The sequence below is a fragment of the Paenibacillus marchantiae genome (genome assembly GCF_028771845.1).
Classification (GTDB): domain Bacteria; phylum Bacillota; class Bacilli; order Paenibacillales; family Paenibacillaceae; genus Paenibacillus; species Paenibacillus marchantiae.
Genome location: NZ_CP118270.1, coordinates 2,595,217 through 3,056,589, shown reverse-complemented (window position 1 = coordinate 3,056,589; position 461,373 = coordinate 2,595,217). Strand labels below are relative to the sequence as shown.

Annotated in this window: 469 protein-coding genes, 6 tRNA genes, 13 pseudogenes and 2 riboswitches (1 of these 490 only partly in view); of the genes and pseudogenes, 105 read left to right on the top strand and 383 right to left on the bottom strand. The window is 44.8% G+C overall.

The annotated features are described in order from the left end of the window. The 4 genes from PTQ21_RS14140 to leuB all read right to left on the bottom strand — a co-directional run. Positions 1–854 carry the 5' portion of an ATP-binding protein gene (locus PTQ21_RS14140; RefSeq protein ID WP_063564200.1) on the bottom strand. Its footprint begins 250 nt before the window's first position, so only the first 854 of its 1,104 coding nucleotides appear in the window; it begins with the start codon at positions 852–854; its stop codon lies off the left edge, out of view. Positions 855–1,297: 443 nt separating this feature from the next. Beyond that, a complete protein-coding gene (locus PTQ21_RS14135; protein ID WP_024628323.1) occupies positions 1,298–1,714 on the bottom strand; it encodes a hypothetical protein in 417 nt (138 codons plus the stop codon). Between the two features lie 357 nt (positions 1,715–2,071). Further along, entirely contained in the window at positions 2,072–2,611 is a 540-nt protein-coding gene (locus tag PTQ21_RS14130) for a peroxiredoxin (protein WP_024628322.1), read from the bottom strand. A 273-nt stretch (positions 2,612–2,884) separates the two neighbouring features. Then, positions 2,885–3,970, bottom strand: a complete 1,086-nt coding sequence (gene leuB / locus PTQ21_RS14125; RefSeq protein ID WP_024628321.1) for a 3-isopropylmalate dehydrogenase — start codon at positions 3,968–3,970, stop codon at positions 2,885–2,887. Positions 3,971–4,201: 231 nt separating this feature from the next. Here leuB and PTQ21_RS14120 point away from each other — a divergent pair, with 231 nt between their 5' ends. Continuing rightward, the gene (locus PTQ21_RS14120; RefSeq protein ID WP_063564199.1) at positions 4,202–5,182 is read left to right on the top strand and encodes an aldo/keto reductase; all 981 of its coding nucleotides are present in this window, start codon (positions 4,202–4,204) and stop codon (positions 5,180–5,182) included. A 226-nt stretch (positions 5,183–5,408) separates the two neighbouring features. Here PTQ21_RS14120 and PTQ21_RS14115 read toward each other — a convergent pair whose 3' ends face one another. The 4 genes from PTQ21_RS14115 to ilvB all read right to left on the bottom strand — a co-directional run bounded on the left by PTQ21_RS14115 (position 5,409) and on the right by ilvB (position 10,599). Next, positions 5,409–6,950 (bottom strand): 2-isopropylmalate synthase, encoded by a 1,542-nt coding sequence (locus PTQ21_RS14115; protein WP_274570296.1) that lies wholly within the window; start codon positions 6,948–6,950, stop codon positions 5,409–5,411. Positions 6,951–7,073: 123 nt separating this feature from the next. Then, entirely contained in the window at positions 7,074–8,066 is a 993-nt protein-coding gene (gene ilvC / locus PTQ21_RS14110) for a ketol-acid reductoisomerase (protein ID WP_053780427.1), read from the bottom strand. Positions 8,067–8,368: 302 nt separating this feature from the next. Continuing rightward, positions 8,369–8,851, bottom strand: a complete 483-nt coding sequence (gene ilvN / locus PTQ21_RS14105; RefSeq protein WP_024628317.1) for an acetolactate synthase small subunit — start codon at positions 8,849–8,851, stop codon at positions 8,369–8,371. Next, positions 8,848–10,599, bottom strand: a complete 1,752-nt coding sequence (gene ilvB / locus PTQ21_RS14100) for a biosynthetic-type acetolactate synthase large subunit (RefSeq protein ID WP_063564197.1) — start codon at positions 10,597–10,599, stop codon at positions 8,848–8,850. Before ilvB ends, ilvN begins: the two co-directional genes overlap by 4 nt. A 600-nt stretch (positions 10,600–11,199) precedes the next feature. Here ilvB and PTQ21_RS14095 point away from each other — a divergent pair. After that, positions 11,200–11,643 carry a GNAT family N-acetyltransferase gene (locus PTQ21_RS14095; RefSeq protein ID WP_063564332.1) on the top strand — a complete coding sequence of 148 codons (444 nt, stop codon included), beginning with the start codon at positions 11,200–11,202 and terminating at the stop codon, positions 11,641–11,643. A gap of 6 nt (positions 11,644–11,649) precedes the next feature. On the opposite strand, the gene PTQ21_RS14090 is transcribed toward PTQ21_RS14095, so the two are convergent. The 9 genes from PTQ21_RS14090 to PTQ21_RS14050 form a co-directional block, all read right to left on the bottom strand. Further along, the gene (locus PTQ21_RS14090; RefSeq protein ID WP_063564196.1) at positions 11,650–12,030 is read right to left on the bottom strand and encodes a hypothetical protein; all 381 of its coding nucleotides are present in this window, start codon (positions 12,028–12,030) and stop codon (positions 11,650–11,652) included. Between the two features lie 209 nt (positions 12,031–12,239). Continuing rightward, complete coding sequence (locus PTQ21_RS14085) at positions 12,240–13,202, bottom strand: ABC transporter permease (RefSeq protein ID WP_063564195.1); 963 nt, start codon at positions 13,200–13,202, stop codon at positions 12,240–12,242. Next, on the bottom strand, positions 13,203–14,282 hold the full coding sequence (locus PTQ21_RS14080; RefSeq protein WP_063564194.1) for an ABC transporter permease: 1,080 nt from the start codon (positions 14,280–14,282) through the stop codon (positions 13,203–13,205). Beyond that, positions 14,275–15,813: an ABC transporter ATP-binding protein gene (locus PTQ21_RS14075; RefSeq protein WP_072734050.1), complete on the bottom strand. Its 1,539-nt coding sequence runs from the start codon at positions 15,811–15,813 to the stop codon at positions 14,275–14,277. The genes PTQ21_RS14080 and PTQ21_RS14075 overlap by 8 nt, the downstream gene beginning before the upstream one ends. Before the next feature lie 340 nt (positions 15,814–16,153). Next, positions 16,154–17,194 carry a BMP family lipoprotein gene (locus PTQ21_RS14070; protein ID WP_063564192.1) on the bottom strand — a complete coding sequence of 347 codons (1,041 nt, stop codon included), beginning with the start codon at positions 17,192–17,194 and terminating at the stop codon, positions 16,154–16,156. 578 nt (positions 17,195–17,772) lie between these two features. Then, complete coding sequence (gene rplT / locus PTQ21_RS14065; RefSeq protein WP_017689664.1) at positions 17,773–18,132, bottom strand: 50S ribosomal protein L20; 360 nt, start codon at positions 18,130–18,132, stop codon at positions 17,773–17,775. Positions 18,133–18,210: 78 nt separating this feature from the next. Further along, the gene (rpmI, locus tag PTQ21_RS14060; RefSeq protein ID WP_062320217.1) at positions 18,211–18,411 is read right to left on the bottom strand and encodes a 50S ribosomal protein L35; all 201 of its coding nucleotides are present in this window, start codon (positions 18,409–18,411) and stop codon (positions 18,211–18,213) included. Positions 18,412–18,435: 24 nt separating this feature from the next. Further along, positions 18,436–18,930, bottom strand: coding sequence for a translation initiation factor IF-3 (infC, locus tag PTQ21_RS14055; protein ID WP_024628309.1), 495 nt, complete (start codon positions 18,928–18,930; stop codon positions 18,436–18,438). A gap of 314 nt (positions 18,931–19,244) precedes the next feature. Continuing rightward, positions 19,245–20,483: a glycosyltransferase family 2 protein gene (locus PTQ21_RS14050; protein ID WP_274570275.1), complete on the bottom strand. Its 1,239-nt coding sequence runs from the start codon at positions 20,481–20,483 to the stop codon at positions 19,245–19,247. Positions 20,484–21,194: 711 nt separating this feature from the next. Here PTQ21_RS14050 and PTQ21_RS14045 point away from each other — a divergent pair. Both PTQ21_RS14045 and PTQ21_RS14040 read left to right on the top strand, forming a co-directional pair. Further along, positions 21,195–21,722, top strand: coding sequence for a phosphatase PAP2 family protein (locus PTQ21_RS14045; protein WP_063564190.1), 528 nt, complete (start codon positions 21,195–21,197; stop codon positions 21,720–21,722). Between the two features lie 50 nt (positions 21,723–21,772). Further along, a complete protein-coding gene (locus PTQ21_RS14040) occupies positions 21,773–22,921 on the top strand; it encodes an MGDG synthase family glycosyltransferase (RefSeq protein ID WP_063564189.1) in 1,149 nt (382 codons plus the stop codon). Between the two features lie 83 nt (positions 22,922–23,004). On the opposite strand, the gene PTQ21_RS14035 is transcribed toward PTQ21_RS14040, so the two are convergent. The 3 genes from PTQ21_RS14035 to PTQ21_RS14025 form a co-directional block, all read right to left on the bottom strand. Beyond that, positions 23,005–24,558 (bottom strand): ABC transporter substrate-binding protein, encoded by a 1,554-nt coding sequence (locus PTQ21_RS14035; RefSeq protein ID WP_072734053.1) that lies wholly within the window; start codon positions 24,556–24,558, stop codon positions 23,005–23,007. 107 nt (positions 24,559–24,665) lie between these two features. After that, positions 24,666–25,505, bottom strand: coding sequence for a carbohydrate ABC transporter permease (locus PTQ21_RS14030; RefSeq protein ID WP_371121667.1), 840 nt, complete (start codon positions 25,503–25,505; stop codon positions 24,666–24,668). Positions 25,506–25,594: 89 nt separating this feature from the next. Then, positions 25,595–26,500 carry an ABC transporter permease gene (locus PTQ21_RS14025; RefSeq protein ID WP_274570273.1) on the bottom strand — a complete coding sequence of 302 codons (906 nt, stop codon included), beginning with the start codon at positions 26,498–26,500 and terminating at the stop codon, positions 25,595–25,597. A gap of 401 nt (positions 26,501–26,901) precedes the next feature. On the opposite strand from PTQ21_RS14025, the gene PTQ21_RS14020 reads away from it, so the two are divergent. Next, positions 26,902–29,148: an AraC family transcriptional regulator gene (locus PTQ21_RS14020; RefSeq protein WP_274570272.1), complete on the top strand. Its 2,247-nt coding sequence runs from the start codon at positions 26,902–26,904 to the stop codon at positions 29,146–29,148. A 118-nt stretch (positions 29,149–29,266) separates the two neighbouring features. Here PTQ21_RS14020 and trmB read toward each other — a convergent pair whose 3' ends face one another. Then, entirely contained in the window at positions 29,267–30,016 is a 750-nt protein-coding gene (trmB, locus tag PTQ21_RS14015) for a tRNA (guanosine(46)-N7)-methyltransferase TrmB (protein WP_064639506.1), read from the bottom strand. A 152-nt stretch (positions 30,017–30,168) separates the two neighbouring features. Next, on the bottom strand, positions 30,169–30,369 hold the full coding sequence (locus PTQ21_RS14010; protein ID WP_062320234.1) for a hypothetical protein: 201 nt from the start codon (positions 30,367–30,369) through the stop codon (positions 30,169–30,171). 272 nt (positions 30,370–30,641) lie between these two features. On the opposite strand from PTQ21_RS14010, the gene PTQ21_RS14005 reads away from it, so the two are divergent. From PTQ21_RS14005 to PTQ21_RS31395, 5 genes are all read left to right on the top strand, one after another. Then, on the top strand, positions 30,642–31,595 hold the full coding sequence (locus tag PTQ21_RS14005) for a tRNA modification radical SAM protein MnmL/YtqA (RefSeq protein ID WP_064639508.1): 954 nt from the start codon (positions 30,642–30,644) through the stop codon (positions 31,593–31,595). Position 31,596: 1 nt separating this feature from the next. Next, the gene (locus PTQ21_RS14000) at positions 31,597–32,181 is read left to right on the top strand and encodes a tRNA 5-(aminomethyl)-2-thiouridylate-methyltransferase MnmM (RefSeq protein ID WP_072734055.1); all 585 of its coding nucleotides are present in this window, start codon (positions 31,597–31,599) and stop codon (positions 32,179–32,181) included. A 187-nt stretch (positions 32,182–32,368) separates the two neighbouring features. Next, positions 32,369–33,346 (top strand): type I phosphomannose isomerase catalytic subunit, encoded by a 978-nt coding sequence (locus tag PTQ21_RS13995; protein ID WP_090954427.1) that lies wholly within the window; start codon positions 32,369–32,371, stop codon positions 33,344–33,346. An 84-nt stretch (positions 33,347–33,430) separates the two neighbouring features. After that, positions 33,431–34,297, top strand: a complete 867-nt coding sequence (locus tag PTQ21_RS13990) for an alpha/beta fold hydrolase (protein ID WP_338020319.1) — start codon at positions 33,431–33,433, stop codon at positions 34,295–34,297. Then, positions 34,287–34,409: a hypothetical protein gene (locus tag PTQ21_RS31395; RefSeq protein WP_338020318.1), complete on the top strand. Its 123-nt coding sequence runs from the start codon at positions 34,287–34,289 to the stop codon at positions 34,407–34,409. The genes PTQ21_RS13990 and PTQ21_RS31395 overlap by 11 nt, the downstream gene beginning before the upstream one ends. 127 nt (positions 34,410–34,536) lie before the next feature. On the opposite strand, the gene odhB is transcribed toward PTQ21_RS31395, so the two are convergent. The 11 genes from odhB to PTQ21_RS13935 all read right to left on the bottom strand — a co-directional run bounded on the left by odhB (position 34,537) and on the right by PTQ21_RS13935 (position 48,871). Next, the gene (gene odhB / locus PTQ21_RS13985) at positions 34,537–35,811 is read right to left on the bottom strand and encodes a 2-oxoglutarate dehydrogenase complex dihydrolipoyllysine-residue succinyltransferase (RefSeq protein WP_090808613.1); all 1,275 of its coding nucleotides are present in this window, start codon (positions 35,809–35,811) and stop codon (positions 34,537–34,539) included. A gap of 5 nt (positions 35,812–35,816) precedes the next feature. Then, positions 35,817–38,690, bottom strand: a complete 2,874-nt coding sequence (locus PTQ21_RS13980; protein WP_274570271.1) for a 2-oxoglutarate dehydrogenase E1 component — start codon at positions 38,688–38,690, stop codon at positions 35,817–35,819. 677 nt (positions 38,691–39,367) lie between these two features. After that, complete coding sequence (locus PTQ21_RS13975) at positions 39,368–42,898, bottom strand: DUF5704 domain-containing protein (RefSeq protein WP_274570270.1); 3,531 nt, start codon at positions 42,896–42,898, stop codon at positions 39,368–39,370. Positions 42,899–43,065: 167 nt separating this feature from the next. Then, positions 43,066–44,349 carry an S-layer homology domain-containing protein gene (locus PTQ21_RS13970; RefSeq protein WP_274570269.1) on the bottom strand — a complete coding sequence of 428 codons (1,284 nt, stop codon included), beginning with the start codon at positions 44,347–44,349 and terminating at the stop codon, positions 43,066–43,068. 342 nt (positions 44,350–44,691) lie between these two features. Then, a complete protein-coding gene (locus PTQ21_RS13965) occupies positions 44,692–45,105 on the bottom strand; it encodes an NUDIX domain-containing protein (RefSeq protein ID WP_240321356.1) in 414 nt (137 codons plus the stop codon). A gap of 163 nt (positions 45,106–45,268) precedes the next feature. Then, positions 45,269–45,631 carry a cupin domain-containing protein gene (locus PTQ21_RS13960; RefSeq protein WP_269055039.1) on the bottom strand — a complete coding sequence of 121 codons (363 nt, stop codon included), beginning with the start codon at positions 45,629–45,631 and terminating at the stop codon, positions 45,269–45,271. Continuing rightward, complete coding sequence (locus tag PTQ21_RS13955) at positions 45,628–46,146, bottom strand: GNAT family N-acetyltransferase (protein ID WP_072734060.1); 519 nt, start codon at positions 46,144–46,146, stop codon at positions 45,628–45,630. The genes PTQ21_RS13960 and PTQ21_RS13955 overlap by 4 nt, the downstream gene beginning before the upstream one ends. A gap of 166 nt (positions 46,147–46,312) precedes the next feature. Then, positions 46,313–46,735 (bottom strand): GNAT family N-acetyltransferase, encoded by a 423-nt coding sequence (locus PTQ21_RS13950; RefSeq protein WP_338020317.1) that lies wholly within the window; start codon positions 46,733–46,735, stop codon positions 46,313–46,315. A 165-nt stretch (positions 46,736–46,900) separates the two neighbouring features. Next, positions 46,901–47,269 (bottom strand): YybH family protein, encoded by a 369-nt coding sequence (locus PTQ21_RS13945; protein WP_269055038.1) that lies wholly within the window; start codon positions 47,267–47,269, stop codon positions 46,901–46,903. A gap of 44 nt (positions 47,270–47,313) precedes the next feature. Next, the gene (locus tag PTQ21_RS13940) at positions 47,314–47,808 is read right to left on the bottom strand and encodes an 8-oxo-dGTP diphosphatase (RefSeq protein WP_269055037.1); all 495 of its coding nucleotides are present in this window, start codon (positions 47,806–47,808) and stop codon (positions 47,314–47,316) included. Between the two features lie 277 nt (positions 47,809–48,085). Then, positions 48,086–48,871 (bottom strand): DUF3891 family protein, encoded by a 786-nt coding sequence (locus tag PTQ21_RS13935; protein ID WP_072734062.1) that lies wholly within the window; start codon positions 48,869–48,871, stop codon positions 48,086–48,088. 193 nt (positions 48,872–49,064) lie between these two features. On the opposite strand from PTQ21_RS13935, the gene coaA reads away from it, so the two are divergent. Further along, positions 49,065–49,994 carry a type I pantothenate kinase gene (coaA, locus tag PTQ21_RS13930; RefSeq protein WP_063564168.1) on the top strand — a complete coding sequence of 310 codons (930 nt, stop codon included), beginning with the start codon at positions 49,065–49,067 and terminating at the stop codon, positions 49,992–49,994. Positions 49,995–50,052: 58 nt separating this feature from the next. After that, positions 50,053–50,415, top strand: coding sequence for a DUF423 domain-containing protein (locus PTQ21_RS13925; protein WP_072734064.1), 363 nt, complete (start codon positions 50,053–50,055; stop codon positions 50,413–50,415). A 70-nt stretch (positions 50,416–50,485) separates the two neighbouring features. Here the strand turns inward: PTQ21_RS13925 and PTQ21_RS13920 are convergent, their stop codons facing one another. The 20 genes from PTQ21_RS13920 to PTQ21_RS13825 form a co-directional block, all read right to left on the bottom strand. Continuing rightward, positions 50,486–51,037, bottom strand: coding sequence for a histidine phosphatase family protein (locus tag PTQ21_RS13920; protein WP_090954414.1), 552 nt, complete (start codon positions 51,035–51,037; stop codon positions 50,486–50,488). A 32-nt stretch (positions 51,038–51,069) separates the two neighbouring features. Beyond that, entirely contained in the window at positions 51,070–51,894 is an 825-nt protein-coding gene (gene murI, locus PTQ21_RS13915) for a glutamate racemase (RefSeq protein ID WP_090808593.1), read from the bottom strand. Between the two features lie 245 nt (positions 51,895–52,139). Next, positions 52,140–52,526: a hypothetical protein gene (locus tag PTQ21_RS13910; protein WP_274570267.1), complete on the bottom strand. Its 387-nt coding sequence runs from the start codon at positions 52,524–52,526 to the stop codon at positions 52,140–52,142. A gap of 227 nt (positions 52,527–52,753) precedes the next feature. Next, positions 52,754–53,422 carry a GNAT family N-acetyltransferase gene (locus tag PTQ21_RS13905; protein WP_274570266.1) on the bottom strand — a complete coding sequence of 223 codons (669 nt, stop codon included), beginning with the start codon at positions 53,420–53,422 and terminating at the stop codon, positions 52,754–52,756. Positions 53,423–53,682: 260 nt separating this feature from the next. Continuing rightward, positions 53,683–54,567 carry a serine/threonine-protein kinase gene (locus tag PTQ21_RS13900; protein ID WP_072734069.1) on the bottom strand — a complete coding sequence of 295 codons (885 nt, stop codon included), beginning with the start codon at positions 54,565–54,567 and terminating at the stop codon, positions 53,683–53,685. After that, positions 54,564–55,145, bottom strand: a complete 582-nt coding sequence (locus PTQ21_RS13895; protein ID WP_274570264.1) for a GNAT family N-acetyltransferase — start codon at positions 55,143–55,145, stop codon at positions 54,564–54,566. Before PTQ21_RS13895 ends, PTQ21_RS13900 begins: the two co-directional genes overlap by 4 nt. Further along, positions 55,142–55,723 (bottom strand): DJ-1/PfpI family protein, encoded by a 582-nt coding sequence (locus PTQ21_RS13890; RefSeq protein WP_072734070.1) that lies wholly within the window; start codon positions 55,721–55,723, stop codon positions 55,142–55,144. Before PTQ21_RS13890 ends, PTQ21_RS13895 begins: the two co-directional genes overlap by 4 nt. A 51-nt stretch (positions 55,724–55,774) precedes the next feature. Continuing rightward, on the bottom strand, positions 55,775–56,695 hold the full coding sequence (locus PTQ21_RS13885) for an SDR family oxidoreductase (protein ID WP_274570263.1): 921 nt from the start codon (positions 56,693–56,695) through the stop codon (positions 55,775–55,777). A 51-nt stretch (positions 56,696–56,746) separates the two neighbouring features. Further along, the gene (locus PTQ21_RS13880; protein ID WP_274570261.1) at positions 56,747–58,081 is read right to left on the bottom strand and encodes a F390 synthetase-related protein; all 1,335 of its coding nucleotides are present in this window, start codon (positions 58,079–58,081) and stop codon (positions 56,747–56,749) included. After that, complete coding sequence (locus PTQ21_RS13875) at positions 58,078–58,938, bottom strand: MBL fold metallo-hydrolase (RefSeq protein WP_274570260.1); 861 nt, start codon at positions 58,936–58,938, stop codon at positions 58,078–58,080. Before PTQ21_RS13875 ends, PTQ21_RS13880 begins: the two co-directional genes overlap by 4 nt. After that, positions 58,932–59,927 carry an NAD-dependent epimerase/dehydratase family protein gene (locus tag PTQ21_RS13870; RefSeq protein WP_063564158.1) on the bottom strand — a complete coding sequence of 332 codons (996 nt, stop codon included), beginning with the start codon at positions 59,925–59,927 and terminating at the stop codon, positions 58,932–58,934. Before PTQ21_RS13870 ends, PTQ21_RS13875 begins: the two co-directional genes overlap by 7 nt. Then, on the bottom strand, positions 59,924–61,219 hold the full coding sequence (locus tag PTQ21_RS13865) for an ATP-grasp domain-containing protein (RefSeq protein WP_274570259.1): 1,296 nt from the start codon (positions 61,217–61,219) through the stop codon (positions 59,924–59,926). The genes PTQ21_RS13870 and PTQ21_RS13865 overlap by 4 nt, the downstream gene beginning before the upstream one ends. Then, a complete protein-coding gene (locus tag PTQ21_RS13860; protein ID WP_064639553.1) occupies positions 61,209–62,210 on the bottom strand; it encodes a beta-ketoacyl-ACP synthase III in 1,002 nt (333 codons plus the stop codon). Before PTQ21_RS13860 ends, PTQ21_RS13865 begins: the two co-directional genes overlap by 11 nt. 256 nt (positions 62,211–62,466) lie before the next feature. Continuing rightward, positions 62,467–63,348 (bottom strand): TIGR01777 family oxidoreductase, encoded by an 882-nt coding sequence (locus PTQ21_RS13855; RefSeq protein ID WP_063564156.1) that lies wholly within the window; start codon positions 63,346–63,348, stop codon positions 62,467–62,469. Between the two features lie 82 nt (positions 63,349–63,430). Beyond that, positions 63,431–63,889 (bottom strand): hypothetical protein, encoded by a 459-nt coding sequence (locus PTQ21_RS13850; RefSeq protein WP_170867853.1) that lies wholly within the window; start codon positions 63,887–63,889, stop codon positions 63,431–63,433. 218 nt (positions 63,890–64,107) lie between these two features. After that, the gene (locus PTQ21_RS13845; RefSeq protein WP_274570258.1) at positions 64,108–64,839 is read right to left on the bottom strand and encodes a YdcF family protein; all 732 of its coding nucleotides are present in this window, start codon (positions 64,837–64,839) and stop codon (positions 64,108–64,110) included. A 52-nt stretch (positions 64,840–64,891) separates the two neighbouring features. Then, the gene (locus tag PTQ21_RS13840; protein ID WP_338020316.1) at positions 64,892–65,443 is read right to left on the bottom strand and encodes a nucleotidyltransferase family protein; all 552 of its coding nucleotides are present in this window, start codon (positions 65,441–65,443) and stop codon (positions 64,892–64,894) included. Between the two features lie 262 nt (positions 65,444–65,705). Further along, positions 65,706–66,587: a glycoside hydrolase family 43 protein gene (locus tag PTQ21_RS13835; protein ID WP_274570504.1), complete on the bottom strand. Its 882-nt coding sequence runs from the start codon at positions 66,585–66,587 to the stop codon at positions 65,706–65,708. A gap of 78 nt (positions 66,588–66,665) precedes the next feature. After that, positions 66,666–67,523 (bottom strand): DMT family transporter, encoded by an 858-nt coding sequence (locus PTQ21_RS13830; protein ID WP_274570257.1) that lies wholly within the window; start codon positions 67,521–67,523, stop codon positions 66,666–66,668. A gap of 42 nt (positions 67,524–67,565) precedes the next feature. Then, positions 67,566–68,531 carry a metallophosphoesterase family protein gene (locus PTQ21_RS13825; protein ID WP_274570256.1) on the bottom strand — a complete coding sequence of 322 codons (966 nt, stop codon included), beginning with the start codon at positions 68,529–68,531 and terminating at the stop codon, positions 67,566–67,568. Positions 68,532–68,804: 273 nt separating this feature from the next. Between PTQ21_RS13825 and PTQ21_RS13820 the strand changes: the two genes are divergently transcribed. The 3 genes from PTQ21_RS13820 (at position 68,805) to PTQ21_RS13810 (ending at position 71,374) form a co-directional block, all read left to right on the top strand. Further along, positions 68,805–69,575: a DeoR/GlpR family DNA-binding transcription regulator gene (locus PTQ21_RS13820; RefSeq protein WP_274570255.1), complete on the top strand. Its 771-nt coding sequence runs from the start codon at positions 68,805–68,807 to the stop codon at positions 69,573–69,575. A gap of 76 nt (positions 69,576–69,651) precedes the next feature. Beyond that, positions 69,652–70,182, top strand: coding sequence for a TetR/AcrR family transcriptional regulator (locus PTQ21_RS13815; protein WP_090808566.1), 531 nt, complete (start codon positions 69,652–69,654; stop codon positions 70,180–70,182). 88 nt (positions 70,183–70,270) lie between these two features. Next, complete coding sequence (locus tag PTQ21_RS13810; protein ID WP_274570254.1) at positions 70,271–71,374, top strand: MFS transporter; 1,104 nt, start codon at positions 70,271–70,273, stop codon at positions 71,372–71,374. A gap of 36 nt (positions 71,375–71,410) precedes the next feature. Here PTQ21_RS13810 and PTQ21_RS13805 read toward each other — a convergent pair. The 8 genes and pseudogenes from PTQ21_RS13805 to PTQ21_RS13770 all read right to left on the bottom strand — a co-directional run. Then, positions 71,411–72,238 (bottom strand): annotated as a pseudogene (locus tag PTQ21_RS13805) (formylglycine-generating enzyme family protein); the annotation flags it as partial. A gap of 234 nt (positions 72,239–72,472) precedes the next feature. After that, on the bottom strand, positions 72,473–74,371 hold the full coding sequence (locus tag PTQ21_RS13800) for a rhamnogalacturonan lyase family protein (RefSeq protein WP_274570252.1): 1,899 nt from the start codon (positions 74,369–74,371) through the stop codon (positions 72,473–72,475). 236 nt (positions 74,372–74,607) lie between these two features. Then, entirely contained in the window at positions 74,608–76,125 is a 1,518-nt protein-coding gene (locus tag PTQ21_RS13795; RefSeq protein WP_274570251.1) for a sulfatase family protein, read from the bottom strand. Positions 76,126–76,155: 30 nt separating this feature from the next. Beyond that, complete coding sequence (locus tag PTQ21_RS13790) at positions 76,156–78,570, bottom strand: helix-turn-helix domain-containing protein (RefSeq protein ID WP_274570249.1); 2,415 nt, start codon at positions 78,568–78,570, stop codon at positions 76,156–76,158. A gap of 72 nt (positions 78,571–78,642) precedes the next feature. Beyond that, positions 78,643–79,515, bottom strand: a complete 873-nt coding sequence (locus PTQ21_RS13785) for a carbohydrate ABC transporter permease (RefSeq protein ID WP_090808560.1) — start codon at positions 79,513–79,515, stop codon at positions 78,643–78,645. Positions 79,516–79,567: 52 nt separating this feature from the next. Further along, positions 79,568–80,515: an ABC transporter permease gene (locus tag PTQ21_RS13780; protein ID WP_274570503.1), complete on the bottom strand. Its 948-nt coding sequence runs from the start codon at positions 80,513–80,515 to the stop codon at positions 79,568–79,570. Positions 80,516–80,560: 45 nt separating this feature from the next. After that, positions 80,561–82,138, bottom strand: a complete 1,578-nt coding sequence (locus PTQ21_RS13775; protein WP_274570248.1) for an extracellular solute-binding protein — start codon at positions 82,136–82,138, stop codon at positions 80,561–80,563. Between the two features lie 272 nt (positions 82,139–82,410). Next, complete coding sequence (locus PTQ21_RS13770; RefSeq protein ID WP_274570247.1) at positions 82,411–82,755, bottom strand: hypothetical protein; 345 nt, start codon at positions 82,753–82,755, stop codon at positions 82,411–82,413. 246 nt (positions 82,756–83,001) lie between these two features. Between PTQ21_RS13770 and PTQ21_RS13765 the strand changes: the two genes are divergently transcribed. Further along, the gene (locus PTQ21_RS13765) at positions 83,002–83,319 is read left to right on the top strand and encodes a SunI/YnzG family protein (protein ID WP_274570246.1); all 318 of its coding nucleotides are present in this window, start codon (positions 83,002–83,004) and stop codon (positions 83,317–83,319) included. 116 nt (positions 83,320–83,435) lie between these two features. Here PTQ21_RS13765 and PTQ21_RS13760 read toward each other — a convergent pair whose 3' ends face one another. From PTQ21_RS13760 to PTQ21_RS13715, 10 genes and pseudogenes are all read right to left on the bottom strand, one after another. Beyond that, positions 83,436–84,398, bottom strand: a complete 963-nt coding sequence (locus PTQ21_RS13760; RefSeq protein WP_274570245.1) for a glycosyl hydrolase — start codon at positions 84,396–84,398, stop codon at positions 83,436–83,438. Positions 84,399–84,489: 91 nt separating this feature from the next. Beyond that, positions 84,490–85,500 carry a carbohydrate ABC transporter permease gene (locus PTQ21_RS13755; protein WP_079696486.1) on the bottom strand — a complete coding sequence of 337 codons (1,011 nt, stop codon included), beginning with the start codon at positions 85,498–85,500 and terminating at the stop codon, positions 84,490–84,492. Positions 85,501–85,532: 32 nt separating this feature from the next. Further along, complete coding sequence (locus tag PTQ21_RS13750) at positions 85,533–86,432, bottom strand: carbohydrate ABC transporter permease (protein ID WP_274570244.1); 900 nt, start codon at positions 86,430–86,432, stop codon at positions 85,533–85,535. Next, positions 86,429–88,302 (bottom strand): annotated as a pseudogene (locus PTQ21_RS13745) (DUF5696 domain-containing protein). Before PTQ21_RS13745 ends, PTQ21_RS13750 begins: the two are co-directional and overlap by 4 nt. A gap of 701 nt (positions 88,303–89,003) precedes the next feature. Further along, positions 89,004–89,624, bottom strand: coding sequence for a YIP1 family protein (locus PTQ21_RS13740; RefSeq protein WP_274570243.1), 621 nt, complete (start codon positions 89,622–89,624; stop codon positions 89,004–89,006). Beyond that, the gene (locus tag PTQ21_RS13735; RefSeq protein ID WP_063564145.1) at positions 89,605–91,071 is read right to left on the bottom strand and encodes an NHL repeat-containing protein; all 1,467 of its coding nucleotides are present in this window, start codon (positions 91,069–91,071) and stop codon (positions 89,605–89,607) included. Before PTQ21_RS13735 ends, PTQ21_RS13740 begins: the two co-directional genes overlap by 20 nt. An 11-nt stretch (positions 91,072–91,082) precedes the next feature. Next, entirely contained in the window at positions 91,083–91,946 is an 864-nt protein-coding gene (locus PTQ21_RS13730; protein ID WP_064639582.1) for a carbohydrate ABC transporter permease, read from the bottom strand. A 2-nt stretch (positions 91,947–91,948) separates the two neighbouring features. After that, positions 91,949–92,860, bottom strand: coding sequence for a carbohydrate ABC transporter permease (locus PTQ21_RS13725; RefSeq protein ID WP_064641001.1), 912 nt, complete (start codon positions 92,858–92,860; stop codon positions 91,949–91,951). Positions 92,861–92,935: 75 nt separating this feature from the next. After that, the gene (locus tag PTQ21_RS13720; protein ID WP_274570242.1) at positions 92,936–95,863 is read right to left on the bottom strand and encodes an extracellular solute-binding protein; all 2,928 of its coding nucleotides are present in this window, start codon (positions 95,861–95,863) and stop codon (positions 92,936–92,938) included. A 116-nt stretch (positions 95,864–95,979) separates the two neighbouring features. Then, entirely contained in the window at positions 95,980–97,356 is a 1,377-nt protein-coding gene (locus PTQ21_RS13715; protein ID WP_240321348.1) for an ABC transporter substrate-binding protein, read from the bottom strand. Positions 97,357–97,878: 522 nt separating this feature from the next. Between PTQ21_RS13715 and PTQ21_RS13710 the strand changes: the two genes are divergently transcribed. Next, positions 97,879–98,919 (top strand): LacI family DNA-binding transcriptional regulator, encoded by a 1,041-nt coding sequence (locus PTQ21_RS13710; protein WP_231952619.1) that lies wholly within the window; start codon positions 97,879–97,881, stop codon positions 98,917–98,919. 112 nt (positions 98,920–99,031) lie between these two features. Here the strand turns inward: PTQ21_RS13710 and PTQ21_RS13705 are convergent, their stop codons facing one another. The 20 genes from PTQ21_RS13705 to PTQ21_RS13610 form a co-directional block, all read right to left on the bottom strand. Continuing rightward, positions 99,032–100,210 carry a DUF4272 domain-containing protein gene (locus PTQ21_RS13705; RefSeq protein WP_274570240.1) on the bottom strand — a complete coding sequence of 393 codons (1,179 nt, stop codon included), beginning with the start codon at positions 100,208–100,210 and terminating at the stop codon, positions 99,032–99,034. 23 nt (positions 100,211–100,233) lie between these two features. Beyond that, entirely contained in the window at positions 100,234–101,454 is a 1,221-nt protein-coding gene (locus PTQ21_RS13700) for an RtcB family protein (RefSeq protein WP_274570238.1), read from the bottom strand. A 199-nt stretch (positions 101,455–101,653) separates the two neighbouring features. Further along, positions 101,654–102,076 (bottom strand): hypothetical protein, encoded by a 423-nt coding sequence (locus tag PTQ21_RS13695; protein WP_072734096.1) that lies wholly within the window; start codon positions 102,074–102,076, stop codon positions 101,654–101,656. Positions 102,077–102,182: 106 nt separating this feature from the next. Further along, positions 102,183–102,620, bottom strand: coding sequence for a GNAT family N-acetyltransferase (locus PTQ21_RS13690; RefSeq protein ID WP_076289992.1), 438 nt, complete (start codon positions 102,618–102,620; stop codon positions 102,183–102,185). 40 nt (positions 102,621–102,660) lie between these two features. Further along, positions 102,661–103,086 carry a GNAT family N-acetyltransferase gene (locus PTQ21_RS13685; protein ID WP_090954371.1) on the bottom strand — a complete coding sequence of 142 codons (426 nt, stop codon included), beginning with the start codon at positions 103,084–103,086 and terminating at the stop codon, positions 102,661–102,663. Between the two features lie 22 nt (positions 103,087–103,108). Then, positions 103,109–103,591 (bottom strand): GNAT family N-acetyltransferase, encoded by a 483-nt coding sequence (locus tag PTQ21_RS13680; RefSeq protein WP_072734098.1) that lies wholly within the window; start codon positions 103,589–103,591, stop codon positions 103,109–103,111. Positions 103,592–103,632: 41 nt separating this feature from the next. Beyond that, a complete protein-coding gene (gene pgsA / locus PTQ21_RS13675) occupies positions 103,633–104,211 on the bottom strand; it encodes a CDP-diacylglycerol--glycerol-3-phosphate 3-phosphatidyltransferase (RefSeq protein WP_090954369.1) in 579 nt (192 codons plus the stop codon). Positions 104,212–104,368: 157 nt separating this feature from the next. Continuing rightward, positions 104,369–106,294, bottom strand: coding sequence for an ABC transporter permease (locus PTQ21_RS13670; protein WP_274570231.1), 1,926 nt, complete (start codon positions 106,292–106,294; stop codon positions 104,369–104,371). Further along, positions 106,291–107,046 (bottom strand): ABC transporter ATP-binding protein, encoded by a 756-nt coding sequence (locus PTQ21_RS13665; protein ID WP_090894957.1) that lies wholly within the window; start codon positions 107,044–107,046, stop codon positions 106,291–106,293. The genes PTQ21_RS13670 and PTQ21_RS13665 overlap by 4 nt, the downstream gene beginning before the upstream one ends. Positions 107,047–107,146: 100 nt before the next feature. Beyond that, the gene (locus tag PTQ21_RS13660; protein WP_274570229.1) at positions 107,147–108,151 is read right to left on the bottom strand and encodes a sensor histidine kinase; all 1,005 of its coding nucleotides are present in this window, start codon (positions 108,149–108,151) and stop codon (positions 107,147–107,149) included. After that, entirely contained in the window at positions 108,148–108,837 is a 690-nt protein-coding gene (locus PTQ21_RS13655) for a response regulator transcription factor (RefSeq protein ID WP_274570228.1), read from the bottom strand. Before PTQ21_RS13655 ends, PTQ21_RS13660 begins: the two co-directional genes overlap by 4 nt. A gap of 302 nt (positions 108,838–109,139) precedes the next feature. After that, positions 109,140–109,880, bottom strand: a complete 741-nt coding sequence (locus PTQ21_RS13650) for an SDR family NAD(P)-dependent oxidoreductase (protein ID WP_274570226.1) — start codon at positions 109,878–109,880, stop codon at positions 109,140–109,142. A 72-nt stretch (positions 109,881–109,952) separates the two neighbouring features. Beyond that, positions 109,953–110,672 carry a class I SAM-dependent methyltransferase gene (locus PTQ21_RS13645; RefSeq protein WP_274570225.1) on the bottom strand — a complete coding sequence of 240 codons (720 nt, stop codon included), beginning with the start codon at positions 110,670–110,672 and terminating at the stop codon, positions 109,953–109,955. Between the two features lie 267 nt (positions 110,673–110,939). Beyond that, positions 110,940–111,446, bottom strand: a complete 507-nt coding sequence (locus PTQ21_RS13640; protein WP_274570223.1) for a GNAT family N-acetyltransferase — start codon at positions 111,444–111,446, stop codon at positions 110,940–110,942. Positions 111,447–111,476: 30 nt separating this feature from the next. Further along, on the bottom strand, positions 111,477–111,950 hold the full coding sequence (locus PTQ21_RS13635; protein WP_274570222.1) for an NUDIX domain-containing protein: 474 nt from the start codon (positions 111,948–111,950) through the stop codon (positions 111,477–111,479). 28 nt (positions 111,951–111,978) lie between these two features. After that, positions 111,979–112,503: a YfiT family bacillithiol transferase gene (locus tag PTQ21_RS13630; RefSeq protein WP_274570221.1), complete on the bottom strand. Its 525-nt coding sequence runs from the start codon at positions 112,501–112,503 to the stop codon at positions 111,979–111,981. Between the two features lie 47 nt (positions 112,504–112,550). After that, a complete protein-coding gene (locus tag PTQ21_RS13625; protein ID WP_274570502.1) occupies positions 112,551–113,090 on the bottom strand; it encodes a GNAT family N-acetyltransferase in 540 nt (179 codons plus the stop codon). Beyond that, complete coding sequence (locus PTQ21_RS13620; protein WP_274570220.1) at positions 113,090–113,632, bottom strand: hypothetical protein; 543 nt, start codon at positions 113,630–113,632, stop codon at positions 113,090–113,092. Before PTQ21_RS13620 ends, PTQ21_RS13625 begins: the two co-directional genes overlap by 1 nt. Positions 113,633–113,652: 20 nt before the next feature. Beyond that, complete coding sequence (locus PTQ21_RS13615) at positions 113,653–114,093, bottom strand: cupin domain-containing protein (protein WP_090808521.1); 441 nt, start codon at positions 114,091–114,093, stop codon at positions 113,653–113,655. 57 nt (positions 114,094–114,150) lie between these two features. Further along, complete coding sequence (locus PTQ21_RS13610) at positions 114,151–114,822, bottom strand: class I SAM-dependent methyltransferase (protein WP_274570501.1); 672 nt, start codon at positions 114,820–114,822, stop codon at positions 114,151–114,153. A gap of 225 nt (positions 114,823–115,047) precedes the next feature. Here PTQ21_RS13610 and PTQ21_RS13605 point away from each other — a divergent pair, with 225 nt between their 5' ends. Then, positions 115,048–115,821 carry a sporulation protein gene (locus PTQ21_RS13605; protein ID WP_274570219.1) on the top strand — a complete coding sequence of 258 codons (774 nt, stop codon included), beginning with the start codon at positions 115,048–115,050 and terminating at the stop codon, positions 115,819–115,821. Between the two features lie 97 nt (positions 115,822–115,918). Here the strand turns inward: PTQ21_RS13605 and PTQ21_RS13600 are convergent, their stop codons facing one another. From PTQ21_RS13600 to PTQ21_RS13590, 3 genes are read right to left on the bottom strand one after another with little or no spacing between them, the layout of a single operon-like run. Next, on the bottom strand, positions 115,919–116,212 hold the full coding sequence (locus PTQ21_RS13600; protein WP_274570218.1) for a hypothetical protein: 294 nt from the start codon (positions 116,210–116,212) through the stop codon (positions 115,919–115,921). Positions 116,213–116,221: 9 nt separating this feature from the next. Further along, entirely contained in the window at positions 116,222–116,758 is a 537-nt protein-coding gene (locus PTQ21_RS13595; RefSeq protein ID WP_274570217.1) for a DEAD/DEAH box helicase family protein, read from the bottom strand. Between the two features lie 19 nt (positions 116,759–116,777). Further along, the gene (locus tag PTQ21_RS13590; RefSeq protein ID WP_090808513.1) at positions 116,778–117,353 is read right to left on the bottom strand and encodes a DMP19 family protein; all 576 of its coding nucleotides are present in this window, start codon (positions 117,351–117,353) and stop codon (positions 116,778–116,780) included. Between the two features lie 241 nt (positions 117,354–117,594). On the opposite strand from PTQ21_RS13590, the gene PTQ21_RS13585 reads away from it, so the two are divergent. Further along, the gene (locus tag PTQ21_RS13585; RefSeq protein ID WP_274570215.1) at positions 117,595–118,755 is read left to right on the top strand and encodes a glycosyltransferase family 4 protein; all 1,161 of its coding nucleotides are present in this window, start codon (positions 117,595–117,597) and stop codon (positions 118,753–118,755) included. Between the two features lie 241 nt (positions 118,756–118,996). Here PTQ21_RS13585 and PTQ21_RS13580 read toward each other — a convergent pair whose 3' ends face one another. The 45 genes and pseudogenes from PTQ21_RS13580 to PTQ21_RS13360 form a co-directional block, all read right to left on the bottom strand. After that, positions 118,997–119,515: an NUDIX domain-containing protein gene (locus PTQ21_RS13580; protein WP_231952621.1), complete on the bottom strand. Its 519-nt coding sequence runs from the start codon at positions 119,513–119,515 to the stop codon at positions 118,997–118,999. A 61-nt stretch (positions 119,516–119,576) separates the two neighbouring features. Next, positions 119,577–120,239, bottom strand: a complete 663-nt coding sequence (locus tag PTQ21_RS13575) for an HAD family hydrolase (protein ID WP_063564116.1) — start codon at positions 120,237–120,239, stop codon at positions 119,577–119,579. Positions 120,240–120,262: 23 nt separating this feature from the next. After that, positions 120,263–120,403, bottom strand: coding sequence for a hypothetical protein (locus tag PTQ21_RS13570; protein WP_205411996.1), 141 nt, complete (start codon positions 120,401–120,403; stop codon positions 120,263–120,265). A gap of 123 nt (positions 120,404–120,526) precedes the next feature. Beyond that, complete coding sequence (locus tag PTQ21_RS13565; protein ID WP_274570214.1) at positions 120,527–120,697, bottom strand: YHYH domain-containing protein; 171 nt, start codon at positions 120,695–120,697, stop codon at positions 120,527–120,529. Positions 120,698–120,800: 103 nt separating this feature from the next. Continuing rightward, positions 120,801–121,580, bottom strand: a complete 780-nt coding sequence (locus PTQ21_RS13560; RefSeq protein WP_274570213.1) for a Cof-type HAD-IIB family hydrolase — start codon at positions 121,578–121,580, stop codon at positions 120,801–120,803. A 281-nt stretch (positions 121,581–121,861) separates the two neighbouring features. Next, a complete protein-coding gene (locus PTQ21_RS13555) occupies positions 121,862–123,397 on the bottom strand; it encodes a PH domain-containing protein (protein WP_274570212.1) in 1,536 nt (511 codons plus the stop codon). After that, complete coding sequence (locus PTQ21_RS13550) at positions 123,394–123,891, bottom strand: PH domain-containing protein (RefSeq protein ID WP_274570211.1); 498 nt, start codon at positions 123,889–123,891, stop codon at positions 123,394–123,396. The genes PTQ21_RS13555 and PTQ21_RS13550 overlap by 4 nt, the downstream gene beginning before the upstream one ends. 113 nt (positions 123,892–124,004) lie before the next feature. Further along, entirely contained in the window at positions 124,005–124,565 is a 561-nt protein-coding gene (locus PTQ21_RS13545; RefSeq protein ID WP_274570210.1) for a GNAT family N-acetyltransferase, read from the bottom strand. A gap of 48 nt (positions 124,566–124,613) precedes the next feature. Further along, entirely contained in the window at positions 124,614–125,036 is a 423-nt protein-coding gene (locus tag PTQ21_RS13540) for a YhfM domain-containing protein (RefSeq protein WP_274570209.1), read from the bottom strand. Between the two features lie 202 nt (positions 125,037–125,238). Then, positions 125,239–126,015, bottom strand: coding sequence for a hypothetical protein (locus tag PTQ21_RS13535; RefSeq protein ID WP_274570208.1), 777 nt, complete (start codon positions 126,013–126,015; stop codon positions 125,239–125,241). Positions 126,016–126,124: 109 nt separating this feature from the next. Next, the gene (locus PTQ21_RS13530) at positions 126,125–126,280 is read right to left on the bottom strand and encodes a hypothetical protein (RefSeq protein ID WP_162842428.1); all 156 of its coding nucleotides are present in this window, start codon (positions 126,278–126,280) and stop codon (positions 126,125–126,127) included. 224 nt (positions 126,281–126,504) lie between these two features. Further along, positions 126,505–126,837, bottom strand: coding sequence for an HIT domain-containing protein (locus tag PTQ21_RS13525; RefSeq protein WP_072734123.1), 333 nt, complete (start codon positions 126,835–126,837; stop codon positions 126,505–126,507). A 20-nt stretch (positions 126,838–126,857) separates the two neighbouring features. Continuing rightward, positions 126,858–127,307, bottom strand: a complete 450-nt coding sequence (locus tag PTQ21_RS13520; protein ID WP_076290022.1) for an NUDIX hydrolase — start codon at positions 127,305–127,307, stop codon at positions 126,858–126,860. A 46-nt stretch (positions 127,308–127,353) separates the two neighbouring features. Then, positions 127,354–127,869 carry an HD domain-containing protein gene (locus PTQ21_RS13515; protein WP_338020325.1) on the bottom strand — a complete coding sequence of 172 codons (516 nt, stop codon included), beginning with the start codon at positions 127,867–127,869 and terminating at the stop codon, positions 127,354–127,356. Positions 127,870–127,913: 44 nt separating this feature from the next. After that, complete coding sequence (locus tag PTQ21_RS13510; RefSeq protein ID WP_274570207.1) at positions 127,914–128,684, bottom strand: GNAT family N-acetyltransferase; 771 nt, start codon at positions 128,682–128,684, stop codon at positions 127,914–127,916. Continuing rightward, positions 128,681–129,481 carry an inositol monophosphatase family protein gene (locus tag PTQ21_RS13505; RefSeq protein WP_274570499.1) on the bottom strand — a complete coding sequence of 267 codons (801 nt, stop codon included), beginning with the start codon at positions 129,479–129,481 and terminating at the stop codon, positions 128,681–128,683. The genes PTQ21_RS13510 and PTQ21_RS13505 overlap by 4 nt, the downstream gene beginning before the upstream one ends. Positions 129,482–129,546: 65 nt before the next feature. After that, the gene (locus PTQ21_RS13500; RefSeq protein WP_274570206.1) at positions 129,547–130,002 is read right to left on the bottom strand and encodes a GNAT family N-acetyltransferase; all 456 of its coding nucleotides are present in this window, start codon (positions 130,000–130,002) and stop codon (positions 129,547–129,549) included. An 18-nt stretch (positions 130,003–130,020) separates the two neighbouring features. Continuing rightward, positions 130,021–130,455: a cytidine deaminase gene (locus PTQ21_RS13495; protein ID WP_090808490.1), complete on the bottom strand. Its 435-nt coding sequence runs from the start codon at positions 130,453–130,455 to the stop codon at positions 130,021–130,023. An 86-nt stretch (positions 130,456–130,541) separates the two neighbouring features. After that, complete coding sequence (locus PTQ21_RS13490; RefSeq protein ID WP_274570205.1) at positions 130,542–131,333, bottom strand: aminoglycoside adenylyltransferase domain-containing protein; 792 nt, start codon at positions 131,331–131,333, stop codon at positions 130,542–130,544. A gap of 26 nt (positions 131,334–131,359) precedes the next feature. Continuing rightward, positions 131,360–132,253, bottom strand: a complete 894-nt coding sequence (locus PTQ21_RS13485; protein WP_274570203.1) for a PhzF family phenazine biosynthesis protein — start codon at positions 132,251–132,253, stop codon at positions 131,360–131,362. Positions 132,254–132,271: 18 nt separating this feature from the next. Then, a complete protein-coding gene (locus PTQ21_RS13480) occupies positions 132,272–132,910 on the bottom strand; it encodes a Type 1 glutamine amidotransferase-like domain-containing protein (RefSeq protein ID WP_274570201.1) in 639 nt (212 codons plus the stop codon). A gap of 33 nt (positions 132,911–132,943) precedes the next feature. Further along, complete coding sequence (locus PTQ21_RS13475) at positions 132,944–133,321, bottom strand: MerR family transcriptional regulator (protein ID WP_063564100.1); 378 nt, start codon at positions 133,319–133,321, stop codon at positions 132,944–132,946. Beyond that, positions 133,318–133,830, bottom strand: a complete 513-nt coding sequence (locus PTQ21_RS13470; RefSeq protein ID WP_072734133.1) for a nucleoside deaminase — start codon at positions 133,828–133,830, stop codon at positions 133,318–133,320. Before PTQ21_RS13470 ends, PTQ21_RS13475 begins: the two co-directional genes overlap by 4 nt. 37 nt (positions 133,831–133,867) lie before the next feature. Continuing rightward, on the bottom strand, positions 133,868–134,434 hold the full coding sequence (locus tag PTQ21_RS13465) for a histidine phosphatase family protein (protein ID WP_274570199.1): 567 nt from the start codon (positions 134,432–134,434) through the stop codon (positions 133,868–133,870). 102 nt (positions 134,435–134,536) lie between these two features. After that, positions 134,537–135,385 carry an adenylyl-sulfate kinase gene (locus tag PTQ21_RS13460; protein ID WP_090808480.1) on the bottom strand — a complete coding sequence of 283 codons (849 nt, stop codon included), beginning with the start codon at positions 135,383–135,385 and terminating at the stop codon, positions 134,537–134,539. 38 nt (positions 135,386–135,423) lie between these two features. Then, positions 135,424–135,951, bottom strand: coding sequence for a hypothetical protein (locus PTQ21_RS13455; protein WP_072734136.1), 528 nt, complete (start codon positions 135,949–135,951; stop codon positions 135,424–135,426). Continuing rightward, complete coding sequence (locus tag PTQ21_RS13450) at positions 135,948–136,208, bottom strand: HAD family hydrolase (RefSeq protein WP_274570198.1); 261 nt, start codon at positions 136,206–136,208, stop codon at positions 135,948–135,950. The genes PTQ21_RS13455 and PTQ21_RS13450 overlap by 4 nt, the downstream gene beginning before the upstream one ends. Beyond that, positions 136,205–136,624, bottom strand: coding sequence for an HAD family hydrolase (locus PTQ21_RS13445; protein ID WP_274570197.1), 420 nt, complete (start codon positions 136,622–136,624; stop codon positions 136,205–136,207). Before PTQ21_RS13445 ends, PTQ21_RS13450 begins: the two co-directional genes overlap by 4 nt. 235 nt (positions 136,625–136,859) lie before the next feature. Further along, positions 136,860–137,195, bottom strand: coding sequence for a hypothetical protein (locus PTQ21_RS13440; protein ID WP_274570196.1), 336 nt, complete (start codon positions 137,193–137,195; stop codon positions 136,860–136,862). Beyond that, a complete protein-coding gene (locus PTQ21_RS13435) occupies positions 137,185–137,595 on the bottom strand; it encodes a hypothetical protein (protein ID WP_090808474.1) in 411 nt (136 codons plus the stop codon). Before PTQ21_RS13435 ends, PTQ21_RS13440 begins: the two co-directional genes overlap by 11 nt. A gap of 47 nt (positions 137,596–137,642) precedes the next feature. Then, positions 137,643–137,999: an immunity protein Imm33 domain-containing protein gene (locus PTQ21_RS13430; protein ID WP_274570195.1), complete on the bottom strand. Its 357-nt coding sequence runs from the start codon at positions 137,997–137,999 to the stop codon at positions 137,643–137,645. A gap of 32 nt (positions 138,000–138,031) precedes the next feature. Continuing rightward, the gene (locus tag PTQ21_RS13425) at positions 138,032–138,433 is read right to left on the bottom strand and encodes a hypothetical protein (RefSeq protein ID WP_274570194.1); all 402 of its coding nucleotides are present in this window, start codon (positions 138,431–138,433) and stop codon (positions 138,032–138,034) included. 227 nt (positions 138,434–138,660) lie between these two features. Continuing rightward, positions 138,661–138,936 (bottom strand): hypothetical protein, encoded by a 276-nt coding sequence (locus PTQ21_RS13420; RefSeq protein WP_274570193.1) that lies wholly within the window; start codon positions 138,934–138,936, stop codon positions 138,661–138,663. Between the two features lie 123 nt (positions 138,937–139,059). Then, positions 139,060–139,578 carry a hypothetical protein gene (locus PTQ21_RS13415; RefSeq protein ID WP_274570192.1) on the bottom strand — a complete coding sequence of 173 codons (519 nt, stop codon included), beginning with the start codon at positions 139,576–139,578 and terminating at the stop codon, positions 139,060–139,062. 50 nt (positions 139,579–139,628) lie between these two features. Beyond that, positions 139,629–140,132 (bottom strand): DUF4188 domain-containing protein, encoded by a 504-nt coding sequence (locus PTQ21_RS13410; RefSeq protein WP_274570191.1) that lies wholly within the window; start codon positions 140,130–140,132, stop codon positions 139,629–139,631. 39 nt (positions 140,133–140,171) lie between these two features. Further along, positions 140,172–140,654, bottom strand: coding sequence for a GNAT family N-acetyltransferase (locus PTQ21_RS13405; protein ID WP_274570189.1), 483 nt, complete (start codon positions 140,652–140,654; stop codon positions 140,172–140,174). Then, positions 140,655–141,257: a zinc dependent phospholipase C family protein gene (locus tag PTQ21_RS13400; protein ID WP_274570188.1), complete on the bottom strand. Its 603-nt coding sequence runs from the start codon at positions 141,255–141,257 to the stop codon at positions 140,655–140,657. A gap of 109 nt (positions 141,258–141,366) precedes the next feature. Further along, entirely contained in the window at positions 141,367–141,828 is a 462-nt protein-coding gene (locus PTQ21_RS13395; protein WP_274570187.1) for an NUDIX domain-containing protein, read from the bottom strand. Positions 141,829–141,913: 85 nt separating this feature from the next. Further along, positions 141,914–142,429, bottom strand: coding sequence for a GNAT family N-acetyltransferase (locus PTQ21_RS13390; protein ID WP_274570186.1), 516 nt, complete (start codon positions 142,427–142,429; stop codon positions 141,914–141,916). A 205-nt stretch (positions 142,430–142,634) separates the two neighbouring features. Continuing rightward, positions 142,635–143,123: a cysteine hydrolase family protein gene (locus PTQ21_RS13385; RefSeq protein ID WP_274570185.1), complete on the bottom strand. Its 489-nt coding sequence runs from the start codon at positions 143,121–143,123 to the stop codon at positions 142,635–142,637. Beyond that, the gene (locus PTQ21_RS13380) at positions 143,120–143,605 is read right to left on the bottom strand and encodes a DinB family protein (RefSeq protein ID WP_274570184.1); all 486 of its coding nucleotides are present in this window, start codon (positions 143,603–143,605) and stop codon (positions 143,120–143,122) included. Before PTQ21_RS13380 ends, PTQ21_RS13385 begins: the two co-directional genes overlap by 4 nt. Before the next feature lie 34 nt (positions 143,606–143,639). Continuing rightward, positions 143,640–144,349 (bottom strand): annotated as a pseudogene (locus PTQ21_RS13375) (AAA family ATPase). Positions 144,350–144,388: 39 nt separating this feature from the next. Beyond that, a complete protein-coding gene (locus PTQ21_RS13370) occupies positions 144,389–144,715 on the bottom strand; it encodes a DUF962 domain-containing protein (protein WP_063564077.1) in 327 nt (108 codons plus the stop codon). A 20-nt stretch (positions 144,716–144,735) separates the two neighbouring features. Beyond that, positions 144,736–145,164, bottom strand: a complete 429-nt coding sequence (locus tag PTQ21_RS13365; protein ID WP_274570182.1) for a VOC family protein — start codon at positions 145,162–145,164, stop codon at positions 144,736–144,738. A gap of 116 nt (positions 145,165–145,280) precedes the next feature. Further along, a pseudogene (locus tag PTQ21_RS13360) lies at positions 145,281–145,433 on the bottom strand (IS1380 family transposase); the annotation flags it as partial. Between the two features lie 279 nt (positions 145,434–145,712). Here PTQ21_RS13360 and PTQ21_RS13355 point away from each other — a divergent pair. From PTQ21_RS13355 to PTQ21_RS13345, 3 genes are read left to right on the top strand one after another with little or no spacing between them, the layout of a single operon-like run. Next, a complete protein-coding gene (locus PTQ21_RS13355) occupies positions 145,713–146,597 on the top strand; it encodes a PRD domain-containing protein (protein ID WP_274570180.1) in 885 nt (294 codons plus the stop codon). After that, positions 146,594–147,100, top strand: coding sequence for a PTS sugar transporter subunit IIA (locus PTQ21_RS13350; RefSeq protein ID WP_274570178.1), 507 nt, complete (start codon positions 146,594–146,596; stop codon positions 147,098–147,100). Before PTQ21_RS13355 ends, PTQ21_RS13350 begins: the two co-directional genes overlap by 4 nt. A gap of 30 nt (positions 147,101–147,130) precedes the next feature. Further along, positions 147,131–148,588, top strand: a complete 1,458-nt coding sequence (locus tag PTQ21_RS13345; protein WP_274570177.1) for a PTS transporter subunit EIIC — start codon at positions 147,131–147,133, stop codon at positions 148,586–148,588. Between the two features lie 142 nt (positions 148,589–148,730). Here the strand turns inward: PTQ21_RS13345 and PTQ21_RS13340 are convergent, their stop codons facing one another. From PTQ21_RS13340 to PTQ21_RS13315, 6 genes are all read right to left on the bottom strand, one after another. Continuing rightward, positions 148,731–149,744: a bifunctional glycosyltransferase family 2/GtrA family protein gene (locus tag PTQ21_RS13340; protein ID WP_274570175.1), complete on the bottom strand. Its 1,014-nt coding sequence runs from the start codon at positions 149,742–149,744 to the stop codon at positions 148,731–148,733. A gap of 2 nt (positions 149,745–149,746) precedes the next feature. After that, positions 149,747–150,733, bottom strand: coding sequence for a phosphodiester glycosidase family protein (locus PTQ21_RS13335; protein ID WP_274570174.1), 987 nt, complete (start codon positions 150,731–150,733; stop codon positions 149,747–149,749). 204 nt (positions 150,734–150,937) lie between these two features. Further along, a complete protein-coding gene (locus tag PTQ21_RS13330) occupies positions 150,938–151,906 on the bottom strand; it encodes a radical SAM protein (protein WP_274570172.1) in 969 nt (322 codons plus the stop codon). Between the two features lie 104 nt (positions 151,907–152,010). After that, positions 152,011–152,580 carry a GNAT family N-acetyltransferase gene (locus tag PTQ21_RS13325; RefSeq protein WP_274570170.1) on the bottom strand — a complete coding sequence of 190 codons (570 nt, stop codon included), beginning with the start codon at positions 152,578–152,580 and terminating at the stop codon, positions 152,011–152,013. A 68-nt stretch (positions 152,581–152,648) separates the two neighbouring features. After that, the gene (locus tag PTQ21_RS13320; protein WP_274570168.1) at positions 152,649–152,957 is read right to left on the bottom strand and encodes a hypothetical protein; all 309 of its coding nucleotides are present in this window, start codon (positions 152,955–152,957) and stop codon (positions 152,649–152,651) included. Between the two features lie 22 nt (positions 152,958–152,979). After that, complete coding sequence (locus PTQ21_RS13315) at positions 152,980–153,636, bottom strand: pyridoxine/pyridoxamine 5'-phosphate oxidase (RefSeq protein WP_274570167.1); 657 nt, start codon at positions 153,634–153,636, stop codon at positions 152,980–152,982. Between the two features lie 79 nt (positions 153,637–153,715). Between PTQ21_RS13315 and PTQ21_RS13310 the strand changes: the two genes are divergently transcribed. Further along, on the top strand, positions 153,716–154,147 hold the full coding sequence (locus PTQ21_RS13310) for a GNAT family N-acetyltransferase (RefSeq protein WP_274570166.1): 432 nt from the start codon (positions 153,716–153,718) through the stop codon (positions 154,145–154,147). 55 nt (positions 154,148–154,202) lie between these two features. Here the strand turns inward: PTQ21_RS13310 and PTQ21_RS13305 are convergent, their stop codons facing one another. From PTQ21_RS13305 to PTQ21_RS13245, 13 genes are all read right to left on the bottom strand, one after another. After that, positions 154,203–154,817, bottom strand: coding sequence for a histidine phosphatase family protein (locus PTQ21_RS13305; RefSeq protein WP_274570165.1), 615 nt, complete (start codon positions 154,815–154,817; stop codon positions 154,203–154,205). 78 nt (positions 154,818–154,895) lie between these two features. After that, on the bottom strand, positions 154,896–155,402 hold the full coding sequence (locus PTQ21_RS13300) for a DUF2569 domain-containing protein (RefSeq protein ID WP_076290060.1): 507 nt from the start codon (positions 155,400–155,402) through the stop codon (positions 154,896–154,898). Between the two features lie 146 nt (positions 155,403–155,548). Beyond that, positions 155,549–155,842, bottom strand: coding sequence for an RNA polymerase alpha subunit C-terminal domain-containing protein (locus tag PTQ21_RS13295; RefSeq protein WP_274570164.1), 294 nt, complete (start codon positions 155,840–155,842; stop codon positions 155,549–155,551). Between the two features lie 58 nt (positions 155,843–155,900). Continuing rightward, positions 155,901–156,908 carry an aminoglycoside phosphotransferase family protein gene (locus PTQ21_RS13290; RefSeq protein WP_274570163.1) on the bottom strand — a complete coding sequence of 336 codons (1,008 nt, stop codon included), beginning with the start codon at positions 156,906–156,908 and terminating at the stop codon, positions 155,901–155,903. Between the two features lie 3 nt (positions 156,909–156,911). Continuing rightward, positions 156,912–157,868: a GNAT family N-acetyltransferase gene (locus PTQ21_RS13285; RefSeq protein ID WP_274570162.1), complete on the bottom strand. Its 957-nt coding sequence runs from the start codon at positions 157,866–157,868 to the stop codon at positions 156,912–156,914. A gap of 76 nt (positions 157,869–157,944) precedes the next feature. Beyond that, on the bottom strand, positions 157,945–158,448 hold the full coding sequence (locus tag PTQ21_RS13280) for a GNAT family N-acetyltransferase (protein WP_274570160.1): 504 nt from the start codon (positions 158,446–158,448) through the stop codon (positions 157,945–157,947). Between the two features lie 17 nt (positions 158,449–158,465). Next, positions 158,466–159,509, bottom strand: coding sequence for an alpha/beta fold hydrolase (locus PTQ21_RS13275; protein ID WP_274570158.1), 1,044 nt, complete (start codon positions 159,507–159,509; stop codon positions 158,466–158,468). Between the two features lie 81 nt (positions 159,510–159,590). Beyond that, entirely contained in the window at positions 159,591–160,097 is a 507-nt protein-coding gene (locus PTQ21_RS13270) for a DUF4275 family protein (RefSeq protein WP_274570157.1), read from the bottom strand. Positions 160,098–160,169: 72 nt separating this feature from the next. Further along, complete coding sequence (locus tag PTQ21_RS13265) at positions 160,170–160,712, bottom strand: NUDIX hydrolase (RefSeq protein ID WP_274570156.1); 543 nt, start codon at positions 160,710–160,712, stop codon at positions 160,170–160,172. Positions 160,713–160,880: 168 nt separating this feature from the next. After that, positions 160,881–161,558, bottom strand: a complete 678-nt coding sequence (locus PTQ21_RS13260) for an ABC transporter ATP-binding protein (protein ID WP_090954250.1) — start codon at positions 161,556–161,558, stop codon at positions 160,881–160,883. Then, positions 161,555–162,679: an ABC transporter permease gene (locus PTQ21_RS13255; RefSeq protein ID WP_274570155.1), complete on the bottom strand. Its 1,125-nt coding sequence runs from the start codon at positions 162,677–162,679 to the stop codon at positions 161,555–161,557. The genes PTQ21_RS13260 and PTQ21_RS13255 overlap by 4 nt, the downstream gene beginning before the upstream one ends. 66 nt (positions 162,680–162,745) lie before the next feature. Continuing rightward, the gene (locus PTQ21_RS13250) at positions 162,746–164,122 is read right to left on the bottom strand and encodes a sensor histidine kinase (RefSeq protein ID WP_458574904.1); all 1,377 of its coding nucleotides are present in this window, start codon (positions 164,120–164,122) and stop codon (positions 162,746–162,748) included. Continuing rightward, on the bottom strand, positions 164,119–164,796 hold the full coding sequence (locus tag PTQ21_RS13245; RefSeq protein WP_274570154.1) for a response regulator transcription factor: 678 nt from the start codon (positions 164,794–164,796) through the stop codon (positions 164,119–164,121). The genes PTQ21_RS13250 and PTQ21_RS13245 overlap by 4 nt, the downstream gene beginning before the upstream one ends. A gap of 304 nt (positions 164,797–165,100) precedes the next feature. Here PTQ21_RS13245 and PTQ21_RS13240 point away from each other — a divergent pair, with 304 nt between their 5' ends. Then, positions 165,101–166,069: a cation diffusion facilitator family transporter gene (locus tag PTQ21_RS13240; protein ID WP_274570153.1), complete on the top strand. Its 969-nt coding sequence runs from the start codon at positions 165,101–165,103 to the stop codon at positions 166,067–166,069. 303 nt (positions 166,070–166,372) lie between these two features. Here the strand turns inward: PTQ21_RS13240 and PTQ21_RS13235 are convergent, their stop codons facing one another. Both PTQ21_RS13235 and PTQ21_RS13230 read right to left on the bottom strand, forming a co-directional pair. Then, a complete protein-coding gene (locus PTQ21_RS13235) occupies positions 166,373–166,765 on the bottom strand; it encodes a hypothetical protein (RefSeq protein ID WP_274570152.1) in 393 nt (130 codons plus the stop codon). A 90-nt stretch (positions 166,766–166,855) separates the two neighbouring features. Next, entirely contained in the window at positions 166,856–167,068 is a 213-nt protein-coding gene (locus tag PTQ21_RS13230) for a hypothetical protein (protein ID WP_063564054.1), read from the bottom strand. 143 nt (positions 167,069–167,211) lie between these two features. Here PTQ21_RS13230 and PTQ21_RS13225 point away from each other — a divergent pair, with 143 nt between their 5' ends. Further along, a complete protein-coding gene (locus PTQ21_RS13225; protein WP_274570151.1) occupies positions 167,212–167,640 on the top strand; it encodes a hypothetical protein in 429 nt (142 codons plus the stop codon). 108 nt (positions 167,641–167,748) lie between these two features. Here the strand turns inward: PTQ21_RS13225 and PTQ21_RS13220 are convergent, their stop codons facing one another. The 5 genes from PTQ21_RS13220 to PTQ21_RS13200 all read right to left on the bottom strand — a co-directional run bounded on the left by PTQ21_RS13220 (position 167,749) and on the right by PTQ21_RS13200 (position 171,923). Beyond that, positions 167,749–168,036, bottom strand: coding sequence for an SHOCT domain-containing protein (locus tag PTQ21_RS13220; RefSeq protein WP_024628155.1), 288 nt, complete (start codon positions 168,034–168,036; stop codon positions 167,749–167,751). Positions 168,037–168,448: 412 nt separating this feature from the next. Beyond that, positions 168,449–168,922 (bottom strand): NUDIX domain-containing protein, encoded by a 474-nt coding sequence (locus PTQ21_RS13215; protein ID WP_274570150.1) that lies wholly within the window; start codon positions 168,920–168,922, stop codon positions 168,449–168,451. A gap of 163 nt (positions 168,923–169,085) precedes the next feature. Further along, positions 169,086–169,595, bottom strand: a complete 510-nt coding sequence (locus tag PTQ21_RS13210; RefSeq protein WP_274570149.1) for a hypothetical protein — start codon at positions 169,593–169,595, stop codon at positions 169,086–169,088. Between the two features lie 720 nt (positions 169,596–170,315). After that, positions 170,316–171,437, bottom strand: coding sequence for a hypothetical protein (locus tag PTQ21_RS13205; protein ID WP_274570148.1), 1,122 nt, complete (start codon positions 171,435–171,437; stop codon positions 170,316–170,318). A gap of 168 nt (positions 171,438–171,605) precedes the next feature. Further along, on the bottom strand, positions 171,606–171,923 hold the full coding sequence (locus PTQ21_RS13200) for a winged helix-turn-helix transcriptional regulator (protein ID WP_274570497.1): 318 nt from the start codon (positions 171,921–171,923) through the stop codon (positions 171,606–171,608). A 316-nt stretch (positions 171,924–172,239) separates the two neighbouring features. Between PTQ21_RS13200 and PTQ21_RS13195 the strand changes: the two genes are divergently transcribed. Then, positions 172,240–172,827, top strand: coding sequence for an NAD(P)H oxidoreductase (locus PTQ21_RS13195; RefSeq protein WP_274570147.1), 588 nt, complete (start codon positions 172,240–172,242; stop codon positions 172,825–172,827). A gap of 294 nt (positions 172,828–173,121) precedes the next feature. On the opposite strand, the gene PTQ21_RS13190 is transcribed toward PTQ21_RS13195, so the two are convergent. The 3 genes from PTQ21_RS13190 to PTQ21_RS13180 all read right to left on the bottom strand — a co-directional run bounded on the left by PTQ21_RS13190 (position 173,122) and on the right by PTQ21_RS13180 (position 175,826). Next, positions 173,122–173,703 (bottom strand): hypothetical protein, encoded by a 582-nt coding sequence (locus PTQ21_RS13190; protein WP_079696395.1) that lies wholly within the window; start codon positions 173,701–173,703, stop codon positions 173,122–173,124. Positions 173,704–173,987: 284 nt separating this feature from the next. Beyond that, a complete protein-coding gene (locus PTQ21_RS13185; protein WP_079696394.1) occupies positions 173,988–174,860 on the bottom strand; it encodes a carbohydrate ABC transporter permease in 873 nt (290 codons plus the stop codon). A gap of 15 nt (positions 174,861–174,875) precedes the next feature. After that, positions 174,876–175,826, bottom strand: a complete 951-nt coding sequence (locus PTQ21_RS13180) for an ABC transporter permease (RefSeq protein ID WP_274570146.1) — start codon at positions 175,824–175,826, stop codon at positions 174,876–174,878. A 182-nt stretch (positions 175,827–176,008) separates the two neighbouring features. On the opposite strand from PTQ21_RS13180, the gene PTQ21_RS13175 reads away from it, so the two are divergent. The 3 genes from PTQ21_RS13175 (at position 176,009) to PTQ21_RS13165 (ending at position 181,826) form a co-directional block, all read left to right on the top strand. Beyond that, positions 176,009–177,817 (top strand): sensor histidine kinase, encoded by a 1,809-nt coding sequence (locus tag PTQ21_RS13175; protein WP_274570145.1) that lies wholly within the window; start codon positions 176,009–176,011, stop codon positions 177,815–177,817. Between the two features lie 425 nt (positions 177,818–178,242). Further along, a complete protein-coding gene (locus PTQ21_RS13170) occupies positions 178,243–179,850 on the top strand; it encodes a response regulator transcription factor (RefSeq protein WP_079696391.1) in 1,608 nt (535 codons plus the stop codon). Positions 179,851–180,143: 293 nt separating this feature from the next. Further along, positions 180,144–181,826, top strand: coding sequence for a type 2 periplasmic-binding domain-containing protein (locus tag PTQ21_RS13165; protein WP_274570144.1), 1,683 nt, complete (start codon positions 180,144–180,146; stop codon positions 181,824–181,826). A 101-nt stretch (positions 181,827–181,927) separates the two neighbouring features. Here the strand turns inward: PTQ21_RS13165 and PTQ21_RS13160 are convergent, their stop codons facing one another. From PTQ21_RS13160 to PTQ21_RS13150, 3 genes are all read right to left on the bottom strand, one after another. Then, a complete protein-coding gene (locus PTQ21_RS13160; protein WP_274570143.1) occupies positions 181,928–182,527 on the bottom strand; it encodes a hypothetical protein in 600 nt (199 codons plus the stop codon). A 214-nt stretch (positions 182,528–182,741) separates the two neighbouring features. Then, positions 182,742–183,044: a hypothetical protein gene (locus tag PTQ21_RS13155; protein ID WP_274570142.1), complete on the bottom strand. Its 303-nt coding sequence runs from the start codon at positions 183,042–183,044 to the stop codon at positions 182,742–182,744. Positions 183,045–183,080: 36 nt separating this feature from the next. Continuing rightward, complete coding sequence (locus PTQ21_RS13150) at positions 183,081–183,266, bottom strand: aspartyl-phosphate phosphatase Spo0E family protein (RefSeq protein WP_274570141.1); 186 nt, start codon at positions 183,264–183,266, stop codon at positions 183,081–183,083. Between the two features lie 164 nt (positions 183,267–183,430). On the opposite strand from PTQ21_RS13150, the gene PTQ21_RS13145 reads away from it, so the two are divergent. Continuing rightward, a complete protein-coding gene (locus PTQ21_RS13145) occupies positions 183,431–183,601 on the top strand; it encodes a hypothetical protein (RefSeq protein WP_274570140.1) in 171 nt (56 codons plus the stop codon). A 575-nt stretch (positions 183,602–184,176) separates the two neighbouring features. Here PTQ21_RS13145 and PTQ21_RS13140 read toward each other — a convergent pair. After that, positions 184,177–184,392: a hypothetical protein gene (locus tag PTQ21_RS13140; RefSeq protein WP_274570139.1), complete on the bottom strand. Its 216-nt coding sequence runs from the start codon at positions 184,390–184,392 to the stop codon at positions 184,177–184,179. Beyond that, positions 184,344–184,472, bottom strand: a complete 129-nt coding sequence (locus tag PTQ21_RS13135; RefSeq protein WP_256221938.1) for a helix-turn-helix domain-containing protein — start codon at positions 184,470–184,472, stop codon at positions 184,344–184,346. Before PTQ21_RS13135 ends, PTQ21_RS13140 begins: the two co-directional genes overlap by 49 nt. Before the next feature lie 495 nt (positions 184,473–184,967). Here PTQ21_RS13135 and PTQ21_RS13130 point away from each other — a divergent pair, with 495 nt between their 5' ends. Continuing rightward, the gene (locus tag PTQ21_RS13130; protein ID WP_274570138.1) at positions 184,968–186,668 is read left to right on the top strand and encodes a DUF4127 family protein; all 1,701 of its coding nucleotides are present in this window, start codon (positions 184,968–184,970) and stop codon (positions 186,666–186,668) included. 58 nt (positions 186,669–186,726) lie between these two features. Here the strand turns inward: PTQ21_RS13130 and PTQ21_RS13125 are convergent, their stop codons facing one another. The 3 genes from PTQ21_RS13125 to PTQ21_RS13115 all read right to left on the bottom strand — a co-directional run bounded on the left by PTQ21_RS13125 (position 186,727) and on the right by PTQ21_RS13115 (position 189,437). Then, on the bottom strand, positions 186,727–187,539 hold the full coding sequence (locus PTQ21_RS13125) for a stalk domain-containing protein (RefSeq protein WP_274570136.1): 813 nt from the start codon (positions 187,537–187,539) through the stop codon (positions 186,727–186,729). 374 nt (positions 187,540–187,913) lie between these two features. Then, positions 187,914–188,984 (bottom strand): hypothetical protein, encoded by a 1,071-nt coding sequence (locus PTQ21_RS13120; RefSeq protein ID WP_274570135.1) that lies wholly within the window; start codon positions 188,982–188,984, stop codon positions 187,914–187,916. 108 nt (positions 188,985–189,092) lie between these two features. Next, positions 189,093–189,437 carry a tyrosine-type recombinase/integrase gene (locus tag PTQ21_RS13115; RefSeq protein ID WP_274570496.1) on the bottom strand — a complete coding sequence of 115 codons (345 nt, stop codon included), beginning with the start codon at positions 189,435–189,437 and terminating at the stop codon, positions 189,093–189,095. A 409-nt stretch (positions 189,438–189,846) separates the two neighbouring features. Here PTQ21_RS13115 and PTQ21_RS13110 point away from each other — a divergent pair, with 409 nt between their 5' ends. Both PTQ21_RS13110 and PTQ21_RS13105 read left to right on the top strand, forming a co-directional pair. After that, positions 189,847–190,431 (top strand): matrixin family metalloprotease, encoded by a 585-nt coding sequence (locus PTQ21_RS13110; protein WP_274570134.1) that lies wholly within the window; start codon positions 189,847–189,849, stop codon positions 190,429–190,431. A gap of 23 nt (positions 190,432–190,454) precedes the next feature. Beyond that, positions 190,455–191,060, top strand: coding sequence for a hypothetical protein (locus tag PTQ21_RS13105; RefSeq protein ID WP_274570133.1), 606 nt, complete (start codon positions 190,455–190,457; stop codon positions 191,058–191,060). 442 nt (positions 191,061–191,502) lie between these two features. Here PTQ21_RS13105 and PTQ21_RS13100 read toward each other — a convergent pair whose 3' ends face one another. The 16 genes from PTQ21_RS13100 to PTQ21_RS13025 form a co-directional block, all read right to left on the bottom strand. Continuing rightward, the gene (locus PTQ21_RS13100; protein WP_274570132.1) at positions 191,503–191,814 is read right to left on the bottom strand and encodes a hypothetical protein; all 312 of its coding nucleotides are present in this window, start codon (positions 191,812–191,814) and stop codon (positions 191,503–191,505) included. 120 nt (positions 191,815–191,934) lie between these two features. After that, complete coding sequence (locus PTQ21_RS13095; protein WP_274570131.1) at positions 191,935–193,731, bottom strand: serine hydrolase domain-containing protein; 1,797 nt, start codon at positions 193,729–193,731, stop codon at positions 191,935–191,937. 110 nt (positions 193,732–193,841) lie between these two features. Further along, positions 193,842–194,216, bottom strand: coding sequence for a hypothetical protein (locus PTQ21_RS13090; RefSeq protein WP_274570130.1), 375 nt, complete (start codon positions 194,214–194,216; stop codon positions 193,842–193,844). 111 nt (positions 194,217–194,327) lie between these two features. Continuing rightward, on the bottom strand, positions 194,328–194,783 hold the full coding sequence (locus tag PTQ21_RS13085) for a hypothetical protein (RefSeq protein ID WP_090808350.1): 456 nt from the start codon (positions 194,781–194,783) through the stop codon (positions 194,328–194,330). Positions 194,784–194,830: 47 nt separating this feature from the next. Then, positions 194,831–195,295, bottom strand: a complete 465-nt coding sequence (locus tag PTQ21_RS13080) for a hypothetical protein (RefSeq protein ID WP_274570129.1) — start codon at positions 195,293–195,295, stop codon at positions 194,831–194,833. A 19-nt stretch (positions 195,296–195,314) separates the two neighbouring features. Further along, positions 195,315–196,073: a hypothetical protein gene (locus tag PTQ21_RS13075; protein WP_274570128.1), complete on the bottom strand. Its 759-nt coding sequence runs from the start codon at positions 196,071–196,073 to the stop codon at positions 195,315–195,317. 263 nt (positions 196,074–196,336) lie between these two features. Further along, positions 196,337–196,675 (bottom strand): DUF4279 domain-containing protein, encoded by a 339-nt coding sequence (locus tag PTQ21_RS13070; protein WP_274570127.1) that lies wholly within the window; start codon positions 196,673–196,675, stop codon positions 196,337–196,339. An 866-nt stretch (positions 196,676–197,541) separates the two neighbouring features. Next, positions 197,542–197,679 (bottom strand): SRPBCC family protein, encoded by a 138-nt coding sequence (locus tag PTQ21_RS13065; protein WP_274570126.1) that lies wholly within the window; start codon positions 197,677–197,679, stop codon positions 197,542–197,544. A gap of 23 nt (positions 197,680–197,702) precedes the next feature. Next, positions 197,703–198,011 carry a hypothetical protein gene (locus PTQ21_RS13060; RefSeq protein WP_274570125.1) on the bottom strand — a complete coding sequence of 103 codons (309 nt, stop codon included), beginning with the start codon at positions 198,009–198,011 and terminating at the stop codon, positions 197,703–197,705. Positions 198,012–198,077: 66 nt separating this feature from the next. Continuing rightward, positions 198,078–198,482, bottom strand: a complete 405-nt coding sequence (locus PTQ21_RS13055; RefSeq protein WP_274570124.1) for a hypothetical protein — start codon at positions 198,480–198,482, stop codon at positions 198,078–198,080. Between the two features lie 217 nt (positions 198,483–198,699). Beyond that, a complete protein-coding gene (locus PTQ21_RS13050) occupies positions 198,700–199,305 on the bottom strand; it encodes an oxidoreductase (RefSeq protein WP_274570123.1) in 606 nt (201 codons plus the stop codon). Between the two features lie 371 nt (positions 199,306–199,676). Next, entirely contained in the window at positions 199,677–200,276 is a 600-nt protein-coding gene (locus PTQ21_RS13045; RefSeq protein WP_274570122.1) for a hypothetical protein, read from the bottom strand. Between the two features lie 584 nt (positions 200,277–200,860). Beyond that, positions 200,861–201,598: a UMP kinase gene (gene pyrH, locus PTQ21_RS13040; protein WP_063564016.1), complete on the bottom strand. Its 738-nt coding sequence runs from the start codon at positions 201,596–201,598 to the stop codon at positions 200,861–200,863. 293 nt (positions 201,599–201,891) lie between these two features. Next, entirely contained in the window at positions 201,892–203,616 is a 1,725-nt protein-coding gene (locus PTQ21_RS13035; protein WP_274570121.1) for a helix-turn-helix domain-containing protein, read from the bottom strand. Between the two features lie 46 nt (positions 203,617–203,662). Further along, positions 203,663–204,439, bottom strand: a complete 777-nt coding sequence (locus PTQ21_RS13030) for a (2Fe-2S)-binding protein (protein WP_274570120.1) — start codon at positions 204,437–204,439, stop codon at positions 203,663–203,665. Position 204,440: 1 nt separating this feature from the next. Then, positions 204,441–205,481: an ABC transporter substrate-binding protein gene (locus PTQ21_RS13025; protein ID WP_274570119.1), complete on the bottom strand. Its 1,041-nt coding sequence runs from the start codon at positions 205,479–205,481 to the stop codon at positions 204,441–204,443. A 592-nt stretch (positions 205,482–206,073) separates the two neighbouring features. Between PTQ21_RS13025 and PTQ21_RS13020 the strand changes: the two genes are divergently transcribed. After that, positions 206,074–206,445, top strand: coding sequence for a hypothetical protein (locus tag PTQ21_RS13020; protein WP_274570118.1), 372 nt, complete (start codon positions 206,074–206,076; stop codon positions 206,443–206,445). Between the two features lie 37 nt (positions 206,446–206,482). Here the strand turns inward: PTQ21_RS13020 and PTQ21_RS13015 are convergent, their stop codons facing one another. Continuing rightward, positions 206,483–207,067, bottom strand: a complete 585-nt coding sequence (locus PTQ21_RS13015; RefSeq protein WP_099855152.1) for a chloramphenicol phosphotransferase CPT family protein — start codon at positions 207,065–207,067, stop codon at positions 206,483–206,485. Between the two features lie 448 nt (positions 207,068–207,515). Here PTQ21_RS13015 and PTQ21_RS13010 point away from each other — a divergent pair, with 448 nt between their 5' ends. Beyond that, on the top strand, positions 207,516–208,142 hold the full coding sequence (locus PTQ21_RS13010; RefSeq protein WP_274570116.1) for a hypothetical protein: 627 nt from the start codon (positions 207,516–207,518) through the stop codon (positions 208,140–208,142). Positions 208,143–208,417: 275 nt separating this feature from the next. On the opposite strand, the gene PTQ21_RS13005 is transcribed toward PTQ21_RS13010, so the two are convergent. From PTQ21_RS13005 to PTQ21_RS12985, 5 genes are all read right to left on the bottom strand, one after another. Next, entirely contained in the window at positions 208,418–209,254 is an 837-nt protein-coding gene (locus PTQ21_RS13005) for a carbohydrate ABC transporter permease (protein ID WP_072734216.1), read from the bottom strand. A 17-nt stretch (positions 209,255–209,271) separates the two neighbouring features. Beyond that, positions 209,272–210,207 (bottom strand): carbohydrate ABC transporter permease, encoded by a 936-nt coding sequence (locus PTQ21_RS13000; RefSeq protein ID WP_072734217.1) that lies wholly within the window; start codon positions 210,205–210,207, stop codon positions 209,272–209,274. Positions 210,208–210,279: 72 nt separating this feature from the next. Then, entirely contained in the window at positions 210,280–210,465 is a 186-nt protein-coding gene (locus PTQ21_RS12995) for a hypothetical protein (RefSeq protein WP_274570115.1), read from the bottom strand. Positions 210,466–210,526: 61 nt separating this feature from the next. Beyond that, complete coding sequence (locus PTQ21_RS12990; protein ID WP_274570114.1) at positions 210,527–211,582, bottom strand: ABC transporter substrate-binding protein; 1,056 nt, start codon at positions 211,580–211,582, stop codon at positions 210,527–210,529. A gap of 405 nt (positions 211,583–211,987) precedes the next feature. Next, positions 211,988–213,112, bottom strand: a complete 1,125-nt coding sequence (locus PTQ21_RS12985) for a GntR family transcriptional regulator (protein ID WP_274570113.1) — start codon at positions 213,110–213,112, stop codon at positions 211,988–211,990. A 57-nt stretch (positions 213,113–213,169) separates the two neighbouring features. Here PTQ21_RS12985 and PTQ21_RS12980 point away from each other — a divergent pair. Further along, positions 213,170–213,347 (top strand): annotated as a pseudogene (locus PTQ21_RS12980) (transposase); the annotation flags it as partial. A gap of 85 nt (positions 213,348–213,432) precedes the next feature. Here PTQ21_RS12980 and PTQ21_RS12975 read toward each other — a convergent pair. From PTQ21_RS12975 to PTQ21_RS12865, 23 genes and pseudogenes are all read right to left on the bottom strand, one after another. After that, entirely contained in the window at positions 213,433–214,704 is a 1,272-nt protein-coding gene (locus PTQ21_RS12975; RefSeq protein WP_274570112.1) for a Gfo/Idh/MocA family protein, read from the bottom strand. A gap of 43 nt (positions 214,705–214,747) precedes the next feature. After that, positions 214,748–216,373: a type 2 periplasmic-binding domain-containing protein gene (locus PTQ21_RS12970; protein ID WP_274570111.1), complete on the bottom strand. Its 1,626-nt coding sequence runs from the start codon at positions 216,371–216,373 to the stop codon at positions 214,748–214,750. 41 nt (positions 216,374–216,414) lie between these two features. Further along, the gene (locus PTQ21_RS12965; protein ID WP_064639811.1) at positions 216,415–217,299 is read right to left on the bottom strand and encodes a carbohydrate ABC transporter permease; all 885 of its coding nucleotides are present in this window, start codon (positions 217,297–217,299) and stop codon (positions 216,415–216,417) included. A gap of 15 nt (positions 217,300–217,314) precedes the next feature. Next, positions 217,315–218,277: an ABC transporter permease gene (locus tag PTQ21_RS12960; protein ID WP_079695359.1), complete on the bottom strand. Its 963-nt coding sequence runs from the start codon at positions 218,275–218,277 to the stop codon at positions 217,315–217,317. Positions 218,278–218,920: 643 nt separating this feature from the next. After that, positions 218,921–219,973 carry a LacI family DNA-binding transcriptional regulator gene (locus PTQ21_RS12955; RefSeq protein ID WP_274570109.1) on the bottom strand — a complete coding sequence of 351 codons (1,053 nt, stop codon included), beginning with the start codon at positions 219,971–219,973 and terminating at the stop codon, positions 218,921–218,923. Positions 219,974–220,557: 584 nt separating this feature from the next. Then, positions 220,558–220,764, bottom strand: coding sequence for an aspartyl protease family protein (locus PTQ21_RS12950; RefSeq protein WP_274570495.1), 207 nt, complete (start codon positions 220,762–220,764; stop codon positions 220,558–220,560). Between the two features lie 29 nt (positions 220,765–220,793). Beyond that, the gene (locus PTQ21_RS12945) at positions 220,794–221,024 is read right to left on the bottom strand and encodes a hypothetical protein (protein WP_063563999.1); all 231 of its coding nucleotides are present in this window, start codon (positions 221,022–221,024) and stop codon (positions 220,794–220,796) included. Between the two features lie 146 nt (positions 221,025–221,170). After that, entirely contained in the window at positions 221,171–221,827 is a 657-nt protein-coding gene (locus PTQ21_RS12940; RefSeq protein WP_274570107.1) for a DUF3885 domain-containing protein, read from the bottom strand. A 57-nt stretch (positions 221,828–221,884) separates the two neighbouring features. Further along, positions 221,885–222,292: a hypothetical protein gene (locus tag PTQ21_RS12935; RefSeq protein WP_143021560.1), complete on the bottom strand. Its 408-nt coding sequence runs from the start codon at positions 222,290–222,292 to the stop codon at positions 221,885–221,887. 208 nt (positions 222,293–222,500) lie between these two features. After that, positions 222,501–223,268, bottom strand: a complete 768-nt coding sequence (locus tag PTQ21_RS12930; RefSeq protein WP_274570106.1) for a nucleotidyltransferase domain-containing protein — start codon at positions 223,266–223,268, stop codon at positions 222,501–222,503. 131 nt (positions 223,269–223,399) lie between these two features. After that, complete coding sequence (locus PTQ21_RS12925; protein WP_274570105.1) at positions 223,400–223,783, bottom strand: nuclear transport factor 2 family protein; 384 nt, start codon at positions 223,781–223,783, stop codon at positions 223,400–223,402. 420 nt (positions 223,784–224,203) lie between these two features. Further along, entirely contained in the window at positions 224,204–224,536 is a 333-nt protein-coding gene (locus PTQ21_RS12920) for an NIPSNAP family protein (protein ID WP_274570104.1), read from the bottom strand. A 216-nt stretch (positions 224,537–224,752) separates the two neighbouring features. Continuing rightward, a complete protein-coding gene (locus PTQ21_RS12915; protein ID WP_274570103.1) occupies positions 224,753–225,379 on the bottom strand; it encodes a hypothetical protein in 627 nt (208 codons plus the stop codon). Between the two features lie 283 nt (positions 225,380–225,662). Then, complete coding sequence (locus tag PTQ21_RS12910) at positions 225,663–226,532, bottom strand: FRG domain-containing protein (protein WP_274570102.1); 870 nt, start codon at positions 226,530–226,532, stop codon at positions 225,663–225,665. Between the two features lie 264 nt (positions 226,533–226,796). Beyond that, complete coding sequence (locus PTQ21_RS12905; protein ID WP_274570101.1) at positions 226,797–227,210, bottom strand: DUF4145 domain-containing protein; 414 nt, start codon at positions 227,208–227,210, stop codon at positions 226,797–226,799. Positions 227,211–227,708: 498 nt separating this feature from the next. Beyond that, the gene (locus PTQ21_RS12900) at positions 227,709–229,466 is read right to left on the bottom strand and encodes a hypothetical protein (protein WP_274570100.1); all 1,758 of its coding nucleotides are present in this window, start codon (positions 229,464–229,466) and stop codon (positions 227,709–227,711) included. A gap of 157 nt (positions 229,467–229,623) precedes the next feature. Beyond that, entirely contained in the window at positions 229,624–230,382 is a 759-nt protein-coding gene (locus tag PTQ21_RS12895) for a hypothetical protein (protein ID WP_274570099.1), read from the bottom strand. 173 nt (positions 230,383–230,555) lie between these two features. After that, positions 230,556–231,671: a site-specific tyrosine recombinase/integron integrase gene (gene xerA, locus PTQ21_RS12890; RefSeq protein WP_274570098.1), complete on the bottom strand. Its 1,116-nt coding sequence runs from the start codon at positions 231,669–231,671 to the stop codon at positions 230,556–230,558. A gap of 80 nt (positions 231,672–231,751) precedes the next feature. Then, positions 231,752–232,063, bottom strand: coding sequence for a hypothetical protein (locus PTQ21_RS12885; RefSeq protein ID WP_274570097.1), 312 nt, complete (start codon positions 232,061–232,063; stop codon positions 231,752–231,754). Then, a complete protein-coding gene (locus PTQ21_RS12880; RefSeq protein WP_274570096.1) occupies positions 232,002–233,966 on the bottom strand; it encodes a B12-binding domain-containing radical SAM protein in 1,965 nt (654 codons plus the stop codon). Before PTQ21_RS12880 ends, PTQ21_RS12885 begins: the two co-directional genes overlap by 62 nt. A gap of 72 nt (positions 233,967–234,038) precedes the next feature. Beyond that, on the bottom strand, positions 234,039–235,919 hold the full coding sequence (gene recQ / locus PTQ21_RS12875; protein ID WP_072734229.1) for a DNA helicase RecQ: 1,881 nt from the start codon (positions 235,917–235,919) through the stop codon (positions 234,039–234,041). A gap of 344 nt (positions 235,920–236,263) precedes the next feature. After that, a pseudogene (locus tag PTQ21_RS12870) lies at positions 236,264–236,548 on the bottom strand (Rpn family recombination-promoting nuclease/putative transposase); the annotation flags it as partial. A 39-nt stretch (positions 236,549–236,587) separates the two neighbouring features. Next, positions 236,588–237,454, bottom strand: a complete 867-nt coding sequence (locus PTQ21_RS12865) for an Rpn family recombination-promoting nuclease/putative transposase (RefSeq protein WP_274570095.1) — start codon at positions 237,452–237,454, stop codon at positions 236,588–236,590. 331 nt (positions 237,455–237,785) lie between these two features. Between PTQ21_RS12865 and PTQ21_RS12860 the strand changes: the two genes are divergently transcribed. Further along, on the top strand, positions 237,786–238,127 hold the full coding sequence (locus tag PTQ21_RS12860; protein WP_274570094.1) for a hypothetical protein: 342 nt from the start codon (positions 237,786–237,788) through the stop codon (positions 238,125–238,127). Positions 238,128–238,390: 263 nt separating this feature from the next. On the opposite strand, the gene PTQ21_RS12855 is transcribed toward PTQ21_RS12860, so the two are convergent. The 5 genes from PTQ21_RS12855 to PTQ21_RS12835 form a co-directional block, all read right to left on the bottom strand. Further along, positions 238,391–239,506: a glycosyltransferase family 2 protein gene (locus tag PTQ21_RS12855; protein ID WP_274570093.1), complete on the bottom strand. Its 1,116-nt coding sequence runs from the start codon at positions 239,504–239,506 to the stop codon at positions 238,391–238,393. Between the two features lie 80 nt (positions 239,507–239,586). After that, positions 239,587–240,333 (bottom strand): class I SAM-dependent methyltransferase, encoded by a 747-nt coding sequence (locus tag PTQ21_RS12850; RefSeq protein ID WP_063568330.1) that lies wholly within the window; start codon positions 240,331–240,333, stop codon positions 239,587–239,589. Continuing rightward, positions 240,320–241,747, bottom strand: coding sequence for a nucleotide sugar dehydrogenase (locus tag PTQ21_RS12845; protein WP_274570494.1), 1,428 nt, complete (start codon positions 241,745–241,747; stop codon positions 240,320–240,322). Before PTQ21_RS12845 ends, PTQ21_RS12850 begins: the two co-directional genes overlap by 14 nt. 25 nt (positions 241,748–241,772) lie before the next feature. Continuing rightward, positions 241,773–242,762 carry a polysaccharide biosynthesis protein gene (locus PTQ21_RS12840; RefSeq protein WP_274570092.1) on the bottom strand — a complete coding sequence of 330 codons (990 nt, stop codon included), beginning with the start codon at positions 242,760–242,762 and terminating at the stop codon, positions 241,773–241,775. Between the two features lie 18 nt (positions 242,763–242,780). Beyond that, the gene (locus tag PTQ21_RS12835) at positions 242,781–243,470 is read right to left on the bottom strand and encodes a glycosyltransferase (RefSeq protein WP_274570091.1); all 690 of its coding nucleotides are present in this window, start codon (positions 243,468–243,470) and stop codon (positions 242,781–242,783) included. A gap of 355 nt (positions 243,471–243,825) precedes the next feature. On the opposite strand from PTQ21_RS12835, the gene PTQ21_RS12830 reads away from it, so the two are divergent. Further along, complete coding sequence (locus PTQ21_RS12830) at positions 243,826–244,536, top strand: GT-D fold domain-containing glycosyltransferase (protein WP_064639872.1); 711 nt, start codon at positions 243,826–243,828, stop codon at positions 244,534–244,536. A gap of 118 nt (positions 244,537–244,654) precedes the next feature. Here the strand turns inward: PTQ21_RS12830 and PTQ21_RS12825 are convergent, their stop codons facing one another. Further along, complete coding sequence (locus tag PTQ21_RS12825; protein ID WP_063564344.1) at positions 244,655–245,071, bottom strand: hypothetical protein; 417 nt, start codon at positions 245,069–245,071, stop codon at positions 244,655–244,657. Between the two features lie 189 nt (positions 245,072–245,260). On the opposite strand from PTQ21_RS12825, the gene PTQ21_RS12820 reads away from it, so the two are divergent. The 12 genes and pseudogenes from PTQ21_RS12820 to PTQ21_RS12765 all read left to right on the top strand — a co-directional run bounded on the left by PTQ21_RS12820 (position 245,261) and on the right by PTQ21_RS12765 (position 255,056). Next, positions 245,261–246,394, top strand: a complete 1,134-nt coding sequence (locus tag PTQ21_RS12820) for an RluA family pseudouridine synthase (protein ID WP_274570090.1) — start codon at positions 245,261–245,263, stop codon at positions 246,392–246,394. Positions 246,395–246,508: 114 nt separating this feature from the next. Next, entirely contained in the window at positions 246,509–247,087 is a 579-nt protein-coding gene (locus PTQ21_RS12815; protein ID WP_274570493.1) for an SLOG family protein, read from the top strand. 121 nt (positions 247,088–247,208) lie between these two features. Next, on the top strand, positions 247,209–248,027 hold the full coding sequence (speD, locus tag PTQ21_RS12810; protein ID WP_063564347.1) for an adenosylmethionine decarboxylase: 819 nt from the start codon (positions 247,209–247,211) through the stop codon (positions 248,025–248,027). Between the two features lie 178 nt (positions 248,028–248,205). Then, positions 248,206–248,616 carry a flagellar basal body rod protein FlgB gene (flgB, locus tag PTQ21_RS12805; RefSeq protein WP_072734238.1) on the top strand — a complete coding sequence of 137 codons (411 nt, stop codon included), beginning with the start codon at positions 248,206–248,208 and terminating at the stop codon, positions 248,614–248,616. A gap of 228 nt (positions 248,617–248,844) precedes the next feature. Continuing rightward, a pseudogene (locus tag PTQ21_RS12800) lies at positions 248,845–249,288 on the top strand (GNAT family N-acetyltransferase); the annotation flags it as partial. Positions 249,289–249,486: 198 nt separating this feature from the next. After that, a complete protein-coding gene (locus tag PTQ21_RS12795) occupies positions 249,487–249,939 on the top strand; it encodes an NUDIX domain-containing protein (protein WP_064641027.1) in 453 nt (150 codons plus the stop codon). Positions 249,940–250,168: 229 nt separating this feature from the next. Then, positions 250,169–250,684 (top strand): RNA polymerase sigma factor, encoded by a 516-nt coding sequence (locus PTQ21_RS12790; RefSeq protein WP_274570089.1) that lies wholly within the window; start codon positions 250,169–250,171, stop codon positions 250,682–250,684. After that, the gene (locus tag PTQ21_RS12785) at positions 250,681–252,018 is read left to right on the top strand and encodes a DUF4179 domain-containing protein (protein WP_274570088.1); all 1,338 of its coding nucleotides are present in this window, start codon (positions 250,681–250,683) and stop codon (positions 252,016–252,018) included. Before PTQ21_RS12790 ends, PTQ21_RS12785 begins: the two co-directional genes overlap by 4 nt. Positions 252,019–252,112: 94 nt before the next feature. Then, complete coding sequence (locus PTQ21_RS12780; protein ID WP_274570087.1) at positions 252,113–253,156, top strand: S66 family peptidase; 1,044 nt, start codon at positions 252,113–252,115, stop codon at positions 253,154–253,156. A gap of 64 nt (positions 253,157–253,220) precedes the next feature. Beyond that, positions 253,221–253,526 carry a hypothetical protein gene (locus PTQ21_RS12775; protein ID WP_063564352.1) on the top strand — a complete coding sequence of 102 codons (306 nt, stop codon included), beginning with the start codon at positions 253,221–253,223 and terminating at the stop codon, positions 253,524–253,526. Positions 253,527–253,891: 365 nt separating this feature from the next. Next, a complete protein-coding gene (locus PTQ21_RS12770) occupies positions 253,892–254,587 on the top strand; it encodes a threonine/serine exporter family protein (protein WP_231952780.1) in 696 nt (231 codons plus the stop codon). Positions 254,588–254,606: 19 nt separating this feature from the next. Next, the gene (locus tag PTQ21_RS12765) at positions 254,607–255,056 is read left to right on the top strand and encodes a threonine/serine exporter family protein (protein WP_063564353.1); all 450 of its coding nucleotides are present in this window, start codon (positions 254,607–254,609) and stop codon (positions 255,054–255,056) included. A gap of 243 nt (positions 255,057–255,299) precedes the next feature. Here PTQ21_RS12765 and PTQ21_RS12760 read toward each other — a convergent pair whose 3' ends face one another. The 8 genes from PTQ21_RS12760 to PTQ21_RS12725 form a co-directional block, all read right to left on the bottom strand. Continuing rightward, entirely contained in the window at positions 255,300–257,162 is a 1,863-nt protein-coding gene (locus tag PTQ21_RS12760) for a transglycosylase domain-containing protein (protein WP_274570086.1), read from the bottom strand. Next, on the bottom strand, positions 257,156–257,944 hold the full coding sequence (locus PTQ21_RS12755) for a hypothetical protein (protein ID WP_274570085.1): 789 nt from the start codon (positions 257,942–257,944) through the stop codon (positions 257,156–257,158). Before PTQ21_RS12755 ends, PTQ21_RS12760 begins: the two co-directional genes overlap by 7 nt. 168 nt (positions 257,945–258,112) lie before the next feature. Continuing rightward, the gene (locus PTQ21_RS12750; protein ID WP_072734244.1) at positions 258,113–259,249 is read right to left on the bottom strand and encodes a sensor histidine kinase; all 1,137 of its coding nucleotides are present in this window, start codon (positions 259,247–259,249) and stop codon (positions 258,113–258,115) included. A 54-nt stretch (positions 259,250–259,303) separates the two neighbouring features. After that, on the bottom strand, positions 259,304–260,026 hold the full coding sequence (locus tag PTQ21_RS12745; RefSeq protein WP_063564620.1) for a response regulator transcription factor: 723 nt from the start codon (positions 260,024–260,026) through the stop codon (positions 259,304–259,306). A 334-nt stretch (positions 260,027–260,360) separates the two neighbouring features. After that, entirely contained in the window at positions 260,361–260,828 is a 468-nt protein-coding gene (locus PTQ21_RS12740) for a DinB family protein (RefSeq protein WP_256336556.1), read from the bottom strand. A 175-nt stretch (positions 260,829–261,003) separates the two neighbouring features. Beyond that, positions 261,004–261,948 carry a DUF1963 domain-containing protein gene (locus PTQ21_RS12735; RefSeq protein ID WP_064639896.1) on the bottom strand — a complete coding sequence of 315 codons (945 nt, stop codon included), beginning with the start codon at positions 261,946–261,948 and terminating at the stop codon, positions 261,004–261,006. A gap of 155 nt (positions 261,949–262,103) precedes the next feature. Beyond that, positions 262,104–263,393, bottom strand: a complete 1,290-nt coding sequence (locus PTQ21_RS12730) for an ammonium transporter (RefSeq protein WP_274570082.1) — start codon at positions 263,391–263,393, stop codon at positions 262,104–262,106. Positions 263,394–263,395: 2 nt separating this feature from the next. Then, positions 263,396–263,809: a hypothetical protein gene (locus tag PTQ21_RS12725; RefSeq protein WP_063564360.1), complete on the bottom strand. Its 414-nt coding sequence runs from the start codon at positions 263,807–263,809 to the stop codon at positions 263,396–263,398. Positions 263,810–264,091: 282 nt separating this feature from the next. Here PTQ21_RS12725 and PTQ21_RS12720 point away from each other — a divergent pair, with 282 nt between their 5' ends. Continuing rightward, positions 264,092–264,592: a DinB family protein gene (locus PTQ21_RS12720; protein ID WP_175383772.1), complete on the top strand. Its 501-nt coding sequence runs from the start codon at positions 264,092–264,094 to the stop codon at positions 264,590–264,592. An 86-nt stretch (positions 264,593–264,678) separates the two neighbouring features. On the opposite strand, the gene PTQ21_RS12715 is transcribed toward PTQ21_RS12720, so the two are convergent. Both PTQ21_RS12715 and PTQ21_RS12710 read right to left on the bottom strand, forming a co-directional pair. Further along, complete coding sequence (locus PTQ21_RS12715) at positions 264,679–265,182, bottom strand: GNAT family N-acetyltransferase (protein ID WP_063564362.1); 504 nt, start codon at positions 265,180–265,182, stop codon at positions 264,679–264,681. 100 nt (positions 265,183–265,282) lie between these two features. Beyond that, a complete protein-coding gene (locus PTQ21_RS12710) occupies positions 265,283–266,431 on the bottom strand; it encodes a M23 family metallopeptidase (protein ID WP_274570080.1) in 1,149 nt (382 codons plus the stop codon). Between the two features lie 217 nt (positions 266,432–266,648). Here PTQ21_RS12710 and PTQ21_RS12705 point away from each other — a divergent pair, with 217 nt between their 5' ends. The 3 genes from PTQ21_RS12705 to thrS all read left to right on the top strand — a co-directional run bounded on the left by PTQ21_RS12705 (position 266,649) and on the right by thrS (position 271,629). After that, the gene (locus PTQ21_RS12705; RefSeq protein WP_274570079.1) at positions 266,649–267,416 is read left to right on the top strand and encodes a response regulator transcription factor; all 768 of its coding nucleotides are present in this window, start codon (positions 266,649–266,651) and stop codon (positions 267,414–267,416) included. Then, positions 267,413–269,173, top strand: a complete 1,761-nt coding sequence (locus PTQ21_RS12700) for a sensor histidine kinase (RefSeq protein ID WP_274570078.1) — start codon at positions 267,413–267,415, stop codon at positions 269,171–269,173. Before PTQ21_RS12705 ends, PTQ21_RS12700 begins: the two co-directional genes overlap by 4 nt. Positions 269,174–269,649: 476 nt before the next feature. Beyond that, complete coding sequence (gene thrS / locus PTQ21_RS12695; RefSeq protein WP_274570077.1) at positions 269,650–271,629, top strand: threonine--tRNA ligase; 1,980 nt, start codon at positions 269,650–269,652, stop codon at positions 271,627–271,629. A 116-nt stretch (positions 271,630–271,745) separates the two neighbouring features. Here the strand turns inward: thrS and PTQ21_RS12690 are convergent, their stop codons facing one another. Next, entirely contained in the window at positions 271,746–272,609 is an 864-nt protein-coding gene (locus PTQ21_RS12690) for an SDR family oxidoreductase (protein ID WP_063564365.1), read from the bottom strand. Positions 272,610–272,737: 128 nt separating this feature from the next. Here PTQ21_RS12690 and PTQ21_RS12685 point away from each other — a divergent pair, with 128 nt between their 5' ends. Together PTQ21_RS12685 and PTQ21_RS12680 are read left to right on the top strand one after the other, a co-directional pair. After that, positions 272,738–273,283: a hypothetical protein gene (locus PTQ21_RS12685; RefSeq protein WP_063564366.1), complete on the top strand. Its 546-nt coding sequence runs from the start codon at positions 272,738–272,740 to the stop codon at positions 273,281–273,283. A 67-nt stretch (positions 273,284–273,350) separates the two neighbouring features. Beyond that, positions 273,351–274,082 (top strand): MBL fold metallo-hydrolase, encoded by a 732-nt coding sequence (locus tag PTQ21_RS12680; RefSeq protein WP_274570076.1) that lies wholly within the window; start codon positions 273,351–273,353, stop codon positions 274,080–274,082. A 102-nt stretch (positions 274,083–274,184) separates the two neighbouring features. On the opposite strand, the gene PTQ21_RS12675 is transcribed toward PTQ21_RS12680, so the two are convergent. After that, on the bottom strand, positions 274,185–275,393 hold the full coding sequence (locus tag PTQ21_RS12675; protein ID WP_274570075.1) for a PQQ-dependent sugar dehydrogenase: 1,209 nt from the start codon (positions 275,391–275,393) through the stop codon (positions 274,185–274,187). A 262-nt stretch (positions 275,394–275,655) separates the two neighbouring features. Between PTQ21_RS12675 and PTQ21_RS12670 the strand changes: the two genes are divergently transcribed. Continuing rightward, positions 275,656–276,747 carry a M24 family metallopeptidase gene (locus PTQ21_RS12670; RefSeq protein WP_064639917.1) on the top strand — a complete coding sequence of 364 codons (1,092 nt, stop codon included), beginning with the start codon at positions 275,656–275,658 and terminating at the stop codon, positions 276,745–276,747. Positions 276,748–276,851: 104 nt separating this feature from the next. Here the strand turns inward: PTQ21_RS12670 and PTQ21_RS12665 are convergent, their stop codons facing one another. Both PTQ21_RS12665 and PTQ21_RS12660 read right to left on the bottom strand, forming a co-directional pair. Then, positions 276,852–277,535 carry a queuosine precursor transporter gene (locus PTQ21_RS12665; protein WP_063564370.1) on the bottom strand — a complete coding sequence of 228 codons (684 nt, stop codon included), beginning with the start codon at positions 277,533–277,535 and terminating at the stop codon, positions 276,852–276,854. 259 nt (positions 277,536–277,794) lie between these two features. Then, positions 277,795–279,192 carry an L-cystine transporter gene (locus tag PTQ21_RS12660; RefSeq protein WP_063564371.1) on the bottom strand — a complete coding sequence of 466 codons (1,398 nt, stop codon included), beginning with the start codon at positions 279,190–279,192 and terminating at the stop codon, positions 277,795–277,797. A 334-nt stretch (positions 279,193–279,526) separates the two neighbouring features. Between PTQ21_RS12660 and PTQ21_RS12655 the strand changes: the two genes are divergently transcribed. After that, on the top strand, positions 279,527–281,227 hold the full coding sequence (locus tag PTQ21_RS12655; protein WP_269053693.1) for a methyl-accepting chemotaxis protein: 1,701 nt from the start codon (positions 279,527–279,529) through the stop codon (positions 281,225–281,227). Positions 281,228–281,572: 345 nt separating this feature from the next. On the opposite strand, the gene PTQ21_RS12650 is transcribed toward PTQ21_RS12655, so the two are convergent. From PTQ21_RS12650 to cobD, 11 genes are all read right to left on the bottom strand, one after another. Next, positions 281,573–283,114 carry a cobyric acid synthase gene (locus PTQ21_RS12650; protein ID WP_274570492.1) on the bottom strand — a complete coding sequence of 514 codons (1,542 nt, stop codon included), beginning with the start codon at positions 283,112–283,114 and terminating at the stop codon, positions 281,573–281,575. Positions 283,115–283,186: 72 nt separating this feature from the next. Then, complete coding sequence (gene cobS / locus PTQ21_RS12645; RefSeq protein ID WP_063564373.1) at positions 283,187–284,077, bottom strand: adenosylcobinamide-GDP ribazoletransferase; 891 nt, start codon at positions 284,075–284,077, stop codon at positions 283,187–283,189. Then, a complete protein-coding gene (gene cobU, locus PTQ21_RS12640) occupies positions 284,074–284,634 on the bottom strand; it encodes a bifunctional adenosylcobinamide kinase/adenosylcobinamide-phosphate guanylyltransferase (RefSeq protein WP_063564374.1) in 561 nt (186 codons plus the stop codon). The genes cobS and cobU overlap by 4 nt, the downstream gene beginning before the upstream one ends. Beyond that, the gene (gene cobT / locus PTQ21_RS12635; protein WP_274570074.1) at positions 284,631–285,761 is read right to left on the bottom strand and encodes a nicotinate-nucleotide--dimethylbenzimidazole phosphoribosyltransferase; all 1,131 of its coding nucleotides are present in this window, start codon (positions 285,759–285,761) and stop codon (positions 284,631–284,633) included. Before cobT ends, cobU begins: the two co-directional genes overlap by 4 nt. A gap of 47 nt (positions 285,762–285,808) precedes the next feature. Further along, entirely contained in the window at positions 285,809–286,630 is an 822-nt protein-coding gene (locus tag PTQ21_RS12630) for an ABC transporter ATP-binding protein (protein ID WP_372828772.1), read from the bottom strand. Further along, positions 286,627–287,673 carry a FecCD family ABC transporter permease gene (locus PTQ21_RS12625; RefSeq protein WP_090808224.1) on the bottom strand — a complete coding sequence of 349 codons (1,047 nt, stop codon included), beginning with the start codon at positions 287,671–287,673 and terminating at the stop codon, positions 286,627–286,629. The genes PTQ21_RS12630 and PTQ21_RS12625 overlap by 4 nt, the downstream gene beginning before the upstream one ends. Next, positions 287,670–288,668: an ABC transporter substrate-binding protein gene (locus PTQ21_RS12620; protein ID WP_420800363.1), complete on the bottom strand. Its 999-nt coding sequence runs from the start codon at positions 288,666–288,668 to the stop codon at positions 287,670–287,672. The genes PTQ21_RS12625 and PTQ21_RS12620 overlap by 4 nt, the downstream gene beginning before the upstream one ends. A gap of 201 nt (positions 288,669–288,869) precedes the next feature. After that, a riboswitch (cobalamin riboswitch) is annotated at positions 288,870–289,006 on the bottom strand. Positions 289,007–289,172: 166 nt separating this feature from the next. Continuing rightward, positions 289,173–289,820, bottom strand: coding sequence for a histidine phosphatase family protein (locus tag PTQ21_RS12615; protein ID WP_269053690.1), 648 nt, complete (start codon positions 289,818–289,820; stop codon positions 289,173–289,175). Next, on the bottom strand, positions 289,811–290,791 hold the full coding sequence (gene cbiB / locus PTQ21_RS12610) for an adenosylcobinamide-phosphate synthase CbiB (RefSeq protein WP_274570491.1): 981 nt from the start codon (positions 290,789–290,791) through the stop codon (positions 289,811–289,813). The genes PTQ21_RS12615 and cbiB overlap by 10 nt, the downstream gene beginning before the upstream one ends. 44 nt (positions 290,792–290,835) lie before the next feature. Then, complete coding sequence (locus PTQ21_RS12605) at positions 290,836–291,654, bottom strand: adenosylcobinamide amidohydrolase (RefSeq protein WP_274570072.1); 819 nt, start codon at positions 291,652–291,654, stop codon at positions 290,836–290,838. Continuing rightward, positions 291,635–292,783 carry a threonine-phosphate decarboxylase CobD gene (gene cobD, locus PTQ21_RS12600; protein WP_274570071.1) on the bottom strand — a complete coding sequence of 383 codons (1,149 nt, stop codon included), beginning with the start codon at positions 292,781–292,783 and terminating at the stop codon, positions 291,635–291,637. The genes PTQ21_RS12605 and cobD overlap by 20 nt, the downstream gene beginning before the upstream one ends. Before the next feature lie 211 nt (positions 292,784–292,994). On the opposite strand from cobD, the gene PTQ21_RS12595 reads away from it, so the two are divergent. Both PTQ21_RS12595 and PTQ21_RS12590 read left to right on the top strand, forming a co-directional pair. Next, positions 292,995–293,996, top strand: coding sequence for a lipoate--protein ligase (locus PTQ21_RS12595; RefSeq protein ID WP_064639935.1), 1,002 nt, complete (start codon positions 292,995–292,997; stop codon positions 293,994–293,996). 233 nt (positions 293,997–294,229) lie between these two features. Continuing rightward, positions 294,230–295,033 (top strand): Cof-type HAD-IIB family hydrolase, encoded by an 804-nt coding sequence (locus PTQ21_RS12590; protein WP_076291747.1) that lies wholly within the window; start codon positions 294,230–294,232, stop codon positions 295,031–295,033. 111 nt (positions 295,034–295,144) lie between these two features. Here the strand turns inward: PTQ21_RS12590 and PTQ21_RS12585 are convergent, their stop codons facing one another. Both PTQ21_RS12585 and PTQ21_RS12580 read right to left on the bottom strand, forming a co-directional pair. Further along, entirely contained in the window at positions 295,145–295,450 is a 306-nt protein-coding gene (locus PTQ21_RS12585; protein WP_269053686.1) for a hypothetical protein, read from the bottom strand. 40 nt (positions 295,451–295,490) lie between these two features. Further along, positions 295,491–296,429, bottom strand: coding sequence for a DMT family transporter (locus PTQ21_RS12580; RefSeq protein ID WP_274570070.1), 939 nt, complete (start codon positions 296,427–296,429; stop codon positions 295,491–295,493). 120 nt (positions 296,430–296,549) lie between these two features. Here PTQ21_RS12580 and PTQ21_RS12575 point away from each other — a divergent pair, with 120 nt between their 5' ends. Continuing rightward, entirely contained in the window at positions 296,550–297,971 is a 1,422-nt protein-coding gene (locus PTQ21_RS12575; RefSeq protein ID WP_274570069.1) for an aminotransferase-like domain-containing protein, read from the top strand. 186 nt (positions 297,972–298,157) lie between these two features. Here the strand turns inward: PTQ21_RS12575 and PTQ21_RS12570 are convergent, their stop codons facing one another. The 16 genes and pseudogenes from PTQ21_RS12570 to cysT all read right to left on the bottom strand — a co-directional run bounded on the left by PTQ21_RS12570 (position 298,158) and on the right by cysT (position 313,189). Then, positions 298,158–298,784 carry an ABC-2 transporter permease gene (locus tag PTQ21_RS12570; RefSeq protein WP_072734264.1) on the bottom strand — a complete coding sequence of 209 codons (627 nt, stop codon included), beginning with the start codon at positions 298,782–298,784 and terminating at the stop codon, positions 298,158–298,160. Further along, entirely contained in the window at positions 298,777–299,643 is an 867-nt protein-coding gene (locus PTQ21_RS12565; RefSeq protein WP_063564627.1) for an ABC transporter ATP-binding protein, read from the bottom strand. The genes PTQ21_RS12570 and PTQ21_RS12565 overlap by 8 nt, the downstream gene beginning before the upstream one ends. Beyond that, positions 299,643–300,023, bottom strand: a complete 381-nt coding sequence (locus PTQ21_RS12560) for a GntR family transcriptional regulator (protein WP_274570068.1) — start codon at positions 300,021–300,023, stop codon at positions 299,643–299,645. The genes PTQ21_RS12565 and PTQ21_RS12560 overlap by 1 nt, the downstream gene beginning before the upstream one ends. 217 nt (positions 300,024–300,240) lie before the next feature. Further along, the gene (clpP, locus tag PTQ21_RS12555) at positions 300,241–300,822 is read right to left on the bottom strand and encodes an ATP-dependent Clp endopeptidase proteolytic subunit ClpP (protein ID WP_062326868.1); all 582 of its coding nucleotides are present in this window, start codon (positions 300,820–300,822) and stop codon (positions 300,241–300,243) included. An 18-nt stretch (positions 300,823–300,840) separates the two neighbouring features. After that, a complete protein-coding gene (locus PTQ21_RS12550) occupies positions 300,841–301,707 on the bottom strand; it encodes an RNA polymerase sigma factor (protein WP_274570066.1) in 867 nt (288 codons plus the stop codon). A 133-nt stretch (positions 301,708–301,840) separates the two neighbouring features. Continuing rightward, on the bottom strand, positions 301,841–302,620 hold the full coding sequence (locus tag PTQ21_RS12545; protein WP_090808203.1) for an MBL fold metallo-hydrolase: 780 nt from the start codon (positions 302,618–302,620) through the stop codon (positions 301,841–301,843). 157 nt (positions 302,621–302,777) lie between these two features. Next, entirely contained in the window at positions 302,778–303,224 is a 447-nt protein-coding gene (locus PTQ21_RS12540; RefSeq protein ID WP_090808201.1) for a hypothetical protein, read from the bottom strand. 55 nt (positions 303,225–303,279) lie between these two features. Further along, on the bottom strand, positions 303,280–304,215 hold the full coding sequence (locus PTQ21_RS12535; protein WP_063564391.1) for an ABC transporter ATP-binding protein: 936 nt from the start codon (positions 304,213–304,215) through the stop codon (positions 303,280–303,282). Further along, the gene (locus tag PTQ21_RS12530; protein WP_274570065.1) at positions 304,212–305,237 is read right to left on the bottom strand and encodes an ABC transporter ATP-binding protein; all 1,026 of its coding nucleotides are present in this window, start codon (positions 305,235–305,237) and stop codon (positions 304,212–304,214) included. The genes PTQ21_RS12535 and PTQ21_RS12530 overlap by 4 nt, the downstream gene beginning before the upstream one ends. A 260-nt stretch (positions 305,238–305,497) precedes the next feature. Further along, positions 305,498–306,342, bottom strand: a pseudogene (locus PTQ21_RS12525) (ABC transporter permease). A gap of 7 nt (positions 306,343–306,349) precedes the next feature. Next, the gene (locus PTQ21_RS12520) at positions 306,350–307,300 is read right to left on the bottom strand and encodes an ABC transporter permease (RefSeq protein WP_064639956.1); all 951 of its coding nucleotides are present in this window, start codon (positions 307,298–307,300) and stop codon (positions 306,350–306,352) included. Positions 307,301–307,562: 262 nt separating this feature from the next. Beyond that, a complete protein-coding gene (locus tag PTQ21_RS12515) occupies positions 307,563–309,170 on the bottom strand; it encodes an ABC transporter substrate-binding protein (protein WP_274570064.1) in 1,608 nt (535 codons plus the stop codon). Positions 309,171–309,393: 223 nt separating this feature from the next. Next, complete coding sequence (locus tag PTQ21_RS12510; protein ID WP_274570063.1) at positions 309,394–310,458, bottom strand: sulfate ABC transporter substrate-binding protein; 1,065 nt, start codon at positions 310,456–310,458, stop codon at positions 309,394–309,396. Between the two features lie 55 nt (positions 310,459–310,513). Next, the gene (locus tag PTQ21_RS12505) at positions 310,514–311,578 is read right to left on the bottom strand and encodes a sulfate/molybdate ABC transporter ATP-binding protein (RefSeq protein WP_079695303.1); all 1,065 of its coding nucleotides are present in this window, start codon (positions 311,576–311,578) and stop codon (positions 310,514–310,516) included. 1 nt (position 311,579) lies between these two features. Beyond that, positions 311,580–312,377: a sulfate ABC transporter permease subunit gene (locus PTQ21_RS12500; protein WP_064639962.1), complete on the bottom strand. Its 798-nt coding sequence runs from the start codon at positions 312,375–312,377 to the stop codon at positions 311,580–311,582. After that, on the bottom strand, positions 312,374–313,189 hold the full coding sequence (cysT, locus tag PTQ21_RS12495) for a sulfate ABC transporter permease subunit CysT (RefSeq protein ID WP_063564398.1): 816 nt from the start codon (positions 313,187–313,189) through the stop codon (positions 312,374–312,376). The genes PTQ21_RS12500 and cysT overlap by 4 nt, the downstream gene beginning before the upstream one ends. 364 nt (positions 313,190–313,553) lie before the next feature. Here cysT and PTQ21_RS12490 point away from each other — a divergent pair, with 364 nt between their 5' ends. Beyond that, the gene (locus tag PTQ21_RS12490) at positions 313,554–313,955 is read left to right on the top strand and encodes a secondary thiamine-phosphate synthase enzyme YjbQ (protein ID WP_274570490.1); all 402 of its coding nucleotides are present in this window, start codon (positions 313,554–313,556) and stop codon (positions 313,953–313,955) included. A gap of 194 nt (positions 313,956–314,149) precedes the next feature. On the opposite strand, the gene PTQ21_RS12485 is transcribed toward PTQ21_RS12490, so the two are convergent. The 5 genes from PTQ21_RS12485 to tkt form a co-directional block, all read right to left on the bottom strand. Further along, entirely contained in the window at positions 314,150–314,752 is a 603-nt protein-coding gene (locus PTQ21_RS12485) for a TetR/AcrR family transcriptional regulator (RefSeq protein WP_063564400.1), read from the bottom strand. A 5-nt stretch (positions 314,753–314,757) separates the two neighbouring features. Continuing rightward, positions 314,758–315,390, bottom strand: a complete 633-nt coding sequence (locus tag PTQ21_RS12480; protein WP_072734274.1) for a YigZ family protein — start codon at positions 315,388–315,390, stop codon at positions 314,758–314,760. A 164-nt stretch (positions 315,391–315,554) separates the two neighbouring features. After that, entirely contained in the window at positions 315,555–316,910 is a 1,356-nt protein-coding gene (locus PTQ21_RS12475) for a glucose-6-phosphate isomerase (RefSeq protein WP_274570061.1), read from the bottom strand. Positions 316,911–317,096: 186 nt separating this feature from the next. After that, the gene (gene ppnP, locus PTQ21_RS12470) at positions 317,097–317,414 is read right to left on the bottom strand and encodes a pyrimidine/purine nucleoside phosphorylase (protein ID WP_053781719.1); all 318 of its coding nucleotides are present in this window, start codon (positions 317,412–317,414) and stop codon (positions 317,097–317,099) included. A 140-nt stretch (positions 317,415–317,554) separates the two neighbouring features. Beyond that, on the bottom strand, positions 317,555–319,597 hold the full coding sequence (gene tkt, locus PTQ21_RS12465) for a transketolase (RefSeq protein ID WP_064639968.1): 2,043 nt from the start codon (positions 319,595–319,597) through the stop codon (positions 317,555–317,557). Between the two features lie 433 nt (positions 319,598–320,030). On the opposite strand from tkt, the gene PTQ21_RS12460 reads away from it, so the two are divergent. Beyond that, entirely contained in the window at positions 320,031–320,531 is a 501-nt protein-coding gene (locus PTQ21_RS12460; RefSeq protein WP_274570060.1) for a hypothetical protein, read from the top strand. Between the two features lie 80 nt (positions 320,532–320,611). Here the strand turns inward: PTQ21_RS12460 and purU are convergent, their stop codons facing one another. Then, entirely contained in the window at positions 320,612–321,505 is an 894-nt protein-coding gene (gene purU / locus PTQ21_RS12455; RefSeq protein ID WP_072734276.1) for a formyltetrahydrofolate deformylase, read from the bottom strand. Positions 321,506–321,527: 22 nt separating this feature from the next. Further along, positions 321,528–322,655, bottom strand: a complete 1,128-nt coding sequence (locus PTQ21_RS12450) for a deoxyribonuclease IV (RefSeq protein WP_274570489.1) — start codon at positions 322,653–322,655, stop codon at positions 321,528–321,530. A 170-nt stretch (positions 322,656–322,825) separates the two neighbouring features. On the opposite strand from PTQ21_RS12450, the gene PTQ21_RS12445 reads away from it, so the two are divergent. Both PTQ21_RS12445 and PTQ21_RS12440 read left to right on the top strand, forming a co-directional pair. Beyond that, positions 322,826–323,296, top strand: coding sequence for a DUF2621 domain-containing protein (locus PTQ21_RS12445; protein ID WP_274570058.1), 471 nt, complete (start codon positions 322,826–322,828; stop codon positions 323,294–323,296). 166 nt (positions 323,297–323,462) lie between these two features. Continuing rightward, on the top strand, positions 323,463–324,374 hold the full coding sequence (locus tag PTQ21_RS12440; RefSeq protein WP_269053677.1) for a TIGR01777 family oxidoreductase: 912 nt from the start codon (positions 323,463–323,465) through the stop codon (positions 324,372–324,374). Here the strand turns inward: PTQ21_RS12440 and PTQ21_RS12435 are convergent. The 18 genes and pseudogenes from PTQ21_RS12435 to PTQ21_RS12350 form a co-directional block, all read right to left on the bottom strand. Further along, positions 324,363–326,279, bottom strand: coding sequence for a DUF6382 domain-containing protein (locus tag PTQ21_RS12435; RefSeq protein ID WP_274570057.1), 1,917 nt, complete (start codon positions 326,277–326,279; stop codon positions 324,363–324,365). The two genes, PTQ21_RS12440 and PTQ21_RS12435, sit on opposite strands and share 12 nt — an antisense overlap. Positions 326,280–326,305: 26 nt before the next feature. Next, entirely contained in the window at positions 326,306–326,818 is a 513-nt protein-coding gene (locus tag PTQ21_RS12430; protein ID WP_090808186.1) for an A24 family peptidase, read from the bottom strand. Between the two features lie 8 nt (positions 326,819–326,826). Next, positions 326,827–327,894, bottom strand: coding sequence for a pilus assembly protein (locus tag PTQ21_RS12425; protein WP_274570056.1), 1,068 nt, complete (start codon positions 327,892–327,894; stop codon positions 326,827–326,829). A 29-nt stretch (positions 327,895–327,923) separates the two neighbouring features. Next, the gene (locus PTQ21_RS12420) at positions 327,924–330,074 is read right to left on the bottom strand and encodes a hypothetical protein (RefSeq protein ID WP_274570055.1); all 2,151 of its coding nucleotides are present in this window, start codon (positions 330,072–330,074) and stop codon (positions 327,924–327,926) included. A gap of 57 nt (positions 330,075–330,131) precedes the next feature. Beyond that, the gene (locus PTQ21_RS12415; RefSeq protein ID WP_063564413.1) at positions 330,132–330,809 is read right to left on the bottom strand and encodes a TadE/TadG family type IV pilus assembly protein; all 678 of its coding nucleotides are present in this window, start codon (positions 330,807–330,809) and stop codon (positions 330,132–330,134) included. Next, positions 330,787–330,981: a Flp1 family type IVb pilin gene (locus PTQ21_RS12410; RefSeq protein WP_063564414.1), complete on the bottom strand. Its 195-nt coding sequence runs from the start codon at positions 330,979–330,981 to the stop codon at positions 330,787–330,789. The genes PTQ21_RS12415 and PTQ21_RS12410 overlap by 23 nt, the downstream gene beginning before the upstream one ends. A gap of 11 nt (positions 330,982–330,992) precedes the next feature. Next, on the bottom strand, positions 330,993–331,862 hold the full coding sequence (locus tag PTQ21_RS12405) for a type II secretion system F family protein (protein WP_274570054.1): 870 nt from the start codon (positions 331,860–331,862) through the stop codon (positions 330,993–330,995). A gap of 12 nt (positions 331,863–331,874) precedes the next feature. Continuing rightward, positions 331,875–332,642, bottom strand: a complete 768-nt coding sequence (locus tag PTQ21_RS12400; protein WP_274570053.1) for a type II secretion system F family protein — start codon at positions 332,640–332,642, stop codon at positions 331,875–331,877. Between the two features lie 19 nt (positions 332,643–332,661). After that, positions 332,662–333,093, bottom strand: a pseudogene (locus PTQ21_RS12395) (ATPase, T2SS/T4P/T4SS family); the annotation flags it as partial. A 45-nt stretch (positions 333,094–333,138) separates the two neighbouring features. Then, positions 333,139–334,863, bottom strand: a complete 1,725-nt coding sequence (locus tag PTQ21_RS12390) for a recombinase family protein (RefSeq protein WP_274570052.1) — start codon at positions 334,861–334,863, stop codon at positions 333,139–333,141. 12 nt (positions 334,864–334,875) lie between these two features. Beyond that, positions 334,876–335,202: a hypothetical protein gene (locus PTQ21_RS12385; RefSeq protein WP_274570051.1), complete on the bottom strand. Its 327-nt coding sequence runs from the start codon at positions 335,200–335,202 to the stop codon at positions 334,876–334,878. Between the two features lie 175 nt (positions 335,203–335,377). Continuing rightward, positions 335,378–336,193, bottom strand: coding sequence for a hypothetical protein (locus PTQ21_RS12380; protein ID WP_274570050.1), 816 nt, complete (start codon positions 336,191–336,193; stop codon positions 335,378–335,380). A gap of 166 nt (positions 336,194–336,359) precedes the next feature. Continuing rightward, positions 336,360–336,746, bottom strand: a complete 387-nt coding sequence (locus PTQ21_RS12375) for a type II toxin-antitoxin system PemK/MazF family toxin (RefSeq protein WP_274570049.1) — start codon at positions 336,744–336,746, stop codon at positions 336,360–336,362. A gap of 390 nt (positions 336,747–337,136) precedes the next feature. Then, positions 337,137–337,529 carry a hypothetical protein gene (locus PTQ21_RS12370; protein WP_274570048.1) on the bottom strand — a complete coding sequence of 131 codons (393 nt, stop codon included), beginning with the start codon at positions 337,527–337,529 and terminating at the stop codon, positions 337,137–337,139. 251 nt (positions 337,530–337,780) lie between these two features. Beyond that, positions 337,781–338,554, bottom strand: coding sequence for a stalk domain-containing protein (locus PTQ21_RS12365; protein WP_274570047.1), 774 nt, complete (start codon positions 338,552–338,554; stop codon positions 337,781–337,783). A 77-nt stretch (positions 338,555–338,631) separates the two neighbouring features. Next, positions 338,632–338,964: a hypothetical protein gene (locus PTQ21_RS12360; RefSeq protein WP_274570046.1), complete on the bottom strand. Its 333-nt coding sequence runs from the start codon at positions 338,962–338,964 to the stop codon at positions 338,632–338,634. Positions 338,965–338,994: 30 nt separating this feature from the next. Continuing rightward, complete coding sequence (locus PTQ21_RS12355; RefSeq protein ID WP_274570045.1) at positions 338,995–340,020, bottom strand: hypothetical protein; 1,026 nt, start codon at positions 340,018–340,020, stop codon at positions 338,995–338,997. Then, positions 340,021–340,260: a hypothetical protein gene (locus PTQ21_RS12350; RefSeq protein ID WP_274570044.1), complete on the bottom strand. Its 240-nt coding sequence runs from the start codon at positions 340,258–340,260 to the stop codon at positions 340,021–340,023. It lies immediately after the preceding gene. Between the two features lie 820 nt (positions 340,261–341,080). On the opposite strand from PTQ21_RS12350, the gene PTQ21_RS12345 reads away from it, so the two are divergent. Together PTQ21_RS12345 and PTQ21_RS12340 are read left to right on the top strand one after the other, a co-directional pair. Further along, a complete protein-coding gene (locus PTQ21_RS12345) occupies positions 341,081–343,015 on the top strand; it encodes a hypothetical protein (protein WP_274570043.1) in 1,935 nt (644 codons plus the stop codon). Between the two features lie 415 nt (positions 343,016–343,430). Continuing rightward, complete coding sequence (locus tag PTQ21_RS12340) at positions 343,431–343,883, top strand: hypothetical protein (RefSeq protein WP_274570042.1); 453 nt, start codon at positions 343,431–343,433, stop codon at positions 343,881–343,883. 161 nt (positions 343,884–344,044) lie between these two features. Here PTQ21_RS12340 and PTQ21_RS12335 read toward each other — a convergent pair whose 3' ends face one another. After that, positions 344,045–345,094: a helix-turn-helix domain-containing protein gene (locus tag PTQ21_RS12335; protein ID WP_274570041.1), complete on the bottom strand. Its 1,050-nt coding sequence runs from the start codon at positions 345,092–345,094 to the stop codon at positions 344,045–344,047. Between the two features lie 291 nt (positions 345,095–345,385). On the opposite strand from PTQ21_RS12335, the gene PTQ21_RS12330 reads away from it, so the two are divergent. The 3 genes from PTQ21_RS12330 to PTQ21_RS12320 all read left to right on the top strand — a co-directional run bounded on the left by PTQ21_RS12330 (position 345,386) and on the right by PTQ21_RS12320 (position 348,789). Then, positions 345,386–345,556, top strand: a complete 171-nt coding sequence (locus PTQ21_RS12330) for a hypothetical protein (protein ID WP_274570040.1) — start codon at positions 345,386–345,388, stop codon at positions 345,554–345,556. 7 nt (positions 345,557–345,563) lie between these two features. After that, positions 345,564–347,540, top strand: a complete 1,977-nt coding sequence (locus PTQ21_RS12325) for a recombinase family protein (RefSeq protein ID WP_274570488.1) — start codon at positions 345,564–345,566, stop codon at positions 347,538–347,540. Between the two features lie 445 nt (positions 347,541–347,985). Continuing rightward, positions 347,986–348,789, top strand: a complete 804-nt coding sequence (locus PTQ21_RS12320) for a hypothetical protein (protein WP_274570039.1) — start codon at positions 347,986–347,988, stop codon at positions 348,787–348,789. Between the two features lie 66 nt (positions 348,790–348,855). Here PTQ21_RS12320 and PTQ21_RS12315 read toward each other — a convergent pair whose 3' ends face one another. Together PTQ21_RS12315 and PTQ21_RS12310 are read right to left on the bottom strand one after the other, a co-directional pair. Beyond that, the gene (locus tag PTQ21_RS12315; protein ID WP_274570038.1) at positions 348,856–349,485 is read right to left on the bottom strand and encodes a recombinase family protein; all 630 of its coding nucleotides are present in this window, start codon (positions 349,483–349,485) and stop codon (positions 348,856–348,858) included. A 652-nt stretch (positions 349,486–350,137) separates the two neighbouring features. Next, positions 350,138–350,926, bottom strand: coding sequence for an HNH endonuclease (locus tag PTQ21_RS12310; protein WP_274570487.1), 789 nt, complete (start codon positions 350,924–350,926; stop codon positions 350,138–350,140). Positions 350,927–351,070: 144 nt separating this feature from the next. On the opposite strand from PTQ21_RS12310, the gene PTQ21_RS12305 reads away from it, so the two are divergent. After that, positions 351,071–351,514 carry a hypothetical protein gene (locus tag PTQ21_RS12305; protein ID WP_274570037.1) on the top strand — a complete coding sequence of 148 codons (444 nt, stop codon included), beginning with the start codon at positions 351,071–351,073 and terminating at the stop codon, positions 351,512–351,514. 78 nt (positions 351,515–351,592) lie between these two features. Here the strand turns inward: PTQ21_RS12305 and PTQ21_RS12300 are convergent, their stop codons facing one another. Together PTQ21_RS12300 and PTQ21_RS12295 are read right to left on the bottom strand one after the other, a co-directional pair. Then, a complete protein-coding gene (locus tag PTQ21_RS12300; RefSeq protein WP_274570036.1) occupies positions 351,593–351,736 on the bottom strand; it encodes a hypothetical protein in 144 nt (47 codons plus the stop codon). Between the two features lie 247 nt (positions 351,737–351,983). Continuing rightward, positions 351,984–352,121, bottom strand: a complete 138-nt coding sequence (locus PTQ21_RS12295; protein WP_274570035.1) for a hypothetical protein — start codon at positions 352,119–352,121, stop codon at positions 351,984–351,986. 552 nt (positions 352,122–352,673) lie between these two features. Here PTQ21_RS12295 and PTQ21_RS12290 point away from each other — a divergent pair. Further along, positions 352,674–353,021: a hypothetical protein gene (locus tag PTQ21_RS12290; RefSeq protein WP_274570034.1), complete on the top strand. Its 348-nt coding sequence runs from the start codon at positions 352,674–352,676 to the stop codon at positions 353,019–353,021. Between the two features lie 281 nt (positions 353,022–353,302). Here PTQ21_RS12290 and PTQ21_RS12285 read toward each other — a convergent pair whose 3' ends face one another. The 8 genes and pseudogenes from PTQ21_RS12285 to PTQ21_RS12250 form a co-directional block, all read right to left on the bottom strand. Beyond that, positions 353,303–353,491 carry a hypothetical protein gene (locus PTQ21_RS12285; RefSeq protein WP_274570033.1) on the bottom strand — a complete coding sequence of 63 codons (189 nt, stop codon included), beginning with the start codon at positions 353,489–353,491 and terminating at the stop codon, positions 353,303–353,305. Between the two features lie 116 nt (positions 353,492–353,607). Then, complete coding sequence (locus PTQ21_RS12280; protein WP_274570032.1) at positions 353,608–353,892, bottom strand: hypothetical protein; 285 nt, start codon at positions 353,890–353,892, stop codon at positions 353,608–353,610. A 35-nt stretch (positions 353,893–353,927) separates the two neighbouring features. Beyond that, complete coding sequence (locus PTQ21_RS12275) at positions 353,928–354,800, bottom strand: hypothetical protein (RefSeq protein ID WP_274570031.1); 873 nt, start codon at positions 354,798–354,800, stop codon at positions 353,928–353,930. A 28-nt stretch (positions 354,801–354,828) separates the two neighbouring features. After that, positions 354,829–355,191, bottom strand: a pseudogene (locus tag PTQ21_RS12270) (cyclic-phosphate processing receiver domain-containing protein). A gap of 36 nt (positions 355,192–355,227) precedes the next feature. Next, the gene (locus PTQ21_RS12265; RefSeq protein ID WP_274570030.1) at positions 355,228–355,905 is read right to left on the bottom strand and encodes a peptide arginase family protein; all 678 of its coding nucleotides are present in this window, start codon (positions 355,903–355,905) and stop codon (positions 355,228–355,230) included. A 50-nt stretch (positions 355,906–355,955) separates the two neighbouring features. Then, positions 355,956–356,282: a hypothetical protein gene (locus PTQ21_RS12260; protein WP_274570029.1), complete on the bottom strand. Its 327-nt coding sequence runs from the start codon at positions 356,280–356,282 to the stop codon at positions 355,956–355,958. A gap of 44 nt (positions 356,283–356,326) precedes the next feature. Continuing rightward, a complete protein-coding gene (locus PTQ21_RS12255) occupies positions 356,327–356,593 on the bottom strand; it encodes a hypothetical protein (RefSeq protein ID WP_274570028.1) in 267 nt (88 codons plus the stop codon). Between the two features lie 36 nt (positions 356,594–356,629). After that, entirely contained in the window at positions 356,630–356,935 is a 306-nt protein-coding gene (locus PTQ21_RS12250; protein ID WP_274570027.1) for a hypothetical protein, read from the bottom strand. A 170-nt stretch (positions 356,936–357,105) separates the two neighbouring features. On the opposite strand from PTQ21_RS12250, the gene PTQ21_RS12245 reads away from it, so the two are divergent. Continuing rightward, positions 357,106–357,723, top strand: coding sequence for a hypothetical protein (locus PTQ21_RS12245; RefSeq protein ID WP_274570026.1), 618 nt, complete (start codon positions 357,106–357,108; stop codon positions 357,721–357,723). A gap of 93 nt (positions 357,724–357,816) precedes the next feature. On the opposite strand, the gene PTQ21_RS12240 is transcribed toward PTQ21_RS12245, so the two are convergent. From PTQ21_RS12240 to PTQ21_RS12185, 12 genes are all read right to left on the bottom strand, one after another. Next, complete coding sequence (locus tag PTQ21_RS12240; RefSeq protein ID WP_274570025.1) at positions 357,817–358,107, bottom strand: hypothetical protein; 291 nt, start codon at positions 358,105–358,107, stop codon at positions 357,817–357,819. A 1-nt stretch (position 358,108) separates the two neighbouring features. Beyond that, complete coding sequence (locus PTQ21_RS12235) at positions 358,109–358,267, bottom strand: hypothetical protein (RefSeq protein WP_176854809.1); 159 nt, start codon at positions 358,265–358,267, stop codon at positions 358,109–358,111. 32 nt (positions 358,268–358,299) lie between these two features. Next, positions 358,300–358,587 carry a hypothetical protein gene (locus PTQ21_RS12230; protein ID WP_274570024.1) on the bottom strand — a complete coding sequence of 96 codons (288 nt, stop codon included), beginning with the start codon at positions 358,585–358,587 and terminating at the stop codon, positions 358,300–358,302. A 24-nt stretch (positions 358,588–358,611) separates the two neighbouring features. Next, the gene (locus PTQ21_RS12225; RefSeq protein WP_274570023.1) at positions 358,612–358,944 is read right to left on the bottom strand and encodes a hypothetical protein; all 333 of its coding nucleotides are present in this window, start codon (positions 358,942–358,944) and stop codon (positions 358,612–358,614) included. A gap of 347 nt (positions 358,945–359,291) precedes the next feature. Continuing rightward, a complete protein-coding gene (locus PTQ21_RS12220) occupies positions 359,292–359,588 on the bottom strand; it encodes a hypothetical protein (protein ID WP_274570022.1) in 297 nt (98 codons plus the stop codon). A 47-nt stretch (positions 359,589–359,635) separates the two neighbouring features. Beyond that, complete coding sequence (locus PTQ21_RS12215) at positions 359,636–360,355, bottom strand: hypothetical protein (RefSeq protein ID WP_274570021.1); 720 nt, start codon at positions 360,353–360,355, stop codon at positions 359,636–359,638. A 113-nt stretch (positions 360,356–360,468) separates the two neighbouring features. Continuing rightward, positions 360,469–361,305: a hypothetical protein gene (locus PTQ21_RS12210; RefSeq protein ID WP_274570020.1), complete on the bottom strand. Its 837-nt coding sequence runs from the start codon at positions 361,303–361,305 to the stop codon at positions 360,469–360,471. Between the two features lie 261 nt (positions 361,306–361,566). Beyond that, positions 361,567–361,875: a hypothetical protein gene (locus PTQ21_RS12205; RefSeq protein ID WP_274570019.1), complete on the bottom strand. Its 309-nt coding sequence runs from the start codon at positions 361,873–361,875 to the stop codon at positions 361,567–361,569. Positions 361,876–361,893: 18 nt separating this feature from the next. Beyond that, entirely contained in the window at positions 361,894–362,163 is a 270-nt protein-coding gene (locus PTQ21_RS12200) for a hypothetical protein (RefSeq protein ID WP_274570018.1), read from the bottom strand. A 225-nt stretch (positions 362,164–362,388) separates the two neighbouring features. Continuing rightward, complete coding sequence (locus tag PTQ21_RS12195) at positions 362,389–362,751, bottom strand: hypothetical protein (RefSeq protein WP_274570017.1); 363 nt, start codon at positions 362,749–362,751, stop codon at positions 362,389–362,391. A 937-nt stretch (positions 362,752–363,688) separates the two neighbouring features. Then, positions 363,689–363,997: a hypothetical protein gene (locus PTQ21_RS12190; protein WP_274570016.1), complete on the bottom strand. Its 309-nt coding sequence runs from the start codon at positions 363,995–363,997 to the stop codon at positions 363,689–363,691. A gap of 167 nt (positions 363,998–364,164) precedes the next feature. After that, positions 364,165–364,629 (bottom strand): hypothetical protein, encoded by a 465-nt coding sequence (locus PTQ21_RS12185; protein WP_274570015.1) that lies wholly within the window; start codon positions 364,627–364,629, stop codon positions 364,165–364,167. Between the two features lie 427 nt (positions 364,630–365,056). Here PTQ21_RS12185 and PTQ21_RS12180 point away from each other — a divergent pair, with 427 nt between their 5' ends. The 3 genes and pseudogenes from PTQ21_RS12180 (at position 365,057) to PTQ21_RS12170 (ending at position 365,934) form a co-directional block, all read left to right on the top strand. Beyond that, positions 365,057–365,302 carry a helix-turn-helix domain-containing protein gene (locus PTQ21_RS12180; RefSeq protein ID WP_274570014.1) on the top strand — a complete coding sequence of 82 codons (246 nt, stop codon included), beginning with the start codon at positions 365,057–365,059 and terminating at the stop codon, positions 365,300–365,302. A gap of 214 nt (positions 365,303–365,516) precedes the next feature. Next, positions 365,517–365,636: pseudogene (locus tag PTQ21_RS12175) on the top strand (excalibur calcium-binding domain-containing protein); the annotation flags it as partial. Next, complete coding sequence (locus PTQ21_RS12170; protein ID WP_274570013.1) at positions 365,623–365,934, top strand: hypothetical protein; 312 nt, start codon at positions 365,623–365,625, stop codon at positions 365,932–365,934. The pseudogene PTQ21_RS12175 and the gene PTQ21_RS12170, both read left to right, overlap by 14 nt. Positions 365,935–366,295: 361 nt before the next feature. Here the strand turns inward: PTQ21_RS12170 and PTQ21_RS12165 are convergent, their stop codons facing one another. From PTQ21_RS12165 to PTQ21_RS12115, 11 genes and pseudogenes are all read right to left on the bottom strand, one after another. Beyond that, the gene (locus PTQ21_RS12165) at positions 366,296–367,318 is read right to left on the bottom strand and encodes a phage lytic cycle repressor MrpR family protein (RefSeq protein ID WP_274570012.1); all 1,023 of its coding nucleotides are present in this window, start codon (positions 367,316–367,318) and stop codon (positions 366,296–366,298) included. Further along, a complete protein-coding gene (locus PTQ21_RS12160; protein WP_274570011.1) occupies positions 367,311–368,633 on the bottom strand; it encodes a DNA sulfur modification protein DndB in 1,323 nt (440 codons plus the stop codon). Before PTQ21_RS12160 ends, PTQ21_RS12165 begins: the two co-directional genes overlap by 8 nt. 606 nt (positions 368,634–369,239) lie before the next feature. Next, positions 369,240–369,419: a hypothetical protein gene (locus PTQ21_RS12155; RefSeq protein ID WP_274570010.1), complete on the bottom strand. Its 180-nt coding sequence runs from the start codon at positions 369,417–369,419 to the stop codon at positions 369,240–369,242. 48 nt (positions 369,420–369,467) lie between these two features. Next, positions 369,468–370,328 (bottom strand): annotated as a pseudogene (locus PTQ21_RS12150) (CpaF family protein); the annotation flags it as partial. 14 nt (positions 370,329–370,342) lie between these two features. Beyond that, positions 370,343–371,566: a nucleotide-binding protein gene (locus PTQ21_RS12145; protein ID WP_063564417.1), complete on the bottom strand. Its 1,224-nt coding sequence runs from the start codon at positions 371,564–371,566 to the stop codon at positions 370,343–370,345. A gap of 159 nt (positions 371,567–371,725) precedes the next feature. Further along, entirely contained in the window at positions 371,726–372,109 is a 384-nt protein-coding gene (locus tag PTQ21_RS12140; protein ID WP_274570008.1) for a VOC family protein, read from the bottom strand. Between the two features lie 265 nt (positions 372,110–372,374). Further along, positions 372,375–373,238, bottom strand: a complete 864-nt coding sequence (locus PTQ21_RS12135; protein ID WP_274570007.1) for a DUF6612 family protein — start codon at positions 373,236–373,238, stop codon at positions 372,375–372,377. 99 nt (positions 373,239–373,337) lie between these two features. Further along, complete coding sequence (locus PTQ21_RS12130; protein ID WP_063564420.1) at positions 373,338–373,760, bottom strand: thiol-disulfide oxidoreductase DCC family protein; 423 nt, start codon at positions 373,758–373,760, stop codon at positions 373,338–373,340. A gap of 143 nt (positions 373,761–373,903) precedes the next feature. After that, positions 373,904–374,182 carry a hypothetical protein gene (locus tag PTQ21_RS12125; RefSeq protein WP_024629327.1) on the bottom strand — a complete coding sequence of 93 codons (279 nt, stop codon included), beginning with the start codon at positions 374,180–374,182 and terminating at the stop codon, positions 373,904–373,906. Positions 374,183–374,280: 98 nt separating this feature from the next. Further along, positions 374,281–374,526, bottom strand: coding sequence for a zinc ribbon domain-containing protein (locus tag PTQ21_RS12120; protein WP_024629326.1), 246 nt, complete (start codon positions 374,524–374,526; stop codon positions 374,281–374,283). 205 nt (positions 374,527–374,731) lie between these two features. Continuing rightward, the gene (locus tag PTQ21_RS12115) at positions 374,732–375,151 is read right to left on the bottom strand and encodes an organic hydroperoxide resistance protein (RefSeq protein WP_063564421.1); all 420 of its coding nucleotides are present in this window, start codon (positions 375,149–375,151) and stop codon (positions 374,732–374,734) included. 446 nt (positions 375,152–375,597) lie between these two features. On the opposite strand from PTQ21_RS12115, the gene PTQ21_RS12110 reads away from it, so the two are divergent. After that, positions 375,598–376,893: an Nramp family divalent metal transporter gene (locus tag PTQ21_RS12110; RefSeq protein WP_063564630.1), complete on the top strand. Its 1,296-nt coding sequence runs from the start codon at positions 375,598–375,600 to the stop codon at positions 376,891–376,893. Between the two features lie 140 nt (positions 376,894–377,033). On the opposite strand, the gene PTQ21_RS12105 is transcribed toward PTQ21_RS12110, so the two are convergent. Beyond that, positions 377,034–377,726, bottom strand: coding sequence for an HAD family hydrolase (locus PTQ21_RS12105; protein WP_274570006.1), 693 nt, complete (start codon positions 377,724–377,726; stop codon positions 377,034–377,036). 165 nt (positions 377,727–377,891) lie between these two features. Next, positions 377,892–378,290, bottom strand: coding sequence for an HAD family hydrolase (locus tag PTQ21_RS12100; protein WP_228469185.1), 399 nt, complete (start codon positions 378,288–378,290; stop codon positions 377,892–377,894). A gap of 117 nt (positions 378,291–378,407) precedes the next feature. Then, a riboswitch (cyclic di-AMP (ydaO/yuaA leader) is annotated at positions 378,408–378,583 on the bottom strand. Positions 378,584–378,935: 352 nt separating this feature from the next. Here PTQ21_RS12100 and PTQ21_RS31490 point away from each other — a divergent pair. Next, positions 378,936–379,214 (top strand): annotated as a pseudogene (locus PTQ21_RS31490) (glutathione peroxidase); the annotation flags it as partial. A gap of 128 nt (positions 379,215–379,342) precedes the next feature. Here PTQ21_RS31490 and PTQ21_RS31485 read toward each other — a convergent pair. Further along, positions 379,343–379,441 carry a hypothetical protein gene (locus tag PTQ21_RS31485; protein ID WP_420800378.1) on the bottom strand — a complete coding sequence of 33 codons (99 nt, stop codon included), beginning with the start codon at positions 379,439–379,441 and terminating at the stop codon, positions 379,343–379,345. Between the two features lie 138 nt (positions 379,442–379,579). Continuing rightward, positions 379,580–379,662: transfer RNA gene (locus PTQ21_RS12090), tRNA-Leu, on the bottom strand. Between the two features lie 421 nt (positions 379,663–380,083). On the opposite strand from PTQ21_RS12090, the gene PTQ21_RS12085 reads away from it, so the two are divergent. The 3 genes from PTQ21_RS12085 (at position 380,084) to PTQ21_RS12075 (ending at position 381,947) form a co-directional block, all read left to right on the top strand. Next, positions 380,084–380,785 carry an urease accessory protein UreF gene (locus tag PTQ21_RS12085; RefSeq protein ID WP_274570005.1) on the top strand — a complete coding sequence of 234 codons (702 nt, stop codon included), beginning with the start codon at positions 380,084–380,086 and terminating at the stop codon, positions 380,783–380,785. Positions 380,786–381,062: 277 nt separating this feature from the next. Continuing rightward, positions 381,063–381,266: a hypothetical protein gene (locus PTQ21_RS12080; RefSeq protein WP_063564423.1), complete on the top strand. Its 204-nt coding sequence runs from the start codon at positions 381,063–381,065 to the stop codon at positions 381,264–381,266. Between the two features lie 27 nt (positions 381,267–381,293). After that, on the top strand, positions 381,294–381,947 hold the full coding sequence (locus PTQ21_RS12075; protein WP_063564424.1) for a nitrogen regulation protein NR(II): 654 nt from the start codon (positions 381,294–381,296) through the stop codon (positions 381,945–381,947). Positions 381,948–381,972: 25 nt separating this feature from the next. Here PTQ21_RS12075 and urtE read toward each other — a convergent pair whose 3' ends face one another. The 5 genes from urtE to urtA all read right to left on the bottom strand — a co-directional run bounded on the left by urtE (position 381,973) and on the right by urtA (position 386,836). Then, positions 381,973–382,668, bottom strand: a complete 696-nt coding sequence (urtE, locus tag PTQ21_RS12070) for an urea ABC transporter ATP-binding subunit UrtE (RefSeq protein ID WP_063564425.1) — start codon at positions 382,666–382,668, stop codon at positions 381,973–381,975. After that, complete coding sequence (gene urtD, locus PTQ21_RS12065) at positions 382,646–383,455, bottom strand: urea ABC transporter ATP-binding protein UrtD (RefSeq protein WP_072734291.1); 810 nt, start codon at positions 383,453–383,455, stop codon at positions 382,646–382,648. The genes urtE and urtD overlap by 23 nt, the downstream gene beginning before the upstream one ends. Then, entirely contained in the window at positions 383,418–384,512 is a 1,095-nt protein-coding gene (gene urtC, locus PTQ21_RS12060; RefSeq protein WP_072734292.1) for an urea ABC transporter permease subunit UrtC, read from the bottom strand. The genes urtD and urtC overlap by 38 nt, the downstream gene beginning before the upstream one ends. A gap of 18 nt (positions 384,513–384,530) precedes the next feature. Then, positions 384,531–385,436 (bottom strand): urea ABC transporter permease subunit UrtB, encoded by a 906-nt coding sequence (gene urtB / locus PTQ21_RS12055; protein ID WP_072734293.1) that lies wholly within the window; start codon positions 385,434–385,436, stop codon positions 384,531–384,533. Positions 385,437–385,585: 149 nt separating this feature from the next. After that, positions 385,586–386,836: an urea ABC transporter substrate-binding protein gene (gene urtA / locus PTQ21_RS12050; RefSeq protein WP_274570004.1), complete on the bottom strand. Its 1,251-nt coding sequence runs from the start codon at positions 386,834–386,836 to the stop codon at positions 385,586–385,588. Between the two features lie 260 nt (positions 386,837–387,096). Here urtA and PTQ21_RS12045 point away from each other — a divergent pair, with 260 nt between their 5' ends. From PTQ21_RS12045 to PTQ21_RS12020, 6 genes are read left to right on the top strand one after another with little or no spacing between them, the layout of a single operon-like run. Then, positions 387,097–387,399, top strand: coding sequence for an urease subunit gamma (locus tag PTQ21_RS12045; RefSeq protein WP_063564430.1), 303 nt, complete (start codon positions 387,097–387,099; stop codon positions 387,397–387,399). An 18-nt stretch (positions 387,400–387,417) separates the two neighbouring features. Continuing rightward, positions 387,418–387,807: an urease subunit beta gene (locus PTQ21_RS12040; protein ID WP_063564431.1), complete on the top strand. Its 390-nt coding sequence runs from the start codon at positions 387,418–387,420 to the stop codon at positions 387,805–387,807. Then, complete coding sequence (ureC, locus tag PTQ21_RS12035; RefSeq protein ID WP_274570003.1) at positions 387,804–389,522, top strand: urease subunit alpha; 1,719 nt, start codon at positions 387,804–387,806, stop codon at positions 389,520–389,522. Before PTQ21_RS12040 ends, ureC begins: the two co-directional genes overlap by 4 nt. A gap of 15 nt (positions 389,523–389,537) precedes the next feature. Next, positions 389,538–390,236 (top strand): urease accessory protein UreF, encoded by a 699-nt coding sequence (locus tag PTQ21_RS12030; protein ID WP_274570002.1) that lies wholly within the window; start codon positions 389,538–389,540, stop codon positions 390,234–390,236. Between the two features lie 33 nt (positions 390,237–390,269). Next, positions 390,270–390,992, top strand: a complete 723-nt coding sequence (gene ureG / locus PTQ21_RS12025; RefSeq protein ID WP_053781689.1) for an urease accessory protein UreG — start codon at positions 390,270–390,272, stop codon at positions 390,990–390,992. Continuing rightward, positions 390,907–391,869 carry an urease accessory protein UreD gene (locus PTQ21_RS12020; RefSeq protein ID WP_274570000.1) on the top strand — a complete coding sequence of 321 codons (963 nt, stop codon included), beginning with the start codon at positions 390,907–390,909 and terminating at the stop codon, positions 391,867–391,869. The genes ureG and PTQ21_RS12020 overlap by 86 nt, the downstream gene beginning before the upstream one ends. Before the next feature lie 168 nt (positions 391,870–392,037). On the opposite strand, the gene PTQ21_RS12015 is transcribed toward PTQ21_RS12020, so the two are convergent. The 4 genes from PTQ21_RS12015 to PTQ21_RS12000 form a co-directional block, all read right to left on the bottom strand. Further along, positions 392,038–392,454, bottom strand: a complete 417-nt coding sequence (locus PTQ21_RS12015; RefSeq protein WP_063564435.1) for a helix-turn-helix domain-containing protein — start codon at positions 392,452–392,454, stop codon at positions 392,038–392,040. A gap of 172 nt (positions 392,455–392,626) precedes the next feature. Continuing rightward, positions 392,627–392,709: transfer RNA gene (locus PTQ21_RS12010), tRNA-Leu, on the bottom strand. A gap of 17 nt (positions 392,710–392,726) precedes the next feature. Beyond that, positions 392,727–392,802 (bottom strand) — tRNA-Lys (locus PTQ21_RS12005). A 113-nt stretch (positions 392,803–392,915) separates the two neighbouring features. Further along, a tRNA-Glu gene (locus PTQ21_RS12000) sits at positions 392,916–392,987 on the bottom strand. A 307-nt stretch (positions 392,988–393,294) separates the two neighbouring features. Between PTQ21_RS12000 and PTQ21_RS11995 the strand changes: the two genes are divergently transcribed. Further along, positions 393,295–394,071: a DeoR/GlpR family DNA-binding transcription regulator gene (locus PTQ21_RS11995; RefSeq protein ID WP_063564436.1), complete on the top strand. Its 777-nt coding sequence runs from the start codon at positions 393,295–393,297 to the stop codon at positions 394,069–394,071. Between the two features lie 3 nt (positions 394,072–394,074). Further along, positions 394,075–394,971 (top strand): Cof-type HAD-IIB family hydrolase, encoded by an 897-nt coding sequence (locus PTQ21_RS11990; RefSeq protein ID WP_063564437.1) that lies wholly within the window; start codon positions 394,075–394,077, stop codon positions 394,969–394,971. A gap of 57 nt (positions 394,972–395,028) precedes the next feature. On the opposite strand, the gene PTQ21_RS11985 is transcribed toward PTQ21_RS11990, so the two are convergent. Continuing rightward, positions 395,029–395,700 carry an MgtC/SapB family protein gene (locus tag PTQ21_RS11985; RefSeq protein ID WP_079695276.1) on the bottom strand — a complete coding sequence of 224 codons (672 nt, stop codon included), beginning with the start codon at positions 395,698–395,700 and terminating at the stop codon, positions 395,029–395,031. A gap of 208 nt (positions 395,701–395,908) precedes the next feature. After that, the gene (locus tag PTQ21_RS11980; protein ID WP_274569998.1) at positions 395,909–396,592 is read right to left on the bottom strand and encodes a flavin reductase family protein; all 684 of its coding nucleotides are present in this window, start codon (positions 396,590–396,592) and stop codon (positions 395,909–395,911) included. 85 nt (positions 396,593–396,677) lie between these two features. Between PTQ21_RS11980 and PTQ21_RS11975 the strand changes: the two genes are divergently transcribed. Further along, positions 396,678–397,376, top strand: a complete 699-nt coding sequence (locus PTQ21_RS11975; protein ID WP_072734299.1) for an ArsR/SmtB family transcription factor — start codon at positions 396,678–396,680, stop codon at positions 397,374–397,376. Between the two features lie 114 nt (positions 397,377–397,490). On the opposite strand, the gene PTQ21_RS11970 is transcribed toward PTQ21_RS11975, so the two are convergent. The 3 genes from PTQ21_RS11970 to PTQ21_RS11960 all read right to left on the bottom strand — a co-directional run bounded on the left by PTQ21_RS11970 (position 397,491) and on the right by PTQ21_RS11960 (position 398,293). After that, a tRNA-Ser gene (locus PTQ21_RS11970) sits at positions 397,491–397,579 on the bottom strand. 5 nt (positions 397,580–397,584) lie between these two features. After that, positions 397,585–397,660: transfer RNA gene (locus tag PTQ21_RS11965), tRNA-Asn, on the bottom strand. A 171-nt stretch (positions 397,661–397,831) separates the two neighbouring features. Next, the gene (locus PTQ21_RS11960) at positions 397,832–398,293 is read right to left on the bottom strand and encodes a SprT family protein (RefSeq protein WP_274569997.1); all 462 of its coding nucleotides are present in this window, start codon (positions 398,291–398,293) and stop codon (positions 397,832–397,834) included. Between the two features lie 120 nt (positions 398,294–398,413). Between PTQ21_RS11960 and PTQ21_RS11955 the strand changes: the two genes are divergently transcribed. Beyond that, positions 398,414–398,770: a hydrolase/acyltransferase gene (locus tag PTQ21_RS11955; RefSeq protein WP_274569996.1), complete on the top strand. Its 357-nt coding sequence runs from the start codon at positions 398,414–398,416 to the stop codon at positions 398,768–398,770. A 231-nt stretch (positions 398,771–399,001) separates the two neighbouring features. Then, positions 399,002–399,145: a cortex morphogenetic protein CmpA gene (gene cmpA / locus PTQ21_RS11950; protein ID WP_090808144.1), complete on the top strand. Its 144-nt coding sequence runs from the start codon at positions 399,002–399,004 to the stop codon at positions 399,143–399,145. Between the two features lie 152 nt (positions 399,146–399,297). On the opposite strand, the gene PTQ21_RS11945 is transcribed toward cmpA, so the two are convergent. The 6 genes from PTQ21_RS11945 to PTQ21_RS11920 form a co-directional block, all read right to left on the bottom strand. Beyond that, positions 399,298–401,520, bottom strand: coding sequence for a Tex family protein (locus PTQ21_RS11945; RefSeq protein ID WP_063564442.1), 2,223 nt, complete (start codon positions 401,518–401,520; stop codon positions 399,298–399,300). 274 nt (positions 401,521–401,794) lie between these two features. Then, on the bottom strand, positions 401,795–403,984 hold the full coding sequence (locus tag PTQ21_RS11940; protein ID WP_274569994.1) for an alpha-galactosidase: 2,190 nt from the start codon (positions 403,982–403,984) through the stop codon (positions 401,795–401,797). 234 nt (positions 403,985–404,218) lie between these two features. After that, positions 404,219–404,569: a type II toxin-antitoxin system PemK/MazF family toxin gene (locus PTQ21_RS11935; protein ID WP_024630714.1), complete on the bottom strand. Its 351-nt coding sequence runs from the start codon at positions 404,567–404,569 to the stop codon at positions 404,219–404,221. Positions 404,570–404,572: 3 nt separating this feature from the next. Beyond that, positions 404,573–404,854 (bottom strand): CopG family ribbon-helix-helix protein, encoded by a 282-nt coding sequence (locus PTQ21_RS11930; RefSeq protein WP_274569993.1) that lies wholly within the window; start codon positions 404,852–404,854, stop codon positions 404,573–404,575. A gap of 261 nt (positions 404,855–405,115) precedes the next feature. Continuing rightward, positions 405,116–406,303: an alanine racemase gene (alr, locus tag PTQ21_RS11925; RefSeq protein WP_064640023.1), complete on the bottom strand. Its 1,188-nt coding sequence runs from the start codon at positions 406,301–406,303 to the stop codon at positions 405,116–405,118. 459 nt (positions 406,304–406,762) lie between these two features. Next, the gene (locus tag PTQ21_RS11920; protein WP_274569992.1) at positions 406,763–407,965 is read right to left on the bottom strand and encodes an outer membrane lipoprotein-sorting protein; all 1,203 of its coding nucleotides are present in this window, start codon (positions 407,963–407,965) and stop codon (positions 406,763–406,765) included. Positions 407,966–408,260: 295 nt separating this feature from the next. On the opposite strand from PTQ21_RS11920, the gene PTQ21_RS11915 reads away from it, so the two are divergent. Next, entirely contained in the window at positions 408,261–409,754 is a 1,494-nt protein-coding gene (locus tag PTQ21_RS11915) for a serine hydrolase (RefSeq protein ID WP_274569991.1), read from the top strand. 43 nt (positions 409,755–409,797) lie between these two features. Here the strand turns inward: PTQ21_RS11915 and PTQ21_RS11910 are convergent, their stop codons facing one another. Next, positions 409,798–411,627 (bottom strand): ABC transporter substrate-binding protein, encoded by a 1,830-nt coding sequence (locus tag PTQ21_RS11910; protein WP_274569990.1) that lies wholly within the window; start codon positions 411,625–411,627, stop codon positions 409,798–409,800. 140 nt (positions 411,628–411,767) lie between these two features. On the opposite strand from PTQ21_RS11910, the gene PTQ21_RS11905 reads away from it, so the two are divergent. After that, positions 411,768–413,018, top strand: coding sequence for an MDR family MFS transporter (locus PTQ21_RS11905; protein ID WP_274569989.1), 1,251 nt, complete (start codon positions 411,768–411,770; stop codon positions 413,016–413,018). 154 nt (positions 413,019–413,172) lie between these two features. Continuing rightward, positions 413,173–415,353, top strand: a complete 2,181-nt coding sequence (locus tag PTQ21_RS11900; protein ID WP_090808127.1) for a serine hydrolase domain-containing protein — start codon at positions 413,173–413,175, stop codon at positions 415,351–415,353. A gap of 160 nt (positions 415,354–415,513) precedes the next feature. Here PTQ21_RS11900 and PTQ21_RS11895 read toward each other — a convergent pair whose 3' ends face one another. Then, positions 415,514–416,569 carry a hypothetical protein gene (locus PTQ21_RS11895; RefSeq protein WP_079695266.1) on the bottom strand — a complete coding sequence of 352 codons (1,056 nt, stop codon included), beginning with the start codon at positions 416,567–416,569 and terminating at the stop codon, positions 415,514–415,516. Beyond that, positions 416,569–418,404 carry an HSP90 family protein gene (locus tag PTQ21_RS11890; RefSeq protein ID WP_072734310.1) on the bottom strand — a complete coding sequence of 612 codons (1,836 nt, stop codon included), beginning with the start codon at positions 418,402–418,404 and terminating at the stop codon, positions 416,569–416,571. The genes PTQ21_RS11895 and PTQ21_RS11890 overlap by 1 nt, the downstream gene beginning before the upstream one ends. 448 nt (positions 418,405–418,852) lie before the next feature. On the opposite strand from PTQ21_RS11890, the gene PTQ21_RS11885 reads away from it, so the two are divergent. From PTQ21_RS11885 to PTQ21_RS11870, 4 genes are all read left to right on the top strand, one after another. Further along, complete coding sequence (locus PTQ21_RS11885; protein WP_274569988.1) at positions 418,853–419,758, top strand: ABC transporter ATP-binding protein; 906 nt, start codon at positions 418,853–418,855, stop codon at positions 419,756–419,758. Next, positions 419,751–420,584, top strand: coding sequence for an ABC transporter permease subunit (locus PTQ21_RS11880; RefSeq protein WP_274569987.1), 834 nt, complete (start codon positions 419,751–419,753; stop codon positions 420,582–420,584). Before PTQ21_RS11885 ends, PTQ21_RS11880 begins: the two co-directional genes overlap by 8 nt. Before the next feature lie 152 nt (positions 420,585–420,736). Beyond that, the gene (locus tag PTQ21_RS11875; protein ID WP_274569985.1) at positions 420,737–422,023 is read left to right on the top strand and encodes a DUF5050 domain-containing protein; all 1,287 of its coding nucleotides are present in this window, start codon (positions 420,737–420,739) and stop codon (positions 422,021–422,023) included. Positions 422,024–422,221: 198 nt separating this feature from the next. Further along, on the top strand, positions 422,222–423,850 hold the full coding sequence (locus PTQ21_RS11870) for a helix-turn-helix domain-containing protein (RefSeq protein WP_274569984.1): 1,629 nt from the start codon (positions 422,222–422,224) through the stop codon (positions 423,848–423,850). Positions 423,851–423,948: 98 nt separating this feature from the next. On the opposite strand, the gene PTQ21_RS11865 is transcribed toward PTQ21_RS11870, so the two are convergent. Next, on the bottom strand, positions 423,949–424,521 hold the full coding sequence (locus PTQ21_RS11865) for a GbsR/MarR family transcriptional regulator (RefSeq protein WP_063564456.1): 573 nt from the start codon (positions 424,519–424,521) through the stop codon (positions 423,949–423,951). A gap of 497 nt (positions 424,522–425,018) precedes the next feature. Between PTQ21_RS11865 and PTQ21_RS11860 the strand changes: the two genes are divergently transcribed. Then, positions 425,019–426,248, top strand: a complete 1,230-nt coding sequence (locus tag PTQ21_RS11860) for a quaternary amine ABC transporter ATP-binding protein (RefSeq protein WP_063564457.1) — start codon at positions 425,019–425,021, stop codon at positions 426,246–426,248. After that, positions 426,214–428,805: a glycine betaine ABC transporter substrate-binding protein gene (locus tag PTQ21_RS11855; RefSeq protein ID WP_274569983.1), complete on the top strand. Its 2,592-nt coding sequence runs from the start codon at positions 426,214–426,216 to the stop codon at positions 428,803–428,805. The genes PTQ21_RS11860 and PTQ21_RS11855 overlap by 35 nt, the downstream gene beginning before the upstream one ends. A gap of 181 nt (positions 428,806–428,986) precedes the next feature. Here PTQ21_RS11855 and PTQ21_RS11850 read toward each other — a convergent pair whose 3' ends face one another. From PTQ21_RS11850 to PTQ21_RS11790, 13 genes are all read right to left on the bottom strand, one after another. After that, entirely contained in the window at positions 428,987–429,199 is a 213-nt protein-coding gene (locus tag PTQ21_RS11850; RefSeq protein ID WP_064640044.1) for an immunity 17 family protein, read from the bottom strand. Between the two features lie 155 nt (positions 429,200–429,354). Then, positions 429,355–434,910, bottom strand: a complete 5,556-nt coding sequence (locus PTQ21_RS11845) for an S-layer homology domain-containing protein (protein ID WP_274569981.1) — start codon at positions 434,908–434,910, stop codon at positions 429,355–429,357. Positions 434,911–435,397: 487 nt separating this feature from the next. Further along, on the bottom strand, positions 435,398–436,771 hold the full coding sequence (locus tag PTQ21_RS11840; protein ID WP_063564461.1) for an ABC transporter substrate-binding protein: 1,374 nt from the start codon (positions 436,769–436,771) through the stop codon (positions 435,398–435,400). A 293-nt stretch (positions 436,772–437,064) separates the two neighbouring features. Next, positions 437,065–437,886, bottom strand: a complete 822-nt coding sequence (locus tag PTQ21_RS11835; RefSeq protein ID WP_064640050.1) for a carbohydrate ABC transporter permease — start codon at positions 437,884–437,886, stop codon at positions 437,065–437,067. After that, on the bottom strand, positions 437,883–438,749 hold the full coding sequence (locus PTQ21_RS11830) for a carbohydrate ABC transporter permease (RefSeq protein ID WP_371129256.1): 867 nt from the start codon (positions 438,747–438,749) through the stop codon (positions 437,883–437,885). The genes PTQ21_RS11835 and PTQ21_RS11830 overlap by 4 nt, the downstream gene beginning before the upstream one ends. Before the next feature lie 498 nt (positions 438,750–439,247). Further along, positions 439,248–441,065: an APC family permease gene (locus PTQ21_RS11825; protein ID WP_063564464.1), complete on the bottom strand. Its 1,818-nt coding sequence runs from the start codon at positions 441,063–441,065 to the stop codon at positions 439,248–439,250. A 285-nt stretch (positions 441,066–441,350) separates the two neighbouring features. Then, positions 441,351–442,202 (bottom strand): rhamnulose-1-phosphate aldolase, encoded by an 852-nt coding sequence (rhaD, locus tag PTQ21_RS11820; RefSeq protein ID WP_274570486.1) that lies wholly within the window; start codon positions 442,200–442,202, stop codon positions 441,351–441,353. A gap of 387 nt (positions 442,203–442,589) precedes the next feature. Continuing rightward, positions 442,590–443,087: a GNAT family N-acetyltransferase gene (locus PTQ21_RS11815; protein ID WP_274569980.1), complete on the bottom strand. Its 498-nt coding sequence runs from the start codon at positions 443,085–443,087 to the stop codon at positions 442,590–442,592. Positions 443,088–443,322: 235 nt separating this feature from the next. After that, entirely contained in the window at positions 443,323–443,610 is a 288-nt protein-coding gene (locus PTQ21_RS11810) for a hypothetical protein (protein WP_274569978.1), read from the bottom strand. 180 nt (positions 443,611–443,790) lie between these two features. Next, positions 443,791–444,279, bottom strand: a complete 489-nt coding sequence (locus tag PTQ21_RS11805) for a DinB family protein (RefSeq protein ID WP_269053642.1) — start codon at positions 444,277–444,279, stop codon at positions 443,791–443,793. Between the two features lie 26 nt (positions 444,280–444,305). Beyond that, positions 444,306–445,217, bottom strand: a complete 912-nt coding sequence (locus PTQ21_RS11800) for a helix-turn-helix domain-containing protein (RefSeq protein ID WP_274570485.1) — start codon at positions 445,215–445,217, stop codon at positions 444,306–444,308. Positions 445,218–445,438: 221 nt separating this feature from the next. Further along, complete coding sequence (locus PTQ21_RS11795) at positions 445,439–446,407, bottom strand: alpha/beta hydrolase (protein ID WP_274569976.1); 969 nt, start codon at positions 446,405–446,407, stop codon at positions 445,439–445,441. 28 nt (positions 446,408–446,435) lie between these two features. Beyond that, complete coding sequence (locus PTQ21_RS11790) at positions 446,436–447,500, bottom strand: LLM class flavin-dependent oxidoreductase (protein WP_274569975.1); 1,065 nt, start codon at positions 447,498–447,500, stop codon at positions 446,436–446,438. Positions 447,501–447,807: 307 nt separating this feature from the next. Between PTQ21_RS11790 and PTQ21_RS11785 the strand changes: the two genes are divergently transcribed. The 3 genes from PTQ21_RS11785 (at position 447,808) to PTQ21_RS11775 (ending at position 449,809) form a co-directional block, all read left to right on the top strand. Further along, positions 447,808–448,392 (top strand): TetR/AcrR family transcriptional regulator, encoded by a 585-nt coding sequence (locus PTQ21_RS11785; RefSeq protein ID WP_274569974.1) that lies wholly within the window; start codon positions 447,808–447,810, stop codon positions 448,390–448,392. A 209-nt stretch (positions 448,393–448,601) separates the two neighbouring features. Beyond that, the gene (locus tag PTQ21_RS11780; protein WP_420800362.1) at positions 448,602–448,865 is read left to right on the top strand and encodes a DUF2642 domain-containing protein; all 264 of its coding nucleotides are present in this window, start codon (positions 448,602–448,604) and stop codon (positions 448,863–448,865) included. Between the two features lie 371 nt (positions 448,866–449,236). Further along, positions 449,237–449,809, top strand: coding sequence for a hypothetical protein (locus tag PTQ21_RS11775; RefSeq protein WP_063564474.1), 573 nt, complete (start codon positions 449,237–449,239; stop codon positions 449,807–449,809). A gap of 119 nt (positions 449,810–449,928) precedes the next feature. Here the strand turns inward: PTQ21_RS11775 and PTQ21_RS11770 are convergent, their stop codons facing one another. The 10 genes from PTQ21_RS11770 to PTQ21_RS11725 form a co-directional block, all read right to left on the bottom strand. Continuing rightward, the gene (locus tag PTQ21_RS11770) at positions 449,929–450,981 is read right to left on the bottom strand and encodes a flavin-containing monooxygenase (protein ID WP_274570483.1); all 1,053 of its coding nucleotides are present in this window, start codon (positions 450,979–450,981) and stop codon (positions 449,929–449,931) included. 199 nt (positions 450,982–451,180) lie between these two features. Beyond that, positions 451,181–451,417: a hypothetical protein gene (locus PTQ21_RS11765; RefSeq protein WP_063564476.1), complete on the bottom strand. Its 237-nt coding sequence runs from the start codon at positions 451,415–451,417 to the stop codon at positions 451,181–451,183. A 91-nt stretch (positions 451,418–451,508) separates the two neighbouring features. Continuing rightward, entirely contained in the window at positions 451,509–453,140 is a 1,632-nt protein-coding gene (gene groL / locus PTQ21_RS11760) for a chaperonin GroEL (RefSeq protein WP_063564477.1), read from the bottom strand. A 74-nt stretch (positions 453,141–453,214) separates the two neighbouring features. Then, positions 453,215–453,496, bottom strand: a complete 282-nt coding sequence (gene groES / locus PTQ21_RS11755) for a co-chaperone GroES (RefSeq protein ID WP_024630746.1) — start codon at positions 453,494–453,496, stop codon at positions 453,215–453,217. Positions 453,497–453,724: 228 nt separating this feature from the next. Further along, positions 453,725–453,922, bottom strand: coding sequence for a hypothetical protein (locus PTQ21_RS11750; RefSeq protein WP_161490575.1), 198 nt, complete (start codon positions 453,920–453,922; stop codon positions 453,725–453,727). A 23-nt stretch (positions 453,923–453,945) separates the two neighbouring features. Next, complete coding sequence (tatC, locus tag PTQ21_RS11745; RefSeq protein WP_063564478.1) at positions 453,946–454,728, bottom strand: twin-arginine translocase subunit TatC; 783 nt, start codon at positions 454,726–454,728, stop codon at positions 453,946–453,948. Between the two features lie 78 nt (positions 454,729–454,806). Beyond that, entirely contained in the window at positions 454,807–455,055 is a 249-nt protein-coding gene (gene tatA, locus PTQ21_RS11740) for a twin-arginine translocase TatA/TatE family subunit (protein ID WP_063564479.1), read from the bottom strand. Positions 455,056–455,257: 202 nt separating this feature from the next. Next, the gene (locus tag PTQ21_RS11735; protein WP_024630749.1) at positions 455,258–455,743 is read right to left on the bottom strand and encodes a MogA/MoaB family molybdenum cofactor biosynthesis protein; all 486 of its coding nucleotides are present in this window, start codon (positions 455,741–455,743) and stop codon (positions 455,258–455,260) included. A gap of 37 nt (positions 455,744–455,780) precedes the next feature. Beyond that, positions 455,781–456,209 carry a cyclic pyranopterin monophosphate synthase MoaC gene (gene moaC / locus PTQ21_RS11730; RefSeq protein WP_063564634.1) on the bottom strand — a complete coding sequence of 143 codons (429 nt, stop codon included), beginning with the start codon at positions 456,207–456,209 and terminating at the stop codon, positions 455,781–455,783. Positions 456,210–456,299: 90 nt separating this feature from the next. Further along, positions 456,300–456,938, bottom strand: a complete 639-nt coding sequence (locus PTQ21_RS11725; RefSeq protein ID WP_063564480.1) for a 5-formyltetrahydrofolate cyclo-ligase — start codon at positions 456,936–456,938, stop codon at positions 456,300–456,302. Between the two features lie 278 nt (positions 456,939–457,216). On the opposite strand from PTQ21_RS11725, the gene PTQ21_RS11720 reads away from it, so the two are divergent. After that, entirely contained in the window at positions 457,217–459,175 is a 1,959-nt protein-coding gene (locus PTQ21_RS11720) for an ABC-F family ATP-binding cassette domain-containing protein (RefSeq protein ID WP_063564481.1), read from the top strand. Between the two features lie 524 nt (positions 459,176–459,699). Here PTQ21_RS11720 and PTQ21_RS11715 read toward each other — a convergent pair. Further along, complete coding sequence (locus PTQ21_RS11715; RefSeq protein WP_274569973.1) at positions 459,700–461,256, bottom strand: 2-isopropylmalate synthase; 1,557 nt, start codon at positions 461,254–461,256, stop codon at positions 459,700–459,702. Positions 461,257–461,373: the final 117 nt, after the last annotated feature.

Below are 461,373 nucleotides of genomic sequence, written 5' to 3'. Positions count from 1 at the left end.
GTATGCTCTTCGCCCACATCCTCGATGGCATCCATTGCGTTTTTAACCATATTCAAAATTACCTGCTTAATCTGTTTGACATCAATGGACACATTTAACGGGACTTCTGCTTCATCCAGGGTGATCTCGCACCCCTTCATCAATCCTTCGCTTTCTGTCAGCAAGACCACCTCTTTGAGCAAAGAGTTAACAGAAATAATGGTCTTCTGAGGAGCTGACGGTTTCGAGGAATTCAGAAATTCGTAGATAATGTCGTTCGCCCTGTCAATCTCCGTTAGAATGATTCGAGCGTACTCGTCTTTCCCCAATTGCAACAAATGAGGACGAAGCAACTGGATAAATCCGCGGATAGCCGTCAAAGGATTGCGAATCTCATGGGCAATCGACGCCGAAATCCGCCCCAACATTGCAAGTTTGTCATTCTGATAAGCGGTCTGCTCAATCTGTTTATAATCGGAAACATCCTTCACACTGAAGAGGAAGTCCCCATCCATCTGATCCCCGTACGTTACTGTAACCAGCCAATGCCTGCCATACTCGTCAATCAATTCATGATAGCGCTTACGATGAAAGATAGTTTCCCGATAGATGCGTAAAATTTTCTTTTTCTTGAATCGGCTCATCTGTGGATGATGCAGCATTTGCATCAGGGTGCAGCCGCTCAATAGACTCCTAGGAAGCTCCAACAATTTTGCCATTTGAACGTTAATAAACGTCAATACACCGTTACTGTCAAACAACATTATACCGCTATCCAGATGTTCCAGGACATTCTCATACTTGTTGTTATCCAGATGTACAGGCGGGAATCCATTCGTTGGTCGAGGCACTGTATCCTGAAATTCACTAATCATGTCAGGTTCCTCCTTTTCACGTAAATGATAAACTTGCCATTCGGACATCATATCATCACAGAAACAGGAAGGGCCGATTTTATTTTTCATTACCGGTGCCCTTTCATTAGGGGGCTGAGCCGAAAATATGGATGGCATGTCCGGAACCCAAGCTGGTCTATTCCGGGTAACCAAGAGTCGATCCGGAAAACATTATACGTCTGTTCCATTCTAACCTTCTCCTATTCCCAAACACGAACATTTTTTGCTCCGCCTCTTTTGCAAGTCTGTTTTTATCATAGACAAGTTTATAGAAGGGAGTCAATCGGAGAAAGTGTCGAATGGAAATTATTTTAAGAAAAACCGTGAATTAGTTTCTATATACAACAAAAACGAAGCTTATTCGCTCGATTAGCGAATAAGCTCCGTTTGTATAGTTTAAATTTTAAATAATTAAATTCAATCTATAGTCCACTCTTGTTATGCTGAATTTTGAGTCTGCGCTGACTCATGACGGCTAAGCGACGCTTAAGTTCACTTTCCCACTTCTCATCCTTCATTTCCTTGGCAAGACGAAGTAGATCCAGAGACATGTCGATCTGACGCTGCACAATGACCATAGCATCCTCGCTTTCACGATTCACGCAATTTTCAAAAATCGCATCTTCGTCTTCCGTCACGTAATCTTGAAAATCAATCTCCGACGCACCATCTCCATGCGCATATTCAGCCAAAATTTCATATTCATTTTCCACTTTATAATGCACTTCTACCCGGTGACACACCGGACAAAACAGCAGGGGAACATTATGAACCTGGGTGCGGTAATGCTTCAGCGTGCCCTTTGTTCCCACCATACTTGCCCCACAACAGTAACTCATTTTTGTTCACCCTCCTTATAACGTGCCGAGACTTTTTAATGGATAGCAGTCCCGTACACTTCAAGCACTTCCGAAAAAGGAATAGTTCCATCAGTGTATCACATTCATGTACAAATTATAAATGCAGAGCACCGGAATATTTACCGGGTTTCCATACCCTATTCGCCTTAAGGCCCTTCGATTCCTCTTTCCAGAGATAAAATGAAGGCTTTCTTCTATTACATCATTACCACGTTTACGTCCCTGTTTAAACACTTTTCTTCCTTTAGGCTTTATATTCTCGCAAAAGGGTGCAAAAAGCCCTCAATCCCATGAGGGATGAGGGCTTGAACAATAAACGTTCAAGTTCAATCAGGCTTACAGGTTGTTGTCGCCTGGTTTCCAGTTCATTGCACACAATCCACCGGATTGCAGAGCTTGCAGTACACGAAGTGTTTCTTCAACACTACGGCCTACATCATTGTGGTTAACGACTTGGTATTTCAATTCGCCTTCTGGATCGATGATGAACAAGCCGCGCAGTGCAACGCCTTCTTCTTCGATCAGAATGCCATAATCTTTAGCAACTTGTTTCGTGATGTCGGAAGCAAGTGGGAAGTTCAATTGACCAAGACCATTGCTGTCTTTAGGTGTGTTGATCCAAGCTTTGTGGCTGTGTACGGAGTCAACGCTCACGCCAAGAACTTCAGTATCCAAAGCTTTGAATTGCTCAGCAGCATCACTCAAAGCTGTAATTTCAGTTGGGCACACAAAAGTGAAATCCAAAGGATAAAAGAAAAATACGAGCCATTTGCCACGATAATCGGACAGTTTTACGGAACCAAAGTCTTGTCCATCTCCCGATACTGTTTCCATTGCAAAATCCGGTGCGGGTCTACCAACCAAACGTTCTGCCATAACTAACAATTCCTCCTTTGGGATTATGTAAGCACTCATATTGAATGCTCATCATCAAGAAAAACGAGAACGCTTTTCCTGTAATTAAAATGGGTTTGTTACTTGATAACAAGTACAAGTAAAATGTTATCATCCGGACTTCTCAAAGTCAAGATTATAATCGTTGTTTTATTATAATAATTATAAATAAGGATTTTTCGTGGCAAAAACCATAAAGATACAGCCCTCTGCAATTCCGGATCGGAGCAAAGGGCTGTACTGTTCGTACTATTATTAAGCCTGTTTCTGAATTGCCGCGACGATCAGATCGCCCATTTCCGTCGTGCTGATCGCTTTGCTCTTGTCTACAGCGATATCGCTTGTACGATGTCCCGCATTCAGCACATCAGACACAGCTGCTTCAATTGCATCAGCACCTTCTGCATAACCAAAGGTTGTACGGAACATCAATGCCAGCGAAAGGATCGTTGCGATCGGGTTCGCCAGTCCTTGACCTGCGATATCCGGTGCTGAACCGTGTACTGGCTCATACAGACCAAAGCTGCCTTCACCCAGCGATGCAGATGCCAGCATGCCGATCGAACCTGTCAGCATCGCTGCTTCATCACTAAGGATATCTCCGAACATATTTTCAGTCACGATAACGTCAAAGCTGGATGGACGACGCAGCAACTGCATTGCACAGTTGTCTACAAGCACATGTTCCACTTCAACATCCGGATATTCCGGTGCTACACGGTTAACGACTTCTCTCCAAAGACGGGAAGTTTCCAGCACGTTAGCTTTATCTACCGAAGCCAATCTTTTGCTACGTCCTTGGGCAATTACAAAAGCCTGACGAACGATGCGCTCCACTTCAGTTACATTATATACGCATGTATCCACTGCTTCTTCGCCTTGTGCACCTTCACGTCTGAACTTTTCACCAAAGTAGATTCCCCCGGTCAACTCACGCACGACCATCAGATCCGTACCTTCCAGCACTTCCGGTTTCAAGGTGGAAGCATCCTTCAAGCAATCAAATACCACTGCCGGACGCAGATTTGAGAACAATCCGAGCGCTTTGCGAATGCCGAGCAAGCCTGTTTCCGGACGCAATTCCTTGCTGTTGTTGTCCCATTTTGGACCACCAACGGCTCCGAGCAGCACAGCATCTGCACTCTTACATACTGTCAGTGTTTCTTCAGGAAGCGGCGTACCTTTCTCATCAATAGCGATTCCACCAAACAGCGCATGCTCTGTCTCAAAACGGTATCCGAACACTTCCTCCGTACGTTTGAGAACTTTCTCTGCCTCTGCTACAACTTCAGGACCAATTCCGTCACCTGCGATAACTGCAATTTTTTTCACGTCTGCCATGGGTTGTCCACTCCTTATATCCATTCATTCGGTTATTCACTTCAATAATTAACGTGTCATTTTTAACTCTCTCCTTTGTATCATATTCAGAGGTCATTTGACCAAGATATACAATCTATGACTTTAATAGTTTTTACCTATAAGTGGTTTAAGATTGGTTGTTCTGTACCTCTGACTGAGTTAAAATAAAGCCTGAAGACAAATTCAGGTAACTCAGGAGGGATTGCAATCATGCAATACACGTACTTGGGAAAATCAGGTCTTAAAGTCAGCCGGATCTGTCTCGGCACGATGAACTTTGGTCCTGCTACAGACGAAAAAGAGGCATTCCGTATCATGGATGCGGCACTCGATGCTGGTGTGAACTTTTTTGATACCGCTAACATTTACGGCTGGGGCGAAAATTCAGGTCTCACCGAGGAGATCATTGGACGCTGGTTTAAACAGGGCGGCGGCAGACGTGAAAAAGTTGTACTTGCGACCAAAGTCTATGGCTCTATGCACGACGATACAGACGGTCCAAACAACGATGCAGGTCTCTCCGCTTACAAAATCAGACGGCATCTGGAAGGTTCCCTCCGCCGCCTGCAAACCGATCATGTTGAATTGTACCAGATGCACCATGTTGATCCCGCCATCTCGTGGGACGAGCTTTGGGGCGCATTTGAGAACGCTGTTCATCAAGGCAAAATTGGTTATGTAGGTTCAAGTAACTTTGCTGGTTGGCAGATTGCCGTTGCCCAAAGCGAGGCCAAAAATCGCCATTTCCTCGGTCTTGTATCCGAGCAGCATAAATACAGTCTTAACTGCCGTTTGCCTGAGCTCGAAGTGCTGCCCGCAGCGAAAGAACTGGGCCTTGGCGTTATTCCATGGAGTCCGCTTGATGGTGGTTTACTTGGACGCAATGCCCTCCAGAAGCTGGAAGGTACACGCAGTGGAGGCATTGCTGAACGGATTGAATCCCATCAAACTCAGTTGGAACAATTCGCAGCACTTTGCCGCGAACTCGGCGAACCACAGGATACCATAGCTTTGGCTTGGGTTGCCGCCAATCCAGCAGTTACCGCACCCATTATTGGGCCTCGTACGCTGGAGCAGTTTGAAACTGCGCTTAAATGTTTGGATGTACCTTTGGAAGAAGCGGTCCTCAAACGTTTGGATGAAATCTTCCCAGGTCCGGGAGGACAAGCTCCAAACGCTTATGCTTGGTAAAAGCTTATCAGCTTTACTGAGTACGTCATTTCAATGAAAATGCTCTAAATAATAATGCAATTATCCTATACGTAACAACAAAAAAGTCTGACCTTCAAATGTTGAGGGTCAGACTTTTTATGTACCTCACTGAACTACAATACTTAGGGCTGGGGACTCCATCTCAGCTTCTCCAGCCAGACGAATTCCAGTCCAATGAAGAGCTTTGCTTGCTGCAAATGATGTGTTACAGGTTCACATTAACGCGATTCGTGTAAGTCTTGCGTTTTTCGATCAACTTGTTCAATCCATCGACATAAGCACGTGCACTGGCACCCAGAATATCGGTGCTTACGCCACGTCCTTGTACAGATATTTGGTTTTGAGTAAGTACGACGTGTACCTCACCCAATGCGTCCTTACCATGTGTAACCGATTTGATCGAGTAGTCGGATAGCGTTACCTCTTCCCCGCTCACTTGGTCAATTGCATTATAGATGGCATCTACCGAACCATTTCCTTCTGCTTGTTGTTCCACCGTATCACCATCAAGTGTAGCAATACGAACTTTAGCCGTTGGAGTAGATTCATCACCATACGTCACAAAGATGGATTCCAGTTTAAACACCTCAGGTGCATCCTGCAATTTCTCTTCGATGACCGCCAGCAAATCCTCATCTGTCACTTCTTTTTTCTTATCAGCCAGATCTTTGAATTGGGCAAAAGCACGGTTCAATGCTTCATCTTCCAGTTCATAACCGAGCTCAATCAAGCGCTCACGGAAGGCATGACGTCCCGAGTGTTTACCCAGTACGAGCTTACTTTCCTTCAGACCGATGGTCTCTGGCGTCATAATTTCGTATGTTGTTTTCTCTTTCAGCATGCCATCTTGGTGAATTCCGGATTCGTGTGCAAACGCATTCGCACCAACAATCGCTTTATTTCCAGGCACAACCATACCCGTCAAACGACTCACGAGGCGGCTGGTCCGAGCAATTTCAGAAAGTTGCAGCGAAGTTCTCGCCTGGAAAAATTCCTGACGTGTCTCCAGTGCCATGGCAATCTCTTCAATCGCGGTATTACCTGCACGTTCACCAATGCCGTTAATGGTGCCCTCAATTTGATCGGCTCCATTCAGAATGGCTGCAAGTGTGTTGGCAGTTGCCATCCCCAGGTCGTTATGACAGTGTGCACTCAGCTGCACCTTATCAATGTTGTGTACGTTTTCCTTAAGATGTTTGAAAATATTACCGTACTCATATGGGCTCAGATAGCCCACCGTATCCGGGATATTTACAACAGCTGCCCCTTCTTCCACTGCCATATTTACCATCTTAACGAGGAAATCATACTCGGTACGACCTGCGTCCTCCAACGAGAATTCAAGCTTCGAAAAAGTTTTCTTCGCATAACGAATTGCGGAACGAGCTGTATCGAGAACCTGAGCTCTGTCCATGCGCAATTTATGCTGACGGTGAATAGGTGAAGTTGCCAAAAAGATATGGATACACGGGTCTTGAGCGCCCTTCAATGCCTCTTTCACCGCATCGATATCCTGCTCTCTGGAGCGGGACAAGCCAATGACGGTAACGTTTTTGACCGCTTTGGCTACTGCATTAACTGCCGCCAAATCGCCTGGAGAGGCCGCGGGGAAACCGGCTTCCATCCGGTCAATACCAAGCCGCTCGAGCTGGTGCGCAATTTCCACCTTTTCACGAGTATTCAGATTGACCCCCGGGGATTGTTCTCCATCACGCAGCGTTGTGTCAAATACATAGATTTTACGCACGCCTCGCACCTCCTAGACTTGTATTTTATGTTCCTCTAAACCAGTAATAGCGGCACACGCATATGCACGGCCGCTATTCCCGGTTGAAGCTGTAAGTTTACTAGATTACCTTAAAACGAATGCTTACTTCTTGATCCAGTGCATCATCTCACGCAATTGTCCGCCAACCACTTCGATTGGGTGTTCAGCTTCATTGCGACGAGTTGCTGTCAGGAATGCACGACCGGATTGGTTTTCCAGGATGAAGTCACGTGCAAATTTACCTTGTTGGATATCTGTCAGAACTTCTTTCATTGCTTTCTTCGTATCTTCAGTTACTACGCGAGGTCCAGTTACATAGTCACCGTACTCAGCTGTGTTACTGATGGAATCACGCATGCTTGCAAGTCCACCTTCATACATCAGGTCAACGATCAATTTCAATTCGTGCAGACACTCGAAGTATGCCATTTCAGGAGCGTAACCCGCTTCTGTCAATGTTTCAAATCCAGCTTTTACCAGGGCGCTTACACCACCACACAGAACAGCTTGCTCACCGAACAGGTCTGTTTCTGTTTCTTCACGGAAGGAAGTTTCGATAACCCCTGCACGCGTGCAACCGATACCTTTAGCATAAGCCAAACCGATATCTTTTGCTTTACCTGTTGCATCTTGCTCAATTGCGATCAGGCCCGGTACACCGAATCCTTCCACGTAGGTACGACGTACCATGTGACCAGGGGACTTAGGAGCTACCAGCAATACATCGCTGTCTTTTGGAGCAACGATTTGACCGAAATGAACATTGAAACCGTGGGAGAAGAGCAATGCAGCGCCTTTTTTCAGGTTTGGTTCGATTTCGTTTTTGTATACAGAAGCTTGTGTTTCGTCAGGCAGCAAAATTTGAACTACGTCTGCACGGCTAGTAGCTTCAGCCGGGGACAGAACTTCAAATCCGTCATTTTTTGCAGTGTCAAAAGATTTACCTTCACGAAGTCCGATGACTACGTTCAATCCACTGTCACGCAGGTTTTGAGCTTGGGCATGGCCCTGGCTACCGTAACCGATGACCGCAATCGTTTTTCCTTTCAATACGTTAAGCTCTGCATCCTGTTCATAATAAGTAGTTACTGGCATGTTTATAAGTCCTCCTTTGTATTGTAAAGAACCCTTCATTAATGAGCGGGTGTCTCAAGGGACCGGCACGCTTTGTCTGCTTTAGCGTCTCTGGTCTGATCCGATCCGTTCAGACACCCGCCCATTAATGCGGGTGTGTGGCTATATAGTCAAGCGTTACATCACTAAAATGTTAAATTGCAACTTGTACTGGACTGGCACCTCATCTAAGATGAACGGTATTTCTCAGCTTAATGCTGCTAACACACTATTGTCGTTCCGTTGATAAGCATCAGACCATGCTTTTTTCTCAATATAATTGCTTAAACGTTGCCTCGTACCAATGCAGTTATGCCTGTACGTGAGAGTTCGCGAATGCCGTATGGCTTAAGCAGTTCAATCATCGCATCAATTTTATCTGTATCCCCGACCACCTGTACAATCAGGCTGCCTGGACCAACATCTACAACAGATGCGCGGAATGTCTCCACCACACCCAGAATTTCTGGTCGTTCAGATGGCTCTGCCTTTACCTTGATCAATGCAAGTTCACGGGCAACCATCGGTTTCAGACTGAAATCAACCACTTTGATGACATCGATGATTTTGTAGAGTTGCTTTTCAATCTGTTCCAACGTTTTGTCATCACCGATCGTCACAATGACCATCCGGGACAAACCCGGTTCCTCGGATTGACCTACCGTGATGCTCTCAATGTTGAATCCCCGTCGACCGAACAACCCTGATACCCGCTGCAGGACGCCAGGCTGATCGTTGACCAAAATCGAAATCGTATGTCTTATCATTCCTCAGCATCCCCCATCAGCATTTGATCGATTGTCGCTCCTTGCGGAACCATTGGATATACGTTTTCTTCCTTGCGTACTACGAATTCAACAACGACCGGTCCTGGTGTATCCAGGGCTTCTTGCCAAGCACGCTCGGCTTCTTCCTTGTTGGTTGCACGCAATCCTTTTACGCCATAAGCTTCAGCAAGTTTTACAAAATCAGGGCTGCCTGCCAGATCGATATGACTGTAACGGTTCTCATAGATGATCTCTTGCCACTGACGTACCATTCCAAGGACCTGATTGTTGATAATAACAATTTTCACCGGGATGTTGTTGATGGCACAAATTGCGAGTTCTTGAGAACACATCTGCATGCCGCCGTCACCATTGATGGAAATCACGAGCCTGTCTGGATTGGCCATTTGAGCGCCAATTGCAGAAGGGAATCCAAAACCCATCGTTCCTAGTCCACCAGAGGTTACCCATGAACGCGGTTGGTTGAATTTGTAATATTGGGCTGCCCACATTTGATGCTGTCCAACGTCCGTAGTCACGATTGCTTCGCCTTTGGTTGTATCATTGAGCATTTCCACAACCCATTGCGGTTTTAATACTTCATCTGAATCTGTGTAGCTATAAGGTTTCTCTTGTTTCCATTGTTTGATCTGATCTCTCCAAGCATCCGCACGTTCAGCACGTTGAACCTCTTTGTTCGCTATTTCGAGAACCGTTTTCACATCACCAACGATTGGAATGTCGGTTGCGATGTTTTTGCCGATTTCAGCCGGATCAATATCAATGTGCACAATTTTGGCATGTGGAGCGAATCCATCCAGCTTGCCTGTTACCCTGTCATCGAAGCGTGCGCCGATGTTGATGAGCAAATCCGATTTTTGAATCGCCTGATTGGAAGTGTATGTTCCGTGCATACCCGGCATCCCGGTCCACAATTCGTGACCACTCGGGAATGCTCCAAGTCCGAGAAGTGTTGTCGTGATTGGAATGCCTGTCTTCTCCACAAATTCGAACAGTGCTTCGTGTCCACCGGAGTAAACTACACCGCCGCCTGCCAGAATCATCGGACGTTCCGCTTCCTGAATCGCCTGAGCCAGACGATCAACCTGAAGTTTGTTCGGTACTGTCCGTGGGTTGTACCCTCTCAATGTAACAGGTTCAGTCACCGGTTCAAACAACGTTTTGTTTGCCGATACATCCTTCGGAATGTCGATCAATACGGGACCTTTACGACCTGTATTCGCAATATGGAATGCCTCATGAATGACACGTGGCAGATCTTCTACGTCTTTTACCAGGTAACTGTGTTTGGTAATTGGCATTGTGATTCCGGTGATGTCCGCTTCCTGGAAAGCATCTGAGCCGATCAGGCTGGAAATTACATTTCCCGTAATGACTACGAGTGGTACGGAATCCATATACGCTGTTGCAATACCCGTAACTAGATTCGTTGCTCCAGGTCCGGAGGTAGCGATACAGACACCCACTTTTCCGCTCGCCCGTGCATATCCGTCAGCTGCATGAATGGCGCCTTGTTCGTGACGGGTTAACACGTGCTTGAAATCCTCGAAACCATACATCGCATCGTAAATGTACAACACTGCGCCGCCCGGGTAACCAAAAACACACTCTACACCTTCCAGCAACAAGCTTCTCAGCAGAATTTCGGAACCGCTAATGACCTCCGGCTTCATCCATTTTTCACGTAATTCATCTGTCGATCGTACTTCTGGAATTTGAGCTCCCATCAGTCATCCTCCTCTCGGAATTTACATCATTCTGACATTTAAAGTTACAAAAAAAACCTTCCATCCCTGCAAACAAGTTTATGCTTGCGAGGGACGAAAGGTTGTTGCTTCCGTGGTACCACCCAACTTTGTCCGAAATTTCGCAATAACGGACCTTACCAGGTACAAAAAACGATAGATCAAACGGATATACCCGTTCTCCATACCTGTTGTCTGTAACGCAGACATACGATTTTCCCTAATACCCAATGGAGTGACATCCAATGCTTTTCAGGAAAACAGCTCCGAGGTGAGCTCGTATATAAGGGGTAATGGTGGTGGTTTCAGCAATTCCAGCCACTCTCTGAGCAAAAGAGCCCTTAAAACTTCGTCCTCTTCATAGCCGATGAAATATTCTCGTTAAATGTTAGGAACATTATATGATTCCTCTAACCGATAAGTCAATACCCCTTTTGTATAAAAATTCAGAACGTCCCTAATCCTTCATTCTCCATCTTTAACGTTACCCCAATCCCAATGCTTCATTCAGTCACCTTTCAACTTGCCTCAGGCATAGGATATACGAGCAGCACGACTGGTCCTGAAAGGAGGCTTCCGATGGTGATTCGGCAACGTAAATCCAAGCTGGATGATGCCGCCATAATGAGGCTGATTGACTCTCAACTTGTTCCTCTATCTCATATGAGTGAAATTGAAATCAATAAAATACGCAAAGAAATACCCCTGCGAATGAACAGGGGCATGACCTTTGTTGTCTCATCGAATCCTGACAACGAAGCTGTCGCATTCATCCATTTTCTCATGCACGGCGAACTGCTGTATGTGGATATGATGGCTGTTGCTACAAAAGAACAGCGAAAGAAATACGGTCAGACCTTGCTGCTCAAAGCCGAGAATTTTGCAGCATCTCGTGGTTGCAAAAGATCCAAAGTGATGGTTGACGAAGGCAACACAAAAGGTCTTCGATTTTACCAGAAAAATGGATATATCACCATTCGATACATTATGTTAAGCCGCTGTTACGAGTTGGAAAAAACATTATAAATCGGTCTAGAAAAAGCCTGGTGGCCGTGGTCCATAGGGTCCATATCCCGGTCCTGGCCCTGGTCCATATCCACCACCAAAACCAGGTCCATACCCTGGGCCTGGTTTTGGTCCCGGGCCAAATCCTGGTCCACCACCTGGACCATAACCGAATCCAGGGCCAGAGCCGTAAGCATAAGGCAGCGTTGCGACAGCGAGTAAATCAAATAATACCAATGGCAAAATAGCTTTGGTGTGTACTTTTTTGCCAACTGCACGTTTCAGCACTAATTTATTGCCCGATACTTTCAACAGTCTTCCGGTCACCCGAGTACCATCTTTTTTGATCGCGACAATATTTTTGCCTATTAATTTCATCGCTTCATCACGCGTAACATGTTGTTTCATACTTTCCCCTCCTCCTCGGATCGTTCAAAACAGTGTATTCGTCCAGGGCCGGCTTCGCCTGTTTCTTTGTCCCTAAATGAAAATATGGGTGTCTTTCTCTATAACAGTTAAGAAAGCTGATGACCTGTTCTTTGTGAAACAAAAAAAAGGTTCGCACGAGGCGAACCTTTTCTAGTAAAGAATTATGTGGGAAAACAGAATTTCTGTCGTTACCTTTTCCCGGGATCATACGGTTCCCCAAGTGCGGACGGAGCAGAAGAGCGTCCAACAGCCGCAACGAGCACGATGATGGTGAGCAGGTAAGGAAGCATATAAATAATTTCCTGGGGAATACTTTGAGACCATTCGAACAACTGTACATAGTTCCGGATAGCTTGCGAGAAACCAAAGAACACAGCCGCCCCAAAGGCACCAATCGGATTCCACTTACCAAAGATCATCGCTGCAATCGCAATGTAACCTTGGCCGGAAACGGTATTATGAGAGAATGTACCTGTCGTAGTCAGCGTGATTGCAGCTCCACCAATAGCAGCCAGCGCACCACTGATCATCACGGCAACATAACGATAACGACGCACTTTAACACCCACGGTATCCGCAGCACTTGGATGTTCACCAACCGAGCGAAGACGAAGACCGAATGGAGTTTTGTACATAATGTAATACGTCAGGAAGACGAACAGAATAGCCAGATATGTTGTCGGGTACACATTCTTGAAGAAAGCTTCCCCAAGCAAAGGAATATCCTTTAACAGTGGCACATCAAACTTGCTGAATCCTTGTACCAATGGTGAATCGCCTGATCCTTCAAACAGCAACTTTACTAGATAAAGTGTGCTTCCTGCTGCCAGAAAGTTAATGACGATACCGCTGATAATTTGGTCTGCCTTAAACGTAATGGAGGCAACCGCGTGAATCAGCGAAACCACTACGCCCAGTACAACCGCAAACAAAATCCCCATCCAGGCAGACGTCGTTCCACCCATGCCAGCTTCTTGTGCATAATGCGCAGCAATCCCTGCAGCAAACGCACCAAATACCATGAAACCTTCAAGTCCAAGGTTGGTCACACCGGATTTTTCCGAGAAAATCCCGCCCAGGGATGCAAAAATCAATGCCGTGGCAAAGACAAGCGTCGTATTGATAATTTGCCCAATTGTCAACAAGTCCATCTACAACACCTTCTCTTTCTTGCGCTTGGAATAGAACGGTTTAAGTACCCAGCGCACGATGCCTTGTGCCGCAATGAAGAAGATAATCGAACCGATAACAATCCGAATAATCTCGGGCGGTACATCCGCAGCAAAGCTCATTCCCGCAGATCCATAAGTGAGCGTACCGAATAACAAAGCACCCAGCAACACACCAAACGGATGATTCAAACCAATCAGTGCAACCGCGATTCCGTCAAAACCTGTACCTGGCGAGCCCGACATAACGGTCTGATATTGGAACACCCCGAGTACCTGGAATGCACCGCCAAGACCTGCAAGCATACCACTGATAAACATAGCTTTAACGATATTGCGATTGACATGCATACCCGCATACTCTGCCGCATTCGGGTTATATCCTACGGCACGAATCTCGTACCCTTGTTTGGTTTTCCACATGTAAATATAAAAGAGTACAGCCATGACAAGAGCAATCAATGTTCCCATGTGAACACGGGAGTTGCCCATCAGCTCAGAAAGCCATGTCAGACTAATCGATGCGCTATCACTGATATCCACCGAACGATTTTCACCTTTTAACAGCAGGAATTGGCGCACGATCAGGTTGGCCAGATACAAACCAATCCAGTTCAGCATGATACTACTGATAACTTCGTTAACCCCACGCGCTGCTTTCAGATAACCGGCAATAGCTGCCCACAGACCACCAAATACTGCACCAGCAATCAAAGCCAGTGGAGCATGAATGTAGATTGGCAGACCTGCAAACTTCACGCCTACAAAAGTCGCCGCAGTCATACCGACGAGAAATTGTCCTTCGCCCCCGATATTAAACAGTCCTGCACGTGCCGCAAATGCAAATGCAAGTCCTGTCATAATCAGTGGTGTCATTTCCCGGACTGCTTCACCAAAGTTGTACATGTCTCCGAAAACCTTCGTAAACAATGCACTGTACGCTTCAATCGGGTTGTATCCGCCGATCAGCATGACAATACCACCCAGGATCAGACCCATAATGATGGCTACAATAGGTAATATAAATGAATCACGGGTAAACCATTTTAATACGTTATTCATGCACAGTACCTCTCTTTTGGGTGCTGCCCGCCATCATCAAGCCGAGCTCCCTGTCATTGGTTTCTTCCGGCAGCACCTCGCCCACGATCTGTCCTTCATAGATGACAGCAATTCGGTCGGATACGTTGATAATTTCATCCAGCTCGAATGAGATCAGCAATACCGCTTTGCCCTGATCACGTTGTGCAATCAATTGTTTTTGAACAAACTCAATAGCACCTACGTCCAGACCACGAGTTGGCTGGGCAGCAATAAGCAGTTCAGGATTTTTATCAACCTCACGTGCGATAATGGCTTTCTGTTGGTTCCCTCCCGATAAGGAGCGGGCCTTTGTTTCAATGCTTGGTGTACGCACATCAAATGCCTCGACAAGACGCTTCGCTTGCTTCTTGATCGCATCGAAGTTAAGGAATCCTTTACGCGTATAAGGAGACTTATAATACGATTCCAGAACAATATTTTCACTCACAGAAAAATCAAGGACAAGTCCATGCTTGTGCCGGTCTTCCGGAATATGGGCCACACCCGACTCCGAAATATGGCGCGGAGAATGATTAGACAGTTCTTTACCCTCAAGGCGAATCGAACCGCTATCTACTTTACGCAGTCCGGTAAGAGCCTCAATCAGTTCGCTCTGTCCATTACCATCGACACCTGCGATTCCTACAATCTCACCTGCACGTACATTCAGGTTGAGTTCGTTCAGAACCGAAATGCCTTCTTTGTTTTTGGCGGTCAATTTGCTAACTTCAAGCACATTGTTTCCTGGTGTAGCCGGCTTTTTGTCCACTTTAAATGTGACATTGCGACCAACCATTTTTTCTGCCAACTCATTTGGATTCGTTTCTGATGTTATAACTGAATCAATCACTTTACCACGGCGAATAATTGTCACCGTATCGGAGATTTCCATGATTTCTTTCAGTTTGTGTGTAATCAGAATAATGGACTTGCCTTCGGCCACTAATTTTTTCATGATTACCATCAGTTCTTTGATTTCCTGAGGTGTTAATACAGCAGTAGGCTCGTCAAAAATAAGAATGTCTGCACCACGATACAACGTTTTTACAATTTCAACACGTTGCTGCATTCCGACAGAAATATCATGAATTTTGGCATGCGGATTCACTTTGAGTCCATACTGTTCAGACAGACGCTGCACTTCAGCAGCAGCTTTTTTATAATTAATGTTGAGACCTTTCCTTGGTTCAGATCCCAAAATAATGTTCTCTGTTACCGTGAACGGCTGTACAAGCTTAAAGTGCTGATGCACCATGCCGATGCCAAGATCGATTGCTTTGTTAGGGCTATCGATGATGACAGGCTTGCCATTCACTTCAATGGAACCTTCATCCGGCTGATAGAGACCAAAGACAATATTCATCAACGTTGATTTACCAGCGCCGTTTTCGCCCAGTAGAGCATGGATCTCGCCTTTACGAAGCTGAAGGCTGATGGCGTCGTTGGCAACAATGCCTGGGAAACGCTTCGTGATTTGTTTCAACTCAACGACGGGGGTTGCTGCACCCATGTAATCACCCTTATACCTGATATAGTGTGGTTCCGCAAACGTAAGAAAAACGTCTAACGACGTTTATTCAAGGAAGATGACCGCATTTCAGCGGTACTTTTTCTTGGGATTATCGAATCCTTCAGTTTCAGCGAAACTTCTGCATTCCATAATCTTAAGAAAAGCTCCTACCGGAGCGTTGATACGAAGGCTTCTTTCTTTTGCCGTGGCTAATGCCCAAGCACATACTACATAGCTTGTACAATTGTTATGATGACCTGAGCAAATTTTCCTACTCTGACAATCATAAGGCCGGTCAAGACCGGCCTCGATGATTATTCATTTTCACAGCAGAATCAGATTACTCTGTAGGAACTTTGATTTCGCCGTTGATGATTTTTTCTTTGTACTCGTCCACTTTTGCAAGTGTATCAGCAGAAACATTTTTCGTAGAAGTGTCAGCGATACCTACACCGTTTTCTTTCAAAGTCAGGTTCTCAGCTCCGCCTTTGAATGTTCCATCGATGATTTCTTGGTTTACGCGCTTAACAGCTTCGTCAACTTTTTTGATCATGGAAGTCAGTGTTACTTCATCACCAAACTCCAGGGATTGATCTTTATCTACACCGATAACCCAAACGTCTTGACCTTGTTTCTTACGAGCGATTGCTTCGTTGAACACACCATTACCTGTAGCACCGGAAGCGTGGAAAATGATATCTACGCCTTTGTTGTAAAGTGTAGCTGCTGCTGCTTTACCAAGGTCAGGCTTATCAAATGCACCTGTGTAGTTGGAAATGAATTCAGCATTAGGATTAACCGCTTTAACGCCTTCTCTGAAACCTACTTCAAACTTTTTGATCAGTGGGCTTTCCATACCGCCAACAAAACCAATTTTGTTCGATTTAGTTGTCAGACCAGCTACAACACCTACCAAGTAAGAACCTTCTTCTTCAGCAAATGTTACCGATTTAACGTTAGGAGCATCAACAACACTGTCGATGATCGCGAGTTTGGAATCAGGATTTTGTTCAGCTACAGTCTTGATCGCATCAGCCAATTGGAAACCGATACCCCAAGTCAGATCATATCCACCTTTAACGAACTCGTTCAGGTTTGGAATGTACTCTTCATCGGACTTACTTTGCAGGTATTTAACAGCTACACCTGTTTCAGTTTCAGTTGCTTGCAGAGCTTCCCAAGCGGATTGGTTAAACGATTTGTCGTTAACTCCACCTACGTCAGTAACCATACCGATTTTCAAATCGGATTTAGCTTCAGTGTTTTCGCCACCTGTAGTTCCTCCGGCATTTGTTTCCTCTTTCGGTTTGCTACCGCAACCTGCGAGCATAACCGATACTGCCAGCAACATGACCAAAGACAAGCTGAGCATCTTTTTCATTTCTCTGTTCCCCCTTAATGATATATACCTAATTCCTGTCCAGGCCAAAATGGAACGGATCAACAGATCGATAATATGGCTTTTATGCAGAATGTATGGTTTCTTCGACATTAAAAGCGCATTCTTACCACTAAACAATTGTGTCACCTGTCGAAAAACCGAACATTATGACTTGAAGAGAAAATTTTAGGACTAGCCTACTAGAGGTGATTATACATTCAACCCGTGGTAAAATCCAGATGTTTCATCACCAAATCTCACTTATTTTTGCTCTTTTTTTATTGAAAGCGCTTAATAATTTAACGATTTAACACACTAACGTTACAACGATGTGATGTTATATAACAAAAACGTATCATACTCCCTAGAAGGATGTGGAATTCACCTGTTTTTGTTTGCATTATTTCACCGTTCGTATTTTATGTATTATCACAGCCTGTTATTCACCCGTTATATGCTTTCATTGTGCCCTTACAGATTGCAGCATATTCGTCGCGCACAACCAGACTCTTTGGAGTAGATCAATCTTTAAGCCGTAAAAAAAGCCGCCATAGGTACGGCGGCTTGCATAAACAATTTTAAGCGTTGATTTTGCCTTTAGCCACAGTAGCCAAAGAGTTGAACGCATTGATGTCGTTAACGGCCAGATCAGCCAACATTTTGCGGTTCATGTCTACACCAGCAAGTTTCAATCCATGGATCAGTTTGTTGTAAGACAAACCATTCATACGTGCTGCAGCATTGATACGAACGATCCACAGTCTGCGGAAGTTACGTTTTGTGTTGCGACGATCACGGTATGCGTATACCAGGGATTTCATTACTTGCTCGTTAGCTGTTTTAAAAATACGGTGTTTGGAACCGAAATAACCTCTTGCCAGTTTCAAAACCTTTTTATGACGACGACGTACTACAAAACCGCCTTTTACTCTTGCCATATTAAAAGAACCTCCCAATAAATATTAAATGTATCCGTGGTATGTGTACGGCCTAAGCCGATCCCCCATACGGATTTACTATTTCAAGTTAGCCAGACCTTGTTTCAAACGTCTTACGTCCCCGGCAGCCATTACTGGGTTGCCGTTCAGAACGCGCTTAGCACGTTTTGATTTGTGGGAAAGCAAGTGGTTTTTGTGAGCTTTGTAACGCAGGACTTTACCGGAACCGGTAATTTTGAAGCGTCCTTTCAAACTGCTGTGTGTTTTCATTTTAGGCATTTTGTGTTTCCTCCTCCAATGTTATCAGGCTTTAGGAGCCAGAATCATGATCATACTGCGGCCTTCCAATTTTGGTTGACGTTCGATGGTGCAAAGTTCTGCAACCTCCACCTTAACGCGTTCCAAAATCCGTTGACCAATGGCGGCATGCGCAATTTCACGTCCGCGGTAACGAACGGAACATTTTACCTTGTCGCCTTCTTTCAAGAACTTAACTACATTACGAAGCTTCGTTTGATAATCATGCTCCTCAATATTGGAACGGAACCATACTTCTTTAATGTCAACAATTTTCTGGTTCTTACGGGCTTCTTTGTCTTTCTTTTGTTGCTCATAGCGGAATTTGCCATAGTCCATGATGCGGCATACCGGCGGTTTAGCCTGTGGTGCCACATTGACCAGGTCCAAGTTCAGGTCAATCGCCATTTGCAGTGCTTCCCGAATCGGCGTGATCCCAATTTGTTCTCCTTCAGCTCCGACAAGGCGTACTTCCTTCGCCCGAATCTCATCATTAATCATGTGATCTTTACTAATAACCGTCCACCTCCAGGTCATTTTGAATATCCTGTTACACAAAAATAAAAGGGATGCCGGTTAAGCTACCGACATCCCTGTAATCAACACAATTCTTCATGAGTAAACACTTCATAAATTATTGGGATCGTTGACCAGCCAACATGTTTGTTGATCAGGTGAGAAGTCGGACTTCTACTTGTGATTCCATAGCTATTCATTTAACGCACTTGAATACTATAACATCCTGCAAAACTATTGTCAACGTCTCTACAATATTTTTTTTTTGCAGACATGCTTTCATCCAAGTCAATCATTTATTATCCCTGCTTACTCTGCACCTCATCCAAACGTACAACACGTGTATGTTGAGTATGGCTCCATTGTTTGTTGTTCTGCGTGAAGAACGCGTAGAACGTAATTGGATACCATGAAAGAAGGTAAATCGGGAACAAGATCAGGTACAGATACACTTTGGCAAAAGTAACCTTTTCCAGCGCCATGGACAACAAGAATGTCAGGACATTCAGACCAATCGCTACGAACCCTACCCAAAGCGGGAAGTATCCGTATATGTTTGCGATATGTGGACCACTGAATATCGCTGTATCCACCCACAGGACAGCAGTCATCAGGAACGTAAGCAAAACAACGTACACGTTTGCTCCATACACAGCAAGGTCAAACTTCACCAAGCTTCTTTCCTTGATACTCTGCCACAGCAGCGGGAAGAAATATCTACGCGCAACCGTAAAGTGACCTTGCATCCAGCGAAGACGTTGTCTTGCTGAAGCTTTAAAGGTTAACGGCTTCTCATCAAATACTTTGGCATCATAGTTAAAGACAGGATATACATTACGCTGAACACTGCGCATCGTAAACTCCAAATCCTCAACCAGACTTGTAGCGCCCCAGCCAATTTCCTTGAGCAGGTTGGTCTCGAAGCACATTCCAGTACCTCCGAGGAAATTCGCCATATTCAAATTATGACGGGACAACTGCCACAGACGGTTGATGTACCAGTAAGATACACCATATGCTGCAGTGATCCAGGAATCCTCCGGATTCTTGGTATCAATGTATCCTTGAATTACACGCGAACCATTGCACAAGTCGTCATTCATCTCAAGCAAGAAGTTACGGTCAACCAGGTTATCCGCGTCAAACATGACAACTGCGTCATACTGACGTGGCAATTTCCACAAGTATTTAAGCATCCATTCAATGGCATACCCTTTACCTCTGAGATCAGCATTCGTACGTACACAAGCATTTAATCCATGCTGTCTTACAATTTGAGCCGTTCCATCCGTACAGTTGTCACAAATGACAAACACATCGTACAGATATTCCGGGTAATCCAGTTGTTTCAAGTTCTCCATCAAAGCACCAATAACTTGTTCCTCATTGTGTGCTGCGACGAGTACAGCGAATGATTTTGTCGCCGGATAATGTTTCTTTTTCTTTTTCTTAATCAGACCGAACAGCGAAAACGTGAATTGGTACACGGCTAGCAGTGCCAGAAGGACCTGCATCGTGACGAATATAGCGTCCAACATCGTTCTCTGTTACCCCCTTTTTTTCAAAACCAGATTACTTTAAATGTTTCTCTTCCTGGATTCTGCACTTTTATTTTTTTGTGATGCGCAGAATATGACCCTGTTCTTTTGTTTACTACGTAAATATTTCAGACAATGTTTCAAGCATGGTTGATGCCAGTTGGCTGCTTTATCGATTTTGTATTCTTTTCAGCCATTTGTCAAAACCGCAATTCCACTTCCTGAAGCAGAAATGTGAACTTTAAACGCTGAATAGGCACCTCGTGATACTCCAACCTCGCATTCATGCCTGTTATATCTTATTTTCAGCCGTTTACTTGATTTTTATTTCTAAAGTCCCTGCTTTTTTCATCAGGCTGATACATATCGACAGAGGCTCTATATCAAATAACGTAAACAGACCTCAAAAAGTTCAGTCTTAAACTTACATTTTTTTAACCGCATTTCAGCCATGTTGAATCATTGTATCTTTTTTAGATAGTCCGAGTCAAAAAGTTAAGTTGGGTGTATATCCACTCTTTAACATGAATTTTACCTTCTTCACATGTGTTCTTCTTGAAAAGGACAACATTTAAAAATATGATAAACATATACCTGAAATAACCTCAAGTTCACGAAAAAACGGTTATATACTATTCAGGACGAAACCGGACACAGCAATTTACCGGAAATACTGCCGCCAACATGGGGCCTGACTGGCAGGAGGCCAATATGAGCCGTTTATTCGTAAAGTTTCAAGAGTATGATCGAAATGTATTTATGTGGATTAATGGTCGACTTCATAATCGATTTATGAACTTTTGGCTGTATTATTTCACCCATCTGGGCGGAGCAACATCTTCTATTGCAGTATCCTTACTAATCTGGCTGCTGGCTCCCGCTCCTTGGAGTACAACAGGACTTCAGGCATGCATCGCTCTAGCGGTTAGCCACATTCCCGTAGCAATCGCCAAAAAACTGTATCCGCGCATTCGGCCTTACCTGGCCTTACCGGATACGATTACGTTCCGCAATCCCCTGACGGACCATTCGTTCCCTTCAGGGCATACTACTGCCGTATTCTCGGTTACAGTCCCTTTTATGACGATGGAGCCGTTCCTGTTGCTGTTGTTACTCCCTGTTGCATTAATTGTCGGATTTTCACGAATTTACCTGGGATTACACTATCCCTCAGATGTTCTCGCAGGTGCTACGATCGGTACTTTAGTCGCACTTGCAACTGTTGCTTTATGGACATAATGTGAATATGTTAGACTAAGGAAAACCTAGCAGGAACAGGTGAAGCAAGCGTGGAGAAAAAAAGAGTATTACTATTATCTGAAGGCTTTGGCGCTGGTCATACTCAAGCCGCTTATGCGCTGTCCAGCAGTTTGCGAAAACTTTCGCCGAATGTGCAAACCAAAGTGCTTGAGTTGGGGAGTTTTCTGAACCCCAGAGTTGCGCCACTCATCATTACAGCGTACAAAAAAACGGTCATTAACCAGCCCAAGCTCATCGGGTATGTATACAGGCACCAATATAAAAAATCCTTGAACCGGCTGACTACACTCGCGTTGCATAAACTGTTTTATACCCATACACGCAGTATTGTCCGTCAGCTTCGTCCGAATGTTATTGTATGCACCCACCCTATTCCCAGTGCTGTCATATCCAGACTGAAACGTCTGGGTGTGCAGGTTCCACTTTGTACAGTCATTACCGATTATGACGCGCACGGGACGTGGATTAGCCCTGAAGTGGATCTGTATCTTGTTTCTACAGATGAGGTAAAGTCCAAATTAATGCTGCGGGGTGTATCTTTAGACAAAATTCGCGTTACCGGCATTCCGATCCACCCCAACTTCTGGGAACATCCCGGGCGGGACGAGATCCGAGGAAAATTCAATTTGAAGAACATGCCTACTGTGCTTGTGATGGGCGGTGGTTGGGGAATGCTTAGTGATGAAGTAGTTAACCAATTATTGACACGCTGGCATGAGGATGTTCAGATTATTTTCTGCCTTGGCCGCAATGACAAAAGCCGAATCAGCATGGAACAAAATCCGTTGTATAAAAAAGATAATATCCATATCATCGGGTACACCAATGAAGTGGACAAATTAATGGAAGTATCTGATCTCCTGATCACCAAGCCGGGTGGAATGACATGCAGTGAAGGGTTGGCAAAGGGAATCCCCATGCTGTTCCATAATCCCATACCGGGTCAGGAAGAAGAAAATGTTCAGTATTTCACCGCACGAGGTTTGGGGGAGCCCATTACTTCCCTTGATGTTGTTGTGAAATGGATGAATAAACTGCTTCATAACTACCCTGACATTGTTCGCAAACGCAAACGCCACATGGCGCAGATTGCCAAGTATCACCCAATGCAAAGCGCACAAAGTATTATCGACCTTCTGGATCTGCGTCCCTACTCGGCAGACCAAGCCAGACTGTAACAGCTTCAAACAAGCCTGCATGTACACAGCAAAGGTGCCTTCGAATCGAAGGCACCTTTTTTTAATATGAAGAATAGTACAAACTATTGAATACCAGCCGACTTCAAGTAATCCTGCCACTGCTTGGTATACTCGGTCTGAATCTTCTCAAGGCCTGCCTGTTTGGCTTTTTCCATAAATGTATTCAGACCCGCTTCTACATCCTCCACCAATCCCACATTTAACGGATAGAGATACTGCTTCTCTACCTGCTCCAGTGCAGCTTTCTCAGCTTGGTATGGCGTCCAATCCTCAGCAAATCCAGTAAAGATATCCGGCTTTTTCATTTTGTCCAGCTCTTTGAAAATAGCCAGTACGTCATCAAAGCTCTTATCATAGAGCATGAATTCCGGATTACGCCAAGCCCAACCATTCATGCCTTCGCGCGGAAATCCATTGGTCTGGGCATCGCCCACCATTTTATAATAACCGTCTTGAACTTCAAAGTTCTTGCCTTCCACACCATATTCGGTAAGCCAGTTGTAACGTTTGTCGGTAACCAGTTTTTCATAGAATGCAAGTGCTTTCTCCGGGTTTTTGCTGCTGCGTGGAATTGCAAAACCATTGTGAATCGGGTGAACTGGTTGTGCAAATCCTTTGGCATTCGGGTAAGGGAAATAACCGAGCTTCCAATCCGGGTGAGTGGACTGGACCTTGATCACATCCGCATTAAATTTGTTCGGGTTCTCACCCGACAGTACAACAGCCGATTTGCCATTTTGCAGTAATGAGTTGGACGTATCCTTTACATTCAGCACGTTTTTCGGAAAAAAGCCTTTGTCCATCCAGCGTTTGTACGTTTTCAGGTCCTCCAGATGCTGTGCAGACCCCCAATAGGAAGTGATATTGGATGGTGTGTCATACATGATGTCCAGACCATAAGGGAGCTGACCTGCCGTATTCACCAGCTTGGATGTCAATTGTCGAATACCATGGGTATGGTTCGCATTGCTATCCGCGATTGGAATCATATTCGGTTCATTGGCTTTGATACCCTCCAGATAGGCTTCGAGTGTCTCCAGAGATTCCGGTTTGGACAGATTGTACTTCTCACGCAAATCCTCACGGTACGCAATACCCTCAGTAACATATTCAGTCCATGTCGATGGTACAGTATAGATCTTTTCATTGACTTTTACCGCGTTCCACATGTCATCAGGTACATAAGCTTTGAGCGTTGGTGCTGCCTTAGGCAGTAATTCATCCAGAGGCAGGAACGCTCCTTTTTTCGCATAGGACTGATAGAACGTCCAATCCGCGGTAAAAATCAGATCAATCGGTTGACCGGAAGACAGCAGCAATTTGTATTTTTGGTCCCAGTCTGTCCAGGAGGTATAGTTAAATTTCACATTGACGTTCAGATCAGCCTCAGCCAGCTTGTTGATTTCCGACTCAATCACAGGCAGATCCTTGGGGGCATCACCAAGCATGTAGAATTGCAGTGTTACCTTCTCCCCTTTGTTCTCAGAAGAACCTCCCTGCTCACTTCCTTGCGCAGATCCCCCCGAACCGTTATTACATGCGGCAAGCACCCCGGCAAACAACATCAGGGCAAGTACCATAGACAGGTGCCGAATTGTTTTGTTACGCATACGCATCCTCCCTTTTTGTGGTCAACCTTATATGTTAGCGCAGACTCGCCATGATTCAGACGCAGACGGATAGACAGCTATCCCGCCATCTGCACCCATAGCGCGTGCACGTTCTAACCTTTCACCGCACCAATGGTAAGACCCTTGACAAAGTACCGCTGCACAAATGGATACAGGAACAAAATGGGTCCAGTAACCACAATAGCCATCGCCATTTTGGTCGATTCGGTAGGTACATCCTGGCTAAGAGTTATGCCGGTACCAATCGCCATCTGGTCAATGAAGGTAATCGTGTTCATGGTGTTATACAAATAGAATTGCAGCTGGTACATATCCGGGTTGTTAATGAACAAGGATGATGTGAACCAGTCATTCCAGTATCCCAGTGCCAGAAATAACCCTACAGTGGCAATGCCGGGCATCGCCAGTTTCAGTACTACGCTAAAGTAAATGCGGAAATCATTCGCACCATCGATTTTGGCTGACTCAATCAGCTCATCCGGAACGGCTGAACGAATGAAGTTTTTCATCAGGATAATGAGAAAAGGCGTCATCAATCCCGGAAAAATCAACACCGTATACGTGTCCGTAAGATTGAAATAATTTGCCAGCATGATGTACCAAGGAACCAATCCCCCACCAAAGAGGGTTGTAAAGTAGATGAAAAATGAGAAGGCGTTCCGGTACTTGAAATCTTTGCGTTGCAGTACAAATCCCGCCATCGTAATGAGAAATAGTCCAAGGGCCGTACCCACAACGGTTGTAAATACCGTCACGCCATAAGCTTTAAGCACCTGGGTCGGAAATTTGAACACCATCTTGTAACCTTCCAAGGAAAAATCGGTGGGAAAGAGGTGATACCCATCTCTTACAATCGATTCGTTGCTGCTGAATGAGCCGGATAAAATCAAAAGAAATGGAATGATACAGATTAAGGAAAGAATCAGGATCATGCTGTAAGCGATGATTTGAAACAACAAGGTGAATTCCGTATCTCGGGTACGCGTGTGCATAGTAGGTCTCCCTTCTGCCTATAGGCGTTTTAGAACAAGGCGTAGTCCTCATTCACTTTACGGATGATATAGTTGACGGTCATGATCAGGATAAAACCGAACAGCGATTGATACAGACCAGCCGCAGTAGCCATTCCGATATCAAACGTCACTTTCAGGGAACGATACACATACGTATCGATGATATCTGTAGCGTTATATAAGACACCGTTATTTCCAATGAGTTGGTAAAAGAGATCAAACTGTCCCTTCATAATGCTCCCGAGCGAGAATAACAACAGGATGACAAAGGTCGGTTTTAGCATCGGTACGGTGATGTACCAAATGCGCTGAAAGATATTGGCCCCGTCAATCCGGGCGGCCTCGTAATACTCATCGCTGATCCCTGTAATAGCTGCAAGGTAGATGACCATGCTGTACCCGAGATTTTTCCACAGATAAAAAATGATGATCAGGAACACCCAGATCCAGGGTGTATTGTAAATATCAACTGGCCCCGCCTCAAAACGTTTGAGTACCGTGTTAACAAAACCGGATTCATAGTTGAACATGTTGTAAGCGATTACACTTAATAGTACAAACGAAATGAAATACGGTAAAAACATGACCGACTGCGTAATTTTCTTAAACACTTTTCCCCGAATTTCATTGAGCAAAATCGCACAGAAGATCGCTAGCCCGTTTCCTAATATAATGAAGGCCAGATTGTACCCCACCGTGTTGGTTGTCAGCTTCAGCAGCATTCCGGATTGCCACAGAAACTTGAAGTTCTCCAGGCCCACAAATGGGCTGCCGAACAATCCACCTTCAAAATCATAGCGGGTAAACGCATAATAGATGCCGACCATCGGAAAATACGAGTTAATCAGAAAAAAGATCAGTGTAGGCAGCAGCATGAGAAACATGATTTTGTTTTTGTTCAATTCTTTGAGCATGGCTCGATCCCTCCCGAATTTCTTACGGCGCGGCGCGCAATGGAGCTCTGTTTTATTGTAGTTGCCCTAAGTGCTACCGGATACTGAATCATTCGGCCGGATCATGAACGATTCTGCGAAACAGAATATGAACAATATGAACGAACACTGAAATGAATGCCTGAGCGTTCACAAAAGTTGATATCGTGCATAGGTTGAACCTAGTGAACAATAAAGCGAAAGTTGAACTTTAGCTACGGAAATCGGCCATAGCATGCTGTCCACCGTTGATGTAAACGCATACATACTATATAATTCGAAATACATCCGTGATTCACCACACCCATATTATGAATTCTCATCCTTCGCTATGAAGTCTAACTTTGTTCATCCAAAACAGGAGGTCCACGGGAGGGAAGGTCATGCGCAAACGTTCAGAGGACAGCCAGAAAGTGTTTGCACGGATTCTCATCGGCATTATTGTTAGCACTGTTGCCACCTTGCTTGTGGCTTCTACCATTTTGTACGTCAACTATAATCGTATTGCCCTTCGTCAGGTCTACCGAACCGATATGAACGGTCTTACCCAGACCAGTCGGGAAGTCTCCAAGATGACCGAGACCGCCAAATCACTGTCTTATCAGATTTATCAGGATTACACCATCTCTGCCCTGCTGCTCTATTCAAATCCGAGTATCTATGAAATTACGTCAGCGATGGAACAACTCGACAACTATCGCATGTCCCTCCCTTTTATCGAATCCATCTATGTATATAACTCCAAAAATGATGAGTTCTTTATCAGCTCCAATGAGGTTCGAAATGGACAACAGTCCATCTCGGAAATTGACGATCAAGGAATTACAAGTATCCTCGACCGTTTCCATGATTACAAACCTTTTGTCCCCATTCCGCGTACATACCAAGTTGGCTCCACCGAGGAAACTCAAGTCAGCAGTTATACGTACCTCTGTTACGACACGATCAATGACAATGCTACACTGAATTATGCTGTTGTCGTAAATATTAAGGACGACTGGCTCAGTCCCAATATGAACTCAGCTGATCAGCCAGGGAAAACGTTTATTATCAATGAACAGGGACAGTTATTGTCCGATTTCAGCAATCGTGCGCTAATGAAAGATTTGTCCAATGAAACGTTTATGCAGCCAATCCTAGAAAACACGGAGCAGTCCGCCTATTTTACGGCAGAGGTTGATGGAATAAAGTCACTCATTACCTACACTGCTCCTGATAACCTGGGGTGGCGCTATGTAAGAATAACGCCTTATGACCTAATCACCTCAGATATTCGTAATATGCGAACTCACACCGTTCTGTTTTGTATTGGGCTATTAATTGCGGGAGTGCTCTTATCCTACCTCGTGTCCCGGAAGCTATATCATCCCATTGATAAAGTGCTTGTCCGTATGCGTGTGATGGAAGCGGAGCGTCGTGGCAGTCTGCACCTATTACGACAGGATTTTCTGCGTGGGGCTTTGCAAGGACGTGAAACGGTATCGGGAGGCATGCTGGAGGACAGAATGAAGTTCTACGGCTCTTCTGTGGATGTTCATCGTCTAACAAGACTGGTACTGCTTCGTATTGATCATTTTACCGATTTCAGCGATACCTACAGGGATGAAGTCCAACTTATAAAATACGCGATGATAAACATTTGCACGGAAACGGCTGACCTTTACTACCACACCGAAGCTGTGGATATGGGCAGCGATCTGATCACACTTATCTTTAATGATAAAGTTCAGGATGAAGCTGATGATGAGTATTGCCCCATTGAGGACCTGCTGCGCATGATGCAGGCTGCCGTGATGACACATCTAAGATGTTCCATTTCATTTACCATCGGGCCAGTGGAAGATTCACTGGAAAACAGTATTGCTTCTTATACTCGATCAGCAGAAGCTTCTCTTCATCGTTTGTTCATGGGTCCTGGATGCCTGATTTACACCTCGGACATCATGGCGTACCATGCCAAAGAATATGCTTTCCCTGTTGGAAAAGAGAGACAGTTGATTGATTACCTGATGACAGGCAAGACAGGCGAAGCCAAACAGGTCTATGCAGACATCGTGAGCGAAACGGCAACATATCCATTTACCGTATTTCAACTGGCTCTGTCCCATCTGACCATGACTCTGAATCATGTGAGAAACACACTCAAAAAGAACAACCAGCTTACACTTGAATCCATCTCCGACCGTTCGATGCTGCCGATTCATGATGCCGAGGATCTCAGTGAAGTTCACGCCCACTTCTATCGCATGTTTGATGAGCTTGGATCCAAAGTTGAGGAGAAAAGAACGCTTAAACATGAAGAACTCATTCGCAAAATTAACTGCATTATTGAACGAGATTACGCAGACACCAATCTTTGTCTGACCTCGATTGCAGATGAACTAGCCATGTCACCCATCTATGTCAGCAGACTCTATAAACAACTAACGTTAAAAGGTCTAACCGATGTTATTAACGAGACCCGCATAGCCAAAGCGCAATTCCTGCTCATTGAGACGGAAAACTCTGTAGCTGATATTGCTGAGCAAACCGGGTTCACCAACAGTTCTTATTTCTATCGGATGTTTAAGAAATTCAACGGGGTTACTCCCAACGATTATCGACGTAAGGAGCTTCATTCGGAGCTTTAGCAGAAGTAAAACGAACTTCCACAAGTGACGTCATGAGATTAAGTTCCATCAGAACAGCAAAAAAAGCGTGATATGAGGATCTGGTAGCCAGATGCATATCACGCTTTTTTTTATAATATTACTCTTGATCTTCGCCAGACTCGTCCGCAGCTTCCCGAACTTTATACTTGTCCAAGCGGATTTGTTGATACTCGCGCAAGGCCTCTTCACCAACGATGACTTCAACCCGGTGAATGTTCATGCCTTTGCCCATGAATTTCTGCTCATACTCTGTCATGACATGCTCTTCATTCAATCCATCACGGTGCAGGTTCAGAGACAAATTGGTCATTTGCAGACCAAAGTCGGCAATTGCATTGAGAGAGAAATCAAACAATGTCTCCGAATCTGTTTTGAAATGAATCTGTCCTTTGGTGTTAAGCAGTTCCGTATATTTCTTCAGGAAACGTGGATGTGTCAAACGACGACGTGCATGCTTGGCTTTCGGCCAAGGATCGCTGAAGTTCAGATAAATCCGTTCCAGTTCTTCCTGTTCAAATACTTCCTCAATCTGTTCGATATTAGCCAGCGCCAGCTTCAGGTTGGGTGGTGTCTCCACTTCTGCCTGACTCCATGCTTTCCGAGCCTTCTCGCTGGCACGACGCACCAATTCATCATACATATCAATACCGATAAAATTGAATTCCGGATATTTATAACTCATTTGGCTGATAAATTGACCTTTACCCATGCCAAATTCCACAAAGATTGGATGGTCATTGCCAAACAGTTCAGACCATTTTCCTTTGTACTGTTTGGGATCAAGAACAACGAGGTCAACTTGTTGCTCCAAATTTTCACGAATCCCTTTTCTGCCACGTAAACGCATCTTATTCCTCCGTTTATCCATACTTGTCTCAGAATCATTTTGCCGAAGAACTGGCTAATTGTAAAGAGCAATGAAAAAGGAATCTTCGGATCTGCCACTTTGGGGCAAATCTCAAAGATTCCCTCTTCGATTTATTTGGAATTGGGGTCCAACTACTTTAATAGTTCATAGTCTACCTTATCTTGGTGTGAAAAATCAAATGTCTTTTCGAAAGCATCGCGAACTTTTTGTCTTGCAGCCGCTTTCACTTTCGGATTGCCATTGAAACGAACACCTGTCAAAGCCAGAGCTTCTTCTGCCGTCAGTTCTACAGAAACATGATGAAGATCATTATTTTTAACTTGGGAATTCATTCATATCACCTCACGGTATAGTATGGTCCATGACGTCAACATTGATTCAAATGCTATGATGAATAGTACCCATTAGATGGTGTCTGACGCTGGTTTAAATATAACATAATGTGTAAACTATAGCAAGGATAAAACCTCGTTTCTACGGCCTATTTTTGCGACTAGATTCCCCTTTTTTTGAGTTTTTTGATACAATGGTAAAAGTTCAAAAAGAGTCGAATTCAGTAATAGAATAAGCAAGCCATTAGGTAAACCAAAGGAGTACCCTGAAGATGAATGCACCTTCAATACAACCTCCTCTTCTGTGGGGAGATAAACGATTCCATACCTGGAATTACGAAATGAGAGACGAATTTAACAATAAGGTTTTCAAAGTGATGCTGGATGCAGGTTTCACCTGCCCGAACCGAGATGGATCTATCGCCAAAGGAGGCTGTACATTTTGCAGCGCTCGTGGATCGGGTGATTTCGCCGGTAGCAGACGCGATGATCTGGTCACCCAATTTAATACCATTCGGGATAAACAGCATCTGAAATGGCCGACAGCTCACTACATTGGCTATTTCCAAGCCTATACCAACACATACGCACCCGTTGAAGAACTGCGTGAATACTTTGAAGAAATCTTGAAGCAGCCCGGTGTCGTGGGACTGTCCATCGCCACTCGCCCTGACTGTTTACCGGATGACGTCGTTGATTACTTGGCTGAATTGAATGAACGCACCTACCTATGGGTTGAGATGGGTCTGCAAACCATTCACGAGTCCACGTCAACCCTAATTAACCGTGCGCATGATACGCAGTGTTATGAGGAAGCCGTTGCGAAGTTACGCAAACGGAATATTCGGGTGTGTACACATATTATTTACGGACTGCCTCAGGAAACCCATGAAATGATGCTGGATACCGGACGGGCTGTTGCCAACATGGATGTGCAGGGAATCAAAATTCATCTACTTCATCTGATGCGCAAAACGCCAATGGTGAAGCAGTATGAAGCCGGGCTCCTTCGTTTCCTGGAACAAGACGAGTACATTAAACTCATCGTCGATACGCTGGAGATGCTTCCACCGGAAATGATTGTACACCGTCTTACAGGTGATGCACCGCGTGATTTGCTGATTGGGCCAATGTGGTCCATGAACAAATGGGAAGTTTTGAATTCGATTGATCGTGAGCTGCGTGAGCGGGATTCCTGGCAAGGTAAATACTGGAGGGGTGCTTAAGATGGGCTTTCTTTCGGTTTTAAGTTGTGCCCATCAATGGATTTCTTCCCGGCTACAGCCTGGAGATTTAGCTATTGATGCAACGGTTGGAACGGGGGCGGATACTCTGTTTCTGGCGCAAAAAGTTGGTAAACGTGGTCAAGTCATTGGTTTCGATATTCAGAGCGAGGCACTAACCTTGGCACAAGCCCGTATTCGCAAACAAGAGGATAGCGCAAAATTAGGCTCCATCTCCATGCTTCAATTAAGCCATGATCGAATGGCTGAGGCCGTTCCTGAAACATGGCAGGGTAATGTCGGTGCTGTAATGTTCAACCTGGGTTACCTGCCTTCGGAAGATGCGGACTCCACCATAATTACGGAAACAGACAGTACTATTGCTGCTCTCCAGGCTGCACTAGCATTGCTCAAGCCGCGCGGCATTATTACCGTTGTGCTGTATCCAGGTCATGATGGAGGATCACAGGAAGCGGATGCGGTATTGGAGTGGTCCTCTGCTCTACCTGTAGAGCAGGCACAAGTGGTGATTTATCGCCAATTGCAGCGTGACGCCTCTCCTTTTCTGATTGGCATCGAGAAAAAATAATTTCCTTTGTTCGACAAATGCAATAAACTAGACACAATCGCAACAAAGCACTCTTTGGGTTCAATTTATGCGATTTGTGTTCTACATAAAGACGTGCAACCGTATTCACTGTTACACTCATGCCAACTACGCGGTCATGATTGATTAAAGCGATCCACCATTTCATATACTAGAGGAGAGATTAGGAATGCCTACGCCATACCCAATGCAATTTCAACCAGAGTTCAAAGAACGTGTATGGGGAGGCCGCGCGCTGGAGCAATTCGGCCTGACGCCGCCTGAAGGACATATAGGAGAAGGCTGGATGATTGCGGATCATCCCAATGGTACAACCAAGGTATTAAATGGAGCACTTGCCGGAAAAGGCCTCGATGAAGTCCGTGAACAACTGGGCACAGCTTGGCTTGGAACCAAAGGAGTTTCGGAAAAGGGCGGACGATTCCCGCTTCTGATCAAACTGCTTGACTGTAACGATGATCTGTCTGTACAAGTTCATCCAACAGATGATTACGAAGCGCTCCCTCCTGGCGAGCTTGGCAAAACGGAAATGTGGTATGTGCTTGATGCCAAACCAGGAGCTCATATCATCTACGGCCTGAATGAAGGCGTTGACCGTGAAGTACTGAAGGAAGCGCTGGAGAATGGTACGGTCATGGATACCCTTCGTCAAGTACCTGTAGAGGCTGGAGATACGTTCTTTATCCCTGCGGGAACGGTACACGCTCTATGTGCAGGTGTAGTTGTGGCTGAGATTCAGCAAAACTCGGATACAACATACCGGATTTACGATTATAATCGTCCAGGTTTGGATGGCAAACCACGTGAGCTGCATGTTGAGGATTCATTGAATGTAACGGCTTATGAGGGTGCTGGCGCCACGACGATGAAAACCAACAACGCAACTCCAGGTGAGTGGCTGAAGCTTGCGGAATGTCCATACTTTGTAGTGGAAAAAGGGATTGTTACAGGACGTTGGGAGCTCTCTACAAGTGCTGAAAGCTTCACTATTCTTGTGGTCTGTGAAGGTAGCGGAACGCTGGAGTGGGATAACGCGGAATCGGATAAAATCGAATTGAAAGCTGGACAATGTTACTTACTGCCTGCCAACCTGGGCTCCTATACGCTGGATGGCAACACTACTGTTCTTCGCTCTTATTTGCCTTAATTGAATAATCAACTATCTATTCAAGGGTGAATTCCCTGATTTGAACTGGCTTTAATGTGACCTGTGAAGGAGGATTTACACGAGATGCAGGAATCTACCTTTAGCCTGGTTGGCAATGAAGGTACCCGTATTCATGTGTACCGCTGGCTTCCCGATCCGGAGTGCAACATCAAAGGTGTGGTCCAGATTGCACATGGCATGAGCGAGACTGCTGCCCGATACGCTGAATTTGCCCAACATCTCACCACGCACGGCTACGCGGTCTATGCGAATGACCATCGTGGTCATGGTAAAACGGTCGAAAACTCGGATTTGTTGGGCAATGCCGGCGTAGATGCTTTCCGCTGGATGGCGAGTGACATGATGAATCTGGGCGAAGTTGCCGCCAAAGAAAACCCTGATGTGCCCCTCTTTTTGATGGGGCATAGCATGGGGTCGTTTTTGGTACAGCATCTAATGTATGCTGGCCACGAGCGTTACCATGCATTTATTTTGTCCGGCACCAATGGCAAGCGCGGTCTGCTTCGGATTGGAGAGAAACTGGCTTTCTTGCAGTGTGGCATTCAGGGGAAGGGTCATCCAAGTATGCTGCTCAATGCGCTCGTATTTGGCGGATTCAACCGTTCTTTCCGTCCGGCAACAACGCCGTTTGATTGGCTGTCCCGGGACTCCGAAGAGGTCAAGCGGTTTATGGATGACCCTTTGTGTGGAGCCGTCTGCTCTGCAGGTTTTTTCCGTGACTTTTTCAAACTGCTGTTGGACATTCACTTGCCGCGCAACATGAAACGTATTCCTAAGGATAAATCTGTATATCTGTTCTCGGGTGAACAAGATCCGGTGGGACTTCATGGCAAAGGAGTGCTTAACCTGGTCTCCCAATATCGAGAGCTTGAGCTTGAGGATATTGAATACCGCCTCTATCCGGGGGCGGGCCCACGAAATGCTGCATGAAACGAATCGGACTGAGGTTGCCGGGCATGTCGTGGAGTGGCTGGAGAGGCATACGTCCGACTACAGTGCCTATCATTCCACAGCACATGCAGAAACCGCCGATTCCATATAATGCGACACAAATTACCTATACAATGACGAAAGCCCCTGAACGGGTGCACAGCATACACTGTGCTCCGCGTTCAGGGGCTTTACTTTTTTTATTTATAAGATGGCAATTTAATGTTAATCGTTATGGATTACCCTTCGATCAGCAAAGACTCTGGATCTTCAAGCAATTCTTTTACCGTCACGAGGAAACGTACGGCTTCGCTACCATCAATGATACGGTGATCGTACGACAGGGCGATATACATCATCGGACGGTTCTCCATCCGCTCTGCATCAATCGCTACCGGACGAAGCTGGATTTTGTGCATACCCAGAATACCTACTTGAGGTGTATTCAAAATTGGTGTGGACAACAAGGAGCCAAACGTTCCGCCATTGGTAATGGTGAAGGTTCCTCCTTGCAGATCAGACAAAGCCAGCGTGTTGGAACGGGCTTTGGATGCCAGGTCAGCAATGCTTTTCTCGATCTCAGCAAAGCCAAGACGATCTGCATCACGTACAACCGGTACGACAAGACCTTCTTTGGCAGATACCGCAATACCGATATCATAGTACTTTTTGAGAACTACATCTTCGCCATCAATCTCCGCGTTAATGGTTGGGAACTTTTTCAGTGCGCCTACAACTGCTTTGGTGAAGAAGGACATGAAGCCGAGATTGATTTCATGTTTCTCTTTGAACTTGTCCTTACGACGTTTACGAACATCCATGATTGCCGTCATATCCACTTCGTTAAACGTAGTCAACATCGCTGCAGTCTGCTGTGCTTCTACCAGGCGTTTCGCAATGGTAGCACGACGGCGGGACATACGTTGACGCTCCACTGGTTTGGTATACGTGGAACCACCTGCTGCCGGAGCACTAGGTGCTGCAGCGGGAGCTTTAGCAGGAGGCGCTGTAGGAGCGGCAGCCTGCGTGTTGTGAGTTTTCACATCATCCTGATAAACACGGCCAATCGGATCCTTGCTCTGTACCTGATCGAGCTCAATACCACGCTCACGTGCAAGTTTACGAGCAGATGGTGAAGCTGTCTTCGAGCTGCTATCCGAAGATTCCGGTGCTGCAGCAACGGGTGCTGGTGGCGGAGTTGGAGCTTCCGGTGCAGGAGCTGATTGTTTCTGCTCTGTTGCTGCTGGTTGGGAAGCGGACGCGCCGCTTCCTCCTCCAGTTCCAGCTGAAAGTGTTCCAATCGTTTCACCAATTTCTACAGTCTCGCCTTCCTGGCGAACAATTTTCTCAAGAACACCGCTCTCTTCAGCACTGATCTCAATATTTACTTTATCCGTTTCCAGTTCCAGAAGAACATCACCCTGATTAACGGTTTCGCCTTCTTTGACCAGCCATCTGGATACGGTTCCTTCCGTTATCGACTCACCCATTGCAGGTACTTTAATTTCACTCACAGCTGTTACCTCCCCAGTGGAATATTATTCTTCGTCGTTTGCTTCAATGCGGATGTAATGATCTGTTGCTGTTCCATGCCATGCACAAGTTGATAACCGCTGGAAGGACTCGCATGTTCCGGGCGACCTTCGTATTTAACGGTTGTTCCTTCTGGCGCGATTTCACGAAGACGAGGCTCCATGTATGTCCAGGCACCCATGTTTTTGTTTTCTTCCTGTACCCACACCAGCTCTTTCAGCTTGCTGAAACGTGCAAGTACACGCTTGATTTCTTCCGCCGGGAACGGATACAGCTGTTCGACACGAATAATGTGAAGCCAAGACCAATCTGCATTATCTTTCTCAAAAGCATCTTCCAGATCGATGGCGATTTTACCACTGCACAAAACAATGCGCTCTACGCGATCCGGTTTCGTGCCCAATCCTGCTTGCTCAAGCACAGGCTCAAACTTGCCTTCGCTGAACTCTGCTGCAGGTGAAGCGACACGAGGATTACGAATGAGACTTTTCGGCGACATCATAACGAGCGGACGAGCATCTTCCGTTTCAGTCAACGAAGCCTGACGACGCAACAGATGGAAATATTGCGATGCACTTGTCAAATTCGCAACGGTCATATTGTCTTCTGCACAAAGCTGCAGGAAACGTTCCAGACGAGCACTTGTATGCTCAGGTCCCTGACCTTCGTTCGCATGCGGGAGCAGCATGACCAGACTGGATTTTTGTGACCATTTGGCACGGCCGGCAGATACGAATTGGTCAAAAATAACCTGTGCACAGTTGGCAAAGTCTCCGAATTGTGCTTCCCAGATTACAAGCGTATCTGGTGAATAGACGTTATATCCGTATTCGAAACCAACAACGGACTCCTCAGACAACGGACTGTTGTAGATGGCAAAAGATGCTCTTGCCTGTGGCAGATGATGCAGTGGGCAGAATTTCGCACCATTCTCGGAGTCATGCAACACCAAGTTCCGATGGGCAAACGTTGCACGCTCTGCATCCTGTCCACTGATCCGGATTGGTTTGCCATCCGCAAGAATGGTAGCAAACGCAAGCGTCTCTGCAAGACTCCAGTCTACTTTCTCGCCTTCGTTCAGAGATGTGCTTCTGCGCTGCAAAATACGCTGCAACTTCGGATACACATTAAAATTCTCTGGCCATTTCAGCAAATCGGCGTTAATTGTCCGCAGATTTTCCAATGGTACCGCAGTTGGAATAATCGAAACGGCTTCTGGCTCGCTAATTTGACGTTGATAATATTCATGTACTTCATTGTTCTTCATCTGCTCGTATGCTTCTTTTAAGCGGTTCGTCACAGCTTCACGAATGCTGTTGATGGAGGCATCGTCGATAACCGATTCCTCTTTCAGATGATCCTGATACAAGTGACTAACCGTTGGATGAGCTTTTACTTTGTCATACACCGTCGGCTGTGTTGTTTCTGGATCATCCGTTTCGTTATGACCATAACGACGGTAACCGATCAGGTCAATCAGGAAGTCCTTTTTGAACAGGTTACGGTATTCTGCTGCCATACGAATAGCTGCGATACACGCATCCGGATTGTCTGCATTGACATGCACAATCGGAATCTCATATCCTTTGGCAAGGTCACTCGCATAATACGTTGAGCGTGAATCGCTACTGTCTGTTGTGAATCCAAGACGGTTGTTCACGATAATATGAATTGTTCCGCCATTTTGGTAACCAGGCAATGCTTTGAAATTGAGCGTTTCTGCTACAATACCTTCCCCAGGGAAAGCCGCATCACCATGCATCAGAATAGTTGCCGCTTTGGTTACATCCTGCTTCGGATATCCCGGATCACGGCGATCATCCTGTGCTGCACGTGCAAAGCCCTGTACAACCGGATTTACATATTCCAGGTGACTCGGGTTATTGGCTAGCGTAAGACGCGCTTGTACTGTTTCACCGTCTTTTACATAACGGTTTGCGCCCAGATGATATTTGACATCCCCCGTCCAACCGTAATTGATTCCTGTTGACCCTTCGGAAGGAACCAAATCCTTGTTCGGAGAATGATGGAATTCAGAGAAAATTTTGCTATACGGCTTGCCCAGTACATGAGCAAGTACGTTCAATCGACCACGGTGAGCCATCCCCATCAGAATATGGCTGGAACCAGCGTGTGCCATAATTCGGACTGCTTCATCCAGCATAGGGACTAACACGTCGTTACCTTCAATGGAAAAACGTTTTTGCCCAACAAATGTTTTGTGGAGGAAATCTTCAAATTGCTCCACTTCAACCAAACGTTCCAGTAAAGCTTTACGCTCCTCTGGATTAAGCGGTGCCGGCGAAGTACGAGATTCTGCACGGCGGTTCAGCCATTCCCGCTCATGAACCTCATGCACATGGCTGAATTCATAAGCGATAGGACCAGTATATATTTGCCGCAGGCGCTGGATGGCATCCAATCCTGTTACCGTCTGTCCATCTGCACCTTCCCAGATCAGGGAAGCTGGCAGAGCCTTCAAATCTTCTTCATTCAATTCAAAATGCTTCGGTTCAAGCAAAGAAGTATCTGAATCTTCACTGATTCCAAGGGGATCAATATCGGCCGCAAGGTGACCATAGGTACGAATATTCATTACCAGTTTCCCTGCTGTAACCGCTTTCTGTAATAGTTGAATATCCACGCTTCCGGAAGCCTTTTGGGCGTTGCCAGAATACGAGACTGAATGTGCATCCCTGCCAGACATCGGCGGTGCACCCCATTGTTCAAATAATTCCCGATAAGCCGGTGTAACTGCACCCGGGTCTTGGGAGTATAATTCATATTGTTCCTGTACGTATCCCATATTCGGGCCATAGTAACTTTCCCAGGGTTTCTTGTTGCCTTCCTCGATCGTCATCGACGTTCCCTCCGTCTTGATTTAGTCATAAGTTTTTGACGGAAATCATTGACTAAGCCGTAATTTGCGTTCGTTCAACATTTTAAGCTAAATTTTTCATGAAGTCCAATAATCGTGCTGTTGGTGGTAGTAACGTTGTTCCGACGCTCCCGTCAAGGTTTGTCTGCGTTTTCAAAATCATAGTAAACTGATGATTGTATATACCGTCGCACAGATGTCGAATACTGTCCTGATCCGTTCGAGGGTTACACCTTCCTCAACTTTTTCAAGTGAAGTCCGTGTTCTAATATCTATTCTATAAACTTTTACGCTCAGGAGCATTTCCTATTTTTAGTTCAATTGATGCATAAATTAGATGAATCGAATAATTGGAACATTTCCGACCCACAAATGTGCTCTGATTGTATGGCGTTTTGTTGTTAATCGCTTATCCTACAATGGTTTCTACACATTTTCAGGTTTCACCCGATTTGCAGCCTCCTTATTTAGAATTGTGGTCCATAATGTCCAAAAACAAACCGTCAAGATAAATATTAACCATTTGGCTTGGTATTCAACAAGAAAATGGGTATTTCTTGAAATTCAATGTATAAACCAAAAGCCGCCTGTAATGCGTAAAAGCATCCGGGCGGCTCTTTTGGACTTAGTTTATTTAAACTGACAGACATTTTATTTTTTTATTGTGGCACCTGAGACTGAAAATCGCTCCGGCTGGACTGATCTGCATGGTAAAAGACCACATCGCCATCCTTGAGGTGCCAAGTTCGGCCTTGACTGTCTACTGGTCTGTTATTGAAACCTTCCATCTTCCACTGATTCATCAGCGGAGCATAAATGTATTGCAGGTGTGGAGCCTCTGTATTCCCATCTCGAAGTGTCTCGATATTAAAGTTGACCACGATATATCCGTCCTTCAGAAATACAGAAGCCTTTTCATCCAGTTGATTTTGTCTGGCAAGCGATTCGAGATTGGTTCCCTTTGGCACGACGTATACATCTGCAGGCAGGCTGTATTCTCCGTACCAACGCTGGATCGCCGCATTCGCTCGGTCCACACTAACACCCGAAGGAATGTCTGTCTTGGGTCCAATCAGTGTACGAATGGAAGCGGGTAGGATCATCCAGTCATAGCGGCCTACCCATGTTTTCTGGTGAGAGATTTGATCTACAAGCTTAACCATATAATCAGCGAGCGAACTCTGATTGCGTTCATCGGCAGTCAGTTCATACGTATACTGATAACGCGCCGTGTCCCCCAATTCCGTACCGGGTACGTTACGCAACCTCGAGTTCAGGACAACAAACCTTTTCTCCAAATCCTGCGCCGATCCTATCCGAATAAGTCGCTCTTGACCGCGGTGGTAGTATAGATCAACTTCTTGTCTGGAAGAGCCATCTTTGCTCACAAAGTAGAATGTTGGAGTAATTCGAACACCATCCTGTTTCCCAAACATATTGCCTTTTGTTTTCAGGTCGAACTTGATATGGTAACCCGTTTTCACCGCAATATTACTAAAACCCTGCACAGGGTGACTACCTGGGCGAACAGGTAACACGAATGGTGCCAGATTCCCTCGCGGATCACCATCAATACTGTTAAGTCCTGTCCAGTAGCTCACTCCTGTCGGCTCCGAACTCCCGAGTTGCTTGCGGAACACGTTCTCCCAATTATAATCGGCGATATCCGTAACATGAAAATCATACAATCGCCCAACAACCTCCACCGGGACCGTATCTGCCGCGACATGATGGGTCAGATTTGTGTTGGCATCCTGCTGTTCGGTGAATGTCGAAGGAGCATTTTCCGCAATATTGCGAAATTCAACTCGATAATGCCCTTCATCCACCCATACTGGAAGATAGAAAATGGTATCCAGTTGGTTAACCGGAATGTCCACCCAGGTCTTGGCTGGAATGAACTGACTCCTATCGGCGTTATAGACGTCAAATGGGAAACGAATCTGCTTGATGCGAAAATACTTAGCATAGTCCCTATTGCCATAACCCGGGTAACTGGTTGCGTCCAGATGCTGCCCTGAGGTCGGGATGCGCACGATAAACGGTCGTTCCAGAATAAGCGCCGAACTGGTCGGATCAGGCACTGTTTTCTGGTTATGGGGCTGATCATCAGACACCCAGGCGTAGTTAACGACAGGCGTGTGCACCGTGACAGAATTGATTCCTTGAATAGAAAACTTCTGATCCTGACCGCCTTTAATGTTGCCAGGAATCAAGCCATATGCGATCTCGCCCGTTGTCGGTTGGTCCGCCTTGTTGACCAGTGTATTCTGAATAGTTAAACGATTCTGGTACAGCACGTTGTCGGCGATCATACCAGGCTGAGGGATTGTCCCAGGTCGCGGAGCGGTCTTATCCATCGAAGCAGGATCCATCACAGTGGTACCATTAAACACTACCTTGTCATTATTTACAGTGTTCTCTTTAACCTCAGTCTCCGCTTTGGATTGGAACAATGACGTTTCATCAGGTGTAGGCGGCTCGCTGTCACCGCCTGACTTTGTTTCAGTGGCAAGGTCGATTTCCTTGCAAGGTGCAGGTTTCACATGTGCGGTAACGGCATCATCATTAGCCGATTGTAAGGTCGGCGGTGTATATCCGTTTGGAGTCAGCGTTACTGTACCACCGTAGCCACCAAGTGCATAATTGGATATCGTAGCTTGATTTAACTGATAGACTTCCAAATTATCAATCTGCCAATAACTATATTGTCGTGTAACCTGCATTGGTTTTTCCACAGGAACGTCTAGTTCCTTAGGTTGTGGAGGTGTTCCTGGATCATTAGGCCCTGTCGAGGCTCTGCCCGGAATCGTCCATGTTTTGTGATACTTCTTTTTTACGTTGACCGTATAAGTCACTGTTCCCGTCATGTTCACCCAACGGTGCTGGAACAAGTATCCTCTAGCCATGACATTTGCATAGAGATCTTCAGAAGTCGGGATGCCACGGGTGACATCAAACTTCTCAGACCCCCGATCATCAGCTTTCAGCACGCCCGAAACGGAGGGGTCCATGACAGCCGATTCGATCAACGCTCCTTTATTAGGAGGACTGATGGTCACGGGGCAACCCACAACACCGCCGTTACCTGGATCAGTTCCCCCGTCTCCTCCGTTGCCTGTGCAGTCCTTTACCTCTAACACCTGTGTTCCTCGCTCATCCAACTGCTGGGCAGTGTCCACAAATCGGGCAGTGATGGTGGTGCTTCCGACGATACCTTTGATCGTCATTTTCCCATCTGCACCTATGGTCGCTACTGCTGGATTGGAGCTTTGCCAGGTCAATTTGGGATGAGCGGTAAGCTCATGAACAGAAAGATCTGACTTGGTCAGGATAGCTTTAGCTTGCAGCGGTGTGGCTGTGTCTGCTTTACAAGCGTTTGGCAGGTTCACAATGAGTCCTGGTTCGGACGTTACCGTAATGTCAGCCGTATCCGAGATGAGGTATGTACCGTTGTTCCAGATTGCACGCACAAAAGCAGTACCCGGCTTTTCAGCCTTCACCATTCCGGTTTTGGGTTCAATACTCACAATACTAGGATCGGATGACCACCAGGTGGTTTCAGCTTCGCGCCGACTTACGTCGATGCCTTCTACATTCCAATCTATGGCACCGTAATTCTTAGTCTTAACTTTGGCTTCCATTTGTTTGGTTTGTCCAACAGTTAAAGTAGAATCTGGGGTTACATCGATTTGCTTTTCTTCATGGATCTTACCTTCCCAGAAAATACTAACTGGAGTATGATATACCATCTTGAATTTTGGTTTATTACCAGGTCTGGTTCCATAACGTTCTCTTTCAAAGAAATCAAAACCTTTTCCCGTGTATGTTCTTAAGTCAGCATTTTTTTCACTTGTAACTCTCGGAGTCCCTATTCCTTCATAACTGTTAACCTGCTTATATTTTACACCTTCAGGGTTATCTTTTAGTTTAATATCAGTAACAACTGAATTATTAACTGTTATTCCTTTGTATGGTTTCCAGCTTAGTGGCGGCCACCTACTCATATCAACATTATCCGGTATTTCCGTTTTTACTGGATATGCATCATCATCGGAACCTCCATTATCTACAATTTTGTACGTTCCCTGAAAGTCGGCTCTAAATTCTCCTGAATCAAGTTGGTACCAGTAAACTCCAGGGATTCCTTCCGTTGCATTTGCATCTACAGTCACTGAAGGTCCTTTCATAGATTTAGGCCCATAAGGCTGTTCTACAGCACTAACTGTAGAAAGGGTATGAGGGGTAAAGTTATAGATTATTGTGATCATAAACAGAACCATAACCGCTCTGAATGAAGTTCGGAAGTAACCTCGTCCAAAAAATTTAATATTGAAATCAAACACCACCAAAAATTCTATTGATAGATCTGAACCTCTTTTCCAGCATCATTCTTCAACATATAACCCCCTTTTACAGGGTCTAAAGTATGTGACGTCCAAAACTTTGCTGGCCTTTCCTTTTTAAGCATTCCATTTGAATCATCTGGTAAAGTAATAAACCCTTTAGCCTTCAAATAATCTATGTTAAATAGTCGTTGAATTGGAATAGCAATGTTATCATTCGCTCTAGCAAAAGTTAAGAGATTTGACTTTTCAACCTTTGATGTGAACGTAATCTCGGCATAGGTAGAAAATTGTCCCTTTTGTGCACGGGTTAAGTTCTTTTCATCTACAAACAGCGAAGCGTAAAGACCTTTAGGCTTACTTCCTCTTGTATCCACTACAATAAATCTATGGTATTTTACAATACCAACATTATTTTTCAATGTGTAATCGGTGTTAACGATATCTGCAAAACTACCTTTGATATATTTATAGTTTGAAACAGTCGTTAAATTCGTTCCTGTTGTACCTACCTCACGCATTTCATTCAGATCACTGTACTTCCCTGCATCCGTACCCTCGACATCCATATAACGCAGCAAAATGGCAGACACTTCAGCTCGCGTTGTTGGATCAGCAGGCTTCAAGGAACCATCCTCAAATCCACCCACAATGCCAGTGCCGCGAACAAGTGCAAGATAAGGAATTTGCTCTGCACGAATCGTTCCGCGATTTACTTCAGGGGTAGGTAGCAGTGTATTTTTGCTATCGTCAAAAGCATCCTGGAAACTGGTTCCCGACTTGATCAGTCCGTTTGCAATCCATTTCATCATCTCGTAGCGTGTGAGCTCGGCATTGGGGTTGAATCCTTTCGGATAATCATTAGCGTTAATAAAGCCTTGGCCCACCAACTGTGTCACAGCTGATTCAGACCAGTGTCCCTTGAGATCAGCAAAAGGATTCTCGTCTTGTACCTTTTCCAAGCTGGTTGCACGGCTGAGAAGTGTGGCATACTCACCACGGGTGATTTTGGCATTGGGGCGGAACGTACCATCCTGATAGCCGGAGATCAGATTTTTATCATAGGCTTTGACAATTGTGGCTTGCGCCCAGTGCCCTTTGATATCTTTGAACTTCGTGAGCGCAGAAGCCGTTGTGCCCGCTCCATTCGTGCTTGTAGCAGCATCCACAGTAGACACCAGACCCACGGTTCCAGTAGTCAGCAGCGTTCCTGCCAGCAAAGCCGTCGTCAACAATCCGACTATTAACACATTCCTTTTTGATTTACTACCGTTTAATCTCATCTGCTTCTTCAAATCTACTCACTCTCCTATGTACCTTAGTATGGGGCAAACTTCTGCTTCTTCAGCAATCGTACTACTCTTCAAGCTAAAACCTAAATTTGTAATAATCATCAATATTCTACCATGCAAATCTAGGCTATTGGTATTATTTTTCAGCAATCCCCATCACTACAAGGCCTGCAACCTCCCCTTCCAAAGACCCAATCCACCCCTAAAAACACAAAAAAAGGCCACGAATCCGCAGATTCATAGCCTTATGCTTTAAGGTGTCAGTCCTATTCATTTGAAAAAATTGTAATCTATCTATCACAGAATAAACGATTCTGTTCCATTTGACCAGTCCTAAAATTCAAATCAAGTAGTTTTGTTAATCATATACTTTGCAAATGGCGTCAACGACAACGCTCCGACCTCTTCCAGAGTAAACCATTGTGCGCCCAGCGAATCTTCGCCATCCGGTTCCCTTTTGATCTCATAAGGCCGACTTTCGCTTGTCAAATATACATCGTATAGAATTCCAATATGGTGCAGCTCTTCCGGCTCGCCTTCGTGAACCCACTCCAATACGTTCGATTCCGCAGAACGAATCACCAATTGTAGATTGGAAAGACCCGTCTCTTCCTCGATCTCACGGTGTAGGGCGGTCTCCGGTTGCTCACCAAACTCCAACCTTCCTCCAGGCAAATCCCATTTCCCCATGTAGGCCCCTCTCGCCTTATGTATTAACAGGACTTTTTGCTCCCAAGTGACTAAACCGTATACCCCCATGTGTGTGTACCGATCCACTTAAAGGTTCTTCCTCTCGTCTGAAAGATGCCTAACTTGCTCTTCCAATCTACGAATACGCTTATTCAACTGATAGAACGATGGAGTAAATATCACTCCAATAATAATAACAATGACCCAAACACTCAAATCATCAGCCCCTATCTTAAGAATCTCCCGACTCTAGCGATAACCGAACAATCAGTTCTTCACCCTCAATCAACAATGCGGTTAACCCTTTGTTCGAGCCAGATTGGTGATTCTCCCCGTTGGTCCAATACGCGGCTTCTCCCGATCGTACAGCTACCCGTTCGCCTGTCTCACCTTCCACCCACCCTTCCCCTTCAAGCACCAGAAACACCTGGTCGCCCACAGCTGGATGCAAACCTACACTTCCTCCTGCAGACAGTTTCAGTTGTGCTACGTGGCAGGCTGTTGCGCTTCGGAGTATCGGCGTAATCTTTGCTCCCTCACTGCCATAAGCGGTGATGGTACGTCGGTCCTCTGGTTTGAGACGATATATCTTCACTTCTTATTCTCCTCTGCCACGGTATCGAGATCCAGAGACAAACGAATCATATCGACGCAGCGAATACCATCTTCTATAATCTCTTCTTCATAATGCTTCACAAAGAAATCCCGATCGACCCCTACAATGCGAAAACCACAGCGTTGATATAGCTTCAACTGATGAAAACTTGAGTTGCCTGTCCCAATTTCTACCGTTCGACCACCGAGCCTGCGTGCTGCCTCTATCGCTTCCTTGATCATGTGTTTGCCAACGCCCTGTCCCTGTAACTCTTCCTGTACGGCAATATTAACAATCTCTACCGTCTCTGGACGCGTCTTAAGCAAAACAAACTCTCCTACCATTTCTCCTTCATATTCAGCGATAAAACAAACACCGCGACTCAGATATTCGTCAACTATGGCTTTGGACGGATCAGCCATCAATAAAAGTTGATAAGGTTTTTCTTCTTCCCAGTCCAAAATCCGGAACGACAATTTCACACCAATCTCCACCTTTTCCTCGTACATATTCATTTACGTCCCGTTTGCAGAAGCCTATGTATGGCTAGTCACCAAATATATAACAACCTTCCGTATATAAATGTTTTAGTCTGAATTCATATTTTTCTCTTTTTATAACTTCGGGTTACTCCGGAACGATTTTTATACTTTATTTCAACCATCTAGTTCACCAAATCTATTAGCTATTTACCGCTCCAGCCTGATTTTGATAATGACGAATCACCATGCCAGATGTTTTTTGCATGCCCTGTTTCTCATAGAACTCCTGGAGTTCGTTATCGCACAGAAGATCAATCATATAGAGATCACCTAGACGATTAAACATACGCTTGATGAGATCTGTTCCGATCCCTTTACCCTGATACTCCGGAAGCACTTCCAGTAAGGGAATATATGCGCTAAGAACTCCATCTGAAATCGCTTGAATAAAGCCCACCACATTTCCGGTTTCTTCATCAATAGCCAGTTCGACAGCATAGGATTGTTCCAGCAACTTCAGAAATGTAGGCGTAGATGGAGGGTTTGGCCAACCTTCGAAAAAAGCCCCGCTAAGTTGGGCGATTCCTATTCCCTCCAGCGATTCACGAAATGTAATATCCATAATAGCAAGTCCTCTCCTTTTAAAAAGTAAACTTCATTATATCATAATATCTGGATATAAATATATAGAATTGGCGATAAAATAAGAGACATGCTTCAAATAGAAGCCTTAATTATTAGCTTTATTCATGTAGACTGTTATAACAACAACGTTCTATTCCTCACGTTATACACCCGTACTTAAATGTTCGTGGATTAATTTCCATTCTCCGTTGATGCCTGCAACAAAAACATTGGTAGCCCGACCTTTTCCAGCAGCCGGCTCCCCTTGATACATTCCTTTCCAGTGATACGTATAAATACAGACCGCCTGTTCTTGCCCAGTCGTAATCCACGTGACATCTTCTGCACGATATACCTCATCCTTGACTGTCTCCCAAGCGTTTTCAAAATAAGCCCGAATTTCGTTAAGGGTAGTACAAGACGTTCCCGTAAACCAATATACGGCAGCCGGTGATAACCATTTGCTTACCTCATCAAACTCATGTGTATTGGTTGCTGCAATGTATCCTTCCAGTGCATGCTGGTATCCCATAAATGCTTCCTCCTCCTGAGCGTTTTGAATTATTTAACTTCACTCTATTCAAGAACCGAATCACTATACACCATAAACGTCTCTTTCAGTGTACGTCCGGTTGATTTCTCCCAGATCACACTCCGCTCAAACGTACCTGCTTGAAAAAATCGCGGGAAACGTTCTGCAAACCAATCCTGCATGGGCAGCTCAAGCGCCTGTCCTAGAGACACCCACAACAGTTCGCCTTCCGGCGGCTCGTTCAATAGCTCTCCCTCATAAGAAGTAGCCACGTAGTTGAAGACCATATAACGCAATCCTTGCTCCGGATCACAAAATTCATCAAGACCTTTGTATGTAATCTCTTTCACAATAAGTCCTGTTTCCTCTTTAACTTCTCGCACGGCACCATCCACAATACTTTCTGGAAAATCAACTTTCCCTCCAGGAGCAATGTATCCCGGAAATCCTTTTTGGTTCGGACGATTCATTAATAGCACCTGATCATTCCGTTTGTCCCATACCATACACATCGTTAAAATCTCAGTTCTAGTGTCCATGTTTATCCTCCCAGTTGCCTTATACAAAACCTAATCCCTTGCAATTCATACATAGAATTAAGCTTATATACTTCGTTGTACTCTAACACTTCTGGTACATAGATAGATTCTCCTGCTTCAATCTCTATTCAGGATCCCTCTTCACTTTCCTGATTATCTGCAAATTCAATTTCGATATAAACGCATACGAAAGACGGACACCGGAAATTTCGGAGGCCCGCCTCTTTATGATGTATGCAATGTTTCGTTTTTGAACCGAATATCGAATAGGCGATACTCAGCTCATGCCTGTAATTAACACCCGGCGCTCTTTCCACTCGGCACGGCGATAAGCCTGCAGCAGACCAAATTTGCGGATACTTGCTTTCGGTACCGATTTGTAAGGCATAACGACTGTAAAGTCCTCATCAAACGGCACAAAAGACAATCCGACTTTCTCATTGGAAAGCCACTCGGCCTGAATGGGCTGCCTTGAACAGGCATCGAAGGTAGAGCCCAGTCCATCAGCGAAAAAATCATAACGTGCAGCAGGTGTTCCGGGTTCCTCCATACAGAGAAAAAGGCTGAGCTGATCACAAAATAGCATAATTTCTAAATCATGTTTCAGCCTAAGCTTCAACGCTTCACCAGCACCAAGCTGCTGTTCCCAACGTAACTGATGCTCCCGTTCATCGTTTAGATACTCCCTGATATCTTCATCATCATTGGCGTTAGCACCCAGGTTTTTTTGAAACAAATCTGTATACATCATGCTGCACAACAACCCGGCGTACAGGTTTTTCTCCCGAACCTCTTCAATACCTTTACGGTAAAATACAAATCGTGGACGTAGCGGAAAATCACGAAACGAATACGGTATCTGACTATAATCATTCCAGAATGGAGCAGAATCCAGTTCAATCCATCCCCGATCATGCTCTTTTGCGGCAAAAATCAGATCTTCTCGATGCGCTTCATCAGTTAATAATTCCGTTTTCCAATGGGAAGCCATTTCTCCGGCTACTAATCCATGCTCATGCTGTGCGGTCAAAACAAAATCATGCTCTCTCTCATATACGATCATTTGCTGTCACCCTCCCGCATGGTATACGTTGACTTTAACATAATTTGGTTTACAATTTCCTATAAGTTGCTTTTCATTCAACTTTCAGGGAATATACTAAGGGACCATCAATGTAAAGGTGTTGTCAGTTCCCTGAAATTTGGTACACTAATGATTGTGCCAACATAACATTACATACAGAAAGCGGGATCTCATGAATTTATACTCTCCTTACACCGAGTTTAACCGCAAGGAATGGGCTGACTTGAAGAAATATCAGACCACTCTTCCACTAACGACAGCGGAATTGGAACAGCTAAAGGGATTAAATGAAGAGGTATCCATTCAAGAAGTTGAGGATATTTATCTACCTCTTACCCACTTTATTGACTTATATGCAGGAGCTTCACGAGAGCTGAATCGCTTAACGGCATCTTTTTTAAAAAAAGAAGCACATCACGCTCCCTACATTATCGGTATTGGGGGCAGTGTTGCCGTGGGCAAAAGTACAACTGCCCGCCTGCTTCAGGCTATGCTGGCCAGAGGCAAAGGAAATCCAAAGGTGGATCTGGTCACTACGGATGGTTTCCTGTATCCCAATGCCGTGTTGCAAGAAAAAGGCATCATGAACCGAAAGGGATTCCCGGAAAGTTATGATATCAAGTCACTGATTCAGTTCATGGGTGATGTCAAATCGGGCAAACCCGAAGTGATGGCTCCCGTATACTCCCATCTTGCCTACGACGTCATTGCAGGTGAAGAGAATGCCATATGTCAGCCGGATATCCTCATTATTGAAGGAATTAACGTGCTCCAGGTCAAAAAGGAAACCCCACTGTTGGTCAGTGATTTTTTTGACTTCTCCATCTATATCGATGCAGAAGAGGAGCATATCCGCCACTGGTACATTGAGCGTTTCAAGCTGCTACGCAATACAGCTTTTCAGAATGAGAATTCCTTCTTCCACAGCCGTTTTGCCAATCTGGAAGAAGATGAGGCTGTTCTTACGGCAAGTCAGATCTGGAAAGATATCAATGCCAAAAATCTGCACGAAAACATCCTGCCAACCAAAGGACGAGCCAGACTGATTCTGAAAAAGGAAGCGGACCATTCGATTCAGCGCATCCAATTGCGTAAGCTGTAAGCATCATAATGAGCAGAAACATTCTGCTTAATACTCATTAAAAAGGAGACAAGACTACATGCAGACCTTGATTGTACTTGGAAGTATCATGATGTTTCTTGCTGTTGCCCTTGGAGCATTCGGTGCACATGCGCTCAAACGCAGATTGTCTGCTGACATGATCAAAATATACGAGACTGGCGTTCAGTATCACCTTGTTCACGGACTCGGAATCATCCTTCTCGGACTGTTCGCTGATCGACTGGAGCAGCCTTCTCTTGTGTTGCTGGCTGGATGGCTGCTATTCGCCGGCATCCTCTTGTTCTCGGGCAGTCTGTATGTCCTAAGCGTAACTGGCGTTCGAAAACTGGGGGCGATCACACCCCTTGGCGGAGTAGCATTTTTGGTCGGTTGGGTAATGTTATTAGTCGCCGCTTTGTAAAACCAACATCGTAAACTGAAAAGAGTGTTCTAGCCGATCTCAAAAAATCGCTGGAGCACTCTCTTTATGTTTAACTTCGCCATATACGGCGAATGCTGTGTGTGACTTTATCTCCCTGCTGTTTTTCCAGGACATATACATCAGGATTAGATAGATTTTTCCACTCCTCGAATCCAAAGGATTCATCATGGCTGCGAATGAGCAGAGATAACAGATTACCGTGTGTAATCACAGCCCCGCTATGCTCAGGCCGGCTCCACAGCTCGTCCAGCACCTCAAGGCCCCTGGCTGTCGCGAAACGAGAAGATTCACCACCTTCTTCCGTCCAGTCTTCGTCCGTGTATGTACGTTCAAGCACATCCATCCAGTTATCCAGATGAAGGGTACTAAGCACCCTTTCTTGAAGACGTTCATCCGTATGTATATGTTGCAGGACGGTTTTGCCCAGTGGGGCAGCGGTTTGAAGTGCTCTTTTCCACGGACTCGACACAATGTATTGGATTGGGTGCTCCGCCAACATCTCAGCAAGTTCTTCTGCCTGACGAAGTCCTTCATCCGTAAGCTCGGCATCCAGTTCTTGCCCTGTAGCTTTGGCATGACGAATGAGATAAATAGACTGCATCGCCCTTCAACTCCTGTTGATTCAAATTACATTCAATGCTTCTCCAGATATTTGAGTGCAATTCGCATGTTCTCCCGGTCTTCCGAACGGCCAGATGAACTAAGAAAAGTAACCTTTTCCTCTGTCCACACACCCTTTTGATCTGCCAACCCAAGAAGCTGCTTCAAGCGGTTAACTGTTCCCGTACTGCCATCAATAATCTGAATATGATCTGGTAGAACCGTACGAAGAATCGATGTGTAAAACGGGTAATGCGTGCAGCCAAGCACAACTGTACCGTATAAGTTCAGATCAAGATCAGCCAGTTTAAGGCGGAAATACGCCGCAATCTTCTGTGGATCAAAGTCCAACTGCTCACACCACTCCACAAGTTCAGGTAATGGAATGGAATCGACACTGTGGTGATCATCCACACGGGATACCAATTCATGATATTTCGTTTGACTCAAAGTCAGGGCTGTAGCAAATACAAGCACTCTTTTGCCGCTTCTTCGATTCATTTCCACAGCTGGTTTCACAGCAGGCTCCATCCCGATAACGGGGATATCATACTTGGCACGTAAATCCTTCACGGTCAGACTGGTCGCTGTATTGCAGGCAATCACAATCGCTTGCACATTTTCCTGAACAATAGCCTCCACACAATTGAAGATATGTCCTCTAACCTCATCGGCGGACTTGGTCCCATAAGGAACATGCAATGTATCGGCATAATACAGAAACGCTTCTTCAGGGAATTGATGCAAAGCTTTATGCAAGACGGTTAAACCACCGATTCCCGAGTCAAAAAATGCAATTTTCTTCTTCAAGGGTTTCACCTCTATAACGTATTCTTTCAGGTTCCTGGAACCTCTCATTCCTGCTCATGATGACTGGGAGGTGAGTTATGTTATTCCGGATCATCACAGACGTTAACGTTTGACGACCTGCGGTGATCGTTTCGGTTACGGATCGTTCTTTCGATCGCTGTTGTCTCCAAATTTTCTTGAAATATTTTATAAATGTCCAAATTTGGAGACAAAGGCGAACGCTACCGCTTCTTCAGAATCGATTCCGTTCCCTCCACTACCTTCGCTGTAAGTCATGCACTAATGAAGAGCCATTATTCTAACTTCATTTTATACTGTCTGAGCCAGTCTTTGCCACTTTGCCAGCGTTCCACGGGGTTACGCTCTCCGAGCAGTTCAGTACTAGCCTGAGCCATAAGCCATTCCTTAAGGCCATCATTCGAACTGGACTCCAGCTGCTGAATCAGGACGTTCAGTCCCTCTTCACCCGTATCCAGAATCTGAGCATACGCCTCTGTATTAGCAGCAATATAATCACCTGGATTACTGCTGGTCAGAATCTCAGGTTCGTTCACGATTTGCTGAAGATTGCTATCAATTTTCCAGCTCACGTCATGACTTTCCACCTGATTCGAGCATGCTACCAACATCCATGCTGCACACAGCATCACCGTGCCGCTTGCAATACGTTTGCGAATCATGGAATCACTCCTGTCCCTGCTCAAACTTATGAACGGCACTCTCAATAAACTCGACAAAGCTATGATCATAATTATACTCATCCCGATAGATACGGATATGCGCTACAATGACTTATTGCAGGTTCTTTTGTACAAAATTCCTAATCATTGCTGCAACAACAACTTTTGATCCAGAGTTTCAACCCAGCGGATTGATACCCTTCATTTAACACAAATGATTGCATCTTTTATGACGAGGTCGTGATGCTGAAATCCACACCAAACTGGATTAGTCCCAACTTCCGGGCAACAGTCTGCGAAGCTATATTATCCCATGATGTACTATAGATTGGAATGCGCCCGCTCTCTTTAACATGATACTTCCAGCACTTTACAGCTTCTGCTGCATAACCCTGTCCTCTGAAATTAGGCGCCGTATACAGACTAGCCTCAGCACCCTGTTGGGATACACGGGCTGAACAACATACAGCAACAGCCGAATTCTGCATAACATAAGCGGCAATGGGCATTTTCTCTTGCAGTTGTTCTATTAAATCAGGAAAATGCTCTTCCAGCAAAAAAGCACCATGACTCTCTATAAGCTGAACATTTGGATGCCATTCATCGAACTTCTCGGGAAATGTATAAGCCGGGCCCATCCATGCACTCTTCACTGGCTTAAACGTCTCCACTCTCCGAATCAGCTTCGCAATATCGAGCGGAAGCTTAGCATCACAGCCTAGCTCCTCAATCAGAGTGAACGGCAACTGCTCATGATAGTAGGAACATTGCCCGACAGAAGTTATTCCAATAAATAAGGCTGGAGCCTGCCCACCATCCGGCTCGTTAATACTTAACAGACGCTTCTGATTGTCCATCGTATACAATGTATTTGCCTGAATTTTCATCATATCCATGGGTGAAAGATTTAATATGGGATTCATAATTACGGAATGAACCTCCGCAATAATGGTTGGCCTACACTTCTTATTCCAGCGTCATGCTGCTTCAGAAAATCAGTTATTAATCCTGATATCGTATATTTGCACATTGGCTATACCCCCTCATTAATTTCCATTATACGGTATATCCCGTGCAGATACGAATCCAATGTGCACAATTGCGTATGAGAAATATATTAGATAATTTTAAGATCTAAACAAGGATTCAATATCGCTTATTGATCCTGCAGCACGGCTTTTTTCCATGCTTCACCTAATTCAGCAACCGACGCATAGCGACTCGCTCGCTCAGGGTCTATCGCACGAATAACCACCTGGTACAACGCTTCTCCCGCATCCCATCTGGCATATGAACGATCCAACTCTCCACCCAGCAGGGAGAAAGCCATCGCTCCCATGTTGAACACATTCGTGACTCCATCCATTGGTGCACCCAACTCAAATTCCTCAGGAGACATAAACCGGGATGATCCCCACATCCGTCCCATCGTATTCGTGAAAGAGCCCTTTCGATACAAATCAATATCACATATTTTCATCGATTGTTTGTCAAAATCATAGATCAGACTGCCATCGTAAAAATCAACAGCCACATACCCTCTCCGTTGCACTTCGATGTGAAAATCCAAAATCTGCTTCATCGCCTGAATACGCGTCTTTACCGGAAGCTGTCTGAATCGATAATAGGGGGAACGAGGGTCCTCATACTTGGCTGGTGGTGGAAAATCCCAATGGGAATGCAGACATTCTCCTTCCACCCAATCGAATACACAGACGTAGCCATGTTCCGTTGCAAAATGGTCTTTTAAATGAATCAATGTGTCATGTGCCAAATCTTCGTATATGGAAACGGATGATTTCAAATAATGAATCGCTTCGGCAGGTGTACTTAAACTGTTCGCATGTATCGTGCATGCTCCAGCATATTTCACGAATATCCGCTTTCCGTCCAGACCCAGAATACCAAAGGACAAATTGCCAGAATCCTGCTGATCAAACACACGGAATACAGTACCCAGGCGCGCGATCCACTCGAATGAATGAGGTTCTTTTAACTCAAAAGAAATGCCGTCAAGTTCAAGCTGAACCGTGTCCGTCATAAGTCACCACCTTCTTCAACATGCTCATCGCTCACATTCAAACGCTCAGCATAAAAGTACGTCATATGCGCTTCATCGTAACCCTTTCCCTGAACGACCAGTGCATTGCGCTCAATGCCATAGGTTTCAAATCCATGCTGCTCATACAATCGCCTTGCTGACCCGTTTGTGGTAACCACACTGAGATTGATTTGCTCTATGCCTTCCAATTCCCTGCCCCGATCCAACACTTCGCGGAGCAATCGGGAAGCAAGTCCACATCCACGATAAGACGGTGAGACATAAACTCCCCAGATGTATCCTTTGTGCCTCAGCTTTAGTCCCTGTTCTCTTTTGAACCCCATTGTCCCTGTGAGGATGCCTTCTTCTGTATATGCACCCAGAATGTAATTATCGGGTTCGGTATGTATACGTTCCTGCACTTCACTCATGGGAAGCTGAATGGACATTTCAAATGAAACCCCGAAGGCTTCCGGATGATTTTTCAGTGCTTCCAGCCGCAAAGGCCAATATTTCTCTGCCTCATCTCTGCGTATATTGCGAAGGATGAACACGTTCTCCTTCTGACCTTCATTCATTCTTCAACCACTCCCTGCATGTCATAAGGATAATCGATTTGTAGCTTTACATTCGCTGCGGCTTCCTGGCCTGCAAGCAAACCTACAACATAGACCCCAAGATCAATGGACGTCGCTACCCCTCCGGCCGTAATCACATTTCCGTCTTTCACAATCCGAGTTTGAATCACCTCAGCAACATATGGCTCAAGCAATTCATAGACATTGGGATGCGTTGTTGCTTTTTTACCCGTTAAAAACCCCGCCGCCCCCATCAGCAGAGAGCCTGTGCACACGGATACCTTCAGTGGAACATTCTCAGCTTGTCTCAGCCAGCCGACAAAAGCCTCATCGAATCGAAGCTTACGGGTTCCCATGCCACCAGGAACAAAAATGAGATCATATTCCGCCAAATTGGGCTTCACCCGGTCCACCTTCAACGTTAAACCCGATTCGTCCGTAACCTGATCTGTCATCGCACATGTTTCCCACGTCGTGCCTTTGGTTTGTTCAAAGAAATTCAACCGATTGATCACATCATAAAATCCTGCAAAATCAAGGAAAGTCAAACCATCAAACAAAACAAAAGCGATTTTCATATGAAAGCCCTCCAGTGTTTTTTATTTCGTGATTGAGTTTCGTAGCTGATTCTATTTCAATCCACGCGCAATAATCCACTCCAGCCATTTCCAGGGAAGCAGCAGCTTGCCGATGATAAGCAAACGCGAGCCTTTGCCCAGCGCATAACGAAGTCTTGGTGCACGCATCCGTGCAATGCGAGCAATCAGATCGGCCACTTCCTGCGGATCAGGTGCAGTCTCTCCAGCATTCTGGGAATAACGAAGAACCGCGTCCAGCTTATCTTTATAGGGAGAATGGTCGCTCCTGTGAATTTCGCCCAAGCCTTTACTCCATATGGGTGTACGATAAGCACCCGGCTCTACCAGCACAACCCGGATGCCGAACGAGGACATCTCATGACGCAAACTTTCCGTGAAACCTTCCACTGCGAATTTGGATGCAGCATACGGCGCATAACCTGGAAAACCGGACAATCCACTGACGCTGGACAAGTTGATGATCAATCCCTGCTTTTGCTCACGCATGACAGGCAGGACCGCACGTGTAACGGCAATCAAGCCAAACAGATTCGTTTCCATTTGCCGACGCCAATCATCCATGGATACTTCTTCAATAAATCCGCCAAGCGCAAATCCTGCATTGTTCACCAGCATATCGATCCGCCCATTGTTTTGAAGTACCGTCTGAACAGCCTCCTGTACCGAATCACCATCCGTTACATCCAGGCGAATAACCTGTAACCGATCCGAAATGCCCGCCTGCTCCGCCAACCTTGCCAATTCCACATTCCGACTCAAATCTCGCATCGTTGCCACAACACGATATCCTTGTTTAGCCAGCGTAACCGCCGTAAGCATGCCGAACCCACTCGATGTACCCGTGATTAACGCCACAGGGGCGTTTCGGTTGAACTCTTTCGATTTCCCCACGGTTAAACCTGTTTCGCCCTGTATATGATCATCCTCTGTCTGTATCTTCTGTTCTGTCATCTGCTTCACCTCTTCCCTCGATGGATTTAGTCGATTTATCACGTTACCTTATCATCCAAACGCTTCACTACAAGTGTGCTGTCTCTCCACTCGGCGCAGCTTCGTTATTCCCGGTTCAAACGTATAAGGAACGAATATGATCTCGGGTATGGTGCATTCCAGCCGCTCTCCCAGCTTCGTCAGCTCCCGCTTCACACAAAATTCCACCTGCTGCATCCCTTCTCCTCCTCCGAGCCGAAGCGATACTTCCAACATCCCGCTACCTCGCTGTACGACGCGATAATGCTCAATAACTGGAGAGGCTGCAATCACCGCACGCGTAACAAAATCCGGGAATACAGGTACGGCTTCGCCCGTTTGTCGATGTGGAAAATAAAGCGTGTCATCACAGCGGCCTTCGATCCGCTCAATGGCAGTGAATGGAGACCCACAGGCACAAGGAACCGCTGCCTCGGTCAAAATGTCGTTCAGTCGATACCGGATAATCGGCTGTGAGGTTCTGGAGAAATCCGTGATTACAGGCACGAACCTCCGGGTCGTGGGGTCAATGAACTCTTTTTCAATATGAACGATATCTTCATTCAAATGCAACGTACCGAAGCCACAGGTTGCGCCCAGAAATCCTTCAGTACACTGGTAAACCTGATGAATGGTTTGCTCAAAAACACTCTCCAGCACCTTGCGATCCAGGGGGTCCAGCACTTCAGCAACCGAAATGATTTTGTCCGGTACAGTGGTCAATGTGCCTGACGTATAAGCCTCAGCCAACATTCTCAGCATGGAGGGCGGCGCTACCCATACGGTGGGTCGGTATGTTTCCATACGTTCAACCAAGGTATCGACACGCTCCAGCAGATCAAAATATTGAAATTGCAGCTTACCCCGCTGCACCGATTCATACAGATTACTGTTGGCCCGGAGGAAAAAGGCGATCTTGGCAGGCTTCCACAGTCCGCCAGGCAGGAGCTTGGCCAACACAGTCCCTGTCCACGCATCCTGCTCACGATCACTCACCAGAAACAACCCCCGGTTGCCCGATGTGCCTGAGGACAAGCCTACCGTCACGCCCTGAACGGATGGCTTGAAATCACGCGTTTCCTCACTTTCCCCGGCGAGAGCCATCGCTTCGCCCTTGGAAATGCCCACCGTGTTGAGCCGATCGAAATGCTGCATCATGATTGTTTTGTCGATCAGAGGAAAGCTTCTCCAGTTGGATGCATCCACATTACCCCACCACTCCCGGTAAAAAGGCGACTTTTCACGAACCCGTTCAACATGCCGAATGATCTGGCGTTCCTGCCAGCGTTCAAGCTGCGCTCGTGTTTTCCATTTTCTCAATCCCCGTGCAAGTGCATAATGGTAGACAATACGCAGTGTACTGCTCATATGTGCTCACCCTCTGTACCCCAAGCATTCAGCGCTTCACGGCAATGACTGGGCACAATCCGAAGCGCTGGAAACTGCTGATGCAACTGAACGAGTCTGTCAAAATTCCTTCGATACGCCTGACGATCCGACATAATGATTCCAGCGAGGGCGTGAGGTCTGCGTTGCTCCTGAAAAGCACGACTCGACCACACTGCGTCTGCACACAGAAAATAGTCATGTGACTCCGTAGTGAGCAAAATCCCCATCATGCCTTCCGCATGACCCGATACGTCAACACCCAGCAGACTGCCATCACCGAAAATATCGTATACCTCGGGAAAAGGAAAATCCTCACCCGCTCTCACCCATCTCTCCGGCTGCTTCGTAACAAGTATTGATCGGGCATTAAAGTCCTCTGGCAGCAGGCCGGACAGAAAGCCTGCCTTTACAGCCGCAATGGGTCCAAGTGAACGCACCGCGTCATAGGCTCTTGGCAGATAGATCAATTGCGCCTGTGGAAAATCTCGCACACCTGCGATATGATCCCCATGAAAGTGTGAGAGGATGATGTACCGAATATCCGAAGCTTCCAGTCCTAAACGAGCCAGAAAATGTACCGCACTGTCTTCTTCACGATAGACCACAGGTGTAATATGACGATACAGCGCGTTTGGCAAGCAGGCGGTTTCCTTGAAAAAACGGGAGCTATATCCCGTGTCCAGCAGAATCGGACCATGTACAGGATGAATGATGCACGCAAAGCCTGCCGGGAAGGCCACCGGACGCAAACTTCCACCACGCAGCGTCAGAAACTCCGGATGTGTGCAATAACCCGCTGCTCCAAGATGAAGCTTTACAGAAGTTGTTGTCAGCATGATTCAGCCCTCCACCAGTCTGCAAATTGTTGTAACCCCTCATCAATGGTCAACCGAGGCACATACCCCAGCTTCTCACGGGCATCCGAAATATCCAGCGTCTGTGGAATCGATAACGAACCAACCGTATACCGCGTCAATTGAGGTTCACCTAACGCAGGAATCAAGCGGTGTACACGTTCCAGCACTGCGGCTGCTCCGTATGCTGCTCGGTAGGGAATATTTCGACGGTGTAAAGACATTTCCAGCTTTCCAAACAACGTGCTCACCAAATCCTGAAACGGTCTCGGATCTCCATTGGAAATATTGTAGGCACGACCCAGCACTTCTGTCTTAGCATCCCTGCATAACAAAAGCGCATCCACCACGTTATCCACACAAGTCAGGTCAATGAGTGCCTGTCCGCCTCCGATCATAGGTACACCCGATTTGGCATTTGCTGCAACGATTCTGGGAAAAAGGGTCTGGTCATATGGACCAAAAATAGCTCTCGGACGAATCATGATCGATGGAAGTCCATTAGCATGAGCCTGCAAAACCACTTGCTCAGCGAGCCGCTTGGTGGCTGCGTAATGATTAGCTGGTTTGGATGGCAAAGGGTCATTCTCATGTATGGCATATCGCGGACTGTAGTTAAAATATAAGCTCGGCGTTGATACATGAATGAAGCGCTGTACGCCACCTTTCATACAACGGTCCACCAAATGCTGTGTCCCCTCCACATTACTGCTGTAAAAATCCCGATATTTGCCCCACGGCGACGATAACGCCGCACAGTGAAACACAACATCCTGACCCGAACAGACCTCATTCACCGCCGCCTGATCCCGTATATCTCCGTTATAAAATCGAATGCCTGCTGCCTCAAGCTGTGCACCGTGCTTTGGCTGGCGTCCCATACCCGTAACTTCCCAGCCTTGCTCTGCAAGCCGTATCGCCAGATGCCTGCCCAGACATCCGGTTGCTCCTGTAACCAATGCTCTATTCATCGTTGTTCACCGTTCCATTCTATGTCGTGAGTCAAAGCTTCAGTCAGCGAGAACTTATGTTTCCTTGCAAGCCGCCAGGCGGAGAGTACAATTGCAAATTGCTCAAACAAAGGTTTCATATCGTATCTCAGATACACCACATCCCTCGTTCCCCGCCAGGCTGTCATCCATGTCCGCAGGCTGCCTTTCCCCCAGAGTTGCTGCAATCCACTTCCCAACATCGGAAGCATCAACATCGCTTTGCTTCCTTGCTTGGGGATGATCACCTTTGCTGCTTTCACCAGCTCTTCAGGTGCAATTAAAGCACGTACCAAGCCATCACCAGGGTGAAACAAATGGATGCCACTGGTCGCCCTCGGATTACACTCAATGGCATACACTTGTCCGTCCTCTGTTTCGATAAAATCAAACCCAATCTGCCCGCTAAACCCTGTCGCCTGTACAAATTGCCTTACCCACTCGTAAATTCCTTCATGCTCCACATGTTCAAAAAAAACACTCGCCCCTACGCTGCCCGTTCGATAGCGACTGTCGTAGGTTGTATATGCAACGATTTTCCCTTCATAAGCTACGCTGTATGTACATAACATTTGCCCGGCAACATAAGCCTGTGCAACCCAAGGGGAAGCCGAAGATATTTCCGTGTCACCAGGAGGATCATTCTGTAAACGGTGCTGCTTCATTTTACCTTCGTATATCTTCTGATCAGGTGCGCCTCTATCAAAGTCTGCTGTGGAGGATATCGGCATACGAACTCTGGCAGCAAAGCGGGAGTATACGGGCTTCGATACCCATTCCCCTTCTATATCCAGATCAGCCTGCGCTTCCATCCATTCCTGCCGACTGTTGATCAGACGGGTATCCGGCACCGAAAGGCCAAACGACTCTGCAAGCTGAATAAAGCGATATTTATGATGCAATTCATGCAGCTGCTCTATAGGCGAAACAAGTACACGGCAGTGATTACGCAGTCGATCTGTCCCTTGGGCAATATAAAAAACTTCTTCACACATCGGAATCAACAAGTCGATCTGCCAGGTTTGAACCAGACTCTCCATCTCTAACAAGTAATCCTCTGTTTCATGACGTGGAGATGGAACCATGAAACACTGCTCCACCGCACTGGTCAATCTGCACAAATGACGCACCACGCTCTCCGCGACGTAAACCCGGTGACCCGCACGATGAAGCATACGCGCCAGATCGAGCGTTACCGGAGCCCGCCCGCCTGTGAGCAGCACATTTAAGGATTCTGATGTTTGATGTCCATTCTTCGTGAATCTAGTAGTCAAAAATAAGTCCTCCCAGTGATAATCCGGCGGCTGTTCCGATCATTAGCACCCGATCTCCCCTCTGAATGCGCTGCTGCTTGATCGCTTCATGCAACCCCATCGGAATGGAAGCGGCAATGGTATTGCCGTGATTTCGTGTAATGTCCATAAAACGGTCCTCTTCGATTCCTAGCTTCTTGCGGATCAGCCTCATCGCCATGGCACTTCCCTGATGCGGAATTACCAATTGGAAATCCTTCATCTGATTACCGGTTGCTTGCAACATATCGTCAATAAATGCTGGCAGCAACCTGGAAGCCATACGGAAGATGGCCTGTCCATCCATATGAAAAAGATAGGGGTCCGGCTGCTCTGCCACATAATTCGAGGCATGCAGACGAGTACCCCCACCGGCAATTTCCGAAAACCGCGCGCCGCGGCTGTACGTTTTCAGCGAGGCATGCACAATCTGCGAAGACTCTCCTTCAGCAGAGCGTTCAATAATGACAGCAGCAGCTCCATCACCGAACAGGGCAGCACTCTCCTTGTTCGACCAATTTAACCCCTTTGAGGCGATCTCCGTAGCTACAAGCAGCACCCTTTTATAACGCCCGGCATCCACCATATAGGAGATAACATCCAACCCGTTTAGGAAACTTAAACAGGTCGCATCCATGTCAAAAGCCGGTACACCTGAATCCTGCTGTCCCATCGCCTGCTGAATGAATACCGCCGTACTGGGTAAAGGTTGTTCCTTCGTACCGCTCGTACACACCAGACAGTCTATATCTGCGAACGTCAATCCCGCATCAACAAGTGCGGCTTCGGCAGCCCTCGCTCCCATGAAGGAAGAGGTCTCTGCACCAGAAGCGTAATGACGCACACCTACACCTGTTGCTTTGCTGACCCAGCCCGCAGGCACCTGCAAACGGCGATCCAACTCCTCGTCGGTTACTTCCTGTTCAGGCAAATACTTGCCTGTTCCAACAATTCTCACTCTTCTAAGCTGCATATGACCTACCTCTTTCTCTTCTTCTGACTGAATATAAGTTCAACTAATAAATATGTACACTAACACTCCAATGACAGAACAACCTTGTTATCGCAGTTATCGTGTAAATGTTTAGTCGAACATATCTAAATGAAAATTACACTTCACCCCGCCTGGCTAAACGCCATGACGAAGTGCAGAAAATACAGCAGAAGGGCAGATATCTCTGCCCCTCCCGTTGTGTTATTTTTTTATTCAGTCATGTTGATTCATTTCCTTACTTCAAAATCTCGGCCAGTGCAAGATCGAGCGTATCATACTTGAATGTAAATCCTTCTCTTTCCAGCCTCTCGGGAATAACCCAGCGACTTTTGAGAACCAGCTCTGTTTCGGTCCGGATGAATCGTGCCCCCAGTTCCAGCATCCAGCGAGGTGAAGGAAGTCCAATACGAACTCCCATCTGCCGCCGCAGACTCTCCATAAGCTGGCGGTTCGTGACAGGATGGGGAGAGGATGCATTAAATACACCCTCCAATTGCGGATGCTGCTGAACATAGATCACCATGCGGAACAAATCTTCTATATGAATCCAGCTAAACTGCTGGGTTCCAGGTCCTTGTGATCCACCCAGCCCAAAGCGGACCAGATTGGTGAGTGGCTCCATGACGCCGCCTTCTCCCAGCACAATGGCAATCCGTAATGCAATCTGACGTGTAGACGGCAGACTGAATTCAAAAAAAGCCTTTTCCCACGCCTTGGCGACATCCACCGAGAATCCGGAGCCAATCTCGCCCTCTTTCTCCGTCATGGGACGATCTTCTGCATGTCTGTATATGGTGGCCGTGCTCGAATTAATCCATAATTCAGGAGGGTTGCTACAAGCCAGAACAGACTCGCCCAAAATGCGGGTTGTGCGTGTTCTGGATTCCAAAATGACTTTGCGGTTCTCGTCCGTGTAACGGCAGTTTACGGATTTTCCGGCCAGGTTAATCAGCAATTCTGCACCTTCAAGTGCCTCTATGATTCCAGCCTGGTTCTCCCAGGCAATATGACCGGGCTGACGTGAGATGATGAGCACCTCATAACCAAGCTCCTTGAATCTTTGGGCAAAATCCTGACCAACAAACCCTGTTCCACCCGCCAACACAACCTTTTTCACGGTATCCCCTCATTTCCCCATACTGGGTAAAGCAACTACGCTATATATGGACTAACACTGTCTGCGACGGTTTTGTTTGATTTTAATTTATGCCCAAGGCTGCGTATAAACGATTGCGTTCTTCAATCGCCCATGCGTTCGCTGAGTTTTGCTCCAACTGATACATAAGCTCATCATGGAAATCATGAATCATGAACCCTTCAGGCAAATTCCCCAGCATGGCTGTAAAATTGTATTCAGGCAGTTTTCTTTGTCCTTTACCGATCTGCTTCAACCATTCCATCCATTCGACAAGCGTCAGCACTTCTACCTGCCATAGTTCGGCCTGTAATCCAAGTGCATCCTGAAACTGCTCATAAGCAGATAGCTCGGAGAAGGGACGACAAGCTTGCACAGCCAATTCATACAACTCGATTACTGCGCGCCGCACCTCATGCTCAAGCTCGATTTCCAACCCTTCCATGAAGTCCTGAACTTGAATTGACAGCCCGTCATCATATAGTAATGGTGCGTGTGCCAACAAACGCACAATCTCTTCCATGTCATGCGCTGAAACTTTCTTTTGCTCATAGAGAGCAGGTAACATATATGCTGTAATGATCCTTCACTCCTACATCGTTCTTCTATTAATGACGTATATTATATCATGATTTGGCGGGTTATCCTTGAATCACTTTAACGTTAACAAAAAAGGCAACCTTACTCTTTCAGGAGAGCATAGGTTGCCTTTCGTGTTGCTATTAGAAAAGTAAACAGCATCTAGATAAACGCTTTAACCGCTGCAAAATACTCCCGGATCATATTGATCGGTTTCAGATAACCCGGTGAAGGAGCTGAAATGCCGTATTCGGCAGCGTAACCGTTCTTGGCGGCCAAATACTTGGATCTGAACATATGGTAATCACTTGTAACAATCATGATCTTGGGATGATCCAGCCCGGATGCATCAATGATTTTTTTGGAAAAAGCCATATTCTCCTGGGTGCTCGTCGATCGATCTTCCATAATGACTTGTGTGGGGCTGATCCCCTGATCAACAAGGTAGTTTTTCATGGCGAGTGCTTCCGGAATCGATTCTCCCGGCCCCTGCCCGCCGGATACAATCACTGGCGTCTGAGGATGACTGCGGATATAGTCCAAACTGGCATCCAGCCTTTGTTTCAAGGTCAATGACAATTCAGTTCCCTTGATGCCCGAGCCGAGAATAATGACATAGTCCGCTTCTTCAGGATCATTCGCGTTAAGCTGAGTAAACACAAGTGCTTCGATAATTACAAATGAAACCGCAGCGATCCCGAAGCCAGTAAGCAGAATGCGTTTCAGCAGGATATGCTTTTGATAATCAATCCGCCTCAACACGATAAAAGCTATAGTGATCATGCCAAAAAACTTCACTGCGAAGTTCCAGCCCCAGAAAACAAGGAAGAACACAAAACATGCAATGAAAATAAGATCAAGGATTAGGCCTTTTTCTCGTATAAACTTTTTCATAAATCCAGTAACACTCCTTCTCGGGCCTTCACTTCCGTCATATGCCCTTGATTCAGGATTTTATGATCGTGAGCTTGGGCCACTGTTGTTGCCAGCATTTCTTCTCTACACGATGATTATAGTAGTCTGCATCCGAGAAAAACGGACTTTGGCGTACGATTAACGCATACAGATCCTCCAGCCCATGCGGGGCACAGATACGCACCTGACCTTGTTCATCTAACCGCACACCTATGGCTGTGACGATTTCTGGCCAATACCGAAGGGCATCTTCTGTGGATTGATAGGGCTTGTTTCCATTACGCAGATGCATCCTCGCCTGATTTTTCACCGACCATATGGAATTGCCTGTCTGCTCGCGAAGCCCTTGTTCCAGCAGCAGGTCCCGCTCCTCACGCATATCTTCCGTATCGTAGTAAACAACATCAATATCGCTGTGAAGTTCGCGAAGAGGATAGCCATGAAGCACATCCCAGATATAATTGCGAATATACCCCGCACCTATGTAACACTGAGGCAGATCCAGACTGCGAATCCGCCGCAGGTCGTGCATTAATTGTTCATGCTCCGTAATCGCCTGGATCAACTTTTCCTTATGCAACATATAACGTCTCTCCCCGTCACTCTGTCCATTTCATTATAGAGCTATCATTGCTCGCTTTTACATTACCGACACGCTGCTCCTTCCAATATATCATGTTTGAGTACCTGCGATAAAATAAACAAATCCCCTCAGCCAGTCATCCTAGGCTCATCTGAACAGATGTTCCTTAAGATCATTTACCCTGAGGGGATCAATTGAAGAAGATTGAAGAAGCGATTAGGCCAGTGGCTTTTCCGAATACGTGATCTGCATTTTCTACATTTTACGTTGGATTATCCATAAGCGTCAGTTGTCCTTGCTTCTCCTGCATGCGGAAAATAACGGGTCGTTCCTTCGGATGATTGTTCGGAGCATGAATGGTGAGACACAGTTGTCCTTCGAACGTTCGAAACAGCATCCCATGTCCTCCATTATTGGCGAACAACGGCTTGTCATCCTGCTTCCATGGTCCTTGCGGTTTACCGGACACCGAGCGGGCCAGCCCCAGTGTATAACCGTCTTGACCGGATGTGGACCACATCATGACGAGTTCATCATTTTGCATACGATACAGAAACGGACCATCCGTGACATAACGGTTTCGCTGTTCTCCACCTCCGACAGACCATGGCGCTTCGGAAGCTTTGAATAACAGATCAGGCTTGCCTATCGTTCCTTTCAGATCCGGTTTCAGACGTACCGCGTACATCTCCCCATCCTCCACCTGCACCCATTCCTTGCAAAAGATCATCCACGGATCACCCTGATCGTCCACATACAATGTACCGTCCAGGCATTCCCAATCTGGTGGCGTCAGGGAGCGACACCACAATTCAAAAGGCCCTTCCGGCTGATCAGCCACCAACACACCTGTTACCCGCGGAACACCTTCCGCCTTGAAGCTGGCAAACATATAAAAGCGACCTTCCCATTCATAGACTTCCGGGGCCCAATAGTGGTGATCGGACCAGAAGTCCGCTGGTGCACGGAAGCATGGGGAAGGACCACTCCAATGGATCAGGTCTTCACTCTCATAGACATCAAAACCGATGGCTGGGCCGTTCCACACATTTTGCCCGATAGAGCCATATAAATAATATTTCTTGCGCGATGGTATAGCCAGTATGTAGGGGTCACGAAAATGAATATCTTCCAAACGGTGCACGTTCAATGGTTCATCCTCCTCATGAGAGCGGTTCATTAACCATGAGTATACACCATATCTCCAAATACTGGAATTCCATTAACCCCACATGCCTATCAGCAATATGCCGCCAAAAATAACGACGGAACAGAGAATACGCTTCTTCCCCTGCTGTTCTTTCAATAACAAAATACCGAGGAAGGCCGCAAATACTGTTCCTACTTCCCGAAGCGGGCCCAGTCTGGCCATTGGCGCCTGCTGCAATGCAAACAAAAACAACAAGTACGAGCCCGGATTCAGCAGCGCTCCCAGCATAATGGTTGATCGGTTCTTCTTCCATTCCTGACGCAGTTGGCGGGAAGCGAGCAGCGCCGGAGTCAAGCCGGCAACAAAGCCAATGTTCGTCACTTCAAGTAACGACAGGGGTGAGATATGCTCTAGATTTAATTTATCCACGAACACATAACTGGTTGTACATAACCCGACACATAAGGCCATCAGCACCGGCTTTGATCCTGTTACACTTGAGCCAGATTTGCCAACTCTGCTTCCCACACCACTCAGCACCGTAAATCCTATAATCATGCAGGCAATACCGACCCAGCCGAACATGGACAACGTTTCCCCCAGAAAAGCAACACCGATCAATGGCACCAACAAGGTGCTCGTTCCCCGCATAATCGGATAAATCTGCGACAAATCGCCCAATTCATACGTCTGCGATAGCAGCCAGGAATACAAGGCTTGCAGCGCCATTGATAACACGAGTAGTGCATAGGCTGGCATGGATAAAGGTTCCCGTACCAATTCCACAATAAGCACAGGCAGCAGTATTACGGTTGGAATCATCATGATAGACCATAAAAACACACTTTTGTTTAAACTGCGTTTGGTGAACATACTCCAGACAGCGTGAGCCATCCCGGAAGCGAGCACCAGAACTATAGGTAAAATCATAATCAAAACGTTCCTCTCTAATGCCTTGCTCTTCTATATTCTCTAATGTGCCAAAGTGCTCTCAGGTTGATGTTCTGGCTGTTCCTTCACGACCGATCCGTCTTCCAGACGAATCCAGGTATCAAAGCTGCGTTGTCCCGCCTGCAATTGAATGACCCGTCCTCCGCGCAGCATGCCTTCCCTTCCATATGTACTGTGTCCACTCGAACGCCCGTAGCAGAGACGAATGCCGTGGTAAGTCCCCTGAAAATCATTCACATGATCATGTCCGCAAAAGGTCCCCATCACATCGCCCATCTCCAGCAGTGCAGAGAACAGACCCGAGTTCACTTGGGCAGAGCAGACAGGTTCATATTTGCTGCCGTAACAGATCTGTGTGTCCCACATGGACTGATATTCAGGAATCGGGATATGGAAAAACGCCAAGGCTGGGAGCTTCTCCCCGCGGCTGCGGCCGGGATTAACGCGTGTGGATTCAGACATCAGCCACTGGATCTGATTAGGCTGAATCCAGCCATAACCGGGAATGGACTCGAACTGGGGATAGTTCCCCGAATCGAGTAAATACAACACTGCTGCCGGACAGCCATCCGCTCCGGCAATCTCCAATGTGTAATTGCCTAGTCCCGCAATCTCACGCGGTCCAGGTTCTGTCACGGTATGCGCATGCTCCTGAATCACATCCATTAATGCATCGGGGGTAATCCGATTCTCTGTATCATGGTTGCCATACACAAAAGCCCACGGAATACCACGCTCTTCCACTACAGACACAGCATCACGGAATGCCTGCTCCGGGTGTTCACATTCCTTATTGCCAGGATCGACTGGTCCCGTGTAAATGACATCGCCTGTAAAGACAACCAGATCGGGCTGTTCCGCTTCAATGACCGTTTTCATTAATTGCCTGGTCCGAAGATCTTCAGGTCGCCCATCTTTCCAGTGTAGATCTGTAAACTGCACGATTTTGAATGCTCCATTTGCTTGAAAAGCAAGCTGACGTTTCACCCTTTTTCCTCCCTGATGATCCATGTACTATGGATTAAAGTTTTCAATGTTGTTTGTTGTGGTTTTACGTTGTTTTATATGATCTTATCGTCACATCATATTGCTGTCAATACATATTAAGAACAGAATTTACTTCTCATTATACTCCTCATTACATTTCAAAATTGACAAGGTCTTCTCTCCAACTTAAACTATTAAAACAACAACAATCCACACTATCTCACAACTCTAAAATAAATAGAACTTAGAATCGAAACTTCAGGAGGCACAGCCATGTCTTTAACGTATGAAGAACGCAGACACACCATTCTTATCCAGCTTGCTACACAGGGCAAGGTTCAGGTACAGATTTTGGCGGATCTGTTTCAGGTGTCTACGGAGACGATTCGGCGGGATCTGGACCGACTTGAAAAGGAAGGCGAATTGCGCAAAGTATACGGAGGCGCTGTACGTGTACGCTCAGGCATGATCGAAGCCCCTTTTCAAAAGCGTGCGCAGCTTCAACTGAACGAAAAGCAGGCCATTGGCGTGGCAGCCGCCTCTCTGATTGAGGATGGAGAGACCATAATGCTGGACAATGGTACAACAACGCTGGAGATTATGCGGCAGCTGCGACATCGGTCTCAGGTGACCGTCATAACCAACTCCGTCCCCATTCTTACCTGTGCGCTAGAGGAGTTTGCAGGCAAAATCATTTTCGCTGGAGGAGAAGTCACCCCGGTCGTACAAGCCTCTACTGGACCCATTGCTCATGAATTGCTCAGTCAATTCAAAGTCAATAAGGCATTCATCTCAGCAGGTGGCGTGTCATTAACGGATGGGATCACAGATTATGTGCTGGAAGAGGCACTCATCTCCCGCAAAATGATGGAGCGTGCGGAGGAAGCCATTTTGGTAGCAGATCATACCAAGTTTGGACGTTCAACCTTCGCCCAGATTGCACCTATAAATCAAATATCCATGGTGATCACAGATTCTGGATGTCCCACAGAATGGATAGATGCTCTTCACCAAATGGAAATCGAAATGGTTCACAGCATTTGACAATGTGAGCCATTTTCTATATTTTAGAAGTATAATGATCGTTCTATCTTATTCTGAAAGGAGCGTATCACTTCTTATGAGCAGCAAAAAGGAAATGCTGTTGAACGTGGCTGAGGAATTATTCTACCTGCACGGCTTTCATTCTATCGGCTTGAAGCGAATCATTACAGATGCCGGGATTGCCATCATGACGTTATATAATCACTTCAACTCCAAGGATGATCTCATTGTTGAAGTACTTCGGCGGCGCGAACAGCGCTATCTGGAACAGTTGCGGCAGTATGCCGACAACAAAGCGCAACCCGTATTCCTCAATCTGGCGGAAGGACATGCACGCTGGTTGATGGAGCATGAGTCGAGAGGATGCTTGTTTTTGCGTGCCAAGGAGGAATTTGGCGGAGATCCAGACAACGTCATTGTACAAACTGTCAACGCACATAAGAAACATGTGATGACCTTGATTAAAAATCTTGATCCTGCCGCAAGTGACCGTGCAGTGTTGCAATTTAACCTGTTGCTGGAGGGTTCTACTGCACTCGCTGAGACAGAAAATGTAAATAGCGTCTGCCGGGAACTCATTGACATGACGCAGAATAGTTTCAAGTAGTCCCACACCGGGTGAGTTAGTAGTTCAACTCACTTTTTTATTTCAAAGAAAATATAATGATCGTTCTATCTAAAAGGCGGTGGATTTGATGAAAAAAATTATTTTCCCAGGGATTGCCCTTATCGCTGTATGTTATGCATTCGGGAGATTCAGCTATGGGCTGTTTATGCCGGAAATCTCGGAAGCACTCCAACTGGACGATGCCCAATCCGGAGCAATCAATTCCGCAACCTACATTGCGTACTGTCTGTCTCTACTTAGTGCCCCACTGTTAATTAATCGCATTGGGCATCATGTCATTCAAATAGCGGGCGTTAGTGCTGTGCTCGGTTTATTGGGCATAGCCTTGTCTCCAAACGCGTTTGTTCTCACACTAGGTGTATTTCTTGCCGGATTAAGTACAGGCTTGGCCTCTCCTGCATTGGGTAACACCGTCTACGCTGAGCTTGCACCTGAGCAGCAAGCCAGGGGGAATAGCTGGATTAACACAGGTACCAGCTTTGGCATTATCGTATCCGGTCCGATCTACTGGCTGTTCACCGAGTATTGGCGTTTTACCTACATCTTCTTTGCTGTTCTGGGTGTTGTAGTAGTGTTATGGAATAGACGTGTTCTTTCCCCACGCAAAACAAAGCCTTGTACCAAATCCCTCTGGGCATGCATGAAGCCGACCAGACCCGGTGTGGCTCTGCTCATGGCTTCCCTTCTGACAGGTATCAGTTCTGCGATCTATTGGACCTTTGCCCGAAACTTCCTCACCGACGAAAAAGGGGCCTCCGATTCGGAAGCCGTACTGTTCTGGATTGTGATGGGGATTATGGGGATTCTCGGCGGGTGTGCTGGTCGGATTATTGAACGCATCGGAATTGGATGGTCCTATCGGATAGGCCTTCTGCTCTTGTCTGTTTCACTTGGCGTTATCCTTCTTCCATCGATGGCCGCCAGCCTGGTCTCAGCTGTTATGTTTGGCAGTACCTATATATTTCTGACCAGTGTATTCATCGTGTGGGCGACCAGGTTATTTCGCCCAAATACGTCCATCGGAATCAGCCTTGCTTTTCTCGCGCTCGGTGCGGGGCAGTTCATAGGTTCATCGATAGCGGGGTACACCATTGAGATGTTCTCCAACACGACAGCATTTCTGGCCTTTGCTGTACTGGGTCTGTTCGGATTACTTATTCGGGTGAAATAGCCAGACCCTTATCCTACAAACAAGCAAACCAACAGACTATACATCCGCTGCGCATCTGAAACCAATATGCCCAGTAGATGTATCAGGCGTGTTGGGGATTCTGGCCGCCACTCTATAGCGATTGCAGTAGGAACGGTGGCATAGGTAGGAACCGCCTTTTAACACCTTGCGGTCTTCATGAGGAGATAATTCCGTGGCAGCATCCGCAGCCTTCTCGTGATCCGTAACGTAGTTGTCTGCGCACCACTCCCATACATTGCCTGACATATTATAAAGTCCGTATGCATTGGGAGGAAACGATTGAGATGGAGCGGTGCCTGCATAACCGTCGGCTGCATTATTTTTCGCCGGAAATACACCCTGCCAGATGTTGCAATAGTGCTGTCCATCCGGCCTTAACGTATCGCCCCAAGGATATTTTTTCTGAATTAGGCCACCCCGGGCTGCATATTCCCATTCGGTTTCTGTAGGCAGACGTTTACCCGCCCAGCGGCAATAGGCATTGGCATCATTCCATGAGATATGAAGAACGGGATGATCAGAGCGATCTTTTATATTAGAATCGAGTCCTTCGGGATGAGCCCAGTCTGCACCTTCAACAACCCACCACCAGGGTGTCTGTTGTACCACGGTTCGAACTTGAGTCGCCGTTTGCGGAGAAACGAACAGATGAAAAACAAAAGACCAGCCAAACCGCTCCGCCTCAGTCCTATACCCCGTCTCACGAACAAACTGTGCAAATTCCGCATTGGTTACCGTACAGGCATCCAGATAAAAGGAGTTCACCTGAACTTCTCTGACGGGGCCTTCTCCATCCGCTGCAAAAGCTTCAGGGTCATTCGTGCCCATCAGGAAACGTCCACCTTCAATACGAATGCTTTCTTTCTTCTCTGCTCTATTGGTTAGAGCTATTGTGAAGTCAGCTGAATAACTGGTATGACTTGATGGCTTGTCCTCAACAGCCTCTACCGATGCAGCCGTTTCCTCTGGCAAACTCTTTTCCTCGAGCTTGCCGCTCCGACTTGCAGCGCAGCAGCAGGAAGAAGGTTTCTTTGGCAGCCGATCATGCATCTCAAGCATCCCCTTCTATGGTTAGGTTTAAGACTCGTTCTCCCTATTGTACACGGCAGGGCGAATATTCGGATACGGTGGTGTTGTCATTCCTTCACCCAGATAATAATCGGTTAGCAAAGACTGCATATATCCTTTGACAGCCAGTCCGTTAAGGTATGCCGGATTATGCGGCAGTGTGTAGATGCGTACATCCGACGGTATTGTCGTTGTGTACAGACGCAATTCTTGGAAATCACTCGTCTCATACAGAATTTCCTCCCGCCAGTCCCCGAGCAGATCCCCATAGAGTACAGGGGCGTTTCTGGAATTCACACGCACATCATCAGCTGTAAACAGACGTGTCGTCGTGTCCTGCTGCCAGTCCCACTTTTCCACAAAGTTCTTATCCAGCAGCTCGCCGAGCACATCTCCATCCCACCAGATTTTGAAGTTCGTTGATGGTTGAACCGAACTGATCACTTCACCATCCACATTATAAATATTGCCTGAACTGGACCACATCTCAAGCCCGCTGTGTCGTGGATCAATATCCGCCAGCGTTCCCCTTGCCACGTCCTGGGGCAGTTCTCCCGTGCGAATGATCTCACCCGTCGCTGCATCCGCGTAAAACCAAGGAAATTGATTAACGTTGCCGTTCTCTGCCTGCTGAATTCCAAACTGCTCCAACCCCGGCCGATCCGGATCAATATCCGTAATGTGGAATCGATCACCATGGACTACACCAGGCAGACTGTATAATGTCTCTCCATTATCATCCAGTGCCCAGCCGCCAAAAGAAACCTCGTCCTTTCCATCCCCATCGAGATCCAATATACGAATCTGGTGGAAAAACTCACCGTCCGCCCCTACATGTCTCCATCGCTCGGTTAGGGCTCCACCTGCATAATCATAAGCTGACGTCACATACTGGAAATTCCGGCTGAGCGCACGATTCTTGAGCACCGTAATCAGACTCGGATGTTCACCATCCAGATAAGCAATACCGAAATGCCCGCTGAGCGGTCCATCGGCTGCATAATTATTCGTAATTGTAGTACGTGCAGCTTCTGTACCCGTCAATCCATCCACAACAGATACATATTGTGCGCGCTGCACCGTAGCAGGGACGACCTGACCATCGGCAAACGTCACACCTTCAAAGGTACGCAGCAGTACCTCAGCCTTTCCGTCACTATCCAGATCAAACACTGTAATATTGTCATTGTCACGCCAGCCGCCCAGTCCAGCCACACCGAATTCGCTTACCGAAGCAGGTGGTGCATTATATGTATCGATCGTGGTCACGCTGTAAGGCCCCAGATCAATTCGCCATAGGAAACCTTCGGTCAAGCTGTACGCCTCCACATATTTGTTGCCTCCATTCACCGGAATCCGGGTGACCACAACTTCATATTCTCCATCGCCGTCCAGATCCCCTGGCCAGCCATGCTGGACAAAATAATCGGACGGATTGGACGTTATATTTTGCAGCGGAATACTGAAATAATTGCGAATCTCGGGGGTTGCGGCCAGCACTACTTCTGCACTTGCACCCTGCAAAGTACCATCCACATAAGACTTCACGATATACGTATGACTCTGGTTTACATCCACGTCTGTATCCGTATAGTTGGTTCCCTGCGTCAAAGGCTGGGCATTCAGCTTCACCTCTTCTGTGCCCGTCCGTCGATAGACATTGAAGGTAGCTTGCTGCGGTTCGGTCCCAAGTAAACGCCAGCTCAGATAGACTTGGTTCTCCCCCAGGTACACCGCAGTAAGGCCTCGTCCCAGGTCTTCTACCAGCCGTGGTGCAGACACTTCTGCGGCCTCTGCCTTGGGTGCTAAACCTCCGGGTGAAGCCAAGCCTGTCAATCCAATGACTCCACTCAATAGCCATGTGAACAGTACTTTCTTTCCTTTTGCCACAGTCATTTCGGTTTTCATCAATGATTCCCCTCCATCGATTAATTTGCCAAACTCATAAACCGTCTGTATCTCACATCAAGTTCCCCTGCCTTATCCGGTCATAAAAAAAGCAAAGCAGATGATCCGCGCCCCTTTAGCCGACATCGTTTAATCGTCTAATCGTGGGAGCAATCTTCGCTTTGCCTCCGGTTGCCCGGTCAACGGATACACTTGGTCCTTCACACACTTACATAAACAACTCAATGTTGCTCTCTTTACTTCTCCAGCGGCTTAGTGCCACCACGATCATAGAAGAAGGGTCCCTTGGCCCAGCTGACGGCCAGATGCATTAACAGTTCAGTCTTTAACTGTTCCCGGATTGCAGCATGCTGCTCTTCATCATATAGATTCGTCCATTCATGGGGGTCAACGGTCAGGTGATATAATTCACCTTTTGTTTCATGCACCCTGGAGGCCGATTCCGCAACAGAGCCTTCGAGGTACAGAATGAGCTTCCACTCCGTTGTACGCCACATATAAGCCGGGGCCGAATGGGGCGCTGTTACACCTTTACCATGAAATTCACAGAACGTTCCGCGATGCCGGAGTTCACCCAATAAGTTCACACCCGGTAGCATCGGGTTGGCCTCTAATCCTGCTGCTTGCGTTAATGTGGGGACAAGATCGACCAATTCGGCGGGTTTCTGATCCCTCGTTCCTCGCTTCTGTTCCGGGATGTATGTACCGGACAAAATCAGCGGCACTCTAACGCTGCTGTCATACAGATTGTATTTGGTGAAGCGGTATTGCCTTTCCCCCAACATCTCTCCATGATCCGATACAAATACAATCAGCGCATTCTCCAGCCTTCCGAGCTGCCCCAGCTTATTCAATGCCAACCCAAAATAGTGATCCAGCCAGGAGCAATTCGCCCAGTACCTCAATGTGGTTCTTCTTCTCTCCTCCGAACTGCGCTGCTCCCATACGGCCTTCTTGTCCAGATACGACTGACGACTGTTCACATTCAGATCATCCGAGGCTGCCAGATGGGTATTCAATTCGTCTTCCCAAGGTGGCTGCGGAATGTCCGGGATATCCTCCAGTCGGTAGAGGTCTTCAAATTCTTGGGGTACGTTGAACCCGGCATGCGGCTTGAGAAAGGACAAATAAAAAAACAGTGGCCTCTCCGTGTCTACTCCGTCTTCCAAAAATTGCAGTGCCTGTTCGGCTACCCATCCATCCCGATGCTGGTTCATCGGAATTCGGCTAGTGAACCCGGTATAACCGTTGACATTTTCCTCCCCGCCGCCAAAATCCTTCGTCTCCTGATGATACGCCTCCAGCGCTTCGGGATGGGTGTCCCCCATCATCGTTGCCCCCTGCTCATAATGGCCGCTCTGGCGGGAGAGACCGATCGATCTCACTTCAAACCCACGTGTGGATGGCTTGTCTACACCCTCGCTATGGTTCCAATGCGTTTTCCCAAAGCCAGCCGTCTGATACCCTGCGCGATGCATCAACTCCGGCAGCGGCTCAGAAGGCAGCTTGTCTTCCTCAAACAAACCACCATAATTCGTTCGAACCCCCAGCTGTGAGGGATAGTATCCCATCATCATGGAGCTTCGGCTGGGTGCACACATCGGGGATTGGCAGACCGCATCCTGGAAAGCGATTCCCTCGGCTGCAAGCTTATCCAGATTCGGCGTATGAATATGTTCATTAAACGTTCCAATGCAGTCCCATCGCTGCTGATCCGTCATAAGAAAAATAATATTGGGCTTATGATGTGACACGTTAGATCCCACACTCCTTTCGGCAGAAAATTATACGGAACGGTTACCACGCGAATGCCCGGTTTGCTTGCGAATGTCTTCCCGGTACCGACTCGGCGTCGTGCCCTCGCTTTTCTTGAACAAACGATTAAAATAACTCGCCTGATAACCGACCTGCTCCGCAATTTCGTTGATCTTGACGTCTGTTGATTCGAGCAGCTCTTTAGCCCGATTCAATCTGATTTCGGTTAAATAATCCACAAAATTCTGTCCAAATGTCTGCTTGAAGGCCCGGCTTAACGTGTAGGCATGAATCCCGTGAAGGTCTGCCAGTTCATCCAGCGATAACGCTTCAGCATATTGCCACTCGGCGTGCTCCTTCATCTGATGAACGGCCATCTGTATCTGCTTCTCTTCCCTGCCTGTGAATTCCTCTACACATACATGCACGATTCGTTCCCTGAACCACTGAAACAATTCATCCAGATCATGCAAATGCACCACTTCCTCATACATTGCCAAGCCGAACAGTTCAACCGGATTTTCACCTAATTGCAGCAGGGCATGCTGTATCCGCGCCAGCAATTGGAATAACGCCTGACGAATGTGCTCCTCTGGCGATTCAGACCCTTCGTATGTGTCTATAAATCGCCCAAAATGCTCCAGAGCTAATTCCTCATCCCCACTGCGCAATGCTGAAATGATGTCCTGCTCCAATTCGAGTGGATAAGCTCCTCTTTGCTTCACATCCTGCTCCGCCTCCTCATTCATATCCATGATTGATAGGTTGGAAGAGAACTGCCTTTTCCTCAATACGGATCGTGATTCTCTAATCAGCTGTGGAATGTGCGAGGCGTCCGATGTGAGTTTGCTAAGGACCACCGTCAACCTGATATTCAATTCCGAATGTACACTGTCCATCCACTGTTGGCCCATACGCATCAGTTCATTTCTGAACTCAGCCGTATCCGGCTGGATCTTCGGAGGAACTGCAAGCAGCAAGGCAATGGACATATCATGATAATTGAGTGTCTCAGCCCGATAAGGAAGCTCCTGCAATTGTCTGCCCAATATGTCTGTTACGGCAAAACTGATCCACTCTTGGGATTCACGCCCATGATGTTCACTCCCATGAAGAAGAATAACTTCAGGACGAATATGGGCAAGCATAATAACGAACTGTTCATCCCTTAGGTCCCATCCGAGCTGGGACAGTCGTTCCCGCCATTCACGGTCTGATGGCAACAAGAGATGACCAAGGGTTAGCTGGATTAACAGGCTTTCCCGGGCAAGCGGCAGATGTTCCTCCAAGCGCTGTTGTAACGATTCCCGTTCCCGATTTATCCCGATCCAGCGCTGTTCGATATGCTTGATTTCATCCAGATGTACAGGTCCATTCGAGCGGATTGATGCTGATGAGAAACCTTTGGATAACGAAGACATTTCCGGTTTTTTAGCTTCTATCGGTGCCTCGGTCACGGTAAAGATCCGCAACAATTTGGTAAAAGGTTTATAGAGTTGGAGTGAACCGACCCAGGACAGGATTAGTGCCAGCAACAATCCCGCTCCATTCACAAGCAGCACGATACGGGGTACTGACACGATTGGAGCGACAATTTCATTGAGGGGAGCCGCGGAGATATAAGTCCAATTCGTACCCAGTCTGCGGAAGGTTCCTGATTGAACGGAATAGGTTATGTCGCCATACTCCATCAGGAAGGAAGACGGATTGGTTTCAAAATTTAACACACGTTCCCGAACGGCTTGCTGTAATCCACCCAGCTCTTTGTCCTGTGGCAGCATGGGCTTCCCCTGTTCATCCAGCAAAAAGGTTGTTCCGCCGTTATACGGGGACAAGGTCTGCAGCATGCTTCCCAGCTGTTGGTTATCTAGGGTGACGGTCAACGCACCAAGCGCATCATCATTTCCACCCGGAAGTCGATTCACCATCATCATGGAACTGCCCTCCAAGGAGCGGGACCAATACGTCGCCTGCGGCTGTTCGGTCAACCGTTCCATCTTTGTGATCTCACTGGGGTCACTTATAAAATCATATCGTTCCGAATCCATCTTCACGACTCGGGGTTCATCCAGATACAGCTGAACTTTGCCGATAAGTGTATTGGAATTCTGAATCATGAGCAGCAAACGATACAGTTCATGTACCTGCTTATATTTGTATACAAAATCAAGCTCTTTCAGGCGGTTATCAAAGACCGGATCGAACGCCCACTGGGAAAAGGTCAATTCAAGCGCATCCAATTGTTCGCTAACCCATGCAGTCCGCTGCTCGAATTGTCGCAGATGGGATTGCTGCAAAATGTTCTCCATTTTGACGGTGACCCAGCCGTACAACAACACACCTGTGATCACACCCGGAATGCAGGCGATAAACAGAATCATCATCAGACTGCGTCTGAAATAGCGCCCTTTGGGCAAGTTGTCTGCTGTGCGCTTGAATAACATCTGTCTGTGCCTCCTTCCCGGGAATATAAGCCGAATATCAGCCGAATTACAGCCTGAATCCTGAACACAGATTTATCCTTTAACCGAGCCGATCAAGGCTCCTTTGGCAAAGTGTTTTTGGATAAAAGGGTACACAATCAGCACAGGCAAAATGGCTACAATGATCGCGGCCATCTTCAACATCTCTGTCGGCGGTGTCTCCATCTGCTGTCCAGGTGCAACCAGATCTATATTGGAAGCATTCAGCAGCATGTTTTGCAGCAATACTTGAATAGGCCATTTGGCTGAATCGTTCAGGTACAACAACGCCGCAAAGAATTGATTCCAGTAGCCTACGGCGAAAAACAAACCGAAAGCAGCCAATGCCGGCATGGACAGTGGCAGTACAATCGTGTACCAGGTTCGGATGGCACTACAGCCGTCAATGGACGCCGCTTCGCTGATCTCTGCCGGCAGGCTGTCGAAGAAATTTTTCATTAGTAACACCGTCCAGCCATTGGCGAGCGCAGGCAGGATTAATGCCCAAATATTATTGATCAGCCCCAGCTCCCGTACCAGCAAGTAATTCGGAATGATGCCCGGACTGAACAAGATGGTCAGTACAATCAGAAACATCAGAATCTTTCTGAATTGAAACCGCTTCTGGGATAGCGCATAAGCCAGAGAAGACGATACAGCCAGGCTGCACACCGTGCCCACGGTTGCCAGAAATGCACTGTTTCCCAGCGAGCGTGCAAAGGCAGGCGTGGATAACAAATACGTATACGCTTCGACAGACCAGTGTTCCGGGAAGAGTACGATTTTCTTTTGCAAATACTCTCCTGGATCGGTGAACGAAACGACAAAAACATAATACAGCGGGAAGAACATGACCACGGCCAACAATCCAAGAACAACAGCGTTCAGGGATTGCCCAACTCTCTCACTCCATTTCAAACGATGCATGCGAAACCTCCTTCCCCTGAAACAATGTCTGATCCGAATACGGGTATCGAAACTAGTAAACACCTTCCTGGCCCATGCGTTTTACCACGCGGTTTGCAACCACAACCAGTACCAGTCCAATCACCGATTTGAACAGTCCAACCGCCGTACTATAGCTGAAATCTCCCTGCTCGATCCCTGTACGGTATACATAGGTGTCGAATACTTCAGCCACTTCGGATACAGCACCGTTGTACATAAGGAAAATTTGCTCAAATCCAACCTCCATGATGTCTCCCAGTCTTAAAATCAGGAGCACGATGATGACACTACGGATGGCAGGCAGTGTAATGTGCCAGATCTGACGCAGCCGCCCTGCCCCATCCATTCGTGCCGCCTCATATAGTTGGGTGTCCACACTCGCCATGGCGGCCAGAAACACAATCGTTCCCCACCCTGCTTCCTTCCACATCGCTTGCAAAGTCACCATCACCCAGAAGCTGTCCGGGTTCGTCAATATATCCACTCGCGGCCAGCCCCATAAGGTGAACAGTTCGTTAATCAGTCCCGTTCCTTTGGCGAATAGCAGCAGCGTTAACCCGGCAATAATTACCCAGGACAGAAAGTGTGGCATGTAGATAATCGTTTGAATTAGTCTCTTGTACGCCACACTTCGCAGTTCGTTAAGTCCCAAAGAAATCAGAATCGGAAAAGGAAAGAACAGAATCAGATTCAACAGACTAATCGCCAGTGTGTTTCGGAACAGCAAAGCAAAATCCGGATTGGCAAAGAGTTCAGTAAAGTGCTGCAGCCCGACCCACTCACTGCCCTGAATGCCACGAAAAGGGGAATAATCCTGAAAAGCAATGATGATGCCCCACATCGGGATATATTTGAAAACAAGAAAGAACAGGATACCTGGCAAGGCCAGCAAGTATAACGACTGGTCACGCCGGAGCGCGGACAGCAAGTTTAACCATTTGCTTCTGGCTGAAGTCTGCTTCCCCTTGACCGTGTTCATTCGTTGCTCATGGATGCTCATGGTTTGCAGCTCCTTCCCTCAGACTCACTGTCCGTTTCTTTTCTTATACGCCTCTGTCATCTCATCACTCATCGCTTGAACATTCGGGTCATTACGCAGCGATTCCACAAAGGTATCCCAAGCTTCAATCGGCTCTCGGCCCAATATAATCTTCGCTTTCAGGTCCTGAATCTTCTTGTTGAGTTCAGACAGAACCTTCTGCCCGGTCTCCGATTGAAGGCCTGCAGATAGATCGGCTACACTGGTTTTGTCCCGTTCGGCCTCCACTTTCTTGAACAGTTCATTCGCCTGTGTTTCTTCATCCGTTTCGCCTGTCGTATCCCAAGGCAGGTCAATAACGTTGACGATATGATTGAAATCCGAGGCGTTATCCGCCGTCAATTTCTCGGTATTCGTTACCTTTTTGCCATCCACCACTTCATAATGTGTGCCTTCAATCCCGAACTGCTGAATTTCAAATACTTCGGGGTTCATCCAGGTGTCCAGCAACTTCAGAATACGTTTCATCTTCTCTTCCGGCACACTCGCAGGGATCGCCAGAATACCGTTGTATCCAGCCCCTTTTGGGTTGTATCCATTCAGATTGGTCAGAGGGTAAAAGTCCGTATATTTGAAAGAAGGATCAACCTTCTTCAAATCATCAGCATAGATTTTGCGCATCGTTCCTGTCTTGTCCACAATAATGCCCGCCTGATTACGCTTGAACAATTCCCTTGCCTGTGTCAGCTTGAGCGAAAGCAGATCTTCCGGCATCATGCCGCTGCTGTAGGCTTTGGTCAGATATTGAAGGGATTCTCTAACCTCAGGCAGCAACTCCCTGTAGATCAGCTTCCCTTGCGATTCATCCCATTTCCAACTGCTGTTGGTTCCAATAAATGAACTTTCAATGGCACCCAGTACAGGACCAAGATTGCCTCCCCAGCCAAGATCATCCGGACTGATATAAGCGGCAAGTGCCGTCGTATCTTTGGCTCCATTCCCATCCGGGTCCTGCTCCACAAAAGCCTTCATCACTTCGAACAGCTCATCCGTGGTCTCCGGCACCTGCAAATTCAATTTGTCGAGCCAATCCTTGCGGATGATGAAAAAGGAGTCTCCGGTTACCGGGCGGGGGCGGGGAATACCATAATTGTTGCCATCCGCTGCCTTGGTTGTTTCCCAGGCAATGTCGGGAATACCGTTGCTCAGATTGGGATAATCCTTGATATAAGGCGTGACATCCCAGAAAGCCCCTTGTTTGACCATCTTGGTAAACGTGCTTCCGAACGGGTCATTGATCATGATCAAATCCGGGATATCCCCTGAAGCGAGTGTCAGATTCAGCTTGTCACCATAAATATTGTTGGAAACCCACTGGATGTTCATTTTGGAATTCGTCGCCTTTTCGATCGCACGCTTGATGACATTATCATCCGCTGCAGGAACCGCACTTGGCGTAATCGTCATGATACTGACTTCCAATGGATAATCCGCATTACCATTGCTTCCGTTCGCCTGGCCTTCTTCTTTATTTCCGCATGCACTGAGTACAACAGATAAAACCAACACAATCGATATGATCCAGGTTAAACTACGGGTGTTTCGTTTCCCCACTTTTTGCATGAGCTTTCCCATCCTCCTTAGTATCTTAAACCTATCGCATTAATCGGATTAATACCTAAAAAAAGGGACTTCTACAGGCCAATGAAGAATGATCTTCGGCACTGGTCAAAGCTTTCACTCACTATATCGAACACCCGTATTTCCTGCAATTGCACTTTTTTGCACCTGTTAAAATCGGCATAAATAGCCCCTAAACCCTTTTGTCTCAGCGATATGGCCTGATAATTCTCTCGTTCCACACCTGTACTTCGATATAACGCTCCGGTCCGAGATCACCCTGTTGATTCCATTCCTGAGGCAGGCAGATCCTCCCATAAGATCGTGACCCAATCCGGTTCGGTATACCATGATTCCAACCACGCGTATGCACCCAGGGTCATATAGTGAGGATAACGGTTGGTCGGTTTCCCACCTTTGGAGATAAACTGCTCGTACGCTTTCCGCTCAAGTTCTCTTCGAATCATCATGTAATCTGCTGATCGCTGACTGGCAAAATTCCGGCCTTCCTGCCGGATATGCTGCGCAACGGCTTCTGCATCCTGCTCGGACAGACTGGAGAGATTGCGGAATGGTCCAACCCTTTTTTCAAAATAATGATACGCGTTCAGGTCTGTCATATGGCACCACCTTCATGTACATCTCTTCGTCCCCTGTTTCGTTAGTCATAGTGTACATCATGCCAACATGTATGGAAATAACTGTAGTAAGCCATTTCCTCTGGTGCACTATGCCATTTCAATTACAGTACCATCTTCGGATCGCTGCTTCGCTACTCCAGAATGATTCAGCACCTCTCCATTCAATAAGTGATAAACTAATAAAAAGGCATTTATCTTCAACAGGCTTAAAAGGAGGTTGTGTGTATGTTAGGCATTAAAGTACAGCAAGTACAGAATAAACTCATCATCCGTTGGCAGCTTTCCAAAATAGAAATTCTCATCTCAGATATTAAAGCAGTTACCCTTGATGATACATATGGTGGAAGTGAGCCTTCAGCCATTCGAATCGGCGCAGCGTATGGCGCTTCCGAAACAATCCTGATCCGTACAACCAATCAATCCTACATCTTGTTTACTTCCAATGAGGCATTGTATCCAAAAATCAGTGCCATGCTATCCAATAATTCAGGTGAGCGGAATGCGTCAAACTTGCAACGTGCTAACGAATCTAGCGCACCTTAAAGGTCCGATTCTCAAGGCAGGCCAAATTAACGCGAACAAGAGGCGTCCACCGTCATGTTCATGACTTATGGAACACCCCCCTTTTTTTCACGTCGGTAGAAGTTCAGATAATACCCCTATCTCCAACTCCACTTCGGTAATTGATCCAGCGTAATGACTTCTTCACTATTATATACTTCCTTCAAATACGCCACGGTATTATGATTGCCACCCTTTAGGAATTCCCCTGTCCAGGTACAGAACCAGCTCCAATGTACACCTTGCTCTTTCATCTGCTTTGGATCAGGAATGGAGCCATTCTCGGCTAAAGCAATGATTTTGCTGTCATTCACTAATTCACGCAGATTTTCATAACGCTTAGCTAATGGGCTGTGATCGCCTGCTTCTGGATACACATCCACACTCACAATGTCCACCACATCGTCACCCGGATACCAATCCGGCTTTTCCGAGTTCCACACCCAGATCAGATTACCCAGCTCATACGTGTTGACCAATTGATCATACATTAGGCGGTATAACTGTTTGGCAGGTTCAGGTCCTTTGGCTCCCCACCAGAACCAGCCTCCTTCCGCTTCATGAAGCGGCCGGAATAACACAGGCACCCCAGCCTCCTTGAGTTCTTGCAGATGTACTGCAATGGCATCGATATCCCGGATCAATAAGGTATACTCTTGCGATTCAGGATGAGCCAATGCTGAATCGAGATCGTAGGTGGTGGCATCCGTATAGAAACCGCGCCACCATTCTTTGCCTGGTTCATCTATCAGATGAGTAGGTGCATTCCAGTGCCAACACAATGTCACAATTCCGCCTTGCAGATGCCATGCAATCGCATCCCGAATCTCCTGAGAGATCGCGCCGCGTTCTGTCCTTGATGGAGAATAATCCATGAGATCGAATCCAATTACCGCCGGCTTGCGGCCTGTATTCTCATTAATCCAGTTCAGATTGCCGTAATCCTGCTGGCCGGACAGTACCCCTTTTCCATAACGCTCCGCCAAGTACTTCATCAGTTCTCTAGCCTCGGAAGTCGCATCTTTATTCACCAAATAACCGCTTATCTTTTGTTCCGTCATTGATAATCCCCCATTCCAAGGTAGGATACATAGAGACCCAAATATCAAACACACCCGAATTACGCATCCTACACGACTACGCCAAGCCCGGTTAACCAACTACACCTGAACGTTCAATACTCTCGACGAAATAGCGCTGTACAAACAAATACAAAATAATGAGCGGTGCAATCGCCAGCAGAATTCCTGTATCCACGATCATGGCAACATAATTGGGATCTGCCTTCATGCCTGAGTTTGAGCCAAATCCCATCAATTGGGGAATTAGCTGGTTCGCCTGGGCAGGCAATGAAGCCACCTTCAGCGAAATAAGCGGGCTTTCACTCATAAATAGCGCGGAATAGAACGTATCGTTGTACTGCCAGACAAACGAGAACAGTATGACTGTGATCAGCGGTGAAATGGCGTTCGGCAGCATAATTCGGGCAAATGTCCGGAATCCGCCTGCTCCATCAATCAGTGCAGCTTCTTCAATTTCCTTGGGCATGCCCTTGAAGAACTGGCGGAAAATATAAATGAACAGCCCCGCCTTCAGCCCACCAGCCGTAGCCGCAGTAATCATCGACGGCCAGTATGTATTCAGCAGGTTGATCCCTTCTCGCCCCGTGAACAGCCGAATCATGCCGAGAAAATCAAAGTTGCGGAAATGCAGATACATCGGCACCATCAGGGTGCTTGTCGGTACTAAAATAGTGAGGATGACTAATACAAACAGCACATTGCTGCCGGGAAAAGAAAAGCGGGCGAAGCCGTACCCGGCTAACGCACAGGATATCGCTGTGAGCAGCGTTGTAATCGTGACGAACAACAACGTATTCGCCAGCAAAGGTAAATAATCCATCACCTGCGCCGCAAGCTTGATATTATCCAGCGTAAAATGCTGGGGAATCATATAGATGGTCGGATTATAGATATCCTGTTTATCTTTGAACGCAACCGAGATTTTAAGAAACAATGGATACAAAATAATAAATGAAATACCAATAATCAATGCATATCTGAAGATGGAATACAGGAGGTCCGATGTCTTGTTTCGTACCCTCTGCATGCGGTAGTTCTCTTTCGGAACCACCACCATGCGATCCGTTCCCGACACAGCCATAGTCTCATGCCTCCTTCAACGTTCGTTAGCTTTCAGTTGTAATGAACCCGTCGTGACAGTACCCATCCCACAACAACCAATACCAGACCGATGACCAGCGTATACAGCCAGGACATGGCTGAGCTCAGGCCGAAGTTCTGGGTTTTAAATGCCGTCTGGTAGATGGCCTCCGTCACCGGGCTGCCTGCAAAGGAATCAATAATCGTATAGATGACATTCGTCAGGATCAATGGACTCACCATCGGAAACGTAATTTTCCAGAAGGATTCATAGGCCGTTGCACCTTCAATTTTGGCCACTTCATACATCGAGCCGGGTACCGATTGCAGCGCAGCGAGGAAGATCAGAATCTGTACGCCAGAGCTGCTGACAATATCGTAAATGCGCATGATGGCTTCAACGATGTAATCGACATATGCCATTGGCAGCCCCACATCATTCAGCATTCGCACGATTGAAACGACGTTGAACGAAGCTCCCCCCTCCGCCGACGTATCCACTGCACTGATGTCTCCCATCAGATTGATCAGACCTGCGGACTCGGCCGCCGCCACAGCACTGGAGGCCAGAATGACCGGCAGGAAGAAGATCGCACGTGCCATCGTTCTGCCCTTGAATTTCTGGTTAAGCAGTGTCGCCGTAAATAAACTGAAGAATAGAATCATCGGCACATTCAGCAGCATCGCTCCGACCGAATCCACCAAGATCCGGTTAAATGTTGCATCGACCAGGATGGCATCTTTGAAATTTTTCAAACCGATAAAATCCAGTACATATCCTCCTGGGGCAACCGACAGATTGCTCAAACTGAACCGGATCGATTGCAGCAGCGGCGTAGCGAACAAGAAGATGAAACCAATCAGCCAGGGCGAAATAAACGCAAGGCCAAGCAGCGCTCTCCGTGATTTCAAGGATAAACGAAGGGTTCTCATCGGTTCACTCCTTCCACTGCATAGTCCGCCCCGCCAACGGTAATTCCATCAATCGTTACCGGATCAGCCGTGTAATTCACCAAAATCGTTGCATCGCCACTGTATGTGATACGCACCACGCCATCCTGAACTCGTTCATGCTCGGTTATTGGCTGGTTCCGCAAATGACCTAATACCTCATTCGCTTCCTTGTATAAGGCTGCTGCGTCATCTACCCAATAAGCAAAGTCAGTGGCATAAGCCGAATCATAACTGGTCAGCTTCAGCTTGGACGATGGTTCATACGTCCATTGAAACTGCGGAGCAGCTGTTTGCGCAGATCCTGATCCCCTGACGTATTCATTGCGGAAGCAGCGTAGTCCATATATCCATGAATGACCATCTCATAAAAAGGAACTTCCTCATCGGTAATGTTGAACCGGCTGGAGCCTGAGGGAGCATTAACAATATGCTGCGTATATCCCCACGCATACGCATTAGCGGATGATAACATCATGTTTGGATATTCCTGCTGCAGCTTGCCCAGCTGCTCCTTCACGATGTTCTTCGCGGTCTCCCGGTGGATGACACGACTATCCCGATAATCCGAGCTCAATACCTGCCCGAGATCACGCAGCGATAATGCGCTGAGTTCCAATTTGTTGATTTTCCCGGCAAACTCGCTCACCACATACGGCAGCTTGGCGGCCGACAACAGATAATAACTGTCTTTGCTCTGATCCATCCGGTTGAGGGCAGGACTGTATGGATACAGTTCAGCCGTCTCCTTGGTGACAAATCGCGCTGCATCGGAGGATGGGGCAAAGTTCCAATCGTCGTGGTAAATACGCTGGAACGCCACATCAGGGAATAACGCTCCACCGGACTGCTTCAGTTGTTCAGACAGATCATGCAACTCGGAACGACTGCCCACTTCACTGTCCAGCTTGACCTGTGTCGGTGTATGGTGGCTGAAACCTCCGCCAAACCATCCCTGATACCGCATCTGCACGCGGTTCACACCTTCCTGCTGCAGCTTCGCAGCCATTTCAGCCGCTTGTTCATATGTCGTCATAGCCAATGTGGTCCGATAAGGTACACCCAGGAATGAAGCTTTTTTGTCCACTGCACCTAACACATCCACGTAAAAAGGCAAGGCTGAATCGTCCTCCAGCGGTTTCAGTACGTTCTGCCCAACCAATTGCTGCTGATACAAACGGGCCATCCCGGAATAGCTGGCATCCTTACCATTAAGGAAATGGTATCGCACCTGAATATCCCCGCGGAATGGTTCCTCGCTTAGCAGCTGAATCTCCTGCATCTTTTGCGAGGTATACATCTCCAACTCATCCTCACCCCGCAGGGAGAACGTGCCGTAGACGTGGTTATAGCTATTTTGCCTGCCTCCAATGTCCGCAGAGATACTGGCCATGCCATCCCCTTTTTCAATCACGGCAAACCAGGCATGTTCACCGTTCTTCAAACCAAAGACAGGCATATGGACAGATTCACTAACCTGCGGGCGACTGAGTGAATTGTCATTCGGATCTGCACCATACACACGTTGTACGTACTGCTCCTCTTTGACCTTTCCGTTATTCAGATGGATCAGACTACCTGATCCGTCAGGTACAAACATATAACCTTCACCTTTCGTATCGGCGGCACCAAAATAAGCGAGCAGATCGATATTACGAATACGGTATTGACCGCTCTCTTTCACCTGACTTAGCGGCACGGTTACAACCAGCGAACCTTGATCCAGCCGATATTCCACCGGAATGACGAAGCTTGGTTTATCCGATGTGCCCCCGCCTTCGACTCCATTCTCCTCATTGTCAAAAGCAAGATCTTCAGCGGTGTAACCCGCCGTCTCAAAGGCATCCAGCATCTTGTTCAGTACAAGCTGCTTTGATATCTGTCCATCCAACCGTTCTAGCACATCCGGATTGTTCTTGGTTGGATAGTAGCGGGCAGATGTATATCTTGCGACTGTGGCATCCAGTTTCGAAAGTACCTTCTCCTCCAGACGCTGTTTGCTTATCAGTTTGGGCAGAGCATCAATGCCTAGCGAGGTATCCCCAAGCGTGTATGTAACACGAATGCCCTGATCCACATTGGCAGCTGCAAACTGTTTGTTGCTGATGCTGGAGCTAAAGTTCGGAAAGTTCTCCAGTGTACCGATCGCATTCCGAAATGACACGTTCAGCTGGGAGGACAACACTTCCTTTTCATAAGCGGAAGCCAGGCCATCCTGATTACGTTCGTTCGGATTGCTGTACCAGATCTGTCCACTCGCTCCATCACGAACGGCAATTTCCGTCGTCTCCTCGTTGTAATAAAGCGCCAGGCCCTGATCCTCGGCGACCAGTTGCATACCCAGCACCCCCTGCGAGGAATCGGTAAGGAATTGCAATGATTCCGTCTCGGTTGGCATAGCCTCTGTTGTTGCTTCAAGATAAGTCGTTGCCTCCACGGCTGGAACTCCCCTGTTATTGATATACAGCAGTCCGGCTGTAAGCAGGATCACAGCAGCACCACTGGCCAGCACCGTATATATTCGTTGCCTTTTGTTCACGGATGCCGCCTCCTTTAGGTCCGAAAAATCAACTCGCGGTAGATGTTGTAACCGAATTCATATAACTGCTGCAACATGCTGAACACCAATGCTCCGAGGAACACGATTATGCCCATGACAATTAACGTCAGCAGCATCGTCAGGATCGTTTTGATCACGGTGTACTGGTGTACCGTCATCGTGCCAATGAAGAGCAGCAGCACGAACCAGAAGAACGCGATGCTATTAAATAAATAATAAAAAGCCGTCTCTTCCTGTACCATAAACCGGCTAATGATAATCATCGGGACATAGATCAAAATAATCGGAATAAGCGAGTATCCTGTTGCCAGAAAAATCTCCCTGAACTTTCCTTCACCTTCCATTAGGGTGGTTACCGCCCAGTTGGCTATGCACCAAAGAAAGAACGGTACTGCAACCGTTGCGATCTCCCCTATGCTGTTGATTGTGCGAGGATCGATGTAATTCACAAGAAACCCCGCGTATTGTTTTTGCAAAATCATCATGATAATGGTAAGCGCCAGTGCTCCAAAAGCAACGGTCAACCTGCCCCGCTGATCCGACTTGATATCCCAGAATGCATCAATGGGGTGAAAAATGAGATGCAGCGGAAACTTAATGTAATCCTGCTTCACGGTCAATCTGCCTCCTCCGTCTCCATTTAACCGCCACTCGGACCAGGATCAGAATGAAAATCAGTGCGATGGCAAGCGTCAGAAAGGTGCCGAAATGTTCCTTCATCATCTCTCGCCGATATCTTTTGAACGCGACAGAATAACTTTTGCGATCCATACCCAGTTCGAAATAACCCAGAGCTTCCTCGTTTTTCTTCTCCATCAGCAAGGATTTTCCGATACCGATATAGGCGATATCATAGTTGGCGTTCAACTTCAGCACTTCTTTCCAAATATGAACAGCCTCCGTATCCTCACCCTGATAATGAAGGGCAACCGCCTCATTCACGCTGGCTCCAAACCGTGTTGGCTCATAGATAACCAGATTGCTTTTCCCCCGATCCAGTACCAATTGATGATCCCCGGATTGTTCCATGGCGACTGGTGTTTTGAGCGTTCCCACCTGATTTCCTTTGCCTCCATATACGTAGAGCAGATGACCTTCATCATCGTAAGTAAACACCCGGTTCTGCGTCGCATCCAGCACACTGTACATACCGTTGCCCAGTACCTTCACATCAATCAGTTTGGACGGACCCGGGTTATTGCGGAATCTGATATCTCCTTTGACTTCAAAATAACCAAATCTCTTCAGCACATCCTCGCCGGATGGATTGAGACGTTTAATCGGTTCGCTGGAACCCGGGTCGATATTGGTCGCATATACGAACCCTTTGGAGTCGATATCGACATTGGAAAACTCGGTCGGTACAAACAAAACCATCTGCGCCCGCTGGGCTTTGGTTGAGAGCATCCGCCAAATGTATTCGCCGTAGTCGCGTTCCACCTTGTTCGTACCAACGTATCCAATGAACTGGCCGCGCTCGTCAAACTGCATAATTCCTTCGTAAACACCCTGAGCCACCACATACACGCGGCCTACCCGGTCCACAGTCAATTTCAGCGGTTGGAACTGAAAATTGGTCGCGAGGATATCGGACTCCGGCTTCGTAATCGTATGGACCAGCTGACCTTCCGCATCCAGGACAACTACACGGCTGTTCCCCGTATCAGCGATGTATACTCGATCCTCTTCATCCACGAATAATCCACCTGGCGTATTAAAACTCTCCTTGCTGCCGTCCATCATAAATCCTTCGATCACCCGCAGCAGCTTATAATCCGCGTCCAGGACAACAATTCGGCTGTTGCCACTGTCCAAAATATAAATCTGCCCGGAGGGAGAAACGTTTACATCACCGGGGTCTTTGAATTCGCCAATGCCCAGGTCACTGCCCGAGATGGTTTGCTTGGGCAGATAGGCATCCGGTGAAGGAACGGCCTCTTTCCAGTAGTTGTAGTTATAACTCTCATACGGCGCCGGGGAGGCCGCCGCAGGCACGGCATTCACCAGCAGCAGCGATACTGCCGCCAGGAGAACAAGCCATCTTTTCACTGTGCGTGCCATATCGTTCCCCCTTATTCCTTCATGCCCGAACTCGCCATCGTCTCAATGATGCGGCTCTGCGAGAAAATGAACAGCGTAATGGGCACACTCATCAAAATAAGTGCTACCGCAGCACCTGCCCCGGCCCGGGATATCCCGCCCTGAATGATCTGACCCGCCGCATAGTGCAAGGTCTTGAGCTGTTCACTGTAGATGTATCCATTGCCATCACTGCCCCACAGCATCTGGAACAGCAGAATGATCAAGGTGAGCCAAGCTGGCTTTACATTGGGCATGACAATGGACCAGAAAATCCGGTATTCACTGGCACCGTCAATTTTGGCTGCTTCCAGCAACGCATCCGGGATCTGCTCCATGAACTGCTTCATCAGATACAGACCCAATGAATAGGCAAATGCCGGAATAATGACGGCCCAATACGTATCAATCCAACCCAGCCATGACATGATCATATAGTTGGGAATGGCCGTCACGGCAGGTGTGAACATCAGGGAAAGCACAACAACCTGGAACATGAACACTTTGCCCGGAAATTTGTGCTTGGCGAGTGGGTACGCCGCTGCCGAAGCGAGCAGTACATGGCCCACGATGCCAATGCCCGTAATAAATACCGTGTTGAATATATATCGTGAGAACGGAACCCACGAGTCACTCAGCAGATTCAGCAGATCCGTAAAGTTGCTGAACGTTGGATTTTTGACAAATAGTGTGGGTGGAAAAGTAAAAATCTCATCCAGCGGTTTGAACGCATTATTGATCGCATAGATCAGCGGCAGCACCATGAAAGCACCAAATACGAGCAGAAGGGCAAACAGGGAGATGCTTCCTGATAAAGAGCGGTTGACCCGCTTTTTGCCTGTCGCAATTGCAGCCATAGCTATTCTCCCACCCTTCGAAGCAGTTTCTGTACCAGCAGGTTGGTGCCCACCATAATCATGAACAGCACGGTTGCAATCGCCGAGGCGTATCCCATCTCAAACCGCGTTGTACCAAAGTCGATCAAATGGGTCACCACCGTCTCCGCCGCATAGTTCACACTTGGGAACCCCGCCAGCGCAATGGACACATCCGCCACCGCGAATGAGGTCGTAAGTTGAATGACCGCACCGAACATCAATTGCGGGCGCATCGAAGGCAGGGTAATATACCAGAGCTCCTGCCAGCGATTTTTGATTCCATCTACCGCACCTGCTTCATATAACGTCCGGTCTACGGTCTGCAAACCGGCGATAAACGCCAGAAAGCCTGTGCCAAGACTGAGCCACAATTGCACCAGAATGAGGATTGGCATAATATAGGCTTCCGTTTTCAACCACTGGATTGGCTCCAGCAGAAATCCCCATTTGATCAGCAGTCCATTGGCTATACCGTAGCGATCCCCCGAGAAAATCATCAGCCAGATAAAATAGACGTTCCCCGATATGGATGGCGCATAGAAAATCAGCGTCATGAACGCTCTCCATTTGGGTGTTAATTCATTAATGATCCACGCAAATACGAAACAGGCAATATAGCTGATGGGTCCGGTAATAATGGCAAACAGCAACGTATTTTTGATAGCAATCAGAAATACGTCATCCTCCAGAAACAGCCGGGTATAGTTCTGCCAGCCAATAAAACGCGGAAACTCCAACATGTTGAAATAAGTGAAGCTGAGTATGATGGAGATGACCACCGGAATCACAGTGAACATGATGAATAGGATCATATAAGGAGCTAGCAGTACATAGGAATGTTTGCTGGCCTTCATTTCCTTGAGCTTCCAGGACCACCATGATTTCATGCCCATGCCTGGTGTTTTCTCAGGAGGACTGTTTTGTCCGTCTCGGAGTGATATTTGTGACACTGTTAACCCTCCCTCTGCTTACGGAAGACCAAATTCATTACGCTTGACTCGAATCTCGTCCTGAATATACTGGGTGTAATCCATGATGGATTCCCTGGCTTCCACTTGGCCAACAACCGTCTTGTAAAATGCATTGAACAGATGGCGTCCGGTAAAATAACCGCCAGGCACCTCGGGAATGCCCTTTACCGTCTCGAATTGTGCTTTCAGATTCGCATAATCCTCAGCAGGCCATGGAAGTGAATCGAGTGCCTTGATGTTGGCTGTCGGATAACGCGCAGCCGCACCCATCAGCCCTTCCATCTCGCGGCCAAACTCAGCCTGAACCGGTGTACTGGTCCACCATTTCATGAACTCCCACGCGGCCTCTTGGTCCTTGGCGCTTTCCAGCATCATGACCGCGCTGCCGCCACCCGGAACGTCCCGATTCAATGTTCCATCCGGCTGCACAGTCCCCGGAACCGGAACAAATCCCCATAATCCACGGATCTCCGGTGCAAATACAGACAACTGGTTATACATCGTGTAATCCGTCAGACCAATCGGCATCTGTCCAGTCCGGAAACGGTTGGCAAAGTCATACTCCCGCTCCAGCTTGTAATCGGTATAAAACTCTGTCCACTTCTTAAAGGTCTCAATACCGATGCGCGAGTCCAGATCCGATTCCTTGCCGTCATTCCGATAGAAGGAGCCTCCGTTCTGCAGCAGCATTGTGGCATACTGCGAGTTAGGCGGGATATTGACCCCCTGAATGTTGGCTTGGGCCACCACCGGCATGCCAAATTCCATATGATTTTTACTCAGAATCGCCAGCAGGCTCTCGACATCATCCCACGTTTGAGGAACTTCAAGCCCCAGCTCTGCAAGCACATCTTTTCGATAAAACAACATATTAAAGGTCTGTGTCTCCGGCAGGGCGTACACGCCTGAATCATAGGCGTACGGTACGATGGCACTGTCTCTAAACTCCTGTTCTACCGTGGTATAGTCACTGAACTGGGTGAGATCCACCGCCGAGTTCCGCATCGCAAAGTTCACCGGCAGATCATTGCCGATCTGCATCGCTACATCAGGTCCTTCACCCGACAAGGTGGCTGGCAACAGCGTACCCATGTTGACCAGCTTCAAATTGACGTTGATGCCGCTCTCCGGTGTGAATGTCTCATCAATCATCGCTTTCATCGTGTTCGCCTGATCACGGCCACTGCCGATCCAGACCGTCACCGTGCGCTGATCCTCTGATGTGGCTACGTTCCCGATCTGGTTATAATCAATGAAGAACGAGTGATAGAATGTCTTCGCTTCATGACCAAGCTTCGCCAGTGGACCCGTACCCGTTCCGGGAATGCTGCTGTCTAATGAAGCTACATAGAGAGCATCAATCTCAAGCGGTTGCTCGCGAGCCTGCTGCACCCATGTCCCCAGTCCGCCTGTGTTCGTTTTGTAAGCGGCAAGTCTTCTTGGAATGCTATCCGGCTTATCGATCATCTCATCCAGCTGTTGGGCCATCGTTTTGATCAACGCTTCCTGATCGCTGGACTGGCCTGACAGAAGACGAAGTTGCCTTGCAACTTCCTTCAGACGTTTGCTTTCTCCGCTAAACACCTCCAGCAGATTTGGGATCTGCTTCTCCACCCGATAATCCCGGAATTCATCCGGCTTGGTGCCTGTAATCATTAGGATTCTCCGGTACATGGAGTTCAGGTTGTACAGGCTGTCCTCCACATTGCGAATAAGTGGTGCGAAGTCGCCCAGGCTGTTCTCCAGCCGAATGACATGTTTGCCTTTATCCAACTGGAACTTGTAAGCATCCTCACCGCCCAGCACATCAATGCGATAGTCGCTTTGGTAACGGAATGGCGCCTTTGTCATCTCCGCAAATGGAATCTCGCCATCGATGGTCAGCTTGCGTGTGGAATAGATGCCTTTGACAAAATTTTGCTGAGCGGTAAAACCGATATGATAAAGTCCACTCTCCGGCACGTCCACTTCCCATTCGATCCACTGTCCTGGCAGACGCCAGTTAAAGCCACCAATCGTATTAATACGCACCTGGGAAGCGCTGTACGGAGATACGGCTGAACTTGATCTTTCACTGGTTGGATATAACGTAGGAGAAGATTTGGCAACAGCCGCTTCCCCTTCAATTCGGATGAACACATCCTTAGGCTGACCGGAAGAATCCATCTGCTTGGCCCCCGCGGTTTCCGCATAAGCAACGGCTGGCTTCTCGTTGAATAGTCGTATGGATCGAATTACCACGGGTTCGCGAGAGGATTTCAGCGTTAACGTGTGCTTCCCCTTTTCCAGATAGAATTTGAATGGAGCCTGTTCATACCCGTCCGAGTCCTGAAATGTTTCCTCCATCCAGCGGGGCTTCTCCACTTGTTTTGGACGAAGATCATTGCCCTGATTATCCTGTTCAACAGCTTGTTTCTCATTGCCCCATACCCGGTCAAACTGCAAATAGGCGGCTTCCGCAAACGGAAGTTCACCGTCAATGTACAATGCACGCTCAATAGCCGAACTCTTGCCTTCTACGGGAAAATAGACAGCAGAGAGGTTGTACAGCCCGGTTTCCGGTACTTCAACTACCCAGTCAATCTCGCCTGTCTCCCCAGTATGAAGCGATACACCCGGCCTGCCCTCATAATTATTCAGCTTGCGTACCTCTTCACCCTCTGCCCGTATGTAGTCTCCTGCTTCTATGGTCATATCCACATTCGGTCGTGAGGCCTCGCCTGCTTGGGATAGATATTGTTCATATCCGTTCTTCTGCCTCGTCTGCTGCAAGATGGCATCCACCTCAATGGCAGGCAAACTGCCAGAAGGCACAACTGCACTCTTTACACCTGCACCGGAAGTAAGCAAAAGTATGACGCAGGCTGCCGCTGCTGCAATGACTATAGGCAGGATCCATTTCTTTCGTTGTAGAATTCCAGCCATCCTACGAGCCCTCCTCATCAAGGCTGATGCCAGCAATGCCTAATTGGTAATACAGGAAAAGAGGTACCCGTGCGTGAGCCCGGACACGAGGTACCCCTGTCTGAATCATGCTGGTATTACTGTTTGCCAAGTTTATCAACTGCCGCTTGTGCCTGCGCTTTATACTTCTCGGCTGTTGCTGTAACGGAAGCATTGTTTTTGATAATGTCGTTTACATAGTCACCGATTGGATAACCCGCGTAAGCGTCATCCAGCAGGATGCGGCCCGTTCCCGCGATATGCTCGCGAATCATGGCGATGTCCTTCTCGTCGGTATAACGGCTTTCCAGGTAATCCTGACCTGGGTACTCTTCAATCTGCGGAATGTCGAAGGTTTCTTCATAGATTTGGTATACCATTTTAGGATCTTCCACACCTTTGGGAATGAATTTTGCTGAGGCAGCGTTGTTGGCGTATGTTACATCCTTGTTGCCCTGAGGACCGTTCGGAATTGGTACGACTCCAGCAGCAAAGGTGATATCGCCCAACTGCCATTCCGCAGCAGTGAACAAAGCCACATCTCCATCCTTGAATGTGTTGCTTTCCTCCCAGTTCGTTTTGTCGCCTGTTTTGACTTTCACAACATTCTCGACGTTATACAGGCGTTTGACGAATTCGGCAGCTTCAATCGTTTTCGGATCGGATAATCCTTCTTTTGAATGTTCGTCGTCTACGATCGTGCCGCCATTGGCTGCAGTAAAGTGACGAAGTACGTCGATGGCCCAGCCAGAGAACCCGTATACGTCAATTTTTCCGTCGTTATCCGTATCTTTGGTCGCCTGTTTCGCTAGTTCCATGAATTTATCCCAATTCCATTCGCCTTTGTTGTATAGCTCCTGAGGATCAGGCAGCGACAACTTCTTGAATAAGTCACGGTTATAGTGAAGTCCCAGACCGATGCTGGTTGGAGATTCAAATGCGTAGTAGTTGCCTGCGATGGCAGGGAATTTCGTGATCAGGTTTGCCTCTTGGTTGATGTTATTCTCAGCTGTGGTGAATTCGGAGATCGGAAGCAGTTGCCCTTTGAGGATGGCGGGTAATGCGGATTTGTACTCCATCTGAACGATGTCTGCGAACGGTTCGCCAGCCAGCGCTGTCGTGGTAAATTTGTTCATGTATTCTTCGAATGGCACGTTTACAAACTCAATTTTCACGTTGTATTTCTTCTCGACTTCAGCGATTTTATCCAGTCTAGCCTTATCCGATGCGGTCTCCCCCGCTGGCTTTAGATCCCACCAGGCCGCAACCTTGATGACACGTCCACCCAAATCAGGTACATCTACGGCCACTTCTTCTGTTCCGCCTTCTTTGTCTGTCTCGACGGTTCCAGTGCTATTGCCCGAATTCGCTGGTGCATCATCAGCCGGCTGAGCCGTCCCCCCACCACTGCAAGCGGATACAAAAAGCATTACGACCAATAACATGAGCGGCAAAACGTTCCATTTTCTAGTCACGATTTTAACAACCTCCCCGAATGTGTATACAAATCATGGTCCGGCATAACTCCCTGACTTTCATTTACCCTAATGAAATTCGACGACCACCACCATTTGTTATTTTATCGTTTGGTTTTGACAAACAAAATTTAACATAGCATAATGTAAGCGTCAACATTTTTATTGTTAACATTTTCTAATTATTCTGATAAAATGCTGTTATATCGCTTTAATACCTTATGATATAGCATATTATCCGAATACCATTCTGAGTACTTCCATATCCAAAACGAAAATCATTTTTGATTATTTTGTTATTTTATAAAATAACAAAAAGATAATAACCCATTCAAAAATTCGCCTTTTTCTCCTGCAACACGTCCATTCGCCAAGGTCTATTTTCGTCGGTACATGTATGGAACACTAACATTTTCACTTCTACAGCCGTTATTAGATTAAGAGAAATACATCATGATATACTAGAAACAGCTTTATTGCACGATGTAAGGAATACGGCAGAACTACGAGTGTAAGGATGGTATGATGAAGACGAAGGTAACAATTCAGGAAATTGCACATTTTACAGGTCTGTCGAAATTTGCGGTCTCACGAGCACTGTCCGGAAAATCAGGTGTTAGTGAGCAGACACGGGACGTTATTCTTAAGGCCGCTGGCAAACTTGGATATTTCAAAGATAACAGCATGTTGTCTGGTGATATGTATAGCAGCAATGAACTTCAGGACCCGCAGAACACGCGGTGGAGTGGCACCATTTTGATTTTGTTTCCTAATGTTCGTTATCAGAATCAGGAATCCGTATATTGGGGGCCTGTCTTTAACGGGATATCCTCCAGACTGAACCAGAAAGGCATCAATATTCTTACTCTGACAGAGCCTTCTGCGGATCAACTGTTCACGTTGCTGAATCCGGATGCCATTCGGGGCATTATTACGGTTGGTTCTATCTCCACACCCATTCTGCTTGAAATTAAGCGTCTGGGCATTCCCGTCGTCATGGTGGATCATCTGGACCCCGTCTTTCACAGTGACAGTATTTTCACAGACAACTTTGCTTCCATGCGTGACATTATGCTCTATTTGCTGCGCAAGGGATTCAAACGGTTTCAGTTTGTTGGAAATACCAGTGATGCGCACAGCTTCTATGAACGATGGGTCGCCTATACTTCGGTATTAATGGGGCATGGATTGGAAATGAATCAGATCCCCGAACTAAGCAGCCCGGATGTGGATGATTTTCGCAAGACGTTCACTTCGGTCATTCATGAGGGGAATTTGCCTGAGGTTTTTGTCTGTGCCAATGACTTCTATGCGCTATACACCATCGAGGCTCTGGAAAGTATTGGGATTAGTGTACCCGACCAGTGCGTAGTCACCGGTTTCGATAATGTGTATGATAATATCCCTGTACTCGCCACAGTTAATGTGAACAAGGAATTGCTTGGTGCGCGTGCGGTTGACCAGATGTTATGGCGAATTGTCAACCCGGAGAGCAGTGTGGAGAAAAAGCTGATTCTTGCTGATGTGATGATTCGGGAACAGTACGGAAGACATAGCGGATAAAACGGCAAGGTAACCATAGACAGCAAAACACCCCCATATCCAGTGTTCGGCTGGCTTGGGGGTATTTGAATTTGAATGTCAAATAAAAAATAGTTGATGTTAAAAGTCCATTCTACGTATCTGTCCGGACATCATCCCAATCTTGATCCAGATAACAGATCAGCCAATTGAGCGCACGGTGACGTTCGTAGGCCACTCCGCCATTCAGACCCCCGGGAGGTGTTTGCTCCTTCACACGACTGTCTACACACACCCAGTTGTACCGGTAGATTAGATCCGCTGCATCCAAAATCTCACTTTTAGAGCGAAGCTGTGCCCCGGCTACAAAGGCTTCAACATCGTCACATTGCTGCAAATACCCTACATCTTGTCCTACGTTACAAAGATTTACCGGAGCTCCAAGTTCCTTGACGTAGCCAAGCGCCCATAACATCACATGATAAGCCTCATATCCCCATGAAAAGGAGATAACCTCCTGATGCTCTGCCCCATGCTGCTCCACAAATCTTCTCTCCACAGGTGAAAAGAATGAAGCTGCATCATACTTGTCGATCACTTCCTGGACCAGCGCTGCTGTATCTTCTGCGCTCTCCCCCGCCCCCAGGCATTCACCCTTGAGAGCTGCAATACAGAGGGCTACCGCGCGATCTGCGACTTGTTCTACACTGCGGATCGTTGTATGCTCATCCCCCGCTCTTGCAGGTAAATGAACATTGAATGGGATTCCTTGCTCCGTTAGAAGCTGCTCGGAGCGCTCTTTACGCTGCGTTGCAGATTCCGACGGGGGTCTGGCATCATCCAGAAAACTGGTGTGCGCTGTCACTTTGTAATCCTCTACTTCGGATTCTCCGTTGACATCCAACAGCAGCTGACCTTGCGCATTCAGCAAGGAGCCACCTCCCCAGAAGATGACTGCATCCAGGGCATCGGCCAGATGCAATAATTCATTAAAGAATTCTTCGGAAATGTCTTCTTCTGTCTCGATCCCAACAACCATATTCAGTGTAGAGCATTTAATAAGTACCTTTTCCTGTAGCGTAGCATTCTTTCCCTCAATCTGACTTAGAAATCCCAGCATCCCCTGAATCATTGCAGTAAATTCTTCAGGGTGGGTCTGGCTCGTCATGATATTGAAGCCCTTTGTCTTCTTACTAAATAACTTCTTACGTGTAACTTGAATATGGGTTTTGTCTTCCTTACGCTCAATTGTATCCTGAGGGTATATGGATTGAATCATTTCAAACAGCTGATCCAGGTCAAACTGCGAGCTGTATATCGCACAATTTCTCATGAGGTTCACCTTCTACTTTTCAATTAGTCCTTATACGGGTCGAATTCATTGCCCCCGGCCATCGCGACACCTACGGGACGCATGATATGGTTGATTTTCAAGGTATGCGCATGCGCATTCAGCACGTCCTGCAGCTTCTTGTACACAAATGGACTTTCATCCGTTCCTGCACCCCGAAGCTCCACACCATAGGCACGAATCGCCGCTTGCATCTGTTCCTCGCTGATCTCCCCACCCATGCGTGTACGCAGCTTATAATTCATTTTGCCAGCCGCCTGGGTTCGGCTCATAGTGCGCCCTGCACCATGCACGGTGCTGCGGAAAGACTCGGTATTCTCTTCGCTGTGGATTCCTTCCACGATCACCGAGATATCTCCCATGCTTCCGCCCACAAAACCGAGCTGGCCCGGTGCCAGCGGCGTTGCTCCTTTGCGGACCACCACCACGTCTTCGCCCATATGCTGTTCTTTCCAGGCAAAGTTATGATGGTTATGAACCGAATATTCTGCGCTCGCTCCGAGGATGCCCAGAACCTGCTCAATCACATAATCGCGCCCTGCATAAGCATAACGGCCTGCCAATGTCATCCCGTCCCAATACATATCACCCATTTCACTCTTGAGGTCAAACAGTGTTGGTGGTTGGTCCATCGATTCTCCCGGCGCTTTGCCACTAAACGCACGTCCGGCAGCCAGATTCAGAAAACCACTGGCGACCTTATGCCCAAAGCCACGACTGCCAAAATGGTTTGCAATCCATACTTTACCCGTCGCCTCTTCCACAAAAATATCAACAAAATGATTACCACTGCCCACAGTCCCGAGCTGGTTGCGCGCGAGTGTCTTCAACTTGTGTTGTAGTCCAGGCTCAATGGAATCAAACAGCTTCCAGCTGGCATCGTCGAACAGCTCATGCTCCACAGGGTTGGGATTGTTGCGTCCTACACCAAAGGATATGGTCGCATTAATATCATCCATAATCACAGCAATCTGATCCCGTATATCATCCCACATCAGGTTGGTGCGCACTGCCTTGTTACCGCAGGCAATATCATATCCAACCCCTGACGGACTGATCATGTTCCGGTAGGCAACTACGCCCCCGATGGGCTGTGAATATCCTTTGTGATGGTCTGCCATTAGAGCCACGCCCAGTACATCTCCATACTGCGAGCAAGTCACCGCCTGACTTACCGCATTCTCCAGCGGCTCCCCCCAGACTTTAATGTTATCTACGATACGCATGATCTGGTTAACCTCCTTTTGTCTTCATTAAAACTTACAATTAAATATGTACATTGAAACATATAAGTCCCTGCCCACAACTTTCTTTATTTTACCAAAGAGGGACCCTTCCCGAAACTATACATTCCTTCAGCTCAAAGATATCCGTATAAAGTAAAAAAAGAGAGCTAGGCTCTCTTTTACATGATCAGTCCCTATTTTATTTCTTACTGATCTTAAACTTGAACTCCCACGTCGCTGTGTTACCCGAATAACGCCCTCTGTTCTCCGTCACAACTACGGATAGGGTCTTGTTAATTGATTTGGTAATGGAGGAAACCTTAACGTTCATACTTTTGCTCCCCAGATCAGGGATTTTGTCCTGCTCTTCGGCATTCGCTTGTAATTTCAGCGTATCTGTAGGTTTCAGATTCAACGTGACCGACGAACCCTCCTCCAGGCTCTTGCCGTTCACACTTGCCCCTATGGCCCATTCATTACCAACGGAATTGTTCTCCACCAGTTCTGCACTGACAAGCGTCACGGTCACTTTAACCGTCTTGGCAGCGGCATAGGATGTTGGGGAACATACAGCGAATACCAAACTCAGAATCATCAAAACATTAGCCCATTTTTTGAACACGAGAGTGCCTCCCTCATATCAGTTCATTTATTTCGAGACTATGCCTTATTCGCCCTGCTCCTTAAGTAGTCCTTCTACCTATTAGACATTTTCCGTGATATATTGATTAATTAAAATGCTTCCGATAACCCTGAACTTTCTCATCTTTAAAGCCCAGCTTTTCATAAAAAATATGAGCCTCTTTACGCTGATCACCAGACACCAGAATCATGTATTCACATCCAAGATCTCTCGCAATGTGCTCAATCTGAAGCATAAGCTTCTGACCAATTCCCTGTCTGCGTACCTGATCGGATACAATCACATTCTCCACAACCATGAAGGGATTGCACTGCCCTGCCAGATCCATACATTCAATACCCATAACTGATCCGGCCAGTTCGCCGTTGTAAAATGCACCGAGTACATGGTAGTGTCCATTTTGCTGGATATAGTGAAACATCTTCTGCATCTGTTGTTCATTAGTCGGTGTACCCATCAATTCGTTGTATAACTGACTTAGCGCCGGTAGATCCTCAAGTTCGATTGCTTTAATGGTAACCATAATAATCCTCCTGATTTTGCCCTATTTCACATACGCTGTCTTACGTTAGGTCCTTCTTAAAATAACAATGACTGTGTCCGGTCGGTGCATTCTCGATCGTTGTGATCAATTGGTAGCCATGCTTCTTGTAAAATTCAGGTGCTTGATATGAGAATGTGTTCAATTGGATGAAGTCACAGGATTTCTCGCGCGCAATACGTTCAACCTCACGTAGCAACTGGGAACCATAACCTTGTTGCCGCTGATTTGCATCCACCCAAAGAATATCAACCTCCAGCCAGTTCCAACAAAGTGTACTAAGCACACCTGCAACTATCTCGCCGGTCTCATTTTTGATATTGAAATTCAGTTCTTCGTAACGATGCCTTAATTCCTCGCTCACATGCGCAGCATTAAATGCGATAAGTTGCTGGCGAACATACTCTGAATCCTCTGAAGTACTTGGATTGATGTTTATTTGGGACATCCTCTTCTCCTCCTTCTCGTCATTACTTCGTGGTAAACATCTGAATAGGACCTTCCCAGTCAGGCTCTCTAACCTCTTGGTATTTATTATCGGTATAGCGTGCGATGACCTTACGCCAGAAAATCTGAGCAGGCTCATTCGTCTCCATCTCCGCTACTTTCCATGTCCCAGGGAAAAGGTTGAACACATGGATGGCAGCTTGCGCACCCATTCCCAGCTTTCTGTATTTTTTCATTACAAAAAACTCTGCCATAGCGTATATACTCGTTCCCTGTTCACTCTCGATTTCACGAATCAGTGCGAATCCCGCCAATTGTCCTTCTACCCGAAACAAAAAAGGATATCTGCCCGCTTCTGTCCAATAATGGTCCAGGTACACATACTCATATAACCCGTTTTCGTTAACATCTTCCGGGTCATACTCACTAAAATCGTATTTGTACAACTCCATCAGATTACGCAAAGTTGATTTATGTTGGTAATCCGCCTTATGAATCGATAACATGAGATTATTTCCTTCTTTCCGTTAGGTTTCGCAGGGGTTCTTTATTTCAGTAGTCTATAATTTACTAAGATATAGTTCAATCCTGAGAACAGCGTAACTCCTGCCGCCAGCCATAATAAAATCATATCAACCCGCACATCCGTCAGCAAACTGAACGGAAAATTATTCAATAATACAGCGATGATGGCTGCCACCTGCAGCACCATTTTGATTTTGCCATATCGATCAGCAGCCAAGGCAATTCCCTGTTCACTCGCAATCATACGCAGTGCTGTAATGACAATTTCACGTCCAATGATGATCACAGCAATCCATGAACCGATCAGATTCTCCTGAACCATCATAATCAGTGCAACCGAAATCAAGAGTTTGTCTGCCAGTGGATCAAGCAATTTCCCCAGATTGGTGATCTGATTATATTTTCGGGCCACATACCCATCCAGCTTATCCGTACCCGCAGCCAGTGTAAAAATAATAACGCCAATCACCAGACCATGCTGATCCAAAAAACGAATAAGTTCACTCGACTCCAGTATCCATGATGGCAACGGGATGAAGCACAACATAAATAAAGGAATCAATGTCATTCTTGCCAGGGTAATCTTGTTAGCCAGGTTCATGGAAAACCTCCCTCTACTTCACTCCAATATGTTGTGATTTCTCCACCCTTGCGCCATCCTCCTTTTTTTCACAAAAAAAGAAAGGGCAGACTGTATATCATACAGTTGCCCTTCTTCGGAATTTTTTAATGTATTCCTCTGTTCCTCCTCCTCTGGTCTACAATGATTCCTTAATCACTCGTTTGTAATACCATATGGACAACAGGCCGAAGATGGAATACAACAACGTATACACTATCATGACGATTACAGTCGGTGTGGCAAGTTCTGTACCGAAGAAAAACCAGCCTGATTTCACGGCAAAATAACTATGGCTCAGTCCCACAACAAGGGGAATGCCGAAATTAAACAACTGCTTGAACTGAATTCCGCGTAACAGATTGCTTTGCGTAAACCCGAGTTTGCGCAGAATCGTATAGTTTGATTTCTCTTCTTCGCTCTCATTCATTTGTTTGAAATAGAGGATACACCCGGATGTAATCAAGAAGGTGAGTCCCAGGAAACCAACAATGAACATAATCAGGCCCATACTGGTACGTTGATTATTTCTGAACTCGATCTGGGAGAAGCTTGGGGCCTTCAATTGCAGATCTGCAAAAATAGCATATGCATTCTCGTCTTGCCTCGAATCTGTAATTTGCACACCGTAATAATCGGTCGCTTGCCCTTTTTGAAGTTTTGGATCAAGATCCTGCGCAAGCTCTGCATAAATCGATTCATCCACAACCGTCACGGGCGTGCCTTGGTTATAGTATACGGGAAGCACGCCCTGTTTCGTGGTTCCGATTAGCTGCTGGTCAATCGTTTTCTTCAACCCGTGAAGAACAATGGGACCTTCATCCTTAATAGAAAAGAATTGCTGAATCACATTGCCATATCCCATGAAAATAACTTCGCCTGGTTTCAGGTCGATGTTATCCACCATGCTGTCACTTAACACACTGCTGAACAATCGATCTTCCGACAGGGAGTCATTCATGACCTTCGATGCATCAATCTCAATATATAAAGGTTGTCTGTGCTTTTCTTCATACGGAATTTGTTTGTTATCCAGCTCAGCAACAAAACGATCCTTTACCTCAGCCTGAGCAAATGAAAAATCTTCCGGCAGGCTTTCCTTGGCTTGTGCCTCTGCCGAATAATAGGAAATGTAACTGAGCGACAACAAACCTATGGCGAGTGCAGATACGGTAGTAATAATGGTCAGCAGCAAGGCATTCGACCTCATGCGAAACATGATGGAGGATAACGACAATACCTCATTAATGGAGAGATAGCCTTTTTTACTTTTGCGAATCAGATTAAAGAGAAAACTGACGGAACCTTTATAGAACAGATATGTCCCCAGAATAACCGAGAACAAAATCAAAATCATGGTGTACATTAACTGCTGCATATCCAATTTCTCGACGCTGAACAGCCGTGCAGACAGGATGTAACCGAACACGATCAGATCAATACCCAAGATGCCCATCAGAATCTGCCCCACAGATAACTTCTTTACCTGCTGCTCTGTTGTAGAAGACACCCGAAAGAGTGATAGAATACTCTGGGCTCGGATAAACGTGTAATTCATCAACATGATAAGCAGATACATGACAGCAAAGACAATCAGCGTTTGCACTAGCGCCATCGGTGAGAAGTATAGCTTCGTGATCACATCAACGCCAATAATTTTGAACAAAATCATCAATATCAGCTTGGAACCCAGAAACCCAATTAGAATACCGATTACCATAGAACCAAAGTAGAGAATGCAATTTTCCGCACTCAAGATGCCAAATATTCTCCCCTTCGTCAGTCCGATTAGCTGAAACAAACCGATCTCCTTACTGCGTCGCTTGATAAAGATCGTATTGGCATAGAGCAGAAAAATGCCCACAATAACAATCAGTAACACGGAGGATGCGCCGATCGCAGCCGCTCCTTTCGTTGATTCAGCAACCTCATCCATGGAGGGATCATACTGTAAGGTCACAAAGGAAAAATACAGGGCCACACTAAAAATCAGGGCAAAGACATAAAGATAATAATTTTTCAGGTTTTTCCTCAGATTGCGAAAGATGATGTAGTTCAGGCTCATGGCTGCACACCACCCAACACGCCCTGAGTTTTGATAATATCGTTGAAGAAAGTTTGTCGGGACTCGTCTCCTTTATTTAATTGGGTGTAGATCTGACCGTCCCGGATGAAAATCACCCTGCTGCAATAACTTGCGGCAAACGGATCATGTGTAACCATAATAATCGTAGCCTGATGCTTCCTGTTCATATCACTCATTTTGCCAAGCAGGTCCGAAGCCGATTTGGAATCGAGTGCACCCGTCGGCTCGTCAGCGAAAATAATGCTCGGATCATGCACAAACGCACGGGCGGCTGAAGTTCGCTGTTTCTGTCCACCCGAGATTTCGGATGGATATTTGTCTTTCAGCTCATATATGCCCAGCTCACGGGCGATTTGTTCGAACTTCAGGTGTGCCTCATGCTTCGGAATACTCGTAATCGAGAGCGGCAGCAATACATTTTCCTTCACCGTGAGGGTATCCAGCAAATTATATTCCTGAAAAATAAAACCGAGATAGTCTTTGCGGAACTCAGCCAGCCTTTTCTCCTTCATGCCGGTAAACTCCTGGCCTTCGATTTCAATTGTGCCCTGACTTACCCGATCGATCGAAGAAAGAACATTCAGCAGCGTCGTTTTCCCCGAACCCGAGGGCCCCATAATCCCAACAAATTCGCCTTTACTTACCCCGAGATCAATCCCCTTGAGGACTTCCTGTTTATTTAATTTGTTGCCATAGACTTTATGAATTTTTTTGGCTTCCAGTATCCACATATCCCACTCACTCCTCTTTGGTATATCTTTATCATAGGCGGGATGCTCCAATTAATCGTGCGATTCACCGAACAAAACCAAAAAGCATGTGACAATGTTGTCACACGCCTGCTAGGTGGATCATGTCATTTTTTCTCGGGAAGGTTAGCTTGACACTAGTGCCCTCTCCGGGAGCAGACTGTACTTTAACGTCTATACGAAGTGCTTGTGCCACCTGTCGGGTCAAATACAAGCCCATTCCCGTTGCCGTTCCTTCCAGTCTACCCTGAGTTGAAGTGAAGCCTTTATCAAAGATACGTGGTAAATCCTGCGCCTCGATCCCTCGTCCATAATCTTGAACAGTCAGTATGATGTGCCCATCCTGTTCCTTGCTTTCAATGACAATGTCAGAGGAATGACTATATTTCACCGCATTGCTAAGCAGCTGCCGTATGATAAAACCTAACCATTTGCTGTCGGTCAGCACCTTTGTCACATCTAATGACACGTCGAAGCCAATCCGTTTGGATATACACCATGACTTCAAAGCTCTAATCTCGCCGTTCAAAATCGGTTCAAGCTCTGTCTCTTCCACAAACAAATCATTATGCATAAATGGAATACGCTTCTGGTGAAGCTGCTGATCGAGCAGTTGGTGAATTCGCAGCCATTCATACGTCATCTGACCCTGCAGCTTGTCATCCGGCATTCGCTCAATCATTAATTGTAGCGCGGTTAAGGGCGTCTTCACCTCATGAATCCAGGACAGCATCTCATCCTTTTCTTGCTCCAGCAAAATAAAATGAGATGAGGACTCCTTCCGATAACGTTCGGTCTGGGAAGTCACGGCATCGTGCACAATCCGTTCATAAGGGCTTTCAGCGATATCCAAATCCCCTGGATCATAGGTATGATCCCAGGCAGTTAATCTTTTGTAGAAACGAGTCTCTCTTGGATATCTCGCCCAGATAAAAACGATGCATACCACCACATTCAGCACGACGATATAGGATACGGATCGGAATGGAATGGACGTGTCGATATAGGCTACAAATAAAAAGATGAGCTGCATGCTTATAAGCAACACTAACCAGCTTAGCTTTTCCCGTATGTACTTACCAATCATGTTTCATCCTCTTCCGTTGCCATGTAGCCCTGACCAACTTTCGTTTCGATATAGCCATCGAGTTCTAGCGGCTCTAGTTTCTTGCGAAGGCGATTGACGTTGACTGTCAGCGTGTTATCACTCACAAAATGTTCATGATCCCATAAGCTGCGAATCAGGTCTTCCCGGGTCACAATCTGATTTTTGTGCTCCACTAGCACTTTGAGAATGAACATTTCATTTTTGGTCAAAAGGACAGATTCATTGTTATGGGTAAGTGTATTTTTCACATATTCAATGGTAGCCCCACGCCATGTGCGCAGCTCAATCCGCTCTGTATTGTAGTTATACACCCTACGCAGGGTCGCCTGGATCTTGGCAATCAGCACATCGAAATGGAAGGGCTTCTGGATAAAATCATCTGCGCCCAGATGCATCGACATGACCATATCCGTAGGATGATCACGTGAGGACAGAAAGATAATCGGTACATTGGAATGGGCTCGAATCATGCGACACCAATGAAATCCGTCATACTGGGGAAGCTGAATATCAATAATCACTAGCTGTGGCTGAATGGCACTGTATTCCTGAATCACTTTGCCAAAATCTCGCACGCCATACACGTCATATGACCACTGGGATAACCGTTCTTTGATTTCACTGAATAACGATTCATCGTCTTCAATGAGCATAATTTTAAACATACCTTCACCACGTTTCTGTTCTTCTTGAGTATTGCCCGAAGCATATTGTTTGACAATCTACGGGGGACCGTTCCAGATACGGATCGTTCTTCCGATCGCTGTTGTCCCCAAATTTCCTTTATTAAATTTATTAAATGTAGAAATTAAGTGACAAAGGCGAACGCTACCGCTTCTTCAGAATCGATTCCGTCTCTTCCACTCCTGCCGCTATTACATAGAACAATACAAATTGTCGAGGCAAAGTAAAATCCATAGTCTCTTACCAATTTAGATGAATCTAAACGTTTATAACTTTTAATCTGTTATCCCTCCATAGTATGGAGGACCTTGCTTGGATCACTGATTTCTTCCATCCGTTCGATCAATTGCTTTGCGACATCTTGTGGCGATCTTAATTGGCCTGCTTCATAGACCTGACCGAATACCTCAGACAGTGCAAATTCCTCTGCATTTTTGCCTCTTGCCACAACCTGTAGCTCAGTATCTACCATCCCTGGATCGAATGCAATCACTTCAACGGGATTGGGTTGCCCGGATTGTTCCATCGCTACGCACTGGGTGAACATGTTTATTCCAGCTTTGGAGGTACAGTAAGATGCCATTGAAGGTGCGGGATAACTTCCTGACCCGGACGATACATTGACTATTTTTCTGCGTGTGGTCAGGTGGTTGGTATGTTGTATAAAAGATGAAGTCAGAATCATAGGCGCTGCCAAACTGATGTTCAGATTAAGACTGATCTCCTCTGCACTACACCGATCTATCGATTTCAACGGTTCCAGCATCGCTGCATTGTTAATGAGCCCGATGAATTCAACTTCTTGCGGTGGAATCTGTTCCAATATGCCTGAGACAAGATTGTCGATGCTATGAATATCTGCCAGATCAAACCGAACATGCTGGTAACACTCGTAGGCTTCCTCCAAGTCAGACGTTCCGCGTGCAATACCGTAGACGTGATCTCCCTTTTCCAATAACAGCTCTGCGAGCTGTTTGCCGATTCCTTTGGATGTACCTGTAATGATAAAATACCTTAGTCCCATATTCTCCCCGCCTTTCTCTCGCTCTGTGCAATATTGGTTAAACACGTCAAATCTATGACCCTTCCTCTATGACTACACGTTTGGTTTTCTCCACAATGTCACCCATAGGATGGGCAAGCCAAAACAATCTTCATCCTGATCCATCGCCTTCATCGGTCGCAGCTCCACGCATTCAAAAGGATCTTCCAGCAAATAGCGAAGCTTTTCTTCCGTAAAAGCCAGACCACCTTTCATCGACTTCTCACGGTATACCTCCCAATCGTCCATAACGCTCTCCGGTCCACCCTGACCGCCAAATCCTGGAGCAAAGCAGGTCATTCCAAAATACCCTCCAGGTCTAAGTCCGTTCTGAATCTTCTGTATGTAGGGAATTCGCTGATGTGGCAGCAGATGGTGAAGACAGCCCGAATCATAGACCAGATCGTACTCTTCCTGTGGCGTGAGTTCAAATGCTGATTTGCATTCAAAATTCACTTCAAGCTGTTCCTCCACAGCTCTTTCCTTGGCCCAGGCAATGGCTGTCTCTGAAAGATCATAAGCATCTACCTTATAACCCTGACGTGTTAGATATATTGCATTTCTTCCCGGGCCACAACCGAGCTCCAATGCTTTGCCCCCAGGTAATATTCCTGAGTTCACATGTGCTACCAGATTTTCATCCGGTTTGTTTGGAAAAAAGGGAATCGGCCGGTCTCGATCCTCGTAAAAAGGTTCCCAAAATTGCTTCGCTGATCTGAATTCTGAGTCAAGCATGTCATATAGATCCTGGACATTTTTAATCGTCTTCTCCATAACCACATTCCTCCTCAAATCCATATAAATTATCCTTCATATTCCCTCTTATGTTTCGATCTCTGTGCTCACCATTTGCCCGCTTCATCACGGTTTATACCCTAAATCAACTACCCTCTATTATAACATTTTCACCCAATCCAACTCTATTTTTCTTGTAAGATTCGAGCCGAAAACAGTCTGATTATATGTAAAAAAACGCTGTTTAGAAGAAAGTAATTCCCTGTCCTCTCAACAGCGTTATAATCCTTTTTATTCAGGATTCGATCAGCTTAACTTCTTCGTTAAATAGAGCACTACATCGTCGTCGATGATCGTTTCATCGCCCCATTTTAGATAACGATCATGCTTGTGAATGCCCTGTCCATCTGGTATATATCCACGACGGGCATACAGAATTTGAGCTTTGCCATAATCGGAGAACACCCCGACACCAATCCCGGCAGTTTCGGTTCGCTCATGAATGACTTCTTCTGCCCGGTCCATCAAACGTGATCCAATTCCCTGACGCTGATACTTGATCAGCACATTGAAATCATTAATTTCCGGAATACCCTGTTCCCTGAACGAAGGGTAATACGAATTCCACAATACATTCGCGTAACCGGCAAAAGCTCCATCCAATTCCGCTATCAAAGTCACCCGCTCACCATTCTGCTGCTCTGCAAGATATTGAATGTACTGCTCCGCCGATTTCGCCCAACCCTGTTCCTGAAACGCCTGCGAAATTACGACCGGGTCGCTCTCATCCATAAGTCTGATATGTATATTCATCGATGTAATCTCCTTAATATTACTAGATATTTAAATGTTAATTTCACAAGAAGTTAGATCCACAAAGTGTTCGTGTGTCCCTTTAGCAGAATATACCTTCCACTGATGCAAAAAAGAATAAAACATATCACCAAAATTCATGCCCTCTGGTAGTGTATCTACCATTTTCATTGCACCTATTTCGGAGTTAGGTTCCAGCGATAGAGCACGGAATTTTGTAATATTCGCATAATAAACCATACCAAACGTTCCATTCATTTGGTAAATTCCGAAAGGTTCTAACATGAACCTCAATGCTCCTGTCTCTTCGAACAGTTCTCTTTCTGCAGCCCTAAGAACTGACTCATCAGGTTCACGATTACCTCCTGGGAATTCCCAGCCTTGGCGTTTAAGGTTATGGATAATGACGTATTTCTCCTGAAACTGAGTAACCATGATGACATACTGAATCTCTTGTTCCAATTCATCATATTCACTGAGATCTAGCCACTGTTTCTCTATCATCAGAAATTACACCTCACATATTTCACCACTAGATTCCCAATCTGCTTCTAAGCGAGGTAATATGGGCAATGTGGTGTCTACCATGCCATGCATATACGCCCAAATTATAATCCAGTCTGGTCGTTTCTTTGGATGCAGGGTGATAAAAGGTTTTGGCATAGTCTGCATCCGTTAATGTGTTTAATAGCACTACCCAACGACGATGCAGCGCATCCAGGATTTGCAGGGAAAATTCGACGTCCAGCTCCCGTGAATCACTCAGTTCAGCCCATCGTTCCTCGTAATATGGTCTTATCGTAGGGTTATCCTCTGTCAGTGCCAGCTTGAAACGAACCATGCTATTCATATGGCTATCTGCCATATGGTGTATGACCTGTTTGAGCATCCAGCCATTTTCCCGGTAGGGTAACCTCAATTGTTCTTCACTCAATCCTTTGACCGCTTCGCGGGCGCGCTCCGGCAACTCCGCAATATCCTGAATCCACTGCTTCCGCTGCTCTGATGTAACCTCGCCTGTATGTTCAAATGTTCCAATCGGGTACCTCAAATCCATCAATCATTCCTCCTTGGTTAAATGGTTTAAATATACACATTGCACTCCTATGGGGCATACTCCATCAGCCAGCAGTCTCTCATTTTCCCTTCGTGCAGCTCATGTTCTGGTAACAGTCTGACCTTCCTGAAGCCACACTTCTCGTAACAGGATATGGCTCGTTCGTTCCATGATTGCGGGTCCATGACCACTTTCGAAGCTTGCTTATCATTGACCAGATAGGTCATCATGGATTGTACAAGTTGTGTGCCAATACCGCGGTTCCAATAATCAGCTTCTCCAATAAACTGATCTGTTCCATAGATGATTTCATCGGTGTCTCCATAACCATACTCATTCCGTTCTTCCTCCTCCAGTTCATAGAACTGGATATAGCCGATCGGTTTACCTTCATGTTCAACCATACAACGATTTGCCGTATCCTCTTGTCTATAAAAGTGATCTCTGACCAAATTCAGATCATGCGGCTGATCACGGCCTTCGTAATATTGAAGTACTACTGGGTCAGACAACCATTGAACAAGGAGCTGTTCATCCTTTTCATCCAGTAAACGTACCGTAATCTCATTCGATTGATAGATTAGCATCACTCTGCATACTCCTTAATGATCTCCAGAGGCTCTCCTGAGACCCAGCTCAGGTCTTTGCCCAGTAATTTTTCCTGATGAACATAATAGATCATCGGTTGCCGAATCAGTTCTGCCTCATCACCCAAAGGATGAATGGTAAAACGCACCTTGTACGTGCCCACCGCATCAGGTATGGAGAACCCTGCAAATTCAGTAATCGCTGTTGATGATTGCCTCTGTAACACTTGACGAAGAATCTCTTCCATTGCACCTGTGCTGCCGACGGAAGTAGGTCGAATAAATCGGTTGTCCTGTTTGTCATCAAAAGATATTGAACCCCAGCCAGCTACAAGGGGATATATAGTGTGCTGACCTTTATCTTCTTTTGTGCGTGTAATGGCTAATTGCACCTCGTATTCATCCGTAGCTGTCTGCCGAATCGTCCCCTTCATGTTAACATCCTGCGCTGTAATGCTTGGAGCCAGATTATTATATACAATGAAAGCTGCTACAATAATAATCGCAATGCCTGTTAGCCAAAATATCGTACTTTTTCGCATGTATTCAACCCCCAAGCTGATTAACCGTAAGTCTGAAGTAATTCTCTCTCCATTAGCCTCTGTGTAACGCTGTCCAGTTCCGGAGAAGCAGACCAATCACTATCTGTATTCAAACCATATTTAATCGTATGGATAACGCTATTAGCTGACATATATAAATTATGGTGTACTCCTGGTTGCACAATGACGTGATTTCCTTCGCCCATAACTCTCATTTCAAGCGTCTGATCATTCGTAAAATTTGCATAAGCGATCCAACCAGACTGCACAACATAGAACTCGATTATATGGTTATGAAAATGGCTATTTTGCCACGCTCCCTGAGATGAAGCTATCGTTCTGCAATAATAACTGCCATCCTCTGAAACCATTTTGTATTTCCGTTCCCCGTTAGCCATCTGCTCGAAGCTGGTATTCACATTATCTGGTCCTAAATTTTGTTCTAAAGTTTCTCTATCCAAAACACAACCTCCAGATCTGAAATACGAAGTCAGGCATTCATATTTTATAATCTTTCTTTAACGCCTTACGGCCTTCCAGATATATTTGTGCTCACGCACAGCAAGTCTCCCCTCAATCTGAATTCCCTTCAGCTTAACTTGAAGCTGCTCATGGTACTCAGGCTGTGTGTAATCCGGGTTGCCAGGGATATCGGAAAGAAAAATAGCGAACTCTTTTTCATCAGGGAAGACCATTAGGGCCTCATTGAATTCCTCAATTTCAATGTTTTCATACTGATTTGTATGCAGCCTTTCTCGTACCTTGATTACATCGGTATGAATGCCAAAGATAACGCCACCCTTTCGCAACAATCTCCTATGTTCAATTATCGACGTAGGTCCTCTGCGGTCATAGATCAGGTCGAACTGTTCGTCTTGGAAGGGCAACTCTGTTTTGGTTGTAGCGTAGACAAATTCAACATTGCCAACGTCACCGGCCACAAGCCCAGCCTGAGCGATACGCAGTAGCTCCTTCGAGTTGTCAAAACCCGTAATATGATCGGTATATGCCGACATTTTTAATGTGAATTCACCATGACCACAACCTACATCAAGCACAGATTTATGCTGAGGTAGCAACTGTATCAAGCGCGCTTCAAATACATCTTCTGCTGAATTGCCCTCCCAGGTAAATACCGATCTGCCTTTGTATCCTCCGTTACGTTGTCCGATCATGTCATACCATTCCATGCCCAATAGATATCCCCCCCAGAAGAAAATCCCATATTAAACAACATTCGACACAGACAAGTCGATTTTCCTGTCCATAGGTTAACTTTTTTCTCACTTAAGAGTTTTATCTATCCTCATCTTGTGCTTGTTAAAATTTGAAACGCTTCTCTCGTAGGCGCCGTATTATGCTCGAAGTCGTATTTTGCCACTTGGATAAACCAATAGGATGTGGAGGTTGAATGAATGTCTTTTTTTAAGAAAATGTTAGCCAGTGTAGGTGTTGGAGCAGCCAAAGTAAATACAGAATTACATACACCTGAGGTTACGCCTGGAGGAATCATCTCTGGGATCGTGTACATCGAGGGTGGAGACGTGGAACAGAATGTAGACCGAATCTACCTTACGATCAAAACCCATTACATACGGGAGCACAATGATCGAAAAGTAAATGAAACTGCCGTTGTAGCCAAATACTTGCTTACCGAGGATTTTATATTACAGCCTGGCGCCAAACTGGAGAAATCCTTCTCCTTTGATCTACCTGAAAATCTCCCAATTACACTGCATCGTGCAGAGGTATGGGTTGAAACGGGCCTCGATATCTCAAGCGCCATGGACCCCTCAGACCGGGACAGACTCCATGTAGTTCCTACAAAAGATATGAATACTGTGCTTGATGCGATTGATCTCCTTGGTTTCAAGCTGCGTGAAGTGACCAACGACTATGCTCCAAAGCTTGGTGGCAATCTTCCATTTGTACAGGAATTTGAATTCGTGCCAACGAGCAAGTTCCGTGGTTATTTGGATGAGCTGGAAGTACTGTTCTACCCGATGGGAGATTCACTTGAACTGTTGCTTCAGATCGACCGCCGCGCACGTGGACTCGGTGGCATTTTCTCGGAGGCGATGGGGACGGATGAGAGCTTTGTCCGACTGCATCTCTACGAGAGACACCTTGCACGGGGTGCGGATTCGGTTGCCCAAGGTCTGGAAGAGGTCATCTCCAAGCATCTATAATCTATTAAGAATAGACCAAAAACAAAAAAACAGTTCTCCTACCAACTTTCATTGGTGTAGAACTGTTTTTTGAATATGTTCTTCTTTTAATAAACAATCAGAAACGCTGTGTCCAGCGCTGTATCCCCGATCGAAGTCCGTAGTATGCAGCAGCAAGCAAGAGAAATCCAACAGCAGCGACCAGAATGGAAGTCATATCCCAACGGGCAATGGAGCCAAAAGCAACCTTGGACTGCAACGTGCTGGTAGATGAATCGGTGTTCATCATTTCAGGTGTATGATTCAGCGTCATTAACATGCCTTGAATGACATTCCAAGCCATAAAACCCAGTGTGAATAGCAAAGTTACCAACAGGGACTCCATACCTAATCGTTTGTTGATAGTCATCATTTTGCCTCCTCATTTACGGTTTGACAACACTTTGGAAGTTATAAAATTCACTACAACATCTGTTGTTTGCCCATCCGTCTGAATGTACTCTTCAAAGCGTGATCCATGGAATGCTTCGACACACTTAATCGCTTGTTGAAAAGTCCATCCATCAGGCTTATCCCCGCGCTTCAACAATCTCTCATGTAATGTTTCCATAGATGTCATCAGGGTAAAATGAAAAAGGTCAGTATCTAGCTCTTTCAGACCCCGATGGATGTAACTGAACTGCTCTGACTTGTAGATGGTCATTGGAACAATCAGATGTTTGTTATACTTCTGCCTGATTTCACGGGCGACTTTCACGGTAAGGACTTTCCACAGCTCCATATCCTGAAAATCGTCCGTTTTCTCCACATCCATTCGGACGTCATCCACAATCACGTTTCTTAACATGTATCCAATCTCTTCTGGATCGTAGATCATGCTGTTCGGAATTAACGGCTGCAGCTTGGTTGCAGCAGAGGTTTTACCCGAGCCAAATGCCCCATTAATCATCACAATCATAGTGAAGTCCTCCTGCGTGTCAGATTGAATTAGACAAGAGGTGCTCCAACTCCTGTTTCAGGCGATCTTTGTTCGTATCCACATATTGATAAAGGAGTTCAAATACCTCTTCATTATCCGATTGCATGCTTAAATTACCCGCTTCCAGCTCAACCCGTTGCAAAACCTCATGGATCTGCTGTCCATGCGTATTCAGGGTCGTCGTTACATCCTGTTCGGAGAGTGCATTCACATTTTCTCTTAACTGCTCAGGTGTTACACCACTTTCGGATAACATATGCTGGATGTTCTTCAAAATCTCTGCATCAGCATCATTGCCTATGCGCTGCATCGCTTCCGTCGTTTCACCCAGAAAACGCCCACTCAAATTTTCAAGAAAACCAGTAATGCCGCTCATGGATAGCTCTGTATCCAGATCTATGATCAGGATGGTATCTCGCAATACCTGTGGAAGTTCAGGTCCACACTCCCGAATGGTCGCAAATTCCGCGCGATACAGATCCATGGCAACACTCCCCACCACTTCCTCACCCGACATGCTGTCAAACTGATCCAAAGGTAATAATTGCTGCAATTCTTCCTGTAATTTGTTCATCTCTCTGCCTCCTGTATCTATCTCTATATATAAGTTGGACCAATGATTTCACACAGGTCCACTATAACTAAACGCCTATACATCATAGCAGAATATGTTATATAAGTTTATCCGCTGTAAGTTTGCACCAGATCACTTCCCCGCACACTTTACACGGAATATGGATAAAGTTAACCTTCACTTGACCTTTGGAAAATGATCCGCTGTTATGATCTTCTCATCAAGAGTCTTGGGAGGGGTTATGATGCGCCTGGCCTTGTTCACCGACACCTATGTTCCGGAAACCAATGGTGTTGCCGGTACGCTGCACCGCTTGAGTAATCACTTGAACCGCAAAGGCATTGAGCATCTGTTATTCACACCACAGTCTGTTATTGAAGGCAACGATGCCGCTCCGGTCCGTTCCGTTACCAACATCCCCTTTTTCCTCTACCCGGAATGTCGTATTGCCTTACCTAATCGAGCAGCCATTCATCGGGAGTTAAAGACTTTTCAGCCAGATCTGCTGCATATCGCCACTCCGTTCAATATGGGTCTTTTCGGTCTCAGATATGCGCTCAAGTATCAGCTTCCACATGTCATCTCCTACCATACTCACTTCGATCGGCACCTCGAATACTACAAGTTGAAAAGCGTCATTCCTCTTTACTGGAAGTATATCCAATGGTTCCACCGAGCCTGTGATGCAACATTGACACCGTCTCAAGAGACCTTAAACGCATTGCAATCAAAAGGTATTCAACGTCTGAAGTTATGGTCCCGCGGGATCGATTGCAGCCTGTATTCACCTGATAAACGAAGTTCCGATTTTCGTACTCGCTACAATATAACGGCTCCTCTAATTCTACTCTACGTTGGACGAATTGCCCCGGAAAAAGATATCGCTACCCTCACCCTTGCCATGCAGCAGTTGCCAGAACATATGCAAGCCCGTGTACACTGGATCATTGTAGGCGATGGGCCATTGCTCCCCAAAATGCGTATGCAATCCCCACCCAATGTCACCTTTACAGGGTATCTGCATGGTGAAGAGCTTGCTGCTATGTATGCTTCGGCAGATATCTTTGTGTTTCCTTCCTCAACAGAAACATTTGGCAATGTGGTGCTGGAAGCGATGGCTTCGGGATTGCCGGTGCTCGCTGCGAATGATGGCGGTGTAAAAGACTTGGTCACACATCATCGAAGCGGTGTTCTGTTCAAGCCAGGCCATGCGGATGCATTGATTCGGGAGATATGCCTCTGGGGAGATCATATGGATCAACTGAGGAATATGGGTCTTGAAGGCCGAAAACTTGCTGAACAGCGTTCGTGGGATCACATTTTTGACAGGTTGGTCAGAGATTATGAGGAAGCCATTGAGAATCGGAGAAGACGCACGAAAGATCGAATCATCACAGATTGATTTTCATTAAATAAACCGAATTGAATAATGGATGATCACTGCTGCTCCAAGACCCACCTGTTGAAGTTTGGATATTCATATCCATCATCATTCCAAAAAGAGAATTTATATTCAATACGAGGTATTAAAAAAGAGCGGGGATGGTTAATATCCTCGCTCTTTATAACAGTCGTCTACAGACGTTAAACGTATAGCTTTTTCGATCAGAGATATGTCCCTTTCCCGGTCAAGACGTCTAACATTACACAACGGGTTCAAAGGATATCGTATCTTGCATAATACTCCATTCTACCCTTGGTTTAGCCGTTGCCCCTTCTCCATTCAGGACATTCCCGATCCATATCTCGTCGGTCTCCTGATTCTGCAAAAAGTGCCGGATCGCAGCTTTAATCAGAATGGATGTATGTAAATCCAGCAGTTCATCCAAAGGAATCCAAAATAAATCCCCTTCATCTGATGGAATAAAGGCTCGATGTGTCGTCTCACCAAAATATACAAACTGCTGCCGAACTTCACCGTCGCTATACTGCATCAAAACATATCGAAGACGGAAATTTTCAATTTCCGCTTGCTTGAACCCCGTCTCTTCTTCAATCTCCCGGTAACTAGCGGTCATTGGTGAATTAAGCTCGCCGTGCTCCAGATGCCCGCCAATACCACCCCAGAACTCAAAATCGAACAGCCTGCTGCCTGCCTTCTTCATCATTAACATGTCGTTGCCATTACTCAAAAATGCGGTAGCCATTTGTCTGATCTCCATGTGCACCTACCTCACTGTTCTGTTATGTAGTGTTGTTTGAAACTAACCTGAAAGTCTCCCCTTAGAGCAGGCCTTTTAATTCACCAAGATGCTCAATAGCATGTAATGGTTTGGTTGTAATGCTGTCCTGCCAAGGCTGATTGACCTTCATCCAGATCGTGCTCAAACCTACTTTTGCCGCTCCTTCAACATCATTGACGGGATGATCTCCAATGTAGATACACTGCTCGGCAGAGAGGTTGAAATGATCCAATGCCAATTTGAAAATACGAGGATCGGGCTTTTTGACCCCAGCCTCTTCCGAAACGATAATATGATCAAAATCATCCCGGATGCCAAGTTGATCGATTTTGCCGTACTGAATCTCGGTTTTACCATTGGTGATTAAACCTGTTTTATATTTTCCTCTTAGATGCTGAACCACTTCTCGCGCCTGCTCCATCAGAACAGCACTTTTCACATACTCTCTGCCATAGAACTCCATAAGCTCCGCGTGAGGTGGATTCTCAGCCCAAGGTAATTCATGGAGCAGCTCGTTGAACAATACATCCTTGTCCTTGTAACCGTCCTCATCCAGCTCAATAATTCGTTTAAGAATATCATCTGTAGTTTGAATATGAGCAAAATAAGTGTTGATCAAGCTCTGGCTGAAGCCTTCAAAGGTACTTGTTCTGTTGAGAATCGTATTGTCTAGATCAAAAATAATCGCTTTAATATGATCCATCGTCATACTCCTCCTGTCTGGTCTTAAAAACGTTCTTTCCTTAATAGTTGCTCCAGTTTCCGATTGGTTTCGGCCTGCTCTTGAATTAACCGTTTCGTATTACTTTCTATGCTGATGAGTGTGACCGTCATAATAATTACACAAATGATCCCAATAAACCCCATAATACTACTCACCTCTAACGTAATGTTTATTGTATTCTGTTAGCTGCGACTTCCATGAATTATAAACATGCAAACCCAACCATAGATTAGACCAGGGCTGGGTTTAGCTTGTAAAACTCAATTTCATTTCTTCTTTTTGTGATAATGGTAGCCTGTGCAAAGGCCCTTTTGTTTGGATTTCGCGGAACAATTATGTCCACCATTTTTCTCCAGTCTACCTGGATGGGCATAAGCTGAAGAAGATACACCAATAAGTACGACAAAAGACAAGATTACAATGACAACCTTTTTCATAAGTCACCCTTCGATCACACCCTATGCTTTAGGGCTTAATTCATCCTCCATCATTCTACATTAAAACCCATAATTAGGATATCCTTATTACTCCAAAATTTGCTTATTCTATGATTTTAAACTTCCTCAACGCATGTGTGATGCCATCCTCACTTGCTCGCAGTGTGACATAGTCGGCACTTTGTTTGACGCGTTCTCCTGCGTTTCCCATCGCAATGCCAAGTCCCACATACTCTAGCAAATCAATATCATTTTCACCATCGCCAAAAGCCATTGCTTCCTCTTTCGATATTTTCAGGTGGGCGAGCACTTTTCCTGCCGCTATCGATTTGGATACTTTGTTCTCTTCCAGTACGTTAGACACGTAAGGATGAAACCTCACGAATTTTAATGCAGGGAATCTGGATTGGAATTTCTCCACTTCGTCTTGATCGGCATATAAACAAATGCAATACACTTCCTGTTCCAAAGAACTGGTGCTCAAGGGGTACTCCATCAGACCGAGCGTATCTCTCAATGCATCGGTGACACGTACATCCGTTGGGCATAAACCATTCATCTCGAATGACTCTGTAAAATAAGAAATACTGCTGCCGTTCAGCTCGGCAAATTCACTGATTTCTCTAACCATTCGTGTAGAAAGCACCGATTTATGTATCACTTCTTCACCACTCTTGATCAATGCCCCGTTAGCCGAAATCATGGTATCAATCCCGAGTTTTCTGAAATCTCGGCATAAATTGTACGGTCTGCCAGTGACCAGCACGACCTGTATGCCCCTACGAACCAATTTTCGAATGGAATCCTCTGTACTTGGAGAGAGACTTCGATCCTTCTCACTGAGTAACGTACCGTCCACGTCCATAAATACGATTTTAATCAAAGGAACACCTCCTAAGTTATATCAATTGAACTAAAGCATATTTACACCTGCCACTCCAATGACAGAACAACCTTCCGATCGCTGTTATCCCCAGATTTTTTTGATTACTATTTTAAAGGGGAAAATCCGGGAATAAAGGCGAACACTTCGCTTCTTCAGGTTATTTCTGTCCTCTCCGTTCTCTTGTAACTGTTTAGTTCAATTGATATAGAAATTAAAAATTTCAATTCAAAAGGCAAGTGCTCAGTTAACTTAGTAGTCTTCCTGCACTTGCCTTTACATTAACGGGTCTGGACGTTCTGGCTCCGCTCCATATACCACAGCTGAAACGACTCTATGGCTTCAAGCGGTATATCGTTTAGCGTATGATGCAGAACAGGTTTGGCACGATTCACGGTTTGAATCGAAGCAACTCCAAACCAGCGTTGCAGCAGATTCCGGGTGATCTGTACCTCAATGACTTTCTCTCGCTTGGAGATGTATAGTGTTGAGGTTAATGCACCCGTTCGCAATTGGATAAAGTTCTGATTCAGGACGTATCGTGTATGGAGAAAATCAATTATTCTGCATATGACAATCCACAGTAACAGAATAGCGGAAATCATCCACCATGCCTGATTCTGTCCCAGAATCGGCGGTTTGAAATAAAACAGTAACCCTGTTGCAATGATCCACACCCAGCTTGGTGTCAGCATGCGCAGCCATAATGATTTTCGTGGAAGCTTTTGCATCTCCTGCGTAACCTGATAGGATGGCAAAATCTCCGAGATCATATCGTAAGCTTGCTTCACAGGCAGAAAAGGATAGAGCGAGTTAACTTCCTGTTCGGATTCTCCCACACCACCTGCTGTCGTTAGTTCCACTTCTGCCAAGCCTAGCAGTCTTTTCATCGGAGACTGTGTGATTTTCACCGCCTGTACTCGTTCTTTCAGGATTGAAAATGCGGTCTGTTCCAACATCCCCTTCGTAATGTAGATACGTTTGCGATCAGAGGAGATTTGGAAATCGCCATACTTCACAAATGTTCTGACAATACCTAGCATAATAGAAACAGCAATAAGTCCTGTGATGATCAATGCGGTAATCCACCAGGTATCCAGCCATGTCAACAGGATGCTCTCCGTCACTTTTTCATCGGGAAAGAAATCTTTCACCGACGAATAGAGCGATCCCAGAATCGGAATAAGTACCAGAAAGCTAAGTGACGTAAACGAAGCTTTGAATATATCTTTTCGAGTGGACTTGTAATGGACAATCCGTTCAAGCTCTTCTTTTACAGGTAGTTGAATATCTTCTTCCAGTGTTACGTATTCAAGTGGTGTCACGTGTTCTTCATTTGGCTCTACAGCATCACTGACGACATTCGCTTCCGATATATGCCCTGCTACAACCTTTTCAAGCCTATCCGATTCCGTAAGTGAAACGACTTGCAACTGAAAAGTAGAATCTTCTCCCTTGATACCCGTCTCAAAACGAATGGATGTGACTCGGAACAAACGATGAAACAACGACGTATGCCGGTTCACGTTCTGAATTTTGGTATAGGGTATCGTTCTTCTTGTGCGATTAAACACCCCACTGTAGATCTGAAAAGCCTTATCATCTGCGGTATAACGTAGCGTAAACCAACTCCAGATGATGCTTATCACACTAAACGCGATAGCCACATAAAAGACGATTCTGCCATACATGATCCACGTGGACGCCGAGCCATGACGGAGAATAAATAAAAAAACGATAAATGCAAAAGAATTTTTCACCAGTTTCCACAAACTCCAGAGCATGGCTAACGGGTGTTGTCTTTTCATCTCGTTCATTCATCCACCTCATTAATCCTTGCATAGGACGCAATCTGATTACGCAATTCAAGCGCCACTTCCTCTGGCAGCGCCGGGATCGTATGAGATGAACCCATCGTGCCAACCGATACAGAATATAGGCCATATTTTCTCAAAAGAGGACCCTGGTTCGTCGTGACGGATTGTACTTTGGCCATGGGAACGATCTGATGTACCTTTTTCAAAGCGCCGTGTTTCAATTGCAAGAACTCCTCATTCGCATCGTAATACCAATGCTTGTATAACAATGAAGGCCGGATAAAAACCTCCCACACCGCATACAGCACTGATATGGCAGTCACTCCCCACAGAAACCAACCAATCCACGCCCTCCATCCAAAGACGGAATCCAGAATCAGCAGTGCTGCAAGCACAATCAACCCTATTCCGTTCGATATAATCGCACTGATTCTCCATATGGTTATGGCATCCGGCGATAAACGTTGCTCGGGTGTACTCTGTATGTACTGCATATCTTCACTCCTTTTTCTTACTGTACGAAGAATAGTTCTCTATCGATGCAGAAAGATTGACTTAGTAAAAGAGATGACCCCTGTTCAGTACAGGTCGTCATCTCTTCGTCATTTTATTTTACAGCAAAATCCTTCACATCGCATAACCACACCATATGGTCCGTGCCTTCACCCCAATAGTTCTTTGCCACGGCATAGGGTTCTCCAAACTTCCGCTGCCATTTCTTCTGCGCTGTCCGGTACCCACTATCCAGGCAAAATTGCGTAATCTCACGCCTCTGAAGTTCAGCAGCCAGAGCCTGAATAAGAGCAGAGCCAATTCCCTGGCCCTGAACCTCTGGCAAAACGTAGAGACTACCCAATTCCCCTACGTGGTTCAGTTGGTGGTCTGTGCATTCTTGAATCTCCTGGCCGCAAGGTCCATACGAAATGGTGCCCACGACAGTATCTTCCCTCTTGGCTAACAGAAAAAAGATACTGGATTCCTGGTTGTTGCCAGGATGCAAAGCGGAGTGAAGCATCGCTTTTTTGTATTCAATTTCATCCCGAATATCTTCGTGCAGGCTGCCTAGTCCCTCCTGTGTAAACGCATTTGTAATCGATGTCTCGAATACCTGGCAGGCACCCTCCATATCCGATGCTGTTAAAGGTTGAATGGTAATCAGGTGACTCATATGACCGTCTCTCCGTTTCAATAGCTATATAAATAAAACCATTCTATGTTAGTCCGTATGACTCTGGATCAGTTTCCTTACTTTGTTTGCATCCTCTATGGGTATACTGTATCCTACGTGGGTATCCTCATGGTTAACCAGAAGGGCTGACTGCTTGGGATCTTTGCCTATGGAAAAATCATACTTCGTTAAGGACCCATCTGCATCTGTTAAGATCATCTTGTACTCCGCGCTATAATCAAGACTTCCTGATATACGCTCCGCTTTATTTATAGCCTCGATTACGATTTCAATCTCAACAGGATCATCAATTTTGACATCCTGGCACGCTTCAGTTATGAAGTTTGGGTTGCATGTTAATGTAATGAGCGAAGGTAGAGCTTCTTTCGGATTAGAATTAGTTCCAATTGGATGGTTGCACCCTGCAAGGAGCACCGCGAAGAGAACTAAGAGAATCCCTGCTTTTTTCATTAGCATATATACCTCCCGGCTCAACTAAACACATAGTACTCACTCTCTAAGCAATCATCTGTATCTAGCTCTAGATACTTATGCTCGCATGCTGCAACTCAGTGTCCCATCCTTGGAGCAGCACTTTTAAACGCTGGGCGGTATCGGCCACGAAAGCACTTATCTTTACGTCCGTAATGAATTTGGGAACTATACCCGGTATTCAAGCCTGCACTCGCTCTGTTTGTATCCTCTCAAATAACTGCTCCAAATCCGTATGAAGATCCGGCTGTTCGTTAACGAGCAGGCTTATGTATTCCGACCCGCATTCATAGAAAACAAGACGATTAAACGGAGCTGAATCCCCCATATGATTCATTTCCAGTCCAAATTTCTCCCGAATTCGATTCTCCAGATAGCGCGCGTAACCTTCGTTCCACTCCAACCAGTTGAAGTACTCTCCTTGTTCTTCACTCAAAGAGCTGAAGAGAGCTAATCTCGCCTCTTTCACTTGTATGAGATCCTTACTCTTCAAGGCTGACAGCAACGAAGTGATCCGCTGGACAACCATCTCATTGTCATAAGGAAACTCATAATCCAGTTCCCATGTTACACGTTTGATTTGCTCCATCTTATGTTTGATCTCAAGTCGGTCACCCATGTCGGTGTAATGCTCATTTACGTAACAATGGACAAATTCATGAAAGAGATAGACTTTCTGCTCAAAATTTTGGAACGCCGCATCCGTCACCACTGCGCACATCCGCTCATCCATGTGATGCACTCGAAACGCCGCAAGGCATCCTTCGGGAATATTCAGGTCATCCGGGACGGTTTTCACCCATTCATATTGCTGTGTCTTGGACGAATAATCATAGATATATAATAAAGTTTCAAATGCCACAACCACGGGATAATAGTCTGCGAATAAAGGATGTATACTGACCAAATCTTTTTGAAGCTCCTGCAATTCGTTGATTTGCTCTAAAAAAGTATCCATGTCATTTACCCTCTCTTTAGTTGAATGATGAATTAATCATATCAATAGAACAACAATAAAACACTGAGAGAAAAATGATAATTCTATTGTTGAGTGAGATTTCTACAGCTTAGAACCGTTCTCCTCGTTTCTCATATAGATAAATGTCCAACGCCTGAATCCCGAGTTTAGCAAGTTTGATAAATAAAATGAGGGCATATACACCCAAACCGAATAACACCAAGTTAAATAAAACTGCGAATGTTGAAATGAATGAAAAGCTCATCACAATTCCTCCTTTTTTATCAACGTACTGAATTCATAATTCATATGATCATCATGATTGATAAATAGTTCAATTTATTAATTCACCAAACTATTTTAGCATATTTTACCTCCATTTACTTTCTCCAATCAAATTCCTCATTCTTGATAGAGTGAATTCTAATCATTAAATTCAAAAAGTCTTCCCCCGAACATCCGGCAGGAAGACTCTACTTAAGACTTATTTTATTGGATACGTTCACCGCTTACCACATGCCAGTGTTGATGCTTCGAATCCTGGTAAGTGCCCAGGTTGGTTACGATTTTGGAAGAACCCGTCTGGACAACCATGTCCGCAGCAACCTTTTTGATAACCCGCATGATCTCCAGTAATAGTTCATCATTATTAGCTTCTTCCTGTGAAATGAACGATTGGATATGGATCTTTGGAATAACAACAATATGATGCTTGTAGTATGGTCGGGTATGATGATAAGCCAGCACCTTGTCTGTTTCCATGACGATATTTACTTTGGTATTACCACTAAGCACTTCATCACAATAAAAATCCTGTGTCATATACGATCCCCTTTCACTACTTAGTTAATATATCCCGCTTTTTTCAGCACATATTCCGTGAACGGGTTAATCTCTGGGATGGGTATACTCAGATCAAAATAACGTAGTTCCAGTCCTTCATCATCCATGACCGTTGGTTCGCCCTGAATTTCAGTAGCCTCATAGACAGCCATGACATTATATACTTCATCTCCATGCGGATACTTGTAATACATGTCCTGACCAGAGAAAACGGTAATGAGTTTATAGGCACCCGCTCTCAGTCCAGCTTCCTCATATAATTCACGGGCAGCAGCTTCCTCCAAAGATTCTCCCGGTTCCAATGATCCGCCAAGGGTTCCCCAATCCAGACTATCTGTACGTCTTTGCAATAACAGATGGCCCTGCTCATTGAAGACCAACACACATGAACCAGCCATGATTAGAGGGCGCGAACCCACCAGCTTTCTCAACTCCATGATATATCCCATAAAGATTTTCCCCCGTCTGTAATCAGATAAGTTCAACAACGTGTCTCTAAGACTTGGATTTAGTCAAGATTCCCTTGTCTACGGAATTTTGGATAATCTGCTGTGCGTACGTCCACAATGTTTTGGAACCGTTCTCAATCTCACGATTTCTATTTAACACCTGTTCACTTGTTATATTGTATTTCTGCCACGTATCTCCCTCATTCTGATGATTGTGGATCAACGGCTGCAACCGATCCATCGACGAGGCAAACTGCGCTTCGTTGGTCTCCTTTGCCTCAAACTCCAGCCATAGGTTCAACAGTTCTTCGGCTTGTTCCTCAGGTAAAATCCCAAATAGTCGATGCGCAGCCTTGATCTCTCGGTCATATTTATCCGCATGCCCTACCGTATCGTAGGCAAATGTATCTCCGGCATCGATCTCAACGAGGTCATGAACAAGAAGCATCTTAATGACTTTGAGAATATCCACCTCCTTGTTGGAGTGACTCTGCAAAATCAAGGCCATCATCGCCAGATGCCAGGAATGCTCCGCATCATTTTCAAGTCTGTCGCCATGGATGATTCTCGTTTTTCGTTCAATCGTTTTCAGTTTATCAACCTCAATTAGAAATTGAATCTGCTCCAGTAAGGATGAATACCTTTAATCCTGCATTCTTCTACAAATGCTCGCGCTACCCGTGCACCGTAATTCCTTCTCTTGTAGGCTTCGATAGTTTCAATATCAATTGCTTGCCACTGATCTGATATAAACGCCGAAAAGCAAACACTCGCGATATCCTCTCCGTGTATTGCAATGTATCCGAAGCCATGTTCCAAGAACTCATCCATGTTATCCCAAAAGCGTGAGACTTTGTCCTTCAGAAAAGATAGATTGTTGAACTTCCCAGCTTTCAGTAATGCCTCGTCTAATTCAAGAAGCCTGACCACCTCATTCTGAGAAGCATACCCTTCATGACTACCCGGATGACGTAGATGTTCAGTCATTCCTTGGTCTGAATCCAATGTGAATACATGCTGAATATCGCTATAGAGCTCTTTATTCACGGCCATATGATGAAGCACATCTTCCCAGCTTTCATCCGCCACACCTACCTCGACTGTGTGGATATTTAATCTTAATAACTCAGGTTCTATGTGTTCTTTCATGAAATCTTCCAATTCATTCAGGAAGGGTTCACTTCGAGCGTCTCCGACCAACTGAAAACCGTTTTGTCCCTTCACCCAAATTAATGCTGCTGTGATATTTGCTGCATCATCAACGTAGATTCGGCCAGGATTCAACCCAGATACCACGGCCTTCACCTCAATATTTCTGTATAAGTCCGTGAAGTGCCTCAACTTACAGAATTCATGCTTATTAAGCTCGCTAATCATGAGTTCATTCCCTCCCGAACGACACTCAGGAAATACTCACGTTGATCCGGATGGCAGGCAATCAGATATGGCTCTGAATTCATGCCTTCAAAGGGAATCCCTTCAAAATCCATAACAATGGCACCTGCTTCTTTCGCCATTAATATGCCTGAATACAAATCGTCTCCTTCCGAATTGTAGAGCACAATGCCGTCAATATCCCCCTTAGCTAACATGCACCACTGTAAGGTTGGAGCCCATAATCGCATCATTCGTTTGAAGCAAACATCCAGATGTTGACGTAGCTGTACAGCCTTCTCCTCATTTTGCACCTGATGTCCCTGAATCCATCCAATGGTCCCTTTATGAATATGCTCTTTCTTTTGGACTTTCATGGGGTTCTGATTACAACTCGCCCCATTCCCACGTGATGCCACAAACAAACGATCCACCAGAGGTTCGTAAATAACTCCGAGGACGGGTTCTAAACGATACAATAATGTAATGGAAACGGAAAATATCGGTAGGCCAATGGCAAAGTTGTTTGTTCCGTCTAACGGATCAATCATCCACAGCCAGTCACTCTTCTGTCCGTTATGGCCCCGCTCTTCACTATGGATCTCATGATCGGGAAAACTTATGCTAAGTTCATCACATATCATCCGCTCTGTTTCATGATCTACTTCAGTAACTATGTCGCCAAAGATGCCCTTCTCCTCTGCACAGGTGATCTGATCAAAATGATCTTTGGCAACTTTTCCGGCTCTTCGAATGACTCTCTCGGCAATCGCTTGGGCTAAACGAATGGTTTGTTCGATGACTATCACTCCGTTCGGTTACTTGATCTGTATTTCCCTTTTTCTTTTGTTATTAAAGCTTTCCTTTATATGCATATTTCATAGATCCGAGTCTCTTCATCATCGAGCAAATATCCTTTACCGATATACGCCCAGTTATTTTTTTCATAATAGTCCGTCAAATCCGTACATAAATACAGCTTATCGTAGCCCTTCGTCTTCACCTCATTAATCGCATGATTCTGTAGTTGCCCACCAAGGTTCTTGCCTCGGTATTCTGGATCAACATGAAGGCACGCAAACCACGGGAACAGATCCTGGCGGCTATTCAAATCACTCCTTAACAGAGCATATCCTCCAACAATCCTGTCCCCATCCAACAGTACATAAAATCGGGGTACATCACTCTCGGTTTCCAAGGAACGCTCAATGCAATCCCGGTAAAAATGATAACTTGATTCCGAGCCCCACTGCTTCCAAAAGTATTGTACAGCTGTCTGCAGCATGTCCGGCTTTTGCCGAATATCAACTATCTCAAACATCACAGTCTACCTTCCTTATTATGTTCTTGTATATTTTTGTGGTAATAGCTGCCCAATCGTTGTTTTAGAATAACCCTCTTCTCCCTGCAAGATGACCTGTGTGTCCTTCCCATAATCACTAATCAGTTCTCTGCAAATACCGCAAGGAGATACCACATCTAACTGGATTTCCGCTCCGTTCGGTGCATCATTAGGATCAACTTCGGGATGTCTTACGGCCACGATCGTTTCGAATTCATGTTCCCCTTCCGAAATGGCTTTACCTATAGCAATCGCTTCCGCGCATACTGAGACACGACCGATATAGGCTTCCAGATGTACCGCCGTAAATATTTTTCCAGATCGAGTTCGTACTGCTGCCCCAACGTGATGCTTGCCCTCCTGATACAAACGCAAAATTACGTTCTTTGCTGCTTCAATCAGTTCCAGATCCTCTGTCGTTATAATCATCATGATGTCTCCTTTTATTAATAGATCCTTTATTGTGCGGTATCGCACCTACCTTTTAAGCTTTGCTTTGCTCTGCTCAAACTTGTCCTTCATCGCTTTCCACGTCCATGCTCCAAACCAGACTCCGCCAAACCTTTTATTTCATCCAACATGTACTTCGCATAATCCAGAAGTAAATCATCACTTAGATTCACGCTCTCCAGCTCTCCGTTATATTTTGCTAGACATTGTGAGATGACTTCTTTGTACTTCGGTAAAATATGAATGAGTGCCCACTCGCCTGCTTCTCGCTTGGAGTATATAACCGACTCTTTCACATACAATAGAACACGTGATAGGTTCAAAACATAGTAGACAGGATTCTCCGTTATTTCTTCCATAGCTGAACCAACGTCAGATGTAATAGAGGCCAACATATATTCACGTTTTACGGGCTGGAATAACTCCTTAATCGGTTTGCCGACAAGCACAATTCCACGGTCAACAATAACGGCCAGGTGTGCTACCAGATCCGGATCTTCGTATCCACCGCAAAGATATTGATCATCAGTTCTATACTTTTCCCGGTGATACCCCGAGTAATGAAACTCAAATGGAGTCGGAAACGTCAGTTTAGCAACCGTAGACTCCAAAACAATACTAAGTTCAAATCCTGTGACAATATGCATTTCATCTTCGGTCTGCATCAATCTCTTCGCAATCCTTCGATAGGTATCAGCAGACAGCTGCTCCCGGCATACCACCATAATATCGATATCGCTTTGATTAGGAAGGAAGCACCCCATAGCCATGGACCCGTGCAAATAAATTCCTACCAAAGAGTCCGAACATTCTTCTTGTAACAAATGAGAAACTGTATGTAATACCGCCTGTTCATCCACCTAAACCCTCTCCTTCATTTACGTTGTTACGTATTCAACTCCACTTTCATTTCTTCCACAAAAACAGCCGTGCCTCGTATTCTGACATCCATGTCCTGTCCATTTCTGACCACACTGACATGAACTTTCCCATCTCTGCCAATCTCATGCCCTTGCTCCACAACAAAATGAGTCTGATCCATTCCAGAATTCATATACTCCAAATAATAGGCACCCATCACACCGGATGCTGTTCCCGTAACCGGATCCTCCGTAGTTCCCGAAAAGGGCGAGGAAAAATGTCTGGCATGCATTAGCGCATCTGAATCGCGGGTTTCCTGAGTAAAGGGATGCAAAGAAGCTTTCGAATTTTCAACTAATATCTCAGGGAATAGAGAAGAATCCGGTTTCATTTGTTGGAAAGAAGTCAGTTTACGAATCGGTATCAACAAAGTCCAGGTGCCTGTACTTCCATAAACTATAGGTGTGGATAGATCAATATCATCCGTGGTTAGATTAATGGATTTTGCCAGCTTCTCTATGTCACCTTGGAATGGCATGAAACGGGGTTGATCCTGCTTCATCTCAATGTTGATCGTATCGCCATCCTGCTGGAACTGAATCGGCAATATGCCTACATTAGTCTCAATAGTGATCGACTGTTTATCCTCCAGTAGCCCTCTAGTCTTTAACCCATACATGGATGCCATTGTTGCATGGCCACACAGATTAATCTCATGACCCGGTGTGAAATATCGTAATCTAACGTCTGCAACTACTGAACTCATCACGAAGACCGTTTCATTAAAGCCGACTTTATGCGCAATCTGCTGCATCGCTTCTTCACTGAGCGAATCGGCATGAAAGACGACTCCAGCCGGATTTCCTTTACCAGGAACCGTCGAAAAAGCATCATAATGATATACAGTGATTTCACTCATTGTAGACCCACCTTATTTTCAGTTTATACGATATGCATCGCCATATGACTCTACCACTTCACCATTGATAATAATCCCGCTACCTTCTTTGCAAGCATAGATTGTTGTAGAGTTGGCACGCGCGTAATCTCGTAATGATTCCAGAGCTTCTTCCGTTCCATCCCAATGTGGTGAAAATTCAAAATCAACGAGCGCCAGAGCCTGCTTGTCCATTAATCCAACATGGTTCTCGTCTGCATCTTTACCATATCCGGCCATTTCAATCGTTGGTGTAGTTAGAATACTACCCGCGCTAACTCCAATCAGAATGCCACCTTTAAGCACATAGGAACGCAACAATCCCATTGCATTTCTCTTCTGCAATAAACTTAGAAAATAAAATGTATTCCCTCCAGATAAATGAATCGCGTCGGTTTCAAAAATCGTATTGAATCTGTTTTCCTCATATTCTAGGTCTAGATCATAATAATCAATTGATTTGATTCCCAGTTGATTATAGTAACGTCTCGTATGCTCGAAATAGTTCCGTCCCGGGTCGGAACACGAAGGCACATAACCGATGGAAGGCTGGTCAGAGTTGAACAAACTCAATATCCTCTGATTTAGTTCGTGGTTAGATTCGAAATATAAGTCACTTAACAAAACCAGCTTGGTCATTTGAATTTCTCCCTTTCTTAATCTCCAGATTACTTAATACATCTGCCCATTAATATACCTTCTATGACTTGAAGATGCGTCCTGAGCCCACAATTCCAACTCGATTCTACTAACCAAAAATTGATCTTGAACCTTGATGAAAGGAAACATTTTTCCTTCAAAGAAACCCGATGCCGAGAAACTTCCTTGTTCGGCCTTAATAATGTCCATCACCTGTTCTTTAGTCATACTCAGATACTCCGCCGTTTCTTGGATCGTCATTAATGTTTTATTATTGTTCGGCACATCCTGTTCCACTGCCTGAGTCGATTCACTAGCTCTCCCCTGATTTGATAGCAACAGGCAGCCAACTATGAACGATATTCCCAAAATGACACTGGCTAGTAAAATGGAGATCGGAATGGATTTCATTGTTTGGGAGTCTCCCACTCTGTATTAAGCAAACCTCTACCAATATTCCATTGGGCAAGCAATGCTCGCTGTCTATTTTCCAAATCAAGATATGGTGCTGCAACACAAGAAAGTGTGTCGAACAGATGGATAAAATGAGGGCCCTCCTTAAAACGTCTAAGCCCGCCATACCCTTCATCATCCGCTGCCCATACAATCTTCTTAATTCCCGACATTAATATAGTGCCTGAACACATGGGACAAGGTTCACAGGTGGAGTAGAGGGTCAGGTCATTCTTCGTGTATCGCTTCTTACTTACATCCAGCAAATGTTGCCCTGCCTGACGGATAGCATCGACTTCAGCGTGTGCGGTGGGATCACATTCAGAGAAGACTCGGTTTCTTCCTTTACTCACGACATCCCCATCCGCATCCACAATTATCGCTCCAATCGGATAGGTTCCTTCTATTAGCGCCTGATCTGCCTCTTCCAGAGCCAAAACTAAATATTCATAGTCCGATAACCTCACGAAAAATCCCCCTTAGTTTAAATACTGACCTTCTATATTACAGATCTCTAATCGTGTAATGCCCCGCTTCGCCTAGAAAGTCACTTCGGGTTAACCCCTGCTCTCCAAGAAAAGCTCTATAACTTGTTATCATACCATCATGTGAAATGATAAAAGTACTCCCGCCCTGCTTTCTGCACCATTGAATTAGCTGTCCAGCATAAACCTCAAATAGATGTTCTTCCATTCGATTAATCCCATCCAACCAGCAGTCAAGTTCAAAATCAAGAATTTGCAACCCTGTATAATGAGCATTTAATTCGTCTTTCGAATAGATTTGATCACAGCGCAGAACAGAGAACTCCGGATTTTGAGGGAACATTCTCGGGCCAACGAGTAGACAGACTGTCAGTTTATCGCTTGAGGTTAAGAGGAATGCCGTTTCTATCGTTCGTTTCGTAGGACTCACCAAAACGATGTCTTCCGGTAAGATTTTAATCTGCTTTCGTAATTCAGTGGCCTGCCTCTTTCCTTGTTCAGTAAGTCCCGGATGCAACTGGTTTAGCTGATGAGGATAATGAAGCAAATGTTCAGCGTGACCATGACGAATAAATGTGAGATCCATAAGCTCCTCCTATTTCGTTGCCTCAAGAAATAACATAAAAATAAACCTCCGTTATGTATTGTATTGCCGTGCTAAGAAATCTTGTACTTGTACTTTAGTATCTCAAAGTGAAACTTTCAGGATCTTCACCAGTTCCTCCTGACAAGCAGCCCGGTTATATTCCGAATTGTCCAGCCAGTGTTTGTCCATCTTCAGTAACTGATAAATCTCGGTCTCCAACTCTTTTCTTGCCTGAAGAACCTTCACCGTGCCCTCAACACCGTGATATCCTTTCGCGAGTCCCCATCCTTGATTTGTGTAGTATTGTATGAATCCATCTGACCATTCCTTGGGTCTTTCCTGGATTGCCTTGTCAAAGGTGTGCGCAAGATCCTGCTGATGTACATAAATTAATAGCGGATTTAATAGTTGAACGATGCGCTCCAATTCCAAAACATATTGCACGTTTTCTTCTCTGGATTGATTGTATTTCACCATACCTATGGTCAGTGGATTTTGAATGAAACAACATTCGAATATGGTGATGGAATCATCATCCGCACTTATCACGCTTTCGGTAAAACTCCGCCATTTTTCGGTGATCAGCTTCACATTTTGTTCAAAAGGTAGTTCGTAAATATCTTTGCTAAATATCTCCTGCACCACATGATCGGGGAAATCCACTCCGAATTCCTCTTTCATTTTGCGATAAGGAATCAGAAAACCCTCTTGATAGGCTGTTGCTCTGCTCTCCAATATATGTTTACACGTCTCCTGAGCATCCACCAAAGATCTGAACTCTTCCGCAGAATAAAAGGCCACACCATCATAATCAGCAGGGTGATCCAGATTCCCTTCCTGGATGAGTTGCACCTTTTTGCCATGCTCAGTCAGAATCTCGGAAACCATCTTGGCAATCGTCGACTTTCCTGAACCCGGTAATCCCTCAATAAGTATCAATTGTTTTGTCATGATTTCATCACCCTTAACTTCTTTTCATTCAGTCGTTGTTAATCGATGTCTGCAAAGATCCACTTCGCAGCATCGCCATCCGCTTTCTTTTTCCTAAACACCATGCTAGAGCTGGCCTCCTCCTCGTTCTCTCTTAATTCAGTAACCATCACAAGTGCTTCATAAAGCTTCTTTTGCTCTCGAATGTTGATATCACTCATAGAGATGATCTTGCGAACTTTAAAACCTGAAAATCCTGAGACTGGCATGCCCGAGACTGGCGATTGTGGATCAAAAAGGCTCATATAGCCCTTCTCATCCTCTTCCCACATATAACGCATGCGATCGTTCATCAGTTTGACGATTTCCAGTTCATCACCTGTGTACTTCGTTTCATCAAGGTAAACAGGAGGGATGCCTTTGTCTTTTTTGGGTGCTTCTGCTTCATCGTCCTTCTGCTCGATTGCTTCATCAGTAACGCTTTCCGTCACAGGAATCGTTGGTTTCTGTACAGCTTCATGGGTTGTTTTATCCTGACAGGCGATTAAGAACAGAAATAATAACGACAACACGGTTAACTTTTTCATATCCAAGCCTCCAACATATGCACAACTTCGCCAAGATCTTTGCACTCATAATCCGGTGTAATCTGTTGCGGTTTGAGTTTTCCTTTTCGATTCAACCAGATAGCCTTAATTCCCGCATTTTGCGCTCCTTGTACATCACTTACCAGAGAATCGCCTATATGGATCACCTCATCTCGCTGCAAACCATACCTGTTGATCGCTTCATCAAACATCTCTGACCTTGGTTTATAAGAACGAACATCCTCACTGGTAATCACTCCGCCTCTTCAATGATATGTGCCTTCATTGCAGCTTTCACGTCATCAGTATCGATATTGGACAGGATATATACTGGAATTTTAAGAGAATGAAGGAAGGGAATTGAATCAGCAAATATGCCAGGGTTACGCCAATGTGCCAACTGTTCCTGATTAAGTGACTCAGCTTGTAGATCCGATTTGAAATGGAGAAGCGTTTCTGCCAGAGATTGCACATTCAGCATTCTTTGCGTGGTAAACTGGCTGCCGTGGCTTGCATAAAACAATGTTGAAAAAGCCTTCCACCAGTAAGCACCGATCTCATCCGTTGTACATTCCACCTGCGCTGTCGCTTGAACTTGTTTATAAATCACAGGAAGAATGTCATCATCTTCATGAACAACTGTCCCATAGAAATCAAGGAAAATGGCTTTCATTCTATTCCTCCCACTGGAATAATCTCAATCCCCAAAAAACTTCCTATGTATGTTAAATTTTCTCTGTAGGTACATCATAACCCATAATGTGGAATTTGCGAATGAACCAAATAACGAAATCCGCCCCCTCCTTACTAATTCTGCTCAACACAAAAACCACGATGCTCTGCATGTTTTCATCATACAAAGAAGCGTGGTATGTATAACCCCTTTCCAACATCTGAACAGCAACCAACTATCTTTTAAAAAACATGTTCATTACACCAGTGGCTTTAATGTTGATCTCATTACCCTCAACATCCATAAAAGTCTCATTATACGTAGTAAAGATTCCCACATGCTGTATATGCCCGCTTCTGAAATTAAGACTTTTTTCCTGGCCGTTCGTGATCTGTGTATACGTCGTTTCATTGATGTCGTAGGAGACATGTATACCATGCTCGCTTTCCAGCCATTTATAGAAATCTGTTCTGGATGGATTGGTAATAATCATAATGACAACTAAAATGACAAGACTCATAACTAGTATTTTACGGATCAAGTTCGGTTCATAACCAAATCTATTCTTCATCTTTTTCATTCCGTATCTTTGTTATCATTTCAAGCTTTTTAGCCAATACCCATCCACTTAATCCATATGATGATGTAATGACAAAGTACAGATATTCCCCCTCGAGCAACTTGGTTTCCAGTTCTTCATCAGTTTCATACATGATAGGCCAGCCCTGACCTTTCCCTTTCTCCAACAAATCGCGATTGTAACTAATAAAATAATCCAAACCAACGTCGTCAATATCGAAGATAATGCTGCCTTGCAACGGAGTATCAAATGAATGTGCCAATACATCCGAGAAAAGGATATCCGTATCACCATGCAATTCAGGATGATGCGAACGTGTACGCATCCTAATCTTCTCATTCTCCAAATCGACTTCGTAACTTAATATGATGTTATCATGCACACTTGCCATTTTATGACCCCTTTCAAAGTTCCATTTTAACTCATTGGTTGCTCTGCTTATAATCTGTTAAGCAACTGCCCATCAAACCATACATCCTCATAATCTTCTGCAATCACAAACCGCCATCCCGGCGCAAGTCCGAGGTACTTCTTAATTTTTGGGTCCCAGTCATCGATGTGTGTTACATGTAAAGGTACAAAAAAATCATCTGTATCCGAGTAATTTTCTGCCCAAATATACCATCCGGTTGTATCTCCATCGGGCTGAATACGCATTCCATGGATCGGTTCCAACTTCTCTTTGACGTTCCAGGCGATTCCGATCTTATGGTGCAGTTCACTGGGTACATAGTCTGCGCTATATTTCTGGCACATCTGAATCTGTTCCTGGATGGATGCAGCATTTGTCATCATTGATCATCTCATTTCTCACATGTTGGATATAGCTAAGGTATTTCATAATATTTTTTATAGGTAGAGACCCACTCCTCTTTGGAAAAATCAACAAAATCATATGGCTCACACTGTCTAAGATAATTCAACTGCTCTCCCGCTGAGTCCTCGAGATTCTGCTCCAGATAAGTCACTGTCTTCTCATAACCGGCACCACACAGAAGCTGCACATTAATATAACTGCCCGTATCCTGATTCTTGCGTTTTGCCTGCCAGATCAGCCCAGTGTCCTCTACATTTCCGATGCAGAATAACATAATACATAAGGTTTTGAGATACTCATGATCCACTGCCTCTTGATTCTCAATCTCTTGCTGCAACAACTCTCTGATTTGCTCCCTATGTCTGGTATCTGGATCTAAACCGTACAACTCCAAGATCTCTTCTTCGTTCATTTCAGTACCCCTTGCCTACTTCAGAATATTGTTTAATTCTTCCGCTTTTTTCCTGCTATCCATTCTAGCATAGAAATAGAATTGAATTGTGTGAAGTACTTGTTATGTTAGAAGAATTTCGAATTAACACAGACTAGTTTCGCCTTCAAAATCACGAAAAAAAGAACTACTCTATGAAGAGTAGTTCTTCTATTGACCTATCCCCACACCTACTACTAAAGATCAAATCATCGATCCGTTATCAGCCATGTCTTTGCCTCTTCAGGATCAGCATAAAATGATACAGGTTGCCCCATCCCCAGGCTCTTCAATCTTCTTTTCAATTTCCAACGATTCATCCCTGATAGTCCTACAAATGAGAGCTTATCCACATGATCTTTGAGATTATTTATGTTGCAGATTAACTGATCCAAGACTCCTTTGGTAATCTTCGTCTCATACATATCCACCCAAACCTTGAGCTTTTTATTGATCCCTAAGATGAAAGCCTCTTCTTGTCTCATCACATCGAAAAGCTTATCTTGGTCCTTATGCTTGAATGGATTTCTCCACCTTTATAATAATAAGGAAAAATAGATCCACCTGGAGATTTCATGAAAGATCACTCCTTATATTTTGAGATTAATTTAGGCGTTGATCTCCGTAATCTCCAGATACATCTCCTGATTTTGCCGAATTATTTCATTCATGTGTAAAATAGCTTCCTGAGCAGCGGCTCGATATTTAGCGTATAGTTCTTCCGTTCTTTGCAGCAGGATTGGGTCTTTCTCCAAATCCGCAGGCAGGACCTCACGCCACGTGTCTCCATCTTTATTTTTATCTGTAATCAAACGCTCGATGTCGTCCAACAGAGTTACCATTTCATCTTGGTTAAAATAGTGCATCCCGTTTTTAATTCCATTCCAGCTCTTCATGTCGATAATGTTGTACGCCGAAAACCAATAAAACTCCGCCAAGCTCTTGGTATGGTTATGATAGGAATAGAACAAAAATATCGCTTGTTGTCCTTCATGTAATCGCCGATATACCTCTACTTTTGCTGCAACATCTTTACCCCGAACGGAGATCAACATCGGTTGGACGCACAGCCAGCTAAGCTGCTCAGAGCCTAAATCTTCTGGTTTGACATTAACTTTCAATAACATGCCCCTCTCTACTTGCGATGATTGTACATTCGAACTTCACTAGTCATATGTTAAGGATTCTTTGGTGTTTCTACTGCGGGATCACTCTCTCCACCCATTCTACGTCTGGACGTTTCTTTCCTGCCTGTCGCTGGAACATAGTTAGACACTTTAGCCAACCCGAATTTGGGCATATTCGCATAGATGGTCTCATATGAACCGGATTGAGCTTTGTACGTTTCATGATAAATCCCCACGCTTCCATCCGCTCCAATGGATTGGTTAAATCGTTTCCAAGCCTCCAAGTGTAGGCCACCGCGTGCGTATTTCTCCAATTCATCATAAGATCTCCAATATTGCAGCAGAGTCACTCCACGCCAGCTCATAAAAAATTCCGTCCCCAGAAACCCGGTATCTGGGTTCATATACAGTTCTTTGATCATCGGGCCCATGGATTTAAAAACAGGTAACCACTTATGTATGGCCCACAGGCGATTAACTCTCATTCCAATAATAAAAACAACAAACTCGCCATCGATCTCAGCCGAATATCTTCCCTTGTGTATGTTTGCCACATTACTCCTCCTTTTCATCTTGTTTGCCGTACTTCATCCCTACACCATTCTATATTGCAAAATCAGTTGAAGACCTTTGATGCCCATTTTCCGCTCGCCCATATCCAAAAAACCTGCTTTTAGATACAGCTTTTGTGCTGCAATATTCCCCTCGTTCACAGCTAAAATAATTTCATCGACCTTCGGATCAAGCTGCTTAACCAGTGTAGGAAGTTCCCTCATCGCAGCCAATGCATACCCGTTCCCCTGATGTTCCAACGTAATGGATAAAGCACGTACCAGTATTGTACGGGAAGTATCTCTTTCCTCTACGTATTCAGAATTTTTATGTAATATGAAGAAACCAACTGTAGTCTCATCATTTAAAATCACTACCGGATATTTGTTCGGATTATGGAAGGCTTCCTCAATTACATTCACAGGCATTGCAGTAAACTGAACCTGTTCATCACTTAACGAAAAATTAGCCAACTCTTGATTGTACTTCTCATTATATGGGGCGAGGCTAATCCGTTTTTCCATTTAGAATACCTCCCACTTTGTAAACAATTGTCTAAGTCTTTGGGCCGTTGTTTGTATAAACTCTTCTATAGCTTCCATAGATAAAATGTTCAAATCATCTAAGGGCTCATTTTCAAAGTTATTCAAAAAGTCTACTTTTTCTTTTCTATACTGATACACCTCTTGCTCCAGCAATCCACCTAAGTCAAACGCTTGACCTGCTTCCAGCTTATTCAATAAATCCTGGCCATCAGACCCTCTTCTCAAAATCATAAATTCCAGCTTCGTAACATCCTGCGTATAAATACTTCTTCCATTGGCATGTTCCTCAAATGCGGGATAAATCTCGAAGGTCCAAACCCGATCCGTATATACATGAGAAATGTAACCGCACAAATATTGCATGAACTTAGGCTCACTCTGCGCACGTTTCTTGTTTGAATTGAAAAATGCCCTGAGCTCTTCGTCTGTTGCGAAACGTCCTGCCTCTGGCATAAGATGAGTTTTTGCCTTTTCGGCTCTTTCATTCGTTCTCACATGAATGGAGTCAGGGGCAAGACTGCCCACTATAAATTCAGGGGTTGGATCAGATAATAATTCCGATGCGATTGCAAAATGAACCATGGGCCAAGGCATAATAATGCTCCTATCTCTATTAAAATAGCGATTTATATTTACTCTTGAAATATATTGTCCTATTCCCTCTGCAGATCTTCTTTATATCCTCTAGGGCTTAACGCAGAATTGTGAGTTCCCCTTGCATCAAATCTACCAATACAGGCTTCTGTACCTTGTTGATTGTGGAAATATCAATTTCATCTAGACTTTTAAAAACAAGCTCTAGCGATTCATTCTGTTCATCTTTAAATAAAAGGGTTGTTTGATCATCATCAAGTTTCCCATCCAACTCCGCGGTGACGTTGAACAAGAACATTACAAATACAACCTCGTTACCATCCGGATATGTATATTTCATTTTCTCACCTGTGTAGATGGATGCCAGTTCATATGAACTCACGTCAAGACCCGTTTCTTCTTTTACTTCTCTAATCATAGTTTCTTCAATACTCTCACCGGGCTCCATACCACCACCAGGTAATCCCCAATCGCCATAATCTGATCTTTTTTGCAGCAGTATTCTACCCATATGATCACGAATAATAGCTCCACCAGTAACGACAATTCGGCTTGTCATTAGTCATGCTCCTCTCTAATGGCTTACGCCCCGACTAGTAACCCTTTGGATTCATCATAACCCATGTATTGGTAAATGCGAATATCTAGTTCGTTCTTGCACGTAGAAAGGTTTGAGACAGAATCCGATGGCTGCCAGCGATGTTTTCAATTTCAATGCTATACTCCGACTCTACATATTCAATGTGATGATGTTCATAGTATTTTTTCCAGAATGAAACAGCCGATTGGTTATTAGCCAATTGCTCCACTTTGAATCTACCCTGAAATTGTGCAAACACCAGATCAACCGCTTGAGCTGCCAATCCTTGTCCACGATACTTTTTGACCAGAAATAGCTCTTGAACTGTATAGTCGACATCATCATCTACATATGGAGGAGAGCAAACCAGCACAAATCCGATTACCTTTCCTTCATCTAGAATAAAAAACGGATGTAATTCCGCCCGTTCCAGATAGAGATAGGTATTCGTTGGATCGAATTTACCCTCTTTTAGCAAATCCTCACCCGAGAATTCAGAAAGATCATACAGATAAAGGTTGTACAAGTTTAAAAATAATTCTTTCTGACTTTTATCGATTCTGGTGATCTGTACATTCATGTCATTACACCTCACTTTATTAATAAACCACAATTCCCCATCTTTAGTTGCATATCACGCCCCTGCTTACCACTTAAATGTATCGCTTCAACTCCAGTAAATATAGGTAAAATTTAATTTAAACGATGAAGAATCCTTTCCATCATAAAAGGTTATGTGTAACCAAAAACGGACACGACATCGTCGCGTCCATGAGTAATCTCACTTATTTGATTAGATAATTAACTACAGGATAAGAAATCACGTTCCGGTCTCTATAGGTTGAGATCACTGTTTCGGAATGCGTACTTAGAATCCCATTTTGCAACATGACAGGTCTAAATCCTCGCTCCATCGCGCCATTATAAGTAAACAGAACACATTCCTCGGCGGCAAATCCCGATATGATCAACAGCTCTACACCGTTACTCTTCAGAATCTGCTCCAAGTCTGTCTGCCAGAATGCATTGGAGCTCTCCTTCGTAACCTTAAGATCCTTCTCATTCACATCAACCTCAGAAATAATACGATACGCCTCAGAATTTGAATCCTCCATACCCTCCACGTCTTGTACATGTGCTACCACATGGCCGCTCGAACGAAGCACGTCTGCAACATGATTGATATATTCACAAGCGCGGTCAATTGCTTTTTGATCTAACTTATCTCGTACAATACTCTCTTGCATATCCACGATCAGAAAACCTATTTTCATATCATCTCTCCTCTTACTTTCTTTCTCAGCATCATGATCTGCCCAATATGATACGCATTATGAATACACAGATTGGATATGACATTCCACCATGGGGCATTGAAGTACGATGGAATGGTCATCCCTAATTTTGCATCATCACTTTCCTCTACAGCCTGTATCCAACGACTAAATGTTGCACCAATCTGTGCAATGCTTTTCTGCCAATCTTCTTCACTTACCTGGGATGGGTTAATAATGAACGTCTCATCATTATTTATGCTATTGTCCATAACCACTTCACCCTTCATGAACCGATCCAACCAAGTTTCATTCCAGAAAGTCAGATGATTCACCAACCTCCAGATGGATTGCCCCTCATCATTCAGCGATAAGGCCTGCGTAGCGGTTACATCACGTAACATCTCATCCAGCGGCACAAACCAGCTCTTGTCATGATGACAGGCAGCGAGTTGGTCCAACAGCACCAATTTGATACTCATGTTCGGCTCCTGTCTCCTTTCAAAATAAAAACAATTAGTCCTTGAACAACTCATTCAGCATCCGGTCGCGGTTTTCCAGGAAACTGCGGGTGATCTGATAATGTTCTGTATCCTCATATTCCACTTCCTGAATCCCATCGTCGAAGCTCAGGATGCATGCTCCCGGATATCCCAGTAGAATCGGCGAATGCGTCGCGATAATGAATTGGGAAGTGCCTGATAGATCATGAAGAATGCGCAATAAGGAGAGTTGACGGGCTGGCGATAAGGCGGCTTCGGGCTCATCGAGCAGATAAATGCCTTTGGAATTGAATCGGTTCACGAACAGATTGAGAAAAGACTCCCCGTGGGATTGTTCATGCAACGAACGCCCACCATAATACTTGAGCGACTCCGGCCCCAATTCTCTACATGCGATGCAAATTGATAAAAAGACTCCGAGCGCATGAAGAAACCATTCGTGATTTTGGGCAACCAGGATAGACGCAAATAGTCACCTAATGATGATTCAGCAGCATCAATCTCAAATGCATTATTTTTCCCGCCCCCTGCTGTGTTAAATCCACATTGATGAGCGATGCCTTCGAGCAGCGTGGACTTGCCCGATCCATTTTCGCCAACAAAGAAAGTAATGTTATTGTTGAATTCCAATCGCTCTAATGACTGTATGGACGGTATATGAAACGGATATTGATCCGGATTTTCGACTTTAGCAGACAGTAACTCCACACTTCGAAGATACATAGACACACTCCTATTTTATAAAGTTCGACTCCTGTGGTTTCAGTCCTGTTTATTGATCCACGGATGGATGATTTCTTTGCGGGTGATGATCTCAATGGTCCTGATAAAAAACCAGGTGAACCCGGCATAAAAACCGATATGCGGATATCGGAATGCCGCCGGTTTGTTGCCTTCGAAATAGAAGTGCCCAATCCAGGAAAGGGCGTAATGGATAAGTGCCAGAACCAGCATGACTTTAAAATTTATAAACAAGAAAATCCAAGCCGCAAACGCCGATAAAAATGCGAAATAATGCAAGATGAGGTTGTTCCGATCCTGATGTTCCTGAAGATAATAACGCAAATCTTTGCGAACACGATTCAACATCCGGTCACACTCATTTCACCCTAAAATGTGATCATGGCTCCTTTTTCATCAAATACGGCGGTTGGATTCCAAGTGACTTCCCAGCAGTTATTCTCCGGGTCCAGGAAATAAGCGATTCTCCCGCCCCAGGCAGCGTCATATGGCTCTCTGATTACATTGCCTCCGGCAGCGCGGATATTCGCAATGGTATCATCAACGTCTTCCGCTTGATCCACATTGATGGCCAGCAGCGTTCCTTTCAACCCATCAGATACACTGAATATCATCCCCGTATCTTTCTCCAGCTCCTGAATGGGATATAACGATAGCAATACACCTGTTGTTTCAAAAACACTGTATTGATCTGAACTGATTGCGGTCTCACTCCACCCAAGCTTCTGATAGAACGAACGCAGCTCAGGCAGATGCATTGCACCAATGGTGACCAGACTCACTCGTTGTGGAACCATAAATTATTCCTCCCATATCTTTTTAACATGAATTCGGAGTGTGGATGAGTTCTCCCGTTCCTACCACACCTTGTACCAAGGACGACCTTGATAGCGGGGATTGAGGCCGTTCGTCACGTGCTTTCGTCCGAGAATCGCTTGATTTCTTTGACCATCTGATAGCCTGGATCGGATAGCAAAGCGTTCATATGCAGAAAGCGGGTGTGCCCGAGAAGCGCGCAGTCCGTATAATCCATGAGCATCGAAGCCGAATAGACGCAGTTGCTTCCCCGCATCAGTCTTTCATGGCGAAAGGTAGCTTTTCAATTACACATTCCCTATATTAAACGACGAACAGACGGATGACAAAATTATGGTTGACGGCGGCAGATCAGCTTCTATATTATGTAGGAAGAACGTTCTGCATAAAAACATAAAATGAATTGGCGTGTTACCACCCCAGAGGGCATGAGCCAAGAAGCGAACATGAGACTATACTCGCTTCTTGGCTCTTTTTGCGTTCCGGAGACCTGGAAGCGTTAACTTTAGAAACGAGGAGGCGGTGAACCGTGAGTAAAGGAATGATGCTGCAGGTGGAGCGGGTCGTCGGCAGCAATATTGTTCTGGCCCGGTCGCACCAGAATACCAAGGAGTACGTACTGATCGGCAAAGGGTTGGGATTTGCGTTCAAGGTGGAAAGCACCATTCAGTCCGATGATCCGCGGATTGAGAAAAGGTTCCGGCTGGAGGACCGGGAGGAGTGGGGGCAGGCGCAGGAGCTGATGAAGGACTTGGACCCCAATGTCATCGACATCTCTGACCGAATTATCCGTCTCATCGCTGATCAGTTTCCCGGCAAGCTGAATGACAAGATCTACCTTGCTCTTCCAAGTCATATTCAGTTCACCTTATATCGTATCCGCAACGGGATGGAGATTCTGAATCCTTTCCTCACGGAGACAAAGCTCAGTTTTCCGAAAGAATTCGAAATCGCCTCGGAAGCGGCGGCCATGATCGGAGAGGCATTTGGCGTAGAGGTACCGGAGGATGAGGCCGGGTTCCTGACATACCATGTGTACTCCTCCGTGAATCACGTCCCTGTCGGACAGTTGGTTAAGGTATCCAATGTGATCAGCAAGCTTCAGTCCATTATTGAAGAGCAGGGTGGCGTTCGCTTTGAGCAGGGCAGCCTTAGCCAGGCAAGACTCCTGATACACCTGCGCTTCTCCATGGAACGCCTGTATCAGCAGCCGATGACGGCCCCCACTTTCGCACAATATGTGAAAAATGAATATCCGTCCGAATACCAGCTGGCCAGAAAGCTAAGTGCTGTAATGGCCGAGGATTTGGGTACAGAGGTACCCGAGGAAGAAACGGCTTTTCTCGCCATGCATTTATACCGGCTTTTTCAAACCCAAGCCAAAACCAACAACAGAGAGGATAACACACAATGATCTGGAAATGGAAAAACAATAAATCTGCCAAAACATCTGAGACAATATCCGTCGTCTCCCCACTCACCGGAACCTGCGTCAGTTTGGAAGAAGTGCCTGACGAAGCGTTCGCGCAAGGACTAATGGGTCCAGGAGTTGCAGTGATTCCCCAGGAGGGCAGGCTGGTCGCACCTATCGACGGCACTGTGGTGCACCTGATTAAATCGCATCATGCCGTAATGATTGAGCATGCTTCTGGGCTACAGCTGCTGCTGCATATCGGTATGAATACTGTCAGTCTGAAAGGACAGGGCTTCAAACCCCAAGTGCAGACCGGGGATCAGGTCGCTGTCGGTCAGACCCTGATCGAATTTGACCTGAATGCTATCGTTTCGGCTGGTTATCCGGTCATCACCCCTGTCATCGTTGCGAATGCGGCAGAACAGCCGTGGGAGTCACACCCGACGTATGGCAACGTAGAAGCGGGCTTGGGAACTATCATGAAAGTCAGCTTGCCCAAATAACATGAATCTAAAAAAGAAAGGAAGAACAATATGCTGAAAGCATTGCAAAAGCTAGGGAAATCCCTGATGCTTCCTGTAGCAACCCTGCCTGCAGCAGGTATTCTTCAAGGCTTGGGTCTTCTTAATTATGAAAAGGACATTCCGCTTGGACCCGTGATAGGGGGATTTCTCAATCAGTATGTAGTTCCATTCATGAATGAGGGAGCGGGGGCGATCTTTGGCAACCTTGCGCTCATCTTCGCCATCGGGGTGGCAATCGGACTTGCGGGGGATGCGGTCGCCGCTCTTTCCGCCCTGATCGCTTATATGGTGCTGATACGGATTCTGGGAGCCGTTCCAGGTGTATTCGGTTATATTCCTGACGATGTCAAGCTGGATACGGGCGTTTTGGGCGGGATATTTGCCGGACTGCTTGCAGCCTATATGTATAATAAATACCACAATATCAAGCTTCCTGACTGGCTCGGCTTCTTCTCCGGCAAACGCTTTGTGCCGATGGTCACCGCCGGCTCCATGCTGGTGTTGGCCATCCTGATCGGCATGATCTGGAGCCCGATTCAGGATGCCATCGGCGCTTTCGGCGCCTGGATTGTAGGCTTTGGCGGCTTTGGCTCCATGGTGTTCATGATCGCCAACCGCCTGCTCATCCCGCTCGGTCTGCATCATGTTCTGAACTCCATCGCCTGGTTCCAGATCGGGGATTATACCAATGCAGCCGGGGAAGTCGTGCACGGGGACCTAACCCGCTTCTTCAACGGAGACCCTACGGCAGGCATGTTCATGTCTGGATTCTTCCCGATTATGATGTTCGCTCTTCCGGCGGCGGCGCTTGCCTTGATTCATACAGCCCGGCCTGAAAAGCGCAAAATGGTCGCTTCGATCTTTATCGGCGCAGCGGTGGCTTCGTTCTTAACGGGTATTACCGAACCGCTCGAGTTCTCCTTCATGTTCGCTGCGCCTCTGCTGTATGTGGTGCACGCTATTCTTACCGGTGTAGCGGCACTGATCATGTACCTGCTGGATGTTAAGCTGGGCTTCGCCTTCTCCGCAGGTCTGATTGATTACCTCGTGAACATGAAGCTATCGACGAATCCGCTGCTCATGATTCCAGTCGGACTCGCATTTGCGGTCGTCTATTATTTCCTGTTCCGGTTCATGATTCTCAAGTTCAACCTGAAAACGCCGGGACGCGAGGATGACGCTTATGATGCCGATGGCCACACTCATGCTTCCGCCGTGGCAGCGGCGTCTGGCGACACCAAGGCTGGCAAAGTGCTCGCCGAAATCGGTGGAACAGATAATATCGAGAGCATCGATGCTTGCATCACTCGCCTCCGTCTTGTTGTTAAAGACGACAAAGCCGTCAACGACCAGGCCCTCAAACAGCTTGGCGCTTCCGGCATCATGAGGCTTGGTGGCGGAGCTGTACAGGTCATCTTCGGCACCCAGTCCGAAATTCTGAAGGATGAGATTAAGAAACTGATGTAACGCTCGTCCTCCTTTGAGTTCAAAAGGTCGAGAACAGGGGTATGCTTTACCCTGTTCTCGACCTTTTTTATTACCAAGAAGCGCATGATATTCTTTTGAGTGGCCGTGTCTTCTTTTGGTCTATGAGTTTTAATATACAAAGTTAATATACAAATCTGCGCTGCGCCCAATAGCTGAACACAAAGATCGATACCTCTGTTAACAGCTTGGCTGCAATCAGCGGGATAATCAATTTTTCATTGTAGAAGTACAACAATCCGTAATTTAATAACAGCACCAGAATGACCAGTGAGAAGTACTTCGGTAAAGACTGACGGACTCTGGACGTTTTCCCAGCTGAAAATACATATTTCCGATTGATCGTATAGTTGAAGATGGAGCTGCACAGTCTCGCTGCAACGACCGATAGGAACAGATTATGCGTGAAGTACTGGATCACGAACAGTAAGCCAAAATCGATCAAGGCCGATAACACCGAAGACGTACTGAACATCAGAATCGGCATATAAATGCGGAATGAATCTACCAATGGGCGAAAATGAGAAGATTTGTTATGATCCAGATAGACCGTATCAATAAACTCCTCTGTAATCTCATACCCTTCTTTATGTGCTGTTAGCAGCATGTTCATTTCATATTCAAATCTTTCCCCCGGTATCTGGCACAGCCAGTCCAGCATCGAGTACGGAAAACCTCGCAGGCCTGTCTGTGTATCGTATACTTTCGTACCTGTCGTGAGAGAAAAGACACCTCGTGTGACCGTGTTGCCAAAACGACTGCGCGCTGGAATGGTTCCACTGAACCGACGGCTACCCAGTACAATCCCCGGATTCGTTTGCTCCAATATTACATCAAAGATACGTTTGATATCATGCGGTAGATGCTGTCCGTCACTGTCTGCGCACACAATACCGCCCTGTGGGCCATGTTCCTTAATATATTGAAATCCTGTCTTGAGTGCACGTCCCTTGCCCAGATTAACTGTATGTGTCAGGACTGTACACCCATAGGCTTCTGCCGTCTCGAAAATCCCCCTGTAACCTGGTCCGCTACCATCATCTACAATGACAATGGGTCCTAACTGAAACGTCTGCAACTGCAACACGAGATTCAATAAACGAACATCCGGTTCGTATGATGGAATTAATATGGTCATGATCATTGTCCCTCTTTCAGATAAAGGATGTCACTTACGCCGCGTTCCTGGTTTCTCCCCAGCGGATTATTAACAACCCGACCCATGAAATACATTGTGGATGAACCGCCGCCGTCCAGATTGTAGGCTTCCGTTGCTCCAAGACCTTTCATGACATCGGCAAGCTCTGCCAGCGTCATGCCACGGCTGTCATCCTGCCGTCCGTCAACCACAACAAATACATAATGATTCGGGGCGATCATGCCGATTGCAGTTCTCGGATTGGCATCCTGGATCGACCGGTTACCAAAGTTGTTATCGATTTTCACACTGCTGAAGTCACTTACAATCTCACCGTCCTGAATCAGAATCGGTCCAAAAGATAGCGTATTGGTCGCACCTTCCGCCAGCAATTCCGATGAGGATTCTTCTGTCTCGTTATATGTCTTCATCGTGCCATCACTGAACAATGCCATCGCATCACGCACCGGATCATCCCGATATACCGTACCATTGCGGATAATTACGCCATCATCACGGAAGCCGTAATAGTCACCATTGATGGCAAAGATGGCATTGTTGGCCAATGCTATCTCTGAGGTGTTTTCGGTAATATTCGTGCCAAAGCTGTTATCTGCCAGAGCCGAGCGCAGGCTACTCGCATCTGTCAGCTGTACATCTGCGACGTAATACGTAATCTGATCTGAGCCAGAGCCCGTCTGCACCTTGTCGATCTTGACCTGCATATCATCGCTGGAATAGTTCCAGTCATCTGACGTTGCATTTACTTCAGTCGTCGGGGTTGAAGTATCATTAGAGGTGCTGGTTACTGATGTATTGTCATCCGCTACAACAACCTGTACATGCCGGATTAAGTAGCGATCTGCCAGGCTGTATATCACGGTACCAAGGCCCAGAACAATAACAAGGATAATCATCAGCCATTTGCGCCTTGGTTTTGCATTTTTATATGGGTCGTTCTCGTTGGTTTTTGGATAGATCTTCATCATGTGAAGTTCACCTCTTCATCTAAGTTCTTAAGGCTCATCATAGGCGGGCTAGCTTAAATGAATCTGAAACAGGCTGAATGCAAAAAAAGAAGGTCATCCTTTCCCCCGAGAGGAAATCAGACAACCTTCCATATAAGTGATAATGATGGATCTCAATCTATATATGTACCCCAAATAGGGACTAGTACGATGCTAAACAACTTTCTATAAACGTGACTGTTCACCGGCAAAAAAAGCATCGTATGCAGGGCAGGGCTGCTTTTCTAGATAATCCATTAACGCTTGTGGTTGCTTGGTATAAATATCCTTCAAAGACGTACCCTCGTAGATATTGCCGATCACGACTGGGTGGCATAACTCACAGATGAGAATATCCCCATTACCGTGTAAATGCAGCTGCTTCGTCCCATCCACACAATTGGAGAAATACACACCCGGTTGTTCTCGTAACCCCAATTGCTCCGCGAAACGATCCATACAGGTAAAATATAATGTCGTATCTTCTTTCTTGTGCTTGATCAGATCATTTACGGACTGGATGAGGGACTCCTTGGAGGCAATCTTGCTCCATTTACTGTGTGGCATCACGATGCTGTTCTGAATCTCATGGATGCGCACACCCAGTTCATAGACTTTATCGCTAATAGCTTGCATGTTCGCTTGGGTGCCTTCAAATAGCAGCGTTTCTAGCACAGTTTCCAGCCCCGCTTCAGTACAAAGACGAATGTTGTGCTCCAATCGCTCATACATGCGCGGATGTACACGATAATATGCTGCATATGCATCCCGATCTGTATAGTTAAAAGATATATGAATATTGGACAAGCCTGCATCCCGCAAAGCATGAATTCGTTCTTCCGTTAGCAGGCTGGCATTGGTATTTAATTGCGTGTCGATGCCATGTTCCCCACAATACGTCACAATCTCCAGGCAATCCTGATATTTCAGGGTCACCTCTCCCCCGGACAAACGCACCCGCTTGAGCCTTGGAAGCTCACGGATGATTCGAATCACTTCCTGACCGCTGATGCATTGCCCATCGTCCCGATTGTAGGCGCAGCAATAGTCGCATTTGTAATTGCAATTGGAGGTCACGCCGACCTCCAGTCCTTCCAGTTCATATACGCCGGGTGTTTCAAGTTCAAGTGATTTATATTTGTTTTTCGCTGTCAATTCGATGTACCTCCCGATTCCTTATCCATGTTTTTTCAACTTGGAGATTATAGCGGATCTCGGTAGATGCACGATATGACATTATGTACGTTGGGAATCATTCATCATTTGAAATCATAATCGGATCGAATAATCGCATACATTTTCAAATCCTGCATTTCGTTTTTAATTTTCATAAACTTGCGTAAAATCCCTTCGAATTTCATCCCTGTCTTTTCCATGACCTTTGCGGAGCCGATGTTACCCACCAGACATTTAGCCTGAATTCGTTCCAACCCGATGTCTTCAAATCCAAATTGAACGATTCGGCTAACCGCTTCCGTCATGATTCCTTGGCCCCAGTACTCATTGGATAACACATAACCTAATTCCACCCTCATACTGTTGCTGTCGCATCCTAAATAATTGCAGCTGCCAATCAACTTCTTCGTTTGTTTATCCTCAATCCCCCATGGTCCCAGCTTATCCACCTCATATCGACTCATGACAAAATCAATAAAGCCTTTCGTATCCTCCTTGCTCTGATGTGCGTCCCAAGTTGTGTACTCCGATACAGCAGGAACCGCGCAATAACGGTACATCTCATCCAGATCAGCATAGGTAATGGGCCTAAGGAGCAATCGTTCTGTTTCCAATACCGGAAATGGGTCAAAATAACTTTCAATGAACTTCATATGTATGCCTCCCCAGCTTATACAAATTAATTTAGCAACTGTTGCTGATAAGAACTCACACTATCCAGTTAATCTGTTTTGTTCTGGCTTCCCGCTTCTTGATCTACAGATTCATAACTCACAAAACGCTTGAGACTTTCTTTGGTTTTGGAGCTGGTTGCTTCATATTCCGCCCATACTAAATAGAACAAACCCAGGATTAAAGCAGCTATACTCCAACTTTGCGGAGCGGTTCCCACATAATTCAGCATCTCCTGAAACAATTCCGAATTCCACGAAGCCACACCAGAACCAAAAATGGCAGCACTCAAATATCGAACACTGTACAGAAATGCCGCTATGACCAGCAGCAGTGTCCCTGTAGTTCTACGACTCACACATATTCCCCCCTTTATAAAATCACGGCCATAACCTCTGGTGCTTCCATTGCCCTTGATGCAGAATATATTGAATTCGCACATGCTTTCGTTCCGAGTCTCCCTGCCAGAACTCAACTTCCTTTGCGTTCACGGCGTACAGTCTCCAATTCGGTGTCACAACATCAGGATCTCGACTGATCCGCTCCTTCTGAGCGGCAATGGCGCGTTCCAATTCTTCCTCACTCTCCAGCTCCTGACTCTGTCGTCCTGTCATCGCAACTGCGCGCGCACCTGCCGATCTTTTCCGAAAATCCGCTGCACCTGCTTCCTCGCCCATATCCACGGCTTCTCCTCTTATGCGGATCTGTCTGCCCAATGTAGGCCAGTAAAAGGTCAGTGCCACATGCGGATTGTTCTCCAGCTGCTGTCCTTTTCGACTCTCCGAGCCAGATGCAAAATAAAAAGCTTCGTCAACTACGTCTTTCATTATCAATACTCGTGCATCAGGAAAACCATTCGAATCCACTGTCGAAATCGTCATCGCATGAGGTTCTTTCACCCCGTAATCTATAGCCAGTCTCAGCCATTCCAGAAAAAGATCCCCTGGTCGATCCGGTAACTGTTCGGTGTCCCAAGTCGGAAAAGGTCCAGACAAGGACTTCAACCCACGCAACAAATCACTTGGTTTATTAATCATATCTGCAACCTCCTTATACTTCCATTTCATTCCATTGTAGCGTAGTAGGCCATTTTCTCAACTATTTGTTTTGAAATGATTGATATGTTCTAATGAAAATTGGTATGAATGTACCCAGCTTAAAGTTAAGCCAGAACAGCTTAATATCTTTGCTGCACCTGTCGTTTATTGGATTGCTGAATCTAAATATGTTGATGATTTTGAATTACGTGCTATTTACTCGGAAGAGGTTTTAGTCGGTTTTCTCGTATTCTGTGCGAACCCAGACAAGGATGATAACTACTGGATTCCTGCCATAATGATTGACGAGAAGCATCAAGGAAAAGGTTATGGCAAGGCAGCAATGAAAACTTTGATTCAGCTTATGCGTATTTCAAATTGCACAAGAATCATGATTGGACACCGACCAGACAATCTAATTGCAGGAAAGTTGTATGAATCTTTAGGGTTTATAAAAACTAGTGAAGAAGTAATAGATGGTGAAATAGTACGTCTGCTTCAGATAAACTAAATAATATATATAAAGACTGACGGCACCTGTCGGCAGTCTTTATATACTCCCTTTTCTAACCTAGATGACTCATCATATTCATGCTGCTAAACTCCCAACCATTCACTCCTTTTTCAAGCGTATGAACACTGGTATTCCCAATAGAATGAAACACCGATGTATTGGTCCAATTTTGGTTTCCTAAGAGATAATAAAGGATGTTGATTACTCCGCCGTGCGTGACCAGTAGAACATTCGATTTGATCTGTTGCTCCTCTATACTTCGGCATAAATCCCGAAAGGATGTACAGATTCTGTTATAAAAATTCCGAGGACTTTCTCCTCCTGGAAACGGGTTATCCATTCCAAGAGTGTTAAAATAAACTCCTGCATATTTCACTTCTGCTTCCTCATTTGGCATTCCAGCCAAATCTCCGTTGTTCATTTCTCTCCAGTCTTTCAGATAAAGCCCCTTTATGTTCAGTCTTTTTTCAAGCTCTTTGGCAGTCTGTACTGCACGCGGAAGATCACTGCTAATCACCGTGTTTATCTTATATTGCTCTGAATGATGGTACAGGTAATCTCCGAGCCTCGCCGATTGATTAATACCTTCCTCAATGAGCCCTCGCTGACTCCAGCCACCTCTGTAACCCTCCTCATCCATCCCGTGCCTTACTAAGAAAATTTTCAAGATATCTCCTCCTCTATTTGAAACCCTTATAACAAACCCCGGCCCTAGATCTTCCATCTTAGGTCGGGGCTTATGTTTTTATCTGACAAACGTATTGTGAACTCGAACTGATTTGATAAAATAAGGAATCCATATGGCACAGGTGAGTACCGACCTGCCTATCCCTTTTAACGAACTTCCATCCTCAAGTTCTACCGCCATAGGAATCTGAAGTAACAACAGATAATCAATAATGCCCACGGCTAGACTGACACTGTAAAACATAATCATAAGACGAGGGAATATCGATTTCTTTCTATAAAACGTAATCAGCGTATATACGCTAAATACTAAAAATAGCACATTATATACCGTTTCAAAAATGAGAACCGGGCCCCACCATGCGTGATAATAGTCAGATTGTTTGGAAGTTAAGAGCTCCCAAGTCTCTCTAGTCATTGAAGGTACAAGGTATTGAAATAATTGCACAACAAGCATAATGATGGTGAGATAAAGTCCAATATGGACGAGAATCAACCATCCCCCAAGTCCTGATATACCCAAAGGTCTATAATCAACCTTCTTTTCTTCAATTTGTGGTTCCACTAAATAACATCTCCTATTCTGTTTTGTTATTCTGAGATGATTCCTCTTTCTCGTGTAAACTTTTACACAACTGTATTATTATACAATGCGAGGAAGAGGTATGATGCCAATTTCTCCAATTAAAGCCATTGACCAACAAAAGAGGGTTACTCTTCAAAAGATAATCCCTCTTCTTCAAGTGCTTGTCGAAGTTTTGGCATTGCAGAAGGCCCGATCCCGTGCAGCTTCAAAATCTCTTTTTCGGAGTATTGCGAGAGTAGCTGCAATGACGTAATTCCCTGATTCTCCAGCGCACGTCTGGCGGGTGCAGACAGCAAGGAAAGAAATCCCTCTTTCGGTTTCCGTTCCTTCTCACAGACTGGACAGGTCGGACAATCGCTACTTTTGTAATAGGAATGCCCTTGTTCGCATGTTCTTAGTGTTCCTTTTGCGTTTACCATGCAGTTCACACCTTTCCGTTTTATGTTTATGGGATAACAATTATCTCGTATCTCGGATTTAGCTACTCAACCAGTGCTCAACATCGGAGATCTTATCCTCGTATTGTTTTAAAGCCTCTATAGTCCATGTAACTTGTGATGTTCCCAACTGTTGCTCTTCACCGTCTGTGCATTCAATCCACAAAGAGCGTTTCAGACTGTATTCGAGCCAATCCAATTTCCCGGAAAAACCAATTTCGAGAACCCTTCTCCAATTGGCGTTTAAATTCCCCACTCGAGACCGATATCCATTTATAAAAGCCAAGAACCTTTCTTTGCCCACGTTTCCGGTCTGATCCATAGACCAATACATCGCTGTTTCCAACAGATCATGCATCGGATTGATATAACCCGCTGATTTCCAATCAATAATGATGGGGTTGTCCTGCTGCCACATCACGTTCTTAGGTTCAAGATCTCTATGGCTAATAACTGCATCTGAAGCCAGTATTCCTGATGCATTTTTTGCCTGAGCACTCCACTCATAGAGCTTTTGAATGTTATCAGCTAATAAGATTGTCCAATCCGAATTTTCTGTCTGCCCTTTGTTTAAATAATCATTCCAATCGGTTTCTTTGGAATCATCCAACTGAAGGTCAGGAATATGAAGCTGTGAAAAATCAGTTATATGAATCTCCGCAAGAATCATGCCCATATGCTCACAATGGGTTTCGATTACTTCATGAAGCTCCAGACTTTTACCATCGATCCAGTCAAATATAAGATAACATTGATGATCTAAGATCTGCATTGAAGAACCGTTTATCACTTTGGCAGGTTGAGCATGGATAAAATTTGCTGCCACGTTTGCTATTTTTTCGGATTGGATATAATTCTGCATAGCTGTAGGTCTACTCATAATTTGAGGATTCAGTGCTTTCACAGCATATTTGGCATGTGTAGTTTCAATGGCATACATGCGATGTAAAAGCCCACCCGAGATTGCCTTGGGCTTACTGTTCAACTCACCAAGTTCTAATTCAGCGACGAGTTTTTCGAATTTTAGATTATATTGAACATTACTCATACGTTACAACACCTTTTGGAAACTACCAATATCCAATCTGCGATCAAATTTATATCCCACGCCTTTAAACATCGCACATTGCTCATACCCATGCTTTTCGAACAGGGACTTGCTGCGTGTGTTTTCCATGCATACCGTAGCAATTAAGGTGTAGAACCCTTGCTCGCGCGCAACATTCTCTATAAATCGCAGTGCCGTTCCACCAATGCCCTTCCCTACAATATCCGGTTTCAAATAAATGGTTACTTCTCCCGAGAAGTCATAGGCTTGTTTGCTCTTGTATTGCGTAATTAGCACATACCCTTTAATTTCGTTCTCTTCTTTAATGACAAACGATTTAAAGCGCGGATCTCTGTTTATGACAGATGCCTTGATTTCTTCCAGGGTCAATTCTTCAGTATGAAACGAGATAGTCGTGTTGGAAACGTAGTAATTATATATTTCTCTGACTTCAGTCAAATCCTGCTCCGTTATTTCTTCAAAAGAGTAGATGGACATTTCCATTTTCATACTGATAAATAACATGTCCTCGCCATTCACTTTGCTATGAAACTCCTTATCTCTTTTAAAGCCTGTCCGCTCATACACTTTAATTGCTCGTTCGTTGAATGTGGCAACCACCAGTCGAAAATGAGAACTATTAAATTGGTTTTGTAAGAATGCTAAACTTTGTTTAAGGAATACCGATCCTTTCTTTTGCCCTGTCAGATCTGGATCTAATCCAAGGCCTATATCCAGATATCCTTCTTCTTGATACAGTCCGATTAAGGTTCCTCCCGGTACACGTGCTGATTCCCCACAACAAATAAATCCCACTACCCTCTCCAGTTCATCCAGGACTGAAAAGTACTCCCCATTCATTAATTCTTGAATATCTTCATTGGATTTAGAGAAACTGTACATCGCATATTCATTTTCATACTTCCAGGTAACGATTTTTTCTGCATCAACTATTTTCATTGGATGATAGGATAAAAGCATGAATAGCCCCCCTTTTTATACACTTACGGGTTTAATGAAGTCGATAGAGACACCATCATTCTTTTTCATACAGACTGGCACTCCAGTTCCCCTGTTTCATTCTGCGAATGTATTGGAATCCATAGTCTTTATAGTATTGATTAAGTCTCAGGTTATCTGCCATGCAATCTAGCCTGATCAAGGTTTTACCTTTTTGCCTAATGTTCTCTTCTGCTGATTTTAGAAGGAGCAGGCCTATATTTTGCCCTTTAAAATCTCTATTCACTGCAAATCGGTGTATGTATCCGGAATTGGTGTTGTCGAGCTCTTCCCAAATCAGGGGATCTGACCACGTTAAGGTATACGTCCCTACGATTTCATGATTTATTTCAGCAAGATATACGTCAGATCCATCCGTCATGAATTCATTTACTTGTTCCAAATTGAAATACTCAGGACGCCATTGAAATATCTCTTTGGAGTTCAGCCATCGGGCAGACTCCTGCCATAGGTTCAACACAATGGAAGCTTCTTCCGGTAATGCAAGTCTAGTTATGAGTTTAGTATTAATTTGCTCCATCAAGATCCCTCGCTTATTCAAAAGTTTAATACCTTTAATACCCCTATCAACCACGCTGCAAATCGTTCTTTCTCCTCGAACTGTGGGTAATGAGCCGATTCTTCAAATACAACAAAATCTTTTTCGGGTGCTCCAAGCTCATCGAAATAATCCCTTGCCGCATCCACAGACGTCATATAATCATACTTTCCCATAACAAAAAAAGTCGGTATCTCCAGCTGATCTACAATGTCTGGCAAATGGTTGGTGGACCCCTCCTTCAGGAGAATTTCTTGTGTAGCCTGCACTCCCATCGAATACCGAATCACATCCAGTGCATTATATTCGGTTCCCAAAAGAAAGCCGAGCATATAGTCCCTGTTGTCATCAATAAGCCTAGCCGCACCGCCGTATTTGCGAACCAACTTTCTTGGTGTGTACTGCTCGCCTCGCTCAATCGGAACTCGAAGCCGTTCCAGACTTTCCACATCCGCTGTGCTGTTGGCTTGTCTCGCTTGTGCGATCGTATATTCCAAACTATCCAACTCGCTCTGCACAGTATCAGCTACTTGTCCAATACCTATATAAGCAACGAATTTTTCAGGTGCTTTGGCCGCCGATTTTGTCCCTATGTATGTACCAAATGAATGACCGACCAGCGTAACTTTTCTTTGCCCCAGTTCGGCAGTGACGTAATCCGTTAATGCCAGCAAATCATCTACAAGCACATCTGAAGTCACATCCGAATAATCCTCCATGAAATGATATGACTTTCCACTTCCACGTTGATCATAATGCACAATAGTAAAATGTTGCTCAAGCTCCTGCTGATACTTCCTTACATAAGGAATCTCGGAGCAACCAGGGCCACCATGTACATAAAGAAGGATAGGATTGTTCCGATCTACCCCGCGAATCATAACCTCATGACCAACACCATTGATCTCGACCTGTCCTAACGTGCTGATACTATTCTCTCCCTTGATCCCAGGGGTCCAAGTGGGAAAGATCAGAGCAATTATTACGAGTAAAAGAATACTAAGCATGGCGCGTCTGAATATTTTAATCGACCTCTTACGCATCAGATGGCTCCTCCGGCAGGTATTCGTGTGTTTATTAAGTGGACTCCAAACTTCTCACTTGTTACTCCTTACTGCTCCTTGTTACTTCACTTTATAAAAATACGGTCCGCACATGGATTCATGGGTATGTACATACGTCCACGTGAACGCTTGGTCAAAAATATAAATATCCTGTTCCGAATCAAAATCTTCTGCGATGACCTTATTCGCATTCTGAAATACCTGTATGAATGGTGTATGTTGATACATGACATACAATTCGTTTTTATTTTCGGCATTAAAAGCATCTCGTGCTGCATCGTCTGTTAGGCAATCCTGTTTCTCATAACTGAACATATGCCACTTGTACTGGCTATAATAGATAGCCTCTTTTACCTCTTCACTGATGCTCTTGGCAAATGTGTTATCCCATTTCTGTATAATTCCTTCGGATTCCTCGCACAATTCAGTCACAAGGACCCCCTTGTCCTCCAAATTTTTGTTATACATATATTTGCGGTGCACTAGCTCGATTCGCGAGTAAATCACGTTCAGTTCATGTTCCGGTAGAGCATCCAGCAGCTCATTAATTTCATCTCTAATCATCATAACCTCCGAAGTTTGTAGGATTTAAGATTTAAGATTTAAGATTTAAGGATTTAGAATAAACTAGCATTCCAGTTACTCACCGTTTGCTTCTTCTCGCAGCAAATAGGCCAATCGGTACATTTCCGCGATATCATATCTATTCTGTTCTTCAAATCTCCTTATCGCTTCACCAATTTCCACAACCTCTACGGCAATTACCTGTTCCCCATCCATCGGATTCAGCGGTTGGCCAACGAGTTCAACTTCTCCATAGCCAATAATTCTCACAAAATGAGGATGTGGAATATGCGGTCTATACGGCTCAGGTGCACTCGACATGCAATGAAATTGTCCAAACACCCGATACGTGACCAACTTGGCTCCGAGCTCCTCCATCACTTCACGTTGCAGACCATCCATATACTTCTCTCCTACCTCCAACGTTCCTCCGGGCAGCTCCCATTTTCCGTTATCGATCTGAAAAACAACCACTCGTTCCCCCACAAACGGGATAATGCTCACATTGCTTACCAGCGTTTCATCCACGATGTCATTCAATCTAAACTCCGCTTTAACAATTCCCCAATGAATCGATGTGCTGAGCGCCGGGAACTGTTCCCGATCCAAAGTCTTCATTTTTCTATCCGATCCTCTCTATGTAAAACAAATCTTCCATTATAAGTTCTATCTCTCATTATAGATCAAAAAAGAAAAAAGAAGGCCACTTTTCCCATCGGGAATCCATGGACCTTCTAATGTTATTTCAGTTGAACTAAAGAAAGTTTACACTTTCCACTCTGACCACTAATGGTGTACCAGTTTCCCGTTTTCCAAAAAGAGAACCCGATCACATAGCGGCAAAATCCGCTCATCATGCGTAACCATGACTGCACTCTTGCCCTGCTCCTTCACGAGCCGTGCAATCATGCTCACAATATCCAGTCCACGTTCCGCATCCAGACTGGCTGTCGGTTCATCCGCCAGCAGGACGGCCGGATCATTCATCAAGGCTCTGGCAATGGCAACCCGCTGGCGTTCTCCGCCAGAAAGCTTCTCGGAATATGCCTTACGTCGATGCGATAAGCCTACCGTATCCAGCAACTCATCGACCCGCTTCTCTGCCTTGTTTTTGTCCGTTCCAGCGAGCTTGGCGACCACCATCAGTTGTTCTTCCACTTTCAGATACGGAATGAGGTTGGCACTTTGAAAAATAAACCCGAGCTGCTGGAGCCGTACATCGGATATGTCCTGTTTGTTTTTGCCCATAATCGATGCGCCATCCAGCATAACCTGTCCCTCCGTCGGTTCAAGTAGTGCACCTGCGATGGACAGAAATGTACTTTTGCCTGAGCCAGAAGGCCCCATGACCGCGACGAGCTCTCCTTCGGCCACCTTAAGATCCAACTTATCCAATATCGTCCGTTTGACTCCACCATCTTCAAAAGTCTGTGTAATTCCCTGCAATACCAGTCGGTTTCTCATGCTGCTGTCCTCCCAATCGCATCAAGCGCATCAATTTTGGTAACCTTCCACACCGAGAATAGCGAACCCGCCATAGACATCACCACGAATAACACACACGTTAGTGCCAGGGTGGACAAGCCTAATTGAAACGGCATCGAAGCTGGCAAGATCGATTCAAACAGCTGAACCAACAGCACACTGATCACCAGACTGCCGATGGACAGAAGCAATACTTGCAACGAAACACTGCCCGCCAAATATGAATTTCGCGTCCCAATGGCTTTCAAAATACCAAATTGACTCGTTTTCTGAATCGTGATGACGTAGAAGAATACCGCAAGCACAAACGCCGAGATAACAAATAAAAAGGCAATCATCATGAGTAGTGAGCCCTGCTCTTCCTTGTACCCAGGAATGGCCGATACCGCATCGGACTTCGTAATTACTTCCGTATTCGGCAAAGCGGAACTGAGGCTGTCTACCTTCTCACCTGCATCTTTAACGGCAATCGCACTGTATTCCGGAGCATTGGAGTCTGCTGTCCCTTGCGAAGTACGAGAACCTTCTTGAATAGCGAGCCATTCCTGCTCGTTCAGAAACACAACCGGTGAGTGACTGAAGGACTCATTTTCCACAAATCCACCCACGGTCCACTTCGTTCCCGAGGCTTGATCGACCAGTTCCGTTCCAATCCTCACGCCAGATTCAGACAGCTTTTGATCCACTACAACCTGCCCGTCTTTCAGATCCGTGATTGGAGAGCCTTCCGTTACGGTTGGAGCCAGCCAGCCTTCCGGGTTCACCATGAATAGCGTTACATCAATCTTCTTCGTGTCACCAGCTGGACTGACCGTTGTCATTTTCACACCCAGCGGTTCAGCGTTCTCTTGCCCCACAACGGAGCGTGTCTGCTCCAGCTGGTCCTGATTCACCTGGGAGCGGGTAAACCGATGATTCGAATCCTGCTCCAGAACAAAATGGGTTGCTGCCATATTTTTGATGGATGCCGCGTTATCATACGCAAGCCCCTGTGCCAGACCTGTGACAAACAAAACCAAAAATGATACAAGCACCATAATTGTAGCAATTAATGCATATCGCCCTTTGGCAAACCTCATCTCTCTAATAGCCAAGTACATATTCTCTGACCTCCTCTTGATAACCCAAGTATAGGAGGCGAAAATGAACGGCAAATGAATAACAGATTACATCTGCGGGAGCGTCACGGTAAAGACCGTTCCTTCTGACGAACTGGAGACCTCAATCGTGCCGTCATGGATGCGAATAATTTTCTGCACAATGGCAAGCCCAAGCCCGGTTCGGCCGGAAGATCGCTCTCTCGCACGGTCTACTCGGTAGAAACGATCAAACAGGAAAGGCAAATGCTCTGCCGCAATCCCATCTCCTGTATCCCGAATATAGATTACGCACTGGGCATTGGTCTCTTCTGCACGAATCTCGATGCTTCTCCCCTGTGGAAGATGATTCACGGCATTACCCAGCAGATTCATCCATACTTGCATGAGCAGCACTTCATTGCCATATAACTGGATGGATTCGGGTACCGAGATCCTTAGCAACAGTTCTTTTTCTTCCAACTGCCATTGCAGCACCTGAACCGATTGGCGGAATTGATCTCGTAGAGAGAATCTCACTTTGGTCAAATCCTCATGACCTTGTTCCAGAGAGGACAACAGCAGCAATTGTTTACTGAGCAATGAGAGATGGCGGCTCTCCTCTTCAATAATGGAAGCATAGTGCTCCCGTTCTTGTTCAGGCAGATCTCGATCCGCTACCAGTTGGGCAAAACCCTGAATCGAGGTCAGCGGTGATTGAATCTCATGAGATACGTTCGATACAAACTGCTGACGGGCCTGATCCACTCGCTCCAATTCACGACTCATGGTCATGAAATGCTGGGCCAACTGCCCAATCTCATCACGCCTAGTCGTGGACAATTTCAGATTATAGTTCCCTTGCGCAATGCGTTTGGTCGCCTCGGACAGACGTTCAATCGGATTCACCAGATAGCGGGTACTGATTATAAAGAGCAGGATGCTAATGCCCACCGTAAACGCTCCAATCAACGCAAAAAAGATACGCAGCTCACCGAATTGCAAAATGACATCCGGGCGCATAAACAACGCATAACTTGCATTGCCCATCTCTAGATGAACACCAACGGTATTGCTCAATTGATTATCGAAGAAACCGGTAATGAAAGGTTTGCTGGGAAACTCGGCGACGCCGTGGTATATCTCACCACTGAGCACCTGATCTACAGCCTGCTTGTCCAGATCCTTCTGGCGGAATTCACGGCCATAGAATTGGTCATTCCCTTTTCCATCCGTCACATAAATTTCGTAACCGAGCGCTGCGGCATTGTTCAGATAATGCTCTACCGTAGCTGGTTCCTGCTCTACAAACTGCTTCATTTGCGTCGCAATGCCAACTAACTTCTCATCATTGAAAGACTTCAGCTTCGCATGATAATAAATATTGGATAAAAGAAAACCCAGCATGGCGCTGACCAGAATCACCGCGATTGTAATCATAAACACCCGAAAGTACAGTGATCTCAATGCGCTTTCACCTCAATCTTATAACCAATCCCCCGTACCGTCTGAATGACAAAATCATCCCCATAATCGGCAAAACGATCACGCAGTCGCTTGATATGTACATCCACGGTGCGGTCATCGCCTTCATAATCCGCTCCCCAGACCAACCGAATCAGTTCATCACGCGAGAATAAGCGCCCCGGAAACTGAGCAAGTTGAGAGAGTAGCTCAAACTCCTTCATTGGTAAAAAGAGAATCGATTGTCCATCGGAGACCTCCACATTATTCCGGTCAATCACGATGCGATTCATGCGAATGATATCACTGGACGTGCGATGGTAACGGCGAAATAATGCCTTGACCCGGTAGACCAGTTCCTCGGGTTCAAATGGCTTCGTCACATATTCATCTGTACCTCTCAAGTACCCATCACGCTTGTCGGATAGCTGATCCCGTGCTGTCAGCAGCATGATTGGAATGTCGTACTGTTGCCGAATGAAATCACATAACTCCAGTCCGTCCATACCTGGCATCATCACATCCAGAATCGCCAGATCGATTGGTGTTGCTTGCATAACCTTGACTGCTTCCACTCCATCCTGTGCTTCATGTACCCGATACCCTTCCTTGGTCATGACATGCCGGAGGAGTGCTCTAATATTGGCGTCGTCGTCCGCCAGAAGCAGATTCTTCATATTGTTGTCCGCCCCTTTTCTGTAAGTTGAAATAATATAGGTTCCGCGACATTGATCCTGCACAGATGGTAGCACAAAAGCAACGTAAATCGCCAGCGAACAAGTAAGAGAGCCCTGCGGGCATGTTTATATTTTCTCAAATCTGGTTGACACTATTATTAGGCGCACCTATAATAAAACCATAACATATGAATGATTGCTCATATATTCATTTATATGCACTTTATCATTTCCGAAGATCACTTGTAGTCACAAAAGAAATCAATTACATAACGGAGCACGGCTCCAAAGGAGAGGATCTCATATGTCCGGACATCATCACAACCACGACCATGGACACAATCATGGTAGTACCAATAACAAGAAAGTACTGTTGTTTTCCTTCATTATTATTACCGTTTATATGATTGTTGAAGCCGTTGGTGGATTCATCACCAACAGCTTGGCCCTCATCTCCGATGCAGGTCATATGTTGTCTGATTCCATAGCTTTGGGGATTGCCTTGCTGGCGTTCACCTTTGGCGAAAAAGCGGTGAATACAGGCAAAACGTACGGGTACAGACGCTTTGAGATTTTGGCAGCCACGTTAAATGGGGTCACCTTAATCGCCATCTCACTTTACATCTTTTACGAAGCAATTGGTCGCTTCATCAACCCACCAGAAGTCGCAACAGTCGGTATGTTGATCATCAGTATCATCGGCTTGCTCATTAATATCCTGGTGGCATGGATCATGATGCGCGGTAGCGATACGGAGAAAAACTTGAATATGCGCGGAGCATACCTGCATGTCATTAGTGATATGCTCGGATCGGTTGGCGCCATTGCTGCTGCTTTGCTTATGATGTTCTTCGGTTGGGGCTGGGCCGATCCACTCGCAAGTGTCATTGTAGCTGTACTGGTTCTACGCAGTGGATTCTTTGTCACCAAATCATCCTTGCATATCTTGATGGAGGGAACGCCAGCGAATGTGGATGTAAATGACCTTGTTCAGACCATCAAACAAGTCGATGGCGTCAAAGGCGTGCACGACGTGCATGTCTGGTCCATCACCAGCAACCTGAATGCACTGACCGCTCATATCGTGGTGGATGGAACGATGGATGTGTATGCATCCGAGGTGCTTGTTCAGAAGATTGAGCATCTGTTGGAGCATAAAGAAATCAAGCATGTGACCTTGCAAGTCGAATCTGAAAAACATCTTCACGACACCTCGGTTTTATGCACTGTCAAAGGTGACGCACCGGATGCTCATGGGCATCATCATCATTGAGATTAATAGTTTTAAATAGAAACAGGACTTATTCCCGTTAGAGGAATAGTCCTGTTTTTCATTTTGCACGTAACTTTAATTCCATTCAGGCGTTCTGTAATACAAATGGCATTATCAAATTAATTTGTTGTACACCGTAATTTACTTAATATAATGAGGAGGTTATATCTACCATGGGGAAATTCCAAAAGTTCATGTCAGTGATTCTTGTACTGATAACGCTGCTCCTATTTCTTAACTACCTGGAGCTAAGAGAAAACAATAGACTACAAAACATCATCATAGATGGTATATATAATTAGCTTATCCATTTAAGTGGATAGCCTGGATATGTTCTCGATCAAAATCAATAATCATAATGTGACCTTGTAACACATTGTCTCCGCAGGCTATCGTTGCTCCGTAGTCCTCTTTACTATTAAATGTGATATCTACTTGATAAACTTCAATTTCATTAAACCAATCCTTATGTACTTGTTCACGAAGTTCATTCTCATAATAATTTCGAAATACGGCCTCACACTCCGTAAACCAATGCAGATATGACTCTACTACATCAGCAATTGCATCTAACTGAATAGTCGTCGATATATAGAGTCGGACATCCTTTAAATCCTCATCCTTTATGGATTGCTTAAATATTTGGACTGTATTTTTCAAAACATAACATTTGTACCTCTCATCACTCTCTTCCACGAGCTCAATAAAATCACTTCGCACCTTAACCCTCCTTCCATAAAACGACCTGCATGATGCAAGGTATTGCTTCTTGAATAGGCACCTATACTATACTTTCTCGTCAATAATATATTTATTATCGCCTTGTTTATTGTTATTTTGTTTTTTAATTTCAGTTCTCAAATAGTGTACTTCTTTTATTAGATCCTCAAGTCTTTTCGATGTTTTTGAAGAATCTATCGCATAACGTATAACTGCAGCAACGATAAGAAACACAATAAAACATAGAATCAACGCTATAAAAGCTCCAAAGAGTTCCATCCTGATTCACAACTCCTTACTTATATTAAACTGTAATTGATTAACTGTTATGTTTACATGCATATAACGTATTGTCAAACCAAGTGCGAGGGAATTACTCTGGAGGATTTGTGAATACCACTATATAGAAAGAGGTAATCATCATGACAAATATAGCATTTTTCCCGATTCTTCTGCTCTTCCTTCTTCTCACAGCCTGCGCTTCAGAAGTTCCTACTGAAAATCATGACACTGAGGTTATCCCAAGAAATGAGGCTATGCCCATGATTGCAAATGTTGAGACTAACTTTCCCGAAAAAGAAGGTTGGATTATAATTCCTACAGATAGCACAGAGTTAAATGTCACAGTAGAGGCGACCAACGCGGAAACACTTCTTTTCTGGACCGTTCCAACAGGAACTGAGACTTGGGGAGAACGAGAATTGATCGGATATGATACCAATGGGAACGATGGTTGGAAGATAACGTGGAATATTGCGGGTAAGTCTTTGCATCACCATGTGATTGTTCAGGCATTGGGGAGTGATGGTAAGACCATTACCGATGAAACGTTAAATATTACGAACGAGTAAGGTCGATTTAGATCATTTAATTTACGAAGATATTATTAATAATGGAGGCCTCCCCCGATAACTATTATCTTAGGTGGGCCTCCATTATGGTATGTAGTTGTCTCTGAACTACTTAATTTTAGAGAACAGCTTCTCTTTCTTTTGTTCAAACTCAAACTCAGTAATGATATTTTTTTCTCTCAACTCACCTAATTGCAGAAGCTGTTCGTGAACATTTACACGTGGCTTTTTTAATTTATTTGCTCTAACCAAAACTACAATTGAAAAAGGTATGGCGTACAGCATACTGAAAAGTCCGAAGATTGCTGCGCCATCAGGATCTTCTGGCCCTAATCCGAATATCATAAAAAACGTTAATGTAAATAACACAATACCAATGATCGACAATGCTTTCAATTATAATTCCTCCTAAACATCGACCTCGTCCCAATTCATAATGACATATGCAAGTTGAATTAAAAGCATAACCAGATAACTTATATTTACAACAAACAGAATTTTAGATTTTTGGCTTTATGCACTCTTCTTTACTAATATTCCCAGTATCCAATCCGGATTTAAGTTTCTTATTCGAATTCAATATTAAATACAACTCAATAAGCCCAAACAATCCCCATACTAAAGTGAAAAACAATGACGCGGCATTGGCAACCGACAAAAGCATAAGGGAACCTTCATCCAATCCCCTTCCATAATGAAAAATAAGATTTATGGCCAAAGTCATAATAATTAATCCTAAACCAATGAAACTTAAATACGGTGTAAACCTGGAGCTTCTCACGCCCACTCCTCCTTTTAATAATTGAGACTATTTAATAAAATGCGCCCTTTCCTCTTGGTTAGAACTAAAAATATAATCTGGATACTTGTTTGCAATAGGTGGAAGCTCATTCTCGGGGAAAAATTGCAGATCCTTTATCTCTTCATTATCGGATGCCAGTTGTCCAGACTTGATACTGCATTCAAATACGATCGTTAAATATTCAACTTGGTGACCATTACTGTATGTAAACCGCTGCTCTTCACCACCATAAATCCCTATCACTTTCTCCGGTTCTATGATAAGTCCTGTCTCTTCCCATGCTTCTCTTATCATCGCTTGAGCAGGTGTCTCACCGAGCTCGATTGCCCCAGCAATTAAGCCCCAGTTGGTTTCATTATGTTTACGACCGAACAAGATCTCTCCTTGTTCATTTCGGATAACCCCAGCCACACCTGGCATAAAAATCAGCTCGTTTCCGATCTTTTCCCTAAGGTTTTTATAATAATCAGACATGCCCATGTAGAGTATACCTCCTTCTTTCAGTTAATGAATTCCCGCTGTACCATAGGTAGCATCTAGTTCCTTGTCATTCAATAAGAAATCTCTCCAAATCACAACACCATCTTCTCTATCAATCTTCAAAGAGTCTTTTTTCCATACTCTAACGCTCCATATCCAAAGTCTAAAAAAAGGACGGAATTGCTTTCTTTGATAATTCTATGAGTGCGATGGTGAGGATGAGCACATTTAAAATCAAGGCGAACCAAATCTCTTTCAAATCACTCCCCTTATTTCCTGTGATGATGAGAATATGGATCTGATACCCTAAAGATATTCCTTCTCCGATAAGGTTAATGGGCATGAAGATCAATGATGCAAAGGCTAATACCCAAAAGATCTCCCACACAACTCCCAAGAGCACCAAAATAAAAAGAATTACAAGATGAACCATGGACCATCCCTTGAGCATTATTCCTAGACCTGAGTCAGGTTTAATACGAAAGCCTAACACTGCACCTAGTATTATTAGAAAAACCAGAAATGCAGTTGAATAAACAACAGGAACCGCAGTATGACTGAATGTGTTTGCCCCGTATTGCCGAAATACGTTCATCCCCATACCTATCGCAAGAATCAAAATTATAATGAATGCCATCCACCAAACCATTTTAGAACGTATCATTGTTTGCATGAAAGAACCAACCGCCTCTAATTCATATCTTAGTTAAGCCACTTAACCTTGCTAGAACCATTTTACTTATCCATCCCTTTATACAGCCTCAGAAAAAGAGCTTCGTCCAATTCGTAAGCCCCCCTATGTATCCTCATCCCAAAATGAAGTCCAGTACGCTGACACGTCTCATACCATTCTTTTGTTCGGAATTTCATGAGTGTCTCCTATCTCGACGAATCCTTCTAGATGCTCTAACCAACGTAGAAGACTACATTAATGTTTGAAAGAACTTCTGTTTTACTTGTTTTTTATTATGTTCTGCCCATTCATTTAAGTGCTTTAAACCCTCTATCTCTTGGCTACTATCAAAGTAAAAACATAAATCCATAGGAACTAATCGCCGACCATGAAGTTTGAAACCAATCCGCTTGTAATTCATATAGATGCAGTCAATTTGAGATGCTTCATATTTCTGGTTTTTCGTAGATATCACATAATCGCTTCCCAGAGTAATGCTTGGTTTGGTGAAAAATAAACGTTTGATAAGGATGATGATATAGATGAAAGTATAGATCATCAAAAATATTATTATGAACCTGGAAATACCGCCTTGACTAACGGAATAATTCCTGAAAAAAAAACATTCAAGAATCAGCATAACGATTAAATTCCACTTGGCCCGTGGATATGTAGTCTTATATTTGATAAGCTATCCCTCCCAAATCACTTATTGATATCTTAAATTCGTGGCGCTATGCCTTCTGATTGTAAAACTTCTAACTTGGCTGAAGGGATGCTTTCTTGCAAATCTCCATTCATCACATCCATTGCCTTCCATTCGACGAACACAACAAAGTTTTCCGTAAGTCCTGAGTAAGCAGACCAATTCGTCGTTTCATTGAGGTCATACGCGACTTCCTTCCACAAGCTCATGCCTTCCTCCCACCAATCACCGATGCTACGCCAATACATAATAAGAGTTCTAAGCTTCTGAATTAAATCATGATCCATAAGTTCTTGTTGATCGTTCACAGGATGCTCACCTGAACTCCAGATCCTGTAATAATAATCTTCGTCCTCATCTTTTTCTTCTATTTGCTCTTCCCTTACCTCTTGCCAGCCTGGGTGAAAAATAGGTGAATAAACCGTATGAACTTCATCATGTAAGTAAATTGAGAGAAAACAATATGTTTTGTTTGATTGTTTCTCACAAAGAGCACCAACAATTTCTTTCAAGGCCAGAATGAGTCCTTTTTTCACAGATTCCCGGAGCACGAAGACTTCTTCGGATGACATCAGCACGTAGATCACACCTTGGGTCCCATCTAACACACGCAGGAGAACACCTTGCTCATCATATTCGAAATACGTTCGAAGAAGGTGAACAAAATAATCATTATTTTCGTATTGAGGTTGGTATACTTCCACAAGTCTGTTGCCTTCATAGATATAGTCTTCATACTCTAATTTATTGAATCGAGTAAAATACTCCACTGACCGACAGACTAACCCGTCTTGTGTCAGATATTCCTTGACTGAGTCTAATTCGCCATCGACATACGTTCTTGTCGTTATTACACCATCTGCATATGTAACGTAGGTGTAGCCATCAATTAAATCGTCGCAGGCCAAAATTCGTATTCTGCCTTCTTCATCAAACTCATAATATGTATCCGTCTCTTCATCTGAGATATCTCCAGGAATTTCACCTTGGCGCGCATACCAATACGGCGAAATGTCATAACGTTTACTGGTCGTATATTCTCTTCTATCTACCAGTGCTTCTGCTTGTTGTTTGTAGAACTGATAATGTTCTTGTGCATCTTGATTAAGCTTTACATAATATTCATTGTTAATCATACTACTCACACCTCTCCATTAAAGAATCTACGAATTTCTAATTTTTTATATTACTTTTAATACATTCAACTTCTCACCCCCTTTTTTCTCCGGCTCATTTCAATCACAAATCACCAACATTTGCGATTACGCGATGATCCTTTATTTAACTGGACCAGGTTCGCCTCTTCAATACTCTGGAGAGTCAAACTCCTCCAACACCTTGAACTTATCCCCGTGAACCTTTTCAAGGTGCTCTTCTCCCCAATAACATAAATGGTCCAGGGCGGGCTTGAGTCCCCAGCCGTAGTCCGTCAACTCATATTCCACTTTGGGAGGTACCTCCGAATATACCTTGCGCTGTACAATCTCGTCCTTTTCCAGACCTCTGAGCTGTGTTGTCAGCATCTTCTGCGTAATGTCCGGTATCAATCTTCGAAGCTCCGACGTGCGTTTCCGTCCGGTCATCAAATGATAAATAATCAAAGGCTTCCACTTCCCGCCCATCACTTCCAAGGCCGCCTCCACGCCGACTTTATATTTCTTTGGAGTGCTCGTTTTTCCATGTTCCGTCAACTTTTATCCCTCCTTCATCAAGCTGTTGCCGAGGTAAAATCATAACCCTCTTACTTCTCTTCGTTTCGTTATTTGAACTCCATTTCGAGGCAGTGATTCAGGGTACTTTGATGTTCCTATGGCACATCATTCTTCCTATAGAACATCAAAGTGCGTACTTCCAGATGTTTTCATACCTGTTTATAATAGCATCAGCCAGCGATTCATGGCTACAAGACAGCAATGCAGAAAGGTAGTGAAAGATAAGATGAATGTATTAGTCGTTGTGTCGCATTCGAGAAAAGATTCCCTGACCTTCCAGGTTACCGAGCATTTCGTGCAGGGCCTTGCCGAGGCTGGTCACGATTTTGAGATATTGGATTTGCATGGCATTGGCTTCAACCCTGTTCTCCAAGGCATAGATGAACCTGACTTTACCAAGGAACATCAGGTTTTCTCCCCTGAGATAGAAGCGGAGATCGAGCGATTGAAGAAGCACGATGCTGTCGCTTTTGTGTTTCCTCTCTGGTGGTGGCATCTGCCAGCCATGCTGAAAGGGTATGTGGATCGTGTCATGAACAACGGGTTTGCCTACGGCTCGAACAAGCTTCATCATCAGCAGATGTTATGGATTGCTCTTGCGGGCGTGACGGAAGAACAGATGCAGAAGCGAAACTATGATGAATCAATCACGAATCTGCTCAATGTGGGTATTGCCAATTACTGCGGCGTGCCCCAGTCGAGCGTTGAATTTTTATATGAAACGTTGGATGCGCAGCCTGAGCATTATGAGGCACTTCTGAAACAGGCGTATCAGTTGGGACTAAATTATGATAACGCTATCCCGACTCCATAACGGTATTACTCCCCTATATGAGGTCTGAAGTTTTGTTGTAAGTTCGGTGGCTTGAAGCCTTTTTTGTGAAAATAAATCACGTTAACCATCACGCTAATCTCTCGAGTTTAAGAACAACTACCCTTTAAAACACAAATGTAGGGTCGCTCCGAAGAGCGACCCTACATTTGTGTCATTCATTATTTTACTGTCGAAAGAAGAAACTTCACCAGCATGCTAAGATCGATGATGCCATGGTTACTCAGATAGGTTGTATGTGCGTAATCCATCAACTCCAGAGTTATGTTTACGTTCTTAATATCGTTCTTTAAATCTACTGATCCACCAATCCCTCTTCATTAAATATTCAATTTTGATTGGCATAATAATGTATTCTTCCGTTACTTCAATCGGCTCATTGGGACCGTTATAGATTAAATCCATATTCAAGTGAAACGGTTTAATTTTTCTACCCACTTCATCTTCAAATTCTTGAACATAACGTATAAGGTTAGGTGTTCCTTCCCAGTAATTCATTGCAGCTTGCCCGCCCGCTGGCATGTACCACCACTGCCTAAAGGATGGCCATAAATGAACCAATACCTCCCTTAATTCATGTTGTTCAACTAACTCAAAGTCGGGCAGTCCTAGCACAAATGATACATGATGATTATTTTTATGCGCCTTTTGGTTAATGCTGCGATCCCAGAACCATTTCCATTGTATTTCAAGTTTTTGATGAAGTTCATCTGATTCTACCATTTGCCGGGATGGCCATAGAATATTCTCATTGATGTCCTCTTTAAGAAGGCCATACGTACTCGCTACATAGATCATAAAGTTCAATTCAAAATCACTGGATATACAAACAGACCATGAGTTATGGTTTTGAATCATTGATATTTCTCCTTTCACGCAAAAGCATGAGATCTACGTTGGGATAATCTATTATTTGGAAAATTTTTAAGGGTAACCATCATAACTTCTGCACTTCGTACACAACTCTATATAAATGAAAAAGGATATCTATTTCATTGTTTCTATCATACCATTTTATTCAAATAAAGGTAATTCACTACATATGTGCAATTCTTTATCCACGCAAAAAAAGAAGCCACCTCCCTGGCCTTCCACCAGTTCAGCAGCTCCTTTTCCACACCTATTCGTACCACTACTCGACTCTACTCCTTCACAGCACCAACTACGATCCCCGTTACAAAATAACGTTGCAGGAACGGATACACAAGCAGGATCGGCAGTGCGCTGATAAAGATCTGCGAAGCCCGTATGGTCCGTTGGGATAGGTTTGCAACCACTTCCGGGTCGAGCTTCGACATATCAGCCTGGACGATGATCGTCTGCATAAATGTTGCCAATGGCAGCTTTTCTGCATCACGGATGTAGATAATCCCGTCAAAGTACGAGTTCCAATGTCCGACCATCATGAAGAGGGAAACCGTTGCAATGACAGGTACGGAGACGGGCAGATAGATTTTGATAAATGTCTGCAAGTGCCCTGCCCCATCAATAAATGCAGCTTCCTCCAGATCCTTCGGTACAGTACGGAAGAAATTCAGCAGCAGAATAATGTTGAACACCGCAACCAATCCCGGCAGGATCAAGGCGAGTAATGTATTCATCAATCCCAGCTTCAGAATCAGGATATACCCCGGAATGAGGCCACCACTGAACAGCATCGTGATGACAAAATACCACAGATAGATGTTGCGTGCACGGAACACCCGCGTCTCCTTGGAGAGCGCATAGGCTGCAATCGTATTCACGATTAACGCAAGCCCCGTTCCAAGTACCGTCCGCTGTATGGACACCCACAAGGAGGAGAGGAAATTGGTATTGACAAACGTCTTGGCATACGCCTCCAGTGTAAAACCAATCGGCCAGAACGTCACCAGTCCAGCATTGGCAGGAGCAGATGCGCTCAGTGATACCATGAGCAAGTGATACAACGGCAGCAAGCAGAGCAGCGAAAGGATGGTCAGTAACACATTGTTGAATATGCTGAATATGCGGTAAGGCATCGTTTTATGATACATGGCTCTTCATCCTTTCTAGAAAATTCGGTATCCGGCGAATCGGTAAGCCAGTCGGTAGGAGATCACAATCAGGATCAAACTAATGACCGACTTGAACAGATTCACGGCGGTAGCGAAACTGAACTGCCCACTTAACAGACCTTCTCTATACACAAACGTATCTATAATATCACCTTGCTGATAAATCAATGGACTATATAAGTTAAAGATCTGGTCAAAGTTGGCGTTGAGCACATTACCCAGTGCCAGGGTTGCAATGACGATCCCAATCGGAATAAGTGCCGGGATGGTAATATACATCGTTTGCTTCCACCGTCCCGCCCCATCCACTTCAGCTGCTTCATACAGTGCAGGGTTAATGCCAGACAGTGCCGCGAGGAAGATGATCGTATTGAATCCAAACTCTTTCCAGACATCACTCGCAATAATCGTAAACCGGAACCAGCTGCCATCCCCCAGAAAGAATATTGGCTTAATACCGAATACGGAGACTAAGAACTGATTGATAATACCCGTCTGCGCTAGAATGTCGATCAGAATGCCTGACAGTGTAACCCAAGACAAAAAGTGCGGCAAATATACGAGCGTTTGAATCGTTCTTTTCAGTGCAATCTTCCGTACCTCATTAAGCAACAAGGCGAAGACAAACGGAATAATTAGGTTCATGATGATCTTGGAACAGGCAAAAAACAGCGTATTCCACGTAATTTGCAGGAAATAATCATTTTCCCACATGTATCTGAAATGCTTCAGTCCGACCCATTCGGAATCGAAAAAACCAAGTGCAGGTTTATAGTCTTGAAATGCCATAAGAATCCCGGACATCGGAATATACGAAAAAATAAAGACCATAATGGCCGCCGGCAACACCATCAAGTGCAGAATCCATGGTTGTTTATAGCGTTTTTTTGTTTTTCTGTTCGGCTTGCTCCCAATGTCCGCCTGAGGTACACGGTTAGCTTCCATATTAGCCTCCATAGCGCGCTCCTGTTCCCAAAAAAAAGTTTTTGTGTGTAATGGGGATCTCTGCTATAAATAGTATCAGGCATTTCTCAGGTCTGACTATATAACATTGTTAGGCTTGATAGTGTTTTGTTAGGAACATCATTTGAAGAGGTTGTTTACACACGAATTTGAAGGAGACATTTATGAATATATGGAAGCGCTTTATATCATTTGGAAGAACGTCTAGATCCCGGTTTAGTTTGTTTGCCAAAATAAACTGTTTAATTGTGGTCATGTTCATCCCCATTATTATCATGAATACTTACTCCAACAACGTCACTTATGATGTTGTAAGCAAAGAGCTACAGGTCTCCAATACGAAGCAGCTTACGTTTTTATCCAGTCAGATCGATTCCCGTATTAATCAGATGATGGATTTCAGTCTTATTCTTTCGAGAGATCCCAATGTCAGAGCATTTAATGGCTTGAACATATGGAATGATCGATATGACAAGATGCAGACCCGATATGTCATTCAGGAAAAGCTGATGCTTCAATCCGGTGTTACCGATATATGGCCTACTCGATACGCTGTGCATTCACAACAGAATCAAGATGTCATTGCCAACTATAATAGAACAACCGGGTATGATGAGGATTACCTGAAAAGAAATATGAGCGGACAATGGACATACGGTGATGGTGCTGAGTCCAAAGAGGATCTGAAATCCTTTTACTGGTTCTTTACGGATTCCTTGGCCCAGCCGGGCATGTTGACGGGAAGCAATCTGGTGATTGAAGCCAGCTTCAGTTATGAGAATATTCAGAACATGCTGGATACGTATAAGGAAGGTGGACAAGGTGATCCCTTCTTTTATCACAAAGGAAATTCGCCCATTCTGAACCGTAGTGCAGACAAGCAGCTATCGGAAGAACTCATTCGTTATCTGGATGAACACTCGTCAGAGGATACCACACAGGATGTCGTCAAGCTGAACGGGAAAAAGTACCTGGTGAGCTCGGTGAAATCGTCCTATCTGGATTGGCATTTGGTCGACGTGGTTCCACTCTATCAGATTCTGCAGCCGATCTCGCTCAGTCGGAACATGTTCTATCTCTTTATGATTTTGCTGTTTGTGGTGGGCATTTCCGCTTCGATCCTGTTATATCGAAACATTCAATATCCGATCAAAAAGCTGATCCAGGGCTTACGCCGCGTGCAGCGCGGAGATTATTCCGTCCGTTTGCATAGCAAGGATCAGAATGAATTCTCATTTTTGTTCCATCGATTCAATGATATGTCACATCAGATTCAAGACCTGATCGAGAACGTGTTCCAGGAAAAAATCAGGGCTAAGGAAGCTACGCTGAAACAGTTACAGGCGCAGATTAATCCTCATTTTCTATATAACTGTCTTGGCTATATCATCAACATGGCCCAGATGAAGGACGAGCAAGCCGTCGTCTCTATGGCGCATAACCTCAGTGCCTACTATCGTTATACGACACGAGTGGAGCGGGAGACATCTTCTCTAAAAGAAGAAATCAATCTGCTCGTCAACTATTTGGATATCCAGAAGCTGCGTAATGGCAGAATTGAATACCATATCGACATCCCTGAGGATATGCTAGCCCAGTCGGTACCACGATTAATGCTTCAACCCATTGTGGAGAATTCCGTCATTCATGGCGTGGCGAAGTCGTATTCATCCGGCGAAATTCGAATTACGGGCGAGAGCTCGAACGGGTTCTGTAAAATTTACATCGATGACGACGGACCCGGCTTGAGCCCGGATCTGTTGGAGGCGTTGAATCTGAAAATGCAGCAGCCGCTGCAGGAGGAAATGGGCTGTGGCCTCTGGAACACGAATCAGCGAATCATGCATTTATTCGGTAATCAATCCTACCTTCTATTCGGCCCATCCCCTCTCGGCGGATTCCGAACCGAGATGGTCTGGGAGATCCCGAAAGAGGATACTGATTCCGATAAAGGAAATACCGATAATAATTGATATCGATACTAACGATAATTTGACTATATAATTTTGAACGAACCATTTACACGTGAACGCAGAGGACAGAAAAAACCTGAAGAAACGAAGTGTTCGGAAGTACCCGCATTAAAGCCTTTTTTGAAAGAAGGATGAATAGGGGCATAGGCTCCGCCATTATTACAATTCCACCTTTATATAAGGCCTTGTTTAAAATAAATGGTTAGAGTACATGTGAACCAAGCGAAGGATTGAAGGGATTCTGTAGAAACGAAGTGTTCGCCTTTCAAGCACCATTTTAACCTTATAATCATCTAATTCAGAAAATGGGGCTTGAACAGCGATCGAAAGAACCCTTCAAATCCGTAGCGACTTTGTTCAATTCACGTATCCTTTGATTTTAATTATTGGCCTTATATACCAACCACCAAGGGAGACAATACAACATGCAAATGATCATCGTAGACGATGAAGCACACTGGGTAGATAACCTGTCCATGACCAAACCCTGGCATACGCTGGGGATCGAACAGGTGCACAAAGCATACTCGGCACACGAAGCACTTCAACTGATCGATACGCACCCTATAGATATTGTAATCTCGGATATTCAAATGCCCGAAATGACAGGTATTGAACTGATCGAACGGATCAGAGTCCGTGACAAAAAAATAAAGTGTATTCTTTTATCGGGACATTCCGAATTCGATTACGCCAAAAAAGCAATCCAGTTCGAGGCCGTCGATTACTTGCTGAAGCCGCCAACAGACGATGAATTGATGGGAGCCGTTCAGAAGGCCATCGATCAATTAAATACCGAATGGGAACTCGTAAGTTCACTGAAACGTACCCAGTTTACCCTGCGGGAGAACCTGCCACATTTGCGGGGTCGACTGCTGCTTGAGGCTTTGCAGGGACATCGAATTGCCTCCAGCGAGTGGGCACGGAAACTTGCAAATTACGATCTGCCCTTCCACGCCGGGGATTGCGCATTAATGCTTGTACGTATGGAAGAAGAATTCGGGCAATACGACAACAATGATCAAACCTTGCTTGAATATGCGGTCATCAATATGGCGGAAGAAATTATGGGTGAGTTTATGGAAGTGTGGGGCGTGAAGGAGGAGCATGGATATCTGGTGTTTCTGCTTCAACTGAAAGTGAACGACACCGACATTGGCAAAGAAACCATACTGGAGAAGCTTTCTGTACAGCTTCAGTCCAAAGTTAAGCAGTTTCTGAAGGGTTCCCTTTCCATCGTCATTACCGAATGGTTCGCGTTTCCAGATCAGCTATATGATCGTTTTCGGCAGGCCTCCGCTTATTTCCGGCAAATTGTCGGGGACGAGCGTGAATTCGTGATGAGGGTCAGTAATGTGGAGACTCCGTCGGCACAAGGCCCGCTGGATGTCCTGTATACCCCGCCCACTTTCATTCATCTGTTAGAGAGTGGTCAATGGGATACGGCAGAAGAAAAAATACTAGCCGTCTGTGCGGAGCTGGATGAGAAATGGTCGGAATCGTGGGAGCATTGTATGGAGGCTGGATTTCTAATTACGGCTTCGTTCACCAATCTCGCACACCGTAACAAGCTAACTTTGGCCAATTTAATGGGTGACGATATCGAGTGGTTGCAGAGCGGAGAAGCTTTTACCACGATCAGTAAACTGCGCAAATGGTCGCTTAGTGTACTCAGCAAACTCAAGGAAGGCACGTCCAACGAGATCAAGGACATCCGTTCCGAGTATGTGAAGAAGATTCAGGATTTTACAGATAAAAACCTGCATCTGGATGTTTCTTTGCGTGTACTGGCCGATCATGTTAATCTGCATCCAACCCATTTGTCCAAGATCTATAAGATCGAAACGGGTGAAGGCATCAGTGATTATATCTCGCGCCTGCGCATGGATCGGGCCTGTCACAAGCTGGTTACGACCACCAAAAAAGTATATGAAATCAGCATGGAGATTGGATATATGGACCCGGCTTATTTTATCAAAGTGTTCAAGCGCCAGTTTGGCGTCACGCCGCAAGAGTACCGAGACCAACATTAAATAACATAATTTAGAGGTTGTTCAAAAAGTTCGCTTTTGATTACGAATCATGCCTACCGGCATGATCAACATCGAAGATGGGATTCAGCCGAAATGTCCGTTGCTCACGTAGTCATCCTACGCTCCGCTACTCCATTTCTAGCTTTATCCCATCTTCTCGGTACTGAAAACCAATCTTTTTGAACATTCACTAATAGAGTCCTATCGAAACTAACAAACTCATATAGATGCCCTCCCACCCAAATTGGTACAGTTACACTTGTAAAGATCATACATCGTAGGGGGATTGAACAATGATCAAATTCAAAACATGGTGGTCACTGCTCATGGTTATCGCACTTATCACGATCACTGCGTGCGGCAGTGGCGATACAGCCAGTGACAATGGTACCAAAGATGATACACCGGCGACCGTCGGTTCAGCTGAAGCAGAAGCTGCTTTTGCCAAAGGAAAATACGACCCACCAATCGAATTCAGTTCGGTATTGATGCCGAAGAAATACGTGCAAGGGGACACCAAAGAAAATAACGTTCACGATCGCTGGATGCTGGAAACGCTGGGTATGAAGCATAAAGATACCTGGTATCCGGCCAATGACGATCAATACAGACAAAAGCTGCAACTGGCTATCGCCTCTGGCGAGAAGCTGCCTGATTTCGTGTCCGTACCGACCAATGCGGTATTGACCAATCAGTTGATCGACTCCGGTCAATTCATCGCCATTGATGAGTTGTTCGACAAGTACGCGAGTCAGACCCTGAAAGATCATGCAGCAGCACATCCTGAACTGTGGTATCCATTCACCAAGGATGGCAAGAAATACAACATGCCGATCATGGAGTATACGGATAACGACGATACGCTGCTCTGGCTACGTGAGGACTGGATGGAGAAGCTGAACCTGGAAGCTCCGAAAACCATTGCAGACCTTGAGAACATCATGGACAAATTCAAAAACGAGAACCCGGACGGTCTGTCTCCAGACAAAGTATTCCCGCTCGCGATCTCGCTGAAAAATAACACCAACACCTGGATGGGGCAGCTTGACTGGTTGTTCGGTGCATACGGCACAATCGAGGAGCAATGGAACAAAGACGCAAACGGCAATCTGGAGTACGGCTCCGTTAACCCGGGTGCGAAACAAGCCCTTGCCAAGCTGGCTGAATGGATGAACAAAGGTTATATCCATACCGACTCCGCCCTGTGGGATGAACGTAAAGCATCAGAAAGCTGGACAAAAGGCGCAGCGGGCATTCTGCCTGGCGCAAACTGGGTACCCGACTGGCCGGCACCTGACCTGCTGAAGAACGTACCTGGCTCAAAATATAAAGCTTACCCTGTTCCGGCTGGCCCAGACGGCAAGATCGGTACGAAGTGGCAGAATTCTGGCGTCAACGCAAGTATCATGATTAACAAGGATGCGAAGCATCCAGAAGCCATCTTCCTGTACTACAACTACTTGCTCGATAACCTGGCTAACCCGACTGCGGGCAGTGAGTATGAATACGGCTTCGCCAAAGGTTACGACTGGGATATCATTGACGGACAACCGACCAGTGACAAAGAGAAGATCAAAGACTTCTCCAACGAGTTCCCGTTCCTGACTGGCCCGGCTCGTATTCCGGATCTGTACATGAAAACACTCGTGAAGCTGGCCAACGGCGAGAAGCCTGAAACACCTTACGAGAAACAAATGGCCGAATTCCGTAAACCGGAAAACTGGTATGCAGGTAAAGTCGTTATGTCCCAGATCGACATCCGTAAACAAAACTATTTCACTGGCGCAGCCACACCAACCATGGTATCCAAATGGAACCTGCTCCGCCAGTCCGAGATGGAAACCTTCAACAAAATCATCTACGGCCAACTGCCGGTTGATGCATTTGACCAATTCGTAGCCAACTGGAAATCCAATGGCGGTGATCAGATCACGCAAGAAGTGAATGATTGGTATAAGTCGGTGAGTGGGAAGTAAGGATTGAAGAAGTAACACGAATCAAAATAAAAGAAAAACGAGCCGAAGCGTGCATTGCCATCGCTTCGGCTTGTTTTTCTATATCTAGTTAACCCAGCACTTTAAAATACAGGAACTTCAACAGAATCCGTACCCATAACTCTTTTTCCATTTTTTTCTTCTGATCCGACCTCAATACCAATCTTTAATGACTCAGAGGGGACCATCCCCTTTTTATCCGGACTTAATTCGATCACAATCGTTCCAGTACCTCCGCCATTTGGTGTGTAATTTCGTTCTCTCCCAATTTCAATCATCGTGCGCCATGAAGAGTCATCAGAAGAATTCATCCAGGTGGATACATACTCAGCAGGCTTCAACTTCGATTGATGTTCAGGATAACTGCTGGTGATGCTGGAGACACTCCATTGATCAGGGATATAAAATGCAACACCACCCCAGTCAGCGGGATCAATCTCTACATGTGCTACTATTTTGATATGATCAATATGCTCCTTCTCACCCTCAACAAATATTGATCCTTCTGTCATTGACTTTAAATTCGTTGATTTGGCATCCAGATCAAAGTTTTTAACTTGAATGATATTGCCATTAACCACTGGCACATTGGCTTCTTTTTTGTTGAAATTCAAATAAAACAGAATAGATACAATCACAATAAACAAAAAAAGCAAGATTAAGTATTTAGATCTTTTTTTCATATAACCCATACCTCACTTCTGCCTTTGTTTCTTTAAGCTTAACACATCATTAACGCCTTCCTTTCCTTAATTTAGAATTTAGAATTTGGAATTTGGAATTTGGAAAAGTAGAGCATTAAAACCGGAGCCGAAGCGATAGATTCACGCTTCGACTCCGGTTTTTAAGTTAAGATCGAGGTAGCTTCCCCCTGACTTATGGGTCCGCCTTAGTGGATCAATCCTCTGTATCGGTCTCCTCTAGCATCGACTGACCCAGCAAGGATACTGTGAGTTGAATGCCATCTCGTAGTCCCTGCATATACAACCGCTCATTTTCTATGCCTTTGCTGACAATATAACGATTTTCCCACTCGATATATTCAGGTGTCTGCTCGATATCCTTGCCAGCAAACAATCCTTCGAACGCTTCGTCCTTTTTCTCACGTACACGACTCAATTCAGGGTCATGCTCGATTCTGGCAGATACTTCATCTAACCTTGCCTGGATCGCTTGTTGCAACCACGGCGGAAAATCCATTGCTTCCCCTCCCCAAAGCATTATGTACCTCGCTCATCATCGTACAACTCGGTGATGTCTCGCCTTCATTTCACTCACTCGTGCCACCAGTTCATCCACCCTTCGGCTCTGTTCCTGAACCTCGGGATTGTCCCACAACGGAATCGCTTGCTTCAAGGATGCCTCACCTAGCTGATTAAGTTTGCGCCGTTCCTCTTCCAATAAGTCAAGCAACTGGCTCATACATCCACCTCTCTGATGGGTCTAAACTGCACTATGTCTTGTTAAGACTAGACGTGAGCAGTCAATTTTAATGCGAATATCGGTTTATTTTATTTTAATTCGATATCCGCATTAAAACAACTATTATTTCTCATACAATTTGGTTGAAATGAGAGGTGTACATAATGAAGCATAGACAAGAACCACCTGGCGATAAAAACATAATCGGCTCCCGAGTCGTAGCTATTCGTAAAAGTAAGGGCATCAAACAACGAGAGTTCCTCGCCAGACTGCAAACATTGGGTTTGGAGGTTTCTGTGGGGTATTTGCTTGGGGAAGAAAAGGGTTGGGTATAGCTTGTGAGTTACTACTATACCCATAAAAAATTTAGGAAATGAATTGCAAATATTTAATTAAATATAAACTCATATATTGTGAATGTTTATTTTATTGTATAGCATAAAAAGATATAAACCTATATGCTAAAAAGTCAACTTATTCTGAAATGGTCTCATAGGAATCATTCAAGTTATGAGTCCTTCCCTACTTAAAATTTGTATTGCTGATTTCCTATAACATTTTTGTATTCACGAACCCTCACTGCCTTAAACGACCTAAGGGAGGAAATTAGTCGAGAATTTCAATATTACTATGATACATTCTTTTTACCTGAATATGATACGTTCCTTTTGCCTAAATTAGAAAATAAATCGCTCCGTGCGATACCATGACATTCTAGGATTAGATGTACAAAAAAAAGAACTGGACTCTCCCTTTAAATGGGATGTGTCCTCTTCTTTATGTTTAACTAACTGTCCTGCCCCATTAGTTTAATGAATGGTTAAAAAACGTTTTCCTGTAACTCATCGTAGAACGATTTTCTTCTGATGATGCAATGCAAATCTGCCTGACCAAAACTTTATATCTACCACTAAGAATGATCTAAAACAAATTCAAGGAATTCACAAATGATTTCTGAAGCAGCTTCCTCTTCGGGTAACCGGATATATCTACTGATATGTTTGATGTCTTCTTTGAATAAATCAATGAGAAGAAGAATAGATTCAGCATCTTTGTCCTTTGCTGCTCCTAAAATACTTACAAATTCACTGTCTCTGATAAATGTTTGAGCATCTTTTTCTTCCATTTGTTCACCGCCTGTTGACTTATATTCATTTGACTCGCAACTTCTTTTTCTGAATAACCTTCTATGTATAACTTAATCATCACATATTTTCCTGATTCAGGAAGATCGTTTAATATCTGTTCCACGAATATTTTATTTTCCGCATGCTTAGTAAAATTAGTATTTAAAATTTGATCATTATATATAGGAAGCTCCCTTTTTCTAATATTTTTAGCACGATACTGTACTCTCCATCCAATTCGATATAGTTCTTCCTTGTAACGTTGGTAGATTGTTTGTTGTTCTCCCAGTTGTGATCCCTCCTAAAATTGTGATTATGTTCCTCAAAGATTTAAAAAGGAACAAATGTTCTTTTTTTGATTATATCTCAAATCTCATTTTTAGAAGTCTAAAAAAAGGCGGTTAAAAAACGAATTTATGTTTTTTTATATTTCAGGTTGTATTTTAGGGCTACAGACTACCTTATAAGTGAAGGCACAAACAAATAGAAATGAGATGGGATTGGGGAAGAGATCCTTTTCATTTCTTTCTTCCCTTGTTATTGAGCCTATATCAAACTAAGGGAGAATAGGAATATGAAGAATGTATTGTATGTACCGTTGGATGACAGACCAGTGAATTTGGATGATGTCATCGTGCTAGGTAGATCAGCAGGAATTAACGTAATTACCCCAAATTTAAGTGATATTACAAACCGTCTGGATTCCCAAAAGACAGCTTCTGGATCCACACTGGTCTCGACATCTTCGCCGACTTACGGAAATCCGTCGAATATCCGTCAGTTTATCTTAAATAATGCTGCCTCTGTCGACGGGTTTATTATATCTTCAGATATGCTTGCCTACGGAGGTCTCATTGCTAGTAGACGATTGCGTACGAGTCCTGGGGGATCTTACCCGGCCTACGATAGCGCCACAACGGATCTGTTGGATGTTATTCGACTAGTAAAACAATCTTATCCGAGTAAGCCAATCTATGTGTTAGATACAATTATGCGTCTAGCTACAACTGCCTTTGCAGGCGGACTGTCTTTTGCCGCTTACAATGAATCACGTACGTTTATGTTGCAGCCGAGAAGAAGTTTTTCACAGTTTGCAGATATTATTGCAGGTTACAATATGTCGCCTACCGGTTCATATGGTAGTACTACAAACTTCAATAAAGAACAGTACTACAACACTAGACAACATAAATTTAAAAGTAATCGTTACATTCTAGAGCAATTAGCACAGGCAGGATATATTGATTTTCTAGCTGTAGGAGTTGATGATGCGAATAACCAAGGGGTGCAGATTAATGAGATTAATTTTGTTGAGGGTCGTATTAATGCCTGGCTTGGTGGTACAAACGGCCAAAATCCGGACCGAGCAATTATTCTCCCTGATGCGGATGGATTGGGTCATGCCTTGATGGCCAGAATGGCAAATCAGCTATATCTTAATGGGGTAAAGCCAAGGTATACAGTTCAGTACTTCGGCCCTCATGGTTCCACAATTACTAGTCAGTATGAATATATGGATGTGCACCAAAATATTCTTCGTCACATTGATATTGTTGGCGGTCAGTCCGTGAGCAGTTCACCAACTGTCGAAATCATTGGGGTTACAGATGCTGCTCAAGTTACAGCTGCCGTCAATCGAATTGTGGCTAATAGTACAAATCGCGTTCCGACCGTGGTAATTGATTTTGTTGGAGGAGGTTCAGCAAACGCTACGGTCACAGAAGGACTGTTGGGTAGTCAACACACCGGACGTATCTTAGGTTACAGTGCTTGGAATACACCAGGAAATAAGATCGGTATAGCCTTAGGAATGGGACAAGCACGATATGCATATTTGGTCACTGAAACAGATCTCAATGCGCTTAGCACAGCAGTAAATGCACACGGTTCTCTCTTGTTCAAACGTTTCTTAAAAGACTACTATTACAAAACGGTTGCTATTGACGAAATTCGTACCTACTCTAGAGCGAATTCGCTATATACTAATGTTGATACAATTGCGGATCAGAATATGCTTCTATTTAATAGTCCTGCAGATTATTCACATTTGCAAAGTGTATTGCGAAACAGAATTCAAACGCATCGAACGACACTTTCCGGAAAAAGTGCTTTCCTTATTAACGGTACAGGAACTTCTTATAATGTACGACAAATTACGGGAGGAACTTGGTCGTTTGCAGGATATGCCAATTCAACACTTGCATACGGAGATCCTGATTATCTCTGGAAACGGGCTTTTGAAGTTACGTTGAATCCTGTAGTAACGCTACAGTAATAACAAACAAGAATAAGACGGCTCCTATGTGGAGCCGTCTTATTCTTGTTAAGTAGTGTTACGGATTCAATACTTCTTTGACCAAGGAGAAATCTACCCCATCCACTTTCCAGCCTTTACTGGTATATACAAGCTTAGCTGTTCTGTAGAGTGTTTCATTAGGAGCATATTTAGAATCAGGACCCGAAGACTGGCTTAATTTGGCGGTATTGGTGTTGGTATAACTGATGGCCGATTGATAAACGGTTGTAAATTTAAAATCATATTTCAACCCTTTGCTACGAATGATTTCATTGATAAATTTATCCGTAAAATATGGGCTGAAGGTCGCTCGGATTTGCTTAATTGATGATAGATCCGTTGCTTCATTTAATTTGTTTACGAATACCTGTCTTTGCTTATCCGTGATTTTTTTTGCATTTGGAATTTGAACTTGTGGTTTTTGTATGGTTACTTGGAGTTGCTTCCCATCTAACGTAATCGTCGCCTGACTCGCTTGTTGATTCCAGTTTACGTCTGCTCCTAAAGTTTGACTTACAAAACGAGCAGGTACATATGTGGAATTGTAATTTAGTTCTGCTGGAACATCCAATAGAATCTCCGATTGATTAAGCATTACTTTATTTGAATTAATGGTGAGAACCATTTCTGTATTTTCTTTAGTAATGGTAATGGTTTTTTGTTGTTGATCCCACTTCACGTCTGCCCCCAGGTTTTCAGAAACAGCTCTTAGCGGGATGAGTACTCGATTGTTTTTTAAAATACCACTGTCTATAGTGATTGGTATATCAGCAGCAAAGCTAGATGAGCTGAAGTTAGGCAGGACAAGCATAGAAGCTGCCAACATTGTAAGAGATATTTTCTTGAACATTTGTAATCCTCCTAAAATTAAGCTTATTTGTAAGTTTAGACGCGATACATAGAGAAAATGTTTCTATTTGGATGATAAAACTTCAAATTAATGTAGTTTATATGAAAATTACCTCTTACGAGAACTTAACCATGTCCGCCAAAACAAATCATCAAGGACTGGAAAATCCACTTCATTTCTTAAGGTATTGGTATACCATTTTCTTTATGGAATGAGATTCCCAAAAAGATAGTGCAGACCGGGTCGAAGTCTTAGCCTCGAAGGTGTTGTCCGCTGAATCAGCTCCTCCGAAATGCCCTCAGCGGACCGAGGGAGCGATAGCGACCGAAGCATGAATGCGGTGTTATCTAAGGTTAATGTCTTCTCGAATAATCTTACAATGGTAATTTCCAATATGTTCTAGCTTTTTGATATGATGATTGATCAGTTTTAGCATTGTAATATCCTGCATTTTTCGCAAAAACTACATTAGAGGCTATAATATCGTGATATTTCCCTAAACGTTCAACTACTGTTAAGTCATTAACTATCCGCCTGTACAACCCAGCAAAGCCTTTCTTGGGTACCATATCTTTAATAAAATCCAATCCCTTTATGCTTCCAGATATTTTGGGTAATGCTGGTATCCCATTCATCGGAGCAGCGTAATTGTAGACTGAAATAATGTTTGAAAATGGTATACCTTGTGAAGTTTCTATTTTATATTTCTCACATAATCTCTTCATTTGTTTATTTATATCGAGTACCAATTGATTAACTGTCACAGAGTACTTTTTACTCTCTCCTGCTCGAATAAACTCTTCAAGTGTATTTAGTTTACTTCTAGCTTCTAGAATATGTTTATCATTGTGTAATTCATACGCCACATTAATGAAATCACCTTTCGGACCTGCTTTATCAGCAATCCAAGCAGTAAACAGTGGAAGAGGATTGTTCATAATTATCGGATCTGTCAATCTATTTATCTTTGATACAGTTTCTTGTGCATTTTTATTGAGTTCTGATATCAACCTTGAGTGTAACGAACTATCATATACATGTAATTTTGAAAGTAGATTCAGTTGAAAGCCCTGTCTAATAGGGTGAAGTATAAGATCAACATTTAGATTCTTTGCTGCCAAAGTATAATATGCTGTCCTAAATGACATCCAATTTATACCTGAAATAAACTTTAGCAACTGGTCGGATATGTTTGTTTCCTGTGCCTTTCCCCCCTTGTCAAGCACGGAATAATCATGTGTTATTGGTTTTCCTTTAGAATCAAGAATGGTGACCTGCCTCTCACTAGACTCCGTCTCAACAACCCTTTTCTCTTGCAATTCGGAATAGATCATTTGCGATAGTTTACTGTACTTAGGAACATCTAAACCACCAATGTCTTCTAAAACTCGTACAGTAAGATAGTATACACTTGAGTTGAGTTCCCAAGAAAATGTAAAATACATTTTTAATTGTTCAAAGAAATCCTTAATATCTTTATCTTTTAATCTTCCTCCTTCGATATTAGGTAAAATGTCCTGAGTTGTTCGTGCACTCGTATGACCGAGTAGCTCCTAATTTCTCGTAGATCTGTCCCGTTTTCCAGCGAAGGAGTGTCTCAGCGCATGAATACTTACCTTTTTCATAATTCCTGCGCGTTGTCTAGCTTCTTCAAAAACCTTCTGTACGCTCCGCTCAGTAAGATGTCGATCAGAAGATTGGCCCGGAAATAGCCAACGATTGGGTCTGTATTCATCTATGTATTTCTGCACCATATCCCAGGCGAGGCTTGAAAGAAGCGTTCTCCGATCCTTTTGACCCTTTCCCTGTCTCACAATAAGTGTCTGCCTTTCATTATCGAGATCGCTACAACGCAGACGCACAACTTCACCTACACGAAGCCCGGAAGAATAGGTCAGGAACTGAATTGCTTTATGTTTAGGGTTGGTAACGGATTTGAGTAATTGAGCAACTCCCTTTTTGCGGCTGTATCCTCTTAACTTTAATACTTTCTCTAACGGTTCTTAGGTCCATTCGATTTTCCTCTACTAGCTTTCCATTGCTGTAGATCTTTCGCTCTCAAACCACAACTCCAGGATAATCTGCACTTCATCTCAATCAAACTGGTTCGTAAACTTCTGGATAGTCATAATAGTGTAGGGGAGAATCACACTTATATTTTTTTTAATTTCTAACATTGAATCCGTTTCCATATATAGTTACAATATATTAGATCCCTAAATTGGAATAATTATATAAAAGGAGGATATACAATCTATACATACAATTTTGGGACACATTCACTACTATAGGAAGGTGCCATTATTGATGAGAACATCTAAAACGTTTAAAAAAATTATTATTCTAAGTCTCGCCATTCTTCCTTTAAGTCTCGGTCTGCTTCAATCAGATGCTGACGCTGTTAGATTTTCAGGTGGTAGAACAAGTGCTACGTATAATGTATGGTACTCTGATTCTGTTTCATCGTACGGTTATGTGTCAGCAATAGATGAAGCTCGTTTCAAATGGAATGATACATCAACAAAGGTTAATTTGACTAGAGTTCTCTCCTCAACCGGAACGCCAGACAAGTATTATGTAGGTACAACTGCTCATCCAACATGGATTGGTTTGCAGGAGGGATATAAATTATCAAATTCAGGCGGTTATGTTATTGCAACTGGCAGTGAAACGTGGAGCTTCAGCAATATAAGACTTTTTCATAACAATATGTACAGATTTAACATGACAACTTCACAGATCATTTCTAACGCTACTCACGAATATGGCCATGCATTAGGATTAGATCACACACCAGACTCTGGTTCTAGCTCTGTAATGAAATCTGGAATTCAAGACATAGGACCCACAACATATGATATCCAAGAGATTAGACTTAAATGGGGAAATTGAAATATAACTGAGAGGGTGAGATCATGTCTTTATCAAAAAAGAAATATATAGTAATCCCTGTATTGTTATTATTGATTATCTTTGTTGGTTCAATTGCATATTTAAATGAAGATTCGGAAACAGATCCACAAATCAATAAAGTTGTGAATCTTTCTGCGAATTCAATAACATTTAATGAAATTAATAAACTAGATGAATTTGCTGAATTGGTTGTCATTGGATATGCTACAGATGAATTTATAGATAGAGAACATGTGGTAACTGCTTTCGATGATGGAACAATGCAATCATTCCACACGAATACCAATATAAAAATTGAAAAGATATTGAAAAAGCCAGAAGATTTCCCTTCAGATCAAAAAGAGTTAACAATCATTGAACCAGTCAGTCTTGATGGTGATGTCAAATATACAGCTGATCATTATGTTGAATTACAGAAGGGTGATAACAGTGTGATTTTCTTAATGAAGAACACTTTTGGAGATTATGGACTAATTAATGATAACTTAGGGAAGTTCAGCCTAGAACAGACTAATCAAAGTAAGTTGTCTCAATCTTTCACTTCTCAAGAGTTATCAGAATACGAATTATTTCGTGACTCAGTAATGGAGAAGTACAATATAAATTAATGTTCCTAGCCCCATGGCGTATAGCTTTCATCAGCCCCATAAGAGTTTTATTAACTATCGCTTGGTAAAGGCGAATTGAAAGTCTGCCGACCGCGCTTTATTTCAAGCAGCCCCTCTAAGCCCCTCTAAAGGGCTTTTTTAATTACCTTTTTACTGAATTCCCCGTAAAGCGGGTTAGTCAGTTGTTCGTTCAGCCTGAGTTGTTCGGAATTCTTATCACTATGTAGTGTTATAAATCCTGATGAATTATTCTTTAATACTCTAGGAATAACCTCATGTCGTCTTTGTTTTCATCATTTATCAAAGGAGGAAGCTTTATTGGATGTTGTTGGAACCTTCTACGTGACATTGAAAAAGAAAAAAAAGGAAGGTCTTTCTTCATCTCATAGGGAATCAAATGACCTTCCGATGCTTTCATATAGCATGTTTACCCGAACCTGCACTACTGATCAATTCGTCCTGATGAATTACAGTAGACGATTGAACCCGCAGGTATTTCGTCTGGGGAGATCCCTTTTCCCAAACATATTCCAATATTCTTTTTTCCGGCTGTAGAATGGTTAATTTGAGTAGAAACAACTTCAAATACTTGCTCTTCCCCATTCGTTTTTTTAATGATAATCCGATCACTGATCATCTCTTTAATTATTGGCGGAAGTAGTTCATCCAATTCTTCATTGGCCCCCATAACGATGGTTCCGAATTCCGGTGTATCAAAGACTAACCCCACACCAAACAGCATTTTAGTTTCCATTCTGTGGCCTCCTTTATCTCTGATCTATCCTTTGGCATCTCGCAACCTAAGATCGGAATTACGAAGTCTAACCATGGCATCTATCAATATGCTTAAGTTATCCATTTAGCTTCTGCCCTTCTAAACATACAAATGCCAACCCACAATAAAAGCAGCCAAGATGAACGCTGAGATGCCAGACATGATGTACATCACCTTTTGCTTTTTGCTGTAACTGCTCTTCCTCAGTTTGTAAATAAGCAAGCCAAGATACGCCACTGCTAGAACCACATAAAGTAGGTTAAACAATAAATTGATCCGTAGCGAAGAATGAGCGGGATAACTTGGAAGTCTCGTGTGTATGATTAAAAGGTTAAGAGGAAGTATCGCACCTGCAACATTAATTGCAAGATGATATTTATCAAAATGGTTTAGAGGATTTCCCCGTTTATTTCGTTTGTAAAGAAGCATCCGGATTAAATAGCCGATCAACACAATTAAACTGAAAAGGATGGCTAGCGCAACAGGAATAAAAGATATTACAATCAAGTTCACCTTCAAATTAGATACAGGCAAGTAATCCATGTAAGGAGTATAGGAAATTTTCTCAACAACGCCATTATGCTCGACCACATTATACAGACTACTTAACTCAGCTTTTGAAAATTTGGTTATATCAAGCTGCCTGAATAAATCAGTAAATCTAGCGGCTGGCCGTCGTGCGGATTGAAAATATCCTCCTTCAGAAGTGACTGAATTAACGTATGTACTATTACCGAAGATTTTGCTAATAAGTCCATAATAATAGATTTCCTCAAACGCAATGTTTGTCATGACCACCATTCCAAATTTGGATTCTGGATCAAAGACAACTTTACTTGAAAATCCTTTTAAATTCCCCTCGTGCAATAGTGTTGGTGCCCAGTATTCCATCTCAACGAATCCATGCGCAAACCGAGGAATCGAAGTCTCGTCATAATATAGACTTGTTGACAACATTTCGTCTAACGTATCCCTCTTTGCAAATAATACATGGCTATCATCAACAGGCATCAGCGCTGCAAGGAATTTTCCTAAATCTTTTGCTGTCCCCATGGCTGCCCCTGTAGGATAGAACGTTACGTATACTCTGTTCTTAGGGATCCGTTTCAAATCTTTCGTATACCCTTTAACCTCATTCCTTCTTTGCACAAGGTCTGGACGATCTTGCCCCGTTGGATGAACCGTAGTGTCGTTCATATGAAGAGGTTCAAAAATATGTTGATTAACATATTCATAATAAGGTTGCCCACTTACCAATTCCACGATGTAACCGGCTAATCCAACGCTATAGTTTGAATAACCAACGACGCTATTCGGCTTATATATCTGTTTCGGCTCATTTTCACGCAATGTTTCTCCCAAATCATAATTTTTATTCTCTTCGTAATAATACACTTCGGTCACTGTCTGATCTTCCCAACCCGCATTGTGATGCATCAGGTTCATTAGGGTAATCGGTTCATCGTATTTGAGATTTTTGAAAAATCCCTCTGGCAGATATTCTTGGATATCCGTCTCCAAATCGAGCTTTCCTTGTTCGACAAGCTGCATCACACTCGTATAGACCAACAGTTTAGAGATGGAGGCCCACTCAAAAACCGTCGATGTATCCGCCTTTCGCTGATTCTCAATATCTGCGTAACCATATGCCTTATTCATAATGGTTTCGCCATCTTTGATCGCCACAACCGAAACGGCAGCCGTATACTTCTCATAGGAGGCAACATAAGCATCAATCGTTTTCTCTAGCTCGGATAAAGGAATCCTGGATGGTGTAGCCTCAACCTGTTTTTCTTCAGCGTGAGCAGGCACCGCTATTGCCGTAATGATGAATATGTATGAAAGAACACAAGCGATTACTTTGTTAAAAGTGTGATATCCACGATTCATTTGCATTAGCTTCTCTCCTTTTATATTAAATGTAATTACGTACTCTTGTTTTCACGTATACGTTTTCAAAAGAGTCCACATGAATCTAAATTTTTTTAACTGCAATTACACTCAATTCATGAGAGAGGCCGAAGATATTCACCTTTCCAATTAACGCTGTTTATTTCTTTATCTTTCAAGAGGCACCAATCAATGATTTCACCTATCAATTTTGGCGTGATGATCTCATCGCTCCATTTCGGTGTTAGTACTCTTCTGTATCCTATATATTCTAACGTCCAGCCTTCGAATTCTTCTCCGATGATGACTATAAATGGACTCTTGTTCTTAATACTGTGTTGTCCCACTTCATAAGTAACGATTAACTTCTTATCCTCAGAAACGATATGTAATTTGATTATTCCTTCATCGTCAATATCCGGTTCAACATACCAATAAAATAATCGATTGGATCGAACGATTTTACGTTTATATTTTTTTCTTACGCCCATAACTCACCTCACATCTTCCTTTTTCTCTGTATGCAGTACTTCAACAGTTTGCCCATCCACATGAACACTTTGTTATCCGATGTTGATGGGCCTTATGATTTATTCATTTTATTACTTTGTTATTCTTTCTTTATTGCCTAATATGACTTCATGAATTTCATCATATAATTGTAAATCAATAAATTCTTCATGAATCCATAGTCCTTCCTCAACATCTCCTCCCCCCATACCTCCACTAATCCCATCACCAGGAAAGAGTTTTTCGTAAAATAGTCCTTGGCCTTCTCCCTCATTACAGTCCCATGCAATGGTATCTAAATCTTTTAATAGAGTATGTAATGTCTCCTCACTGCAATTGACTAGTTTCATAGGGCAAGACAAGTAGATTTGTCCTCCATCATCACCTTCCATAATTACATATGCATCTGGAGTATCTGCAGCTTTCTTAAAACTATCTATAAATTGATTGTTGTGTAGTCCGTTTGCTTCATTAAGGATATGTCGTACAGGGCTATGGTGCTCTGGAATTACACCCATCTGATTGTTTTCCTCTTTTTTTCTTTCCATAAAGATACACCTCTTTGTTAGATATGTTTTCTTGGAGTTATCTGAAATTAGTTATTTACTTCATTCACTTCATTCATTCCTATGACTTGTTCAATTGCTATATTAAATTCTTTAACATTAATGTTTAACTTAATTATTCCTTCTTTATCAAGCCCTTTTGTATCTAATCTAAAAGTACCCGCCACTGCTTCCGAACTATTACCATCAATTTTCTCATTTATGTTTAATTTAATGTCTCTATCGATTAATTGATTCTGAATATCCTTACTTATGATTGGCTCAACTGTTTTTAGCATTATTGATTTATTGGTTCTATTCCATAGATTGAAATTATATGTTACGACTGTTATACCTGCATCTTCTTCACTCCCTCCCAGTCCAATTGAAATCGAGTTTATTATTAACCCGTCCTCAACAATTTCATCCGCCTTCATACTGTTTGAACTACAACCACTTAGGGCTAATATTATTAAAAGAAATATTAAACTCATTGCATGCTTTTGATTCTTCAATTCAGGAACTCCTTTAGATTTATTTTCCTATTACAAAATCACATAGATTATGTTCAAAGTCATCTGAATTACAATATGGTGGAACAGTTGGGCTATTTCGAACCGTAAAATCAATAGAATACTGATCGTTTGGATACTCTTTAAAGCTCTTATAATATATGAATACTCTTACTTTATACTTAGCTGAAGGTAAGGCATTAATTACGTTATTTAAATCCTCTGATGTCAGTGTTTCATTTTTCTTTCTTAATTTAATCCAAATATCATGTCCATTATTACTCCAGTAACGTAGAGTTTCAGTCTTGCTTTCATTATAATCAAATTCCAATGGTGCTATTTTTTCAACAAGACCTGTTTTTAAGTCATTCATATAACTTTCCACATAAGGCTTCGCGCGGTGTGTTTGATAAGTACCAATCACATTATTAGCCACATCGACGACTGGTAAAGTAAGAATAGCGGTAACAACAATGATTACAATACTTGGGCCAATATAGGAGTTGGAATTGTAAATGAGTCTGCCAAGTAGTAAAAAAACGATTGTTCCTACTACCGCCAAAGCAGCAACCCCGAAAGCAGCAGGCTTGTTATCACTACTAATGAAACCACCGCCAATATTAAAGATAAAAAACATGAAAGAATAAAAACATCCAACGCCGACTCCTACAGCAGATAATAAGTAGATTGACTTCAAAAATATTCTCAAAATTCCCGCATCCCTGCTCTGGAGTTTATGTATTAATACATTCATCAATAATCCTTCATCAGGAAGTTTCATATAACGTTCTTGTATTCACTCCCCGATGTAAACTGGGTGTCTGGCTCTTACCGGGCCCAAGACTAATGTCCGCAGCGTGAATATAATGTTATCTGATGTCCATTCCTTTTAAGCATTTCTCACGAACTTTATTTCTTAATCCAATTCTTCATCATATGGATTTGCATACAAATCCACATCAATTTCAGCATGAATCATATTAACGAATTCAATAAAATCAGAATCGAAATAAAGAGCAGGAGTTTTGCCCTCTTCTATTCTGATTACAATGAAAATTTCGTAAATAATCGAAGTTCAATCCGAATCGAATTGATTTCTTTCACTTTATTTTTTAATAGATCAACTACTTTTGTTAATTGGTGATTTACATCTAATGATTCTTCATACTCTGTACCTAATGTCCATGATGTTTCTTTTATTCGATGCCTTTTGTTAATTATATCGCCTTTATAAGCCGTATTCGTAGGTTCAATTTTAAGTATTGAAGTTACATAATTCGGATTGAATTCATCTCCAAACAAACTAAAATAAGCCATTACTTCGGTTTTGTCTTTCAGGAGTTTCACCTCTTTAAGAATTGATGTATGGATTTCGCCTAACATTCAAAGATTCGCGACTGGCTTCATTTTAGATAGCTCTTATCTTAGGATAAAACCTGTGTGGGTAAGTTATGCTTCTACTGTATCTATTTCATACAATCAAGGGCGTATGCTCGTAGCGCGAAACTTTTGTTATGTGATGTCTCATTCCACCTGAAACACTCCAAAAAATATTGTTTAATCAGAAAATATATACCAAGTGAAATCCTCATTTAATCCAGAAATTTTTAATATCTTCTACTATAATTTCTGAAATATGTTTGGATGAATCCTGCGGGTATAAACATATTGTTACGATAAGAGTTAAACATATCATTAACCCTACAATAACTCGTCCAACGACTCTAAATCCGGTGTATTTAAGCAAATAATAAACTAAACCAGAAGAGATCAGAATAATCATACCATTCATCATAAAGGTTATGGGCAAGCTTATGATTCTTCCTAATCCGGTGTTAGGATATTTTAATAAAAGTAAAATCTCTAATACTACAAATGGAACTGACAGTAGCACAATGTAAAAAAAATGACTTTTGAATTTTCTCTCCACCACTGAACTCACCTACTCCAACTCTTTTAATACAATTTCACATAATATTTGGTGTTTACAAGCCCTTGAACCCTAACTGACCACCAATAACTAGAGAAATTTCACTATTTCCCTGCTTATCGTTCATCAGCGTATATATATTATCATCCATTGTAATAGACACAACAAAATATTCCGGTCCGCCTCCAACTAATGCTGAATCTGTGTCTGTTATCTCAAAAAACTAATGTAAATTTATCTCCATCGAGTTTTCTCAACAAACGTTAACTGTCTGCCCAACCCTTGATCTTCTGCCTGCAATGAAATGTTAACCAGATCATCAACTTTCACCGAAACCAAATACATATGGCTTTTCTAACTCTGTAATGGTGCCTTCATATGTCGTTCCTTCAGCATCATCGAAGGCAAGCTTGCCACCAAGTCTGCGATCCATCTTTCCTGTTGCGAAAGGGGCCATTAGGAGAAGGAACTAGGCTTTCATCACATATATCCATCTTCAGGTTCACCAACTTCAAAGCCCAACACTTTTGACGCTTCCAGCTTAAATGTTTCTATCCAAGACACCCAATCATCAATATTCATCTGTGCATAAAATGATAATCCACTAGGCTCTACGGATGCCTCAATAAAAACATCATCCTCTTCAGACCCAAACCAATATGGAACTCCACTTTTATAACTAATCCACCCTGGCATACGCTCATACACTTTAGAAACTTTATCCCATACCTCATCAGGCAGATCATACCTTATATTTAGGTTGCAATGATGAGAATTTATGTTGTTCATTTACATTCACTCCCTCTACCTCAGACGGACTTCAAGATATATCCTCTATTTTTATTTATAACTTGATTAAGGATAGATCTCTTGGTCTTTATATACTATTTTCGTTATCATTTTTGAATATTTTAATCTCTTTATTTCAATGAGTTCATTTGGCTGCATCATATTCACGATGTGACTATCATTTATTTTAATTTTGGTGTTACCTCGTCCCAGTCCTTTGACTATTACGATGTTATTATTCACCTCTACTATTTGTCCAATTGTGTTGAACTGCTCTTGTTTCTTAAGATCAAGGTATGTTACAAGGCCAAGTATACAAAATATAATAAAGCAAAAAATTGATAACGCAGTTGTCCATGCAGGAGGATGATATGCTAAGTTATTGGTAGTTACTTGAATTACGATTATAAAAATAAATAGAACGATGAATAGAAATTGCTTTTTTAATTTGCCTTTAGCTTTTTCGTTCATAGCTTCTCCTTATTAGGTTTTCTGGTATTTCACATAACGTTCTTGTATCTACATACCCTCACTACCTCAAAGAGTGCAGCGACTTGCCGCGACACGATTAAGTAGTGCAGGGTTACCTGCTGACTCCACTTCTTCGAATACCCTCGGCAGACCAAGAAGCGAAAGCAACGGCGTAGATATGTTGTTATTTAGATGTCAATCGCCTTACAAGAACTACTTATAAGTTGTACTTCATTTTCATTCTTTCATATAACTTATAATCCGTATTTCTATTTACAATCTCTCCAATTAACTCTTTCCATTTATTTTCAATCCACTTAGGACTTTGTTCTTTCAGAACATCCTCGTTAAATTGATTATCAATATACTCCAAATCTTGCTTAAGAACTCCTATATCCTTAATCAGTTGATTTCTCGATTCTTTTTCTAGCGATATCTTATTCGATAATATTTCGCCTATGATTTCTACTCTTATATGCGTATACATATCTCTAAACACATTATAGATTAAATAGGTTGAAGATAATTGATCTTCCCGGAAGTCGGATTTCAGAAAGACGAATGATTCTTCACCCACTTTCAAAGATACTGCCACATTTCCTAATGCGTGTATGACTGTTTCCTTCGAAGAATTGTCCTCTAAGCTTTTTATCACATTATCTAAATTGTAGATTGATTCTTTTATACCAATTTGAGTTCCATGATTCAGTTTAACCGTGTAATCAACCTTTTGATTGTCTTTGTACCCTTTGAATTGATAGTTGAAGTACATGCTTATTATCAATCCAACCATTAGTATGATTATTGCTATGTTTTTTCTCATTGAATCACCTCGTAATTGTCAATTGAATTCATATAATATCTAATTTTTGTATTTCACAAATACAACATATCCCATCTACTAGTGCCTGAACTACGTATATGATAACCCATATTGTTACATTTAAGAAGGTGAATTGGCGAATAAAGGATATTTAATAGTTTTCTCAAACCCTTATCCATACGGATCAAAAGAAGAAAACGATAATTGTTCATAATTAGTAATGGCACGGGTTTTACTCGCAAATATCCAGTTAATACACTGCATTTTACTCGTTTACGACATAACAAGAAAAGGTCAGCCTAAAGAGGTTGACCTTTCTTGTTTATAAATTAGCACAGAACTTATTACATAACCTTAATTCATTTAATCAGTTAATCAATAATTTTTTTAAGCTCAAAAATAGTTGCCTCTGATAACAAGATAAGCCTATCGTTATTAACAGCTAAAAAGCTTAAACTTACAGGTATGCTCATTTTTGTAGAAGAGTCACTTATATCTATTGCCTTTATTTCATCATTTATATTTAGGTCTGGGATATCTATTTTATAATATCTATAAAAAGAGTCAGAGTTATAGCATGTCGCCGTAATCTGATATAATGGATTTTTTAGTTCATATTGATATTTCATATACTTTTTAAGTCCTTTTGATGAAAAAAAGTCTTTTTCGATTATAATTTTATCTCCAATAAATTTTTGCCCTGTTGGATATTCAGAAGCATCATTATATGAATTTGCAAATCCTAAAAGCTTCTCAACTTTCCAAGTTCCATAGAAATATTTTTCAGTTTCACTATCCAAGTAAATACGGTCTACCGTACAATAATCGGATGTGTTTTTTTGAATAATAGCCTCCTGAGTTTCAGGTTTAGGCTCACTAAAAGTATTGGGATTTGATGTCTTTTCAACATTTCCACAAGCCGATGCTAGCATCAACATTATCATCATACAAGCCAATATTGTTTTTTTCATATCTCACACTCCTACTATGAAGTTATGATTTCGCATGTTTACTCGCTTGCTAACTGAATTAATCCCCGTATGGATTAAAATCTTCTGTTCCTTCTTTTTATATCACCATGTGCTAAAAGCTACTTCCATACAGCGAATAATTCTTCACTGCTGTATAACAAATGGGGCGATACTTTTTCTTTACTTTCCGATGACTTTATCAGTTTCCCCTCAGTGTTTTGTTCTGGTTGAGTTGTTACTTGTTTACTGGGAGGTTCGCTCTAGCAGAAATTATATCAGAGCAATTGAAGCAAGGAATGACATAAAATTTACATTATTTATGAACAAATTTAACTTTATGTTATCTAAATCACAACAACAATTTCCAATCTAACCCATACGCTTGCACTTGGTGACAGTGACGCTGGTATTACCCCAACTTAAAAGATTATGAATATCTAACTTGCTTTAAGCTTGGGAGGTCTGACTTTGTGGATCCATAAACAAAATCCCACTCCATGGCCGAGTGGGATTTTGAATAGAACTTCTCTTTTGTGGAACTATCGTTTCGCTAAATCAAGGGAGAGTAGTATTGCTAACATATTTCATTCCAACTCTGAAACTGATTCGCCACTAATTATCGTACCGTTATTCTTACCTTCACAAATTTCTTTCATCGAGCCTGGTTTATCGAAGTTAAACACATGCATTGGCAGATTGTAGTCTCTTGCTAAAATGAAAGCTGATTGGTCCATTACCTTTAAGTTGTGTTTTAAAACGTCGTTGTAATGAAGCGAACGAAATTTCCTTGCATCTTTATCAAATTTAGGGTCTGCATTAAGAACACCATCAACACCTTGCTTTGCAACTAATATAGCGTCACAATTAACCTCGATGGCTCTTTGTACTGAAGGATAGTCTGTTGTAACGTAAGGTTGACCGTTCCCCCCTGCAAAAATTACAATATAGCCTTTTTCTAGATGGTGGATTGCTCTTAGACGGATGTATGGTTCTGCAACTGAAGTAATAGGTATTGCCGTCATTACTCGTACTTCCTTTTTGGTCTTGGCTTTAAGAACTCCACGAAGCATTAAACTATTTACTACAGTCGCAAGCGTCCCAATGTTATCAGCTTCTGCCCTTTCTATCCCCCAGCTTTCCGCCATATTACCTCTGAAAATGTTACCCCCACCTATAACTAACGATACTTCAACGCCTAAATTTACTACTGACATAATTTCATCCGCAATATGGTCTAACCTTTCTGGCTCAAAACCAAATTCAGAGTTTCCTGCTACTGCTCCACCACTTAGCTTAACGAGAACCCTTTTGTACCTTGACAATTATTACACCCCCATAAAATAAAAACACTAAAGCAATAAATGCTTTAGTGTCCTAATGGAATGGAAATATGAAATTACGCAAGTCGACTGAATGTAAGTCTTCCGTTTCCACCTCATACCCCCACCCCTTCCATGTTTTTCCGTTAAGTAATTTTACATTACGTGAGGCTAAATTGCAATTACCGTCAATATTAAATCTGCAAGCAATTTCAATAAGTTATAATATGATTTACGATGAGCCATATCAAAGAGCTACCTTGCCGCTTTACAAACAACAAAAAAATCATAACCCCTCAAGCCAACAACGCCTGTTCAATCTGATCCACAATGCCATTGATGCCTGTTGGTCCATAACAGCCGATCCATGTCGCGGCATCGACCGAGTGTATGTGCTGGCGCTCACTCGCATCGAGCATCCCCCAGACACGTTGCTCTGTCGCGGATATTATTCCCTCTTGCATCATTTCATTGCTAAGCAAAAAATAGTGGCTGGCATGTACAGCTGGTAGTCTTTCAACTGAAATATGATAAGCTGTGTCGGAAGTATCTGCCACAAATGATGGAGCAGGTAAACCTAGGTCACGGTACAGCACTGCACCGGTACGATGCGAGGCAGAATGTACGCGAACCAGAGAATCTAGTGGACGAATCAGTGCTACGCTCTTACCTGCGAGGACTGTTGCAAGTTCTTCTGACAGCAATGCGGTTCGTCGATGATAATCCGCAAGTATTCGCTTTGCCTCTGCTCGCTTACCTGTCAGTTCACCGAACAGGCTCAGAATGGTCTGCCAGCTCTCATTGCGTTTAAACATGAGAACTGGAGCGATTCGGCTTAACCGTTCAACGTGCTGATCATGCACCTCGGTGCAAATAATCAGATCTGGAGAAAGTCGTTCCACAGCAAGCAGATCGGGGTACTCATACGTTCCGAGCAATTCGGTATGCTGAAGTCCTGCCCGGAGCGATTGAGGGAACGTTAACACTGCACTTCCCACTCCTACACTTCCTGCTGGATGCAACCCAAGCGCAAGCAGGTGATCGGCATATTGCACATCGAGTACGGCGATACGCTGTGGAGCACTGGTGACAGGATATTCACCTCGCATATGGCATATCACCGGGCCTTGGCCCGACTCGTACGAAGAAGCCAATCGATTCCGCTGCAAGGAATGAGCATAGTTTGCATCTGTTTCCGAAGCGGCAGCAAGCCGATAACGCAGCGGAGGAACGCCATAATATTTCTTAAACGCCCTACTGAAATAATACATGTCACGGTAGCCCATTTTGTTAGCAATTTCCCCAATGGGAGCATCCGTATGATGCAGCATCCGCGAAGCATTTTCCATGCGTAGCTGGATGACGTACTCCATCGGTCCGAGCTGCTTCTCTTGTTTGAATCGTCGCTGCAACTGTCTTACACTGCACCCAGCGAGGGCTGCCAGCTCTTTAAGCTCCAGATTCTGACGATAATGCGATGATATATATGAAACGACAACATCCACCATGTCGGACTCTGCTCCGCCTTGACCACATTCATACTCCATGATCAGTTCGTAGATCATCACCTGGAGCAACGCATTGGCATGAAAACGTTCCAGCCCTTCGCCACGACGCCATTTGGCAACGATTTTTTCCGCATTCTCGATCCATTCCGCTTGGGTCACCGGATTCTGAATTAACGAAGTTTGCAGTGGGTGTTTGCGATACGAGGGTATAACATGAGAGGCTCCTTCCATGGAAGAAGCCTTATAATTGATCACTATATAATAAAGTTCGTCTGATCTGGCGGTCAGCGTGAAGGATGTGCCCTCCACCACATGACAGGCAAAAGAAGCTCCAATGTGGCAAACCTCACCATTCATTGCAAGCTCCCCTTCCCCTCCGCATGCCAGCAGCAACACATTTGAAGTTAATTCTGTTTCGCTAAGAACACTGCCTGTCTGCAAAGTACCGCTATACCCGTCAAGCATCTTGATCGTTGTATCACTCCAACCACTTGTCTGTTCCTGCAGCGGCATTTCTCTCATCTCCTGACAAATAGCAAAGGTAAAATGGTTGCTGTTGTCATTTTAATTGAGATTTATTCTCATTGTCAATTTTCGGACATTTTCTGCAATATTCCCCTGACATCTGATAATAAAAACAACAGGTGATCCGCTCGCTTTTCGCTACGGGAACATTGTCCTTACAATCGGTGAAGCGGGTCAACGGATTCTTTCTCACACCAAACACTTGCCCCGACGCCACTTGCGTCAGATATGAAAAGTCCGCCTGAATGTGCTCACTTTCCCGCTCTGCCTCTTCAGCTTCAAGCGTATACAGTGGCCCAATCCGTACCATGATATTCTCCCAAAGGATATTCATGGAAAGAGGCGCAATCACAGCAAGCATCTTTAACAGCGGTGTAAGCTGTACCGCAAACGTCTCCTCGACCACCTTTTCCCGCGAGGATTCCCTGTCTTCCGATAGTGGTTGTGCCCGAAGTCCATTCACCGCTAGAAAAGGAAATCGTGTGCCGCCCTTATGATCTGAGAGCGCCGGATGATAGAGAAAGCTGTTCTCCAGCTGAAACGAGACATGCTGATGATGAAAAGTCATCGCTATCACCAGAGGCGCGGTCCACAGATAGCCAATTCGCTTGGCTATCATCGAAGCGGCAACCTTCATGTCAGGTGCATCGATATACTCCTGAAACCAGCTGATATACTCCCGACATGCTGCTTCGTCATGCAACTCACTCAAAGCAATGGTACGGACACTATGTTCAGGCGGCTCACCAAGCAAAATCGAATGATCCTTCACTGTCTCTTTCCATAAGTCTGTCGAGAGATAATGGGTCATATTAATTCGATCCGAGCAGAGCTTCCGATGCCTGATCTACAATAAGATTAATCGCAAGAGGTCCGTAATATGCGATCCAAAGTGTTGAGTTTACGTCATACGTGCGGTTATTTTTCACAGCATCAAGGGACTTCCATACAGGATTACTTACCATAGCCTCAGCTTCTGCCGCAAACAGTTCATCTGACAGTACAAAATAACGATCTGCGCCAATCTCAGGCACCTTCTCCATTGAGATTTCAACAGAAGTATCATCCTTGATTCCCTCAACCAGTGCAGGCATATTCAAGCCCAGATCCTGATACAGAATAACACCTGTACGATGCTCAATCCCATGAACACGAATGCCTTCTTTACGCGGACGAATCAGCGCTACCGTCTCATCACCCAGCTTCTCCGCCAGCTTTGTCTTCATTCCAGCAACTTTTTCCTCATACGCCGTGCGCACTTTCTCTGCCTCGTCCTGCTTGTCTGTAATCTTAGCAACTGTGGCTAAAGTATCCCGCCAGTCTTCGTAGAAATCGAGTACAAGGGTCGGTGCAATTTTACTTACACTCTCATACTGCTTCTCCTGGAAATCAGTCATGATAATCAGATCCGGGGCCAACGCTACAATCGCTTCCAGATTAGGCTCGTCCCGTGTACCCAGAACCTGTACTCCACTCGGTTGATCGCCTAAGTATTCTGGAAAATCGGAGTTTCCTCCAGCGATAACACTGCCTGCCGGCTTCTCGCCAACGGCTAACATTTGATCCAGGAATTTGACATCAAGCACAGCAATTTTCTTTGGTTTTTCATTTAGGGTCAGCTCGCCCTTCATGTGTTTGATCGTTACGGGAAAAGCTCCGTCCGTCTGAGTTCCTTCATTCGCAGGTGTCTCCGCTGGCGTTGCCGCAGACGGCTTGCCGCTATCTGTACTTGTTCCGGCACCGCAAGCCGTCAGGACAAGAATAAGGGCTAACATCAAGCCCATGAATAATCGTGATTTGCGAGCAGCATATACCTTGCTTCCAGCAGCCTGCCCCTTTGTTCCTTGATTCATGATGAATCCCCCTTATGTATAATACTGATAATGATTTTCATTATCGAAACATAAAGAGAGTATAAACGATCTCCGCATCGCGTTACCATGTACTTTTGCGACATTTGAGCCGGACTAATGCGACATCATCAGCCGCTTATCCGCCCTTTTATTTCTCAGCGATATACGCTTGCAGTCGGTAGATGTCTGAAAGGAGCTCTTCTTCCTTCGGCGTATTTCCATACTCCCCTAGCCAGCGCGGTGTGCGGATATGCCACTCATCTGTCAGGTATTGCTTTACATCGCGATAGTCTACAATATGTCCCAGGAAATATTCCAGTGAGCCGAGGGATTGTTTACTGCTATCCTTAATGATGGATTGTGTTTTTTTCGATGATCGCCTGCAACATATGTTGGATATGGTCTTCTGGATTCATAGCTTTAGTTTCCATCCGTAACCTCCCCTTATCTCTATACAAAAAAATGAATTAGTATATTATTCAAATGAGCCTCTTAATGCTAAACCTAGAATTCTGTTTTTATGAAACACAAGGAATCGATGCCAATGAGTATTGAGACATCGATTCCTATCATCTAATTATGGAGGTGAATCATGAGTATGCGACCAAGCATGAAGTATGGCATTATTGTTAGCGCAGTTTTTATTATTGTTGTTCCTATTATCATTGGACTTTATATGTTAAACAACGTTGTTGATCCTGACGAGATTATGGTTACGAGAACTGAAGTTTCTCCTGAGCTCATTACTATAAAAGGTGGATTTGCAGACAGTATTAGCAGATATCAGGGCTACTACCTCTCACATCATAACAATTCATTATTCATTCAGATTAAAGGCAGTAAACTTCCTATCGGTGGTAGTAAAGACTTCACAATTTCATTTTCTAATACTTATGGGAATGTTGATGAAATCTACTTATTAGGTCCTGGCAACTCTAAGAAAAAGATTTGGCCGAATCCCTAACCTTCATTAGAACAAATATGATCTGACGCAATCAGCTTCATTCTCTTCTACCCAATTTCCTAAATGCCAAGTATTCCTGATCGGACTTTATATAACTTAATATCTTTTCTGCACATGCAGCTGAGCTAAGCTCTTCCGTATTCACTTCCAGATCATATTCATCATAGGAGTATATGTAGTCGAATTGGGAATGGGCCAGTCCAATCTCACGATCTCCCCTGGTCTGCTCTCTTCTGGTAAGTTCTTCTTTGGAGCACTGCACGCCTACAAACAATATTGGATAATCCGATAATAAATCATAAAAATCATTAAACCACTTGTCATTGCTGATGACCGTATCCACGATGACATTCAGACCCATCTCCGAAAACAGTTTAATGGTTGCACAGTACAACGAATTGATGGGGTCGAACAGGATATCTGTCATCACATGGTGTTCCACTTCTCTTGTTGGTTTCATATCTGGATATGTAGTGTCGATGAATTGATCATAATTATGAAGAAATTGATCTACAGATAGATGATGAAACGGAATGTCTCCCTGATTCTTCATTTCCATCGCGATGCTTGTTTTCCCCGAACTTGATGTTCCGTTCAAAAATATAATGAGTCCTTTTTCCATATCTATCACCCTTATCTATAAAATAAAAAAACGCTTCGGCTCGGCCGAATTACCACTCTCTCCATTCTTCCGTAATATCTTCATCCTCCTGGATCTCCAACCCTGCAAGCCTAGCCGCTTTGTCGATAAAATCAGCCAATTCTTAACATTCCATCATCTCAATAAAATAATCTTGGGCCTCATTCATTTTGTTAAACCTAATCTCTCTTCTGTGAAAATCTCATATCCGTATTTAACCATTCTCTCGTTCCATAGTTTCGTTGGTTTTTCATGAAACAAATTTTGTAATGTCATTGGAATCAATCCCTTCCACTGTTACCTTGAGTTATTGAATTTTGAATTCAATAATTACATTTTATAATATTTGTATAATTAATTTACAATAATTTTCAGTTATGTGTATAGTAGAAATGCAGCAAAATCCTTGCAAGGAACTCAAATTCACGGAGTGGGTGAGATCATGCCTCTTTTCAAAAATAAATTAATACTAACCTTTGTATTGTTATTCTTAGCTTTCTCCATAGGTACATTAGCATATATGAACGGTCAATCAAAACCGGAGAAGCCCATTCATAATGTCGTCAACCTTTCAGCAAACTCCCTAACATTTCATGAAATAGATAAGCTGGATGCATTCGCTGAATTGATCGTCATTGGCTATGCAACAGAAAATTTCAAAGATCGCGAGCATATCATAACTGCATTTGATGATGGGACCATGCAATCCTTTCACACTAACACGAACATCAAGATCGAAAAAATATTGAAGAAACCCGAAGATTTCCCTTCAGATCAGAACGAATTAACGATCATCGAACCCGTCAGTCTGGAAGGAGACGTCAAATATACAACCAATGACTATATGGAACTACAGAAGGGTGATAGAAGTGTGCTTTTCTTAATGAAAAACTCCTTTGGTGATTATGGATTAATCAATGATAACTTGGGAAAATTCAGCTTGGAAGGGATAACTCAATATAGTGTACCTCAATCCTCCACTGCACAAGCGTTATCAGAATACGAAACATTTCGTAACTCTGTCATGGAGAAGTATAATATACAGCAAGTAGAATAGCAGACCACCAGCTATAACATGATTAATTTGAGTCGAAACAACTCCAAACAGTTACTCTTCACCATCCATTTTTGGATAATAAAAAATACAATCGTATAATAGAAATACTTTCTTTTTTTATTGGTTGGCAAGTAAAGTTAGTTCATAATATGTTGAATGTACAAAGAAACCGTCTCTTTTGGTATATGGTTGCTTACACACCCATTTACCAAGGAACGGTTTCTTTTGATTTTACAATTTATAATAGGGCTATCTATTCCGCCCTGTATGATTGTTCAACCTTTTATACCGCTAAATGTAATGCCGCTAATAAACGTCTTTTGAAGAAAAAAGAACAAAACAATAATAGGCAATGTCATCAAGGTGGATACGGCCATTAATAGACCCCATTCGGATCCCTTTTGACTCTGAAATTGCTGCAATCCGAGCGAAACCGTGTAAGATGGTTCATTGGTTAAATAGAGCAAGGGGCCCATGAAATCAGTCCAGCTCCCCATAAATTGAAACAATGCCACGGCTAAAACGGCGGATTTGGCTAGTGGAAACATGATCTGTAAATATATGCGGAACTCACTAGCGCCGTCTAAGCGGGCCGCTTCGCGGAGGGCATCAGGCAGTCCCATGAAAAATTGCCGCAACAGAAAAATGTAAATGGGCACTCCAAAAAACTGGGGTACAATCAGTGGAAGAGATGTTCCTACCCAACCTAATTTAGTAAACAGCAGGAATAGAGGAATCATCGTCACCTGTCCGGGGATCATCATCACAGCAAGGGTAACAAAGAAAAGTATACCTCTCCCACGGTACTCTAACTTGGCAAAGCTATATGCAACCAAGGGACAGGATATGATCACACCCAGCGTACTAACGATTGTTATAATCGCCGTGTTTTTCAGATATGTCCAGAAAGGGATATACTCAACGGCACGGGAATAATTACTCCACAGAATTGGATGCGGAATCCACTCTGGTGGGAATGTAAAGATTTGTGTGAGTGGTTTAAGAGATGTGGAAAGCAGCCAAATGAACGGAATAATGAAAAATGCAGAAGCAACAATTAGACATACATAGGCTAACGCACGATTGATTCTTTTGATAGCGGTAGGATTCATCCCTTACTTCCTCCTCCTTATTTCCCTTGATAATGAACCCAGCGTTTAGATGTAATAAAAATAATTCCGGTTAATGCCATAACGATAATAAATAAGATCCAGGCCATTGCGGAGGCATAACCCATTTTGAAATACCTGAAACCGTTCTCATATAAATACATGACGTAAAAAGTCATGGAATTTGCAGGAGTTCCTTGCCCTTTGGTCAACGTATAGGGAAGAGTAAACTGTTGGAATGCACCGATCATTCCCATGACAAGGTTGTAGAAAATAACGGGAGTGAGCAAAGGCAGGGTTACCTTTCTCGTTTTCTGAAACCAGTTAGCTCCATCGATTTGTGCTGCTTCATAGTACTCATCAGGGATATCTCCTAATCCAGCAAGGTAGATGACGACGGCTTGCCCAATACCCCAAAGCGACATCAAGATGAGCGAAGGCTTGGACCACGACTCACCACCAAGCCAAGAAGGCCCATCGATACCGATATTCGCTAACATCCCGTTCACCAATCCGAAGTTTGGATGTAACAACCACATCCACAGAACAGCCAAAGCCACTTGTGGAACAAGTGTAGGCAAGAAAAAGATCGTTCTGAATATAGCCATCCCCTTGACCTTCATATTCAACATCATAGCGAGTGCCACACCGAAAAATATACTTAATGGAACAAAAAATACGGTGAAATAAAGCGTGTTGTATATGGATTTCCAAAACAGAGGATCATGGAAAAGATCTTTATAATTACTCATTCCGACAAATTCACCAGGCTGCAGAATGCTGTAAGTAGTGAAGCTGAAGTAGATGGACATTAGCATCGGAATTGCATAAAAGCATAGCAGCCCTATAGCCCAAGGTGAAGCAAACAGCCACCCAATCACGTTAGTTCTGTGGAGTGCTCGTTTCCTTGCCGATGGAATTGCGTTTACTTGAACTGAATCGGCCAGTTTCGCCATTTGCATTCTCCTTCCAATTGTCATTCATTAATAGGCAAGGAGAGAGATTTCTCTCCCTGCCTACCAAGCACCCTATTTGTCGTATTTTTCTAAAGCCTTATTAATAGTCTCTGTTACTCTATCCAGGTTCTCTTTCGGAGTACCGTTACCGCGGGTAGCCTTTTCCGTAGCGGAAGCTAACTCATTCCACAACAGCTGTCCTTCAGGAATAACCGGGCGGTTGTGTGAATTGGGCAAAATATTAATAAATTCCTTCATAATCGGATCGTCCTTGTAACCGTATTTGTCGTTAACCGAATCGATAACGGAAATTTGAGAGTCAGCGTTTAATAACGTTTGCCCCTCTTCTTTCCCCTAAGAATTCGAGGAATTTCCAAGCAGCAGCGACGTTCTTAGCGCCTTTAGGGATAATAGCGGACCCGCCTCCCGACCATGTCGTAAAATTAGTACCTGTTGGGGTCGGTATTGGTGCAACACCGTAATTTAAATCCGGCTTAAATTTTTCGATACCCTTCACCGTAAAGTTTCCACTTATCTTCATGCTGACTTGACCGGAAATGAACGGATCCATTTCCTCCGTGCCAGCTGCGCTTGTGAATCCGGCAATATCCTCGACATTGTATTTTTTGCCGAAGTCGGTCATCCATTGTAGCGCTTCAACGACTTTAGGATCATTTGCGGTAATTTTGCCGGTGGCAGCGTCCTGGAATTCTCCTCCAAATGCCCATCCCCAAGTATACAACCAGCCTTGCGAATACCATGGGATGAACCCGATCCGTTTGAAACGTTTACCTTCCTTGATGGTTAACTTTTCGGAAGCCGCTTCAAGCTCGGCGATTGTTTGTGGTGGTTTGTTGGGATCCAGCCCTACTTCTTTGAAATGATCCTTATTGTAAAATAGCAGGCGAGAGTCCGTATCCATCGGCATTGCATAAAGCTTTCCTTGATAACTGGACTCCTCCCAAGCAAATGGATAATACATTTCCTTAAGAATTCCAGATTCTGCTGCCATCGAGGATAAGTCAGTCAGAGAATCTTGCGCAGCCCAAGTACCGACCTTAAACCGGTCGAAAAGTGCAACGTCAGGAGGATTGCCGCCTGCGACTGCAGTTAGCAGCTTCTGATCGGATCCCTCGCTGGATTCTGTATAAACCAATTTCATTTTGATGGTAGGATTTTTCTCTTCAAATGCCTTCACGACTTTATTCAAATTATCTAAATCAATGGAGGTAAGACCATGCCACATCGTAACCGTTGTTTCCCCCTCTCCGGCCTGATCGCTTGAGTCTCCCTTCGTTGAGCAAGCGGTTACAAGTAGTGACATAGCCAGAAAGTAAACAAGAATTGGAAATGCGAATTTTTTGGATCTCCTCATTCAAAGTCCCCCTTAAGTTAAATTAATTAGTTTAACTTGAATTCCTATAGAATCCACTCCATTTCTGATCAATCCACATTTTATGTAAGCGCTAACAAGACTGGTGATATGAACTATTCAAATCAGAAAATGACGAACAAAGTGAATTGGTTATAAGAACCCTGCTGGCTATACTAATTATACTAAGTATATTAATATGACATCACGAAGCATGTCAATTGCAATATTACGACATACTTCACAGAAGACAGACGGCGTCTAGATGAAGTTTTTCTTGCGATATTAGGTCAGGAAGGTCCATGCTTCGAAGTTTATATTTCTGATATCAAAAAAAGTGCCGATAAGCCCCTGGGGACTTCTCGACACCTTGAACAATATCCTAGATTTTGTTGAGCTACGCTTACCCTACCTGTTATTTTTCATGACCATACGATGTTCAATAATGTTCAGCTCGGGGACTGCTGTTCCATGCAACTGAGAGATTAGCATATCCACTGCTAATTCACCCATCTGCTTCTCATCCTGCTTAATATGTGTGAAGATGGGTTGACCCAAGTGATCGTTCAGAGAGTCGAAACAAACAATCTCGAATTCCTCCAAAGATTTCCCCATCGAGTGGATGACTTGAGCCAGCATGGTAGCTATTAGAAATTCCGACGCGACAAACGCCTTTACATCAGGGTTTTGTTTCAAAAAATGCTTTACTGTTTCTTTATCACTTTCAATCGCTGTCCCGTTTATGTTCATAGGAAGGGTGCCCTTCAAGTTTGTTAATACATAATCTTTGTTCAAGTTCATTCCTTCTTGAGTGAAGGCAAACGTATATCCGAGCAGCCTTTCCTCCAATGTTGAAGTGTTCTCTTCCGGCGGAGATAAAAAGGCAATTTTTTTATGACCTTTGCTAATCAGATGCCGCGTAAGATCCATGGCTGCTTTCTTATTGTCTGTGTATACCGAACAAACCGGAATTCCTTTTAGATATCTATCGACCAAAACGATTGGAAACCGATCTAATACAAGTCGAAGCAGCTCCGAATTATAGTGTTGACCATGAATGGGGGTCACGATTAATCCTTTGATACCCAAACCAATAAATAAGTCGATCGCGCGTTTTTCCTCATCCCGATCCCCGCAAGTTCGTTTAATAATGAGTTGATAATTATGCTCAGCACTCCGCTTTTCCATCGATCTAAGAAGTTGTAGGCCAAACTCGTCAGAAAAATTTGGTATAATAAAACCGATCAACCGCTTATCATCCTCAGGCACCAAGTTCGTTATTACCTCTGAATAGTGCTTCGGTTCTTGTCCTCCAATTATACCATCGGCCACATATGAACCTTTTCCTTGTATTCGTTTAATAACCCCAGAATCTGCCAATTTCTCCAGAGCCTTTTTAGATGTAATACGACTGACGCCAAATTTTTCAGCCAACTCTTTTTCAGAAGAGACTCGGTCTCCTTCTTTTAATCGACCTTCTTTAATCTCTTGTACAATAGAGACATATATCTGCTCGTATAAATGCAATTCCACAAAACCACCCTGACATCATAATATTAGTATACTAAGTATATTACACAAGCACTAATTCGCAAAGTCACTCAGCTTACCGGCGAACTTCTGTGGCATGGCGTATTCCAAGTCTATTGTGTCAGACCTCTGCTTACAGTTAGCCCCCCTGGTAGGGTCATGGAATAACTGGCCCTAAGTCGACAGCCGATTCCCGTTTATCTTAGTGGATGTGATGGTATTGAAGGTCCGTGAAGAAAACTCTCGAATTCCAAACGAACAAAAAAAGCCGTCCCTCAAAATATATTCATACCTTGAGGGGCAGCTTATCGATACACTGCTGATTATTTAGATAGCTCTTCCTTCACCATAAGCTGACGGGCATATTCATTCAGATCGATAGACTCGCCCCCGTTCAGCCGCGACTTTTCAGCTGCGAATGCGATCAGATGGCTCCGGACGGAAGCCGCAGCCGATGTCAGGCTTTCCTGACCGTTATAGTGACGCACCTCATTCAGAAAATTCCTCACAATGCCGCTATCTCCCCCACCATGGCCACTGGTTTGAGAAGGGATTGTGATTTCTGTTTTTTGATGTGTCAAAAAGTCGTACACCATAATTTGATCTTCCTCACCGCGAAGTTCTCCTTTCGTCCCCATGATCTGGATTCTACGTTCCTGCTCAAATGTAAAGCCGCACATACTGAACATGGCCGTAGCTCCACCTTCAAATTCCATATTCGCAACCTGATGATCTACCACATTATTGTCACTACGGTATACACACCGGCCGTAATCGGTATCACGTAAACCCTGTATGATATTCGGTTTCGTCAGCTCCTGTGTAAAATGTCCTGCCCAACCCCTGAACTGGTCACTCAAATAAAATCTTGGTGCAGAGTACGGGCAGGTTGGTTCTACGGCACAATCCAAGCATCGATCAGCGGAACCTTCCGGTGCATTGCCTTCATGAAAATGTTTAAGAGATCCGAACGAACTGACCTTGAGGCAAGGCTGATCCACGAGCCAGGATAATACGTCCATATCATGGCATGACTTGGACAGAATCATCGGGCTGGATGTGTTAGAATTGTTCCAATTTCCCCGCACGAAGCTGTGGGCAATATGCCAGTAACCCACATTCTCATTCAACTGAATGGAGACAATTTCTCCGATACGTCCTTCTTGTATCACCTTCTTGATTGTATTCCAGAACGGTGTGTACCGCAGCACATGGCAGATCGTCAGCAGACGGTCATTATCTCTGGCCGCTTGTTCCATCTCAAGACATTCCTTCGGATCAGGTGACATCGGCTTCTCCAGCATAACATGATACTTCTTATCTAAAGCCTGCATCGTTGGACCATAATGCATTCTGTCCTGTGTACAGATAACCGCAATATCAGCCAGCTTAGGTTCAGCCAACAGGGGCTCCCAAGTCTCATAACAGTGTTCCGGTGGAATCCCGTGCTTCTCAGCAAATCTTGCTCTTCTCACTGGATCGGCTTCGGCAACCGCAATGAAGGTAAGCTCATGTGGATAATCAAGTGCATAGGGTGCATAGCCACCTGCTCCTCTCGCACCTGCTCCAATCAGGACCGCTTTCAGTTGACTCATATTTGTTCACTCCTTTATGATCTGAAATCTACGGATGAACCTTCTAATCCGCTTGGGTATAACGGTCTGCTGCTGATTGATAGATGGCTACATATCGTTCTACGCCCATCTTTTGGAGAGCTGCCACATACTGATCCCAATTGTCAAAGGATTCATTTCCAGTAATGAATTTGTCACGCATTTCATCTACATACGTTTCAATATCCGTTTGGAAAGTGGTCAGATCCCGCTGCTCTTCCTGCGTGAAATTAAATGGAGGCCATATTTGATCTTGTGGTAAGATGTGAGACTCTGCTTTTTTCGCATTTTCAACCGAAGTTGGCAGACCTTCAGCTCCCTTGAAGTATTTCTGCTTTACAAAACCAGGGTAGTACCCACCCGGCCAAATCAGGTATTGACCTACTGCCTGGTCCAGATTAAGGCCATCCGGGTTGTTTTTGATATTGTCGACATAGTCTACGTTACCGTCTGCGTCTTCTTTATACGTCTCATCTTTCCATCCCATGAAGAACGTCTTGATGCCCTCATCGCTGTAGAAATAATCCATCCAGCGGATCATGGCCTCTGGGTTTTGGGCTTTATCTGTAAGTACGAACATCCCGATATTACCGAGTGGAGAACCATAGGCGTTGTATGTCTGATCGCCATGAGGACCCTTCAGTACGGGCATGCCAACATAACCTTGCTGATTGTATATCGCAACCGGATCGACATTATCCACAACTCCGATCAGGCCTTCCATACCTTTAGCATCCACTTCCGTACTCTTAACAGATACAATATCCTGCTCAAGCAATCCGTCCTTGTAGAGCTTATTCACGAATTGTAGCAGCTCCTTGTATTGGGGATCGGTTGGAATAAAGCGTACTTTATCCGTCTGAGGATCTGTATCAATGTTAATGTTGGAGGTGCCATGATTATTCAATCCAAATGAACCTCTCAGGTAGTTCACCACACCAGCCGTTCCCACACCGCCCCAGGCAATCTCGTCCTGCTGCCCGTTGCCGTTCGGGTCCTTTTCTTTAAATGCTTTCAACATATTATAGAAGTCATCTAATGTCTGCGGTTCCTGCAAACCTAATTTATCAAGCCACTCTTTCTTCAACCAAGGTGTTCCGTACAGAACCGACTTGAATTCCGGATCATACAAGGTTGGCAGCCCATATATGTTACCATCCGGCATCGTAATCCCTTTGCCAATAACCGGATACTTCTTCATTAGAGCCTTAAAGTTAGGCGCATATTGGTCGATCAGATCATTCAGAGGAATAAATGCGCCCTGCTTGCCGTATTTCAGCAGATCCGATCTGGAAAACGCCGAGGCGTAGAACAGCTCCGGGTAAGCGCCGCCTGCCAGCAGGAGATTGCGTTTTTCCTTCAAATTATCCTTCTGCACCGTATCCCACTGGATATGAACATTGGACATCTTCTCATACTCTTTCCAGAGTCTAAGATCGTTCCAGTCTGCATTGGCAAAAAACTTTCCGGCAAATCCGCTTACTGTAATGGTGTCATTTACGATCGGAAATCCGCTCGCATTGACTTTGCCATTGGCAGCTCCTTTATCCTTGCTACTTCCCGAATCAGCATCCTTAGAATTGCACCCGGCCAGCATCGAAACGGACATGATACAAACCAGAGCGATACTCCCCCACTTTTTGAGTGTCATTCTTATTCCTCCCTTTGTCCCATCGTTATCCATACAAGGAATCATCCTTTAATGGCACCAATCATTACGCCTTTAACAAAATATCTTTGCAGGAAAGGATAAAGCAGGAGCACCGGTATATTGGCAACGACGAGTACAGCATATTTGATGCCCTCCACTTCCCTTTGCTGCTTAATTGCAGACTCGGTTGACATTTTGACCATATCGTTCGTCTGCCCTTGAATCAGAATTTCCCGCAAAATGAGTTGAAGTGGAAACTTGTCCTTGTCTGACAGATACAACATTGCGTTAAAGAAGGAGTTCCAGTGCCCAACAGCATAGAACAGAATCGTCACCGCTATTATGGGCATGGATAATGGCAGGATAATCCGGGTTAACGTTTGAATATTAGAGCAGCCATCAATCGTCGCCGCCTCATGCAACTCATTTGGAATCGATTGCTGGAAGAATGTCCGCATAATGATGATGTTCCAGATCGAAACGGCATTCGGAATGATCATGACCCAAAATGTGTTTAACATGCCAAGGTTTTTGATTAGCATATAGGTTGGAATTAATCCGCCACTGAAGAACATCGTGAAAACAAACAGGGCCATGATAGCATTGCGGCCTATAAAATCCTTTCGGGATAGCGGATATGCCGCCAGAATCGTCATGACGAGATTAATCAGCGTCCCCACTGACGTATAAATCAGTGTATTGGTATAACCTCTGAGGATATCTTTGTTCTGAAAAATCTTCTCGTAAGAATGGAAATTGATCCCCTTAGGCCATAGGAACATTTCACCACGCAGGACGGCCTGCGGATCGCTGAACGAAGCACTTAACACAAAAACAAGCGGGTAGATAACAATGAGCGTAATTATAATTAACAAAAAATGGTTAATTATATTAAAAATACGATCTCCTCTAGATTCAACAAGCATGCATCAGCAACTCCCTTACCATAGGCTCGTTTCACTCATTCGTTTTGAGATCTGGTTAACAGTAACTAATAAGATGAAATTGATTATGGAGTTAAACAGACCAATCGCCGCCGAGAAGCTGTATTCAGCATCTTGTATCCCACTCCGGTAAACGTAGGTAGAGATAATGTCCGAGGTTTCTAAATTCAGTGTGTTCTGCATCAGCAGGACTTTCTCGAAACCAATACCCATGATGCTTCCGATGTTTAAAATGAACAAAATGATAATTGTCGGCATAATACTCGGTATATTAATATGCCATATCCGCTGCAACCGGGTTGCCCCATCCACACGCGCTGCTTCATGAAGCTGAGAGTCCACGCCGGCTAATGCCGCCAAATAAATAATCGAGCTCCAGCCCATGGTCTGCCATACATCCGACATCACAAACAAGGTCTTGAACCAGGAAGGCTCAGACAAGAAATTAATGGGATTACCGCCAAACATACCAATGAAGTGATTAATGATTCCGTATCGAGGAGATAAAAACATCATCATCATGCCTACGACCACGACAGTTGATAGGAAGTGCGGCGCATAGGTAATGGTCTGAACAAATTTTTTAAACTTTTCCGCCCTTACCTCATTCATCAGAAGCGCCAAAATGATAGGGACTGGAAAACCTACCGCCAAGCTGTATAACCCAAGTCCAAGCGTATTTTTGATTAATCTCCAGAAGAAATAACTGTGAAAAAAACGTTCAAAATGTTCAAAACCGACCCAGGGACTTCCCCAGATTCCCTTCGTTGCAATGAAATCCTTAAACGCGATTTGAATGCCATACATCGGCAAGTACTGAAAGACAAGGTAATAAGCAACAACTGGTGAGATTAACAAATAAAGCTGCCAATTTCGTAAAATCGGGTTCCACTTTTGACGTCTTCTTCTCTTCTTTTCATGTACTGCATTCATTGCAGGTTGTACAGTTGTATTGGCCATGAACATCCCCCCCTGGAATCGTCACTACAATTCTGCCTGGCAAAATGTCTTTGTGTTAAACCACCAGCGTCCTTACGCTGCTCGAAGCAGTTCCCACCTTTCTTTTTTGATTTCTGATCTTCTTTGATTTCTGAGATTTGATTTAAAGTACTTATATGTTAGAAGTTATTACACAAAGTGAGTGGATAACGTTAATAAATGAGTTCATCATCTAACGCAAGGGGATTTGTTTTTTTGGATATATATTTGGATATATATTTGGATATATATTTGGTGCTAGTTTGGAATATATTATATGTAAATGGGTAGGTATCAGTCTGGATAATAGGTTATAAGAGTTTTAGAGGTTTCTTGTATATTTTATATAAACATTGATTTTATGGGGATGAAAGCGCAATCAATAATTTAGTTTAACATATAATCTTAGCTGCTGGCTAAATCCAAAAACATAAAAAAAAAAAACGCCAAACGCTTAATTTCATACATCATAATATAGCCCATAGACGATTGTCAAACATTTTTTTGGTTTTATTTGGATTAATTTTGGCTAAAAAAACAAGAAAAAACCCACGCGGATGCATTCCTCGTAGGTTTTATATGACAGTTATCTGAATTTATATGTAATATAATATCACACAACTAACTAGTCATTTGTATGATTTGTACGATCATAAACAGATGATTCCCTCACAATAAGGGTGCTGGGCAACAAAACTTTATGGAGAGATGAATAACGTCCTTCCAGATAATCGTTAATTAATTGTGCTGCTACTTTGCCGATTTCATATTTTGGAACTTGTACGGACGTCAGAGGTGGTGTCGTATACTGCGCCATAGAGATATTATCCATGCCCACGAATGCGATATCTTGAGGAATACGACCATTTTGTTCAACAACTGCCCGCATCGCAGGAATAGCGAGCATATCACTTGCACAAAAAATGGCCGTCGGCCAATCAGACTTGGGCGTCTCGGTCAGGAGATCCGTCAGTTTGCTGTAGCTGAGATTCACATTCCAGTTGGTGTTGATAATCCAATGTTCATTCAGATTCAGGTTTGCTTCCAGCATGGCAAATTTATAACCGACATACCTTTCTTCGCTCTCTATTTGTTCCGAATATGCGGGGCCACCAATAAACCCAATCCGGGTATGGCCTTGCTCGATCAAATGACGGACTGCTGTGCGAGCAGAAAATATTCGGTCACAGTCAACGACCGGTACAGTAAGCCTTTCATCATTGAGACTCACACCCAGTACAGTGATATTCTCTTGCTCAAGCAGCTCAAACAATTTTTCATCGTACCAGCTGATTGCGACTATACCTTGAGTACCCGTTTCCTGAAGCATCATTTTTATCCGTTCGGTGTCACTAAGTTCTTCGCAAGTGCGGACAATGGCTGGAGGCAGCCCCAGTTCCGTCATTTTAACGTGAAAACCTGTCAGTACCTGTGAAAAGTACGGATGGTCATCCATCAAAATCTGTGGCACGATACAGGCTATCCGTTTGGCTGAGGTAATCTCTTTGCCAATGGATTTGGAGGATTCATCCAAAATGTATCCCAACTCATGAGCAGCTTCCCTAATTTTTCGTTTTGTCCCTTCATTGACCGGTCGATTGGTATCATTGCTGATCGCACGCGAAACCGTTGATATGGATACGCCTACACGTTCTGCGATATCTTTTAATTTTGGCATTACAGCACCTCCCCTTGCTCTCTTTATTTGGAGCCAAAATTCATGTTTAGCAATGATCATATCATAATATTGTAATATTTTGGCGTCAATTAAACAAGCTGCGATACGAGTTCTGTTATACTATCAACACTTCCCCCGAGACTGCCCTTTTTCCCTTAATTCCTAGATGGCCGAGCGATTTGATGAATTCCTCGCCGTCCACTCAATGCCAATCGGACAGCAGAGATGGTGTAGGGGATGGTCCATACATTCAATTTAGGTTCCCACTGTCTGACTGTAATCTGGTGAATACGATGAATATATACAAGGTTGAATGGGATGCGAATGATTGTAGAAGCCTTCTTTCATGCTGCCATCCCTGTTTGCTTTAACATCGGCCATATCTCCAAAAGAGCTTAATTCAACTGTTGAAAAGCGGACAGGCTCTAGAACAAAAAACCTAACAAAAATTGTTAGGTGAACTTCACTTGTATATGTATCTTTTTATCTGATACTCATTATAAATAGGACTCGTTCATTGATGGAATTTTATTTCCAATTATGTAATTCTAATGTTTTCAGATCAATAATAAAATTTTATTGTTTCAGATATCCAATCCGAGAAGCCCTTTATGTTCTTTAGGCAATATGCCTACATCTATTTCTATATTCTGAAAGCTGTTTGTTCCTATTTCAATCCTGTCCATGACTTTGGTGTAGAAAGGAATACTTCCTCCAATCCCGTATGCTTCATATATCGAATCTCCGGTTTCATAGGTCACACCGATTTCCTCTAGTACATCAGGACTAATGATCGTATGTGAAGAGCCTGTATCTATAATTACATTAATGGATCTCTGCGGAGGTTGATCACAAAGTCTTGATTCGAAGTATGATACACGATGTTACCAGGCTCTACTTGAAAAAACTCTTTATTCGCATCTTGTTCGGATACGGTACGAATTGGTGCAACTTCATCTACTATTTTTTTGTTGTCTTCCTCATGATAATGAATGATAGAAACCAAAACAAACTGGTCAGGGAACAGTTCTCTAACTTCTTGCCACTTCATGTGTTCTACCTCCTGTTATTGAGTTAGTTCTACTTTCTGTAATTTTAACATATATCGCGATTGCATATAACTTTCTTGGGTTTCATGACAACTGACTTAGACTGATTTGTTTACTGAAAATGACTTACCACAATCAACCACGTAGACTAATACTTCGCACTATCCCAGAATACGTTGTTAATACGTTCTCGATCATAATCTAGAATCCAATCGTTATATTCTTTATAGATATCCGTTAGCGCTTCTCTTGATGGTGAAATAACATCGCAACCTCTATCATCATAGATATGAAATATCGTTTTCTTACTTATATTAATGAAATACACCCTATGATAGATCGTTGGCTTAATGCCAACATCATGATTACATATAGCTTTGATTAACTGACGATATTTCAAGTCTTCAATTCTACATTTAGTCCAGTACCTATACATGTTGTTCCTTGGATCTGGGGTTTCATCCGGTTCACAATCCAAATCTGGAAGTATCTCAAGTCTCAAGGCTCTAATCGGCTCTTTCTTCTTGATATATTTCCTGTATAGGTTCAACTTCTTCACTTTGTGTTTAGGCTTATCTGCAAAATAAGCTTGAGTTATTAATAGGACCTCATCTTCTTGATCATGAAGAGCCTTAAATAATTCAAGCGATCGATGGTAAACTCGTTCCATGTAATGCTCCTTATTTATTCCAAACATCAGAGGAATGCCAAGTTCGAATCGTATTGCAACATCCCAATTATAGAAAAGAGGCGGTTCTAAGGTCAGGTTTGGGAAATGCTCTGCCAGGTACGTCTTTAGGTCCATTCTGAGGCCACCATTTCAAACCTTGTTTGAATCATTTCATTGCACTCTACAAAACTGTTATTTTTCTTTATAGTCATTTGCTGCCTCTTTAATTTCTTCATTTTTAGAATTAATTCCCAGTTCAATTCCCCAATCTAGTAATTTTGGAATTGCCTCTGAAAGTAGCTCTAACAATCTACGATACTCCCATTCATCGTCAAGACAAATTGCTGTTTTAGCTACATTAGGAAGATGTTCTATTAGCCAATCAGAAGGAATTGTTTTAATCTTTTTCCTCGCTATTTCAATTGGGTGGGTATTTTGTGGCTGGCAAGCCCATTCAATAAGGATAGTGAGTATTTTTATTCCAAGCCCCGTAGGGACACGTTCAATATCTTCTAGTCTAGTTGATATATTGGGAGATATTTGATTAATTTCATAATCTATTTTCAGTTCTTGCCATGATGCCATACCATTATTCATCATCCTTTCCTCCTAATACATTCATACTCAATTGGAACTAGATCTCCGGAATTTCACTTAACGTTTTGTATTGACAACGTCCAGGCCCCTTAGAGTCGCTGCTTATAGTTGTGAGGCTTGCCGAACACCTAATGCAGTGACGTCTCGACGGGCTTAGGGGGCTAGATGTGGTCATTCGCTTCTCAGAGTGATCCAGATCGTCAATATTTTGTTATTCGAAGGAAGTTCTGGAAGCAGACATTGCATTTAAAGCGTTCTCAAAATAGCTATATACTTCATCTGCAATTCCCAGAAACTCTTCGACAAGTACATCACTATCCAAGTAACAAGCATACAGATAATCAACTAAAGCGGAGTCAATATCACAATAGTTTAATATGGCATTCTTCATCTTAATAAAGTCATCTTGCCATACGCCTGTTTCTTCTAAAACCAAAGAGTATAATGCACGAATTAATCTCTTAGAGTAACCTTTAATATATCTAGTTTTCATTGTGTTATCACTAGCACTAGAAAGTAAACGATGTATACGATCTACTTCCTCCTTGGTCTCTGTATTTAAGTCTAATATGAACTCAGGAGAAATAACTATCGGGTGTACTTTTTCACCAATGTCATCCCCATGTATGCAAACACAAATGATCTTAACCCAAAAACCCCACTCATGTGGTTTACTTAATACATCGTCAATCGAGCAAATAATCGTATCGATCTTAGTTAGGACTTGATATTCTTCCAAAAGCCTGTCTTTAATATTTGACAATCTTTCGTAATCAATATCTTTGGGATTTGCACATACAATAGTAAAGTCTGCATCTGACTTAAAAGGTGTAGCCGTTCCTTTTGGAATCGAGCCACACATATAAATACTATGGATCTTACCTTTAAATTCGTTATGTATATTATCTATATACTTATCAACAAAATCCTTATATTCACTTTGTATTACAATTCTATTTATAACTTTTTCTAATATCATATAGACTCCTCCTAAACTAAAAACTTCTTTCGACTAACGTTGTGTATTCATGACACTTGGCGTATGCCCGATGCGGTGAATATATTGTTATCTGATTTCAGGGTAATCTATGAATAACTTTCAATACTGTTTCAACTATGATCTTCAATCAGTATTAACTTCTTATCTTTCATTTGAAATATTGATTTCCCTTGAAGTTTTAATGTTTCTCCTGCCTTCATTCCATTAGGGAGATCACTGGACAATATTCCCTCATAATCAATGTCAACCTCTGCTTTATCTCCTGTCAAAATAATGTTCTTTATTACTTGACGCCTTTTAGAAAATACCTGAATTGACTGCTCTGCTAATGTGCGGAATTCCTGAATCCCCTTTGTTTCCGAATTCACTTCACCTTTAGAAATGTTTCGAAAATGAATATTTTCATTCAAAACTCCTATCATTCCATCAATGTTAAACGTATTATATGCGCTCAGGTATTTTTCAATAAGATCTTTTAAATTTGAGTTCTCCAAGTCGAATCACACTCCTAGATTTTGATATTACATATTTGTCCTGATTTTAGATAACGTTCTCGTATTTACGAACCCTCACCACCTTAAGGTACGAAGGACCGGCCGCGATGCGGTTAGGAGGTGCAGGGCTGTCTGCCTGAAGCCACATCCCCGAAATACTTCAGGCAGACCGAGCAGCCTTCAGGCTGCGATTCGTGAATATGTTGTTATCGGATTTTCTGACCTCTTTGAACTACCTACTCAGTAAATTTAGAATTGAAAATATAAATATCACGGTTTTTTAATCGGAACTTACTTTATTGATAGCAGATAATTCAATACTTGGTTTATCTTTCAATTGATAAAAAAATAGATTCTTTCAAAACCAATTTTCACTGCATACGGTCATCCCTAAGTGTTTCAATCATGCGCTGCTAAGGTTTATAAGGTAGAAATTATCTCTGAATCCTTCACTTGAAAAATACATTCTTTATATACGCGTTCTCTGCCGCCTTGACTCTCATACCAAGAATTGACCTTCTTGGCTTGTTCAGGGTTTCGAACATTCAGTTCGATTTCTTCATATTGTTCTTTACTATCATATTCCCAAATTGCAAAAACCTCAGTGGTAGTCTCTGAATGCGGAGCCATCCATCTCCCTACTAATCTGGCTCCATATTTCAATTGATTAGGTAAATTGTTTTCAATGAAATGTTTATTAAAGACCTCAACGAAGTCATTGTTGACTACATAATATTTCCTTCTATAAAACATAAATATCGCCTCCAGAAATTAATATATACTTCACACTTGATCTTACTGCATTTCGGATATCTCCGATAACGTTTCTGTATTCACGACTCAGAGTAGCTGAGTGTCCGGCGAATGCCAGACCCAGGGCGTATGCCCGCAGCGTGAATATTATGTTATGTGATTAGCCTGACATCCTCGGAAAATTTTTTCATTTTGTTTTCATCTCCTAAGAAAATATTACAACCCTAACTCATTCTTCATTTGCTCAAGTATATTCTGTCTTAATATATCAGCATCAATATATATACTATCTACTAAGTCCTGTATATTGATTGTTGCTTCTTTTTTGTTCAATCTTGCAAGATATGTATCAATATGTTCTTGAGGTCTTTTGTTAATTATGTTGTTTAGATAATCCAGTATTGCTTTATCTGTCTTATCTCCGAATGTAGCTTCTGCAATAAAAAAAGAACCGATTAATTTAGGTTTATTTTTATCATACTCAACTAAGCCTTCATATTCATATGGCAAATACTCTTCCAACTCATCTTCTATTCTTCTTTTTTCTTCTATTGAAGCAAATGGTATTCCTTTTGTTCTTGAATGAAGTTCAAGATTAAATTTTAGTTTTGCACTTAGCAAAGTATGATGCATAGCAAGGTCATCTGTAAGTCTTGAAAATATCCCAAACTTCTTATCCCATTTTTCTTGTTCTTTAGTTTTATCAAACTGCCAGTTCCATAATGAAAAGGATAAAATTGTAGTAATTAGACTTGTTGTCAGGGCTGTTAGTATAGTGTTTCTCAATAGAACCTTCCAATTTTCACTTACTTTTTTTCCAGGGTTGTTATTTTTTCTTGACATATGTTCCTACCACATTTCTTTAAATAATTATTTAGTAGCTGTGAACACTATTTTTAAAGTTTATACAGATTTTCAAATGATTCGGTTTTTCACATAACGTTCATGTGTTCACGACGTCCCACCGACTTAAGGCCACAACGTGGCCGAGCGCGATGCGCTTAGTCGGTGCGGATGTGTCTGGCTGCTACCTCTTCTCTGAAATCCCTCTGCCAGATCGAGGGCGAATGCCCGATGCATAACACCGTGTTATGTGATTCCAATGCCATCTAGAATTACTACAAGGTTAAGATCGATAATTTATATCAAATTCACCATATAATGATTTTGTAAAGCCATCAATTCCTGGATAAATAGTCTCACTAGATATATTCATTAACTTTAATTCTCTTCTAATTTCATTATGAAAATCTTTTGGAATATTCACTTTAAGCAATGCACATTCCTGATTCAATAACTCTATTAAATCTTCATCATGATTATCAATTATCTTACTTATTGGTAATTCCTTTCTAAATCTATTTACAGTTATGGACAGATTGTATTCAAATGCTTGATGTCCTTCAAATGGAATAGCGAATAGACCTTGCTGACTGGAGAGTCGCTCATGTATATTAAAGGGCTCAATTAACATTACAAGTGGGCTTGAAGTTTGTTCAATTAATTTTTCATTACAATATTTTCTTGTCCCAAAATACTTCTCATCCTCTAAACCTCTCCATTTTTCTGTTTCGAGACCCTTCTCATTGATTAACTTTTTATTTAGGCAGAAGACAGTGGATTCTTGCAATGCCTGATCGATTGAAAAAAACAAAGCCACAAAGTATGAATAGGAAAAGTCTAATAATCTCGTTGGTCCTCCATGATGTTGTATTAAAGATAACCACTCTAAAACATTCTCTACTTCTGGAGGCTTTTCCAAGTAATGAAAAGCTCTACGTTGAAATTTTTCAATAATGTTTCTTTCAATCATTGGAATAACTCTAATATTAGAGTTATTGATTTTAGCTCCTCTTTCTAATGTAGTTTGTAATGACCATTGACTATTTGATTGTCCCCTAAATACCCACTTTTCAATGCTTCTAAATAACTTTCTGCAGTCTTCCCATGAATTAATCGTATACTCACAGAAAATATTGTCACTGTGCTTACTCATAAAAACACCTCTTAAGTTAGTTATTTTTTTGATGTTAGAATCAGATTATATTTTGCATAGGTTTCACATAACATTCCCGCATTCCTGACGTTCGATCAGCTTAAGTGACCAAAGGGAACGGGTCGTCAGACTTAGCTGATAGAATGTATCGCCTGAATTCACTTCTATGATATCCCTCTTGGCGATCAAGGGCGAATTCCCACAGAAGGAATGCTGTGTTAAGCGAAGGTACTGACTTCTTTGAAATTACTATTATCAATTTACTTATAATTCCATTTCCCATTCTCTTGCTTCTATCTTTTTATGCTTATTCACAAGTTCAGGGCGATGCCATAGAGCTACAGATAATAGAGCAACTGAATTAACGAATAAAAAACGAAAACGCTTCTCATGTTTTATATCTCCTGGTGTATTCGCTTGTAGTTGTAAGCAGTAATCTCGAATAGGCGAATTCGAAAAGGTTATATCATCCAGCTTATGTGCAAATTCATTTCTTATCTTTCTTATCAAATTCGCTTCTCTAGCTTCTTTATCTGTAATAAAACCCAAGGCATGACATAATTTAATTTTAGAACTAAATGTTCCTATGGGTGAATTAAAACCACTTAGTAATTCTTCTTTTGAGAAATTATCTAATAAGGTTTTATTAAGTAGTATTTCTAATTTCGACTCGACCATTGCCGCCCCAACTAATGCTGCTCCCCATCTGTTTCATTTTGAAAATATGCCAAAAATTTAGATAGAATATTAACATCCTCTTTTTTCATAATGTCGCTATCTCCAATTAATTTTAAATTTACTTGAGAACTAACTCTATTTATAGCTTTAAAAATCCATTACTTAAGATAATCATCTTAAATGATATATTTAAGGTGATAGGCACGAGCTTTAACAATCAATTCATCAACCAACAGAGCTTGTCATAAATATTCAGTGCTTTCGCTTAACGTTCCTGTATTCACGACCCGGCGTATGCTGGGTGTCCGGCGACTGCCGGACCCAGGGCGTATGCCCGCAGCGTGAATATTATGTTATAGGATGTCAGTATCCTCCTGAATCTACTTTTGAATTTTTGTAATCTTCAACATTACTTGTTATAAACAAATGTGCTGAATTTGTAAGTGAGCTAAGACTAATAATTTGAAGTATGCTTATGATATTTTCCTTTGAGTAAGATTATACAAATTCTATGAAATCTTTTGGTGAAAATACTTTTATCCTTTCAACATTATTTAAATATTTAAAGGCAGTTGGATTTTGAAAAACCATAATTAATTCAATTTCATTATATTCTTCAAGTTTAAAATGGCTTTTGAATTCTTTTTTATGAAGATCAATAATTTTCATTGCTCTTTCATGACTAGCTATGTTATTTAGTATCTTTTTTTGTTCCTTTAAAACTTGAATAATGTTGTAAGAATTTATTTTCCAAGTTTTATACTCTACAACAAATAAAGTTTCATTTTTAACAAAGATTAAATCAAATTCTTTTGTAATGCCTTTCTGACTTATGGCATTTTTCATTTCTTGATGTTTTATCTGATCGATTTTCAAATGTTCAATATATGGAATATTTTTTTCAAGTAGAGCTTGGCTCAAATCTTTGATCCCTGCTTCATCGTAATGTTTCGAAATAAACTTTTGTAAATCTGCTTTTTTCGTGAAAGATTGTTGTAACATGCGCGATTCTAGAATCTGGCTTGCTTGCAAAAGAAGAAGTGGAGAAAACATTATATGTCCGTTGTTTAATTCAACAAATGGGTAAATAGATATCTTGTTTTTACTATCCGTTATACACTTTATGTCCTTTTTTAGTGTAAGAACATCTAAAAATCTATCAACTCCGTACTCTTTAACATCAGTGAGATTAAGAATAATTTCTCTGATTTTTTCTTTCTCATATGTGAATAAGTGGACTTGAGCACGTAGTGCTTCGTTACTTATTGTAGCTAATTTAAATAGATCCTTCGGACAAAACCCTTCTCTTTTTGAATATTCTGAAAAAATACGCTTTGTTAATTTAGAGTCGTAAGAAAATTTTGAAATTTCAAGCTGAGTACGCGAGAGCAATTCATCAAATTTTCCACTTTGTTGAAATACTCCTTCTTCTATTTTCAAGTATTCTCCATGTTCATAAAGAAGAAAGTTAGATTCCAAAAAAAGATTCATTTTAGAAACCATATATGCAAGTTGATAAATTCTTCTTAAATCAAATTCCTCACTTTTCAATGATTGTTCTAACTGAATATTATCATTAGTGTAAATTTGATAAGCGTTATTGAACAATATATCAACTACATTTTTTTCTCCCCCTATATATGCACTTATTCTAGGCATGTCTTTTACATCAGCTTGACATATTAACGAAGTTAATATCATCATGGGATTCCTTCCAATATTTTTAGGATTATTAATTTCCCCTTCACTAATTTTTAAAATACTCAAATTAGATAAATAGGCCAGGCGGTCTGCTAATGAGAATAAAAGAAACATCAATAATTCTGAATTATATTTTTTCAACTCATTATCTAACATTTCCTCATATTCATCTCTAAGTTTTACCAAAACGTTATTAGCTTCGTCTTTTTTAAAAACCTTATTTTTTGGGATTTTTAAATTTTCAATTATCTCCATTTCTTCAGTCGAGGCTAAAAGATACAGATGATTAGAAACTGTTTCTTCATACAGACTTGCATAGGAAGTTAAAAAAACCTCCAGTGAGTCAAAATCAATCAAATTTCTAGGCATAATTAAATTCTTCACTGCTGTTGCTAAAGTTCCTTTGTTTGATTGAAAAAGCACTTCTTCAAAAACCTCTGTTTTTAACTGCTCATTGCTTATTATTTGATTAGAGGCTATTGTTCTTGCTAACAAAGTAGTATACTCGTAAATCAATTTACCTATCAAATTATATTTCTCTGGTAAAATATTCATACAAGCTCCTTTTAATTTTACTGATTTCCTATAACGTTCCTGTATTCACGACCCGACGTATGTCGGGTGTCCGGCGAATGCCGGACCAAGAGCGAATGCTCGTAGCGTGAATATTATGTTATACGCTGTTACTGTCTACTTGAGCTTCTTACTAAAATCACCGCATTGTTTCCTTCAAAATTCTACTAGCCTCCTGGTCACATTGACTAATCATGCTATTTAATATGCTGTCATTCTTTTTATCAGCACTAGCATAAACAAGAGTAAAATTTTTAGGTAAATACAAATCAGTATCTTCTATCATCGGAATTTCTCTAGAATTATAACGATCAATGTTTCCTAAATCATGGTCAGTGACTAATAAAATTTTTAGGTCGTTAGTTTCTAAACTCTTATCAATGATAATTTTTTTTATTAATTCTATAATTCCTAGTTTTTCAGCAAGGTGTTTTTCTTTATGGTTCAATTGAATTGTAAATGAACTCTGAAATTGAAGTTCTTGTTTTTTATAATTTTTATATTCCAAAGCTACCCCCACAGAAAAATACTCGTCATTGATTAAAGAGTTGCTAGTGTTGGTATCAACTGCATAGATAAAATCATAATCATGAAGCAAAGCATTGAGGTCAGTCTGTAAATTCATTGGATTTTGATTAATTTTCAATGTTTGCTTGATTTTTTTGTTTGGTCTATCAAGAGAAATATTTAAGTTAGCCATCTTTGGCGTCACTTCTTGCCCATCTACAAATAATTTCAACTCTCCATTAGAAGTCAATTCATAGCTTGTTATAGCTATGGGATTTTCCATATCCATATTTACAGATTGAATTCTTGGCTTTTTATCTTTACAACACTTTTTTCTTTTTTTCCCACTTCCACATTCGCACAATTGGTTTCTTTCATTTCCTTCACCCAAATTTCTCGCTCCTTCATCCTATGGTTTCTACTACAGTAATTGCGTATAACATCTAATTTATGTACTTCGTAAATACCACACACCCTGCATGATATGTGAACTACGTATATGATAACCTATGGTGTAGTATTTGCGAAGAAGAATTTGGTGAAAAAGGGAGATTTACTAAGCACTCAATCTCCCAAATCCAAACGATCCAATGGGCTCTGAATACGCTGAATATTTTTCGTACTAACATGGGTATATCGCTGTGTTGTTCGTGCACTCGTGTGACCAAGTAGTTCCTGAATATAGCGCAGGTCTGTTCCGTTTTCCAACAAATGAGTAGCAAAAGAGTGCCTCAAGACATGAATACTAACCTTTTTATCAATGCCTGCGCGTTGTCTAGCTTCTTCAAAAACCTTCTGAACACTCCGCTCCGTAAGATGCCGATCAGAAGATTGCCCTGGAAAGAGCCAACGAGTTGGTCTATATTCAGTGATGTATTTCTGCACCATATCCCACGCTAGGCTCGATAGGATTGTTCTCCGATCCTTCTGACCTTTTCCCTGCCTTACAATAAGGGTCTGACGCTCAATATCCAAATCGCTGCATCGAAGACGAACGACTTCACCTACACGAAGACCAGATGAATACGTGAGAAAAAGAATCGTTTTATGCTTGAGATTAGTTACGGATGTGAGCAATTTAGCAACTTCTTTTTCAGACAACACTTGTGGCAGCTTGGTCTGCTTCTTGGGACGAATATACTGGTTATCTGTAGGATGATGGAGTATGTGCTGGCAGTAGAAGCGAATTGCGCTAATTGCCTGGTTCACACTGGAATGAGAGATCCCTCGCTCAAGCAAATTTAAACAGTACGTCTGAACTACAGAAGTAGTCACGGCTGTACTTTCAAGTTGGCAGCTACTCAGAAAACGTTCGACCTGATTACAATATGCTTTAATCGTTTTGCGGCTGTATCCTCGTAACTTTAATGCCTTCTGTAACGGATCTTTGCTCCATGGATGGTTTGCCTTACTAGCTTTCCACTGCTGTAAATTCTCATTTTCAACCCACAACTCTGGGGTAATCAGAACGTCATCAGGATCAAATTGATTCATGAACTCTTGAAGAGCAGCTATGGTGTAGGGGATGATCCAAACTTTTTGTTTGGCTTCCCACGTTCTGCCCTTAATTCGACGAATCCGTTCAATATATGCAAGGTTATATGGGATATGAATGTGCAGTAACTCAGCGGAACCTTTAGTTATGGTAATCGTCTTTTCAGTAGTAGCATATTTATTCATAGGAAACTCTCCTTCGTTTGGATAGCTTATGTTTTTGACCCAAATTCGGAAAAACAAAAAGGAAGGCCCTTCTTCATCCACTAGGGAATCAGAAGACCTTCCGATGCTTTCGGAACATATATGTTTTGATAAAAGGTGAAGCGGAGCGCTGCTTGTGCAGTGGCAAGCCGCGTAAGGATGAGGTGCTGCTCCCAATGGAGCAGCACCTCACGGGATTGCACCGCGTCCACAACCGCGGTGCTCACCGTTATAGCACCAGAACGGCAAAGGCATGGTGCTTCCCCCACTGCATGCAGCCATCGGCCATGCAGCTCCCCAATACCGCTGCACCTACATAGCAGCGGCTTCTTCTCCCAGCGGCAGCGTGTAATACTGCGCCTGCTGCCCTTCATGCTGCTGGTACACCACGACCAGCAGCGTCCGACCTTTCGCGGCAAGCGGGCTGGCGCCAGCAAGCACTCGCTCAAGCCGGAACGGAAGCACATCCATTACGGTGTGCTTCTGCAGTTCCTTTTCGCCGAGACCGAGGTCGGCGAAAGCACGGGCACCCATGACCGTCTGTGCGGTCATGGCTGAGGTCATCGGCAACGCACGCGAAGCGTTGCCGTCCACCCCGTCCGCCGCGCCATTCGCGGCAGAGTCTTCCCCGTCAGCAGCCGAACTTCCCGCAGCGGCAATCGCACTCGTGCCGCTGCTTTCCAGCCACGCCGTGCCTGTGGCACCGGCAATACGCGGCAGGCGAACGTCTTCCGGACGTTCAGCCAACGTTTTCATATAACCCGCCCACTGGTCTTTCTGGAGCGGATCTTCCCACCAGATTTTGCGTGGTTTGTACTTGTGGCCGAGGAAATAATCCAGCTTCATCAAGCCGAGCACAATATCCATATGCGGCGTGTTGCGCGACTCCAGGAAGCTGTGCAGACGAGTGAACAGATCCTCCAGCTGGTGACCGATCTTCTGCCAGCCCTGACCCTCCCAATAATCCCCGAACGCCTGGAAGAAATCAAATGGCGAATCGAACTCCTGCTCCATCAGATACTTCAGCGTATGGTCCATCCGATGTGCGTTCCAGTATTTCTCCAGCACATCCTCCAGCCGCTTCAGGCGCACGATGTCGCTGAACGGCAGCACGTCACTGCCCAGAATCTCATACGGCGCGTGATCCATATACGTATAGTTGTACTTCTCCGCATCCAGACGCAGACCCGTACCGCGCAGCATTTTGAGGAATCCAAGCTGAAGCTCTTCCGGCCCCAATGCAAACACATCGTTAAACGTCTTCCTGAACGTATTGTAATCTTCCTCCGGCAGTCCGGCGATAAGATCCAGATGCTGGTCGATTTTGCCGCTGGCTTTCACCTTGTTCACGGTACGACTCAGCTTCGAGAAGTTCTGGCGGCGTTTCACCAGTTCATTCGTTGGATCATTCGTGGACTGAACCCCAATCTCGAACCGGAATGTGCCTGGCGGCGCATTCTCTGCCAGATAGTCCAGTACCTCGGGACGCATAATATCAGCCGTAATTTCAAACTGAAATACCGTCCCCTGATGATTCTCGATCAGGAATTTGAACATTTCGAGCGCATAATCCCGCTTGATGTTAAATGTCCGGTCCACAAACTTGATTAGCTTCGCGCCCTTCTCGATCAGGTACAGAATGTCCGACTTTGTCCGCTCAATATCGTAATACCGCACGCCGACCTCAATACTGGACAGACAGAACTGACAACTGAACGGACAGCCACGGCTGGTTTCAAAATAAACAACACGTTTCCCGAGCTCCGGGATATCCTCTTCAAAACGGTGCGGTGACGGCAGATCATTCAGATCCGCTTTTGGCCGTCCCGGCATGAGAATGACTTCTTCCCCTTTGCGATACGCCAGTCCATATACGAAATGGAACTTCTTGCTTCCCTCCAGCTCCGTCAAGAGCTGATGCAGCGTCTCTTCCCCTTCACCCATCACGATGAAATCGACATTGGGGATGCGGTTCATCCAATATTCCGTGTCGTAGGACACTTCCGGCCCGCCGAGCAGAATTTTCACCTCTGGCATAACCTTTTTCAAAATATCAATGACCTTGATTGTCTCTTCAATGTTCCAGATGTAACACGAGAACCCGATCATGTCAGCACCGCGCTGATACAGATCGGACACGATATTCATGACCGGGTCCTTAATCGTATACTCGGCCAGCTCAATATCAAAATCCTTCTCACTGTACGCCTTCAGACACCGCAAGGCCAAAGAGGTATGGATGTACTTTGCATTTAATGTAGAGAGAATAACTTTCATGGTTCACAACCTTTGTCTGGACCACCAGACTATATTTTTCATTTCAAAACGTAAGAATCTTCATCCAACATCTCACTCGTATTCATAAAAAGCATCATCATCCGTATCCACGTCTTCGCCCGTTTGCTTCTGGAAAAACTCCAGGAACGGCAGCCCGTACTTACGGTACTTGACCTCACCGACCCCTTTAATATCCAGCATGTCACGTTCTGTCCTTGGACATACCACACTCATCTCGCGCAAGGTCGCATCATTGAAAATAATGTACGACGGCACATGCTCTTTCGCCGCCAGATCACGACGGATCAGACGCAGCTGCTCAAATACCGTCTCGTTAACCGCAGATGGCATTGCATCTCGTCCACGACGTCCGCCATAGTTTGTACCCGAAGCCGTTGCCGCCGTCTTGCGAACCACCCGCTGCATCACTTCACGCTGACCTTTGAGCACTTCCACCGCCAGTGGCTGCAAACGAACAACCGGATACTGCCCCTCGGACAGCATCAGATAACCTTCGGACACCATGACGTTAATGATTTCCGCGATCTCACGCTCTGTACGATTACCCATCACGCCGTATGTTGGCAGGGAGTTGAAGCCGTAATCGAGTACTTTTTTGGCACGGGAGCCCTTGAGCACCGAAGCGACCAGCGATACACCATACCGTTCACGCATGCGGTGAATGCAGCTGAATATTTTCTGCGCATCAATCGTCATATCCACCAGCTCACGGTCGTCCGTACATGAACTGCAAATGCCGCACGGCTTGTCCTCATGCACCTCACCGAAATAATCCAGCTGTGCACTGCGCAGACAACGCGTCGTGTAACAGTAGTCCACCATCTGTTGCAGCTTCCGGTAATCGTTTTGTTTGCGGTCACCCTCCATCGGGTTCTGCTCGATCAGGAACTTCTGGGTGATAATGTCCTGTGCCCCGAATAACAAAATGCACTGGCTCGGCTCTCCGTCCCGTCCCGCACGACCGGCTTCCTGCACATATGCCTCCATGTTCTTCGGCATGCTGTTATGAATAACGTAACGTACGTTGGATTTATCAATCCCCATCCCGAACGCATTCGTGGCCACCATCACCCGGATATCATCGTACAAAAAAGCTTCCTGGCTCTGGGACCGTTCATCGTCCGTCATCCCGGCATGGTAGCGTCCTGCGGGTAATCCCGCCTGCAGCAAACGCTGATGCAAATCGTCCACGTCCTTGCGGGTCGCGGCGTACACAATACCCGGCTCGCTGGCGTGCTCGCGCGCGTAATTCAGGACAAAGTCCTTTTTGCTCTCGCCGCGCAGCACGCTGAACGCCAGATTATCTCGCCCAAGTCCGGTCACATACGTCTGCGGGTCCTGCAAACGCAGGAGCCGCAGAATATCTCCCATGACTTCGGGCGTCGCTGTAGCCGTAAAGGCCGCAACCACCGGCCGCTCCGGCAAACTGTCCACAAACGGCGCTACCGCCAGGTAGCTTGTCCGAAAATCATGCCCCCACTGCGACACACAGTGGGCCTCATCCACAGCAACGCACGAGATCGGCAAATAGCCCATCTCCTCGCGGAACCAGTCTAGCTCCAGTCGCTCAGGCGCGACGTAGAGCAGCTTCAGCTCACCGCGCTGCGCTGCGCGGATACGATCATTCACTTCTTTGCCGCTGAGCGTACTATTAATATAGGCGGCTGCAATACCAGCCGTGGTCAGGGCATCAACCTGGTCCTTCATTAATGAGATCAGCGGAGAGACGACAAGCGTCAGACCCGAATACAACAAAGCGGGGATCTGATAACAGATCGATTTCCCGCCCCCGGTTGGCATAATACCCAGCGTATCTTCACGTTCAAGCAGGCTGGCTACGATCTTTTTCTGTCCCTCACGGAAGTCGGGGTAGCCATAATATTTTTGCAGGAGACCCTGCGCTTCTTCTAATGTAGGTGTTTGCACACTCATGTAAAGACTCCTTACTTATCACCGGTGTTCTTCCACCAGCTTGGTCCGATCCGATTCTGACATCCGAAAGCGGCATATACCGCATCCTTGACAACAAAATGGCGTTCTCATGACTTGTCCGTCAAGCAAACGCCGCTCCCTTTAGTTTAACGGCCCAGACCCGAATGAGCAACCGCGTTTTACTGTAAAACGATCTTTGGCAAATGTGTAACAGCGGTATATCCTGAGTGATCCGGAAAGAATGCAAGTAGAATCAGGTGTGAGTGAACATTTTAGGACAAATTAAAAAACAACCGCCTGCCCTTTTGGGGACAAGACAATTGTTTAGATTTAAAACACATTTGCTAATCTTTTAGCGCCTCAACTTCAGATTCAGTTAGACCACTCGTTTTGACAATGATAGAAACTTCAATGCCGAATGAAAGCATATTTTTAGCTATTTCAAAAGCCTTTCTTTTTTCACCTTCCACTAATCCCTTTTCCCTAGCCCATTCAATCATTGAGGCTTCATCGTGCAAATACTTTTGCCGCTCTTCATACAAACGACATGCTTCACGATCCTGACTTAGAAACTCCAGCGTATCCATCGCTTTCTTCAACGTAGGTTCATTCATTTGCAGCACCTCCCATTGTTTGTGGGGACGAGTTTTTTTCTGTGGGTTGCGTTGCTAATCTTTTAGCGCCTCAACTTCAGATTCAGTTAGACCACTCATTTTGGCAATGATTGAACCTTCAATGCCGAATGAAAGCATATTTTTAGCTATTTCAATCGCCTTTCTTTTTTCACCTTCCACTAATCCTTTTTCGATTCCCTTAGCAATCCCCTTCTCCGTAGCCCACTCAATCATCGAGGCTTCATCGTGCAAATACTTCTGCCGTTCTTCATACAAGCGACGCGCCTCACGATCCTGACTCAGAAACTCCAGCGTATCCATCGCTTTCTTCAACGTAGGTTCATTCATTTGCAGCACCTCCCAATTTGATTTGTCAGCACCTTTCAGGAACAAAAGCCAGTTAATCAGACCACCTTCCATCGGAACGGATTGATCATCCAGCTTGGACAGCTCCATAAAATGAACTTCGAGATCATCACTCAATTCAAGTCCAGTGTGGTCTTCCCTCAGATGAAATACATTATGATAACGCTCATTTTCGATAAACGAGTAATTTAAAATATTAATTGTCACACACTTTTTCAGTTCCTTGTAAGTTTGGCCTTCCTGCAACTGACTGGAATAACGCTTGCTCCAATAGTATAAGGTCCGCTTTTCAATATCGTATTTATTAAATAACTGCATCTCAATGTTGATCAATTTACCTTCAGCTGTTTTCGCCCAAATATCAAATATGGACTGTTTATCCAGCGGAGCATCTTTATCGGTATACGGATTAAGGAGTACAATCTCCGTCAGCGGCTGTTCCCCCGATTCTGCAAACGTTCGGTTCAAGAACACTAGCAGTACATCTTTATTTTCTTCACTGCCAAAAATACGCTTGAAAACAAAAACGTTCCGAGGATCGAGCAAATCAGACATCTGACCATCAACTCCGTTTCTTTCTATTATACCATGCTTGGCATGCTTAATTGCAGCATCAACCACCTTTGGGCAAGTTAAACATTCCACACCAAACTACGGTCTCTTACTGCTTCCTCAAGTCTTGAATTTGCTAAGAAGGCTCTCTTCCTCCATTTAACTTAACTCCCGCTTTTTTAAGGATTATTTTAACTTATTTGTTATTAATTAATATTCGCAATGTGTTACCATCGATTAATGATTAGCTTACAGAAAAGACATTTTCGTACCTACATATCCATTACCCTATATCGTTCGATCCCACTACCATTAAAGGAGGGCCGGTTTATTTATGTCGAAACAACATGCACATGCTAGTGACTCTTCAAACATCTCACCACCAAAATCGTGGATACGCCGACACCCGATATTCACTGCACTTTCAATATTGATTTTTGTTCTATTCGCCGCTGTATTCCTCTATTTCTGGCTTCGCCCTTACTTTTCCACGTTTGATCGTTCCGAACAAGGAGATCTGAGCTACTCCATGCCTTCAAGAAACGGAGAATATACCGCCGAGATTTTCGGCGTGCCTTATGGTGGTGCGGCAGGTGGAGTTACTATGTGGGTCGACGTGAAGAAAACGAATGATCCGAATGATTCTACCGTAAAAAACATATATCGCGCCGAGTAACACGGACATGACCATCTGGAATGGGAAAGTGAAAATACCCTCCGAATCGAAAACTGGAATGAGTATGTAGATGAAACCATTACGCTAAACATCGATGAAGAAATCTATGACGGTTGGGGCTGAGCATGCCAAAGCCTGCGTACGAAAGACCAGTACGTTCGGTGTCTAGCACCCGAGAAATAAAAACACAAATAAGCAGCCCCTCTCGCCGACTCTCACGGCAAGCGGGGCTGCTCTTATTCCACCTCTAGAAAGGATCAACACTACTCTTTCTCTTTCTCTTTCTCTTTCTCTTTCTCTTCCAAGCCGCTGTTCACCCTACTCACCACCGCCTCAAGCTTCTGCCGATTGGTGAGCAGGCCGGGGTCATTCGGCAGATAATCCCTTGCTTTGCTGTTATGCAGAAGCGCCTGCTCCCAGTTTCCCATGTGAGCGTAACAAAGGGAGAGCCTGGCGTGTGGCAGCCAAGTGCGGCATGCCGCAGGCACGGGACGTAGACCTGGATCGCGGCTGCTGACATCGAGCGCTTGCATGTACCAGTAGATGGCGGAGACTAGCTCCTGCCGCTCATGGAAGCAAGCAGCGATGGCGCAGCAGAAGTCGGCATGCGGCAGGTCGAATTGAAATGATTGCAGCAGCGCACCCAGCTTCCGACCCGGCTCGCCAAGCCGCTCATAACATTCCGCCAGCCGCGCGCAGGCAATGAGCCGATCCTCGCGATAGCCGCTCGGCTCCAGCAGCAGCTTCGCATACGCCCGAACCGCCGCCGTATAACGCTGGCGGTCATAACATTCGCCTGCATAATAAAACAGCAGGCGTCCCTGGGCTACGCCCTCTTCGGCGATCCATTTGCGCAGAATGCGCACGTTTCGCGCCGAATGATGGCCCGCTTCGCGGCGGTGCGTGACGGCAATGTCTGCCGTAATGACACCGCTCTGCGGGAAGCCTAACTGCTCGTGCAGCCGGCCATGCCAGCGGCACCCCGCTTCCCGCTTAACGAGGCGCAACCGTCGGTCCGTCACGAGCGGACTTCCCTCCGGCCCCTCGGCCAGCGTGTAGCCCAAGATCACAGCCGCCGTCTCACCGCCGGACGGCAGCTGCTGCTTTAACCTTTCAAGCTTCGCCCGTTCCGCGGGCAGCAGCACATCATCCGCATCCAGCCACAGGATATATTCCTGCGTGGCCTGGTCGAAAGAATAATTCCGCGCTGCAGCAAAATCGTCCTTCCACTCATACGTGTAGACCCGGTCGGTGTATTGCGCGGCTATCTCTTTCGTACGGTCAGATGAACCGGTATCTACAATAACGATCTCGTCCACGATGCCGGCGACCGAGTCGAGACAGCGAGCAAGCGTGCGTTGTTCGTTCTTCACAATCATACAGAGACTGATGGTGATCACGGTTTAAGCCCCTTCCTCGTCTTACGCGTATTGCGTTTTTTTCTTCTTGGCCTCATATACTACCCTTCCCCGGTCTCCTGACGACGCAGACGTTTAACCTGCTCCACCGCATTGTCCAACGCCTTTTTGCGTTGATTCATCAGACGAAGGTGATTCTGTTCCACGGCGGCAAAATGTACATGATCCAGCTTCATCCACTCCGTCAGTTGGCTTGTGGTAGGCGAGACATGCAGCTGCGTTTCCCGCCGCCTGCGTGCCACGCAACATAGATATTTATGATGAATTTCCAGCTTCAATACTTCAAAATAAGGCATCAGGCACATCGCCAGGTTCCCGGCGTAGAATGTCTGCTTGTGATCGTAGAACGGATGATACCCGTAAGGAACCGTGACGACCAGCGTCCCTTTTTCATGCAAAAGGCGATGAATATTCATTAACAACGTTTCGGGATGGGCAAAATGCTCTAGCACTTCACCCAGCAGCACCGTATCGAATGGTGTTCTGCCTTTCCACTGGGTAATATCCAGCATACGAAAATCCACTTTATCCTGTACCGGCTTCGATTCCTTCGCCAGCTCTTGCTTGGCATACCGAATGCTCTCTTCTTCCAGATCAATCCCGGTTACCCGAAAGCCTTCCCGTGCCAGCAAAATGGAGGTGATGCCCTGGCTGCATCCAATATCCAGAATTCGTTTACCTGTCGCTTCCCGGCACATCCAGTGAATGCGGGTACGTGTGGCTTCATGTGATTCCTCCGAATTGATCTCGCCATAATAACGCTCACTTACCCGATCATGATTCGCCATGGCTGCCTCCTGACGTTTCCCTCAAGCTTTCAGGGCTCACATCCGGCCGAATCGGCTGTCCAAGCACCACGATATTTCCACCGACACATCCGGCTGTAGCATTACGTGTATCGAAGATCAGCTTCGCATGATCCGCCATCTCCTGATAATCGAAGCCCGTATGATCCGTCGTAATCATGACCAGATCAGCCCCTGCCCACAATGCTGGTGATGCTGGTTGAGCATGAGCAACCGTGCCATCATCCTTGCGGAACACAGGCACCATCGGATCGGTGAAGACCACGTCCGCCCCTGCTTCACGAAGCAGTCTATAGACATCCAGCGCTGGCGATTCACGCAAGTCGTCGATATCTTTTTTGTACGCCATACCCGCCAGTACAATTCGGGCTCCCTGCATCGATGAACCGTTCTGTTCGAGCAGCTCGGCGGCACGCTTGACGACTCTTTCCGGCATTTTTCGATTGGTCGCATCCGCAAGCGAAATGAATTGCAGTTCCGATCCCTGACGGCCAGCGGCCCAGGACAGATAGATCGGGTCAATTGGAATACAGTGTCCACCAATGCCCGGACCCGGATAGAACGGCATATAACCGAACGGCTTGGTCGCCGCAGCGTCCAGCACCTCCCAGATGTTCACGCCCATTTGCTCACAGGCGGGTGTCAGTTCGTTCACGAGCGCGATGTTCACGCTGCGAAACGTATTTTCGAACAACTTTGCCGTCTCCGCCACTGTCGTTGTACTAACGGGAACGATCTCGTTCAGGAACGAACCGTAGAATGCTTTTCCATAAGACAGACAGGACGGCGTGGAGCCGCCAATGATTTTAGGTGTATTTTTCACCCCATAATGCACACTTCCGGGATCTACCCGCTCTGGAGAATAACAGACATGGAACTGCTGCCCTACTTTCCACCCTTTCGCGGCTTCGATCGGATGCTTCACACGCTCCTCGGTGGTGCCAGGATATGTGGTACTTTCCAATATGACAAGGCTGCCCTCCTGAAGATAAGGCGTTATGCCATCCACCGCTGCAGCGATAAATGAAATGTCCGGCTGGTGCTCGGCGGTCAAAGGCGTAGGCACACAGATAACTATGACATCGGCCTGCGCCACTGCTGCGAAATCCGTGCCTACCATGAACAACCCGGCCTGAGCAAGGGATTGCACCACCTTATCCTCAATGCCGATCACATACGATTTCCCGGCACGCAGCTTAGCCACCTTCGCACCATCGATGTCAATTCCGTGCACCTGATATCCAGCCTGCGCCATCTCCACCGCCATGGGTAACCCAACATACCCGAGACCAATGACGGCAGCTTTCAGGGAGCGGTTGTTTATGTTTTGAAGCGTGGTACGTTCCTGTGTTTCCTTATTTCCTTCGTGTTTGCTGCTCTCTACCATTCCTTCCACCTCCAAACGGTCCGCCTCCCTTCTATTAATCGATAAAGCCGCCTGCACGCAAAAATTGGGCAATCGCTGACCGGTTCATCATCGCGCTGTCCGAACGATACTCGGAAAAGGTCACACGAGGCAGACCACTATACGGATCTGTCAGGCTTTTGTCCGGTTCTTGTGGCAAAATCACATAATATTGCTCGTCATATTTGTAGGTACGTGGTGCCTCGAATGGAGAAATGAGTACTTCATGCAATTTTTCACCCGGACGAATCCCGGTTACTTTATAGTCGTGAGCCGGACGACCTGCCTGTTCCAACATGACCGACGCCAGATCTGTCATCTTGCAGGCTTTCATTTTCATCACAAACGTCTCACCGCCCACTGATGCCTCAGCCGCCTTCAATAACAAATGGATGGCCTCCGTCCGCGTCAGGAAAAAGCGGGTCATGCCTTTGTCCGTAATGGTCAGGCTCTTGCCTTCATCAATCTGACGACGGAACAATGGAACAACGCTGCCGCTGGTTCCGAGCACATTCCCCCCACGAATACACACAAAACGGGTGGACTCGCTCAAACCATTGGCACGAATCATCATCTTTTCACCCAGAGCCTTGGTCATGCCATAAACGTTAATCGGATCTACCGCCTTGTCGGTGGACACGTCAATGACTTTGGCAACCTGCATACGAATCGCAGCGCGAATAATATTCTGCGTGCCGATGACGTTGGTCTTGAATGCTTCATCCGGCTGATCCTCGCATACCGGAACATGCTTCAGTGCAGCCAGATGGAAGAGAACATCCACCCCACGACAGGCTTCCTCCACAGCACGATAGTCGCGAATGTCCCCGATGACAAAACGCAAACGTGCATCATGACCGAAATCCCGTTGCATCGCAATCTGGGCGTACTCATTACGCGAGAGAATCCGAATCTCGGCTGGATTCTGCTCCAGCAGTACCTCGGTCAGTTTTTGTCCCCAGGAGCCTGTTCCTCCGGTGATCAGAATCGTTTGTCCTTTAATCATGGTTGAATCCCTCCTTGTTCAGATCATGAATTCGCGTAATACCGCAGCCATCTCTTCCCGGTTTAACCGATCTTTGGGCGGTACTTTTTTGATGGAAGTATTGCTGGAATGCACAATATTCACGTAATTGCGCGGAGCTAGCAGCTCATGCGGAAGCTCAATGACATTGCCATGTGTTCCTCGGCCCGGCAGCTTCACCCGGTATCCTGCTGCATACTCCGCCGTTTTATATAGGTAGACATAGAACTGCGGGGAACGATGGAACGCTGGAGCCATCTCATGATTCACGCTATCCCACAGATATCCATTCTGATTAATGAGTGCCATCGCTCCGGGCTGCGGCTGCACATCATAGAGCTGTTGAACAAACGTCTTGTGATACAGATCATCTGAATCCAGTCGGGCTATATAGATATCCTCTGCTCCCTCGGCAAAAGCCAGAATGGCACGCACACTTTCGATATTTGTTCCAAAACGGATATTGGAAGGCAATGGCTCCTGTTCGGCCAGAATCTCTTGCATCAGTTCCCCGGATTCCTTGGACAGCTTCACCACGGTCAGGAAATCCTGATTCGTCTGGGCCTTAAGGCAATGCAAGGTGAATCTACGAAAAATACCCACCCGCCGCTCCAGCCATTCTCTCGTCAGCCGCTGCGGGTCCATCCCATAATTGTTGAAGTTAATCTCAATAACCACTCTTCTGGACATACCCTTCCCCCTCATCAAGTCTGTGATCTTCTTTCACTTCAGTCTGACTATTTTCATAGTCTTTACAGCCCTTTCCACGCCAAAAACGGCCTCTGTCTGCCCGAAGCTGCCATACAGAAGCTCTAGTCAATCCAGCCGACTCTATAACGTATGAAAAAATAATAGAACCGGTCCGGACTCTTGCACGTGTTCTTCCATAAATCAGCTTTTACATAAGCCCGCCAGCGCTCACCTGTACCGGAAGTAGATTGATATATACCCGAAGATGCGCCCTGCGGGTCGAACGCACAATACGTAGTCGAATCCGCAACATAGAATAGAGCAATTGAATTTTCAAAGGGGGCCTTATACCAGAATGAATGCAATCTATCTTGAAATGGATGGTGTGCTGGATCAACTTGAAGCCGCGGTGAGAGAGCAGCGTCCTTTCTCTCTGGTCCGTGTGGGTGATGGGGAGAATATCGTCATGTCCCAGGAAACGGTCTGGACCACGGAACAGGTTCTGCAAGAGCGTTGGGCCATCAAGGCCAATCTGGGTCAAAAAGGACTGCGTCTACCCAATCTGCAGCTCCGGGATGAGGTAGCCGCTTCCTTACAACGGGCGAATATCGTAGGCGTTCTTCCACACGGGGACAGTACTATCAAAGCCCCGGAGCATCTCAAAAGACAGCTGACCGACACGGTGTTCGCGCATTTCGGCATTTCTCCGGCACTGACTTGCCATGCCTGTGTCAATCGGGAACTCGCGCAGGTGCCCCGCTTCTGGAGTATGCTCGCAGGCAAGCGTATACTGCTCGTTACCCGCGAGATTGAACAGTTGCGGGCCATGCTCGTTCAGGAGCCGTATCACCTGAATATTACAGCTGCGCTGCCCTTCGACGGCTGGGATCAGATGCAGGAGACACTGCAATGGATTCAAACGAATCAGGATACCTTCGATGTAGCTCTCTTCTCCTGTGGTGTGAACGCGGTTGTCCTTGCGGAGCGGACAGCGGCACTTGCGGGCAAAGTCGCCATCGACTTCGGCAAAGCCAACAACATCATTTTGAAAGGCCGCGCCAACTAGTTTGTAAAAGTTAAAAGTGGATACTACAACAAAAAATCCCGGACTCCTTGGAGCCGGGATTTTTGTCTGTTCATCATAAGATGCCGTATGATAACACTCTTCCTGTTGAACCTTCTGTTCACAGGAACCAATTGGTGGCTGCAATACCATAGAACACTTCGGGTCCGGTTCGTACCGATGTGGATACCCCTGAAATAAACGAGGTATACACACTTTCCAGTGCAGGCGGTGCGGACAGATCCTGTGCAGTGAACGAATGAAATTCAGCGCCACCGTTCTGACCTACTGTACCTTCGGCGCGATAGATTACAAAGAACGGATCGTAAACACTGCCCCGTACAAGTTCAACAACGAACGTATCCCCCACTTCTCCAGTAACGCCAACCGTGCCATTCAAGGTGATAATGGGGTTTGGGACACCAAGGGTCTGCAGACCAATGGAGCCAAACGCTTCCGGCGAAGGAGACAGGGACAAACCCGGCTGTCCTACGAATCCCGAGTTCATCGAACTTCTCATATCGAGAAACACACCCATGAGTAACACCTCCAATGCTATGGGATACGTTATTCTATGAATCTCGACTCTCTTTGGACTGGATGGGTAACAGATTCCATCCACCTATTTTTATTTGCCTCCGGTTAATGGTATATTGAACTGCATAACGAAATGAACGGATCGTATGCACACAAGCGGTACAGGCTGTTCAGAAGGAGATTATTATTTATGAATAAACGCAAACGCCCAACAGGCAATACATCGGCCAAGGGGAAAGCATCCACAGGTTCGTCCACAGCACGGTCCGGTCGGTCCACTTTCACTTCGGCCAAATCATCAGGACCATCCGCATCACGCAATGCAGGAGCGGCGAAGAAACCAGTAGCCGCCAAATCCTCCGCGGCTCCCAAGAAGGCCGGAGCACCCAAACCCAAAGCAGCCAAACGCTCGGGCAATTCCTATTATCGCAAGCAAGAACCACCACGCCCATACAAGGTTACTGAACCGGATGAGTTGCTCAACTTCTTGCTGAAGCACTTGAAGTCCGGCCGGAATGCGGTCAAATCCATTCTGGGTCGTGGTCAGGTTTCCGTTGATCAGAAAGTGGTGACCAAGTTTAATCTGGAGCTGACGCCAGGGCAAATCGTAACGATCAGCAAAGAAGGCGCAGTTGCCGCTCCTTCCCTGACGGGCATTAACATTTTGCATGAAGACGATGATATCATCGTCATTCGCAAGGAAGCCGGACTGCTATCCATTGCCGCTGACAAAAGTGATGATCTTACCGCTTATCGCCAGTTGACCGAGCATGTTCGCCGTACCGACGCGCTGAACCGAATATTTATTGTCCATCGTCTGGACCGCGACACTTCAGGTGTCATGATGTTTGCCAAGAGTGAAGAAGTGCAGCAGAAGCTGCAGGACAACTGGAAAGAGAATGTACAGGAACGTTTGTATATTGCCCTTGTGGAAGGCGCCGTTGCGAAAGAAGAGGGCACCATTTCCTCATGGTTGAAAGAAACCAAAACGCTCAAAATGTATTCTAGTTCTCGCCCGAATGATGGACAACATGCCATTACTCACTACAAACGTCTACAGTCGAACCGCGAGTTCTCCTTGCTGGAAGTCCGTCTGGAAACGGGACGCAAAAACCAGATTCGTGTGCATATGGAAGATCTGGGCCATCCCATCGCAGGCGACAAAAAATACGGTGCTCATACCAAAACACTGGGTCGCCTGGGACTGCATGCACGAGTTCTCTCGTTCATCCATCCAACGTCGGGTGAGTTGATGAGATTTGAGACCGACATTCCGAAACAGTTCCTCTATCCATTCCGTACGGATGCTCCACCAGCGAACTAACGGGATGATTCAAAGAACAGGCATTGCTGACTCAGCGATTTCAGCCGATTCTGGACAAGCCTCGGTGCCGGAACTGGCCGATGGACTGACCACGCCTGAAAGGAGGAAGCGATACTGAAAAACTTGCTGATTACCGGTTATCGCGCACATGAACTACAGATCTTTGGACAGAAGCATGAGGGAATTCCTTTCATCAAAAAGGCGATCTCCTCCCGTCTTACGCCCCTGGTCGAAGACGGGCTGGAATGGGTGCTGACACCGGGCCAATACGGTGTAGACCTGTGGGCCTGCGAAGTGGTGCTTGAGCTGAAAAAGACGTTCCCGGATCTGAAGCTGTCCATCATTACCGCTTTTCAGAATCCCGAGGAACAATGGAAGGAAGACAAACAGGAATATTATCGCTCCATTCTTCAAGGCGTGGACTATTATGGTGCGATTAGTCGTCAGCCGTATATCGGCCCGTGGCAGTTTACTGCGCGGGATGACTTACTGTTGCGCAAAAGTGACGGTCTCCTGCTCGTTTATGATGAAGATGCCGGGGATGGAAGTCCCCGTTTTATTAAGGAAAAAGCGGTCAAAAAACAGCAGAATGAAGATTATACGATCATCAGCGTCACCTCGGAGGATATCCAATCGGTCGCCGAAGATGAACGGATGAACGATGTTGGGGATTATGAAGATTCTTCATTCTGATCTGTGTACGACTGGAGTAGCAATGAATGACGTACATATGTTTTTTTTGGCGGCAGGTTGGGTATAAGTAGTAGTAAAACTGCGATTACCATGTCGTATGGGACAAAGGGGAACTGCAACCATGACATTAACGCCAGAGCAGCGCATTCAACTGCATGGATTCAACAACCTGACTAAGTCGCTGAGTTTCAATATGTACGATATCTGTTATACAAAAACCAAAGATGAACGCGAAGCTTACATTGAATATATTGATGAACAATATAATGCGGCCCGGCTGAGCAAAATCCTGAACAACGTGTCTGACATTATCGGTGCCCATGTGCTGAATGTCGCCCAACAGGACTATGTTCCCCAGGGTGCAAGTGTGACGATGCTTGTGTCGGAAGGCCCCATTGTGGAGATCCCCGAAGAATCCTTCGATGAATCTCCCGGCCCCCTGCCCGATAATGTCGTCATGCAGCTCGACAAAAGCCATATTACCGTTCATACGTACCCCGAATTCCACCCGAGCGAAGGCATCAGTACGTTCCGGGCAGATATTGACGTCTCTACCTGCGGTGAAATCTCGCCGCTAAAGGCTCTGAACTATCTGATCCACTCGTTCGATACGGATATCATGACGATGGATTACCGGGTGCGTGGCTTTACACGGGATACGAGTGGACGCAAGCTGTTCATTGATCATGAGATCGGCTCAATCCAGAATTACATTCCGGATGAGATCAAGAGCAGCTTCGACATGATTGACGTGAACGTCTATCAGGAGAACATTTTTCACACCAAATGTAAACTGAAAGAATTCGATCTCGATAATTATCTGTTTGGTTATACCAAAGATAAACTGAGCAAGGCCGAGCAACAGGAAATTACGGAGTGGTTGAAGCTGGAGATGGATGAGATTTATTATGGCAAAAACATCAATCGTCCTTCTTCATAGCTAATTCGTGAGGACTGATTCATACGGACTGGAACAAGGATAAGATGTCATGAAGCAGGATTTCGTAATGGAAACCTCCGTCATGCTCTTGTCCTTTTCTTTTGCCTAACTTGACAGGCAGTAGCTCATTTTTTTATGATGAAAGCAATTGCATTTTCCATTGAAGGAGACTGAGCCGTTGATTGAAACGAACACTTCCAGACGCAATGAATCTCTGTTACAAGCGCTGAACGTGCAGCACAAGGTTACCACTGAAAATATTGCCAATGCAGACACACCCAATTACAAAAAGAAATCGGTGGAGTTTGAGGAAGAGCTTAGACGTATCATTGAGAATGGCAAAACAGATCAGCTCGATATGAAGCGGACTCATGAAAAACACTTTCCGGTCAGTAATGCCAATGACTCCATCGTAAACTACCGGATTGTCGAGAACAACGAAACTTCCATGAATAATAACAACAATAACGTTGATATTGACAAGGAAATGGCGAACCTTTCGGAGAATCAGCTCATGTATAACTACATGGTTGATCGGGTCAGCGGGCACTACAAGAAAATGAAAAACCTGTTGCAGGATATGAAATAATGAATGGTAGAGCAGCCCTTTGGCTGCTTTTTGTTTTGTCTACATTCGGAAACATGTAGATGATCTATATTGAATTATATTGATCTATATTATCGCATTTAGCGTCGCTTTTCTTTTCCTAATCAGGAGGATATTCTCCCCTACTTGTGCCCTTTTTCGGTATCCTCTCTGATTCGTAGTATAATGAGATAAAATGTATGATTTCATATCCAATAAAAGAGGTGCAACATGGCTCCACGTCATTTAAATGCTTTTCAAGGCTCCAAAGTCCGACTGGCCGCTCCTTGCCCAGAAGACTGCATGCGGCTCTCCCGCTTTACTGACAGTTATGATTACTTGCGTAATCTGGATACCGATATTGCTGTTCCGCTAACGCCGGATGAGACGGGGTCATCCGCAGTTCGGAGAGACAACGGTTTTGAATTTGCGCTGCGTACTCTCGAGGATAATCGGTTCATCGGATTCACGGCCCTCTACCGAATTGAGTGGAATAACCGCTCTGCACGCCTGGCCATTGGTATTGGTGATGACAAAGATCGGGGTAAAGGATACGGCAGTGATGCTCTCGCCCTGATTATTCGTTATGGATTCCATGAATTGAATCTGAACCGGATTGCGCTCGAAGTGATTGAATACAATGAAGCTGCGAGGCGCGCCTATCTGAAAGCCGGATTTCGGGAGGAAGGCCGTCAGCGCTCTGCCGTTCTACGGGATGGCACGCATTATGATCTGATCTCCATGAGTATCCTTGCAGAAGAATGGTCAACGCAGACCAAACTTCCGCTCGCGTTTCAGTCTACTCATGTCCAAGGAGCTAAACAGACGGAAGATCACTCAGACTCACGATTGGTCGCTGCCGAAGAATCTGCGTTGTCCTTACTTAACACCAAAGGTACAGAGAACTCTACTGTGCAACCTCGGATTGGTGTCGGAGCGGTCATCCTCAACGAACGTAATGAAGTCCTTTTGGTTTGGCGGAATCGTCAGCCTGAACAGTACACCTGGAGTATCCCTGGGGGCAAAGTCGACCCATACGAATCGCTGGAAACGGCGGTTATTCGGGAAATTAAGGAAGAAGTCGACCTCGATATTGCCATCGAGGGATTACTCTGCACGGCCGAAACCATTCGTCCGGAACAGGAAGAACATTGGATATCCGTCCTCTATTTCACGCGGGTCATCCGCGGTATTGCCCGCAATCTGGAGGAAGGCGGTGCTATTGGTGAGATCGGCTGGTTCCCACTGAACGATCTCCCCTCTCCGCTAGCGAGTTTTACCGTGCCTGGCCTACAAGCCATAAAGCAACTCTATTCCCAAGATTGAGTGTGGAAACCGTGAATTAGAATGATGAACTACAATAAATGCATAACAACCACCGAACTCCTTTTTCAAAGTCAAAGGGGAGCTTGGCGGTTGTTTTCAGTTTTCTGCGCAAATTCCTTCTTTGTGGTAGTCTCAGTACGTGTATACATAACTTTTTTTCCAAAATCAAGAACCGTTTGGCCCTTTGCACGGTCTAATACGCAACAACATCCATGAAAGGAGGAGCCATGTGACCCCTGCTCAACTGACCATCGCCGCACAAAAAGGGGATGCCGAGGCTTTTGCAGCCTTAATGGAGATGCATCAGAGCCGACTGTACCGGATCGCCTGTGCCTATCTGCACAACGAGGGCGATGCGCTGGAAGCGATACAGGAATGCACCTACAGAGCTTATCGAAAGCTCAAGAAATTAAAAGAACCCTCCTATTTCGCCACTTGGCTAATCCGCATTCTGCTGAACTACTGTGCAGACGAACGCAAACGCAAGAGCCGGTTCAGCCACGTTACCGAAATTCATGAACCCAGCAGCTGGGACCAGCCCGCAGACCCTGATCTGGCCGCAGCCGTCTCTGCGCTGGATCGGGATTGCAAACCAATTATTATTCTAAGCTATTTCGAAGGTTTCTCCTTAACAGAGGTCGCTGATATTCTAGAAGTCCCGACCGGAACCGTAAAATCCCGATTGCACCGGGCACTTAGGCAGCTCCGGGACCAACTTGAAACGAAAGGAGATGTAACATCATGAGCGATGAAATGAAGCCATTTGAAGCCATTGAGCAGCGTCTGAATGATCGTAAAACAGAATACGACGCCATGTCTGTACCGGATGCCAAAGCATATCAGGCTGTTCAGGCTGGAATTCGTCAGGCTGCGCGCAAGCGCAAGTCCCGGCTGCGCTGGGTTATGAGCTCCATATCTGCAGCCGCAATCATCCTCGTGTTTACGGGATGTATCCGCGTCTCCCCCGCTTTTGCGTCCTTTGTGGAGCAACTGCCAGGCATGGAGGGCATCGTCAGTATGATTCGGCAGGATAAGGGGTTAATGATGGCCATCGATCAATCCCTCTTGCAGAAGGTTGGTGTGACCGATGAGCATGATGGAGCTTCGGTGACCGTGGACAGCATCATTACAGATGAGTCACGCATGGTTATTTTTTACACGATGAAAGGCATGAAAGATCCAGACAAGGGTATGTATGACATCGATTTGCTTGATGAGCATGGTAAGAATCTTCCTGTTGGATTTAGTTATTCTTCCCCTAAACCGACTTCAGACGAGAATGTTTATGAAAATTATATCGATGTTATCTTTACGGGCGATGCTTCCCCCCCCGAAGAACTAAGTGTTGTATTTAAATCCAGATATAAAGGGAGTTCTAAAGAGTGGAAAGTTACTTTCCCAGTAGACACTGATTTAACGAAAGGTATGAAAAAAATCATCCCGGTAAATCAAACGTTAATGGTAGATGGGCAGCGTATTGATGTTAAACAGGCTACCCTTTATCCAACTCGTTTTGTGCTTGATGTAAAATTCGATCCAAAAAATACAAAGAAGATCTTTGGACTGGATGATCTTCAATTGGTCGATGAACAAGGCCGCGCATGGAGAACAAACACCACGACAGGTGAGGATGAACGATCCATTTATTTTGAAAGCATGTACTTCTCTATTCCGAAAAAGCTGACTTTACAAGGATCTGGATTTTCGGGGTTGAATAAAAATGAACTGGATATCGTCGTTGATCTGAAATCACACAAAATTACAGGCGGTCCATCTGGATTGAAGATGCTTGGAAGCAAGGTCGTTGGTAAAGATTTGGTTATCCATTTCTCTGTGGACGGTAGTATGGAAGGCAAGTTCATTCTAGCTTTCAGAGATGTTATGGACAAAGCAGGTAAAGAATATCAGATTCCAGGCTCCAATTGGAGCAGTGGAGATGGAACAGATGAAAGACATACAATTATCTCTTCTACTATTCAAAATGGGGCTAAGATGAAAGGGGAAATAAAGATGCATATTTCCACCTATCCAATGAAATTTAAATCACCATTTTCAATGGAAATCCCGGTGAACCCTTAATCATTTTCAGAATCATGCTGGTATAAGCGCAATTATTCTTTATAATGGAAACATTCGTTAAATTGATATGTTCACAAGAAAGGGTGTTTCCAAAATGAATAACCGTTCTATCCGTTACCCGCAACCACTCGCTTCGGGAAATACCATTGGCGTGGCTGCACCATCCAGCGGTGTAAGTGAATCCTTGCATCATTACCTTGAAGAGAGCAGGCACAACATGGAGCGCCTTGGTTTTAGTGTTCAGGAGAGCCCATTTCTACGGCATAACGCCAAATGTGTAAGTTCCTCCAAGGAAGATCGCGCTGCCGAGATCAATGCATTTTTCCGTGACCCTGAGATTCAGGCTATTATCCCTCCGTGGGGTGGAGAATTCCTTATGGATATCCTGCCCCTGCTGGATTGGGAAGCTTTGAAAACGTTACCGCCCAAATGGGTCATGGGATATTCGGATATCAGTACCTTTTTATTCGCATACACCCTGATCACTGGAACAGCTTCGGCACATGGTACGAACTACGTGGATCTAAGATCCAACGAGCTCGATCCGGTGACCGCCCGCTGGATTGATGTATTACAGACAGGCCAGGGCGGCCAGATCACTCAATCTTCCTCCACTCACTATCAATCGGAATGGAAACCGGAGTTGTCGACGTTCAATCTGGATACTCCTTCTTACTGGAAACATCTGGGTCAACCAGAAGGAACAGACTCGCAAGTTACATTCTCAGGTCGGTTAATCGGCGGCTGTATGGATACAATCACCTGTTTGATTGGCACGCCTTACGCACCTGTTGGAGCGTATCTTGATCAGTATTGTGCAGAAGAAGGAACGATCTGGTATCTGGAAAGCTGTGAGATGAATGCGGGTGATATCTACCGTCATCTGTGGCAGATGAGACAGGCAGGCTGGTTTGCAGGCGTAAAAGGCTTCATGTTCGGCCGACCTGCTGGTTATTCCGATACAGGAGATTTCAACTTCATCGATGCCCTGTCTTCGGCTCTCGGAGATATGGATGTTCCCGTACTGTATGATGTGGATCTTGGCCACATCCAGCCACAGTTAACTTTTGTGAATGGCGCACTGGGCAATGTGGCTTATCAGAATGGGCATGGAAGACTTGAGATGGCATTTGTGTGATCACCTTTTGTAGGCAGATGCATACCTTGAAGTAAGAAATTATTTTGAGGAAGGGTTGTGCATCATGTCTGAATCCACATCCACACCATCCGCACGGGTCGTATACCAAGCCAATCAACCAATGCTCCAATCCGTGCAAAGTGTGCGGAATATGCTTCATCATACAGCCCGGCAGCATGTAGGCAAGAATGTGCAAGTCCAGAATATCGATGGTCAGGTATGGGAAGGTGTCATTATCAGCGCAGATCGGGGAATACTGTATCTCCAGGTTACGCCGATGCATGGATATCCTGAGCCACGCGCCTTGTTTGGACCAACCATTCTGCCACTCGTGCTGTATGAGCTGTTGGTCATTACCCTGTTGATGTAGTTGTTTTTTGTCTCGATTGAGCCTAACCCAAGAAGCTTCACTCCCTTTGACCATCAGGCCCCGGGAGCGAAGCCTTTTTGGGTTTTAGGAGTTATCGGGTTATCAATTTGGTGTGAATGTATGCATTAATCTCTGCAACCTGAATGACTTCCTTTAGTTCGTGCGGTATGTTTCCTTGCTAACGTGTGAAATATGATACAATGGTGTCGGCACCAAGCCTTATCTCATATGAACGGAGCTTGATCCGGTTGGAATATATCCCTCATGATCCTCCACCCGTGCCTCAGTCTGAGACGGAGCTGGTTGGGACAAATCATACTGAACAATCCCGCGTGATTGCAATCTGTCTATTGGCAGGCAAAATCATGCTGCAAAGCGGCGGTGAGACCTATCGTGTGGAAGATACGATGAAACGCATGGCTGCCGCGCTGGGCCTTCCCCATTCGCACAGTTATGTTGTGCCCACAGGTATCTTCTTCTCGGTTGATGCAACCGAGCCTGCCAAGCTGATACGGATCTCTGAACGAACCACAGATTTGCACAAGGTATCCGAAGTGAATGCCGTTTCCCGGCGTATTGGACAAGGTGAATTGTCCGTTGAGGATGCCTATGCATTGTTACAACAAATTGAGGGACAGCCCTCCTCCTATTCTGCAGTTGTGCGGCTTACGGCGGCGGCATTATCCAGTGGGTGCTTTACCATTATGTTTGGTGGAGGCTGGGTCGACTTTCTCCCTGCGGTACTCTGCGGTGGTATTGGCTATGCAGCGGTCATTGCCTTCCATCGGCTGGTACTCGTGAAATTTTTTGCCGAGCTGACAGCTTCATTTGTCATCGGTCTGCTCGCCTTTTTGCTTGTGTATATGGGCGCGGGTCATGAACGGGACAAAATCATTATTGGCTCAGTCATGCCCCTGGTACCGGGACTGCTGATTACCAATGCTGTGCGTGACCTGATGGCCGGGCATCTTGTGTCCGGGTTATCCAAGGGAGCCGAGGCGTTTCTGACGGCTTTTGCGATCGGTACCGGCATTGCTGTTGTTTTTTCACTTTTTACGTAAGATGGAGGAGTTGCAGGTTATGCTTCATTTTATTGAACAGGCCCTGACCAGCTTTGTTGCCTCGGCCGCATTCGGTATTATTTTCAACGCTCCTCGGCGCATGCTGCTTCACGGTGGATTTGTCGGCATGATCGGCTGGATCATCTATATTGTGCTCGAATATGCTGCGGATGCTGTTCCTGCTACCCTGGCAGCGACCATCGCGGTAGGTGTCATCAGCCAGCTGTTCTCCCGCATGTTTCGCGCGCCCGTCATTATCTTTAGCGTGGCAGGTATCATTCCGCTCGTCCCCGGTGGACTGGCTTACAATGCGATGCGTAATTTTGTGCAAAATGATTACGGTGCAGCCATGGAGATGGCTGCCAAAGCACTCATGTTATCCGGTGCCATCGCGATCGGACTTGTATTGTCCGAGGTGTTGAACCAGATGATTCGTCGTATACCTGAATCATTGCGAGCAAAATCCTAACACAGCAGAAGAATATATTATCACTAAACTAAAACGATAAAGGCCTGTTGGAGACAGGGTAAACGCTGTCCTTCACGGGTCTTCTATATTTCCAACCAATGTTGAGCCGTTATCATCAAATTTTGCAGTGTTTTGTTTTCATCCTTGTATCCATTTGTGTGATAACTGTACAATCCATAAAAAAGAACTCCCCATGTCTTTTGGACAATCCTTGTCCATTGGTGTACGGTAAACCATTCTCTTTTATGGTAATGCACGCTTCATAACCGATGCAAATAAATCCGCCGCCACACCACTTCCGGATCTCATATAATGCTCTGCATCCGTACGATCAAATCCCATCCAGACTGCAGCCGTCCACTTGCTCGTATATCCTACAAACCACAGATCCCTGTTCGCCTCCTTGCTTACACCAGGTAATGCAGCTTGCGTTGTTCCTGTCTTCCCCGCTACCTTATGCTGACTCAGCTGTGCCCTTCTACCTGTTCCTTGACTGACCACATCTTGGAGCATGCCGGTCATGGCAGTTGCCGTGCTGGTGGATATCACCTGCTTGTTCTCTGGCTTAAAAGCATAGATTTTCCGGCCGCGTGAATCCGTAATTTCACGAATTAGATGCGCCGTATTGAACTTGCCGTTATTGGCAAACACGGAATATGCCTGGGCCATTTTTAGTGGAGACACCCCTTTATGCAAACCACCTAAGGCAATCGACAGATTAAGATCCTCCTTGCCCAGTTCAATGCCCAATCGACCTGCAAATTGATGTGCGCGTCCCAGTCCTGTCTCATGCAGCAGCCATACGGCCGGAGCATTGATGGAATTTTCAATGGCTTGCGACATCGTAACTGTACCTCTGTAACGCCCACCCAAGTTGCTTGGTTGATAACTCCCATATTTCATGCGTTGATCAGGCAGCATGCTCTCTGGCTTAAACCGACCTGATTCCAATGCAGGTCCGTATGCAATAATGGGCTTAAATGCAGAACCAGGTTGCCTTGCATCCGTGGTTGCCCGGTTAATGCCTCCTTTTACGGGGTCTCGCCCGCCCATCATCGCTTTGACTTCACCGTTATGCTGGTCCAGTATGACCATACTCGCCTGCACTTGCTCATCCTCACGATCATCGATGAACCGGGAAGATTCACGGAATGCTTGTTCCATCGCCAGCTGCGCTTGATCATCCAGTCCCGTACGAATGGTCCAGCCTGCGGATTGAATCTCTGCTCCACTCTTGCCTGTGAGTCGGGAAGCCTCCTCGATTACCGCATCCAAGGCAGACACGTAGGCAGGCAATGTTGAGCCTGGAGTCGATGCAGATGTTGAATTTGGCGGTGTATAGTCCACACTTCGCGCCTCATCCATCTGTTTCTTTGTAATGATTCCTTGCTCATGCATGAGTACAAGAACCACAGAACGCCTCTCTTTGGACAGGTCTTCCCGATCCACCGGATTGTATATGGAAGGTCCCTTCGGGATTCCGGCCAGCGTAGCCATTTGCCAGATCTCCAGCTGTCGTAGATCCTTAATCCCGAAGTAGCGCCATGCCGCGGCTTTAACCCCGTATTGCTGGCGTCCCATATAAATATGATTCAAATACAGCTCTAATAGCTCATCCTTGCTAAATCTCTTTTCCATCGCCATGGCAATCGACATTTCATTCACCTTGCGAACCAGCGTTTTATCTCCGTTCAAATAGAGATTTCTGGCCAGTTGCTGTGTAATTGAGCTGCCTCCCTGACTCAGGTTCATATGTAAAACATCCTGCATAACCGCCCTGCCAATTCCGATATAATCCAGTCCATCGTGGTTATAGAAACGTCGATCTTCCGTAGCCAGAAACGCCTGCTTTAACAGATCGGGCATATCCATCAAATCGGCATACTCCGCATATCCCTTGGTTTGTACTTGTAATCTCGAAATTTCTGTTCCATCCGCATTGCTAATGACGGTGGAAGAAGCCACCGAAATGGCCTCAGGATGATTGCGAAGTACACCTTCGCCGTAAGTAACAATATAGATGTAGCCGACCGCTAGCAAAATAACGATGACTACAGAGGCATCAAATATGTGATAGATACCGCGCCTTATGCTGGATCTCAACATTCAGGCTCCCTAAATACATGTGGATTGGAGCCTGATTGTTCCTGCGGCTTCATTTCCATAGAATCCAGGGCAAGCTCCAGCCTTAACGTCTGTTCATACGCCAACCTGACCCAGTGCTGAACCTCCGCTTCATCCCGACAGCGGCCTTCCATGATCGTATCCAGCGAAGAACGAACACCGTAGAGAGTCAGTTTAATCGGCAGATCGGCACTTATGCGACCAGATTGTGATCCAAGCAAATCTGCTTGAATACGTTGCTTATGGCTTCTCTCACTTTCTAACACCATTTGTTGCCGGCTACTTTTATCATCATACATACTAGAATTGAACCAATCTTCGCCTCTCGGCTCTCGATCTATCCATTCCTGGTCTGAACTATGTAAGCGCTCCGCTTGAATACGTATCGCAATGTCATTCAGATCCGCGGCAATCTGTCGCAACTCTCCTCCGTTCAACACTTCTATCTGTGCTGGAATTCGGCCATTTGCCAGTTCATGAGTTCCACGACCAATCACCTTGAGGTCATCTGCAATCTTCTGGGATCGAATCCAAAAAAACAACGCAAACATACCCCCACCGATGAATATAACCAATGGCGTTGTACCGATATGGTTTATCACCCAGTACATAATGCGAGTTATTCCTGTTGTCTCCGATAGGATATGATGGTGGGCAAAACGTAACATGTGATAAACGACAAATAGGAGCGCTACGCTAAGTAACGCGCTTGCTCCGGAAATATATATGTAGCTCAATCTGACTGTACGTAATAATAATCTCATATTCGGTATCCTCCTCAATTTTGAAGTTCATGTGTACGATTGAGGTTAAGAATACCGAATATTTCTTAATGAGGAAGTGGGTAACTTCTTATCATTTTCTTAATTCAGCATTTAGCATAGATGCTGAATCAAGAAAACTCTCTTATATAAGAAGAGGATTCTGCCAGGTTACCGTTCCTCTGTATCTCTGTTCATCGGAGGAGCAGTCACCGGAAAACGCGTAACAAAATCAGTCCGGCCCTGTTCACTGTAGGCAGTGATACTCCCGCGATGTAATTCAATCATGGATTTGGCAATAGCCAGCCCCAGTCCGGTGCCGCCTGTGTCGCGAGAGCGGGATTTGTCCACCCGGTAGAATCGATCGAATAAGTGCGGCAAATCCTGCGCCGGAATGGGTTCACCATAATTGCTAATGCGCACCACAGCTTCTTCACCTTCAAGAGACAACGCAATCTCCATCACTTTACCCTGTGCCCCATAACGGATCGCGTTACTGAACAGGTTCTCATACGCACGAACAAGCTCGCCAGGAGCGGCCTGAATCCATAAAGGTTCTTGTCCACCAATGATCTTGTATGTCATACCCGCTTCTTCCAGCATCGGAGCGAACTCCTCCGCAAGCTGCATCAGGAATGGATTCAGGTTCAAGGAAGTCAATGACAAGGGTAAGCTACCACCACTGACACGGGTATATTCGAACAAATCGTCGATCAGCTTCCTCAATGTTAAGGATTTCTCGTACGCAATACTTACGTAATAGCGCATCTCAATTTCATCCTGGTATCGATCTTTCTCTATGTATTCCAAAAATCCGAGAATGGAGGTCAGCGGCGTCCTCAAATCATGAGAAATGCCTGTAATCAATTCATTTTTGGCAGCAACTGCGCTGCGCTCCTCCTGCAATGACAGCTGCAATTGTTCAGCCATCTGATTAACACTGGCAGCCACAACGCCAAATTCATCCGATGTCTTCACTTCGATCCGATGAGACAGCTCCCCTTTGGCAACTTCCTGAATTCCCGCCGTAATCTCGTCCAGAACCAGCATCACCCTGCGCGTGAACAGGAAAAAGAACAGCACAAAGCCAAGTATGCCAACCATAATCATTAATGGCACCGACCCAATATGGTTCACCAGCCACCTGATGCCCCTTGCAGGGATCGAATAATTAGGATAGGTCTGAGCCGCTAGAATGGAGTGTACAACTTTGCTGCCCCCATACAAAATAGCCGCCGTCAAAATGCCACTCAGCAGAAATGCGTAGATAAATTTCCACCGGACTGTGTTAATTAATTTTGAATTCATCTAGGAACTCCTTGCTCACGCTCTGTATCCAATTAACCTCATAGACGCACGTGCTTATTGTGGTTTGATCATCTTATAACCAACACCCCATACCGTCTGTATGAACTTGGGATGTTTGCTGTCGAGTTCGATTTTCTCACGAATCTTGCGGATATGCACCATGACTGTGTTGTTGGACTCCATAAACTCTTCTTTCCAGACCTGTCTGTAGATCTGCTCCATACTCAGCACAGAGCCTTGATGGCGCGCCAGCAGCTCCAGAACGGCAAATTCACGTGGAGTCAAGCGAACAGGCTGCTCATCCACCCAGACCTCATGCGTATCGGTGTTGATGACCAGATCGTCAATCACCCACTCATGCTCCTTGCTTTCCCGGCCCTCATTGAAGGTATGGTACCTGCGAAGCTGTGACTTTGCCCGTGCCACAAGTTCAAGCGGGTTAAACGGCTTGGTCACATAATCATCAGCACCGATGCTCAGCCCTGTGATTTTATCCATATCCATGCTTTTGGCGGACAGCATAATGATCGGCATTTTCTGCTCTTCCCTAATTTTCATACATGCTTCAATTCCGTCCATATTCGGCATCATGACATCCAGAATGATCAGATCAATTGGCTCTTTCTTCAATTGCTCAAGCGCCTCGATCCCATCACTGGCTGTCAGAACCCGGTATCCTTCATTGCCAAAATAAATCTCCATCAGTTTAATAATATCCTGCTCATCATCCACAAGCAGAATGGTTGCTGGCTGTGCCACGGCATTATTCCTTTCCATTCCATGAATCATTGCTTGTTCAAAGTATACCACTAGGAAATGAATCTGCGAAAATCATCGCCCTCGGAAAGAAGCAAAAACGTTGGATTTCCGGTAAACTGAGTACCCTCCATAATGGAAACGATTATGGAAACCCGATGCAGCTTCTGAATAGGTTCCTCTCTCTCATCAGTAGTATTGTTTTCTTCCATTTCGCAATCTCTATTATTAACATATAGTATCGTCGATCTAATCCTTGCTTAACCGTTGCTTGTTGCGGATAACATGCTCTATGTATTCTATTAAATCTTGCTCTATAATTAGGCAGAACCTCAAATTATGGACCTGGATCTATCTATTCAAACAACGCTACTTTGGGCTCTATTCCAGTCAGTGTCAGCATCGTATGCAGTTGACCCCTGTGGTGATACACATGTCCCATGATCTCAAGCAGCCACTCCAGACGACTGTACGAAGCTCCCCAATAGGAGTCAGTCACCTGTAATAATTCCTCTGTATTAAACTGTCTATATCGATGATAGAGGTACATCTGATTCGCAATCAGCGCTTCTTTGATCTCACTCAGTGAATTCGGCTGATTTTCCTCGTAAAACAAAGCCATTTCTTCTTCGGAAGCTCCCTCCGAAATATGTACATCTGCACGACAAATGACGGATAGATGAGAAAGCAATTCTCCGACCGGCCGTTTGCCCTCAATCGGAGTCAAAGCCAAGTCTTGCTCCGACAGTTGGTCACATAAATGGATTAATGATGTCACTGCCACATCAATATGTTTAAATGCAGACTGAATCAACAGAAACACTCCCTTTTTATCCCATTATATAGAACGTATGATCGCTAATCAACCATAAATTCCCCCTTTATATATAAACCAGCTTTGATCGAAAACCAACAATAATGAACAAAAAAAAGTCCCTCCTCCCCCATATAGACGGAATTTGGGACATTTTGTTGCTCCGATGATAACAAACATGAACTCAACTTGAATATAACGAACAATACGTTTGATCGAATCGTCCTGCGAACAAGTCAGCCTTACGAATGAAAAATTGCAATTCCCCACAATCCCACCATTGAAAACCGATAGCGTCATGCGTATCAATTTTTAATAGAAGCAAGGTATCCGCAAGCTCTTGTTGTGTCCGTTTCTCATCCCCGCCATAATGTTCAGTCAGCTTCCTCTCACACGCCTGCTCGTCATAAGTATACTCTTCACCAAGTACGATCTGTAACAGCGCCTGGTGTTCGGCATCCGGATGCTGACCGTCAGGGTATCCAAACATGCCACCCCAGTTCTGCGTACTCGGATGATTCCAGCTGGACTCAAATTCCAGGTATCGGTCATATAGACCTTCCTCCCCTTCGACAGCTACCGTTCCACCAGACAGCGGGGCGGCGATTGCATTCAGAGCCAGAGAATCAATGTATGCATATGTAGGAAACTCGAGATTAGGCAGCACTGTTACCGAATGTGCTACAAAATCGTCCTTACCCAGCGCGGTTTCGCCATCAGGCTCTCGCCTTATCAGGTTATGAGCGTCCGGCTCGTAAATCACACGATGCTCAATATGATAAGCCGGTTCATCCACACCAATGAAGAAGTATAACATGCCCCGTTCGGGCAAACTCCCGCGCCCATCATTAGGCGTATATGGCGTCAAATCCACGAGATTCAACTGGGCCAGGAACGTCATGGGCACCCCGTCCTGTGTCAAAGGCCATTTCATGTTGCTCGGCAGATCCGGATTTCCACCTACACGTGAATTTCCTGTTCTGCGATACTCATCGATTGTCGATACATCAAGGCGAATTCCCCAACGGCTTGAAGATAACAGCAGATCGGCAGCATTACCCAATCCATACTCCTCAAGAGTTTTCCGGGCTTTTCTGGTCAGACGTTCACATTGTTCAGGTTTAATCATACAGATCCTCCCCTTCTGACAATACATCTATGGTGAGACATATTCAGGTTCACACCTGTATATTCTTCCGCTGAGTCTTCTTTCCCTGCTTCTTGCAAAAAAAGAGACTGACATCCGGTGTCAGTCTGCTTCCTTATTATCCAGTCGGTTCATTCTTAACGATCCCGATTCGGTGAATCATTCTGGAAAGCACGAATATGCTCCTCGCCATCTAAAAATTCATGGGACTGGTGTGCAGCCATTACACCATGATAACTAATATCCAGACCCAAATCTTCCTCTTCTTCCGTGGAACGGACAGGAACGATCTTGCCAATCAGTTTCAGACCAATCCAGGTCATGACAAATCCCCAGACGACCAAAGCCGTTAGGCCGAGCGCCTGAACACCCAGCAGCCTCCAGCCACCTCCCATGAACAAGCCACCATCGGTTGCAAACAAACCCACGGCAATCGTTCCCCACATCCCGGATACAGCATGAACAGGGAACGCACCCACCGGGTCATCAATCTGCCTGCGGTCCAGCCAATTCGTTGCAGCCATCATGAGTAATCCAGATACCGCCCCGATGAATATCGCAGCTACATCACTGACAAAAGCACACCCCGCCGTAATACCGACCAGACCGGCCAGCGAGCCATTAATGACCGATGGTGCGTCTGAACGATTGAATCGGAACAAGGTGTAAAGCAGTGTAGCCGCACCGCCCGAAGCAGCAGATAACATCGTAACGATGGCAATGTGACCGATCCTTACATCAGTCGCACTGAGCGTACTTCCTGCATTGAAGCCAAACCAGCCGAACCACAGCAGAAATGCACCTACAGATGCCAGCGGCAGATTGCTCGGAAGCGCAATGGCACTCACGCCAAGCGGTGTGTATTTGCCTTTACGCGGCCCAATAATAATCGCGGCGGCCAGTGCAGAGAACCCGCCCAACGCGTGAATAACTGCGGAACCGGCAAAATCCTGCATCCCCAGCTTGCCGAGCCAACCGCCGCCCCATGCCCAGTGTCCACCAATCGGATAAATGATTGCCGTCATCAATATGATGTACAGCAGATAGGCACGAAAGTTAATCCGTTCAGCTACAGCACCCGATACGATGGAAATGACGGCAATGGTGAACGCGGCCTGGAACAGCCAGAATGTTTCCAATGAAACGGGTACATCCAGGTGAGACAAGTCTCCATTGAGGAAAAATCCGGTTATGCCTACAAAACCTCCGGCATCAGAGCCATACATCAAGCCAAATCCGATGGCATAGAAAAGCAACGTTCCAATCGTAATGTCAGCGAAAACCTTCATAATAATATTTACGCTATTTTTATAACGTACAAAGCCAGCCTCCAGGAGCGCGAATCCGCCCTCCATCAACAAAATCATGGCTGCACTCAGTACGACCCAGACCGTATCCATCCCGGAGCTTAACGTCTCCAAAGTCATGCTTATACATCCTCCGTTTCCCTAAGCTGTCTAATCTCCCGGATCGTTTCGGGCGTAAGCTCGATTTCATCCCGTTCGATGCTGTCCGGATGCTTGATTCGTTCAGCAATGCGGTCCAGTTCTCGTATCCGCCGCCGGATTTGTTCCATTTTGCGAAAACGTTCCTTCACCTGGACCATATATTCCACCGCCTGGTGATGGGATGCAGGGCGGCCTGCGAACCATTTGCGTACAGTCGACAAGGATTGATAAGCCACTTCTTCCGCACGTTTTTTTTGTTCGAATTGTTCAATTTTATGTTTAAGCGTTTCGATCTCATTTTCTTTTTTGACCTTGAGCTGTTGGATAAGGTACAATAAATCGGACGATGATATTTGCAATGCTGTATGGTGATACACCTCATCAATTACTAACATACCATGTCAGGACTCCTTACATATCAAGTTACTTGTTATCGATTATAGAGTCCCGCACTACTTAGCGTCAATTCTTTTTTTGGCGATGGCATGATTTGATATAACCCGTTTATAAAAACCGCTTTATTCTCATGCACATAACATCATCTAACAAGGGTATTTAAACACATCTTCGCATTCAACTTTCAGATCCTCTATGATGTATATTAAGCATCCACATTTTAGGCACTGCACTTACACAAGCTGACATCATAGAACTCATTTAAAGGAGAGGATCGCACGATGTTCACTCGTAATGACGACATTCGGAGCCAAATTTGGGAAGCCGTCTCTGGACTCAATGAAGAGCAATTGAACCTCCAACCCACACCTACTCACTGGAGTATTATGCAAGTTCTCCGTCACCTGAATTTGATGGAAAACATCATTGTGAAGCAAGCCCACGCCGCTCTAAAGAAAGAACAGACCGTTGCTGTGGACAAAAAACCATATGAGCTTACACTGGATCGCAGCCACTCTGTCAGCGCCCCGTCTCATCTCCAGCCTCCTGCGGAACCAGAAACGCTGGCGAATGTACGACATGACCTGGAAGACTCACATCAAGCATTGATGCACGTTGCACAAGATCATGAGTCTGAACTGCTGCGAAGCAAGTCCTTTCTTCACCCGGTTTTCGGTGAGATGGATCTGGCTCAATGGGTCGATTTTGCAAGCTATCATGAAGAGCGTCATCTGGCACAGATTCAGGATATTAAACAAAGGCTTGGCGTGTCGCACACCTAAGTCATCCCCTATTTACTCGATGTAAGCAAAAATAACCTCCAATCCACGCATTGTGGATCTGGAGGTTTCATTTATTTTGATACATGCTATATTTTTTTGCCCAAAATCGCCAAATCCCGGTTGACGCCATCCAGCACAGCCACTTCAGGGTAATAGCCCCACTGTTCAAAGCCATGCTTGCGTAATAACCCCAGACTCGGTTCATTATGTCCAAACACAAATCCCAGAATCGTCTTGATTCCAAGCGCAGGACAAGCGTCAAAAATGGTGTTCAGCAAACGTCCGCCAGCCCCAATTCCCCGGCACTGCTGATCCACATACACACTGACTTCCACCGTCCCATTGTACGCAGGTCTTCCATAAAATGAACCCAGGCTAGCCCAGGCTACAACCTGTCCCTCAAGTCTCATCACCCAGAGTGGGCGATGATCGGAAGAATGCTCCTCAAACCACGGAATACGTTGCTCGACGGTCACCGGCTCCAAATCCGCCGTCACCATTCGGCTCTCAATCGTAGAATTATAGATCTCCACAATCCTTGGTAAGTCCTCACGACTCGCATACTCAATCTGTACACTATCCAGCTTCATGTCTACTCCTCCATCATCCAGATCGATTCTATCTTATGACGGTATTATAACGGAGGAATGAAGTCGACGTCATCCCCCAACATTCAGCTTAAATCCATATTTACTCAGACAACCCTTGAATCGTGTTCCCCCGGGTTAACTGCTGGCTCTGATCCGCCCAACGAATGTTAACAGAACGGGAAGTGAATAGATCCGGGCCGTCCGATACCTGGAAGTGCAGATGAGCTTCACTGGAATTACCTGAGTTACCCAGCTCTCCAATGAGGTCTCCCTGCTTGACTTTATCCCCTTTTTTGACGGCCACACTGCCTTCCTTAATGTGCCCGGTGATGCTGTATTCTCCGTTTCCATGGTCAATGACCACATTATTACCCGCTGGTTCTTCCGGGTTCATAACACCTGGTATATTATCTGGAATATCATTCTTGATATCGACTACGGTTCCGTCCGCAGCTGCATAGAGCGGCTCACCAAAAGCGTAGTAGTTTTCGTTCACCTTTGCATCTCCGTTGTAACTGAAAGCTGCTTTGGTGCGAATGATATCTAGCGCATAGCGCTGTGTTTCATGCTCGTAATGATAGTTTGACATCACATCATTGCCTCCCCAGAACACATACCATTCACCCTTCATTGGGAATTGAAATTCTGTTTTGGTGAATGTTTGATCCGTATCTTCATGGGGTTCCAGTGGTTGGATTAACAGCCCTTCAATCTGATTTGCTTCGGTAAAATAAGCTTGAATTCCTTTGTCTCCTGTTTGATCCTTCCAGGCGAGCTCAGTTAAATGATTCACTTTGGCATTCACCACTAGATCAAAGGAAGTTACGCCCTCAAGGAATTGATCCGCAGACGATTTAAACTGTTCAAGCGTTAGTGCTTCCTTCAACTCGGGACTCATCTGACTGTAGATGGCATCCTTGGAACCGTTCATTAACGTATCGATGAAATTGTCGGGTGTAATGATGGCGCTCACCTCTGTACCTGAATTCTCTGCCTGATGGGTACTCTCACTCGCTTCATTGGCATTTGTCGTCCGTTCCTTGGACTGCTGCTCCGCCTGCTCGGATGTAATCGAGTTACTGTTACCGCAGGCAGACAACATCACGCAGGCTCCAAGGGCAATGGCAAGCAACTTCCAGCTCTTTTTGCTCTGTAACTTCTCATGTGCAGCATATCCTGATTTCGGAAGACTTCCCCCGCCATTTAAGTGATTCGCACGAATTTTAGATCCTTCTTTTAAACTGTCCATTCTCTACATCCCTTCTGTGTTCGTTATACTTTCCTGTTAAGTGTACAGAATGAATCTTATCCTTCGTCTAACCCATCCTTACATGTAGTTAAACTGTAGCGTCTTCTATGGCTTCATAATTAAGATTCCGTTAAGATAGCTCACACACTACATAGCCCTTTCGGATGGTATGATTAGCAATAAACAAACAGGAAGCCCTAGGAGGTCATTTCACATCATGGATCACGTCTCCATACTGCTAGTTGATGATGAACAAGCCATTTTACATATGCTCAAAACCGTCCTGCTCAAAGAGCAATTTGTAGACATCGACACCGTTACCACTGGAGAAGAGGCGATTACCGCCTGCGAAAATAAAACCTATCACTGCATTGTGCTGGACATCATGCTGCCTGGCAAAAGCGGACTGGAGATCTGTCCCTTTCTGCGGCAGGTGACCGATGCACCGATTCTTTTTCTGACCGCCAAAACAACGGATTATGACAAGTTAACCGGATTCGCCGTTGGCGGCGATGATTATGTCGTTAAACCATTTAATCCACTGGAAGTGGTCGCCCGGATCAAATCACTGCTGAAACGTTATTTACCTACCAAAATGGCGGCGACTACAACGGCGTCTCCACCCTCTTCTGACGTAACTTCGTCATCTCCTGCCGTGCAGGAAGGGGTATATGATTTTGGTCGTTTTCAAGTATTTGAACACGCCGGTGAACTTCAGGTTGAAGGACAGCCTGTAACCTGTCCGGCTCTTGTCTACCAGCTGCTGCTCTTTTTCTGCAAGCATCCAAATCGTATTTTCACCAAATCGGAATTGTATGAGCGTGTATGGGGTTCGGAATCCATCAGCGATGACAACACCGTTATGGTTCATATTCACCGTATTCGTGAGCGGATTGAGGCTGATCCCTCTAACCCTACGTTTCTCGTCAACGTCCGGGGGCTGGGGTACAAACTCATTCAGCCTAACCAAGTGTCACGCGCATGAGTATTCGTCGCAGATTAATGACCCGATTTATCGGTATGCTTGCTGGCGCAGTCGTTCTCATCATCCTGTTGGGTTCGGCAGCCACCTATTGGGTTGTTCAAAAGGTAAATGAAGTAAGCCTGGTGGACGACTTCGCTACCAGTGGTCTTGACCAACTGATTAATACCGCAGAAATCATGCCCGATGGGACGGTCCGCTATGATCCCAGGCTGCTGAAGCAGGTCGAGAAAAATCAGGGATGGCTTCAAGTTGTGGATGAAAAAGGCTACGTCATTGATGATTTTAATACACCGGATGACGTTCCGAAGCAATACAAGCCTGGAGAGCTGATCGCTTACTGGGAGGCCAAGAAGCCGTTCCCATACCAGATCGTCATGCTGATTCGGGAGAAAAACGGCGAGATGTTCACCTTGCTGTACGGCGAACGCAATCAGACCAAATCCTTACTCGATCAAGCCCGTGAGGACAGTCATTACACCAATGGAGAGCTTATACTTCTCCCCAAACAAGAGGATGCCATCCGTTCCAAAGGTGCCTATCTGCAAATTTTGGATGCCTACGGTCAAGAGCTGGTCTCTTATAATAAACCTGCCATGGGCGTTCCCAGCAGTTACAACATACAGGAACTGGCTTTGCGTATTCGTTATCCCAATCGATATGGAATATCGATCGCAACCTTTTACGATGAACAGAATGGCACGACCTGGATGCTCAGTATACCTGTCGATCCAACTGCTACAGGGGAAGAAAATCCCTATAATTTCATTTTGACCCCAGTGCTCATCGTGCTGATCCTATCCGTTGTCATTTTGCTAATTCTGCTGGCCCTATGGTACGCCAATCGTTTCGGTTCCCCCATGCTGCATATGCTCCAATGGCTCCAACGACTAGAACAAGGACATTATGAAGAACCCAAAGGCATTGGCGGCATACCTCGCAGTCAGCGACGAAATGGCAAATGGAAACGGAAATACCACGTGTATGCCGAAGTGCTTCGCTCCATGCAGGCATTATCCGCAACATTGAAACAAGATGAAGAGCTTCGTAAACAGACCGAAGCTCTGCGTGAGGAATGGATCGCCGGAATAACGCATGATCTCAAGACACCGCTATCCTCCATCCAGGGATACGCCCATATGCTTGAAGCACAGAAATATAGCTGGTCCGCGGAAGAAGTAAGAGAATTTGCGGGCATTATGCTGGATAAATCCATGTATATGGACCGACTTGTGAATGACCTTGCCATGACGTACCGATTGCGAAGCGGTGGATACCAGCCACCTGTGGAAGAAACTGACGTAAATACGCTACTTCATGATCTCGTCCAGCGTGCAGAACGCAACCCGGTATATGGCGAGGGACGTATTGTTTTCCGGCCTGCGAAAGTTCCGGTATACGGCCATGTGCATATTCCTTCGTTTGAACGCATTGTGGATAATCTGACCGCTAATGCCCTTCTGCATAATCCAGCGGAGTCAACTCTGACCGTTAGTGTGCATCCGGGTAAGCAGACAGGTGAGTTCAGTGTTCATTTTGCCGATGACGGTCAAGGAATGGACCCGGAACTGGTCTGGAGGCTGTTTGAACGATATTACCGAGGGACGGATACAGGCACGTCCGATGTCGGATCAGGCCTTGGCATGGCGGTAACAAAAGGGTTAATTGAAGCGATGAAGGGTCGTATTGAAGTGCAATCGACTTCTGGTGAAGGTACTGTCATTCGATTAATATGGGATGGACAATCAGAACATGGGTGAAAAACATTCCGCTTGACCTTTTCATTTTCAGTCTATATAATCGACACTCAATAACACCTGTTCCAATATATTGATATGGACTTCAACGATATTAAGATCAATTCAATGGATATCGATTTTGCATATTTGGCGATGACCAGAGACAAGATTCCGTTTGCGTGCTGCCCAGAGAGAGAAGGGATTGGTGAAACCTTCTTCAGCGAACGGACCGGAATTACCCCTCTGCAGCCGTGACCTCGAACTTCAGCTTTTCGGTCTTCTTCATGAATTCCCGACAAAGCTGTCAGTAGAGTTCACCGCCTGATCCCCGATAACGGATTCCAATGAGGGTTATGATGTTCTTGCTTGCGGCGGCTGGTCGTGTTCAGGAGCATTCATAACCAAATTAGGGTGGAACCACGAGCTGAGCGCACTCGTCCCTTTTCCGGGACGGGTGTTTTTTGCGCTTCAAATTTGAATATTGGAGAGTGGTTCACATGAGTAATCCGAATAAAAACAGCCAATCCAGCAACCAACCGAAGAATGATCAACAGCAACCCGGGCATCCGATTGAAATTCGCCTGCAAGGCGGAGCTGTACGTTCTTACAACGCAGGCATCACTGTAGGAGCGGTCGCCTCATCCATCAGCACAAGTCTGGGCAAACAAGCCATCGGCGGAATCGTAAATGGTAAGAATGTCGATCTCGACTGGGAGCTTGAGCAAGATTGCGAACTCGTCATCGTTACTTTGGACAGCGCGGAAGGTCTGTATCGTTACCGACACAGCACAGCTCATATACTCGCGCAGGCTCTCAAACGCATCTACGGTGCGGAACAAGTGAAGCTGGGCATCGGACCTGTCATTGAAGATGGATTCTATTACGATGTCGATCTGGAGCATGCTCTATCGATCAGTGATTTGGCTGCCATTGAGCAAGAAATGAACAAAATCATAAAAGAAAATGAAAAGATTAGCCGCCGGGTAGTTAGCCGGGAGGAAGCACTTCGCATCTTTGGAGAGATTCAGGACCCGTATAAGCTTGAACTTATTCAGGATTTACCGGAGGACGCTGAGCTTTCCATTTATGACCAAGGAGAGTTCTTCGATCTCTGTCGCGGCCCACATCTCCCGTCCACTGGTCGAATCAAAGCATTCAAACTGCTGAATGTGGCTGGTGCATACTGGCGCGGCAACTCCGATAATAAAATGCTGCAACGCATCTACGGCACTGCTTTCCCGAGCAAAGCCCAATTGGATGAACATCTGCACATGCTGGAAGAAGCGAAGAAACGGGATCACCGTAAACTAGGCAAAGAGCTTGAACTGTTCATGTTCTCCGAAGAAGCACCCGGTATGCCGTTCTATCTGCCCAAAGGCATGACTGTTCGTACAGAACTGGAGCAATTCTCCCGTGAATTGCAGCTGCAGGAAGGCTACCAGGAAGTTCGTACTCCCCTCATGATGAACAACCGTCTGTGGGAGCAATCGGGGCACTGGGAACATTACAAGGACAATATGTATTTCTCGGAAGTGGACGATGCGACTTTTGCCCTGAAACCTATGAACTGCCCGGGACACATGCTGATTTTCAAAAATACACTCCATTCCTATCGTGAGCTGCCTATTCGTATGATGGAATTCGGTCAGGTCCACCGCCACGAATTCTCAGGCGCTCTGAACGGCATGATGCGGGTGCGGACTTTCTGTCAGGATGATGCCCATCTCTATGTGATGCCAGAGCAGATCGAGGAAGAGATTAACCAGGCGATTTCATTGATCGGACGTATGTACGACATCTTTGGATTTGAGTACAACATTGAGTTGTCCACTCGTCCGGAAGATTCCATGGGATCGGAAGAGCTGTGGGATCAAGCAGAAAGCGCATTGCAGAATGTACTTGATCGGCGCGGTGTGAAATACCGCATTAACGAGGGTGATGGTGCCTTTTACGGTCCGAAAATTGACTTCCACATTCTCGATGCACTGAAGCGCAGCTGGCAGTGCGGAACAATTCAACTCGATTTCCAAATGCCCGAGAAATTCGATCTCACTTATATTGGCGAGGATAGCCTGAAACACCGTCCTGTCGTGATCCACCGTGCCATCTATGGTTCAATTGATCGGTTCATCGGCATCCTGACTGAACATTATGCAGGTGCGTTTCCGCTCTGGCTCGCGCCCGTGCAAGTGAAGCTGCTGCCAGTGTCAGATCATTACGCAGATTATGCGCTTCAAGTTCAGAGCCAGCTGCGGGCTGCCGGTATTCGAGTAGAAACAGACTTGCGCAGTGAGAAGCTAGGCTACAAAATCCGTGAAGCTCAGATGGAGAAAGTGCCTTACTCGCTTGTACTGGGGGAAAATGAGAAAAATGCCTCATCCGCCTCTGTCCGTGCATACGGTCAGGGCGATCAAGGCATTCAGCGCATTGAAGCATTTATTGAGCTGATTCAGCAAGCTGTGAAGGCCAAAGCCTAAGCGCTTAATCAGGAATGGGCTGAAACTTAACGTTAGAGGCAGCCGTTATTATGGAAAACGGTTGCCTCTAATTCTGTTCCAAGAATGTTTCCCCTTTTGCTTCGAGCGGCCAACAATTACAACTTTTCTTCTGGTCTAAGTCCGACTTGCTCTTCGCTCCATGTCCAGAAACGCTCAGCAGCTGCGACATCCAGCGCATGGGCTTTCAATTCCTGGTCCTTTTGTTGATAGAAGTAACGCCCGGTTACGCCGGCGACTTCAGGGCTTGTGGCGAGATAGATGGCCGTTTGTGCCCCTTCTTCAGGTGAAAGGAAAAACGGCAGCTTGCCCACCAAAGCCATAATGCGTGTGCCAAACCCAGTATTGCGGTCTACGCCAATACTTGTACCAACCGCACCGGGATGAAGGCAGTTGACCGTGATCCGGGTTTCCGCCAATTTGCGGGCCAGAACACGGGTGAACAACACGTTAGCCAGCTTGGATTGAGCGTAACTTTTGATTGGATTGAAGCCTTTATGCAGATGGGGATCTTCGAAATGTATTTTGCCGGCTTTGTAGGCACCAGACGAAACATTCACTATACGCCCCTGCTTCGCAGACTTCAACGGTTCGATCAGGAGTAAGGTAAGCAGGAAATGTCCAAGATGGTTAATACCTATAGCTTGCTCGAAACCATCGGAGGTTTCTTGGCGCTTCAACATGACGACACCCGCATTATTAACGAGAACGTCAAGTGTGTCGTAACGCTCACGGAAGGACTGGGCAAAATGACGGATGCTTTCCAGTGACCCCAGGTCACACAGCATCAATTCAATCGCAGTAGAGCCAGACTGACGCAGAGCCTCCTCCAGTGCCTGCTGTCCGCGCTTCTCGCTGCGGCACGCCATAATCACGTGATACCCTTGCCTTGCAAGTTCAATGGTGGTTGCCAGACCCATGCCTGAATTGGCTCCCGTAACAATGGCTGTTGGAATGGACATCAGGTACTTCCCTTCTGAACCAGAGGTTCTTCATATTTGGAACTCTCGTCTTCTTGTTTTTTTAGCACTACTGACGTCAATATGAGATAATTGAAAGAACACATATTGGTCTTATAGGGAGGATACGTATGCTAACCAAAGAAGACTTCAAGAAACTGAAAAAAGAAGCGAAACTTGAGATTGCACTCATCGAACAGGAAGTTCAAAATCTCCAGCAAAAGATAGACTCATCCCTGTATGAAAAAGATAAACTGTGGAACGATGAAGAGATTGGTGAGCTTACCCAAAAACGGAAAGAGCGAAAATATAGTTCATGGACGATTGAATTATGCACGATTATTGAAGACCTGCTAAATCAACTATACCAGCAAACGTATCAAAAAAAATTTAATTCGATCCAGTTGATGAAAACTCCTGCATACCGCTCATTATCCAATATCGAGATCCTTCAGGCTGAATTGAAAAATCAGCATCTTTCCCTGAAATCGGGAGAAGAGAAATTTGAAGAAGAAATAGCCAAAGTGTTTCAACTGAGAAATAAACTTATTCACTCCAACTTCTCTTATGCTTCCATTATTAGAGAAAATCACGATGCAAAGCAAGAGTTTGAATTCATCCTGGATACGGTGAAGAAGTATAGAAAACACTTGAAATATAATCAGTCAGAGAACTGACGAATGCATGATTCAAAATGATCCTACACGACAAAGGAGGTGCCCCGGATTCGATCCGGAAACAAATATGAACAATCAACCCATGGATATTACGGTTCTAAATCTTCATATTGTCACACCTGCGGGTAAAAACCCGATCTATCCTGTTATGTTGCGCGATGAAGATGGTATTACGCTTGTGGATACAGGCATGATTGGCCAATTCGCCGAACTTCAGTCCGCACTGGAGCATGAAGGCGTTCAGCTATCTGATATCAAGCGCATTATTGTAACACATTCCGATATTGACCACATTGGTAATCTTGGTGCCCTGGTGAATGCTGTTCCCGAAGTGGAAATCTGGGCGCATAGCGATGAAATTCCGTATATCACGGGCAAAGAGCCCATGATCAAGTTCACGCCAGAACGCAAAGCGTTGCTACCTGAACCTATAGCGGAGCTGGCGGAACAATTGATCTCACAACGGACTGAGTTCAAAATATCCAAAGTGCTAGAAGATGGTGACATACTTCCTCTACAAGGCGGCATCCAGGTCATTCATACACCAGGACACACCCCAGGACATATCTGCCTCTACTTCCGGGAGCAACAATTCCTGCTCGCTGCCGATGAATTACGTGTGGTCGATGATGAATTGGTGGGTCCTTCTCCACCCGCAACACCGGACATGCCTGAAGCACTGCGCAGCTTGAAAAGATTACTTGGCCTGAAGCTGGAGAAGGTACTTTGTTACCATGGTGGCGAGTACACCGATGAGCCGAGTCGGCGCATTGCCGAACTCGCGGAAAGTGCGGACTAATTGGTCCCTGCAACCTAAGCTATATTTACGTAAATAATGAAGCGAAGGGGCTGTCCCATACGTCATGAACATGGCGGGACAACCCCTTTTCTATTGTAAATGTTACGGTTTCGGCGTCAGAACGATCAGTTGGTCATCTCCATCGCGTGGCGATCCCCTGCCATCCCGGTTGTTCGTGAGCACGTATAACTTCCCGTCTTCTCCGGCAGTCACATTGCGAATACGTCCCCACTCGTCTTTAAAAATCGGCTCTACCTGCGTTACTTGTGTACCATCTTCGGACAGAGTAATTTTAAGCAGTTGTTCACCCCGCAGATTGGCAGCAAGCAGTGATCCGGCCCACGGACCTTCCTCTATAAAGGCTACACCTGATGGAGCCCATGTTTCATCTCCACTATGGGCAAGCGGAGCCTGATATGTGCCATTATTATCATCGTCTCCCTCTACCTCTGGCCAGCCATAATTCTCACCTGCTTCAATCCGGTTAATTTCATCAAAATTACGCTGACCATGCTCTGTAGCGTACAGATAGCCATTGTTCGGGTTCCAAGCCAGGCCCTGTGCGTTCCGATGCCCCATGCTGTACACGGGTGAATTTGGCCAAGGGTTATCTTCTGGGATCGATCCGTAAAGACCAATCCGCAATATTTTGCCACCCAAGCTATCTTCGTTTTGGGACAACTCCGGCTCATAGCGTTCACCTGTCGTAATATAGAGCAGATTGTCCGGGCCAATCTTGATCCGTCCTCCATTGTGATTCACCCCACCAGGAATGTCACTGAGCAGCTCCTTGTCTATAGTCGCCTTCCCGTCACTTACCTTCAAGCGCAATACCCGATTGGCAATGTCACCACCACCTTCCAGATAGGAATGGTATGCATACAGATAACCGTTATCATCAAAGTCCGGATCAGCAGCAAGTCCAAGCAAGCCACCTTCCCCTTCTTCATTAAATGGAGCAGTAAATTCAATCAGAGGTTCAGATGCCAGCTCTCCGTTCTCGATGACCTGAATGGTACCTGGTCGCTCTGTTACAAACATCCGTCCATCAGGCACGCTTACCAACTCCCAAGGTACATTGAGTCCGTCGACCAGCACGGAAGCCTCGTAAGGGATTACAGTATTTTCGTCTGTTTCCTCTTCCCCACCACTCGCACCGTTATTACCACCTTCCGCTGTCTGCCCCTGACCTGTACCCTGTCCTTGTGACGTCTGCTGCGATTCTGTCGTTGGCTCACCCGAAGCACAAGCAGTTAGCAAAGCCATACTGAGTAAAGAAGCATATAACGGAACGCTTAGTCGATTATTCATGAATACATCTCCCTTCTAATTTTGTTATATCGTGTAATCCTAGTTTCAAGGATTGTCCATTTTCAAAGTAAGTAAATAGGTAAGTTATTGAGTAAGCAAATTAGCAACCCTACGCGGTTTCGCCCTGTATTACCCTCCCTACCTGCCACTCAAACGGGTAGTTAAAGCTAATTTTCGGTCATCATTCCTTCCTCCATTTGGATTTCCCCGACATTCTTCTATAATAGAAAGATAGAACGAATGAAAGGTGGACATATAAATTATGAATCAAACTCCTTTATCCCGGCTGGAAGCTGGTCTGTCTACGCAAGGATTGGACGCCATGCTGATTACAGATCCGAAGCATATTTACTATTTAACAGGTTTTGCGAGTAATCCGCATGAGCGTTTCCTCGGGCTTGTTCTTGCACGCGGCGAAGATCCGCTGTTGATCGTGCCTGCACTTGACGAGGAAGCTGCAGCAGCCGCTTCTTCGGTCTCGAACATTGCCACGCATTCAGATACGGACAATCCTTACGCTTTATTTGAGCGTTATCAAGGACGCCTGGGCCGTGTAGGTCTCGAAAAAGAATACGTGACTGTCGCACGTTATGAACAGTTGACCGCCGCGCTGGGCGCTGCCAACTTTGAAGATGTCGGTCCTCTGCTTCGCACCTTGCGTGTGAAAAAAACACCGGATGAAGTTGCTCGCATTCGCCACGCCATTCATCTGATCGAAGAGACGCTTCGCCAAGGACTGTCTCACGTTCGTACAGGCGTAACCGAAATCGAACTGGTTGCCGAAATGGAATACCAGATGAAGAAACTGGGTGCAGACGGCCCTTCCTTCGATACGATGGTGCTCACTGGCCCCAAAACAGGCTTGCCACACGGCACACCAGGTGAACGGAAATTGCAGCATGGCGATCTGCTGATGTTCGATATGGGTGTCTACGCTGGTGGGTATGCATCAGATATTACGCGCACATTTGCCTTTGGTGACATTTCACCTGAACTTAAAACCATCTATAACACTGTGCTCGCAGCAAACGAAGCTGCCATTCGTGCAGTTAAGCCAGGTGTCACCTGTGCGGATATTGACCGTGCAGCACGCCAGGTTACGGAAGAAGCCGGATACGGCGAACGTTTCCTGCACAGAGTTGGACATGGAATGGGCATTGACGTGCATGAGTATCCTTCACTGCATGGTCAGAACATGGACATTCTGGAGGAAGGTACGGTATTTACGATTGAGCCGGGGATTTATGTAACCGGAGCAGGCGGTGTACGTATCGAGGATGATGTAATTGTGACGGAAACGGGTGTAGAAGTTCTGACGACATATCCGAAAGAGCTGCAAATCCTGACGGACTAATCCTTTTTGGTCATAAGCAAAAGTCCCGTGAAACCATGAATGCATGGCTTTGCGGGACTTTTGTGTTTGGATTCAGCATTTTGCAGAAGAACTTAACTACGAATCTAGGCTTCATCCTTGAATTTAAAGCTTCGTGCAGCATATAGAAACGGCGTTCCTACCGCGGTCAATACAAATTTGATCACATATGTGGTCAAGAAAATTTCAAGCCAAACGTCCCATGGATAGATGAAAGCAAACGCAATCGTGCAAAATACCAGTGTATCCGCGAACGAACTGATGATCGAGCTACCGTTGGTTCGTATCCACAACTGATTACGCCCTGGCGCCACCTTACGCAGCCAAGTGTATAGTCGCACGTCCAGGAACTGACTGATGAAATAGGCTGTCAGACTACCGAGTGCCAGACGTGGCAGCATACCAAACAATTTTTCCATCGACTCCTGTGCAAAGTCCGTCGATGCTGGCTCAAAGAACAATACCATCTGCATCAGCACTGTCGTCATAATCAAAGTGAAGAACCCGAACCATACGGCTTTACGTGCCTCACCTGGTCCATATTTCTCATTGAGCAAATCACTGGTCAAGTACATGCTGACATACATCGTATTGCCCAGCGTCAGAACGATACCCATAATATCTATCGTTTTGGTCACCTGTATATTGGCAATGACTGTTGCCACACCAATCCAGGCATAAAGACCCTTTTTACCGAACAAGCGGTAACACAAAAGAAAAAAGCCGTACGTTACGAGAACGAAAAGCGCTCCCCATCCTAAATTAAACAATATAAATACACTGCCTTCCTAGTTTTGATTACGCGGGATGGTTACGAACCGCGGTTTGACTCTGGGCCAAAACATGAATACTCTATCACATTTCCCCAAGCTTGAACAGCACTAAATAACTCCAACTGGCTTCAGATGATATTTACCGTATGCCCAACGGATGCTAAAAGCAAAAAGCCGCCCTCCGGATTAACCCGAAGAACGGCAGCTCTTGCATGGCTTGTGGCAGTAACTGCCATCCGCCTATTATGAATCTGAATTACGCCTGAACGGCTGAATCCAGATCACGACTTTGATCATTAAATGTATCATGATCGTTTTCTTTCAGAATTTTGCTGGTCACAAGTCCTGAAGTCATAGACCCGTTCACGTTCAATGCTGTACGACCCATATCGATCAACGGTTCAACCGAGATCAACAATCCTGCCAGAGCTACCGGCAAGTTCATCGTGGACAACACGATCAGGGAAGCGAAGGTTGCCCCGCCGCCTACACCAGCTACACCGAATGAACTGATCATGACAACCAGGATCAGGGTAATAATGAAGTCCCAGCTCAGCGGATCGATTCCGACCGTTGGAGCAATCATCACCGCCAGCATGGCCGGATAGATCCCGGCGCAGCCGTTTTGACCAATCGTGGCCCCAAAGCTTGCTGACAGATTCGCAATCCCGTCGGATACACCCAGTTTCTTCGTCTGCGTCTCCACGTTAAGCGGAATTGCTGCCGCACTAGAACGGGAGGTAAAGGCAAATACCAGCGTAGGTAGAACCTTTTTCAGATACGTAAGTGGGTTGAACCCAGAGAGCGCAATGATAATCAGATGAATGATGAACATGACGAGCAACGCAACATAGGATGCAATCACGAATTTGATCAGCTTCAGAATCTCATCCGCATTCGTGGTGGCCGTTACCTTTGTAATCAGTGCCAAAATTCCGTAAGGCGTCAGCCTGAGCACCAGTGTTACAATTCGCATAACCACCGCATATACCGCATTGACCATGCCTCGGAATGTTTCCGCCTGCTGTGGTTTTTTGCGATCCAATCCGAGCACCGCCACACCGATAAACGCCGAGAAAATAACAACCGCCAGTGTGGATGTACGACGTTCTCCGGTCATGTCCGCGAATGGATTCGACGGAATGAACTCCAGTACTTGCTGTGGAATCGTCTGATCCTTCACGTCAACGAGACGTTCCTCCATCTTCTGTCCTTGTGCAAGCTCTCTGTCTCCACCTTCGATCTCAATGGAAGTCAGGTTGAAGCTCAAGCTTGTCACAATGCTGACCCCTGCGGCAATAGCCGTCGTGATCAACAAGATCGCGATAATCGAAACACTCATTTTACCGAGATTCTGCTTGCCTTTCAGATTCATGATGGCCGATATGATAGAGACCATGATCAATGGAATCACGACCATTTGTAACAAACGAACATATCCTGAACCGGCCAGATTAAACCAATCGACCGACTTGGTAATGATTTCAGAATCAGATGTGTAGATCAGTTGCAGAATGACGCCATATACAACCCCGATTCCCAAACCCGCAAATACACGCTTGGTAAAGGAAATATGTTTCTTCTGCATCCAGAACAGGACACCCAGAAGAGCGAGCATAACCACTACGTTCAAAATGATTAAAAAGGTATTCATCTGTATAAATCCTCCTCAGTGTGAGTAACCGGATATTCCGGTTTTCTACTCGCTCAAAAGCGATATTCAACAATATATCACATAACAAACTATTCTGGTAGGTATTAATTGATATTATGTAATATGCGTGTAATAAATTCATCTATTCCTGAAAAAAATACACTGAATCGTGAAAATTATTGTATTCAACCTCCGGTTAATTTTGTAATATAGGTATATCCGCTTATTCCCAAGTTTTCTCAACGTGAAAATTAGGCCTTTCTTCGTTGGTATTTAGTCTTACGATAACGGAAAAGCGACGATGTTAATGAACATGACGTGAAAGGATGATCCTATGTTTCGAAATCGCACCGTTGCCGGTAAAATCAGAGGCACTTTGTTCCTCGTACTGCTGGTTGCTTCCCTGTTGTTTAGTATCAGTTTCTATGCTGTCTCCATGAATATTATGCAGAGTTACGTGCTTCCACAGTTCGACAAGGTCCTGGGCACGTCCATTCAGGATATATACAAAAACACATCCGCTTCTAAAATTTTGCAAGTACAGAGTGGCGGAGCTGGCTCTGAGGGTGCTGCACTGACAGTGGAATCCTATTTGGCTGGCAAAGCCAAAGAGCATAATCTGGACGGAGCATACGTTGTCTCTATTCAGGATGGTAAAGCTACCGTGGTCATCGCAAATACCTCCTCGGGCATGAAAGCCGGAGATGAGATTAAAGTAGAAGCAGCAATGAATGAGGCCACTGAGAAAAAAGAAATGGAAATCAGCCAGGTTTATGCCGATTCCTTCGGTGTACATAAAGCAGCCTTTATTCCGATCGCAGGAAGTAACATGATCATGGCTGTTAGCATGGATGCCCAATTCATTCAGGACAAAATTGCACAGATCTTCTGGTTGTGCCTCGGTATCACGGCATTGGTCTTTTTGCTCGGATGGCTCATCTCGACAAGCATGATCAAACGTGTAACCAAGCCGATCATTCAGCTCGTTCAACACAGCAAACAGATATCACAAGGAGATCTGACTGCTGAAATTCAGATTAAAGGTAAGGATGAAATTGCACAGCTCGCTTCAAGCTTCCAGACGATGACTCATAATCTGAAAGAAATGATTAGCCGTGCCCTCTCCACATCCAATGAAGTTGTGGAAGGCTCCAATGATTTGCTCAAACGGGTAGAATCCATGTCCGGTATGGTGAAAGACTCCAGTCGTTCTGCAGAAAGTGCCGAGAAAGGCAGCGTAAGTATCGCTTCCAGCGCAGCCGAAAATGCCAGAGCCATGGAAGAAATCACGCAAGGCATTATGCATATTGCCTCTTCTTCTGCCGAAGTATCCGAGCAGATCGGAGATGCTGCAAACGAAGCTGTTAACGGTAACCGTCTGGCACAGGATGCCATTCAGCAAATGGAACGTGTCGGCCAGACCGCGAGCGAATCTCTGCGTTATGTCGAAACGATGAACGAGCGCTCGATCGCGATAGGGACCATTGTTCAATCCATTTTTGAAATCACGAAACAGATTAACATGCTGTCCCTCAACGCTTCCATTGAAGCAGCACGTGCTGGAGAGCATGGACGCGGGTTTGCCGTTGTTGCCGGAGAAGTACGCAAACTGGCGGAGCAATCCAAGACAGCTACGGAGGAAATCTCCGATTACCTGGGTACTATCCGTGAAGACGCCGAACGTTCGGTTGATGCTATGAACCGTGTAACCCAAGAGATTGGATCAGGTACTCACGTGGTTCAACAGGCAGGCTCCGCATTCCAGCAGCTTAACGAGTTGATTCAGAACGTTAATCTGACCATTCAGACGGTATCGGCCTCTACCCAGCAAGTATCTGCTGGAGCTGAAGAAGTCAGTGCTTCCGTGGAAGAAACGGCTCAGATCACGTCCAAATCCCGTCAAAGCATGCAAGAGATTGCTTCTACAGCGGATCTCCAACTGAATGAAATGGACTCCCATTCCAGCACGGTACGTCATCTACATGAGCAAGCGGTAGAACTGCAATCCGCCATGAAGAACTTCAAAATAAACTAACCGGAATACCTTTAACCCATTATTTCCATCTTCGAATCAAACTTTAACATTAGGTACACAAATACCCCCATGCTCAGCAACGTTCCAGGTTTCAGGGAACGTTGCCACACATGGGGGTATTCTTTTGGACTGCACATTATATAAATTGAACAAATGAATATGTACACGCTCCACTCCGATGACAGAACAACCTTCCGATCGCTGTTACCCCCAGATTTTTTTGATTCACTTTTAAAAAGGGTAAAATCTGGGGATAAAGGCGAACGCTTCGCTTCTTCAGGTTATTTCTGTCCTCTACGTTCTCGTGTAAATGTCTAGTTTAAATTAATATAGCATGCAGTTTTTTTATTTAGGTGCCTGAACGCCCATAATCTCGTATACACGCTGCATATCCAATGAAGAACGTAATGATTCAGCTACACGGTCAAACTCCATTTCCTTACGTTCACGTGCGCTGTACGTCTCCAGTAGCGGAGCAAGTCCTTTTCCTTCACGTAGACCATTGAGCCATGAACGTCGGAACTGATCACTTTCAAACAAACCATGCAGGTACGTTCCCCACACTTTGCCATCCATCGTGCCCCAGCCTTCATTGAAGGATTGACCTCCCGGATGGGCGATTTCGAATAAGGCCGTTACACGTTCAGGCTCAAGACACTCGGTAACACCCATATGAATCTCGTATCCCTGGATCGGCAACGAGTTTGCTGCATCACTTTCCTTGGGCAAACGAATTGGATGATGACTGTGAACATGCCCGGAGGCTCTTACCGTTTGTTTGTTCTGTAGAAATGTTGTCGATAGGGGCAGCCATCCCAATCCATGGGCTTCCTGGATCTGATTCGCTTCTACCGCAAATGGATCTTTGAGATGCTGACCGAGCATCTGATATCCACCACATATCCCAACAAGCTGAACATGTTTACGCTCCGTCTGGCTGGCAATCGCTTGCTCCAGTCCCGACGCACGCAGAAATGCCAGATCACCGATCGTATCCTTCGTACCTGGAAGCAGAATGGCGTCGGGATGCCCCAATTCATCGGGAGAAGTCACGTACCGCACATTCACATCCGGCTCCCTAGAAAGGGCATCAAAGTCTGTAAAGTTTGAAATACGCGGATAACGAATTACTGCCAGGTCCAGCTCCTGCTGACCGGATTTGCCGTGTCGCATGGAGTCCAGCACTACGGAGTCTTCCGCTTCAATCTGAATATCACTTATGTAAGGCAATACGCCCAATACAGGAATGCCTGTCCGTTCTTCAAGCCAGTCCAACCCAGGCTGCAGCAGGGACAGATCTCCACGAAACTTGTTGATGATGAATCCTTTTACACGCTGAACCTCATGCGGCTCCAGCAGCTCCAGAGTACCTACAATGGAGGCAAAGACACCGCCACGATCAATATCCGATATCAGAATAACCGGAGCATCCGCCCAGCCTGCCAGATTCATATTAACGATATCCCGATCCTTCAGATTAATCTCCGCAGGACTTCCCGCACCTTCCATCAGCACAATATCATACGTCGCGCGCAACCGATTCAGCGCATCCATGACCGTTTGTTTGGCTTGGGGCAGGAAATGCTGCCGGTAGTCCCACGCACTCATCTGTGTAAGAGGCACACCGTGCACGACAATCTGAGAATGCATATCCCGAACCGGCTTGATCAGGATTGGATTCATATCCGTTGTCGCTTCAATGCCGCATGCCTCGGCTTGTGCTCCTTGGGCTCTTCCGATTTCCTTGCCGTCTTCCGTGACGTAAGAATTCAGTGCCATGTTCTGTGATTTGAACGGAGCCGGCCTGAAGCCATCCTGCTTGAATATTCGGCATAAGGCTGTCGTAATTACACTTTTCCCCACATCCGATGCCGTCCCTTGCAGCATTAATACTGCTGCCGTTTGTTCGGACGTTTGTGCAGAAGTATCTTCCACGTTCCCTCACCTCCACTCTCAGCGTTATATCAAAAAGAATCCCTGTAACAGACTAAGTACCGTTAGCAGTGCGGCCTCAAGCAGCTCATTCATGGCTCCATATGTGTCCCCTGTAAGTCCACCCAGCCTTTCGCTGATACGCCCGGCAACGAATTTGCCAATCACATAACCAGCCAATGGTACCACAATGATCGCTGCAACAGGATATAGCCACCATGGTAACGTCCCCAATCCATTCTCCGTCGCCAGTACCTGGAACATGGCTGTATCCGGCTGGAAGATCCATACCGCAGCCCATGTGATCACACCTGACAGAATGGTTAGCCCAACCGCGGAGCTTCGTGCACGCTGGACTTCCCTCCGTTCCCCCAATCCCTTGAACAGGACAGCGAGTCCATCGTCCTTGCGGGCATTCGGCCAGGCCGCCATGGCATATACCATGAACCAACGGCTCCAGATCATCGGCAGGATGAGCAAAGCTCCATAGGCCCAGTTACCACGTGCGATAAAGTCAGCAATCAATGCTGCTTTCATCATCAACAGCAGGACACAGGCGATTACGCCCATGGCCCCCACACGACTGTCTTTCATAATCTCCAGCATTCGCTCACGGGTTCGATAACTGAGTAGCCCATCTGCCGTATCCATCCAGCCATCCAGATGAAGGCCTCCGGTTAGCCATACCCATAACGTCAAGGTTAACACCGCTGCCGGAAACGATGGAAGCAGTGCACCCGTCAGGGCTCCGCCCAGCCAGACGCATAATCCGATGACCGCACCAACCAGCGGGTAATACACTACACTCTCCCGCAATAATGGCGGGACGAAATCAAGCTGCATTTTCACCGGGAAACGGGACAGAAATTGAAAAGCGGCCGCAGCCGCATGTTTTTGTTCAAGATCGCCTTTACTCATAAACGATACTCCCTGCTTTTCAGCTCAATCGCAATGCCCACTGTCACCAGAAACACTTCGCGGCAAACCGCGGCAATCCGCTGATTGAGAATGCCCGCCAGATCCCGATATCTTCTGCCCAGCGCATACTCCGGCACAATACCGTCCCCTACTTCATTGGTGACAAGCACGAGCAGACCCGGGTACGACTGGATGGCCGCTACCAGCGCATCCATATGATCGTACAGCACCTGCACCGGTTCATGTTCATGCGCTAACAGCACATTGCTGAGCCACAGTGTCAGACAATCGACCAGAACGGTCGGTGCAGACGTACCTGTATGGGACTCTCCCATTCGTGTAATTAACTCAGGCAATGCCAGCGGTTCCTCCACCGTATGCCATAGATATCCTGCTTCATCCCGCTGGCTCTGATGCAGGCGTATACGCTCGCGCATCTCGTCATCATAAGCTTGAGCCGTAGCGACATACCAAGCCTCAGAGGATCGCTGCATACAGAGACGCTCGGCAAACGAACTTTTGCCACTTCGCGCCCCGCCTGTCACGAGTACACTCATGATGATACCTCTCCTTGTACAGAGGAATCAGCAGAAGCTGATGAAGACTCCGTAGGTTGAGTCTCGTTCGTGCCACCAGATACACCCGCACTTGCAAATGTCGCCATCTCGTTCAAAATGCGGCATGACGCATCAATCAGATGAAGACTAAGCACGCCTCCGGTACCTTCACCCAGTCGCATGTCCAGATCCAGCATGGGCTTCAGGCCCAGTTCACGCAGCAACGCTGCATGTCCACTTTCATGCGATGTGTGGGAAGCAATCATGTATTCTGCGCTGAGCGGAGCAAGATGACTCGCAATCAACGCGGCAGCGGTGGAGATAAATCCATCCACGACAACCGGGCATCCGTTTGCAGCAGCAGCAAGAATCACGCCTGTCAGTCCGGCAATCTCCAGTCCGCCCACTTTGCACAGTACATCGAGTGCATCGTCTGCATTCGGAGCATTCACGCTGAGGGCTTGGCTGACTACTGCGGCTTTGCGCTGCAAACCGATATCATCTACGCCTGTTCCCCGGCCAACCGCTGAAGCAGGTGCTGTTCCGGTTAATGCACACATCACCGCAGCGCTAGCAGTTGTATTCCCGATCCCCATCTCTCCGGTCACAAACAACTGCGTTCCCTTCGCAACCTCGGTGGAGACCACTTCAGCTCCTGCAAGAATGGCCTCAATCGCTTCGCCCCGGGTCATTGCAGCACCCTTCGCCATGTTGGCTGTTCCTTTGCGGACTTTGCGGGAGACCAGGTCTGGATGATCCAGATCCGCATTCACCCCGATATCCACACAGATCACATGAGCTCCAGCGTGGCGCGCAAGCACATTGACAGCCGCTCCCCCTGCTAGGAAATTCAGGACCATCTGCGGCGTTACCTCAGCAGGAAAAGCACTAATCCCTTCTTCAACCACCCCATGATCCGCAGCCATAACGATGACAGCTCTTCGATCAAAGCAAGGCCGAGCCTCACCGGTGATTCCCGCCAGACGAATAACTAGCTGTTCAAGCTTGCCCAGACTGCCGGGTGGCTTCGTCAATGCATCCACATGTGCGGAAGCTTCAGCCGCAACTGCCTCATGTGGACCCACGATCCGACCCATTAACTGTTCCAACACCTGTTCATTATTCATACAGCCAGCACTTCCTTTATCAAAATATGGGGTTTCCCCCGGTTCATTCATTTCTTCTCTCGTCTTAGCAAAAGCTGTGGCAATCCATTGTCGGGATGATTCACCATGGCCGGGCTCACCCGGAAGATCTCCCGGATGTTCTCTTCCGTCATCAACGAATGGGGTGTGCCACTGCCTACACAAGTCCCGTCACGCAGCGCCAGAATATGATCGCAAAATTGTGCGGCCAGGTTCAGATCATGCAGCACCGCCACAATTGTAATATGATTTTTTTGACGCCACGCTGATAATAACTCCATGAATTGCAATTGATATTTGATATCGAGAAAGGTGGTTGGCTCGTCCAGCAATAATAGCCTGGGTTCCTGAGCCATGACTTTGGCAAGCGCAACCCGCTGCCGTTGTCCGCCACTCAGTGCATCCAAAGGTCGTTCGGCCATGTCACTCAGACCCAACTCCTCTAACACCTTATCAACTACTGCTGCTCCATCCGACGTTTCTTTGCCAAGCCAGTTCTGATAAGGGTAACGTCCCATCTCGACAACATCTCTTACGGGATAAGAGATGGCCGGCAGACCATCCTGCTGCAAGACCGCAATCATACGTGACAAATCTTTACGGGTGTATGAGGAAATGTCGCGTCCATCAATCTGTATGCTGCCTGCGTTCGGCTGTTCAGTTCCGGCAAGTAGCTGAATCAGGGTCGATTTGCCACTGCCGTTTGGACCAACAACGCCCCACCATTCACCCTCTTTGACTTTCCAGTCCACTGCATGCAGAGCCCGATGGTTACCATACATTTTACCAGCTTCCGTGACCTCTATCATCGGCCGGCTCTCGGTAAGGTCTGTTTTCATGAATGTGCTCATGGCATCATCCCCTTCCGCAACTTTTTGTTCCGGTGTAGCAGATACGCGAAGAATGGCGCTCCAACGAAAGCCGTAACCACACCCAGCGGAATTTCGGTTGGGGCCAGCAATGAGCGTGCAATCGTATCTGCCCAGACCATGAAGATGGCTCCCCCAATCGCGGACAAAGGCACCAGCAATCGATAATCAGGTCCGACGATGAGCCGAAGAATATGCGGAATGACCAATCCGACGAAGCCAATCACGCCCGATACGGAGACAGCGCCTGCCGTAAGCAGCGTACCCACAGCTAACACCGACAGCTTCAATCCATCCACCTTAACCCCGATATGAGCAGCCTGTCGTTCCCCCAAGGCAAGCACATTCAACGAACGCGCACGGCTCCAGAGGAAAATCAGCCCCAGCACAAAATACGGGAAAAGGATGGCCGTATACGACCACCCACGCAGTGCCAGACTTCCCATCGTCCAGTATATAATTTCATTGATTGTCTGCTTCGACATGGTCGACAGGAAGGAGACTACGGCTCCCAGAAAACTTTGCATGACCACGCCAGCCAGAATGAGGCTGTGTGTCGGTATTTTGCGTCCCTCACGAGCGAGGGCCAGCACAAACCACAATGTAACTACTCCCGTCAGAAACGCGACCAGTGGCAGAGTCCAGATCCCAATCAGTGCATACTGCAATCCGAAAAAAATCAGAAAAGCCGCACCTACCGATGCACCGGACGATACGCCCAGGGTAAACGGATCAGCCAGAGGGTTACGAAGAACCCCCTGGAATCCAGTTCCGGCAATCGCCAGCGATGCACCTACAAGCACGGCAAGCAGTACACGTGGGAATCTGACCTTCCATATAATCTGTTCTGCTGCTGTATTCCAGTCAGGAACAATCCAGTCGCCCAGCCAGGGGATGCGATGAAGCAAGATGCCCGCAATGTCCCGGACAGGCAGGGCAACCGAACCGATGCCCGTGCAGATGAGCACGGTTAACACAAGCAGCACAATTCCGGCCGTTCCGTACACTGCCAGCTTTTTACTCATTTGAACAGATCAGGGTAGATCGCTTTGGCTACTTCTTTCAGACCTTGTGTTACCCGTGGTCCCGGACGGCTCAACAGGTTGGCATCCAGACCGATGACTGCATCGTTTTTCACAGCCGTGATTTGATCCCATCCGCTGCGTGCTTTGATGATTTGATCCAATGTTTTGTTATCTTCCACTACATCGTTCGCATACAGAATGACGTCTGGATTAGAGGCAATAATGTTCTCTTCATTAATCTGGTTCCAGCCAGTCAAGTCGGATGCTACGTTGTTTCCTCCGGCCAATGTAATCAATTCATCCATGAATTCGCCTTTACCCACAGTCCAGCCTGGGGAGAACTCAACGTACACTTTTTTCTTCTCTTCCGGTTTAACTGCCTTCACAGCTTCAGTTACATCAGCCACATCCTGTTTCATCTGGGTGGTGATCTCCTGTGCTTTTTCCTGATGATCCGTGATTTTACCAAATGTTTCAATGTTGTTCATCACATCATCCACTGATTTAGGATCTGTTTTGAAAATGGTAATGCCCAGATCGCGCAGTTTCTTCACCGACTCTTTGCTCATCGAGATACCTGTAAATACGATGTCAGCTTCAGCTGCAATGATCGACTCTTCATTAGGCTTTGTTATGCCGCCCATTTTTGGTTTCTTTGTTGCTGCTTCCGGATAATCGTCATAGTCGGATACCCCTACGATCTGCTCGTCCAATCCGAGTGCGAACAGGGATTCCGTTTCAGCCGGAGATACGGATACGATTTTGGCTGGTGCTTTGTCAAAGGTAAATGATTCACCCGTAGCATCTGTAACCGTGAGTGGATATTGAGTTTTGAGATCTGTTTTAGCCTGTTCCTGGGATTGCTCCTGTGCAGGTTGCGAGGTTCCTGTACCCTCGTTTGTTGTTGTACCACATCCGGCCAACGTCAGTGCCAGCATCGCTGCGCTCAGCAGTGACGCTACGCCTTTCCATGTCTTGAAATTCATTGTGTTCATTCTCCCCTTCTCTATCCATTCTAGTGAGTAGTGCTCCTGTCCCAATTTCCGCTTGAATTTGTGTTCCGAAAAAATAAAATCCCTAATCCTTGGGTCAGGATCAGGGATGACGTCTCGCATGTGGCGATCTGCGCATGATCAGCTTGGCGCTGTATATGCACAGAGAACTGCCCGAAACGCTGTCCTTTCCTCGAAGGAACACCGGTTTATACGTCCAGGGCAGGTAACCTGACTTACAGGAATTCATCCTGATTTACAGTGGCGGGACCGTGCCGGATTTACACCGGCTTCCCTATTTCACCCGTTTGCCGTTCATCGCCTTATATAAAAGCATGAAACATTACTGCATGCACTCGGGACCCATGGTCGCTAATATTGTTTAACCATTCAAGTGAGCATCCTGCATCGTTGGCAGGGCTTGTTGAGCCTCCATCCGATGATGCACTTGCTAAGTCACACTTCTGTTGTGATTATAGGTTATATTGTACATCCTTACAACCCGATTTACGGAAAAGTCAATCTGGTTCCAACCCAGCTATCCCCATCGCCAGCCAGCCGGATCTTTATCGCTTGTCCTGGTACTACCTGCGTATCCCAGAAATCTTGATTCGGAATGAGACGTGACACAATATAACGAATAACACCGCCATGCGTAATCACGGCTACTTTTGGCACGTTTATGCTGCGAGAGTGCAGTATTGGTGAAAAGGACATCAGACACTCTTCCATAAATGAATCAATCCGCGCTGCAAATGCTGTCCAAGGCTCGCCACTCGGTGGCGTTACCTCATGCGGCGCATCGATCCAGTCTCGGTACTGCGAATTGTCCTTGAGCTGATCGTAGGTCAACCCCTCCCACTGACCAAAGTCGATCTCCCTTAGTCGGGCATCAAGCTTGGCCTGTCCCATTTGGGACGATGCAATGTGTGAAAGTGTCTGCTGACAACGCAGCATATCACTGCAATACAAGGCGTCGCATGTGATATCGCTACACTGCTCACGCAGCGAAGATAGCTCCTGCTTTGCCTCAGGCAACAGTCCGATGTCAGTATGCCCAAGATACCTTTTTTCCAAGTTCCACGCCGTTGTACCATGACGTATCAACATAATATCGCGGCTTTGCATGCCACCATGTCCAGCTTCTATCTCCATAACAGTGCACCTCCAGCAGACCATATCCCGAAGGTGACCAACCAACATAATAAAACAAAAGAACCTGCCGACCAGAACATAAGCCGTGTTGTTCGTACAATATCTTCTGCTTCCATCCGTCTAGTAGGCTCGCCCATATATGCGCGAAATGAAGCCACGCCGTGATATACGTTATGCCCGCCAAGTCTTATGCCCAGCGCTCCGGCCACCGCCGACTCGGGGAAACCGCTATTCGGGCTTGGGTGCAGTCGTGCATCCCGGGACACCATGCGTGCTGCCCCTCTGGCATCCAACTTCATGAACCAGGCTCCCATAATTAACAGTAAGGCGGTAAGCCGCGCGGGAATCCAGTTGGCCCAATCATCTAGACGGGCAGACGCCCAACCGAGATGCAGATATTTTTCATTTTTATAACCTACCATCGAATCCAGTGTATTCACCGCTCGATAGGCCATGGCAAGTGGTGCACCACCAATCAGGGCATAGAACAGTGGAGAGACGATGGCATCCACGATATTCTCCGCCACAGTCTCTACCGTCCCACGCACAACCTCCGGTTCATCCAGATGAGCCGTATCACGTCCTACAATCATACCCAGTGAACGTCTCGCCGCAGGCCAATCTTGTTGACTCAGATGGCGGTAAACTTCCATACCTGCATCCTTCAAACCTTTCGAGGCAATGGTGGTTGCGATTAACACCACTTCTGCCACAACCGCAACAGCGGGATGAATAAGACCCAGCACATAGATCAATCCCCAAGTCAGTGCAAAAGAACCGCCTGCAATCAAAAGGGGAAATAATACGCCCGCTCTTTTGAGAGCCTGGTTCGAGTCCGCCCGCGATCTTATCGCCCGCTCCAGTTCAGAGATGGCCTTTCCCATACCAATCACCGGATGAGGAATCCAGCGTGGATCTCCGATGCAGCGATCCAATATGTATGCTCCTACAATAATCCAGGCTCCAGCCATTCCCGCCCAGATCGGCCAAGAAGCCCATTGAATCAGCAGAGATGTCATTGCTTGTTATTCCTCTCTTTCCACTCCTGCGCGGCTTTCAGGCTTTCCATTATCGTGTCATACACCAGCCTGCCGATCGCTGCACCCATGACCGTAGCCGTCCCGGCATAACTTATAAGCGGTTTATTTACTTCAGCCAGGCTTACCGCGAGTACGATGGCATCCGTTGTTGTTCCGGTTGCGGTTAGAGCATTCTCTGAATCGGCCACACCGAAATCAGCTAACGCAGCGGCCTTCGCCTCTACCGCAGTCTGAATGGCATTCACCATCGCTCCAGCAGTCATACGCCCATTCATCCACAACATGATATTGATCGTACCGGGAGTATAGGTTGATGCCGAAACCTTCCCAATTTTCTGGGACACCGTCCCATTGCTCATCTCATTCCCCGCAGCATCAAACACGGTTCTTGCAGAACCCGCCCGTGCAGCATTGGATACCCCTGCTGTAGTGCAGCAAAGTAATCCGAACTCATCACTTTCGTATTCCTGGATCGCTGTGTGCTCCAATCGAACGGCAGTCAGAAGACCGGCACATTGATCCTGCTGCTCCTGCCATTCACTCAACAGATCAGCAATATCACGTGGTGGATCGTCACAGCGATAATGTTTGTCGACATAGATGTTGAATATACGATCCAGTTCAATCATGCCGCCCCCATACACGGCACTGGATAGTGCTGTTACAACAGAGGGGCTGGACGCTTTAATATGCCGTTCATGTGCAGAGACGAATAATCCCGGCCACACAGAAGATCTGTATTCATTTTGGTCCTTTTGTACATGGGAATAATAATTATAGAATGGCAGTGCCATCGCTTTGTCCCCCTGCCTCTAATCCGGTTGTCGGATTAGACGTAATTACATTTCCTATCGTTTCCAGCAAACGTCCGTTAGCCTCCGCGTCCTTGACCGCAAAACGTACATGTCGTTCCCCAAGTCCGGGATACATTGCGCAGCTTCGGATCAGTATACCGCGTTCACCGAGGGCAGCCTGGATGGACGTCGCTGTCCACGGCTCTGGCAGGGCTGCCAATATAAAGTTCGCTTCCCCTCGCGTCACCTTACATCCCAAAGCCTCCAGACCCTCCGTTAATCTCTCCCGCTCGTGTGACACCAGTGCTAATGTCTCCTGTTCAAAATTATCCCCGCTGCGTAAACAGGCTTCACCTGCGATCAGTGCCAGCCCGTTCACACTCCAGGTGACCTGTTTCTCTGTCATGGCACGAATCAGTTCGGGACGCCCCATTGCATAACCCAGACGCAGGCCTGGAATCGCATAAAACTTGGTCATCGAACGAATGATGATCACTTGCGGATACTCTTTCAAGCTGGGTGCAAGCGATTGCCGCTGTGATTCAGCAATAAAATCGATAAATGCCTCATCGACAACCAATATTGTGCCTGTTGTCTCTGCTTTACGAGCAAGCCGTTGCAGATCGTCCACCGGATACTGTACCCCATTGGGGTTGTTGGGCTGTCCAAGGAAAAGCAGGTCCACCCGCTCCATCAGCTTCTCAATATCTTCCGGTTCTGCTCGCCAGTCCAGCTCTTCCCGTCCTTGAACATGGTGGACTTCTGCTCCAAATTGTCTGGATAATGCACTGTACTCTGAAAAGCCGGGCTCTACCGTACCTACTCTACGAGGCGCGAGTCCAAGTAAGATTAGAGCCATACTTTCCGCCGCCCCATTGCCCACAGATATGTGATCCGGGGTTAAACCCAGTCGGTCACTAAGCAACATTTTGAACGCCCGATGGCCCGGATCGGGGTAACGAAGTACCATATGTAATCCTTGCTCCAGAGCCTCCAGTACTTCCCGAGGTGGACCCAAAGGATTTATGTTTGCGCTAAAATCGAGGAAATCCGCAGGATTCCCTCCAAAACGTGCCGCGGCCGTCTCCACATCACCGCCATGTCCGAAAACTTCAATTAAACCGGTCATCCTGTCCGTCATCCTTTCTGCATGTCCTTTTTATTATGGATGTGGTGGCAGGCAGGGGTCAATCCTGATTTGGCTATTCAAGCCCTTTGCGGCTTCAATTTCTTTGTGTCCTTTCGACAATTCGTTTACAATAGAGAAGGAATTTCGATTCCGTAAAGCATCACTACATAAGGGATATGCATCCCTCACATACATTAATGGAGGAATGACCATGCTGTTTGTTGATAACCAGGGCATTACAGATCCTTCTGTAAACCTCGCCATTGAGGAATACATTCTGAAGCATCTGCCGATGGATGACAGTTACTTGCTGTTTTACATCAACCGCCCGTCCATTATTATCGGAAAACACCAGAATACCATTGAAGAGATCAATATTGAGTATGTTCAGGATAACGGTGTTCAAGTCGTACGTCGTCTTTCGGGAGGCGGAGCCGTTTATCACGATCTGGGCAACCTCAATTTCAGCTTTATTACCAAGGATGACGGACAATCCTTCCATAACTTCCGCAAATTCACGCAGCCTGTGGTGGAAGCCCTGCAAGAGCTTGGCGTTAATGCCGAACTGACGGGACGTAACGATCTGCAAGTCGGAGAGAAGAAAATTTCGGGCAACGCCCAATTCTCTACGCGTGGCCGTATGTTCAGTCACGGCACATTGATGTTCAACCTGAACCTCGACCACGTACAGGCTTCACTCAACGTTAATCCGGAGAAGTTCAAATCCAAGAGCACCAAATCCGTACGTTCTCGTGTAGCGAATATTCGTGATCTGATTGACAGCAATCTGACCATTGAACAATTCCGGGACGAGCTGTTGCGCCACATTTTCCGTATGGAGCCACAAGACGTTCCTCAATATGAACTCACAGAGAAAGACTGGGACAAAATCAACGAAATCTCTGCTGAGCGTTATAACAATTGGGACTGGAACTACGGGCTTTCCCCGGAAAGCAATGTGAAGCATACACGTAAATTCCCTGTCGGCATCATTGATCTGCGCATGAATATCAAAGATGGACGGATTGAAGATATCAAAATCTTTGGTGATTTCTTCGGCGTAGGCGATGTGGCGGATATCGAAGATATGCTGCGTGGCAAGCGTTACGAGGAATCTGAGGTGCGTACTGCACTTAAGGGTCTGGATGTAAAACATTACTTCGGTAACCTGGAGCTGGAGGACTTTATTGGCCTTATTTTCCTGGAGGAGTAAGCAATTTAGATGTATATAGATGTTTTGAACTAACTATGATCACTGAAACGGAGAGGACAGAAAAAACCTGTAAAAGCGAAGCGTTCACCTTTATCACCGGATTTCCCCCTTATAAGAGGGATCAAAAAATCTGGGGATAACAGTGATTGGAAGGTTATTCTGTCATCGTAGTGCTTGTGTGAGTTTATTTAGTTCAATTAAATAGATACAGATAAAAAAGGAGAGAAACACAGATGACCTACAAATTAATCGCAATTGACATTGATGATACCCTGATCAACGATAACAAGGAAGTAACGCCTGCAACACAGACTGCCCTGGAACAAGCGGTAGCTCATGGTGTCGTTGTAACACTGGCAACCGGACGTGCCTATGCTTCTGCACAAGCACTCGCTCGCCAAACGAAGCTGAACGTGCCAATCATTACGTATCAAGGCGCTTTGGTGAAAAACTTGCTGGACGAAAAAGTACTTTACGAGCGCTACGTTCCTCAGGACGCTTCCCGCAAATTGTACGACTACTGCCTGGAGCATAATCTGCACCTGCAAACGTACATTGACGACAAGCTGTACGCCCGTGAAGAAAACGACAAGCTGCGTGACTACGCCAAACTGAATGGCACTCAGTACCACATTGAACCGGATTTCATCAAAGTGATTGAGCAAAAAACACCGAAACTGCTCATCATTGATGAGCCGGATTACTTGGATGAGGTTGCGGTTGCCCTGCGCGAACTGCTCGGATCAGAAGTACACATCACCAAGTCCAAGCCATACTTCCTTGAAATCATGCACCGCGAAGGAACGAAAGGCCATGCACTAACCTTCCTGGCAGATCACTTCGGTCACCAATTGAGCGAGTGCATTGCCATCGGGGATTCTTGGAATGACCATGAGATGCTGGAAGTCGCTGGTCTTGGTGTAGCGATGGGGAATGCCATCCCTGCTCTGAAAGAGCTGGCAGATTACATTACCGCGAGCAATAACGAAGACGGCGTGAAGCAAGTGATTGAGAAGTTTGTGCTGAACGCAGAGTAAGCTTTTAAGAGGTCGAGTCCATATAAAACAAGTTATTTCAAGATACAATGAAACAGCCCTGCACGGTGATGAATCGCTTGTGCAGGGCTGTTTCTGTAATAAAACTGTTAATTATTCTATTTTGCCATACTTATCGTCAAATTCACGATTCCGCTCACTGATCTCCTTCATTACTCTCCCTTTGGATAAATCAGCAAATGGCCTAGGGAGCAGGAGAATAACTCCTATAATGAATAAAAGAATGGCCAAGATAAGTCCAATGACACCACCCGTTTCAAAAGTGGCTTGCAGATAACGGCCCCATTGATTGAACCAGATCGTTACGTCCGGTAAATGAATAATGGTCCCAATATGGATCATGCCATAGAGCACGATTCCCGCAAACAATAAAACAGCACCGATCCCCTGTCTATTCAAATGGATTACTCGCCTCATTCCTGCGTAAAATATATATTCCCTATTTTACCATGGATTTGGAAGTCTGACCCAATGAAGTTGTACGTTTTCCCTTTTTAAGCCACCCCATCACTTTCTCATTCATCGCCAGCAAACCTGAAACGATCAGCGCAACGCCTAACCATGTAATCCAGCTCACATGTTCATTGTATAGAACCGCCCCAAGTCCGACCGCAATCGGAGGAGAAATGTATAACCAGGTCGCCGGGAATAACGGGTTGGTACGAGACATGATCCAGTAGAACAAGCTGTGCCCGACCATCGAACCGATTACTGTCAGATAGATCAGGGATGATACTGCTGGCATCCAATCCAGTCCAGTAGTGTTCCATGATTCCGTCACCGCCGAAAGCGCGGATAACAGCACTCCTCCGTACATCATTTGCACCGCATTGATCGCTACAGGATTAGCCTCCTTAAACTGGTTAATGACCTTTTTGGAGTACAACGCACCTGCCGAGTAACAGACTTCACCCACCAATACAGCAATACAGCCCCAAAGCCACAGGGAACTACCACCAATCGATACACCCGGCAACACGACGAGGATAACTCCAGCAAAACCGATCAGGCAGCCCGCAATCATGCGTGCAGACGTTTTTTGACGCAACAACGCTGTCTGCATCACCATAATCATCAGTGGACCTGTTGCTGACAGAATCGCGCCAACACCCGAGCTCACATATTGTTCAGCCCAATACAAGGTCGCAAACGTACCAAATGTCAGTCCAGCCCCCGTCAAGAGCATCTCTTTCCGCCATAATAAAGACAGATTCACTTTCCCTTTCATCCACATCCATGCAAACATTAGAGCACCTGCAATGATAAAGCGCAGTCCGGCCGACAGAAAAGGTGGCATGCCTGCCTCCACGCCAATTTTAATCGCTAGAAACGTTGTTCCAAAAATAAGACACATTACGGTAAATGCTACTGCAACCATGCTAGCCCCTCCTTCATCTGTTCTCCATCATATAGCACTGTCCACAGAACAGAATGAATAAAACAGAACAGTTAGTTCCCGTTTGCTGTTACAATGGAGTTCAAAAGGAGCGTGAGCCGGGTGGGCAAAGCCATGTTGATGACAGATAACAGCTTGAAACTATATGAGCAAGTGGTACATTATCTGGTTGTACGGATCGAGGCCGGAGAGTGGAAAGAGCATGAGAAGCTGCCGTCCGTGCGGAGCCTGTCCGAGCTGCTCGGTGTACATCGTCTCACCGTTTTTAAGGCCTATCAGGAATTAAAGGAACGCGGGAACGTTTACGTCAAGGATAAGTCCGGTTATTATGTCAGTCCTGCTGACCCTTCTCCCGTGACCGATCAGGCCGATGACCCGGCCGTGTCTGCCTGGCTGCATTGGGATTCACTTGCCCGCGTGCAATCCCTGGAGGCGGAGTACCAATTTTCCAAGTCATTGATCGACCCCGCCCTGCTACCCAACCGATATTGGGGAGAATTGATGCGGGATTTACTGGATCTTTACCCTCGTTTGCTTGGCACATACTCCACTATTCAGGGAGATCTGGAGCTACGTAGTGCCCTGGCAAGCCATCTGACGACAAAGGAACGTTTCTACATCTCGGCAGATGAAGTGCTGATTACTTCAGGTGCACAGCAGGCCATTGATGTAATCTCCCGAAGTCTCGTCAGACCCGGTGACCGTGTGCTCATGGAGAGGCCAACGTACGGCCCTGCGATGGAAATTTTTCGCAAACAGAGTGCCAAGTTAATTTTTACGGATATTCATCCTGATGGCTACGATTTAGAACAGATTGAACGCCTGATGAAGCAGGAAAAGCCAAGAGTATTTTATATGACGCCGACCTTCCAAAACCCCACGGGCATCAATATTCCGACTGAGCAGCGCAAACAACTGCCTGAATTGGCGGAACAGTACGGATGTTTTCTGGTGGAAGACGACAGCACCTATGATATCTATTTCAAGGAAAAACCTCCTGCGCCAATCTTCACATACGATATTACAGGGCATACCCTCTATATTCGCAGCTATAGCAAATATGTCGTGCCGGGTCTGCGGATTGCCGCCATTATGTGCCGCCCCCGATTCATGCCAGGATTACAGGCCGTAAAAGCACTGACAGATAACGGATCACCTCTGCTGAATCAGAAGCTGTTCCTTCGTTATTTCCAGTCCCCACGCATGCACCAGCACTTGTCCAAGCTGCGTACCGCCATTCAACTGCGGATGGAAGTAATGGAACAGTGCCTTCAACAAACCAATTGGACGTGGACTCGTCCTGAGGGTGGACTCAACATCTGGGCGGAGCTTCCGGAAGGTGTAGATACGGGGCGCTTGCTTCACCGATGCATGGAGCATTCCGTCGCTTTTGTGCCGGGAACGGTATTCGATCCTTCCGATGCGAACGCCAGTCGCAAGCTGCGTCTCTCCTTCTCCTATGCTCACGAGCAGCAAATCCGAGAAGGCATGAGCAGACTCATTGCGTTGGCTGAAAATACGTGATGATACGTTTGCAAAATCTGCATTTGCAGATTAACGACAGCTTGTCTGGCAGGTCACAAATTTTAAATCTTCTGTAACACAAAAAGTCGCCGTTTGGCGACTTTACTTTTTGGGCTGCTGTTCTGCTGTTCTCGACTGGCAAAGTAAGTTTTAAAGTTTTTTTATTGAAATTCTTCTTCATCCATCCTATAGATCTTTCCTTGCAAACAGTCGGACCGTTACAAAATAGGAGACAATGAACAACAGAAGAATGCAAACTGAAACAAAAACATAAACCGAAGCACGACCCATTCCGTTCTCGCCTGCCATATATAAGAGCGAGGCGACAGGTTGCGCTAAAATAATAAGAACGATCATGAAAACCGTATTAATTATTCCCGCTCCCTTTTTACTAAGGGCGTAAAAAAGAGGCATATAGATCGAAATTAAAACCAGCACCATTCCAATCGAAATCAGGATGTCCAGTACCGAAAAGTCGGGCTTGTTCAGTTCGGGAAAAAGAAAGTTAACCAGCCAGTGAGCGCCTGACGAAGCGAAAACTCCAAAAAGCGTATAGAGAACGGCAGACAGATACTTTGCTTGCACAATGTTTCTGCGACTAAGCGGGAGCGTGACAAGAAATTTATGATTATGGTTTTTGATATCAATCATGGTTGCAAGCATAATCGAGCCAAAAGCGGTATAGATCCCTACAAAATACATCGACATTTCCACTGTCGGGATAAATGCGACACTGAATACAACAAAATAAAAAAGGATGGACCATAGCGAGCTTTTCAAAGCGATATAATCTTTGCGAAGCAAGTTAAGCATGATGCTTTTCCCCCTTGGCCGTAAAATAGATAAGGTCTTCGAGGGAGGGTCTATGTAAAAGAGCATAATTGCCAAATAATCGTTCTGCCTCCGCCTTGTTATCTGCCAAGCCTTCAAAACCAACCGCTGTCTCACGGATTCCGACGAATTGTCCTCGCGTGTCCGCATCAAGCAGCTTCATGTCCCCCTTTACTATCGTGTACCTTTCAAGCACATCATCCTTTGCTTCATTAAACACAATCTTTCCTTTATTAATGAATGTAATATAATCTGCTATACGCTCCAAATCCGTCGTGATATGAGTCGAGAAAATAATGGATCGAGTTTCGTCCTGTATCATATCTGCAAGCAGGTCAAGCAGTTCTCTCCGAAACACAGGATCAAGCCCGGATGTAGGCTCATCCATGATGAGTAGCTCAGCATCGTGAGATAAAGCGATAGCCAGTGAAAATTTTATTTTCATGCCTTTGGACAGTTCTTCAATCTTCTTTTTGGGAGACAATTCGAATTGCTCCAGGTAGTTGTTAAATTGCTTTTCATCCCATTTCTTATAAAAAGGAGCAATCATGCTTTTCATTTCACGGATCGTAAGATGCTCATAATAGAAACATTCATCTGAAACAATACCAATGCGTTCTTTAACGTTAACTTCCTGAGCAGGCATCTCTTTTCCCAATGTTTTGATGCTCCCAGAGTCCGGATGAATCAAGCCGGTGATCAGGTTGATCAGTGTGCTTTTCCCCGCTCCATTCGGGCCGATAAGTCCGGTAATATAACCTTGTTTTACATCCAAAGTGATCTGATCCAGCTTGAATAAGGGGTACGTTTTGGATAGGTTGCGCAACTCAATTGCGTTCATCATGTTTCTTCCTCCTCAACTAGCAACGTAAAATGCTTAACTACATCTTGAACACTCATGCCCAGTTCCTTGCTCTCACGAAGGATATCGAGCATTTTATCTTCGATTCGTTTCAGCCGCTGTTCCCGAATAAACTCCTGATTGGCCCCGGAAACAAAGGAGCCTTTGCCTACGACAGAATCAATCAGTTTCTCTTTCTCAAGTTCTTCATAGACACGTTTGGTAGTAATTACACTGACCTGCAGATCCTTTGCAAGTTGACGGATGGAGGGGAGACTCTCCCCTGCAACCAGTTCCCCGCTTAAAATGCTCTGTCTAATCTGGGTTAGAATCTGCATGTAGATGGGATCGCTTGATGCGTTTGATATTAGTATGTTCATGTTCTCTCACCTCACTGGTTTCAATCCAGCCCATGTATAGTGTATATATATAATATATACACTATACATGGGCTGAGTCAATAATCATTCAATTTTTTCCCAATACAGACAAAACAGCAAAGTAGCCCGAAAAGTCGAATGACCTCCCGGGCTACTTTGTTGTTCATTTTCCTTGTTTTTTAGTCGTGTTTCTTGGCACGTATGGTACCTTTTTTTCTTACGTACTGGAAATCACCTTATCCACAAGACCATACTCGACGGCTTCCGCAGCGGTCAGGAAATAATCTCTGTCTGTATCCTTTTCAATCCGCTCCATCGGCTGTCCCGTATGATCGGCAAGCAGCTTATTGAGGCGCTGACGGTGCTGGATAATCCGGTTGGCATGAATCAGCATATCCGAGGCCTGCCCCCGCGTTCCGCCAAGCGGCTGGTGAATCATGATTTCGCTGTTTGGCAACGCCAGCCGTTTCCCTTTTGTCCCACCAACCAGCAGGATCGTACCGAAGCTGGCTGCCATGCCTGTGCAGATCGTGGAAATGTCAGGTTTCACGAATTGCATCGTGTCATAGATGGAGAATCCGGCAGTCACGGAACCACCAGGACTGTTGATATACATTTGAATATCCTTCTCCGGGTCCTCTGCGGTCAGAAACAACAACTGGGCCACGATCGCATTGGCCATCTGATCCTCAATTTCCCCGGATACCATAATGATCCGATCTTTCAGCAAACGGGAATAAATATCATAGCTCCGCTCTCCGCGGGCTGTCTGTTCAACAACATAAGGTACCACGTTCATGCATTTTGCCTCCCCGGTTTACGCAACCATGGTGACCGTATATCCTCCCCCATACGACATTGAACTCATACCGGAGCTTGAATAACTGTACATCACTGGCTGCATCGATTGAGACGGCAGAGTCTGCTGCAAAATCGTTCCCGCCACAGCCATCGGATCATCGGTCTGATTCAGGCATAAATCAATTAAACGGGCTGTATCACCGCTGCGGAACGCCAGTAAATAGCTGCGCAGTTCCTCCCGATTTTGCTGATACTCTTCCAATTGATTGGTCTGATCAGCATCCGTTTCGTTCAGGCTGTGCCTCACTTTCGCCAGAGCAGAGCGGGCACGACTCAGGGCAGCTTTGACCGCCCCTTCCGTCGTGTCCAACAGTTCAGCAGTCTCTACCGTCGTGTATCCCATCAGATCACGTAACATATATATCGCTCGCTGCCACGGTGGCAGTTCATCCACAAGGATTTGAACAGCGGACTCGACTTCCTCGAATCGCTCTTCTTCCTCAAATTCTTGCATAAATGGCTTCATGCTTTCCAATTTGCTTGCCAAGTTCTCACGCTTCCGTATGGCGTCAATCCAGGTGTTGCGTGCAACGCGGATGAGATAGGCTTCCCAGTTCATGTCCTCTGTCATTCCCGTTCTTCGGGTAGCTGAAGAGGATAATGCTTTAACACATGTATCCTGAACCAGATCCTCCGTCTCCCAGACTGAACCAGTTATTGACATGCAGTAGGCGTATAAAGAGCCCAGCAGGTTCGGAAGCGCAGCTTCAATCGTTTGCTCTAACGAATATCCGGTTTGAACACCGGAATGGCTATATGGTTCAACTGGTTTATCATTATGTGGTCTGTTGATTCTGCAATCCACGGACTTCACAAAGGCCATGTTTGGGGCCCCCCTTTGTTGGTTCCTGATTGATCTTGCTTCAATTCAATTGCTGTAATTGCCTTACACTATGTAAACGAAGAACCTCCGGTAAAGGATACGCTCTTCTGAATTTATTTTTAGCATTGTTGTCCTATTCTCCCAGCTTCACCTTCAGACCGGTAAGTGCCAGCGTAATCCCCTGATCCAGATCATAATTCTGGCGTACATCGACGTCGTGAGACATATGTGTAAAATAGGTCTGACCCGGCTTCAAATCCTGCAACAGCTCCTGCGCCTCAACCATATCGTACACCGAGCGTGTGGAGAATTCCGCAAGTTCATGAACAAAGCTCGTTCCAAGTACCAGCAGATCGAGCCCGTATAGCGGCTGCTTCTCCGCAGCTTTCAGATCAATGGCATCCGAGCAATACGCCCAGGTGTATCCTTCACGTTCCAATCGATACGCATACGAATAGCCATTATGACCGTGGCAAACTTTCCAGGAGTGCACCTTCCACCCACCGAGTTCGATATCCGCATCCGTTTCCAGGAAATTCATATGACGACCGAGCCATGGAAATTGACTTTGGATGGTCGCGATCACCTCCCGTGGTGCATACAACTGCCCTTTTACACCCAACCATCGACACGCATCTGCCCATTCGGGCAAGCCTCCAATATGATCAAAATGCGCATGAGTGATCAGCAGCGTCTGCACCATCCGCATCCCCTGGTCTTCCATCTGTGATCTCCAGTCCGGTCCGCAGTCAATCATGAAAGGTTCGTGCTCGCCATCACTATGAATCAAAACAGCAGCACGTTTGCGGCGATTGATCCCCGTAAGTCGGGCTTCTGTGCAAACGTCACAATCACAATACACCCGCGGAGCACCCATCGCATCCCCGGTTCCCAGAAATGTTAGCTGATTCATTATGAAAGTCCCCTCTCTATCCCGGAAGCAATGCATCCCAAATTCATGTTCCATCCGATTAATGATATGTAAATTGTAATCTCCCACCTCTATTTTTGCAAAAAAAAGACCATCCCGCCGCAGTTATTCACTGCAAACGGGACAGTCTGTTGTTTCACTAAACCAAAGCCCGCAGCTTCAACGTCAGCTCTTGGCCCTCAGGTACATCTTTGGATTCGGTAATCACCCAGTTTGATGCGAGGCGTTTTGCCAGCACATCTGCCTGCTCTGGTTTTAATTTCAACCCGGTCACGATGCCTTCACCCACTGTGAAGTCTCTCTCCGGCTGTAATCCGAAGGACTTCTCCAAGTAGATCCCCAGACCACCACGAGTGTTAAAGGTAATCCGGTAGCCGTCTTTAACCGCGCCTTCCAGATTCTCGCCATGCTCATCCGCATAGGAGAAAAGATCATCATATCTGTAGTGCTCCTCAGACACGGCATCAAAAGCAGCCACATCTTTGGCCTGTATCGCTTCCAACAAAGCTGCATCCGACATGCCTTTGCTACGAGCCTGTTCCAGCCGAATGGCTGTATTTTGGGACAACTTAAACTCAGCGCTCATCCACCTCACACCTTCCTGTCACTATATATCGTTATTCCATGATATTCCTAATCCATTATATCCTGTCTCGATAGCCGGATACAAAGTGTCCTGGTGAAACTTCCATCCACTCCGGTTCTTCATCCCGTCCCCGAGCGGATGGGTCGGTATCCCCACTGTAGATCGGTGGCATAACGTTCCGTACCGTTGGATCAGGTACAGGAATTGCTGCCAGCAATGCCTGGGTATACGGATGTACCGGATTACGGTACAGTTCTTCTGTTGGTGCCACTTCCACCAGCTTACCGCGATACATCACACCGATTCGATTGGAGATGTGGCGTACCATCGACAAATCATGGGCAATGAACAAATAGGTCAGTCCCAGCTCTGCCTGCAAATCTTCAAGCATATTGACCACCTGTGCCTGTACGGACACATCCAGAGCAGACAACGGCTCATCACACAAAATGAACTCCGGGTTCACCGACAATGCACGGGCAATGCTGATCCGCTGACGCTGCCCCCCACTGAATTCATGTGGATAACGCTCCGCGTGCTCTGGTTTAAGACCCACACGGTTCATTAGGTCAAGCGCACGCCCCTTCATCTCTGCTTTGGAAGCATAATTATGAATTTCCATGGGTTCACTAATAATCTGCAGGACATTCATGCCCGGATTTAGTGAAGAATAGGGGTCCTGAAAAATCGTCTGCATCCGTTTGCGAAAAGGCTTCAACTGGCGTTCATTCATTTTCGCAACATCCTGTCCGCCAAACATAATGCTTCCGTCCGTCACATCATAGAGTCTCACGATGCTGCGTCCAGTCGTTGATTTGCCACAGCCGGATTCACCAACCAGTCCAAATGTTTCTCCCTTGTGAATATGAAAACTGACGTTATCCACGGCTTTCACGACGTCTTTGCCTTTGCCAGCACCACGTACCGGAAAATGTTTTTTCAATCCACGCACGTCCAGCAGTACTTCACGCTGATCGATTCCTGTACTCATTTCTCCACCTCCTCTGACGATGCTCCTGTTTGTACTTGATTTTGTTCCCGACCTTGATCGTCCAGCAACCAGCATAGCGCTCGATGACCGGGTGCAGTCTCGGTATACGCAGGCATCTGTTTGCATACTTCCATGGCGTGTGGGCAACGTTCCATAAACGGACATCCGGTTGGCGGATGAAGCAGATTGGGCGGTGTACCTTCAATGGTTGCCAGCCGCTGGCGTCCACCTTCCTCGCCATGCTTCGGAATGGAGCGCAGCAATCCCTGAGTATATGGATGCTGGGGATGAGCGAAAATACGCTCCACTGGCCCCTCTTCCATAATGAGTCCACCGTACATCACAATCACTCGGGTACAGACCTGAGCAACGACACCAAGGTCATGCGTAATCATCAGAATGGATGTCTGCGTGGAATCTTTCAGTTCCTGCATCAGCTGTAAAATCTGTGCCTGAATGGTCACATCCAGCGCTGTCGTCGGTTCATCCGCGATCAATAACTCCGGCTTACAGGACAGAGCCATGGCGATCATTACCCGCTGTCTCATGCCTCCGCTGAACTCGTGTGGATATTGGTCAATCCGTTCTTCCGGAGAAGGAATGCCCACTTGCCGCAGCAATTCAATCGCTTCCTTGCGTGCAGCCGACTTGTCCATTTTCCGGTGACGACGAATGACCTCTGTCATCTGTTTGCCTACACGAACCACTGGATTAAGTGATGTCATCGGGTCCTGGAAAATCATCGAGATGCGGTTGCCCCGGATTTTGCGCAGCTCCTTGTCCGACTTGGTCAGCAGATCCTCTCCACGGAACAGAATCCGACCATCCGTAATCCGGCCCGGCGACTGGATCAGTCGAATCAGCGAACGGGCGGTAACACTTTTGCCACTTCCGGACTCGCCGACCAGCCCAACCACTTCGCCTTCTTTTAACGTAAAACTCACACCCCGGACGGACTGTACCTCACCTTCCCGAGTTGCAAAGGACGTTTTCAGTTGTTTGACCGATAATAAATCTGTCATTGTATTCACCCCGCTGTGTAAGTTCAACCAAAGAATATTTACACTAGCCACTCCAAAGACAGAACAACCTTCCGATCGCTGTTATCCCCAGATTTTTTTGATTCCCTTTTCGTAAGGGAAAATCCGGTGATAGCGTATGCTTCCGATGTAGCTTTCTTTCAGAAAGCTTTTAGGCGAACTCTTCGCTTCTTCAGGTTATTTCTGTCTTCTCCGTTCTCGTGTAAAATGTTTAGTCGAACCTATATTTAGTCGAAAATCATCTATCGCTTGTTCGCTTTGGGCTCGAAGGCTACGCGGAACACATCCCCCAGGAAGTTAAACGACAGCACCGTCAGCAAAATAAACAATCCCGGGAAAATTGCCATATACGGCGCTTCACTAATAAAGCCCTGTGCATCATTCAACATGCTGCCCCAAGAAGAGTTCGGTTGTTTAACACCCAGTCCGAGGAAGCTTAGTGACGATTCCATCAGAATCGCACTCGCGATGTTGATGGTTGCTGCGACAATAATGGTTGGAATAATGTTGGGAATAATGTGCTTCATAATGATCCGGCCAGGCTTTTGACCCGATACACGCGCATACAGTACGTATTCCCGCTGCTTGACCGACATCGCCTCAGCCCTGACAATCCGGGCAATATTCATCCAGCTCAGCACCCCGATAATGACAATAATCGTACCGATCCCGGCTTCAGATATGCGTTCAGGATCAGCATCAGGAAGAAGGATGGAATCGACATGAGCACGTCAACAATACGCATCAACGTATTATCCACCCAGCCGCCAAAATAACCACTAACCGTCCCTACCAGTGTTCCCATAATAACGGCAATTGCCATCGAAAGGAAACCTACGGCGAGAGACACTCGTCCTCCGTATAACGCCCGAGCCAAATAATCCCGTCCGTAATCGTCCGTACCAAACCAGTGATCTGCACTCGGCTGTTGAAGCCGCTCCATCACTACAATTTCATTTGGATCATGTGGAGACAGAAACGCAAACAGGGATGCGAGTACAAAGATGCCCAATATGATGACAGCCGCAAGGCCCAGTTTCTGCTGTCGGAACTGCGTCCGTAGATTACGCCAGCGCATTGAATTCATTTTTGTCTCACCCCGTTGTCTTGATTCGTGGATCTACCACGCCATATAAGATATCAGCTACCAGGTTTCCGACGACCAGCAGCACAGAGGACATCATCGTAATGCCCATAATAATTGGATAATCCAAACCGTGAACGGCCGAAATCCCGAGAGATCCCATCCCCGGCCACGAGAAAACGGACTCCGTAATAAACGCTCCCGCAATCAGCTCCGGCAAAGACATACCGAGAATCGTGATTACAGGCAGCAGTACATTTTTGAGTACATGACGAAGCAGTACCGTTCCTTTGGTTGCCCCGTAGGCATATTGGATTTGAACATAGTCCTCTTCCAGTTGACTGATTGTATTCGATCGAATGTACCGCATGTACACGGATACGTTCATGAAGGTCAAAACGGTACATGGCAAAATGCCGTGTTTGATAATATCCCAAGCGGAGTCCATACCAACCGTTCGCATACCCATACTTGGCAACCAGTGCAGCTCTACTGCAAAGAAATAGATCAGCATCATACCGAACCAGAAGCTAGGAATCGATATCCCGATGTATGAGATCAGGCTGAGTCCACGGTCAAACAGACTGTTCTGACGCGAACCCGCAATCATGCTCAGCGGAATGGAGATCAGCAAAGACAATAATAGCGATGCCCCCATTAAACCAAACGTAGCAGGCAAACGTTCAACAATCATTTCGGCAACCGGGCGATGGTTCACCAGTGAATAACCAAGGTCACCAGACAGTACATTTTTGAGCCATACGACATATTGCACGTACATCGGTTGATCAAGACCGAGGTTTTGCCGAATACGCTCCACATCTTCTGCCCCCATATTCGGGGTAACAAAGGAAAGCACCGGATCGCCCGGCGCCAGCTTGATCAAGGTGAACGATACGATGGAGATTACAAAAAGAAGAGGGATCGCTTGTGCGATCCTTCGGACAATATAGTTGTTCACATGGGCACCTCCGAATCAACGCCGGCCTCGCGGCCGGCGTTATTGGCTTGTTATATAGAATGAACGCAAGTGGATTGAACAAAGGATTCACATCGGCCACTCCGATGGCAGAACAATCTTCCAATCGCTGTTATCACCAGATTTCTTGATTTCCTTTTCTTGAGGAAGAAATCCAGTGATAAAGGCGTTTCTCCAGATTTTTTCTGCCCTCTACGTTCTTTGTAAATCTCAAAGGTTCAAACAATACGTTCATTCTATATGATTATTTTTTATAAATTTTGGACAGATCTTCAAGCATAACGACTGGTTTTGGATTTGCATCTTCAACGCCGCCGTATGTGTTATCCACAGCCACTACAGCTTTCGTGTAGGCAATTGGGTATACAGTCATTTCGTTTGCTACAGTTTGTTGGATTTGTTTGTACAAATCACCACGTTTAGTTTCGTCAATTTGAACGGCTGCTTCATTCCACAGCTTGTCGAAATCGGCATTTTTGTAATGGGAGTAGTTGTATGCCGCATCACTCAAGAAGAGAGATTTATAAGCATCTGGCTCATAACCCATGATGTATCCACCAAAGGACAATTCAAAGTCTGTATTGTTCATGTCCAATGTACGGTTACCATAAGCTGTTCCATCCATCGGCAACAATTCCACTTCAATGCCCACGTCTTTCAGCTTTTGCTGAATGTACAGCGCTTGGCTTGTTTGTGGTTTGTTCGTATTTGTGTAAGCAAGACGCAATTTCAAGTTGCTAACGCCTGCATCAGCCAGCAATTGTTTTGCTTTTTCTACGTTGTAGTCGTATTTCTCCACATCATCCGTTTGGTACAGCGTGTCCGGTGTGAGAATGGACGGAGCCGGTTCAGCAAAATCAGCTGAGGAATACGAAGCGGTGATCAGTTCATTTTTATCCAAAGCATAAGCGATGGCTTGACGAACTTCTTTCTTTTGCATCGAAGGCACGTTCAGGTTGAACACCATGTATTGCAAGCGGCCTTCTGGGTAAGTCAGCATGTTGAATTTGCCTGTGTCGTTCAATTTGTTGTAATCCTGTGTGTCGACCATACGCATTTGAATCTCGCCGTTTTGCAAAGCCAGGTTCGCTGCATTTGGATCTTTCGCTACACGATACGTCACGCTATCCAGATGAGCTTTGCCTGCAAAGTAGTCATCAAAACGTTCCAGTGTTACGTATTCGCCCGGACGGTATTCCTTGAACTTGAACGGACCGGAACCGATCGGGTTGTTGTTTTTGTCGCTTTTCTCAATATCGGCTTCGCCTTCGAAAATGTGTTTAGGGACTGGAGAGAAAGAAACCAATGCTCCTTCGAAAGCAGCAGATACTTCCGGCAATTTGAATTCCACCGTCAGGTCATCGACCTTGGTTACTTTCACCGGTTTGCCATCAAAAACATACTGACTACGGGAAGAACTGTGCTGTTTCTCATCAAGGATGCTATCCATTGTGAACACAATATCATCGGCTGTCAGAGGCTGTCCGTCATGCCATTTCAGACCGTCTTTCAGCTTCAATGTATACGTCAGGTGATCATCAGAGAAGCTGTCGCTTTCTGCGAGCACATACGTTTTTTTGCCATCATTCACATTGAACAGTGGAGCATATAAGGATTGATCAATCGTCAACGTTACACGGTCACCCGCGTAGATCGGATTCATCACTTTAGGATCGTCCTGAACGGCAATAATGATGCTTCCTCCGTCTTTCGGTTGCCCATCATCCGTTGTTGCTGTATTTTCTGCGGTATTAGACGAAGAACTTCTTCCGTCACCGCTGCTTCCGCATGCACTCATAATTGCCACAACCAGAACCAGCATCAATGACAGCCACATTTTTTTCGATTTCATTATGATATTTCCCCTCGCTGTAATTTAACGTTCTGTTAGATAGTATAGGCAAGGATTCGACAAATTGCAACGATTTTTTCCAACTTAACCTATCGGGTTTAAATGAAATAACATTATTGTCTAGCAATGCAAAAAACCTCCAGCTCACATTGTATCGTGAAATGAAGGTTTGAATGACAATTCATCTTCTGAAATTCAATAACAGGATGATACTCGTACGGGCTTACAACCCGGCTAACACCTGGTACCATACACCTCGTTTAGAATACAGTGTACTGCGTACCTTGTCCCATCCGCCGAGGTAGTTAATATCGAACAGACCTTCAGGCGTTGGGAACGAGGACTTCGTCTCTGCAAACACTTCAGGGTCTACCGAACGGAAACCATGCTTGGCAAAAATGCGCTGTGCTTCCGGTGTTCGTAGATAGGCTACAAAAGCCTCCGCCAATTCACGATTGCCATGCTTATCTGCATATTTGTCCACGACAACTGCCGGATTTTCAATCAGGATCGTATTTTTGGGAACCACGATGTCATAATTTACACCCTTGGCAATCCGGGCAAGCAATTCATTTTCATACGTAACGATCACGTCACCCACGCCATATTCGAAAGCCGCCATGGAGGATCGACCACTCTTATCCAGTGATTCGACATTCTCATGTACTTTTTCCAAAAAGGCTTTGGCCACGGCAGGATCTTTCTTGCCTTGCTCCTTCTCAGATAACTTCAACCCTGCACCATAGATGGCATTAATGTCCCACTGTGCTCCGCCTGACGTCTTGGGATTAGGATAAAGCACTTTAACACCCGGCTTGGTCAAATCTTCAAAATCGCGAATACCCAGCGGGTTGCCTGCTCTTGTACCCAGAACTACAATCGAACGGGTGATCATGCCTTTATTCGGAGCCTGCTTCCAATTGGAGCTGACCAGATCGGCTTTGACCAGCTTGTCGATATCACTTTCCATCGCCAGAAGCGCAACATCAGCTTCGAATCCACCAACAATGGCTCTGGCTTGTGTGCCAGAAGCTTCATAGGATTCCTGAAAGTGAACCGTTTGTCCGGTCTTTGCCTTCCATTCTTCCTGAAATTTGGGCAGCAATTCTCCGACGGCGTCTTTGGCTACACTGTAAGCACCGATTACCAGCGTATTGGATTGGTCGTCCGTCGAGGTTCCGTTCTGTCTGCTCACATCTTCCTGCTTGCTACATCCAACGGTCATGCAGACGAGCAGAAGTATGAGGACAACATATAAAGGGTTGAATTTCTTCTTCCTCGTCTGCATGGGCAGCCCCTCTTTTCCAAAATAAGGATCATTCCTGAATCAAGTGATCTTCTGATTAGATGATGACCGGCATTGGATCTTCCTTCAATCGGTTCTCAACAACCCAGCTATGGGTATCATTGAACAGATATGCCCGATGCACAAGCACTCGAATCTGTTGGCCGACTTGCAGCGTTGTTTTCTCCAGGGATCGATACGTAATGAGTTTATGGCCCTCAACTTCCACTTCCACCATCCATTCACTTCCACGGAAATGAAGGTGTTTGACTGTACCCTTTTCAGTAGCGGATAGCATGCTAAACTCGTTCTTCAAACCGATCTCGATATACTCAGGCCGGATCAGTGCACGTGTGCGCTCTCCTTCCACCGCATGTTCGAAGCCCTTAAGCTGTGAAGCGTCTTCCACAACGGTAGATTCCCCTATAAATGTGGCAACAAAAGGCGTCTCTGGATTTTTGTAAATATCCCATGGCGTACCTTTCTGCTCTAAGCGCCCTTGGCTGATAATCATGATTTCGTCGGCAACTTCAATCGCTTCATCCTGGTCATGGGTTACAAAAATCGAAGTGATGCCTACCCGCTCAATCAGCTCTCTCAACCATGAACGCAATTCCTGACGGATTTTGGCATCAATGGCGGCGAACGGTTCATCCAGCAGCAGCAGCTGTGGCTCCGGAGCTAATGCTCTGGCAAAAGCGACGCGCTGACGCTGTCCACCAGACAACTGATGTGGATAACGCTGTTCGAAACCTTTCAGCCCCGTCAATTCCACCAGCTCCATGACCCGATCACGGATCTGGGCTTTGGGAGCCTTTTTGACCTTGAGTCCAAAGGCGATATTATCAAATACCGTCATATGTTTGAACAAAGCATAGTTCTGAAATACAAATCCGATTCCTCGCTCCTGCGGAGGCAGATGGTTTACGACCTTTCCGTGAAAACGAATCTCTCCGGAACCCGGATTCTCCAGACCCGCCAGCATACGCAGAATGGATGTTTTCCCACCTCCGCTGGGTCCCAGCAAACCGATAAGATGGCCTTTGGCAATATCGAACGAGACATCTTTTACCGCATGAAAATCACCGAAATGTTTGTTCAGATCACGGACTTCCACATGCATCTCAATGCACTTCCTTTCGCTTCTTGGCCCATTCCATCATAAGCAGCAGCCCGACAGAAAAAGTAACCAGTACCAATGCCACACCATTTGCGGCAGCTACGTTAAAATTCTCTACATCCTGATATACAAGCGTTGTTGCCGTCTGCGTTTTGTTCATAATGTTACCCGAAACAACCAGCACTGCACCGAATTCCCCAAGCGAGCGGGCAACCGTCAACACAAGACCGTACACAACCGCCCAGCGGATGGAAGGCCAGGTAACACTCCAGAACGTTCTCCAGCCGTATGCACCAAGCGTTGACGCAGCCTCTTCCTGCTGAGATCCAAGCTCCTGCAAGACAGGCATCACCTCTCGAACCATCAGTGGAAAAGTGACAAACAACGTTGCAATGACCATACCCGGGAAGGCATAGACCACATTAAATCCGATTCCTTCAAAAAAAGCGCCCATAATGCTGTTGGGACCCAGCAGTAGTACAATCATCAATCCACCAATGACTGGCGATACGGCATAGGGCAGATCCACAATGCTGTTCAGCAGCCCTTTCACCCGGTCACTCAGCCATCCGGCGCGAACCAGATAGATGGCCATCATAACGCCAAACAATGTATTTAACAGCGTGACGACAAGTACAACAAGTCCAGTCATCATCAAGGCATGCAGCGCCTCAGGGCGCAACAGCCCATCCAGGAATCCTCCTGCCCCGTCTTCAAATGCACCAATAAAAATACGTCCAAGCGGGATGATCAGCAGTACAATGAACACCGCAAACGTCAGTCCGATTAATAGTCGCCTCATCGTCTTCTCCCCCGCATCTGCACCAGATTAATGAGCCAGAGGATCAGGAAGGAGAGTGTTAAGAGCAGTACGGACACGGCCGCGGCACCGGTTGGATTGTCACTTTCGATCTCGCCGTAAATAAATACGGAAGCCGTCAATGTTCTTCCCGGAATATTGCCTGCCACCAGCACAACAGCCCCGAATTCGGCCAGTGCTCTGGAGAATGCGAGCATTCCCCCACTAATCATGCCCGGAGCCATGGACGGAAGAATGACCTGCCTGAATGTGCGCGCCTTCGATGCTCCCATCGTGTAGGATGCCTCTTCCTCCGAAGGATCGATCTCTTCGAGCAAAGGCTGCACCGCACGGATGACAAATGGAAACGTAACAAAGGTCATTGCGATCACAATCGCAGGCTGGTGAAACACAATTTCAAACCCCATGGATTCCGCCAGTTTGCCAATGGCACTGATCGGACCCAGGAGTAGCATAATCATCAGGCCACCAACGGCTGTTGGAAGAGCAAAAGGAAGATCTACCAGACTGTTAAGGAACGACCTCCCAAAAAAGCGATAACGTGTCAGCACCCAGGCAATCATGGTTCCCAAAATGACGTTAATCACCGTAGCTATAACAGCCAGCCGGATCGTTAACAGCACGGCTTTCCATGCAATTGGGTCCATAATACTTTGGATAAAGTTGCTCCATCCTTCAGAGAAGGAATTGACGTACACACCGATGATTGGAAGTACAATGAGTACGATAAAATATAGCAATACGGTACTGCGGAATCCCCAAGTCCATCCCTTGTGACGAAGAACGGTATTCATTGCTGCATTCCCTCCCAGCCTCCGGTTCTATGTCCGGTCGGCAGTCTTCCTGCTTTGGTACAACCATTTTCCTAAGTTGGATTTTATTACTTTAATATTATTCCCATTAGTCTACTTGGTTTTTGCTTATCTGATACTTTACCAGTTTGCAGTGCTAATCGTCAATGCTTTTATTGAATAAAATCGGGGTACCTACGAGATGGATTTTATAAAAATCACACTGCCTACTACACGGCCAGAACAACCATCCTATCGCTGTTATCCCCAGATTTCTTTGATCCCCCTTTATCTAAGTGGTTTGTTTGGTATGGAATGGTTAAGGTACAATCTAGAGGAACAATTTGGAGCAAAGGAGTGGAGTAATATGTTATATACGAAGAATTTATCGACATCCCGACGGGATGAGATGAAGGATATTACGCGGGAGGTGGAGCAGGTTGTCCGTGACAGCGGTGTGCAGAATGGGACTGTATTGATTTATTGTCCACATACGACAGCAGGCATTGCAATTAATGAAAATGCAGACCCGGATGTCAAACATGACGTGCTGCTTCGTCTAAACGAAGTATACCCCTGGGAACATCCCGAATATCGGCATGCTGAAGGAAATACGGCTTCTCACTTGAAATCGATCACAACCGGACCATCACAAACGGTGATTATACATGAGGGCAGATTACTGCTTGGCAGATGGCAGGGCATCTATTTTTGCGAATTTGATGGTCCTCGTCAACGGGAATATTTTCTTAAAATCATAGAAGGTTAGCTCCATTTCACCCCCATTTCTAATGATTTGCCATTGATTGAAATAAAAAAACAAACAGGCGGCCCACCCTATTCTAGGGATGTAACCCGCCTGTAATGATCTTCTTCGCGCAAAAACTTTCGCGAGACAACGTTATAAAGAATTAATGTTATGACAATTCACCGCCCTGAAGTGTGGAGTGCGACAAAAGCGCCTTATTGGACGCCAGGCTGGTGTTGGAGATTACGGCAGAGTACTTTGACATGAGATAACGCAGCCGATTCAATCTCTGCAAAGGTTAAACGGTCCTGAATATAATACGATATGAATCCGTGCATGGACAAAAACAGCGTACGTGGTACACATTGAATATCCTCTTCCGTACAGCCCTCTTCATTCATGTATTGCCGAATAATGGAGGCGAACAATTCAAAGCATCTTCCTTGCTCCGTACGACAATACGATAGCAATTCCTCATCCCGAATCATGAACATAATCTCGTACTGATACGGATTCTCCAAACCAAAACGAATAAACTCCATCATGATATGTTCCACCTTGCTCACGCCGCCCATGACTGGCCTGACCATGGCTTGCAGCAGCAAATGCCCCAGATGATTGAAATCTTCAACCACGATGGCATAAAACAGCTCTGCCTTTTCCTTAAAATGATAATACAGCGACCCATGACTATAGCCTAGATGCTGGCCGATGCTTCGCATCGAAATGGCACGGTATCCTTTGGTAATAAAAAGATGCCTCGCCGCCTCCAGTATCCGCTCCCTCGACAACTCCTGTTCGACTGCTCTTCTAGCCATATATTTTATTCCCCTTCAATAAAATAAAGCCGCTGTCCCTCCGTGATCCGGGATTGCCCTTGCGTCAAATCTGTGATCCAGGCCACAAATGCCTCGGTTTCACTATCCGGCGGAAGACAAGTCAACGTAACCTTATCGGTGAACCCAGTTTCACCTGTACGGACTTCCCGGCTCCTTAATTCATTTTCCACTTTGCCCAGCCATGTATAATCCAGTTCAACAAACACTTCACGATGGAGTACTTTGGTAATCGCTTCCCCGGCTTCTATGGCTGCAACTGCTCCATCCGTATAAGCACGAATTAACCCACCTGCTCCAAGCATAATTCCCCCAAAGTAACGTGTAACAACGATAGCCACATTTTTCAATTGCTGATTTTTGATGACTTCAAGAATCGGTTTTCCAGCGGTTCCGCTTGGTTCACCATCATCGGATTGCTTCTGGATCTCATCCCGCTCACCAATCATGTATGCGGAGCAGTTATGAGTAGCATTCCAATGTTTTTTCTTGATTTCATCAATAAAAGCGTTGGCTTCTTCTTCTGTCGTGACCGGCATAATGTGACCGATAAATCGCGACTTTTTGATTACAATTTCCAGATTGCCCGGTCCTCGAACCGTGCGATAACGTTCAATCATCCCTATCCAACTTTCCACCAATTTGATCCATTTTACAAGAAAGCAGTTCCCCGCGCGCACGCGGACGAACTGCCTTGGTTTAACATCCGGGAAATCATTGCTTCACAATGACTCCCCGAATGTAATTACATTACCTTATTTAACTATATGAGCAGACCGATGAATTATTCAGAAAGTCTCGCTTCAAGCGCTGCTTTCTCTTCTTCAAAGCCTGGTTTGCCCAGCAAAGCGAACATATTTTTCTTGTAAGCTTCCACGCCTGGTTGGTCAAATGGATTGACTCCCAGTAGGTAACCACTAATGCCGCATGCTTTTTCAAAGAAGTATACCAGATATCCGAAAGAATATGGAGACATATCTGGAATGTTCACAATCAAGTTTGGTACTTGACCATCTGTGTGTGCAAGCAGTGTTCCTTGGAACGCTTTTTTGTTAACAAAGTCCATCGTTTTACCTTCAAGGAAATTCAGACCATCCAGATCATCTGGATCCGCTTCGATCGAAATATGCTCCGATACTTCAGCAACCTGAATCACAGTTTCGAAGATGTTCCGGCTACCCTCTTGAATGAATTGACCCATGGAGTGCAAGTCAGTCGAGAAATCAACGGATGCAGGATAAATCCCTTTATAGTCTTTACCTTCACTCTCTCCGTAAAGCTGTTTCCACCATTCGGATACAAAGTGCAAGGATGGCTCGTAGTTCACGAGGATTTCTGTTCCTTTACCTTTGCGATACAGTGCGTTACGAACAGCTGCATATTGATATGCTTCGTTCTCAGCTACGTTCGGGTTGCTGTATTCTTTAGAAGCGTCAGCCGCACCTTGCATCATTTCTTCGATGCTGATGCCAGCTGCTGCGATTGGCAACAAACCTACAGCCGTCAGAACGGAGTAACGTCCACCTACATCATCCGGGATAATGAAGGATTCATAGCCTTCTTCATTCGCCAGTTTTTTCAGTGCGCCACGCTCTTTATCTGTCGTAGCATAGATACGTTTGCGAGCTTCTTCTTTACCGTATTTTTTCTCCAGTGCTGCACGGAAGATACGGAAAGCAATTGCTGGCTCCGTTGTTGTACCGGATTTGGAGATAACGTTAACGGAGAAGTCTTTGCCTTCAACCAGATCCAGCAAATGAGTTACATACGTGGAGCTGATGTTGTTTCCTGCAAAGTAGATTTCAGGCGTTTTGCGTTTGTCTTTAGGCAGGTTGTTGTAGAAAGAGTGCGTAAGCATCTCAATCGCTGCACGTGCACCAAGGTATGATCCACCAATACCGATGACGATCAGCACTTCAGAATCGCTTTGGATTTTAGCAGCCGCTTTTTGAATACGGGAGAACTCTTCTTTGTCATAAGCGGTAGGCAGGTCGATCCAGCCCAGATAATCCGATCCGGTTCCCGTTCCGTTGTGGAGCTGCTCGTGAGCCAAACGAATCGGTTCAGCGAAATAGTCCACTTCATGTTGATTGACGAATTGCAGGGCAGTGCTGTAGTCAAACTCCACTTTTTTTGCCATGATCTATAAAACCTCCTGATATCGGTAGTGTATTTTTTTCCGTTTTCCATTCTAAACAACTTAGCCTAAGGATACTTCAAATCCACAGGGCTGACAAGCTTGCAGCCCGAACTTTGTCGTTAGAGTTTAAGAAGCAAAAAGGGTTAACCGAATCCGCGAGTCGCGGTTCTGGTTACCCTTCTTGTATTATTCCGCCGGGTACGAACAGCAGTAGTCGGTAACGCTGCGTATCTCCAGTTTAAATTTGGATTCGGCAGGCACGTGGAACGTAGCTTGACCTTGAATCTCTTGCCAATCTTCTTCTCCGGGAAGTAATACTCTCAGATCGCCGGACAGAATTTCCATAATCTCACGGGAATCTGTACCGAACTCATAACTGCCTGGAAGCATAATGCCCAGAGTCACCTTGCTGCCATCCCCCAAAATAACCGTTCTACTAGTTACCTGGCCCTCATAATAAATGTTGGCCTCTTTCACTACACTGACTTGATCAAACTGTGACATGCGTACCCGCTCCCCCTGAAGTTAATCAAAACAAAAGGCAAAACAGATCAGGGCGGTTGCCCGCCCATTCTCTGCCGGAAATCACTTACTGCTCGGCAGGACAGAAATTAACTGTCCCTCTTGCAGCATTTTTCAAGCTATTACAGCAATGCTTTTACGCGACTAACCACGTTTTCCACAGTGAAGCCATACTCTTGGATAACACGGTCGCCAGGCGCGGATGCACCAAATGTGTTGATTCCGAGAATGTCGCCTTGGTCGCCGACATATTTTTCCCAACCCATTGGGTGAGCCATTTCAATCGCCAGACGCGCTTTAACATCTGGAAGCAGGACGGATTCTTTGTATGCTTTGTCCTGTTTCTCGAACAGATCCCAGCTCGGCATGCTGATTACACGAACTTGGATGCCTTGTTCAGCAAGTGCTGCTTGAGCTTTGACAGCCAGTTGCACTTCGGAACCTGTCGCGATGATTTGAGCAACAGCTTTGCCGTCTTTTGCATCAGAGACAACATACGCACCACGTTTCACATTCTCACGTGAACCTTCAACGGTACCTTCCAGAATCGGCAGGTTTTGACGAGTGAGTACGAGTGCAACCGGATTGCTCTTGTTCTCAAGCGCGTAAGCCCATGCTGCAGAAGTTTCATTACCGTCAGCCGGACGAATAACTGTCAGGTTAGGAATGATACGCAGGGATGCCAATTGCTCGATTGGTTCGTGAGTAGGACCGTCTTCACCAACAGCGATACTGTCGTGAGTCAGGACGTACGTTACAGGCAGACCCATCAGGGCAGCCAGACGAACAGCTGGACGCAGGTAGTCTGTAAATACGAAGAATGTACCTCCGAATACTTTCACACCACTGTGCAGTGCCATACCGTTCATTGCTCCAGCCATACCGAATTCACGGATACCGAAGTAGATGTTGCGACCGGAATAATCTTCAGGTGAGAAGTTCTCCAGGTTGTTCAAGTGAGTCATTGTGGAGCTTTCAAGGTCAGCAGAACCACCTGTCAGTTGTGGCACGTTATGAGCCAAACCGTTCAGTGCATTACCGGATGCTACACGAGTGGATACAGCTTTGTCTGTTGCTGCATATTTAGGCAGATCGCGATCCCAACCTTCTGGAAGGTCGCCATTGATTGCCGTTTCGAATTGAGCTGCCAGCTCAGGGAATGCTTTTTTGTACTCAGCAAATTTCTCGTCCCATGCTTTGTTAGCAGAGATACCACGATCTTTCACTTGTGCAAAGTGTTCGCGAACTTCAGTTGGAACGTGGAAATCTTCCTGGTAAACCCATTTGTAAAACTCTTTAGTCAATTTAGCTTCGTCTGCACCCAGTGGAGATCCGTGAGTACCGCCGTGGCCGCCTTTACCTTGTTTGTTCGGGCTACCGTAACCAATTACAGTTTTAACTTCAATCAGTGTAGGACGAAGCGTATCTGCTTGACCTTCCTCAATTGCTTTTTGGATTGCAGGCAGATCGTTACCATCTTCAACGCGCAGCACTTGCCAGCCATAAGCTTCAAAACGCTTCGCGATGCTTTCAGAAGAAGACAGGTTCAATTTACCATCCAAAGTGATGTCATTGGAGTCGAACAACATGATCAATTTGCCCAGGTGCAAACGTCCAGCCAGGGAAGCTGATTCATGGGATACGCCTTCCATCAAGTCACCGTCACCACAGATTGCGTAAGTGTGGTGGTCGATTACGTTGAATTTGTCTTTATTATATGTTGCGCTCAGTTGAGCTTCAGCCATAGCCATACCTACAGCCATTGCAATACCTTGGCCCAGTGGTCCAGTTGTTGCGTCAACGCCTGCAGTATGTCCGAATTCCGGGTGACCCGGAGTTTTGCTTCCCCATTGACGGAACTGTTTCAATTGTTCCATAGGCAGGTCATACCCGCTCAGGTGAAGTAAGCTGTACAGCAACATGGAGCCATGTCCTGCGGACAGAACAAAACGGTCCCGGTTAACCCAAGTTGGGTGGTCCGGGTTATGTGTCATCGTTTTTGCAAAAAGTTGGTACCCCATTGGAGCGGAGCCCATAGGCATTCCCGGGTGTCCGGAATTTGCCTTCTCGATTGCATCAATCGCCAGTGTACGTACGGTAGTGATCGACAGGTTGTCGATGGTGTTGTTCTCTTCCTTTTGAATCGCTTCGTTCTTGTCAGTCATGGTTTGTCCTCCTCATGTCTTTAGATAAGTCGGGTTGCGCAAGCGAATCCCTCTCATCATACAAGCAAACCGAATTTCACAATAAGTGAATCCGCTTGAGTGTTTCATTTTGACTTATTCACTTTTGTATTGTATCACTTGGCGTGAAGGTTTTCCATAACCTTCTTTTAGAAGATCGGGAAAATTCGGCTGATTATGACGAGGGATTTGTTTCCAGTTGCGCAAAAAGAGTGTCATACTGAGCATTTCAGCATATCTTCTAGCTCAGCCAGCATCGCAAATCCATCGGATGAAGTATAACCTTTAAGCGGAAAACCATACTCTTTTTAGATATCGAAGTTGATTTTGCATATAATGGTCCTTGATCATGATTGGAAAAATCGGACTTTTGTGCACATCAGGCTGTACTTCATATGGAAAGGAGGATTCGCATATGCCGGAACATTTGGCTAAGTCACCAAAATCGCTAAAACACATATTACCCTGGAAAGCCGGGGTTTTAACAGGTCTTACATCCGGACTGGTGCTCGGGTTCTTTTTAAAGGCTATTCAGACTTACACTGGTGAAAAAGTCTATACCTTGCTGCTGAACATTGATTTTGTTCCATGGCTTCTGCCCACATTACCTGAATATATCGAATTTGTGCTGCATCTTATCGTTTCCATAATCATTGGCATCTTCTACATATGGTGGATTCAGCGTTCAGGTCATCCGATATCCAAAGGCGTCCTGATCGGCTCTCTCTCTTCCCTGCTGTATATTCCACTCTCCCAGCTGTCGAGTCGTGTGCCTGATCTATATGATATAAAAGCGATACTTTACTGGCTGACAGGGCATCTGTTATTTGGCGTGGTCGTTGGTTGGTGCGGTCATGTATGGAAGCACAGCCAGAAGCACAACCAAAAAGGCGATCCCCCTTTCAGACATGAATAGGGGACCGCCTTTTCTTTTTTTCGGAATAGAACTGAACTGTATCTTTACGAATCAACCTTGCGCAGTATTAAAGCATTAGCTTAAAACACAACGGTTTTATTTTCATGAACCAGTACACGGTCTTCAACATGCCATTTAACGGCACGAGCAAGAACTACACGCTCAATGGTACGTCCAATGCGTTTCAACTCGGTTACATCATCCCCGTGGCTTACACGCTGAACGTCCTGCTCAATGATCGGTCCGCCATCCAGCTCTTCCGTAACATAGTGAGCTGTCGCACCGATAATTTTGACACCTCGGTTGTAAGCTTGGGCATACGGTTTACCGCCGACAAAGGCAGGCAGAAACGAGTGATGAATGTTAATAATACGATTGCGGTAATGCTCAATGAACATCGGGGAAATGATCTGCATGTAGCGCGCAAGAATAATCACGTCGATATCATTACCAATGACGTCCAACTGACGTTGTTCCGCTTCCTTCTTCGTATCCGCTGTAACCGGAATATGATGATAAGGGATGCCAAATGATTCTACATAGTCCTTCATATCCAGATGATTGCTCACAACAAGCGCGATGTCTGCATCCAGATCGCCAGCCTGCCATTGCCACAACAGCTCAACCAGACAGTGATCCTCCTTGGATACAAAGATAGCAAGTTTCTTCTTGCGGCTAACCGCAGAAAGACTCCAATCCATTTTGAAACGGTTTGCTACTTCTTCGAAATCAGCTTCCAGCTTAGGCAGGTTCACCGATAATTGTGGAAGATCGAACTCGATCCGCATAAAAAACATGCCGCCAGCCGGGTCCATTGTGTATTGGTCCGACTGTACAATGTTTGCACCATGCTGGTGCAAGAAATGGGATACTGCGGCAACAATTCCCGGTCCATCCGGACAGGAAATGAGCATCCGCGCCCGATCGGCGCGGTTTTTAACATCAGGACGTACTTGTTTAGCGTGAATCTCCATCGGGTTATTTTTCCTCCTTCAACTAGGCCGTGACAAAAATTTCTTTGCCTGCAAGCCAGGCGATCAAACGATGATTCAGTTGTTCTTCATTCAAATGCGGGAACAATGCGGCTTCAGCCACGAGGTCATACAGACGTTCCAACGGCTCACGTGGATCGGCTTTCTTCGCTTTGGCATCATTCTTGAGCAATGTCCAGATATCCAGAACATGTGAACGGGACTCAATCTCTTTTCCTTTGAAGAAATGATGCAATTGTTCCACTTCTGTCAGGAACTCGGGACCAAATCGACCAGCAACATCCCCGCGAAGCAATGCAATCTCTACTTCATACATAGGACGCTGAGTTTTGGCTTCTTTACCAATCCAAGGCGTTTCCAAAATAAACGGACGCCCTTGAAGAGCCTCGTGATGCACGATACGGTTAATCGCCTCAAAACCAATCCAGCCGGATCCAATCGGTGTATGACGGTCCTTGTGCGCACCCACAGGGTTCTTACTATCATTAATATGCATTACGGCAATGCGGTCAAGCCCTACCGTACGATCAAATTGTTCAAGAACACCGTCCAAGTCGTTCACGATATCATAACCCGCATCGTGAATGTGACATGTATCCATACACACAGTAAGGCGTTCATTGTGTGTGACCTTCTCCATGATCTGAGCAATTTCTTCAAAACTGCGGCCCATTTCAGTTCCTTTACCAGCCATCGTTTCCAGAGCGATATTCACATCCGTCTCCTTCACTCCGTCCAGCACTTCATTCAAGCCTTCAGCAATACGTCCGATGCCGTAGTGAGCATCCTTATCCGTAAATGCGCCAGGATGCAGCACGATATTTTTGACACCAATCGCATGTGTGCGACGAATCTCTTCCTGAAGGAAACTTACGGCTAGCTCATACGTGTTTTCTTTGTAGGATCCGAGGTTAATAATGTATGGCGCATGGACAACGATATCTTCCATTCCGCCCTCTTGCATCGCAAGCTTGCCTTCCTCAATAAACATGGACTCAATAGGCTTGCGGCGGGTATTTTGCGGTGCACCTGTATATATCATAAACGAACTGGAACCGTACGAGGACGCTTCCTTCGTTGCACTCAATAATCCCTTGTCCGAAAAGGACACATGGGAGCCGATTTTAAGCATCATTAATCCCCCTTTTTCTGAATTATCCCTTATTCTAACGCGATTATCGAAATAAATCTAGAAATGCGCTATAATTCGGGATATAGGCTATTTTTTACAGCTGTAATTTGGAACATGGGTGGGCGGAATCCGTCTTTCCGTGAAAATCAATAAACCGAGGTGACTCCGCAATGATTTTCGGCTCCTACGCTTGGACGTTGACTAGTAGTTCCCCCAGCAATTGGTTTATGAACACGATCGCATTCTGGACCGTTCTTTTGCTTGGAAGTATGTGTGTTGGCGGATTTTTTATGATGCGCAAGTTTTTGAAAGTGCTTCCGAAGGCAGACGGGAAGTCGAAACTCGATTGGCAGAACCACTGGGTTGAAACCAGCCGTCATTTATGGACAGATGAAGCAAAGGCTTTTCTGGACCAACTTGTAGAACCTGTTCCTGGCCCATTTCGAGATATCGCCAAACATTCCATCGCAGCAGAAATCGGCAAAATTGCGTACGAAAATAATGCAACTGAAGTATCCAGAGATCATTGCATTAAAGGATACATTATAGCCACACCGAAGCGGGATAATAAGTTTCTGGTGAAATTTCTGGAGAAAAACCAAATTGACTATTCGCCTTATAAACATTTGATGAATAAATAGATCAATGAATTCAGCCGAACCGAACATTAACATGTACTAGGCTTACATATTCAAACATGCTCCGTCAGGTAAGTTATTCCCAGCAAGGTAATACTTACCGCCCGGGGCTGTTTGTCGATCCAATATTACATGTCAGCAAAGTCAAAATAACAAGGAGGTCGCCATGATGAAGATTGCGATTTGCGGAGGTACCGGTTTTGTCGGAGGAGCGCTCGTTGATTACTGGCTTCAGGCAGGCCATCATGTGAAAGTTATTACACGTAAATTGCCGAATTTACATAATCCCAGCCAAAACCTTACTTATATCTCATGGGAACAGGTAGAGGAACAGCCTCATTTGCTGGAAGGAATGGATGCCTTGGTGAATCTGGCTGGAGAAACGTTGAATCAACGTTGGACAACAAAAGCGAAACTGGAGATTGTTGAATCCAGAGTGACTACTGTAGCACGCGTAGCCAAATTGATAGATTCACTGGAACACAAACCGGAGGTGGTCGTACAGGCATCTGCCATGGCAATCTATGGCACCTCTCCTACAGAAACATTTGATGAGAACAGTCCTCAAAAATCGGTGAATTTCCCATCCCGCGTTTCTCAACAATGGGAAGTTGCTGCTGATGCCATCAAACATGTGAGACTAGTGAAAATCCGCGTTAGCCTCGTGCTTGGTCATAAAAAAGGTGCTTTTCCATTAATGAAACTGCCTTATATGCTTGGTGTTGGGGGCAGGGTGGGAAGTGGCAAACAGTGGACCAGTTGGATTCATATTATGGATATTGTGCGTTTGATTGATTTCACGATCCAAAATAAAGAAATCTCCGGTCCGGTGAACGCCTCTTCGCCCAACCCGGTAACCAACGATGAATTCGGACGCACGGTAGGCAAAGTGTATCATCGTCCGCACTGGTTCCCCGTACCCGGAATTCTGATCAAAACACTGGTCGGAGAACTCTCTGTCGTGCTGCTTCAAGGACAGCGGGTTATCCCGCAAAAAGCGTTGGATCACGGATTCCAGTTCACCTTTCCTACATTAACCGATGCACTGGAAGATCTAAAACACCGGGGTCTATCCGACTGATCGATACGTGTAAACAGACTCAGCTAACGTAAAGGTATCCCCATCTTCCAGTGGATATTCTTTGTACGGAGCAAGAACATCGCCCTTGAGAATGGTTCCATTCACAGAACCCAAATCCTTAATGACATAGCCCGATTTGTTCCGGCTCAATTCCACATGAGCACGGGACACACCCGTTGCTGAATCTACCCACTGGACCATGTCCGCCGATCGGCCAATAACAAACGATGCTCCTCGGACATCCATCCGTTCATTTTTGTCCCCTGTTGCTGATCTGCGTTCAAGATAAAAGGAAGGTACTACTAGACCTGCTCCCGTAATGCTTCCGCCAGCAACACTCTGCAAATTTACTGTAGCATCAGCCGCCGCATGATGACGAATGAGCTCCGATGTTGCAGCCACGGTTTCGACAGTATGCTGAACAAAAGGTTCATCAGAAGCTTCAGATGGTATATGTAGATTTTGAAAGCGAGAATTTCCTGCTACAGATGACCTGGATTCAATAGATTGCCCCCGTTCTGATTGAGCATTTTGTATATCACCAGAGCTCTGTTGACTCGTGTAACCTTGTCCATAGGTGTTACCTTCTGGTGACATTTCAGTTGCATTCCAACGCCAGCTCTCCTGAAACATCTCTTCTTGGCTTTCTTTCTGCTTACCTTTGCCTCTTCCCAATCCAAAAAAAGCAGATTTCTTATTGGTAGAGCCCTCTTGTAATTCGCCATCTGCATATTCTTCATTCGGCATCTTTTTGCGTAGCAAATTGGATTTCGAATTTCCGAATTTCCCTTTGGTCACCCATGCCCAACCCGCGATCCCAAGCAAGCCAGCACTTAATGCTGCAGATAGAATCTTTTGTGTCTGCCCTGGTTGTTCCATATAGATGAATCTCCATACCAGCGCGATGGCAATCATACAGCCCAGAATGATATAGGTCGTTTTGGAAGAATCCTGCTTCTTGTCCTTCTCGTCCTTTTCCATATCATCGTCCTGTATTGAATCAAACGTTTGGCGCTGTGACGGATTCGTAACACCTTTCGCTTGCAATGAGGACTCTATCGGTGAACGTCTGCCCGAAAATCCTGAAAAGGGTTTGTTAAGTGGTTTGTCCTCCTCCGCAGTAGATATCCTCGGTTGATGATTTGATTTTAACTGCTGCCCAGCTTCGCCATTTCGATCCAACTGACGATACTGATCTTGCCCACTTCTATTGAAAAACAGATCATTTCCCTGCTCCGGAACTGCAGAAAGTGGCATTCCTAATTTACTGTCAGTTGAGCCGGATGACCCACGTGAAGACATAAACGTTGCCTGGCCTGAACCACTCTGCTCATCAGCATATAATTCAAGCAAAAGTTCACGCAGTTGTCTAATATCCCATTGTTCAATCTCACATAGCTGGAGGACACGCTGAATCCCTTCGCCCTGAAGTTCCTGAACATGGGCCATTAACCTAATAACCAGTTCGCGAAATTGCTGAGGCGTCGGATCGACCTCAACTGCATCGACAATTGGAATATATACTAAGCCAAGCTCTCCCAGTTCAAGTGAACCATTGATAAATATGTACTCTTCCTGAATCTGTAATTTACGCGAATCCAACATATATTGTCTACACTCTGTAAACGTATCTGCCAGCTGAAACAATAGACCATATAACACACGCAGATTGATTTTTCCTGACTTCAACATTTGAGGTAACATCTTATATCCTGAAATATCGTATTGTAACGTTACATTTCGGTCTACCTCTCGAATATGAACGGGAAGAAGTCGGGGAATTTGATTGGAAGACAACATGCCCGTCTGCACACGGCTCAGTTCGTCCATTCGCAGCCCTTCCGCTTTCTCCAAAACCATAAACGATCCGCCGTTTCGAATGAAATCTCTCGTTAATCCATACATGCCAATCCTCTCTTTCCATTGCTTAGTTAAATCATGTAGATATAGGCGCTAATGAATCCTGGCAATACGGCCAGCATAAAAGGAAACTTCAATGTCTTTTCCTGATTGACCAGCTTGAGCGAACCGAGCATGAAGAAACCGGCAAGATTTCCTGCCATGCCACGAATCCGCTTCGCTGAATCCCTGCGAAATAAGAGAATGACTAATCCAATTGCCCCTGCGTACAAAACGGAGTAAATAATAACGTGAACGCCAAAGGCCAGTCCTGTCCAAGCTCCAATTCCTCCAAACAATTTTACATCTCCCGCACCCACTGCGCCGATCAGATACATTAGAAATAAGACACCGAACCCGATCGCGAATCCGGCTGCTGAGAATAGAGCCCCCTCCCATCCTCCCCAGATGATATGGGCCACAACTCCCGCGACAGTCACTGGTAAGGTTAAACGATTTGGTATTTTCATCGAACGAACGTCTGTAACAAAAGCTGCAATCACATACAGACTACAGGCCAGGTAAAACCACTCCACCTCCACCATCTCCTTCCTTATTTTCTGGAAGCCACATTAAACTCGGTCACCGTCTTGGCACCATCCGCAGTCTCTACAACAAATGTCCATGTGCCTTCCGTTGTACGTGTACCAACAAACCAGTTCCACTCAATCACACCATTTTCGTCAGCAGTCGCCCACCCGATATGCTTGGCTGAACTTTCACCGGACTTGTAAAATATCGTTAAGTTCGCTGTAGCTCCGGGCTCCACTTGAACCTTAATTGTCGCGTTGTTGCCTATGTATGCTGGCTCCGGCTTGGATAGTACGGTTGCTGCTCCAGCTGAATCCGTGTCTCCCCCACTACTGTTGGAGCCTTCTCCGGTATCTCCAATCCATACCCGTTCTGCCGCAGCCGCTTGAATGCGTAAAGACTTCCCTAGAAAGGGAACTTTAACAGGCAATTCATAGCTCAATTCAAGCCTGAAGTAAGGATTCGTTTTATTTTTGAGATCAGGTATGGAAACACCGTTAACATGCACACGCTCTACATTTAGTACAGAAGTATTAATAAAAGGCTCAAGCAGCGGTTTAACGGTAGGATCAAGTACTGTCTCAAGAACGGATGTCTTTACCTCCTGTAACGGTTGTTCACCCCTGGCAGCAGCTGCACGTACCCAATCACTTAGCGGCTCTGGCAGTGAAGAGGCGTACTCTTCGGCCCATTCCGTCAGTGACAACTCCGGTATTTTCCACCCACCCTCCGAACCTTCACCATCTGCGGAATCAGAGGGGCTGAATACAAGGGAGACCGGATATATTTTCGTGGATAACTGCTTTACTGCCTCTCCTGCCGTGCTCTGCAATGCTGTTGATACCAACGTCATCTGTACGATGTAAATGAGGAACATGACAAAGAACAGGAATACAGGCAAAACCAGTGAGGCTTCCAAAACGATGCTGCCCATTTCCTTTTCTGATGAACCCGTCTTTTTTGGAAAACGCACTTTGGAAACTGAATGTGTCTGCTCAGTCAGAGACTTTAATCTTTCCAGTCTACGCACTCGTGTAAGTCGACTCTGTAATCGTGCCAATATTTTTTCCTGCAGATGCTGCTTATCCATAATCCCTCCACCGAAACGACCCAGATTACTCAATAGGAATAATCGGCCTTTCGATCAATGAAAAATCGCCCATCCTCTACCTGGTCTGCACTACCCATGAGAGCACCTATACTTCTTGTGACTCCTGGTAAAAACCACAATTTAATACTGCTGCGCATGTTTCCTGAAGCGTATGTCTGCTTCTCATCCGGATTCACGCCGGTATTCAATCGGATCAAAGCCAACATTCTGGACATTTTGCGTTCATTGTTGCTATGCATTAATAGGAACAAACGCAGATGGTCCCTGTATGTAAGCTTGACTTTGATATATTTGGACAATTCCACACTACCTTCTTTAGCCAGTTTCACCATATCTGCTATAGCGTTTGTAATTCCGTATAAAATTGCAGCAGATAATACAAGTAGTGGATTCCCAAGCTTGCTATTCTCAATTAGTCCTTCTGCAGTTCGAATCGCCAGACGCATGCCAAAGATCTCCGCATACGCAGCGGCAATGTTCCCCGAAGGATTATGAAAACCATATACGATGTACTCCAATTCCTGATTTTGCAGTTTGAACACTTCACCAGCATCTCCACTGCCTTCAGTCCAGCCCAACAATTGCCCAAAATCCATGGAGTTGAAATACGCCAGTGCATACTCATTCTGGAACAACTCATCGCCAAAACTATCCAGCAAATTAGACATTCCTCCGAACAAACTGTCCATTCCGTTCATTGCGTCACCACCGGAGTCATACGGATCTCCAGCAATCTCTGCCTTCTTGGCTTCTTCACGGCTCGCTTGGTTAAAAGCGATGTTGGCGTTGTAGTACTCCTCCAATTGTTTGAAGGCTTCCATGGAGCCGGAGCTCCCCTTTTCGATTTGTGACAATATGCGTTTAACTTCCTTCAACTTCCCTTTGGATTCCTTATCATTCGCTTTGCGCTGGGCATCAGATCCGCGACCGCTCTCCAACAGCTGTTTGCTTTGGAGAATAACATTGGAGGGACCACTTCTTACATAAGTGTCCATGTATCGTTCCGTGACCTGACTAGCCTGTCTAACCCCTGGTTTAATGGAAACACCACTCATTACCGTAACAGTGCGAAGCTGCGTATTAAGCTCCATACTGTCATTTCTGACATTGGTGAAATCCGAATTTTGTGAGCGTACATGTGCATTTAACTGATCAAACAGCGTGTCAGCTCTTACAAGTTCCGAAGCAAGGGAGCGTGTACTCTTGGCTTCACTTCCCGATCCGGTAGACGGAGGGCTCGTCCCAGGCAGCGGTGAGTTGCCTACGTTTTCATAACTGGCATTCTGTGAACGGTTCTCCCCTTCAGCGATTACCCGCTTCATTTCCTCATTGATCTTGCGAGCTTCTTCAATCTTAGCTTGGGCTTCCTCCAATTTTGTCTGGTGAGCCTGCAATGCTGGTTGTATGATCGTGCTTATGCCTGTCGCCACATTCCCTACACCTGTCCGATAACGAGCTAGCTCTAGCATGTACTGTTGCTGGTTAAATGGCAGCCCCTCATCCATTTGTTTTTTGTTAAGATAATCCGCATAACGCGCCGCTGCTTCGGCAGCTGTCTCTGGCGTCTCTCTTAACATCTCATCGTAAATGGCAGAGGAGGGCGGATTCATGATCAGTGCAGGCAGACCCTTCAGCTTATCGGCGGATTCCGTCTGATTGGCTATTGCTTCGTCCAGCAATTCCTCACGTTTGTCATACAGTTTTTGCAATTTTTTGAGCAGATCCACGGTATGAGCAGCTTCTTTCATCTCTTCTGACATCGGCTTAAAACGGTTGACCACTTCCAGGGTAAAATCAACCGGCGCACGATATTTCATATCCTCCTGGATCTGGCGATTAAAAATATCGTATCTGCCCAGTTCACGCTCCATGCTTAGTGAAGTGGTATCCCATTGGATATCCAGAATGGGAAACCCATCTTTCACAGCCGAGGGCTTCACACTATCATTCAGCACCTTGGCCATAATGGAGTCACCACTGCTGTCACCGTATCCAAATAGACCATACTCCCGCAAGGAAGTATCGTAGGCTGACATCACAGATCTCATCGCTGCATGCGTCATTCGTTCTGCCTGTACTTTGAAAGCAGCAATACGTGCATAATCAATGAAAATGGAAACAAACATAAAGATTCCAGCCAAAATCAAGATCAAGAACACGGTTACGGCTCCAGATTCACCGTCTTTTTTTCTGAACAGTGCTTCCTCCTCCTTTCCTCATTTTTTGGTTTTGCCAAAATGCTGTACAACCTGTCCCGCTTCAGCGGCAGTACTGGCTGCGGCTCCGCCCTTGCCTTTAAACTTGGCTGCATAATAACGGACCAGATCCACCGTTCGGATGAATTCCGTCGGCTCTACAACTGCAGATGAACCTTGTGTTAGTACACTGTTACCTGAATCAAATAAAAAAGAAGGCAGCGGTAAAGAAATCACCTGCTCCAGCTTAGTCGTTACTTTTCGCTGGATCAGCGAGTTCTGATATTCAATTGTCCCGTTCATGCCAGAGGGCATACCTTGTGCCGCTTGGGACAGTTTCTTTTCCGATAGACTTCCGCCTTCCCCTGCGGGTACTGACACAATAACCTCATTGTCCGCTCCCACCCAACCAAACAGTGCTCCGAGCAATCGATCATCGGTCAGTCTCCAGTACAAGTTGTCATGTTCCCCAGCAACAACTTCTCCTGTCATCGCCTGCTTGTGGCTGTTATCCCAGCTGTAGGCGGCACGTTCAGAAGCTGCATACGCATGCTGGTTCAGAAATGTTTTCTGATACATGTACATGGAGAAAAATAAAAGTAACACGAGAATAAACAACACAATAGGGAAGACCAGGGAGGCTTCAATGGTGAAGCTCCCTTCTTCCTTTTTCAATTTACTTACCCGGGAAAAATTCATTGCTTTTCGTGTCCACTTTACTAAGCAGGCTCGTAATTAATGCTGTTATTTGATTTTTGAATATTAATGCAATAATGATAATTACGCCGATAATCAGAATGAGCTCCAACGTACCCAGCCCGTCCTCTTCCTTCCAAAGTCCAATTACTTTGCTTTTCATTAATTCCAGCATCCCAATTCCTCCTACATATTCATCATCATAAAAGCAGGTGCCCCGATCATCACCACAATCGAAAAAAAGATCAGTACCATCGGAAACACCAATTTGGAAGAAGCCTGTTCTCCCTTAGCCCGACTAACGGCCTTGCGTTTCTCCCACAGCACATGGGACAGATCACGCAGCGCCAATACAAAGTCACCTCCCCCTCGCCGGAAATTCAGCAGCACTGTTGTTGTAAAAATCGTCACTTCCTGTACACCACAGCGGCGGCTGAACTGTTCAAAGGATTGTTGAAACGAGTATCCGTTGTTCCAATCCCCGACCGTCTTTCGCAGCTCATTATAGAGAGGATGATTCCGTTCTCCCTGACTGGCTACACAGTGAACAATGGCACGCTGCAACGTTTCTCCCGCACCAACTAGCAGAACAATTCGGTTCAATAACTCCGGCAGCTCCATGAGTATGTCCTGATCTCTTCGCTGTACTTTGGTGTTAAGATCTTTGTAGAGCGCAAAGGGCAGTGCAGCACCGAGTGCCAATCCACCTACCATACCCCCAAGCCCCATGTCCCCAACGAGCGCCAAAAGGCAGCCTACGAGCAACATCAGCCACGAATAAGTCAGCATCTCAGCACAGTAGAGCATCGTTTTCTCTCCACTATGCTGTATGCCATACATTTTCTGAATGGCATGCTGCATACGGAACATGAGCACAGGCAATCTGCGGCCCACCTCGAACTTGTCCAGTAAAAACAAAAAGGGGCCATGCAGCTTCTTCAGACGTATTCCTTCCATATCCAGTTTGCGCAAATGTCGGTAGTTCTGCCCTCGCGTTCGATCAAGCACCAGCCACCCTGCTCCAAGCACCCCTCCGAAAATAACGGGAAGCAGCATCGTGTCAGCTCCTTATACTTTGATATCCATAATGCGTGTAATCCACAAATAACAGCAGGCAAGTAACGCCAATGCCCCGCTGGAGATCATATATCCAATCCCGCTGTATAACGGCTCCATAAAATCCTTGGCCGTAAAGTTTAGAAAAATCAGAAAAATAAATGGAGCGGCAAACATCACTTTAGATTCAAACTTCTTCTGTGCCACCGCTACCATGATGTCCTGCTGAATATCCAGCTTCTCACCAATTACCGCCGAGGTTCGCCTTACCACTTCGACCAGATCTCCACCCGTTCGCTTACATGTGATGAACACATCGGCAAAGTTTGTGATATCCTCAATTTTGGCCCGATCCGAGAAGTTTTGCAGCGCCTCTTCAATGGGCTGACCATATTCCATCCGCGTCCTCAGAATGGTGAATTCACGAATGAGATCTGTATCCGCCTCAGGATTGAGCATGCGCAGATCCTCCACTGATTCCTTAAAACCGTTCTCTACTGATTTTCCCGCAGCCAGCGCAGAGGACAACGCATATAATGCCTGCTTAAAATGTAAACTGAGAGTCATTCTTCTTCGTTCCAGCAGTACTTTTGTCCAGTGTTTTGGTACCCATATACACCCCGCAGCCAATATCAGTCCGGCCAACCACTGATGATAGAACAGAATACCGACACCAAAGAACAACAAACCACTAATCAGCATGCAGACAATCCGCTGTCTTCGAGATAGCGTATATACGGTGTAGTCCGTTAACGCTTGTCTGGCCTCACCCAACTTCATCACCTACCAATAAAATCGACTATTTCACGTTGTTATCCGATCCATTCAACTCATCACTATTGCGTTCTATGTACTCGTTCAACCATTCCGCTAGCCCAGCCATCTGAATTTTATCCACTTGTCTCAGTGTTCCAACTTGCACGAGTCCGCCAATAATCTTGCCTTCTTTTTCTTCGATTTCCTGGAAACGAAACAGTGGATTGAGCAGTACTTCTCCGTCCTGCATGCCAATCACTTCGCTAATCTCGGTCACCCGACGTGAACGATCACGCAGCCGGGATAAATGTACAAAGATATCAATGGCCGAGCTGATCTGCTGCCGGACAACCGCAATGGGAAGATCCGCTCCGCTGAGCACCATGGTCTCCAATCTGCTGATCATATCGGAGATCGTATTGGCGTGACCCGTGGACAACGAGCCATCATGTCCAGTGTTCATGGCCTGTAGTATGTACATATAAGTGGTTACGATAAGACAAAAGAAAAACAGCTACAATTAGCTGTCTAATTTGAATCCATCTATAAGCTTATTTACGGTATCTTCGATAACACTTTCTCTCGATTTCCCGAATACACGCCAATAAATTCTTAACTGTTCTTCCTTGAATTCATGTTGTGTGAATCTTGGCAAAGGCTCTGCTCCTTGAGGTGATGTTACTTCGAATCTGTCTATGATCTGTCTTAGAGTTGCATTGGTTAGGTTATCAACATCAACCTGAGCAAGAAAAGCCAAAAACTTTTTATGACGTAATTCAAGTTTTTCAATCTCAATGCTAATATTCTCAAGCCGTGATAAGTTGTTCTGTTTGTCAGTCAATTGAGCCTGAATTGAGGTGTTACGTTGCTCATACTCGCTGTCGTCAATGATGCTTTTGGTAAGAAGCCTAAAGTTCACTTCTCTTTCCTGAGTTAATTCTCCAATCTCACTTTTGAGTGATTGTATATCTCGCTCCACATTTTTTAAATCAAACTGTGATTTGATATAGTAATTAAGATTCTCTTGGTGAACCTGTTCATTATTTCGATACTGTTTGATTTCCCTTTTTATATAATCCAGTAAGTCTTCTTCGTATTGGAGGTTTCTATACTGACAACCCTTTCTGCCATACTGATCATTGTTGCGACATATCCATTGAATAAATGATCTGTTTTTATTACGCTGGACTTTTCTTCGTAAACTACCTCCACAGTTACCACACTTCAGTATGTTGGAAATAATGTGTTTTGATGAATGTCTAGATGAACCACGTTCTAAAACATGCACCTTTTGCTTCTCAATCTCTCCATTGTTTTCTACCGTTATTTCTTTAACAGTTAATGTACCAAAGTCATCTTTTCTCTTTTCTTTTTCTATCTGAACTAGCTTGAATTCATCAATGTCAATTAACGCTAAATCTTCATCATAGGTTACGACTTGTTTTTCCGGTGGTATTTTCTTAATTAGATTTTGATTCAAATCAATCTTACGTGTTCTATGTAACCTGATCTCGCCTGTATATATAACATTCTTCAACATCTTTGAAATCAAACTTTGATCCCATAGGCTAGCCCCGCGTTTAGTAGGAATTTCTTCAGCATTCAGCTGCTGTGCTATGCTCCTTAAACCCATACACTCATTTAGATACATGGAGAATACTCTTTTAACAATTGGTGCTTCATTGGGATTAACAGCTAACTTCCCTTGTCTAATATCATAACCATAGGGAGCACGACCACCCCATACACCCTTCTTATAGCCTTGAAGTTTACCAAACTGCACTGCTTCACTTTTTGCTCTGGATTCTTCCTCTGCTTGTGCTGCAAAGATAGTCAATTTAAAGTCATCGGCTCTGTTCATTGTGTTAATTTTTAAATCCTCAAAGTACACAGCAATGTCATAGCTTCTTAACTCAGCTACTGCTGCCAATAATTCCTTAACGTTACGCCCGAATCTACTTATGCTTTTAGTAAGTATTATGTTGAACTTTCTTGCTCGTGCATCATTCATCATTTCTTGAAAAGCTTTTCTGTATTTGTTTGATTTTGCACCAGAGAACCCCTCGTCAACGTAATATCCATCTGTTAAAGTAAATGTCCCATCTGTTTTATAGAACACGCCTGTTTTAGAATGCTGGTAATTGTTTTCATCAAGATATGTATTAAAATAGTCTACTTGGCTCACAATTGAGTTCTTTTGTTCATCACTATCTGTTGATACACGAGCATAGAAAGTTGCAATCATATCGATTTCTCCTTACTTATGTAATACTATGTTCAGTCTATTTAAATTCTCGTTTAAATGAAGCTTTATCCCTAATTTTATAACTGCTAAAGCTGTAAATACATCATTGTTGTAGTCATTATTTTGCTGAATAAACCCTTTAATCGCTTCAGCATTCCTTTTAATAGTATCTGTTACGTCAGACAGGTTACATTTCTCTTGGACATCCTTCAATTTTTTATAGTAGTCACTGTATAGGGATTGCTCGTTAATGCTAAATTCTTGACATATGTAGGCTATAAATTCTTTTTGTTCAATTAGGGAAAACTCACCTTCATCATACTTGAGCGCTTCAATCAATTGTTAATCATCCTTCCTTATCTTATTCACTATTATCTTAGGTAACACTTACTGTCACCCTGCTATATCTTCTGGAATCGATTCTAAGCATCGTTTCATTTGTGTTAAGTGTAGTTTAAGATGAAATGGTTAGTAGGCTTATAATTGAATCTAGATAGCCCAACTTGTTCTTTCGTTATGTATCTATACTTTGATCATTCAATTTAATTTGCATTTGCTCAAAAGTAAATGGTTGATGAACATTGTACACTTGCCCATCAATCTCTATCTGTCCAATTGGTATGTACCCCGTATACAACTTCTGCTCAGTCTCATTACTCACACTTTCAACACTTTTCTGACCAACCGTTGCATCGCTTGACTGCAAAATAATCGTTCTGCCATCAGGTGTATTTGTAAACACTCCAGTATCGTTTTCTAGCTTTGGTAAACCCATGTCTTTCTTTGCATCTGTTATTGTGTCATACCTCTTGAAAGTCCCGAGAACATTGGATTGCTTGTTTCCCATCTCAAAAGCATATACTGGCTTAGCTTGTGCCTTATATGAGTTCTGACCGAACGGAAGCATGGTGATATTAGATAACCTGTATCCTATCTCTGGATTAGTATCTCTGCGGTCAATAGTTGGACGGTATGACTGACATTGGTCATTATCAAGAAAGCATTTTGTCTGTGCAATCCACTGATTCCACATCTCAGGCTTCATTTTAATAATGGAGTTGACTCCACTAATCGGATCACTCCACTCACAGTGAACCCCTTTATAAATCCCTTGCTCATAGCGACAACTATGGATGCGAGATTCTACTGATTTGTAGAGTAAATAAGCAGCGAGTTCATGTTCTTCCATAATAATTCCATTTTCAATTAAACCCTGTGTGCATAGAATCCCCCTAACTAAATATGTATTGTCGCCATATTCTTGTTTCCATCTTTCTATCACTGATGGATCTAACTTGTAAGGTCTACCCATCTTTTTATCTTCTGCCACTAAAAAACACCTTCTTTATTTATTTTATATATTCACTCTTAAAATACAATGAAAATCTTATTTCACATAGACTGCATGAGATTTGTCTATATGCTTGCTACAAGCCCTCCTTTCACAATTTAATGATATCACACTATTTTGATTAAGTACATATATTTATACTTAATTATCTCATTACGCCAATACTAACACTCAATGCTCTTGTTATCTCATCGTTATAATGTGTTGGTATATCAAATAACTTCCTTAATAAATTCTCTTCTTTATTAATCGTCATTATTTGTTCACACAACAAAATACTATCATCTGCCATTCCACACTCATTTGAGTCAAAGAAAACATGCGTTGGTTGTGTAGGCTTTTTAAGTTTGCTTGTTAGAGGAACTACAATTACAATTGGCGCATATTTGTTTCCGATATTATTTGAAATAACAAGCACAGGACGTTTACCACCTTGAATTGAACGCTCTCTGTAACCTAAATCTGCTTCCCAAATTTCAAATCGCTTTACTGTCTTGCTATCAACTCCTCTACGCTCCATTACCATACTCATAATAAAACCTCCATGTACGACACATTATATATTTGTTTGTATATTTATTCTTAATAAGTATTATATCACGGATACTTAGCATTTCAACAGTTTTATTTCTGAAAGTTCACTAAAGTCAATATGTAAATCGTTACAACTAACTATATTTTACCCCCCAACTAAAAAGACTTGACATTTGAAATCGGATCAAAAATGTTTCAGCGTATACCTATATTTCTTTCCTATATACAAAAAAATGCCCCACAATCTTATTTAGATTGGGACATTTCTTTGCTATTTAAGCAATGCAGATATGATAAAGTAACAAACTATTCCGACTAAGAAGATTAGCACCATTGTACTTTTCTTCATTACCAACCATCCCCAATCACTCATCATCAGACAATAAATTTAGAAGCCGCCTTTTACTCCACAGTAAGAGTGTCCTGCTTTAGTTATTTGTATTTGAGTGCAACCAGGATTACTTTTGAAATAATTAAGTGCAGTTGCTACCCATTCGCCACCTGATTGCCCTGTTGCATATATAACAACACCGTCAACAACATAGCCGACAAGGACTCCAGCCAAGAATACAGCTATTCCTACTATTGGCCCAGCTGCTTGGACTTCTCCATCTGGATTTTCAATCTGAAAAGGCTGATAAGTAAATTGTAACATTAAATCATTCTTACTGGATGCCTCATTCTCCTGAGAATTAGATAAACTACCTGCAGAAACACTACTTCCCAATAATAAGCTAAGGGTTAGGATTAAAGATAACATTACTTTCAATTTTGATTTCATTGTTAGTTCCTCCTAAATGTTTATATTATTTGAGAGCAATTGGTATTTAAAATACTACACATTAATAGAATTAATTTCAATAATATACATTTTTATATAAATTATATTACATATTAATTTTTATATATTATAGCTTTCGGTTCAACATTGTTAATAGGCATTAAAAGTGTCCTATTTTCTGCACATAGTTGGTAAAAGAAAAAGCGCCTAGATATAGTCTAGACGCTCGTTTGTGATTTGTTACACATTGATTACTTGTTGAAGAGCATATATGCGTTTAAGTCAACCCGTAGCGAAGAATTATTTTCAGCATAGTCCAAAGCCGTTTTTTTACTATTGTCTTTCAATTTTGTATCTGGCTTCTTATTGATTACCTCTCCAAAATAAAACGAACTATTCTCAATCACAGACAGCATTAACGCTGTTTTGCCGTCATCACGTTGAACATTAACATCAAGTGCATTACGATTAATCGCTTTATATGCCTCGAAATTATCCTCCTCAATTACGTACATCAGGAGAGTATTTCCACCATTAGTTGAATCTTGAGCATTCACATCAAGTGTACCATTATTCAAAGCTGTACGAATCTTCTCCGCATCCAATTTTTCATCTGTCGAATAAGTTTCTCTCAAATTTTTCACCTTTTTGCTTGTAGTTGTACTTGTATTATTGTCCGAGCTTTGACTAGGCACAATTGCCGATCCAGATTGACTACCTGTAGAACCAGTATTTGTTGTACTGTTTGTCGTTGATCCTTTTTCTAAAGAAACCTGAGTGCTGGTTACAGATTCAACAGAGTAACCCATTGCGTTCGCTGTGTCTCTTACAGGCAAATACAATCTTCCATTCACGTTCAATGGAGAGTCAGACAACTTTGCCTGAGTACCATCTACTACAATCTTCACATTACTTTGAGTTGCTTTAAGGTATGTAGTTGCCCCTACTGCTGTACCTGTTGTTAATGTAATACCAACCACGGCTCCGAGTAGGAATGTGGGTAACTTAGTAAACATCTTTTTCATATTGTGCACCTCCGATTTAAGTATGGTATAGCCAATACAGAGACTATACCATAGAATTATCGGTTAAAATTCCAGTTTTACTTAGAATTCCCTACTAAAATTTTAGAGAAATCGACTGCCTGCCCATTAATGAAAAAGAATGGCTGAGTTTCTGACGATTCCACACTTGTTTCTTCATTGACAAACTCCTCTTGAGGATTTGTAACCAGCTGTAGGTAGCGATCAATAATGTATTCATCATTGCAGTTCTTTAATTGTCCATAAATGTAAGAGTCCAAAGCCTTTGTTAAATCGTTGTGCATGACAAAATTCATCAAAATATCACACTCAGTCATAGTCGTTTCGTACAACTCTCTCGTTTCAATCAATTCTTCCATCAGTTTTTTCTCTAGTTCAAATCGTTTATCCATATGTATATTCTCCTCTATATGTTTATTTAATTAGTTTAGATCGATGCGCGCACCGTTCATTTTAATGTTTCCTGTGGCCTTAATATTGATGTCGCCTTGAATGTCGATCCCAAGACCTGATGTTGTCAATTCAAAAGTTGAGCCATTGGACAATCCTAACTGATATGAACCACTTTCTGTAGCAATGAATTTGAAGTCTTTACTTTCTGCCGTAAAAGAGCCATTGTCAGAAATTAATGTGATTCCATTGTCTTTGAACCTCACACTTCTTTCACGTCCAAAGTTGCTTGCAGTATACACAACATCTAATGAACCATTCGGCTTAGAGATTTTTGCCTTTCCGAATCCATTTCCATCGCCCTCCCCCAAAGTGACCTCTGGAAAAGCGTCTGCTCCTGATCCAACAAAAGTATGCTGCTTCTTTAATTGAATATCCGAAAATGATGCTTTCTTAATATCAGTAGGTTCGTTCAAAGTAATTTCAGAAGACATTTCCCATTTTTCAGGTGTTAGATGATAGAAGATGATTGATCCACCAACGCCTTCATTAGCAACAGCTTCATAAATAGGTAGATAAAATGAAGGGATTGAAGGATCTCCACTCTTATACTTGTCAAGCTCATTCATTGCTTTTTGCATCTGAGCTCCATAAGTTATGTAACTGATTTTGGGGTTCCCGTAATAGAATATATTCCTTCCTGTATCCCAGTTGCTACTATCCATACATTCAAAGGTGGCACGGCAATCATTATCGAATCCATATTTAGCAAAGGCAAGTTTATCTCCTTCATCAGCCAATTTAGAGTATGTCTCCTTTGCGATAGATAACAACTTTTTGAAACTTCTGTCTGGCTGATTTTTAAAACGAGCATAAGTATTGACACATAAGATCGAATCTCCTGAGAAAAAGTACCCCTCTCCGTCTAATACATGTAGTTTGTCATATTCTCTAGGGTCTGTATTTCTATAACTAATTCCTTTTCGATTAAAAGATACCGCAGTATCTACAGCAATATAATGTTCATGCTCATAACTAGCGCTAATTGCCAAACTCATTTACTTGCCCTCCTCTACAAAATTAATTGTGATGGATGCTAAATTTTCATATTTGTATTGACGTTTATTTCCATCCTTAACATTAATTGGGCGATTCGCTGTCAAGCCATTCACAAAATTTGACCACCATTGTGTCAAGACAGGTTTCATCTCTTCAAGCATTAGAATGTCCCTGTCCAATTTATCCAATCTAAACTCATAACCATCTTTTAACTTAAAAACAATATCAAACTTACTCATATTCACATATCCCTCTTCACTATGTATTATTTTCGTCTATAAATATTCTCCTAGATAAACTAAGTCAACCTTATTCTCTCTTCTTCATCCTTGTTGCCCTTGCTGGTCTCCTTGGATCACTTCCAGCCTAGCCGTTGCATCAACCTGTACCACGCATATCTAACCTTCCACGTATCTCATCCCTCCCGTTCATCTGTATTCATAGGCTCCAAGAGTGTGCCTTGGAATTCGTTAACCTCATGTATCCATTATATGCAGACTGTTTTATTTTTGTAAACATAAATACGTATATTTATTTTTAAAAATTTTCTCTTCTACTATAGTGACACCTCAGATTCGATTCTCTTCCTCAAATCCTTGATTTATTATTAGGAAATTGGAATACAACTCCCAATGGAGGTGTAAAGTGTCCCATAACTATGTCAGTCTGAGATCTCATTGATATTTAGTTCACTTTCTCCAATTGATTCGGCAGTTTCCTTCAAGGCGGCCATTGGTCGTGTTGCTTATACCTCCATGTCCAGCCTTTCAATAATCCTTCAAAAAAGTCGCCTGTTTCCCCTTCTTAGCTGGATCAGACTCGGCTTCCCCCTGCGTTCCGTGTTTTCAGCAATGAGCATGTATTCGTCATGCCATTCATCTACATCCAGGGAGGTTGAAATATCTTGACCCCCATTTTTCAAAATACACTTGCCAAAGCAATATAATCATGATACATTTTAGTTATTGTACATATATTAACTCTTAAAAGGAAAAGGAGGATATCAGTATCAAACTGTTACTTGACCAAACGAAATACAATTTAAAACCAACAACTCACGTGCAACGAATTAACAATGAACTGCTTCGAAATCCTGTAGACATTGAGCCTGAACAACTGGCACATGGCATCACCCAAGGTAAGACATTCGTTCCAGCCTACATAACTACAAAAGTAGATGGATCATTAAGACGCACCAAAGATTGTTGGACTTCTCAGCAAGTTATCTGTATGGATTTTGACAATGGATATTACGATAGGACACTCAAGCAAAAGGTTATGGATGTACGTATCACATGGGAAGAAGCACAGGAAGAGTTTAAAGCATCAGCCATGTTCATGTACAAAACGTTTAGTCATACAGATGATTGGCCTAAGTTTAGAGTAGTCTTCGCATTCAATGAGCCATTTACAGACATTAACTTATTGAACGTTCATACTGATCAATTATTTAAAGAGTATCCGTATGCTGATGAGTCAACCTTCCAAGTTGAACGGCTATTCTTTGGTGGGACTGACCTTCATGTATTCGATTATGAAAATAGGCTTCAGATTAACCATGACTTAGTTATAGAGGGGGGATATTATAGCCCCAATTACTATAGTAATAATATAGATATAATTGAGGTCACAGTATCCCCCCTTACTACATCAGAGATAGTAAATACGTACATAAACAATATAGATATGATACAGAGTTTAAATGTAAATATAATAGAAAGAATGAAAACTACTTACAAGCCTATAACTGTATCATCACGTAAGGAAGTTTATGATTATCTAAAGAAGATTAATCTACATGAGTATATAGGAATAGCAAGTAAACAGTTCCATGACATATTCCACAATGAGTCATCACCATCAGCTAATATATACCAAGATCCCAAAACAGGTTACTGGTGGTATAAGTGTTGGAGTAGTTCTCATCCATTCACAGGTACTATTATTGAAGTAACAGAATGGTTGACCAAACTAAACAAGCCCAAATCACTCCGATACCTGATGGAATGCTTTAACATCACAATTCAGAAATCAGAGTGGCATGTTGAAATGGAGAACTTAATCCAGCAGAATCTAGAGTTGCTTAACGATGAGGAATTCATAAAAGAAGCATATCCCAATTTGAATTCACTACTTCGAACGCCACTATACTATTCAGTGTTAAGAGAGATTCACTTGATTGCACTAGAGAATATTTCAACGCTCATTCACATCGAGGATACTGAAGAAGCTGTATTTTTTGCTTCAATAAACTACATAATGAAACGTTTGGATAGATGGTGTGACTTTGATCGTTTTAAGAATAGCAAGGAGCGCCGAATCAGAACTATATTGTCATTGTTGGTTTACTTACAGTTACTAAATCGGATCGACATAGAACGTTTGCCGTTTGAATATGTGAATAGAGCCAAATTAGAAGCACAGAAAAAGCATTATCAGAACATGATTACGTTTTGGACAATTCCATCTATGGCAGCCACACATATGCACGAAGTTGAAATGTTAGCCAAGCAATTTAAGGACTTGGGTATGACGGTAGGCAACTTTGATCGACAGATGGTTTTAAAAACGTTGGGAGAAGAAGAAGCAAACCGCATATTTCCCATGAGGAAGAATGAACAATTATCTAGATTAAATGAGCACGTATGCGAACAATTAGAAAAGACTTGCCTGAACTACATTACAGAGTACGGATGGGTAACTGAACATAGAATCATAGAAAATACATACTTAGAAATTGAAGATGTTGAAGCAGAAATGAGAAAACGAGATAAACGAATTAAGGATTCCATTGTTACAGAAGAAGATAAGTTAAAGTGGCTGTATGAACTAAAACGTAGACAACTCAAAAAAATCATTGGTGGACTGATGATCAATCATGGGTTAAGTAAACAGAAACTCAATAACAAGTTGATGGAAGAGCGAGATATCCCCTTACATTACAATGAGAATGGCAATCCAAGTTATCCAGTTGTGTATTTTACAATAGAATAGGCGTGGAGAGATCCATTCCGATTCACTCCATGGCTGTCGCTCACCTTCATCCACAACAAAATCCGTTGTGAATGTCATTTGAATTTACGCAGACTCCTTAGTACTTGAATTTAATTTTTATGGTATAATCAGGTAATTATATGTCGAAAGCACTATTGAAAAATATTTATCTCCAAAATTCGTAGGTTATATTAATATATCAATTTCATCAAAATATGTTAAAATACTTATAATATTCACTTAAATTATAACATTTTGACTTTAGGACCATCTATTAAATAATACATTTTTGTTTTATATGTTAGTAATTAACATTTATACTTTAGAACTATATACTGTTCCATGTTTTGGTAATATTATTATGTAAGTAATTGAAACACGATTACATACTACTAGCCATAGAGGAGGAATTACATTGTCATTCAATAAAATTTTAGGTGTTGGTGTAGCTTTGTCTGTATTACTATCTGCGAATTCAGCTAGTGCTGGTGCATTAGAAGATAGAGTAAAGGATACTTATACTAACCCTCCAATCACTGTGGAGAACCCTGATGATCCGATTATTACTCCTTTTGAGTTACAAATTATCAAACCAGATACTTACAGTAGTTACAATGCATATGAGAGAACATTCACATTGAATCCTGATAATGGAGAAGATGCCAATATTTGGATTCAGAACAATAGTACCGATACTATTTATGCCAAACTTACTGTGGGCAATCTTTCCCCAATTGACATTTCAATCGAGAAAGGGACTCAAAAAACAACAAGATTAGCTGTCATAGGCACAACAAAAGTCAAACTTTATATCTACAGTTCAACAGGCCATAAAATTGATATGAGTATCAGTGCTCGACAATTTTAATATAATTATAGGTGCAGAGGATATCTCTTATGAAGTATCCTCTCTTTATTCTTGTTCCAAATTATCAAGGTAGCATATGAGAAGACTCAAAATACATAATCGAACGTAAACTATCCCCCTCCACACTGGAAGGGGACTTGTTTTAATTGGCTAGGTAAATTTCATATATCATTTACATCCTGTATCTTAGTAATCTCACTCAATTCCTTGATATCCAACACATTCATCAGTCTAAGCAGAAAATGACCATCAGGTGTTGTTTCTCCACGTTCCCATTTTTGAAGAGTTCGATCTGAGGCCCCAATTGCTTCAGCAAGTTGTTTCTGGGTCATCTTTATCGCTACACGTTTATCTTTAATTACTGTATAATCAAACTCCATTAACAATGGGCCTGTATATAGGTCATACCAAACGTCTGAACCATCTTCAGCTTCCCCATACGCATTAAGCCCCCACACTTTTGTTTTAGGCGTTATTTCTACATACAGAAACCCTTTAAGCCTATCATTAACATCAACCCAAATCCTTTTTGCATTTTTAATCCTCAAACCAATCCATTTCAGTATAGGTTGATTATTGCGATCACATGGAAATATACCTTCCATCTTTAAGATGTTTCCGTTTCTTTCAATGTAGTCTCCGACATACATATCACGAATCTCATATATAATCGGCTTAAGTCCAGCCCTCTCTCTGACTATGTTATAGTCCACGATAAGATGCTTTGGAGTTTTTTCTTCTACACCAAGTTTCCGAGCCAATTCAAGGTAATGCAACCAAGTGTAAATAGATTCAAATTCGCCCACATATCCAGTTTGCCTAATAGTGTAGTTGAAGATAGTAACTGTATCAATTCTATAGTCGTGATAAAGCTGTTCAAGTGCAATGTAGAAACGTTCTAATTCCTCTTCATAACTAATACGGGAATATTCAATTATACGAATTACAAAGTTATACAAAGTGCCTAGGTTGTCTAAATTTCCTTGCGAATGATGAAAATAAAATGGAATCCTTCTAATAAATACATCTTTTGCAACTGACTGAAATAAATGTCCATCCATTTTATCAAATCCTAAGTATGCAAATACCTCTAATCCAACTACCTCATGCCTGGATAAGTAATCAACCAGCTTTTCAACATTTCTTTCTTCGTCTATGTACTGTCTAATAAGTGCTTTAAGTTGTTGCTGCTCATCTACTGCAACAGTCATTATATCCCCTCCTCTTTGGTATATCCACATTATAGTATGAAGAATATGGGTAGGATAGATGACAGGTTATTCGTATGAAGTAACTCTTCTTTTAGAATCTACATATCTTTTAGCAACCATTTCTCCAATATGCCCAAATAAAACGAAATAATGTTCGCTAGAATCTATTGTCAAATTCTTTATGCTTGTCTTCTACTTCCCTCACTCTTTCAATTCATTCAAAAGAATAGAATGTATTTTTGGAGGAGATAATAAAATCAAGTAGTAATTGAGCTTATTAAGGTGGTCATTATGAAATACAAAAAAAAGTATGATTATCAGATTATTTCTCGTTACCCAGACGAAGATGTTGCAGTCCCAGAAGAAATTATGGAAGCGCAAATTCTAAATTGGATGGAATCCATTCTTCTAAACTACTCCATTCATAACCAAATAGAATTTAAAGTAAATATGGAGGATTGATTTTTTGATGAAAGTACTCAGAGACAATGAAAAACTAACCAGGGAAGAGCTTGTAACCTTGATCGGTAAGATTAGGGCTATCGTTTATGTTCGTGTATCCAGTGAAATTCAAGTCGATAATTATTCTCTCGGTTCACAAATTGAGATATGTGTCAAAGAAGCAAAAGACAAATTTAACATAACTGAAGATGAAATCATCGTACTAAGAGAAGAAGCAGAATCAGGGGATAATCCTAATCGTCCAATGCTTAACTATATTATCTTCTTGCTAAGTAAAGGTATTGGTAGCAAAGTAATATTCCTTCACCCAGACAGATTGAGCAGACACCTACATTTGCAACAACAGATTACACATAAGATATGGGAACTTGGTTGTGATATACACTTTGTAGAGTTTGATTTAGATAAGAACAACGCCGAATCAATGCTCAATTTCAACATCCAGGGCTCGATAGCTCAATATAACAAAGCAAAAATCCTAGCCAATACAAAACGTGGTAGAAGGGCAATGGTAGCAAACAACAAAATACCAGGAATGAATCGGTTATACGGATATACTTATGATAAAGAACTACAAACTTTAGTGGAGAACCCCAAAGAAAAAGAAGGATATCTTACTATGGTAAAAATGATTCTGAGCGGTGAAACATGTTCCGGGATAGCAAGGCACCTATCAATAAATAATTATTGTGCTCCAAAGGGAGACAAATGGTACGAAGCAACCATAAGTAGAATATTAAATAATGAGACGTATAAAGGTATATACTACTACGGTAAAACTGAGGTTAAACAAATAAATGGGGAGAAAGTCCAAGTACCAAGACCTAGAGATGAATGGAAGGCTATCACTATTCCAATGTACATAGATGAATTAACTTACGAAAAGGTAAAAAAATGTCTGGAGGGTAATATTAAACAAGGAGGCAGACCTTCAGAAGGTTATCTGCTGAAGGGAGTAGTAAGATGTGGCAGATGCGGAGCTGCTGTCTCTGGTGGAGTGGCGAGTGTTACACAGAGTGGAACTCATAGATATTATACTTGCACTCAAAAAACAAGAAAGTCATTTACTGTTGGAACTGGGGAATCAAACAAGGTGTGTCTCGGTCATAATTGGCGTACAGATATTATTGACTCTATTGTATGGAATGAACTATCTAAGTTCATCATTAATCCTGATAAATTATTAGAACGATTATCAGATAAGAGTAAAATTGATGAGATGGAAATAAGAAGAAACTCTATTACTAAAGAAATTACGGGAAAAGAAAGGTCCAAAGAAAGATATATTGACCTGTATGCTAATGGGTTTATTAAAACCAAAGAGGAGTTATCGAGCAAATTGCAATTAATTGAGAGTAATCTTGAGCAATTAAAACAGGAACTATCCGCATTAAACGAAAATCTTGATCTGAACAGGGAACATAATTATATGCAATTAGGATTCCCTTTGCTGGAGAAATATCAAAAAATTATCAATAACGAATTGCAAATGAAAGACATGAGGAAAATCGTTGGTATCCTTGTCAATAAAATAGTCTTACATGATGATAAACGTATTGAGATATTCTACAAATTCATCGCTGAGAATCAATTAATTAGAAGTGCTATCTATGCCTCTGATTCAGTCAACTTCGATAAACTAAAGTGGGTAGTTGAACCCTCAGCTCCTAAATGGGAAAATATCGAGCAACTTTACCCTCGGATGCTAAAAATGTACAACGAAGACTTACTTAGTTTTGAACAAATTGCAGAAACAACCGAAACTGATTGGTGGACAATTAAGCAAATGTTCAACGCTAAAGGAGCCCTTTTGCTTACAACTAAAGAAAGAGGAATAAAAAGACGTGCTCGTGACTTTGAGTGGATATATAAATTACACTATGAGGATGGACTAGCCTTCACTAAGATTTATAAGGAGTACGGAATTAGTCCAACATACTGTAAACAGGTACTCGAAGAAAACATGTATATGTTGAAAAATTGAAAAACACCCCTCTTTAACCCTCTTGAGAGGGATTTTGTAATCCCCTCCTACCTATGGAGGGCTATTTTGTGTAGATGGGATGGCGTTATGGTGTCGGTTTTATCCAATAGAATTTCCCTGATTCAAATACAACTCTCGTGTCGAAGCAGATGTGCTAGGGGCATATTCTGTAAAATAGTCACCTTTTTGGATTTAAAATATCCCCCCCATACTAGTCCTATGATCAGGGTGGCGTGTCAGTATGTATCGTCACTGAATCCAAGTTTACGGTGTAGATAGATGTGCTGTAGGATATTATGGAAATTCTCACTCATTTTTAGGTGTAAATACACCCCCTTATGTACATTTTCCTATTTCCATCCGTTATCAGACATTGTATCGGCTAATCTTATTTCTTTAAGCGTGTGTTATACTGTAGTGTACAAATACTTTAGGGAGGTGTTACATGACGAATAGTGATTATGAGAAATTAAAAGAACTTAGTAAAAGCATGTCTGTCCTACGTGACGAACAAATAAATGCAATCTCAAAGGTTGCAAAGACACTTAATGAATCTCCTCGTATGAAAGCCTATGAAAGATTATCAAATTCTTTATTAGTAGCATCCGCTCAATTTGATGTGTCAAGATATGAGCCACTTTATAAATCATTAGTGGAGCTTTCTAAGGTGACGTCTTCGCCTTCTTTCTTGAACACAATGAATGAGTTGAAGAAGGTCGGCAATGCTTTGGTAAATACAATGCAGGTGTACTATGACTCACCATCATATAGGGCAATGATTGAAGCTTTTTCAAATATGGATACGCATTCTTGGCAATCATTTGTTGATACTGTACCTGAAGATATTTCTTCTAACATTAATGATATCGAACAGGAAATAGAGAGTGATCCTGAAACCAAAGCTAACTTCCAACCTTATATGGAAAGCATTGAAGAGGTATTATCATCTCATGTTGGTGCAAAAATTGATCTAAGTAAGAGTAAACTTACTATTACTGGCTTAAAAATACTAATCCATCTCATCATTACGTTAGTTGGTATATATGGTCCTCAAATTTTACTTCCAGATCCAACTGATGATTTAGTCGAGGAAACTAAGCGACACAATATAGTTGAAGAACAATATCAACGAGATGATCTTGAGTTGAAACAGATTCAAATAAAGATTGATCAGGAACAGGTTAAAGTTAACAAACAGATACTGTCAGAACTAAAGAAATCAAATGAACAAAAAAAGGACTCGAAATGAGTCCTCTTCTATTTATTCACCAATCATAAACTTGATCAAACTCAGGATTAATTCCAGAACAATCATTTAGCTTAGGCCATTTGCTTTAGCTTCTTGTTGTTCATATTCCTTTACTCTGCGATACCAACTGTTAGGCTTCATGTCTGCCCTTCTCATTGCGGCAACTGCTGTAATCCTTCCTTGTTTCCATTCTGTGTATGCTTGCTTAAACTCATCGTTGATTGCTTGCTTAGGTCTACCAAACACTACATTGTTATTCTTAGCAGCCGCTATTCCCTCAGCCTGTCTACCGTTTATCTTTTCCCGTTCGCGCTCTGCCATATATGACAACAACTCTAATACGATGCTTGATATAACCTTCTCTAGTCCATTCTGGTACTTCCTCGTATCGAGCATTTCCATATCCAGAATCACAATGTGTGCACCTATGTTTTGGCTTAGATCCTGCCATTCATTCTTTATCTCTTCTGCATTCCGTCCCAAACGATCCAGTTCTTTAACAAAGAGAATATCACCTTTACGAAGCACATTCTTCAAAGCTTGATAATATGGCCTGTCAAAGTTTTTACCACTCTGTTTGTCTATAAAGAAATCACGATCCATTATACCTAAGTCCTTCATTGCTTCTAACTGTCTCGCTTCGTTCTGATCTTTAGATGAAACTCTTATGTATCCATACTTCCGAATCTCGCTCATACTAATCATCCTTTACTATGTCGTTAAGGATATTATACCAAAAAGTGTGTCAAAAAGTATATAATAAGTTTTGAAATGTTTTATATATAATTTTACAGTATTTGAAACATACCAAAACTACTTTTGACATACACCGAAAGAGTCTTTCAAAAAGTATACTTTTAGCCACAGCTTTTCAATCGTAGGCACGTACCAATGTGGTACTGGAACAATATCGGACAATTACGAAGTCCCTTTGGACAGTGTGAGCCTGTCTTAAAAATTCGTCTCTGTAACCGGATTCTGACTGAATCGACAAATTACAATCACATAGATCATGATTCCAATCGTGTACGATACAACAACTATCCATTTATGCAGTTAAATCAACGTTTTAGCTTCTTTATGAGGTCAATTTATCCTATATCGTAAGCGCAATCGTGAAATGACCAACAACACCCTAAAAAGCTAGTCGTAGCAACGATTTCAACACATTAGAAAATTTTGTAATTTTACGATTGGAATATCAAAAAATGTAGGTAGGACAAGGGATTTCAGCGTTTTCCAAAAGTTCAATCGTATAGTAACAGGATTATTTGAAATGTTGACTTATTTATGCATTATTTCACATTTATTCACGTGCCATGCTTTGCACTCCCAACTTACAAAAAATTTACATTTTATTAAATATATGCGTTCTATGATATCTTAGATATTTCTGATGTCTTTGATGTGGCTTTCTTATAAGGCAACTACTGACCACCATATTAGCAATATCCTCATCTGTTAAATATTTCGAGAGTATAATCTCTCCATTTTTATCAAATGATATATAACCTTTATCAAATAAAGCATCTAAATTTGGAGTTAACAGTAACCCATTAAACACATCCAATCTTTCATTATCCGTACTGTCTTTCCAAGGTTTTATGTGAGATGCTTTAAGTAAGTCAAGTCTCTGAGAGCCAGTTACTGAACAGCCTTGCCAATATTCAATAAGAGCAGCTCTGAATGATCCTTGTCCTAGCCTTGATGTAGTTAATGTATCTCTTTGTGTTACTAACTTTTGTACTTCTATTTCCCTATTCGATATTTGGAATCGAGTTTCCCAGTACCTGCGTTTCTTTTTAGCTGGCTTAACATTTAACTTGTTACAAAATTCTAAAAATTCGTTTTCAACTTCTTCTATGTAATATTCATTACCAAGTATCTTTTTAATTGCAGTATTTGTTCTTCCACCATGACCGCGATCTCCGTCATGTTCTTCAAAATTGTTGTCGATATAGCCTGCAAATCTACTTGGAGTGAATGTTAATGATCCATTAACTTCTGCAACCACATAACATTGCCCATTCTTAACCAAGTCTAAATAGAATTTTTGTTTGCTCTTTTCAGAAGACGTACTATAACTTAAGAGAGTTTTGATATTTATTAACAAGTGATCAAGGCTAAAAATTTCCATTTTTTTCACAACCTATTTTTTACATTATTCTAACATACTTCCTAAGTATATTGATAAAAACCCTCTTTTCTACTAATCTTGCTTGTCTTTATACGTTGAAGTTTATAAAATACATACTGAATCTTACTAAAGGTGGCGATGTTGATGACAGTTCCTTTTAAACCTTTCAAATTCAAAAATGCTTCTGAAGTTGACCGTTCCAGTGGCACAACCTATTTTACTAATCCTGACAAGAATACGGCTATTGTGGTTCCAACTAAAGTGGTCAACGCTATACATAAAGTAAATGGGAATACCATATTAACAGATTCTCTTGCCACAGCACTACACCTTAGATCATTTGGTAATGACGATGAAATAATACAAAATTGGCACGAGACTTCTTATGATATGTATGCTTTTCCGAAGTCCACATCAAACGAAAGATTTAGCAAGTTCATGTTCACTATATTTAAAGAAGTAAATCACGAATTAACAGATACAGAGGTTGACTATCTAATATTTTTCTTTGCTAGAGTACCACATGGTTTTAAACTTCCTCGGAATTTTATTCATTGTCATACAGAATTGAAACACGACATCCTTTAAAATGGTGGCCCTCTGGGCTGCTTTTTTAATAAAATTGCGACTCATCAAGACTTAATCTTCTCGTATATATTCAATTTCTTAATTTATTTTATAATCAAACTCCCATTCGAGAACGCCGTCCACATTATACAGTTCATGATCAATCTGACCAATTATTTTCTCTTTGTGTTGCAACTCTTCTTCATCAAAAATGATGTATCCTCTGATAATTGCTTTTCTCACATTCTTTACTCTCATTTATCCGACTTGGCTTGAAAACAGTGAAAATCATCGTCACACGAAAAATGTGCCTCAAACTCTAACTCCCTTTACCTTGCATAAGCCTTGCCTTGAAACTTGGAATTTGTATAATCATTTTTATAATGGATACAAAAATCACAAACTGCTCCAATCATCGCACACTGACTATCCTAGAATACGACCATAAGTATGTCTCCTTCTATCTAATTAGTATTGTGATCTTATTTGCTTAGTTTTTAATCATGTGATCCAGCGTGTCTCTTAAAACTATGGCATCGGCAAGAGAGAAATCAATCACGGCTTTTCCTATGCAACCTTGTATATGTAAGTAGAATTCATCCTTTTCTGCTTTATCCAATGTTCTCACAATGGTGTCGTGATTCCAATACAGCCTACCCTGATCCCCATTACTAGTATGAGTTTAATTGTAAACCTTCTTGATTTAAGGTTTGAATAATAGCCACATTGTACCTCCTCTCTTAATCAAATCACGATTGTATAAAACTATGAAATTTTAGCATTTGGTATAACTTTCATTTAACGTGTATATACTCCTTATATAGTTAACAACATTAATTAGTTGATAGAGGAGATGGTTTTATTGCCACCTGTAGTCATAACAATTAACAACTTTCAAATTCTCGTGATTACTGTTCCACCAGATGTATTTGATAGCATCTCAATTACTCCCGAACATCTGAACAGCAATCATTTCATATTCTTAGAAGATGGTACTGGTAAATTTAAATCAAATAGTTACAAAGCTATGGTCTTATTCTTCAAATAATTTCTCTGAGCGGATAATCTCCGCTTTTTTTTAGTTAGTCGGCAGCTTAGTTCTAAATGATCATTCTCATTTCATATTGACTTTTACTGACTTTCGGTGTATCATCATCTGCACAATTAAGGAGGTGTCTATATGTCTAAGCTTGCAGTTCGGAAATATTGGAACAAACGTAACGAACTATTATTTGGTTATGCTTTCTCAGTATTAAGAAGACTTTCTTGGAAATATGATATTACTAAAATCAGAAATGCCCCAGGCCTTATTTTATTTTGTTCGCTAGATAGCGATAAAGATTTCGTAATTAATCATGTACATACATCTTACGATATTGGAAAAAGATATCTTGAATTGCAGAGTGAACACCCAGATTATTTTGTGAAATATGATATCGCTTATACATATGAGCAAGGATGGAACAATCGGTATCATATCAGAAATATGTTAAATTGTTTGAGGCTTCCTCCATATCTGCGAACTTAACCGAGAAACCTTCTCGGTTTTTTTATGTACTTTATTTCTGTGCATCTTCTTAAATCGTTGACTAGCAGCCTGTCTTTGCTCCTTAATAGTTACACGTTCATTTTCAGATCTCAATGAAAATTGGTCGAACTTCAGATACATATAGTAACGTGCTCCATTTTGTTCTATTTTGTGTGGTTCTGCGCCAGCCGTTCAGAGTTTGTAATGATGTTCTGTTGCAAGGTGAACAAAATAAAAAACCCGCCATTTAAATGGTGGGTTTTATCTGTGTAATCTACATTTCACTTGGATATTTTTTTAGAGTGATAGTCACTTAACTGCTTCATCCCCGTAGCTGCAATAATTAATTCATAAATAACTTCAATATCAGCAACTATTTTCTCACAAGTTATCTTCACATCATCAGAATAGTCGTAGATTTCATCATTAGGATTTTCTTGAAGCTTTATTCGATTTAAAGCTATATTCAAACCAATATTACATTGCACCATTGATTGCTGAAGAACATTTTCAACTGCAAATCGTATATTTTCAGGAAGCCAGAGTTCAACCTCTTGATATTTAGTTCTAAATTCATCGTACGTTGTTAGGGGACCAAACTCCTCATATTCTCTTCTTTCGGAGAATTCATCTCCATCTGAAACAATAAAACTTGCAAAATATTTTCTGAATTTAATGAGTGCAATATAGAATCAGAGTATGCTTGTTGTCTATATATGTAGTTAGACTCAATAAATCTAGTTTTGCTTTCACTTTTTCTCCGAAAAAAACCGATAACCTCAGTTAACAAAAAACCCAGGATTACACCGCCAAAACCTGTTATAACATCAACTTCTGTAAAAAAATCAGCTACCTTATCAATCTTGACCACCCTCACTCAATTTTTTATGTGAAACTTGCATCTCATCATTGATTTTGAAATACATACACTATGACAATGTAATTTCTGTCTTCTTCATCATCATGTAAGAATTCCCACAGTAGACTAAAGAGTGTTCTAGTTGCAAACATATCATTGAGCTCAGGAGGCAGAGCACTGCCTAGTATGTATAATCCATCCCTAGAAAGCTGCTGCAAATGATTTAGTACTAGATGAATATTTCTCCAGTCGCCCTTAATAATTTTACTCACAGGAAGCATGGCTGGGCTATACTCACCAGTGATTTTATTATGTTTAAGTTCAAAGGTATCGGTCATGTGTATAATAACGCCATTAGAAACAAGTTTACTCTTTAACCCTGAAAACAAACTACTATGGATTCGATTAGATAACTCATTTAACTTTTGCCCAACTTTAGGAGACAAACTCTGTGTTTGAAATTCATTTGTTCCATAAAAATGACTTGTTAATAATTGTGTTGAAAAGCAACAATTCACTACTAAATCATAAGTCTTATCAAGTTTTGAAAGGTCAATAACAGGTTGAATGCTAGTTGCACGATTTAGTAGTTCTTTTGCATTTTTTATTTGATTGCTTATGCCAGATAAATCAATTATTACTTTGTTAAATTTCTTCTTATCACTAACCCTAGCCAAAAATCTTTCAAGTGCACCATCGTCAAGATCAACAATTGTTATATTATTAAATTTGGATTCTAATAGTTCCACCGGGATGTCGTTACCATTACCCACTCCAAGCAGAAGAAGATTCCCATTATTGACTCCATAGCGCTCAATACATTTTTTAATCACTTCCCCAATAGTATTTCTATATTGAGCCCATTCCTCCCATTGTTCTCTTGTATCAATATTCATCAAAGTAAGTTGTTTTTGTAACATTTATTGCCCCTCCGTAATAAAAGTCATTTCAAATTCCAGAATACTTATTCTCCGTTATAGGATAATGATATATTTCTATATCTTCATCTATAAACCCTCTACGTTGAGCAGCTAGCAGTGTCTCATACATGTTTGTGCGTCCCACTGGATTGTCTGTATGTAAATAGACCTTGACAGCCTTCAGCCCATGCTCACAGAAGTACTTCACTAAGTCATATCCATTGGGCATTTCATTACCAAACACATCCTAACCCAGATCATGGTCTAATGTAAGTATACCAACGTTTCTGTGCTCAAGAATATGTATTGCTTCATAGTATGTACGAGCGACTACAAAGCCTTCTGGACAGTCTCTGAGGTCATCTACATAGAGGTTGATCTTCTTTGTCATGGTCGCACCACCTTCCTTGTGAAACACATCTTTCATCTACCAATAGGTCGCATCCTCAATATTCAAATCAAACACCGAACAAAACAAATTATAAATATGTTTTGCTGCATCATCATCTCCACAAAATTCTGGAGATTGTGCCACTGTTATAAAATCCCAAGGATAATTCTTTAGATAAGTTAATATCTCCACGATTTCGTTATCACTTTTCAAAATCTGTCCAGAATACATATGTGTTCCCAGATTGAAGTAGTCTAAATCAAGGTCAAGAACTTTTGTTCTGCCTTTCAGTAAACTATTTAACTTTCCTGATTCAATTTGACTCTTAAAGGCACTAAAACTTGTGAACTGAGCACCTCTGTATTCTCTCCCCATTATGGTTTGATTCCCCTCATGGAAAGCATCTGGAACATTCTCATTTGAAAGGAAAATTATATTATTGAATAATCCCTTAGCAAAAGCAGGAGCTAGAAATTCATCAATAGCAGTCTTTGAAGCATAGTCATGAGAATCTTGTAGTGAGTCTACCGTATCCCAACCGTTGTCAACAATTTCAAGTTGATCAAATAAATCGTCTAAATGTGCATCGACGTGGATTAATGAGGATTCTTTGTTGATATACTTTAGACTTTTTGCAATGTCCCAAGCATAATATGCCCAATTGTGGTCTCGCATGATGTAAACGCGTTTCTCAGGGAAGCAAATTCGATTCATAAGCAGCAACCTCCCTTTCCTTTTGAAATAGCCATTTTATTAATCAAAGATCAGTCTGAGATTGACCTTTGATTAATGTGTCCAGCAAGCTCTATGCACTTATTATAACGATCCAGATATTGAGCTTTTACTTCAAGAGAATAATTATTATTATCCTTCATTTTCTTCAAAGCCAACTCCATTTTGGCGTACCACTCTTCAAGATTAAGTCGATCCTCTCTATTAACACTTCTAGTTTTAGATGGATCGCTTAATGAATCAGCAAGCTTCTCTGTGTAATTAAAGACATATTCGATTTCACCTTGTTGATTTAATTGTCTCCATATAACATTTCTTTCATCATCATTAAGATTTTTTGCGTAGTTTTCTTTGATCATCTGAACCACTCCTTGTGTTGTAGATTCTATTTGAAACAGTCATTTTACTCAAACTCTTTAACAAATTTCTTAATATCTGAAACCATACTCAATCTTACAGTTGACTTCATCTCACGAATCCCTTTTAGCATTACTAAATATTCATTGAGTATAACAGCCATTGAGCTATCAATTCTATTTACTTTTACTTTCACATTCATAACAGGTTCAGCAAACAACAGAGTACAGTTCACTGTAAACTGTTGAACTGTGCCTCCATATGGATTTACAACATCTTCAATCTTTTCAATACTGAATTTATAGAGGTCCATACTTCATCTCCTTGTAAAATAGTTATTTTGAGTTATTTAATTGTCTTCTTCCAGCATAAACTTAAGATAGTATTGAATAAATTCAATATTAGACATACCATCAGGATACTCTTCTGTTTCTGCTTTTAGTGCTCTCCCCATTGAATCAAGAATCTTCGTAAATGCTTTATCTGCATAATCATTCCCCAAGTGATCATTGGCAAATTTAAAATCAAGATTCTCCAGCATAGCTGTAATAGCACTTACTTGTAGATCGACACCTCCAAAGATTTCGGAATTCCCCTCAACGACAATCTCATTATCTTCACCATGATTAAAAATTGATTTGGTTCGTTCTCTCACCCTAAATTCTCCTATTCTTTATGAAATAAACCTAGTTTTAAGCCGAAATTATTGTAACATTATTCCTGTTTTATTGGATATATGCGGTACGTTGTTATAAAAGATATATGAATAATGCATCTTTTTCTGCACTCATACGTACAAATTTATACAACTCAAGGAGGTGTTACATGAATTTATATGAAACGAATAAATTGAAGTACATATCTTATGCACTGGCTGGAATTGTCTCTTTAATCCTAATCCCATTGATTTTGTATATTGGATTAAAGGAAAACCCAGATTCCACCGAATATTCCTGTAGCAATCTCATTTATTCTAATGATAAGCTTAAACAAGCTGAAGAAATCAAAGTAACTTCTGCACGAACTTTTAATGAGAGTATAAACGCCTCTAGTGTGTTCTTTTCAATGAGTAAGTCATTAAATCTTACTAATGACGTAAACACTTTGTTAAGTAAGGCCAAACAAGTTGAGGCCGATAAAAATACTACAACCATCACTATACCTAATAAAGCGTGTAAAAGTTCAATGGAAACAGGTCAGCAAGATGCTTTCACAAGATCTACCGACAACTCCCTTCCCAATCTAGCAATATATAATTGGGTTAAAACTAGCGAAAATTATTTCGCAGCCAAGCTTAATTCTACTAACGTAATTATGTTACTTGATGATTCAGCAATTTCAATTGAATTTAGTGGGTCGCCAAATTTTTTCTTTGGAATTAAGGCAAAGATAACTGTATACTCATTGGATTTATCGACTAACAGAGAACCTTCTCAGATATAAAAAACTTAAAAAAGAATTTTTAGAGACAGTGAAGAAGAGACTGTCTCTTTTTTTTGAAATGAGCTATGTTCTCATCAGCATCACACCACAGACTCAAAGTTCTTTATTATATGCATTTGCAATAGTAAATCCCGAAACTTGCACTGAATCATAGTCCTTAAACTCCGCGTTTGTCTCCACTAATCCATCCACGACATCCGCTGCTCGTCGGATTAATTCATCTTCACTTAGTTTCTCATCACTATCGATCTTAACATTCTTATTTATGTAATCCTTTATCTCATCTCTACTGGTAAACAAGTTCACGATAACAGTGTATGAAAAGTGTTGATTACACTGTTTTCTTATATGGTCAGGCATTGGATAGTACTTCAAATCTATCACCTCAGTTTTCTCTCAAATTGTACGATGGGAATGTCACCTTACACCTCTTACAGATTACCAGATCAATTACATCTACAATATCTCCGTTCTGTTCTTGCAGCACTTCATAACCTGCATACTCCACTTCATTCGACTCACAATCAGGACATTCTAACAACAAAATATTACCTCCTCAATTCATACCAAAAAACTTCACCTATTCTCATAATGAATTAGCTTTTCAATCACATCAGCGAGCATTATTTTGAACTCCAAAGAGCTGTTTTTCGCCACTGAGAACTGCGCGTCCAGTTTCTTGTTATAAATCAGCTCATTTATTTCCTTGATCAATAAAGCATCCTTTTTCTTATCACCAAATAATGGGTTTTCTTTCAAAAGGGCAGGGACTCTGCATATCTGTTCCAATGAAAGTGCATCAAATAAATCCAATAATTCAATACTTCCATCTCTCTTCGCCTTTATCGATAAGTTTGTGGTCAAACCTACACCCCATTTCTAGAAACTTCATAGTGCCTTATCAAATACATCTATTACTCCAATACTATAAAGTTGAGCTACATCATAATTATCATATCCTTGCTGGGAATCAATTTGCTCATAAAACATATCAGCAACAAGATCTGAGAGTTGATCAATATTTAATAGCATTTCATGAGGTATTCCTACTTTCTTAACTAAGTAATCTTCATTTCCATTCTTTATGGTGTAAACAACATACTCAACGTTATGTATATATCTCTCTTTATACATTTTAAGTGCTTGAGGAGTCTTACTGAAAGTGACTATTTCTTTCCCTTCTTCATCAACATTCCTTAATAAGTATACCTGAGCTTCCATACCATATCCCTCCATTGATGTAAAATGTTATGATTTATCAACTTCGACGTTTTAAATAATAGGCTTTACTTAGGGCATCTGGATATATTAATCCAATTTGCTCTTCTTCTCTTCTATTTATGTAATCTAAGATCTCATTGTGAACAAAACCTAGGGTAAGCGGGCTTATCTCCTCTCCCTCTTCATTAATGATTATTGTTGTTTTAGATAAAACATCATAGACTATCTTCCAGTCGTGAGATATTAAATCATTGATTTGTTCTTTAAAAAAGTATCATGATTATATGGATTAATTTTACATTTTTTTCTTTCGCCGTTATCTCCGTGAAAGGCTAATTTTATCTTAACTAGACTCCGAAGAACTCTTTATATGACACATCAACATGATCCCTATTACATACAACGTTAGTAATCTCTTCAAATTTTTCAAATTTACTAGTTATCCATTTTAGACGGATATCGTTATTGCTCGACTTTTCATTCGTGGATATAGGTCTCCTTATATACGTTTTTGAATTGATATCAAATTCAATAAAATCAATAATATCAGGGAGTTTTTTACTGAAAATTGCATAATCTTCAGTTGAAGCTTCTATAAGTCTGGCGTACGCATCTGAAAATTCATAAAATTTATTATTTCTCATACTTTATTTTATCTCCTTCCAATGAAAGACTCATTTCTTATATAAATTCATGAGAAATTATTATCAAAACAATCTTTAGATTCACATTTAATTTTGTACCATTGATAACCATACTCAGTTATGTTTGAATGAATCAATAATGTGTTGCCACATCGAACACAATTTTTTTCTGATAGATTACCTCCTTTATACTCTTCCAGATATGCTTCTGCTAGTTCTATCTCTTCAATTATTGTTGCAAGAGCATTATCACTTATATCAATAGGTTTCTTATGCCCTCTTTTTGCGTCAATTGAACGAGAAAAAGCTCCAAACCCACCAACCAGCTCATGATGATGCGTGCTAATCCGCCCACCACCTATTTCGAATAATTTTATCATGGGTTCATAAATGTCTGGAAACTGAAGTGCAATATTGTTGCCACTATCAAGTAGATTACACCATCGTAGATAGTGCATGCTTAATAATTTCATAAGATAAAAATCAATTTCTTTGTAGTTCGGAGCTGTAGCCAATAGCTCGTCCCATTCATTATCGGCCATTTTATAGCCTAATAACAAATCCATTCCGACATAGATACTTGTAACTTCTTTGGAGATGAACTGTAAATAAACACCAACTCTTCGGTAATACTCAGCAATCAACCTAGCATCTGCTTCATATTTACCTCTAGACCTTACCTCTTCGTATCTTTTATTGGAGATTCCAATGTATTGATTCGCGTCAATATTCTTAATTCTCTCAACAGCTAGTTCGTAATAACTCATGAATTTAATATCCTCTTTCTTACAGAATCATTTATCGTTAATTTTGCTTTCTTCAATTTCGCTTCTGAACGATCTATTCAGAAATAATAAGATATTCCAGTAAAAGAATTGTTTTATAGCGTTTTAAAGAAATTTATTAATTGATATATCTTCTTAAGATACGGAATAAAGACCTGAATATTGGCATACACTTGCTCCTTTGAGATGGTTACTCCTGTTGGATGACCAGCATCATTGCGATAGTTTCTGATCATTTCAAAAACTCCAAGTAATACATTATTTAACCCATCACTGATATCTTTCGGGATACTCGATTGGATCGTCGTAAGACTTCTTGTCAATTCATCGAATTGTCTCTTAATCATTCTATTTGCGAATTTATCATAAATCTGCTTACGCTTTGCTTCATCATGAAATGAGTTAATAAATGAATCAATGAGTAAGAGTAGAGCCTTTTCAGAAGCGCAGCCAAGCATAATCGTAGAGGATAACAAAAGATTAATTCGATACGCCTTTAGACATTCAGTCATATATGTAATAATTAGTTCGTCAATTTCAGGAATATCTTGTTTTATGCTACTTAAGTATCCTGATGGGTCATGTGGCATAGGCATTTCTGAGTCTACAACCGAATGCCCGTAATCTGTAAGTTTAAGCCATGGCCATTCAGAATTACTTGCATTAATTCCAATCATTAATACGCCTTCAACTATTAAGTTCCATATAATCTCTCTGACGCGATCCTCATCGTTACCATCTAATACATATTCCCTCCCAAAATGTCCACTGTTGTTGTTCCCTATATTTAAGATTAGGCCTTTACTTACTGCAAGTTGTGCTACATCACTACATACTCTGACATACTGGCTTTGTGGTACACTCTTAAAAACTTCTAACACAAGCCCTCTAATTTGATCAAGGGATACATCCATTTTTTGTAACCAACCCATTTGACTAATCTCCTTATAAAAGTATTATTTCACTCAGAATAACTACGCAATTTCATATATCAGTACATAATACGCTGGTCCCTATCAATCCACTTAATTTGCTACCACAATTATACAACAACAAGTGTCAGTCTACCTATGTATTTGAATGTAACTGTGTTCAGTGGTAACCAGTTTGACTACTACTGATTCAATCCTTGTTTCAATAGTGGCTATTCATATTGTCCGCATAAGAAAAAGCACCCCGAAGGATGCTTTATATTAATCAAAATAGAAGTCCAAATTTTCTACCGATTTTACTGCTGTAGAACGATAAAGTATGCTGTTCTTCGTGTCTTCACCAATTAAAAAACAATCAACTGAAAGTATGAATCCCATAATACCAATTTTCTCATCATATGTTGTCAATCGGGAAGTTTTCTTACCTTCATTTCCATTAATAGAATTGGTGTAAAATTCTTTTAAGTAGAATTCCTTTTCTGGATCATCAGAAAAATTTGTATAACCATATATCACAGTCTCTTCGTTAATTGTAATATCGGTTCCATCTAAGAAAGTAATCTTAACCATATCAATCGACTCCTTTTATTATAAATCAATCCACTCACTCTTCATGCCAAACAATTCACGCCAATTCTTAACATTGTAGATTAACTGTTCCTTACTTAATTCTCCATTACCATGTGCATAGAACCATTCAGAAGGAGTGTCCCTACAAAACATATCTTTGTGCTCGTGTGCTGCGTCCTCGCCATGCAGTTTAATCATTTCAACTGTATTATCCTTAGGCATTCCTACCGCATCTAAGATGATCTCTTCGAGGTCTTCAATATATTTATCATACACACTCCAATCCACTCATAGAGCGTCCTCAACCTTCTTCTCTTTTGTCCTCATATCATAAATCATGTCAATCAAACTAGACATTGTTGCTTCATTCATCTATATCACTCCTTATGTAAGATAGGAATATTATACCATCTACAATAGGACTATCGCATAGTGATATATTCTAATACATCATGGTTAATTTCCCTGTGTAGAAGGCCAAAGAAAAAAGCATCGCGAGGATGCTTAAAGTGTTTAATATTCATCATCTTCGTCTAAATCAATTTTAGCCAGTTCAATATCAATTTTGTTTCGGATAAGATTGTTGGCTGATTGAAGTTCATCTTTCTGTTTGGTTAGTTGTAGTTTTTCTTGAACCAGTCCATCTAATACATTTACCACATCATTGGCTTGATTTGTAATAAAATTTCTTATAGAAGTAGATAAATTTTCAGTTTCAAGTAGATTTACTAGAATCTCACGTTTCATATTTAAAACATATATTTTCTCTTCGTTGTCTTTAATTTCTTCATTAAGTTCTTTTAGATCTCTGTCCAATTTCCTAGCCCACTCGTTCAAAGAATTTTCTCTAAATTCGGCTTCTCTATTCATAGACATTTAATCCATCTCTCCCAACTTAATGTTATCACACAAGTTAATATACGCAGATAGGAGACTTTGGTCGCATATAATATCGTAATCTTTCTGTGAAGCTCACGATAGTTAACGAAGTGGATTATTATCCACTTTGTAATTGAAGTCGTGGATTATAATATGCACGATCCCAGACTCATGATCGAAGTCTAGCAGGGGCCTTCTATTTGGAGTTACCCTTATTTTAGCTGATGTCACGAATCCACTGTGACCGTCACGAGGATGTTCTCAATATGGTTTCACGCAGTGTTAAACAGCTATACACTCTGTAGAACACATGTTCACAATGGACACTCACGTTAGAGTTGGACACAACGTCCAACAATTCTCAACACGATCATTGGTCGTCTAGATAGGCTGTCGTCAATTTGACGAGAGGCTTAGTTACCGTCAAAATGAGGTGTACTGAGTCTAATCGAGATTTCTCGGAAAAGTACTGTTCGTTAATTTGCTAGAAGCGGATCAATAATAGGATATAATCCAATGTGGACAAAATTGTCCATATTGAGAACACGAACATCAAACAAGACACTAGTTAAATTTCTTACGCTTTTCAATTGTAATGTCTATATAGTTGCTTGTAATCCAATGTGCACAAAAATGTGCGCATACAAAATCCCAACTTAAATCTGATTTTCAATGTAGTACACAAAAATGTGCCATCCTCATATGTAACATTCAATTTTCAACATCATTCGTTTCTGTTTCCTGATCAATGTTAACTCTTCCCGAATTTCCATCCTACGTTCAACTGTTAAATCTAACCTAGATCCTTCAGCAACTAAATGACTATACCTTGAATCAGGCGTTATAGGATTAGGCCTACGTTGTTTCTTTGGCTTCACTTGCTGAACTTTGTTTTTTGCTGACCTATACGGAATCTCTGTATGCCTCAGGCTCATTATTGCTTCAAGCAAGTCGTCTCTACCATACATAGAATTTCGTTCCCCTCTCCTCTGTCAGTATTTCGCAAAGATTCTAATTCATCTTGTTCCCTGCTATATTCAGGAAGCACTTTACCCTCGATGACTTTAATGAGTGATTTATATCGAATATCTTGTTCCCTTGCACGATCCATCATACCAATTATCATGGCAATATCTAATCCATTATCAATGGTTGCGCGAGTACGCTGGTAATGGTCAAAGTTCCAAGCTGATTTTTCATCAGGTGGTAAATTATCATAATCGGCCTTGTACATATTCTGCACGTGCATCCTCCTTTAATCAAGTTAAAATCGGAATTTTATCAAGTTATTTATTTGTGGTTGTTAAACGAATTATAGAAGTCTCGTTACAGTACAATGTTACAATGTTTGATTTATATTATTCTCCGGTCAGGGAGCTAACTTTGTACCTGTCGGTCAGTGCGAATAAATTAATTAAGGTACAATCGTTCCAACACATCATTGAGATGTATGTTATTCTTTATTCGTTTTATTCTCATCACATCTTTGATATCGATTCTCCATTGTTTAACCCGTTCAAGATGAGCCGTAGACACACTATGTTTGAAATACTGCATTAAAGCCTGTAACGGATTAAGCATGTACATATCCAAAAATGATTCGTCTGACATTGGATTGATGTAAAGTTGTTCTTCCCTCATCTCGTCAAGTAAAGCGTGAATATTTGAACCAGATGGTTTGTGAGGAATACGATTCATAAACTCGTTCCGCAGTTCGTCAGTTGCAAGAACTGCTTTCATATCGGCAATTAACATAAAAGCATTTTTTTTGATTTCACATTCAATGATGATTTGTTCAAAAGTCCAAGCTGGTAAAATGAATGTTGTCAAGGATTCGTTCCCCTTTACTTGTGAAGTTGTGGATGGTTTGTTCATGAGTATCATTATGTATTCGTCTCCTTTGAAATTAGTATTATTGACTAAACGTATGCAACAGATTTTAATGCAATCCACGTACCGTTACGTGTACGTATACATAATTGTCTGTTAATCAATTTACCGTGTTTGTACATGTATGTGTATCGCACCTTCCTAATTGAATTCACTTTTCGCAAAGTACGTAATTGTTATCTGTAGTTGTTACACGAATATTCGTTACAGTATATTGTTGCTTGGTGTGGTTCCTATTCGAAAATCGAAATTCAAGTTCCGGTACAATGTTGCGCTTATTTGATGTACAATGTGTATACAAGTGTTAACGTTTGATATTTACAATTTGATTCCCATAAGCGAATAATGATCTCCTCTACATAATATTCGCTTAAACGAATCATGTCAACTGTTTTTTAGGGGGAATCTTTAGTTGCACGTTTTGAAAATTAAACTTAAAGATGTACTAAAACAACGAAACGTTACTCAAAGACAATTAGAAAGCATGTCTGGAGTTAATCAAGCTAGGATATCTCAACTCTGTAAGCCGGGCAGACAAGAAATCAACTTAGGTATTCTTGAAAAAATAGCCGCTGCTCTAAATATCACAGATATATCTGAACTGATCCAGTTTGAAGAAGTATCGGATACACAACATAATGAATCTACATCAAATTAAGAACTCTGAATAAGGGTTCTTTTTACTTTACTTTTCAGTCAAAGGAAATATGTAGTACCCCCCATATATTTTTGGTAAACTATCTTTGCAACTTACATAAACATTGAAGGAGTATCAAAGTATGAAAAAGAAATTAGTTTTTACTGTGTTAGCTACGATTTTGGTTGCAAACGTATTAGTAATAGCTGTACCTAAAGCTGAAGCAAAAAAAGTGTATTACAAGAATTGTACTGCTGTGAGAAAGGCTGGCAAAGCTCCTCTATACAAAGGTGAGCCAGGATATCGTAAGGCATTGGATAGAGACGGGGATGGTGTTGCATGTGAGAAAAAATAACCTAACTAAAATTGTCAACGCCTTAATCTGTTTCTCTGTAATTACTACTGTAACTACGGTTCCTGCCCTTCAACCTAAAGTAGAAGCTGCTGATAAAAAGGAGAGCACCGCATTAGAAAAGTTGGCATATTATCAAAAACAAATTAAGAAAATTAAAGGTTCGATTGCTAATTTGAAAAAGCAAAGAGCTAAACTTGCTAAAAGTTCTCCTGAATACATAGCGAGCCTTAAGAAAGAAAGAGATTATCTTAAAAAACTAATATATTATTCAAATTTGATCATAGAACTAGGTGACTAATTACATCGGCACTCCTTTTGGGGTGCTTTTTGTTTGTCCACTTTATATGTGGGGATGTTCAACATCAGACACTAACTTGGTATATATCAAGGGTTATACTAAATTTTCGTGGAAGCTTTAAAATTTCTGGTGGCCATTTTGTCCGGCAGAAACTAAACTACCTACCTGATTTTCGTGCAGGTCGCTTCCTCAGAATTGAGGAGACATATTCCCCACTTGGAGAACATGGTCAGCCCACAATCTGTTGGGGAGTCATTATAATGATCCCTATTCATGGGCAAGGGGACGAAATCTGACTGCTTCGAGTTACTTATTGTAGCAAACAAAAAGGTGACATCAAGTGCCACCCCATGCGATCAATTTATTCCAATCCATATAATAATTCAAGGTTCTCCATGTTCAAGAAATCCTTTTTCAATCTAGCGTAAACATAACCTCCATCACGTGTACGTCCTACATTATAACGTTCACAAATAGCATAATATTCCTCTTTACCAAGTTTACCACTTTCTTTATACAGTTCATGTGCCGTATACAACATCCCGCTGTTTCTGATATTTGTAGGCGTTAAAGTAGGAACTTGATACAGCTCTGATATCTTCTTTATTCTTCTATTGATCAATGCAGAAGCTGCTGGTACATTACCCTCCACCTTTGTACGTGCGTCAGCCGCGCCACGAACTATGTAGTCCGTTTTAGTAAGATAGTTTTTGTTGTTTCTCATGCCTTCAAACTCTAATCCATTATTCTTGAAATTGACCTCTTCATTGTTGGCAATTCTCATAATGTTATAAAGTTTGTTTGAGATGGGTATTACTCTTGATTCTTTACTGCCATCTGATGATTCATTGAATAATTCAACTTCATAACTCAACGTATCGCTACTAACTTCTCTTACTCTGTCCATTTTAAGGGTCAAAAGTTCACTGTATTGTCTGCCATATATGCCTTCAGATATTCCGAGTATGGCAAGTTTATCTTGATGATTTATGCACTCATCCACCCAATCCATGATGTCATCGTGAGAGAATAATGTAGGCTCACTTGTATCTAGAAATTGCCTATAAAATTCATCAGAACTAACAGCATCAAGAGGATTAATATTGTCTGTACGTAAATCTTGCTCTATAGCCCATCTTATATAATTTTGTATTATGATTCCTGTAGCAGTGATTGTAGTCATCTTTGTGGACTTTAAAAGAAGGAGTACCTGTTTAATCTCGCCCAAGTTAAAATCATATAGATCACGACCTAATTTAGCTTCAATACTCGAAGCTCTCTTGAGTACACGTCCATATGAGATTCTCGCTGCTTGACTCTGATTTTTCAAGTATCTTTCTTTCACGGCTGAATTGTAGAAGGACTCATCATAGATTTTATTCACTTTGTACACCTCTGAATGCAGAGTCAAAATACTTGATAAGATCTTCACGTATACGCTTGTTTCCGGTTAATGTCTTCTTTTTATTGAGCAAATCTAATAATTCTTCATCTTCTAGATTAATGCTGTGAATGTAATGGGATAATTTCTGTAAAGGAATCTTATTCTCATACATGTAATGGGATAAAACAATGTATCCTATAAACATTAGAGGGTGGCTCATAATGTGATTAACTCGTATTTTTACACTTATTGAGAATTCATTTGGATAACTTCCAACTAAATAAGTAACGAACTCCACTAAATAATCTGATGTTTGTAGCACATCGAATTGTCTTTCCAGTATGAACACTTTATCTATTGTATAAGAAAGGATATCAAAAGTAGTGAGTTCTCCAACTAAATCACTTACTTTGTTAGATGATGCAATCTGTTTCCCGATTTCAGACTTACGTTGCAGATTTGCCACTACTTTATCAGACAATCTTTCTTGAGCTAATTCTTCTCTTCTTTCCCTCTGTAGCACGTTAACTGTATTAATCTGACCAAAGTATCTTTGAGCTGTATCATGGTCGTATGATCTTATAGATAATATCAACTCCAAGTCTAAGTGTGGATTGGTTTGTAGAGCAACCACACCTCCTTGTAAGCGATGGAATCCATCGAGAATAGATATAACAGCGCCCTCGTTTAATGTCAGTGTGTTGGACTCCTCATTGTACGTGACAGGGTCTACTTCACTTGAGAATACATTAAGAGTGATCATATCTTCAAAATAACTGTTGGATGCCATTTTATCAGCGATCCTTTTAACGCTGGCCTTATTTACAATAGGAGTCCTTACTATACCTCCTGATTTGTTTGTCTTATATTTAGCACCACGTTGTGTTTCATCGTCATAAATAATTAACTGGCTATCGTACAACTTGACTAAGTTTTGAATTGAAATCTTAGTAATGAAGCTATCAAATTTAATCTTTGTACATTCCTCAAAATGGATAGGCAAACTAATTCTTTCTTGAACTGATTGGCTAAGAATATCCTCAGCTTCACTGATTTCTCGCTTACCAAAATATCTATCTGGGTCTAATTGTTGATCCTCTGTAACTGTGTATAACGTCTTAGTCAGGCCATAAAGTAATGGAACATCTAAATCGGAAACAGACTCCACATTAGATAGGATTGAATCAATCTCTTCAACTGGAACATTTAATTCGATAAGTTGAATCTGTATTTGGTGCTTTAATTTTTTAGTTTTAAGAACTACTTCAAGATGAGTCAAAAGGATTTGTTCAACTTCTGTTCTATCTATCTTCATATGTATATTCACTCCTTATACACAGTATAGCACCTGTCAAAATGATTTTAAACGTAATGATACGTATAGGTTGTAAATCAAATGGTTGGTAGAAGTTGACGTGGTGTTAACAAACTATAGGGTGTCAACTGATGACAGCACGGTAGTAAACGTTGCATTTTCTAAATTCGGAACCAAAGTGTCACCCGTGACACGATTGTATAGGGATAGATTTAGTTGTGCTGGAGTTTAAAAGTAGGACATATAGTTTGAGGGCAAATAAAAAACAGCCGTGTGAGGCTGTCTAGGCTGTTTCATATCGTTTTATGTAGTACATGCAATAAATTGAAAAGGCTAATACAATCAGTGCAATTACTATATTGGTTGGATCAATTACTACACGTTGCAATTTCTCAAGTGTCTCGAATCCCATCGTTTGAAATCCTAAGCTGGGATCAGAGTATTTAGTAGCTGGTTTAATTTTGAAAATGATTGTTGATGATAAAAAAATTAGCGATGCAAGAGTAATTCCAGACATAATTTTGAATAAAGTACGATATCCCAAATTCACATTTCTCCCTCTATGTTGTGATCAGGAATATTATACCATAAACGCGAACGTACTTTCTACTTTGACCAAAACTCACATGATTCCCTTCCAAAGTAATTACCGTTTACTTTGACTGTAAAATCATTGTGGGATGTGATCACTCCCTCTTCTTTTTCACTATTAAACAATACAACTATTGGTCGTTTAAAGTTCATATATCGTTCGAAATCTTCTGTTGTAGCAAGCATTTTTCTCATATTCTAGTCTCCTTTTTAATTCATATCCATTTATATAGCCGTGTTATGCAACATATCCAGCGCTTCTGCCCCCCGCACCTCACCAATGACAATTCGATTTGGACGCATCCGCAAGGATGACTTGATCAGATCACGAATAGATATTTGCCCCTTGCCTTCGGTATTGGCATTACGCGTCTCCAGCGATACCAGATTGGGTACCGTGACAATCTGTAATTCAGCAGAGTCCTCAATCGTGATGATCCGTTCATCCGCCGGGATAAACTGAGATAATGCATTTAGGAAAGTAGTTTTCCCCGACCCGGTTCCGCCGCCGATAAAAATATTGTATTTGCTGCGTACCAACTGCTGCAGCAATTCTGCCGCTTTCTCATGCAGGGCACCTTTACCAATCAGATCGGACATCTTCATCGGTTCACTTGGGAATTTCCGAATCGTCATAGTCGGACCCTTCAATGCAATAGGAGGCAACACGATATTGACCCGAGAGCCGTCTTTCAACCGCGCATCCACGATTGGAGAAGACTCATTCACAATCCGGTTCACCCCGGATACAATCATCTGGATAATGTCTTCCAGTCGTTCCCTGGACTCGAACTCCAGCGTGATCTGTCTGACTTCACCTTCCTGCTCAACGAATATCTCCCGGTGGCTGTTAATCATAATCTCCGTAATTTCGGGATGATCCACCAAGGGTTGCAGAATATCCAGCCCTCGAAAGGAGTCGAATAACCGTTGTACCAGCGTATGACGCTCCCCGGAGGTCAGATCATCCAGTTTCGGGTCAGAAAGTACTTTACGCTCGATTCCCTGCCACAGTTCTTCGTCTCCCGCAGAAGAAGTTAAATCCAGGCCTTCCCTGACCTCACGACGCATGATCTGAAACTGCTCTTCACGGTCCAGTATCATCTTGGATGAATCCATCACAGTGACCACCCATCACCCTTCTGGATTCGTCCTGTCTGCTTCAGTTCTTCTTCCCCATCCTGTACGATCATGGCGCATAGCCTCTTCACTTCGCGTTGAAAAATCGGTGAGCTGAGCATCACTTCCTCCTGACTCAGCTGCTTCCAGGAAGGGATATACGGCAGCACTCCATCCAAATGCAGATCAGATCTTGGCAAAGCATTGATGACGCTGTCCCGATACTTGTTGACAATGAAGCGGGCACGATCCAGTACACTTTCATGCAGATCCGGCCACGTACGCTCCATGTGCTGAATCCATTGACCCCAGCGGTGCATGGAAGAGATGTCATCCTCCACCAGCCACACGAATGCATCGGCAGCATCGAAAATCCCCTCACTGCGTCCATCCCAACCTGAGTCCCCATCCAGAATGAGCACATCATATTGCCCGCAGTCCGCCAAATACCGAATAAGGCTCTTCGTATCCTCACGGGACATTTGCAGCAATTCCTTCCGATTCGATAATGGCCAGAATACATCCGACTTCAGCACTTCGTGACGAAGTACATATCCGTCCACCCCTTTGGAGGAAGACTGTGCTTGTCCCTGTTTGCCCGATTCCTTCCTGCCCACCTTCAAATCGTAAAGAAGACGTGACAGCCCTGTTTCTGCATCGAGTGTACGCTGCCCACTTCTAGACAGACCTTTCTCCAGAAACGGCATCGAGCTATCTAACGTCTCCAGATTGAGATACAGAACAGCATATCCTGCAAGCCCAAGCTGCTTCGCCATATGCATCGCCACCGCAGTTTTGCCACTCCCGCCGGAAGCTGATACAACTCCAATAGAAAGTGTCTCCTGTCCTGGACGATGGGTTTTCTTCCGACGCGGCTGCCGACAAGCATTAAGAACAGCATCCATCAGCGTAGGCAATGGTTGATATTTCATCAGCCGTTTATCCTCATCCACCTCATCTAATCCTTCACTAAGCATCAACCATGGAATACCCGAGGTTTCGCCACCGTGACTCAGCCAGCTGTTCAGAAATTCCGGTTCCGCAATCACCAGATCCGGCAGTTCCCTGCCTTCCTGTTCGTTCATGTGATCCCTGAACGCTTCCCATTGTGAAAAGGCGGTAAACCGTATACTGGAGCCGGACGGGCTGCCTTGTACAAAATCAAGCCAGGCGCTGATATACTCTCTGTCTTTAGAAGCCAGCACTGCCTTAAGCACAATCACTTCTTCTCCCCTCCCTGAAAAAAAGCACAAAAAAGCACCGTCCAATAACCGCAAGAATAAGCAGTGTATGGACGGTGCTTCCGTCACGTGCTATGAATGTATGGATAATATAGCATACAATTTCTGGAGGAGCAAGGGATTTATTCAAACGCAAATCACTCAAGAATGATAAGGTGCATCAAACTCAATAATATTGCGGTCAGGATCAAGTACAAAAATCTGTGCAAACCCGGCAACACTATCTGGTCTTGCCTCATATTCAATTCCCTGCTGTTCCAGCCAGGCCAAAGTCTCCTTGTAACTCTTCACCCAGATCGCAAAATGTCCATCTGTTGTATCGATCCCTGCCTCACGAAGAGTGTGTCCCTGCGGGTGCTGTAACAGATGAAGCTGTTGACTACCAAGGGCATACCAGGTGCCTGTGGAGTTGAAAGGCGGACGTTCAATCTCTTGCATGCGGAGCAAACCGGAATAAAATTTTTTCGCAACTTCCAAATCACGTACAGCCAGACTCACATGATGTATATGTGCATATTCAATCATTTCTTTGACCTCCTGCCTGAAATAGCCTTCCTTCAACTTCCCATCAACTCTAAATTCAATCGCTTACACGACTATACTATAACACCTTGGACTCTAACCACAACGCATACAAAAAAAAAAAAAACACCCCTGATTGAATTCAGCGAACCTGTCGGTTCACACAAATTCATATCAGAAGTGCCTTCTCCAGAATATCCACATCATAGCAGCTTTACCAGGCTAACTTCTCATCAGAGAGAATCATACCTGCTTATCCGAACGCTTTTTATTTAGCACTATCCAATGCTTCTTGCGGGATCTTGATCTCTTTCACGCCATTATGGTTAGAGAACGTACTGGTCATCTTCATGTCCATCGAGATTTTCTGTCCTTCCTGCTCCATATTCATAACCATGTTGACATCCGTACTTGCAGGCAGGTAGGTTTCTTTGTTGATCATATATTTCATTTTCATGCTGGTAATATTCATTTGATCAAGCATCGCTTGAGTTTGGGCATCCGATCCATTTTGCTCCATAACCGCTTTGGCCAGTTCCTTCACGTTATCACCGGATACGTCAGCGTTAATGACGTAGTTGTCGCCTTCTTCCGTAATTTTGGTGTCTTCGGCAATCTTTTTGAATTGCTCCAGCTCACCTTCCGGATTCATGCTTGCCTTCATCTGCTCAATCAGTGGTTTCGTTTGTTCGTCAGGAATTTTGACCCACTGCTCTCCCACCTGTGAATAAATGTTATCCGAAGTGATGTACTGCTTCACATTCTGTGCTTCCTGTCCGGACATTTCCATTTTCATCTCCTGATAGATTATCATCGGATCTTTGATGATATCCATCTTCAGTGATGTTTTCACCTGTTGATCCTGGGACTGCTCACCAGCCACCAGTTTCAAATTTTGATCGATATTGGCTTCCGTAGTGAAGCTTTTCATATCTTTAGTAGCTGCATTCGTTTTCTCAATTAACTCGTCCAATGTAGGGATCTTTGTCTCCTGCTCCGCAGTTGTATTCCCCTCGTTAGACGTTTCGTTTCCAGCTGGCGGCGTTGCTGTACTGTTATCTGCATCGCTACTGCAAGCTGTCATGCTTACTGCTAATAATGCCCCAATAATTAATGTAGTCCACTTCTTCAAGTTATTTGCCTCCCAAAATAGAGTTGATCCGTACTCATTACCCAATTATTTCCGTTATTAATCAATCGTCACCGATAAAATATGTCACACTTCAGCCTTTCAAAGGAATCGATCCTTAATTTCAGGTGTAGGCAGCATGCACGCTTCATCTTTACCGAACCAGCGATATCGGTTGCGAGCTACAGTGTTATATATGGCATTTCGAATAAATTTCGGTACAATAATCAACACGTACAATAATGGATAAGGGAATTTCAAACCTTTGGCCAGACGCAGCGCTGCGGTTGAACGTGTATAATATTTTCCATCCTCAATGAGTACAAAAGTATCCATGCTGTCCGTGGACAGATTGCCCTTCTCCAGCAATTTTTTCGCTACATCCGATTGGAGTGATGCAAAATGATATTTCCCCTCAGGGTCACGCTTGATAATCCACTTCGTTAATCCTTGGCAGAAATGACAGACTCCGTCCACAAGCACAATCGGGTGTCCCTGATGCTGATCCGTTTGATTTACTGTCATAATCGCGGCCTCCTCATGTGTGCTATTAGCATAACTTACCCGTTTTGAGTCATCTCGGTCGCTTTTTCACATTTTATTTAAGTATAACGGAAAATAGAAAAAGAGCGCAGGCTCTATGCCCACGCTCGTATCTGTTTTGGCAATTACTCGGCAATTGCCTTTTCCATCCATTGGTCGTCGATCATCTGTTGGTGCAGGTCACCAGCCCACTGGTCCATGCATTTGCAAATGAAATCTTTGCGACATACCGGACAAGGTGTTTTCTGTAGACGGCTGATATTGGTCAGCTTCCATTCCGGGGAATGGGAGTAGAATACACGGCATTGTGTACCGTCTACCAATTTCATTTTAAATTCATACAATCCGTCTTCCTTGTTGCCACTAGCTAATTCTAAATTTGCAATACGCGGTCTATAAGACATGGATATCACCTGTTAATTCAAATTTGGTTCATGCATTGACACTTCTTAGTACTAAATCATATTAAAGAAATTTTAGTTCGATGTCAACTCACGCACATTTACCCACCAAATAGAATATCAAGAATGGTACCCACCTGACCCTGTTTTTTCCCTTTCAACACATCCGGATCGAATACTTCTACATATCCACAGGAAGAACAGGCGACGAAGAGATAATGATTGTGCTGAATATCAAACATTTTGCTAAGTCCTGCTCCTGACATGGATACTTCCTTAATATTGCAATCCGTACCCCTGCATTTGGTACATACAAATCGTCGTTCTATCATCTCTTCAATACTCATTGTCGTTCCCCCTTATTCGAATGTATGACTTCAAGCAAGAGTAGATTATGTAAAATAGTACGCTGTTCAACATGCAATCTCCTGCATCTCATCTGTATTATAAAATACAAAACCCTGCCGAAGGCCAGCAGGGTCTTGTACTCGAACATCAGGTATCCAAAGATACCCTGCTCTATATGTTCCCTTTACTCCTACGAGTCAGGTCTTAAACTACATTAAGTACCACATCAATATTGCCGCGTGTTGCTTTGGAGTAAGGACAGAAATCATGTGCCTTGCGTGCAAGATCCTCTGCTTGACTGTGATCCACGCCAGGCATGCTCACATCCAAACGTACAGACAGTTGGAAACCATCATCTGCCGGATCTTTGCCGATGGATACATTACTTGTGACCACCACATTCTCCAATTTCACGCCTGCTTTGCGTGCCACATTGGCAAGAGCACTTTCATAACATGCACCGTATCCCGCTGCAAAGAGCTGCTCAGGATTGGTTCCTTCACCACCGGAGCCTCCAAGTTCTTTTGGCATTTTCAGATCATGCTTGAGCACGCCATCCGAAGAAGCCACCGAACCTGTACGTCCACCTTTAACTGTCGCTGTTGCTGTATATAAAGCTTCCATTAAGAATCTCTCCTTCACCTTTAAGTTTTTTGTTGCCTACAATTCAATTTAAACTTCTGGCTCATTTTGAAACGTTGTTGCTCCTTATTCAGCTTTTACATCTTTATCTTTTTCATGCATTGGGGATGAACACAGGTAATTTATCCAGGGTTGGGTAATATACTAAGGCACAATTCACTCTCCGGTAAATTTTGTCCTCATACACAAAAGTTGCACTAGACAAAAATAATTGAAGGAGTACAATGTAAGTATCAACATAAACGTTTAGACATATGTGAAGTCGTTTAATTACGCTTTTAAGATTTTGGTTTCAATGTTCCAATTTAATCAAAGGAATGACACCGTTCCTCTTCATATAGAATATCAATACTTCAAAGTCGGGTGATTATATTATGAGTAAAAAAAATCCGTTCACCACTCCTTCAAATGAGCCATTGGCTGCGGGCATGGCCCCATCTCTCGGGGAAGCCCACAGCTCCATGAAGGTGCCTCAAAACGCTGCTTGGTGGAAAAAGTTCCTTGCTTTTGTTGGACCGGGTTACCTCGTTGCCGTTGGATATATGGATCCTGGGAACTGGGCAACGGATATTGCGGGTGGTTCACAATTCGGTTATACGTTATTGTCCGTTATTCTGATTTCGAACTTAATGGCAGTTGTGTTACAGTCTCTCGCTGGCAAGCTCGGGATTGTCACAGGACGGGATTTGGCGCAAGCCTGCCGCGAACGATTCAGCATGCCTGTTGTGATCGTATTATGGATTTTGTGTGAGCTTGCGATTGCAGCCACTGACCTTGCCGAGGTTATTGGTTCAGCCATCGCGCTCAAGCTGCTGTTCAACATCCCCATGTTATACGGCGTCATTATTACCGCTGTCGATGTACTGGTCATTCTTTTGCTGCAAAATAAAGGCTTTCGCGCATTGGAATCCCTCGTAATTGTACTAATGGCTACCATCGCCCTCTGCTTCGGGATTGACCTGTTTCTCGCTAAACCAGATATGGGTGGCGTCATGCATGGTTTCGTACCGAATGTCGAGATTTTGCAAAATCCGGCTATGCTCTACATCGCCATCGGGATTATCGGTGCAACCGTCATGCCCCATAATCTGTATCTGCATTCTTCCATTGTGCAGACCCGTCAGATTGAACAGACGCCAAAAGGAAAAAAAGAAGCGATTCTGTATTCCACCATGGATTCAACCATCGCTTTAACGCTAGCTCTGTTCATTAATGCAGCCATCCTGATTGTGTCTGCTGCCGTGTTTCATAGTGCGGGTATGACCCAGGTGGCGGAAATTACAGATGCTTACCATCTGTTGACACCTCTGCTGGGAACCACCATCGCTAGCATCCTGTTCGGTGTAGCCCTGCTGGCTTCAGGCCAAAACTCAACACTCACCGGCACGTTGTCCGGACAGATTGTAATGGAAGGCTTCCTGAACATTCGTATTCCAGCGTGGCTTCGTCGACTGGTTACACGTCTGATCGCTATCATCCCGGCCGTCATCGTAACAGCCATTGCTGGAGAGCACGGAACAGAAGAACTGTTGATTCTTAGCCAGGTTGTGCTGTCTCTGCAGCTACCCTTTGCCGTCATTCCGCTGGTAATGTTTACGAGTGACAAAAAAAGCATGGGGGCTTTTGCCAACAAGCTGTGGCTCAAAATCATCTCCTGGATCATTGCCGGAGTTATCGTTGTCCTGAATGTGTATCTGATTATCCAGACCATTCTGTTGTTCTAGGTTAAACGGAATTACGCCGTATTTTGTCTAACTCAAAAAGGCTGATCAACTCAAGTAACGTACCCCTTGAGACGATCAGCCTTTTATATGTTAGAGCAGCAGCCTAATTATACCGAATAGTTCATAAATACTGCTCTTATTTAGTTGTCTGAATTTTGAGTTACCATTAACAAAGGAAGAAGTTCCTCCAGTGATTCAATAGTCCAGTCTGGACGCTCTGCATCCGCAAGCTCCGGCTGGAATCTGCCATAACCCTGCAAAATCCGGATCGTGTGCATACCCAGCTTCTTAGCCGGAATAATATCATTATCAATCCTGTCGCCGATCATGACCGCTTCCTCAGGTTTGCATCCCGCCTGTTTCAACGCTACAGCATACAATTCAGGATCAGGCTTGGACACTCCTTCTTCAGCCGAACAGGCCAGCACATCCACATACTTGCGCAAGCCGTAGCTATCCAGCCGATTTTCCGTCCCCGGACTCTGATTGGCAATGATACCAATCTTATAGTTTTGCGACAACGTCTGGAGAACAGCGTCGGCTGACGCGAAGGGGCGCTCAAGCTCTTTGCGGAACTTCAGCTTCTCCTGTATCTGTTCCCGGTGCCCCTCGTCGCTGATAAGGGTACGAATAGCCAATTTCATCGGCCATTGCTCGTAATTTCGGTAGGAGGCGGCAAATATATCTCGCACCGTCTGCATCTCCACCTGATAACCAAGCGCACAAGCTTCACGAACGAACTGACCGATAATATCATCTACCGGCTCCCATTCGTCCACGAGCGTATCCCCCACATCAAAGAACAACCATTGTATTCCACGTACATCCGGCACGCCTATTCCTCCTCGTTAGCCACAGGAAATCCATATCCCTATTTCCCAAACCATAAAAAAGAAGACCCACCAACATGCATGAGTCTCCTCAAGTTTCCGTTTATTTATGATTTCAATTATAACAGGCAGCTGACACTGGATCAATCACAGGAATAGTACTAGCCACTAGCCATTCAGTAGAAACCCAACTTCCCCATTCAAGGAATATACAATACGGTCTGCTCCCATTCCCCGATAGATCCCTTTGGGGTGGCTTTGTTCCGTAATGACACACAGGGACTTGGATGTCCAGGAGCGGCAGATCTGTAAATATCGACAGGTCAGGTTTAGGCTATTTTCAAAAATAAAAACATTGCCGACACTACCTTGCGGCAAAAACCATTTCTGAGCAGCAGCTGTGTTCATGCGAATGACATGCTCCACACCGATTCTCCGGAGCCTGCGCTCTTCCCCTGCACTGTTGGTCAGAACGGCAAACGGCATTTTTTTGTACATCAGCAATTTGATAAATTTACGTCCTGCTTCATTTGGAGCAGTCACTAAGATCATCTCTTTATCCATCATTCGTTCCTCCCTTGGCGTGAAAAGACAACAAAAAAGAAGCGTGGGGGACCAAGGCCTCCCGGACGCTTCTTCAATAATCCATAGCAAAAAGACACTATGAACCAGCGTACGGCTTGTTGCCTCTCCCTTTAACGCTTACGAGGTTAGCTGACGGATTCGGGCGCGAGAGTCGCCCTATTTCCGGCTGTCACCGGAAAATTCACCCCATGGATGCCTACTGTCCTGGACAGTTCATCCTGTTGGTTCCCCCGTTTCCCACCCATGAATGAATGGAAACTCAGCGATTAAAACATCGTTCTTTTATAATCATTAATCAGAGCGATATTATCGTTTGTTTCGTTTTTCATGTAAAATTTAATTTAAATTGGAATTACGATATGAATCATACACCCGTGCCATATTGGTGTAAAGTCTGCGCAGATCACCGAATCGACGGATTTTTGCCATTTCACATCAATAATAGCGCTTACAACGTATCCATTCTCTACCCATCTCATCAAAGCTCTCTAATTCTCTCTTTAGCGAAATTCAGGTAGCAAATCAGTCACAGATCATACACGACAGCTTCAAATTGAGTTAAAAAAGCAATATTAATTTTGCATTATTTAATTGTAATCAATATAATAGAAGAAAGAAGAATATGAAATGGAGGCGATTTTCATGTCAGTCTACGACTACAAAGTAAACACCCTTCGCGGTCAGGAAGTTGAAATGTCCAACTATCGTGACAAAGTACTGCTTATCGTGAATACAGCAAGCCAATGCGGCCTCACACCTCAATTCAAAGGTCTGCAAGAGCTTCAGGATAAGTTTAAAGACTCCCCATTCGAAGTTCTTGGTTTTCCAAGCAACCAGTTTGCACAGGAAAAAGGCTCTTCTGATGATATTGCCGAGTTCTGCCAGATGAACTATGGTGTTAGCTTCCCGATGTTTGAGAAGATCGATGTGAATGGTTCAAGCGCTCACCCTCTTTTCCAGCACCTTACCAAAGAAGCGCCAGGCGTACTCGGCTCCAAAGCCATTAAATGGAACTTCACCAAATTCCTTGTGGATCAGAACGGACGTGTTCTGAAACGGTATGCTCCCAAAACAACACCTGATAAAATTGAAGCGGACATCAAAGAATTGCTTAAATAACAAGTAAAGGCCATCCGACCCAGCAGACAGAATGAGCATGCATTCAGGGGAAACGGGTGACCTTTTTTTTGTCTGGCCCATCTGTACTGTAAATAAAACAAAAAAAGAAGAAGCTTCCCATACGGGAAGCTTCTTCTTTATCGTTCTTATGATGCGGTCGAGAGGACTCGAACCTCCACGGGTATACACCCACTACCCCCTCAAGATAGCGTGTCTGCCATTCCACCACGACCGCATGTCGTAAATAATCGGCAACAAAATTGATTATACCCGGTTCATGTTTAAAAGTAAAGCATTTTTCTTAATATCATTTTAACTGCGCTTTTCCTTCCATAAATCGTATAATCTCGTCATTTTCTCCTACGAAGTGCATATGATTAAATTTGATCTCGTTTGTATACCCGATTAGGCCGATCACTCTACTTTATTTGTATTACCATCCTTCACATCCTCTTAGTATAAAGTAACTCATAAAGTTATATAAAATAACACTAAATAGATTTAATATTCAAAAAACAAAGAAACTATTGACAAAAAGCGGATATTTATGTGAATATATATATCATATAATTCGGATTTACAAACATAAAGCGAACCAAAAAGGAGTATAAATGTTATTTAACATAACATTTAACGAACGTAGGAGGCGAAAGATTGTGAACCGTGGGAATAAGCTGCTCGATTATGTCAAACTGCTTGATTCCTCTATCCAGGTCGGAGGGTTCACCCATTCCTTCGGTATGGATGCCCATATCGCTGAAGGTACCATTCGTAGTGTTGAAGATCTCGAATCATTCATGCGCTGTCAATTGCATCCCAGCATCGTGCGTCTGGAAGGTATGGCGATTAAAGGCATATACACCGCCGCAGATCACAAGGACGCATGGCGTACAGCCCTCATCGACAAACTCGTTCATGTCCAGCGCACCCCAGTCAATCTTAGAGAACATGCCTCCATTATGGGCAAACGACTAATTAAGCTAGCTCGCGCACTACACCCCTGGATTGATTTTAGCCATCTCGAACAAACGCTGGCTAAGTATGAATCTGTTGGCTGTCTCCCCACTGTTCACGCCTGGATTAACCACCACCTCGAAATCCCTGTCGAGGAGGCGGTCCTTGGTTATCTGCATTCAGCCATGAGTGCCTGCATAACCGAAGCCTCCAAAGTGATTCCCCTTAACACCGATACAACCCAGGACCTGCTGGTTCGCCTGGCCGCAGACCTGGAGCATGAATGGCATACCGTCAGCGCCTCCGCTGCGGATGGACTGGTACAACCAACCTCATCGTCCATGAAAACGTTGTTTCCAAGCTTTCACATGCTTGGAGCAGGGCTTCACGCATACAGAGCCTAATTCCCATCCCCTTTTTCTTCACACAACCCATCTCCTCACACAGTAAAATATAAAAAAACACGCCGCAACCTCATTGCTGGCGTGTTTTTTATGTCATTTATTTTGTCTATTTAACGCATTTACGCCATTTAACATATTAAAATACACTTATTTACGTCTTTTTTAATTGTTAGATGACGCAAATACGTATATAATAAAACATACAGCTCGCATATCTATATATTTTACACCAAGAATAACCAGCTGAACACTACATTCCAACGAGGGGTGAACCCTTTTGAACAAAAAGAAACCTGTGACTCCTTTCGGATGGGCCATTAAACGACGACTAACCGAACTCCAGGTCGACCAAAAGACATTTTGTGAACAGTATGGCATTCCGCCATATCGTCTGTCCAATCTCATTCACGGTACCCGCAAAGCAACCCGGTTCAGGAACCAGGTCGCAGACATCTTGGAAATTCCAGATGATTTAAGATAAGATTTCTGCCAAGGAGGAGCTCATTTCATGAGATACTTAATATCCGATCTGGAGAGATTATCGTTCCAGTCCATTCAACACCAACTTATCATCGTCGATCACAACTGGATCATTCGAAGCTGCAACACCGCTTGGCAACATGGACTTGGGCAACTGCTTCCCAAACAGAGCGTAACAAGCCCCTCCAGAACAGCACCTGAACCGCCTCATTACCTTCATCTTGTAGAGGGGTGGACATTACGCGAGGAGAAAGCAAAAAATGCGAAGATTGTTCAGGAGTTGAAAAGTATCACTGCACCTTTTAAAGACAGTTATACATACGATATCTCCGTTCAAACTGCTCACAGCGAACAGCGATGGTTCCGTATGGAACTCACCCCATTGATTCAGGCCGACCCATCCCTGCTGTCTGATCTTGCACTGATTGCACACACGGATGTTACCGAACAGAAACAGACAGAACGCCAATTGAAGAAGGCTCTGTCTGAAGTGCGCACTTTGCGTGGACTGCTTCCCATCTGCGCTGTCTGCAAACAGATTAAGGATGAACAGGACAGCTGGAACTCTGTTGAAAGTTATTTGGAGAAGCACACCCATGCCGAATTCACTCATGATATCTGCCCGGATTGCATCCGAAGACTATATCCGAAGTACTCCAACATTCTGGACAAGCGCTCCTGAACTCTTCCTACGCCATGAACCTTAGCTACACAGACAGATGGTGCTCAAACTGCGACATATCCAGCTCTCGCGGTGCTCCTTGCAGTGCAATTACCCCTTTGTCCATTACATAGATATAATCTGCAGCACCGCGTACAAAATCAATGCTTTGCTCCACCAGCAAGATGGAGATCTCACCCTTTGCCTTAATTTGCAAAATAACCTGCCGGATGTCCTCTACGATGGAAGGCTGAATACCTTCTGTCGGTTCATCCAGAAGCAATAATCCAGGCCGAGAAGCCAGCGCGCGGGCAAATGCCAACTGCTGTTGCTGCCCACCACTCAAATCACCACCCTGCCGCCCATACATCGTGGCAAGCACCGGAAACATCGCTAGCACATCCTCTGGAAACGTCTTCACCCCTGCAGCACTCGTCTCCAGACCCAGCAACAGATTTTCTTTTACCGTAAGCTGCGGGAATATTTCCCGCCCCTGCGGCACATATCCAATCCCCGACCTGGCCCGTTTGGCCGGATCGTGGGTGGATAATTCCTGACCTTTCCACTGAATACTTCCCTTGCGCGTTTTAAGAAGCCCCATCAACGTCTTCATCAAGGTGGTTTTCCCTACACCATTACGCCCCATCAGGCATACTACCTGACCTGGCTCGACATCCAGATTCACACCGCGCAGCACATTACTTTCCCCATAGCCGGACTCAATTCGTTGCAGCGACAGCATGGTCATCCCTCCTTTTGCCCAGGTACACTTCAGCCACTCTCGGATCTTCCTGCACTTCCGCCATCGTACCTTCCTTAAGAAGTTTGCCTTCATGCATCACCGTCACTTTGGCTGCATACTCGCGGACGAATTCCATATCATGCTCCACTACCACAACAGACCTTTCTCGCGCAATCTCCTGCAGTAGGCGACCCGTCTTGTGTGTTTCTTCGTCCGTCATCCCCGCTGCCGGTTCATCCAGCAGCAATACACGGGGTTCCTGCAGCAGTAGCATGCCAATCTCAAGCCACTGCTTTTCCCCATGTGATAGAGCACCTGCACGTGCGTCCACACGGTCCTGCAGACCAACCTGGAGCGTAATCTGCTCCATTGCCGGACTTATTTTTGAATACCGTTGAATACCCAGAGCCTGTAAAGGAGAACGACGAGTCTCCGCAGCCAGCGTCAGGTTCTCCTGCACGGTCAGACCAGCAAAGATCGATGGAGCCTGGAACTTGCGCCCTACCCCTTTTCGAGCAATCTGGTGCTCCTTCAGACGTGTCAGATCCGTACCATCCGCCATCTTCACTGTACCGGACAAGGGCTTGGTTTTGCCGCAAATCACATCCAGCATCGTTGTTTTTCCAGCACCATTGGGGCCGATCAGAAAATGCAGATCATGTTCATGCAGCTTCAGATCCATACCTTTGACCGCAACAAAACCGCCAAATGCCACCGTGATTTCCTCGGCGACCAGAACTACCGGAACGTCAGTAGACTTTTGGTTTTTCCTGACTGACTGGAACATGCACAACCTCTCCTCTCCGTTTCAGCAAGCGCACCACATGACGATATACACCAACAAGTCCATTCGGCATGAACAAGACCACTGTTACAAAGAGCCCACCAATGACAAACAACCAACCTTCCGGATAAGCTTCACTGATGCCCGTTTTGGCTGCGTTCAGTACCACAGCTCCGATTACCGCACCAATCAGCGTCCCACGCCCTCCCAAGGCAACCCATAATACCATTTCAATTGATGGCACGATTCCCATCATGGAAGGTGAGATGATCCCTACCTGGAGCACAAATAACATACCTGCGATTCCCGCCAACGCTCCGGAAAGGGCGAAAGCCAGCGTCTTGAACCCTGCCGGGTCATAGCCAAGAAAGCGAACCCGATTCTCCCCATCCCGCGCAGCTTCAAGCACCTGACCAAACCTGCTGTTCACAACCCGGCGACAAAGCAGGTAGGCGAGCACCAGAACGGCAAGCGTTATATAGTAGAGAGCAATCGTTGTCCCTGCCGAATGAAGGGTAAAACCAAAGATCGCGTTATATCCCGTTATACCATTGGTCCCTCCCGTCCATTCCTGTTTGCCCACAAATAACGTTACGGTAATGAGGACTAACGCTTGGGTCAGGATTGTAAAATACACACCGGTGATCCGGTTACGGAACGTGAACCACCCCAGGGCAAAGGCCAGCAATGCCGGAAGGGCAATGCCCAGCAATAGCGCCACTGGGAATGACCTGAACGGCTCCCAGAACCACGGCAGACCACTAAGACCACTCCATCCCATAAAGTCTGGAAGTGTTGTACCGCTGGCTTGCAGCTTCAGATACATCGCCATGGCGTACCCACCAAGTCCGAAGAATACACCATGGCCCAGACTAAGCACCCCTCCATATCCCCAGATCAAATCCAGACCGATCGCCAGAATGGCCAGTGCCAGGAATTTCGCCAATAGACTAAGCCGGAATTCCGTGGAAATGAGTGGAGCCAGACACATCATGATCAGGACAACCGCCCAGATGATCTTCATTTTCAGACTACCCGTCTTGAGAAGTGCCGACATCATATAACCCCCTTCTTCGCATTAATCCAGACTCCGAGTCCGTATGGCAACGAGCCCACGCGGCTTCCATTGCAGAAAAGCTACTATACAGACAAATACCAGCACCTTACCGATAGAGGCTGAGGTATACGTTTCAAATAACGTATTGAACATGCCAATTCCAAGCGCACCACACACGGTTCCCACCAGTTTCCCCACACCGCCCAGTACAACCACCATGAACGCATCTACGATATAATACGTCCCCAGCGAAGGGCCAATCGGGCCAATGAGTGTCAATGCACATCCAGCGATGCCGGCAATGCCCGAACCAATCGCAAAGGTCATGCCATCCACCCGTCTGGTGGAAATCCCGAGACAGCCCGCCATGCTTCGATTTTGCATCACGGCCCTCATCCGTCTCCCGGAAGAAGTCCGATAGATGTACAGATACATGCACAGCAGTACAACAGAAACCAGCGCGATAATGAAAAGACGTTTATACGGAAACACAATACCGTCCGCTATGGTCAGACCTCCGTTGAGCCAAGCCGGACTGGATACCCCTACATTTGGCGCCCCAAATATCGTTCGGGCCAATTGTTGCAGCATCATGCCTACGCCCCATGTAGCAAGCAGACTATCGAGCGGCCTCCCATACAGATGCCTGATCAGCACCACTTCCAGCAACCAGCCTATAAGAGCCGCCACACCAAAGGCGATAGGCAGAGCCACAATAAAGTAGACATCGAACCACGCTTGCGGAGCATACGAAATGAACAGGTTTTGCGTCACATATGTAGCGTAAGCACCGATCATGATCAATTCACCATGAGCCATATTAATGACATTCATCAATCCAAATGTAACCGCGAGTCCCAATGCAATCAGCAGCAAGATGGAGCTGATGCTTAACCCATTGAACATTTGCAGGACAAACATATCCATCGCCTTTCCCTCCTCATGCTGTGAACATCTGAAATTTTATACAAGACATCAATTTTCGTTTCGCATCAACGCTTTACCGTGATGTTGTAAGAGGGTGTGTTGTCTCACCCTCGTCTGTTATTCAGCAGTTCTGACGTGAGATTCCCATGCTATTTGGCACTAAGGGAAGCGCCCCAATCGTACGTTTTCAGATACGGATCAGGTTTGACGGGTGCTCCGGAGTTCCACAATTCCTTGAACTGTCCATCTTCCTGCACTTCACCAATCCGCACCGTTTTGTAGATATGCTGGTTCTCTCCATCCACCGTCACTTTTCCTTCCGGCGCATCGAATTCCAGACCTTTGGCTGCCTCCTTCACTTTTTCAACATCAGTTGATCCGGCTTTTTCCACGGCTGCTTTCCACAGATAAACGGCCACATATCCCGCTTCAATCGGATCGGCCGTCACCCGGTCAGCTCCATATTTTTCTTTATATTTCTCTACAAATGTTTTATTTTCAGATGTATCTGTAGTCTGATAATAGTTCCAGGAGGCCAAATGCCCTTTCAGTACATCCGCACCAATCCCCCGAATTTCTTCCTCCGCCACACTCACTGACAGAGTTGTCAACTGTTCGGAAGAGATCCCGGCATCCTTTAATTGTTTGAAAAAGGCGACATTGCTGTCTCCGTTCAGCGTGTTGTATACAATATCCGGCTTGGCAGCCTTGATTTTGCTGATAATTGTACTGTAATCCGTATGTCCCAGCGGTGTATATTCTTCCCCTACAACTTCGCCACCCTCAGCTGCCAGCTGGGCTTTGATGACCTGATTGGCCGTTTTTGGGAAAACATAATCGGAACCAAGCAGATAAAACTTCTTGCCCCTGTTCTCCAGCAACCAGGTTACGGATGGAACGATCTGCTGATTCGTTGTGGCTCCTGTATAAAAAATGTTGGGGGACGATTCCAATCCTTCATATTGCACCGGGTAAAACAACAGACCCTTGTTTTGTTCAAACACCGGAAGCATCGCCTTCCTACTCGCAGAGGTCCATCCGCCGAATACAGCAGCTACTTTATCCTGTTGCAGCAACTTCCCTGCTTTCTCCGCAAATGTAGGCCAATCGGAAGCTCCGTCCTCAACCACAGGCTCGATCTGTTTACCCAGAACTCCGCCCGCTGCATTAATCTCTTCAATGGCAAGCATCTCCGCATCCTTAACCGACACTTCACTGATTGCCATCGTTCCACTTAGGGAGTGAAGAACACCTACCTTAATCGGTTCTCCGGACGAAGTTGATTCTCCCGCCCCATCGGAGCCCGATGCCTCCGGCGGCGTTCCACCCTCCACACATCCTGTCAACGCAATGACCGCACCGAGCAAAACACTCCATAACTTGACCGTCCTCTTCTTCAATAGCCTACACTCCCTTTTTTTAGTCTATTGACGAACATTAAGGTCATATATGTCCGAAATGTTCGTTGATCCAAATTATGGAGGGTCACACTCACCGTGTCAATAATGCTTACACAATTTTATTTTATGCATACTCATTTCATGCATGCTGCTAATATAATCGGAACCATATTGACAAAGGGCCCACCCTGTGTGAGTATATTTAACATATAACATGATCCATGACGACATAGACTATCTAAGGGAAAGGTCGGATTACCTTGCACTGGACTGAGCAGGAAAAAGAAAAACTCCTGATTACCGTGGCTGCTAACCTCGCCCGCGAACGCAGAGGACGTGGACTTAAACTGAATGTTCCTGAAGCTATCGCATTGTTGACCTCAGAACTCATGGAACGTGCACGCGATGGGATGAGTGTTGCAGAGTTGATGAGATACGGCGGCACGATCCTGACACGCGAAGACTGCATGGAAGGTGTATCCGATATGATTCCTGAGGTACAGGTGGAAGCCACTTTTCCTGACGGAACAAAACTGGTCACTGTCCACGAACCTATACGCTGAGAAAGGCAGGAGAACTCCATGATCCCAGGTGAATATCGCTTAAAACAGGATGATGAGATCGTCTGTCATCCCGATCGCTTAACCGTGCGTCTGATTGTACTGAACCGCGGCGACCGTCCCGTTCAGGTCGGTTCTCACGTTCACTTCTATGAAGTCAATGCTGCGCTGGACTTTGATCGCCTTTCCGCTTTTGGGCACCGTCTGCATATTCCGGCAGGCACCGCTGTTCGTTTTGAACCTGGTGAAGAAAAACCGGTCGAACTCACCACATTCGGTGGCAAACGTCAGATTTATGGATTTAACGGATTAACCGAAGGATCGGCAGATCAGCCACCTGATCCACAGAAACTAGAAACATTTCTGAAGACATTTGCACCCCCTATGCAGGACGGAGGGGACCCTTTATGAAACGAATGAGCCGCGAACAATACGCGTCCATGTTCGGGCCTACAACCGGGGATGCCGTCAGATTGGCGGATACGGAACTATGGGCGGAGATTGAGCATGATTACGCTGTCTATGGGGACGAAAGCAAATTCGGTGGCGGTAAGGTTATTCGTGACGGGATGGGTCAGTCCACATCTGCCCTTCGCAGTGATGGCACACCTGATACCGTCATTACCAACGCCGTCATCATCGATCATTGGGGGATTGTCAAAGCGGACATCGGTATTCGCGATGGCTTCATCTGCGCAATCGGCAAATCCGGCAACCCGGATACAATGGATGGAGTCGATCCCGCGCTGGTTATTGGCGCATCGACCGAAATCATTGCCGGAGAAGGCATGATTGTGACCGCTGGAGGCATTGATACCCATATTCATTTTATTTGTCCACAACAGATTCAAACGGCATTATCTTCAGGAGTAACAACCATGATCGGCGGCGGTACAGGACCTGCAACTGGCACCAAAGCCACCACCTGTACACCCGGAGCCTGGCACATTCACCGGATGCTGGAGTCCGCAGAGGCATTTCCCATGAATATCGGTTATCTAGGTAAAGGCAATAGTTCCAGCACCGCTCCATTAATTGAACAGATTGAAGCCGGTGTCATTGGACTGAAGCTGCATGAAGATTGGGGCACAACGCCAAGCGCTATAGATGCCTGTCTGACCGCGGCCGGAGAACATGATGTTCAAGTAGCCATTCATACCGATACGCTGAACGAGACCGGATTTCTCGAAAATACACTGGCGGCCATTAACGGACGCACAATCCACACCTACCATACAGAAGGTGCTGGCGGCGGACACGCGCCGGATATTATTCGCGCTGCCGGAGAGTCTTACGTCATCCCCTCTTCGACCAACCCAACACGTCCTTACACACGCAATACCGTAGAAGAACATCTTGATATGCTGATGGTTTGTCACCATCTGGACCCGTCTATCCCTGAAGACGTTGCTTTTGCTGATTCACGTATTCGTCCCGAAACGATCGCGGCCGAAGACATTTTGCATGATCTTGGTGTATTCAGCATCATCAGTTCCGATTCGCAAGCGATGGGCCGGGTTGGCGAAGTCATTATTCGCACCTGGCAAACTGCCGACAAGATGAAAAAGCAGCGAGGCAAACTTGAACTGACCTCAGGCTCCCCGTCCGATAATGATCGGATCAAAAGGTATATCGCCAAATATACGATCAATCCAGCTATTGCTCACGGCATAGGCCATCTCGTCGGTTCCGTGGAGGTTGGCAAGCTTGCAGACCTGATCGTCTGGAACCCGGCCTATTTCGGGGTAAAGCCCGAGATGGTTATCAAGGGCGGTATGATCACTTTCGCCCAGATGGGTGACCCCAACGCATCGATCCCTACGCCGCAGCCCGTATTCGGCAGACCGATGTTCGGTGCTTACGGCGGTGCACTCGCCAAAGGGTCGATCACTTTTGTCTCCCAAGCCGCAGCAGATGCAGGAATCAAGGAGATGCTAGGCTTGAACAAGCGTGTGGAACCCGTCAAAGGCTGCCGATCAGTGAGCAAAAAGGATATGATTCACAACGACGTGACACCCATCATTGAAGTCGATCCCGAAACCTATGAGGTACGGGCTGATGGCGAGCTTCTCACCTGTGAGCCCGCAGACGAATTACCGATGGCACAACGCTATTTCATGTTTTGACAAAGGGGGACACGCATGATGATGCACAGCGGCACGAAATTACTCCGTTATGTTCAACTGCTGGATTCGGCCTTGCCCATTGGCGGGTTCTCCCACTCGTTCGGTCTGGAGGCATACACTCATGACGGTAGAATACGGACCACCGCCCAGCTTGAACAATTCATTCGCGGCCAGCTTCATTCCAGCCTCGTACGGCTTGATGGTCTTGCCATCAAGGGTGTCTACCAAGCCATTGAGCAACAGGATGCCGCCCTTCTAGCCCTTTACGACAAACGTGTACACGCCCAGCGAACCCCCAGGGAACTACGGGAAAGTGGGCACAAGATGGGTAAGCGATTACTCAAACTCGCGAGATCACTATATCCGTGGATGGACTTTTCTCTAATCGATGAAGCCGTACAGGAACACGGTGCATTTTGCGGCATTACAACCATTCACGGCTACATCAATTATCAGCTGGAAATTGGACTGGACGAAGCCGTCACCGGACATCTGTACACCTCAGTTAATGCTTATGTAAATAGCGCTCTGCGTCTTCTGCCCATCGGGCAAACCGAAGCACAGATGCTTATCCAAAAACTTTTGAATGATATTGATTCTGAATGGTCTCAAATTCGGGATAACGACCCGGAAGACATGCACAGCTTAGGTATTGCCCAGGAAATCCATGCTATGCGGCACGAGAGCCTGCCAGCCCGTCTGTTTATGTCCTAACTACAATAATTCAAAACCAAGGAGGAATTTGTTATGTGTGGAGGAGCTAATCATACGCATCATGCGGAATGGGAACGTAAGGTATTTGATCGGAGTCGTCCGATGCGAATCGGAATCGGTGGGCCGGTAGGTTCAGGAAAAACGGCCCTAGTAGAGAAGCTGTCCAAGGCACTGCGTACACGCTACAGCCTGGCCGTTATTACCAATGATATTTACACAAAGGAAGATGCCGAGATTTTGCTGCGTCAGAATGCGCTCGCGCCGGAACGTATTATCGGTGTAGAGACAGGAGGCTGCCCACATACCGCTATTCGCGAGGATGCTTCAATGAATTTTGAAGCCGTTGATGAGTTGATTGAACGCTTCCCGGACTTGCAACTGATCTTTATCGAAAGCGGCGGCGACAATCTCTCTGCTGCATTCAGCCCTGAACTGGCGGACGTATTCATTTACATTATTGATGTGGCTCAAGGGGAAAAACTGCCTCGCAAAGGCGGTCCAGGTATTACACGTTCTGACCTGCTACTGATTAATAAGACCGACCTCGCCCCTTATGTTGGCGCAAGTCTGCAAGTGATGAAGGATGATACTGAACGGGTACGCGAAGGACGGCCTTATGTGATGTCGAACCTGATGAGTGGTGAAGGGGTATCCGAAATCGTCCATTGGCTTGAACATCAATATATGGATGACGATGCTTCCGCTGCGCATCTGCATACCCACACTCATGAGCACGGAACGACTCACAGCCACTAATCCTTCTTCCTCTTCACATGGAGTTGAACATGGACCGAACCGCAGTACCGGAGAGGCCGTGATACGCCGCAGCGAGCTTCGGGCCACTTTCGCCCTCCAAGGCGGGCGCACCGTCATGACCGATCGGTATTATAGCGCCCCTCTGCGGTTCAGTCGATCCTTTCGACCTCCGGGTGGCGGAGATGAATTATGTGTATACACCTCAGACGTCTCTCCAGGCGTGCTGAACGGTGATCATTATCGATCCGAATGGCAATTGGGCCAGAACACTCACTTAATGCTAAGCAGTACATCAGCCACGAGGCTTCATCCAACACCTACTGTTCCGTCATCTGTGAACCATAACTTTCGACTGGAGCAAGGAGCGGTGCTGGAGTACTTCCCTGAATGCGTTATCCCGTTTAAAGGCAGCTCATCATCACTCACCACGACCTTTGAGCTGGGTGAACAAGCAATACTTGCGTATGCTGATATCTGGTCCGCTGGACGGATTCATCGGGGAGAAGTCTTTCAGTTCAAGCGATATCGAAGTCTGACAGAAATCTGGCAAGGGAAGCAATTGGCCGTATGGGATCACTTCGGGCTCGAACCAGAGTCGGACGATCCAAAATCATCCGCAGCGTTGTTAAACTACACCCATACTGCAGCTTTATGGATGATTGCCCCCGGATTGGGCGCAGCACAGTTGGAGTCCGTACGGTCCATTCTTCCCCCAGATGGTCGCATGCTTGCCGGGGCTAGTTTGCTCGCTACAGGCGGGATTGGTGTTCGTTTGCTCGGAATGGCTGCTTGGGAACTTCAGGAGCAATGCCTTCAGATCTGGAACACCCTTCGCTCCGATCTTTTGGGTAAACCTAGCCTCACATTCCGCAAGTGAAGGCTACACGTCTATCAGACTAACAACTTTCGGAATCGCATGTTCATGTTGCAACGAGTTTCAAAGAAAAAAACCTCTGGACCACTCTCCGACGGGTTTCGGATGTGTTCAGAGGTTTTTTTATATACGCAGATAATCCAGTCAAGTCGTAGCTTCCACTAACTTGTACTACAACAGATCGTCTCCTTTGGGCTTATCTTCTCCCTTGTAACGAAAGTCGCCTGAATCTCTGCTTTCCTTGGATTTACGATAACGGGTAAATTCAATATATTCACTGATAAAAGACTGTTCCACAGTCGATAATTCGCTTTCTTGGCAATTCAATTGCCGCAACACGTCAAAAAAATAATCCTCCCGTTTTTCCCGTACCATCGCCTCCTTGGATGGACGCCCAATCATGAGCCAATCAAGGCTCACATCAAAAAACGAAGCAATCTCAATTAGTTTATTCGTACTCGGAATAGATTTACCGCGTTTCCAGTCACCCAGATTGCCCGTGCTGATCTTCAGCTGTTGGCAGAAAGCCTTCTTGGTCATTCCTCGTTCGGCAATCAGGTGTTCAATTCGCTCATAGATCGACTGCATACAGAACCGCCTTCCAACCGTAATAATCAATACATGTACCTAAATTATACCACAACCTTCCTGAATCCTCAGCCTTTTAATCCCAGGAATACGTTCTGGTATTTCTCATAACACAAAGATAGACTCCCATGAATAATCATGAGAGTCTATCTTATAACGTTTGTTACTGTGATGCGGTCGAGAGGACTCGAACCTCCACGGGTATACACCCACTACCCCCTCAAGATAGCGTGTCTGCCATTCCACCACGACCGCATATTCAATTGTAAAAATGGTGAGCCATGAAGGGCTCGAACCTTCGACACCCTGATTAAAAGTCAGGTGCTCTACCAACTGAGCTAATGGCTCTTGCTGTAACTTCACCGAATGTGTGTGTGCCATGCGTAACTCTTTTGTATAGGAGCTATGACTTTTTGAGGATTCCTCATCAGGATTGTACATCCCTGAGGTGGTGAAGATAATGACCCGTAGGGGATTCGAACCCCTGTTACCTCCGTGAAAGGGAGGTGTCTTAACCCCTTGACCAACGGGCCTTGTAAACAAGTTGTCTTTCTTGGCGACAAGAATGAGTATATCATAGGCCAACTTAAATGTGCAACACTTTTTTTCAAACTTTTTTTATGCACTCCTTTTCCCCTTCTCCATGAGGTCAAGAGCGTTGCTCACGCCTGAAATGTCTTTCACAAATTTATCATCGTAATCTTCGCATTTTGTTAAATTAATATCAAAAAACTTAAATACACTTACATTCACTTATAATATTGCAAATATCATTATTAGTACTTATAATTAACCTATCAGTTATTTACACGGTCAGCTACGTATAAGGAGGCGGCACGTTTGTTTCAGGAAGAACGAATGCAGCTGATTATTGAACATTTGCGTAAACACAATCGCATCTCAGCTGATGATATTGTATCCCTCTTTGACGTTTCCCGGGACACAGCACGAAGGGATCTGATCAAACTCGAAGAACAGGATGCCATTATCCGAACGCGCGGCGGTGCAATTCTCCCCGTTCCACCAGACGAGCACCGATCCTATAAAGATCGTTTGCTCCACATTTCCAATGAAAAAAGAGCTATTGGCAAGCTAGCCGCTGCTATCGTCCGCCAAGGCGAACACATTATTCTGGATTCTTCCACTACAGTGCAGACTTGTGCCGAAAATCTAAATGGCAAGTCCTGTACTGTCATCACCAATTCCATTTATTCGGCTGATCTTCTCTCCAATCATACTGCTGTCGAGATTCGTTTGCTGGGCGGCAAAGTCGATAAGGAGCAACGTTATGTCTATGGTACTTCAGTGATTGAAACTCTTTCCCATTATTATGTAGACAAAGCCTTTATCGGCATTGGCGGAATTACGATGGATGGCTTCAGTGCCTCTGAAGAAGAAGGAAAGATCAAGCACAAAATGATGCAGGCTGCAAAACAGGTTATTGTACTCGCTGACCATTCCAAGTTTGATAAGCGTTATGGTTATCGTTTTGCGGACTGGTCACTCGTTGATATGTTAATTACAGATCAATGGCCTTCCCAAGATTGGCGGACTTTTCTAGCCGAGCAACAAGTCGAGATTCTCATTCCTGAACCTACAATTGAAAAGGAGTTGTAACATATGAAATTATTTGCTACCGATTTAGATGGAACCCTATTGAACAGAGATAGTCAGATCAGCCCGGAAAACGCAGCTGCAATCCATAAGGCGCAACAAGAAGGATTGAAGATTACGATTGCTACAGGTCGGGTCTATTCCGACGTATTAACTATAAGCAGCGAAGGCGGAATTAACACACCAGTCATCGGCTCCAACGGAGCTACCATCCACGATGCCAACGGTGAACGCCTATTCCATCTTCCACTTGAGCGTGAAACGGCCGCATCCGTCATGCAGTGGCTGGAAGATCATCATTGCTACTACGAGGCCTCCACACAACAGGGTATTTACGCTCCTATAAGCAGCCACGAGGCGATGCTCGCTGAGATGGATCGCATCCTGGGTTCGAGTCCTGGGGAGGATATTGAACGCCTTATTCGAGCTGTTAAGAAGCACTATGACAAGAAAGACTATCACCGCGTAAACTCCCATCAGGAAATCCCTTCCGAAGCTTACATTTACAATATTATGGCCTTTTCAATGGATCCGGCTCAATTGCAGCAGGGACGCGAATACTTTGCTTCTCGCTCCGATGTAGCCATGGTGGTGTCCTCTGAACACAACTTTGAAATGCAGCATCCTGATGTATCCAAAGGTAACGCCTTAAGCAAACTGGCAGCTCATCTGAACATTTCCATGGAAGATACAGCAGCCATTGGTGATAACTTCAACGATGTATCCATGCTGAAAATGGCAGGACTCGGTATTGCCATGGGCAATGCTGAACCGGAGATTAAGGCGCTTGCCAAGGCTATCTCTTTGACCAATGTGGAGCATGGTGTCGCACATGCCATTCAGTGTGTTCTTGAAGGCAAGCCCGTTTCCCGGCCGGAGACCGTCGTTGAAGGCGGTCAGTAATCGATTGTCGTGATAGCTCGGCATTGCGCGACATAACGAACCAGCGATAGCCTGGGCTCACCTCATATCAACGGATCGAACGTGAGGCACATCCTGTAATAAAACAATTAATTGCTCGGCCCTATATGATCCAGGCAGTTGCAGAGTGAATTCAAGTACAGTCTCCTCCCCGGAGTCTGTGCTTATTTGCTGTTCTGTTTTGAACCCAACCACCGAGATTTTCTCCTGTCCAAGCAAAGCCAAAACGGTTTTGAGGGTGTCCCCTTCCTTTAGCAGTCGAATGGTCAGCGTCTCTGTTCTCGCGGACACCAACCAGCGTGTCGGCCGATGCAGCAGCATCTGTGCCACTACAATAAGCAGCGTTACCCCAGCCCCAGTCCAATACAATCCCGAACCCACAGCCAGTCCCATTCCTGCAGTCGCCCAGATTCCCGCCGCTGTCGTCAATCCCCGGACCGTGTGGCGCTGTGTGAAGATCATCCCGGCTCCAATGAAGCCAACCCCACTGACCACCTGTGCGGCAATCCTGGATGGGTCAAGCGAGAGATTCGCCCAGCCTGCCTGATCCTGAAAGCCATACTTAGATACAATCATCATCAATGCTGCACCCACCGCAACAACAAAGTGTGTACGTATCCCCGCTTCCTTCATTCGGTTCTTGCGCTCATATCCGATCAACACGCCGCATATGCCAGCTATGAGTACACGCATTAAGTATTCCATTTCCATGTTCATCACCCCTCTTATGTATATGCTTACATGTATCTTTCTTTACTATTTACCCAATCCCTGCCTAATAAAATAACCGAATTCTTTGATTACTCGCATGAAACCTTAATGAAGCCTCATATAGACAGAAAGAAGTAGCACCACAACTGGCCCCACTTCATATATTCTGGATTACTTATTGATTGTCTATGCTATTTCAATCCACACATCACTTCTCTGCCCTAAAACTCTCCCCATACCTTTCTCCAAGTCCATAATAGTGTCGGAAATTATAAATTAAAGGGTTCCACTTCTCTGGGTTAATCTTGTTCAAACCTGAAATCAGTCGGGTATGTGCGTGTACCTTCAACGCTTTCACTTCCACAATGGCCATGAAAGGTGTATGTTCGGGAATACGAATGTGTTGTACCGCGGCTTCAATCTGGAGCGGACATTCCTCTATTTTATCCGGCTCAACCTGAACTGAACTTTGGGGTGTCAGTCCAGAGACGGCAAATTTATCATCGCAAAACTCAAATCCCATCCTCCTTTTCTCCTCAGGAACGGGATATATTCCGGTATAACGCCCCAGTCCCTCAACCTGCTCCCACATGGATGCATCCGGCAGATTAATCACACATTCGGGATGACGACTCAGGTTCTCAAAGGCTTTGCCCTGAATACCGACTCCAAGTACCAAGCAGTCTCCAAGTGCCCAGGATGAAGAAAGCGGAGACAGATTCGTCGTTCCATCTTCATTTAACGTGCTCAGCAGCAATACAGGTGTGCCATAGTACAAAATACTTGGAGTTATCACCTCGTGCTGTATCAATTCGCTGGTCCAGCCCACTTGATGCTCTGATCCAAACTCTTCTTGCGATCTATCATTGGTATACATTGTTTCTTCCTTCATTCTTCAATCCATCCCTTCCATCTCTTGGGTTCTAATTCATGCATGATTAATTGTAATACACCAATAGTTAAGGTATCATCGAAGTATGAATACCTATCCGAATATTTCTGTGATTGCATCGTTAATTGCTGATCCCAGTCGTGCTATTTTTTTGGAAGCTTTGTTGGATGGTCGTGCACTTCCTGCAGGTGAACTAGCTTACATGGCGGGTGTTACTCCTCAAACAGCAAGCAGTCATCTCGCCAAGCTGGTCGAAGGCGGGCTGCTCGTCGTTGAACAGCAAGGACGACATCGATACTATCGTCTCGCAGGCAAAGAGGTTGCTTTTCTGATTGAGACGATGGGTAGTATCGCCGCACCAGTACAAGTGAGATCTCTCAAACAATCCAACCAGCTTCAACATCTAAGCTTTGCTCGAACCTGTTATGGGCATCTTGCCGGAAAATTGGGGATATCGTTGTGTGAAGCTTTATTACGGGAAGGTTATCTCGAAGAACCTGAGGATGAGCAGGCCAAGGATTACCACATTACAGAGAAAGGGATTCAATGGTTCACTTCTTTTGGCATTATGCTTGAAGGGAAAGCCGGATCACGCCGCGCTGTGGCTCGCAAGTGTCTGGATTGGAGTGAGCGTCGTCACCATATCTCCGGAGTACTGGGAGACGAACTGGGACGCCGCTTGTCTGAGCTGGACTGGACCCGCCAGAAGGAAGGCAGCCGTTCCGTGGAAGTCACGGAAGCTGGCAAGAAGGGTTTGTACGAGGTATTGGGCATTTCATTATAGGGACGCAATCGGGCATTCTTTCTTGTACATTGGCAAAATGACGATACATCAAAAATCCCCCTCCTGAGTATCCGTTAAAGGTTACTGAGGAGGGGGATTATGTTTTGTTCAGAACGGAGAGAGAGGGATTCGAACCCTCGCACCGCTTACGCAGTCTAACCCCTTAGCAGAGGGTCCCCTTATAGCCACTTGGGTATCTCTCCAAGAATGGCTCCCCGAACAGGGCTCGAACCTGTGACAACTCGATTAACAGTCGAGTGCTCTACCAACTGAGCTATCAGGGAATAATAATCTTGAATAACCTAAATTTATCATGATTAATATTCCAAGTCAACATGCCTCCGGTGACTTTCTTTATAAGCTTCAGATACTCCCATAAATGCTCATCAGGGAGCATATTGCATATAGTCTTGTGGTCTTGTGGTAAGAAGTGTTGTTTCCAAAAAACGTTCACCTCAGATGGTATGAATCCCCAACTTGCCGGCACATCGACCACAGCGGTACCGCTTCGGATCAACTTTGCGTTTACGCAAATATTCCGTGCCACAGCTCATGCACACCAGCTTATAGCGATACGGTAATGGCTTTCTACCCTTTCCATCCGGAAGGGACTGGCAGAATCGCGAACCGCCCACCTTCTGCAACAAGGCTTTAAATTCAGGGTCCCGGTGTTGGTAGCCGCGTCCACGAATGTGCAGATGGTAATGACAAAGCTCATGCTTGATGATTTTCTCAACCTCTTCCCGCCCATAGGCTTCGAGCTGATGAGGATTAATCTCTATTCGGTGACTCTTGAGCATATAACGCCCACCTGTAGTCGTCAGACGACGGTTAAACAGCGCCTCGTGAGTGAACGGAACCCCGAAATGATCGAGTGACACCTGCTCAATCCATTGCTGCAATTCCTCATTTTCCATCGGTTTGTCCTCCTTTCACAACCCTTGGGCCATTTGTTTTTCCGCCATAATACTTGAATTTTAACCGTTTCGTAGGCTACACTGTCAAGTAGAATGTATGAGGGGAGATTATTACTCGTTATGCCTACAATGCGCTACGTCATCCTGCAGCAGGAACAGCAATTGCAGTTTGTGGAAATGCCTGCCGATTACGCTTATCAACTCAGTGCGCTCAACCTGCGCCTGCACAAAGAAATTGACAAACTTACCGCAGCAAATGTACCTGTTCTGCCTTGGGCAATCGCTGAATGTGACAATCTTGATCTTCTGGACGAGAAACTCTCCATCATCGGAGGCCTTGATTATATCAATGCGCTTGAACAAAGCTTTGCAGCACTAAGAGAGAGTGAATATCCTTTGATTTCCCTGCTCACTGAGATCCGGGCGCTTCAGGCTCAATTAGAGCAATGGTATGAAGAAGAGATGGAATCACTCTAATCCACTTATGGACTTATTATTAATGCAAGATGGAACTAAAAGCGCATCTCCTAAAAACAGGGGCTGCGCTTTTTTTCATTTTTTTCAACCCTACATTCATACGCCCGCTCTTCAGTACATGTCCGTATAGATATTGAATTTTCCGAGTTCATCACGGGTTAATTCGCACAGTCCAGGCTATTGCCACATATGCTAACGTACAGATGAATTATGCAAGAGGAGGAGATACCCTTGCCTCAATGGCTTTGCAATCAACTGATGCGTGCATTTCACAAAAAAGACAGCAGACAGATCAAGCTGCTGAACGAATGCTGGTTCTTTTACCGAAACAAACCGACAAGTGGCACCCCGCGCAGCGCGGACAGCGAACTCTAAAAATCTGACGCCACTCTCTCCGTCCACTTCAAGCTCTCAATTCTTTCATAAAATCCCTTCGAAGAATACAGTACGGGCAACAGTACTATTATAACTGACAACAAACAGCCTTCCCATTACAGGGAAGGCTGTTCTCCGATCATTGTGTTGGATTAGGAAGACTGCTTAGAAGAAGCAGGTTTCTTCATCGTGAGGCCGACACGGCCTTTTTTGGTATCCACGTTCATCACCCAAACCGTTACATTATCCCCGACAGATACAACATCCATCGGATGTTTGACGTAACCGTTACTCAGCTGTGAGATGTGGACAAGTCCGTCACTCTTGATGCCGATGTCAACAAAAGCACCAAAGTCGATCACGTTACGAACCGTACCTTGTAGCTCCATGCCTTCCACCAAATCTTCAATTTTGAGCACATCCGTGCGGAAGATCGGTAGCGGCATTTCCTCACGCGGGTCACGACCCGGACGCTGCAAGCTGTCCAGAATGTCACGCAGTGTAGGTACACCCACATCAAGCTTCACAGCCAGCTGTTCCGGTTGTTGCTCCGACAGGAGAACAGACAGTTCCTTGCTGCCCAGCTTGTCCAGCGCAACCTGAAGCTCCTTAAAGAGCTGGTCTACGACTTTATACGATTCAGGGTGAATCGGTGTGCGATCCAGCGGGTTCTCGCCTTCACCAATCCGCATAAAGCCTACGCATTGCTCATAGGTTTTGGCACCCAGACGCGGCACTTTCTGCAACTGGCGACGATTCGTGAACCGGCCGTTCTCTTCGCGGTATTTCACGATATTTTTGGCAATCGTGGCATTTACACCCGCAACATAGGACAGCAGTGAAGGCGAAGCCGTGTTCACATCCACGCCCACATGGTTAACTGCGGATTCCACAACAGCCTTCAGGCTTTCTTCCAATATTTTTTGAGATACGTCATGTTGGTATTGGCCTACACCAATGGCTTTTGGATCAATCTTAACCAGCTCAGCCAGCGGGTCTTGCACCCGGCGGGCAATCGAAGCAGCACTCCGCTCAGCAACGTCAAGATCCGGGAATTCTTCCTGGGCCAGCTTGGATGCAGAATATACACTCGCTCCAGCTTCATTGACGATCAGATACACGAGACTTTCGTCCCCGTTCTCCTGAATAATCTCGGCAACAAACTGTTCTGTTTCACGGGATCCGGTACCATTACCGATAACAATCAACCCGATATCATATTGCTTGATCATCCGATGGAAAACCTCAGCAGCTTCACGCTTCTTGTTGTGTGGTGGCGTTGGGTACGTAACAGCCACTTCCAACAGCTTGCCCGTATCGTCGACCACAGCCAGTTTACAACCGGTTCGATAGGCAGGATCGACACCAAGCACACGTTTGCCATGAATCGGCGGCTGAAGCAACAGATTACGAAGATTAGCCGAGAATACGGATATCGCTTGGTTTTCACCTTTTTCCGTCAGTTCTGCACGAACCTCACGCTCAATCGAAGGGGCAATCAATCGTTTGTAAGCATCTTCAATCACAGCACGCAAAACGTCTTGGACCGCAGATGCACCCTTGATGATTTGTCCTTCCATATGACGGTGAGCCGGTTCAGGCTGCACGTCCAGACCCACTTTCAAAATGTTTTCACGTTCACCGCGGTTAATGGCGAGAATACGGTGAGGAGGCATTTTTTTGGCTAATTCACGATAATCATAGTAGTTCTCATATACAGACTCCTGCTCAGCATCCTTCGCTTCCGAAGTCAGCATGCCATGATCGAGCGTATAACGACGAATCCATGCACGAATAGCAGCATCATCTGCAATATTCTCAGCCAAAATGTCTTTGGCTCCCTGAATTGCAACCTCTGCATCTTCTACCCCAAGTTCAGCATTGATATAACGCGCAGCTTCCTCCAGAGGGTTCCCTTGCTTTGGTTGACCCCAGATCCAGACAGCGAGTGGTTCGAGACCTTTTTCCTTCGCTACACTGGCACGGGTTTTCCGCTTCTGACGAAACGGACGGTACAAGTCCTCCACTTCCTGCAGCTTAACTGCCTGAGTGATAGACTGTTTCAGTTCTCCGGTCAGCTTGCCTTGTTCCTCTATAATACGGATGACTTCCACTTTGCGGTCTTCCAGATTACGCAAGTATACGATGCGTTCTTCAATGAGCCGCAGCTGGTTCTCATCCAGCTCTCCAGTCATTTCTTTACGGTAGCGGGCGATAAATGGAATCGTATTGCCTTCGTCCAGAAGCTCCGACGTTGTGCGGACCTGCTTCAAGGACAGTGACAGTTCCTTGGCTACCTGTTTGATGATTCGTTCATGGCGTTCTGCCTTTATTGTTTCTTCATTGGGTTCCAGAACCGTTTCCTGTTCAGACAAATAAATCCCTCTTTCCTTCCTGAATCGTTCAGTTGAAGCTTGTTCAGGGCAGCTTTGCTGCTGTAATCACAGTATCGAACCTGCATTCATGCAGATTCCTCTCCCCTATATTATCACAAAATCCCGTTCAGATTTCCAGCATTCGTCCTGGTTACAAGTTCTTACAATTGAGATTACGTATCAAACCTTCATCTCAACCATAAGAAAAGACCGAAAAACGTCTCCCCGACGTCTTCCGGTCTCCCCTGACAAACACTGCATTCACGCCAGTTTATTATACCCGTTCGAAGCGGAACATTTCACTCCAATAGTCTCCCGATGCACGGCCTACAGAGATCCCACCATACATCAGCGCATCCCCGGTAAACGTCTCGGAACCACCTTTCAGGCGGTAATCCGCATCAGGGTCGAGGCCCTTCAGCTTCAGACGTTGGAGCGGTGCATTTGGTTCAGACAGCACACGGAAGTAGAATACAACGGCTTCGCTGCCATCTGGGGCAATAAACATCCATGCCGTTTCATTTCCCTCAAACGGACTTAGCAGGCGCCGGAACGTTCCGTATTGGATGGTTCCCCGAATTTCTTTGTACAGTTCAACCTGAGCCTTCACGATAGCATTCTCTTCCTCTGTGAAACGAGTCAAATCCAACTCGTATCCAAAGTTACCCGACATCGCGACATGTCCACGAATCTCTAGGGAAGTAATTCGGTTGACCTGATGATTTGGAACCGCTGAGATATGTGACCCCATTGAACTTACCGGATATACCAGGCTTGTACCATACTGAATACGCAGACGGGATATCGCGTCCGTATTATCGCTGGTCCACGTTTGCGGCATGTAGTACAGCATACCTGGATCAAAACGGCCGCCACCACCTGAACAGCTCTCGAACAGGATATTCGGGAACGCCGAAGTAATACGTTCCATGACTTCGTACAATCCAAGCATATAACGATGCGCAGTCTCACGCTGTCTATCTGCTGGAAGCAATGCAGAACCCACTTCCGTCATATTCCGGTTCATGTCCCATTTCACATAAGTGATCGGCGCAGATCCAAGCACATCGCTTAGCATGCGTACAATCTCATCACGCACATCCTGACGGGAGAAATCGAGTACCAATTGTTGACGCCCTTCCGTACGACGACGATCCGGCACATGCAAACACCAGTCCGGATGAACACGGTACAATTCGCTGTCTGGCGAAATCATCTCAGGCTCGAACCATAGTCCGAACTGCATGTCCAAACTGGTTACCCGGTTGGCCAAATCATCCAGGCCTTGTGGCAATTTGTTCTTGTCCACAATCCAGTCACCAAGTGAGGAGTTATCGCTGTCCCGATGTCCGAACCATCCATCATCCAGTACGAACAGTTCAATGCCAAGCTTCTTCCCTGCCTGAGCGATCTGTTCAATCTTATCTGCGTTGAAGCCGAAATAGGTCGCTTCCCAGTTGTTGACCAGAACCGGACGCTCTGCATTACGGAACTTGCCACGTGCAAGGCGTTCGCGATACAGATTATGATACGACTGAGACATACCATCGAGACCTGCGTCCGAATAGACCATGACCGTCTCAGGCGTCTGGAATGACTCCTGCGAATCCAGCTTCCAGCTGAACTCAAATGGATTGATTCCAAGCGATACACGAGTGGTGTGGAACTGATCCACTTCTGCCTGTGCTGTAAAGCTGCCGCTATATACAAGACTGAACCCGTAGACTTCACCCTGATCTTCGTCTGTACCCGGTGTCATCAGTGCAATGAACGGGTTCTGCTGGTGACTGCTTGAGCCTCGACGACTCTCGATGCCTTGCAGGCCGGAAGCAAGCGGTCTGCGAACGATGTCCCGTTCACGCGTCCATGCTCCTGACAATTGCAGCAATTCGTAATCGGCATGCGGGAAATCAACGGAAGAGCTGAGCGCACGTGCAATATTCACCGAGGTAGCGCTCTCATTAATGATCCGCATGGAACGCGTAATCGCATTAAAAGCCGTAAAGGCCGTGTAGCTAAGTTCAATCTTGATCCCTGCAACACGGTCCTCCAGTTCAACGATGAGTGTCTCGGCTTCATCGTCGGACTCAACATAAGTTGCAGGCAGTCCGGTAAGCGCTGTCTTTCCTTTGATCAGTCGATGGCCTGTATACGTAAACTCCGAAACGGTTGAACCATTCTCAAGCTCCAATTGGATTGCCGGATTACGGAAATCACTTGTACCATACACCGGCAGTTCTACTGCCAACGTGTCGAAAGAGATCGTCCGATCTTCCGGCACCGGATTTGGGCTGAACGAAGCACGCTCTGTACGCACATGAAGCCAGCTCAGATCGGTATCACGCAGTTTTTTGCCATAATATAAATGTACCAAATATCCCGAAGGCAGTACCTGAAATACATAGCTTGCCTTTTGGGTCTGTAGATGAAATTGAAGCTTCTCCTGATCAATATAAATGCTCATATGTCTCCTCCACCTCTATATATGTCGATTAACGTAAACGGTTTCTCAGGTATCATTATAACGAAAAGCTTCACAATGTTCTACGCTTTCATGAAGCTTTAATCAAAAGAGCGTACCCCAGCCATTAGGCTGTTGTACGCTCTTTTGATTGCTGTCTGAAATTGTGTGTTCCTGCAAGGAACATCCATTGTCTACGGATGGCACGGCAGAACAAAGAAACAACTGCCTGGTGCCTTAAAAATCGATTAAACCCAGGCTGATCTGTAAGGCTTCGTTGACCAGTTTCATGGTCTCCTCGTCCAGATGGGTAATCTTGTCGGTCAGCCTCTGCTTATCAATCGTCCGTATTTGTTCGAGCAAAATAACCGAGTCCCGGTCAAAGCCGTGTGCCGCCGCATCAATCTCCACATGCGTCGGCAGCTTTGCCTTTTGGATTTGGGCGGTGATCGCCGCCACAATACAAGTAGGACTAAACCGGTTGCCGATGTCATTCTGGATGACCAGAACCGGCCTGACTCCACCTTGCTCGGAACCGACAACGGGAGAAAGATCCGCAAAAAAAACGTCACCGCGTTTTACGATCAATGTCTACACCTCGCTAACTAAGCGGTCCAGAGTGCTGTCCGCATCTTCCTCCGCGTGAAAGGCCTCGGATGCCATGGTGAGGTTAATCTTCGCCATCTCCATGTACCCTCGCTGCATCGATTCACGGATGTAACGTTTCTTACGCTCCGTCAAATACAGCTTCATGGCCTGCCTAATCAATTCGCTGCGGTTGGAATTCTCCAGCGCTACGATGCCATCCACTTCTTGCAAAAGATAATCAGGCAAACTGATCATGATCCGCTTGGTGTTCTGCAAGTTGGCCACCTTTCTTCCACCCCCACAAACCTTTCGCCATTGTGAACCAGTATTACGTTTTTCCAGAACTTTTATACAAAGGAATATATATGCCCCGAGTATATCAAGTATGCTGTACTCCATTATAAACACGGGGAACAATATTCGTACAGACCAAACATCTCTTTTCAGGATTTTTCATCCCAGTCATCATTCATAATTCGAGATGCTCCGACAGTTTTCCTTCTGTTCTGAAAAAAAGTTTATTGGTAATGGCGTCCAGTCGAGCTATCAGGATGTCAAAAGAGGGTTGATTCTGGCGACTACTGCTCCATTACGGGTATAAACCCGCGGGATTCGATGCGCCATCATGCAGATCACTTCGTAGGGAATCGTACCGAGCTGAGATGCCACTTCGTCTGCAGTAATGACTGCACCCGATTGGTGGCCGATGAGAACAACCTCTTCGCCGGCTTGAATTTCTTCTGCTTCTGCTGCAAAAGATTGTAGCGACACCATACACTGATCCATGCAGATCGTACCGACGACGGGAACGCGGCGGCCGCGCACAAGTACTTGTGCTTTACCTGACAGCATTCTTGAAAATCCGTCTGCATAGCCTATAGGCAGGGTCGCTATTCGTTCGTTCCCTTGTGTTACATAACGGGTTCCGTAGCTGACACCCCAATGAGGTGGCAGCGTTTTGACCAGAACCGCCTTCGTCTTCAGTGTCAATACCGGGGACAGCTTCACTACCTGATGATTCACCTCTCCCGAAGGATACAATCCGTACAGACTAATTCCCACACGTACCATATCGTAGGACAACTCCGGTGTATCAATGGTAGCGGCGCTGTTCGCCGTATGTATAATCGGGATGACACATCCCTGATCCCGCAGCGCATCAACCACGCCTCGGAACCGTCGATACTGCTCCAGTGTATAGGTCTTGTCTTTTTCATCCGCCTTGGCAAAATGGGTAAACATGCCTTCAAGCATCACCTGCTTCAGCTTGGCTGCTTCCTGAATAAAAGCAACTGCCTCTTCGCCAGGCAACAGGCCAAGTCTGCCCATGCCGCTGTCGATTTTGATGTGAACTTTGAGCTTACGAGAGGATGTGCCCGTCTCCAGATGTTGAATGGCTTCGAGTACTTCCTTACTGAACAGCGTAATGGTTACATCATGTTTCCATGCTTCAGCGATGCCTTCTGGCGGCGTGTAGCCCAATACCAGAATCGGAAGGGTAATTCCGTGTTGTCGCAATTCAAGCGCTTCGTCAAGAAAAGCTACACTTAAGTAATCCACGCCAACTCGTTCCAGTTCTCTGGCCATCTCCACTGCCCCATGTCCATAGGCATTAGCCTTCACACAAGCGAGCAGTTTCTTGCCTTGCGGCAATGTTTCACGGAAAGCGTCTACGTTGTTGCACAAATGATCCAAATTGATTTCCGCTTGGGTCGGCCGATATTGTTCTTGCACGTTAAGTCACCTTCTCTAATCATCTTAATCCGGCTCACGTCAGACTCCATCGTAATGCTCAAGCATGTGACTGTCAAATGAACGGAAGATCTGCAGTCCAAAACACATACAGGAGCGCTATCCTGAAGTCGGGAGCAAACGCGGAATAAGACCCATAAGCCAGATCATGAATGAGATATTCATCTCTCCATAACGTAACTCATCTGCTTATATCGTTTTATTTACCCGGTTCCTCCCGCGTAGAAGCGTGTTTTGCATTATTGAGTGCACTGGACCTAATCCTTGCTTATCTTACGCAGGGTCATGGGCTGTTGATACTCATAGCTTCAACCGAAATCAAATTCTGCGAATCATTGCTATAAAACAGGAACGAAGACTTGTATATGCAGCAAAGCACCGGAGAATTCATCTCCGATGCTTCTTAGCATTCCTTATGTTAAGACGACTATACTTTGCAAATCATTTCCCTGATTCTTCCTGCATTGAAGTCGCAATCTGTATCATCTCGTTATCTGGCAAATCTGCGCTTGTAATCCTGTACTCCACTCCGTCTGACATCCATGTGAGTGTCTGCAACGCATCTCCACTTATCATTCCGAGGGTGAATCCAAGATCCAGAACACGCGATGGGGCAAGTGATACGGCTCTGTCCTGTGGCCGGGCCTCAAAAATCGTGTAATTATATGTTCCTTCGTAGCGAAGCATAACCGAATAGTCTCCTGATCCTTCCACGATCTGATCGTCTTTCAGCTTGACGCCTTCCGGTGCATAGGTCGGCTGAATAACCCCGAAGCTTCCTGTACCTTCCGGCTCGGCCGATGTCGGTTCTTCCGTTCCTTGACCACTGGCTGGATCTTCAGAACCTTGCTGCTCGGCGTTATCACTCACACCCGTCTGTCCATCACTAACGGTTCCGCTTGGATTGGATGCAGAACCTTCCTCTGTTGCAGCTTGAGGATTGGTAGTCTCTTTACCCTCCCCAGCAGGAGCCGCGCCTGAGTCAGTACCAACCTTGCCACCATTTTCAGTAGCAGCAGTCATATTACGCTGCATATCAAAAGCGTCTTTCTCAAATTCGGTACCAAATTTGAAGCTATCGAACTTCACATCGACCACCACATTGGCATTCGAGTCGGATACTTCTACCTGTTTTGGAGCGTAATCGCTTTTGTTTAACCATATTTTCTGTCTGACCAATGCATGTGTATTGTAGTTGGCAGCTACATCGAATACATAGCTTTCCTTCTCATCGGCAAACTGGCGGGTCGAATCACCTGTTATGCTGCGGATCAGCGTCTCGTAGAGGTAAACCTGGCCTTGGTTATCCGGCCAGTTACTCTGGAAACGGAAGCTTTTGTTCTGACTCGGTGTCAGGACAAATACGCCCTCATCATTGCGCAGTACAATTTGTGTTACATCCTTTTTGGCATTCGTTAACGCGATACGATAATATGAAGGCTTTTGATGCCATACCTCGACCTTGTACTGCTGCGGCGTATCTCCGGTATGCAGCGTCATAACGCCTGCCCCCTGATAACTTTCCATTTCTCCTACGACTTCGTTCAGATCTTTGACCACGGCTGCCGCATCCTTCTTCCCGCAGGCGGCAAGTAAGGTCGATAAGACCAATACCATGGCAAGCATCCATGATATTCGGCGCATGACATCATCCCCTTTAGCACATGTTTTCACTTCAGGATTGTGCGTACAGCAGAACCCCTACTTGATTAGTACATGTTATGAGGGACTTGTTCGATATATGCGGACTAGTTTGACAAGCATTCCATCAATCAGTGCCGCAATACCCTATCTGGTAACAAAATCAGTCTCGGGTAGGATGTAAAATCCAACCAGATTCTTCATAGTAAATACAGATAACAACCCAACCCATGTAATTACATACCACGATTATGTAGCTTAATTGATGTACAACTCTATTTTAAATTGGAGGAAAATAATGAACACAACCTATCTTCACTCATTGCTGAATGGATTGGATGATTTTGTGGAAGAGCAGCTTCAACGTTGGAAAGGAGTAGGTGTGGCGGTAGCGGTTATTCACAAGGATGAAGTCATTTTGCAAAAAGGATACGGTTATCGCGATCTGGAGTCCCAGCTTGAAGTTACACCCCATACCCTATTCGCGATCGGTTCAAGTACCAAAGCCTTCACAGCATCAACCGCTGCCCTGCTCGTCGATCAGGACATTCTGAAGTGGGACACACCTGTTAGAACTTATTTGAAAGACTTCAAAATGTTCGATCCGGTAGCTACAGAACGCCTGACCATCCGCGATATGCTCTGTCATCGCTCCGGACTTCCAAGGCACGATATGGCATGGTATAACTCATCACGGAGCAGAGAAGAACTCGTAAACGCGCTTCAGTATCTGGAGCCTAATGAGGACTTTCGGAACAAATGGCAATACCAGAACCTGATGTATATGGCCGCTGGTTATCTGGTGGGTCAACTCAAAGGAACTTCATGGGAGAATGTTGTCCAGGAGTCCCTGTTTAACCCACTTGGTATGAATTCAAGTGTCTTCTCTGTCGATGAGATGCAGAATCAACCTGACTTCGCCTTCCCTTATATGGATCAAAATGGTGAGAATACGCGGATACCTTTTCGGAAAATTGATGCCGTAGGCCCTGCTGGCTCCATTAACAGCAATCTGGTCGATATGATCGCCTGGGTGCAATTTCAGTTGAATCAAGGGCAACAGGGTGGGAATCAACTGATTTCCAAAGAACAGTTGGCTGTTACACACAGCCCGCAAATGGCTTGTGATTCACCATTCCACAGCAAAGAGCTGCCTGTTAGCACGTACGGTCTGGGCTGGATGATCGATTCTTATCGCGGGAACGCCATGATTCATCACGGCGGGGCAATCGATGGATTCGCTTCACAGGTCGCCTTTTTACCAGAGGAACAGATCGGTGTTGTAGTCCTTTGCAATACCAATGGAAGCATTCTTCCCTACACGATTTCTTTTAACGTTATTGATCGTTTGCTTGAATTGAAACCTGTAGATTGGAGTGGGAGATTAGCCAAATTAATGACTGGAGATTCAACTGATTCCGAAGCAGCAACAGACACCATAGAAACACCAACTACGCCAGAAACCTCGGTTGAGGAAAAACCAGTGGAAGCTCAGGTTCATCCCCATGATCGTCCTATCCATGCGTATGCGGGAAGTTATAATCATCCGGGTTACGGCGAGATCGTTATTCAACAGACGAACGATGGGTTACAGGCCACATTGAATGCCATTGAAATGCCTATGGAATACACTGGAAAAGATACGTTTTCCGTAGAGCTTGTCCTGTTTGGCTTGAAAATCACTTTTACGTTTAAGACGGATGAAGAGGACACCATAAGCTCTCTCTCCATTCCGCTACTGCTGGAACCAAGTACGAATCCAATTGAATTTATAAAGACACCTTCAGTATAAAAGTATCCCCCACCGGCCTATCCCATTGTAGTAATTACACTCTTTACCACAATGGGATATACGCCGGATAACTCGCAGTATCTTCTTCTGTATTTGGACTTCTCTTCACCCACAATCGACGCAGATCAGGCATACCGTATGCTACGACACGGTAATCCTGAAGCGAAACGTGGTGTGCATGTTCTTCCCTGAAGCTGTATGTAGGCAAGAGTAAGGCCTCTTGAATGAGTCGCCCCTCCAACGTCATTAGCGTACGCAACCGCTCAGCACTATCCTGAATCATAACGACGTGTCTGCATTCACGTTCTAGCTCGCTTTTTCGCTCGTCATCCAATGCCATAAGGAACAGCGTATTTTGGAAAGTATACATCGTTAATAGACTCAGCGTCACATGCTCATCGAACACTTCACCCGTGTAAATCAAATCATAAGAGGCGAATTCATCATGGTATACGGCATCTACCGGATTACCTGGCGTAACACTCACTTTCAGTCCAATAAGTGCACAACGCTGTGCGAACCAGGCCATGTCTGTCTCCATTTTCTCGCCTTCCTCTACCCACACATTCATAATCTGGCCTGCGTAGCAGCTGCGTTGTAACAGCTCTGAAGCTCTTACGAGAGATAAGTCAGCAGAAAGGGCTGTTGGCTTCGATTCTATTCGTTCAAGTATCTGCTTTTCCTTGGACTTGTCCCGAATCAGGCTATATGCAGCATGTACACCTGTGTGTGCCAACGCCACCATCATCTCTTGTGGATCCATCAGTTGCTGAACAGCCTGACGAAAGTATAAATCCTGCTGTGGGCCTTCTTTTCGCATATTAAAAGTCATAAACACACCGCCCTGAACCTCATGTTGAATCAAGCGAGCCAGTCCGTCTGGAAACAAGTCCTGTTTGATCACTGACTCCACTAGACCCGTCTGAGGAAGCTGCCATATTTCAACCCGATCAATAAACGCCCGCCCCCTGAAATACGAAGGGAACACCTCCAGCACAAGCAGCTTGGGATGATTGCGTGTCAATCGGTAAGGCCCCGTACCAATCGGATGCATCGGGTCAAGCTCCACATCACGGGGTAAGATGGATGCATTCATGCTGCTCATCAGATCCGGGAACATAAAGTTGGGAAACCGCAACACAAAGCGCACCGTTAGCTCGTCGAACGTTTCTATGTGATGAATGGAGCCAAACAGTGACTTGCAAGGGTTCTCCTGATCGGAAAGAATCCGTTCAAACGTATATCTTACGTCCTCTGCATTAAGCATCCTGCCATGGTGAAAGACTATGCCTTTGTGCAAATAAAAGATCCACTCTGTTCCCTCAGGGTTGCTCTCCCATGCAACGGCAAGACTCGGTTCACAGACTTGGCGTTCAGCGTTGTACTGCACCAAGCGATCAAATACCTCCGCAACAATTCCAACTTCTCCCCACATGTAAGCCCGGGTAGGGTCCAATGTCTCAAAAGCAGTCTCCTGTGGAATTCGCAGTGTATCAACTCTTCCCCGAGCGCCGTGATCGGAACGCAGACCGAACTGGCCTTGTAATCCTTGCATCAATATTTCTCGCATCGAAAACGGCATTGTTGAAGCCAGCATATAGGCCTCCTCCAACTTGTTTCCCTGCAACAGTCGATCAAATCGTTCCTGAACAGCCTGTAACAGAGGATGGCAAAAAACGAGCACCGATGTCTTCCCTCTGCCGCGTTGCGGGCTCCATCTGATCCAGCCATGATCCATAAATTTGTTCATAATCAGATTCATATTGCGCATCGTACAACATAAATGATTCGCCAGCTCACCAATCGTTGTGTGTATTTCTTCCTCTTCGTCCACGTTCGAAAAGGCCACGCGAAGCTGAATATAATGATCCATGACCTCCACAACTATCCCTGCCTTTCCTTCCCTGAGTAAAATACGAAATTGACTCGTACGCTTCTACAGTTTTTCTTCAGGTTTTCCTCCATTATACTCAGGTACATCGACAACACCAGCGGGAAGGAAGAGAACTGCACATGAAATATACTGATTTGCATCCCAACATCAAGATTCGTATCATTACTGATTTTTTTACGGATCTAACTCAGAAATCCATTATTCCTTTTATGGCGATTTATCTGAGTGTCCAGATTGGTGCAGGCTGGGCAGGTATACTGTTAACCGTTAATATTGTGGCCTCCATGATCGTTGGCTTGGGCGCAGGATACTGGTCTGACCGAGTCGGGCGCAAGAAACTGATGGTCATCGCCCAAATGTTGCAGGTATTCGCCCTGTTCTTGCTGGCTGCCGCCAACTCCCCATGGATGGACTCCGTTCCTTTAACTTGTGTCATGTTTCTGCTTAGTAGCATCAGTTCGGGTATCACCGGACCCATTGCCAATGCCATGATTGTAGACGTGAGCAGTGAACATGAACGTCAGTATGTCTATGGGCTGCAATATTGGACCACCAACGTTGCCGTTACGATTGGTGCGCTGATGGGCGGGTTATTATTCGAGTCCTTCCGCTTCATTTTGTTCAGTCTGGTATGCATGGAGAGCTTGGTTACACTATTTATTCTCTTGTTATATATTCACGAAACAATGGATATTAAACACTCGAATCAGCTTGATGCCCCGATTAATAGGAACATACTGAAAACGTATGGCGGTGTATTTAGGGACAAACGTTTTATGGTGTTTTTCACCGCAACAGTGCTGGCTGTCTCTCTGGAATTCCAAATGGATAAATACATCGCCGTTCGTCTGAAAAGTGAATTCAACGCCCAACTGTTCCGTTGGGACATCTCAGGTCTGCAGATGTTCAGTCTGATCATGGCGATTAACACTGTGCTCGTCGTAATCATGGCCATTCCTTTCTCCAAATGGCTGGGGCGTTTCCAGTCCAGATTTATTATGACTGTCGGCATGTGTCTGTACACTACGGGTTTTGCCGTGCTCGCTTTCAGCAATTGGGCCTGGCTGCTTATTACATCCGCTGTACTGCTAACCATCGGTGAGCTCATGTATGCGCCCGTCCGTCAGGTCATGCTTGCTGGCATGATTCCTGAATCCGACCGTGCTGCCTATATGGCTGCAGACGGCATGAGTTATAACGCGGCCGCTCTCCTGGGTAGTCTTGGCCTAACGATGGGGGCCTTTCTGCCTTCCTATGCAATGGCTGGCCTGTATGTATTGATGGGGATCGGTGCTCTCGTATTTTTCCGTCAGTCGCTCCGGCCGTCAACGGTTCAAAGTGAACCACGACCCTGTGCAGATGCCTCATAAATTCCAAGCTCCTCTATGCTGGACTTTCTCCTGGTAGTTTTGAGTTCTATTGGAAATGTATATCACAATCTACTATCTTGAAACTTATCGGGCCAGTAATCAGTAATAACAGGAGAGTCCTATTTACAAAATTTTCTTTTGAAGGAGTGTTTACATGCATTTATCCAATCGAAGCACCCGCTTCAGACTCACCTCCATAACGGGGGCGTTCATGGCGTTGGTCCTGTCGCTCAGTCTATGGGCACCCGCCGTGCAAGCGGAGACCGCACCTGCTGCGGTCAATGAAAAAGGGAAAGTGACAGCGCTGACAACGGAGTCCGCGACAGCCTTTCTGGATACATTTTTTGATTCCGCCGAAGCGAAGGCCCAATATGTTGGTGCTTCCGTAGTCGTTGTCAAAGATGGAAAAGTCGTGGCAGAGAAAGGGTATGGATATTCCGATTTGGAGAGTAAAACGCCCGTTGATCCGAAAAATACCACCTTTCGTATCGCCTCGGTCTCCAAAACATTCACATCAGCCGCTGTCATGCAGCTCGTAGAGCAAGGCAAGGTGGATTTGAAGGCTGATTTCCAGACCTATGTGAAAGGACTGGATTTCGATAATCCTTTTGACAAACCTGTAACGGTAGAGAATCTGCTCACACACACCACCGGATTCGAGATTCGCGACCCGCAGCAGGAAGACATCCATGATGACTTTGACAAAAGTGTATCGATGGAGGAATATGCCAAGTTACATATGCCACCTGTCGTTCGAGAACCTGGTAGCGCCTACATGTACGACAACTTCTCCTTCCTGCTGCTTGGCATGATTGTGGAGAATGTGAGCGGCGAGCCTTTTGAATCGTATATGCAGCAGCATATCTTCAAACCTCTGGGTATGGATAACAGCAGTTTCTTGCTGAACGGCAAGTTCAAAAACCAACTTGCAACAGCCTATGATGCGGGCCATAATCCACTCGACCTGTACACCCTTTCCCCAACACCTATGCCTCAAGGCGGCATGCTCTCAACGGCAGAGGATATCGGGAATTTCATGATCGCTTTCCTGAATGATGGTGTGAAGGATAACGAACGTATTTGGAAAGAATCTACGGTAAAAAGCATGGAACAATACCGTTCTTCCATTCATCCGCTGCTACCCAATACCACTTATGGATTTGAAGCCGCTTTTCAGCTTCCGGGTGCAGGCAGCAGTTCCAAAATTATTACCAAAGCTGGCGACCTGATCGGATTCAGCTCTTATCTCTTCCTTATTCCTGAGCAAAACACCGGCGTTTTCCTTACTTACAACCAGACGGGAGCACTTCGTAATTTCTTCTACCCGGCCTTTATCCAGACGTTCTTCCCGCAATATGCGGAGCCCGTCAAATTCAAGGAATATACACCTCAATCAGCGGATGAGCTGCAACGCTTCGCTGGTCTATACGCGGATCTGCGACTGAGCACCATTGTCAGTTCCCTGAAAGATGGCGGGAAAGAACCCGGACAATTGAGCATTTCAGATGCTTTCATAGGCCCACGTAATCTGATCCAGGTTGAAGATCATCTCTTCAAGGATGAATTAACAGACCAGTTCACGGCGTTTAAGGAAAATGCAGATGGAACCATCTACATGAAAGAACCTTATCTCAACCCGTTCGGATATGAGAAAAAAGGACAGAAACCCCAAGGCTTCCGGGATGTCCAGGCGAATAGTCCTTATGCTGAAGCCATCTATGGATTACAATCCCTTGGATACTATACCAATGATGCAAATGAAGCTTTTCAACCCAAAAATGCCGTTACACGGGCTGAATTCATTGAGGATGTCCTTAAAATGAGCGGGCTGAAAGCCAGCAAAACGACGCCACCTGCGGATACCGACTGGGCAACTCACCCTGCTGCCGGTTACATTCAGCTAGGTTATGAATCCGGCATGATCGCCGGTGCGGATGAGAAACAGTTCAAACCGGATCAGGTCATCACACGTCAGGAAGCTATGGTGATGATTTGGAGAACTCTCCAGCTGCAATATCCAAATGAACTGTTCGAGGATGTGAAGCTGGCCGGGCAGACAGATGCCTGGGCTGTGCCTGCGATCCAGATGATGGTTAAGCTAGGCATCCACGGTCCTGAAGTGAAGGTGCTGGAGGATGGATCAGTCGATTTCCTTGCGCGCAAACCACTGATCCGCCAGGAAGAGGCAGCGATTATGTATAAATTGTTCACGCAGCCAACCGATAAAATCGTAGCTGAGTTGATGGCAAAACAGTCAAAAGCGGAGGCTTCCCCTGAAGACGAAAAACCTGCTGAAGATGCTTCGGCTGCACCTGCAACCGTGAATCCTGAATAAACTGAACACCAGATTGCAATAACAGTATTACTCTCGCACTCATAACATAAAAAATTAAACAGGCTTGTTCGAAGGAGGAGCTTCCTCCCTCTGAACAAGCCTGTTTTGATTTGTACGCTGACCATTTGTAGCCGGAATGCTCTGCTGTCTTCCTCTTCTCCTATACCTCGCTTAACATGGAAGAGACATGTTGATTGCCATTCCGCTGGTCATATTTGTCTGCGGCCGCTTTGGCATATGCCGCAAAATAGTCGGCCAGTATACGCAAATCTCCTGAATCTCCTTCATAAGGGAATGAAGCGGGAAGCCGCAATCGGTATCCTGGAGATTCATCAGCCCAGCGGCGCAACAATTGTGCTGCTCTGGCATAGAACATCATTTTGGCAAACGGATCTTCATGGTCCATCGCGAGCACTATACTTTCTTCCAGTACATCGATGCCCTTCGCCGGGTTCGTGCGTGCAAGATAATCCATCTGCTCAGCAAAGCTCTGCACAAAATCATTATGTCCTTTGATCATGCGATAGCCTTTGGCCTGATGTTTGTCAGCTTCATCAATCTTGCCAAGTCGGTATAGTGGCATCAAAATCTCCGATAAGGTCAGGTGCGGAATTTCGGCACAACTCATTCTCCCTTTCAAAATGGGCTTCGCTGCTTCCAATACCTTCTCATCATCACCTGCCAATAACCAGTAGCGCATGATCTCGTCCTGCTCACAGGCTTCACAATCACTCATAAAGTCACGATCCATACTTCTGAACTTCGTATAACTGGTACCCGCCTCCTCCAGATCGCCAAGATCCATGGATATGCGGAATCGATAATACCAATACGAACGTTCACTGTACCCAAATGATTTGAAGCGACGTCCAAAGTCCTCCAGCAGCTCCATCATTTTATCGCGAGACACTTCCGGGAAGCTGGATAGTTCTCCCAAAATCCATTTATACGACCACATTAACGTTTCTTCGTCATAGCGTTCTGGCTCTTGATCAAACTTGCCCAGCTGCCAGGAAAAAGCAATCAGTGCTTTCATCGGATAACCGCAGAATGTCGCGGTCTCCACGATCTCTGAACGCGCTTCGTACGCTTCCTCCTCCATGCCATTCACATCGGCGACTCTTGCCGCTTCCTCTAGCATGCCAAGCTTCGCTGTTCCATTAGGCAGGCCATAGGCCTCATCCATCAAATCCTCAAAATCCATTTCGGTCTTCATCAGGCATCCCCCTTACGATCTGTATTCGCACGCAAACCCCAATCAATAAAACGAACGATGCCCTGATTCAGCACCTCAAGCTCCTGTCGATTCATCGCATAATGCCCCATCATTAATGCATTGACATACAACATCTCAATGGCAATGGGAGTCATTTGGGCATCCGGTGTAGTCAGGACCCGCTGAATAATTGGATTGCTGATGTTCAGGTACAGGGTCGAATAACCTGCGGAACTAATTCCGGATGACAATGATCCAAGGACGGAGGAGAATAATTCTGTACTCTCCTCACTTGCTTTTTCCAATGCACGCAGCGTGGAAGACTCCTGCGAGAGCGTGAACAGCACCGGCAAATCAGCTGGCTTGAAGCCCTTGACCTCTGCACGGCAGCGGAAACGTTGCAAAGCAGAGTCAGCAAGGCGCAAGGCATCATAATACTGATTCCGTTCAGCTGGTGGCACATCGGTGAAACTCATGGATACCTCATCCGGCTGCAACCGCTGCGTCTGTACATGCTGCACCACTTGTGGCAGCATTGCCATCAAATCGCTGTCGTAGATGTATCCACCGTTAATGACCAGCATCGATTGGGCTGACGCGACATGATGAATCTGGCGATACTCATCCACTGTGGTAGTGAAGTACAACGTCTCTCCCTCACTCATCAACTCGCCCAGTTCCCGATGACCACGGGTACTTTCAAATGGAAGCCAGCGGTGAATCATGGCATAGAACTCCTGATCCTGCACAGCCAGTGCCTTCATCGACAGCGCATGCAGGCGAATCAGCTTTTGCAGCCGTTCCGTCTGGCGCTCAGCCATGTCGGCCAATCCTTTACGAAGGGCATCGCCAAGTTCGGAGCGAACCTCTTCCAGCTTTTCATTTTCATAAAAATGTTCCCGTGAAGCTGTAGGTTGAAGCTCGTCTGTCCAGATAAGGCATTTCACGAAAAAGGCCCAATCCGGCAAAATATTCTCCGCCTTCTCCGAGATTAGCATCCGCTTCAGATACACCCGGTGAGAACGCTTGGCATTCAAATTAACTGCATGCGGAAGAACAAATGCGATGCCTCCTGTACGACCTGAAGCCGTCGTCAGTGGGATAAAATCCTGAAACTTCTCTCCCAGCAATCGTTCACCAAAAGCCAGCACTTCCGCTCTGCGTCCACGTGCAAGCCCAGGCTCCATCAACCAGATCGGTGACTCGCTATTGACGATATGTTGAACACCGTCACTATGCAGGATGACTGGATAAGGCAGCAGCGCTCCATAATAGAACAAGGCTTCTTTCACATATTCCGTTTCAAAATAATGCGCTGCGTCCGGCGTACAACGCAGATATACTTTCGTTCCAGGAGACAACTGTGTCTCCAATTGCCGAATCGTATACGTTCCATCGGGCTTACCCCGCCACTCCATCGAAGGTCCACCCTTCGCGGATTGCGTCAGCATGACGATTTCATGACTCACCATGAAACAGGACAATAATCCGATTCCGAATCGCCCGATAAACGAAGTCTCTCCATCCAGCAAGGCCTGCTGCCCACGCTTCGAGGATTGACCTATCATCGCGAGAAATTCATGGATATCGGCTTCTGTCAAACCAATGCCGTTATCCTCCACCATCATGGTCAACTGCTCGCCTGTTCCGGTCAGTTCCACACGTACTTCACCCTGGAATCCCGGTTCCGCTTCTGTTCGAGCTGTAATGGCATCGGTCGCATTCTGCATTAATTCACGTAAAAATACTTTAGGGCTGCTGTATAGATGGTTCGATAGAATCTGGATCATACCGCTTAGATTCACCTGGAAGCGATACTCATTGGATGCTGTCATTTCGCTCACCTTCCTCTGGTCCAAACACATCTGATGTTTCCTACTTGGAAGTGTTCATATGATGTGTTAGACGAAATAGTTATGTAATCACAAGAAATGAGGCGTTCCATTGGATGAATACGCCAAGTAACGACGTTAAACCGGCCTTGGCTAACCAAGACCGGCGTTAGATGAATATTCAGGCATTCATGATATGTAAGAGGCCTTAAGTCTAATTACCACGTTATGGATGGCAATGAAACGAGATATTGCATCCTTTTAACCAGAATACATGGTATAGACCACAGTGAAAACAAACCTGAGACCCGATTTCGCCGGACTTTAGGGTGAAGTTGCTGTTTGCGTTTGGGACTAAAGACGTATAATTTTTATTTTTCGGCCCTCCATTTGAACGATATATCTCATCTGGACGTATAATCTCCAAACTCAGATCGGACGGTGAATGTGCATGATTGAAGTTCGCAACATTTCAAAGCAATTTAAAGTGCATCAGGCACTGAACGATGTCAGCTTCACGGTTGAACAAGGCAGCGTTACCGGGTTGATCGGTCCTAACGGTTCGGGCAAAACCACCCTGATCCGCATCATGAACGGCGTTCTCGGCGCTTCGGGTGGGCAAGTGAGCATTAACGGCCTCGATCCCTTCCGTGAGACGGAGAACGTACTCGCCCTATGCGGCACATTAACCGAGCAGAGTGGATTGTATGAAAATATGAGTGGGCGTGACAACCTGATCTTTTTCGCTGAAGCTTTCGGTGTACAACATGCCAAAGCACGGATTGATGAGCTTGTGGATCTGTTCGAATTGCAGGAATATCAACATCGAAAAGTAGGTACCTACAGCACAGGCATGAAAAAACGCGTAGGTCTAGCGCGGGTGCTGCTGCACCGCCCCTCCATTCTCTTTCTGGATGAGCCAACCAATGGGCTTGACCCGGATGGGATTCAGATGGTCCTCCGAATCATCCGTCGGCTAAATCAAGAGGAACATATGACGATTCTCGTATCGTCTCATGTGTTATCCCAACTATCGGCCGTGTGTGATCGATATATTTTTATGGAAAAGGGGCGTAAGGTTGAGGAAGGTACGGAGCAGGAGATCGTCAACCGATACCTGACCTCACCCCGGATTGAGGTTGAAGCGACCATGCCGAATGGCTGGCAGACGGTAACAGGGTGTACACCGGAGATGGTTTCCGCTAACAAAGCCGTTTTTCAGCTTCAAACCCGTGAAGATATTCCGTTGTTACTGCGACAATTGAGTGAGCGTGGACAAGTCTATCAGGCCCGGATTACGGGCAGCGATCTGGAGAGTATTTATTTTGCCATTAGGGAGGCACATCATCATGAATAACCGACAAGCCATACGTGCACTTGTTCGTAAAGATATTCGAGCTATCACAGCCAGCGTGCAGCTTTGGTTGCCCATGTTGATCGTTCCGCTAGTTATCGGGATCATCATGCCTGGGATACTCATTTGGGCAGCCTCAAGGATGGAACTTGCTTCCCTCGGCAATATGAGCTTCCTGCTTGATACACTGGATAACCTAACCCATGCCGGGCGAATTCCGCAGCTTGCTTCGATGCCTACGGATAACCATCGTATTGTCTATTACCTGGCCTTGTACATGTTCGCACCCCTGTTTCTCATCATTCCGGTGATGGCATCCAGCATTCTGACGGCCAACAGTTTTGCAGGCGAGAAGGAGCGCAAGACTCTGGAAAGTCTTCTGTTCACTCCGATGAGTATGGATACGTTGTTTAAAGGCAAGGTGTTAGCTGCCCTTATTCCTTCCCTGCTGTTATCCTGGATTACCTTCATTATCTACGGAATCATTGCCAATATCCTGTTGTACCCCATGTTCGGGGCATGGATGTTTCCCAATCTGAACTGGATCATTCTGGTTCTATGGGTTGTTCCAACGTGCAGTCTTGTGGTCATTCTGTTAAATGTACTGATCTCGGCGAAGGTACGTGGATTTCAGGAGGCCTATCAACTCGGAGGACTGGTCGTTCTTCCATTGCTTGCGCTGATTGCCGGTCAGGCGAGCGGCATGCTGCTTATCAGTCCTCTCATGTTAATCCTGGTCGGAGCAGTACTTCTGCTCATCTGTTTCATTTTGCTTCGTCTGGTTACTTTGTGGAACAGTCGTCAACAGCTGGCTGAAAGTCAGATTTAGGCTGAATATGGTTGAATATAACGGCAGAAGATCTGATCTTCTGTCGTTTTTATCTGACTGAGATGTGTAACATATTTTCCATAGTTTACCGATATAACGTAAGGTGATAATGTGTTACTTACATACATAAAAAGAAGGGTGACGATTGATTTATGAACAAATGGTCTACACGTATGCATCGCACGGTTTGCACCTTGCTGCTGTTCACACTGATCACGGCAGCAGTGCTTGGAGGCGGAGCCAATGCTAATGCAGCTTCCCTCAGCCAAACTACGGTATATTATGAGTCCGATGGTGTATTGTACAAAGTATCCGGTGACGGAAGCGGAACTACAGAGGTATTGCTTGATTTTGAAGGAGATGGTCTGTCTGCGGCTGGAACCTATCTCTATTACACTCGTTCCGAGTCTTCCACAACGCTGCTTCGCGTTCCCAATGACGGTTCTAGTGATTCCGCTGAAACGTATGCGACAGATGTATTGAGCTACTTTACGGATAACGGGTTCATCTATTATATGGATTCCAAAGGAACGATCTATCGTGGAAATGGCAATAGCGAAGCTTCCGCTGCCACCAAAATTGCAGACAAAGCAGATACAGATTTCCCGCTGCTCGCCGTAACGAAAGGCCGTGTATATTATAACGGGCTCGTTAATGGAAACCCATGGATCGTTTCTAAGGCATCCAATGGAAGCGGAGCAGTGCAACGAATTGCTGCTGGTGCAGTAGAGAGTCGTTATTTTATGAACGTGGCCAAAAACGAACTGCAATTGATGGTGAACACTGACCCATACGAGCAGTACTACTCTACCAACGCCATTATCATGTACAAGGTAAACTACAATACAGGCAAAGGTACAGCAGTTAATCCCAAAGCAAAGCTGGATGTGAACGCTGTTTACGCTGGCGGCTGGGGCAACAATCTGTATGTGTACAACAAAGGCATCAAGCTGGATAGCAACAAGGATTATGATTATTCAACAGGCAAAGCCTTTGCATTAACCACTTCTGGCAAAACACTTCAGATTCATAGTAAGAGCATCCGGGAGGTCAATCCACTGGGTACGGATAAGGTTGTCGTTGTGGATGCAGACAAAAAGGCGTATGCCAAAACCATCGCCGGGAACAAGGTATCCAAATCTGCCAACCTGAATTTGAACAGTGTCACTTTCGTAACTGCTCAGTTGACCAACGGAACACCAACTATTGCATATCTATCCGGTACAAATGGTCTTTATTCCGTGAGCACAGCTCTCAAAGTAACCAAGCTTGCTGGAGAGGAATGGTCAACGTTCCAGCTTCATGACGATGTTCCGGGCATGTTCTACATCAACGCAAATGATCTCTATCGGCTGTATCATGTGCAAGCCAATGGCACAGGCAAAAAGGTGCTAAGCGACGTCTTCCTGGATGATATCCTGTTGGTCGTGCCAAACTAACCCACGCATGTGGGTATAGACTTATAGAGACTTATAGCTATCTCAACATTCTAGTTTCAAATATAGAGGATAACTCTAAAGCCATCACGGCTCTGGGTATCCTCTTTTTTTCATGTCCAAAACTATTTTTCAAAAACATCTTCCATATGAGAATGATAATTGTTATCATTAAGAAAATAAGACAAAAGGATGGTCCGTATGACTGAACAGCTTTCCTTCATTTCTGAAACCTCATCTCTACCGCTCCTCTCTTCCATGTGCCGTGTACGGCGCGGGGAGCATTTCCGTGTGCAAGGCAAGACGGTGTCCCGGCCCATGCTCTGTCTTATTTTACAAGGAGACGGTGTTCTGGTCTTGAACGATACAGTCTATACCGCCGAAGCCAATCAACTGTATGTTCTGAAGCCAGGAACAACGATTGAGGCGGCTGCACGCTCGGCTGTTACGGAGTTTATAATACTTAGCATGGATACGGTATGTTTGCAGCAAGTGCGTGGCCAATGGAAAATGTCCTGCTCCTCTGGTTTCCCGCTGGATTGGGAGACAGGCAGACTGATGGTTCGTCATGACCAACAAGCCAGAGCGCGAGTTGAACAATTGTATGAAGCCTATCGCGGCGTTCACCCCGATCACTTTATCAGTATACATAGCCAGCTGCACGAGCTTTTGCAGTATCTCTCGGAGAACCGGCTTGAAGAAAATTATGAGAAGGTCGATCCGGCGCTTGAACGCAGCATTATGTATATGAAAAGGTTCATGAGTGAAGGTATCAGCATGGATCAACTGGCCAAAATTGCCGGATTGACGCCAAGCTCCTATTCTCGCAGTTTCAAGAAAGCCAAGGGCATGTCACCTACCGATTATCTGAATCGCTTACGGATTGACGAGGCCAAAAAACAGCTCAAGCAGGAAACATGTGTAATCAAAGACGTCGCCGTATCTGTTGGCTATGGCAATGAATATTATTTTAGCCGCAAATTCAAACAAACCTTGGGGATCGCACCCAGCCTATATATGAAAAAAGACCAAATTCGCGTGGCTACCGCGTCCAGAATGGGACTTCATGAGAACCTCTCTTCGCTCGGATTGTCTCCCGTAGCTGCAATGGACGGATTCCATGATCGGGAGCTTGATGAAGTCGAGCAGCAGCAGCGGCTATCCACACAATTGGAGAAATTACGTCAGGCCAAGCCGGACCTGATTATCGGCGACTTTTATCATCAACCCTTTTACGATAAGCTCAAAAGTATTGCACCTACGGTTATCATGGATCAGGCCCATGAATGGAAAGAAAATCATGTACGCTTGGCTGAACTGGTCGGACGGGAGCAGCAGGCCTTACAGAATTTCAAACAGCTTGAGCTTCGCAACCTTGATATCGGACTCCGTTTGAAGCATCATTTCGGGCAAGAACGTATTATGCTTATGCAGGTTACGAATCAGTCTATCCGGCTCCAGGAAAATATCGAGCATCCATTAAATCGCCTTATCTACGGTGAACTTGGACTGAACCCTGCACAGATCATATATACAGACTTAATGACAGATGAGTATGCGGCAGATAGCATCCCCATGCTGGATACGGATCATCTGTTCATGAACCGTGTCTCCAATACTCCTGCCAGTGAGAAACTGCTTCGGCGTATGAAACAAACTACAGCCTGGAATCGATCTCCAGCCGTGTTGAAAGGTAACGTACATGATATATCCGATTGGACTGTACTATCCTGGACCCCCAGCGGACGCCATCAGATCATGGACGAACTGGAACAGATCGTTCAGCAGCTTGTGACCTTATCACGTGTGGGATTAATCGGCCAATTGTAAAGCATGTGTTTTTCTTCATTATAAATGTACAAGTGCGTAACCCCCCAAGACAAAAGAGCCCTCTCCAATTCGGAAAGGGCCCTTTGCTTTTGCTGTTATTAATGTTCCTTGATCTCTTCCTTCGGAACCAGTTTGTATATTTCTTCATCTTCCATGGTATCAATCAAGCGATCCAGCCATTTGTAGTAGGCCTCTGCTTGAAGCACCTTATGCTTGTCTTCCTTAAGAATGTGAAGAAGTTCAGCATCTGCTTGTTCATCCAGATCAGCAATCAAACGATTCAGTTCATCAACGGATTTGCGCAGTACCTGAAGGTTACTCTCCACGGCTTTTCTCCATTTAATCACAAAATAATCCGTAAACGTCTGATGCCAGTCATACTCCACTTCATATAGGTCTTTCCGGGAGCCTTTGCTCCATACTTTATTCACCATTTTTAGATCCAGCAGTGTACGTACGCCGGTACTCATGCTCGTTTTGCTCATTTCCATTTCCCGGCCCATATCGTCAAGGGTCATAGGTTTGTCTGCAAAAAAAAGCAATCCATATAAGTGTCCCGTGGACAGCGTAACGCCGTAGAGATCCATATTACGCCCAATGGCTTCAATGACGCGTTTACGGATCCTAAGAACGGTTGCCTGCTGTTCCTCTTGTAAATGGTCCAAGCTCATGCTTGCAACCTCCATTCTCAACATTCCCAGTCTCGGCAAAATAATTGCAACTGTTTAAGATCCGGCTTACATGGGAAAGTATCCGGCAGGACATCCTATATGCCAACAGGCTTTAGGTTACCCCATGTATTTCATGGGAGCTTGACCAAGTTGCAAACGCCTACGACTATCTTTTAACCAAAAAAAACTGCTTAGATTCAGCACATTTTCTATTGTAGAAAAAGCGATATCAAATGTAAAGGTGTCTTATTAGCCAGAATAAGGAGAATGACGGAGCATATGGACGGAAAACTTTGTACAGTTTTTACTGTACAAACATTATGTACTGTTTATTCGGTTGCTATACGGGTTAAGTATTGTTAGAATACAAAACGTTACCCAGAAAGACGGGAAGCGAAGCAACGATTACCGGATTTCGTGGCTGGGCGCACAAGTGTATGGGCTTGTGGATGCTGAAAGCCGTTCGAAGTGCACAACACATCAGAAGGGGTGAAAACATGACCATACTTGAAGTAAAAAATGTAAGTAAACTGTTTGGACCCCAAACCGAGCAAGGTCTACAATTACTGGAGCAAGGTTGGGGCAAAGAAAAGTTGGCCAAAGAAAAACAGATAACGGTTGGTGTCAACCGGGTCAACATGGAAATTCAGGAAGGTGAAATTTTCGTCATCATGGGACTGTCCGGAAGTGGTAAGTCTACACTTGTTCGAATGTTCAATCGTCTGATTGAACCTACATCGGGAGAGATTCTTGTCCATGGTAAAGATCTACGTAAGATGAACAAAGAACAATTGCGCGAAGTGCGTCGGAAAACGATCAGCATGGTATTCCAGAAGTTTGCGTTATTCCCGCACCGTACCGTTCTTGATAATGTGGAGTATGGTCTCGAAGTTCAAAAAGTAGATAAAGATGAACGTCGAGAAAAAGCAAAAACGTCGCTTGAACTGGTTGGCCTTAAAGGCTGGGAAGACAAAATGCCGGATGAGCTAAGTGGCGGGATGCAGCAACGTGTAGGTTTGGCCCGTGCGCTGGCGAATGACCCGGAAGTCCTGTTAATGGATGAAGCATTCAGTGCACTTGATCCACTGATCCGTCGTGATATGCAGGATGAGCTGATTGAGCTTCAGGATAAAATGAAAAAGACCATTATTTTCATTACCCATGACTTGGACGAAGCGCTGCGCATCGGCGATCGTATTGCCCTCATGAAAGACGGCGCAGTCGTGCAGATCGGTACTCCGGAAGAAATCATGATTCAACCGGCCAACTCATATGTGGCCCGCTTCGTCGAAGACGTGGACTTGTCCAAGGTCCTTACCGCATCTCATGTTATGCGACGTCCTGAAACGATTACGCTTGACCGTGGTCCTCGTGTTGCCCTCGAATTAATGCGCGAACGTGGTATTTCCAACCTGTTTGTCATTGACCGTTCGAAGAAGCTGCTTGGTGTTATAACAGCAGAAGATGCAACCCGCGCGATGCGCGAAAACAAAGTGTTGAACGATATTCTGATTACGGATGGGCCGACTGTAGCGCCTGAAACCCTGATTCATGAATTGTTCGAAATTGTAAGTTCAGCCCATGTGCCGCTCGCTGTTGTTGGCGAAACCGGCCGTCTGCAAGGTGTTATCGTCCGCGGTGCCCTGCTTGGAGCACTAAGCGGTGAAGTTGCAGTAAAGGAGGAACTTGTGAATGATTCCCAAAATACCACTAGCATCGTGGATTGAAGCGATTGTTGACTGGATGAGCACCTCGCTCTCCGGATTATTTAAAGTCATTTCTGTTGTTATTCAGGAGGTTGTCGGATTTTTCTCCGGGCTGTTCATGCTCCCCCATCCGCTCCTGTTTATTGTAATACTTGGTGTATTGGCATATCTTGTTGGCCGAATACCACTGACCCTGTTTACAGTTATCGGTTTCTTGCTCGTAGATAACCTCGGATATTGGTCCCAATCGATGGATACTTTGGGCCTCGTTATTACGTCAGGATTAGTCTCCATTCTGCTTGGTGTTCCCATCGGTATCTGGCTCGCATACAGCAAAACTGCAGCCCGGATTATTACACCATTGCTTGACTTTATGCAGACCATGCCTGCATTTGTCTACTTGCTGCCAGCGGTAACCTTCTTCAGCCTTGGTGTGGTTCCCGGTGTTATCGCGTCCGTTATATTCGCGATTCCACCTACGATTCGCCTGACTCACCTCGGAATTAAGCAGGTATCTGGCGAACTGGTCGAAGCAGCGGATGCTTTTGGTTCTACGTCCATGCAAAAGTTGTTCAAAGTACAGCTTCCACTCGCATTGCCTACCGTAATGTCAGGGATTAACCAAACCATCATGCTGTCGCTGTCCATGGTTGTTATTGCTTCCATGATCGGTGCACAGGGTATCGGTGCGGAAGTCTATCGTGCGGTAACACAGTTGCAGATTGGTAAAGGTTTTGAAGCAGGTCTGGCTGTCGTGGTTCTTGCGATCGTACTTGACCGTTTCACTCAAAATCTGTTTATGCCAGGCCGTAAGAAAAGCTCACGCTTCTCAGCGAAACAAAAAGCCTGGATTACTGCTGCAGCCACATTTGTTGTGCTCGTAGCTGGTTTCTCACAATACTTTGTTGGCGGCAACAGTACTTCTGCCGGCGGTAACAACACTCCAGCGAATGCTGTAGGTAAAGAAGTCAAATATCAGATCATTGGTATTGATCCGGGTGCAGGCATTATGAAATCCGCTGCCAAAGCCATTGAAGATTATCATTTGACGGACTGGACCCTGATTGAAGGATCTGGTGCAGCGATGACTGCCACACTGGACAAAGCCCTTAAAGCGGAAGAACCGATCATTATTACAGGCTGGACTCCACACTGGATGTTCAACAAATATGATCTGAAATATCTGGATGATCCCGAGAAATCTTTCGGTGATGCAGAAGAAATTCACACCATCGCACGTAAAGGATTAAAAGGAGATCACCCAGTTGCTTATGAATTCTTGTCCCGTTTCCAATGGACATCAGATGAAATGGGCGAAATGATGAGTGCCATCCAAAATGGTACATCTCCAGAAGAAGCCGCAAAAGACTACGCTGAGAAACATGCAGACCAGATTGACGAATGGACCAAAGGTCTGACGCCAGTTAACGGTGATGCATTTAAACTTAGCTATGTAGCCTGGGATTCTGAGATTGCGAGTACTAACCTGTTGAAATATGTCATGGAAGGCAAACTTGGCTATAAAGTTAACGCCCTGCAAGTTGAAGCTGGACCTATGTGGACGGGTGTCGCCTCAGGCGACGTAGATGCCTCTCCAGCAGCTTGGCTGCCATTGACTCACGCTGACTACTGGGAACGTTACAAAGACCAGGTGGATGATCTGGGAGCCAACATGACCGGTGTACGCACAGGGCTCGTTGTTCCTGCATACATGACAGACGTTAATTCGATTGCAGATTTGGAAACAGGTGCTTCTTCCTCCACTCCATCGGCGAATGCCAATGTGGGAAATGAAGTGAATCATCAAATTATCGGTATCGATCCAGGTGCCGGAATTATGAAATCCACAGCGAGTGCCATTGAGAAATACGGTTTGTCTGACTGGAAACTGGTTGAAGGTTCAGGAGCCGCAATGACAGCTACGCTGGATAAAGCGGTTAAGAATAAGGAACCGGTTATCGTTACCGGTTGGACACCGCATTGGATGTTCAATGCATATGACCTGAAATACCTGGACGATCCGGAAGGCGTCTACGGTGAAGCAGAACAAATTCATACCATTGCCCGTAAAGGGTTAAAGGAAGACAAACCTGTCGCTTATGAATTCCTGGATCGCTTCTCCTGGACACCTGAGGATATGGGTGAAATCATGGTCGCCATTCAAAACGGAGAAGATCCCCAAAAAGCCGCAGCAGCTTTTGCAGAGAAGCATAGCGACAAAGTGGCTGAATGGACCAAAGGTCTGACTCCGGTGAATGGAGATTCCATTAAACTAAGTTACGTAGCCTGGGACTCCGAGATTGCAAGTACGAACTTGCTGGAGTACATCCTGAAAGAAAAACTGGGTTACAAAGTAACCTCTCTTCAAGTGGAAATCGGTCCAATGTGGACCGGCATTGCCAATGGTGATGTAGATGCAACTCCAGCTGCATGGTTGCCGCTCACCTCTGCAGATTATTTCAACAAATACAAGGATCAGATTGATGATCTCGGTCCAAATATGGACGGTGCCAAAACAGGTCTGGTTGTACCAACCTATATGGACATCAATTCCATTGAAGATTTAAAAGATAATTAAACCAGATTGAGATGGATAAACCTGAATTTGGCAAAAAGACCACCGGAATTTTTTCGGTGGTCTTTTTTAGTGTAACTTTTAATTGATTAGGTAAGCTAATGGGTTAAAGCTATCAGGTGTTCAAAGCTGTGAAACTGAATTATGTACTCTGACTATACAAATTTCTTTTCTTTTTCTACGCTTACCCAATCAGCAACAATAATACGCCAATGGTAATCAGCACAATACCAAAAATCCCATACACCACTCTTGCACCCTGACGTCCAATGGTTTTCACAAAGAGACCTGCTCTAAAACTCTTCATAAACCAATCCCAATTATTGATTCCACCCAACAAACTGAAAATCCCTGCGGCAATAGCCAATAGTGCGATTAAAACCGGTTGATCTTGCATTTCAACACTCCTTCAATATAATCCTGTCTACTATACCTTCCTCTGGTAAAAATGAACAGTCATTAATTAGTAAAAAACAGCTTGCAGATGAAGGTCTGCAAGCTGTTCTCATTAGAATATTGGCTTCCTTTTCATAGGAAGATTGACTAGTCTTATTACTTCGCCTGAAACTCACTCGCTGACATCAACAGGGTTACAACTTCAGCACGAGTTGCTTCAACGAGTGGATTAAACATGTTCTTGCCTGTACCTTTCACCAGTCCTGCATCATATGCAGCTGCGATATAAGGTACGGCCCATGCAGGTACTTTATTTGCATCTGCAAAGGTTAGTGTGGCATTCGATTTAACTGGAAGTCCGAGTGCTCTTACGAACATAACCGTCATCTCTACACGGGATACTTTGCCGGATGCACGGAACGTCTCATCTGTATAGCCACTAATGATCCCTTGTTCTACAGCTTGAGCAATAAAGGATTGTGCCCATGCTGGAATTTTGGAAGCATCCTTAAACGTCAACGCCTTGCTGCTGGCTGGGAGTTCAAATGCTCTTGCCAGCATTACAATGAACTCGGCGCGTGTTGCCGGTCCATTTGGACGGAAATTACCGTCCTGATATCCATTCACAATTCCCCGGGAAATGGCCTGCTCAATGGCAGCTGCTGCCCAGTGATTACCAATATCTTTCAAAATCACACCCGGATTGGTTGGTGTAGTACCGCCACCATTCCCATTCCCCGGAACGGAAGGTGTTGTAGGCGTGGTCGGAGTTGTTGGATCTGTTGGTGTTACAGGTGTGGTTGGTGTCGTTGTACCTCCACCACTATTACCACTGCCCGGATTGCTTCCGTTGCCATCCCCCGGAAGTGGAGCTCCCTTCAGATCGGTACTGCGTCCTTCCGTTGTCTGATTTACCGTACCTACACGGTCCAGATGTTCATGGAAGACTTCATAATCGACCAGATTCAGTTCATAGTACCGGTTGTCATCCTTGGCCGCTCTCATGGACCGATAGAAGTCTCCACCGTTAGCCATAAACGAGTTCGTCGCTACGATGTAGTATGCGTTTGGATCGATGTCTGTGTACGTGCCATTGGCATTCTTAATCTGTACTTTGAGCACGCGTTGACCGACTTGGGTCACCGTATTGGTTATAGCGTCGACTTTCTCGCCCGGCTTCGTGGAATCATAGTAGAAACGTATGCCTGAAACTTGCGGGAAGCGCCCTTCGCCTGTTTCTACACCACTCACGCCATTTTCCAGCGCAGCCGTAATTTCCTTACCTGTCATTTTTAGCGCAGACAGGTTGTTTCCATTTGGCATCATTTTCAGCAATTGTTCCAGGGTGATGTCTCCCTCCTTGAACGATTCCCGAATGCCTCCACCATTTTGAATGGCGACATATCCTTTAACATTGTTTTCCTTCACAATAGATTTCACTTTCTCTAGCATGCCGTCTGCTACCATGTTACCGAGATTGGTTTCCTGCTTACGCACACTGCCGCGTTCTCCATCAAGGAATACGTTCGTTTTACCGATTACTTCTTTTTTGAACTCAGCCAGAGGTTTCGCATAGCTTTCTAATTTCTTGGCTGCTTCCGGATCATTGGCGTAGACGTATGCACCAGAGGCATCCTTTGCATCCAGGTTCAGCAATTTGCCGTTCCATGTTGTCAGTACGCCTGCTTCGTTGAACGTTACATCCAGTTGACCCAGGGAAACGTCATATTCTCCCGTCTGTACGACCAGCGTCGGATCGGTGTGCGTATCTACAACCACCGGTTTGTTCAGAATGGTGTGTGAATGACCACCCACTACGATGTCGATGCCTTCTACCGCTTCTGCTAGTTTCAGGTCTTCCGAGTAACCCAGATGCGTCAGCGCGATGATTTTGTTAATACCTTCATCTTGCAGCATGTTCACTGTTGCCTGCGCACTTGCTTTGTAATCCTTAAACTTCAGATCATCTCCCGGTGATGACAGGGATACGGTATCCGGTGTCGTCAAACCAAAGATTCCGACTTTCTCGCCGTTTACTTCCGTGATAATGGCCGGATAGATTTGGGAATTCTCACCTGGATTTCCGATGGTACTGTTGTACAAGCCACCCAAACTCGCATCCTTCGTATAGTCAATATTGGCACTCACAAATGGGAATTCCGCTTTTTCAATAAATTTCTTGAGTACGCTTGGGCCTTTATCAAACTCATGGTTTCCGAAGGTCATCGCATCGTATCCGATCATGTTCATGAATTCGAGATCCGCCAGACCGTTAAAGAGGTTAAAGTACAATGTACCCGAGAATACGTCCCCTGCATCCAGCACCAGGGTGTTATCATTGCGTGTTTCTTTAATAGCTGTTACGCGGCGCGGGATGTTATCCAAATGCGCGTGCGTATCATTGGTATGCAATACACGCAGGTTGAAGTCGCCCTCTTCTGCCGTGCTTCCAATGCTCAGCTGCGCGAGCAACGGATCATGGTCACTGACCCGACCATGGGAATCTTCGAAGTCAGCATTCACATGAACCGCTTCGATAGCCGCTGTTTCGGACAGATTTTTGCTCACCAGAATGTGATCCAGTGTCTGAGAGTTTCCGTCATAGATGAAGGAGTATCGCTTGTTCTCTGGCAGTTTGTTTACCAGATTGTCCAGCTTGTCTCCTGCAACAATGTTCAGCGTCTTGGAGAACTGGAAGTCATTGAAGTCTCCAAGTACAGCGACATTTACGTCAGGGTCTTTGTTAATTAATTCAGTTACAAAATCATTGACAATCGTTGCTTGCTGCGCACGCCGCACTTCACTGCTGCGGGTTGCAGGCTGGACATTACCAAATGGGGCTAAATCTCCACCCTTGGAATTGAAATGGTTAGCGATAACGACCACACGTTCACCGTTAAATTCAAATTCCGCAGCAAGCGGTTTTCTTGACGCTTCAAATGCAACATTATCCGGTTTAATTCGCCCTGGATTCAGCGACAGGTTTCCACTTGCATCAAGGGACAGTGCTGTTTTTGCCTCACCCTTGGTACCTGCTTTTAAGGATACTCGATTCGGATTGTACAGGAACCCTACACGAATGTTGCCTCCGGTTGCTCCACCATCCATGTTATTTAGCGGTGCAATATCGGTATACTGATAACTTGGTCCATTATTGCTTTTAATTGCATCCAGAAGCGTTTTGAAGCTCTCACTCGCAACTGTGTTTCCGCTATCTGTTGCGCCGTCGTTATCCTGAACTTCCATGATCCCTATAATATCAGGGCTTTTTAGATTGTTAACGATAATTTTACCGATTTTGTTTCCACGTGCTGCATCTTTTTTACTGAAGTTCTCTACGTTGAATGTAGCAATAGTCAACTTGTCTTGTTGTGATTCAATTGAGGTTGTTGCCTGTTTCAAACCACTGGATGTGATCGGAGGTAAATCGCCTTCCAAGGTGACCTTATAATTACCACTCGAATAAGAAATCACACCATTAATTGGGCCTGCAAATTTATCACCCGTGGTCACAGCTTGAGAAGGTTTTTTATTAATGAATAAGCGTTGAGGATTTAGAGAACTTTCAAACTCTCCAGCTCCATCTCTACGTAAGATTAGTCCTCCTGCCGGGGTCTGCAATGGATTATTAAGTTCGTTGTCTACCGTCACTGCTAATCCAGGATTGTAGGAATAAGGTCCAAGAATAGTAGCATTATCTAACTGAATACGCATGCCTTCCAGACTTTCATAGAAATCAATGGCATCCACGTCCGGGTTGAATTCGCTCAATCCATCCGAATCAATGACATTCGGTATTACGCGACCACCTTTTCCAATGATTACGGGTTGTGGCAATTCAACATTGGGTTGTTCCAACCTAATCTCAGAAGCTACAATTTCAGTGGTTGGCAAGTCTGTTGCGCTTGCTGCATACTCTTTCACCTTGCCGGCAACCTTTACCTGGTCCTTGACTTTCATTCCATGATCTTTCTTATAGATTAAAATCCCCTCAGAAGTTGCCGGATCTCCATCTTCCTGACCAGGAATGGATTGCATATAGAATGAATCTGCGTTAACTAGAGATGTAACAATCCCATCTACATTCTGTACATTCAATCCATCATAGATGGAATAATGGCCTGCCTCCTGAATTTCGTGAATACGTACACCATCAAGTCGATCCACCGCAGTATACTCAAAAGAAAAAATGGTGCTTACTCTGCTATCAGCAGTGGCAACAGCTTTAATGATTTGATCTTGATTAATCGTAATAGGCTGTGTGTATTCCGTTGAATTCACAGTTGGTTCAGAACCGTCCAGTGTATAGAAAATTTGGGCACCTACATAAGGGGAAGACAACGTAACTTCCGTTCCTTTTACAATACCACCGGAAGGTGTGCTCGCTGTTACGGAGAGCAAATCCTCCAGAATATCCGACGCCGTTCGAGGAATCAACTCCAGACCGTAAGTGGAATGGTACGTCAAGACTCCTGTCACTTTATGATAAGATTTGCCAACGGAGAGAGCAGACGGGCTGTTTTTGGCATAAATCAGCATTTCACCGCCATGTTCATCTGTCGCCGTGTAAGTGGGCGTGTTGCTTTTTGTCACTTGAATATTGTTTACTTCGACAAGCATCCCTTCATACTGCCCTCCAGAACCCTTACTCCCCCCCGCGCCAGAAGCAAAATGGGAAGAATTGAGTGGTACAGGTGAAGGTAGATCCTGTGACTTTTCGACAGTCCGAATATATCCACCCTGAAATCCCGATTTGCTTGCTTCAACCTGGATAAGGCCGTTGTAGATCGTAATTGGGCCGCAGACTTCAATTCGGTCTCCCACTTCCACACCAGAAGCATTACCGCGCACAACGATCCCGGCATCGTTAGCCTGAATATACAGATTGGATACACTTCCGGATAATTCGCTGTAAGTTACAATGCCTTGAACGGTAACGGTCGTATTTTCAATTGCTTTTCTTGCATCAGAGATGGAAATAGGGCTGTTGTCGATGATGGTGTAGTCAAAACTGATAACATCACTATTGTCGATCCCCTCTTTGGCTGCGTAGGTTTCAATGTGAGTTGCATCATTTACCGTGATGGGCACGGTGTAGGGAAGATAATCAACATCCGTATTCTGTTTGTAGTATACAGTTGCACCGACTGTGGTTGTTTCCAAGGCCACCTGGGTCCCTGTTGGAACAGCGCCGGAAGTAGGATTAGCTGTGACGTTTGCCACTTTAGTTACTGGAGTCTCATCGATCAGTTGGAAGGTTGTTGAAGAGGAGTCAATGTATTTGAGGCCAGGAAGAGAAAGATAGGAAGCTAACGTTCCATTGGTTATCCTGACTTTTTTACCAAACAGCTCGGGATTTTTATTTAATCCAAATATGTCACGTACGGAGGTATCACTGGGAATTTGAACAGACATAATCTTGCTTAAATCCCTTTCCCCTGGAGTATCGGCAAGTCCGAAATTACTTCCTCCACTAAACGGAGCTTCGGTTTGAAGTTGGTTTTTAGAATTATTGTTAAAGTACCCGATAACGTATCCTTCTACTGTCCCCGGTAGTCCATCATTGTTGCGAGCTATCGCCTGAGCAACCGTTAACGGCTCATCCGCCGCGGCTGCCTTACTGCTGAACAATCCGGCTGGAATGGCACCCGTGATGAGCAGGACCATGGCCAGGAACAACCTGAGCCACCTCTTCATTTGCAGAACATGCATCTTTTACCTACCTCCATGTTTTAAATTCATAATCATTTGTTCATGAAGCTTGTACATTAGTTCAAATATAAGATAACTGAACTTCTATTACGTGTAAACAATATTCTTTTTAAATGATATAAAATAGAACACAAACATCACAAAATTGATGAAAAAAAATAAAAATAGGTAAAAAAGTACTACTTCACAGCTTTTATATGTCAGATTTATTACTTTTATAGTGAATTTCTGTGTATAAAAACCTATATTGAGTAACTTAAACTGACATAATAAAGATGTGGATCTCTGTATTCGACATATATTGCTAGATATCCCTATAGCCAATTCGCCTTAAAGCAATTTTGTTCAAGATATTTTCACAGCAAAACGATGCGACAGTCAGGGTTGACCATCGCATACGTCTCACTCGTTATGAAATCCTAAGTTAAGCCATACATTTCAACTTTGCTATATCCAGCCTAAAGTTTGTCCTATTTCAAGAAATAAGTTACTTCTTCACCGTGCTGTTATACTGCCCAATCTTGTCTGTAATTTGCTTCGCTGCTGCATCCAATACGTCTTGCGGTGTACCTTGTCCATTCAGAACTGTCTCGATCGCTCCTTCGACAATTTGACGGGCTTCGGGGAATACACCCATTACAGCCCCGGATGTTGCTGTCGAATCAGCGGAAGCGTGCAATTGGTCGACTGCTGTCTGGAATTGCGGGTACTTCGCCATATTATCCTTTAATACTTGCTCATCGTAGGCTGCTGTCGTAATAGGGAAGTATCCTGTCGCAACACTCCAGTTGGCTTGTACCTTAGGTGTAGCCAGGTACTTGATAAACTCCCAAGCGGCTTGCTGTTGAGCTTCGGATTTGTTGTTCATGATATACAAGCTTGCGCCACCAACAACGACGCCGCCTTCTTTGGCATCTGCTGGACGTGGCAGGAAGCCTGTTCCCAGCTCAAACTTGCCACCAGCACCCTCTACAATTTTGCGCAATCCAGCGGTGGAATCCAGCGTCATACCGATTTGCTGTGCGGTAAACGCAGCGGTCGTATCGTCAGTGCTGCGTCCCAGATTAGAGACGGTTTTCTCGTCCATCATCTTTTTCCACCATGTCAAAGTCTTCACACCAGCTTCGGAGTTCAGCATGGATTCAGTCGCTGCACCGGTTCTTCCGTTACCATTGTTTACATAATCTGCATTCTGGTTCGCAAAGAACTGTTCCATAAACCAGCCATAGATGGCCATGGATGCACCTGGTTTACCGTCTTTCGCCAGTGCTTTAGCTGCTTGCTCAAACTCTTCATATGTCTTAGGCGGGTTCTCCGGGTCCAGACCAGCAGCTTTGAACATATCTTTGTTGTAATACAGAATCGGGTTCGATGTGTTGAACGGCATCGCATTTAATTTGCCATCGATGGTGTAATAACGGATGATATTGGGCTCCAATTGGGACAGATCGAACTTATCTTTATCGATAAATTGCTGTACCGGCGTAATCATGCCCGAATCGATCATAAACTTGCTGCCGATCTCGTACACTTGGATAATATCCGGACCACTGTCCGAACCCATGGAAGCTTTGAGTTTGTTCAGGCTCTCATCATATTTCCCTTGATAGATTGCCTTCACCTGAATGTCCGGGTGACTTGCGTTGAAATCGGAAGCGAGTTGATTAATGGCTTTCTCCCCTGCACCCGACATCGAATGCCACCACGTCAGTTGTACCGGTTCAGCAGCTGCAGCATCTGCCTGCGCTCCGCCCGTTGTGCTTGTTGTTTCGGTTTTTCCGCCACAAGCGGACAATACCAGCATAAGTGCAGCCAACATCAATGCAAATGTTCCTCTTTTTTTCAAACGAAACCCGATCATAATCGCTCTCCTTTTTTTGGGGCTCACGTCACAATAAGTGCTTTAATTTCTGCAAGGTGGCCGTTATGGTTACGAATCGTTCTTTCGATCGCTGTTATCACCGGATTTTTTTCATCTCCCTCAAAGGAGAAAATCCGGTGATAAAGGCGAACGCTTCGCTTCTACAGAATCGATTTCGTCCCCTCCACTGCTTTTGCAGCCTTTAAAGAACTTATTTCAAGAGTGAGGCCTTGTTTATTCGCTCCTGGGTATCCAAACCACTAACCCGTTAAATCCATACACTCTTAACTTAATCAACCCTTCAGCGCGCCTGCGGCCATACCGCGGACAAGCTGTTTCAAACCGAAGACCAGAAGCAGCAGCGACGGTAAAATAACAAGCGCTGTGCCGGCAAACACCAGATTCCATGCTGTGGATTCCTGGAACTCCAGCATCGAGATCCCGATCTGTACCGTCCTCATCTCTGGAGTATTTGTAACAAGCAGTGGCCACAGATAGGAGTTGTACATGCTCAGGAACGAATAGATTGCCAATGTTCCAAGTGCCGGGCGAGACAATGGCAGGACATGGGACACAAAATACCGGATATGCCCACAGCCATCGATCTTCGCTGCTTCAAACAGTTCCTTGGGCAGCTGCATGAAGAATTGTCTCAGCAGGAATGTACCGAACGCTGTTGCCAGGAACGGAATGGTCAGTCCCTGATACGTATCGAGCCAGCCCCAACTGCGCACCGTCAGATAGTTCGGGATCATGGTGACTTCCCAAGGAATCATCATCGTCGCCACAAACATGCTAAAGATGACGTTCTTGCCTTTAAACTCCATTTTCGCGAATGCATAGGCCGCCATACTCGCTGTAACAAGCTGACCAAGCATCGTCAGTCCTGCCACCAGGAATGTATTGCCGATAAACGAACCAATCGGAACGATATCGAATACTTCCGTGAAATTGGACAGGTCTATCGATTGCGGGATGATATGAGGCGGATACGCACTGGCATCCTCCGGCGTCATGACCGCCATGAAAAAGGTGTACAGCACCGGATACAGTACAAGTGCCGCACAGATTGTAAGCAACACATACAGCAATGTTTTGGTCCATGGTGTCCTCATTGGTAATGCACTTTCCTTTCCACCCATTTGAACTGAATCAGGGTCAGCAGCATAATGACCGCGAACAGGATAAGCGCCTGCGCACTGCCCGTCCCAAAGCGGAAATTAACAAAGGCTTCCTGATAGATGGAATATACGAATACATTGGTGCTGTCCATCGGGCCACCACGGGTTAGAATGTTGATTTGACCAAATGATTGGAACGCACCAATGATCGATACAACTGTGACGAAAAACAGGGTTGGCGACAGCAGTGGCATCGAGATTTTGCGAAAAGTAAGTAAAGGACCTGCGCCATCAATCTTCGCGCTCTCATAAATTTCATCCGGGATGCCCTGTAATCCGCTGGATAGAATAATGTAATTGAATCCGAGATTCATCCAAATCGTCATAATGGAGATCGATATTAAGGCCCAATCCGGGCTGGTCAGCCAGGGAATTGGATCGATTCCAACTTTTCCCAATAAATAATTCAGCATGCCCAAGGTCGGATGGAACAGGAACTTCCAGATGACCGCCGATGAACCGACAGACAATACCACGGGCAGAGAGAATACAAACTGGAATATACGCATTCCCTTGAAACGGTTGTGTGTTAATGCCGCTAGAATCAGAGCTGCCAGCATGCCGGTTGGCACGGTAAACAGGACAAATAGCAACGTCACTTTCATGCCTTGCAGGAACAGTCCGGACTGGAATACTGCCTTGAAATTGTCCAGTCCCACATAAGCTGCAATCTGTCCGGTAGGGTCAGTGGAATGCAGACTCAGGTACACCGACTTGAACATCGGATAAAACAGAAACACTGCAAATAAAAGCAGCGATGGTGCCAGGAAACCATAGGCCAGCATATTCTCCCGCATCCGCTGCACACGCAGCGAAGCTGTCCGGCGCTGACTTGTACCCCATACGCGCCGTCTGGCAGCAGGCAAGCCGATCCGGTTGTCAAGCTCACTCATCGGATTTTCTTCCCCCTTGATCTACGCATTCGGTGTGTGAACTTCATCACCCACATTATCTAGTGTAAAAGCCAACTGTCACAGCAGCATCCGTTCTGAATCAACGCAGCGTTAATCGTGGACAAGCGACTTTACCAAACAAGGGATGTTAAATAGACTTCATGACAAGCTCAGCAAACAGCAAAAAAACCGCAAGAACTCCCTTGATTCGGGAACGTTCGTGCGGCTTTATGTGTTAAGGGAAGATGAACAACGATTAGATATCAACTCAATCAATTTAACAGAAAACTGGATATTTAATGTTAACGCAAAATTTCCGGTAGAGAATCCCAAAGAAAATGGATAGCATATAAGCATATAACATACTCTTTTCATGCCATTGGCCAGTGTAGACGAAGCCTTTTAACGATTGAGATGATACGGCACAGTCGTGACAATCACGTCTTTGTAATTGATCAAATAAGCGCGGATCATGAAGCTGGTCTGGTTGTGTAGTACATTTTGCCACCAATGCTTGGTGATGAACTGTGGAATTAGAATCGTGATATGGTCCGTCTCGGCCGTTTTCCATTCCACGGTATCAATGAACTTCTTGAGCGGTCCCATAATACTGCGGTATCTTGATTTAATGACAACCAGGCGAACGCCAGGGTTCCATTCTTCCCACTTCTGCTCCATCTTGCGAATGGCTTCATCATCGAACCCGATATACAAGGCAACCACGTGATCTGACATCGTCTGGGCGTAAGAGATTGTATTCATGACCACCCTTGTAATGCCAGCCACCGGAATGACGATGGTATTGCCCTTTCTCACCGGTTTCTCCAGCTTGATATCAATCCTCAATTCATCCGCGATGTTACAGTAATGACGGTGAATGCGCATGAACACATAAACGACGAGTGGCAGGAAAATAAAGATAACCCATGTTTGTGTGAACTTGGTGAATATAAAAATCAATGTAATCGACAGTGTGGTCAGCATACCAATCGTATTGACGAGCAGCTTCACACCCCATCCGGATGGTTTGACTTTGATCCAACGAATCATCATGCCCAGCTGCGACAGGGTGAATGGAATGAACACGCCCACCGCGTAGAGCGGAATCAAGCTTTCCGTATTTCCTTTGAATCCAACAACCAGCAAGGCAGACATCACACTGAGAAAAATAATACCGTTCGAGAAGCCAAGGCGGTCTCCTCTAACCATAAACATATGTGGCATATATTTATCCTTTGCCATCATGAAGGACAGCAGCGGGAAAGCAGAATAAGCCGTATTCGCTGCCAGGAACAGAATCAAGGCCGTTACACCCTGAATAATAAAATACATCGTACCCCTGCCAAATGTCGCTTCGGCGATCTGGGAAATGACTGTGGCTTTCGGATCAGGCTTCACCCCGTAACCATAAGCAAGTAACGTTATCCCGATAAACATGGCTCCCAGAATACATCCCATAAGCATCAAGGTTCCTGCTGCATTTTTCTCCGCAGGCTGCTTGAAGTTCGGAATGGCGTTACTCACCGCCTCAACCCCGGTCAAGGCCGAACAACCCGAGCTGAATGCCTTCAGCAGCAGAAACAGACTCACATGAGACATACTCGTTCCGAATTCTGGGGCCGCAGCTTCCATGCCACCAGCCAGAAATTTGATACCTCCGGAGATAATCAGAATCGCAATCGAAAAGATAAACAGATATATGGGGATCGCCAATACGGAAGCTGATTCCGTCACCCCTCGCAAATTCATAATAGTCAGAAATACAATCATGATCAGTGCAATGACGATGCTGTAATCATGAAGCATTGGAAAGGCAGATGTAATCGCATCGGTCCCTGCGGACGAACTTACCGCAACAGTCAGAATATAATCGACCAGCAAAGATCCTCCGGCAATCAAGCTCGGAGCCGTGCCGAGATTATCCTTGGCTACGATATACGCGCCGCCTCCTGTTGGATAAGCAAAAATCGTCTGGCGGTAGGAAAAAATTAAAATGACGAGTAATCCCAACACGGCGATGGAGATTGGAACAGAGTACCACAAGGCGGCGAATCCGGCCGCAACGAGCACCAGTAAGATCTGCTCCGTACCGTAGGCAACGGACGATAGTGCATCGGAGGACAGGATGGCAAGTGCCTTCCATTTCCCCAATTTTTCTGCATCCAATTCAGCCGATTTCATTGGCTTGCCTATTAAGATTCTCTTCATTTTGCCAAGCATGATCATAACTTCCTTCCGTCTTTCATCTGTGGAAGCATTGTTATTATGCAAAATCGCTGAGCCATTGACAATACGTCATTTCACCCGAATTTCGCCAGCGTGTGATAATGCATTCTACGATTCAATAATCGATAACAAAGCCGCGCTTTATCAGTTTTTTGAACGTTTTTGAACCAAAATGGCGTTTGTTCGCCGAAAAAAAGGAAATGGCCTTCGGTTTAATAAACCAAAGACCATTCATATTAGGCTGTGTTGTAGCTCTTTCTTTTATACGATTTCGATCCATCAAACTTCTATGCCCAATATACCAGGACGTGGAGTGACACCGAAAGCTTGGGCCAATGTAGCTAGCTGCTCATCCGTAATTCTCTGTCTGATCTCATGACCTGCAACCTGCATATACACCTGAGCCGCTTTCTCAATAGTCTCAATGAGGCCAAAGGCTTCATCAATCGTTGTACCTGTTCCAAAAATCCCATGCTGCGGCCAAATGACCGCATGGTATTCCTTCATTTTCTCAGCCGTTTCCCGTCCAATTTCATTCGATCCAGGCACCATCCACGGAATAATACCAACACCGTCAGGAAATACGACAACGCATTCCGTACACATCTGCCACAGCGTCTTTGTAAATTTCATTTCATCCAACTCATGGATAAAGGTCATCGCCAGCACATTGGTCGCATGGTTGTGCATCACAACCCGGTGTTTCGAGTCGACTTTCAGACGTTCGATATGACTCATAAAATGCGTAGGCAATTCACTCGTTGGGTTCGCTCCCGACTTTAGCCCCCACAGCACTTCCAGCTCCTGTCCATCATTCGATACTCGTAGCAACCCCAGATTGCTCTCCGGATCAGCCAGTACATTTTTGAAATATTTGCCCGAAGCAGTCACAATAAAATACTTGCCTGCCAGCTCATGCATCGAAAATGCTGGTTTGATCTTGCGGATCACATGGTTGATATCGATATATTGGGCAACTTCCTCTTCCCCCAGCAGGTAGCTGACATTGCCACCATTGCGTTCATCCCACCCGTTTTTCCACATATGTTGAGTAATCTCCGCCATCTCACGAACAAATGGGATATGGAAGCCTGCAGCCTGCGTTGTTTCATTGGTAAGGGTCACGTTCATCATCATTCTCTCCTCATGATAAAAAATAGAATGCCCATCACGTACATAGTAAGTTCCTTTTTTCACATTCATTATACCTTTGTTTATCTTTATAAGTCAATGATTCACAGATAAAAACACTTCATTTATTTTGTTTATGTTTGTTTTGTGTATATTTATAAAAATAAGCAAAAAAATACCTCACCGGCGTCCGGCGAGGTCAGTCACACATCTATCTAACACGAGAAGGGGTTTACAAGAATTATCTTACCTCTGCTACCTTAATAGAAGCTGAAAATGAAATAAAAAAACGATGAAAACCCCTTTACCAAAAAATGACGGTCACCGCTGCTATCCATCCATTTATGCTATATATTTAAAGACGTTGTGCTGCATTTTGGAACATATTTATTCCTTTTTCAGCAAATAGGACGGGCGCATCAGTCCTGTCGGTTCATAACGCTCATCCCGTACATACTCAAAGCCCAGCTTGGACAGCATGTGACGTGACACTTCATTATCCGGATGATGCCCGGCAAACAACGCTTTAGCCTTCAGTTCGCCAAATGCATAGTCAATCACCGCCCGTGCCGCCTCCATGGCGTAGCCCTTGCCCCAATGATCCCGGGTTAGATGAAATCCCAGTTCATATATCTCTTCTTCCGGAGAATACGGGCGCAAGCCACAGCAACCAACAAACAGCCAGTATTGCACTCCCACATCTTCTTGCCTTTTTAATTCCTGAGTCAATCTCGCTTCCACTTCATCCTCGCTCAGAAATCCTTTGCTGCTAATCCACTTCGATACCTCATGATCTCCCCATAGAGCGGAAGCCAGAGCACGGTCTTCTTCATTCCATGTCGAGAAAACAAGCCGCTCGGTTTCAAGAAACGTTGGTCTTTTCATCGTCCAATAACCTCCTGTTTCACAACATTAGTCTTCACGATGTTCCTAATATAAATTACTTGAATAGTAACCTATGTAAACAAAAATTTGATCTAAACCTATTATATCACTGGGGTCGCACATACAATTTCTGAGGCTGTTTCTTGATTGAATCGATATGATGCATCCATAAATAAAAAGAAAAACCTCTGCCGACAACATGTCCGACAGAGGTTCACAAAGCACGCTACATTCATTAGAAATCAGATGTTGCGATTTGAATTGTGCCTGTTGAAGCACCTGACGGAGTAGTCAACAAAGCAGCTACGAGCAGCAAATCAACAGACAACGTAAGGCTGTTGCCAGCTGGGATCATATACGTGATCACTGAAGCGTTAACACGAGTCACAACCAGATCTACCGGGGCAGTACCAAAATTGTTCACCGTGATGCTGGCATTCGTGCCTCCAGCGAGGTTTTCATAATACGATTTACCCACGCTTGCATCTAAGGCATAAAATTGTTGCGGTAAAAGGATGGCCATGGAAATCACCTCCTTTTGCTTTGATACAGTATTCTATGTTTGGAATCTATTAATGTAACGGTAAAATGACCGTGTGATAACGTCCATTTTAATAGAGACGCTAGAATACTAGACACAAAAAAAAAAGCCCCGCCAGTCATTAGGCGGAGCTAATTACACAAAACTCATATTCTAAGATTTTTAAGCATACAGCATGAAAAAGTTCAACTCATGCCCCTGCTGTTTGAGGTAATTATACAACTGTGAACGGTGATGGAATACGTGAGTTAGCGTTTCAATCTGCCATTGAGCCTGCAAATGACCGTGCTCCATATAGAAGGCTTTGGTTGAGCGGTTCAACAGATCTTCTTCGCTCAGCGATACAATATAAGCTTTGTAGGCTTCTAAATTGCCCCAAAGTATCGCCTCCAGTTTTTCAATATCCTCGATCCCTGACAGGCTATTCTCTACCACACCAACCTCAGCTTCGCTCTTCTCCTGCATAATGGCAAGGTCCGATGCTGTGATCTGAATAAAATGATGGACCAGTTCCACCAGTGAACGCATATTGTCCTGCGGGCGGTATGCCCAATCCTCTGGACGGATTAGGCGGATCAGACTCGCCCCCGTACGTACTCCTGTCTCCAATTCATTGAGCAGATGATCCCGAATTTGCAATGTTCCATTCATATATGATATCTCCTTTACTATTATTCTCACGATCTCAGTATATCTGAAGGGGCAACCGACTTATTGTACAAATCGGACAACCTTTGTTGATGTTCCTTGGCAGCGGTCAGCGGGGTTTCCCCATAAAACTTGCGGAATTGACGAATCAAGTGGGCTTGGTCAAAAAAACCATGATTCAGGGCCAGCGCTACCCCATCCGCCGTATGCCCCTGATGAATACTGCCCAGGACACGATGAAAACGAACCACCTCACTGAATCGCTTCGGACTGATTCCGATCCATTCTGCAAACTTCCGATGCAGCTGGCGTTCACTGACAACTTCTCGCATTGCCAGCTCACTGACGCTCATACGTCCCCCATCGATAAAGATGCGATGCAGCGCGTTTTTCATCAAATCATTCTCGTATGTATTGGTTTGCACGGATAGTGGACTCAGATAGGCATTCATAACCTGTACCCGTTCTTCAAAGGTTCTTGTTCCAGCTATCCGCTCCTGAAGCTCACTTAACCTGACTGGCCAACATTCCTCAAGCGGAATTCGCATGTCCGTAAATCCTTCCAATGGCAAACCATGAAAGACGTACGCCCCACCCGGAAAAAAACGTACGCCAAATGTGTAATCTGCGGAAGGACTTACATCGGATGCCTCGGACACAGCAAATGGATGCGTATAATTGCCACAGTATGCATAGGAATGAGCCGAACGGACCGAGTCGTATGTAATCAGCATGTCCGTGCAGCCATCCGGTAATACCCGAGCGGGCACTGATATAGGTTCCTGATCTCGCTCTCCTGTGTGCGGAATAGAACCGGATTCCCAATAACAGGCTACATGAGCCATTAGGGAAATAGAAGGTATTTGTTCAATATAATACGTGTTCCGATCTGACCCATTCATCTGAATGGGTCTGAACAGCGGATGCAGGCTGGGGTCCACGAACCATCCCTCCGTTACTAGCATTTATGTATTTATCTATCATACCATCAACCGATGAAATGAAGAAAAAAAGTACCCCGCCGGACGATCCGACGGGGCTAGTCACACATCTATTTAACACGAGAAGGGGTTTACAAGACTTATCTTACCCCTGTTACCTTAACGGAATCTGAAATGAAGATGAAAAGAACATCAATTTTTATGGGCAACACCGGAGACATTTATTGCTCCCATGAAGGATTAAGTGCTCTAGCCATGGCACGGATATAATCCTGACAAGCCCGCTGACTAACTTCCGCATCAGGCACAAATACTTCGAAGCAGTGATAAGCACCGGGATACAGGTGCATTTCGACATCCACTCCCGCTGCCGCAAGACGTGTCACATATTCAATAGTTTCATCTCGAAACAGATCAAGCTGGCCAATACACGTATACATTGGGGGTAGCCCTGCCAGATTTTCAGTTCTTGCTGGGACAGCGTAAGAAGGCATGTTGTGTTCTTCGTTCTCCCCCAATCCCTCCATCTCTCCTCCAAGGTACATACTCCATGCCTCCAGGTTATTCGTCCGATTCCATGTGGCATTTTGTTCCGTAATTTCGTGGCTCGAAGCCGAAATATTCCGATCGTCCAGCATCGGGTACAGCGGCATTTGGAAGATCAGGCTCGGCCCACCTTTATCGCGGACCATTTGTGCAAGTGCTGCAGTCAGTCCTCCACCTCCGCTTGCTCCCGCAATTGCGACCCGGCTAAGATCAATACCGAGCGACTCTGTTTCGTCCGTCATCCATACCAGACCTGCATAGCAGTCATGAAGGGCAGCTGGATAAGGATGCTCAGGAGCCAGGCGATAATCAACCGATACGACTACACAGTGAGCCGCTTGTACAAAGCGCTCACATAACGCATCATCCATATCCGGATGTCCCAGCACATAACCTCCTCCATGAATCCACAGCATCGCCGGCAGCTTATCTCCAGTACGCTCAGACGGTTCATATAGTTTGACCAACATGTCTCCTGCTGCCCCAGCAATAATTCGATTTGTGGTGCGTACGTCGTTCGATTTCACAATTGGTGGGTTCACGAGCATCGCCCGGCTAACCTGCAATCCCCCCTTCAAATTAAAGCCCGGAAACTGGGTCAATGCATCTCTTAATTCAGGTACCACCCGATCTACAAAACTCATATGCAATTCCTCCTTCAGTGTATGTTCTTTATGCTCTTTGTCCATTCTCAGCTTCCCACTCAGCCAACTCTGTCCGCACTCGAGGTGCCACCTCTGTTCCGATCAATTCAATCGCTCTCATCACCTGATCATGTGGCATCGTGGCAATCGGTACGTACATCATGAAACGTGTAATGCCCACATTCTTGCGAAGGTGAATGATTTTCCGGGCAACCGTCTCTGGATCACCTACGTACAAAGCACCCTCATGGCTACGTGCAGCATCAAAACTGGCACGACTGTAATGTCCCCATCCGCGTTCCTTGCCAATTTTGTTCATGCCCGCCTGGGTAGAAGGAAAGAACAGATCAGCCGCCAGTTCTGTATTTTCAGCCACAAATCCGAGCGAATGCGACCCTACAGTAAGCTTCGAAGCGTCATGTCCGGCATGTGCCGCTGCCTGCTTGTACAACTGTACAAGGGGGCCAAAATTCCTTTCCAGGCTCCCGCCAATAATAGCCAACGTCAACGGAAGCCCCAGCAATCCTGCACGCACCACCGATTCCTGATTGCCCCCGCTGCCAATCCATATGGGCAAAGGGCTCTGCACAGGCCGTGGATATACGCCCAGATTATGTATTGCAGGTCTGTGCCCACCTCGCCAGTTGACTATTTCGGACTTTTGCAGGTTAAGCAGCAGTTCCAGATGTTCATCGAACAGCTCATCATACTCACCTAGCTCATATCCAAACAAAGGGAATGATTCGGTAAAGGAACCCCGCCCTGCCATAATCTCCGCACGTCCATTCGAAATGCCATCCAGTGTGGCAAAATCCTGAAACACACGTACCGGGTCAGCGGACGAAAGTACCGTTACTGCACTAGTCAGCCGAATACGCTTGGTCAGGGATGCAGCTGCGGACAGCACCATCGCAGGGGAAGAAGCCGCATAATCTTTACGATGATGTTCTCCTACGCCAAATACATCCAACCCCACCTGATCGGCAAGCACGATTTCTTCCACCACTTCACGCAATCGCTGTGCGTGACTTATGACCTCACCTGTCCGAAGATCGGGTGTTGTCTCCACAAACGAAGTAATTCCTATTTCCATAACTGATTTCTCCTTATTCAAAATTGGACTATCACTACTCGTAAAATAAATTACCGATCGGTATGTTATTTAGGTAGTTAATATATCTCAGTGTTTCTCTTACTGTCAATCTATTTATTTTGATTAAAAATGTATCTCATTTCTTAAATACATCCTCAAAAAGACGTTGGTTTGACAAATTATTGAGAGTTATATATTATATATCATACTGATGAGTACTAAATATAATTAGCAAAACACGATCTATATGATCCAATACAAAAAAAATCTATACTTTAGAAAATATAAGTAACAAGGAGTATTTATTATGGCGAGAACTCGCGAATTTGACGAAGAGAAAGTGCTAGATGCAGCGATGCAGCTTTTTTGGGAAAAAGGATATGAAGCCACTTCATTAAGTGATCTGACTTCAAGAATGGGCATCCAAAGACCCAGTATATATTCCACTTTTGGAGATAAAAGAGAACTGTTCGAAACTTCGCTACGGAAATACACGATGGCTCGTGCCGCAGAGATGCGAACCAGACTGGCGGGTATTACATCGGTTAAAGAGGCCTTTCGTACTTTTTTTTCAGAAATCGTGGACGAAGAATACAACGCAGAGCGACTCAGTCGTGGATGCTTTTGCATCAATACGATGGTTGAGCTTGCACCCCATGATGAGAAATTTGAAATTCTCACCCGGGAACATCAGATGTACCTGTCGGTCATCTTTCAGGAAAATATTGAGCGGGGAATGCGATCAGGGGAACTTAACCCCTCCCTGGACGCTAAGGCTGTCGCGCAAGCACTTATTGTATCCCTAATTGGACTGACCGTTTTCATGAAGTCCCGTCCCAATCGTTCATTTATAGAAAACTCGATTCGAGTCACACTTTTCTTGCTGGGTTAAGTCCAAGTGATGATAAGAAAAAATAGCACTGCTGGCTAAAACGCCGGCAGTGCTTCATTCATTTCACTGTAAACTTGACCCTCTGCGATTGGCTGACAAACATAATACCTCATTCGGATTTTCCAAAAGTATATACTTTGGTCAAACGCCCAGTCGTTCGCGTGGGCAATCGCATAGGATGCCGTATAAATGATTTGGGAGGTTTTTTCTTGAATAATTATCAAATGATGCATCCCATGGCTAACTCACATTATGTGCCCCAGATGCCCCATAACATTGTCGTTCATCCAGTGGATCATTGTGTAGTCGAAAGTCTAATGTCCCTGGTGGGAAAAGTGGTTATCCTGGAAACGACTCGCGGTAGACTGGATGGATGTGTGGTCGCTGTTAAACATGACCATGTTGTACTAGAGGAAAGAAATAGAAAATTCTTCGTGCGCATTGCCGAAATCGTCTGGATTATGCCTGACTAAATACCGATTGAGGGCTAACAAACCAAACGCCTCTTAACAGGGGGATTAGACCACACTTAAGAGATGATTCCTGTACTGCACAGGGGTCATCTTTTTCGTCTGCTCGCTCCACTGTTCATATTTTTTAAAGAGACGAGTACAGGTTTAAAGTTTCTCGAAGGAACATTATAATGAGAGTACGAAATAACGATGCATTACGAGGTGAGAATTTGCAATATCTGTTTACAATACTATTCATCCTAGGCTTTATGGCTTTCTTCGTATTTATTGTTTTGATGGTCTTATCCATACGAAAACATAACCGGATACCAATAAGGCATGTGATTCTAACGGTGACATGTTTTGCAATTGCTTCGATAGGAATGTATGGCATGTTGACTTTACCTTCAAATCCTCCGCAATTATCTGGGACAGACCACACGGAGAAACACGGATCTGGCGCTGATACAACAGAGGAAGATCACGCACCTCTAACTCAAACGAATGCCTCTGGCTTCCATATGACAACGGAGGAATTCAAAAACAAGTTTAATGCCGCCGTGGGCAAATACCGACTGAATGGTTTGAGTATTACCCGCTTGAATATGAAAGACTCTTCAGAGCAGGGAACCGGCACTTTCGAGTATGTATTCAATGATGAATTACGATTGGTTGGTACATTAAATTTGGATCAAAAAGTACAAGAAGTCAGGTTGTACGAGAATGGTGATGTCAGCGAACCAACGGGTGGAATCTTTTTGACTGCTATCGCTACACTTATTCTGACAACCAATAACGAGTACACGTATAATGATGCGCAAGACGTGATTCAGGATATCGGCATATTGGATCGCGATGTAAGTCAGAGTAATTTTGATGGAGCGAAGGTTCGAAATGGATTTGAATATCGCTTCAGCATACAGGATCATGATCACTCTACTTTTGAAATAACTGTTGCGAAATAAGACCCAATGTGTAAAGAGGCCGCTCCATGAAGGAACGGCCTAACGTGTGATATGTACTGTTTGGATAGTTCAGTAATAATGAACACCTCCATAATGCGAGAGTTACTCAATGATGTGTCTTACCTTTGAATCACATGATTAACGATTCTCTGAGCATCGTATTTAACCCATCCCAACAGTGCTGAACCTCGTGATGTTTGCCAAGGCAGCCCTACAAAATATAGTCCAGCAACCGGTGATACTCCTCTCTCGTGTAAAATTTCACCTTGGGAATCAAAAGCAGTAGCGATATCAATCCAATCATCATTTCGTTTAAACCCAGTAGCCCAGATAATATTGTCTATTGGTGCCTCACTCCCATCCTCATATAGGATGCGGTTATCTATTGCATTTATAGCACGTGGACGCTTGTTAACTTTCCCTTTAGTGATCAACTCTTTTAACTCATAGCCATATACGTACTCAGGCTGATTTCGTAACCATTTTCCGACCATACGATCTGCAATTGCACGTAATACTCCGAGCTTTTCGAAATACCAGAATATACTTCGTTTCATGATATGCAAAGGTCTAAATGTTATATTTCGAGCTATGGATATGTATACGGTTTGTCTATCATCTGATGCTAACTCTACAGCAATTTGGGCGCCTGAATTCCCTCCGCCTACGACTACTGTTGTTCCAGGAAGCAATTGAGAGCGGTTTTTATACTCTGATGAATGAAGTTGAATTACATTCTCGGATAATGATGTCGCAAAATGAGGAACATTCTTGGTCTGGAAAGGTCCCGTCGCAACGATAATATTGCGCGCTTCTATCATTCCATCATTGGTTTCAGCATAGAACATCTCATCTCGTTTCGAGAGACGAGAGATTGAACAGTTTAACTTTATTGGAAGCTCCATTTGTTTAGCATAGTTTTCAAAATAATCTGCAATTTCATCCTTGCTTGGCAGGCTATTTTTATTTCCACTAAGAGGCATTCCGGGTAATCCGTCATACATTCGTGGGGTAAAAAGACGCAAGGAGTCGTACCGTTTACGCCAAGATTCCCCGACAGATGAGACAGCGTCAACGATTAAAAAGGTTAACCCCGACTGTTGAAGATAGTAACCTGCCGCCAAGCCTGCTTGCCCAGCCCCGATAACTAATACATCATACATATGTATCATCTCCAATATCGCTTATGTATTAATATATGAGCAATTATTCATATGTTTATTTTACTTAACTACTGTCTATTTAGCAATAGAAGAGACTATCATCATACTAATCAAAATTAAAAAGACTCCCTCACGGGAGCCTTTACTCATTTAATCCTAGTTTGCTTGTAACGTATCTTTAATGCTATTCCTGATATGCTGGTTAGTTTTACCTGGTGTATTGATCGATGTCATCAATCGCAGTTTGATGCTCTCTTCTATGATGATCTTCATGCTGTCGAACGTCGTTCTTTAACTTGGCTAAGAACCCCCATCCCATAAATACAAGTAAAAGCACGGTAATCAGCGCATAAGCAAAGCTATATAGATTCATATAGAAGTTGATAAAAATTGCAGCGAGCATCAAGCCCAGAATCCACAATGTCCACTTCGTACCCTTTCTCAAATGATTTCCTCCCTCGATCTTAGTAAATGAAAAAAGGCTCCCTTTCGGGAGCCTTCATCTATCGGCATTACAAAAGGTTTTTACACCTTTATTACATCATGCCGCCCATTCCACCCATACCGCCCATGTCAGGAACGCCAGCAGCGCCTGCAGGTTCTGGTTTGTCAGCGATAACCGCTTCAGTAGTCAGGAACATTGCTGCTACGGAAGCAGCGTTTTGCAATGCATAACGTGTTACTTTGGCAGGGTCAACGATACCCGCTTCGATCATATTAACCCACTCGCCAGTCGCAGCGTTGAAGCCTACGCCAGTTTGTTCTTTTTTCAGACGTTCCACGATTACGGAACCTTCTTCGCCAGCGTTAGCTGCGATTGTACGGATTGGTGCTTCCAAAGCGCGCAGGACGATGTTTACGCCTGTTTGCTCGTCACCGGACAGGGCTACGCCTGCAACCGCGTTGTATACGTTCATGAGCGCTGTACCACCACCGGATACGATACCTTCTTCAACCGCAGCGCGAGTTGCGTTCAGGGCATCTTCGATGCGAAGTTTGCGTTCTTTCAATTCTGTTTCAGTAGCCGCACCAACTTTGATTACTGCTACACCGCCGGACAATTTAGCCAGACGCTCTTGCAGTTTCTCTTTGTCGAACTCGGAAGTTGTTTCTTCCAGTTGTGTACGGATTTGGCTAACACGTGCATCGATATCGGATTTGTTACCAGCACCGTCAACGATGATTGTGTTTTCTTTCGTTACACGGATCTGACGAGCTGTACCCAGTTGTTCCACAACAGCGGATTTCAGGTCTAGACCCAGTTCTTCCGTGATCAATTGGCCACCAGTGAGGGCAGCGATATCTTGCAGCATTGCTTTACGACGGTCACCGAATCCTGGAGCTTTAACAGCTACAGCGTTGAATGTACCACGCAATTTGTTCACAACCAGCATCGCCAGTGCTTCGCCTTCGATATCTTCAGCGATCAATACAAGCGGTTTGCCTTGTTGAACGATTTTTTCAAGCAATGGCAAGATTTCTTGCGTGTTGGAGATTTTTTTGTCTGTGATCAGGATGTACGGGTTGTCCAAAACAGCTTCCATTTTGTCCGTATCCGTGATCATGTATGGAGAGATGTAACCGCGGTCGAATTGCATACCTTCAACCACTTCCAGCTCTGTAGCGAATCCACGGGATTCTTCAACAGTGATAACGCCGTCTTTACCCACTTTTTCCATAGCTTCAGCGATCAGTTCGCCTACTTCTTCGTCAGCTGCAGAGATCGCCGCAACTTGTGCGATGGATTGTTTGGTTTCAACTGGTTTGGAGATGGATTGCAGTTCAGCTACAGCAGCTTTAACCGCTTTGTCGATCCCTTTACGGATACCGATTGGGCTAGCGCCTGCAGTTACGTTTTTCAAACCTTCTGTGATCAGCGCTTGAGCCAATACAGTTGCAGTTGTTGTACCGTCACCGGCAACATCATTTGTTTTGGTTGCTACTTCTTTAACCAGTTGTGCACCCATGTTCTCGAATGCATCTTCCAGTTCGATTTCTTTAGCAATCGTTACACCGTCATTCGTGATGAGCGGGCTTCCGAATTTTTTCTCCAGAACCACGTTACGGCCTTTAGGACCGAGTGTTACTTTAACTGCATTAGCCAATGCGTCCACACCACGAAGCATGGAACGACGAGCGTCTTCACTGAATTTAATGTCTTTAGCCATGGTAAGAAAACCTCCCTAGTATATTGTGTAAAATGGTGTTGCTATATGGTTCGGTTAACCGATTAAAATTTGAATTAGTCGAGAATCGCGTGAATATCGCTTTCTTTCATAATCAAATATTCTTTACCTTCGAACTTGATTTCTGTACCGGCATATTTGGAGAAAATAACGCGATCTCCTTCTTTCACTTCCAGAGCTACACGTACTCCGTCTTTCAATACTCCTGCGCCAACAGCAATAATTTTACCCTCTTGCGGTTTTTCTTTAGCGGAGTCCGGCAGTACGATCCCGAAAGAAGTTGTTTGCTCTTGCTCCAGTGGTTCTACCAATACGCGTTCACCTAAAGGTCTGATCATGAAAAATAGCCTCCTTTTGAAATTATATAACGTTACATTGTAGGTTGTAGCCATATGTATTAGCACTCGACAGTGTTCAGTGCTAACAACCAACTTTATGATACTTCAACTTGAAGCATGATTTCAAGTCCTTTTCATGAATTCCTGCGAGATTTTACGTTGTATTTACACCAACCCAGCCAAAAAACTCCCGATTGGCCTGCGTAAATGCCATAATACCTCATTAACTTATTCCACAGAATCCGTAAGTCCTCCTGCATCGTTCTCAGGCAGCCCTTTTCCATTGTATCCATTGTTGAACATAATATGCCTGCCTGTCCCGTCCATCAGAATATATAACCGTAAAAGCTTGTCTCCCTTTAGTTCCCGGGTAAGAACTGGTCTCCTTATCCCGGGATGGGCACCATACAAGATTATCATAGTCATAACAATCAGATGGATCTCTCTTGTTATACTGCGCTCTGCTTATCCTCGGCACGGATGTAACGGGATTCAGCCTCTGCATCAGCTGCAAGCTGTTTGCGATACACAAAGCCAGACAGAAACACACTGATCTCATATAACAGGAGCAAAGGAATCATCACAAGAAAATCGGAAATAAAGTCAGGCGGTGTAACCACAACCGCAATGAAAATCAGGACAAAATAAGCGACTCTGCGCATTTTGCGAAGCCGGATGGGATTCAATATGCGCAGTCCTGTCAGGAACATAATGATTAACGGAAGTTCGAACAACAGGGATACCGGCAGTACAATGCCAAACAAAAAACTGAAATACTGCTTCATTCCGTAAGTCTCGACAAGCCCCATTTTTTCCGTAATCGATGAAGTAAAAGAAAGTGCCATCGGGAAAACAACGTAATAGGAGAAAGCTAACCCGATCAGAAATAACAGAAATACATAAGGTACATACTTCAACGTGGCTTTTCGCTCACGCGGCCTGAGACCTGGACTGACAAACTTCCAGAGCTGAAACACCGTAAACGGCAGCGTGATGACCAGTGAGAACAGTCCAGCAATCTTCATGTAGATGCCAATCCCGTCCCAGAACGAGAATGCATGCAGTACAAAGCCCTGAGCGGTCTCTGCCTTCGTCAGATATTGATACACCGGGTCCGCCACCAGAAAGCCTGCCACCAGCCCCAAAATAAAAATACTCAACACATAAATCAACCGCTTGCGCAGCTCACTCAAATGTTCTGTAAGCGTCATTTCTTCCTTCTGCTGCGTCATGCCTGCCCCCCATTGTTGCCAGCTTAAAATACAAAACCCTTCCGGCAGGAAGGGATTTCTCTTTCATTGCCGTCAAAGTTATTCCGGCAGGCGTTTGTCCTCAGGCTTGTCTGCAGATGCAGTTTCAGATGCCAGCGGCTTCGCCTTTTCCTGCTCCTTGCGACTGGATGAATCATCATCCGCAATAATCTCACGTGCGCCTTCTTTGAATTCACGGAAAGTGCGTCCGACGGCCCGCCCCAATTCCGGAAGCTTGTTGGGTCCAAACAAAAGCAACGCGATAACGGCCAGCAAAATAAAACCTGTTGGTCCAATGGAACTTAACATTGATATTATTCCTCCTCGTTTCAAGCTTCAAAGATGCACACGCTAGGCCATAAGGTCATGGATGTCTTTGCTTCATTTTGAATTATGTCAATCATACCATAGATGTAACCACTTACATAACCCACATTATTCACAAAAGAGACCCCGACATCCAATCATTTTTCCTGCTTAATTCACACCTGCTACTATAGCTGTTTCACCCTTATTGCTTGAACTGACCCGTAACCATTAACAATGCTTCCGGAAGCTGGTCCATAATGGCCGCCAAATGCTCATGCACACCCTTCGGTGTACCTGGCAGGTTGACAATCAATGTACGTCCGCGAATGCCGCATACGCCTCGGAACAGCATGGCAGAACGATTCTTGCCCATAACACTGTATCTCATGGCTTCAGCCATGCCTGGAACTTCCCGTTCAATAACCCGCCGGGTCGCTTCTGGAGTAATATCACGAATCGCAAGCTCCGTTCCCCCAGTGGTCAATACCAAATCAGCGTGAAAATAATCTGTCATTTCAATCAAAGCCGCAATAATCTCATCGGGTTCATCCGGAACGATGCGGTACTCCACGATTTCCCCACCCAGTTCTTCTTCCACAAGTTCCCGGATCACTTGGGCACTCGTATCCTCACGTTCCCCGCGGGCCCCTTTGTCGCTGGCTGTCAGGATTGCTGTTCTCCACACCATAAAGATCACCCTTCTCCTCTATGAAAATAAATGTCCCTTATCGGCTGAAATCGCCGTTTTTGCCACCACTCTTGGAATTAAGCATGGTTGGACCGATAATCATATCTTTTTGCATGGCTTTACACATGTCATAGATCGTCAGTGCCGCAGCCGACGCCGCCGTGAGCGCCTCCATCTCGACACCTGTCTTTCCTTCGGTTTTGACCGTAACTTCAATCTGCAATTCATCGACACCGTTGTCATGAAAACGAATATCCACACCCGTCAATGCCAATGGATGGCACATCGGAATCCAGTCCGACGTTTTCTTGGCGCCCTGAATACCCGCAATTTGAGCCACAGCCAGAACGTCACCTTTGCCGATTCGGCCCTCCCGAATCGCTTCAAGCGTAGCCGGACTCATCGTCACTTTGGATACCGCAACAGCTGTACGCACGGTACTTTCCTTACCCGAAATATCAACCATCCGAGCTCGTCCCTGTTCATTAAAATGAGTCAGTTTATTGCCGGAAGCCTGGTCGTTATTCGTTTCTGAATTCAATCACATCACAACCCTTTATACGATATGTAATATACCTTCGGTTGTTATCAACAGATCAATTCGCAGATCAAGTGGGTCCATCGGAATTTCATCCTGTAGCTGGCCTGGCAATACCAATGCAGCCATCCGTGGCCTTTTGTCCGTCATCGCACATTTCGCTGCAAGTGTCTCTGCAAAACGATCATAATAACCGCCGCCATAACCAATGCGCCCTCCATGAAGGTCATATCCCAGCCCCGGTACGATGATAAGATCAATATCCGGCCAGCTTTCAGGTTGCAGCACTTCAGAGGAATCCTTGGGTTCAGGTATCCCCCATATTCCCGGCTGAATATCCTGTTCACCCATGACACGTCGCAATTCCATGCGAGCCGGATTCGTCAGCACTTTCGGCGCGAGCATCTGATCTCCATGCTTCCAGCCTTCTTCAAATAAAAAAGCTGTAGATGCTTCGCTTCCATAAGACAAATAGCTGAAAATCATAAGCCGCTTGTTCCCCAGCTTCCATTTGTCCCGTCTAAGGCGCTCCAGCTCCCGTTTCGTCACATCATTAATCTCACTCATCGCCTGCTGACGCATGCTTTCATCCATCAGATCCCGGCTCTGTCTCAGCTTGGAACGAAGACGGATTTTCTGTTCCGTATGATCCTGCATGTCCTTGAATAACCTCCTGTTGATCGGGAAGGTAAACTAGCTCTCAATTAAAACCATTTATATGTTATGCACCAGTTGTCATCGTGTTGGAATCGTTAAAATGATTCATTTTCTGCAAAATCCTCATGTATTAACATGCCTTCTTTCAGTTTATCATTGATTGACCAAAAAGACTACACGCCCCAAGCACTCCTAATCGGTGCATTTGCTCTGTATTTCATGTAAACTGGGATATAGTTGTCATATCAAGAACTGGACCTATGGAGGAACTTAATTTTATGCTGCTGCAAGTATCCGGAATTATCAAACGTTTTGGTGTCGATCCAATCCTGGACGGCGTGAACTTACAAATATTAGAACGCGAGCGCATCGGACTCGTTGGTGTTAACGGCGCAGGGAAATCCACTTTACTCAAAATTGTGGCTGGAGAAATGTCCTACGATGGTGGACAAATTTTCAAATCCAAGGAAACAACGCTTGGTTACCTCGCTCAGAACAGCGGACTGCAATCCGATCGCTCCATATGGGAAGAAATGATGAACGTATTCGGCCACCTGACTCAGGCGGAAGCAGATTTGCGTCAGATGGAACAGGATATTGCTGATCCCGCGCAAATGGAAGATGAAAAAAAGTATGCCGATCTGCTTGAGCGTTATGCGAAACGCTCGGACTGGTTCAAGGATCATGGCGGTTATGAAATGGAAACCCGCATTCGCAGTGTACTGCACGGGATGGGCTTCGGTGAATTCTCACCAGATACCCAGATTGCCACACTGAGCGGCGGGCAAAAGACACGTCTTGCGCTTGCTCGCATTTTGCTTCAGGCCCCTGACCTGCTAATGCTGGACGAGCCTACCAACTATCTCGATATCGCCACCCTGACGTGGCTCGAAGATTACCTGAGAGGTTATTCTGGCGCCCTGCTGGTTGTATCTCATGACCGGTATTTCCTTGATCGGCTTGTAACGAACATCGTGGAGATCGAACGGCACCGCTCCAAAAAATATACGGGCAATTACAGCCGGTACATGGAACTGAAAGCTGCCGAGTACGAAAGCCAGATGAAGCAATACGAGAAACAACAGGATGAAATCTCCAAGATGGAGGAGTTTGTTCAGAAGAATATCGTCCGTGCTTCAACAACCAAACGGGCACAGAGCCGCCGCAAGGCACTCGACAAGATGGATCGACTCGACAAACCGATGGGAGATTTGAAGAAAGCTCATTTCTCGTTCGAACCGGCTGTGATGTCCGGCAAGGAAGTGCTCCGTGTGGATCAGCTTTCCGTTGCCTACGATGAGGCTTCGCCGTTATTCCGCAATGTATCTTTTGATCTAAGACGCGGGGAAACGGTTGCTTTGATCGGTCCGAACGGTATCGGAAAATCTACCTTGCTCAAATGCCTCACCGGAAGTTTGCGTCCTGTAAGCGGTGAGATCCAATGGGGTACCAAGGTGCAGATTGGCTATTATGATCAGGAGCAGACGGGACTTAATCCTTCCAATACCGTATTGGAAGAACTGTGGAGCGCATATCCAGGCATGGAAGAATCACGGATTCGTACGGTGCTAGGCAACTTCCTGTTCAGTGGAGATGATGTACTCAAAAAGATCTCATCTCTTAGCGGTGGAGAAAAAGCTCGTGTCTCCCTCTCCAAGCTCATGCTCAAGGAAGCCAATATGCTCATTCTGGATGAGCCTACGAACCATCTCGACCTGTTCGCCAAAGAAGTGCTTGAAGCGGCGCTGATGGACTATGAGGGCACATTGCTGTTCATCTCGCATGACCGGTATTTCCTCAATAAAATGGCTGAACGTATTGTCGAGCTGCATCCCGGCGGAACAGAGCATTACCTCGGCAATTATGATGATTATGTAGAGAAGAAACAGGAGCTTGAAGATATTGCGCGCGAAGCTGCTGAAGCACGCCAGGCCTCTAACAAAAACTCAGCCAAATCTGATCCAGGTCTATCCGCAACCGAAAAATCCGGTGCCGCCTCATTCGAAGCGGACAAGCAGGCCAAGCGCGAAGAACGTAACCGGCAACGCAAGCAGGAAGCTCTGGAACAACAGATTGCGAAGCTGGAAACGGAGATTACAGAGCTTGAGGCTCAGATGGCTCTGCCTGAAATATATCAGGACTACATGAAGCTGCAAGAGCTTCAGGAGAAAGCGGAAGATCACAAGCTTCAACTTGCCAAGGCTTATGAAGAGTGGGAAGAATTAGCTTTGGAATAAGAAAAAAAACAAAATAGACTGGATTTTATATCAAAAGCTGATTCCTTACGGGATTGGCTTTTTTTTGAGCATAAAGCGAGACAGATTTGAGTAGGATGATTCCCTATTTGTCAAATCCACTCGAATCAAGTAAAATATTTTTACGTTGTAAATCCTCTAATTTATCCACAAGAAAGCAAGATAGCAAGCAATTCAATTCATTTAATTATACGGCGGTAGAATAGCTTTTTTTGCACAAAAACCATATTTATCCACCGAGTTATCCACATTATCCACAACTTTGTGAATATAACTCGACCATTTTATCCCCTAAAGCCTTTTATTTTCGAAAACATTACTGGTTTGACTTTGAGATAGTTACCCACAATTTACACTGAATATGTGGATAACTATAATCACACCTTGACAAACACATTCGTTCTTTCAAATTTTTCTCCTATAAAAGGACAAAAGCAGACCTCTGTATTTAAGGCCTGCCTCTGGTTTATTTTTGACATAAAGTTATGTGATTTACTGGAGTACTATTACGCGTGCACTGATTCATCACTTTCGGAAGACTCCGCCTTCAGTCCGGCCGCATTGCAAGCTGCTACATAAGCCAAACCGGCTGCCATGACAATATCATTGTGCGTGGCAGTTCCTCTGAATTCACGTCCTGCACGTTCCACAGTAACTGCAGCTTCTGCACTCGCAGCCTCTCCTCCACTCAGTGCGTGCATTTCCATATCGACAAAAGTAATGTCGTCCGAGATACTTTGACCAATCGCACGAATCGTTGCATCTACCGGACCACCGCCAACCGCAGAATAGGATTGCTCCCCTGCGCTCGTGCGAATACGAACTGCTGCCATTCGATCCGTCATGCTGCCGGCCGTAACCTGCAATTCAACCAGTTCATAATCCTGGGCAGGAATATTCATGGTCTGGCTCACCATCTGCAATAACTGGTCATCACTGACCACTTTCTGTTGATCGGCAGTTTCTTTAAATATCTCATATAGCTGTTCCATTTGCTGCTCATCCGGTTCAAAGCCATATTTACGAACCCGATCTTTCAAAGCGTGACGACCGGAATGTTTGCCCAGAATAATCATGCTGCGTGGAATTCCCAGCGCTTCCGGGTCCATAATCTCATACGTACTCCGATTCTTAAGCAGACCATCCTGATGAATACCAGACTCATGCTGGAAGGCATTGCGCCCTACCACCGGTTTGTTGTATGCAATTGGGAAATGCATCGCACGGCTAATCTGACGGGATGTCTCATACATCTGGTTCAGTTTGATATTTGTCGTTGCGCCAATAACATCTCCCCGCGTCTCCAGAGCCATAATCAGCTCCTCCAATGCACAGTTACCCGTCCGTTCGCCCACACCGTTGATGGTTACTTCGATCTGGGAAGCACCGTTGGCAATCGCAGCCAGACTGTTGGCAACCGCAAGGCCCAAATCATTATGACAGTGAGCGCTGTATCGAACCTTATCTCCGCCTCTTGCGCCCTCACGTACCCGACGGAACATCTCTCCATATTCATGTGGCAGTGCGTACCCAACCGTATCTGGCAAATTGATAATACTTGCTCCCGCTTCAATGGCTACTTCGACCATCTCGATCAAATCATTCATCTTCGTGCGAGCCGCATCCATGGCAGTGAATTCCACAATATCCGTGAACTGACGTGCATAGGAGACCATCTCCCGGGCGGTAGCTACGACTTCGCTGCGCGGACGGCGCAGTTGATGCTCAATATGAATGTCCGAAGAGGAAATAAACAAGTGAATCCGGCGGCGCGCTGCGTCAGCCGTTGCTCGAACGGCTGCATCAATATCCCCTTTGACCGCACGCGCAAATCCGCAAATCTCCACGTTTTGCAGTTGTCTGGAAATCGCCTGAACCGCCGCGAACTCACCTGGACTTGAGATCGGGAATCCAGGCTCGATGACGTCAATGCCCAGAGAAGCCAATTGATGTGCCAGTTCAATTTTTTGTTCAGGCTGCAGACTCGCTCCCGGTGCTTGTTCTCCATCGCGCAGTGTTGTATCAAAAATCTCAATCATCCGTTTGTTATTGTTCGTTGTCATATTCATCAACCTCCATCAAATTTGAATGTATATTGGATTTTTAGGATCGGAACGAGGCGTTCACTTCCCGTTCTCTATGTTTATTCATTTTGCACTCCATGCCGGCGTGCACGTCGA

Excerpts from the sequence above, each read along its gene's own strand:
- PTQ21_RS13780 (WP_274570503.1), bottom strand. The coding sequence starts at position 80,515 with ATGAACACGGTCAAGGGGAAGCAGACTTCAGCCAGAAGCAAATGGTTA.
- groES (WP_024630746.1), bottom strand. The coding sequence starts at position 453,496 with ATGATCAGACCTTTAGGTGAACGCGTATTGGTAGAACCACTGGAGCAA.
- PTQ21_RS11910 (WP_274569990.1), bottom strand. The coding sequence starts at position 411,627 with ATGGATCATTATATTCAGCTTCGCGTGGCCTTTTCGAACGTGGACGAA.
- PTQ21_RS13480 (WP_274570201.1), bottom strand. The coding sequence starts at position 132,910 with ATGACCAAGCTGGTTTTGTTAAGTGACTTATATTTCGAATCTAACCAC.
- PTQ21_RS13570 (WP_205411996.1), bottom strand. The coding sequence starts at position 120,403 with ATGGGGTTTATTGGGATCATTTGTGTAATTATTATGACGGTCACACTC.
- PTQ21_RS12075 (WP_063564424.1), top strand. The coding sequence starts at position 381,294 with ATGAGATACTTAATATCCGATCTGGAGAGATTATCGTTCCAGTCCATT.
- PTQ21_RS13890 (WP_072734070.1), bottom strand. The coding sequence starts at position 55,723 with ATGAAAATCGCTTTTGTTTTGTTTGATGGTTTGACTTTCCTTGATTTT.
- PTQ21_RS13295 (WP_274570164.1), bottom strand. The coding sequence starts at position 155,842 with ATGGTAAACGCAAAAGGAACACTAAGAACATGCGAACAAGGGCATTCC.
- cobT (WP_274570074.1), bottom strand. The coding sequence starts at position 285,761 with ATGAATAATGAACAGGTGTTGGAACAGTTAATGGGTCGGATCGTGGGT.
- PTQ21_RS13020 (WP_274570118.1), top strand. The coding sequence starts at position 206,074 with ATGAGTATGCGACCAAGCATGAAGTATGGCATTATTGTTAGCGCAGTT.
- PTQ21_RS13455 (WP_072734136.1), bottom strand. The coding sequence starts at position 135,951 with ATGAAAAAGTTAACCGTGTTGTCGTTATTATTTCTGTTCTTAATCGCC.
- PTQ21_RS13755 (WP_079696486.1), bottom strand. The coding sequence starts at position 85,500 with ATGGCTGTGTCGGGAACGGATCGCATGGTGGTGGTTCCGAAAGAGAAC.
- PTQ21_RS12305 (WP_274570037.1), top strand. The coding sequence starts at position 351,071 with ATGACAGTTCCTTTTAAACCTTTCAAATTCAAAAATGCTTCTGAAGTT.
- PTQ21_RS12330 (WP_274570040.1), top strand. The coding sequence starts at position 345,386 with ATGAAATACAAAAAAAAGTATGATTATCAGATTATTTCTCGTTACCCA.
- PTQ21_RS12255 (WP_274570028.1), bottom strand. The coding sequence starts at position 356,593 with ATGGACCTCTATAAATTCAGTATTGAAAAGATTGAAGATGTTGTAAAT.
- PTQ21_RS12830 (WP_064639872.1), top strand. The coding sequence starts at position 243,826 with ATGAATGCAATCTATCTTGAAATGGATGGTGTGCTGGATCAACTTGAA.
- PTQ21_RS13565 (WP_274570214.1), bottom strand. The coding sequence starts at position 120,697 with ATGAAAAAGGTTGTCATTGTAATCTTGTCTTTTGTCGTACTTATTGGT.
- PTQ21_RS12310 (WP_274570487.1), bottom strand. The coding sequence starts at position 350,926 with ATGGAAATTTTTAGCCTTGATCACTTGTTAATAAATATCAAAACTCTC.
- PTQ21_RS12860 (WP_274570094.1), top strand. The coding sequence starts at position 237,786 with ATGTCGAAACAACATGCACATGCTAGTGACTCTTCAAACATCTCACCA.
- PTQ21_RS12350 (WP_274570044.1), bottom strand. The coding sequence starts at position 340,260 with ATGAGTAAGTTTGATATTGTTTTTAAGTTAAAAGATGGTTATGAGTTT.
- PTQ21_RS13125 (WP_274570136.1), bottom strand. The coding sequence starts at position 187,539 with ATGTTCAAGAAAATATCTCTTACAATGTTGGCAGCTTCTATGCTTGTC.
- PTQ21_RS12355 (WP_274570045.1), bottom strand. The coding sequence starts at position 340,020 with ATGAGTTTGGCAATTAGCGCTAGTTATGAGCATGAACATTATATTGCT.
- PTQ21_RS12540 (WP_090808201.1), bottom strand. The coding sequence starts at position 303,224 with ATGAGCGCTGAGTTTAAGTTGTCCCAAAATACAGCCATTCGGCTGGAA.
- PTQ21_RS12725 (WP_063564360.1), bottom strand. The coding sequence starts at position 263,809 with ATGTTAGTAATTGATGAGGTGTATCACCATACAGCATTGCAAATATCA.
- PTQ21_RS13315 (WP_274570167.1), bottom strand. The coding sequence starts at position 153,636 with ATGATTAATAAACCAAGTGATTTGTTGCGTGGGTTGAAGTCCTTGTCT.
- PTQ21_RS12155 (WP_274570010.1), bottom strand. The coding sequence starts at position 369,419 with ATGAGAAAAATGCTTGCTACAACAGAAGATTTCGAACGATATATGAAC.
- PTQ21_RS13385 (WP_274570185.1), bottom strand. The coding sequence starts at position 143,123 with ATGAAAATAGGTTTTCTGATCGTGGATATGCAAGAGAGTATTGTACGA.
- PTQ21_RS13195 (WP_274570147.1), top strand. The coding sequence starts at position 172,240 with ATGAATGTATTAGTCGTTGTGTCGCATTCGAGAAAAGATTCCCTGACC.
- PTQ21_RS13705 (WP_274570240.1), bottom strand. The coding sequence starts at position 100,210 with ATGAGAAATTGTGCGATATACAGCTCGCAGTTTGACCTGGATCAGCTG.
- PTQ21_RS13090 (WP_274570130.1), bottom strand. The coding sequence starts at position 194,216 with ATGGGCGTAAGAAAAAAATATAAACGTAAAATCGTTCGATCCAATCGA.
- PTQ21_RS12590 (WP_076291747.1), top strand. The coding sequence starts at position 294,230 with ATGACCTACAAATTAATCGCAATTGACATTGATGATACCCTGATCAAC.
- PTQ21_RS13690 (WP_076289992.1), bottom strand. The coding sequence starts at position 102,620 with ATGGTTACCATTAAAGCAATCGAACTTGAGGATCTACCGGCGCTAAGT.
- PTQ21_RS12770 (WP_231952780.1), top strand. The coding sequence starts at position 253,892 with ATGCTGCAAAGCGGCGGTGAGACCTATCGTGTGGAAGATACGATGAAA.
- PTQ21_RS12625 (WP_090808224.1), bottom strand. The coding sequence starts at position 287,673 with ATGAGTAAAAAGCTGGCAGTGTACGGAACGGCCGGAATTGTGCTGCTT.
- PTQ21_RS13390 (WP_274570186.1), bottom strand. The coding sequence starts at position 142,429 with ATGAATGTACAGATCACCAGAATCGATAAAAGTCAGAAAGAATTATTT.
- PTQ21_RS13165 (WP_274570144.1), top strand. The coding sequence starts at position 180,144 with ATGATCAAATTCAAAACATGGTGGTCACTGCTCATGGTTATCGCACTT.
- PTQ21_RS12670 (WP_064639917.1), top strand. The coding sequence starts at position 275,656 with ATGAATCAAACTCCTTTATCCCGGCTGGAAGCTGGTCTGTCTACGCAA.
- PTQ21_RS13660 (WP_274570229.1), bottom strand. The coding sequence starts at position 108,151 with ATGATTGGTAAGTACATACGGGAAAAGCTAAGCTGGTTAGTGTTGCTT.
- PTQ21_RS11840 (WP_063564461.1), bottom strand. The coding sequence starts at position 436,771 with ATGATCGGGTTTCGTTTGAAAAAAAGAGGAACATTTGCATTGATGTTG.
- PTQ21_RS12475 (WP_274570061.1), bottom strand. The coding sequence starts at position 316,910 with ATGGCAAAAAAAGTGGAGTTTGACTACAGCACTGCCCTGCAATTCGTC.
- PTQ21_RS13245 (WP_274570154.1), bottom strand. The coding sequence starts at position 164,796 with ATGAAGAATCTGCTTCTGGCGGACGACGACGCCAATATTAGAGCACTC.
- PTQ21_RS13365 (WP_274570182.1), bottom strand. The coding sequence starts at position 145,164 with ATGGTTCCACAACGAGTGAGTCTGGTCACCATTGGTGCAATGCATCTG.
- PTQ21_RS12110 (WP_063564630.1), top strand. The coding sequence starts at position 375,598 with ATGGCCCCATCTCTCGGGGAAGCCCACAGCTCCATGAAGGTGCCTCAA.
- PTQ21_RS13935 (WP_072734062.1), bottom strand. The coding sequence starts at position 48,871 with ATGATCGTATATGAGAGAGAGCATGATTTTGTTTTGACCGCACAGCAT.
- PTQ21_RS13370 (WP_063564077.1), bottom strand. The coding sequence starts at position 144,715 with ATGTTGAATCGTGTTCGCAAAGATTTGCGTTATTATCTTCAGGAACAT.
- PTQ21_RS12565 (WP_063564627.1), bottom strand. The coding sequence starts at position 299,643 with ATGAACGCAATTGAGTTGCGCAACCTATCCAAAACGTACCCCTTATTC.
- PTQ21_RS13965 (WP_240321356.1), bottom strand. The coding sequence starts at position 45,105 with ATGGGGGTATACGGTTTAGTCACTTGGGAGCAAAAAGTCCTGTTAATA.
- PTQ21_RS13160 (WP_274570143.1), bottom strand. The coding sequence starts at position 182,527 with ATGAAAAAAAGATCTAAATACTTAATCTTGCTTTTTTTGTTTATTGTG.
- PTQ21_RS12825 (WP_063564344.1), bottom strand. The coding sequence starts at position 245,071 with ATGGGTGTGTTTCTCGATATGAGAAGTTCGATGAACTCGGGATTCGTA.
- PTQ21_RS12375 (WP_274570049.1), bottom strand. The coding sequence starts at position 336,746 with ATGAGTATGGTAATGGAGCGTAGAGGAGTTGATAGCAAGACAGTAAAG.
- PTQ21_RS13270 (WP_274570157.1), bottom strand. The coding sequence starts at position 160,097 with ATGATGATTAGAGATGAAATTAATGAGCTGCTGGATGCTCTACCGGAA.
- PTQ21_RS12970 (WP_274570111.1), bottom strand. The coding sequence starts at position 216,373 with ATGACACTCAAAAAGTGGGGGAGTATCGCTCTGGTTTGTATCATGTCC.
- PTQ21_RS13215 (WP_274570150.1), bottom strand. The coding sequence starts at position 168,922 with ATGGGCATGTCTGATTATTATAAAAACCTTAGGGAAAAGATCGGAAAC.
- PTQ21_RS13550 (WP_274570211.1), bottom strand. The coding sequence starts at position 123,891 with ATGCAGTACATACAGAGTACACCCGAGCAACGTTTATCGCCGGATGCC.
- PTQ21_RS13580 (WP_231952621.1), bottom strand. The coding sequence starts at position 119,515 with ATGGAGATCAGACAAATGGCTACCGCATTTTTGAGTAATGGCAACGAC.
- PTQ21_RS13095 (WP_274570131.1), bottom strand. The coding sequence starts at position 193,731 with ATGCAAATGAATCGTGGATATCACACTTTTAACAAAGTAATCGCTTGT.
- PTQ21_RS11810 (WP_274569978.1), bottom strand. The coding sequence starts at position 443,610 with ATGGCCATCCTTTTACCGCAACAATTTTATGCCTTAGATGCAAGCGTG.
- urtE (WP_063564425.1), bottom strand. The coding sequence starts at position 382,668 with ATGCTGTCGCTGCAACGAATTGAGTCCGGCTATGGGGAAAGTAATGTG.
- PTQ21_RS12245 (WP_274570026.1), top strand. The coding sequence starts at position 357,106 with ATGAATTTATATGAAACGAATAAATTGAAGTACATATCTTATGCACTG.
- PTQ21_RS13150 (WP_274570141.1), bottom strand. The coding sequence starts at position 183,266 with ATGAGCCAGTTGCTTGACTTATTGGAAGAGGAACGGCGCAAACTTAAT.
- PTQ21_RS11900 (WP_090808127.1), top strand. The coding sequence starts at position 413,173 with ATGCATTTATCCAATCGAAGCACCCGCTTCAGACTCACCTCCATAACG.
- PTQ21_RS12260 (WP_274570029.1), bottom strand. The coding sequence starts at position 356,282 with ATGATCAAAGAAAACTACGCAAAAAATCTTAATGATGATGAAAGAAAT.
- PTQ21_RS11835 (WP_064640050.1), bottom strand. The coding sequence starts at position 437,886 with ATGAGGACACCATGGACCAAAACATTGCTGTATGTGTTGCTTACAATC.
- PTQ21_RS12910 (WP_274570102.1), bottom strand. The coding sequence starts at position 226,532 with ATGAGTAAGCACAGTGACAATATTTTCTGTGAGTATACGATTAATTCA.
- PTQ21_RS13475 (WP_063564100.1), bottom strand. The coding sequence starts at position 133,321 with ATGAAATCCATTCCGATCTCCATTTTACTAGCCAGTGTCATTTTGGGA.
- PTQ21_RS14025 (WP_274570273.1), bottom strand. The coding sequence starts at position 26,500 with ATGCTCAAAGAATTGAACAAAAACAAAATCATGTTTCTCATGCTGCTG.
- PTQ21_RS12655 (WP_269053693.1), top strand. The coding sequence starts at position 279,527 with ATGTTTCGAAATCGCACCGTTGCCGGTAAAATCAGAGGCACTTTGTTC.
- PTQ21_RS13685 (WP_090954371.1), bottom strand. The coding sequence starts at position 103,086 with ATGTCCCAAATAAACATCAATCCAAGTACTTCAGAGGATTCAGAGTAT.
- PTQ21_RS13545 (WP_274570210.1), bottom strand. The coding sequence starts at position 124,565 with ATGAGTCACCTGATTACCATTCAACCTTTAACAGCATCGGATATGGAG.
- PTQ21_RS14035 (WP_072734053.1), bottom strand. The coding sequence starts at position 24,558 with ATGCGTATGCGTAACAAAACAATTCGGCACCTGTCTATGGTACTTGCC.
- PTQ21_RS13030 (WP_274570120.1), bottom strand. The coding sequence starts at position 204,439 with ATGACCCATTATCTCTCGACAGACTTATGGAAAGAGACAGTGAAGGAT.
- PTQ21_RS13950 (WP_338020317.1), bottom strand. The coding sequence starts at position 46,735 with ATGGATATTACATTTCGTGAATCGCTGGAGGGAATAGGAATCGCCCAA.
- PTQ21_RS13940 (WP_269055037.1), bottom strand. The coding sequence starts at position 47,808 with ATGGACACTAGAACTGAGATTTTAACGATGTGTATGGTATGGGACAAA.
- PTQ21_RS11805 (WP_269053642.1), bottom strand. The coding sequence starts at position 444,279 with ATGAATGGAACATTGCAAATTCGGGATCATCTGCTCAATGAATTGGAG.
- PTQ21_RS13585 (WP_274570215.1), top strand. The coding sequence starts at position 117,595 with ATGATGCGCCTGGCCTTGTTCACCGACACCTATGTTCCGGAAACCAAT.
- PTQ21_RS13645 (WP_274570225.1), bottom strand. The coding sequence starts at position 110,672 with ATGGAGAAGACGATTAAAAATGTCCAGGATCTATATGACATGCTTGAC.
- PTQ21_RS13510 (WP_274570207.1), bottom strand. The coding sequence starts at position 128,684 with ATGATTAGCGAGCTTAATAAGCATGAATTCTGTAAGTTGAGGCACTTC.
- PTQ21_RS14020 (WP_274570272.1), top strand. The coding sequence starts at position 26,902 with ATGCGCAAACGTTCAGAGGACAGCCAGAAAGTGTTTGCACGGATTCTC.
- PTQ21_RS12210 (WP_274570020.1), bottom strand. The coding sequence starts at position 361,305 with ATGGGTTGGTTACAAAAAATGGATGTATCCCTTGATCAAATTAGAGGG.
- PTQ21_RS12275 (WP_274570031.1), bottom strand. The coding sequence starts at position 354,800 with ATGTTACAAAAACAACTTACTTTGATGAATATTGATACAAGAGAACAA.
- PTQ21_RS11870 (WP_274569984.1), top strand. The coding sequence starts at position 422,222 with ATGACTGAACAGCTTTCCTTCATTTCTGAAACCTCATCTCTACCGCTC.
- PTQ21_RS12360 (WP_274570046.1), bottom strand. The coding sequence starts at position 338,964 with ATGGATAAACGATTTGAACTAGAGAAAAAACTGATGGAAGAATTGATT.
- leuB (WP_024628321.1), bottom strand. The coding sequence starts at position 3,970 with ATGGCAGACGTGAAAAAAATTGCAGTTATCGCAGGTGACGGAATTGGT.
- cobD (WP_274570071.1), bottom strand. The coding sequence starts at position 292,783 with ATGACCGGTTTAATTGAAGTTTTCGGACATGGCGGTGATGTGGAGACG.
- PTQ21_RS12195 (WP_274570017.1), bottom strand. The coding sequence starts at position 362,751 with ATGTCTATGAATAGAGAAGCCGAATTTAGAGAAAATTCTTTGAACGAG.
- PTQ21_RS13815 (WP_090808566.1), top strand. The coding sequence starts at position 69,652 with ATGAGCAGCAAAAAGGAAATGCTGTTGAACGTGGCTGAGGAATTATTC.
- cobS (WP_063564373.1), bottom strand. The coding sequence starts at position 284,077 with ATGAGTAAAGGCGATCTTGAACAAAAACATGCGGCTGCGGCCGCTTTT.
- PTQ21_RS14085 (WP_063564195.1), bottom strand. The coding sequence starts at position 13,202 with ATGGACTTGTTGACAATTGGGCAAATTATCAATACGACGCTTGTCTTT.
- PTQ21_RS13425 (WP_274570194.1), bottom strand. The coding sequence starts at position 138,433 with ATGAACGAAGAAGAGATCTTGGAGTTGTACGGTTTAGATCCAGATACC.
- PTQ21_RS11960 (WP_274569997.1), bottom strand. The coding sequence starts at position 398,293 with ATGGAAAATGAGGAATTGCAGCAATGGATTGAGCAGGTGTCACTCGAT.
- PTQ21_RS13085 (WP_090808350.1), bottom strand. The coding sequence starts at position 194,783 with ATGGAAAGAAAAAAAGAGGAAAACAATCAGATGGGTGTAATTCCAGAG.
- PTQ21_RS13730 (WP_064639582.1), bottom strand. The coding sequence starts at position 91,946 with ATGGCTGCAATTGCGACAGGCAAAAAGCGGGTCAACCGCTCTTTATCA.
- PTQ21_RS12530 (WP_274570065.1), bottom strand. The coding sequence starts at position 305,237 with ATGACAGATTTATTATCGGTCAAACAACTGAAAACGTCCTTTGCAACT.
- PTQ21_RS12840 (WP_274570092.1), bottom strand. The coding sequence starts at position 242,762 with ATGATTAAAGGACAAACGATTCTGATCACCGGAGGAACAGGCTCCTGG.
- PTQ21_RS13290 (WP_274570163.1), bottom strand. The coding sequence starts at position 156,908 with ATGAGTAATGTTCAATATAATCTAAAATTCGAAAAACTCGTCGCTGAA.
- PTQ21_RS13620 (WP_274570220.1), bottom strand. The coding sequence starts at position 113,632 with ATGCGAAAAAGTACGATATTTTGGCTAACAGGCATTGCGATTATTATT.
- PTQ21_RS12995 (WP_274570115.1), bottom strand. The coding sequence starts at position 210,465 with ATGAAGGAATTTATTAATATTTTGCCCAATTCACACAACCGCCCGGTT.
- rpmI (WP_062320217.1), bottom strand. The coding sequence starts at position 18,411 with ATGCCTAAAATGAAAACACACAGCAGTTTGAAAGGACGCTTCAAAATT.
- PTQ21_RS13910 (WP_274570267.1), bottom strand. The coding sequence starts at position 52,526 with ATGATTCGCAAACGTATTGCAAGCGGCACGGTGATGCTGTGTGCAGCA.
- PTQ21_RS13075 (WP_274570128.1), bottom strand. The coding sequence starts at position 196,073 with ATGAAACTTCCTGATGAAGGATTATTGATGAATGTATTAATACATAAA.
- PTQ21_RS13785 (WP_090808560.1), bottom strand. The coding sequence starts at position 79,515 with ATGCATCGTTTGAAATGGAGTGAGAGAGTTGGGCAATCCCTGAACGCT.
- PTQ21_RS12765 (WP_063564353.1), top strand. The coding sequence starts at position 254,607 with ATGCTTCATTTTATTGAACAGGCCCTGACCAGCTTTGTTGCCTCGGCC.
- PTQ21_RS12865 (WP_274570095.1), bottom strand. The coding sequence starts at position 237,454 with ATGTCTGATTTGCTCGATCCTCGGAACGTTTTTGTTTTCAAGCGTATT.
- PTQ21_RS11770 (WP_274570483.1), bottom strand. The coding sequence starts at position 450,981 with ATGATACATATGTATGATGTATTAGTTATCGGGGCTGGGCAAGCAGGC.
- PTQ21_RS12220 (WP_274570022.1), bottom strand. The coding sequence starts at position 359,588 with ATGAGAAATAATAAATTTTATGAATTTTCAGATGCGTACGCCAGACTT.
- PTQ21_RS12605 (WP_274570072.1), bottom strand. The coding sequence starts at position 291,654 with ATGGCACTGCCATTCTATAATTATTATTCCCATGTACAAAAGGACCAA.
- PTQ21_RS13655 (WP_274570228.1), bottom strand. The coding sequence starts at position 108,837 with ATGTTTAAAATTATGCTCATTGAAGACGATGAATCGTTATTCAGTGAA.
- PTQ21_RS11735 (WP_024630749.1), bottom strand. The coding sequence starts at position 455,743 with ATGGTGTGGAGAACAGCAATCCTGACAGCCAGCGACAAAGGGGCCCGC.
- PTQ21_RS12370 (WP_274570048.1), bottom strand. The coding sequence starts at position 337,529 with ATGAAATCAAAATTGAAAGTAATGTTATCTTTAATCCTAACCCTTAGC.
- PTQ21_RS13345 (WP_274570177.1), top strand. The coding sequence starts at position 147,131 with ATGCTGAAAGCATTGCAAAAGCTAGGGAAATCCCTGATGCTTCCTGTA.
- PTQ21_RS11850 (WP_064640044.1), bottom strand. The coding sequence starts at position 429,199 with ATGCAAGATCAACCGGTTTTAATCGCACTATTGGCTATTGCCGCAGGG.
- PTQ21_RS13045 (WP_274570122.1), bottom strand. The coding sequence starts at position 200,276 with ATGAAAAAAACAATATTGGCTTGTATGATGATAATGTTGATGCTAGCA.
- ilvB (WP_063564197.1), bottom strand. The coding sequence starts at position 10,599 with ATGGGAGCTCAAATTCCAGAAGTACGATCGACAGATGAATTACGTGAA.
- PTQ21_RS14000 (WP_072734055.1), top strand. The coding sequence starts at position 31,597 with ATGGGCTTTCTTTCGGTTTTAAGTTGTGCCCATCAATGGATTTCTTCC.
- PTQ21_RS12660 (WP_063564371.1), bottom strand. The coding sequence starts at position 279,192 with ATGAATACCTTTTTAATCATTTTGAACGTAGTGGTTATGCTCGCTCTT.
- PTQ21_RS13105 (WP_274570133.1), top strand. The coding sequence starts at position 190,455 with ATGTCTTTATCAAAAAAGAAATATATAGTAATCCCTGTATTGTTATTA.
- purU (WP_072734276.1), bottom strand. The coding sequence starts at position 321,505 with ATGGAGATTCACGCTAAACAAGTACGTCCTGATGTTAAAAACCGCGCC.
- PTQ21_RS12335 (WP_274570041.1), bottom strand. The coding sequence starts at position 345,094 with ATGACTGTTGCAGTAGATGAGCAGCAACAACTTAAAGCACTTATTAGA.
- PTQ21_RS13465 (WP_274570199.1), bottom strand. The coding sequence starts at position 134,434 with ATGGATCTCACATTTATTCGTCATGGTCACGCTGAACATTTGCTTCAT.
- PTQ21_RS31485 (WP_420800378.1), bottom strand. The coding sequence starts at position 379,441 with ATGGCCTTTACTTGTTATTTAAGCAATTCTTTGATGTCCGCTTCAATT.
- PTQ21_RS12405 (WP_274570054.1), bottom strand. The coding sequence starts at position 331,862 with ATGCTGCTTCCCGTTATTTTCGGAGGGGTGCTTGGAGCAGGGTGGCTG.
- PTQ21_RS11790 (WP_274569975.1), bottom strand. The coding sequence starts at position 447,500 with ATGGAAATAGGAATTACTTCGTTTGTGGAGACAACACCCGATCTTCGG.
- PTQ21_RS13870 (WP_063564158.1), bottom strand. The coding sequence starts at position 59,927 with ATGAATAGAGCATTGGTTACAGGAGCAACCGGATGTCTGGGCAGGCAT.
- PTQ21_RS13190 (WP_079696395.1), bottom strand. The coding sequence starts at position 173,703 with ATGATTCAAAACCATAACTCATGGTCTGTTTGTATATCCAGTGATTTT.
- PTQ21_RS11795 (WP_274569976.1), bottom strand. The coding sequence starts at position 446,407 with ATGAGTTTTGTAGATCGGGTGGTACCTGAATTAAGAGATGCATTGACC.
- PTQ21_RS13340 (WP_274570175.1), bottom strand. The coding sequence starts at position 149,744 with ATGACCATATTAATTCCATCATACGAACCGGATGTTCGTTTATTGAAT.
- PTQ21_RS13400 (WP_274570188.1), bottom strand. The coding sequence starts at position 141,257 with ATGGTTCATTTTGCAATCGCATCGGAATTATTATCTGATCCAACCCCT.
- PTQ21_RS13495 (WP_090808490.1), bottom strand. The coding sequence starts at position 130,455 with ATGATGATTATAACGACAGAGGATCTGGAACTGATTGAAGCAGCAAAG.
- PTQ21_RS12115 (WP_063564421.1), bottom strand. The coding sequence starts at position 375,151 with ATGGAAGCTTTATATACAGCAACAGCGACAGTTAAAGGTGGACGTACA.
- PTQ21_RS12760 (WP_274570086.1), bottom strand. The coding sequence starts at position 257,162 with ATGTTGAGATCCAGCATAAGGCGCGGTATCTATCACATATTTGATGCC.
- PTQ21_RS13945 (WP_269055038.1), bottom strand. The coding sequence starts at position 47,269 with ATGGGATACCAGCATGCACTGGAAGGATACATTGCAGCAACCAATACA.
- PTQ21_RS13750 (WP_274570244.1), bottom strand. The coding sequence starts at position 86,432 with ATGAGAACCCTTCGTTTATCCTTGAAATCACGGAGAGCGCTGCTTGGC.
- PTQ21_RS12850 (WP_063568330.1), bottom strand. The coding sequence starts at position 240,333 with ATGGCGAATCATGATCGGGTAAGTGAGCGTTATTATGGCGAGATCAAT.
- PTQ21_RS13275 (WP_274570158.1), bottom strand. The coding sequence starts at position 159,509 with ATGCGTAAGAGGTCGATTAAAATATTCAGACGCGCCATGCTTAGTATT.
- PTQ21_RS13265 (WP_274570156.1), bottom strand. The coding sequence starts at position 160,712 with ATGAAGACTTTGGATCGGGAACAGTTCCCGGCGCTCAGCACATCGATT.
- PTQ21_RS12675 (WP_274570075.1), bottom strand. The coding sequence starts at position 275,393 with ATGAATAATCGACTAAGCGTTCCGTTATATGCTTCTTTACTCAGTATG.
- PTQ21_RS12435 (WP_274570057.1), bottom strand. The coding sequence starts at position 326,279 with ATGTATGGATTAACGAGAGATTTCATTCGAAACGGCGGATCGTTTATG.
- PTQ21_RS13760 (WP_274570245.1), bottom strand. The coding sequence starts at position 84,398 with ATGACGGAACAAAAGATAAGCGGTTATTTGGTGAATAAAGATGCGACT.
- PTQ21_RS13185 (WP_079696394.1), bottom strand. The coding sequence starts at position 174,860 with ATGTATCATAAAACGATGCCTTACCGCATATTCAGCATATTCAACAAT.
- PTQ21_RS13520 (WP_076290022.1), bottom strand. The coding sequence starts at position 127,307 with ATGGGATATATCATGGAGTTGAGAAAGCTGGTGGGTTCGCGCCCTCTA.
- trmB (WP_064639506.1), bottom strand. The coding sequence starts at position 30,016 with ATGCGTTTACGTGGCAGAAAAGGGATTCGTGAAAATTTGGAGCAACAA.
- PTQ21_RS12485 (WP_063564400.1), bottom strand. The coding sequence starts at position 314,752 with ATGGCTAGAAGAGCAGTCGAACAGGAGTTGTCGAGGGAGCGGATACTG.
- PTQ21_RS13635 (WP_274570222.1), bottom strand. The coding sequence starts at position 111,950 with ATGATAGAGAAACAGTGGCTAGATCTCAGTGAATATGATGAATTGGAA.
- PTQ21_RS12960 (WP_079695359.1), bottom strand. The coding sequence starts at position 218,277 with ATGGCCAATACAACTGTACAACCTGCAATGAATGCAGTACATGAAAAG.
- PTQ21_RS12885 (WP_274570097.1), bottom strand. The coding sequence starts at position 232,063 with ATGAAGGGCAGCAGGCGCAGTATTACACGCTGCCGCTGGGAGAAGAAG.
- PTQ21_RS13050 (WP_274570123.1), bottom strand. The coding sequence starts at position 199,305 with ATGAGAAAAAACATAGCAATAATCATACTAATGGTTGGATTGATAATA.
- PTQ21_RS13060 (WP_274570125.1), bottom strand. The coding sequence starts at position 198,011 with ATGAACAACATAAATTCTCATCATTGCAACCTAAATATAAGGTATGAT.
- PTQ21_RS13525 (WP_072734123.1), bottom strand. The coding sequence starts at position 126,837 with ATGACACAGGATTTTTATTGTGATGAAGTGCTTAGTGGTAATACCAAA.
- PTQ21_RS12185 (WP_274570015.1), bottom strand. The coding sequence starts at position 364,629 with ATGAACAAACCATCCACAACTTCACAAGTAAAGGGGAACGAATCCTTG.
- PTQ21_RS13540 (WP_274570209.1), bottom strand. The coding sequence starts at position 125,036 with ATGAAAAAAGCAGGGATTCTCTTAGTTCTCTTCGCGGTGCTCCTTGCA.
- PTQ21_RS14050 (WP_274570275.1), bottom strand. The coding sequence starts at position 20,483 with ATGTTGGACGCTATATTCGTCACGATGCAGGTCCTTCTGGCACTGCTA.
- PTQ21_RS12415 (WP_063564413.1), bottom strand. The coding sequence starts at position 330,809 with ATGAATTTTTCCCGGGTAAGTAAATTGAAAAAGGAAGAAGGGAGCTTC.
- PTQ21_RS13485 (WP_274570203.1), bottom strand. The coding sequence starts at position 132,253 with ATGAGTGAAATCACTGTATATCATTATGATGCTTTTTCGACGGTTCCT.
- PTQ21_RS13670 (WP_274570231.1), bottom strand. The coding sequence starts at position 106,294 with ATGAGCCTGAACTACATCATCTTTCGCAATCTGAGGAAAAACCTGAAA.
- xerA (WP_274570098.1), bottom strand. The coding sequence starts at position 231,671 with ATGAATAAATATGCTACTACTGAAAAGACGATTACCATAACTAAAGGT.
- coaA (WP_063564168.1), top strand. The coding sequence starts at position 49,065 with ATGAATTTATACTCTCCTTACACCGAGTTTAACCGCAAGGAATGGGCT.
- tatC (WP_063564478.1), bottom strand. The coding sequence starts at position 454,728 with ATGACGCAGCAGAAGGAAGAAATGACGCTTACAGAACATTTGAGTGAG.
- PTQ21_RS13845 (WP_274570258.1), bottom strand. The coding sequence starts at position 64,839 with ATGAAAAAGTTTATACGAGAAAAAGGCCTAATCCTTGATCTTATTTTC.
- PTQ21_RS12615 (WP_269053690.1), bottom strand. The coding sequence starts at position 289,820 with ATGGAGATAGAAGCTGGACATGGTGGCATGCAAAGCCGCGATATTATG.
- PTQ21_RS13600 (WP_274570218.1), bottom strand. The coding sequence starts at position 116,212 with ATGATGACTATCAACAAACGATTAGGTATGGAGTCCCTGTTGGTAACT.
- PTQ21_RS14005 (WP_064639508.1), top strand. The coding sequence starts at position 30,642 with ATGAATGCACCTTCAATACAACCTCCTCTTCTGTGGGGAGATAAACGA.
- PTQ21_RS14030 (WP_371121667.1), bottom strand. The coding sequence starts at position 25,505 with ATGATCCTGATTCTTTCCTTAATCTGTATCATTCCATTTCTTTTGATT.
- PTQ21_RS12930 (WP_274570106.1), bottom strand. The coding sequence starts at position 223,268 with ATGATATTAGAAAAAGTTATAAATAGAATTGTAATACAAAGTGAATAT.
- PTQ21_RS13500 (WP_274570206.1), bottom strand. The coding sequence starts at position 130,002 with ATGTTTGAGATAGTTGATATTCGGCAAAAGCCGGACATGCTGCAGACA.
- PTQ21_RS13230 (WP_063564054.1), bottom strand. The coding sequence starts at position 167,068 with ATGGAACTCTTTGGAGCTTTTATAGCGTTGATTCTATGTTTTATTGTG.
- PTQ21_RS13325 (WP_274570170.1), bottom strand. The coding sequence starts at position 152,580 with ATGAAGTTCATTGAAAGTTATTTTGACCCATTTCCGGTATTGGAAACA.
- pgsA (WP_090954369.1), bottom strand. The coding sequence starts at position 104,211 with ATGAACCTGGCTAACAAGATTACCCTGGCAAGAATGACATTGATTCCT.
- PTQ21_RS11990 (WP_063564437.1), top strand. The coding sequence starts at position 394,075 with ATGAAATTATTTGCTACCGATTTAGATGGAACCCTATTGAACAGAGAT.
- PTQ21_RS13640 (WP_274570223.1), bottom strand. The coding sequence starts at position 111,446 with ATGAATATACATATCAGACTTATGGATGAGAGCGACCCGGTCGTAATT.
- PTQ21_RS13850 (WP_170867853.1), bottom strand. The coding sequence starts at position 63,889 with ATGGAAGAGATTGTGCGTTTGTTGGCACACGCACCATTACTATATGAT.
- PTQ21_RS12705 (WP_274570079.1), top strand. The coding sequence starts at position 266,649 with ATGGATCACGTCTCCATACTGCTAGTTGATGATGAACAAGCCATTTTA.
- PTQ21_RS12015 (WP_063564435.1), bottom strand. The coding sequence starts at position 392,454 with ATGCAGTCGATCTATGAGCGAATTGAACACCTGATTGCCGAACGAGGA.
- PTQ21_RS11775 (WP_063564474.1), top strand. The coding sequence starts at position 449,237 with ATGTTGACTTTACCTTCAAATCCTCCGCAATTATCTGGGACAGACCAC.
- PTQ21_RS14045 (WP_063564190.1), top strand. The coding sequence starts at position 21,195 with ATGAGCCGTTTATTCGTAAAGTTTCAAGAGTATGATCGAAATGTATTT.
- PTQ21_RS13710 (WP_231952619.1), top strand. The coding sequence starts at position 97,879 with ATGATGAAGACGAAGGTAACAATTCAGGAAATTGCACATTTTACAGGT.
- PTQ21_RS13260 (WP_090954250.1), bottom strand. The coding sequence starts at position 161,558 with ATGAGAAACCGACTGGTATTGCAGGGAATTACACAGACTTTTGAAGAT.
- PTQ21_RS14010 (WP_062320234.1), bottom strand. The coding sequence starts at position 30,369 with ATGAATTCCCAAGTTAAAAATAATGATCTTCATCATGTTTCTGTAGAA.
- PTQ21_RS12780 (WP_274570087.1), top strand. The coding sequence starts at position 252,113 with ATGAATAACCGTTCTATCCGTTACCCGCAACCACTCGCTTCGGGAAAT.
- PTQ21_RS13335 (WP_274570174.1), bottom strand. The coding sequence starts at position 150,733 with ATGATGAAGATCTATCCAAAAACCAACGAGAACGACCCATATAAAAAT.
- PTQ21_RS12160 (WP_274570011.1), bottom strand. The coding sequence starts at position 368,633 with ATGAAGATAGATAGAACAGAAGTTGAACAAATCCTTTTGACTCATCTT.
- PTQ21_RS13880 (WP_274570261.1), bottom strand. The coding sequence starts at position 58,081 with ATGAGCAGTACACTGCGTATTGTCTACCATTATGCACTTGCACGGGGA.
- PTQ21_RS13015 (WP_099855152.1), bottom strand. The coding sequence starts at position 207,067 with ATGGAAAAAGGACTCATTATATTTTTGAACGGAACATCAAGTTCGGGG.
- PTQ21_RS12595 (WP_064639935.1), top strand. The coding sequence starts at position 292,995 with ATGCTGTTTGTTGATAACCAGGGCATTACAGATCCTTCTGTAAACCTC.
- PTQ21_RS13350 (WP_274570178.1), top strand. The coding sequence starts at position 146,594 with ATGATCTGGAAATGGAAAAACAATAAATCTGCCAAAACATCTGAGACA.
- PTQ21_RS13135 (WP_256221938.1), bottom strand. The coding sequence starts at position 184,472 with ATGATTAAGTTATACATAGAAGGTTATTCAGAAAAAGAAGTTGCGAGT.
- urtC (WP_072734292.1), bottom strand. The coding sequence starts at position 384,512 with ATGATGTCGGCACTTCTCAAGACGGGTAGTCTGAAAATGAAGATCATC.
- PTQ21_RS13765 (WP_274570246.1), top strand. The coding sequence starts at position 83,002 with ATGTTAGGCATTAAAGTACAGCAAGTACAGAATAAACTCATCATCCGT.
- PTQ21_RS13590 (WP_090808513.1), bottom strand. The coding sequence starts at position 117,353 with ATGAACAAATTACAGGAAGAATTGCAGCAATTATTACCTTTGGATCAG.
- PTQ21_RS11785 (WP_274569974.1), top strand. The coding sequence starts at position 447,808 with ATGGCGAGAACTCGCGAATTTGACGAAGAGAAAGTGCTAGATGCAGCG.
- PTQ21_RS14130 (WP_024628322.1), bottom strand. The coding sequence starts at position 2,611 with ATGGCAGAACGTTTGGTTGGTAGACCCGCACCGGATTTTGCAATGGAA.
- PTQ21_RS12570 (WP_072734264.1), bottom strand. The coding sequence starts at position 298,784 with ATGCTTAACTTGCTTCGCAAAGATTATATCGCTTTGAAAAGCTCGCTA.
- PTQ21_RS13065 (WP_274570126.1), bottom strand. The coding sequence starts at position 197,679 with ATGGCCCCTTTCGCAACAGGAAAGATGGATCGCAGACTTGGTGGCAAG.
- PTQ21_RS12855 (WP_274570093.1), bottom strand. The coding sequence starts at position 239,506 with ATGATTGTGAAGAACGAACAACGCACGCTTGCTCGCTGTCTCGACTCG.
- PTQ21_RS11975 (WP_072734299.1), top strand. The coding sequence starts at position 396,678 with ATGAATACCTATCCGAATATTTCTGTGATTGCATCGTTAATTGCTGAT.
- PTQ21_RS11955 (WP_274569996.1), top strand. The coding sequence starts at position 398,414 with ATGCCTACAATGCGCTACGTCATCCTGCAGCAGGAACAGCAATTGCAG.
- PTQ21_RS13905 (WP_274570266.1), bottom strand. The coding sequence starts at position 53,422 with ATGGATATGATGAAAATTCAGGCAAATACATTGTATACGATGGACAAT.
- PTQ21_RS13770 (WP_274570247.1), bottom strand. The coding sequence starts at position 82,755 with ATGACAGACCTGAACGCGTATCATTATTTTGAAAAAAGGGTTGGACCA.
- PTQ21_RS14120 (WP_063564199.1), top strand. The coding sequence starts at position 4,202 with ATGCAATACACGTACTTGGGAAAATCAGGTCTTAAAGTCAGCCGGATC.
- PTQ21_RS11860 (WP_063564457.1), top strand. The coding sequence starts at position 425,019 with ATGACCATACTTGAAGTAAAAAATGTAAGTAAACTGTTTGGACCCCAA.
- PTQ21_RS13280 (WP_274570160.1), bottom strand. The coding sequence starts at position 158,448 with ATGGAGCAAATTAATACTAAACTCATAACTAGACTTGCATTACCGGAA.
- PTQ21_RS12965 (WP_064639811.1), bottom strand. The coding sequence starts at position 217,299 with ATGCTTGTTGAATCTAGAGGAGATCGTATTTTTAATATAATTAACCAT.
- PTQ21_RS13885 (WP_274570263.1), bottom strand. The coding sequence starts at position 56,695 with ATGACAGAACAGAAGATACAGACAGAGGATGATCATATACAGGGCGAA.
- PTQ21_RS12500 (WP_064639962.1), bottom strand. The coding sequence starts at position 312,377 with ATGAGGCGACTATTAATCGGACTGACGTTTGCGGTGTTCATTGTACTG.
- PTQ21_RS12225 (WP_274570023.1), bottom strand. The coding sequence starts at position 358,944 with ATGGAAGCTCAGGTATACTTATTAAGGAATGTTGATGAAGAAGGGAAA.
- PTQ21_RS11715 (WP_274569973.1), bottom strand. The coding sequence starts at position 461,256 with ATGACAACGAACAATAACAAACGGATGATTGAGATTTTTGATACAACA.
- PTQ21_RS31395 (WP_338020318.1), top strand. The coding sequence starts at position 34,287 with ATGCTGCATGAAACGAATCGGACTGAGGTTGCCGGGCATGTCGTGGAG.
- PTQ21_RS12955 (WP_274570109.1), bottom strand. The coding sequence starts at position 219,973 with ATGCCAAAATTAAAAGATATCGCAGAACGTGTAGGCGTATCCATATCA.
- PTQ21_RS12945 (WP_063563999.1), bottom strand. The coding sequence starts at position 221,024 with ATGAAGTGGCAAGAAGTTAGAGAACTGTTCCCTGACCAGTTTGTTTTG.
- PTQ21_RS11750 (WP_161490575.1), bottom strand. The coding sequence starts at position 453,922 with ATGACTATGATAATCTTGTATGGTGCCCATCCCGGGATAAGGAGACCA.
- PTQ21_RS13035 (WP_274570121.1), bottom strand. The coding sequence starts at position 203,616 with ATGCCGCTGCAGGAACAGACAAGTGGTTGGAGTGATACAACGATCAAG.
- urtB (WP_072734293.1), bottom strand. The coding sequence starts at position 385,436 with ATGGATATGTTTGTCCTGCAAATGTTCAATGGGTTAAGCATCAGCTCC.
- PTQ21_RS13055 (WP_274570124.1), bottom strand. The coding sequence starts at position 198,482 with ATGAACGAAAAAGCTAAAGGCAAATTAAAAAAGCAATTTCTATTCATC.
- PTQ21_RS13875 (WP_274570260.1), bottom strand. The coding sequence starts at position 58,938 with ATGCTGACAACAACTTCTGTAAAGCTTCATCTTGGAGCAGCGGGTTAT.
- PTQ21_RS11890 (WP_072734310.1), bottom strand. The coding sequence starts at position 418,404 with ATGACAGCATCCAATGAGTATCGCTTCCAGGTGAATCTAAGCGGTATG.
- PTQ21_RS12400 (WP_274570053.1), bottom strand. The coding sequence starts at position 332,642 with ATGAAGTTGGGTGAGGCCAGACAAGCGTTAACGGACTACACCGTATAT.
- PTQ21_RS13380 (WP_274570184.1), bottom strand. The coding sequence starts at position 143,605 with ATGAGTATCAAATTGGTGCTGTTGGACCAACTCGCTGCCTGTCATCAT.
- PTQ21_RS12745 (WP_063564620.1), bottom strand. The coding sequence starts at position 260,026 with ATGGAAAGGAATAATGCCGTGGCACAGCCAGCAACCATTCTGCTTGTG.
- PTQ21_RS13145 (WP_274570140.1), top strand. The coding sequence starts at position 183,431 with ATGAAGCATAGACAAGAACCACCTGGCGATAAAAACATAATCGGCTCC.
- PTQ21_RS12390 (WP_274570052.1), bottom strand. The coding sequence starts at position 334,863 with ATGATTGCAACTTTCTATGCTCGTGTATCAACAGATAGTGATGAACAA.
- PTQ21_RS12935 (WP_143021560.1), bottom strand. The coding sequence starts at position 222,292 with ATGATGAATAATGGTATGGCATCATGGCAAGAACTGAAAATAGATTAT.
- moaC (WP_063564634.1), bottom strand. The coding sequence starts at position 456,209 with ATGGTTGATATTTCGGGTAAGGAAAGTACCGTGCGTACAGCTGTTGCG.
- PTQ21_RS11855 (WP_274569983.1), top strand. The coding sequence starts at position 426,214 with ATGATTCCCAAAATACCACTAGCATCGTGGATTGAAGCGATTGTTGAC.
- cbiB (WP_274570491.1), bottom strand. The coding sequence starts at position 290,791 with ATGGCTGGAGCCTGGATTATTGTAGGAGCATACATATTGGATCGCTGC.
- PTQ21_RS12325 (WP_274570488.1), top strand. The coding sequence starts at position 345,564 with ATGAAAGTACTCAGAGACAATGAAAAACTAACCAGGGAAGAGCTTGTA.
- PTQ21_RS13435 (WP_090808474.1), bottom strand. The coding sequence starts at position 137,595 with ATGGCAAGTGTGCATGATAACATCATATTAAGTTACGAAGTCGATTTG.
- PTQ21_RS11915 (WP_274569991.1), top strand. The coding sequence starts at position 408,261 with ATGAACACAACCTATCTTCACTCATTGCTGAATGGATTGGATGATTTT.
- PTQ21_RS13070 (WP_274570127.1), bottom strand. The coding sequence starts at position 196,675 with ATGTTAGGCGAAATCCATACATCAATTCTTAAAGAGGTGAAACTCCTG.
- PTQ21_RS12650 (WP_274570492.1), bottom strand. The coding sequence starts at position 283,114 with ATGCTGCAAGGGACGGCATCGGATGTGGGGAAAAGTGTAATTACGACA.
- PTQ21_RS12265 (WP_274570030.1), bottom strand. The coding sequence starts at position 355,905 with ATGAATCGAATTTGCTTCCCTGAGAAACGCGTTTACATCATGCGAGAC.
- PTQ21_RS11880 (WP_274569987.1), top strand. The coding sequence starts at position 419,751 with ATGAATAACCGACAAGCCATACGTGCACTTGTTCGTAAAGATATTCGA.
- PTQ21_RS12515 (WP_274570064.1), bottom strand. The coding sequence starts at position 309,170 with ATGAAATCGAAAAAAATGTGGCTGTCATTGATGCTGGTTCTGGTTGTG.
- PTQ21_RS13535 (WP_274570208.1), bottom strand. The coding sequence starts at position 126,015 with ATGGATACTTTTTTAGAGCAAATCAACGAATTGCAGGAGCTTCAAAAA.
- PTQ21_RS14135 (WP_024628323.1), bottom strand. The coding sequence starts at position 1,714 with ATGAGTTACTGTTGTGGGGCAAGTATGGTGGGAACAAAGGGCACGCTG.
- PTQ21_RS11885 (WP_274569988.1), top strand. The coding sequence starts at position 418,853 with ATGATTGAAGTTCGCAACATTTCAAAGCAATTTAAAGTGCATCAGGCA.
- clpP (WP_062326868.1), bottom strand. The coding sequence starts at position 300,822 with ATGAACGTGGTACCTTATGTTGTTGAACAGACAGCCCGCGGAGAGCGG.
- PTQ21_RS12920 (WP_274570104.1), bottom strand. The coding sequence starts at position 224,536 with ATGTTTTATAGAAGGAAATATTATGTAGTCAACAATGACTTCGTTGAG.
- PTQ21_RS13800 (WP_274570252.1), bottom strand. The coding sequence starts at position 74,371 with ATGAAAACCGAAATGACTGTGGCAAAAGGAAAGAAAGTACTGTTCACA.
- PTQ21_RS13025 (WP_274570119.1), bottom strand. The coding sequence starts at position 205,481 with ATGAATCAAGGAACAAAGGGGCAGGCTGCTGGAAGCAAGGTATATGCT.
- PTQ21_RS13990 (WP_338020319.1), top strand. The coding sequence starts at position 33,431 with ATGCAGGAATCTACCTTTAGCCTGGTTGGCAATGAAGGTACCCGTATT.
- PTQ21_RS11720 (WP_063564481.1), top strand. The coding sequence starts at position 457,217 with ATGCTGCTGCAAGTATCCGGAATTATCAAACGTTTTGGTGTCGATCCA.
- groL (WP_063564477.1), bottom strand. The coding sequence starts at position 453,140 with ATGGCTAAAGACATTAAATTCAGTGAAGACGCTCGTCGTTCCATGCTT.
- PTQ21_RS12775 (WP_063564352.1), top strand. The coding sequence starts at position 253,221 with ATGTCTGAATCCACATCCACACCATCCGCACGGGTCGTATACCAAGCC.
- urtD (WP_072734291.1), bottom strand. The coding sequence starts at position 383,455 with ATGTTCCAGTCAGTCAGGAAAAACCAAAAGTCTACTGACGTTCCGGTA.
- PTQ21_RS13000 (WP_072734217.1), bottom strand. The coding sequence starts at position 210,207 with ATGGCGAAACTGGCCGATTCAGTTCAAGTAAACGCAATTCCATCGGCA.
- PTQ21_RS12835 (WP_274570091.1), bottom strand. The coding sequence starts at position 243,470 with ATGTCCAGAAGAGTGGTTATTGAGATTAACTTCAACAATTATGGGATG.
- PTQ21_RS12505 (WP_079695303.1), bottom strand. The coding sequence starts at position 311,578 with ATGCATGTGGAAGTCCGTGATCTGAACAAACATTTCGGTGATTTTCAT.
- PTQ21_RS12900 (WP_274570100.1), bottom strand. The coding sequence starts at position 229,466 with ATGAATATTTTACCAGAGAAATATAATTTGATAGGTAAATTGATTTAC.
- PTQ21_RS13840 (WP_338020316.1), bottom strand. The coding sequence starts at position 65,443 with ATGTTGCATAAGGAAAAGTTGATCCAGGCGATTACGGAGCATGAACAA.
- PTQ21_RS12030 (WP_274570002.1), top strand. The coding sequence starts at position 389,538 with ATGATGATGCACAGCGGCACGAAATTACTCCGTTATGTTCAACTGCTG.
- PTQ21_RS13155 (WP_274570142.1), bottom strand. The coding sequence starts at position 183,044 with ATGGATTTTCCGCCGTGGTTGCAACAAGCGATCCAGGCAAGGTTAGAT.
- PTQ21_RS13225 (WP_274570151.1), top strand. The coding sequence starts at position 167,212 with ATGACAAATATAGCATTTTTCCCGATTCTTCTGCTCTTCCTTCTTCTC.
- PTQ21_RS13460 (WP_090808480.1), bottom strand. The coding sequence starts at position 135,385 with ATGACAAAACAATTGATACTTATTGAGGGATTACCGGGTTCAGGAAAG.
- PTQ21_RS12580 (WP_274570070.1), bottom strand. The coding sequence starts at position 296,429 with ATGGTTGCAGTAGCATTTACCGTAATGTGTCTTATTTTTGGAACAACG.
- PTQ21_RS12750 (WP_072734244.1), bottom strand. The coding sequence starts at position 259,249 with ATGAATTCAAAATTAATTAACACAGTCCGGTGGAAATTTATCTACGCA.
- PTQ21_RS12700 (WP_274570078.1), top strand. The coding sequence starts at position 267,413 with ATGAGTATTCGTCGCAGATTAATGACCCGATTTATCGGTATGCTTGCT.
- PTQ21_RS12560 (WP_274570068.1), bottom strand. The coding sequence starts at position 300,023 with ATGAACATACTAATATCAAACGCATCAAGCGATCCCATCTACATGCAG.
- PTQ21_RS12735 (WP_064639896.1), bottom strand. The coding sequence starts at position 261,948 with ATGATTAAACCTGAACAATGTGAACGTCTGACCAGAAAAGCCCGGAAA.
- PTQ21_RS11815 (WP_274569980.1), bottom strand. The coding sequence starts at position 443,087 with ATGAAAAGACCAACGTTTCTTGAAACCGAGCGGCTTGTTTTCTCGACA.
- ilvC (WP_053780427.1), bottom strand. The coding sequence starts at position 8,066 with ATGCCAGTAACTACTTATTATGAACAGGATGCAGAGCTTAACGTATTG.
- PTQ21_RS13170 (WP_079696391.1), top strand. The coding sequence starts at position 178,243 with ATGCAAATGATCATCGTAGACGATGAAGCACACTGGGTAGATAACCTG.
- cobU (WP_063564374.1), bottom strand. The coding sequence starts at position 284,634 with ATGAGTGTACTCGTGACAGGCGGGGCGCGAAGTGGCAAAAGTTCGTTT.
- PTQ21_RS12510 (WP_274570063.1), bottom strand. The coding sequence starts at position 310,458 with ATGCAGACGAGGAAGAAGAAATTCAACCCTTTATATGTTGTCCTCATA.
- PTQ21_RS13285 (WP_274570162.1), bottom strand. The coding sequence starts at position 157,868 with ATGAAAATAGTTGATGCAGAAAAAATCGTTACCTGGAAGTATGAAAAT.
- PTQ21_RS12545 (WP_090808203.1), bottom strand. The coding sequence starts at position 302,620 with ATGAATCAGCTAACATTTCTGGGAACCGGGGATGCGATGGGTGCTCCG.
- PTQ21_RS12975 (WP_274570112.1), bottom strand. The coding sequence starts at position 214,704 with ATGAGTCAACTGAAAGCGGTCCTGATTGGAGCAGGTGCGAGAGGAGCA.
- PTQ21_RS12710 (WP_274570080.1), bottom strand. The coding sequence starts at position 266,431 with ATGGACAGTTTAAAAGAAGGATCTAAAATTCGTGCGAATCACTTAAAT.
- PTQ21_RS14075 (WP_072734050.1), bottom strand. The coding sequence starts at position 15,813 with ATGGGTGCAGCAACCCCCGTCGTTGAGTTGAAACAAATCACGAAGCGT.
- PTQ21_RS12430 (WP_090808186.1), bottom strand. The coding sequence starts at position 326,818 with ATGGTGGAGGTGGAGTGGTTTTACCTGGCCTGTAGTCTGTATGTGATT.
- PTQ21_RS12480 (WP_072734274.1), bottom strand. The coding sequence starts at position 315,390 with ATGATTGAACGTTATCGCACGGTTCGAGGACCGGGCAATCTGGAAATT.
- PTQ21_RS13005 (WP_072734216.1), bottom strand. The coding sequence starts at position 209,254 with ATGAATCCTACCGCTATCAAAAGAATCAATCGTGCGTTAGCCTATGTA.
- PTQ21_RS13210 (WP_274570149.1), bottom strand. The coding sequence starts at position 169,595 with ATGCAAACAATGATACGTTCTAAAATGGTTTGGTGGATGGCATTCATT.
- PTQ21_RS13665 (WP_090894957.1), bottom strand. The coding sequence starts at position 107,046 with ATGTGGATACTGGAAGCCAAAAAAATTCATAAAGTCTATGGCAACAAA.
- PTQ21_RS11825 (WP_063564464.1), bottom strand. The coding sequence starts at position 441,065 with ATGCTTGGCAAAATGAAGAGAATCTTAATAGGCAAGCCAATGAAATCG.
- PTQ21_RS12315 (WP_274570038.1), bottom strand. The coding sequence starts at position 349,485 with ATGAGCGAGATTCGGAAGTATGGATACATAAGAGTTTCATCTAAAGAT.
- PTQ21_RS13900 (WP_072734069.1), bottom strand. The coding sequence starts at position 54,567 with ATGACGGACACGGTTCAGCTTGAACTTGACGGCATTTCTTTTGAGTTA.
- PTQ21_RS13605 (WP_274570219.1), top strand. The coding sequence starts at position 115,048 with ATGTCTTTTTTTAAGAAAATGTTAGCCAGTGTAGGTGTTGGAGCAGCC.
- PTQ21_RS12425 (WP_274570056.1), bottom strand. The coding sequence starts at position 327,894 with ATGGATAAGCAGCATCTGCAGGAAAAAATATTGGCACGATTACAGAGT.
- PTQ21_RS13895 (WP_274570264.1), bottom strand. The coding sequence starts at position 55,145 with ATGAATGAAGGTCAGAAGGAGAACGTGTTCATCCTTCGCAATATACGC.
- PTQ21_RS13445 (WP_274570197.1), bottom strand. The coding sequence starts at position 136,624 with ATGAAAGCCATTTTCCTTGATTTCTATGGGACAGTTGTTCATGAAGAT.
- thrS (WP_274570077.1), top strand. The coding sequence starts at position 269,650 with ATGAGTAATCCGAATAAAAACAGCCAATCCAGCAACCAACCGAAGAAT.
- PTQ21_RS13175 (WP_274570145.1), top strand. The coding sequence starts at position 176,009 with ATGAATATATGGAAGCGCTTTATATCATTTGGAAGAACGTCTAGATCC.
- PTQ21_RS12715 (WP_063564362.1), bottom strand. The coding sequence starts at position 265,182 with ATGAAGCTGGATAGTGTACAGATTGAGTATGCGAGTCGTGAGGACTTA.
- PTQ21_RS12730 (WP_274570082.1), bottom strand. The coding sequence starts at position 263,393 with ATGACTTTGGAGACGTTAAGCTCCGGGATGGATACGGTCTGGGTCGTA.
- PTQ21_RS12215 (WP_274570021.1), bottom strand. The coding sequence starts at position 360,355 with ATGAGTTATTACGAACTAGCTGTTGAGAGAATTAAGAATATTGACGCG.
- infC (WP_024628309.1), bottom strand. The coding sequence starts at position 18,930 with ATGATTAATGATGAGATTCGGGCGAAGGAAGTACGCCTTGTCGGAGCT.
- PTQ21_RS12490 (WP_274570490.1), top strand. The coding sequence starts at position 313,554 with ATGTTATATACGAAGAATTTATCGACATCCCGACGGGATGAGATGAAG.
- PTQ21_RS13430 (WP_274570195.1), bottom strand. The coding sequence starts at position 137,999 with ATGATGACAAATGCTGCATCCATCCAGGAACAGATTCAGATGTGCCAG.
- PTQ21_RS13415 (WP_274570192.1), bottom strand. The coding sequence starts at position 139,578 with ATGTTATTGAAAGTTAATGTCAAACCAGAAGATTTAGGCTCTGAGCAG.
- PTQ21_RS13255 (WP_274570155.1), bottom strand. The coding sequence starts at position 162,679 with ATGTACTTGGCTATTAGAGAGATGAGGTTTGCCAAAGGGCGATATGCA.
- PTQ21_RS11905 (WP_274569989.1), top strand. The coding sequence starts at position 411,768 with ATGAAATATACTGATTTGCATCCCAACATCAAGATTCGTATCATTACT.
- PTQ21_RS12535 (WP_063564391.1), bottom strand. The coding sequence starts at position 304,215 with ATGAGTACAGGAATCGATCAGCGTGAAGTACTGCTGGACGTGCGTGGA.
- PTQ21_RS13925 (WP_072734064.1), top strand. The coding sequence starts at position 50,053 with ATGCAGACCTTGATTGTACTTGGAAGTATCATGATGTTTCTTGCTGTT.
- PTQ21_RS12410 (WP_063564414.1), bottom strand. The coding sequence starts at position 330,981 with ATGCTGGAATTAATGAAAAGCAAAGTAATTGGACTTTGGAAGGAAGAG.
- PTQ21_RS12550 (WP_274570066.1), bottom strand. The coding sequence starts at position 301,707 with ATGGCCTTTGTGAAGTCCGTGGATTGCAGAATCAACAGACCACATAAT.
- speD (WP_063564347.1), top strand. The coding sequence starts at position 247,209 with ATGACATTAACGCCAGAGCAGCGCATTCAACTGCATGGATTCAACAAC.
- PTQ21_RS13530 (WP_162842428.1), bottom strand. The coding sequence starts at position 126,280 with ATGAGCTTTTCATTCATTTCAACATTCGCAGTTTTATTTAACTTGGTG.
- PTQ21_RS13555 (WP_274570212.1), bottom strand. The coding sequence starts at position 123,397 with ATGAACGAGATGAAAAGACAACACCCGTTAGCCATGCTCTGGAGTTTG.
- PTQ21_RS12205 (WP_274570019.1), bottom strand. The coding sequence starts at position 361,875 with ATGGTTAAGATTACTTTCTTAGATGGAACCGATATTACAATTAACGAA.
- PTQ21_RS12690 (WP_063564365.1), bottom strand. The coding sequence starts at position 272,609 with ATGTCCATTCCAACAGCCATTGTTACGGGAGCCAATTCAGGCATGGGT.
- PTQ21_RS11865 (WP_063564456.1), bottom strand. The coding sequence starts at position 424,521 with ATGAGCTTGGACCATTTACAAGAGGAACAGCAGGCAACCGTTCTTAGG.
- tatA (WP_063564479.1), bottom strand. The coding sequence starts at position 455,055 with ATGTTAAGTTCCATTGGACCAACAGGTTTTATTTTGCTGGCCGTTATC.
- tkt (WP_064639968.1), bottom strand. The coding sequence starts at position 319,597 with ATGACTGACAAGAACGAAGCGATTCAAAAGGAAGAGAACAACACCATC.
- PTQ21_RS13820 (WP_274570255.1), top strand. The coding sequence starts at position 68,805 with ATGTCTTTAACGTATGAAGAACGCAGACACACCATTCTTATCCAGCTT.
- PTQ21_RS13790 (WP_274570249.1), bottom strand. The coding sequence starts at position 78,570 with ATGTTATTCAAGCGCACAGCAGACAACTTGCCCAAAGGGCGCTATTTC.
- PTQ21_RS13720 (WP_274570242.1), bottom strand. The coding sequence starts at position 95,863 with ATGGCTGGAATTCTACAACGAAAGAAATGGATCCTGCCTATAGTCATT.
- PTQ21_RS12720 (WP_175383772.1), top strand. The coding sequence starts at position 264,092 with ATGTTCACTCGTAATGACGACATTCGGAGCCAAATTTGGGAAGCCGTC.
- PTQ21_RS13205 (WP_274570148.1), bottom strand. The coding sequence starts at position 171,437 with ATGATTAACAATGAATATTATGTAAAGCTTAATCAAGATGCACAAGAA.
- PTQ21_RS11895 (WP_079695266.1), bottom strand. The coding sequence starts at position 416,569 with ATGAAGACCGAAATGGATTTTGAGGATTTGATGGATGAGGCCTATGGC.
- PTQ21_RS12125 (WP_024629327.1), bottom strand. The coding sequence starts at position 374,182 with ATGTCTTATAGACCGCGTATTGCAAATTTAGAATTAGCTAGTGGCAAC.
- PTQ21_RS12445 (WP_274570058.1), top strand. The coding sequence starts at position 322,826 with ATGATTTTCGGCTCCTACGCTTGGACGTTGACTAGTAGTTCCCCCAGC.
- rhaD (WP_274570486.1), bottom strand. The coding sequence starts at position 442,202 with ATGAACGTGACCCTTACCAATGAAACAACGCAGGCTGCAGGCTTCCAT.
- PTQ21_RS11875 (WP_274569985.1), top strand. The coding sequence starts at position 420,737 with ATGAACAAATGGTCTACACGTATGCATCGCACGGTTTGCACCTTGCTG.
- PTQ21_RS13440 (WP_274570196.1), bottom strand. The coding sequence starts at position 137,195 with ATGAAGAATAGATTTGGTTATGAACCGAACTTGATCCGTAAAATACTA.
- PTQ21_RS11845 (WP_274569981.1), bottom strand. The coding sequence starts at position 434,910 with ATGCATGTTCTGCAAATGAAGAGGTGGCTCAGGTTGTTCCTGGCCATG.
- PTQ21_RS12140 (WP_274570008.1), bottom strand. The coding sequence starts at position 372,109 with ATGATTGAATATGCACATATACATCATGTGAGTCTGGCTGTACGTGAT.
- recQ (WP_072734229.1), bottom strand. The coding sequence starts at position 235,919 with ATGAGTGTGCAAACACCTACATTAGAAGAAGCGCAGGGTCTCCTGCAA.
- PTQ21_RS13405 (WP_274570189.1), bottom strand. The coding sequence starts at position 140,654 with ATGGAAAAACGGATTAGCCTCGCCCCATATAATGAGAAGTACAATCAA.
- murI (WP_090808593.1), bottom strand. The coding sequence starts at position 51,894 with ATGAGAGGTTCCAGGAACCTGAAAGAATACGTTATAGAGGTGAAACCC.
- PTQ21_RS13625 (WP_274570502.1), bottom strand. The coding sequence starts at position 113,090 with ATGCTAATCTATCAATCGAATGAGATTACGGTACGTTTACTGGATGAA.
- PTQ21_RS12630 (WP_372828772.1), bottom strand. The coding sequence starts at position 286,630 with ATGAGCACATTCATGAAAACAGACCTTACCGAGAGCCGGCCGATGATA.
- PTQ21_RS12820 (WP_274570090.1), top strand. The coding sequence starts at position 245,261 with ATGAATAAACGCAAACGCCCAACAGGCAATACATCGGCCAAGGGGAAA.
- PTQ21_RS12130 (WP_063564420.1), bottom strand. The coding sequence starts at position 373,760 with ATGACAGTAAATCAAACGGATCAGCATCAGGGACACCCGATTGTGCTT.
- PTQ21_RS11985 (WP_079695276.1), bottom strand. The coding sequence starts at position 395,700 with ATGGAAATGGAATACTTAATGCGTGTACTCATAGCTGGCATATGCGGC.
- PTQ21_RS13110 (WP_274570134.1), top strand. The coding sequence starts at position 189,847 with ATGAGAACATCTAAAACGTTTAAAAAAATTATTATTCTAAGTCTCGCC.
- PTQ21_RS12100 (WP_228469185.1), bottom strand. The coding sequence starts at position 378,290 with ATGATGGATAAAGAGATGATCTTAGTGACTGCTCCAAATGAAGCAGGA.
- PTQ21_RS13980 (WP_274570271.1), bottom strand. The coding sequence starts at position 38,690 with ATGACGATCGAGGAAGGCAACAAGAAACCCTGGGAAAGTTACTATGGC.
- PTQ21_RS14080 (WP_063564194.1), bottom strand. The coding sequence starts at position 14,282 with ATGAATAACGTATTAAAATGGTTTACCCGTGATTCATTTATATTACCT.
- PTQ21_RS12940 (WP_274570107.1), bottom strand. The coding sequence starts at position 221,827 with ATGGACCTAAAGACGTACCTGGCAGAGCATTTCCCAAACCTGACCTTA.
- cysT (WP_063564398.1), bottom strand. The coding sequence starts at position 313,189 with ATGAATACCGTTCTTCGTCACAAGGGATGGACTTGGGGATTCCGCAGT.
- PTQ21_RS13130 (WP_274570138.1), top strand. The coding sequence starts at position 184,968 with ATGAAGAATGTATTGTATGTACCGTTGGATGACAGACCAGTGAATTTG.
- PTQ21_RS11830 (WP_371129256.1), bottom strand. The coding sequence starts at position 438,749 with ATGCGGGAGAATATGCTGGCCTATGGTTTCCTGGCACCATCGCTGCTT.
- PTQ21_RS12040 (WP_063564431.1), top strand. The coding sequence starts at position 387,418 with ATGATCCCAGGTGAATATCGCTTAAAACAGGATGATGAGATCGTCTGT.
- PTQ21_RS12785 (WP_274570088.1), top strand. The coding sequence starts at position 250,681 with ATGAGCGATGAAATGAAGCCATTTGAAGCCATTGAGCAGCGTCTGAAT.
- PTQ21_RS13140 (WP_274570139.1), bottom strand. The coding sequence starts at position 184,392 with ATGGAAGAAAAAGATGCTCAAACATTTATCAGAGACAGTGAATTTGTA.
- PTQ21_RS13200 (WP_274570497.1), bottom strand. The coding sequence starts at position 171,923 with ATGGGCGGGAAGTGGAAGCCTTTGATTATTTATCATTTGATGACCGGA.
- PTQ21_RS12460 (WP_274570060.1), top strand. The coding sequence starts at position 320,031 with ATGCCGGAACATTTGGCTAAGTCACCAAAATCGCTAAAACACATATTA.
- PTQ21_RS13830 (WP_274570257.1), bottom strand. The coding sequence starts at position 67,523 with ATGATTTTACCTATAGTTCTGGTGCTCGCTTCCGGGATGGCTCACGCT.
- PTQ21_RS13860 (WP_064639553.1), bottom strand. The coding sequence starts at position 62,210 with ATGCAGCTTAGAAGAGTGAGAATTGTTGGAACAGGCAAGTATTTGCCT.
- PTQ21_RS13420 (WP_274570193.1), bottom strand. The coding sequence starts at position 138,936 with ATGAGACAAGAAGAGGCTTTCATCTTAGGGATCAATAAAAAGCTCAAG.
- PTQ21_RS12680 (WP_274570076.1), top strand. The coding sequence starts at position 273,351 with ATGAACAATCAACCCATGGATATTACGGTTCTAAATCTTCATATTGTC.
- PTQ21_RS13775 (WP_274570248.1), bottom strand. The coding sequence starts at position 82,138 with ATGCAAAAAGTGGGGAAACGAAACACCCGTAGTTTAACCTGGATCATA.
- PTQ21_RS12120 (WP_024629326.1), bottom strand. The coding sequence starts at position 374,526 with ATGAGTATTGAAGAGATGATAGAACGACGATTTGTATGTACCAAATGC.
- PTQ21_RS13725 (WP_064641001.1), bottom strand. The coding sequence starts at position 92,860 with ATGGGCATGAAATCATGGTGGTCCTGGAAGCTCAAGGAAATGAAGGCC.
- PTQ21_RS13700 (WP_274570238.1), bottom strand. The coding sequence starts at position 101,454 with ATGCGTATCGTAGATAACATTAAAGTCTGGGGGGAGCCGCTGGAGAAT.
- ureG (WP_053781689.1), top strand. The coding sequence starts at position 390,270 with ATGTGTGGAGGAGCTAATCATACGCATCATGCGGAATGGGAACGTAAG.
- PTQ21_RS13630 (WP_274570221.1), bottom strand. The coding sequence starts at position 112,503 with ATGGATTTGAGGTACCCGATTGGAACATTTGAACATACAGGCGAGGTT.
- PTQ21_RS12440 (WP_269053677.1), top strand. The coding sequence starts at position 323,463 with ATGAAGATTGCGATTTGCGGAGGTACCGGTTTTGTCGGAGGAGCGCTC.
- PTQ21_RS14090 (WP_063564196.1), bottom strand. The coding sequence starts at position 12,030 with ATGAAACAACATGTTACGCGTGATGAAGCGATGAAATTAATAGGCAAA.
- PTQ21_RS13680 (WP_072734098.1), bottom strand. The coding sequence starts at position 103,591 with ATGTTATCGATTCATAAGGCGGATTACCAACATAAATCAACTTTGCGT.
- PTQ21_RS12320 (WP_274570039.1), top strand. The coding sequence starts at position 347,986 with ATGACGAATAGTGATTATGAGAAATTAAAAGAACTTAGTAAAAGCATG.
- ppnP (WP_053781719.1), bottom strand. The coding sequence starts at position 317,414 with ATGTCACAGTTTGATCAAGTCAGTGTAGTGAAAGAGGCCAACATTTAT.
- PTQ21_RS11920 (WP_274569992.1), bottom strand. The coding sequence starts at position 407,965 with ATGCGCCGAATATCATGGATGCTTGCCATGGTATTGGTCTTATCGACC.
- PTQ21_RS13240 (WP_274570153.1), top strand. The coding sequence starts at position 165,101 with ATGTCCGGACATCATCACAACCACGACCATGGACACAATCATGGTAGT.
- PTQ21_RS12365 (WP_274570047.1), bottom strand. The coding sequence starts at position 338,554 with ATGAAAAAGATGTTTACTAAGTTACCCACATTCCTACTCGGAGCCGTG.
- PTQ21_RS13955 (WP_072734060.1), bottom strand. The coding sequence starts at position 46,146 with ATGAATATGTACGAGGAAAAGGTGGAGATTGGTGTGAAATTGTCGTTC.
- PTQ21_RS13180 (WP_274570146.1), bottom strand. The coding sequence starts at position 175,826 with ATGGAAGCTAACCGTGTACCTCAGGCGGACATTGGGAGCAAGCCGAAC.
- PTQ21_RS12620 (WP_420800363.1), bottom strand. The coding sequence starts at position 288,668 with ATGAACACAATGAATTTCAAGACATGGAAAGGCGTAGCGTCACTGCTG.
- PTQ21_RS13100 (WP_274570132.1), bottom strand. The coding sequence starts at position 191,814 with ATGGAAACTAAAATGCTGTTTGGTGTGGGGTTAGTCTTTGATACACCG.
- PTQ21_RS13395 (WP_274570187.1), bottom strand. The coding sequence starts at position 141,828 with ATGACAAGCCGAATTGTCGTTACTGGTGGAGCTATTATTCGTGATCAT.
- PTQ21_RS13120 (WP_274570135.1), bottom strand. The coding sequence starts at position 188,984 with ATGTATTTTACATTTTCTTGGGAACTCAACTCAAGTGTATACTATCTT.
- ureC (WP_274570003.1), top strand. The coding sequence starts at position 387,804 with ATGAAACGAATGAGCCGCGAACAATACGCGTCCATGTTCGGGCCTACA.
- PTQ21_RS12290 (WP_274570034.1), top strand. The coding sequence starts at position 352,674 with ATGTCTAAGCTTGCAGTTCGGAAATATTGGAACAAACGTAACGAACTA.
- PTQ21_RS13920 (WP_090954414.1), bottom strand. The coding sequence starts at position 51,037 with ATGCAGTCTATTTATCTCATTCGTCATGCCAAAGCTACAGGGCAAGAA.
- PTQ21_RS11940 (WP_274569994.1), bottom strand. The coding sequence starts at position 403,984 with ATGAGCATTTATATTGATCAGGAGAAGCTTCAATTTCATCTACAGACC.
- PTQ21_RS12880 (WP_274570096.1), bottom strand. The coding sequence starts at position 233,966 with ATGAAAGTTATTCTCTCTACATTAAATGCAAAGTACATCCATACCTCT.
- PTQ21_RS12905 (WP_274570101.1), bottom strand. The coding sequence starts at position 227,210 with ATGGTCGAGTCGAAATTAGAAATACTACTTAATAAAACCTTATTAGAT.
- PTQ21_RS13975 (WP_274570270.1), bottom strand. The coding sequence starts at position 42,898 with ATGAAAGGACCTTCAGTGACTGTAGATGCAAATGCAACGGAAGGAATC.
- PTQ21_RS13650 (WP_274570226.1), bottom strand. The coding sequence starts at position 109,880 with ATGGGACTAAGGTATTTTATCATTACAGGTACATCCAAAGGAATCGGC.
- PTQ21_RS12450 (WP_274570489.1), bottom strand. The coding sequence starts at position 322,655 with ATGCTTAAAATCGGCTCCCATGTGTCCTTTTCGGACAAGGGATTATTG.
- PTQ21_RS12685 (WP_063564366.1), top strand. The coding sequence starts at position 272,738 with ATGCTAACCAAAGAAGACTTCAAGAAACTGAAAAAAGAAGCGAAACTT.
- PTQ21_RS14070 (WP_063564192.1), bottom strand. The coding sequence starts at position 17,194 with ATGAAAAAGATGCTCAGCTTGTCTTTGGTCATGTTGCTGGCAGTATCG.
- PTQ21_RS13575 (WP_063564116.1), bottom strand. The coding sequence starts at position 120,239 with ATGGATCATATTAAAGCGATTATTTTTGATCTAGACAATACGATTCTC.
- PTQ21_RS13810 (WP_274570254.1), top strand. The coding sequence starts at position 70,271 with ATGAAAAAAATTATTTTCCCAGGGATTGCCCTTATCGCTGTATGTTAT.
- PTQ21_RS13610 (WP_274570501.1), bottom strand. The coding sequence starts at position 114,822 with ATGGAATGGTATGACATGATCGGACAACGTAACGGAGGATACAAAGGC.
- PTQ21_RS13595 (WP_274570217.1), bottom strand. The coding sequence starts at position 116,758 with ATGATTGTGATGATTAATGGGGCATTTGGCTCGGGTAAAACCTCTGCT.
- PTQ21_RS12990 (WP_274570114.1), bottom strand. The coding sequence starts at position 211,582 with ATGAGGAGATCCAAAAAATTCGCATTTCCAATTCTTGTTTACTTTCTG.
- ilvN (WP_024628317.1), bottom strand. The coding sequence starts at position 8,851 with ATGATAAGACATACGATTTCGATTTTGGTCAACGATCAGCCTGGCGTC.
- PTQ21_RS11725 (WP_063564480.1), bottom strand. The coding sequence starts at position 456,938 with ATGCAGGATCATACGGAACAGAAAATCCGTCTTCGTTCCAAGCTGAGA.
- PTQ21_RS13735 (WP_063564145.1), bottom strand. The coding sequence starts at position 91,071 with ATGGCACGCACAGTGAAAAGATGGCTTGTTCTCCTGGCGGCAGTATCG.
- PTQ21_RS12915 (WP_274570103.1), bottom strand. The coding sequence starts at position 225,379 with ATGTCAAGAAAAAATAACAACCCTGGAAAAAAAGTAAGTGAAAATTGG.
- PTQ21_RS13995 (WP_090954427.1), top strand. The coding sequence starts at position 32,369 with ATGCCTACGCCATACCCAATGCAATTTCAACCAGAGTTCAAAGAACGT.
- PTQ21_RS12755 (WP_274570085.1), bottom strand. The coding sequence starts at position 257,944 with ATGAGATTATTATTACGTACAGTCAGATTGAGCTACATATATATTTCC.
- rplT (WP_017689664.1), bottom strand. The coding sequence starts at position 18,132 with ATGGCAAGAGTAAAAGGCGGTTTTGTAGTACGTCGTCGTCATAAAAAG.
- PTQ21_RS11980 (WP_274569998.1), bottom strand. The coding sequence starts at position 396,592 with ATGAAGGAAGAAACAATGTATACCAATGATAGATCGCAAGAAGAGTTT.